This is a genomic window from Billgrantia tianxiuensis (assembly GCF_009834345.1).
Classification (GTDB): domain Bacteria; phylum Pseudomonadota; class Gammaproteobacteria; order Pseudomonadales; family Halomonadaceae; genus Halomonas; species Halomonas tianxiuensis.
This window is the reverse complement of sequence record NZ_CP035042.1, coordinates 1,699,919-2,158,624: the sequence shown is the minus strand read 5'-3', so window position 1 is coordinate 2,158,624 and position 458,706 is coordinate 1,699,919. Positions and strand designations below refer to the sequence as shown.

The 458,706-nt window shown below is 63.6% G+C and carries 406 protein-coding genes, 7 tRNA genes, 1 other RNA gene and 41 pseudogenes (2 of these 455 only partly in view); 161 read left to right on the top strand and 294 right to left on the bottom strand.

The window, feature by feature from the left end:
- Positions 1-530, top strand: the 3' portion of a protein-coding gene (locus tag EKK97_RS10070; protein ID WP_159551579.1) for an NADPH-dependent FMN reductase. 79 nt of this gene lie to the left of the window's left edge; 530 of the gene's 609 nt are visible here — the last part of the coding sequence; its start codon lies off the left edge, out of view; it ends in the stop codon at positions 528-530.
- Between the two features lie 109 nt (positions 531-639).
- Here EKK97_RS10070 and EKK97_RS10065 read toward each other — a convergent pair whose 3' ends face one another.
- Positions 640-819 carry a hypothetical protein gene (locus tag EKK97_RS10065; protein WP_159551577.1) on the bottom strand — a complete coding sequence of 60 codons (180 nt, stop codon included), beginning with the start codon at positions 817-819 and terminating at the stop codon, positions 640-642.
- A 194-nt stretch (positions 820-1,013) separates the two neighbouring features.
- Between EKK97_RS10065 and EKK97_RS10060 the strand changes: the two genes are divergently transcribed.
- Complete coding sequence (locus EKK97_RS10060) at positions 1,014-2,108, top strand: patatin-like phospholipase family protein (RefSeq protein ID WP_159551575.1); 1,095 nt, start codon at positions 1,014-1,016, stop codon at positions 2,106-2,108.
- 4 nt (positions 2,109-2,112) lie between these two features.
- Here EKK97_RS10060 and yddG read toward each other — a convergent pair whose 3' ends face one another.
- From yddG to corA, 3 genes are read right to left on the bottom strand one after another with little or no spacing between them, the layout of a single operon-like run.
- Positions 2,113-2,994: an aromatic amino acid exporter YddG gene (gene yddG / locus EKK97_RS10055; RefSeq protein ID WP_159551573.1), complete on the bottom strand. Its 882-nt coding sequence runs from the start codon at positions 2,992-2,994 to the stop codon at positions 2,113-2,115.
- A gap of 41 nt (positions 2,995-3,035) precedes the next feature.
- Positions 3,036-3,791, bottom strand: coding sequence for an AraC family transcriptional regulator (locus EKK97_RS10050; protein ID WP_159551571.1), 756 nt, complete (start codon positions 3,789-3,791; stop codon positions 3,036-3,038).
- 21 nt (positions 3,792-3,812) lie between these two features.
- Positions 3,813-4,898 (bottom strand): magnesium/cobalt transporter CorA, encoded by a 1,086-nt coding sequence (gene corA, locus EKK97_RS10045; RefSeq protein ID WP_159551569.1) that lies wholly within the window; start codon positions 4,896-4,898, stop codon positions 3,813-3,815.
- A gap of 182 nt (positions 4,899-5,080) precedes the next feature.
- Between corA and EKK97_RS10040 the strand changes: the two genes are divergently transcribed.
- Both EKK97_RS10040 and EKK97_RS10035 read left to right on the top strand, forming a co-directional pair.
- Complete coding sequence (locus tag EKK97_RS10040; RefSeq protein WP_159551567.1) at positions 5,081-6,535, top strand: sodium/glutamate symporter; 1,455 nt, start codon at positions 5,081-5,083, stop codon at positions 6,533-6,535.
- 72 nt (positions 6,536-6,607) lie between these two features.
- Positions 6,608-7,015, top strand: a complete 408-nt coding sequence (locus EKK97_RS10035) for a VOC family protein (protein WP_159551565.1) — start codon at positions 6,608-6,610, stop codon at positions 7,013-7,015.
- A 48-nt stretch (positions 7,016-7,063) separates the two neighbouring features.
- On the opposite strand, the gene EKK97_RS10030 is transcribed toward EKK97_RS10035, so the two are convergent.
- From EKK97_RS10030 to EKK97_RS09975, 14 genes and pseudogenes are all read right to left on the bottom strand, one after another.
- Positions 7,064-7,933 carry a shikimate dehydrogenase gene (locus tag EKK97_RS10030; RefSeq protein WP_159551563.1) on the bottom strand — a complete coding sequence of 290 codons (870 nt, stop codon included), beginning with the start codon at positions 7,931-7,933 and terminating at the stop codon, positions 7,064-7,066.
- Positions 7,930-8,379, bottom strand: coding sequence for a type II 3-dehydroquinate dehydratase (gene aroQ, locus EKK97_RS10025; protein ID WP_159551561.1), 450 nt, complete (start codon positions 8,377-8,379; stop codon positions 7,930-7,932). Before aroQ ends, EKK97_RS10030 begins: the two co-directional genes overlap by 4 nt.
- A gap of 33 nt (positions 8,380-8,412) precedes the next feature.
- Positions 8,413-9,531 carry a hypothetical protein gene (locus tag EKK97_RS10020; protein WP_159551559.1) on the bottom strand — a complete coding sequence of 373 codons (1,119 nt, stop codon included), beginning with the start codon at positions 9,529-9,531 and terminating at the stop codon, positions 8,413-8,415.
- Positions 9,528-10,187 carry a sugar phosphate isomerase/epimerase family protein gene (locus EKK97_RS10015; protein ID WP_159551557.1) on the bottom strand — a complete coding sequence of 220 codons (660 nt, stop codon included), beginning with the start codon at positions 10,185-10,187 and terminating at the stop codon, positions 9,528-9,530. The genes EKK97_RS10020 and EKK97_RS10015 overlap by 4 nt, the downstream gene beginning before the upstream one ends.
- Positions 10,188-10,263: 76 nt before the next feature.
- Positions 10,264-10,749, bottom strand: coding sequence for a GntR family transcriptional regulator (locus EKK97_RS10010; protein ID WP_277987354.1), 486 nt, complete (start codon positions 10,747-10,749; stop codon positions 10,264-10,266).
- Between the two features lie 12 nt (positions 10,750-10,761).
- Positions 10,762-10,878, bottom strand: a pseudogene (locus EKK97_RS25390) (GntR family transcriptional regulator); the annotation flags it as partial.
- A gap of 241 nt (positions 10,879-11,119) precedes the next feature.
- Entirely contained in the window at positions 11,120-12,076 is a 957-nt protein-coding gene (locus EKK97_RS10005; RefSeq protein ID WP_159551555.1) for a VOC family protein, read from the bottom strand.
- 69 nt (positions 12,077-12,145) lie between these two features.
- Positions 12,146-13,153, bottom strand: a complete 1,008-nt coding sequence (gene dmpG, locus EKK97_RS10000) for a 4-hydroxy-2-oxovalerate aldolase (RefSeq protein ID WP_159551553.1) — start codon at positions 13,151-13,153, stop codon at positions 12,146-12,148.
- Between the two features lie 11 nt (positions 13,154-13,164).
- Complete coding sequence (locus EKK97_RS26235; RefSeq protein WP_479688637.1) at positions 13,165-13,761, bottom strand: acetaldehyde dehydrogenase (acetylating); 597 nt, start codon at positions 13,759-13,761, stop codon at positions 13,165-13,167.
- 89 nt (positions 13,762-13,850) lie between these two features.
- Positions 13,851-14,048, bottom strand: a pseudogene (locus EKK97_RS26230) (acetaldehyde dehydrogenase (acetylating)); the annotation flags it as partial.
- Positions 14,049-14,115: 67 nt separating this feature from the next.
- Positions 14,116-14,316, bottom strand: coding sequence for a 4-oxalocrotonate tautomerase family protein (locus EKK97_RS09990; protein WP_111412184.1), 201 nt, complete (start codon positions 14,314-14,316; stop codon positions 14,116-14,118).
- A 2-nt stretch (positions 14,317-14,318) separates the two neighbouring features.
- Positions 14,319-15,086, bottom strand: coding sequence for a 2-keto-4-pentenoate hydratase (locus EKK97_RS09985; protein WP_159551551.1), 768 nt, complete (start codon positions 15,084-15,086; stop codon positions 14,319-14,321).
- Positions 15,083-15,892: a 2-keto-4-pentenoate hydratase gene (locus EKK97_RS09980; protein ID WP_159551549.1), complete on the bottom strand. Its 810-nt coding sequence runs from the start codon at positions 15,890-15,892 to the stop codon at positions 15,083-15,085. The genes EKK97_RS09985 and EKK97_RS09980 overlap by 4 nt, the downstream gene beginning before the upstream one ends.
- 14 nt (positions 15,893-15,906) lie before the next feature.
- The gene (locus tag EKK97_RS09975; RefSeq protein ID WP_201297065.1) at positions 15,907-16,371 is read right to left on the bottom strand and encodes a carboxymuconolactone decarboxylase family protein; all 465 of its coding nucleotides are present in this window, start codon (positions 16,369-16,371) and stop codon (positions 15,907-15,909) included.
- A 408-nt stretch (positions 16,372-16,779) separates the two neighbouring features.
- Here EKK97_RS09975 and EKK97_RS09970 point away from each other — a divergent pair, with 408 nt between their 5' ends.
- The 3 genes from EKK97_RS09970 to EKK97_RS09960 all read left to right on the top strand — a co-directional run bounded on the left by EKK97_RS09970 (position 16,780) and on the right by EKK97_RS09960 (position 19,705).
- Positions 16,780-17,790 (top strand): TRAP transporter substrate-binding protein, encoded by a 1,011-nt coding sequence (locus EKK97_RS09970; RefSeq protein ID WP_159551547.1) that lies wholly within the window; start codon positions 16,780-16,782, stop codon positions 17,788-17,790.
- 219 nt (positions 17,791-18,009) lie between these two features.
- Positions 18,010-18,432, top strand: coding sequence for a TRAP transporter small permease (locus EKK97_RS09965; RefSeq protein ID WP_340162977.1), 423 nt, complete (start codon positions 18,010-18,012; stop codon positions 18,430-18,432).
- 1 nt (position 18,433) lies between these two features.
- Positions 18,434-19,705, top strand: a complete 1,272-nt coding sequence (locus EKK97_RS09960) for a TRAP transporter large permease (RefSeq protein ID WP_159551543.1) — start codon at positions 18,434-18,436, stop codon at positions 19,703-19,705.
- 99 nt (positions 19,706-19,804) lie between these two features.
- On the opposite strand, the gene EKK97_RS09955 is transcribed toward EKK97_RS09960, so the two are convergent.
- From EKK97_RS09955 to EKK97_RS09925, 7 genes and pseudogenes are all read right to left on the bottom strand, one after another.
- The gene (locus EKK97_RS09955; protein ID WP_159551541.1) at positions 19,805-20,533 is read right to left on the bottom strand and encodes a lipoate--protein ligase family protein; all 729 of its coding nucleotides are present in this window, start codon (positions 20,531-20,533) and stop codon (positions 19,805-19,807) included.
- Positions 20,534-20,547: 14 nt separating this feature from the next.
- Positions 20,548-21,318 (bottom strand): 2-oxo acid dehydrogenase subunit E2, encoded by a 771-nt coding sequence (locus EKK97_RS09950; RefSeq protein ID WP_234286334.1) that lies wholly within the window; start codon positions 21,316-21,318, stop codon positions 20,548-20,550.
- A 10-nt stretch (positions 21,319-21,328) separates the two neighbouring features.
- Positions 21,329-21,565 carry a lipoyl domain-containing protein gene (locus EKK97_RS09945; RefSeq protein ID WP_159551539.1) on the bottom strand — a complete coding sequence of 79 codons (237 nt, stop codon included), beginning with the start codon at positions 21,563-21,565 and terminating at the stop codon, positions 21,329-21,331.
- A gap of 10 nt (positions 21,566-21,575) precedes the next feature.
- On the bottom strand, positions 21,576-22,610 hold the full coding sequence (locus EKK97_RS09940; RefSeq protein ID WP_159551537.1) for an alpha-ketoacid dehydrogenase subunit beta: 1,035 nt from the start codon (positions 22,608-22,610) through the stop codon (positions 21,576-21,578).
- 16 nt (positions 22,611-22,626) lie between these two features.
- A pseudogene (locus tag EKK97_RS09935) lies at positions 22,627-23,471 on the bottom strand (thiamine pyrophosphate-dependent dehydrogenase E1 component subunit alpha).
- 154 nt (positions 23,472-23,625) lie between these two features.
- Positions 23,626-25,206 carry a GMC family oxidoreductase gene (locus tag EKK97_RS09930; RefSeq protein WP_159551535.1) on the bottom strand — a complete coding sequence of 527 codons (1,581 nt, stop codon included), beginning with the start codon at positions 25,204-25,206 and terminating at the stop codon, positions 23,626-23,628.
- A gap of 52 nt (positions 25,207-25,258) precedes the next feature.
- Complete coding sequence (locus tag EKK97_RS09925; RefSeq protein ID WP_159551533.1) at positions 25,259-25,768, bottom strand: gluconate 2-dehydrogenase subunit 3 family protein; 510 nt, start codon at positions 25,766-25,768, stop codon at positions 25,259-25,261.
- Between the two features lie 276 nt (positions 25,769-26,044).
- On the opposite strand from EKK97_RS09925, the gene EKK97_RS09920 reads away from it, so the two are divergent.
- A complete protein-coding gene (locus tag EKK97_RS09920) occupies positions 26,045-28,069 on the top strand; it encodes a sigma-54-dependent Fis family transcriptional regulator (protein ID WP_234286336.1) in 2,025 nt (674 codons plus the stop codon).
- A gap of 24 nt (positions 28,070-28,093) precedes the next feature.
- Here EKK97_RS09920 and EKK97_RS09915 read toward each other — a convergent pair whose 3' ends face one another.
- Positions 28,094-28,681 (bottom strand): TetR/AcrR family transcriptional regulator, encoded by a 588-nt coding sequence (locus tag EKK97_RS09915; protein WP_159551531.1) that lies wholly within the window; start codon positions 28,679-28,681, stop codon positions 28,094-28,096.
- A 101-nt stretch (positions 28,682-28,782) separates the two neighbouring features.
- On the opposite strand from EKK97_RS09915, the gene EKK97_RS09910 reads away from it, so the two are divergent.
- Positions 28,783-29,592, top strand: a complete 810-nt coding sequence (locus EKK97_RS09910; protein ID WP_159551529.1) for an oxygen-binding di-iron domain-containing protein — start codon at positions 28,783-28,785, stop codon at positions 29,590-29,592.
- A gap of 52 nt (positions 29,593-29,644) precedes the next feature.
- Here EKK97_RS09910 and EKK97_RS09905 read toward each other — a convergent pair whose 3' ends face one another.
- From EKK97_RS09905 to cysK, 4 genes are all read right to left on the bottom strand, one after another.
- Positions 29,645-30,016 carry a group I truncated hemoglobin gene (locus tag EKK97_RS09905; RefSeq protein WP_159551527.1) on the bottom strand — a complete coding sequence of 124 codons (372 nt, stop codon included), beginning with the start codon at positions 30,014-30,016 and terminating at the stop codon, positions 29,645-29,647.
- A gap of 117 nt (positions 30,017-30,133) precedes the next feature.
- Complete coding sequence (locus EKK97_RS09900; protein WP_159551525.1) at positions 30,134-30,709, bottom strand: TetR/AcrR family transcriptional regulator; 576 nt, start codon at positions 30,707-30,709, stop codon at positions 30,134-30,136.
- Between the two features lie 40 nt (positions 30,710-30,749).
- Positions 30,750-31,346, bottom strand: coding sequence for a carboxymuconolactone decarboxylase family protein (locus EKK97_RS09895; protein WP_159551523.1), 597 nt, complete (start codon positions 31,344-31,346; stop codon positions 30,750-30,752).
- Positions 31,347-31,359: 13 nt separating this feature from the next.
- Complete coding sequence (gene cysK, locus EKK97_RS09890) at positions 31,360-32,847, bottom strand: cysteine synthase A (RefSeq protein WP_159551521.1); 1,488 nt, start codon at positions 32,845-32,847, stop codon at positions 31,360-31,362.
- Positions 32,848-33,013: 166 nt separating this feature from the next.
- On the opposite strand from cysK, the gene EKK97_RS09885 reads away from it, so the two are divergent.
- From EKK97_RS09885 to EKK97_RS09865, 5 genes are all read left to right on the top strand, one after another.
- Positions 33,014-35,266 carry an ATP-binding protein gene (locus EKK97_RS09885; protein WP_159551519.1) on the top strand — a complete coding sequence of 751 codons (2,253 nt, stop codon included), beginning with the start codon at positions 33,014-33,016 and terminating at the stop codon, positions 35,264-35,266.
- Positions 35,263-35,814 (top strand): DUF4242 domain-containing protein, encoded by a 552-nt coding sequence (locus tag EKK97_RS09880; protein WP_159551517.1) that lies wholly within the window; start codon positions 35,263-35,265, stop codon positions 35,812-35,814. The genes EKK97_RS09885 and EKK97_RS09880 overlap by 4 nt, the downstream gene beginning before the upstream one ends.
- A 330-nt stretch (positions 35,815-36,144) precedes the next feature.
- Positions 36,145-36,480, top strand: a complete 336-nt coding sequence (locus tag EKK97_RS23745; RefSeq protein WP_201297064.1) for an OsmC family protein — start codon at positions 36,145-36,147, stop codon at positions 36,478-36,480.
- Positions 36,477-37,733 (top strand): NAD(P)-binding domain-containing protein, encoded by a 1,257-nt coding sequence (locus tag EKK97_RS09870; protein WP_159551515.1) that lies wholly within the window; start codon positions 36,477-36,479, stop codon positions 37,731-37,733. The genes EKK97_RS23745 and EKK97_RS09870 overlap by 4 nt, the downstream gene beginning before the upstream one ends.
- A gap of 453 nt (positions 37,734-38,186) precedes the next feature.
- Positions 38,187-39,095, top strand: a complete 909-nt coding sequence (locus EKK97_RS09865) for a LysR family transcriptional regulator (RefSeq protein ID WP_159551513.1) — start codon at positions 38,187-38,189, stop codon at positions 39,093-39,095.
- A 43-nt stretch (positions 39,096-39,138) separates the two neighbouring features.
- On the opposite strand, the gene EKK97_RS09860 is transcribed toward EKK97_RS09865, so the two are convergent.
- Together EKK97_RS09860 and EKK97_RS09855 are read right to left on the bottom strand one after the other, a co-directional pair.
- Entirely contained in the window at positions 39,139-39,714 is a 576-nt protein-coding gene (locus EKK97_RS09860) for an RNA polymerase sigma factor (RefSeq protein ID WP_236551424.1), read from the bottom strand.
- Between the two features lie 632 nt (positions 39,715-40,346).
- Positions 40,347-40,709, bottom strand: coding sequence for a hypothetical protein (locus tag EKK97_RS09855; protein WP_159551511.1), 363 nt, complete (start codon positions 40,707-40,709; stop codon positions 40,347-40,349).
- Positions 40,710-40,751: 42 nt separating this feature from the next.
- Between EKK97_RS09855 and EKK97_RS09850 the strand changes: the two genes are divergently transcribed.
- Together EKK97_RS09850 and EKK97_RS09845 are read left to right on the top strand one after the other, a co-directional pair.
- On the top strand, positions 40,752-45,914 hold the full coding sequence (locus EKK97_RS09850; protein ID WP_159551509.1) for an AvrE-family type 3 secretion system effector: 5,163 nt from the start codon (positions 40,752-40,754) through the stop codon (positions 45,912-45,914).
- Positions 45,915-46,024: 110 nt separating this feature from the next.
- A complete protein-coding gene (locus EKK97_RS09845; protein ID WP_159551507.1) occupies positions 46,025-46,441 on the top strand; it encodes a type III secretion system chaperone in 417 nt (138 codons plus the stop codon).
- A gap of 165 nt (positions 46,442-46,606) precedes the next feature.
- Here the strand turns inward: EKK97_RS09845 and EKK97_RS09840 are convergent, their stop codons facing one another.
- The 14 genes from EKK97_RS09840 to EKK97_RS09780 form a co-directional block, all read right to left on the bottom strand.
- Complete coding sequence (locus EKK97_RS09840) at positions 46,607-46,948, bottom strand: hypothetical protein (protein ID WP_159551505.1); 342 nt, start codon at positions 46,946-46,948, stop codon at positions 46,607-46,609.
- 2 nt (positions 46,949-46,950) lie between these two features.
- On the bottom strand, positions 46,951-47,148 hold the full coding sequence (gene hrpT / locus EKK97_RS09835; RefSeq protein ID WP_159551503.1) for an HrpT family type III secretion system protein: 198 nt from the start codon (positions 47,146-47,148) through the stop codon (positions 46,951-46,953).
- Between the two features lie 65 nt (positions 47,149-47,213).
- A complete protein-coding gene (locus EKK97_RS09830; protein WP_159551501.1) occupies positions 47,214-47,591 on the bottom strand; it encodes a hypothetical protein in 378 nt (125 codons plus the stop codon).
- Positions 47,588-48,472: a type III secretion system outer membrane ring subunit SctC gene (gene sctC / locus EKK97_RS09825; protein WP_159551499.1), complete on the bottom strand. Its 885-nt coding sequence runs from the start codon at positions 48,470-48,472 to the stop codon at positions 47,588-47,590. The genes EKK97_RS09830 and sctC overlap by 4 nt, the downstream gene beginning before the upstream one ends.
- Entirely contained in the window at positions 48,436-48,906 is a 471-nt protein-coding gene (locus EKK97_RS25775) for a hypothetical protein (RefSeq protein WP_159551497.1), read from the bottom strand. Before EKK97_RS25775 ends, sctC begins: the two co-directional genes overlap by 37 nt.
- 5 nt (positions 48,907-48,911) lie before the next feature.
- A complete protein-coding gene (locus tag EKK97_RS09815; protein WP_159551495.1) occupies positions 48,912-49,226 on the bottom strand; it encodes a hypothetical protein in 315 nt (104 codons plus the stop codon).
- Positions 49,227-49,299: 73 nt separating this feature from the next.
- On the bottom strand, positions 49,300-49,758 hold the full coding sequence (locus EKK97_RS09810; protein WP_159551493.1) for a hypothetical protein: 459 nt from the start codon (positions 49,756-49,758) through the stop codon (positions 49,300-49,302).
- A 1-nt stretch (position 49,759) separates the two neighbouring features.
- Positions 49,760-49,981 carry a serine kinase gene (locus EKK97_RS09805; RefSeq protein ID WP_159555751.1) on the bottom strand — a complete coding sequence of 74 codons (222 nt, stop codon included), beginning with the start codon at positions 49,979-49,981 and terminating at the stop codon, positions 49,760-49,762.
- Between the two features lie 213 nt (positions 49,982-50,194).
- The gene (locus EKK97_RS09800) at positions 50,195-50,722 is read right to left on the bottom strand and encodes an HrpE/YscL family type III secretion apparatus protein (protein WP_159551491.1); all 528 of its coding nucleotides are present in this window, start codon (positions 50,720-50,722) and stop codon (positions 50,195-50,197) included.
- Between the two features lie 75 nt (positions 50,723-50,797).
- Positions 50,798-51,376 carry a hypothetical protein gene (locus tag EKK97_RS23740; protein ID WP_201297063.1) on the bottom strand — a complete coding sequence of 193 codons (579 nt, stop codon included), beginning with the start codon at positions 51,374-51,376 and terminating at the stop codon, positions 50,798-50,800.
- 342 nt (positions 51,377-51,718) lie between these two features.
- Positions 51,719-52,207 carry a type III secretion system inner membrane ring lipoprotein SctJ gene (gene sctJ, locus EKK97_RS23735; protein ID WP_201297062.1) on the bottom strand — a complete coding sequence of 163 codons (489 nt, stop codon included), beginning with the start codon at positions 52,205-52,207 and terminating at the stop codon, positions 51,719-51,721.
- 9 nt (positions 52,208-52,216) lie between these two features.
- Positions 52,217-52,594 (bottom strand): type III secretion system inner rod subunit SctI, encoded by a 378-nt coding sequence (gene sctI, locus EKK97_RS09790; protein WP_159551489.1) that lies wholly within the window; start codon positions 52,592-52,594, stop codon positions 52,217-52,219.
- Between the two features lie 227 nt (positions 52,595-52,821).
- Positions 52,822-53,751 carry a hypothetical protein gene (locus tag EKK97_RS09785; RefSeq protein WP_159551487.1) on the bottom strand — a complete coding sequence of 310 codons (930 nt, stop codon included), beginning with the start codon at positions 53,749-53,751 and terminating at the stop codon, positions 52,822-52,824.
- A gap of 135 nt (positions 53,752-53,886) precedes the next feature.
- On the bottom strand, positions 53,887-54,114 hold the full coding sequence (locus EKK97_RS09780) for a type III secretion system major pilin HrpA (RefSeq protein WP_201297061.1): 228 nt from the start codon (positions 54,112-54,114) through the stop codon (positions 53,887-53,889).
- 348 nt (positions 54,115-54,462) lie between these two features.
- Between EKK97_RS09780 and EKK97_RS09775 the strand changes: the two genes are divergently transcribed.
- Genes EKK97_RS09775 through EKK97_RS09765 form a run of 3 tightly spaced genes read left to right on the top strand, consistent with a single transcriptional unit; the run spans position 54,463 to position 57,379 of the window.
- Positions 54,463-55,824 carry a PAS domain-containing protein gene (locus EKK97_RS09775; protein WP_159551485.1) on the top strand — a complete coding sequence of 454 codons (1,362 nt, stop codon included), beginning with the start codon at positions 54,463-54,465 and terminating at the stop codon, positions 55,822-55,824.
- Positions 55,710-56,747 carry a PAS domain-containing sensor histidine kinase gene (locus EKK97_RS09770; protein WP_236551450.1) on the top strand — a complete coding sequence of 346 codons (1,038 nt, stop codon included), beginning with the start codon at positions 55,710-55,712 and terminating at the stop codon, positions 56,745-56,747. The genes EKK97_RS09775 and EKK97_RS09770 overlap by 115 nt, the downstream gene beginning before the upstream one ends.
- A complete protein-coding gene (locus EKK97_RS09765; protein ID WP_159551480.1) occupies positions 56,744-57,379 on the top strand; it encodes a response regulator transcription factor in 636 nt (211 codons plus the stop codon). Before EKK97_RS09770 ends, EKK97_RS09765 begins: the two co-directional genes overlap by 4 nt.
- Before the next feature lie 159 nt (positions 57,380-57,538).
- Here the strand turns inward: EKK97_RS09765 and EKK97_RS09760 are convergent, their stop codons facing one another.
- The gene (locus EKK97_RS09760) at positions 57,539-58,222 is read right to left on the bottom strand and encodes a papain-like cysteine protease family protein (protein ID WP_201297060.1); all 684 of its coding nucleotides are present in this window, start codon (positions 58,220-58,222) and stop codon (positions 57,539-57,541) included.
- 172 nt (positions 58,223-58,394) lie between these two features.
- Here EKK97_RS09760 and sctW point away from each other — a divergent pair, with 172 nt between their 5' ends.
- From sctW to EKK97_RS26100, 4 genes and pseudogenes are all read left to right on the top strand, one after another.
- Positions 58,395-59,510, top strand: coding sequence for a type III secretion system gatekeeper subunit SctW (gene sctW / locus EKK97_RS09755; RefSeq protein ID WP_159551478.1), 1,116 nt, complete (start codon positions 58,395-58,397; stop codon positions 59,508-59,510).
- Positions 59,510-60,976: an FHIPEP family type III secretion protein gene (locus EKK97_RS25385; RefSeq protein WP_201297059.1), complete on the top strand. Its 1,467-nt coding sequence runs from the start codon at positions 59,510-59,512 to the stop codon at positions 60,974-60,976. Before sctW ends, EKK97_RS25385 begins: the two co-directional genes overlap by 1 nt.
- The gene (locus EKK97_RS25380; protein ID WP_201297058.1) at positions 60,946-61,593 is read left to right on the top strand and encodes an FHIPEP family type III secretion protein; all 648 of its coding nucleotides are present in this window, start codon (positions 60,946-60,948) and stop codon (positions 61,591-61,593) included. Before EKK97_RS25385 ends, EKK97_RS25380 begins: the two co-directional genes overlap by 31 nt.
- A 1-nt stretch (position 61,594) precedes the next feature.
- Positions 61,595-61,912, top strand: a pseudogene (locus EKK97_RS26100) (FHA domain-containing protein); the annotation flags it as partial.
- A gap of 28 nt (positions 61,913-61,940) precedes the next feature.
- Here the strand turns inward: EKK97_RS26100 and EKK97_RS23720 are convergent.
- Positions 61,941-62,132 carry a hypothetical protein gene (locus tag EKK97_RS23720; protein ID WP_201297163.1) on the bottom strand — a complete coding sequence of 64 codons (192 nt, stop codon included), beginning with the start codon at positions 62,130-62,132 and terminating at the stop codon, positions 61,941-61,943.
- Between the two features lie 19 nt (positions 62,133-62,151).
- Here EKK97_RS23720 and EKK97_RS09740 point away from each other — a divergent pair, with 19 nt between their 5' ends.
- The 9 genes and pseudogenes from EKK97_RS09740 to sctU all read left to right on the top strand — a co-directional run bounded on the left by EKK97_RS09740 (position 62,152) and on the right by sctU (position 68,872).
- Positions 62,152-62,586 carry an EscD/YscD/HrpQ family type III secretion system periplasmic domain-containing protein gene (locus EKK97_RS09740; RefSeq protein ID WP_159551476.1) on the top strand — a complete coding sequence of 145 codons (435 nt, stop codon included), beginning with the start codon at positions 62,152-62,154 and terminating at the stop codon, positions 62,584-62,586.
- On the top strand, positions 62,586-63,938 hold the full coding sequence (locus EKK97_RS09735; RefSeq protein ID WP_201297057.1) for a FliI/YscN family ATPase: 1,353 nt from the start codon (positions 62,586-62,588) through the stop codon (positions 63,936-63,938). Before EKK97_RS09740 ends, EKK97_RS09735 begins: the two co-directional genes overlap by 1 nt.
- Complete coding sequence (locus EKK97_RS09730; protein WP_159551474.1) at positions 63,925-64,392, top strand: hypothetical protein; 468 nt, start codon at positions 63,925-63,927, stop codon at positions 64,390-64,392. Before EKK97_RS09735 ends, EKK97_RS09730 begins: the two co-directional genes overlap by 14 nt.
- The gene (locus tag EKK97_RS09725; protein ID WP_159551472.1) at positions 64,389-65,984 is read left to right on the top strand and encodes a FliM/FliN family flagellar motor switch protein; all 1,596 of its coding nucleotides are present in this window, start codon (positions 64,389-64,391) and stop codon (positions 65,982-65,984) included. Before EKK97_RS09730 ends, EKK97_RS09725 begins: the two co-directional genes overlap by 4 nt.
- On the top strand, positions 65,981-66,337 hold the full coding sequence (locus tag EKK97_RS25375; RefSeq protein WP_201297056.1) for a hypothetical protein: 357 nt from the start codon (positions 65,981-65,983) through the stop codon (positions 66,335-66,337). Before EKK97_RS09725 ends, EKK97_RS25375 begins: the two co-directional genes overlap by 4 nt.
- Complete coding sequence (locus EKK97_RS23710; RefSeq protein WP_201297055.1) at positions 66,253-66,636, top strand: hypothetical protein; 384 nt, start codon at positions 66,253-66,255, stop codon at positions 66,634-66,636. The genes EKK97_RS25375 and EKK97_RS23710 overlap by 85 nt, the downstream gene beginning before the upstream one ends.
- Positions 66,637-66,677: 41 nt before the next feature.
- Positions 66,678-66,938 (top strand): type III secretion system export apparatus subunit SctS, encoded by a 261-nt coding sequence (gene sctS / locus EKK97_RS09715; protein WP_159551470.1) that lies wholly within the window; start codon positions 66,678-66,680, stop codon positions 66,936-66,938.
- 1 nt (position 66,939) lies between these two features.
- Positions 66,940-67,635 carry a type III secretion system export apparatus subunit SctT gene (gene sctT / locus EKK97_RS09710; RefSeq protein ID WP_201297054.1) on the top strand — a complete coding sequence of 232 codons (696 nt, stop codon included), beginning with the start codon at positions 66,940-66,942 and terminating at the stop codon, positions 67,633-67,635.
- A 134-nt stretch (positions 67,636-67,769) separates the two neighbouring features.
- Positions 67,770-68,872 (top strand): annotated as a pseudogene (gene sctU, locus EKK97_RS09705) (type III secretion system export apparatus subunit SctU).
- Between the two features lie 25 nt (positions 68,873-68,897).
- On the opposite strand, the gene EKK97_RS09700 reads toward sctU, so the two are convergent.
- Complete coding sequence (locus tag EKK97_RS09700; RefSeq protein ID WP_236551423.1) at positions 68,898-69,473, bottom strand: amidohydrolase family protein; 576 nt, start codon at positions 69,471-69,473, stop codon at positions 68,898-68,900.
- A complete protein-coding gene (locus tag EKK97_RS24555) occupies positions 69,443-69,694 on the bottom strand; it encodes a hypothetical protein (protein WP_236551422.1) in 252 nt (83 codons plus the stop codon). Before EKK97_RS24555 ends, EKK97_RS09700 begins: the two co-directional genes overlap by 31 nt.
- A 216-nt stretch (positions 69,695-69,910) precedes the next feature.
- Between EKK97_RS24555 and EKK97_RS09695 the strand changes: the two genes are divergently transcribed.
- The 7 genes and pseudogenes from EKK97_RS09695 (at position 69,911) to EKK97_RS25770 (ending at position 75,831) form a co-directional block, all read left to right on the top strand.
- Complete coding sequence (locus EKK97_RS09695) at positions 69,911-70,669, top strand: GntR family transcriptional regulator (RefSeq protein ID WP_159551468.1); 759 nt, start codon at positions 69,911-69,913, stop codon at positions 70,667-70,669.
- Positions 70,670-70,725: 56 nt separating this feature from the next.
- The gene (locus EKK97_RS09690; protein WP_159551466.1) at positions 70,726-71,688 is read left to right on the top strand and encodes a Bug family tripartite tricarboxylate transporter substrate binding protein; all 963 of its coding nucleotides are present in this window, start codon (positions 70,726-70,728) and stop codon (positions 71,686-71,688) included.
- Between the two features lie 23 nt (positions 71,689-71,711).
- Positions 71,712-72,185, top strand: a complete 474-nt coding sequence (locus tag EKK97_RS09685; protein ID WP_234286354.1) for a tripartite tricarboxylate transporter TctB family protein — start codon at positions 71,712-71,714, stop codon at positions 72,183-72,185.
- A 14-nt stretch (positions 72,186-72,199) separates the two neighbouring features.
- Positions 72,200-73,701 (top strand): annotated as a pseudogene (locus EKK97_RS09680) (tripartite tricarboxylate transporter permease).
- A 42-nt stretch (positions 73,702-73,743) separates the two neighbouring features.
- Entirely contained in the window at positions 73,744-74,427 is a 684-nt protein-coding gene (locus tag EKK97_RS09675; RefSeq protein ID WP_159551462.1) for a response regulator transcription factor, read from the top strand.
- A 1-nt stretch (position 74,428) separates the two neighbouring features.
- Positions 74,429-75,604 (top strand): annotated as a pseudogene (locus EKK97_RS09670) (sensor histidine kinase); the annotation flags it as partial.
- Between the two features lie 83 nt (positions 75,605-75,687).
- Positions 75,688-75,831, top strand: coding sequence for a hypothetical protein (locus EKK97_RS25770; protein WP_340162976.1), 144 nt, complete (start codon positions 75,688-75,690; stop codon positions 75,829-75,831).
- On the opposite strand, the gene EKK97_RS09665 is transcribed toward EKK97_RS25770, so the two are convergent.
- The 5 genes from EKK97_RS09665 to EKK97_RS09645 form a co-directional block, all read right to left on the bottom strand.
- Entirely contained in the window at positions 75,794-76,807 is a 1,014-nt protein-coding gene (locus tag EKK97_RS09665; protein ID WP_159551460.1) for an AbrB family transcriptional regulator, read from the bottom strand. The two genes, EKK97_RS25770 and EKK97_RS09665, sit on opposite strands and share 38 nt — an antisense overlap.
- 3 nt (positions 76,808-76,810) lie before the next feature.
- On the bottom strand, positions 76,811-78,319 hold the full coding sequence (locus tag EKK97_RS09660; protein WP_159551458.1) for a tripartite tricarboxylate transporter permease: 1,509 nt from the start codon (positions 78,317-78,319) through the stop codon (positions 76,811-76,813).
- An 11-nt stretch (positions 78,320-78,330) separates the two neighbouring features.
- Positions 78,331-78,786 carry a tripartite tricarboxylate transporter TctB family protein gene (locus EKK97_RS09655; RefSeq protein ID WP_159551456.1) on the bottom strand — a complete coding sequence of 152 codons (456 nt, stop codon included), beginning with the start codon at positions 78,784-78,786 and terminating at the stop codon, positions 78,331-78,333.
- Between the two features lie 58 nt (positions 78,787-78,844).
- A complete protein-coding gene (locus tag EKK97_RS09650; protein WP_234286357.1) occupies positions 78,845-79,813 on the bottom strand; it encodes a Bug family tripartite tricarboxylate transporter substrate binding protein in 969 nt (322 codons plus the stop codon).
- Between the two features lie 149 nt (positions 79,814-79,962).
- The gene (locus tag EKK97_RS09645) at positions 79,963-80,916 is read right to left on the bottom strand and encodes a LysR family transcriptional regulator (protein ID WP_159551452.1); all 954 of its coding nucleotides are present in this window, start codon (positions 80,914-80,916) and stop codon (positions 79,963-79,965) included.
- Between the two features lie 132 nt (positions 80,917-81,048).
- Here EKK97_RS09645 and EKK97_RS09640 point away from each other — a divergent pair, with 132 nt between their 5' ends.
- The 6 genes and pseudogenes from EKK97_RS09640 (at position 81,049) to EKK97_RS09615 (ending at position 89,357) form a co-directional block, all read left to right on the top strand.
- Complete coding sequence (locus tag EKK97_RS09640; RefSeq protein ID WP_159551450.1) at positions 81,049-81,987, top strand: sodium-dependent bicarbonate transport family permease; 939 nt, start codon at positions 81,049-81,051, stop codon at positions 81,985-81,987.
- A gap of 289 nt (positions 81,988-82,276) precedes the next feature.
- On the top strand, positions 82,277-83,446 hold the full coding sequence (locus EKK97_RS09635) for an isovaleryl-CoA dehydrogenase (RefSeq protein ID WP_159551448.1): 1,170 nt from the start codon (positions 82,277-82,279) through the stop codon (positions 83,444-83,446).
- 166 nt (positions 83,447-83,612) lie between these two features.
- Positions 83,613-85,220, top strand: a complete 1,608-nt coding sequence (locus EKK97_RS09630) for a carboxyl transferase domain-containing protein (RefSeq protein ID WP_159551446.1) — start codon at positions 83,613-83,615, stop codon at positions 85,218-85,220.
- Between the two features lie 180 nt (positions 85,221-85,400).
- Positions 85,401-86,231 carry an enoyl-CoA hydratase/isomerase family protein gene (locus EKK97_RS09625; RefSeq protein ID WP_159551444.1) on the top strand — a complete coding sequence of 277 codons (831 nt, stop codon included), beginning with the start codon at positions 85,401-85,403 and terminating at the stop codon, positions 86,229-86,231.
- Positions 86,228-88,269 (top strand): annotated as a pseudogene (locus tag EKK97_RS09620) (acetyl/propionyl/methylcrotonyl-CoA carboxylase subunit alpha). The gene EKK97_RS09625 and the pseudogene EKK97_RS09620 overlap by 4 nt, the downstream one beginning before the upstream one ends.
- A 188-nt stretch (positions 88,270-88,457) precedes the next feature.
- On the top strand, positions 88,458-89,357 hold the full coding sequence (locus tag EKK97_RS09615; RefSeq protein WP_159551442.1) for a hydroxymethylglutaryl-CoA lyase: 900 nt from the start codon (positions 88,458-88,460) through the stop codon (positions 89,355-89,357).
- A gap of 149 nt (positions 89,358-89,506) precedes the next feature.
- On the opposite strand, the gene EKK97_RS09610 is transcribed toward EKK97_RS09615, so the two are convergent.
- On the bottom strand, positions 89,507-90,325 hold the full coding sequence (locus EKK97_RS09610; RefSeq protein WP_159551440.1) for a hypothetical protein: 819 nt from the start codon (positions 90,323-90,325) through the stop codon (positions 89,507-89,509).
- Positions 90,326-90,686: 361 nt separating this feature from the next.
- Between EKK97_RS09610 and EKK97_RS09605 the strand changes: the two are divergent.
- A pseudogene (locus EKK97_RS09605) lies at positions 90,687-90,944 on the top strand (hydroxymethylglutaryl-CoA lyase); the annotation flags it as partial.
- A 156-nt stretch (positions 90,945-91,100) separates the two neighbouring features.
- Here EKK97_RS09605 and EKK97_RS09600 read toward each other — a convergent pair.
- The 7 genes and pseudogenes from EKK97_RS09600 to EKK97_RS09570 form a co-directional block, all read right to left on the bottom strand.
- Positions 91,101-91,655, bottom strand: a complete 555-nt coding sequence (locus EKK97_RS09600; protein ID WP_159551438.1) for a hypothetical protein — start codon at positions 91,653-91,655, stop codon at positions 91,101-91,103.
- Complete coding sequence (locus tag EKK97_RS09595) at positions 91,655-93,232, bottom strand: RHS repeat-associated core domain-containing protein (protein ID WP_159551436.1); 1,578 nt, start codon at positions 93,230-93,232, stop codon at positions 91,655-91,657. The genes EKK97_RS09600 and EKK97_RS09595 overlap by 1 nt, the downstream gene beginning before the upstream one ends.
- Positions 93,233-93,320: 88 nt before the next feature.
- Entirely contained in the window at positions 93,321-94,520 is a 1,200-nt protein-coding gene (locus tag EKK97_RS09590) for a WD40/YVTN/BNR-like repeat-containing protein (RefSeq protein WP_159551434.1), read from the bottom strand.
- A gap of 724 nt (positions 94,521-95,244) precedes the next feature.
- Positions 95,245-98,832, bottom strand: a complete 3,588-nt coding sequence (locus EKK97_RS24545) for an RHS repeat-associated core domain-containing protein (RefSeq protein WP_234286534.1) — start codon at positions 98,830-98,832, stop codon at positions 95,245-95,247.
- 69 nt (positions 98,833-98,901) lie between these two features.
- Positions 98,902-100,920, bottom strand: a pseudogene (locus EKK97_RS24540) (type VI secretion system Vgr family protein); the annotation flags it as partial.
- A 388-nt stretch (positions 100,921-101,308) separates the two neighbouring features.
- The gene (locus tag EKK97_RS09575) at positions 101,309-101,710 is read right to left on the bottom strand and encodes a GFA family protein (protein WP_159551430.1); all 402 of its coding nucleotides are present in this window, start codon (positions 101,708-101,710) and stop codon (positions 101,309-101,311) included.
- 53 nt (positions 101,711-101,763) lie between these two features.
- Complete coding sequence (locus EKK97_RS09570) at positions 101,764-102,345, bottom strand: class I SAM-dependent methyltransferase (RefSeq protein WP_159551428.1); 582 nt, start codon at positions 102,343-102,345, stop codon at positions 101,764-101,766.
- A gap of 406 nt (positions 102,346-102,751) precedes the next feature.
- Here EKK97_RS09570 and EKK97_RS24535 point away from each other — a divergent pair, with 406 nt between their 5' ends.
- Positions 102,752-103,072, top strand: coding sequence for an FAD-dependent oxidoreductase (locus EKK97_RS24535; protein WP_236551418.1), 321 nt, complete (start codon positions 102,752-102,754; stop codon positions 103,070-103,072).
- Entirely contained in the window at positions 103,069-104,490 is a 1,422-nt protein-coding gene (locus EKK97_RS09565) for an FAD-dependent oxidoreductase (RefSeq protein WP_236551417.1), read from the top strand. Before EKK97_RS24535 ends, EKK97_RS09565 begins: the two co-directional genes overlap by 4 nt.
- Here the strand turns inward: EKK97_RS09565 and EKK97_RS09560 are convergent.
- The 18 genes and pseudogenes from EKK97_RS09560 to EKK97_RS09475 all read right to left on the bottom strand — a co-directional run bounded on the left by EKK97_RS09560 (position 104,413) and on the right by EKK97_RS09475 (position 123,703).
- Positions 104,413-107,568 (bottom strand): ATP-binding protein, encoded by a 3,156-nt coding sequence (locus tag EKK97_RS09560; RefSeq protein WP_159551426.1) that lies wholly within the window; start codon positions 107,566-107,568, stop codon positions 104,413-104,415. The two genes, EKK97_RS09565 and EKK97_RS09560, sit on opposite strands and share 78 nt — an antisense overlap.
- A gap of 125 nt (positions 107,569-107,693) precedes the next feature.
- The gene (locus EKK97_RS09555) at positions 107,694-108,116 is read right to left on the bottom strand and encodes a hypothetical protein (protein ID WP_159551424.1); all 423 of its coding nucleotides are present in this window, start codon (positions 108,114-108,116) and stop codon (positions 107,694-107,696) included.
- 157 nt (positions 108,117-108,273) lie between these two features.
- A complete protein-coding gene (dgt, locus tag EKK97_RS09550; protein ID WP_159551422.1) occupies positions 108,274-109,482 on the bottom strand; it encodes a dGTP triphosphohydrolase in 1,209 nt (402 codons plus the stop codon).
- Positions 109,483-109,623: 141 nt separating this feature from the next.
- The gene (locus EKK97_RS09545) at positions 109,624-110,574 is read right to left on the bottom strand and encodes an HNH endonuclease (RefSeq protein WP_159551420.1); all 951 of its coding nucleotides are present in this window, start codon (positions 110,572-110,574) and stop codon (positions 109,624-109,626) included.
- Between the two features lie 137 nt (positions 110,575-110,711).
- Positions 110,712-111,620, bottom strand: a complete 909-nt coding sequence (locus EKK97_RS09540) for a DUF2971 domain-containing protein (RefSeq protein ID WP_201297051.1) — start codon at positions 111,618-111,620, stop codon at positions 110,712-110,714.
- A 104-nt stretch (positions 111,621-111,724) separates the two neighbouring features.
- Positions 111,725-112,660, bottom strand: coding sequence for a hypothetical protein (locus EKK97_RS09535; protein ID WP_159551418.1), 936 nt, complete (start codon positions 112,658-112,660; stop codon positions 111,725-111,727).
- Positions 112,653-113,222, bottom strand: a complete 570-nt coding sequence (locus EKK97_RS09530) for a DUF6932 family protein (RefSeq protein ID WP_159551416.1) — start codon at positions 113,220-113,222, stop codon at positions 112,653-112,655. The genes EKK97_RS09535 and EKK97_RS09530 overlap by 8 nt, the downstream gene beginning before the upstream one ends.
- A 124-nt stretch (positions 113,223-113,346) precedes the next feature.
- On the bottom strand, positions 113,347-113,529 hold the full coding sequence (locus EKK97_RS09525; RefSeq protein ID WP_159551414.1) for a hypothetical protein: 183 nt from the start codon (positions 113,527-113,529) through the stop codon (positions 113,347-113,349).
- A gap of 300 nt (positions 113,530-113,829) precedes the next feature.
- The gene (locus tag EKK97_RS09520) at positions 113,830-114,249 is read right to left on the bottom strand and encodes a DUF1198 family protein (RefSeq protein WP_159551412.1); all 420 of its coding nucleotides are present in this window, start codon (positions 114,247-114,249) and stop codon (positions 113,830-113,832) included.
- 20 nt (positions 114,250-114,269) lie between these two features.
- Positions 114,270-114,917: a lasso peptide biosynthesis protein gene (locus EKK97_RS09515; protein WP_159551410.1), complete on the bottom strand. Its 648-nt coding sequence runs from the start codon at positions 114,915-114,917 to the stop codon at positions 114,270-114,272.
- A 78-nt stretch (positions 114,918-114,995) separates the two neighbouring features.
- A complete protein-coding gene (locus tag EKK97_RS09510; RefSeq protein WP_159551408.1) occupies positions 114,996-116,024 on the bottom strand; it encodes a restriction endonuclease in 1,029 nt (342 codons plus the stop codon).
- A 108-nt stretch (positions 116,025-116,132) separates the two neighbouring features.
- Positions 116,133-117,890 carry a hypothetical protein gene (locus EKK97_RS09505; protein WP_159551406.1) on the bottom strand — a complete coding sequence of 586 codons (1,758 nt, stop codon included), beginning with the start codon at positions 117,888-117,890 and terminating at the stop codon, positions 116,133-116,135.
- A gap of 257 nt (positions 117,891-118,147) precedes the next feature.
- Complete coding sequence (locus tag EKK97_RS09500) at positions 118,148-118,399, bottom strand: DUF1294 domain-containing protein (RefSeq protein ID WP_201297113.1); 252 nt, start codon at positions 118,397-118,399, stop codon at positions 118,148-118,150.
- A 172-nt stretch (positions 118,400-118,571) separates the two neighbouring features.
- Positions 118,572-118,751, bottom strand: a pseudogene (locus tag EKK97_RS24530) (cold shock domain-containing protein); the annotation flags it as partial.
- A 405-nt stretch (positions 118,752-119,156) separates the two neighbouring features.
- Positions 119,157-121,354, bottom strand: a pseudogene (katG, locus tag EKK97_RS09490) (catalase/peroxidase HPI).
- 257 nt (positions 121,355-121,611) lie between these two features.
- Positions 121,612-122,181, bottom strand: a complete 570-nt coding sequence (sigZ, locus tag EKK97_RS09485; RefSeq protein WP_159551404.1) for an RNA polymerase sigma factor SigZ — start codon at positions 122,179-122,181, stop codon at positions 121,612-121,614.
- Positions 122,182-122,544: 363 nt separating this feature from the next.
- Complete coding sequence (locus tag EKK97_RS09480; protein WP_159551402.1) at positions 122,545-122,985, bottom strand: DUF1801 domain-containing protein; 441 nt, start codon at positions 122,983-122,985, stop codon at positions 122,545-122,547.
- 73 nt (positions 122,986-123,058) lie between these two features.
- Positions 123,059-123,703, bottom strand: a complete 645-nt coding sequence (locus EKK97_RS09475) for a TetR/AcrR family transcriptional regulator (RefSeq protein WP_159551400.1) — start codon at positions 123,701-123,703, stop codon at positions 123,059-123,061.
- A gap of 91 nt (positions 123,704-123,794) precedes the next feature.
- On the opposite strand from EKK97_RS09475, the gene fabF (EKK97_RS09470) reads away from it, so the two are divergent.
- Complete coding sequence (fabF, locus tag EKK97_RS09470) at positions 123,795-125,060, top strand: beta-ketoacyl-ACP synthase II (RefSeq protein ID WP_159551398.1); 1,266 nt, start codon at positions 123,795-123,797, stop codon at positions 125,058-125,060.
- A gap of 397 nt (positions 125,061-125,457) precedes the next feature.
- Here fabF (EKK97_RS09470) and EKK97_RS09465 read toward each other — a convergent pair whose 3' ends face one another.
- Positions 125,458-125,985 carry a Spy/CpxP family protein refolding chaperone gene (locus EKK97_RS09465; protein ID WP_159551396.1) on the bottom strand — a complete coding sequence of 176 codons (528 nt, stop codon included), beginning with the start codon at positions 125,983-125,985 and terminating at the stop codon, positions 125,458-125,460.
- Positions 125,986-126,046: 61 nt separating this feature from the next.
- Here EKK97_RS09465 and EKK97_RS09460 point away from each other — a divergent pair, with 61 nt between their 5' ends.
- Complete coding sequence (locus EKK97_RS09460) at positions 126,047-126,670, top strand: Crp/Fnr family transcriptional regulator (RefSeq protein ID WP_159551394.1); 624 nt, start codon at positions 126,047-126,049, stop codon at positions 126,668-126,670.
- Between the two features lie 22 nt (positions 126,671-126,692).
- Here the strand turns inward: EKK97_RS09460 and EKK97_RS09455 are convergent, their stop codons facing one another.
- The 13 genes and pseudogenes from EKK97_RS09455 to EKK97_RS09395 all read right to left on the bottom strand — a co-directional run bounded on the left by EKK97_RS09455 (position 126,693) and on the right by EKK97_RS09395 (position 137,071).
- The gene (locus tag EKK97_RS09455) at positions 126,693-127,082 is read right to left on the bottom strand and encodes a DUF1801 domain-containing protein (RefSeq protein ID WP_159551392.1); all 390 of its coding nucleotides are present in this window, start codon (positions 127,080-127,082) and stop codon (positions 126,693-126,695) included.
- On the bottom strand, positions 127,072-127,671 hold the full coding sequence (locus EKK97_RS09450; RefSeq protein WP_201297050.1) for a Crp/Fnr family transcriptional regulator: 600 nt from the start codon (positions 127,669-127,671) through the stop codon (positions 127,072-127,074). The genes EKK97_RS09455 and EKK97_RS09450 overlap by 11 nt, the downstream gene beginning before the upstream one ends.
- A gap of 88 nt (positions 127,672-127,759) precedes the next feature.
- Positions 127,760-128,698: a sensor domain-containing diguanylate cyclase gene (locus EKK97_RS09445; RefSeq protein WP_159551388.1), complete on the bottom strand. Its 939-nt coding sequence runs from the start codon at positions 128,696-128,698 to the stop codon at positions 127,760-127,762.
- A 194-nt stretch (positions 128,699-128,892) separates the two neighbouring features.
- On the bottom strand, positions 128,893-129,567 hold the full coding sequence (locus EKK97_RS09440) for a dihydrofolate reductase family protein (RefSeq protein ID WP_159551386.1): 675 nt from the start codon (positions 129,565-129,567) through the stop codon (positions 128,893-128,895).
- A gap of 82 nt (positions 129,568-129,649) precedes the next feature.
- A complete protein-coding gene (locus EKK97_RS09435; protein WP_277987343.1) occupies positions 129,650-130,087 on the bottom strand; it encodes a GNAT family acetyltransferase in 438 nt (145 codons plus the stop codon).
- 85 nt (positions 130,088-130,172) lie between these two features.
- The gene (locus tag EKK97_RS09430) at positions 130,173-130,922 is read right to left on the bottom strand and encodes an SDR family NAD(P)-dependent oxidoreductase (RefSeq protein ID WP_159551384.1); all 750 of its coding nucleotides are present in this window, start codon (positions 130,920-130,922) and stop codon (positions 130,173-130,175) included.
- A gap of 134 nt (positions 130,923-131,056) precedes the next feature.
- Entirely contained in the window at positions 131,057-131,533 is a 477-nt protein-coding gene (locus EKK97_RS09425) for a LabA-like NYN domain-containing protein (RefSeq protein WP_159551382.1), read from the bottom strand.
- 111 nt (positions 131,534-131,644) lie between these two features.
- Positions 131,645-133,848, bottom strand: a pseudogene (locus EKK97_RS09420) (OsmC domain/YcaO domain-containing protein).
- A gap of 348 nt (positions 133,849-134,196) precedes the next feature.
- Entirely contained in the window at positions 134,197-134,943 is a 747-nt protein-coding gene (locus EKK97_RS09415) for an SDR family oxidoreductase (protein ID WP_201297049.1), read from the bottom strand.
- Positions 134,940-135,506 (bottom strand): dihydrofolate reductase family protein, encoded by a 567-nt coding sequence (locus EKK97_RS09410; RefSeq protein WP_159551380.1) that lies wholly within the window; start codon positions 135,504-135,506, stop codon positions 134,940-134,942. Before EKK97_RS09410 ends, EKK97_RS09415 begins: the two co-directional genes overlap by 4 nt.
- Positions 135,507-135,528: 22 nt before the next feature.
- Positions 135,529-135,912: a nuclear transport factor 2 family protein gene (locus EKK97_RS09405; RefSeq protein WP_159551378.1), complete on the bottom strand. Its 384-nt coding sequence runs from the start codon at positions 135,910-135,912 to the stop codon at positions 135,529-135,531.
- 39 nt (positions 135,913-135,951) lie between these two features.
- Entirely contained in the window at positions 135,952-136,527 is a 576-nt protein-coding gene (locus EKK97_RS09400; RefSeq protein WP_159551376.1) for an MAPEG family protein, read from the bottom strand.
- Between the two features lie 58 nt (positions 136,528-136,585).
- Positions 136,586-137,071, bottom strand: a complete 486-nt coding sequence (locus EKK97_RS09395; protein ID WP_159551374.1) for a hypothetical protein — start codon at positions 137,069-137,071, stop codon at positions 136,586-136,588.
- 161 nt (positions 137,072-137,232) lie between these two features.
- Between EKK97_RS09395 and EKK97_RS09390 the strand changes: the two genes are divergently transcribed.
- The 3 genes from EKK97_RS09390 (at position 137,233) to EKK97_RS09380 (ending at position 139,043) form a co-directional block, all read left to right on the top strand.
- On the top strand, positions 137,233-137,649 hold the full coding sequence (locus EKK97_RS09390; RefSeq protein WP_159551372.1) for a DCC1-like thiol-disulfide oxidoreductase family protein: 417 nt from the start codon (positions 137,233-137,235) through the stop codon (positions 137,647-137,649).
- 40 nt (positions 137,650-137,689) lie between these two features.
- Complete coding sequence (locus EKK97_RS09385; RefSeq protein WP_159551370.1) at positions 137,690-138,376, top strand: type 1 glutamine amidotransferase domain-containing protein; 687 nt, start codon at positions 137,690-137,692, stop codon at positions 138,374-138,376.
- A 73-nt stretch (positions 138,377-138,449) separates the two neighbouring features.
- Entirely contained in the window at positions 138,450-139,043 is a 594-nt protein-coding gene (locus tag EKK97_RS09380) for a LysE family translocator (protein WP_159551368.1), read from the top strand.
- Here EKK97_RS09380 and EKK97_RS09375 read toward each other — a convergent pair.
- The gene (locus EKK97_RS09375) at positions 139,029-139,862 is read right to left on the bottom strand and encodes an AraC family transcriptional regulator (protein ID WP_159551366.1); all 834 of its coding nucleotides are present in this window, start codon (positions 139,860-139,862) and stop codon (positions 139,029-139,031) included. The genes EKK97_RS09380 and EKK97_RS09375 overlap by 15 nt on opposite strands.
- Before the next feature lie 145 nt (positions 139,863-140,007).
- Between EKK97_RS09375 and EKK97_RS09370 the strand changes: the two genes are divergently transcribed.
- Positions 140,008-141,003: a DUF2795 domain-containing protein gene (locus tag EKK97_RS09370; protein WP_159551364.1), complete on the top strand. Its 996-nt coding sequence runs from the start codon at positions 140,008-140,010 to the stop codon at positions 141,001-141,003.
- A gap of 165 nt (positions 141,004-141,168) precedes the next feature.
- Complete coding sequence (locus EKK97_RS09365; RefSeq protein WP_234286365.1) at positions 141,169-142,701, top strand: sensor domain-containing diguanylate cyclase; 1,533 nt, start codon at positions 141,169-141,171, stop codon at positions 142,699-142,701.
- 51 nt (positions 142,702-142,752) lie between these two features.
- Here the strand turns inward: EKK97_RS09365 and EKK97_RS09360 are convergent, their stop codons facing one another.
- Positions 142,753-143,376: an FMN-dependent NADH-azoreductase gene (locus tag EKK97_RS09360; RefSeq protein WP_159551362.1), complete on the bottom strand. Its 624-nt coding sequence runs from the start codon at positions 143,374-143,376 to the stop codon at positions 142,753-142,755.
- Between the two features lie 130 nt (positions 143,377-143,506).
- Between EKK97_RS09360 and EKK97_RS09355 the strand changes: the two genes are divergently transcribed.
- On the top strand, positions 143,507-144,448 hold the full coding sequence (locus EKK97_RS09355) for a LysR family transcriptional regulator (RefSeq protein WP_159551360.1): 942 nt from the start codon (positions 143,507-143,509) through the stop codon (positions 144,446-144,448).
- On the opposite strand, the gene EKK97_RS24525 is transcribed toward EKK97_RS09355, so the two are convergent.
- The 4 genes from EKK97_RS24525 to EKK97_RS09340 all read right to left on the bottom strand — a co-directional run bounded on the left by EKK97_RS24525 (position 144,435) and on the right by EKK97_RS09340 (position 148,644).
- Positions 144,435-145,256, bottom strand: a complete 822-nt coding sequence (locus EKK97_RS24525) for a cytochrome P450 (protein ID WP_236551416.1) — start codon at positions 145,254-145,256, stop codon at positions 144,435-144,437. The two genes, EKK97_RS09355 and EKK97_RS24525, sit on opposite strands and share 14 nt — an antisense overlap.
- On the bottom strand, positions 145,169-145,783 hold the full coding sequence (locus EKK97_RS24520; RefSeq protein ID WP_236551415.1) for a hypothetical protein: 615 nt from the start codon (positions 145,781-145,783) through the stop codon (positions 145,169-145,171). The genes EKK97_RS24525 and EKK97_RS24520 overlap by 88 nt, the downstream gene beginning before the upstream one ends.
- A 99-nt stretch (positions 145,784-145,882) precedes the next feature.
- On the bottom strand, positions 145,883-146,686 hold the full coding sequence (locus tag EKK97_RS09345) for a class I SAM-dependent methyltransferase (RefSeq protein ID WP_159551358.1): 804 nt from the start codon (positions 146,684-146,686) through the stop codon (positions 145,883-145,885).
- A gap of 242 nt (positions 146,687-146,928) precedes the next feature.
- Complete coding sequence (locus EKK97_RS09340; protein ID WP_159551356.1) at positions 146,929-148,644, bottom strand: methyl-accepting chemotaxis protein; 1,716 nt, start codon at positions 148,642-148,644, stop codon at positions 146,929-146,931.
- A gap of 243 nt (positions 148,645-148,887) precedes the next feature.
- On the opposite strand from EKK97_RS09340, the gene EKK97_RS09335 reads away from it, so the two are divergent.
- Both EKK97_RS09335 and EKK97_RS09330 read left to right on the top strand, forming a co-directional pair.
- The gene (locus tag EKK97_RS09335; protein ID WP_159551354.1) at positions 148,888-149,508 is read left to right on the top strand and encodes an exopolysaccharide biosynthesis protein; all 621 of its coding nucleotides are present in this window, start codon (positions 148,888-148,890) and stop codon (positions 149,506-149,508) included.
- Positions 149,509-149,517: 9 nt separating this feature from the next.
- Positions 149,518-150,464: pseudogene (locus tag EKK97_RS09330) on the top strand (threonine ammonia-lyase).
- Between the two features lie 18 nt (positions 150,465-150,482).
- On the opposite strand, the gene EKK97_RS09325 reads toward EKK97_RS09330, so the two are convergent.
- On the bottom strand, positions 150,483-151,085 hold the full coding sequence (locus tag EKK97_RS09325; protein WP_159551352.1) for a LysE family translocator: 603 nt from the start codon (positions 151,083-151,085) through the stop codon (positions 150,483-150,485).
- Positions 151,086-151,182: 97 nt separating this feature from the next.
- Here EKK97_RS09325 and EKK97_RS25765 point away from each other — a divergent pair, with 97 nt between their 5' ends.
- Both EKK97_RS25765 and EKK97_RS09320 read left to right on the top strand, forming a co-directional pair.
- Positions 151,183-151,728, top strand: coding sequence for a GntR family transcriptional regulator (locus EKK97_RS25765; RefSeq protein WP_340162952.1), 546 nt, complete (start codon positions 151,183-151,185; stop codon positions 151,726-151,728).
- On the top strand, positions 151,635-152,576 hold the full coding sequence (locus EKK97_RS09320) for an aminotransferase-like domain-containing protein (protein ID WP_340162974.1): 942 nt from the start codon (positions 151,635-151,637) through the stop codon (positions 152,574-152,576). The genes EKK97_RS25765 and EKK97_RS09320 overlap by 94 nt, the downstream gene beginning before the upstream one ends.
- Before the next feature lie 11 nt (positions 152,577-152,587).
- Here EKK97_RS09320 and EKK97_RS09315 read toward each other — a convergent pair.
- Both EKK97_RS09315 and EKK97_RS09310 read right to left on the bottom strand, forming a co-directional pair.
- Positions 152,588-153,807, bottom strand: a pseudogene (locus EKK97_RS09315) (acetate/propionate family kinase).
- Entirely contained in the window at positions 153,804-155,222 is a 1,419-nt protein-coding gene (locus EKK97_RS09310) for a bifunctional enoyl-CoA hydratase/phosphate acetyltransferase (RefSeq protein ID WP_159551350.1), read from the bottom strand. Before EKK97_RS09310 ends, EKK97_RS09315 begins: the two are co-directional and overlap by 4 nt.
- Before the next feature lie 231 nt (positions 155,223-155,453).
- Between EKK97_RS09310 and EKK97_RS09305 the strand changes: the two genes are divergently transcribed.
- From EKK97_RS09305 to EKK97_RS24510, 4 genes and pseudogenes are all read left to right on the top strand, one after another.
- A complete protein-coding gene (locus EKK97_RS09305; RefSeq protein WP_159555744.1) occupies positions 155,454-155,801 on the top strand; it encodes a RidA family protein in 348 nt (115 codons plus the stop codon).
- Positions 155,802-155,990: 189 nt separating this feature from the next.
- Positions 155,991-157,124, top strand: coding sequence for an ABC transporter substrate-binding protein (locus tag EKK97_RS09300; protein WP_159551348.1), 1,134 nt, complete (start codon positions 155,991-155,993; stop codon positions 157,122-157,124).
- A complete protein-coding gene (locus EKK97_RS09295) occupies positions 157,114-158,475 on the top strand; it encodes a FecCD family ABC transporter permease (protein ID WP_236551413.1) in 1,362 nt (453 codons plus the stop codon). The genes EKK97_RS09300 and EKK97_RS09295 overlap by 11 nt, the downstream gene beginning before the upstream one ends.
- Positions 158,394-158,588 (top strand): annotated as a pseudogene (locus EKK97_RS24510) (ABC transporter ATP-binding protein); the annotation flags it as partial. The gene EKK97_RS09295 and the pseudogene EKK97_RS24510, both read left to right, overlap by 82 nt.
- Positions 158,589-158,928: 340 nt before the next feature.
- Here EKK97_RS24510 and EKK97_RS09285 read toward each other — a convergent pair.
- The 10 genes from EKK97_RS09285 to EKK97_RS09245 all read right to left on the bottom strand — a co-directional run bounded on the left by EKK97_RS09285 (position 158,929) and on the right by EKK97_RS09245 (position 167,133).
- Entirely contained in the window at positions 158,929-159,924 is a 996-nt protein-coding gene (locus EKK97_RS09285) for a substrate-binding domain-containing protein (protein ID WP_159551346.1), read from the bottom strand.
- A 96-nt stretch (positions 159,925-160,020) separates the two neighbouring features.
- On the bottom strand, positions 160,021-160,548 hold the full coding sequence (locus EKK97_RS09280; RefSeq protein ID WP_234286372.1) for a gluconokinase: 528 nt from the start codon (positions 160,546-160,548) through the stop codon (positions 160,021-160,023).
- A 28-nt stretch (positions 160,549-160,576) separates the two neighbouring features.
- Positions 160,577-161,860: a TRAP transporter large permease gene (locus EKK97_RS09275; protein WP_159551344.1), complete on the bottom strand. Its 1,284-nt coding sequence runs from the start codon at positions 161,858-161,860 to the stop codon at positions 160,577-160,579.
- A 3-nt stretch (positions 161,861-161,863) separates the two neighbouring features.
- Positions 161,864-162,454 (bottom strand): TRAP transporter small permease, encoded by a 591-nt coding sequence (locus tag EKK97_RS09270; RefSeq protein WP_159551342.1) that lies wholly within the window; start codon positions 162,452-162,454, stop codon positions 161,864-161,866.
- A 62-nt stretch (positions 162,455-162,516) separates the two neighbouring features.
- Positions 162,517-163,587, bottom strand: a complete 1,071-nt coding sequence (locus EKK97_RS09265) for a TRAP transporter substrate-binding protein (protein ID WP_159551340.1) — start codon at positions 163,585-163,587, stop codon at positions 162,517-162,519.
- A gap of 216 nt (positions 163,588-163,803) precedes the next feature.
- Positions 163,804-164,907, bottom strand: coding sequence for a serine hydrolase (locus tag EKK97_RS09260; RefSeq protein WP_159551338.1), 1,104 nt, complete (start codon positions 164,905-164,907; stop codon positions 163,804-163,806).
- Positions 164,904-165,182 (bottom strand): hypothetical protein, encoded by a 279-nt coding sequence (locus tag EKK97_RS25760; protein ID WP_340162951.1) that lies wholly within the window; start codon positions 165,180-165,182, stop codon positions 164,904-164,906. The genes EKK97_RS09260 and EKK97_RS25760 overlap by 4 nt, the downstream gene beginning before the upstream one ends.
- Positions 165,152-166,009 carry a heparan-alpha-glucosaminide N-acetyltransferase domain-containing protein gene (locus tag EKK97_RS09255; RefSeq protein WP_340162950.1) on the bottom strand — a complete coding sequence of 286 codons (858 nt, stop codon included), beginning with the start codon at positions 166,007-166,009 and terminating at the stop codon, positions 165,152-165,154. The genes EKK97_RS25760 and EKK97_RS09255 overlap by 31 nt, the downstream gene beginning before the upstream one ends.
- A gap of 41 nt (positions 166,010-166,050) precedes the next feature.
- Complete coding sequence (locus EKK97_RS09250; RefSeq protein ID WP_159551336.1) at positions 166,051-166,374, bottom strand: hypothetical protein; 324 nt, start codon at positions 166,372-166,374, stop codon at positions 166,051-166,053.
- 108 nt (positions 166,375-166,482) lie between these two features.
- On the bottom strand, positions 166,483-167,133 hold the full coding sequence (locus tag EKK97_RS09245) for a LysM peptidoglycan-binding domain-containing protein (protein ID WP_159551334.1): 651 nt from the start codon (positions 167,131-167,133) through the stop codon (positions 166,483-166,485).
- Between the two features lie 344 nt (positions 167,134-167,477).
- Between EKK97_RS09245 and EKK97_RS09240 the strand changes: the two genes are divergently transcribed.
- Positions 167,478-167,948, top strand: a complete 471-nt coding sequence (locus EKK97_RS09240) for an aminoacyl-tRNA deacylase (RefSeq protein ID WP_159551332.1) — start codon at positions 167,478-167,480, stop codon at positions 167,946-167,948.
- 85 nt (positions 167,949-168,033) lie between these two features.
- Here the strand turns inward: EKK97_RS09240 and EKK97_RS09235 are convergent, their stop codons facing one another.
- On the bottom strand, positions 168,034-169,023 hold the full coding sequence (locus tag EKK97_RS09235; RefSeq protein WP_234286374.1) for a M20/M25/M40 family metallo-hydrolase: 990 nt from the start codon (positions 169,021-169,023) through the stop codon (positions 168,034-168,036).
- A 246-nt stretch (positions 169,024-169,269) separates the two neighbouring features.
- Between EKK97_RS09235 and EKK97_RS09230 the strand changes: the two genes are divergently transcribed.
- Positions 169,270-170,391: a site-2 protease family protein gene (locus EKK97_RS09230; protein ID WP_159551330.1), complete on the top strand. Its 1,122-nt coding sequence runs from the start codon at positions 169,270-169,272 to the stop codon at positions 170,389-170,391.
- 25 nt (positions 170,392-170,416) lie between these two features.
- Here the strand turns inward: EKK97_RS09230 and EKK97_RS09225 are convergent, their stop codons facing one another.
- The 4 genes from EKK97_RS09225 to EKK97_RS09210 all read right to left on the bottom strand — a co-directional run bounded on the left by EKK97_RS09225 (position 170,417) and on the right by EKK97_RS09210 (position 174,811).
- Positions 170,417-172,411: a sensor domain-containing diguanylate cyclase gene (locus EKK97_RS09225; RefSeq protein ID WP_159551328.1), complete on the bottom strand. Its 1,995-nt coding sequence runs from the start codon at positions 172,409-172,411 to the stop codon at positions 170,417-170,419.
- Between the two features lie 142 nt (positions 172,412-172,553).
- Positions 172,554-173,765 carry a methyltransferase gene (locus EKK97_RS09220; RefSeq protein ID WP_159551326.1) on the bottom strand — a complete coding sequence of 404 codons (1,212 nt, stop codon included), beginning with the start codon at positions 173,763-173,765 and terminating at the stop codon, positions 172,554-172,556.
- Positions 173,737-174,324 carry a hypothetical protein gene (locus EKK97_RS09215; RefSeq protein ID WP_159551324.1) on the bottom strand — a complete coding sequence of 196 codons (588 nt, stop codon included), beginning with the start codon at positions 174,322-174,324 and terminating at the stop codon, positions 173,737-173,739. The genes EKK97_RS09220 and EKK97_RS09215 overlap by 29 nt, the downstream gene beginning before the upstream one ends.
- Positions 174,325-174,340: 16 nt before the next feature.
- Complete coding sequence (locus EKK97_RS09210; RefSeq protein WP_159551322.1) at positions 174,341-174,811, bottom strand: GFA family protein; 471 nt, start codon at positions 174,809-174,811, stop codon at positions 174,341-174,343.
- A gap of 184 nt (positions 174,812-174,995) precedes the next feature.
- On the opposite strand from EKK97_RS09210, the gene EKK97_RS09205 reads away from it, so the two are divergent.
- From EKK97_RS09205 to yejK, 8 genes are all read left to right on the top strand, one after another.
- Positions 174,996-175,628: a glutathione S-transferase family protein gene (locus EKK97_RS09205; protein WP_159551320.1), complete on the top strand. Its 633-nt coding sequence runs from the start codon at positions 174,996-174,998 to the stop codon at positions 175,626-175,628.
- Positions 175,625-176,509 carry an SDR family NAD(P)-dependent oxidoreductase gene (locus tag EKK97_RS09200; protein ID WP_159551318.1) on the top strand — a complete coding sequence of 295 codons (885 nt, stop codon included), beginning with the start codon at positions 175,625-175,627 and terminating at the stop codon, positions 176,507-176,509. Before EKK97_RS09205 ends, EKK97_RS09200 begins: the two co-directional genes overlap by 4 nt.
- Before the next feature lie 31 nt (positions 176,510-176,540).
- Positions 176,541-176,861: a hypothetical protein gene (locus EKK97_RS09195; protein WP_159551316.1), complete on the top strand. Its 321-nt coding sequence runs from the start codon at positions 176,541-176,543 to the stop codon at positions 176,859-176,861.
- A gap of 83 nt (positions 176,862-176,944) precedes the next feature.
- Complete coding sequence (locus EKK97_RS09190; protein WP_159551314.1) at positions 176,945-177,223, top strand: peptidylprolyl isomerase; 279 nt, start codon at positions 176,945-176,947, stop codon at positions 177,221-177,223.
- Positions 177,224-177,443: 220 nt separating this feature from the next.
- Positions 177,444-178,367 carry an ABC transporter ATP-binding protein gene (locus EKK97_RS09185; RefSeq protein ID WP_422673564.1) on the top strand — a complete coding sequence of 308 codons (924 nt, stop codon included), beginning with the start codon at positions 177,444-177,446 and terminating at the stop codon, positions 178,365-178,367.
- Positions 178,364-179,125, top strand: a complete 762-nt coding sequence (locus EKK97_RS09180) for an ABC transporter permease (RefSeq protein ID WP_159551312.1) — start codon at positions 178,364-178,366, stop codon at positions 179,123-179,125. Before EKK97_RS09185 ends, EKK97_RS09180 begins: the two co-directional genes overlap by 4 nt.
- Before the next feature lie 406 nt (positions 179,126-179,531).
- Entirely contained in the window at positions 179,532-180,758 is a 1,227-nt protein-coding gene (locus EKK97_RS09175; protein WP_159551310.1) for a GGDEF domain-containing protein, read from the top strand.
- A gap of 140 nt (positions 180,759-180,898) precedes the next feature.
- Entirely contained in the window at positions 180,899-181,915 is a 1,017-nt protein-coding gene (gene yejK, locus EKK97_RS09170; protein WP_159551308.1) for a nucleoid-associated protein YejK, read from the top strand.
- Between the two features lie 29 nt (positions 181,916-181,944).
- Here yejK and EKK97_RS09165 read toward each other — a convergent pair whose 3' ends face one another.
- Positions 181,945-182,670: a glutamine amidotransferase gene (locus EKK97_RS09165; protein WP_159551306.1), complete on the bottom strand. Its 726-nt coding sequence runs from the start codon at positions 182,668-182,670 to the stop codon at positions 181,945-181,947.
- A 193-nt stretch (positions 182,671-182,863) separates the two neighbouring features.
- Here EKK97_RS09165 and EKK97_RS09160 point away from each other — a divergent pair, with 193 nt between their 5' ends.
- Together EKK97_RS09160 and EKK97_RS09155 are read left to right on the top strand one after the other, a co-directional pair.
- Positions 182,864-185,338 (top strand): NAD-dependent epimerase/dehydratase family protein, encoded by a 2,475-nt coding sequence (locus EKK97_RS09160; RefSeq protein ID WP_159551304.1) that lies wholly within the window; start codon positions 182,864-182,866, stop codon positions 185,336-185,338.
- A gap of 124 nt (positions 185,339-185,462) precedes the next feature.
- A complete protein-coding gene (locus tag EKK97_RS09155) occupies positions 185,463-187,238 on the top strand; it encodes an ABC transporter transmembrane domain-containing protein (RefSeq protein WP_159551302.1) in 1,776 nt (591 codons plus the stop codon).
- Positions 187,239-187,269: 31 nt separating this feature from the next.
- Here EKK97_RS09155 and EKK97_RS09150 read toward each other — a convergent pair whose 3' ends face one another.
- From EKK97_RS09150 to EKK97_RS09140, 4 genes are all read right to left on the bottom strand, one after another.
- The gene (locus EKK97_RS09150; RefSeq protein WP_340162949.1) at positions 187,270-188,016 is read right to left on the bottom strand and encodes a YbgA family protein; all 747 of its coding nucleotides are present in this window, start codon (positions 188,014-188,016) and stop codon (positions 187,270-187,272) included.
- Complete coding sequence (locus EKK97_RS25755) at positions 187,914-188,240, bottom strand: 2-thiouracil desulfurase family protein (protein WP_340162948.1); 327 nt, start codon at positions 188,238-188,240, stop codon at positions 187,914-187,916. The genes EKK97_RS09150 and EKK97_RS25755 overlap by 103 nt, the downstream gene beginning before the upstream one ends.
- 81 nt (positions 188,241-188,321) lie before the next feature.
- The gene (locus EKK97_RS09145; RefSeq protein ID WP_159551300.1) at positions 188,322-190,118 is read right to left on the bottom strand and encodes a methyl-accepting chemotaxis protein; all 1,797 of its coding nucleotides are present in this window, start codon (positions 190,116-190,118) and stop codon (positions 188,322-188,324) included.
- Positions 190,119-190,265: 147 nt separating this feature from the next.
- Positions 190,266-191,264 carry a potassium channel family protein gene (locus EKK97_RS09140; protein WP_159551298.1) on the bottom strand — a complete coding sequence of 333 codons (999 nt, stop codon included), beginning with the start codon at positions 191,262-191,264 and terminating at the stop codon, positions 190,266-190,268.
- Between the two features lie 303 nt (positions 191,265-191,567).
- Here EKK97_RS09140 and EKK97_RS26225 point away from each other — a divergent pair, with 303 nt between their 5' ends.
- Positions 191,568-192,059: a con-10 family general stress protein gene (locus EKK97_RS26225; RefSeq protein ID WP_159551296.1), complete on the top strand. Its 492-nt coding sequence runs from the start codon at positions 191,568-191,570 to the stop codon at positions 192,057-192,059.
- Positions 192,060-192,582: 523 nt separating this feature from the next.
- Here EKK97_RS26225 and EKK97_RS09130 read toward each other — a convergent pair.
- The gene (locus EKK97_RS09130; protein WP_159551294.1) at positions 192,583-192,864 is read right to left on the bottom strand and encodes a DUF503 domain-containing protein; all 282 of its coding nucleotides are present in this window, start codon (positions 192,862-192,864) and stop codon (positions 192,583-192,585) included.
- A 220-nt stretch (positions 192,865-193,084) separates the two neighbouring features.
- Between EKK97_RS09130 and nhaD the strand changes: the two genes are divergently transcribed.
- Complete coding sequence (gene nhaD, locus EKK97_RS09125; protein WP_159551292.1) at positions 193,085-194,566, top strand: sodium:proton antiporter NhaD; 1,482 nt, start codon at positions 193,085-193,087, stop codon at positions 194,564-194,566.
- Between the two features lie 55 nt (positions 194,567-194,621).
- Here the strand turns inward: nhaD and EKK97_RS09120 are convergent, their stop codons facing one another.
- Entirely contained in the window at positions 194,622-195,017 is a 396-nt protein-coding gene (locus EKK97_RS09120) for a GFA family protein (protein ID WP_159551290.1), read from the bottom strand.
- A gap of 12 nt (positions 195,018-195,029) precedes the next feature.
- Positions 195,030-195,791, bottom strand: coding sequence for a metallophosphoesterase (locus EKK97_RS09115; protein WP_159551288.1), 762 nt, complete (start codon positions 195,789-195,791; stop codon positions 195,030-195,032).
- 169 nt (positions 195,792-195,960) lie between these two features.
- On the opposite strand from EKK97_RS09115, the gene EKK97_RS09110 reads away from it, so the two are divergent.
- A complete protein-coding gene (locus EKK97_RS09110; protein WP_159551286.1) occupies positions 195,961-196,536 on the top strand; it encodes a hemerythrin domain-containing protein in 576 nt (191 codons plus the stop codon).
- A gap of 61 nt (positions 196,537-196,597) precedes the next feature.
- Here EKK97_RS09110 and EKK97_RS09105 read toward each other — a convergent pair whose 3' ends face one another.
- The gene (locus tag EKK97_RS09105; RefSeq protein ID WP_159551284.1) at positions 196,598-196,948 is read right to left on the bottom strand and encodes a DUF2200 domain-containing protein; all 351 of its coding nucleotides are present in this window, start codon (positions 196,946-196,948) and stop codon (positions 196,598-196,600) included.
- A gap of 31 nt (positions 196,949-196,979) precedes the next feature.
- The gene (locus EKK97_RS09100) at positions 196,980-197,399 is read right to left on the bottom strand and encodes a VOC family protein (RefSeq protein WP_159551282.1); all 420 of its coding nucleotides are present in this window, start codon (positions 197,397-197,399) and stop codon (positions 196,980-196,982) included.
- 168 nt (positions 197,400-197,567) lie between these two features.
- On the opposite strand from EKK97_RS09100, the gene EKK97_RS09095 reads away from it, so the two are divergent.
- Positions 197,568-198,452 carry an NAD(P)-dependent oxidoreductase gene (locus EKK97_RS09095; protein ID WP_159551280.1) on the top strand — a complete coding sequence of 295 codons (885 nt, stop codon included), beginning with the start codon at positions 197,568-197,570 and terminating at the stop codon, positions 198,450-198,452.
- Here the strand turns inward: EKK97_RS09095 and EKK97_RS09090 are convergent.
- Complete coding sequence (locus EKK97_RS09090; RefSeq protein WP_159551278.1) at positions 198,449-199,294, bottom strand: sterol desaturase family protein; 846 nt, start codon at positions 199,292-199,294, stop codon at positions 198,449-198,451. The genes EKK97_RS09095 and EKK97_RS09090 overlap by 4 nt on opposite strands.
- 124 nt (positions 199,295-199,418) lie before the next feature.
- On the opposite strand from EKK97_RS09090, the gene EKK97_RS09085 reads away from it, so the two are divergent.
- The 5 genes from EKK97_RS09085 (at position 199,419) to EKK97_RS09065 (ending at position 204,062) form a co-directional block, all read left to right on the top strand.
- On the top strand, positions 199,419-200,273 hold the full coding sequence (locus EKK97_RS09085) for an AAA family ATPase (protein WP_159551276.1): 855 nt from the start codon (positions 199,419-199,421) through the stop codon (positions 200,271-200,273).
- A 3-nt stretch (positions 200,274-200,276) separates the two neighbouring features.
- Positions 200,277-201,455, top strand: coding sequence for a vWA domain-containing protein (locus tag EKK97_RS09080; protein ID WP_159551274.1), 1,179 nt, complete (start codon positions 200,277-200,279; stop codon positions 201,453-201,455).
- Positions 201,456-201,736: 281 nt separating this feature from the next.
- A complete protein-coding gene (locus EKK97_RS09075) occupies positions 201,737-202,384 on the top strand; it encodes a hypothetical protein (protein WP_234286376.1) in 648 nt (215 codons plus the stop codon).
- A complete protein-coding gene (locus EKK97_RS09070) occupies positions 202,381-203,139 on the top strand; it encodes a DUF3307 domain-containing protein (protein WP_159551272.1) in 759 nt (252 codons plus the stop codon). The genes EKK97_RS09075 and EKK97_RS09070 overlap by 4 nt, the downstream gene beginning before the upstream one ends.
- Before the next feature lie 2 nt (positions 203,140-203,141).
- Positions 203,142-204,062, top strand: a complete 921-nt coding sequence (locus tag EKK97_RS09065; protein WP_159551270.1) for an N-acetylmuramoyl-L-alanine amidase — start codon at positions 203,142-203,144, stop codon at positions 204,060-204,062.
- Here the strand turns inward: EKK97_RS09065 and EKK97_RS09060 are convergent.
- Positions 204,059-205,074: pseudogene (locus EKK97_RS09060) on the bottom strand (1-aminocyclopropane-1-carboxylate deaminase). The gene EKK97_RS09065 and the pseudogene EKK97_RS09060 overlap by 4 nt on opposite strands.
- A 206-nt stretch (positions 205,075-205,280) precedes the next feature.
- Between EKK97_RS09060 and EKK97_RS09055 the strand changes: the two are divergent.
- Positions 205,281-205,778, top strand: coding sequence for an Lrp/AsnC family transcriptional regulator (locus tag EKK97_RS09055; protein ID WP_201297048.1), 498 nt, complete (start codon positions 205,281-205,283; stop codon positions 205,776-205,778).
- Positions 205,779-205,849: 71 nt separating this feature from the next.
- Here EKK97_RS09055 and EKK97_RS09050 read toward each other — a convergent pair whose 3' ends face one another.
- Positions 205,850-206,287: a hypothetical protein gene (locus EKK97_RS09050; protein WP_159551268.1), complete on the bottom strand. Its 438-nt coding sequence runs from the start codon at positions 206,285-206,287 to the stop codon at positions 205,850-205,852.
- Positions 206,288-206,419: 132 nt separating this feature from the next.
- Here EKK97_RS09050 and EKK97_RS09045 point away from each other — a divergent pair, with 132 nt between their 5' ends.
- Together EKK97_RS09045 and EKK97_RS09040 are read left to right on the top strand one after the other, a co-directional pair.
- Positions 206,420-207,013 carry a GNAT family N-acetyltransferase gene (locus EKK97_RS09045; RefSeq protein WP_159551266.1) on the top strand — a complete coding sequence of 198 codons (594 nt, stop codon included), beginning with the start codon at positions 206,420-206,422 and terminating at the stop codon, positions 207,011-207,013.
- Positions 207,014-207,153: 140 nt separating this feature from the next.
- On the top strand, positions 207,154-208,875 hold the full coding sequence (locus tag EKK97_RS09040; protein ID WP_159551264.1) for a proline--tRNA ligase: 1,722 nt from the start codon (positions 207,154-207,156) through the stop codon (positions 208,873-208,875).
- A 130-nt stretch (positions 208,876-209,005) separates the two neighbouring features.
- Here EKK97_RS09040 and EKK97_RS09035 read toward each other — a convergent pair whose 3' ends face one another.
- The 7 genes from EKK97_RS09035 to rfaH form a co-directional block, all read right to left on the bottom strand.
- Positions 209,006-209,437, bottom strand: a complete 432-nt coding sequence (locus EKK97_RS09035; protein ID WP_159551262.1) for a hypothetical protein — start codon at positions 209,435-209,437, stop codon at positions 209,006-209,008.
- Entirely contained in the window at positions 209,434-210,390 is a 957-nt protein-coding gene (locus EKK97_RS09030) for an alpha/beta fold hydrolase (RefSeq protein ID WP_159551260.1), read from the bottom strand. Before EKK97_RS09030 ends, EKK97_RS09035 begins: the two co-directional genes overlap by 4 nt.
- 94 nt (positions 210,391-210,484) lie before the next feature.
- Positions 210,485-211,615: a GGDEF domain-containing protein gene (locus EKK97_RS09025; protein ID WP_159551258.1), complete on the bottom strand. Its 1,131-nt coding sequence runs from the start codon at positions 211,613-211,615 to the stop codon at positions 210,485-210,487.
- Positions 211,609-212,064 carry a hypothetical protein gene (locus EKK97_RS24490; protein WP_236551412.1) on the bottom strand — a complete coding sequence of 152 codons (456 nt, stop codon included), beginning with the start codon at positions 212,062-212,064 and terminating at the stop codon, positions 211,609-211,611. The genes EKK97_RS09025 and EKK97_RS24490 overlap by 7 nt, the downstream gene beginning before the upstream one ends.
- A gap of 166 nt (positions 212,065-212,230) precedes the next feature.
- Positions 212,231-212,347: a cytochrome c oxidase subunit CcoM gene (gene ccoM / locus EKK97_RS25370; protein ID WP_276574346.1), complete on the bottom strand. Its 117-nt coding sequence runs from the start codon at positions 212,345-212,347 to the stop codon at positions 212,231-212,233.
- 156 nt (positions 212,348-212,503) lie between these two features.
- Positions 212,504-213,010 (bottom strand): FKBP-type peptidyl-prolyl cis-trans isomerase, encoded by a 507-nt coding sequence (locus EKK97_RS09015; protein WP_159551254.1) that lies wholly within the window; start codon positions 213,008-213,010, stop codon positions 212,504-212,506.
- 36 nt (positions 213,011-213,046) lie between these two features.
- Positions 213,047-213,589, bottom strand: coding sequence for a transcription/translation regulatory transformer protein RfaH (gene rfaH / locus EKK97_RS09010; protein ID WP_159551252.1), 543 nt, complete (start codon positions 213,587-213,589; stop codon positions 213,047-213,049).
- A 177-nt stretch (positions 213,590-213,766) separates the two neighbouring features.
- Here rfaH and EKK97_RS09005 point away from each other — a divergent pair, with 177 nt between their 5' ends.
- On the top strand, positions 213,767-215,134 hold the full coding sequence (locus EKK97_RS09005; RefSeq protein WP_159551250.1) for an AmpG family muropeptide MFS transporter: 1,368 nt from the start codon (positions 213,767-213,769) through the stop codon (positions 215,132-215,134).
- A 26-nt stretch (positions 215,135-215,160) separates the two neighbouring features.
- Here EKK97_RS09005 and EKK97_RS09000 read toward each other — a convergent pair whose 3' ends face one another.
- Positions 215,161-216,975, bottom strand: coding sequence for an SEC-C domain-containing protein (locus EKK97_RS09000; RefSeq protein WP_159551248.1), 1,815 nt, complete (start codon positions 216,973-216,975; stop codon positions 215,161-215,163).
- 91 nt (positions 216,976-217,066) lie between these two features.
- On the bottom strand, positions 217,067-218,311 hold the full coding sequence (locus EKK97_RS08995; protein ID WP_159551246.1) for an ABC1 kinase family protein: 1,245 nt from the start codon (positions 218,309-218,311) through the stop codon (positions 217,067-217,069).
- A 144-nt stretch (positions 218,312-218,455) separates the two neighbouring features.
- On the opposite strand from EKK97_RS08995, the gene EKK97_RS08990 reads away from it, so the two are divergent.
- The 5 genes and pseudogenes from EKK97_RS08990 to EKK97_RS08975 all read left to right on the top strand — a co-directional run bounded on the left by EKK97_RS08990 (position 218,456) and on the right by EKK97_RS08975 (position 222,931).
- Entirely contained in the window at positions 218,456-220,384 is a 1,929-nt protein-coding gene (locus EKK97_RS08990; RefSeq protein ID WP_159551244.1) for a DNA topoisomerase III, read from the top strand.
- 63 nt (positions 220,385-220,447) lie between these two features.
- Entirely contained in the window at positions 220,448-221,176 is a 729-nt protein-coding gene (locus EKK97_RS08985) for a ketopantoate reductase family protein (RefSeq protein WP_340162947.1), read from the top strand.
- Between the two features lie 26 nt (positions 221,177-221,202).
- A complete protein-coding gene (locus EKK97_RS25750; RefSeq protein ID WP_340162946.1) occupies positions 221,203-221,352 on the top strand; it encodes a ketopantoate reductase C-terminal domain-containing protein in 150 nt (49 codons plus the stop codon).
- 154 nt (positions 221,353-221,506) lie between these two features.
- Entirely contained in the window at positions 221,507-222,133 is a 627-nt protein-coding gene (locus EKK97_RS08980) for a hypothetical protein (protein WP_234286379.1), read from the top strand.
- A 139-nt stretch (positions 222,134-222,272) separates the two neighbouring features.
- A pseudogene (locus tag EKK97_RS08975) lies at positions 222,273-222,931 on the top strand (peroxiredoxin).
- A gap of 86 nt (positions 222,932-223,017) precedes the next feature.
- Here the strand turns inward: EKK97_RS08975 and ppc are convergent.
- The 5 genes and pseudogenes from ppc to cysM form a co-directional block, all read right to left on the bottom strand.
- Positions 223,018-225,665 (bottom strand): annotated as a pseudogene (gene ppc, locus EKK97_RS08970) (phosphoenolpyruvate carboxylase).
- Positions 225,662-226,549: a nucleoside triphosphate pyrophosphohydrolase gene (mazG, locus tag EKK97_RS08965; protein ID WP_159551240.1), complete on the bottom strand. Its 888-nt coding sequence runs from the start codon at positions 226,547-226,549 to the stop codon at positions 225,662-225,664. The pseudogene ppc and the gene mazG overlap by 4 nt, the downstream one beginning before the upstream one ends.
- A pseudogene (gene relA, locus EKK97_RS08960) lies at positions 226,546-228,820 on the bottom strand (GTP diphosphokinase). The gene mazG and the pseudogene relA overlap by 4 nt, the downstream one beginning before the upstream one ends.
- A gap of 4 nt (positions 228,821-228,824) precedes the next feature.
- On the bottom strand, positions 228,825-230,243 hold the full coding sequence (gene rlmD, locus EKK97_RS08955) for a 23S rRNA (uracil(1939)-C(5))-methyltransferase RlmD (protein WP_159551238.1): 1,419 nt from the start codon (positions 230,241-230,243) through the stop codon (positions 228,825-228,827).
- 1 nt (position 230,244) lies between these two features.
- A pseudogene (gene cysM / locus EKK97_RS08950) lies at positions 230,245-231,140 on the bottom strand (cysteine synthase CysM).
- Positions 231,141-231,257: 117 nt separating this feature from the next.
- On the opposite strand from cysM, the gene EKK97_RS08945 reads away from it, so the two are divergent.
- A complete protein-coding gene (locus EKK97_RS08945; protein WP_159551236.1) occupies positions 231,258-233,987 on the top strand; it encodes an ATP-binding protein in 2,730 nt (909 codons plus the stop codon).
- Between the two features lie 58 nt (positions 233,988-234,045).
- Here EKK97_RS08945 and pdxJ read toward each other — a convergent pair whose 3' ends face one another.
- The 10 genes and pseudogenes from pdxJ to rpoE all read right to left on the bottom strand — a co-directional run.
- A complete protein-coding gene (pdxJ, locus tag EKK97_RS08940; protein ID WP_159551234.1) occupies positions 234,046-234,876 on the bottom strand; it encodes a pyridoxine 5'-phosphate synthase in 831 nt (276 codons plus the stop codon).
- A pseudogene (recO, locus tag EKK97_RS08935) lies at positions 234,877-235,577 on the bottom strand (DNA repair protein RecO). It abuts the gene before it with no gap.
- Between the two features lie 29 nt (positions 235,578-235,606).
- Complete coding sequence (gene era / locus EKK97_RS08930) at positions 235,607-236,506, bottom strand: GTPase Era (RefSeq protein WP_159551232.1); 900 nt, start codon at positions 236,504-236,506, stop codon at positions 235,607-235,609.
- Complete coding sequence (gene rnc, locus EKK97_RS08925) at positions 236,503-237,195, bottom strand: ribonuclease III (protein ID WP_159551230.1); 693 nt, start codon at positions 237,193-237,195, stop codon at positions 236,503-236,505. The genes era and rnc overlap by 4 nt, the downstream gene beginning before the upstream one ends.
- A gap of 24 nt (positions 237,196-237,219) precedes the next feature.
- The gene (gene lepB, locus EKK97_RS08920) at positions 237,220-238,023 is read right to left on the bottom strand and encodes a signal peptidase I (RefSeq protein WP_159551228.1); all 804 of its coding nucleotides are present in this window, start codon (positions 238,021-238,023) and stop codon (positions 237,220-237,222) included.
- 13 nt (positions 238,024-238,036) lie between these two features.
- Positions 238,037-239,854: a translation elongation factor 4 gene (lepA, locus tag EKK97_RS08915; protein ID WP_159551226.1), complete on the bottom strand. Its 1,818-nt coding sequence runs from the start codon at positions 239,852-239,854 to the stop codon at positions 238,037-238,039.
- A gap of 195 nt (positions 239,855-240,049) precedes the next feature.
- Positions 240,050-241,477 carry a DegQ family serine endoprotease gene (locus EKK97_RS08910; protein ID WP_159551224.1) on the bottom strand — a complete coding sequence of 476 codons (1,428 nt, stop codon included), beginning with the start codon at positions 241,475-241,477 and terminating at the stop codon, positions 240,050-240,052.
- 154 nt (positions 241,478-241,631) lie between these two features.
- On the bottom strand, positions 241,632-242,597 hold the full coding sequence (locus EKK97_RS08905) for a MucB/RseB C-terminal domain-containing protein (protein WP_159551221.1): 966 nt from the start codon (positions 242,595-242,597) through the stop codon (positions 241,632-241,634).
- Complete coding sequence (locus EKK97_RS08900; RefSeq protein ID WP_236551410.1) at positions 242,503-243,306, bottom strand: sigma-E factor negative regulatory protein; 804 nt, start codon at positions 243,304-243,306, stop codon at positions 242,503-242,505. The genes EKK97_RS08905 and EKK97_RS08900 overlap by 95 nt, the downstream gene beginning before the upstream one ends.
- A gap of 181 nt (positions 243,307-243,487) precedes the next feature.
- Positions 243,488-244,081: pseudogene (gene rpoE / locus EKK97_RS08895) on the bottom strand (RNA polymerase sigma factor RpoE); the annotation flags it as partial.
- 307 nt (positions 244,082-244,388) lie between these two features.
- Between rpoE and EKK97_RS08890 the strand changes: the two are divergent.
- Positions 244,389-245,465, top strand: coding sequence for a 3-deoxy-7-phosphoheptulonate synthase (locus tag EKK97_RS08890; RefSeq protein ID WP_159551217.1), 1,077 nt, complete (start codon positions 244,389-244,391; stop codon positions 245,463-245,465).
- 65 nt (positions 245,466-245,530) lie between these two features.
- Here EKK97_RS08890 and dinG read toward each other — a convergent pair.
- Together dinG and rhlB are read right to left on the bottom strand one after the other, a co-directional pair.
- Positions 245,531-247,665, bottom strand: a pseudogene (gene dinG / locus EKK97_RS08885) (ATP-dependent DNA helicase DinG).
- A gap of 180 nt (positions 247,666-247,845) precedes the next feature.
- Complete coding sequence (gene rhlB, locus EKK97_RS08880; RefSeq protein ID WP_234286390.1) at positions 247,846-249,120, bottom strand: ATP-dependent RNA helicase RhlB; 1,275 nt, start codon at positions 249,118-249,120, stop codon at positions 247,846-247,848.
- A gap of 193 nt (positions 249,121-249,313) precedes the next feature.
- Between rhlB and EKK97_RS08875 the strand changes: the two genes are divergently transcribed.
- Both EKK97_RS08875 and xthA read left to right on the top strand, forming a co-directional pair.
- Positions 249,314-249,562, top strand: a complete 249-nt coding sequence (locus tag EKK97_RS08875; protein WP_159551215.1) for a hypothetical protein — start codon at positions 249,314-249,316, stop codon at positions 249,560-249,562.
- Positions 249,562-250,392 (top strand): exodeoxyribonuclease III, encoded by an 831-nt coding sequence (xthA, locus tag EKK97_RS08870; protein ID WP_159555737.1) that lies wholly within the window; start codon positions 249,562-249,564, stop codon positions 250,390-250,392. Before EKK97_RS08875 ends, xthA begins: the two co-directional genes overlap by 1 nt.
- Before the next feature lie 34 nt (positions 250,393-250,426).
- On the opposite strand, the gene EKK97_RS08865 is transcribed toward xthA, so the two are convergent.
- From EKK97_RS08865 to EKK97_RS08840, 7 genes are all read right to left on the bottom strand, one after another.
- Positions 250,427-251,515 (bottom strand): tetratricopeptide repeat protein, encoded by a 1,089-nt coding sequence (locus EKK97_RS08865; RefSeq protein WP_159551213.1) that lies wholly within the window; start codon positions 251,513-251,515, stop codon positions 250,427-250,429.
- A gap of 9 nt (positions 251,516-251,524) precedes the next feature.
- Positions 251,525-251,707 carry a TonB family protein gene (locus tag EKK97_RS25745; protein ID WP_340162945.1) on the bottom strand — a complete coding sequence of 61 codons (183 nt, stop codon included), beginning with the start codon at positions 251,705-251,707 and terminating at the stop codon, positions 251,525-251,527.
- Positions 251,689-252,285 (bottom strand): iron transporter, encoded by a 597-nt coding sequence (locus EKK97_RS08860; protein WP_340162944.1) that lies wholly within the window; start codon positions 252,283-252,285, stop codon positions 251,689-251,691. Before EKK97_RS08860 ends, EKK97_RS25745 begins: the two co-directional genes overlap by 19 nt.
- On the bottom strand, positions 252,282-252,689 hold the full coding sequence (locus EKK97_RS08855) for an ExbD/TolR family protein (RefSeq protein WP_159551211.1): 408 nt from the start codon (positions 252,687-252,689) through the stop codon (positions 252,282-252,284). Before EKK97_RS08855 ends, EKK97_RS08860 begins: the two co-directional genes overlap by 4 nt.
- Positions 252,682-253,251, bottom strand: coding sequence for a MotA/TolQ/ExbB proton channel family protein (locus tag EKK97_RS08850; protein ID WP_159551209.1), 570 nt, complete (start codon positions 253,249-253,251; stop codon positions 252,682-252,684). Before EKK97_RS08850 ends, EKK97_RS08855 begins: the two co-directional genes overlap by 8 nt.
- Positions 253,199-254,527: a MotA/TolQ/ExbB proton channel family protein gene (locus EKK97_RS08845; RefSeq protein ID WP_234286392.1), complete on the bottom strand. Its 1,329-nt coding sequence runs from the start codon at positions 254,525-254,527 to the stop codon at positions 253,199-253,201. Before EKK97_RS08845 ends, EKK97_RS08850 begins: the two co-directional genes overlap by 53 nt.
- A gap of 62 nt (positions 254,528-254,589) precedes the next feature.
- Positions 254,590-255,327, bottom strand: a complete 738-nt coding sequence (locus EKK97_RS08840) for a DUF3450 domain-containing protein (protein WP_159551205.1) — start codon at positions 255,325-255,327, stop codon at positions 254,590-254,592.
- 337 nt (positions 255,328-255,664) lie between these two features.
- Here EKK97_RS08840 and EKK97_RS08835 point away from each other — a divergent pair, with 337 nt between their 5' ends.
- The 3 genes from EKK97_RS08835 (at position 255,665) to EKK97_RS26090 (ending at position 258,804) form a co-directional block, all read left to right on the top strand.
- On the top strand, positions 255,665-256,600 hold the full coding sequence (locus EKK97_RS08835) for a helix-turn-helix transcriptional regulator (protein ID WP_159551203.1): 936 nt from the start codon (positions 255,665-255,667) through the stop codon (positions 256,598-256,600).
- Between the two features lie 102 nt (positions 256,601-256,702).
- Entirely contained in the window at positions 256,703-258,667 is a 1,965-nt protein-coding gene (locus EKK97_RS08830) for a TonB-dependent siderophore receptor (RefSeq protein WP_340162943.1), read from the top strand.
- Between the two features lie 11 nt (positions 258,668-258,678).
- Positions 258,679-258,804: a hypothetical protein gene (locus EKK97_RS26090; RefSeq protein WP_422673467.1), complete on the top strand. Its 126-nt coding sequence runs from the start codon at positions 258,679-258,681 to the stop codon at positions 258,802-258,804.
- Between the two features lie 74 nt (positions 258,805-258,878).
- Here EKK97_RS26090 and EKK97_RS08825 read toward each other — a convergent pair whose 3' ends face one another.
- The gene (locus EKK97_RS08825; protein WP_234286395.1) at positions 258,879-260,969 is read right to left on the bottom strand and encodes a TonB-dependent siderophore receptor; all 2,091 of its coding nucleotides are present in this window, start codon (positions 260,967-260,969) and stop codon (positions 258,879-258,881) included.
- Between the two features lie 212 nt (positions 260,970-261,181).
- Here EKK97_RS08825 and EKK97_RS08820 point away from each other — a divergent pair, with 212 nt between their 5' ends.
- From EKK97_RS08820 to EKK97_RS08780, 9 genes are all read left to right on the top strand, one after another.
- Positions 261,182-262,060 carry an ABC transporter substrate-binding protein gene (locus EKK97_RS08820; RefSeq protein WP_159551201.1) on the top strand — a complete coding sequence of 293 codons (879 nt, stop codon included), beginning with the start codon at positions 261,182-261,184 and terminating at the stop codon, positions 262,058-262,060.
- Between the two features lie 118 nt (positions 262,061-262,178).
- A complete protein-coding gene (locus EKK97_RS08815) occupies positions 262,179-264,290 on the top strand; it encodes a TonB-dependent receptor (protein WP_159551199.1) in 2,112 nt (703 codons plus the stop codon).
- A gap of 164 nt (positions 264,291-264,454) precedes the next feature.
- Positions 264,455-265,135 (top strand): MFS transporter, encoded by a 681-nt coding sequence (locus tag EKK97_RS08810; RefSeq protein WP_159551197.1) that lies wholly within the window; start codon positions 264,455-264,457, stop codon positions 265,133-265,135.
- Positions 265,135-265,338, top strand: a complete 204-nt coding sequence (locus tag EKK97_RS08805; RefSeq protein ID WP_159551195.1) for a hypothetical protein — start codon at positions 265,135-265,137, stop codon at positions 265,336-265,338. Before EKK97_RS08810 ends, EKK97_RS08805 begins: the two co-directional genes overlap by 1 nt.
- Positions 265,317-265,649 carry a hypothetical protein gene (locus EKK97_RS08800; protein ID WP_159551193.1) on the top strand — a complete coding sequence of 111 codons (333 nt, stop codon included), beginning with the start codon at positions 265,317-265,319 and terminating at the stop codon, positions 265,647-265,649. Before EKK97_RS08805 ends, EKK97_RS08800 begins: the two co-directional genes overlap by 22 nt.
- 94 nt (positions 265,650-265,743) lie before the next feature.
- A complete protein-coding gene (locus EKK97_RS08795) occupies positions 265,744-267,495 on the top strand; it encodes an IucA/IucC family protein (RefSeq protein ID WP_159551191.1) in 1,752 nt (583 codons plus the stop codon).
- Complete coding sequence (locus EKK97_RS08790) at positions 267,492-268,397, top strand: GNAT family N-acetyltransferase (protein WP_159551189.1); 906 nt, start codon at positions 267,492-267,494, stop codon at positions 268,395-268,397. Before EKK97_RS08795 ends, EKK97_RS08790 begins: the two co-directional genes overlap by 4 nt.
- The gene (locus tag EKK97_RS08785) at positions 268,397-270,208 is read left to right on the top strand and encodes an IucA/IucC family protein (RefSeq protein WP_159551187.1); all 1,812 of its coding nucleotides are present in this window, start codon (positions 268,397-268,399) and stop codon (positions 270,206-270,208) included. Before EKK97_RS08790 ends, EKK97_RS08785 begins: the two co-directional genes overlap by 1 nt.
- Positions 270,201-271,508 carry a lysine N(6)-hydroxylase/L-ornithine N(5)-oxygenase family protein gene (locus tag EKK97_RS08780; protein WP_159551185.1) on the top strand — a complete coding sequence of 436 codons (1,308 nt, stop codon included), beginning with the start codon at positions 270,201-270,203 and terminating at the stop codon, positions 271,506-271,508. The genes EKK97_RS08785 and EKK97_RS08780 overlap by 8 nt, the downstream gene beginning before the upstream one ends.
- An 87-nt stretch (positions 271,509-271,595) precedes the next feature.
- Here EKK97_RS08780 and fhuB read toward each other — a convergent pair.
- Positions 271,596-273,586, bottom strand: a pseudogene (gene fhuB, locus EKK97_RS08775) (Fe(3+)-hydroxamate ABC transporter permease FhuB).
- Positions 273,587-273,769: 183 nt separating this feature from the next.
- On the opposite strand from fhuB, the gene EKK97_RS08770 reads away from it, so the two are divergent.
- Both EKK97_RS08770 and EKK97_RS08765 read left to right on the top strand, forming a co-directional pair.
- The gene (locus tag EKK97_RS08770) at positions 273,770-274,174 is read left to right on the top strand and encodes a hypothetical protein (protein ID WP_159551183.1); all 405 of its coding nucleotides are present in this window, start codon (positions 273,770-273,772) and stop codon (positions 274,172-274,174) included.
- 20 nt (positions 274,175-274,194) lie between these two features.
- On the top strand, positions 274,195-274,962 hold the full coding sequence (locus tag EKK97_RS08765; protein WP_159551181.1) for an ABC transporter ATP-binding protein: 768 nt from the start codon (positions 274,195-274,197) through the stop codon (positions 274,960-274,962).
- A gap of 129 nt (positions 274,963-275,091) precedes the next feature.
- Here the strand turns inward: EKK97_RS08765 and EKK97_RS08760 are convergent, their stop codons facing one another.
- The 3 genes from EKK97_RS08760 to EKK97_RS08750 form a co-directional block, all read right to left on the bottom strand.
- Positions 275,092-275,703: a superoxide dismutase gene (locus tag EKK97_RS08760; protein WP_159551179.1), complete on the bottom strand. Its 612-nt coding sequence runs from the start codon at positions 275,701-275,703 to the stop codon at positions 275,092-275,094.
- Positions 275,704-275,889: 186 nt separating this feature from the next.
- Complete coding sequence (locus EKK97_RS08755; protein WP_159551177.1) at positions 275,890-276,816, bottom strand: electron transfer flavoprotein subunit alpha/FixB family protein; 927 nt, start codon at positions 276,814-276,816, stop codon at positions 275,890-275,892.
- A 14-nt stretch (positions 276,817-276,830) separates the two neighbouring features.
- Complete coding sequence (locus tag EKK97_RS08750) at positions 276,831-277,580, bottom strand: electron transfer flavoprotein subunit beta/FixA family protein (protein ID WP_159551175.1); 750 nt, start codon at positions 277,578-277,580, stop codon at positions 276,831-276,833.
- Positions 277,581-277,930: 350 nt separating this feature from the next.
- Between EKK97_RS08750 and EKK97_RS08745 the strand changes: the two are divergent.
- Positions 277,931-279,600: pseudogene (locus EKK97_RS08745) on the top strand (electron transfer flavoprotein-ubiquinone oxidoreductase).
- Between the two features lie 63 nt (positions 279,601-279,663).
- Here EKK97_RS08745 and EKK97_RS08740 read toward each other — a convergent pair.
- From EKK97_RS08740 to EKK97_RS08655, 18 genes and pseudogenes are all read right to left on the bottom strand, one after another.
- Positions 279,664-280,758 carry a DegT/DnrJ/EryC1/StrS family aminotransferase gene (locus tag EKK97_RS08740; RefSeq protein WP_159551173.1) on the bottom strand — a complete coding sequence of 365 codons (1,095 nt, stop codon included), beginning with the start codon at positions 280,756-280,758 and terminating at the stop codon, positions 279,664-279,666.
- Between the two features lie 15 nt (positions 280,759-280,773).
- Complete coding sequence (locus tag EKK97_RS08735) at positions 280,774-281,754, bottom strand: Gfo/Idh/MocA family oxidoreductase (protein WP_159551171.1); 981 nt, start codon at positions 281,752-281,754, stop codon at positions 280,774-280,776.
- Positions 281,755-281,834: 80 nt separating this feature from the next.
- Positions 281,835-282,668 carry a sulfurtransferase gene (locus tag EKK97_RS08730; RefSeq protein WP_159551169.1) on the bottom strand — a complete coding sequence of 278 codons (834 nt, stop codon included), beginning with the start codon at positions 282,666-282,668 and terminating at the stop codon, positions 281,835-281,837.
- Positions 282,665-284,890, bottom strand: coding sequence for an ATP-dependent helicase (locus EKK97_RS08725; protein WP_159551167.1), 2,226 nt, complete (start codon positions 284,888-284,890; stop codon positions 282,665-282,667). Before EKK97_RS08725 ends, EKK97_RS08730 begins: the two co-directional genes overlap by 4 nt.
- Entirely contained in the window at positions 284,887-285,444 is a 558-nt protein-coding gene (locus EKK97_RS08720) for a DUF1285 domain-containing protein (RefSeq protein WP_159551165.1), read from the bottom strand. Before EKK97_RS08720 ends, EKK97_RS08725 begins: the two co-directional genes overlap by 4 nt.
- Before the next feature lie 34 nt (positions 285,445-285,478).
- A pseudogene (locus EKK97_RS08715) lies at positions 285,479-286,323 on the bottom strand (TatD family hydrolase).
- A 51-nt stretch (positions 286,324-286,374) separates the two neighbouring features.
- The gene (locus tag EKK97_RS08710) at positions 286,375-286,710 is read right to left on the bottom strand and encodes a PilZ domain-containing protein (protein WP_159551163.1); all 336 of its coding nucleotides are present in this window, start codon (positions 286,708-286,710) and stop codon (positions 286,375-286,377) included.
- A gap of 22 nt (positions 286,711-286,732) precedes the next feature.
- On the bottom strand, positions 286,733-287,734 hold the full coding sequence (locus EKK97_RS08705) for a DNA polymerase III subunit delta' (protein WP_159551161.1): 1,002 nt from the start codon (positions 287,732-287,734) through the stop codon (positions 286,733-286,735).
- The gene (gene tmk / locus EKK97_RS08700; RefSeq protein WP_159551159.1) at positions 287,725-288,378 is read right to left on the bottom strand and encodes a dTMP kinase; all 654 of its coding nucleotides are present in this window, start codon (positions 288,376-288,378) and stop codon (positions 287,725-287,727) included. Before tmk ends, EKK97_RS08705 begins: the two co-directional genes overlap by 10 nt.
- A 53-nt stretch (positions 288,379-288,431) precedes the next feature.
- A pseudogene (mltG, locus tag EKK97_RS08695) lies at positions 288,432-289,435 on the bottom strand (endolytic transglycosylase MltG).
- 46 nt (positions 289,436-289,481) lie between these two features.
- Positions 289,482-290,303, bottom strand: a complete 822-nt coding sequence (gene pabC, locus EKK97_RS08690; protein WP_159551157.1) for an aminodeoxychorismate lyase — start codon at positions 290,301-290,303, stop codon at positions 289,482-289,484.
- 24 nt (positions 290,304-290,327) lie between these two features.
- A complete protein-coding gene (fabF, locus tag EKK97_RS08685; protein WP_422673563.1) occupies positions 290,328-291,569 on the bottom strand; it encodes a beta-ketoacyl-ACP synthase II in 1,242 nt (413 codons plus the stop codon).
- 189 nt (positions 291,570-291,758) lie between these two features.
- The gene (acpP, locus tag EKK97_RS08680; protein ID WP_008956801.1) at positions 291,759-291,992 is read right to left on the bottom strand and encodes an acyl carrier protein; all 234 of its coding nucleotides are present in this window, start codon (positions 291,990-291,992) and stop codon (positions 291,759-291,761) included.
- Positions 291,993-292,113: 121 nt separating this feature from the next.
- Entirely contained in the window at positions 292,114-292,857 is a 744-nt protein-coding gene (gene fabG, locus EKK97_RS08675) for a 3-oxoacyl-ACP reductase FabG (RefSeq protein ID WP_159551153.1), read from the bottom strand.
- Positions 292,858-292,938: 81 nt separating this feature from the next.
- Positions 292,939-293,889: an ACP S-malonyltransferase gene (gene fabD / locus EKK97_RS08670; RefSeq protein ID WP_159551151.1), complete on the bottom strand. Its 951-nt coding sequence runs from the start codon at positions 293,887-293,889 to the stop codon at positions 292,939-292,941.
- 11 nt (positions 293,890-293,900) lie between these two features.
- Positions 293,901-294,931 (bottom strand): annotated as a pseudogene (plsX, locus tag EKK97_RS08665) (phosphate acyltransferase PlsX).
- A gap of 35 nt (positions 294,932-294,966) precedes the next feature.
- The gene (gene rpmF, locus EKK97_RS08660) at positions 294,967-295,137 is read right to left on the bottom strand and encodes a 50S ribosomal protein L32 (protein ID WP_021820795.1); all 171 of its coding nucleotides are present in this window, start codon (positions 295,135-295,137) and stop codon (positions 294,967-294,969) included.
- A 31-nt stretch (positions 295,138-295,168) separates the two neighbouring features.
- A complete protein-coding gene (locus EKK97_RS08655; RefSeq protein ID WP_159551149.1) occupies positions 295,169-295,696 on the bottom strand; it encodes a YceD family protein in 528 nt (175 codons plus the stop codon).
- A 118-nt stretch (positions 295,697-295,814) separates the two neighbouring features.
- On the opposite strand from EKK97_RS08655, the gene EKK97_RS08650 reads away from it, so the two are divergent.
- On the top strand, positions 295,815-296,408 hold the full coding sequence (locus EKK97_RS08650; protein WP_159551147.1) for a Maf family protein: 594 nt from the start codon (positions 295,815-295,817) through the stop codon (positions 296,406-296,408).
- On the opposite strand, the gene sppA is transcribed toward EKK97_RS08650, so the two are convergent.
- The 3 genes and pseudogenes from sppA to EKK97_RS08635 form a co-directional block, all read right to left on the bottom strand.
- A complete protein-coding gene (sppA, locus tag EKK97_RS08645) occupies positions 296,396-297,472 on the bottom strand; it encodes a signal peptide peptidase SppA (RefSeq protein ID WP_159551145.1) in 1,077 nt (358 codons plus the stop codon). The genes EKK97_RS08650 and sppA overlap by 13 nt on opposite strands.
- A 57-nt stretch (positions 297,473-297,529) precedes the next feature.
- Positions 297,530-298,180, bottom strand: a complete 651-nt coding sequence (locus tag EKK97_RS08640; RefSeq protein ID WP_159555735.1) for an HAD family hydrolase — start codon at positions 298,178-298,180, stop codon at positions 297,530-297,532.
- Positions 298,181-298,232: 52 nt separating this feature from the next.
- Positions 298,233-299,179, bottom strand: a pseudogene (locus EKK97_RS08635) (RluA family pseudouridine synthase).
- A gap of 569 nt (positions 299,180-299,748) precedes the next feature.
- Here EKK97_RS08635 and rne point away from each other — a divergent pair.
- Complete coding sequence (rne, locus tag EKK97_RS08630; protein ID WP_201297046.1) at positions 299,749-302,793, top strand: ribonuclease E; 3,045 nt, start codon at positions 299,749-299,751, stop codon at positions 302,791-302,793.
- A 94-nt stretch (positions 302,794-302,887) separates the two neighbouring features.
- On the opposite strand, the gene murB is transcribed toward rne, so the two are convergent.
- The 9 genes from murB to EKK97_RS08585 are packed head-to-tail and all read right to left on the bottom strand — an operon-like array spanning position 302,888 to position 311,594.
- Complete coding sequence (murB, locus tag EKK97_RS08625; protein ID WP_234286402.1) at positions 302,888-303,910, bottom strand: UDP-N-acetylmuramate dehydrogenase; 1,023 nt, start codon at positions 303,908-303,910, stop codon at positions 302,888-302,890.
- The gene (locus EKK97_RS24485; protein ID WP_159551141.1) at positions 303,907-304,386 is read right to left on the bottom strand and encodes a low molecular weight protein-tyrosine-phosphatase; all 480 of its coding nucleotides are present in this window, start codon (positions 304,384-304,386) and stop codon (positions 303,907-303,909) included. The genes murB and EKK97_RS24485 overlap by 4 nt, the downstream gene beginning before the upstream one ends.
- Positions 304,387-304,398: 12 nt before the next feature.
- Positions 304,399-305,175: a 3-deoxy-manno-octulosonate cytidylyltransferase gene (gene kdsB, locus EKK97_RS08615; RefSeq protein ID WP_159551139.1), complete on the bottom strand. Its 777-nt coding sequence runs from the start codon at positions 305,173-305,175 to the stop codon at positions 304,399-304,401.
- Entirely contained in the window at positions 305,172-305,381 is a 210-nt protein-coding gene (locus EKK97_RS08610) for a Trm112 family protein (RefSeq protein WP_159551137.1), read from the bottom strand. Before EKK97_RS08610 ends, kdsB begins: the two co-directional genes overlap by 4 nt.
- A gap of 45 nt (positions 305,382-305,426) precedes the next feature.
- A complete protein-coding gene (lpxK, locus tag EKK97_RS08605) occupies positions 305,427-306,437 on the bottom strand; it encodes a tetraacyldisaccharide 4'-kinase (protein ID WP_159551135.1) in 1,011 nt (336 codons plus the stop codon).
- Positions 306,434-308,191, bottom strand: coding sequence for a lipid A export permease/ATP-binding protein MsbA (gene msbA, locus EKK97_RS08600; RefSeq protein WP_159551133.1), 1,758 nt, complete (start codon positions 308,189-308,191; stop codon positions 306,434-306,436). Before msbA ends, lpxK begins: the two co-directional genes overlap by 4 nt.
- Complete coding sequence (locus EKK97_RS08595) at positions 308,188-308,616, bottom strand: ExbD/TolR family protein (protein WP_159551131.1); 429 nt, start codon at positions 308,614-308,616, stop codon at positions 308,188-308,190. The genes msbA and EKK97_RS08595 overlap by 4 nt, the downstream gene beginning before the upstream one ends.
- The gene (locus EKK97_RS08590) at positions 308,613-309,281 is read right to left on the bottom strand and encodes a MotA/TolQ/ExbB proton channel family protein (protein WP_201297045.1); all 669 of its coding nucleotides are present in this window, start codon (positions 309,279-309,281) and stop codon (positions 308,613-308,615) included. Before EKK97_RS08590 ends, EKK97_RS08595 begins: the two co-directional genes overlap by 4 nt.
- A 33-nt stretch (positions 309,282-309,314) precedes the next feature.
- Positions 309,315-311,594 carry a DNA internalization-related competence protein ComEC/Rec2 gene (locus EKK97_RS08585; protein ID WP_159551127.1) on the bottom strand — a complete coding sequence of 760 codons (2,280 nt, stop codon included), beginning with the start codon at positions 311,592-311,594 and terminating at the stop codon, positions 309,315-309,317.
- Between the two features lie 168 nt (positions 311,595-311,762).
- On the opposite strand from EKK97_RS08585, the gene EKK97_RS08580 reads away from it, so the two are divergent.
- Complete coding sequence (locus EKK97_RS08580) at positions 311,763-312,302, top strand: DUF2062 domain-containing protein (RefSeq protein ID WP_159551125.1); 540 nt, start codon at positions 311,763-311,765, stop codon at positions 312,300-312,302.
- Here the strand turns inward: EKK97_RS08580 and EKK97_RS08575 are convergent.
- Both EKK97_RS08575 and EKK97_RS08570 read right to left on the bottom strand, forming a co-directional pair.
- Positions 312,299-313,084, bottom strand: a complete 786-nt coding sequence (locus EKK97_RS08575; protein ID WP_236551409.1) for an ABC transporter ATP-binding protein — start codon at positions 313,082-313,084, stop codon at positions 312,299-312,301. The genes EKK97_RS08580 and EKK97_RS08575 overlap by 4 nt on opposite strands.
- The gene (locus EKK97_RS08570; protein ID WP_159551123.1) at positions 313,077-314,318 is read right to left on the bottom strand and encodes a lipoprotein-releasing ABC transporter permease subunit; all 1,242 of its coding nucleotides are present in this window, start codon (positions 314,316-314,318) and stop codon (positions 313,077-313,079) included. Before EKK97_RS08570 ends, EKK97_RS08575 begins: the two co-directional genes overlap by 8 nt.
- A gap of 308 nt (positions 314,319-314,626) precedes the next feature.
- Between EKK97_RS08570 and EKK97_RS08565 the strand changes: the two are divergent.
- Positions 314,627-315,687 (top strand): annotated as a pseudogene (locus EKK97_RS08565) (agmatine deiminase family protein).
- Positions 315,684-316,585: pseudogene (locus EKK97_RS08560) on the top strand (carbon-nitrogen hydrolase). The pseudogenes EKK97_RS08565 and EKK97_RS08560 overlap by 4 nt, the downstream one beginning before the upstream one ends.
- 181 nt (positions 316,586-316,766) lie before the next feature.
- On the opposite strand, the gene EKK97_RS08555 reads toward EKK97_RS08560, so the two are convergent.
- From EKK97_RS08555 to EKK97_RS08540, 4 genes are all read right to left on the bottom strand, one after another.
- Positions 316,767-317,726: a Nudix family hydrolase gene (locus EKK97_RS08555; protein WP_159551119.1), complete on the bottom strand. Its 960-nt coding sequence runs from the start codon at positions 317,724-317,726 to the stop codon at positions 316,767-316,769.
- Positions 317,727-317,819: 93 nt separating this feature from the next.
- Positions 317,820-319,049, bottom strand: a complete 1,230-nt coding sequence (gene argJ, locus EKK97_RS08550; protein ID WP_159551117.1) for a bifunctional glutamate N-acetyltransferase/amino-acid acetyltransferase ArgJ — start codon at positions 319,047-319,049, stop codon at positions 317,820-317,822.
- 167 nt (positions 319,050-319,216) lie between these two features.
- Positions 319,217-321,949, bottom strand: a complete 2,733-nt coding sequence (gene secA / locus EKK97_RS08545) for a preprotein translocase subunit SecA (RefSeq protein WP_159551115.1) — start codon at positions 321,947-321,949, stop codon at positions 319,217-319,219.
- 64 nt (positions 321,950-322,013) lie between these two features.
- Positions 322,014-322,406, bottom strand: a complete 393-nt coding sequence (locus EKK97_RS08540; protein ID WP_159551113.1) for a hypothetical protein — start codon at positions 322,404-322,406, stop codon at positions 322,014-322,016.
- A gap of 99 nt (positions 322,407-322,505) precedes the next feature.
- On the opposite strand from EKK97_RS08540, the gene EKK97_RS08535 reads away from it, so the two are divergent.
- Positions 322,506-322,937: a DUF721 domain-containing protein gene (locus EKK97_RS08535; RefSeq protein WP_159551111.1), complete on the top strand. Its 432-nt coding sequence runs from the start codon at positions 322,506-322,508 to the stop codon at positions 322,935-322,937.
- A gap of 15 nt (positions 322,938-322,952) precedes the next feature.
- Here EKK97_RS08535 and EKK97_RS08530 read toward each other — a convergent pair whose 3' ends face one another.
- A complete protein-coding gene (locus EKK97_RS08530) occupies positions 322,953-323,213 on the bottom strand; it encodes a hypothetical protein (RefSeq protein WP_159551109.1) in 261 nt (86 codons plus the stop codon).
- Positions 323,214-323,405: 192 nt separating this feature from the next.
- Between EKK97_RS08530 and EKK97_RS08525 the strand changes: the two genes are divergently transcribed.
- Positions 323,406-323,708 carry a winged helix-turn-helix domain-containing protein gene (locus EKK97_RS08525; protein ID WP_159551107.1) on the top strand — a complete coding sequence of 101 codons (303 nt, stop codon included), beginning with the start codon at positions 323,406-323,408 and terminating at the stop codon, positions 323,706-323,708.
- Positions 323,705-324,706, top strand: a complete 1,002-nt coding sequence (locus EKK97_RS08520) for an alpha/beta fold hydrolase (protein ID WP_159551105.1) — start codon at positions 323,705-323,707, stop codon at positions 324,704-324,706. Before EKK97_RS08525 ends, EKK97_RS08520 begins: the two co-directional genes overlap by 4 nt.
- A gap of 110 nt (positions 324,707-324,816) precedes the next feature.
- On the opposite strand, the gene EKK97_RS08515 is transcribed toward EKK97_RS08520, so the two are convergent.
- The 5 genes and pseudogenes from EKK97_RS08515 to EKK97_RS08495 form a co-directional block, all read right to left on the bottom strand.
- Positions 324,817-326,628: an acyl-CoA dehydrogenase C-terminal domain-containing protein gene (locus EKK97_RS08515; protein WP_159551103.1), complete on the bottom strand. Its 1,812-nt coding sequence runs from the start codon at positions 326,626-326,628 to the stop codon at positions 324,817-324,819.
- Positions 326,629-326,956: 328 nt separating this feature from the next.
- Positions 326,957-327,409, bottom strand: coding sequence for a MarR family winged helix-turn-helix transcriptional regulator (locus tag EKK97_RS08510; RefSeq protein WP_159551101.1), 453 nt, complete (start codon positions 327,407-327,409; stop codon positions 326,957-326,959).
- Positions 327,410-327,487: 78 nt separating this feature from the next.
- Complete coding sequence (locus EKK97_RS08505; protein WP_159551099.1) at positions 327,488-328,255, bottom strand: SDR family NAD(P)-dependent oxidoreductase; 768 nt, start codon at positions 328,253-328,255, stop codon at positions 327,488-327,490.
- 16 nt (positions 328,256-328,271) lie between these two features.
- Positions 328,272-329,935: pseudogene (locus tag EKK97_RS08500) on the bottom strand (AMP-binding protein).
- Positions 329,936-330,112: 177 nt separating this feature from the next.
- The gene (locus EKK97_RS08495) at positions 330,113-330,697 is read right to left on the bottom strand and encodes a TetR/AcrR family transcriptional regulator (protein ID WP_159551097.1); all 585 of its coding nucleotides are present in this window, start codon (positions 330,695-330,697) and stop codon (positions 330,113-330,115) included.
- A 167-nt stretch (positions 330,698-330,864) separates the two neighbouring features.
- Between EKK97_RS08495 and EKK97_RS08490 the strand changes: the two genes are divergently transcribed.
- On the top strand, positions 330,865-332,052 hold the full coding sequence (locus tag EKK97_RS08490) for an acetyl-CoA C-acyltransferase (protein WP_159551095.1): 1,188 nt from the start codon (positions 330,865-330,867) through the stop codon (positions 332,050-332,052).
- Between the two features lie 50 nt (positions 332,053-332,102).
- Here EKK97_RS08490 and EKK97_RS08485 read toward each other — a convergent pair whose 3' ends face one another.
- Positions 332,103-332,906, bottom strand: a complete 804-nt coding sequence (locus tag EKK97_RS08485) for an ABC transporter permease (protein ID WP_159551093.1) — start codon at positions 332,904-332,906, stop codon at positions 332,103-332,105.
- Positions 332,897-333,517, bottom strand: coding sequence for an ABC transporter ATP-binding protein (locus tag EKK97_RS08480; RefSeq protein ID WP_159551091.1), 621 nt, complete (start codon positions 333,515-333,517; stop codon positions 332,897-332,899). The genes EKK97_RS08485 and EKK97_RS08480 overlap by 10 nt, the downstream gene beginning before the upstream one ends.
- Positions 333,518-333,649: 132 nt before the next feature.
- Between EKK97_RS08480 and arsB the strand changes: the two genes are divergently transcribed.
- Together arsB and EKK97_RS08470 are read left to right on the top strand one after the other, a co-directional pair.
- Positions 333,650-334,720, top strand: a complete 1,071-nt coding sequence (arsB, locus tag EKK97_RS08475; protein WP_159551089.1) for an ACR3 family arsenite efflux transporter — start codon at positions 333,650-333,652, stop codon at positions 334,718-334,720.
- 52 nt (positions 334,721-334,772) lie between these two features.
- Positions 334,773-335,981 (top strand): MFS transporter, encoded by a 1,209-nt coding sequence (locus EKK97_RS08470; protein WP_159551087.1) that lies wholly within the window; start codon positions 334,773-334,775, stop codon positions 335,979-335,981.
- Between the two features lie 28 nt (positions 335,982-336,009).
- Here EKK97_RS08470 and EKK97_RS08465 read toward each other — a convergent pair whose 3' ends face one another.
- The 9 genes from EKK97_RS08465 to EKK97_RS08430 form a co-directional block, all read right to left on the bottom strand.
- Positions 336,010-336,306, bottom strand: coding sequence for a metalloregulator ArsR/SmtB family transcription factor (locus EKK97_RS08465; protein ID WP_422673562.1), 297 nt, complete (start codon positions 336,304-336,306; stop codon positions 336,010-336,012).
- Between the two features lie 118 nt (positions 336,307-336,424).
- Positions 336,425-336,850 carry an arsenate reductase ArsC gene (locus EKK97_RS08460; RefSeq protein WP_159551083.1) on the bottom strand — a complete coding sequence of 142 codons (426 nt, stop codon included), beginning with the start codon at positions 336,848-336,850 and terminating at the stop codon, positions 336,425-336,427.
- Positions 336,851-336,870: 20 nt separating this feature from the next.
- Complete coding sequence (gene pstB, locus EKK97_RS08455) at positions 336,871-337,653, bottom strand: phosphate ABC transporter ATP-binding protein PstB (protein WP_159555733.1); 783 nt, start codon at positions 337,651-337,653, stop codon at positions 336,871-336,873.
- A gap of 32 nt (positions 337,654-337,685) precedes the next feature.
- Positions 337,686-338,291, bottom strand: a complete 606-nt coding sequence (locus EKK97_RS26085) for a PstA family ABC transporter permease (protein ID WP_236551408.1) — start codon at positions 338,289-338,291, stop codon at positions 337,686-337,688.
- Positions 338,243-339,055: a DUF3333 domain-containing protein gene (locus EKK97_RS26080; protein WP_236551407.1), complete on the bottom strand. Its 813-nt coding sequence runs from the start codon at positions 339,053-339,055 to the stop codon at positions 338,243-338,245. The genes EKK97_RS26085 and EKK97_RS26080 overlap by 49 nt, the downstream gene beginning before the upstream one ends.
- 6 nt (positions 339,056-339,061) lie before the next feature.
- Complete coding sequence (gene pstC / locus EKK97_RS08445) at positions 339,062-340,432, bottom strand: phosphate ABC transporter permease subunit PstC (RefSeq protein ID WP_159551081.1); 1,371 nt, start codon at positions 340,430-340,432, stop codon at positions 339,062-339,064.
- Positions 340,433-340,504: 72 nt separating this feature from the next.
- Positions 340,505-341,521: a substrate-binding domain-containing protein gene (locus tag EKK97_RS08440; RefSeq protein ID WP_159551079.1), complete on the bottom strand. Its 1,017-nt coding sequence runs from the start codon at positions 341,519-341,521 to the stop codon at positions 340,505-340,507.
- A gap of 140 nt (positions 341,522-341,661) precedes the next feature.
- Complete coding sequence (locus EKK97_RS08435; RefSeq protein ID WP_159551077.1) at positions 341,662-342,396, bottom strand: sulfite exporter TauE/SafE family protein; 735 nt, start codon at positions 342,394-342,396, stop codon at positions 341,662-341,664.
- Entirely contained in the window at positions 342,389-343,573 is a 1,185-nt protein-coding gene (locus tag EKK97_RS08430; protein WP_159551075.1) for a multidrug effflux MFS transporter, read from the bottom strand. The genes EKK97_RS08435 and EKK97_RS08430 overlap by 8 nt, the downstream gene beginning before the upstream one ends.
- Positions 343,574-343,773: 200 nt before the next feature.
- On the opposite strand from EKK97_RS08430, the gene EKK97_RS08425 reads away from it, so the two are divergent.
- Together EKK97_RS08425 and tal are read left to right on the top strand one after the other, a co-directional pair.
- Positions 343,774-345,441: a methyl-accepting chemotaxis protein gene (locus EKK97_RS08425; protein ID WP_234286409.1), complete on the top strand. Its 1,668-nt coding sequence runs from the start codon at positions 343,774-343,776 to the stop codon at positions 345,439-345,441.
- Between the two features lie 28 nt (positions 345,442-345,469).
- Positions 345,470-346,408 (top strand): transaldolase, encoded by a 939-nt coding sequence (gene tal, locus EKK97_RS08420; protein ID WP_159551073.1) that lies wholly within the window; start codon positions 345,470-345,472, stop codon positions 346,406-346,408.
- Between the two features lie 88 nt (positions 346,409-346,496).
- Here tal and EKK97_RS08415 read toward each other — a convergent pair whose 3' ends face one another.
- The 10 genes and pseudogenes from EKK97_RS08415 to EKK97_RS08370 all read right to left on the bottom strand — a co-directional run bounded on the left by EKK97_RS08415 (position 346,497) and on the right by EKK97_RS08370 (position 359,484).
- Positions 346,497-347,009 carry an STAS domain-containing protein gene (locus tag EKK97_RS08415; protein ID WP_159551071.1) on the bottom strand — a complete coding sequence of 171 codons (513 nt, stop codon included), beginning with the start codon at positions 347,007-347,009 and terminating at the stop codon, positions 346,497-346,499.
- The gene (locus tag EKK97_RS08410; RefSeq protein ID WP_159551069.1) at positions 346,996-348,201 is read right to left on the bottom strand and encodes a PP2C family protein-serine/threonine phosphatase; all 1,206 of its coding nucleotides are present in this window, start codon (positions 348,199-348,201) and stop codon (positions 346,996-346,998) included. The genes EKK97_RS08415 and EKK97_RS08410 overlap by 14 nt, the downstream gene beginning before the upstream one ends.
- An 11-nt stretch (positions 348,202-348,212) precedes the next feature.
- Complete coding sequence (locus EKK97_RS08405; RefSeq protein ID WP_159551067.1) at positions 348,213-349,004, bottom strand: MlaA family lipoprotein; 792 nt, start codon at positions 349,002-349,004, stop codon at positions 348,213-348,215.
- A gap of 38 nt (positions 349,005-349,042) precedes the next feature.
- Positions 349,043-350,164, bottom strand: coding sequence for a beta-ketoacyl-ACP synthase III (locus tag EKK97_RS08400; RefSeq protein WP_159551065.1), 1,122 nt, complete (start codon positions 350,162-350,164; stop codon positions 349,043-349,045).
- A gap of 84 nt (positions 350,165-350,248) precedes the next feature.
- A pseudogene (gene hrpA / locus EKK97_RS08395) lies at positions 350,249-354,205 on the bottom strand (ATP-dependent RNA helicase HrpA).
- A gap of 216 nt (positions 354,206-354,421) precedes the next feature.
- The gene (locus EKK97_RS08390; protein ID WP_159551063.1) at positions 354,422-356,089 is read right to left on the bottom strand and encodes an AMP-binding protein; all 1,668 of its coding nucleotides are present in this window, start codon (positions 356,087-356,089) and stop codon (positions 354,422-354,424) included.
- 219 nt (positions 356,090-356,308) lie between these two features.
- A pseudogene (locus EKK97_RS08385) lies at positions 356,309-357,138 on the bottom strand (class II glutamine amidotransferase).
- Positions 357,131-358,375, bottom strand: a complete 1,245-nt coding sequence (locus tag EKK97_RS08380) for a hypothetical protein (RefSeq protein WP_159551060.1) — start codon at positions 358,373-358,375, stop codon at positions 357,131-357,133. The pseudogene EKK97_RS08385 and the gene EKK97_RS08380 overlap by 8 nt, the downstream one beginning before the upstream one ends.
- Positions 358,330-358,983 (bottom strand): vWA domain-containing protein, encoded by a 654-nt coding sequence (locus EKK97_RS08375; RefSeq protein ID WP_159551047.1) that lies wholly within the window; start codon positions 358,981-358,983, stop codon positions 358,330-358,332. The genes EKK97_RS08380 and EKK97_RS08375 overlap by 46 nt, the downstream gene beginning before the upstream one ends.
- A gap of 9 nt (positions 358,984-358,992) precedes the next feature.
- The gene (locus EKK97_RS08370; protein ID WP_159551045.1) at positions 358,993-359,484 is read right to left on the bottom strand and encodes a hypothetical protein; all 492 of its coding nucleotides are present in this window, start codon (positions 359,482-359,484) and stop codon (positions 358,993-358,995) included.
- An 83-nt stretch (positions 359,485-359,567) separates the two neighbouring features.
- On the opposite strand from EKK97_RS08370, the gene EKK97_RS08365 reads away from it, so the two are divergent.
- A complete protein-coding gene (locus tag EKK97_RS08365; protein ID WP_159551043.1) occupies positions 359,568-361,658 on the top strand; it encodes a S9 family peptidase in 2,091 nt (696 codons plus the stop codon).
- Between the two features lie 54 nt (positions 361,659-361,712).
- Here the strand turns inward: EKK97_RS08365 and EKK97_RS23695 are convergent, their stop codons facing one another.
- The 7 genes from EKK97_RS23695 to dnaX all read right to left on the bottom strand — a co-directional run bounded on the left by EKK97_RS23695 (position 361,713) and on the right by dnaX (position 367,838).
- Positions 361,713-362,396 (bottom strand): hypothetical protein, encoded by a 684-nt coding sequence (locus EKK97_RS23695; RefSeq protein ID WP_201297043.1) that lies wholly within the window; start codon positions 362,394-362,396, stop codon positions 361,713-361,715.
- Positions 362,397-362,797: 401 nt separating this feature from the next.
- Positions 362,798-363,247: a YcgN family cysteine cluster protein gene (locus tag EKK97_RS08355; RefSeq protein ID WP_159551041.1), complete on the bottom strand. Its 450-nt coding sequence runs from the start codon at positions 363,245-363,247 to the stop codon at positions 362,798-362,800.
- Position 363,248: 1 nt separating this feature from the next.
- Positions 363,249-363,545 (bottom strand): YcgL domain-containing protein, encoded by a 297-nt coding sequence (locus EKK97_RS08350; protein ID WP_159555731.1) that lies wholly within the window; start codon positions 363,543-363,545, stop codon positions 363,249-363,251.
- 11 nt (positions 363,546-363,556) lie between these two features.
- Complete coding sequence (gene rnd, locus EKK97_RS08345; RefSeq protein WP_159551039.1) at positions 363,557-364,687, bottom strand: ribonuclease D; 1,131 nt, start codon at positions 364,685-364,687, stop codon at positions 363,557-363,559.
- A 33-nt stretch (positions 364,688-364,720) separates the two neighbouring features.
- On the bottom strand, positions 364,721-365,326 hold the full coding sequence (recR, locus tag EKK97_RS08340) for a recombination mediator RecR (RefSeq protein ID WP_159551037.1): 606 nt from the start codon (positions 365,324-365,326) through the stop codon (positions 364,721-364,723).
- A gap of 58 nt (positions 365,327-365,384) precedes the next feature.
- Positions 365,385-365,711 carry a YbaB/EbfC family nucleoid-associated protein gene (locus tag EKK97_RS08335; protein ID WP_159551035.1) on the bottom strand — a complete coding sequence of 109 codons (327 nt, stop codon included), beginning with the start codon at positions 365,709-365,711 and terminating at the stop codon, positions 365,385-365,387.
- A 39-nt stretch (positions 365,712-365,750) separates the two neighbouring features.
- Positions 365,751-367,838: a DNA polymerase III subunit gamma/tau gene (dnaX, locus tag EKK97_RS08330; protein WP_159551033.1), complete on the bottom strand. Its 2,088-nt coding sequence runs from the start codon at positions 367,836-367,838 to the stop codon at positions 365,751-365,753.
- A 246-nt stretch (positions 367,839-368,084) separates the two neighbouring features.
- Between dnaX and EKK97_RS08325 the strand changes: the two genes are divergently transcribed.
- The 4 genes from EKK97_RS08325 to EKK97_RS24460 all read left to right on the top strand — a co-directional run bounded on the left by EKK97_RS08325 (position 368,085) and on the right by EKK97_RS24460 (position 370,894).
- On the top strand, positions 368,085-369,122 hold the full coding sequence (locus tag EKK97_RS08325; protein ID WP_236551406.1) for an NAD(P)/FAD-dependent oxidoreductase: 1,038 nt from the start codon (positions 368,085-368,087) through the stop codon (positions 369,120-369,122).
- Positions 369,119-369,370 carry a hypothetical protein gene (locus EKK97_RS24470; RefSeq protein ID WP_236551405.1) on the top strand — a complete coding sequence of 84 codons (252 nt, stop codon included), beginning with the start codon at positions 369,119-369,121 and terminating at the stop codon, positions 369,368-369,370. Before EKK97_RS08325 ends, EKK97_RS24470 begins: the two co-directional genes overlap by 4 nt.
- Before the next feature lie 313 nt (positions 369,371-369,683).
- Positions 369,684-370,469 (top strand): iron-containing alcohol dehydrogenase, encoded by a 786-nt coding sequence (locus EKK97_RS24465; protein WP_236551404.1) that lies wholly within the window; start codon positions 369,684-369,686, stop codon positions 370,467-370,469.
- Positions 370,376-370,894 carry a dehydroquinate synthase/iron-containing alcohol dehydrogenase family protein gene (locus EKK97_RS24460; RefSeq protein WP_236551403.1) on the top strand — a complete coding sequence of 173 codons (519 nt, stop codon included), beginning with the start codon at positions 370,376-370,378 and terminating at the stop codon, positions 370,892-370,894. Before EKK97_RS24465 ends, EKK97_RS24460 begins: the two co-directional genes overlap by 94 nt.
- Here the strand turns inward: EKK97_RS24460 and EKK97_RS08315 are convergent.
- Positions 370,891-371,829, bottom strand: a complete 939-nt coding sequence (locus EKK97_RS08315; RefSeq protein ID WP_159551031.1) for a LysR family transcriptional regulator — start codon at positions 371,827-371,829, stop codon at positions 370,891-370,893. The genes EKK97_RS24460 and EKK97_RS08315 overlap by 4 nt on opposite strands.
- Positions 371,830-371,951: 122 nt before the next feature.
- Between EKK97_RS08315 and EKK97_RS08310 the strand changes: the two genes are divergently transcribed.
- From EKK97_RS08310 to EKK97_RS08270, 9 genes are all read left to right on the top strand, one after another.
- On the top strand, positions 371,952-373,301 hold the full coding sequence (locus EKK97_RS08310) for an aminotransferase family protein (RefSeq protein ID WP_159551029.1): 1,350 nt from the start codon (positions 371,952-371,954) through the stop codon (positions 373,299-373,301).
- A 24-nt stretch (positions 373,302-373,325) separates the two neighbouring features.
- Positions 373,326-374,027 carry a CoA transferase subunit A gene (locus EKK97_RS08305; RefSeq protein WP_159551027.1) on the top strand — a complete coding sequence of 234 codons (702 nt, stop codon included), beginning with the start codon at positions 373,326-373,328 and terminating at the stop codon, positions 374,025-374,027.
- Positions 374,017-374,670, top strand: coding sequence for a 3-oxoacid CoA-transferase subunit B (locus tag EKK97_RS08300; protein WP_159551025.1), 654 nt, complete (start codon positions 374,017-374,019; stop codon positions 374,668-374,670). The genes EKK97_RS08305 and EKK97_RS08300 overlap by 11 nt, the downstream gene beginning before the upstream one ends.
- Positions 374,670-375,953 carry an ArgE/DapE family deacylase gene (locus EKK97_RS08295; RefSeq protein WP_159551023.1) on the top strand — a complete coding sequence of 428 codons (1,284 nt, stop codon included), beginning with the start codon at positions 374,670-374,672 and terminating at the stop codon, positions 375,951-375,953. The genes EKK97_RS08300 and EKK97_RS08295 overlap by 1 nt, the downstream gene beginning before the upstream one ends.
- Positions 375,950-377,140 carry an acetyl-CoA C-acyltransferase gene (locus EKK97_RS08290; RefSeq protein WP_159551021.1) on the top strand — a complete coding sequence of 397 codons (1,191 nt, stop codon included), beginning with the start codon at positions 375,950-375,952 and terminating at the stop codon, positions 377,138-377,140. The genes EKK97_RS08295 and EKK97_RS08290 overlap by 4 nt, the downstream gene beginning before the upstream one ends.
- Before the next feature lie 189 nt (positions 377,141-377,329).
- On the top strand, positions 377,330-378,133 hold the full coding sequence (locus EKK97_RS08285) for a transporter substrate-binding domain-containing protein (RefSeq protein WP_234286416.1): 804 nt from the start codon (positions 377,330-377,332) through the stop codon (positions 378,131-378,133).
- Positions 378,134-378,207: 74 nt separating this feature from the next.
- Positions 378,208-378,864: an amino acid ABC transporter permease gene (locus EKK97_RS08280; RefSeq protein ID WP_159551019.1), complete on the top strand. Its 657-nt coding sequence runs from the start codon at positions 378,208-378,210 to the stop codon at positions 378,862-378,864.
- A gap of 17 nt (positions 378,865-378,881) precedes the next feature.
- Entirely contained in the window at positions 378,882-379,535 is a 654-nt protein-coding gene (locus tag EKK97_RS08275) for an amino acid ABC transporter permease (protein WP_159551017.1), read from the top strand.
- 12 nt (positions 379,536-379,547) lie between these two features.
- Complete coding sequence (locus EKK97_RS08270) at positions 379,548-380,348, top strand: amino acid ABC transporter ATP-binding protein (protein WP_277987342.1); 801 nt, start codon at positions 379,548-379,550, stop codon at positions 380,346-380,348.
- A gap of 87 nt (positions 380,349-380,435) precedes the next feature.
- Here EKK97_RS08270 and EKK97_RS08265 read toward each other — a convergent pair whose 3' ends face one another.
- Together EKK97_RS08265 and ffs are read right to left on the bottom strand one after the other, a co-directional pair.
- Complete coding sequence (locus tag EKK97_RS08265) at positions 380,436-380,741, bottom strand: hypothetical protein (protein ID WP_159551015.1); 306 nt, start codon at positions 380,739-380,741, stop codon at positions 380,436-380,438.
- 259 nt (positions 380,742-381,000) lie between these two features.
- Positions 381,001-381,097: signal recognition particle sRNA small type (ffs, locus tag EKK97_RS08260), an RNA gene on the bottom strand.
- Positions 381,098-381,288: 191 nt separating this feature from the next.
- Between ffs and EKK97_RS08255 the strand changes: the two genes are divergently transcribed.
- The 3 genes and pseudogenes from EKK97_RS08255 (at position 381,289) to EKK97_RS08245 (ending at position 385,025) form a co-directional block, all read left to right on the top strand.
- Positions 381,289-382,512: an ATP-grasp domain-containing protein gene (locus EKK97_RS08255; RefSeq protein ID WP_159551013.1), complete on the top strand. Its 1,224-nt coding sequence runs from the start codon at positions 381,289-381,291 to the stop codon at positions 382,510-382,512.
- Positions 382,513-382,561: 49 nt separating this feature from the next.
- A pseudogene (locus EKK97_RS08250) lies at positions 382,562-384,600 on the top strand (hypothetical protein).
- Positions 384,601-384,677: 77 nt separating this feature from the next.
- Positions 384,678-385,025, top strand: coding sequence for a P-II family nitrogen regulator (locus EKK97_RS08245; RefSeq protein ID WP_159551011.1), 348 nt, complete (start codon positions 384,678-384,680; stop codon positions 385,023-385,025).
- A 3-nt stretch (positions 385,026-385,028) separates the two neighbouring features.
- Here EKK97_RS08245 and EKK97_RS08240 read toward each other — a convergent pair whose 3' ends face one another.
- Both EKK97_RS08240 and EKK97_RS08235 read right to left on the bottom strand, forming a co-directional pair.
- A complete protein-coding gene (locus EKK97_RS08240) occupies positions 385,029-387,020 on the bottom strand; it encodes a monovalent cation:proton antiporter family protein (RefSeq protein WP_159551009.1) in 1,992 nt (663 codons plus the stop codon).
- Between the two features lie 69 nt (positions 387,021-387,089).
- Entirely contained in the window at positions 387,090-388,094 is a 1,005-nt protein-coding gene (locus EKK97_RS08235) for an AbrB family transcriptional regulator (protein WP_159551007.1), read from the bottom strand.
- Positions 388,095-388,189: 95 nt separating this feature from the next.
- Between EKK97_RS08235 and EKK97_RS08230 the strand changes: the two genes are divergently transcribed.
- Positions 388,190-388,954, top strand: coding sequence for a TlyA family RNA methyltransferase (locus EKK97_RS08230; protein ID WP_159551005.1), 765 nt, complete (start codon positions 388,190-388,192; stop codon positions 388,952-388,954).
- 7 nt (positions 388,955-388,961) lie between these two features.
- Here EKK97_RS08230 and mscK read toward each other — a convergent pair whose 3' ends face one another.
- On the bottom strand, positions 388,962-392,390 hold the full coding sequence (mscK, locus tag EKK97_RS08225; RefSeq protein ID WP_159555728.1) for a mechanosensitive channel MscK: 3,429 nt from the start codon (positions 392,388-392,390) through the stop codon (positions 388,962-388,964).
- Positions 392,391-392,651: 261 nt separating this feature from the next.
- Between mscK and EKK97_RS08220 the strand changes: the two genes are divergently transcribed.
- From EKK97_RS08220 to EKK97_RS08205, 4 genes are all read left to right on the top strand, one after another.
- The gene (locus tag EKK97_RS08220) at positions 392,652-393,710 is read left to right on the top strand and encodes a phospholipase A (protein WP_159555727.1); all 1,059 of its coding nucleotides are present in this window, start codon (positions 392,652-392,654) and stop codon (positions 393,708-393,710) included.
- Between the two features lie 90 nt (positions 393,711-393,800).
- Positions 393,801-394,133, top strand: a complete 333-nt coding sequence (locus EKK97_RS08215; protein WP_159551003.1) for an ElaB/YgaM/YqjD family protein — start codon at positions 393,801-393,803, stop codon at positions 394,131-394,133.
- Positions 394,133-394,534, top strand: coding sequence for a phage holin family protein (locus EKK97_RS08210; RefSeq protein ID WP_159551001.1), 402 nt, complete (start codon positions 394,133-394,135; stop codon positions 394,532-394,534). Before EKK97_RS08215 ends, EKK97_RS08210 begins: the two co-directional genes overlap by 1 nt.
- A complete protein-coding gene (locus tag EKK97_RS08205; RefSeq protein ID WP_159550999.1) occupies positions 394,515-394,832 on the top strand; it encodes a YqjK family protein in 318 nt (105 codons plus the stop codon). The genes EKK97_RS08210 and EKK97_RS08205 overlap by 20 nt, the downstream gene beginning before the upstream one ends.
- On the opposite strand, the gene EKK97_RS08200 is transcribed toward EKK97_RS08205, so the two are convergent.
- The 4 genes from EKK97_RS08200 to EKK97_RS08185 form a co-directional block, all read right to left on the bottom strand.
- Positions 394,795-395,508, bottom strand: a complete 714-nt coding sequence (locus tag EKK97_RS08200; protein ID WP_159550997.1) for a TetR/AcrR family transcriptional regulator — start codon at positions 395,506-395,508, stop codon at positions 394,795-394,797. The genes EKK97_RS08205 and EKK97_RS08200 overlap by 38 nt on opposite strands.
- Positions 395,509-395,571: 63 nt before the next feature.
- Complete coding sequence (gene egtD / locus EKK97_RS08195) at positions 395,572-396,537, bottom strand: L-histidine N(alpha)-methyltransferase (protein ID WP_159550995.1); 966 nt, start codon at positions 396,535-396,537, stop codon at positions 395,572-395,574.
- A gap of 1 nt (position 396,538) precedes the next feature.
- Complete coding sequence (egtB, locus tag EKK97_RS08190; RefSeq protein ID WP_159550993.1) at positions 396,539-397,843, bottom strand: ergothioneine biosynthesis protein EgtB; 1,305 nt, start codon at positions 397,841-397,843, stop codon at positions 396,539-396,541.
- 183 nt (positions 397,844-398,026) lie between these two features.
- Positions 398,027-399,241, bottom strand: coding sequence for a BaiN/RdsA family NAD(P)/FAD-dependent oxidoreductase (locus tag EKK97_RS08185; protein WP_159550991.1), 1,215 nt, complete (start codon positions 399,239-399,241; stop codon positions 398,027-398,029).
- 310 nt (positions 399,242-399,551) lie between these two features.
- Here EKK97_RS08185 and EKK97_RS08180 point away from each other — a divergent pair, with 310 nt between their 5' ends.
- A complete protein-coding gene (locus tag EKK97_RS08180) occupies positions 399,552-400,484 on the top strand; it encodes a helix-turn-helix transcriptional regulator (RefSeq protein WP_159550989.1) in 933 nt (310 codons plus the stop codon).
- Between the two features lie 78 nt (positions 400,485-400,562).
- Here EKK97_RS08180 and EKK97_RS08175 read toward each other — a convergent pair whose 3' ends face one another.
- From EKK97_RS08175 to EKK97_RS08115, 16 genes are all read right to left on the bottom strand, one after another.
- Positions 400,563-401,828 (bottom strand): pilus assembly protein TadG-related protein, encoded by a 1,266-nt coding sequence (locus EKK97_RS08175; RefSeq protein ID WP_159550987.1) that lies wholly within the window; start codon positions 401,826-401,828, stop codon positions 400,563-400,565.
- 1 nt (position 401,829) lies between these two features.
- Positions 401,830-402,282 carry a TadE/TadG family type IV pilus assembly protein gene (locus EKK97_RS08170; protein ID WP_159550985.1) on the bottom strand — a complete coding sequence of 151 codons (453 nt, stop codon included), beginning with the start codon at positions 402,280-402,282 and terminating at the stop codon, positions 401,830-401,832.
- Positions 402,283-402,344: 62 nt separating this feature from the next.
- The gene (locus tag EKK97_RS08165) at positions 402,345-402,941 is read right to left on the bottom strand and encodes a tetratricopeptide repeat protein (protein WP_201297042.1); all 597 of its coding nucleotides are present in this window, start codon (positions 402,939-402,941) and stop codon (positions 402,345-402,347) included.
- Complete coding sequence (locus EKK97_RS23690; protein WP_201297041.1) at positions 402,884-403,291, bottom strand: outer membrane protein assembly factor BamD; 408 nt, start codon at positions 403,289-403,291, stop codon at positions 402,884-402,886. Before EKK97_RS23690 ends, EKK97_RS08165 begins: the two co-directional genes overlap by 58 nt.
- A 37-nt stretch (positions 403,292-403,328) precedes the next feature.
- Entirely contained in the window at positions 403,329-404,306 is a 978-nt protein-coding gene (locus EKK97_RS08160; RefSeq protein ID WP_159550983.1) for a type II secretion system F family protein, read from the bottom strand.
- 13 nt (positions 404,307-404,319) lie between these two features.
- Positions 404,320-405,306, bottom strand: coding sequence for a type II secretion system F family protein (locus EKK97_RS08155; RefSeq protein WP_159550981.1), 987 nt, complete (start codon positions 405,304-405,306; stop codon positions 404,320-404,322).
- A complete protein-coding gene (locus tag EKK97_RS08150) occupies positions 405,297-406,655 on the bottom strand; it encodes a TadA family conjugal transfer-associated ATPase (protein ID WP_159550979.1) in 1,359 nt (452 codons plus the stop codon). The genes EKK97_RS08155 and EKK97_RS08150 overlap by 10 nt, the downstream gene beginning before the upstream one ends.
- Before the next feature lie 22 nt (positions 406,656-406,677).
- Positions 406,678-407,865, bottom strand: coding sequence for a CpaE/TadZ family protein (locus tag EKK97_RS08145; RefSeq protein WP_159550977.1), 1,188 nt, complete (start codon positions 407,863-407,865; stop codon positions 406,678-406,680).
- 98 nt (positions 407,866-407,963) lie between these two features.
- Complete coding sequence (locus EKK97_RS08140; protein ID WP_159550975.1) at positions 407,964-408,266, bottom strand: hypothetical protein; 303 nt, start codon at positions 408,264-408,266, stop codon at positions 407,964-407,966.
- 28 nt (positions 408,267-408,294) lie between these two features.
- Positions 408,295-408,999, bottom strand: coding sequence for a type II and III secretion system protein family protein (locus tag EKK97_RS23685; RefSeq protein WP_201297040.1), 705 nt, complete (start codon positions 408,997-408,999; stop codon positions 408,295-408,297).
- Positions 408,942-409,925 carry a pilus assembly protein N-terminal domain-containing protein gene (locus EKK97_RS23680; RefSeq protein ID WP_201297039.1) on the bottom strand — a complete coding sequence of 328 codons (984 nt, stop codon included), beginning with the start codon at positions 409,923-409,925 and terminating at the stop codon, positions 408,942-408,944. Before EKK97_RS23680 ends, EKK97_RS23685 begins: the two co-directional genes overlap by 58 nt.
- A gap of 73 nt (positions 409,926-409,998) precedes the next feature.
- The gene (gene cpaB, locus EKK97_RS08130; RefSeq protein ID WP_159550973.1) at positions 409,999-410,820 is read right to left on the bottom strand and encodes a Flp pilus assembly protein CpaB; all 822 of its coding nucleotides are present in this window, start codon (positions 410,818-410,820) and stop codon (positions 409,999-410,001) included.
- Positions 410,817-411,551 (bottom strand): hypothetical protein, encoded by a 735-nt coding sequence (locus tag EKK97_RS23675; RefSeq protein ID WP_201297038.1) that lies wholly within the window; start codon positions 411,549-411,551, stop codon positions 410,817-410,819. The genes cpaB and EKK97_RS23675 overlap by 4 nt, the downstream gene beginning before the upstream one ends.
- A complete protein-coding gene (locus tag EKK97_RS23670) occupies positions 411,440-412,078 on the bottom strand; it encodes a P-loop NTPase and SpoVK domain-containing protein (RefSeq protein WP_201297037.1) in 639 nt (212 codons plus the stop codon). Before EKK97_RS23670 ends, EKK97_RS23675 begins: the two co-directional genes overlap by 112 nt.
- Before the next feature lie 182 nt (positions 412,079-412,260).
- Positions 412,261-412,788, bottom strand: coding sequence for an A24 family peptidase (locus EKK97_RS08120; protein ID WP_159550971.1), 528 nt, complete (start codon positions 412,786-412,788; stop codon positions 412,261-412,263).
- 77 nt (positions 412,789-412,865) lie between these two features.
- Entirely contained in the window at positions 412,866-413,054 is a 189-nt protein-coding gene (locus EKK97_RS08115; protein ID WP_159550969.1) for a Flp family type IVb pilin, read from the bottom strand.
- Positions 413,055-413,409: 355 nt separating this feature from the next.
- Between EKK97_RS08115 and EKK97_RS08110 the strand changes: the two genes are divergently transcribed.
- Positions 413,410-414,549, top strand: coding sequence for an efflux RND transporter periplasmic adaptor subunit (locus tag EKK97_RS08110; RefSeq protein ID WP_159550967.1), 1,140 nt, complete (start codon positions 413,410-413,412; stop codon positions 414,547-414,549).
- Positions 414,549-417,665 carry an efflux RND transporter permease subunit gene (locus tag EKK97_RS08105; protein WP_159550965.1) on the top strand — a complete coding sequence of 1,039 codons (3,117 nt, stop codon included), beginning with the start codon at positions 414,549-414,551 and terminating at the stop codon, positions 417,663-417,665. Before EKK97_RS08110 ends, EKK97_RS08105 begins: the two co-directional genes overlap by 1 nt.
- A 79-nt stretch (positions 417,666-417,744) precedes the next feature.
- Here EKK97_RS08105 and EKK97_RS08100 read toward each other — a convergent pair whose 3' ends face one another.
- The 14 genes and pseudogenes from EKK97_RS08100 to EKK97_RS08035 form a co-directional block, all read right to left on the bottom strand.
- Complete coding sequence (locus EKK97_RS08100; protein ID WP_159550963.1) at positions 417,745-418,170, bottom strand: DUF3617 domain-containing protein; 426 nt, start codon at positions 418,168-418,170, stop codon at positions 417,745-417,747.
- Between the two features lie 114 nt (positions 418,171-418,284).
- The gene (locus EKK97_RS08095) at positions 418,285-420,195 is read right to left on the bottom strand and encodes a putative bifunctional diguanylate cyclase/phosphodiesterase (RefSeq protein WP_159550961.1); all 1,911 of its coding nucleotides are present in this window, start codon (positions 420,193-420,195) and stop codon (positions 418,285-418,287) included.
- A 1,435-nt stretch (positions 420,196-421,630) separates the two neighbouring features.
- Positions 421,631-421,718: transfer RNA gene (locus tag EKK97_RS08090), tRNA-Ser, on the bottom strand.
- Positions 421,719-421,824: 106 nt separating this feature from the next.
- Positions 421,825-422,328 (bottom strand): YiiD C-terminal domain-containing protein, encoded by a 504-nt coding sequence (locus EKK97_RS08085; RefSeq protein WP_159550959.1) that lies wholly within the window; start codon positions 422,326-422,328, stop codon positions 421,825-421,827.
- Between the two features lie 5 nt (positions 422,329-422,333).
- Positions 422,334-422,894 carry a nitroreductase family protein gene (locus EKK97_RS08080; protein ID WP_159550957.1) on the bottom strand — a complete coding sequence of 187 codons (561 nt, stop codon included), beginning with the start codon at positions 422,892-422,894 and terminating at the stop codon, positions 422,334-422,336.
- Between the two features lie 86 nt (positions 422,895-422,980).
- Complete coding sequence (queF, locus tag EKK97_RS08075; protein WP_159550955.1) at positions 422,981-423,817, bottom strand: NADPH-dependent 7-cyano-7-deazaguanine reductase QueF; 837 nt, start codon at positions 423,815-423,817, stop codon at positions 422,981-422,983.
- A gap of 3 nt (positions 423,818-423,820) precedes the next feature.
- Positions 423,821-424,593, bottom strand: a pseudogene (locus EKK97_RS08070) (ABC transporter permease).
- Positions 424,590-425,552, bottom strand: coding sequence for an ABC transporter ATP-binding protein (locus tag EKK97_RS08065; protein ID WP_159550953.1), 963 nt, complete (start codon positions 425,550-425,552; stop codon positions 424,590-424,592). The pseudogene EKK97_RS08070 and the gene EKK97_RS08065 overlap by 4 nt, the downstream one beginning before the upstream one ends.
- Before the next feature lie 241 nt (positions 425,553-425,793).
- Positions 425,794-425,868, bottom strand: a tRNA-Gly gene (locus tag EKK97_RS08060).
- A 45-nt stretch (positions 425,869-425,913) separates the two neighbouring features.
- Positions 425,914-425,989, bottom strand: a tRNA-Glu gene (locus tag EKK97_RS08055).
- Between the two features lie 20 nt (positions 425,990-426,009).
- Positions 426,010-426,084: transfer RNA gene (locus EKK97_RS08050), tRNA-Gly, on the bottom strand.
- A 58-nt stretch (positions 426,085-426,142) separates the two neighbouring features.
- A tRNA-Glu gene (locus EKK97_RS08045) sits at positions 426,143-426,217 on the bottom strand.
- Positions 426,218-426,317: 100 nt separating this feature from the next.
- Positions 426,318-426,392, bottom strand: a tRNA-Gly gene (locus EKK97_RS08040).
- Positions 426,393-426,441: 49 nt separating this feature from the next.
- Positions 426,442-426,517 (bottom strand) — tRNA-Glu (locus EKK97_RS08035).
- 151 nt (positions 426,518-426,668) lie between these two features.
- On the opposite strand from EKK97_RS08035, the gene msrB reads away from it, so the two are divergent.
- The 4 genes and pseudogenes from msrB to htpX all read left to right on the top strand — a co-directional run bounded on the left by msrB (position 426,669) and on the right by htpX (position 430,444).
- On the top strand, positions 426,669-427,070 hold the full coding sequence (gene msrB / locus EKK97_RS08030) for a peptide-methionine (R)-S-oxide reductase MsrB (protein WP_159550951.1): 402 nt from the start codon (positions 426,669-426,671) through the stop codon (positions 427,068-427,070).
- Positions 427,071-427,141: 71 nt separating this feature from the next.
- A pseudogene (gene ylqF, locus EKK97_RS08025) lies at positions 427,142-428,120 on the top strand (ribosome biogenesis GTPase YlqF).
- 65 nt (positions 428,121-428,185) lie between these two features.
- A pseudogene (locus EKK97_RS08020) lies at positions 428,186-429,417 on the top strand (pyridoxal phosphate-dependent aminotransferase).
- 127 nt (positions 429,418-429,544) lie between these two features.
- Positions 429,545-430,444 carry a protease HtpX gene (gene htpX / locus EKK97_RS08015; protein WP_159550949.1) on the top strand — a complete coding sequence of 300 codons (900 nt, stop codon included), beginning with the start codon at positions 429,545-429,547 and terminating at the stop codon, positions 430,442-430,444.
- Between the two features lie 73 nt (positions 430,445-430,517).
- On the opposite strand, the gene pdxB is transcribed toward htpX, so the two are convergent.
- Positions 430,518-431,660 carry a 4-phosphoerythronate dehydrogenase PdxB gene (gene pdxB, locus EKK97_RS08010; RefSeq protein ID WP_159550947.1) on the bottom strand — a complete coding sequence of 381 codons (1,143 nt, stop codon included), beginning with the start codon at positions 431,658-431,660 and terminating at the stop codon, positions 430,518-430,520.
- A gap of 135 nt (positions 431,661-431,795) precedes the next feature.
- Here pdxB and EKK97_RS08005 point away from each other — a divergent pair, with 135 nt between their 5' ends.
- On the top strand, positions 431,796-432,077 hold the full coding sequence (locus tag EKK97_RS08005; RefSeq protein ID WP_159550945.1) for a hypothetical protein: 282 nt from the start codon (positions 431,796-431,798) through the stop codon (positions 432,075-432,077).
- Here EKK97_RS08005 and EKK97_RS25365 read toward each other — a convergent pair.
- The 3 genes from EKK97_RS25365 to rlmKL all read right to left on the bottom strand — a co-directional run bounded on the left by EKK97_RS25365 (position 432,072) and on the right by rlmKL (position 437,721).
- A complete protein-coding gene (locus tag EKK97_RS25365; protein ID WP_201297036.1) occupies positions 432,072-435,065 on the bottom strand; it encodes an EAL domain-containing protein in 2,994 nt (997 codons plus the stop codon). The genes EKK97_RS08005 and EKK97_RS25365 overlap by 6 nt on opposite strands.
- Positions 435,066-435,172: 107 nt before the next feature.
- A complete protein-coding gene (locus EKK97_RS07995) occupies positions 435,173-435,526 on the bottom strand; it encodes a glutaredoxin family protein (RefSeq protein WP_159550943.1) in 354 nt (117 codons plus the stop codon).
- Complete coding sequence (gene rlmKL / locus EKK97_RS07990; RefSeq protein ID WP_159550941.1) at positions 435,523-437,721, bottom strand: bifunctional 23S rRNA (guanine(2069)-N(7))-methyltransferase RlmK/23S rRNA (guanine(2445)-N(2))-methyltransferase RlmL; 2,199 nt, start codon at positions 437,719-437,721, stop codon at positions 435,523-435,525. Before rlmKL ends, EKK97_RS07995 begins: the two co-directional genes overlap by 4 nt.
- A gap of 283 nt (positions 437,722-438,004) precedes the next feature.
- On the opposite strand from rlmKL, the gene rmf reads away from it, so the two are divergent.
- On the top strand, positions 438,005-438,211 hold the full coding sequence (gene rmf / locus EKK97_RS07985; protein ID WP_043516906.1) for a ribosome modulation factor: 207 nt from the start codon (positions 438,005-438,007) through the stop codon (positions 438,209-438,211).
- Between the two features lie 121 nt (positions 438,212-438,332).
- Here the strand turns inward: rmf and EKK97_RS07980 are convergent, their stop codons facing one another.
- From EKK97_RS07980 to EKK97_RS07960, 5 genes are all read right to left on the bottom strand, one after another.
- Positions 438,333-439,364 carry a quinone-dependent dihydroorotate dehydrogenase gene (locus EKK97_RS07980; RefSeq protein WP_159550939.1) on the bottom strand — a complete coding sequence of 344 codons (1,032 nt, stop codon included), beginning with the start codon at positions 439,362-439,364 and terminating at the stop codon, positions 438,333-438,335.
- A 127-nt stretch (positions 439,365-439,491) separates the two neighbouring features.
- Positions 439,492-444,330, bottom strand: a complete 4,839-nt coding sequence (locus tag EKK97_RS07975; protein ID WP_159550937.1) for an NAD-glutamate dehydrogenase — start codon at positions 444,328-444,330, stop codon at positions 439,492-439,494.
- Between the two features lie 202 nt (positions 444,331-444,532).
- Positions 444,533-445,642: a tRNA (uridine(54)-C5)-methyltransferase TrmA gene (gene trmA / locus EKK97_RS07970; RefSeq protein WP_159550935.1), complete on the bottom strand. Its 1,110-nt coding sequence runs from the start codon at positions 445,640-445,642 to the stop codon at positions 444,533-444,535.
- Positions 445,643-445,677: 35 nt separating this feature from the next.
- Positions 445,678-446,454 (bottom strand): glutamate racemase, encoded by a 777-nt coding sequence (gene murI, locus EKK97_RS07965; protein ID WP_159550933.1) that lies wholly within the window; start codon positions 446,452-446,454, stop codon positions 445,678-445,680.
- A 101-nt stretch (positions 446,455-446,555) separates the two neighbouring features.
- Positions 446,556-447,101, bottom strand: coding sequence for a hemerythrin domain-containing protein (locus EKK97_RS07960; protein ID WP_159555725.1), 546 nt, complete (start codon positions 447,099-447,101; stop codon positions 446,556-446,558).
- Positions 447,102-447,351: 250 nt separating this feature from the next.
- Here EKK97_RS07960 and EKK97_RS07955 point away from each other — a divergent pair.
- Positions 447,352-448,694, top strand: a pseudogene (locus tag EKK97_RS07955) (replication-associated recombination protein A).
- 59 nt (positions 448,695-448,753) lie between these two features.
- On the opposite strand, the gene lolA reads toward EKK97_RS07955, so the two are convergent.
- Positions 448,754-449,380: an outer membrane lipoprotein periplasmic chaperone LolA gene (gene lolA, locus EKK97_RS07950; RefSeq protein ID WP_422673425.1), complete on the bottom strand. Its 627-nt coding sequence runs from the start codon at positions 449,378-449,380 to the stop codon at positions 448,754-448,756.
- Between the two features lie 131 nt (positions 449,381-449,511).
- Positions 449,512-452,604, bottom strand: coding sequence for a DNA translocase FtsK (locus EKK97_RS07945; RefSeq protein ID WP_234286426.1), 3,093 nt, complete (start codon positions 452,602-452,604; stop codon positions 449,512-449,514).
- A gap of 202 nt (positions 452,605-452,806) precedes the next feature.
- Here EKK97_RS07945 and aat point away from each other — a divergent pair, with 202 nt between their 5' ends.
- From aat to infA, 3 genes are all read left to right on the top strand, one after another.
- Complete coding sequence (gene aat, locus EKK97_RS07940) at positions 452,807-453,550, top strand: leucyl/phenylalanyl-tRNA--protein transferase (protein ID WP_159550929.1); 744 nt, start codon at positions 452,807-452,809, stop codon at positions 453,548-453,550.
- Between the two features lie 12 nt (positions 453,551-453,562).
- Positions 453,563-454,312: an arginyltransferase gene (locus EKK97_RS07935; RefSeq protein ID WP_159550927.1), complete on the top strand. Its 750-nt coding sequence runs from the start codon at positions 453,563-453,565 to the stop codon at positions 454,310-454,312.
- A 138-nt stretch (positions 454,313-454,450) separates the two neighbouring features.
- Positions 454,451-454,669, top strand: coding sequence for a translation initiation factor IF-1 (infA, locus tag EKK97_RS07930; RefSeq protein ID WP_010627817.1), 219 nt, complete (start codon positions 454,451-454,453; stop codon positions 454,667-454,669).
- Positions 454,670-454,767: 98 nt separating this feature from the next.
- Here the strand turns inward: infA and clpA are convergent.
- The 3 genes and pseudogenes from clpA to icd all read right to left on the bottom strand — a co-directional run.
- Positions 454,768-457,043, bottom strand: a pseudogene (clpA, locus tag EKK97_RS07925) (ATP-dependent Clp protease ATP-binding subunit ClpA).
- A 140-nt stretch (positions 457,044-457,183) separates the two neighbouring features.
- Positions 457,184-457,567 (bottom strand): ATP-dependent Clp protease adapter ClpS, encoded by a 384-nt coding sequence (gene clpS / locus EKK97_RS07920; RefSeq protein WP_234286428.1) that lies wholly within the window; start codon positions 457,565-457,567, stop codon positions 457,184-457,186.
- Positions 457,568-457,706: 139 nt separating this feature from the next.
- A protein-coding gene (icd, locus tag EKK97_RS07915; RefSeq protein WP_159550925.1) for an NADP-dependent isocitrate dehydrogenase crosses the window boundary here: on the bottom strand, positions 457,707-458,706 show its 3' portion. 257 nt of this gene lie beyond the right edge of the window; 1,000 of the gene's 1,257 nt are visible here — the last part of the coding sequence; its start codon lies beyond the right edge, outside the window — the gene reads right to left on this strand; the stop codon is at positions 457,707-457,709.

Sequence of the window (458,706 nt, the reverse complement as noted above, 5' to 3'; positions counted from 1 at the left end):
GCCTGGCCGCCGAACGGGTCGAGCATGCCGGCGGCCAGGCGACCTTCATCGATCTGCGTGACTATCCCCTGCCGCTCTACGATGGCGACCTCGAAAGCCGCGAGGGCCTGCCCGCCAATGCCCGCCGCCTCCAGGAGCTGCTGGATGAGCATCAAGGCCTGCTGCTGGCCTCGCCGGAATACAACGGCTTCATCACGCCACTGATGAAGAATACGCTGGACTGGATGTCGCGCTCGGACGGCGAGCGCAGCGGTTTGGCCCTGTTCGCCGATCAGGTGGCGGCGGTGGTCTCCGCTTCACCAGGCGCACTGGGCGGCATGCGCAGCCTGGCGCTGATCCGCCAACTGCTCAGCAACCTCGGCGTTACCGTGCTCCCCAGCCCGCTGGCCGTGCCGCGTGCTGCCCAGGCCTTCAACGAGAACGACGAGCTGGCGGACGAAAGCCAGCGCGAGCGCCTGGACGCTCTTTGTCAGCGGCTGGTCAATACCCTGGCCAAGCTGCACGCTGCCGATAGCCCAAGCGGCTCATGAACGCGGGCACGCCGACAATCACGCACGGCGCAAGGCAAAGCACCCATGCCAAACGGCATGGGTGCTTTGCCTGGTATCGGCGCCCCGCTTGCGGCGAGGCTTCGGTGCGTCAGAGGTAGAATTTGGAAAGCTTGCGCGGGGATCGCTTGCCCTTGGCCGACGTGGTGAGACGCGGGCTGTCCCAGATGGTCAGGAAACGCTCGGTAGTCGGCGCGGCCGGGGTTTCGTCGGCCTCGCGACGGGTAGCCAGCGGAAGATCCCAGATGGTGGAGAAACGCAGTGTGGTCATGGCTCGTTACGGCTCCTGAGGAACCGCCTCCGGCGTGTTTATGGAAACATTTTTCACATTATCAACCTCCTTAGACTTTAGTGCAAGCCCGATCGGTTCTCTCGCGACGGAGGTCTCGCCCGTTCATCTCGAACAGGCGAGGCTCGCATGAGCCTCCTACACTGCAACGCAACATCGACGACACAGGAGTTGGCATGCCCAAGGCAGAATGCAAGCACATCGACCTCGCGCTTCAGGGAGGCGGCTCTCACGGCGCATTGACCTGGGGCGTACTTGATCGGTTGCTGGAAGAAGAACGGCTGGAGATAGATGGCGTCAGCGGCACCAGCGCCGGGGCAATGAACGCCGTGGTGCTGGCCGATGGTCTGCACCGCGGCGGCCGCCAGGGAGCGCGTGAGGCGCTTGGCAACTTTTGGCGTGGGGTCAGCGAGGCGGCACGCTTCTCGCCCATCCAGCCCACGCCATGGGACTGGCTGACGGGCACCGGCAGCCTCGACTACTCGCCCAGCTACCTGATGTTCGAGAGCCTGACCCAGCTCGTCGCACCGGCCAAGCTCAACCCCCTGGGCTTCAATCCACTACGCGACCTGGTATGCGAGCTGGTCGACTTCGAACGAGTCAACGCCTGTCGCAAGACCCAGGTGTACGTCACCGCCACCAACGTGCGCACCGGGCGGGCCAAGATCTTTCGCCAGCCGGAGATCACGGTGGATACGGTGATGGCCTCGGCTTGCCTGCCGTTCATGTTCCCTGCCGTGATGATTGACGGCGAGGCCTACTGGGACGGCGGCTATAGTGGCAACCCGGCGCTGTTCCCACTGGTCGACAACCTCGACTGCCAGGACCTGGTGGTGGTCCAGGTCAATCCTCTGGTGCGCAACCGGTTGCCGGACAGCGCCCGCGACATCGTCAATCGCATCAATGAAATCACCTTCAACTCCAGCTTGATCAAGGAGCTGCGCAGCATTCAGTTGCTGCAGCAGTTGATCGACGCCGAAGGCCTCGAGGTGGAGCGCTACCGTTCCATGCGCCTGCACCTGATCCACGCCGAGCAAGAGGTGGAACAGCTCTCCGCCTCGAGCAAGCTCAACGCCCAGTGGGATTTCGTCTCGCGGCTGTATCGCCAGGGCCGCGACTGGGCCGAGCTGTGGCTCGAACAAAACTTCGATGCCATCGGCAAGCACTCCACCTTCGACCTCAATGCCGTGTTCGGCGACGGCTTTCGCCCGGTCTCCACCGCTGAGAAGCGCCGCGCCAGAAGAGCACGAGGCAGAAGCGACAAAGCGTGACGAGTCAGGCGGGGGCAGGTGCTCGCCGGGAAAACGCACCGCTACCAATCAGCATGCCCAGGGTGATTACACCTGCCGCCAGAGCCAGCAGCGGCGTGGCCTCGGCGTAGCCGGCTACGATCAGCACCAGGGTCGAGAGCAACGGCGTGGCGTAGGCCAGCAGTCCGAGCAGGTGCAGGTCGCCATGCTTGACGCCGATGTCCCAGGTGAAGAAGGCACTGCCCACCGGCCCCAGGCCCAGCCCAACCACGCCCAGCCACTCGATGCCCTGGGGCCAGCGCGTTGCCTCGAACAGGCCGTGGCAGGCGAAGGCCAACAGTGCCGTGACCAGGCAGAAGCCCCCCACGGCACTGGTTGGCACCGCCTTCTTGGCCCGCGATAACACCGAGTAGCCGCTCCACACCAAGGCGCAGGCGAAGGCCGCGCCATAGCCCAGCGCGCTACCTCCACCGCCCAGGTCGCCACCGATCAGCAGCGCCGCGCCGGCAAAGCCCAGCAGCCCGCCCACCACGTGCCGGGGCAGCAGGCGCTCACCCGGCAGCAGGCCGACGAACAGCACGATCAACAATGGCCAGAGATAGCTGATCAGCCCGGCGTTGGCCGGCGGTGCGTTCTGCTGGGCGACGAAATAGAGCGCGTGATAACCGAACAGCCCGCCGACACCCAGTGCCCACACCGAAGGGGCCTGGCGCAACGGCGCGACGAACGACTCACGCCGCCACAGACTCCAGGCAAGAAAGCACAGGAAGGCAATGCCGAACGCCAGCCCGGTGAGCAGGAACGGCGGCACCGGCCCGGAGAGCTGGGTCAGGGTGGCGAGCAGCGCCCAGTTGAGAATGGTGGTGGCCCCGATGGCCGTGGCCTGACGGCGGGAGAGCGCGAACATGCGATGACCTCGTCAACAACGTCGAGGTCCCAGCATGCCTTTCAGGTGTCGCGGTCGCTTGTCGAATCCTGACCTTTGCATGCAGCGCCCTTCCCCAACGCCAGCCGGCGCCACTCGCTGGGCGACACCTCATGCCGCTGGCGGAAGCTCTTCGAAAAATGGGCGCTGTCGGCAAAGCCGCAGGCCTGGGCCACTTCGGTGAGCGAAGCGTTGTCGGCTCGCAGCAGCTCGCGGGCCAGTGCCAAGCGCTCGCGCACCAGCCACTCGTGGGGCGATTGGCCGGTCAGCGCGCGAAACTGACGGGCGAAGACGGCCTCGGCCAGGTGGCAACTCCTGGCCATCTCACCCACGCGCCAAGGATGCGCCAGGTCGCCGCGCATGGCGGGCAGCAGCTCGAGCAGCTTCAGCCGCGGCGGCGCCAAGCGGCGGCCACCGGCGGCGAGCGCTTGCTGCAGCCAGCAGGCCAGCGCCTGGCCCGAGCCGCCAAGCCCCTTCCCTTGCGCCACCAGTTGCTCCGGCAAACGCCGCGCCTGCCCCAGCATCAGCCCTTCGAAGGCCAACGCCTCGCACCACGCCTCGGGCAAGTCGAGCACCAGCACGCGGTTGTCTCCCGGCGCCAGGTAGTGGTGCACGTCGCCACTGGCAACCGGGGCCAGCACGCCGCGCGTCACGTGCATGAGCCGCCCTGCCGACTCGAGTTCCAGCGCACCATCGAGCCCCAGCAACAGCTGGTGAAACCCGTGGCGGTCGGTCAACACGCGGTCGGGGTAGTGGCGTATCTCGACGAGCAGCTCCATGAAGGCCCTTTCTTGCAGCGCCTAGAACCAGCGCTTGCGCTTGAACCAGACCACCATGCCGACGGCCACTGCGAGCATCACGCCCCACACCATGGGATAGCCCCAGTACCAGCCAAGCTCAGGCATGGCGAATGGACTGACGGGGTTCTCGAAATTCATACCATACACCCCGACGATGAAGGTCAGCGGCATGAACACGGTAGCGATGATGGTCAGGGTGCGCATGCTCTCGTTGAGCCGATGGCTCATGCTGGAAAGATAGACGTCGAGCAGGCTCGCCGTCATGTCGCGATAGCTTTCCACAAGATCGATGACCTGCACGGTATGGTCATAGACGTCGCGCATCCACAGCCGCGTATCGGGGGTGAAGAGATCGTCGTGATCGCGCAGCAGTTGGTTGATCACTTCACGGGTGGGCCAGAGATAGCGTCGCAGCATGATCAGCTCACGCTTCAGGCCATGCAGGCGCTCCAGCGTCGAGCTGTCGGGATGGTTGAGGATCTCGACCTCCATCTCCTCGATGCGCTCGCCTACACTGTCGAGCACCGGGAAGGCGTGATCGACGGCAGCATCGAGCATTCCGTAGAGAAGATCGTCGGGCTCGCCCAGGGCGCGCCCTCCGCTCTCCTTGAGCCGCCGCCGAAAGACCACGAAGGGGTCCAGGGTTTCCCCCATCACACTGACGACGATGCTGGCACCCATGAACAGGGAGAGCTGGTAGAGGTGCAGGTCTCCCTCTTCGTCGAGTTCAGGAATGCCGAGAATGACGACCAGCGCATCATCGAAGCGCTCGACCTTGGGCCGTTGGCCACCGTTGAGGATATCCTCCTGGGCGAGTGGATGCAGGCCCACCCGCTCGCCAAGCAGCTCCAGCTCCTCGGCCTTGGGCAGCCCCTGCACATGCAGCCAGCATAATGGCCCCTCCGCAGCGGCCTCGGGGATCTCCGTGACCGGAATCTCCTGCATCGCGCCCCAGCGCCCCGCCTCGCGGCGGGCCAGGTAAAACGTGGCAGGGCCAAGCAGACCTGCCTGCTCAAGCGTCAGCTCGCGCAGGGTACCCGGGGCCGTACCGGCCGGATGGTAGTGCTTCTTGAACAGTCGGGTCATGAAGGGCGTCCCTCGAAATTCGACCTAACCATACTGGCATGCCCAGCGCCAATGGCGAACCCCGAGCCATGTCCAGGCAGTGGCTTACCTCTCGGCACTCGGCTTGGCCAGTGGCGGATTTCGGCTAAGCTGAACCCAGTCATTCGTGGCAAACGGAAGCAAGCCCAAGGAGGGATAACGACATGACCATGACGGTGGGTGAGCTTTTCATTGCCCTGGTACTCGTCTCGCTGGTGCTGCTGGCAAGCAACGTCCTGCGCAACTTTTCCCCCTGGCTCCGCCGTTTGTTCCTGCCCAGCTCCGTGGTCGGCGGGCTGATCCTGCTGCTGCTGGGCCCCGAGGTACTGGGACGAGCCGTCACGGCCCCTTTCGACAACGCGGCGGGGCTATTCCCCGAGTACGTCTTCGAGAGCTGGGCCGCCCTCCCGGGGCTGCTGATCAATGTCGTGTTTGCGGCGCTGTTCATCGGCCGGCCGATCCCCGGGCTGCGCACCATCTGGATGCGTGCCGGACCGCAGGTGGTGGTTGGCCAGACCATGGCCTGGGGCCAGTACGTGGTGGGTCTCACCCTGGCGATTCTTGTACTAGCCCCCATCTTCGGCATGAACCCCATGGCCGGTGCGCTGATCGAGATCGGTTTCGAAGGGGGGCATGGGACGGCGGCTGGCATGGCAGACACCTTTGCCGAGCTGGGTTTCGAGGAGGGTGCCGACCTGGCGCTGGGCCTGGCCACCATCGGCATCGTCTCGGGCGTACTCATCGGTACCTTGATGATCAATCTGGCCGCCCGGCGCGGGGTCATCTCACTGAACGACACGGGCTTGACCTCCGAGGCACTGGACCGGGCGCAGGAACAAACCGAGCAGAACGAGCGCCCTTCCACCGAGGACTACAGCGAGTTCAAGAAAGACCTGGCCCAGGAAGAGGAAACGGCCGATCCCCTGAGCCTGCACATCGGCCTGGTCGGCATCGCCATCGTCATCGGCTGGCTGATCCTCAGTGCCTTGCAGTGGATCGAACAGCAGACCTGGGCACGGGACGGCGGCCTGGAGGTGCTCGCCCACGTGCCGCTGTTTCCCATCGCCATGATCGGCGGCGTGATCGTGCAGCTCTGCGTTACCCGCTTCGGCCTGGAGCCGCACGTCTCTAGCCGTACCATGTCGCGCATCGCCGGTACCGCGCTCGACTTCACCATTGTCGCGGCGCTGGCCACGCTGTCGCTCACCGCGCTGGGCGAGTACCTCGTTCCGTTCCTGCTGCTGGCGGCGGCCGGCATCGCCTGGTGCCTGTTCGTGCTGATCGTGATCGCACCGCGGGTGATTCCCGAGAACTGGTTCGAGCGTGGCATCGGCGACTTCGGCCAGTCCATGGGCGTCACCGTCACCGGCCTGCTGCTGATGCGCATGGCCGACCCCAAGAACCGCTCCGGCGCCTTCGAGAGCTTCGGCTACAAGCAGCTGATGTTCGAACCGGTGGTCGGTGGCGGCCTCTTCACTGCCGCCTCGCTACCGCTCATTGCCCAATTCGGCGCGCCTGCCATCCTGGGCCTGGCCCTGGTGCTGACCGTCGCCTGGCTGATCTTCGGCCTGCTCTACTTCGGCCGCATGGTGCCGGATCGCGGGCGCGGCAGGTGGTGACGGCAGGAAACTCTGGAGCGCGCCCGTCACGTGCGTCATAGTGTCGAAGAACGACAGGAAGCCGGAAACGCCATGCTGCCCATTCAAGGTCTCGATCATTTGGTGCTGCGCATTCGCGACAGCGATACCATGCTCGCCTTCTATTGCGATGTATTGGGCTGCACGGTGGAGAAGCGTCAGGAAGAGATCGGCCTGATCCAACTGCGCGCCGGACGCAGCCTGATCGACCTGGTACCCGTGGAAGGCCCGCTGGGACAGCGTGGCGGGGCCGCCCCGGGCCGCGAGGGGCGCAATCTCGATCACTTCTGCCTGCGCCTGGAACCCTTCGACGAGGAGGAGATTCGCCGACACCTCGCCGCGCACGACATCGAGGCCGGCGAACTCGTGCAGCGCTACGGCGCCGAGGGTTCGGGTCCCTCTCTCTACCTCGAAGACCCCGAAGGCAACACCGTCGAACTCAAGGGGCCGCCCGACGCTTGAAGCCCCATGCATCGCGAAACCGCACGGGCACCTCTCGGGGTATCGCGGTCAGTCTCCCGCTGCGGCGAGCCGCTGGAAGTGCGCCATCATGCGAGCGGCATCGGCAGGCCGCCCGCTGATCAACTCGAAGGCCTTGACGGCCTGGAACACTGCCATGTTGGTGCCGTCCATGGTGGTGCAACCCAACGCCTTGGCCTTGCGCAGCAGCTCGGTTTCCCTTGGGAAGTAGATGATATCGGCGACCCAGAGTTCAGAGCGAAGCAGCGATTCGGGAACCGGCATGCCAGGTAGCTTGTCCATGCCCACCGGTGTGGTATTGACCAGGCCATCGGCGGCAGCTATCTCTGCCGCCAGGTCACTGCCAAGTTGGGCGCGCCCCGTGCTAAAGCGCCCCTTCAGAGAGTCGACCAGCTCACATGCCCTGTTGGCATCGGTATCGAATATCACGAGTGTTTCGACGCCCTGCTCCAGCAGGGCATTGGCTACGGCGGCACCGGCGCCGCCGGCCCCCATTTGTACCACCCGCCGGCGTGATTGTTGGCTCAGGTTGCGTCGGAAGGCTTCTCCGAAGCCGGTGCAGTCGGTGTTGTGGCCAACCAGTTTTCCCCCACGAATCACTACGGTGTTCACCGCGCCGATGGCACTGGCTTCGTCGGAGAGCTCATCGAGGTGGGGAAGAATTGACTGCTTGCAGGGGAAGGTTATGTTGAGGCCGTCGAAAGCCGTCAGGCGAACGGCCTGCAGCAGCTCCGGCAGCACTTCGGCGCCGAATCCCAGGCTGTCCAGGTCGATCAGTTTGTAGACATAGGCGAGCCCCTGGTTGCGGCCCTCTTCCATGTGCAGATCGGGGGTTTTGGATAGCTGGATGCTGGCGCCGATCAAGCCCACCAGCACTGAATGATCGTTGACGGCGCTCATCGAGAAGCCCCTTCCAGTCGATGGGCGAAACCATCGATTGCCAACGCGTAGCCGTGGGTGCCCAGCCCGCAGATCACTCCAACGGCAACGTCGGAGATATAGGAGCGGTGGCGAAAGGCTTCGCGCTGATGCACGTTGGAGATGTGCACCTCGATGACCGGTAGCTCCGAGGCCAGAATGGCGTCTCGGATCGCCACCGAGGTATGGGTCCAGGCCGCTGGGTTGAGCACCACGCCAGCCACCTTGCCGCGGGCTTGATGAAGCCAGCCGATCAGCTCTCCTTCGTGATTGGTCTGGCGGAAATCGATTGCCAGGTCATGAACTTCGCCTCGACGCAAGCAGATAGACTCCACATCGGCTAGCGTCTCGTGACCATAGAGTTCTGGCTGACGGGTGCCGAGCATATTGAGATTAGGGCCGTTGAGGACCAGGAGGGTGGCGGTCATGGGGCTCTCCAGTTAGCAGTAGCAATAGAGGCGTCACACCTCGAAGGCGCGGTATTCACCGACCTCAAGCATGAGATGATCGTTGCCGGGAACCGTCAGCTGAAGGAAGGCATAGTCACGGTTCCCACGGCGTTCATAACGCAGGGCATGAGCCTGGAAGAGGGTCCGGTCGCGCTCGGATAGGGCCTGGTGGGCCGCCAGGTCGTGGTAGTAGTTGACCGGCACCGGTTCCACGGCAAGTCCGGCGGCCTTCAGGCGCTGGGCGGTGGCCACGACATCGTCGACCTCGAGGCGCAGTGCCACGCAAGTGGCACGCTGAGTAAGACCCGCTGAAGGCGACAGGGCCCGACCGACCGAAGTGCCGGCATGGGTCGAGGTCTCCAGGGCGATCTCCACCTCACCGGCGGTGGACTGCCAGCAGCGACGCCTTACCACGCCCTGGGGCTCGTGGCGCACGCCCGTGCTCGCCGCAGGCAGTCCTAGCAGGTGGCGCCAGACGCCTGACTCGCTCTCCAGCAGGCCAATCGGTAGGGCGAAGGCGACCCCGCTCAGCCGGCAGTCAGAGGGCGCCGGATGCAGGCCGGACTCGAAGCGTCCGTCGAGGTTGGCGTCGGGGCCGATGCGCAGTGCCAGGGCCGCTGGGGTGGTCAGCAGGCGACCGCCTAGGTCATCATCGCCGCGGGTGGCTTGACCATAGTCTTCCAGACGCATCAGCAAGGCCTGAGAGCCGGCGCATGTGAGGCCCAGGCTATGCACCGTGACGGCCGCGTTGTCGTGGGTCTCACGTAGATAAACATCGAAGGCCTGGCCAGCAAAGCGGGTGATTGGCGCTCGGCGATGCCGGCCCTGCTCGACCAGGCCCAGGCTACCAAGCAGCTGTTCCACGGCCTGTCGGTGGACGGGCGGTATGGCTAGCTCGAGGCTGGTGAAACCGTTGAGGGCCGGAGCCCTGGGCGGCTGAAACAGTGGCAACCCTGCCTGGCTGGGCAGCTGGGCGTCGGCTTGCAGGCGCTCCTCCAGCCAAAGCAGCGATTGGCGGGCGGCCATCGCGGTAGGGCCGGCCGGGGCGGCACGAAACTCGTCATTGAACATCTCCAGCGACAGTGCACCAGCGTATCCGGCCTTGAGCACGGCGGCGACGAAGCCCGTCATGTCATATTCGCCGAGGCCGGGGAATGAGCGCAGGGTGCGGCTGTACCTCGGGGGCGAGTACTCTCTCGCGGGGCGTCGGAAAGCTGTAGGAAGAAGATCTTCTCGCCGGGCAGCTCGGTAATGGGGGTGATGGCGTCGTCCAGTGCCAGGGTGTGGTAGCTGTCGAGGATGAGCCCAAGGCTGGGGTGGTCGGCGGCCTCAACCGCCGCCCAGGCCTGGGCATAGCGATTGATTTGCGTGCCCCAGGAGAGTGCCTCGAAGCCCACTCTCAGCCCGCGGGCCGCCGCTCGCTCGGCCAGGCGATGGAGCTGCTCGGCGACGAGGGCCGGGTCGCCGGAGACATCGGGCTGGGCATTGGAGCAAACCAGCATGAGCTCCACACCAAGCTGTTCCATCAGGTCGAACTTGTGCTCGGCGCGCACCAAGTTGCGCTCCAGCTGTTCGGGGTGGACGCCCTCGAAGTCTCGGAACGGCTGGAAGATTTCGATGGTCAGACCTAGGTCTTCGACCATGCGGCGAATCTCGTCTGGGCGGCCCGGGTAGCTCAGCAGATCATTCTCGAACAACTCACAGCCATCGAAGCCGGCGGCGGCGATGGCCTGGAGTTTCTCCGGCAGGCTGCCGGAGAGCGACAGGGTTGCGATAGAGTGGCGCATGAGTGCCTCCCTGCAGGCGGGTCAAAGCCCGTCCGCATCATGGATAGTGATCGGGGGTGCCGCCTGGCGGCAGAACTCAGTCCGGCTGGACGTTGAGTTCCTCTTCTCGCTCGCGCGCCAGCATGGTGCGAATGTTGTCCGTGGTTCGCTGGGTATGCTGGGCCAGCAGGGCGCAGGCCAAGTCGGCGTTGCGTTCCAGCGTGGCCTCGACAATGGCTGCGTGCTCGCTGCGGGTATCCCGGTCGAAAGGATTTTTCTGGAGGTAGAGGCGGCGGTAGCGATCGTTGAGGTCGTGAAGCGTGCGACAGTAGTTGAGGAGCAGCGGCATGTCACAGGCCTCGAGCAGCTTGAGATGGAACTGGCGGTGGGCCTCTTCCCACACTTCCTGCTGCTCCAGGGTCATGCCATCGGTACGCTTGATGCTGTCCAGCTCGTACTGGGCGGCAATGATACCGGCTTCCCAGCGCCGGCCGCCCTCTGCGATCGCCTCACGCAACGCCAGCCCCTCGAAGTGGATGCGCAATTTGGCGATTTCCCTGAGATTCTTCTCCGATACGGGCATGACACGGTAGCCACGCTTGTCCTCGATCAGCACCAACCCCTCAGCACCCAGGCGCGACAGCGCCTCGCGCAGGGGGCTGCGGCTGATCGACAGGTTCAACTGCTCGCGAAGGGCCTCCAGACGGAGCTTGGCCCCCGGGGGAGTTCACCGCTGAGAATGGCGCGACGCAGGCGCTGAACCAGGGAGGTGGCCAGGGTGATACCGCCCTCCCCGCTCTCGGGACGAGACTTTCCATCATCCTGTTCATCATCAGAGCCTCCAGTGTTACCGGCGTCGTGACGCCTATCGGGTAGCGAGAGATCAGTGTTCAGTATACCGCGCTGCCCCTTGGCCTTCAGGGCTACTCTGTCAGGGAAGTCCTGGGTGAGCCTTAAAGCAGCGGCGTGGCGTGTTCATGGAAGCTCGGCGGACATTCCAGGCCCCAGGCGGTGGAGCGGCCCTTGACCTCGGTGCCCCAGGTTACCGGCTCCCAGTCCGGTTCGAAGATATGAAAACCGCCGGCAAACACCTCGATGCGATTGCCGCCCGGCTCATAGACATAGAGGAAGAAACCCTGGGTGCGCGAGTGCTTGGCCGGCCCGAACTCGATGAAGACGTCGTTCTCCATGAAGATCTCGGCGGCTCGCAACACCTCCTCGCGGGTGCTGGCGTAGTAGGCCAGGTGATGCAGACGCCCGCTGGCACCCGCCGCAGGCTCCTTGGTGATCGCCAGGTCGTGGGCCTTGTTCATCAGGCTCATCCAGGCGCCCACTTCTTCGCCTTGGCCGCCGGGGATCAGGTGCTCACGCAGTTTGAAGCCCAAGGTCTCGGCGGCGAAGGTGCGCATCTCCACCACGTCCCGCGTCAGCAGGTTGATATGATCGATGCGTTCCACGGCCACGCCTCGGCCATGGTACTTCTGCGGCTGATTGGGGAGATAGGCTTGCTTACCCTCTGGTGCCCGGTATTTCTCGGACTCGAAGTAGAGTTCCATCTCGTGGCCGCCGATGCCGGTGAAGCGATAGGCCTTGCCGTGGCCCACGTCGCCATCGATCCAGCGGCCCTGGATACCGTAGGCTTCGAGGGCGGCGACGCGACGCTCCAGAGCCTGGGGGCTCATGGCTCGCCAGCCCACATGACCAAGTCCGGCCTGGTGGGAGGCGGTGAGCTTCAGCGAGGTGAGATCATGGTCGCCCCAGGCGCGCAGATAGGCGCTGTCACCCTCGGTGGCCACGACATCGAGACCGTAGACTTCGGTGAAAAAGCGCAGGCTCTCGTCGAATTTGGGGGTGAGCAGTTCGGCGTGGCCCAGCTTGGCGACGTCGTAGATCGGTTCCTGGTAGGACATCTCTTGTACTCCCGTTGAGTTGGCAGGTCACTGCTGTTGTTGTGTTTGCGATGGCGAAATCACCAGGGGTCATCGATGCGTCATATCCAGCGCTACGTCGACGATCATGTCCTCCTGGCCGCCGACCATCTGGCGGCGGCCCAGCTCCACCAGGATATCCATGGTCTTCAGGCCATAGCGCTCTGCAGCGGCCTCGGCGTGACGCAGAAAGCTGGAGTAGACGCCGGCATAGCCCAGCGCCAGGGTCTCGCGATCGACGCGAACCGGCCGGTCCTGCAGCGGGCGAACGATATCGTCGGCGGCGTCCATTAGGGTGTAAAGGTCACAGCCGTGCTGCCATCCCAGGCGGTCGGCGGCAGCGATGAATACCTCCAGTGGAGCATTGCCGGCCCCGGCGCCCATGCCGGCCAGGCTGGCATCCACCCGGTCGCAGCCCTCCTCCACCGCGACGATGGAGTTGGCCACACCCAGGCTCAGGTTGTGGTGAGCATGAATGCCGGTCTGGGTGCTCGGGTCGAGCGCATCCTTGAGCGCCCGGAACCGCTCGCGTACCCCCTCCATGGTCAGGGCCCCACCGGAGTCCACCACATAGAGGGTCTGGGCGCCGTAACTCTCCATCAGCTTGGCCTGTTCGGCGAGCCCCCTGGGCGTCTGCATATGGCTCATCATCAGGAAGCCTACGGTATCCATACCGAGCTTGCGGGCATGCTCGATATGCTGACGGGAGACGTCGGCCTCGGTGCAATGGGTGGCGATGCGAGCCCCCCTGGCACCGGCGGCATAGGCGGCGTCCAGGTCGTGGACGGTACCAATGCCAGGTAGCAGCAGGGTGGTGATCATGGCGTGCTCCACTACCTCGGCCACTGCGGCGATCCACTCCACGTCGCGGTGAGCGCCGAAGCCGTAGTTGAAGCTGGAGCCTTGCAGGCCGTCGCCGTGGGCCACCTCGATGGAGTCGACTCGGGCGGCGTCGAGGGCACGAGCGATGCGTCGGGCATCGTCCAGGCTGTACTGGTGGCGCACCGCATGGCTGCCATCGCGCAGGGTAACGTCGGAGATGTAGAGTTTCTTGCTCATGATGGGGCTCCTCAAGCGGTGGCGGCAAGCAGGCGGGTCTCGGCCAGACGCTCGGCGCAAGCCTTGGCAGCGGAGGTCATGATGTCCAGGTTGCCGGCATAGGCAGGCAGGTAGTGAGCAGCGCCCTCCACTTCCAGGAAGATGGAGGTCTTGAGGCCGCTGGCCTTGCCGATGCCGGGAACGTTCAGCGGTGCCTCGATCGAAATCTCCTCGAATTGCACCCGCTGCTTGAGGCGATAGCCGGGAACATACTGCTGGACCATGCGGACCATCTCCTCGACGGAAGCCTCGATGGCGGCTTGGTCAGCGGACTCGGAGAGCACGAAGACGCTGTCACGCATCAATAGTGGCGGCTCGGCGGGATTGAGGATGATGATCGCCTTGCCGCGTTCGGCCCCGCCGCAAACCTCGATGGCCTTCGAGGTGGTTTCAGTGAATTCGTCGATATTGGCTCGGGTGCCGGGGCCGGCGGACTTGCTGGAAATGGAAGCGACGATCTCGCCGTAATGCACCTTGGCGACCCGGGAAACCGCTGCCACCATGGGGATGGTAGCCTGGCCACCGCAAGTGACCATGTTGATGTTGGGGGCGTCCAGGTGCTCGTCCATATTGATGGGGGGATCACGTAGGGGCCGATGGCCGCGGGGGTCAAGTCGACCACCCTGATGCCGCGGGCCGTGAGCAGCTCGCTGTGGCGCCGATGGGCGCCGGCGGAGGTGGCATCGAAGACGATCTTGATCTCGTCGATGTGGTCCATGGCCAGCAGCCCGTCGATGCCCTCGGCGGTAATGGGCACGCCAAATCTCTGTGCCCTGGCCAGGCCGTCGGAGGCAGGGTCGATGCCCACCATGGCGCCCATCTCCAGGTACTGGCCGTGACGCAGGATCTTGATCATCAGGTCGGTGCCGATGTTGCCGGAGCCGATGATGGCGACTTTGACTTTCTGGCTCATGCTGGAGTCCTCACTGCTGCCGTGCGCGGCGTTGCTGCATGGTTTCCCCACCTACACCCCAATGGGTGGCGGGGTACTCCTGGACCAGCACCCGTACACTCTCCAGGGGGGCGTCCAGGCTCTCGCTGATGGCGCGGGCGACATTCTCGATAAGCCTCTGCTTCTTCTCGGCATCACGGCCTTCGATGATGTTGATGGTGGCGATCGGCATGGTCACTCCTCCACATGGAAACCGAGGCTGCCTAGCTGCTGCATTTCCAGGCGCACGTATTGTCCGGGCTCTAGCCACTCGGCGGCAGTAGCGCCTCCAGCCAGCACGATGTCACCGGCGCGCAGTGGCTCGCCGGCCTGGGCGGCCAGGCGTGCGGCTGCGACCAGCGAACGGATGGGATTGCCAAGAATGGCAGCGGTTGAACCGACATGACGAGTCTGGCCGTTGAAGCTCATGGCCAGCCCCAGGTTGGTAAAATCGACTCTGGGGTCGCCCCAGTTACCGACCACGAAGCCTGTGGAGGAGGCATTGTCGGCGATCACGTCGGGCAGTGAGAATTTGAAGTCGCGGTAGCGCGAATCGATGATCTCCAGTGCAGGAGCGATGGCCTCAATGGCCGTCAAGGCCTCGGCAGGAGTGACCTGCTCAGGCAGGTCGCGACCGAGCAGGAAGGCCAGTTCCGGCTCCACCCGCGGGTGCACATAGCTGGCGAGACTTATGGTCGAGTTCTCCTCGATGCGCATGCCACTGGTCAGGCGTCCCCAGATCACATCGTCGATGCCCATCTGGCTCATCTTGGCGCGACTGGTGAACCCCATCTTCATGCCTACTCGGGTCTCGCCGCGCTGCAGGCGCTGCTGTATGGAGGCCATCTGGATGGCGTAGGCCTCTTCCAGCGACATCTGCGACTCGGGGTCGAGCTGCTCCACGGCGGTGGCTGAGCGGGCCGCCTCGTCGAGCCGGAGGGCGTGCTGCTGAATAGTGCTCATGCGCTCACCTCGTCATTCGCTGCCAGTTGGAAGACGGCCTGGACGCTGCCTAGGCCGTTGATGCGTGCCTCGATCACGTCACCGGGCTGCACCGGCACCATGGGGCCGAGGGCGCCGGAGAGCACGAGGTCGCCGGCCTTCAGCGGCTGACCGAGTTCGACCATCTTGCGGGCCAGCCACACCACGGCATTGAGGGGGTTACCAAGACAGGCGCGGCCCACGCCAACCGAAACCGGCTCACCACGCCGCTCCATCACCATGCCGCACAGATCCAGGTCGAGGTCTTCGAGGCGTCGCGGGGTGCTGCCCAGCACATAGACGCCGGACGAGGCGTTATCGGCAATAGTGTCGATGATGCCGATGTTCCAGTCGGCGATGCGGCTTCCAACCACCTCGAGGGCGGCTACCGCATGGTCGATGGCGCGGATCACGTCCACCTGCGTAGGGTTGACCATGGCCAGGTCCTGGCCCAGAACGAAAGCAACCTCAGCCTCCACCTTGGGCTGCTGCAGCTGCGCCCAGGGGATCGGTTCACCGTTGCCGTAGCCCATGTCGTCGAACAGAGCGCCGTAATCGGGTTGATCGACACCTAGCTGGGCTTGCACCACTCGTGACGTGAGTCCGATCTTGCGGCCGACGATGCGGTGACCAGCCGCCAGCCGTGCCTCGGTGTTGTGCTGCTGGATGGCGTAGGCGGCTTCGATGTCGAGGCCCTCGAACCTCTCGCGCAGCGGGGAAATGAAGTCACCGCTGGCGACGGCATCGCGCAGTTGCTGGGCTGCCAGTTGCAGGGATTCCGGCTTCATGATGATTTCCCGATTCATTGTTCGTTGGCGGAGCCGTCGGCCTGCTCGGCCTCGCGGGCGGCGACGCTAGCCAGCATGTGGGCTCCACGATTGGCGGCGGGCAGGCCGCGGAACAGGAAGCAAAGATTGATAGTGGCTTGGAGCTCCTCCCAGCTTGCGCCACAGCGGCGGGCAGCGATGCAATGGGTTTGGGCGGCATCGTTACCTGCCATCAAGAGCATGCCGAAGAGCATCATCTGCACCATCTTGGGTTCCAGGTGCGGAGTGTCCATGGCGTAGCTGCGAGTCTTCTCTTGCAGTTCGACCATGGTGGGATCCATGACACCGGTGGTGCACAAACGGGCCTCAATACGCGGTGGCACGAAACCAAGCAAATCAAGATAGGGCTGCTGGTAGGCGCTGATGGCGCTCCTCTGTGCTGTGTTTGCCAGGCCCATGGCCTGACCGACAGCGTCCAGGTCGAGTCGGGGTGATGACATTGGTAGAGCTCCTTCAAGTGTCAGGATAAGAGACAAAATATGTTTTGCATGCAAAATCGCTATTGAATGCAAGCTATTCGTCTCTCCCTCAGGCGTCAAGTGAGTTAAGAAGAGTTGAGACCAAAGTCGTATATAGAGAACGGTATATTCATTCTTCTGTAGATGAACGAGTGAAATAAGCACTTTCACGACTGACGGCCAACGTCAGCAATACCGGATCGACATTAGACGATAGTCGAGGTGATATTGACCCGGGGCTTGCAGCGCCCTAGCTTGTATTTTGTCGGCAATAAAATTTCTGCATGCAAAATGCCGTCAAGACACCCTCATTCCATGCAGCGGTGCTTCCAGGGTAGTAAGGCGAGAGTCCGGGACCCAGGCACCCATAACGACAACGAGGCAACGACAATGACAACGATAAACTTGAAGAGCGCCCTGTTCGGCACCGCCCTGGTCTTCGGCGTAAGCACCATGGTTCAGGCTCAGACTATCCGCTTTGCCCACGTCGACCCCGACGACTGGCAGGGCTCCAAGAAGGGCGCGGCAGCGCATATGTTCAAGAAGATCGTCGAGGGTGAGACCGACCTCAGCGTCGAGCTCTTTCCTGCCGCTTCGCTGGGCAACGAACCCGAGCTGGTGGAACAGGCCATTGACGGCACGACTCAGGTGGTGATGGTTTCTGGCGCCATGGCGCAGATCTGTCCGGCAGCCGGAGTACTCGACATTCCCTATACCTTCGATTCGCCAGTGACCGCCTGGCGGGTGCTGGACGGGGAGTTCGGCCAGGAGCTGGCCGAGCACTGCCTGAACCAGACGGGGCTGCGCACCCTGGGGTACGGCGAGACAGGCGTGCGCCACTTCACCAATAGCGTGCGCGAGATTCGGAGCCCGGATGACATGGCCGGGCTGCGCTTCAGGGTCCAGGACATACCGCTCTATGTGGAGATGGTACGCGGGCTGGGCGGCGAACCGACCCCGATTGCCTGGTCGGAAGTGCCCACCGCATTGGCCACTGGTGTGGTGGATGGCCATGAGAATCCGGTGGGGACCATCTACAACAACAACATTCATGAGTTGCAGGACTACCTGACCCTGGATGGACACGTCTATGCCACTGACTTCCTGCTGATCAATGACGACTTCTACCAGTCGCTCTCGCCCCAAGACCAGGCCGTGGTCAAACGCGCTGGCGTCATCGCTGGGGTGATGGGACGGGCGATTCAGCAGTTCACCACAGCCGAGGGGGTGATCGCGGTGCAAGAGGCAGGCATGCAGGTCTACACTCCCTCTGCGGAGGAACTCGAGCAGTTCCGTGAACGCGCTCAGCCTCGTGTGCTCGAGTGGCTGGCCGACGACCTCGGCCCCGATGCCGAGTGGATCGACAAGCTGGAAGCCGCCGTCGCCGCGGCCAACCGCTGATCACTGGCGTATGCGAATACCCCTGCCGGCCCAGCCGGCAGGGTGATACCCCCGACTCTTCACTGGCTGAGACGCGCACACCATGTCTGCACTCTTCCGACCCCTGATTCTCCTGGTGTCACGACTACTGGCTATTGGCGCCGGGCTATGCATGGCCACCATTTTCCTGATCGTCTTCTGTAATGCCGTGCTGCGCTATGCGCTAGGTAGCTCGCTGGCCTGGGGGATCAGCTGCCTGTCTTCCTTGGTATCTATGGCGTGATGTTTGGTTTGTCGCTGGGCTATTTACAGGATCGCCATGTGCGCCTCGGCCTGCTAGTGGACTTCCTGCCTGAGCGCTTCCGAGAAATTCTCTTTCTGATCGTCGACCTGTCGGTCGTAGTGATTGGCGTATTGCTCTCCTGGTCTGGCTACCTCTTCATGCAGCAGCGCGGTGGCATGCGTGTTTCAGGGTTGCACGGTGCGATGCGTGACCTTAGTCAATTGACCGGCCTGGATCTAAGCCTCTTCGCCACCATGGCTCCCTATCAGTTCGCCCTGTGTCTAGGTGGCACCATGCTGGCCTTGGCAGCGGTGCTGAAATTCATCGAACGGCTTGCCTTGCTGCACAACACGCAGAGCAGCGTACCGGAGGGTGTGTGACATGGCCTATGTAATTCTGGTCGGCGGGCTGATCATTGGCTTGCCGATCGCCTTGGCGATCCTGGCCGCCTTGCTGTTCTTCATGGCAACCGGCGAGCCGCCCTATCATCTGCGTGCGGTGGCCACCCAGATGTTCTCGGGCATGAATTCCTTTCCGCTGCTGGCAATCCCGCTGTTCATCCTAGCCGGCGAGCTGATGAATGCCAGCGGCATCACCAGTCGTATCATCGCTTTCTCGAAGCTGATGGTTGGCAGGCTCAGAGGGGGGCTGGCTCACGTCAACATCTGGGCTTCGGTGGTCTTCGCAGGCCTGTCTGGTTCAGCGGTAGCCGACACCTCGGCGCTGGGTCGTGTGTTCATTCCAGAGATGGAAAAGGAAGGTTACCCTCGCGATTTCGCAGCGGCGCTGACCGCAGCCTCTTCAGTCATCGGCCCGATCATTCCGCCGAGTATTCCGGTTATCATCTATGCACTGATCGTCTCTGGTGTCTCGGTGCCTGCCCTCTTTTTGGCAGGCATCGTGCCAGGGATACTGCTGGCCCTCTTCCTTTCCGGCTACGTGATGATCTTCGCCGGCAAGTACCAGAAAAAGGCCGCGCCAAAGCCGGCCGGTGAGAAGCGAAAGATCCTACTGGACGGCATTGTACCGCTGTTTATGCCGGTATTCGTGGTGGGCTCCATTCTGCTGGGCATCGTCACGCCCACCGAGGCGGCAGCCTTCGCCGTCGCCTATGCCCTGCTAGCTGGGATGCTCTACTTTCGCGAGCTAGGTTGGCGAGATCTGCCTTCGATCTTTTCGCGCACCATGGTCGACAGTGCGGTGATCATGACCATTATCGGCGCAGTGGCGGCGGCCAACTGGCTGTTGACCTACAATCGCATCCCCCATCTGATCACCGACATGGTGCTCGCCTACATCAGTGTGGAATGGACCTTCCTGCTGGCGATCATTGTGCTGTTCCTGATAGTTGGGCTCTTCCTGGAAGGGATCGCCGCCATGCTGGTGCTGGTGCCGATTCTACACCCCATCGCCATGAGTCTGGGGATCGACCCGGTGCACTTCGGTATCGTGGTGATCTTTAATCTGATGATCGGTTTGATCACCCCGCCCATGGGGCTCTGCCTGTTCGTGGCGGACTCGGTGGCCAAGGTGGGACTGGCGCGGCTGTCACGAAGAGTGCTGCCACTGCTCCTGGTACAGATACTGGTGCTATTGATTATTACTTTTGTGCCCGCAGTCGTAACTTGGCTCCCTAGACTTCTAGGATACTGAAAGGGTGTCTTTAGCCACCCAGAGAACGAGACTATTGCGCTACACGCCGGCCACCGCGAGTGGCAGGACGCTACGAGATCTCCGATAACGGCCGAACCCTCATCGGGGAGATCGTCTCTCCGTCACCAGCCGCGACAGCAACCCGGGCAGTGCCGTCTCGAGGTCGAGCTCGGGCACTGCCTGCTGCAAAGCGACATGGCTTTCGGGCAGGAAGCGCTGGGGGTCGTCGATGGCTTCCTGAAAGGTATTGACGATGTCGACCAGTTCGGCCGGATCGCCACCGACCTGCATGGCACCGTGAACCAGCAGCGCCATGTCGCGACAGCCGCGCACCCGTCGCCAGCGCTGGGCGGTACCCACCAGCTTGCGGCCACCGATGCGCACGTTGAAGCGACCGTCGCAGTAGGCGCCGGGCACCGACCCCAGGTCGGCGTCAGTGACGCCGAGCGCGGTGAGCCATTCGCACCACGGATCGCCAAGGCGATGGTAGCCCCACTCGAGATGGGCCGCGGAGCTGCCCACGCGACAGCGCAGCACGAGGGTCACGTTGACCACCTCGGGGCATTGCGGCACCGGCGTGCCGCCCGTGGCGCGGAACAGGATCGGCCAGCCCCGTTCGCGCAGGACTTGGCGTGCCGCAGGGAAGCCCTCGGTGCGCTCGTGGCGGCGCGGCATCACCAGGGCGCGATCCAGCGGCTGCCAGGCCAGCAGTTCGAACTGGCTCTCGCCCTGACAGACCGCATCGAGCCTGGCCTCCTCGGCGGCCAGCCCCTGCCCGACGCTGAGCCGCTGGAGCACGCAGTCCAATCCAGGCGAAAGCGCCGTCATGTGGCCTCCTCCCTCTAGTCGTCGTTGACGCTCAGTTCGCTGTCGAACGCCTCGGGCGGCAGGCCCTCGATGCGCTCGCATAGGGCATCGAGGAAGGCCGCCGCCGGGGCGCCGTTGACGGCGCGATGATCGAAGGTGAGCGACAGGCCGATGACCTCCTCCTCTCGCCACCCTTGCGATGATGGCACGACGCGCCGCTCCATCCCACCGATGCCGAGGATCGCCACCTGGGGCACGTTGAGTATCGGCGTAAAGTGGTGCACCCGCGAGCGGCCGAGATTGGAGACGGTGAAGGTGGCGCCGGTCAACTCGCGCACCCCGAGCTTGCCGGCCCGCGCCCGTTCGGTGAGCGTACGGCGCGCCGCGGGCAACTGGCCCAGGCCCAGGTTCTGGGCATCGAAGAGTGCCGGCGCCACCAGCAGGTCGTCGGGCAGCGGTATGGCCAACCCCAGGTGCACCGCGCCGTGTTGGACGATGCGATTCTCCTCCAGCGTGGCATTGAGTGCAGGGAAATCGCCCAGGGTCTGCACCACCAGGCGCAGCAGCAGGTCCTGCAGCGAGGGCACTACCCGCCCCCGTTCGCGGCAGCGCGAGCGCAGCGCTTCGAGGGCGCAGAGCCCGGCGCTGGCATGGTGGGTCAGCTGGGCCGTGGTCTGCAGGCTTTGCTGCATCCTGGTCGCGATCATGCCGCGCATGCCCTTCAGCGGGATCTCCTTCGCCGCGGCAGGTGATATGCCCGCCCCCGGGGGGCGGGTCTCGTCGTGTCGGGTCGTGGTGAGTTTCACAGCACTCTCCTCAGCTCTCCAGCGTGGCGATCACGCTGCCCTTTGCCACCACTTCGTCCTCCTCCTTGACGATGGCGAGCCTGCCCGAGAGCGGTGCCTCGATCTCGTACTGGGCCTTCTCCACCATCACCTCGGCGACCAGGTCGCCCTGGGCCACCTCGGCGCCGTCGCTCACCAGCCAGGAGGTGATCACCCCTTCGGTATCGCCTTCCCACAGATCCTCGGGCACGGCTATTTCGGTCGTCATGCTCATCTCCTCAACTCTCTCGCATCATCTGGTGGAAGGCCGCGACGACCTTGTCGGCGTTGGGCAGCGCCCACTGCTCCATGGTCGGCGCGAAGGGAATCGGAATGTCGGGATAGGCCACCCGCTTGGGTGCGGCCTTGAGCCGGCAGCCGGCGTGCTCGGCGACGCTGGCGATGATCTCGCCGCTGACCCCGTAGCTGTGGTAGTCCTCGTCGACCACGATCAGGCGGCCGGTTCTGGCCACCGAGGCCCGCACGGTATCGCGGTCCAGCGGCACCAGGCTGCGCAGGTCGACCACCTCGGCGGAGAAGCCCTCCTCCTCCAACGCCTTGGCCGCACGCAGGCAGTGGTGCACCCCCACCCCTAGGCTGACCAGGGTCACGTCGTGGCCCTCGCGCACCACGGCGGCCCTGCCGATCTCGACCGAATAGGACTCCTCCGGCACCGGCACGGTGGCGCCCTTCTCGGTGCCCAGCCAGCCCATGCCCTGCAGCGCCTTGTGGTACATGAACACCACCGGGTTGTCGTCGCGGATGGCGGCGGTCATCAACCCCTTGGCATCGAAGGCGTTGCTCGGCACCACCACCTTCATGCCGGGCAGGTGAGCGAAGGTGCCGTAGAGGCACTGGGAGTGCTGGCCGGCGTCCGAGTAGCCGCCGCCGGTAGAGGTCATCAGCACCATCGGCACCTTGACCTTGCCGCCGGAAAAGTAGGTGTTCTTGGCCATCAGGTTGTAGATGGCGTCCATGCACACGCCGAAGAAGTCGACGAACATCAGCTCCACGATGGGACGCATGCCGTCGGAGGCGGCTCCCACCGCGGCACCGATGAAGGCGGTTTCGGAGATGGGCGTGTCGCGCACCCGCTCGGGACCGAACTCGTCGAACAGCCCGCGGGTGTTGCCGAACACGCCGCCCAGCGGGCCAACGTCCTCGCCCATGACGAAGACCCGCGGATCGGCCCGCATCTCCTGCGCGGTGGCCTCGGCCATGGCCCGGGCAATGGTCAGCTTGCGGGTGGCGCTCTTGGTCACTGTGGTTGTCATGATCCATCTCCTGGGGTTAGGCGAACACGGCCTCGAGCGCCGCCTCGGGCGGCAGGAAGTCGCTCTGCTGGGCGAAGCGAATGGCCGCTTCGACCCGCGCGTGGGCCTCGGCCACCAGCGCGACGTCGCCGGCTTCGTCGAGCACGCCGGCGTCGAGCAGCGCCTGGCGGTAGCGCGGGATCGGGTCGCGGGCCTTGAGCCCATCCTTCTCGCCCTTGGGCCGGTAGTCCTCGCCGTCGCCCATGAAGTGGCCGGCGAGCCGTGCGGTCTCGATCTCGATCAGGCTCGGCCCCCGCCCTTCGCGGGCGCGGGCGATGGCCTCGCCCGACGCGGCAAAGACGCCCTCCACGTCGTTGTCGGCCACGTGGTGACCGGGAATGCCGTAGGCGGCGGCGCGCAGGTCGTTGCGCGGCACCGCGGTGGAGGCCTGCTTGGCCACGGAGATGCCCCAGGCGTTGTCCTCGATGACGAACACCACCGGCAGCTGCCATACCGCGGCGAGGTTGAGCGCTTCGTGGAACGCACCCTGGTTGGCCGCCCCTCGCCCATGAAGGCCACCGCCACGCCCGGCTTGCCCTGCATCTTTCTCGACAGCGCCGCGCCCACCGCGGGTCCCAGCCCTTCGCCGATGATGCCGGAGCAGGAGAAGTTCACCGCGGCGTCGAACAGGTGCATGTGGCCGCCGCGCCCGCCGGCGAGCCCGGTGGCCTTGCCGAAGATCTCGGCAACCATGGCGTCGAGGTCGACGCCCTTGGCCACGGCGATGTGGTGCGGCCGGTGGGTGGCGGTGACGATGTCGTCGGCAGAGAGATGGGCACACACCCCCACGGCGCAGGGCTCCTGGCCGTTGGAGAGGTGCATCTCGCCGGGAATGGGCCCCTTGGCCATGTTGAAGACCGGGGTCTTGCCCTCCATGTAGAGCGCCTCGATACGCTCCTCGAGATGGCGGCTGAGTACCATGTGGCGGTACATCCAGCGCCGCTGGTCGGCTGTCGGTTGCATGGGATGGCTCCTGTCAGAGTTCGCCGCGCGACATGCGCTCGGCGATGTGGTCGGCCTGGCGCAGGGCCAGGGCGACGATGGTCAAGGTGGGGTTCTCGGCGCCGCTGGAGGTGAACTGGCTGCCGTCGGAGACGAACAGGTTGTCGATGTCGTGGGCCTGGCCCCACTGGTTCACCACGCCGTCCTCGGGGCGCGCGCTCATGCGGTTGGTGCCCACGTTGTGGCTGGTGGGGAAATCTGGCACGTCGAACACCCGCACCGCGCCCACCGCTTCGTAGCAGCTCCGTGCCTGCTGCTGGCCGTGGCGGCGTAGGGCCTCGTCGTTGGGATGATCGCCCTTGTAGACGATGGGCACCGGCAGGCCGTACTGATCCTTGCGGCTGTCGTGGAGGGTGATGCCGTTCTCCTCCATGGGCAGGTCCTCGCCGCAGATCCACACCCCCGAGAGATGGTCATACTTCTCCAGAATGGCGGCGTAATCGCGCCCCCAGCCGCCATTGGCCGGGTCCATGAACTTGGCGAAGAACGGCAGGCCGAGCGACATCACCTCCAGGGTGTAGCCGCCGACGAAGCCGCGGGAGCGGTCGAGCCGCGCCTCGTCGGAGATGATCCCGGCGAAGGTGGTGCCACGGTGCATGTTCACCGGCTTGGGCATCTCGGCGAACACGCAGGCGGTGGCGTGGGTCATGTAGTTGCGTCCCACCTGGCCGGAGGAGTTGGCCAGGCCGTCCGGGAACAGCGCGGAGTGAGAGTTGAGCAACAGCCTGGGGGACTCGATGGAGTTGCCTGCCACGCAGACCGCCCGCGCCCGCTGGCGCTGCAGGTTGCCCTCGGCATCGGCATAGACCACGGCGTTGACCCGGCCGCGCTCGTCGTGCTCGATGGTGAGCGCCATGGCGTTGGGGCGGACTTCGCAGTAGCCGGTGGCCTCGGCGCGGGGAATGTCGGTGTACATCGTCGACCACTTGGCGCCGAAGCGGCAGCCCTGCATGCAGAAGCCCGCCTGCATGCACTGGGGGCGGTCGTCGTAAGGCCGGGTGTTGATCGCCATGGGCCCGGCGCGCAGCTTCTCGTAGCCCACCCGCCTGGCCCCCTCGGCCAGCACCATGAAGTTGTTGTTCCAGTCGTGCAGCGGCATGCCCGAGGCATCGCCGGTCACACCCATGTGCCGCTCGGCCTGGACGTAGTAGGGTTCGAGCTCCTCATAGGAGATGGGCCAGTCCAGCAGGTTGGCGCCGGCGATGTCGCCCACCTCGCTGTGCAGGCGGAACTCGTGGGGCTGGAAGCGCAGCGCTACCCCGGCCCAGTGAATGGTGCTGCCGCCCACGCCCTTGACGATCCAGGCCGGCAGGTTGGGAAAGGTCTCGCTCAACTGGCGCGGGCCGGCGGTAATGCGCTCGTCGAGCCAGGAGATCTTCTCGAACATGGCCCACTCGTCGTTCTCGATATCCTCCAGGGCGTAGCGCTTGCCGGCTTCCAGCACCACGCTCTTGATGCCCTTGCGGGCCAGGGCGTGGGCCAGGGTGCCGCCGCCGGCACCGGAGCCGATGATCACCAGCACCCCGTCGTCGTCATGCTCGAATCGGGTACTCATGGCGTGTCTCCTCATTGCAGCGTTTGTTGTTGTGGTGAGCGGCGTGCCGGCGTCACAGCCAGTCGATCACCAGATCGTTGTAGCCGCGGCCGACATAGCCGCCCTGCTCCCACGAGGAGCCCTCGTAGCCGAAGTGGGCTTGCCACAGCTCGGGCGTGTCGTAGAGCCCCACTACCAGGGTGTTGCGCACGGCCTGGAAGAACTCGCCATCCTCGATCTGGCGCAGCAGCGCCTCGCGCTCGGCGGCGCTGTCGACGGCGGCGTAATCCCGGCCATGGGCCGCCCGCGCACGGCGGTCCAGGTCGTCGAGCCCGGCGGCGATCAGCTCACGTTGCTCCCCCAGCAGCGGCGTGAGCGGCGCCAGGTAGTAGCGATCCGCGATCGCTTCGTGGGGATAGATGTCGCGCCCCAGGCGCAGCAGCCGGGTGGCCAGCTCGGGCTCGGCGCGCGCCCAGCGCGGCCACAGCGTCGAGGCGCTGAGCGCCAGGCTGCCGGCGGCCAGGACGCCGGTCAGGGTGAGGAAACGACGACGGCTGAGCGTCGTCCCGATGGCAAGTGGCATAGTGCGAGTCCTCGGTTGTTGTTGGGCGATGGCCACGCCGACGCGGCGGGCTCACCCCACCCGGGCAGCTTCCATGCCAGAACCACCCAGAACACGAGTAACTCGTTGTAGGAAAAGCAATATCGGAGGAGTCGGGGAGCATGTCCGGAACGCGCCGCATGACAGTCGCGTTACACGGAGGGCGTACGCATGCGTTTACAGGTGTAAAGCGCTCGACGAAGGTCGTATCTCGCGCCGGGTGGGCGACCCTTACCTTGAAGGCATAACGACAACGACATGCCACGCCAAGGCTCCGCCATGTCCACGACACCGCTCACGACACACCACCAGCGCCAGCATATCGACACGATATTGCGCACCGTTGCCGACACCGAGGCGAGAACGCCGGCGCAAAACGAAGCCGGCATCATTGCCCGCTCATGGCGTCGCTGCATCGATCGCTATGGCCTCGATCCGGCCCGTCCCACGCCCGCCCGCTACGTGCCCGGCGCCACCTTGCGCGAACACCAGGACCAGGCCGATGCCCTGCTCCAGGTGGCCCGGGCCGGAGTCGAGCAGCTCTATCGCCAGGTCGCGCCGCTGAGCTACGTGGTACTGCTGACCGATGCCCGCGGCATCGCGGTGCAGTTCCTCGGCGCCAAGAGCGACCAGCGCGAGCATCAGCGCACCGGCCTCTACCTGGGATCGGACTGGAGCGAATCCCACGCCGGGACCTGCGCCGTGGGCACCTGCATCCACGAGCGCACCGCCCTGACCTGCCATCACAGCGACCACTTCAGCGCCCACCACATCCAGCTCACCTGCACCGCGGCACCGGTCTTCGATCCCCACGGCCAGCTGCTGGCGGTACTCGACATCTCCGCCTATCGCTCGCCCTCCGCCAAGGAGTCGCAGACCTTCGCCCTGCAGTTGGTCAAGACCACCGCCAGGATGATCGAGGATGCCTACTTCCTGCAGCGCTACGGCGACCGCCATATCGTCTGCCTGGATCGCTCGCGGGAGTTCGTGCAGATCAATCGCCGCTACCTGCTGGCCATGGAGGAGGACGGCACCCTGGTGGCCGCCAACACGGCGGGGCGCAAGCTGCTGCGCCATCACGGCCTGCCGCTGCCCGAGGCCGGCGAGGCACGCCCCTTCCAGGCCTGGAACATTCGCGACCTGCTCGACGGCGAAGTCAGCGAGGTACTCGCCATCCCCCAGCACAGCGACGACCGGGTACAAGCCTTTCACACCCGGCGCCACCGCGAGATCCACTTCGCCACCCTGATCGAGCCGCCCCGGCGCCCCGGCGCCAATCGCTCGCTGCCCCGCGACTCCAGCCTGGCCCCGCTCGAGGCGCTGGCCGAGGACGACCCGAGCATGCGCGACACCCTGACCCGGGCCGCGCGCCTGCGCAACGAGCCGATCAACATCCTGGTGATGGGCGAGACCGGTACCGGCAAGGAGCGCATGGCCCGCGCCCTGCACGACTCGAGCCGGCGCCGCGACAAGCCATTCGTGGCGATCAACTGCGCCGCCATGCCGGAATCGCTGATCGAGAGCGAGCTGTTCGGCCACGAACCGGGCAGCTTCACCGGGGCGCGCAGCAAGGGAATGAAGGGGCTGATCGTGCAGGCCGACGGCGGCACGCTGTTCCTCGACGAGATCGGCGACATGCCGCTGCAGCTACAGACCCGTCTGTTGCGGGTGCTGGCCGAGCAGGAGGTATTGCCCATCGGCGCCAGCCGGCCGATCAAGGTGGACCTGAGGGTAGTGGCCGCCACCCACCGCGACCTGCGCGAGCTGATCCAGGCCGGGCGCTTCCGCGAGGACCTCTTCTATCGTCTCAACGGCGCCAGCCTGCGCCTGCCGCCGCTGCGCGAACGCGCCGACAAGGGCTACCTGATCCGGCAGATCTTCGCCGAGCTGAACGAGCAGCGCGGTTCGCGGGTGCGCCTGCGCGGCGACGCCATGAGCGCCCTGCTCGCCTATCCCTGGCCTGGCAACATTCGCGAGCTGCACAACGCGCTGCACTACGCGCTGGCCACCTGCGATGGGGACGAGGTCGTCGTCGGCGACCTGCCCGAGGAGTGCGTGCATGGTCAGTTGGCCCACCCCGGTGCCAGCCAGGGCCAGGCCCTATCCACCGCCACCGGTTCATCCGCGCGACCGCTCCATCAGGACCTGCTCTACCGCGCCCTGTGCCGACACCAATGGAACGTCAGCGCCGTGGCCAGGGAACTGGGGCTGTCGCGCCCGACCATCTACCGTCGCATGAAGCGGCTGGGCATCGTGCCGCCGAACCAGCAGATGGCGGACTGACACACCGAAATGCAGGGCGACGCCTCAGCGCTCGAGCCCTTGCACCCACGCCAGCGCCAGCGCCGCCTTGGCCTCGTCATCGAGGCCCAGCGACTCCAGCGAGGCCCAGGTAGTGAAAGCCAGGGCATGCTGCAACGTGATCGTCAGGCGTGAATCCCCGGTCGTCGCGCAGCTTTTGCCAATTTCCTCGCCGACCTCACGCAGGTAAGCGCGGAACTCCGCCATGGGCCCCTGGATCGCCGGTACCTTCGGCTCGTCGCGATGTGCACCCTGCCACATGCGCTGGGTCCCCCGGTAGTAGCGATAAAAGGCCAGCAGCGCCGCACGCAGCCGCTCATCGTCGCCTTCGCAGGCCTCCCAGGCGGCAGGCATCGGCAGTGGGTTCAGCTCGAGCCAGTGGCTGGTGCACGCCTGGAATACCGCGGCTTCATCGGGGAAGTGGCGATAGACGGTCAGGCGCTGGACGCCCGCCCGCTGGGCGATGGCGCTGATCGTCGTGTCGCTTGGCCCGATCTCCTCGTGGAGTGCCATCGCTGCCTCGACGATGCGCAGGCGCGTCTCTTCCCGGTCGGCAGCGCGCTTGCGCTGGGTGTAACGGCGTGTCTTTGTCATTCAATGAACATACTTGTTTACTTAAATATTGACAAGCGTCGCCGACAGGCTTATCACTCTCGAAGTGAACAATGGTGTTCACTGAAAATGAGAACCCAGCGATGAGCAACGACAACAACCCAACGATGCTGCAAACCCTCGGGGCCGGGAGCGACTGGCATGTGCTGCCTGCCTTCCTGCCATTGCCCGGCATGGGCGGTTTGGCGGTCAACGCCTTCCTGCACAAGGGCCATGAGCCGGTCCTGGTCGACACCGGCCTGGCCGCACTCGGCGACGCCTTCCTCGAAGCCCTCGAGGCGGAAATCGACCTCACCGACCTGCGCTGGATCTGGCTGAGCCACACCGATGCCGACCATATCGGCAATCTGGCACGCATTCTGGAACGCGCCCCCAAGGCAAGGGTCGTGACCAGTTTCCTCGGTATGGGCAAGATGGGCCTGCTCGGTCTCGACGTCAGCCGCGTGCACCTGCTGGAGCCCGGCGCCCGGCTCACGCTTGGGGACCGCGAGCTGGTCCCGCTGCGCCCGCCCTATTACGACGCACCGGAAACCCTCGGCTTCCTCGATACCCGCTCGCGTACCCTGTTCGCCGCCGACAGCTTCGGCGCTCTGCTTCCCCAGCCGGTCGAAAGCGTAAGGGAGATCGCGCCCCCGACCCTGCGCGAAGGCCTGGTGGCCTGGTCAGCGATCGATGCCCCCTGGCTGGCCACGGCCGACCGAGCGGCCCTGGGTCGCGCCCTGCATGGCCTGGAGCGCCTGGCGCCGACCACGGTGCTCTCCGGGCACTTGCCGGTCGCCGAGGGGGGCGTCGAAGAACTTACCGCCATGGTGCATGCCGCCTGGTGCTCGGGTCCCGGCAGCGAGGTCGATCCGCACACGATCGAGGCCGTGGCAGAGGCATTGGCAGCATGAAAAAAAAGGCCAGGCGCCACATGGCGCCTGGCCCTGCCCATCGCGGCATCGTTCACACATGCATGATGTCATCCTTGAGCGAATAGGCGATGCCGAGCATTTCCTGGCGCGTCTGCGGATCGATCTCGTGGCGGTCGAGCACCGCCAGGATATCGTCGATGGCGGCCATGTATTCCGCCTCGCTGATGTTCATGCCCCGGTGGGCCTCGCGCATGCTCTTGCCGTGGTAGTCTCCCGGCCCCCCGCTGCCGGAAGTCAGGAACTCCCGAAGGTGCCCTTTCACCGCTTCCAGGTGTACAGGGTCGTCCCGATAAGGCGTGAACCTCGCCTTGATCTGCGGATTCTGCATGTGAGCTTCGACGATTTCGTCGACCAGCGCAGCGATGCCGCCATCTCCTCCCAGCCGTTCGTACAGTGTCGCCATGACCATGACACATCTCCCGGGTCGGTCGGTCCCAACCCTATTCGTTGGTCTTGGGTCGGCCCAGTGGGTCGGCCGTGGACAGACCGGTCGGTCTGGTGGCAGGACAAAAAAGAATCGCTACCCCGTTGCGGCAGAGAAATAGAAGTCGAGCATCGCCTCGAGGGGAGCCGGATCGCCACGCAAACGGCTGCGTAACGCCGCCCCCTCCCAGCAATCCACCAGCAAATCGGCCATCTCTCGCGGCTTGCTGCCGGAGGGAATGTCGCCGCGCTGGCGCGCCTCCTCCAGGCACCCTGCAATGCGCTCGGCAATGCTGGCGAAGCAGGAGGCGATCTTGCGTCGAAATACTTCGCTTACTCCCGAGAGTTCCTGCCCCACGCCACCGAGCAGGCACCCGAGGTAGCCCTCCTCGCGGTATTTCTCCTGCGACAGTTCGAAGAAGCGTCGCACCCGGTCCAGCGGCGGCAGGGCCTGGTTACCCAGGGTCAGGTCGAGCCCCTGGTGCACTTCGACCATGTAGCGGTCGATCACCTGCAGGGCAAAATCCTCCTTGCTCTTGAAGTGATGATAGAAGGAGCCCTTGGGCGTCTTCGTCTCCTCGAGCAAGGCCTGGATACCCAAGTCGTTGTAGCCGTGTCGTAGCAGCATGCCCAATCCCGCATCGAGCAAGCGTTCCTTCGTCGTATGGGCCATGGACGCTCCATCAGACCGAACGGTCTAGTTTCACTATGGCTCAACGCTGCGCTTCGTCAAGCGCTATCGGTCTACCCACGCAAAGCGCCTTCGCCAGTTCGATGGGCAGCTCGCGGTAGGCGGCGTCGGGCTCGGCGCCCAGGCCGTCGAGAATGCGCGTGAAGAAGGCGCGCCCGGCCACCACGGCGACGATGTCGAAGATCTCCTCGTCGGCGAACCCATGCGCCCGCAGCGCTTCGATATCCTCGGCGTCGACCTCCTGAGCCCGGCAGGCCACCTTGGCGGCGAAGGCCATCATGTCTCGCTCGGCCTCGTCGAGCGGCCCCTTCTGTCCCGTCACCATGGCCTGGGTGGCCTCCATGCCCATCAGCTCGGCGAGAAACTTGGCATGGGCCAACGAGCAGTAGGAGTTACCCAGGGCCCGGGCGGCGGCAACGGTCACCAGCTCGTAGCGGCGCGCCTCCATGGGGCGACGGATGGTCGCGATCAGTGCCGCCCAGCACTTCATCACCTCGGGGCGATGACAGAACACCCGCGCGTAGTTGGGCAGGTAGCCGAAGTGCGCCTGCTGACGCTGGTACATGGCCAGCACCTCGCCTTCGGCCTGCTCGGGAGGAATCGTCTCGATATAGCTCATGTGCATTTCTCCATCAGGCCGTGGTGGAGCGTGGATGCAACCAGGCCGGCAGCAGCAGTTCGGTGTCTATGATGGCCTCGGCGTCGTATGCGACTCCGCACGCGGCGAGTCTTCGGCCCAGGCTGCCATCGCGCCAGGCATCGAACAGCTCGCCGCAGCCACCGAGCGGCTCGCCAGCGATGAAGATCTGCGGGATGGTTGGCGCTCCGGTGCGCCGTGCCAGCACAGGACGCAGGCGCACGCCCATGTCGTCGGCCTGATAGTCAGGCGAATCGAGATCCACGCTCAGGTAATCGACCCCCAGCCGGGCGAAGAGCTTGCGCGCCGCCCAGCAGAACTCGCACCAGGCGAGGGCGAACATCACCACCGGCGCCTGGGCCAGATACTCTTCCAGCCTCCGCTCGGCCTCGGCATCACGCCCCGTATCCGCCGGCTCGACAGCCCGTGACATGGCGGCGGCCGGGCGTGGCGCGGGCACGTCGAAACGACAGCCCGGCGTAGAGCGCGACAGAGCCAGTTCCTCTTCGTTCATCTCATCCCCGATGCCCTCGAACAGAGGGGTGGACTGGTAGCGCTCGCCGGTATCGGGCAGCATGCAGACGATATGGCTACCGGCCGGTGCCCGACGAGCCACCTCCAGCGCCGCCGCCAGGGTCGCGCCGGCGGAGATGCCGACGAAGATTCCCTCCTTGCGGGCCAGCTCACGGGCCAGGCGCAGCGCCTCCTCTCCCGCCACCGGCACGATCTCGTCCACCATGCCGGCTGCCACCGCTTGTTGGGTGAGCGGGGAGATGAAATCCGGGCTCCAGCCCTGCATCAGGTGCGGGCGAAAACGCGGATGGCTGGCTCCTGCTGGCTGCGCCTCGCCGCTGCCCAGCAGCGGAGCATTGTCGGGCTCGGCCACGACGATGCGAATGCGCGGATCGGCCGCCTTCAGCACCCGGGAAACGCCCCTGAGCGTGCCACCGGTGCCGAAGCCGGTCACCCAGGCATGAATCGGCTCGCCCTGGAAGTCGTCGAGGATCTCCCGCGCCGTGGTGCGGCTGTGCACCTCGGCGTTGGCCTCGTTCTCGAACTGGCGGCACAGGAAATACCCATGGGCCTCGGCCAGCTCGATTGCCTTGGCCAGCATGCCGCTGCCCTTCTCGGAAGCTGGCGTGAGCACGACGCGGGCGCCGAGGAAGCGCAGCAGACGCCGCCGCTCCAGGCTGAAGCTCTCGGCCATGGTCACCACCAGCGGGTAACCCTTGCGCGCGCACACCATGGCCAGGCCAATGCCGGTATTGCCACTGGTGGCCTCGATCACCGTCTGGCCCGGACGCAACACCCCACTGCGCTCGGCCGCCTCTATCACCGCCAGGGCCATGCGGTCCTTCACCGAGCCCATGGGATTGAAAGCCTCCACCTTGACGTGCACGTTGACGTCCGGCGGTGCAAGCCGGGCGAGTCGCACCAGCGGCGTACGGCCGATGGTTTCCAGAATGCTGGCGTAGCGGGTCATGGCTTGTCTCTCTCCTCAGGGATGGGTTGGTAGGAGCCTCGCTGCCCGGCGAGGAAGCCAGCGTGGTAGCCAACGTGGTTTTTTTCCCTCTTCCAGCGTGGTGGGATTCAGCCAGCGCTTCGTTCCCACGCGCTATAATTCAAGCGTTACCCCAACGGGGCCTACGATGAACGCGCTGACTCTCAACCTGCTCGGCGACCTCGAAGTGATTCGGGATGGGCAGGTATTGGCGCTTCCTCCCTCCCGCAAGACCCGCGCCCTGCTCGCCTACCTGGCACTGCATACCCGTTCCCTGAGCCGCGAACACCTGTGCGACTTGCTGTGGGAAATGCCCGACGACCCGCGCGGCTCGCTGCGCTGGAGCCTGTCGAAGCTGCGCCGACTGGTGGATGCGCCGGGCCGCACCCGGCTGCGGGCCGACCGTAACGGCGTGGGACTGGATACCACCGATATCGACATCGACGTGGTCGGCCTGCACGAGCTGCATGGCGAGCGCCTGGAGTCAGCCGATGTCGCAGCGCTCGAACACACCGCCGGCCGCTACCGCGGCCCGTTCCTGGAGGGCCTGGAGCTGGATCGCTTCGCCGACTTTCACGGCTGGTGTCTGGCCGAGCGCCAGGCGGCCCTGCGTGCCCAGACGGCCCTGCTCGCCGCCTTGGTCGCACGCCTGATGCATACCCCGGAGCGGGCCCTGCCCCATGCCCACGCCTGGGTGAGGATCGCCCCCTTCGACGAAACGGCACGCGCACGGCTGGTAAACCTGTTGCTGGCTCTGCATCGCCCACGCGAGGCCGAGCAACAGCTGCAGTTGGGCGTGCGACTCATCCGCGAAGCGGGCCTGCCACTCAACGGCCAGTTGCTGCGCGCCTGGCGCGAAACCAAACAACTGGCCGCCGCCACACCAGCAGATACCGCCCCGACGCCATTGTCCCTCTCCGTGGTTGGCGAGCTGACGCTACCGGAAGGCGATACCCTGGAAGTCATGCGCTGGGCGGCACTGCTCGCGCCGAATCCCAGCCCGGCGACCCTGAGTCAGGTGTCGGGGCTCGATATCAACCGCATCGGCGCGGCGCTGGAAGTGGCCGAGCGACGCCACTGGCTGACCGCCGAAGGCGGCGGGCTGCGCTTTACCCAGAGTGACATGGCCACCGAACTGTATGCCGCGATCTCACCGGCCCGGCGCCAGGCCATGCATCGGCGAGTGGCGGAGTGGCTGGCCGAGACCCCGCTCACCGACATCAGCCAGGCACAAGAGCTTACCCACCACGCCCAGGCCAGCGGTGACCTGGAGCTGGCCGCTCGGGCCACGGTCGAGGCCGGCCGCTTCTGCCTGAGGATCTGCGCCAACGAACAGGCCCAGCACTTCGCCCAGCATGGGCTGGCGCTGGCCGAGAAAATTGCCGGCATACGACGCGTCTGCCTGGCTCTCGAGCTGCATGACATCCTCTACAGTGCCGTCCCGCTGGCGGATTGGGAAAGCGGCGCCCGCGAAGTGGTGGCCCTGGCCGAGCAGGCGCTGGAGCATGGCGCGCTGGCCCACGCGCGGCTCGGCTATCAGTTGGCCAGCCACATCCGCTGGGCCCATGGCCAGTGGAGCGATGCTCATGAAGAGACGCTGCAGGCGGAACGTGCGATGCGCTGCGCCGAAGGACGCGAACAGATCATCGCCATGGCCGAGACCGCCCGCTGCCTGGCCATGCTGGAACGCGACCTGGACCAGGCGACCGAGCTGCTCGCCCAGGCTCGCGAAGAGGCCATTCGGCAGCGCATCGCCCACCCCGCCATTCCCCTGGCCCAAGGCCTGCTCAGCCTCCACGAGGATCGCTTTGACGCGGCGGAGGCCTACTTCAAGGAGGCCCGTACCCTGTGCAAGGCCATGGGCGACCGTCTGGGAGAATTCCAGGCCCAGGAGACCCTGCTGCTGATGGACATGGAACGGGACGACTACCCCAGGGCGCAGGAGCGCTGCCTTCAACTGCGTGAGCTTGGCGAACGCCTGCGCGACGGCAGCGAGGCCCCCTATGCCGCCGCCGCCGAGGCCTTGTGTCGCTATGCGCGGGAGGACGATCCCGGCCCGTTCGGTGTCGCCCTGGTCACGCTGCGCCATGCCGACGCCCGCCATCGCCTGGCCGTGCTGCTGCTCCAGGCGGCACGCCTCGACCTTACCCGGGGGCGGATCGAAAGCACCCGCCAGCGGGCCGCCGAGTCCCTCGAGCATGCCAAGGTGCTGGAGCGACGTACCGAACAACTGCTGGCCCATGCCCTGCTCGCCGAGGCCGCACGCCGCCTCGGCGACACCGCCGAGTGGCAGCACCATGCCCTGGCTGCCGAAGCGCTGGCCCAGGCGCCGGTGGCCGGCTGGGCCCGGCGCCGCTGGCAAGCCCTACGGGAACAACCCGCCGCGGAGGATGAAACATGATCGACGTCTTTCTGGAACGCCGCTTCGACCGCCCTCTCGCCGCGGAGCTGGTCCGCTCACTGACGCAGGGCGCCCAACCATGCTTCGACCTGCATCGAATTCATTGGCAGGAGAGCCTGCTGGCACGGGATGGATGTCGCCTGGTGTGTCATTTCCACGCCCCGGATCTCGAGTCGGCCCGTATCGGCCTGCGCCAGGCCGGTGCCGAAGTGAGCTCCATGTGGGGCGGCAGCCTGCACGATGCCCCCGGCCTCAGCGCCGCAGGACTGGCAGCCGCCAACGTCATGGTGGAACGCCACTTTGGCGCCCCGGTGACCTTCCAGGCCATCCAGTCATTGGAAGACGCCGGTGCGGCCTGCCTGCACAACCATCAGGTCCGCTTCCTGCGCACCCTGTTCTCCTTCGACCGCCAGCGCATGCTCTGCCTCTATCACGCTCCGGATGCCGAATCGGTGCGTCACGCCCAGCAGCAGGCCGGTATGCCGGTCAGCCGCATCTGGGCCTTCCAGCGTATCGCTCCCGCGGTGGATTCCACGCCTGCCGCCTGAAAAACCACGCGCTCTTCCACGCTGAGTCTCACGTGACCCCGTGAATCTCGCAGCTGACCGCTGACGGTCAACCCCTGACGAGATACAACAGCATGAGGAGAGTTCCATGCACACCGCCACTCAACCGATCGACAATGGCGTCAACGTCACCGCCCTGCTGGGCGCCCGTGAGGCGCTGGCCCAGGCTCCCGCCGCTGCCCGCTTCACCTGGCGTGCCCACTGCGACTGGATCCGCGGCACTCACAGCCGGATCGCCGTGGAGGACTTTTACGGCCTCGGCGAAACCCAGCAGCACCGCTCACGCTTCACCTTCGAGGCCGACCACCCGAGGTGTTCGCCGCCGAAGACCATGGCCCCACCCCGGTGGAGTACGTACTGGTCGGCCTGGCCGCCTGCCTCACTGCGGGAGTGGCCGCCGTGGCCCAGCATCGCGGTATCCAGCTGCGCTCGGTCAAGGCCACGGTGGAGGGTGACATGGACATTCAGGGTATCCTCGGCATGGATCCCGAAGTGCGCAACGGTTTCGACGACATCCGCGTGACGTTCGCGATCGATGCCGATGCCAGCCGTGCCGACATCGAGGCCCTGGTCGCCCAGTCGCAGAAACGCTCGGCGGTCTACGACCTGCTCACCAACCCGACCCACGTCAAGGTCGAGGTAAAGTGAAGACCGTGACCGCCGTGGTCGTCGGCGCCGGGCACGCCGGGCTGGCCATGAGCCACCACCTGGCCCGGCACGGCATCGATCACGTGATCCTGGAGCGCGGCGAGGTGGCCAATGCCTGGCGGCGCCAGCGCTGGGACTCTCTACGCTTGCTCACGCCCAACTGGCAGACGCGGCTACCAGGCCAGATCTACACCGGGCCGGAGCCGGAAGGCTTCATGGGTATGGCGGAGCTGATCGCCTTTCTCGATGACTATGCACGGGGCCTCTCGGCCCCGCTGCATACCGGTACCGAGGTGATCTCGGTGCGCCAGGCCGAGGACGGCTACCGGGTGATGACCGACCGGGGCGAGTGGCGCTGCCGGGCGGTGGTGATCGCCACCGGCGCCTGCCAGCGCGCAGCGGTGCCTGCCTTGGCCGCGGACCTGCCACCCTGGATCGCCAGCCTGACGCCTCTCGACTACCGCAACCCCGACCAGTTGGCTCCGGGTGGGGTGCTGGTAGTAGGCGCTTCGGCCACCGGCGTACAACTGGCCGACGAGCTCCAGCGCAGTGGGCGGCCCGTGACGCTGGCCGTGGGCGAGCACCTGCGTTTGCCGCGGCGCTACCGAAGCCGCGACATCCAGTGGTGGCTGGAGCATGCCGGCCTGCTCGACCAGCGCTTCGACGAGGTGGAGGATCTCATCCGTGCCCGGCGCCAGCCTTCGCCGCAGCTGCTGGGCAGCACCGAGCCGCTGGACCTGGACCTCAACGCCCTTAGCGAGCGCGGCGTACGTCTGGTGGGACGCCTCGTCGGCCTGGCCGGCACCCGGCTGCAGTTCTCCGGGTCCCTCGCGGTACACTGCCAGGCAGCGGACCTCAAGCTGGTCCGGCTGCTCGACAACCTGGATGATTGGGCCAGCGCTCACGGCTGGCACGATTCCCTGCCCGTCCCGGAGCGCCCTGCGCCCACCCGAGTGCCGCAACGCCCCTGCCTCGGGCTCGACCTGGCCGCCGGCGAGATCAAGACGGTGCTATGGGCAACCGGCTTTCGCCCCGACTATCGCTGGCTCGAGGTGCCGGTGTTCGACGATCGCGGGCGCCTGCTACACCATGGCGGCGTGGTGGCGCCGGGTCTCTATGCCATGGGGTTGCCCTTCATGCGACGGCGCAAGTCGGGTGCCATCCACGGTGCCGACGACGATGCTCGCGAACTCAGCGCTCACTTGGCCGCCTGTCTGGCCAGAGCCAGACATCGCCACGGCAGCTTCGCCTGATGCCCGAAGAAACGCAGAAATCCAGCCGCTCAAACTGAGTCGGCTGGGTTCTGTTTTTCCAGAATCACAGCACTCAACAAACTGACCCTCTCCCTCGCTCCTTCCCGGCGAGGCAGGTTCAAGTCCCTTGTTCCCTGGTCACCAAAGTTTACCGGTCCTATCAAAATCACATACCATTCCGCTGCATGCGTGTTCTTCATTGCGATTCGAAAAACAGCTTAAATTTAATTAGAATTTACAGCTCGATATGTGCCCCAGAAGAATGAATCGTTTTTTATTTCACTCAGGATGAGACATGAAGTTTTCCGCCCCCCACCTTCAAGGCTGTCTTCCCGAAGCGACCATGCGGCAGGCTGAGGGCTCAGTATTCTTACGATCGCTACGCAACACAGCAACAGTCGATACCTTGGATACGACGACCCACCGCCCCCACCTAACAGCATCGCTTGTATCATGAATTTATTTAACGCCATGCAGTGCTTTTGCAGAATCGTCGAGCTGGGAAGCTTTGCCCATGCAGCCACGGCTCTTGGCATCTCATCTGCTCAGGTAAGCAAACAGATCCATGCATTGGAATCACACCTCAAGGTTCGTCTTCTCAACCGTACTACACGCAAGGTCAGTCCAACCGAAATCGGCACCCTCTACTACGAAAGATGCCAGCGTATACTGAAGGAAATAAATGAACTGGAATCCCTTGTCGAGCAGCAAGACAAGGAGCCTCAAGGTGTACTAAAAATTAGTGCTCCCGTAGACTTTTCCACCATGTACCTAATGGATGCCTTTACCAGCTTTCAGCGCTCCCATCCAAAAATACAACTTGATATCAACTTGAACGATAATTTTGTCAGCCTGATAGAAGATGGACTTGACGTTGCCATTCGTGTCGGAGAACTACCGGATTCAGCGCTCATTGCCCGCCGCTTGGCTACGACCTTTCTTGGCTACTACGCTTCGCCAGTTTATTTACGGCAATATGGCGAGCCAAAAAACCTGGAACAACTAGCAGAACATCAGACTCTCAGATATATGGTACAAGGCCGAGAATTCCCCAGTCCATTGCAGAAAAGCTCCTGGACTATCTCCTGCAATAATGGCCGGGCCATGTGCGAGGCAGCTGCCAAAGGAGCGGGGATCATTATCAAACCCAACTTTCTCGCCATGCCGTTTCTCCAGGATGGCACCTTGGTGGAAATACTCAAGCAGCACCGCCGCCAAGACGTTGGCATCTACGCGGTGTACCTCCACCGCAACCACGTTCCCTGCAAGATCATTGAGTTCGTTGACTGCCTGGCGGATCACCTCCGGCATAACGACGTCTGGAATCGCGTGCATGATGGAAGGGGATTGACCATGCCATGACAAGCGGGCGATCAACAGCCGTCACCCGCTTGCATGTCTCGCATTACATTCCCAGCTGACTCTTGAGCATCTGGCGAGCACGAGACAGACGGGAGCGGATGGTACCGACGGGAACCCCCAGGTGCTCGGCAGTATCCTGATAACTGTACTCGGCGTCCACGATCAACTCGAACATGGAGCGAGTATCGTCGGGAAGCGTTGCCAAGGCGTCGACGGTGTGTTTGAGGATGATCTCATGCTCGACGAGCACGCCAGGATCATCTTCCGCCTCACCCTGCAATTCTGACAACAGAGCATCGCTGATCTCATCCAGCGGGGGTTGGTTGTAGTGCCGTTTGAAGTAGTTCCGGGTAAGGTTGGCCGCTATTCCGAACAGCCAAGTCTCTGGCTTCGATCCACCGATGAAGCGCTCCTGACAACGCATCGCCTCAAGATACGTCAATTGAAGTACGTCCTCGGCATCTTCCCGACTCCATATCCGCTTCTGAATGAAGCGCTTGAGTCGTTCATTCTGCGTCCGGTAGAGCGTCTCGATATTTATTCCCTTGTGCTGCTCCATCACCGCAGCGGGTCGCGCCTTGATTCTTCGCATCTTCACACCCTTGTGATCGCCATCCATTGTGAGGAAAGCGGTTCATTATTTTCTGAATCACTTATCCAATGGTCATTGGAGTAGCCACTACCCAACAACTTTCCTGACAGCTAGCAAGGAAGAGATATACCAATGCGATTTTCCCTGGGTCAATCACACCATATTTAATAAAAATTCGGAAACACTCGAACTCCAACTCATGACACCAAAAAACACAGTGAAATCAACAATATATGACCATAAAAACACCTCCAATATCTTTATTAACAAAACACAACTTCTTCATTAACCACTGCCCAAATAAGGCAAACAGAATGAAAAAATAAGAACATGAAAACGCTCTTGTAGGATTATTCCTACAAGGCATACAGAGCGATGCTCACTGCTTAAGAAAGCACCCTGAAAAAGGGCACCGTAGAAAGTCATGTTCGCGGAAACCAGCGTGCTGGAGGAACCACAGTACCAGGCCGGCCACTCAGACAGGGTCCACTGAGGCGAGAGACGATTTGGAAACCCGCGCTGGCGGCTATCCGCTCCCCAGGGACGGAGGATCAAGCCAAGCAGCCACGCCATTGACCCGGCATACCAGGCCATGGGGTCGGCTTGCACAGAACAGCAAGGGTGCCAAGATGACCAAAATTCAGGGAAGTGCCCTCCAGTCAACTCAAGAGAGTCAGGAAGTCTCTCGCCACGCCACGGGCCAAGGCATCCGGCAAGTTCAGGGGGAACAGCGGCACGGCCGAGTCCAGAGCCTGGCCAGTGATGGCCGCGAGCTGCCCCTGCCCGAGGCGGTAACACAGCAAACGGCCGACGCGGAAGGTCACACGGTCGGCAAGCACAAGAAAAAGCCCCTCTCTTTGAAAAACCTGCTGGGTATCGGCAGGCGCAAGCCCCCTTCCTCCTCGCTCCCCGGCTCCGGCCAGCGTCAATCTACCGGGAATGGCTCGCCTTCGGTCAGCGCCGGTGTCAATCTGCCAGCTGATACGCTCTCCCGTGAGCGAGCCGGCCAGCGTGATAGACATCGTTCACGGTCCATGGCGTCGCGCTTGATGCATCAGTTGGGGATGAAGCAACACAAGGCGGAGAAGAACGCGACTCCAGGCACCGCTGCGGAAGCACAACGGCCAACCACTCACTCTTCGCTCCCCCCAGGCTTCGCCAGCAACTCCTTGCTTGCCCGGGTCAGAGAGGACAACCCCCAAGGCTTTAGCCACCTCGACAAAAACGCCAATCACCCAACGGGTGAATCCTCCCGGCCGCTAGCCGATGCCGGCGGCGAAACCTCCCGCCAGGAGGAGGATCCCGAAGTCAGTGCTCATCTACAGGCACTGCGGCAACGTGGACTATCGGCCTTTACCCTGCCCACGATTCCCGAAGGCGACGAGAGCGAAGTAGACGGTTCCGGTGGCGATCCCTCCCTTCGCGAAGAGAATCCTCAAGTAGACGCCTCCCGTCCAGCCACCGGCCAGTTCCCGGATGGGCGAAGTGCCAATGAACTTCACGCCGAGCGCGGCAAGGCGCCACTGTTCACTCCGAGCCATTCCATTATCGAGATCGGCGCAAGCTCTACTACGGCTGCCCGGAGGCCACCGAGCCCGCCACCCGGCCCCAGCAGCAGCCAGCCTGCCCCACCTACCGGCGCCTCCCAAGAGAGCACCGTCGTGCTGCAACCCCCCCGCCTGGGGGTGAAGGACAGCAAGCTGACGATCGATCCCGAGACACCTGCCTCTGTGGCCACCCTGATCAAGGAGACCCTGGGCAAGGCCTCGCAGAGCTACGTCGCCCATGAGTCCAGAGAGGATGACCGGCAGCAGTATCTGCTCGACGGGAAAGGCCGCGCCTTCCAGGTGTCGACCGACCCTCAGACTGGCCTGGTGGCCCTGCACAGCTCCAAGACCATGCTGGATCCCAAGCAGCCTCCCGCGTCGATCGCCGACCGGCTCGCCGACGATGGACATCCGGTAGGCGAGCGCAACTACCTGGCACTGATCACCGGCGTCCATCATGACGGCAATGGCGATCGCTGGCGACTCCACGACGACAAGCTGCACAAGCTGTCGAGCGCGGGGCAATGGCAGCCCGACCGGCCCGATATCGACAAGCTGACCCCAGGGGGCGATGGCGGGCTCTATGGCCTGGAAGCGTCGACGCGAATCGTCGATCTCGCCACCGGTCGCAGCAGCATCACGACCGAGCAGCCCATCGCTGCGTTCGACATCAACCGGCACGGCGAGGTGGCCCAGCTACTCGAGCCAGCCAGCGGCAGAGACAACATCCTGCGCCTGCTCCCCTCACTTGAGGCGAGCCCCGAACAAGCCCTGGAGCTTATTCCCCGCTATGCCCCCGACACCCCTATTCCCGGACTGAAAAGCTCCGACGTCCTGAAACTGGGCCATATTGCCATCACCGACCAGGCCCTGTTCGCCACCGACAAGGAGAATCGGCTGCTGATGGCCCCGCTGCCGCAACAAGGGCAAACCGAACTGCATTTTCAGGCCATTCCCCAGTCGGACCTGGAAAATGCTTTCGGCAAGGACATTCAGTTCGAAGGCTTCACCCCTCATGGCGACGGCAAGCTCTCGGCCCTGATCAGGGATCACGGCAACCAGTTGCACGCCTGTCCCCTGGACGATTCCGGCACGACGTTCCGTCCCGGCTGGAACCTCTCCGACGTGCTGCACATCGACAACAGCCGGGGCATTGCACCAGAGGCACCTCAAGGACTGACACCGCAGGATTTCGGCAAGCTGGGGCAATTGGGCCTGGCCGACGGCAAGCTCTACGCCAAGGACAAGCTGACCGAACAATGGACCCAGGTGGGCGGGAACATCGACGGCCTGCATCGTGGCCTCGATGGGCAACCCTACGTCCTGCAGGAAGGCAAGCTGAAGAAAGTCGCTTTCAAGGAGAACTCAGCCGTCATCGCTCACGGTGACAGCAACGTCTCCGCCATCACCCAGACCCGTGGCCAGCCCGAGTTGAAGGATGGCCCCAAGAACACGCCGAAAGAGAACATCACGGCCGCGGCGGTACTCGACAACTACCGGCATGTCACGCTATCCGAGAGCGGTGAACTGCGTTATACCCACGTTCGCCCGGGCACCAACAGCGACAAGCATCCACCCGTCATCATTGGCACCCGTGGGCTGGAAGGTGAAATCCGGCAGTTGAGCGTCGACAGGAACGAGCGCCTGTTCGCCCTCACCTCCGAAGGCAAGCTCTACAGCCTGGCCGCCGACGACTGGCAGAAACCGCGTTTCACGGCTCCCTCCGCTAGCTGGCAGCCCGAAACCCTGCCGGAAGGCACGGGCGACCTGACCGGCGCCACGCTCTCCGGCTCGAGCGATTACCGGGGCGAGCTGACCCTCGCCTCCGGTGAACGCCTCAAGCGGCAGGAGCATGGCTGGGAATCATCGGCGCCACCCGAACAGGAGAATGCGTCCCCTGCCAACGACAAGAGTGGCAGAGACCGGCTGTTCGACAATCTCGCCCTGGCCTCCAAGGGCTTCAAGGTGAGCAAGGGCGGAGTGAAGTATGCTGCCACCGCTCAATTCGGCGGCGTCGCGGGGATGGAAACCCACAAGATCAGCAGCCGCTTCCTCGATCGTCTATCCGCCCACGTATTCAAGCCCAGTTGGGAAACTCCCCGCCCGATCAAGACGGCTGCCAATTTCGTTCAACACCGCTGGCAGGGGCGTGAGGGCCTGCGACCTCTCTATGAGCAGGAAAGCGCCCTGTTCAAGGAATTGGAAGCCCGCAATACCGAAATCAAGTCCGGCCTCGCCCCACAACGCGAGCGGGTGGACCTGAAGACTCGAGTGCAACGTCTGGAATTGGGCAGCGCCGGCGCCGAGTTGAAAGAGGAGCTGGAATCCCTGCGCGAGAGTCTGGAGCTCAGCGCAGAGAAGCGATTGACCGAACTGGGCAAGCACCAGGGCGTGCTCAACCGGGGCGGCGAACTCAAACTGGACTACAAGCCATCGCAGTGGAAGGACATCGTTCAGACATTCAACCCTAACCGTTCCGGCCATAGCCTCTGCGAGGAGTTGCTCACGCTCTGGAAGCACAGCCCGGCCTCCCCCGATAGTAATACCGCTCAGCTATTGAGGACGTTCACCGCCCTTGGCGTCAACATGAGCCACCAGCAGGCCGATATTCCTCTCGGGCGTCAACGCGATTACAACGACGCGATGGCCCTTGGCAAGGCACGCTTGGTGCTCGACACCCTGGCGCTGGTACGTCTCGACCGGCTGGTGGAGAAGGCCGAGCTGGTCTCCGGCGATCAGGCCACTCCCCAGCAGTTGGCCAGCCTCAAGCATGACCTTGCCCAGCTACGTGACAACGGCTACGAAAACAACCGGGTGAAGCACTACACCGACCATGGCATGTTGAGTCACAAGGATGTCGAAGCGCGCTACGACGTCGCCAAGACCTTCATCAAGGCGTTCAGTGACTCTGGCCATGGAGTGAGCCTGATCAGCAGAGCGGCCATGCAAAGCAAGGATCAGCAGGCGCTGAACCAGGATATGAAAGCGTTGCTGCACTCCCTCAAGCCGGACGATGACGTGATCATCTCCCGCGCCTACGGCGCTGGGGCTTCCGCCACCTTCATCCCGGCCCCTCTGGCAGAAAAGGTCAAGGTTCTTGACATGTTCCCCAGCGTGGGCGCCGAGCAGAAGCGCAATTACAATATCGAATTCCTTGGCACTGAGGATGGCATTGAGGTCACCTTGAGCCGCAATCTTGGCCTCGCCGGCAGCGGCAACATGGGCATCAGCAAGGACGTCTTGCCCGATATACTCAAGCGCGACCCCAAAGACATTCCTGTCTCCATCAACGGTGGCGAGCAGACCTTCAAGCCCGATCTAGTCCTGGGAGCCGGCCTGACGGTTGGCGGGGGTGCCGTCAGCCATGATGAATTCATTTTCAATATCCGTGGCAAGGAGATCGACGACTTCGTCGATGGCCTGACCAGTGGCAGGATCACTCCGGAAGCATTGGTCGACAAAGGTGTGGAGCACGTTTCCATGCATGGCAAGAAAACATTCTTCAGTGTCGACCTGGGAGCCAACTTCACCGCCAGGGCCAGGCTGGACCTGACCGATAAGGACGACAATCCAACGGCCATGTTCCGCCTCGGCGGTGGGATTTCCGGCGGCATGAATCTGTTCTCGCGGAAAAAGGACGAGCTCCATTACCAGGGGATCGAAAAATCCAAGCACCGGATCAACAATACGACGGGACCCTTGAATTCTGGCTCGGCGAGTGCCGATCTGGCGCTTACCTTTGGTATCAATAGAAGCGAAAATGAAGGCGATCTCGTCATGTTTTCCAACGCCAAATCCGAAGGCAAGCTGGCCGTCGACAACTCGGTCAAGGTGCGCGGTGAAATCCAGACCAAGCGCGCAGAGCCTGTCACCGGTGAGGATCTCGACAGTCTCATCGACAGCCTGGCCAAAGCCTTCCATGATCCGATCAGTCAGGAGATGCTTAAAAATATCGGGGAGCTGACGGATATCGGCGAGCAGCTCTCCATCCTCAAGACCCATTTTCTTTCCTCGGGCACGGTGCCCCACCAGAATGACAAGCAATACGCCGCCCTTCGCAGCATCGAGTCCACTGCTGTCCAGCATCAGGCCGCCAGCGCGAATAAGGAGTTGATGTCGACCGCCAAGGCGGTGGTCGCCCACAGCAACCCCAGCCACCTCGACCGGGGCGGAGTACTCAACTTCCTCACCTCGCTAGTTGCACCGTCACGCAAGGACGCCCTGGCCAGCCAGATCAACGGCATGATGAAGACCGATCCGGCATTCGCCGCCATCATTGACGGCGCTCGGTCCAAACCCAACAGCTACACCTGGGTCACCCTGGAGCCAAAGGACGACGTACGCCACCGCCTCGAGGAGAACTACCTCGAGGGCAAGACCGGCCTGGCCGAGGTCAAGGCCGCCTTGGAAAATCCGCAAAGTCGCCGTATCAAGTCCATTACGCTCTATGAAACCGGACAGCACAATGAAGGATTCTCCTCGCCAACTCTGCTGTTTGGCGGCTCCAGCTCGGCCAACATCTATATGGAAAGAGTGGCAGGAACCATCAGCTTCCAGTATGGCGCCGACCAGGACACGCCGCGCAGCTATACCCTGAGTGGCAATGCGGTCTCCTCCAAGCCGGAGGTGGCCTCGGCCATGACCGAACTCAAGCAGCAAGGGCTGGATGTGCGTAGCTGAACGCCCAACTCTCTCTCGCCCCCGCTCCCAAGGAAATGACCTTGGGAGCGGGAAGCCGGCACAACGACAGGCCTCGCAAGCCTGCCATGACATCGACATCAGGAGCGACCATGACTCCCTACCAATGCAAGGCCGATCAATTGCTGCAGCACTTCGGACAGACCCTCGGCACCCCACTACGGCTGAAGGATGGTGTCTGCGCGCTATTCGACGCCCAGGGCACCGAGCTGGCAGTCGTCGAGGTGCCCGTGCACAGCGACAGTGTCATTCTTCACTGCAACCTGCTCCCCCTCGGCCATGATCTGCCGTCCCAGGCGCTGCGCCAACTGCTGCGGCTCAACTTCGAGATCGGTGCCATGCAAGGCAGTTGGCTGGCCATCGACGAACAGGATGCACTCTGCCTGTGCTACGTCCTGTCCCTTGAGCGGACCGACGAGCGACACTTCAGCGATACCCTCAACGCGTTCATCAGCCAGGCGAAGGACGTGCGCACCTTCAGCGCCGATCTCTTGCGCCAGGCGGCTTGACCTCCTATTCATATCCACCTGCTCGAAACCATATCCACCTGCCCGAAAGCCAAGGGCAAAAGAATATCCCCCGCGGGAATCGATTTCCCTGCGGGGATTGATAGGTGCTTCCGATCCACACCACACGTTACCATCCATCGGACATCGCCATCGGGCATCGCTAACTCAACGCGCCGCAGCGGCCCATGCACGCAGACACTCGACGGCCTCCCGCAACATCGCCGGGTCTTCCCGCGCTTCGGCCCCCAGCCGCCAGTGCAACACCCAGACGCCGGACTCGTTGGCAGCGATGAAGGCAGCATTCAGGGCGATCATATCGGTATAGCGTTGCTCCAGAAGGGCCAGGAGATGTTCCGGGGAGCGGCCCATGGCCTCCATCTCCAATTGCAGCATCACGCCGTCGGCGGAGTCCCGCAGGCCCAGGCGCCCCTCCTCGAGCATCAGGTCCCGCGCCTGGCCCCGCGACAGCTCCCGCAGCCACTGCGCCAGCGCCTCTTCATCCAGCATTCTCAATCTCCGTAGCGATAGCGAGTGGTAACCTGGCCCTCTGCCAATCCCCCACGCATGTCGGGTGCCCACCAGATCACCAGGTGCTCTGGCGACGACAGCGGGCGGGCACAGCTCTCGGAGCCACTACACCCCTGGCGCTCGTGTGTCGCGCAACCGGCAAGCAGCAGGGGAATCGCAACGGCAAGTATGCGGCGCATGACAGGCTTCCTGTTCATGAGGAGGGTGATTGAAAGAGTCATTGAGAAAAGTCATTGGGAAGGAGTCATTGGGAGAGAGGTGGTTCGATCAGAGCAGGTCTCGTCCTGGCGCTGGAATCGGGCCGGCGCAACGCCAGCATGACTTCGGCCTGCTCCCCAGGCAGCAGGTCGGCATTCGGCCACACTGCCACTGCCAGCACGTTGTGATAGCCGCAGGCGGCCTCATCGAAACGATGCCGCTCCTCACCATTGTTTCTCACGGCCGCGATCACCACGACAAAGCGATCGTTGGCATACCCCTGCATCCGCTCATGCCCCATCAAGCGCACGGGCCCGTTCCGGCAGAACCCCTCGAACTCCTGGGGATCGAAGGCTTCGAATCCTTCGGGTACGTGATGCTCGGCGAAGGCACCCAAGGCACGCTCTACCTCGGCACGGGTCACGCTGTTGCGCCGTCCCCGGTGGCGAGATTCCTGGTTGTCGAGCGCAGCGCCCAGCGCATGCCGGTTCTCGGGCGACACGTACTCCAGGGGATCGAGTTCGGTACCCACCAGTCGGGTGTGAGAATGAACAGCCGCTCCCGATTGGAGTGATGACGGCTCGTGTAGCGGAACAGCTTGCCTACCCCGGGCAAATCGCCAAGCAGGGGCACCTTGCTGGAGAGATCCTGGCTGCGCTCGACGTTGAAGCCGCCCACCACCAGGGAACGGTCGGCCCGGATCACCGCCTGGGTACTGATGGTGCCGCGGTTGACCCTGGGCGTGCCGGCATCACCGCCATCGTCCTGCTCGATATTGCCGTCCTCGATGTCCAGCGATAGCTGCACCAGACGCTGCGAATCGTTTCCAATGGCCCTCGGGATCACCTGCAGGCTGGTACCCGCCGTGACCGGTGTAATGCTGGCCACCCGCTCGCCGATGGAAGAGAGAAAGGAGGTCGCACTGAAGTCGATCACCGCCGGCTGGTTTTCGATGGTCAGGATCGAAGGGTTGGCGACCAGGGTCGCCTCGCCCCGGCTCTCCAAGGCACGAACCTGGGCAAAGAAGTGGCCGAAGTCCTGTATCAGCACCGTTGCCGACGACCCTCTGGCGAGAAAGGGCTCGGCGCCCGAGGCATTGAAGGTCGCTTCCATGCCACCGCCGCCCACCCGCCAGTTGATGCCCAGTTCGGCCAACTTGCCCCGCTCGACATCAAGAATGATGGCGTCGATCTCGATCACGTTGCGGGGCTGGTCGAGCCTCTCGATCAGGCTCCGATACATCGACTCCTTGTCGGGGTCGTCGCGGATCAGCAAGGCATTGTTGCGAATGTCGGCACTGACCATGGAGCCGCCACTTCGATCGTCACGTAGCTGTTGACTGAGTCGAGCCGGCGTCTGGGAGCGGTTATCGACATGACGCTGAATCCGTTGAGCGGCCTGCTCCCGCATCGCAGCGAAAGCCTGCAAGCCCTCGTCCGGCGCCATGCCAAAAACATCGGAGGCGTTGGAATGGTGCCACTCGCCCGCTTCTCCAGCAGTGCGCTCAGTATGGTAGCGACACCGGGAACCACGATGGACTGGCCGCGATAGTTGATGGTGCGATCGTCCGCCAGCGCATAGCGGAGTGGAAACACCATGATTTCCAGCTTGTCCTCGCCCTTCCTTCTTCTTTCGCTCAGTGCCGAGATGTAATCCAGGTATCGCCGCGGCCCGGAAACGATGACGGTTCCCTCGTCGGGCAGCTCGCCCCAGCCAAACCGGGTGTCCAGCAGCCCCACCTGGTTCAACGCCTCCCTGAGATCGGTATCGCATCCTCCGAGACCTCGAGGCTCACGGTGGACTGCGCCTCCCTTGGACTGACGTAGAGCGTGCCGTTGTAGACGAACCACAGGAAGTGATGCTCCAGGGCCAGCCGGTCCAGATACTCCTCGGCGCTGTTCGCCCGCAACCGGCCATTGACGGCTCCCGATACCCCTTCGATCTCCAGCGTGACCCCAAAGGTGCGGGCGAAGTCCATCAGCGCCTCCGCCAAGGGAGTGTCGTGGGCATCATAGGCGAAGGAGGTATTCTTCCAGGACGCGGGGACGGCCGCCGACACCGCTCCGCTCCAGCAGAAAACGCAAACAGCCATCCACATGGCAAGTCGACGCGCAACACTCATGTTGTTTGCCTCAAGGCGAAAACCGCAATGACAGGCCAAGCGGAAGCCCGGCGACGGTAGACTGGATAGCGCGGGACTGGCCCTGCCCTCGCGACCGATAATGGCCAAGCAAGTCGCACCACACCTCGGCCTGATTGGCCATTCCCTCCAACAGGGGCAGCAAAGCGGCGCAATCCTGCGACTCTTGGCCCACGCAAGGTACCCATCTCACCAATACGCACTGCCCGTCTGCTGGATCGATGGCCAGCGCGCCGGGAAAGCGTAGGCCGCTGAGCGCAGCAAGGCGCAGCAAAAGGCTCGTCGCGAAGCCAGGATCGCGACTGGAGACGCCCAGTTCGAAGACGCAGCGAATGCCGCCATCCTGCTTGCCCACCAGGCAGGTACGATGATCGATCTCCAGCCGCAGCTCCGCCTCGCTCGCTCCCAGCCAGCGCACCAGCCCCTCCTCCAGGGCCCCATGAGATGCCATGTCAGCGGATCTCGTTGATGATGGCCTTGGCCAGGTTGTGCTTGACCTGCAGCTCCTGGCCCACCGCCCAGCTGGCGGTGGCGTGCTGCTGCAAGGCCGAATTGAAGGCATAGATATCGTCCAGCGACGCGTCTTCGAGGTTGGTGGCGATCTTGTCCATGTTTTTCTGCGTGAGCTCGAACTGCCTATCGAGCCGATGACGTACGGAGTCCACCGAAGGCATATCCCCTCCAGAATCAATTCCACGCAACGCAGTGATTCGCGCGCGCAGCCATTTGTGTAGTGTTTCCTTGCCACTCCATGGGTGGCCGTTATCGGCCTTCGGTTCCCTGGCCATCGCCGGCTTCGTCCACAGCGCCAGACAGCGCACCGGCAATAGCCGACCAGGAGCAACGGAACACGCCGGCGTCGGTTTCCAGCATCAACTGATCATTCGTCAGCCGGGGATCCGGCAGGACCCGCCAGCGGAAGAGATGCTCGTCCTCCACGACCGTCCGCACGCACTCCTGCTGCTCGGGGAGCAATACAGAGTGGCGCTCGCCGGCTCCCGCTGAGCCTCGACCAGCCGTCTTACCAGCACTTGGATGCGCTGGCGTGAGTCGATGTCTCCCAGCAGGGCCGTCAAGGCCGCCTGCAATACCTGCTCGGCGTGCCGCTCGACCTCTGCCCAAAGCTCCTGCTCCGCCCGGCGCAGTCCATCGAGCAGAGCCTCGGCCTCCTGCCATACCCGCTGCTCGGTTTCCCGGCGCGCCTGCTCGACCACTTCCACAGCTCGCTGCTGTGCTGCATCGAGTCGCCGTTGCGCCTGCTGCTCGGCATCGGCCATCAGTTCCTCTGCCTGCTCTTTAGCCCTGGCCAGTATCCGTTCGACGGTAAGACACAGCTCCAGCCGTTCGGCCTTGATCAACGCCCCGAGGGCCAGCTCCTGGGCACCATTCAGGTCGATCCGGCGAGTGACGAACATAAGCGCGACGTCTCCTGGTACGGTTTTTTCGGGCAACGTGGAAGGGGAGTGATCAAGCGTCAGGACGCTGCGCGGTCACGCGCCACAGCACGGCGTGCCAGAGCTGGTCGAGGCGCGCGGCCGGGATCCCGTCCAGCGTCGGGCATCCCCCGCCTCGACCAGCGCGCGATGGTAATGCAGCCGGACTCGGGCCCAGGCCGCCGCCGGCAGCCACTTCCGCAGCATGGCAAGGCCCAGCGGTTCCGCCGTAAGCCCAGGCGGATAGGCTACCGGCCAGTTCCCCGGCATCAGCGCCCTGGCCAGGCGGCGGCACCACGCCCGCTCTTCGGCCGCCAGCAACGGGGTGGCGATATCGCGCACCGCCACCTCGGCGGCCAGCCGTAGCACCCGGACCCGCTCTTGGGGCGACAGCGCATGCCAGTGCAGCAACGCCTCGCCCGGCATTGGGGGCACCTCTTCCTCGAGATACAAGCGCCGACGCAGCAGCGTGGGCGGCATGCTCTGCCAGGCATCCTCGAGCCCGTGATCGGTCCCGGGCCGCAAGGTGTCGCGCCAACTGACATCCATGCCCACCCAGGGACATTGCCAGAAGCGCAGCCATTCGATCAGACGCGGATCGTCGATGTTCAAGGGTGAGCCCCGGGGAGAATCCATACCGGCGCCTGCTCCAGCGAACGTCATTCACTCGCCGTGGGTGAGCCGGATGCCGAAGCCGGCCTGGCCTTGCCCGGCAATACGGCGCGCCATTCGGCTTGAACCACAGGCACAACACCACCAGCAATGCCATCAGCAACAGTGCCAACAGCAGGCCACCAGTGATCAGGCACCAGCGCCAGAAGCGTAACGACTCGCCAGGTATCAGGAAGGGCCCAAGCCTTACCAGTTGCTGTTGTTCGAGATACGCCTCGGCAGGAACGAACACGACCGCCAGCTTGTCCGGCTCTTCGGCCAGTCCCGGAATGCTGCTGAGCACCAGCCGCTCGACCCGCGGCCGGATCACATCGGATCGAGATCGGCGCGATGCTTGATGAACACGGCCGTCGAAGCCGGCTGCACCGGTTCCCCTGGCGCGACTCGCTCCGGCAGCACGACATGAGCCCGCGCCACCAGCACACCGTTGATCTGCGCCAGGGTCGATTCGAGTTCCTGCGAAAGGGCATAGATGTAACGGGCACGCTCCTCTAGGGGCGAGGAGATAACGCCTTCCTTGCGGAACACATCACCCATGTTGGCACGCGGCTGACGCGGAAGGCCGGCGGCCTCCAGAATCCGTACGGCGCGAGCCATCTCCGGGGCGTCGACTGACACGGAGACACCGTCCTTGTCGATGCGCTTCTTCGCCCCGATATGCCAGGCAGCCAGCTCGGCGATCACCTCGTTGGCATCGCTCTCGCTCAGATGGCGGTGCAACTCTACCGACTGCTGACAACCGACCAGCAGCAGCACGGCTCCCAGCAGCACCAGTCGTGCCAGGTAGCGCAGCATGACTTTCCCTCACTGCAGATTGGTCAATTTCTCGATGGCCTGGGTGCCCTTGCTGATCAGCTTGGTGGTCAGCATGCTTTCCAGATAGAAGGAAGACAGAGAACGACTGGCCTGGATCACGTCCTGGGGGTCGTTGGATTTCGACGCCTTGCGCAAGGCGCGGTCGGCCTTGTCCGAGAGCTGCTGCAGATGTTCCGAGGAGCCCGCGAGCTGGCCCACGATGCGTTCGGCGACATTGCTATCGGCCGCTCTCTCGGTAGGTTGAACGGCCGCGCTGAACCACTGTACGTCGCCGCGCTCGGGCGTCCGCTCAACGGAACGCACCGCGCCGTGTTGGCCTGCCCATTCACCGGACAGGCTAGTTTTTTGAATCCGATCGATGGACATCACTACACCCGCAGCGGATAGTCTTCCGGTAGAGAAGGGAGGAAAAGCGGGCACTGGTGCAGCAAGGCCCGCTATGCATCGGCGGCCAAGCGAACCGCCAGGCATCGGCAATCAGGCCGCGATCTTGTGCATGGCCTGGCTGAAGAGGTTGTTGGAGAGCAGCATGGCATCCAGATCGGTTTGCGGATTGCCGGTGCTCTTGCCGTCCATCACTCCCTTGACGTCACTCATCGCCTGCTTGAAGCGCTCCATCTCACCCTGATTGAAGTCCTTGCCCTGCTCGATACGGCCGGCCCAGCCACCGTTCTGAGGCACGGGCCCATATTTTTCGGGTTCTGGTCCATGTATTTACCAATTTCCTTGGCCATCTCCTTGTCTCCAGCGCCAATGGAAAAACGCTGACCGCCATTGATGTCCATCTCGGAGAAGCGGAATCCTGTCTGCTCGATGCCAATGCTGTCGACTGCGGTCTTGCCTATATGGCTGACAAAGCTGCCGCCGGTCATGAAGCCCGCCTGTCCCATCGGACTCAGGTCTCTCGGCATACCGCCACCGAACCCGGCACCGATCTGATTGCCCAGACTGCCAACGGCACCGCCCACGCCGGAACCCAGGGCATCGCCCAACGCACCACCTACCATGCCACCGCCAATACCGCCCATGGCACCGCCTGCCATTCCACCACCCATCCCACCGAGACCGCTGATGGCATTGCCAATGGAACTAAGCACTCCTCCCAACATCTGCAGCAGACTACCCTCCAGCACGCTGGTCAGGGCATCCCTCAAGCCCTGCCCGAAATCCGCCAGTTCCTCCTTATTGAAGTAGTTGTCCTCCTTCAGCTCATCCTGCCAGCTATTGACGTTGCCCGTAGCATCATGCGGGCCACCATAGCGGGACGGATTCTGATCCATGAACTTAGCGACCATCTCCATCAATGGGTTGCTACCGGAATCGTCGAAGGTGGCGCCATCCCCCGTCTTCTGGAACAGTGCCTGCATCAGAGCGTCAGCCAGCAGGTCGACCAAATCACCGATGCCACCCCCGCCCTGCCCTCCTCTGGGCTGCGTCACCGCACCACCGCCATCGCCACCGATCTGCGCTAGACCACCGGTATTCTCCAGTGGAAGGCTAATCGTCAGAGTTGCATTGACCATTCACATCTCTCCTCGAGAGTTGGAAGACAGCATCCGCGATCACCCTCGATCCCGGACACCCTCCCAGGCATGACCATGAATGGCAGGAGTTCAAGCCTTGCGCTCTCCTGCCATTCATGACATAGATGATATGGATTAGAAGCTGATCGACTTAGCGCTCGACGTCGCGGCATTGCTGGCCTTGGTGGCAGAATCGACATAGCCATCGGCGATACCGTTGATGGTATCCGTCACCATTTTTTCCGACGAAGCCTTGGCATTCATCAAGGTTGTCTGTGCCGCAGTCTGATCCAGCATACCCATCGCTGCCTTAGAAGCTTCCAGGGCCGCACCACCACCGATACCGAGAAGACTACCCAACATACTCTTCACCTCTCTTCACTAATAGACTAGACCGTAAGGGTTGCTCTTGGGCACACTGCTGTGCCTCACCGCTTGAGTGGCGCTCCCCCACATCCGGTTCCGGGTCATGTGCATTTTTTCTTCATGCCCACGCCATGCCCCGGAATGTACGGCCAGAACTCTCAGGGAAATTCGCTAGGATGTGCTCGCGGCGTTGCCATGGGCTTTTAGTATGCCTGTCAGAATGGAATGACACTGTTTACGCATCATCGCTGGCACTGGTTAGATCAAACCATTAACTTAAACGTTACACCTAGGTACTTCATACACCAATACAACAGGTTACTAGTCATTAGACCTTGGTTTGAGATGAAAAACCTACACGCACTCCTATCCAGCTCATCCGACGCCGATCCTGATGCACTGCGTCACGAGAACAGCCTGCTACGCGCGCTGATCGAATCGACCATCGAACCTGCCATCTTCGTCACCGATCCCGACCAGGACTTCCGCTTCGTGCTGGTCAACGAAGCGGCATGCAAGCATTTCGGCGTTCCGCGTGAACAGGTGATGCAATGGCGGCCCACCGATATCGACCCGTCGTACAGCATCAGCCGACTGAACGAGCTGCACGCCCAGTTGCAGCACAGCAAGACCAGAACCTTCGAAACCGAGCACCACCTGCCGGATGGCCGACGCGTACCAGTGGAAGTGATCGTCAACCACTTCGACCATCAAGGAAAAATTCTTTCGGCCGGCTATTTTCGCGACATTTCCGAGCGTAAACGAGAGGAGCAGCGCCGTCGTTCTCTTCAGGCCGAGCAGCAGCGCAGCGAGATCGAGCAGCAATACAGGAGAGTGTTCAACGACCTGACCGATGACTTCTTATTGCTGGATATCACACCCGACAAAAGGTTACGCATCGTCGATATCAACAAGGCAGTCTCGCAACGACTCGGACTGCCTTCCGAACAACTGATTGGACTATTTCTCGACAGTTTTCTTTCACCAGAACAGGCTGAAATTTGCCACAGACACAAGCTAGAATGCGTGAAGACGCGGCAACCCTATCATTACGAAAATCCAGTCATCATCAATGGTATATCTCATTATTTCGACACCACCGTCTTCCCGATCTTCAATGACCGCGGCGAAGTCTATCGTATCGCTTCGCTATCTCGCGACATCACTGCAAAAAAGAGCCAGGAAGTCGCCAACCTGTTGAAGGAACAGGAATTCAGGGCACTGGTGGAACATTCCCGCGACATAGTGATCCGCTACGATCTCGAGGGACGACGTACCTACGCCAACAGTGCCTACCTCAAGATGGCTCGCGCCAAGTCCATTGAGGATGTTCTCTACAAGACACCACTGGATGGCCCGCTGGTCGGGAAAAATGCCGAGACGCTGTTCGACAAGATTCATGAAACGGCACAGAGCGGGGAATGCAATGAACTGGATGTCAACTGGAGTACTGATGACAATGAGTATTACTACGAATTACATCTGATCCCGGAGTTCGATAGCCACGGCCAGGTGGCCAGCGTACTTTGCATAGGTCGCGATTACGCTCGACGCTGGAGAGCGGAGCGCGCCTTGAGAAAACGGGAGGAGGAATTCCGCACCCTGGTGGAAAACTCTCCGACATCATTTGCCGCCATGAGCTGGATGGGCGTCGCAACTACATCAATCCCAAGATCATCAGGATGGCGGGCAGCATGGCACTGGTGATCATGAACTCAACGCCTCTGGAGTATCCGGGAGGTGAGGAAGGCAGACTCTACCAGGACAAGATCGATGAGGTCATCGCCACCGGCCAAAGAGTGGAATTCGAGCTGACTTGGAACTCCTATGAGAGCCCTGCCTGCACGCTGATCAATCTGGTTCCAGAGCGCGACAGCCATGGCCGTATCGTCAGCGTGTTGGCCATTGGCCGAGACATCACGCTGCTCAAGCGCTTCCGCCAGGATCTGGAACGCTCCCGAACCCAGTTGCGGGAACTGGTGGCACACCGGGAACGTACCCGCGAGGCCGAGCGCAAGCACATCGCCCGCGAAGTACACGACGAGTTGGGCCAGCAGCTGACGGCGCTGAACATGGAGATCCAGAGCATGCGGATACGCTACGAAAAGTGCACCCCACAGCTCCAGGCCCAGCTCGACCGGATCCACACGCAGCTGCATCATACCATCGCCTATGCCCGCAACCTGGTCTCGCGCCTGCGTCCCAGCGCTCTCGACATGGGCTTCATTGCCGCCTTGGAGTGGCTGGTCGAAGACTTCAAGCAGCGCAACCCGGGGTGCGAATGCCGCCTGATCCTGGACGGTTCCGACCTCTGTCTCACGGAAGAAGTGGCCATCGCGGTATTCCGTATCGTGCAAGAGTCCCTGACCAATATCATCAAGCATGCCCACGCCACCCAAGTGCATCTCATGCTGCACGAACTGGAGACCCATGTCCTTTTGGGCATTCGCGACAACGGTAGTGGCTTCGATACCAAGGGTCACTACAAGGAATCCTTTGGCCTGGTCGGTATCAAGGAGAGAGCCATCATGATCGGTGGAGAATTGCAGCTATTCAGCGCCCCCGGACGGGGAACCTATATCGAACTCCACATACCCGGCACACACATCGAAACGAAGGAGGATGAATGAAAATTCGCGTGCTGATTACGGATGATCACGCCATCGTGCGCGAGGGCATCAAACAGCTTCTTTCCCTCTATGACGATGTCGAGTTGAGCGATGAAGCCGCCGATGGCGACCACCTGCTGAATCTTCTAGAAACCCAGTGCCCCGATGTCCTGATTCTCGACATTCTGATGCCCGGCCTCAGTGGCATTCCGTTGATCGAAACCCTGCTCGACCGCCATCCTGCCTTGCCGATCCTGATCCTCAGCATGCACAACGAGACCCAGGTCGCCAGGCGCATCATCCGCGCCGGCGCACGCGGCTACCTAAGCAAGGATTGCGATGCCGACACCCTGATCACCGCCATCCGGCGACTGGCCAGAGGCGGCCGCTATATCCAATCCGACGTGGCAGAGAAATTGGCCTTCGACTATGACGAAGCCATCGACGCCCCGAGGCACGAGACACTTTCCAAGCGCGAGTTTCTCGTCCTCTGTCTGTTGGCCAGGGGCATGAGCGTCAACGAGATCGCCGACGAACTCAGCATCAGCAACAAGACCGTCAGCACCCACAAGTTCAGGCTGATGCACAAGATGAGCTTCAGCAGCCATACCGAGATCGTGCGCTATGCCCTGGCTCACAACCTGATCAAGTGACACCGCCGCTCCTTGGCTGATGCAGCCCAGCTTCATCTACTTGCCTTGCACCGTGGGTAGGGCAGCATCGGTCTAATGGGGCGCCACACAGGGCGTTCGGAGCCAGCATCGGTATCGAACGTCTACCAGCCCCTTCGACAAAACCCACGGGGCGGCTGTTTAGCTCTTGCTGTATAACATCGCAAAAGGAGTATCCCAAGCCAGACGTTCATTAAAATAGTCCAACGGCATAGTTAGATCAGGACCCCGTTTGGGATCATGAAAAATGATTCTATCATTTGGCTTATCAAGACCTGTAAGAACAGACATATGTCTGCTATTTCCTGGCGTATTCCAACCAAAAATAACCGGCCCATGCCGATACAAAATATCGCCAAGCTCCTTCAAAGAAAACTCTTTTGAATCAGGTAGATTAACTGCAGCCAGGTTTTCATTTTCCATCAGGCGGGGAATTTCTCTTCTTTCAAGACCATTGGGTCCAGAAGGGCCATAAAGGTCAGGAAGACCTAAGCGGGGCCCACTGCTGATACTATGGCCCAACATTCTCACACATGCATACCAGCATCCCATTGCTTCATTCTCCTGAGACACATAAGGAACATGATGCAAACGAAAGCCCGCATTATCATTTCCAGCCGTCCCCGCATCACCTGAATCTTTTGCTCTTTTACTTCTACTAAAGCATCCCCCATAGGGTGGTGGTATTCCAACCGGGAGCGCAGACCACTGCTTTATGGGTTCTTCCTCTCGATTCTTAACGTCATTTTTTACATCATGCTTTACATTTTGTGAGACATTTTGAAAAGCAAAAAACCGCTGCATCTGACATCCATCAAGTTTCATTTGAAATCACCTAAACGAAGCCACAACACCAAACTCCCACGCCCTTGGGTGGCGCCAGTGCGTAAAAGAGTTCCTCACCGGCTCCGTAAGGTTGCGCCTTCATTTCCATGCCGATGGAACCCTACCTCTTTCATCGCCACTCATGAATCATCACCTCAGCGACCGTCAGCCCATGCACGTCACACCCAAGATCGAAGTCACGAAACCGGATGCCTTCCGCACCCCGGCGCCGTCCCAAGCCGGCCCGGCCAGCGCCACCAAGGCCCCCTCGCCGGCGGACGACCTGGCCGATGCCGCGGAGGAGATCGCCACGAAGTTCAGCGAGAGCGTGGAACGGCGGAGCAAATCCCTGGAGGAACGGTCCGTGCGGCCCCGCACGCTGCTGCGCGTCGAGAAATTGCAGGCCCTCTACACCCTGCTGAACGGCGACGACGACCGGCTGGACAGGGAAGTTCGACGGCTGCTGGCCATGGGCCAGCAACAGGTGTCGCTGGGGCAGCTGCTGGAACTGGCCGATGGCGATCCGGCCAAGGCGGAGGTGCTCGCGCAGCATGCACTGCAACGGGCGCGGGGCCAGGGCAGCGATGGCGTAACAAGCCACCTGCAGCAAGCGATGCAGGAGCTGCACGACGAACATGGCGCCGAGGTGCAGGCAGGCATCAACACCGCGGAAGCGTTGGCGCTGTTCAGCCGGGATCCGCAGCAGTTGCAGCACATGCGCAGGCTCTACTATCGCAGCATCGTCGGCCAGGCCTCATTGGCCACGCTCTTCGATGGCCTGTTGAGTCAATTCGACGAGCAGCGCTTCGGCCAGGGCATCCATACCTTGATGCGCGCCATCTCCGATGACCTGTCATCGGCCTTCCCCTCGCTACCCGCCGGGCAGTTGCGCGCCCTGTTGCGCGACCTGACCGCCAGCCAGCAGCTCATCAACATCCTCAATGGCAGCCGCGAGCTGCTGGAAAGGCTTGCTGCGCGCCGCCTGGCGCCTCGGATGTCCGCCCCGCGCCTGACCCGCCGTCTGCTGGACTTCACCCAAGCCACCATCTACCCGCGGGAGATCAAGACCCTCGGCGAGGACGCCGTCGGCGACGACGCCCTGGACCAGTCATGGTTCCTCAATGCGATCTACCCCTTGATGCAGCAGCTGCCCCTACCCATCTGGAAGGATGGCAAGTCCCGCCAGAGCACTCTCAATCTCCTGCTGCGCGTCATGACGGAGTTTGCCCAGTACGAGCGGCAACAAATGACCACCCCGGCCGGCACGGCCACTGAGCGGACCTCCTGATGCACCAGCTGTTTCTCGTGCTGAACCGTATCGCCATCAGCGCCATGAAGCGCTCCGAGGTGGTGGGCGCAGTCTTCGTCATCGCCATCGTGTTCATGATGATCATCCCACTCCCGACGGGATTGGTGGATGTGCTGATCGCCATCAACATCAGCCTTTCGTCATTGCTGATCGCCCTGGCCATGTACCTGCCCGGCCCCCTGGCCTTCTCCTCCTTTCCGGCGGTGCTGCTGCTGACCACCATGTTCCGCCTGGCGCTGTCCATCTCCACCACCCGCCTGATCCTGCTGGAGCAGGACGCCGGCAACATCGTCGAGGCCTTCGGCAACTTCGTCGTCGGCGGCAACCTGGCCGTGGGCCTGGTGATTTTCCTGATCCTGACGGTGGTGAACTTCCTGGTGATCACCAAGGGCTCGGAGCGCGTGGCCGAGGTGGCGGCACGCTTCACCCTGGACGCCATGCCCGGCAAGCAGATGTCCATCGACAGCGACCTGCGCGCCGAGTTGATCGACGCCCGCGAAGCGCGCCGCCGCCGCGAGCAGTTGGGCAAGGAGAGCCAACTGTTCGGCGCCATGGACGGCGCCATGAAGTTCGTCAAGGGCGACGCCATCGCCGGCCTGGTGATCGTCTCCATCAACCTGATCGGTGGCTTCGCCGTGGGTACCCTGCAGCATGACATGAGCGCCTCGGAGTCGATGTACCTGTTCTCGGTGCTGACCATCGGCGATGGACTGATCGCCCAGATTCCCGCGCTGCTCATTTCGCTGACCGCCGGCATGATCATCACCCGCGTGGCGCCGGACAATCAGGCCCTGGACGCCAACATCGGCCGCGAGATGGCGGAGCAGATCACCAGCCAGCCCAAGGCCTGGATCATCGCCTCCCTGGGCATGGTGGGCTTCGCCCTGCTGCCCGGCATGCCGACTGCGATTTTCCTGGTCCTCGCCAGCCTGTCGCTGGCCAGTGGCCTGTTCCAGTTGTTCAAGGCGCACAAGCTCCGGCAACTCCAGGAGGCCAGCCGGCGCCCCTCCGATATTCCGCCGGAGCTCAATGGAGACGAGGATATCCGCCGCTTCAATCCGGCGCGGGCCTACCTGTTGCAGTTCCCGCCCTGTCGCAGCACCCCCGACGACCCGGTGACCGTCGAACTGATTCGCCTGGCGAGGCGCTGTCGCAACCGCATCGTCGACCAGTACGGCGTTACCCTGCCCTCGTTCCACATCGACTACAGCGATGCACTGGCCGAGGATGAATTCCGCTTCTGCGTCTATGAGGTACCGGCTCTGAAGGCGACCTATGCACCAAACCGGGTGGCCATCGAACGCGGCCGGCTCACCGACGAGCAAGCCGCGCAGGGGCAGCCGGGCACCCCGGAGCGCGACGAGGAGCGCTGGGTCTGGTTTCCCGCCGACCACCCCTCGCCCGGGAGGAGGAGATGGCCCCGGTCGCCGCCGTGGACCTGGTGATCGAACGCCTGCAACGCCTGTTCTTCGCCACCGGCCCCCAATTCATCGGCCTGCAGGAGGCCAAGGCGATCCTCGGCTGGATCGAGATGGAGCAGCCCGAACTGGCCCAGGAGCTGCAGCGGGTGGTGCCAACCCCGCGATTCGCCGCCGTACTCCAACGCCTGGCCGCCGAGAGCATTCCGCTGCGCGCCATCCGCCCCATCGCCGAGGCCCTGATCGAGCATGGCCAGTACGAACGGGATGTCGGCGCCCTGACCGACTACATCCGCATCAGTCTCAAGGCGCAGATATGCCACGAGTACGGCACCCCTTCCGGCCTGCACGTATGGCTGCTGACGCCGGAAGCCGAAGAGTTGCTACGCGACTCCCTGCGCCAGACCCAGACCGAGTCCTTCTTCGCGCTGTCCCAGGAAGCCAGCCACCTGCTGGTGCAGCAGCTGCGCGAGGCCTTCCCCGTGCTGGCCACCCCCAAGCCGATCCTGCTGGTCGCCCAGGATCTGCGCCGCATCCTGCGCAACCTCCTGCAGGACGAGTTCAACCATGTGCCGGTGCTGTCCTTCTCCGAATTGCAGAGCACCTCGCAAATCAACGTGCTGGGGCGTATTTCGCTGACATGACATGAAAGCGGGAACTGCTCCAGCCGGCACAGCCACTCAGCGGTTGACGCAAACACTCTGGAAAGCACTCCATCATCACCAAGGGCTCCACACCATGTACGAATTACGCGTGCTGACCGGCCTGCATCGCGGCGCCGCCCTGCCACTGATCGGCGAACAGTGGTCGATCGGTGCCGATGAGAACGCCGACCTCGTACTGTTCGACCCGGGCATCAAGCCACACCACTGCCGCCTCGAGTGGCGACAGGACGGTTGGGCGCTCACCGGCATCCAGGGCAAGATCACCGACGCCGAGGGCCACCGCAGCGATGCCTTGGCCGCCCTAGGCCCCAACACGGCCTTCGCCCTCAACGGCATCTGGCTGACCGTCGTCGATGCCGCGACGCCCTGGCCAGCGACGACGAAGAAGAAGCCAGGGCCGAGCCGCCGGCACCATCGCCTACCACCAGTGCACCATCGGCGCCGAAGCGCTCCGCACTGCCCTTCTTCCTCGGTTTTCTCAGCGCCGCCGCCATCGTTGCCACCAGCACCTGGGCCACTTTGTCTCCCCAACCGACAGTGGAGCCCGCGCCGGTTCCCCAGGTCGCGGAAGGCAAGCTGGTCCTGGCCACCGCCGATGCCGTCGAACGACAGCTGCGCAGGATGCTGGCCGATCGCGAGCTGGACGATAGAGTCCGGGTCGAGGTCCAGGACCAGCGTATCGTGCTCGAAGGCGCCCTGCTGCGCCAGGAACAGGAACTGGTAGAGCGGATGCTCACACGCTTCCAGCAGCGCTTCAGCACCTCCTTGCCGGTCGACAATCAAATCTCCGCCCTGTCCCGAACGCTGCCCTTCGAGATCGCGCAAATCACCTCGGGTCCCATGGGCAGCGTCATCACCCAGGACGGCCAACGCCTGTTCGTCGGCGACGAGCTGGACGGCCTGCGCCTGGTGGCCATCGACGATCACAAGGTGGTGTTCAAGGGCCACCAGGATTACGAGGTCGCCTGGTAGTGGGTGCCGCTGCCCTGGCACGCTGGCGGGACCGGCACCTGGCACGCCTGGCGGCCTTCCGCCCCGTTGCCATCGAAGGCCGAGTCACCCAGGTCAACGGCATCCTGGTGGAGGGCCGGCTGCCGTTCGCCCGCATCGGCGATCTCTGCGCCATCGAAGGCCAGCGGGGCAAGCCGGTGCTGGCGGAAGTGGTCGGCTTCAGCGCCCGCTCCACCCTGCTGTCGGCGCTGGGTGCGCTCGATGGCATCGAGGCGGGTGCAACCATCACGCCATACTTCCAGGAGCATCGCATTCATATCGGCGAAGGGCTGCTGGGCTGTGTGCTGGACGGTTTCGGCCGCGGCCTGCAAGGGCCAGGCGAAGCCTTCACCCTGGCGCGCAGCGGGCAAACCTTTCCGGTCATTGCCGATGCCCTGGATCCCACCCAGCGCCCCCGCATCAGCCAGCCCATGCCCAGCGGCGTGCGCGCCATCGATGCCATGCTGACCATCGGCGAAGGCCAGCGTCTTGGCCTCTTCGCCGGTGCCGGCTGTGGCAAGACCACCCTGCTGGCGGAGCTGGCGCGCAACATGCCCTGCGATGTCATCGTGTTCGGCCTGATCGGCGAGCGCGGCCGGGAGCTGCGGGAATTCCTCGATCACGAACTGGACGAGGCGCTGCGCGAACGCTCCGTGCTGGTCTGCGCTACCTCCGACAGGACCAGCATGGAGCGCGCCCGCGCCGCCTCGACCGCCACCGCCATCGCCGAGGGCTTTCGCGCCCAGGGCAAGCGGGTGTTGCTGCTCATCGACTCGCTGACCCGCTTCGCCCGCGCGCAGCGCGAGATCGGCCTGGCGGCGGGCGAGCCGCCCGGGCGCGGCGGCTTCCCGCCCTCGGTCTACACCATGCTGCCGCGCCTGGTCGAGCGAGCGGGCAACATGGAGGGCGCGGGCTCCATCACCGCGCTTTACACCGTGCTGATCGAGGGCGACGTGATCGCCGGTGATCCGGTCGCCGACGAGGTGCGCTCCCTGCTCGACGGCCACATCATCCTGTCGCGCAAGCTGGCGGAGAAGAACCACTACCCCGCCATCGACGTGCTCGGCAGCATCAGCCGCACCATGGCCAATGTCGCCACACGGGACCAACTGCGGGCCGCCGGCCAGCTGCGCCACTTGCTGGCGGCCTATCAGGAGGTGGAAATGCTGATTCGCCTGGGCGAGTACGAACAGGGTCACGATCCCCTGACCGACACTGCCGTGACCCTCCAGGAGGAGATCAACCGCTTCCTGCGCCAGGAGATGCGCGACCCGACCCCCTACGAACACTCCCAGCAATGGCTCGACCAGTTGAGTGCCCATGCGCCAGCGTAACCACCCGTTCGACGAACCGTGCTCCTCCGATGCCGAGTCGCAGCGACTCAGATCCAGCCTGGCACAGCTCGTTCCGATCCGCGCCCATCGCCAACTGATGGCCGAGCGCCGTTGGCGCCGGGCGCGCCAGACGCTGGCCGAGCTGCAGGAAAAGCTCCGCGACCGGGAGACCGAGTGCGAGCAGCGCCGGCAACTCAACCAGCAGCGCCGCGGCGAACTGGCCGACGATCATCAATCGCGCAGCATCGATCACGCATCGCTCAAGGCGTGGATGGAGGAAGAGCAGCGGCTCAGGCATGCCATTGCCACCCTCGAGCACGATCTGAACCGGCTCAAGCAGGCGCTGGAGGAGCAGGAGCGGCACGTGGTGGAAGCGAAGCGTGACGTGGAGCAGCAGCAGCGCGACAGCGAGCGCCTGAGCCTGCTCATGCAACGGCTCGAGGAGGAAGCGTGAACCGTTCCCTGTCCAGCGCGGAAGCGCAGACCGCAACCGCTCACACCAGCCCCGGAGGTGGCGAGCCCGCGAGGGAAGCATTCCCGCGAAAGAGTGCTACGGACGGCATCGTCAGCGCGGACGTGGCGCTGTTCGACAGCCTGCTCATGCCCACCATGCCGGTGGAGTGCCATGCCCCGACGACGGCCCATGGCGAGACTCGCCCCTCCACCGCCAAGCCCAGCGCTTTCCTGTATCAACAGAGCGATACACCACCGCTTGAGCGGTTGGAGGAGCAGGTAGGCGAGCGGCTCGGGGCGTGCGGTCGAGCCATCGAGTGCACTCTGCTGCTCCCCCGGCTCGGCGAGGTTCAATTGAGCGCTGGCCTGCACCGGGATGAGTGGCATATCGACCTCACCTTTCTGCAAGCCCCGCCCGGGCCCATGCACGCCGCCAGCACGCTCATCTTGCCGATCGCCTTGGCCAGCGCCTGGGCCGCCCGGTGGTACTGGGCCTGCACCTGCGCGGGGAGGATGAGCGTGACGACTAGCTATCTACGGCGGCTGCGCCGCGTCGGCGCCGACGAGGCGCTGGCCTCCCGGCGGCTCGGGCGCGGCAAGGTGTTCCACTGCACCGGCAAAGAGTACAGCGTGGGCTACCTGGCCCTGCACCGAGCCCCCAAGCAAGAGCAGAAGCCAAGCGGCGACTGGCTCGCACTCGACACGGCGGCGGGCATGATCGCCCTCGACGCCTCCGACGCGGAAGCCCTGCTCAACCAGCTCTCCGACGTCCCCTTCGTGACGGCGTCAGCCGATGGCGACGAACAGGCCTGGTACGCGGCCCTCTACGACCAGCACCTGCTCCCGGGCTTCCGCCGGCTGTTCGGCCATCTCCGGCCCCTCGCGCCGCCCCGGGACGAGGCGCACGCGGGCCTGCGGCCCTATCGCCTCGCCTGGCGCTTCGGCGAGCACGGCGGCCACCTGCCACTGGCCCTGGCGGACGCCACTCTCGAGCGTCTGCTCGGCCGGGCACCATGGCGGGTTGTCTCGTATCTCGATACCGACAGGCTGACGATCAGGACGCCACTGCGCCTGGGCTGGCTTCAGCTCGCGCGGGACGAGGTCATGCAGCTCGGTCTCGGCGACGTGCTCATCGCCACCCAGCCGCTGTTTTCCGTCGCCGGCGAGGGTATCGCGCAACTGGCCGGCGCCCGCTTGCAGCTTCATTACCAGGATGACGGAACCCGGAACGCTTACCGGGTCACTCATCTGCACACCACGGCTGAAGACGATCCCCTGATGCACGACGATTACGATATGGACACCGGCCTCGCGCACGCCGATACGGAAACGGCCTCCCCGCATACCCGGCTCACCCTCTCCCTGCAAGCCGGCGAGATCTCCCTGAGCCTCGCGGAGCTGGCGCAACTCGAGGAGGGCAGCGTCCTGGTCGCCGCCGGAGAGGCGCCGGGCCACGCCACCCTCTACCATCGCCAACGCCCCATCGCGCGGGGCGAACTGGTGGACGTGGAGGGACGGCTCGGCGTGCAGTTGACGCAGATTCTCCTGCCTGTGAGGCCCTTCGACGATCCCGGCACGGATGACGCCCCATGAACCTGGGCCAGGTCGATCCGCTGATTTTCGCCCTCTTCCTGGGCGGGCTGTCGCTGCTGCCCATTCTGCTGATCGTGTGCAGCGCCTTCCTCAAGATCTCCATGGTGCTGATGATTACCCGCAACGCCATGGGCGTTCAGCAGGTGCCGCCGAACATGGCCATCTACGGCATCGCCCTGGCCGCGACCCTGTTCGTCATGGCGCCGGTGATGCAGGAAATCGGCCAGCTGGTGAAGGAGACGCCCCCGACTTCAGCTCCCTGGACAACATGCAGACCAGCGTCAACCACCTGGTCGGCCCGCTGCAACGGTTCATGGCGCACAACGCCAATCCCGACGTCCAGACCCACCTGATGGGCAACACCGTCCAGCTCTGGCCCAGGGAGATGTCGGAGCAGGTCGACAAGGACGATCTGCTGATCGTCATCCCCGCCTTCATGCTCTCGGAGCTACAGGCCGGCCTGCAGATCGGCTTTCTGATCTACATCCCGTTCATCGTCATCGACCTCATCGTCTCGAACCTGCTGCTGGCACTGGGCATGCAGATGGTCTCGCCCATGACCATCTCGTTGCCGCTCAAGATCCTGCTGTTCGTGCTGGTCGATGGCTGGAGTCGCCTGCTCGACGCCCTGTTCTACACCTACGTGATCTGACGCCCCAGGCGCTGCGGTCACCCGTAAGGAAGATAACGCCCATGGATGCCCTGACCCTGTTCAAGCAAGGCATGGTACTGGTGGTGATGCTGTCGGCACCGCCGCTGCTGGTGGCGGTGATCACCGGCGTGATCGTCTCGCTGCTGCAGGCCCTGCTGCAGGTTCAGGACCAGACCCTGCCCTTCGCCATCAAGCTGGTCGGGGTCGGCATCACCCTGGCCCTGACCGGGCGCTGGATCGGGGTGGAAACGATCCAGTTCGTTTCCCAGATCTTCACCCTGATCGCCACCACGAGGCACTGAGATGCCCTTTCAAGGAGTTGAGCATCTCGCCGACTGGGTCCTGGCCATCACCCTGGCCATGGCGCGGCTCTATCCCTGCCTGCTGTTGCTGCCGCTGTTCTCCTTTCATGAGCTCAAGGGCATGCTGCGCTATGCCATCCTTGCCATTTTGGCCCTGGTGGTATCGCCCGGCATCCATGCGGCCCTGCCCAGCGACGATTCCTGGTGGACCCTGTTCGCCCTCTATTTCAAGGAGGCCGCCATCGGCATGCTGCTCGGCGCTCTGCTGTCGATGCCGTTCTGGCTGTTCGAGTCGGTGGGCAGCCTGTTCGAGAACCAGCGCGGCGCGCTGATGGGGGGCCAGCTCAACCCCAGCCTCGGCCAGGACTTCACCCCGCTGGGGTTCCTGCTCAAGCAGGCACTGATCGTGCTGATGGTGACCTCGGGTATCTTTCTGTCCATGCTGCAGGTGATCTGGGACAGCTACCTGGTCTGGCCGCCCACCCAATGGTTCCCGGTGCCGGCGCCCGATGGCCTGGACGTCTATCTTGCGCTGCTCGCCAAGACCTTCACCGACATGGTGCTCTACGCCGCACCACTGGTCGCGCTGCTGCTGTTCATCGAGTTCGGCATGGCCATTCTCAGCCTGTACAGCCCCCAGTTGCAGGCCTACATCCTCTCCATGCCCTCAAATGCCTGGTCGGCCTCGGTTTTCTGATTCTCTACCTGCCGATGCTGTTCTACCTCGCAGAAGAGCGCAATCTGCAGTGGATCGGCTTCCAGCACACCCTGCGGCTACTGTTCGAGAGCCCATGAGGGCAACACTCAGGATCCACGACCGGGAGCCTCGCCATGGGGGAAAAGACCGAAAAGCCGACGCCCAAGAAACTGCGCGACGCGCGCAAGAAGGGCCAGGTCGGCCAGAGCCAGGACGTACCCAAGCTGCTGATCGTCGCGGCGCTGCTTGAGGTCGTACTGGCCATGGTGGAAACCGGTATGGGCAACATGCAGGACCTAGTGGCCACGCCGCTGGGCCAACTGGATCAACCCTTCGAGTACGCCCTCCAGGCGGTGGTGGTCCAATGCCTCACCATCGCCGTCTCGATGATCGCCATGGCGCTCGGCCTGGCCGTGATCATGCGCCTGCTGGGCAGTTGGCTCCAGTTCGGCTTCCTGTTCGCACCGGAAGCCTTGAAGATCGACTTCAACAAGCTCAACCCCTTCCCGCAATTGAAGAACATGTTTTCCGGCAAGAAGCTGTTCGAACTGCTCAACAGCCTGACCAAGGCCATCATCCTTGCCATCATTCTCTCGCTGTTGTTGCCCCCGGCCCTACAGACCCTGGCGAAGCTGCCGCTGACCGATCTCGACACCGCCTGGCACGCCATCGCCCTGCTGTTCGTCAAGATCGAAAGAACCTGCCTGCTGGTCCTGCTGGTGCTGGCCGTCCTCGACTTCGGCATGCAGAAGTATTTCCACCTCAAGAGCCTGAAGATGAGCAAGGACGACATCAAGCAGGAGTACAAGAGCACCGAGGGCGACCCACACACCAAGGGCTACCGCCGCTCGCTGGCCCGTGAACTCGCCACGAGCGGCGGCCCGGCCCGGGGATCCCGGCCCAAGCCGGAGCTGGAAGAGGCCGACGCCCTGGTGGTCAACCCCACGCACTTCGCCGTCGGGCTCTACTACCGTCCCGAGACCACCCCTTGCCACGCATCGTCTGCAAGGGAGTGGACGAGGATGCCCTGGCACTGATCGAGCAGGCCAAGGAGAAAGGCATCCCCATCATCCGCTTCATCTGGCTGGCGCGAACCCTCCATCGCGAACGGGCCGGCGGTTACATTCCGCGGGAAACCCTGCGCCATGTGGCCAAGATCTACCAGGTCATTCGCGAACTCGACGACGACGCCATGGACGACGGCATCCTGCACATTCCCGATCTGGAGATCTTGTAGACCGACGCGTTCTCGCTGCTCTCTGTCAATCGAGGCGAAACAGCTCTCGTGGAGAGTCGTTCAGGATCACGCGCCGGTCGTCGTCGTCGCGGACCCAGTCGGCCAGCCAGTCGAAGGTATCCCGGTAACCGTGCTTGCCTTCATGGCGGGTCCAGGGCCAGTCGCTGCCCCACACCAGCCGCTCGCGCCCCAGCTCCTTCAACATCTCGCCCACATGGGGCCGCAGGTCGCGCACCGGGGAACGGTAAGGCGCCGACAGCTTGACCCAGGTGCGGCCGTACCGGCCGGCTTCCAGCAACAGGCGGAAACCGGCATCGGCGGCGGGGTCGGCCTCCACGGGCAGGCCCAGGTGATCGACCACCAGGGTGACGCCGTGCTCGTGCAGCGCGGGGAAGAGCTCGGGCAGGCGATCTCCTTCGAGGTGCAGCTCCAGGTGCCAATCCAGCGCCTTCAGTCGATCTAGGAAATCGATCCATTGCGGATCCTCAAGGTCGGGAAGTTCGCGGCGTCGTTCGATGAGATTCCAGCGCACGCCGACAATGCCGGCCGCATCGAGCAGCTGCATCTCGGTCAGGCTAGCCTCCTTGGGAAGCTGCACCACTCCGCGGTAGTTCCCCCCAGTTCGCCAAGGATCCGCAGCAGCTCACGATTGTCGTGGCCGAGAAAGCTCGGCTGCACCAGCACGCCACCGCGAAGCTCGCATGCCTCCAGATGTGCCTGCCACTCATGCAGGGGCGCCGCCCGTGACGGACGATAGTTGGAGCCCTCGACCTCATCCACCTGCGGATAGACGTGGGCGTGACAGTCGAATCCTTGCTTCACTCTGGTTTCCTCACCTGCTTTTCTCACCGACTTTCCCCCACAGACTTCCCCCACCGACTTTCCTCACCCCAGCTTCCTATCCGTCAGGCCCATGGCTGAATATCCAAGGGTGCCTCACCTAGACTTAAGTCTAGTTCTCTAGAGAACTGGTTGACTAGAAGTATACACTGGTCTTTAGTGACAGCAACAAGACAGCGAATCCAGGAGATCGAAGCCATGTGTGCATTGCGCATGCCCCAAGCCGACGGGCGCCTTCCCCTCTATGCCCGGCTGCGCGACCAGTTGGCTTCGCGGATCGCCAATGGGGAGTGGTCGCCGGGCGACACGATCCCCTCGGAGAACCGCCTGGCCGAGGAGTACGGCGTGGCGCTGGCCACCATGCGCATGGCGCTTAAGCAGCTCGTGGACGAAGGCCTGCTGGAGCGCCGCCGCGGCACCGGCACCTTCGTCAAGCAGCCGGCTTTCCGCGCCGACCTGTTCCGCTTCTTCCATGTTCACGATGCCGACGATCCCGACGGCTCCATGATTCCGGAGAGCCGTATTCTCAGCCGTGAGGAGGTCGAAACGCCCGCCGAGGTCCGGCTGGCCTTCGGCGAACCGGACGCGACGCGCTGCATCAAGCTCGAGCGCGTTCGCCTGTGGTCCGGCGAACCGATGCTGTTCGAGGAGGTTTACCTGCGCCTGCCCGATTTCGAGGGGCTATTGGCGCTCGATCCCAAGGACATGGGACCGCTGCTCTACCCCGTCTTCCTTCAGGAATTCGGGATTCTCATCACGTCGGCGACGGATGAGCTTTCGTTCGGCACCGCCACCCAGGCAAGCGCCAGGCACCTGGAACTGCCTGCCAATTCGCCGGTTGCCGTCATCGAGCGCATCGCGCGCAACCCCGTGGGCCGCGTCATCGAATATCGCCGCGTGCATGGCCGCCCCGAGCGCTTCCGCTATCGCGTCACTCTCGGCGAGCAAAACGCCTGAAGCGGGCCTCGATGCCCGCCCCCATGTCCTCACGATTCCAACGACAGGTAAGACAAATGAAAACCACGCTGCTCCTCACCACCGCCACCGTATCGGCCCTTGCCTTCAACCCGGTCATGGCCAACGACTATCCCAATCGCCCCATCGAGATCATCGTGCCGGCACCCGCGGGTGGCGGCACCGACAACGTGGCGCGCATGCTCAACCAGTATCTCGAGGAGGAGCTGGGCCAGCCCGTTGCCGTGCTCAACGTGGCGGGCGGCGGCGGTGCCATCGGCGTCAACCAGTTCTCCCGGGCGCGCCCCGATGGCTATACCCTGCTTTCCACCTGGAACAGCCCCATCACCACGGTGCCGCACATGCAGCGCGTGCAGTACTCCTACGAGACGCTGACCCCCATCACCAGCACCTCGCAAAGCGCCTACACCCTCTGCGTCGCGCCCGACTTCCCCGCCGAGAGCGGTGAGGAGTTCCTTGCCGAGCTGCAAGCCAACCCCGGCAAGTACACCTATGGCAACGATGGCGTCGGCGGCACCATGCGCCTGGCGGCGGAGCGGATCTTCGAAGCCTACGACATCACCGCCCGCCCGATCCCCTTCGGCGGCGCCGGAGAGACCCTGCAGAACTTCCTCGGTGGCCACGTCGATATCTACGGCGGCTCCATCACGCCGGTGCTGCCCTATGTCGAGGAAGGCCAGGCCAAGTGCCTGCTGGTCACCTCTGCCGATGACAACGAAGCCCTACCCCAGGCATCCGGACTCGCTGCCCTGGGCCATCCCGAGCTCGAGACCGTGCTCTGGCGCATGATGCTGGGCCCCGAAGGCATGGAGGAAGAGCGCGCCGAAGCGGTCGCCGATGCCGTGGCCCGCGCCGTGGAGCACCCGGAGTTCCAGGAATTCCTCACCGCCCAGGGCGAAACCCTCAACCTGGTGCGTGGCGAAGAACTGCGCGAGCGCCTGAAACAGGAAACCCAGGCCATCGGCGAGACCCTGGAAAACCTCGGCCTCAAGCAACAGTGACCGGCAAAGGCATCGATAAGACCATGAACTACAGAGATCTCTTCTCTGGCATTGCCTTCCTCATCGTTGGCGTCACCACCGTCTGGATGGGGAAGGGCTTCTTTGCCGATGCCGCCTACGTTCCCATCGGGGTAGGCACCCTGATGGGCGCGTTCTCCCTGCCCCTGATCTGGCGAGGCATGAAGAGCGTGCTGGCCGCGCGCACCACGACCGCCGCCGGCCGCCACACGACGCCCCACCCGGCTCCCGCCCTGGTCGATCACCCGGCGCGCTTCACCACGACCCTGGGCTGCTGTCTGGTGTACTACACGGCCCTGCCGATCGTCGGCTTCTATACCACCAGCGCCCTGTTCATCACGCTGCTGGCCGTGCTGCTGGGAGAGCGGCGCCCCGCCGTGGTGGCGGGCATCACCCTGGGCTTCATCACGCTGCTGTACGCCCTGTTCGCCGTGGTGCTCAAGCGCCCGTTGCCCGTCGAGTTCTTCCTCGCCTCCTAGATAGGGTCCAGCTCATGTTCGAATCGCTCCTGAATGCGCTCCCGGTGGCCCTGCAGCTCGGCTCGCTGATCAGCCTGTTCGTCGGCACGCTGATCGGCATCCTGATCGGCGCGCTGCCCGGCTTGAATCCGGTCATGGCCATTGCCCTGATGCTGCCGCTGACCTACGGCTTCGACCCATCATTGCCCTGGGGCTGGTGGCCGGAATCTACAACGGCTCCATGTACGGCGGCGCCATTCCCGCCATCCTGCTCAACATTCCCGGCACGCCCGCCGCCATCGCCACCACCTTCGACGGCTACCCGATGACACGCAAGGGCGAAGGCGGGCTGGCCCTGAAGACGGCCTGCTGGTCGTCCGCCATCGGCGGTATCGTCAGCGCCCTGGCCCTGATGACGCTGGCCCCCATGCTGGCCAAGGTGACCCTGGCATTCGGCCCGGCGGAGTACTTCTGGGTGGCCGTGTTCGGCCTCGTCAGCATCGCCGTGCTGGTGGGCAAGGATATCAGCAAGGGCATGCTCAGCGCCCTGCTCGGCGTCATCATCGGCCTGGTGGGCATCGATACCATCAGCGGAGAAGAGCGCTTCACCTTCGATTCGCTGTACCTGTCAGGCGGCTTCGAGCTGCTCATCGTACTGATCGGGCTGTATGCCGTGCCGCCAGTGCTCGAGATGGCGGAAAAGCGCAACGAATCCTACTTCAACAGCGACAGTTTCCGCGCCAAGCCAAGCGGCGGCAGCCTGGGCCTGCTGCGCCGCCACTGGCGTACCTGGAGCCGCTCCTCGCTGATCGGCGTGGCCGTGGGCATCCTGCCTGGCGCCGGCGGCAACCTGGCCGCCCTGCTCAGCTACAACGAGGCCAAGCGCAAGGCGCCGGACCCCGAGACCTTCGGCAGCGGCAATCCGGTCGGCGTCGCCGCGGCGGAGTCCGGCAACAGCGCCGACAACGCAGCGGCCATGATTCCTTCGCTGACGCTCGGCATTCCCGGCAACCTGATCGCGGCACTGGTGCTGGGCGCGCTGATGATCCATGGCCTGCAGCCCGGTCCGCAGCTGTTCACCCGCTCCCCCGACGTGGTGTTCGGCTTCATGTGGCAGATGCTGCTGACGGCCATGTTGCTGTTGCTGCTCGGCGGCATGGTGGCGACACGCCTGTTCGCCCAGGTGCTGCGCATGCCCTCCGCGCTGCTGGTCCCCACCACGCTGGTGCTGATGGCAGTGGGCGTGTACACCGTGAACGGCAACGTCACCGATCTCTATGTGATGCTGGCCTTCGGCCTGGCCGGCTACCTGCTCAACCGGCTCGGTTTCCCGCTGGCGCCCGTGGTGCTGGGGGTACTGCTGGGTCCCATGGCGGAGCAGAACTTCCGCCTGACCATGCTGATTGCCCAGAACGACTGGACGGTGTTGTTCAGCCGCCCCATCTCACTGGGCATCATCGCCCTGCTGGCCGTGGTGCTGCTCTCCCAGGCCTGGAAAACGCTGCGCCAGCGGCCACGGCCCTCAAGGCAGCATTGATCCCGTATCATTGACGTTCATCAAGCCGAAGCGGAATGCCACGTGAAAGCCCTGGTCATCGAAGACAACCCCAACCTGGCCACCTCCATCGCCACCGTCCTCGGCGAGGCAGGCTTTCAGGTGGAGACCTGCGACGATGGCCAGGCCGCCGAGCAGTGGCTGCGCCATCTCTCCTTCGACCTGATCCTGCTCGACTTGGGGCTGCCCCACCTGGATGGCATCCACGTGCTGCGGCGCCTGCGCGCCCGGCAGGACAACACGCCAGTGCTGATCATCTCGGCCCGCGACGATCTGGATCAACGCGTGCTGGGCCTGGAAGAAGGCGCCGACGACTATCTCGGCAAGCCCTTCTCGCTGGTGGAAGTGGTCGCCAGGGCCAAGGCCCTGGTACGGCGGGCCAAGCAGTTCGGCGAGAAGAGCCTGCACTGCGGCGACGTCGAGCTGCCGCCCGACAGCCCGGCGGTGCTGGTCAACGGCGAACCGGTCACGCTGCACCGCCGAGAGCGCGAGGTGCTCGAATACCTGTTGATCAACCAGGGGCGCCTGGTGAGCAAGGCGCAGCTCATCGACCGGCTCTCGGACCTGGACGACGCCATCTCTCCCAGCGCCATCGAGACCTACATCTCACGCCTGCGCAAGAAACTGGGCGATAGCATCCAGCTGCGTACCGTGCGTGGGCTGGGCTATCTGCTCGACACCCAGTTGCTCGACACCAAGCCCCACTGACATGACCTCCATTCGCTCCCGCCTGCTGCTGTGGATCGGCCTGCCCTTCACCCTGGTCGGCCTGCTGACCCTGGTCACCAGCTACTACGTGCTCTCCCGCCAGATCACCGAAACCTTCGACGACATGCTGCTCAACGCCGCCGAGCGCCTGGAGCGACGGATCTACTCGGTGGACGGCGAACTGCGTATCAACATGCATTACTTCAGCATCAGCACGCTGGGCAGCCGCGGCGATGGCAAGATCTTCTATCGGATACGCGATGCCGAGGGCAACATGCTGGCAGGCTTTGACGGCCTGGAGGATCCTCCCGGGCCGCTAGACGAGCCGCTGTTCTACGACACCCGCTACGCCGGCAATACACTACGTGCCGTCGCCACCACCTTCCCCGTGGTTCGCTCGACCCACAGCGACCAGATCGAGGTGATCGTGGCCGAATCCACCGAAGCGCGGGAGAACCTGATCAACGAGTTCCTGCTGACGCTCTCGATCCTGATCGCGCTGGGCGGCCTGCTCGCCGTGACCATCGCCCTGCTGGCCATTCATCGCGGCCTGGCGCCGTTGCGCTCGATCAGCCGCTCACTGCGGCGTCGCTCACAGAACGATCTCGAGCCGATCGAAGCCGAAGTGCCCAGGGAAGTCTCCACCCTGGTCGCCAGTATCAACGGCCTGATGCAGCGCATGCGCCAGAGCATCTACAACACCCAGCAGTTCAATGCCGACGTCTCGCACCAGCTTCGCACGCCACTATCGGAGATTCGCGCTCTGGCGGAGCTGGCCGTGCGCCAGCCCGACGCCCCCAGGGCCAGGCACAACCTGCACGAGATCGGCCGCATCGCCGAGAGCGCCGGCTACATGGTTCAGCAGCTGCTCACCCTGGCCAAGGCACGCCATGAACTGGTGGACGCTTCCGCCATGACCGAGATCGATCTCGCCGGGACCTGCCGCGAGGCCTGCACCGAGGCAATCTCACGCATCTACCAGCGTGGCCAGGAGTTGGAGTTCTGCGCAGCGGATGAAGACAGCCGAATCGTCGGCGATAGCGTGATGCTGCGCTGGCTGGTGCAGAACCTGATCGAGAATGCCAGCCAGCATGCCGGTGGCAGCCAACCCTATCGCGGCACCATCTACGTGGCCGTCTGCCGCTGCCCCGATGGCACGCAGCTGCGGGTCAGCGACGACGGCATCGGCGTGAGTCCGCAGCAACTCGACCGGATTACTGAACGCTTCTACCGTGCCAGCCCGAGACACCGGGCAGCGGCCTGGGCCTGGCCATCGTCGACGAGATCGCCCGCGCCCACGGCGCTAGCCTGGCGTTCGACAGCCCCCCGGGGCAGGGACTCATGGTGACGGTGACTTTTCCTCGGCCTAAGCCTTGTTCGCCAGCCGCCGGCCCAGCGAAATGAAGAACGGCGTGGCAAGAATCAACAGCAGCAGGCGCAGCACGTGGTGCGTCACCACATAGATGGGATCGACATCCAGCGCCACCGCGATCACCGCCATCTCCCCCACCCCGCCCGGCAGCAGCGCCAGCAGAGCGGCGATGAAGGTGTGCGGGGTGAAGGTCGACAGCAGCCAGGCGGCGACCACCGCCATCAGCACGGCATAGAGTCCGAACAGCAGGCCGTAACGGCCAACCTGGACGATCCGCTGCCAAGGCGTACCGGCAAAGCGCGCCCCCACCGAGCTGCCCAACACCAGGAAGGTCGCCACCAGCAGCATGTCGGGCAGCGCCACGCCATGGCCCAGCGTCGACAGCACCGCCCCCACGGCCATGGGCCCGAGGAATTCCGGCAGCGGAAAGCGCAACAGCCTGCCCAGCCACCAGGAGGCCGGGGCCAGCACCAGCAACGAGATGTCCTGCCAGCCCACCCCGTTGCCCTCGCCGAGCACAATGCCACCGGCCAGGTAGCTGGCCATGAAGGCCGCGGAAGCCACCACGATGACCAGGCGCATAGCATGAGTGATAGCGATCCAGCGAATATCGACGCCCAGGCGCTCGGCCAGAATGACCGTGGCGTTCATGCTGCCCGGGAAGGAACAGAACACGGCGCTCAGCCGGCTCATGCCGCTGGCGGAGAACAGCCAGGCGCCTCCCGCCAGCATCACGGCCATGTAGGCGAGCATGGTCAGCACGCTGGGGTACCACTCCAGCAGATGCCACAGCTCACCCAGCTCGATACGGTTGCCGATGAACAGCCCCAGCATGGCGATGGAGCAGCGATGCAGACGCTTGTCGATACCTGCTTTCACGCCGGCTAGCGAAGCGATCAGTACCGCGAAGAGCGGCCCCAGCATCCAGGCCATGGGCAGTGAGACAAGGGCGGCAATGCCCCCGCCCAGAGCCCCGATCAGTAATGTCGAAACGGTACGTTGCGCCATCGATCAGGCGCTGGCCACGCGCTGGCGGTTTCTGAACCAGCCCACCAGGCGCTGACCGAACAGCGATACCAACAGCAGCGCCAGGATGATCATGGTCACTGGCCGCTCGAACACGTAGGCCAAGTCGCCACCGCTGATCTGGTAGGAGTGCAGCAGCGATTTCTCCGCCATCGCTCCCAGCAGCATGCCGATCACCGCGGCGGGCACCGAATAGCCGTAGTGACGCAGCAACCACCCTACCACCGCGAAGATCAGCACCGTGGCGGGGCCGGTCATGTTGCCGGTCAGGCCGAAGGAGCCCATCACCGCCAGCACCAGCACCGAGGGGATCAGGTAGCGCATCGGCACCTTGACGATGTTGGCCAGCAGCGGAATGAACAGCAGCCCGATCACCATCAGCAGGAACACCTGGGCGAAGTTGGCAAAGATGATCGCGTAGACCACGTCGGTCTGCTGACGGATGAACTGCGGCCCGCCGGTGATGTTGTGCATGGCGAAGGCCGCCAGCATCACCGCGGTGGCGCCGCCGCCCGGAATGCCCAGCGCGAGCAGGGTCGCCATGGAACCCGCCTCGGAAGTGCTGTTGGCCGACTCCGACGCCACCACCCCCTTGGGGTTGCCCTTGCCGAACGAGGAAGGATCCTCGTCGCGGCGCTGCGTTTCCACGTAGGAGAGCAGGTTCGAGACCGACGAGCCCACGCCCGGCACGGCACCGACGAACACGCCGATCAGCCCGCCGCGAATCAGTACCCAGGGGTAGGTCACGGCCATCTTGAAGCCCTGGAAGATCTCCCCGATCCGCACCTTGCGCGAGGCCTCGGATTCGACGATGTAGCCCTTGTTGGCGAGCTTGAACAGCTCCGAGGCGGCGAACATGCCCATCATCGCGGGGATCACCGGCACCCCGTCGAGCAGGTAGGTCTGGCCCATGGTGCCCCTGGCCATGCCCAGCTCGTTGAAGCCGATGGTGCCCACCAGCATGCCCACGAAACCGGCCATCAGCCCCTTGAGCATCTGCTCGCCCCTGAGGCTGGCGATCAGCGTCATGCCCCACAGGATGATGGCGAACATCTCCGCCGGCCCCAGCTTCAACACCATGAAGGAGAGCGGCTGGATCATCACGAACAGGATCAGGTAGCCCATCAGCACGCCGATCACCGACGATGCCAGTGCCACGCCCAACGCCTGGTTGTGCTTGCCCTGGCGCGCCATGGGGTAGCCATCGAAGGCAGTGGCAATGGCCGAGGAGGTACCGGGTATGTTCATCAGGATGGCCGGGATGCCGCTACCGAAGGAGCCCCCGGTGAAGATCGCGGTGAGGAAGAGCATGGCCTGCACGAAGTCCATGTACAGCGTCATGGGCAGGAAGATCGCCATGGCCATGGAGATCTGCAGGCCCGGCGTGGCGCCGAAGATCAGGCCGATGACGATGCCGGGGACGACGACCATCCACGGCGCGAAACTCGAGAACAGCAGGGCCAGCCCCTGCTCGACGGCGGCAAGATCGATCATGGTGTCGCTCCTCAGTCAGGCAGGACCAGCATGTGCATGGGATAGGGCAGCATCTCGGCGAAGAAGAACGCCACGCCGAAACCGAAGACCAGGCTATAGCCTCCCAGCAGCAGCCAGTTGCGCTCCCCCTTGAGCAGCAGGAACAGCGCAACGAACACCACCGTGGCCACATCGAACCCCAGCGTCTCGAGCGAAATCACATAGGCGGCGAAGAGCCCCACCACGGGCAACGTGCGGTAGAGCGGCTCCCCTTCCTCCCCCTGGCGCTGGAACAAGGTGCCGTGCTTCAGGCGCAGCACCGCCTCCAGCAGCACGATGGCCAGCACCACGAGGGAAAGCGGGAGAATCAGCAGGAGGTTCTGGACAGCCGACGAGACCCGAATGGCGTCCAGCAGGTACCACAGGGTAAAGCCGGCCAGGGCCATGAGGACCAGCAGGTCCCCATAGTCGCGTTTGTTGGTGGACATGGGACGACTCCAGGCGGTCCCGGCCAGCTCTGACCGGGACCGCAACGTACGGAAGGATTCAGTTCAGCAGGTGGGCGTACTGCTCGAAGATTTCATAGTTCTCGCGCATCAGCTCGTTGGAGCGCTCGGGGCCGACCCAGACACCGCCGATGTCGTTCGAGGCGAGATGGTCCTGGACATCCTTGCGCGCCAGGGTGTTCTGGATCGCCTCGGAGAGTGCCTCGAAGCGCTCGGGGTACTGGCGCTCCATCTCGCTGCTGACGGCAAAGCCGCGCATCGAGCCCTGCAGCACCGGCACTTCGAGGTCCATCGGCTCGAGCGCCTCGTTGATGGGCGGCGCATCCCACTGGTCGATGCGCTCATCGTTGATGACCGCCAACGGCGTGAGGAACTCGCGGATACCCTCGCTACCCTCGGCGCTGATGGAGGTGAAGTGCACCTGGCCGCCGGCCACGGCGGAACGGGCCTCGCCGCCGCTGTTGTAGGTCACCAGGTTGAGATTCTCCTGAGGGATGCCCGCCTCTTCGAGCAGCAGCCGCACCATCAGGTGACCCGCCGAACCCTGCACCACGGAGGCACGCACCTGGCCCGGGTTGTCGCGAATCTCCTCCAGCAGCGAGGGCAGATCCTCGAAGCCGCTGTCCTTGTTGGCGGCGATCAGGTCGAGATCGAACCACTGGAAATTGATGAAGGAGAAGTCGTCGATGGCGTACTCCGCCCCGCCCGTCAGGATGGTATTGGTCAGGTACGGCGCGAAGGTGGAGGCATACAGGGTATAGCCATCGTCCGGCCGCGACAGGATGTAATTGGCGGAAACCTGGGTGCCCGCTCCCGGGCGGTTGGTGACACGCACCGGAACACCCATCTCTTCGGAGAGGAAGTTGGACATGGCACGCGTCATGCGATCCGCGCTGCCGCCGGTACCGAAGCCCACCACCAGATCCATGGGCCGATCCGGGAACTCGTCGGCCGCCACGGGGGCCGTCATCGTTAGCGAAGCCAGCAGGGCTGCAAGGGTGCCGGTCATGAGCACCTTCCGACCGGTCTGTGCAATTCGTTCGAACATGGCGTGTACATCCTCATTGTTGGTTTCTTGCCGGGGCTTGCCCCGGCAGCTCCAACTCTAGAGGGCCAACCTGTCACCAACCTTGCATGCCTCCTGCATTCGACCATTGTCTAAGCTGCCAGCCGTGCCAGCAGTCCCTCCAACTCATTGGCCACGAAGCGCGGCTCGACGCACTCGTCGAGATGCCCCGAGGCGAAGCGCAGAAAGCCCAGCGCGGCGTGAGGCAGGCGGCGGTCGCGGCGCACGATGAACTGCCAGTGGCTCTCGATGGGGAAATCGGTCACCGGCAGAATCACGATATCGGGGTGTTCCGGCGGCAGCACGTGCTCGGAGAGCACGGCCAGCCCCATGCCGGCCGCCACGCCCACGCGAATCGCCTCGTTACTGGCCATCTGCAGGGTCGGCCCCAGCGACAGGCCATGCTCCTGCAACCAGCTCTCGAACATCATGCGTGTGGCCGAGCCCGGTTCGCGCAGCAGGAAGCGCTCTTCCAGCAGTTCACCCATGGCGATCCGCTCACGCTTCGCCATGGGGTGCCCCTGCGGTGCCACCACCACCAGCGGATTACGCAGGAAACGTCCGGCCAGGGCATGGGCCAGCGATGGCGGGTGGCTGAACACGTAGAGGTCGTCGTCCTGGCGTTCGAAGCGCGTCAGCATCTGGCGGCGGTTGCCGATATGCAGGGTCACGTCGACATCGGGAAAGGCATGACTATAAGGGCCGAGCAGGCGCGGCAGCACGTACTGGGCGGTGTTGACCAAGGCGATGCTGAAGCGGCCCCGCTCGCCGCCACGCAGCGCCTCGAGGTAATCCTGGAAGTCATCGAAGCGGCCTAGCACCTCACGGCTGGCCCGGTAGAGCTCCCGCCCCGCCTCGGTCGCCGCCAAGCGCCCTTGCCGCATGACCAACAACGGCTCCCCGACCGCCTCACTCAGCCGTTTCAGCTGCTGGGAAACGGTCGGCTGGGTCAGGTGGAGCTGGCGAGCCGCCTCGCTGACCGAGCCGCTGCGCACCACGGCGACATAGACCTGCAGCAGGCGAAACGTGAGATGGCGCACGTTCATGGAAGCGGTTCCGAAGCATTGCATAGGTAATTCACTATACTAAGGCCGGTTACATTCTATTGGAATCAATATCCGGCACTCCTCACAATCCGCGACTACCCTGCCTGTGCGACTCCAGAAGAAGAGAGCCCCATGCCCGATATCGTCGTGATGTTCTTTCTGCTCGGCCTGCTCGCCGGGATCGTCAAGTCCGACCTGACCATTCCCAAGGCCGCCTACGACACCCTGAGCCTGCTGCTGATGCTGACCATCGGTCTGAAGGGCGGCATGTCGCTTTACGGCAACCTGCGCTGGTCGCTGGTGCCCGAACTGCTCGCGGTGGCCGCTCTTGGCGCACTGATTCCGCTGGTGCTGATGCCGATCCTGCGCCGACTGGTGCGCCTCTCTCCCGCCGACAGCGCCAGCATTGCCGCCCACTACGGCTCGGTGAGCGCCGGCACCTTCGCCGTGGCACTGGCCTTCGCCGAGAGCCGCGCCCTGCCCATCGGTGCCGAGGTCACGCTCTACCTGGTAATGATGGAGCTGCCGGCGATCATGGTCGCCATCGCGCTCTACCGCCGCCATGCCGGCAAGGAGGCAGGCGAAGCGCTCCAGGGGATCTGGCACGAGACCCTGACCAACCGCGGCGTGATCCTGCTGGCCGGCGGTGCCGTGATCGGTGCCATGTACGGCCCCGGGGAAGGCGCCGCCGTTACCGAGCTGTTCATGGGTGCCTTCCATGCGGTGCTCGCCCTATTCCTGCTGCAAATGGGCCTGACCGCGGCGGAAACCCTGCGCCCCATCCCCTGGTTCCATTGGCGCCTGCTCACCTTCGCCCTGGTGGCACCGTTCTGCCTGGCCATGGCCGGCCTGAGCGTCGGCCTGATCCTCGGGCTGCCCATGGGTTCGCTGATGATCCTCACGGCACTCGCCGCCAGCGCCTCGTACATCGCCGCACCGGCCGCCATGCGCACCGCCATTCCCCAGGCCAACATCGGGCTGGCCATGCTGGCCTCACTGGGCTTCACCTTCCCGCTCAACGTGCTCGTGGGCATCCCTATCTACTATCAGTTGGCCCTGATACTGCGTTGAACCAGCCCCGCGCCACCGGCCCTAGACTTGTACCCTTGGGCCGGTGGCGTTCTTGCCTCCCCCTATTTTGTTTCCCTTCTATTTTGCTCCCCTCTTATCCGCTCGACTTTCGTCGCACACCCCAAAAGCTGCACTTTACGTTAACGTAAACCTCGCCTAGTCTTGTAGCATTCGTGAATAGCACTGCGAGCCGCGCCTGCGCGACTTGCACCGCCAGACGGCCGCGCACCCCACCGTTGCGCCAATGCCAGAATCACCAGCGACCGACACAATCACAGGGAGTTCCGCCATGCTGACCGCCTACAAGCCCCTCGACTTCGGCCTCGACGACGAACTCAACATGCTGCGCGACCAGGTCAACGCCTTCGCCCGCGACGAGATCGCCCCGCGCGCCGCCGAGATCGACGAGAAGAACGAGTTCCCCAACGACCTGTGGCAGAAGTTCGGCGACATGGGCCTGCTCGGCATCACCGTGCCGGAAGAGGATGGCGGCACCGGCATGGGCTACCTGGCGCACTGCATCGCCATGGAGGAGATCTCCCGGGCCAGCGCCTCGGTGGGCCTCTCCTACGGCGCCCACTCCAACCTGTGCGTGAACCAGCTCAAGATCAATGCCAATGCCGAGCAGAAGGCCAAATACCTGCCCAAGCTGATCAGCGGCGAGCACGTCGGCGCGCTGGCCATGTCCGAGCCGGGCGCCGGTTCCGACGTGGTTTCGATGAAACTGCGCGCACGGCGTGAAGGCGACCACTACGTGCTCAACGGCAACAAGATGTGGATCACCAACGGCCCCGACGCCGACGTGCTGGTGGTCTACGCCAAGACCGACCCGGAAGCCGGCTCCAAGGGCATCACCGCCTTCATCATCGAGAAAGGCATGCCCGGTTTCTCCACCGCCCAGAAGCTCGACAAGCTGGGCATGCGCGGCTCCAACACCTGCGAGCTGGTGTTCCAGGACTGCGAAGTGCCGGTCGAGAACGTGCTGGGTGAGGAAGGCAAGGGCGTGCGCGTGCTGATGAGCGGCCTGGACTACGAGCGCACCGTGCTCGCCGCCGGCCCCATCGGCATCATGCAAGCGGCCATGGACGTGGTAGTGCCCTACGTTCACGAGCGCAAGCAGTTCAACCAGTCCATCGGCGAATTCCAACTGGTGCAGGGCAAGATCGCCGACATGTACACCACGCTGAACGCCTGCCGCGCCTACCTCTACGCCGTGGCGGCGGCCTGCGATCGCGGCCAGACTTCCAGGAAGGACGCCGCCGGCGTGATCCTCTACTGTGCGGAGAAGGCCACCCAGGTGGCGCTGGACGCCATCCAGCTGCTCGGCGGCAACGGCTATATCAACGAGTATCCCACCGGGCGCCTGCTGCGCGACGCCAAGCTGTACGAGATCGGCGCCGGGACGAGCGAGATTCGCCGGATGCTGATCGGCCGCGAAATTTTTACTGAATCGGCATAACCGAAGACGGAAGAGTGAAGAGGAAAGAGGGAAGAAAAGAAGTCGGAGCCACCAGGCGTTGCCGAGCGAAGAGATTTTCTTATCTCTTCCTTCTTATCTCTCCCCTCTTGCCAAATTCCCAGCAAATCGCGTGCCGAGTCACGCGAGCCAGTTCAGGAACCGAAACATGTCCATCCTGACAACCCAAGTCAATCCGCGCAGCGACGGCTTCCAGGCCAACGAAAAGGCCATGCGCCACGAGGTGATGAAGCTGCGCGAGCTGACCGCGGCGATCAGCCAGGGCGGCGGCGAGAAGGCCCGCGCCCGCCACGAGAGCCGCGGCAAGCTGTTCGTGCGCGACCGCATCGACCACCTGATCGACGAGGGCTCACCGTTCCTCGAGTTCTCGGCACTGGCCGCCCATGAGGTCTACGAGAGCGACGTGCCCGCCGCCGGCGTGGTCACCGGCATCGGCCGTGTGAGTGGCGTGGAATGCGTGATCGTAGCCAACGACGCCACCGTCAAGGGCGGCACCTACTACCCGCTGACGGTGAAGAAGCACATCCGCGCCCAGGAGATCGCCCGCAAACATCGCCTGCCGTGCATCTATCTGGTCGACTCCGGCGGCGCCTTCCTGCCCCGCCAGGACGAAGTATTCCCCGACCGCGACCACTTCGGCCGCATCTTCTACAACCAGGCCACCCTTTCCGCCGAAGGCATCCCGCAGATCGCCGTGGTGATGGGCTCCTGCACTGCCGGTGGCGCCTACGTACCGGCCATGGCCGATGAGTCGATCATCGTCAAGCAGCAGGGCACCATCTTCCTCGGTGGCCCGCCGCTGGTGAAGGCCGCCACCGGCGAGACCATTAGCGCCGAGGACCTGGGCGGCGCCGACGTGCACGCCAAGATCAGCGGCGTGGCCGACCACTACGCCGAGAACGACGCCCACGCCCTGCAGCTCGCCCGCGCCTGCGTGTCGCGGCTGAACTGGCAGAAGCGCGGCCAGCTCAAGATGCAGGAGCCCAAGCCCCCGCGCCTCGACCCCAGCGAGCTCTACGGCATCGTCGGCACCGACCTCAAGAAGCCGTTCGACGTGCGCGAAGTGATCGGCCGCATCGTCGACGACTCCGACTTCGATGAGTTCAAGCGCTACTACGGCGACACCCTGGTCACCGGCTTCGCCCACATTCACGGCTACCCGGTGGGCATCGTCGCCAACAACGGCGTGCTGTTCTCCGAATCCGCGGTGAAGGGTGCCCACTTCATCGAGCTGTGCGCCCAGCGCAAGATCCCGCTGGTGTTCCTGCAGAACATCACCGGCTTCATGGTCGGCTCCAAGTACGAACACGAAGGCATCGCCAAGCACGGCGCCAAGCTCGTCACCGCAGTGGCCTGCGCCAAGGTACCCAAGTTCACCGTGCTGATCGGCGGCAGCTTCGGCGCCGGCAACTACGGCATGTGCGGCCGCGCCTACGACCCCAACCTGCTGTTCATGTGGCCCAACGCGCGCATCTCGGTGATGGGCGGCGAACAAGCCGCCGGCGTGCTGGCCCAGGTCAAGCGCGAGCAGTACGAGCGTGAAGGCCGCGAGTGGAGCAAGGAAGACGAAGAAGCCTTCAAGCAGCCCACCCGTGAGCAATACGAGCGCCAGGGCCACCCCTACTACGCCAGCGCCCGGCTGTGGGACGACGGCGTGATCGACCCGGCCCAGACCCGCGACGTGCTGGGGCTGTCGCTGGCTGCCGCGATGAATGCCGAGGTTCAAGAGACGCGCTTCGGCGTATTCCGGATGTAACCGCGCGTTGCGCGAGAAGTGAGAGGTAAGAAGGAAGAGAGAAGATGTAAGAGTGAAGAACGGAGAAGAAGGAAGACACGATTGAGGTTCTTCCCTCTTCAAGGCGCGTAGCGCCGTACTTCCCTCTTTACACGGCGCAGCCGCTCTCTTCCTCGGGCTCGCAGCCATCAGGACAGTGACATGACCACACAGACATATTCGAACTTGAACATCGACGAGCGCGGCGTCGCCCGGCTGACGCTGAACCGCCCCGACGTACACAACGCCTTCGACGACAGCCTGATCGCCGAGCTCAACGAGCACCTCGCCAAGCTCCACGACGCCGCCCGCCACGGCGAGGTGCGCGTGGTGGTGCTTGGCTCCGAGGGCAAGAGCTTCTCCGCCGGCGCCGACCTGAACTGGATGAAGCGCATGGTGGAGTACGACTTCGAGGGCAACCTGGCCGACTCGCGCAAGCTCTCGCAGCTGATGCACGGCCTGGACACCCTCCCTTGCCCCACCGTATGTCGCGTGCAAGGCGCCGCCTTCGGCGGTGCCGTGGGCCTGGCCGCCTGCTGCGACGTGGTGATCGCCAGCGAAAAGGCCAAGTTCTGCCTCTCCGAGGTCAAGATCGGCCTCTCCCCGGCGGTGATCAGCCCCTACGTGCAGCGCGCCCTAGGCTCGCGCCAGATGCGCCGCTACGCCCTCACCGCCGAGGTGATCGATGCCGACCAGGCGCTGGAACTGGGCCTGGCCCACCAGATCGTCGGCCACGACCACATCGACGAAGCAGTCGAGGAGATGATCGCCACCCTGTTGGCCGGCTCGCCCCAGGCCCAGCGCGCCACCAAGGCGCTGCTGGCCGAAGTGGCCCGCGACTCCGACAGCAAGGCCACCCGCGAGCACACCTGCCGCGTGATCAGCGAGCTGCGCGTGAGCGCCGAAGGTCAGGAAGGCCTGACCAGCTTCTTCGAGAAGCGCCGCCCCGCCTGGGCCGACGACAACACGAATTCCTCGGAGCGCCGCTCATGAGTCAGACCCACGATACCCGCAACACGCCCTTCGACACCCTGCTGGTGGCCAACCGCGGCGAGATCGCCTGCCGCGTGATGCGCACCGCCCGCGCCATGGGCCTGCGCACCGTGGCCGTGTACTCCGATGCCGACGCCAACGCCCGCCACGTGCGCGAGGCCGACGAGGCCGTACGCCTCGGCCCGGCCGCCGCCCGCGAGAGCTACCTCAAGGTGGAAGCGGTAGTGGACGCCGCCAAGCGCACCGGCGCCGGCGCCATTCACCCCGGCTACGGCTTCCTCTCCGAAAACGGCGCCTTCGTCGAAGCGCTGGATGCCGCCGGCATCACCTTCGTCGGCCCGCCCGCCTCGGCGATTGCCGCCATGGGCGACAAGTCCGCCGCCAAGGCGCGCATGGCCAACGCTGGCGTGCCGCTGGTGCCGGGCTACCATGGCGACGACCAGGACGACGCACTGCTCAAGTCCGAAGCCGACAAGATCGGCTACCCGGTGCTGCTCAAGGCCAGCGCCGGCGGTGGCGGCAAAGGCATGCGCGTGGTCGAAGCCCCCGAGCAGTTCCAGGCCGCGCTGGACGGCTGCCGTCGCGAGTCCCAGGCCGCCTTCGGCGACACCCGCATGCTGATCGAGAAGTACCTGACCCAGCCGCGACACGTCGAGGTGCAGGTGTTCTGCGACAGCCACGGCAACGGTGTCTACCTGTTCGAGCGCGACTGCTCCGTGCAGCGCCGCCACCAGAAGGTGCTCGAGGAAGCCCCCGCCCCCGGCATGACCGCCGAACTGCGCCGCGAGATGGGCGAAGCCGCCGTGCGCGCCGCCAAGGAGATCGGCTACGTGGGCGCCGGCACCGTCGAGTTCCTGCTCGACAAAGATAGTTCGTTCTACTTCATGGAGATGAACACCCGCCTGCAGGTGGAGCACCCCGTCACCGAGATGATCACCGGCCAGGACCTGGTCGAGTGGCAGCTGCGCGTGGCCATGGGCGAAGCGCTGCCGCTCCAGCAGGAGGAGCTGACCATCACCGGCCACAGCTTCGAGGCGCGCCTCTACGCCGAAGACCCGGAGCAGGACTTCCTGCCTGCCACCGGCAAGCTGACTCGCTTCGCCATGGACCTCAAGGGCGCCGGACTCGACCCGCGCCAGGTGCGCCTGGACAGCGGCGTGGAAACCGGCGACGTAGTCTCGATGCACTACGACCCCATGTTAGCCAAGCTGATCGTCCACGGCGACGACCGCGACCAGGCGCTCTCCACCCTCAACCGGGCGCTCGCCGCGCTGGACGTGCAGGGCGTGGTGACCAACCGCGCCTTCCTGCAGCGGCTGGCCACCCATCCTGCCTTCCGCAACGCGGAGCTGGATACCCGCTTCATCGAGAAGAACGAAGCCACCCTCTTCGCCCCCAAGCAATACACCACCGAAGAGTACGCCGGCGCCGCGCTGATCGGCCTGAACCAGCTCGCCCGCGAGTGCGAAAGCGACTCGCCCTGGGACCGCCATGACGGCTTCCGCCTCAACGCCCCGCACACCATCCGCATCTCGCTGTGCGACCCTGCCCACGTGCAGGATGAAGAGAGCGTAGTCGTGGTAGAAGGCACCCGTGCCAGCGGCGCCGATCCGTGGGACCTGACCATCGGCGGCGAGACCCTCACCGCCCGCCTGCAGCACCTGGAAGGCGACGCCGTGGCCGTGACCCTCAACGGCCACCGCCGCCGCCTGCAGGCACGCCGCGACGGCAACGTCGTGGTGATGGTCGACCCGCGCGGCGAAACCCGCCTATTCTGGCGCCGTATCGACGCCATCGACCACGGCCACCACGAAGCCGAATCGACCCTCACCGCGCCGATGCACGGCACCGTGGTCGCGCTGCTGGTGGAAGCCGGCCAGAAGGTGGAGAAAGGCATGCCGCTGATGGTCATGGAAGCCATGAAGATGGAACACACCATGACCGCCCCGCCGACGGCCACGTGGAAAGCTTCCACTTCAATGCGGGAGACACCGTGGGGCAAGGCGACGTGCTGCTCGAATTCGCTCCCGCCGAGTAAACTGGAACCGAAAAAAGAAGCGTCGAGGTGAGCGGCGCCGGGAGCTGTCGTGAGCGAAGCTCATTTTTCAGGGATGAAAAATGGAGCGCCCAGAGATGGGTTCACAGCGACCTTCGCGAGAGACAGCACCCGGGGTAGCCGCGGACGAAGCTACTGATTGTGTGCCGTGAACAGGAAGGAGTTTACAAATGGCATTTCCCAAGCGCGTGCGCCTGGTCGAAGTCGGCCCCCGCGACGGGCTGCAGAACGAGCCCAACCCGATCGACACGGCCACCAAGCTGGAACTGATCGACCGCCTGGGCGCCGCCGGTATCAGCTACATCGAAGCGGCCAGCTTCGTCTCGCCCAAGTGGGTACCGCAGATGGCCGACCATCGCGAAGTGATGACCGGTCTCACGCGCCGCCAAGGCGTGACCTACGCCGCCCTCACCCCCAATCTCAAGGGGCTGGAAGCAGCGCTGGAGTGCGGCGTGGAAGAAGTGGCGGTATTCGGCGCGGCCAGTGAAGCCTTCTCGCAGAAGAACATCAACTGCTCCGTCGCCGAATCCCTGGAGCGCTTCGCCCCCGTGCTGGAGCGAGCCAGGGAGGCCAACGTGCGCGTGCGCGGCTATGTCTCCTGCGTGCTCGGCTGCCCCTACGAAGGCGAGATCGCCCCGGCCAAGGTGGCCGAGGTGAGCAAGGCGCTGTTTGAAATGGGCTGCTACGAAGTCTCGCTCGGCGACACCATCGGCGTCGGCACCCCGCTCGCCGCCAAGCGCATGATCGAAGTCGTGAGCCGCGACATCCCCATGGAAAAGCTCGCCGCCCACTTCCACGACACCTACGGCCAAGCGCTGGCCAACCTCTACGCCGTACTGGAAGAAGGCATCAGCGTGGTGGACAGCTCCGTCGCCGGCCTCGGCGGCTGCCCCTACGCCAAGGGCGCCTCCGGCAACGTGGCCAGTGAAGACGTCGTCTACCTGCTCAATGGCCTAGGCATCGAAACCGGTATAGACCTCGACAAGCTCGCCGCAACCGGTACCTGGATCACCCAGACCATCGGCCGGCCGAACCGCTCGAAGGTAGGCGTGGCGCTGGCGGCGAAGTAATGGCATGGTGTAAAACGACAAGCCCCCAGTTCGGGGCTTGTCGTAGTTTCGAAACTAGCTCATATGCTTACCAATGCTTGAGCAGCTTCCAACCTAAATTTATCCCAATTTATTAGCAGCATAGCAGAAATAATTCAACCCCAAGAAAACTATCTTCTATTTAGAATATAATCGTATCTTTTATCACCAACAAAAAACGACCATTTTATTTTATTCAAATCATCTACTGGCGTGAGCATCGCAAGCCTACTCGACTTATGAAAAGCATGCTCAAACAGCTCCTCTTTATCTGAGTATGCGAAGTGTTGGTATCTTAATTCAAGACCTGACCACCTTACATCATTATATAAATGATTCCAATTTTCGCTGCTTTCTTTATAAATTTTATATCTCGCCTCACCATCTCTTACAACTTCAACTTGGACTTTTCCCTCTTCATTCTCCCATCTACCAACATACCTTTCCACATGAGGGTTCTCTGGCACCCAAGGATCATGAACAAAATCTTCTTCCTTAAAAGCAGAATTTTTCGACCCATCTGCAACCGCTTCATTATAGAGAAAACACAAGGGGCTGACTTGATTCACTCTCACATAGGAAAAGGTTAGCTCAAATTCACCAATACTCATGCCAAGCTTCATTGAATTATCTTCAACTGAGATTACATCGAAATTTTGCACCCCGGCAGGAGAAAAAATACGCATCCGCTTCCCATCACCACTAATTCTATATCTGGATGACTCCACAGGATCAGAAGAACCAACCCTGCAATTAAACGGATACAAGTTACTTCTCCCTGCATCTGTAAACTCTACTACATTAGCAATCCCATTGCGGAGAGGCAGCATTGCCCATGTACCGACAATAGAAATTTCATCCTCATGAGACAAATTGACACCCTTCCCTTGAGTGCTAGCACATGAAGAAAGGAACACCACCAACACACATATAAGTATATTTTTTCTCATTTTACCCCCCTATTCTCAGTCCCGCCTGTTTGAATTTCTGTAAGAAAATGGTAAAAATCGAGCAAGCGGAAAATATATCTCTATTGCATTACTGAAAATTGTGATTGCCAAAAAGCACGTAACGCAGAAATTTTTTCATGCTCCTCTTTTATAATTAATCTTAATCGTAAGACTGAGCGACCACTGCCGCCCAGGCCAATAATCGAAAATTATTAACAATATGATACTTCAGATCCCACTCTACCAAACGGCTAAATAGCAGCCAGGGATCGTGGTTAATAACAAGATCGAAGTGGATGGGCTTTAATACACACCGTGTTTCGGGGCTGGCTGAGCTTGTGCTCGAACATGCGCGACTAGTAGCCTGGCCAATCTCTACGCCGTGCTGGAAGAAGGCATCAGCGTGGTGGGCAGCTCCGTCGCCAGCCTCGGCGGCTGCCCCTACGCCAAAGGCGCCTCTGGTAATGCCGGCAGTGAAGACGTCGTCTACCTGCTCAACGGCCTCGGCATCGAGACCGGTATCGACCTGAACAAGCTCGCCGAAACCGGCACCTGGATCGCCCAGACCATCGGCCGGCCGAACCGCTCGAAGGTGGGTGTGGCACTGGCGCCGAAGTAAATAATTACGTGGCAGTAACGAAAAGCCCCTGTATCAGGTGACTGGCTCAGGGGCTTTGTGTCAGGTGAGCATCATCACTGCACCCACTGTACAACTATTACGCCTGCGCCGTTTGGCGGAACCAAGGCGCAAGATTCTTTCGATAAACAAGCCGGTTTACGTCGGAAATACTGTCTGTCTTTCCACTCGCCGCTCTAGCAAAAAATTCATTACTTTTTCCTCACCATCCATTGAATAAATCACTTCCAATGTTATTGCTGACTCTTTCTCGAAGCGCTTTAACAACTCACCTTTTATTTTGTAAAGCAATACCCCCTTTGTCACCAACCCACTATCAGTAGCTTCTTCGCCAAACAGAACCTCACTATCGACTTGATAACTTTCCTTCCACCCATCTCCAATAAAATTAGCCCCCAACACGTATACAGGGATATCAGGCGCCTCCTTTGCATACAAACCCAGCCAAGCCCAATATTCCTCAAACGATGCCTGCTTTACAGAGATAGTAAAAAGAATTTCTCTATCCTTATATCCATCTAGCTCCTGCAAATCAAAATTCAACTCACTATAAAAGCTCATAGAGGGACGATGTTCGTAATGCACAATTTCCGCAGCTTTACAGCCGGTAAGAAAATTCATAAAAATAGAAAAAAAACCTGTCATAAGCAAGAACCTCATACTCCATCCTCTAACTTCTTTAGTTTTATTCATTAATTGGGGCCTCTCACATTACCTCCCAACGCATATGGCAAAACGTCTAAAACACCATGCCCTAGTCCTTTGCCTGCCCAAGATCCCCAACCCTTCACGTCAGACCATTCATTTGGAATGGGTGCAGGATTAACGTAATTATATGTTCCGACATACTTAGGATCAGTGATAACCTCAAGGGTGTCCCCATCAAAGACCACCTCTCTTCCATCCGGATGGATAAACTTCAGCTCTGGCAAACCAATTCCGTTATCATGGAAAATAGATTGTGCAGGGCTCAACAGCTGCCACTCTGAGTTATGAGCATTTACTTCGGAATAATCAGGCAAGCCAATATTATTGCATGCTCTCCCTTCGAAGTGCCACGACGTTGATCTTCTCCAAAGCCCTGAAATGAAACTCTCATCTGCGGATCGGTCATTGGTACACTCAAACAACCCCAGCGGATCCACCATGCCGGTCGGGTTGCTGACATAGCCATACAGATTCCTGCCTCCCTTCAGACCAATCGGGTCCTGATTGATGTACCGGCCCTGCTGCGGGTCGTAGTAGCGGTGGCGATTGTAGTACAGACCACTCTCTTCATCGTACCACTGGCCCTGGAAGCGGATGGGCTGTGCTGTTCTACCCTGCTCGTTGGTCACTGCCGCCCAGTCGTCGGGCTGGGCCTGCCACAGGGTGTCGCCTCGGGGCGTGACGAGCTGCATCGGCGTGCCCAGGGCATCAGTGACGAAGGCACTGCTCTGCTTGGCTGCGCCATCACCGGCCTGGTCGATTCGCAGCATGGGCACGAAGCTGCCGGGCTCGTAGACCACGGTGGTTTGGTGGCGCTCTTTCGCTTCGTGCACGAGCCGATCGCCGTCCCAGCCGTAGTGGGTGGTGGCGGTGGTGCCGTTGGCGTGATGGACGGTCTTGCTGATGCGCCGCCCCAGGGCGTCGTAGCGGTAGCGGGCTTCTTCGGTCGCTCCCTGAGCGCTGGTACGGGTCAACCGCACCAGGCGGTTGGCACCGTCGTAGCCGAGGCTGAGCCGTTCGCCATTGGAAGTCTCGCGCTCGATCAGATTGCCGGCGCCGTCGTGACGATAGCGGGCACCGTCGAGCTGGGTCAGGCGGTTGTCGGGCTGAGCGCTGGCTTGGCCTTCGAGGCGGTTGCCGGCAGCGTCCACCGGGTAGCGGTGGGCACGGTCACCGTGCTGACTGGCGATCAGTCGCCCCGCCGCGTCGTAGCTATAGGCGATGACCGGGCTGGCACTGCCCCGGCTGCGGAAGCTGAGCCGGCCGAGGGCGTCGTAGCGGTAGTGTTGCTCGCCTTTGGCGCTGCCGGGGCCACGCAGGCTGAGGTGATCCAGTTGGCCAAGTGCGGTGTAGCCACGTTCGAGAATCAGCGGTTGGGGCTGGTCGGCGCTGCTCAGGCGGCGTTGGGTTTCACGGTGCAGGGCGTCGGGCTCGAGAGCGATTTCGAGGCCCAGGCCAGGGGCGCTGAGGCCGTGCAGGTGGCTGCTGCCGTAGGTATGCCAGGCGAGTTCGAGCAGTTCGCCGTAGCGGCTGGCTTGCCACGCTACCGCCAGGGAAGACAAACAGATGCCTTCCCCGGCGATGAAGAGTGTGAATCAAACAGTATCAGGACTTTGAAGACAGCCATTGAGTGAGCCATCTTATGCTCACTCAGGGAATCTCTCGCCGATAAAGAGAATATCCTTCCACTCTCCAGCGAGTGCCGGTCTGCACGTCGTAATACCCCCCCTGAGCACTGCGCCCCTCATATTCGATTTTCCAGCTCCCGCCTCCGTCGTAACTAACTGCGACAACATCATTACCCAGCAGAGTGGATTCGTTGACGCCGTCGAACAGAAGTCCATCGCTAGGGGTCAGATAAAGTGCGTAGCCTTTCAGCTCAGGCGGGAACTCGTGCAGCTTATGCAAGCTGTCGTCATTCCAGCTCCATACGACGCTTGGTCGAGGCGCGTCTCGCTCATCTGAGGGAAGCGAGAAGTATGGAGCACCTTGAGTAGCAAGCACGTAGACATTGCCTTCCGTATTGGCAGCGATATCCATCACCACATGGCCAGGAATAGTGAAGGCTTGCTGGGAAATATCCTCTCCCCAAGGCAGCGCGTGGATCCGGCTGACATCAGCGGCATGGTCATAGAAAGCCATACGCAGCACGTTATCCTGGCCCAGCGCTACCAAATCAAACTGTTGGCGAGGGTTCTCCGGATTTCGGGAGCCTTCGGGTACTGGCAGCTCATCCCAATGTTCACCACCATCCCTCGTACGCCAGACTCTTGGCCCCCAGCCGATCAGATAGCCGCGCTGAGGATCGATAAAGCGCAGAAAGGTAATGTTTTGCTCCTCTGGCCAGCGGAGCCTTTCCCACTCCTGGCCTTGGTCAGTGGACTTGAAAAGCTGGGTGAGTTCAGGACGATAGCTTTGGCCAAGGGGTAATTCCGCGGCCCGATCTGACCAGCCTGTGGTCAGATAGAGGGTGCTCCAATCCGGCGCCAACCACCAATCGGCCCGCTGCGCCGGCTCCTCGAAACGCCGGATGACTTCGCCTTCAAGTCCACTACTCAAAATTCGCACCGAGCGACGGTTGGCGAACTCACCTACATTACTCATCCAAGGCTCGCTTGGTTCAGCCCTGTTTGGGTCGCTTCGCTCTTCTCGGGGCTTGAATGTGATTTCAGGCTTGGTTAGTTTCATGGTAATAATAGACTTACCATTAACTCGAAAGTCGCCTACCCCATAAGGTTTGTCCTCCCTCATGAAGTCATTGCTAACGCTATCCCACATTCCGCTGCCGCCAACAACATAGCCAACAGCCAGAAGAAGCAATAACGAAATGACACCCCATTGCCGGGCCATTTCACATTCCTTGGTAGCAGTGTTGACGAGCCCTATCGCTGTGCGTCATGAAGTCCACCAAGCTTTTGCAGCTGTATAGAAGTCACGGCCCCGAGCCGGTAAACAGCGGGGCCATAGCAGAAGGAGCTGGCTTTCCTCATGCCGCTGCGGCCTTCATTGCCCACACCGCGCCAGCCAAAGATGCTCCCCTAACGCTACGCCCAGGCATTATTTAATTCCCCCTTCTGAAGTGTGACGGTATTTGCCTGACAGTCGGCCCAAGACGTTCAAAGACGTTCAAAGACGTTCCATTGGAAACGTCATCAACTTGAGCGAGAAACATATTACAACCAACGGCCCCTGTTTCAGTCACGCTACCGCCAAGGGAGGAACAAAGCGTCTTCCCCTGACTAATAGTATTCGCATTCACTCAGTGCCGTAGTCACTACGAACCCAACGCTCAAGGCCTAAAACTAACTACAAAAATTCCAACACATAACACGAGCAACTGAGAGAAGAAAAAAATTATCGAGCTTTGCATTCGAGTCGCCCGACCCTCTAAAAATTTTCGCTCTACAACAACATAGCTGTAAGCTCCTCTAAGCACATATTGCGCAAAAAAGATCACCACAATCCACAATAAAAGATTGAGCTTGGAAATAATAATAGCAAGAAGCAGATAAGAAGGAAGCATCACAAGAGCCTCAATCCAGTGCCTCTCCCAATATTTCTTACTTGATCTCATTTACCTAACCCCTGGGACGCACATCCCAATCTGATAGTGCTCATCGGACAAGCCATCCCCATTGGAATCATAGTTTCGCGTTTGCAAAACACTTATCTCATTCGGTTTAAATATTGCCAAAAAACCCCACAAATAGGGATTGGTTTTAGTGAATGCCCCAGTAGCAGGATCAATCTTAAGCGTTCCACCAGTAACAGTCTTCACCCTGCTGCCTAATGCTGTGTTAGTCAGTCGTTCAAGCGGAGATCTTGGAGCAGGGCCTTGTGAAGTAATTGGGGCCCCCACTCGACCTTGCCGACCTGACTGATCTATAGGCCCCGGCCTACCAAACAACCCTAACGGATCCACCATCCCAGTCGGGTTGCTGACATAACCATACAGGTTCCTGCCACCCTTTAGGCCAATCGGGTCCTGGCTGATGTACCGGCCCTGCTGCGGGTCGTAGTAGCGGTGGCGATTGTAGTACAGACCACTCTCTTCATCGTACCACTGCCCCTGGAAGCGGATGGGCTGGGCGGTGCGGCCCTGTTCGTTGGTGACCGCGGCCCAGTCGTCCGGCTGGGCTTGCCACAGGGTGTCGCCCCCGGGCGTGACGAGCTGCATGGGTGTGCCCAGGGCATCAGTGACGAAGGCACTGATCTGCTTGGCTGCGCCATCACCGGCCTGGTCGATTCGGAGCATGGGCACGAAGCTGCCGGGCTCGTAGACCACGGTGGTTTGGTGGCGCTCTTTCGCTTCGTGCACGAGCCGATCGCCGTCCCAGCCGTAGTGGGTGGTGGCGGTGGTGCCGTTGGCGTGATGGACGGTCTTGCTGATGCGTCGCCCCAGGGCGTCGTAGCGGTAGCGGGCTTCTTCGGTCGCTCCCTGAGCGCTGGTACGGGTCAACCGCACCAGGCGGTTGGCACCGTCGTAGCCGAGGCTGAGCCGTTCGCCATTGGAAGTCTCGCGCTCGATCAGGTTGCCGGCGCCGTCGTGACGATAGCGGGCACCGTCGAGCTGGGCCAGGCGGTTGTCGGGCTGAGCACTGGCTTGGCCTTCGAGGCGGTTGCCGGCAGCGTCCACCGGGTAGCGGTGGGCACGGTCACCGTGCTGACTGGCGATCAGTCGCCCCGCCGCGTCGTAGCTATAGGCGATGACCGGGCTGGCACTTCCCTGGCTGCGGAAGCTGAGCCGGCCGAGGGCGTCGTAGCGGTAGTGCTGCTCGCCATTGGCGCTGCCGGGGCCACGCAGGCTGAAGTGATCCAGTTGGCCAAGTGCGGTGTAGCCACGTTCGAGAATCAGCGGTTGGGGCTGGTCGGCGCTGCTCAGGCGGCGTTGGGTTTCACGGTGCAGGGCATCAGGCTCGAGAGCGATTTCGAGGCCCAGGCCAGGGGCGCTGAGGCCGTGCAGGTGGCCGCTGCCGTAGGTATGCCAGGCGAGTTCGGGCAGATCACCGTAGCGGCTAGCCTGGGGCGCGCCGGTGGCGGTCAGGCGTTGCTGGTGCTGCCATTGCCAGGCGGCTATGTCGCCATCGGCATGATGGCGCTGCCGTTCGCCAATGGGACGACCGGCAGTGTCATAAGCGAAGAAGACCTCGCTCTCAGGATTGACGACACCGCTGAGCTGGCCGTCGGCGCGCCACTGATAGCGCTCGGTGCTGGCCGGGGCCGAATCGGTTGCGGGCAAATGGCGAGCGATCAGGCGACCGTTGGCATCGAACTCGTAGTGAGCGGCGAGCGGCTGCCCGTCGGGACCAAGCCGGTGGGCTTCGGTGCGAGTACTCAGTTGGCCAGCGGCGTCGTAGGCGTAGCGCTGCTCGCGGCCGTCCGGGCCGGTCTCGCTGACGAGGCGATCCATCTCGTCGTACTCGAAGCGGTAGCCGGCGCCGTTGGCCAGGGTCAGTTCACTGAGTCGGCCAGCTTCGTCGTAGGCGTAATGCTCGCGACCGCCGTCGGCGTCGATTCGCAGTACGGGCCGACCATGGGCGTCGTAGTGGAACTGCTGCCGGTAGCCTTGCGGTCCCTCTTGCTCAGCGAGCCGGCCCTGCAGGTCGTGGTGATGCTGCCAGCGGCTGCCGTCAGGCAGTTGGGTGGCGATGCGCCGGCCCATCTCGTCGTGGGTGGTGCGGGTGGTTTCACCCAGAGCGTTGGTCACGGTCAGCAGGTAGCCACGGCTATCGTAGTCGTAGCGGGTGGTCTGAGCGGAGCAGTCGGTCTCGGCAACGAGCTGGCCCAGAGCGTTCCATTCGAGTCGGCGGGTGCTACCGCCGGCGTCGGTGACGGCGGTGGGACGATCGGGCAGCGCTTCGTTCTCGAAAGCGAAGATGGTGGTGCCCCCGGGGCCGGTGACACGAATGAGGTTGCCGCGGGCATCACGCTCGAGCTGCCAGCGGTGGTTTTCCGGGCCAGCCACGGCGATGGGCTGCCCTTGCGCGTCGCGGGTAATGGCCCAGCGGCTGCCATCAGGGCCTATCTGGGCGATGACCTGTCCGCTTTCATCGCGTTCGAGCGCGGTCTCTCGGCCGAGCGGATCGACGGTGGCGATGCGCTGCCCGGCGTGATCGTAGCGGTATTGGATGACCGAGCCATCGGCACGGGTGTGAGCCGTCCAGCGCTGGCCGGGGCCAGTGCCGCTGAAGTGGTAGCGCTCCTCGCGGCCGAGGCTGTCGGTCACCAGGGTGTGATCCGGATGGTAGGCGTAGGTGCGCGTCAGCCCACCGCTCTCCTCCTGGGCAATTACCCGGCCTTCCGGGACATGGCGATCCCAGGTGTAGCGGGCTTCGATACCGCCGGGCACGCGGTGAGCCGTGAGTATGTGGTCCTGCCATTCGAATTCGCGTACGACCTCGCCATGACGCAGCCGCACGCTGATCAGATCGCCTTCCTCGCTGTAGGCATAGCGCACCAGCCAGTCGTCCTGGGCGCTGCCATCGGCCTCACGCACCAGGCGTACGCCGCTGAGGCGCTGGCCGCTGTCACCCTCTCCCGCCGGCAGCAGTGATTCGTAGTCGAAGTGGAAGTGGCGCCCGGCGCTGTCTTCGACCTGGACGAGCAGCTCGGCTTCCCAGCGGTAGGTGGTGGCGTAGCCGTTGCGGTCCAGTTCCTGGGCGAGGCGCCAGGTAGACGATGCCTCCTGCGTCGGTGCGAAGACGTAGTAGAGACCACCGGCATCGCTCAGCACGATGGTCTGCGGGTCGTGGCGCAGGGCTTCAGGCAAGGCCTGCCAGCGGACGTTTTCGCCATCCTTGCCCGCATCCAGCTCGTTCGGCTCGCCACCGCGCCGCAGCCAAAGCTGCTCGGTGGGCGAATAGCGCGACTGACCCGGCGCCAAGGCGCCGAAGGTGATGTCGCGGCCCTGGGCATCGTGAATCACACAGGCATCGTCGCGCAGGGTGAGCGAAAGGCCGTCGCCGGGTACCGACCACCCCTGCCCCAGCACGCCGATACGGGCATTGGCGGAGAGATAGCCGCGCGAGAACACGAAGGGCCGCGGTGCCGGCAAGGCGAAGTCGGTTTCCGCGGGCAGCAGCTTGGCGCCCAGCAGCGGATTGACCGGACTGCCCACGGCAGGCTCGCAGGTGCTGCAGCGGTTGGCCAACCCATCGAGCATGGCGGGATTGCTGAGATCCAACAAATTACCTAGCTGTGAAAACAGCCCGGCCCCAACCGATTTGAGCGTCACGTCCTCGCTCGCTTCCGGCGTGGCGGCCCCCGGCAGCAGCGCCGCCGCCGCCCCCTGCCCGCTCCCCGAACCGGGGCTGCCACCGGAGTTGATCTTGACCTGGGCGCCGACGATGGTGATGCCGCTGGGGTCGAGCTTGAGGAAGCTGCCGCCGGCCTTGAGGGTGATCTCGGCGCCGGCGTCGATCACGGTCTTGCTGCCGGCCCGGTGGTGCACTTCCTGGCCAGCCTCGACGAGCTGGGCACGGGCGGTCTTTTCGTGGCGCGTAGTACCGACGATGAGGTGGTCGTCGCCATCGACCTTGAGGTGTCGCTGGCCGCGCACGGTGAGGTGGTCGTCGGCGTGAATCTCGCTGATGCGGTGATGGTGCACGGTGAGGTGGCTGTCGTGGCCGATCTCTTCGGTGCGGTCGTTGTTCGTCAGCAGCTCCAGGTCCTTCTGGGCGTGGAGCCAGATCTGCTCCTGGCCCGCTTCGTCCTCGAAGCGCAGTTCCTGGAAGCCTTCGCCCTGGTGACTCTGGGTGCGAATGACGGTACGGGTCTTGTGCTCGGGCAACACGTAGGGCGGCGTGCTGACGGCGTTGTAGACCCGCCCGGTGATCAACGGCTGATCGGGATCGCCCTCCAGGTAGCTGACGAGGACCTCATGGCCGATCCTGGGAATCGCCAGGCTGCCGTAGCCGCCGCCGGCCCAGTCCTGACTCACTCTCAGCCAGGCGCTGGCCGTTTCGTTGGGTTCGGCATAGCGGTCCCAGGGGAACTGGACCTTGACCCGGCCGTGCTCGTCGCAATAGATCTCTTCGCCCTCGGGACCGACGACGAAGGCGATCTGGGGGCCGTCGACCCGGGGCCGGGGATTGGGCTCGGGGCGCCAGGCCTGGTCGGCGGGCATGAGGACCAGTTCGTTATGGTACTTGGTCATGGCTTCCGAGCCTGCCCGACCCTGCAGGCCATCACTTTGATCGGTTTGCTCGCTGCCCTGAACGAAGCCGTCCTCTTCCAGCGCCTGGGGCTGCTTGCCGTGGTGGACCACGCCGAGCACCTGCCAGTCGCGGTTGAGCTCGTCGAGATCGTGGTCGGTGAGCGCAAAGCGCACGCCCGGGGCAAGCTCGGGCAGGTCGCTCTCGGCGTCGGCGGTGTTGGCGCTGCGGCGCAGCGCTTCGAGGCGGATGCGGGTGAAGGTCTGGCCGGAGGCATCGCGCTTGTAGCGGCCGGGGTAGTCGTAGTGTTCGTAGTCGCTTCTCTGACCGTGCGCCTCAAGATCGCGTGCGGCGTGGTCGTGCAGCTGACCGTAGGCCGGGTTCTTGAACGAGTAGTCCTTGAGCGTGGCCGAGGCCGGGGCAACCCGGGCGTGCTGGTGCAGCTTGCGCACATGACGCGCCGGCGGCGTGCCTCCGGCGCGGCTATGGTAGGTGCGCTGCCCGAGGTGAGTCAGGATCTGGGGCGCATCGGCGAACACCAGGCGGTGGGCGGCGTGAGCGCCCTCTTCACCCCCGACCTCGAAGAACTCATGGAAGTAGAACAACCCCTCTTCGGCGGCCAGGCGCTCGACGAAGGCGAGATCGTCTTCCCGGTACTGGGTAAGGTACTCCCGAGACTCGGGTTCGCGGGTGGCGGCGAAGGCGAGATCGGTCAGGCCGTGCTCGTCGCACAGGGTGTTGAGCACCGTGAGCGGCGAGACCTCCTGGAAGATGCGCGAGTTCTGCCGCAGCGAGAGGCGCCACAGCGCGGGGCGGATCTCGACCCGATAGAAGGTGTGGCGGTGGCCGCGGTCGCCACGGGCGAACTCGCTGACGATGCCATGAACGCGGCGCAGCACCTCGCCCTCCTGCCAGATCGTCAGGGTGGCCTCGCGATCGAGGATATCGGTGGCGGAGAGGCGGCCGTCACGGCTGGCGAAGCGCACGCTCAGTTCGAAGGGCTGGGACAGCGCTTCCTTGTGAGTGAATTCAATGACCGCCAGGTCCTCGGCCCCGGCCAAGGCCAGGGTGAATTGCCATCCGGTAGCGTTGCGCATTACGCCTCCCTGCGTCTGATAGGTGCTGCCGTTATCGTTTAATTAGCGAACGGGAATCCTCGCGCGAAAAGCTTACCAGCCACATACGCGCATATCTGTGGCACTTCGCTGATAACGGTGTAGGAAATGGCTTACAAAGGAGACTGGACAGCCCCTCGGCGACTGTCCCTACGCCAAGAGGGCCTCCGGCAAAGTGGCCAGTGAAGGCGTCATCTCCTTGCTCAGCGGCCGGCCTGGACATAGGCATAGAGACCGGTATCGACCTGAACGAGCTCGCCGAAACCGGCTGCCAATACGAGCCCTCTCTACCGAACGACCACACCGGCGCTGTGCTTAGTGAAACCCAACGAGCAACGCAGACGCGCTTCCATAGCGGAGCGGCAGCATCCTACAAATGCGTAAAGAATCGAGGGGACTGCTGCCACTGGTCGTTCATGCCGTCGACATAGGTAATCGGAATACTGGATAACTCTTCTTCGGTAACGCCTTCCAGGCAACCGATGTTGACCCCATACATCTTCCCAATCGGCGTCTCGTTGCCAACGCCGAATGGCCGGACGCCGCAGACTTTGCAAAAGAAGTGCTGGTTCTTCCTGGAGTTAAACCGGTATTCGGTGAGCAACTCCTCTCCCGACACGAGACGAACCCCATCCTCTTTCGCCACGGCGGCCCAGAACCGATTTCGCCGACAGATAGAGCAATTGCAGCGGAAGGAGCCTTGGGCGAGGTCAAGATCCGCCTCGAAGCGAACGGCGCCGCAGTGGCAGCTACCTCGGTAAGTCTTGAGCATCTCTTACTCCTCTGAAATGCGCTTGCATCGCGAGGTCAGGCGGCAACGGCGCTCTAATCGCCGGGCGTTGTCGCCAGCACACAGAACCCCTCATCCAGTTCCACCAGCCGCGCATCGGTGAAGCCGGCAGCCACGATCGCCTCTGTCAGCCCCTCTTTCACTTGCCCAGAATGGGGTGTGAAACCAAGCGCAATTTCGCCCCCCGGCCTCATCACACGTCGTATCTCCCGCAGCCCTGCCGCAGCATCGGGCCAGGTCTGCAGCGAATTGATCGCCAGCGTCTTGTCAAAACTGGCGGGCTGGTAAGGCAGGTCTTCTACCGAGTGCTGCCGAAGCTCAATCCTGCCAGTTCGAACTCCCATCGCGTTGCGCGCCTTTGCTTGCTTGACCATCTCAGCCGAAGCATCGATGCCTGAGACGCTTCCCGATGGAACGCAGTCGGCAAGGAGTTGAATACCAACGCCTGGACCGAAGCCAACCTCAAGCACTCTGTCGCTCGGCTGGATATCGAGCAACTCGATGACCCGCTGGGCGATCCTCCGGTTCATGCGAGCCATGATGATACCGCCGACTCTCCCCAAGAGGCCCGTAGGGCGACCAAAGGAGCGCATGAGAATGTTCTTTACGACGCTCATCGCGGACTCATCCGTCCCCCAGAGATTCTGCGGTTCATGGCCCCTCCGCCCTTATCCGGGTCTGTTGAATAGGCCTGCTGGCACCCCCAGGTATTGCGAATGGCCGCTCTTCCGGTCCTTTTCCGGTAGCTCGCCTACTGAGCCTAAGCGACGCCTTACAGGGATGCAAAATCACGTCGGAATCTGGGCCCGGCAGGCACACAGTCATGGAAGAAGTCGGCAGAAAAGAAAAACCCCTGAGCCAGTTGGCTGGCTCAGGGGCTGGGAATCACCTCGGTATCACCACGAACGCCGAATCGGCCGCTCGAAGCGCAACGGATCACTTCGGTATCACCTCGTCTGGGCCCCTTGGCCGCAACATCCTCTTGAGGGATTCTTAGGAAAACAACAACTGAGGGGCCTCATCATGGACCATGCACCGCTGCGGATCGCCATCATTGGCGGCGGGGTTTCCGGCCTGTCGCTGGCCTACTATCTGCAAAAACTCGGCTGCCAGAAGCTGGGGCACGAGATGGCCCGGCAGATCGAGGTCACTCTCTTCGAGCGCAAGGCCAGCCTGGGCGGCAACGCCGAAACGGTGTGGGTCGACCTGGGCGTGCGGCGGCATCCTGGCAAGCCCGAAACGCCCTATCGTCGCTGGGCCGACCTGGGGGCAATGACGTCAACCTGGCCACCTACCACCGTCTGCGCACGATACTCAGCGAGATCGGCGAGCTGGAACGCATGAAGCCGCTGGAGAATACCGAGAGCTATTTCAGCCGTGATGGAAGCATCGCCCTGACCGACGACAGGGACCTGTTTCGCGGCGTCAGCAACCCGGCCCACGACCTGAACCAGCTCGAGGGCGGTCGGCTGGCGATGCTGATCGCCGTGGTTCATCGCAGTGCCATCGACCTGGTGGAGAGCCAGCGCATCACGCCGCGCTATACGGTGGACGACTTCTTCGACGCCTGCGCTGCCGCCCCCGCCGACATGCTGGCCGCGACGGCGGATCGGCTGAGGGTCAACATCGACTGGCACGATCCCGAGCTGCCGGCGCGGCTGGAGCGCATCCGTCACAGCATCTACTACCCGCGCATCTCGGCCATGTATTTCGCCGACGATCGCGGCCCGGGCGGCATGCCGCTCCAGGCCCCCTTCGAGTATTACCGCATTCAGGAAGGCGGCTCGCCCCCGGACCGCCGCTACTTCGAGCACGGCGCCCAGCACTGGCTGGAGGCCCTGGCCGCCCATATCGTCAACCCCAATACGCCGGGCCCAAGAGTCGAGATCCTACGCGGCATCGAGGTGGAAGCCAGCCTCTCGCCCCAGGGTGTGACGCTGGCGGAGCGTGCCCCCGGCGAACGCCGCTGGAAGGCCGACATGCTGATCATGGCCACCCACGCCGAAGACGCCCTGCCGCTGCTGACCTTCGGCGACGGCCTGAGCGACACCCAGCGGGAGCTGCGGCACATCCTCGGCAAGGTGCGCTACACCCGCAGCTTCGGCGTCTGCCACACCGCCGCCGCCCGCCTGCCGCCCGATCGCAACCTGTGGCGCACCTACAACATCGAGGTGCGCAATCCCGAGGACACCTTCTTCCCCTACCGCATCGACTACGTGGCCAATCGCCACCAGAACGATGCGGAGAATCCCGCCTACAACCAGGCGGGCCTGCCGCAGTACTTTGTCTCCCTGGTGGACGATCTCAACCGGATTCCCCGCAGCGAGATGCTCGAGCGGCAGTCCCCTCCCCTGGACGAGCCCGTACCGATGACCGCCGCTCCCGGCGAGGGCGGCTATCGGGACCGGCTACCGCCGCTGGACAGCGCCCTGGAATCCAAGGCCTGGACCCTGTTCAAGCACAACGTGCTGGATGCCGAGTGCCTGGAGGCGCAAGCGGAGATCGAGCGCTACAATCAGGCCACCGCCCGACGGGGCGCCGAAGGCCAGGAGGGTTGCCCGCTGCTGTTCGCCGGCGGCTGGACGCGCGGCGCCGGCCTGCAGGAACAGTGCCTGGAGCAATCGGCGCATCTCGTCGAACTGCTGCTGGGCACGGCGGAGCGCCGGGATGAGAAAGTCCTGCGGCTAGTGCCGACTGGCAGCCAGGCGGGGCAGCGTCATCCGCAGGCCGGCGGCTTCGCCTCGGTGCCAGCACGCTCGTAAGGCTTCCAGGGCGTGCGCCTTGCCGCCCTTCTCGCCCTCCGCTTGGCCGTTCTCCAGCCAATCGGCATAGGCTTCGATCAAAGCGCAGTGGTGCTCGCCCCAGGCACAGGGCTCCGCCCCCATCAGTTGGGTCAGGCGCCGGGCGTAGTGGCGGGCCGCTTCCGGGTGCCCGTCGAGCAGGCTGACTTCTGCCGCGGCGATCAGAAAACGATAACCGTTGTGCCCCACGCAGCCGGCATCCAGCAGCGCTTCGCCCTGCTGCAACGTCGCCAGGCGCGTCTCGGGCTCCTCTTCCAGCAGCGCTCGGGTGCCCAACACCCAGGGACCGATAAAGGCCTTCAGGCCGTGCTGTTCGACCAGCTGCCAGGCGCGCTCGATGCTGGCTCGCGCCTCGGCCAGCCGTCCGGTGATCAGCTCGACCCGGGCGCGACTCTCCAGCAGGAACGCCTCGAAGCGACCGGAGCCCAGGCCACGTGCCACCGTCAGCGCCTGTTCGATCTGCTCGTCCGCCGTATAAGGCTCGCCCTGGGAGAGCAGAATCCACCCCGCCGTGAGCCGCGCCACCACCTCGGCACGCCGGTTGCCGACCCGTTTGCCCAGCTCGGCGGCATCGAAACAGTCGGCCAGCGCCGCTTCGGTCTGGTTGGCGTAGATGCGGGCGGTACCCAGCATGAACAGGTTGGAGGCCTCCAGATCGGCGTGGCCATGGGTTCGACACAGCGTGACGCAGTGGTCGAATAGCTCAAGGGTGCTGAGCATCTGCCCCTCGGCATAGTGGGCATCGCCCAGCCCGCTCAGGGCCTGGATCTCGGTGCGCACGTCGCCGCCACGGCGGGCCTGCTCCAGGGCGCGGGTGTGATAGGCGCGGCTGGTGGCAAAGTCGCCCCGGGGGAAGTAGAGATTGCCCTTGAGATAGAGCGCCTCGGCCAGGGGCAAGGGATCCTCCAGCGCCTCGGCCAGGGGCAGCAGGCCGTCGAGAATCGCCTCCTCCGCCGCCAGCGCATCGAGCATATTCAGCACCCGGGCCAGCCACAGATCGGCCGTGATGCGCTGCCCCTCCTCCCGAGCGAAGGTACGCGCCGCCTCGAAGTGTTCCCGCGCTGCCTGGATCTGCCCGGTGGCCATCGCCACCTGGCCCTGCAGCAGCATCAGCCGGTACTCATCCTTGGGTGCGTAATCAATGGCGCGGCAATCCTTCAGCAGCGCCATGGCTTCCTCGTGGCGATAGCGGGCCATTTCCGCCGCCACCGCCTGCAGGAAGGCATTCGGCGCCTCCAGCGAGCGCGCCCGATGCAGGTGGCGCGCCCGCAAGCCAGGTTCCGCCTCGCCGTAGAGCGCGGCCAGGCGCAGATGCAGGCGGTCGCGCTGGATCTTGGGAATCCCCTCGTAGATACCTTGCAGGATCAGGTCGTGCACGAAGCGGTAGCTGCCCTCTTCCAGCGGACGCACCAGGCTGTAGCGCTGGGGAAGTTCGGGCTGATAATCGGCCTGCCCCAGCACCTCCTGCAGCGAGGCCAGGGAGAAGCGCTGCCCCATCACCGCGGCGATGCACATGGCCCGCCGATCCAGATCGGTGAGCTGATCCAGCTTGCTCTGTACCAGATTGGCGAGACTGGCCGGCAGGCTGCGATGAGGATGGAACAGCAGCAGTTGGGTCAGGAACAGCGGGTTGCCCTGGGCCTGGGTCACGCAGCGGGCGGCGTGCTCGGCGGGTACCGTGCCGTAGCTGGCCACCAGGGCCTCGGCCTCCTGCGGGCGCAGCGGCGGCAGCTCGATCAGCGTGAGCGGCAGCTCCGGCAGTTGCGGGCGCAGGCGGCTCTCCAGCGGGTCCTGCTCCAGGCGCGAGGTGAACAGCCAGATCACCGGCGCTTCCTGGGTACCCTGCAGCAGCCCGGTGAGGGTGCCCAGCAGCGCCTCGTCGGCCCAGTGCAGGTCCTCCACCACCACCAGCTGCGGGCGATGAATGGAGCGCGCCAGGAGCAGATCGCGCAGTGCCAGCACCAAGCGCTGGCTGCGGGTCGCGGGGGTCATGGCGGCATAGAGCGACTGCGCCTCCTCCGGCTGAGGCAAGCCCAGCAGCGGACGCAGCAGCATGGCGTGATCCATGGGCAGGCGCAGCGCCGAGAGACGGGCCAGCAGGAGAGCCTCGTCCAGAATTTCCGCTTTCGCCTCGGCGGAGGTTTGCAGCAGCGAGCGCGCTAGCTGCATCAGCGGGCCTTCATCGGCCCGGGTACCGAAGTCCAGCACCTCGGCCTGGTGATGATCGGCATGGGCCGCGGCCATCTCGGCAAACTCAGCGCTTAGGCGCGTCTTACCGATGCCCGCCACACCGCGGATATAGATCAGATGACCGGCCTGGTAGGCCTGGGTGCTCTCCAGGATAGCTTGCAGCTGGCCCAACTGTACCCGACGCCCCACCAGCTCGAAGCGAGCCTCGCGCGCCTCGTCCCGGGGTTGGCGATAGCGCAGCCACTCCCCACCTTCGTCATCGAAAACGAAGCGCTCCGCCAACTGCACCGCCACGCCACGCTCGACCCATACGCCGCTCTGCCCACCCGACATGGAAAGCGGCACAGCCGTAGGCCAATGGCCGGCCTGAAGATAAACGCTGCGGGCCACCCCCTGCTCCACCAGGGTGGCGGCACACAACAGACCGCGCTGCGCATCGCTACGGTAAGCCCGGGGCAGCCCGAACAGCGCCGCGCCCCCTTCCTCCAGGCTGCCGCCGAAATGCTGCACCCAGCTCGCCAGCGCCGAGGGATCGGCCGCCACGGCGTGCAACTGGATCAGTACGCGGGCACTCTCCATCTCCTCGATATCGGCAGCGACAACGGCGGCCTCCTCGGCCTCCGCCGACAGCTCCTCGACCTCGACCTCGTAGATCTCGGCCAGATGGCGCGCGGTACGATACAGCACCGCCTTGCCACTCTCCGCCCTCTTGATGGAAGCGATGGAGACGCACAAGCGCCGATCAAAACAGTACTCGGCCAGCGCCTCCTGACTCAGGCCCAGCCGCTTGCGATGCTGCTTCAAGCGCTCACGATCCAGCCGCAAGCGCCCGTCTTGGGGGATGATCACTGTTAGATGCTTTTCCTGCGTTATGGGGCATGAGCGGGATGGTTAGCTAATGCCCAAATTATGTGCCTGTTTGGAGCTACAAAGCAGCGGTAAATCGGTTGTTGCGCAGCCGATTGTTAGAAAACTTAGTCAAACTTAATTTCACCACCGCCGGCATTTAACGGCGGCATCTCGCCATGCACTTTAAAAAAGGCATCTATCGCAAGAGCCTCCTGCCAGTATAAAAAACCAGATTTTAGATGCGGCGCCAACTCTTGATACAGAGGAAAGAACGCAACCTTCATCTGTTCGATCTTCGCCTCAGGCCACCGCCAAGCTGCGGAATGTCCATTATACCTTCCGTCGTGTATTCCGGCAGATGCTGCGAACTGGGCCATTCGATTTTTGAAATTATCTGTCATTCCAATATATTGAACGTAACCATCAGCAGGGTTTGGCACCCCTAAGGAATCGCCCCAAGCAATGACATAAATTCCAGAGCCAAGCCGTACAGGTCCTAGCTCAGGATCTACCTTCTCTGAACGCCCCCTGCTCCTGGCCAGAAGCATTCATTTATGCGCACCCATTCAAACCACTTACCTGCAAAAGGTTCCAAAATAAAATCTTGCACTAGGACTCCTTAGCATTGCTAACACCGCGCTCTACAGAAATTCAGGAGCGCTAGCGAGTTAATTTTTCGTAGCAGCACCTTGTTATAAGACGACATTACTTAAAATAGAGCTTGTCAGCACTACCTTTACCAAAGTACTTCTCATACTCCTGAGCAGCATAGGAATCCATCATTCCTGATATATAGTCCGTCACTAATCGCGCTTTACAGTCATCAAGAGAACGCAACTCTGCCGGCAACAAAATATTCCCCTTGTTATATTTTTCATCAGAATAAACCTCAAATAGTCCGCGTATTATTTGCTCACCGCGGCGCTCATATAACTGAACATCTTTTTTCCTCAATATTGCTTTAAATAGAAGCTTTTTTAAACCTTCCGCCAAATCAGCGTAATGCTTGTATCCTAGTCGACCGTCGACTAAACCGATATCAGAGCAAAGTGTGTTTACTATCTTTGAAGTCAACTCCTTTTTAAGCACAATTGCGTACTCTTCAGAAGTACCAGCTCTACTTGCTTGCATTGCTTCAGTTTGCGCTTCTTGTGCAATATTTGAAATTGCAGAGTACGCAGACTGGAATCGCGCACTTACTTTGAACTCATGCACAATTTCGCCCAAACTAATCATGCCAAAGCTTAATGCATCCTCCAAATCATGTGCGGCATAAGCAATTTCATCAGCCAAGTCCATGATTTCAGCATCTATGCTCTTCTTTATTAAAATATCGTGCTTATCCAGCTCATCCTTTAAAAAACAAAAATCATCGTCATATAGGAATTTTTTATCATTTTGCTGCTTGTTATAAAAATACTTAGTTATAGCCATTAAGGTACGAACATTAAGATTCAAACCTGTGTAAGAATGATGCTTTATTTCAAGCGTCCGTAAAATACGAAACGCTTGAGCATTTCCTTCATATCCACCACAATCTGAGCTCAATTCATTTAATACAACTTCCCCATAATGTCCAAAAGGCGGATTGCCTATATCATGAGCCAAGGCAGCAGTTTCTGTTACAACTGTATCCTTAAGATCCAAATTATAAGCAATTGAGCGTGCAATTTGAGCGACTTCTAAACTATGAGTCAGTCGATTTCGGTTAAATTTGCTTCCGTCTACGCCGAGAAGCTGCATTTTACCTTGCAAACGTCTAAAAGAAGATGAATAGAGAACACGAGCATAGTCTCTCATTAAGGTATCTCTATTTTCTGCACGACTATCTTCGAATGTATAAACACGATACTCTAATTTAGATATTAGCCTTTCTTGGTTTTTTGCATATTCAATCACTTCACGGTCATACATAGTTATTTACTCTGATGTTATTGACCAAGCAAGTTCTTGGCTTATAACGTAGCCTTCAGCTGCGGCGTGTAGCGACAGCGTAACAGCGTCAGCTGGAAGGCAGTGGAGTTCCCCCACTTCAGGGTGGACTGAAGCGGCTTGTTAGCTGGCCTGAATATCAATCGCCCCTCTAAACCCTACCCCTAGTGCGAGTGGTGTACAGCTCAGCACTAAACCACCATCATCTCTTTCTCCCAATGACTTGACGAGCAACAGAGCAGCACAAGTTTGGTGTCCTTGGAACGATACGGTCTTTGATGTAGCTCCAAACATATCAATGGTGTCCACATAGAACTCGACATGAACCTTATTCTTGAAAGTTTGACACCTTCTATGATCGTTTTCTTGCGTTTCGTCAATAGATTTAAAATACACTCCTTTATTAAAGAAAATAAGCCCACCCGGTCTTACTAAGCTTCTTACTCTTGCTTTTGTCCACGTCGATGGTTCCAAATGGATCACATTGGTGTTGCGACTAATTTGATCAACCATCTCAGAGTATAATGCGTGCAACCGTTGGTCATCCCCAAAATCGAACCAATTATAAACACTGTTTCTGATAAAAGAGTTGCTCATTGACGAATTGAGGGGCTTAATAATGATCGCATTCTCATCAACCATTTCTTTATCGAGACAATACTTTAGAAGCCTCTGTCCTTTGTTAGATATGGCTCCAATATCCGACATTTCCGCGACACGCTTGTGATTGATGTAGCCCCATGATACTCCTACAGAAAGCCATCCATTCTTGGTATTTTTTGTTTGACCTTCTAGTGTCGCTGCCAAAGTACGTGAATTTCGAACCTGCTTAGTCCACTCACTTTTAGCGTGGCGTAATGCTCGCGCATCCAAGTTATTCGACATTGTCCGCATTGTGTGTGCTTCATCGTGGTGGGCGACACACAGGACAATAAGATTATCTTCAGTGTTGTTAGAATGATCTTGATCAATATGGTGGATTTGACATCCACTTTTCTGACATATAGCGCAGCAATACTGACTCTCATAGAGCAGTTTGTTTTTAAGTGTCGGTGGAATTGCTTTTCTTGGCATAAGAACTCACTACTTGTAAGATATAACTGTTTTTATCATCTAACCCCCGCAGCACAAGCGGCTTTGTAGTGTAGGCGAAGCTGAAACGAGAATGCTGTCGCTGTGCTTGGCCTTGTTATATCTCTTGGCACTCAAGGCTATAGCAACCCTGATTCTTTCTTGCTTTCCAGACATCTAGATACCTGTAGAGGATGCGTACCTCCAATGACATCCTCCTTTTCAAGTTTCGACCTAAGTCCAAACAAGCAATTATTGATGCTGCTAGATGATAACTTCATCAAATACACCACATTGGGATTACGACTTAACTTCGCCAAATGCATTGAAAGCGATACCCTTTCAACATCATCTTGAATGCCCATAAGATTAATATCAGCTCGGCCACTATTCGGATCAATAAAAGACCACTCTACAGACGAAACTCGGTCTCTAACACGCTCGTTAGGCATAAGGTCAATACATTCAAGAACCACTCGGTCTGACTGTTTTAACCTAAGGACCACTCGGTGCTCTTGTTCATAAATGCATTCGTCACTTTTTCGCATAAATACTTCATAGAGTATTCTATTAGCACCTTCCACTGAGATATTCGAGTAGTCATAGTCGAATTTGTCATTTCTGTATCGAAGCCCTTTCCTATAGGAAACCGGCTTAGGAATTCCGTCAAATGGTGAGTATACCTCGCCCCAAGAAGAATTTATCAAAGCATCCGATCTGAACAGGTTATGGAAAATGGACCCATTGCCAGGAATAGACACTGTGCCGATAGCAAGCCCCTTATGCTCGTTTGCATAATGAGCCCACATCAATAGATCCTCTTTGTTTTCGGAAAAGTATATAACACCGATGTTATGCATCCGCATTTCGATGTACTGAGAAAAGCTCAAATCGCCGAATTCTGGATCCTGAGCCGTTGGATAATTAAAATGGCCGGCTAATTCTTCTAAGCTATTCTCGCAGAATGAAGCCTCGAATGGGTCATTCAAAACTGCTGGCTGAGATAGTCGAATGAACCCATCACTAAAGATATCTCTTGGTTCATTCATGTATTTACACAATTGTTTCAATACTGATCCCCGGGAAAAAAATATAACGCCCGCGTAATAGGCTCGAGTTTGCAAGCGCCATAATTGACGCGATTTTTATGTGTTTATTCTCCAAACCGGAGAAACTCTATCAAACGAACCACTTCTCTTGGCGGTCTGTTTAGTGGAGCAACAGTTTTAACCGTGACTTTAATTAGACATTTTTTTCCGATCACGCTGTCAGTAGCTTTTGTAAACTGATCAACAGCCTCTTTAGTAGCGGAGCCATAGAAAAGTTTTCCTGCATTGTCAGCCAGTTCAAATTTTCGGTGCTCTGGCAAAAATCCTACCAGAGTTCCTTCAATTTCAATTGTTTTTTCTTCAATGCTTGTAGCTTCCGTTCTAACTTTCGCCCTATGGATAGAAGGACCATCAAGAGTAAAATCCAGCTCTTTTTCAACAACCCTTATAGTTGCTTTACTTGAATCCAAGTTGGAAAAAAAATCCCTGAGAGCGATTAGCGTTCTCGGCTCCAATTCCTCTAAAATAGACTCAAAAACCGCATCGTCCTGGGCAGCAGAATCCCGAAGAAGAAGTGCAGCCTTGTCTATAACATGCGATAACTGTGAAGATTCCATTTGAATTTGTTCGCTCATTTCATCAAGAACAAAACCAAAAGAACCCCTTGCCAAGCCAGTAACCATTAGCTCTGAGCTTGCCTTGAGTGGCACTTTCCCTCTTTCACCTAAATCGCCGACTTCATTGTTGGCGAAAACTTTAGCGATAAGATCCTGAAACTGCTCTAATGCTGTTCCAGCAAATTCTGCAGCAATTCCTTTTGAACCAAGCACAGGCTGCCCACCAAAAAATAGAGCAACGCTCGCGCTGTTATCAGAGACTGAGCCCTCTTTCAATAATTCTAATTTACTCGATAATTCAGAAATTCGATGCTCGAGCTGCATCTCACCTACGAAATCGCCAGATTGACGCGCACTAGAAAGCAGCTCATTAAGAGTGTTAATTTCAGAAGATAGGCTGTCAACATTGAGCTTCTTAGGCATTACCTGCCTCCCTATCCAAAATCTCTAGCGCCTCATCGTCACTGCAATCAATCGGTATTTCCACCATTCCTTTCCAAAGGTAAGATTCGCGCTGGTGTGAAAACAATCCAAACCAGTACCGAGTATTGCTCACTACATGTATAGGATGCGTGTTTAGGTCAACGAAATACGCATCGCAACAGTATTTCTGCTTCGCTTCATTGGGCAAAAAAAGATCTGTGTTTTCATAGACCAATTTCTTCCATAACTCTAAATCATTCGTAGGCCTCAAAGCGAATGTGACTATATCCACATCTGATGGAGGTCGGCCACGGTTTAACTCCACATCCTCGACAAAGCTACCATCGAGCCACTGGAAGCCGTTACGAACTCCAATACTCTTAAGCTTTCTACGATAATCCAGCAGCCCTCTAAGTATAGCTCTCCTCTCAAAAGTGTGTGCATAACGATGAATGAACTCTGTTATCGTAGTCTTATAGGGAGCCATACCAGCAGGGTCGGTTGGCCCTTGCTCGGGTATAAAAGGCGGCAGCACTCCTGATTGATTTAATTCTGGTATCACGCTTCAATCTTCCTATGTTCTTTCAGATAAAGCTGGCACATAGCGTCTGACATCATCGGCAGAAGGAAGCAGGGCGACGAGGAACGAGGAACGGCTCTTTCTTCTGTCCGAATGTATGCGATTGTTAGCCTGTTGTAACGAAACGCAAGGCAATGAAAGTAATAGCAATAAAGCCCAGAGCGACAGCTCCGAGGTAATACTTGCGCACATCCTTCTCATCGGCTAGCCACTTCTCAAGCTCGCCCAGCGTACATACGCGTTCGCCTTTGCCTTGACCGCCATAGCGCGTGACGTTGAACAAATACATAACTGAGTGAGCTGGAGTATATGCCCTTTTCTGCGCCGACTCCCACTCTGGAGGAAGTCCAGAGATGGGAATTGGCTCACCGCCAACTGTGATGCAACTTGGTCTGTGACCCTCTGTTAGAACTTTACGCATCTTTTCAACCCGTGTCTTTCTGGATATTCTCAGAAACGGCGGTGCCAAAAATAGAGCTAGAAGATAATAGTTCATATGATTTTTAGTCTAACGCCGCGGTTTGGGGCGCCGGAGCGCCAGCGAAGGCATCCCCGCATCTCGATTTTGTGCCGCGACAACACCGCTTTGTTAGCTGATTGAGTTGTACACATTGATAAAATTGGGGATCTGAGAATGATCAGCTCCGGCATCTTTGAGATACGTAAAAGCAACCTCTGCTCTCTCCGCATTCATTTGTGGGTCGAAGCCGGACTCTTTGAGTCGAGACTTCCACCACTTGATATTCTCCGCATGGTCGTTCTTTGAAATCTCGAAGACGATAAAAGTATACACACCTTTCTCAATAAACTCATCGCCACCGCGAGACATCTGATCTACAAACATCAGACCTCGCTTAGAACCCATTGCAGTGATCATGTTCTCAATGAAATGTGGCTTCACATTGATTCTTCGCCCAATTTCGTAGGCTACTGATTTCGGCTTTTCGGAAATAAGGCGATAGATCAGGGCTAGCGCTATTGCAATGCCAATTATCCAGTACCAGTTCATTCTGTGCCCCATAGAGTATTTCAGCTAACGCCCAATTCAGCGGGCAATTGAAGCGCAGCGTAAATTGATCCGTTGCAATTATTTGTTAGAGGATTTAGGCGCAGACTACATGTCTGCATGACTGCACCGTACTGATCCTTCAACTTCCCAGCATTAACTTTGACACCTGCTTCCTTAGCTAGTGTTTTAGTTAGGCTCCACAGCTTGTTTGGATCATCTAGATGGCCTGTAGAATATTCAGACAAGCTTGCGGTGCTCACAAATTTTGCCTCGCTATCGAACCCCACTGGAGATCGTTCACCGTAGTAAATTTGGGGAACATCCAGAGTAAGGAGATCTTTCGATGCAAACACTGGTGGGAAAGCGTAGCCTCCAATATTTGGCATGCATACCGATGCATCAAGAACCAAGTCATCTACTGTCACCCATGAGTGATCAAAGAAGCTTTGTTCATCAATTTTAACTTCCCCAATACAAAGGCTAGACTTGACTCCTTGCTCTTCAAGAAGTATGTGGAGTGCCGCCGACGTATCATGACACCCACCCCTATAATTGTTTTTCACAATCCAATTTAATACAGCCTTGAATGCTTTCTTAGCTTTGTAGTCAACGCTCGCTGAGCATAAGGAAATTCGATCTATGTTTTTCAACCAAATCTTCGAATTCATGCTTTCCTCTAACGCCATAGTAAGCCGCCGAGACGCAGCGCAGCGTAGTTTCGGTCGGCTTCACCTAATTGTTAAATTTCACCTTGGCAACGATAACAAGAAATCGTCAGCCAGCTCAAATAAATAATCAGTTGGGTCCTCTCCTTGCTCTTTCATATGGAGCATCCTGCACAGGCTTTTATCGTCAACAACTAAAATAAGTTTCCCGTACTCACGCATTGCGCCCTGCATCATTTTGAAGGCGTTCTTATCAGCTCCAGCCCGAGTGAGGACAATTGCAACTTTTCTCAAGCCTCGTTCAAGAAGGTATTTTTCGGTTGTTAGCACCTGACCTTGCTTTATTTTCCCTACATAATTTTTAAATTCAAATATTACGTACCTGCTATTAAGGTGCTCCACTAAGAAGCTCCAGAACTCGGTCATCGGACGGACTCGACAAACAAAGTCGTACCTACTTACCCCATCATCTGTTCTTTTCTGGGCATGCCAGCCTTGCAAGTCGTTCGGAAATAAGTACTTAAGGACATCTATACAAAGCTCTTCATACTGAGACCATGCTTGCTTCCCACGTTTTGTATCTTTCAATCTAGTGCACAGCTCTGTGCCTTTGGTATCAGACGGGGGCGCCTGCCGTTCATTTATAGAGCGGCTTCTATTCCAGGGTGCCTCCTTTCGGTCGGACAAATCACGAACCAAGTCTGGATCTGCTTCAAGTAAAGAATCTAGCTCTTCCGCAAGAGCCGGAGAAACTGAAGCATAATTTCTCAGGTCAGTTCTATCTGCGAAAGAAATACTGAATTTATCTTCCAGAACAAGCCGCATTTCTGTTGGTAAAACACTTGATATGACTAACATTCCTTTCTTAGCACCACCACGCAAGCCGTTGTTAACTACACGGGCTGCGGCAGACTCTATTAGCGAAGGGCGAGCTCTTGCTGTCCTGTAATATTTGACTTCAATTGCCCATTGTTCATTTCCCAAAATACCAAGAAAGTCGAAGCCGGAGTCACCTCGAGGCAAATGTGACTGGATGCGAAAATTGTTCGCTTCAAGAATTCTTCGAACGAGGTCTTCAAACTGTTCCCATGTAGGCTTCGTCTTAAACATATACCATTACTTCTTTGTAAACTTAACGCCGCGCTCTGCGGCAGATTTGGAGCGCAGCGGAAAATTTGTCCGACAGCAGCGCCTTGTTATGCCACCTTACGATCCTCATCATTTTTTAGGATCTTCAAACATCATCTTACCAATCCACCAAATTGACTGCCCAACATTGGAAATCAATTGTTGCCCTTGCCTTAGATATGAATTTTCAGTGTCAATTCCGGCAAGCTCTAAGGCTTCTCCGATTTTTGAACTTGTCGGGTGTGCATCACCTAATCGCATATCATAAGCACCTACAATTGGACCAAAGACTTTACGAGCAGCAGCATCTCCAACCTTCCGGGATAGTATGTCTTGCAGTAGTTTGTTTGAGCCAAGTTTATCCTTATTCGCATGTACTGATAACGCCCGCAACTCTTTGACATTAAGCCGGTCAGAGAAAACGCGTACAATTTCTTTTGCTAGCCTTAGCAATGACGCCTGATCTTTACTTTCGAATCTGGAGATTTTCTTTAAGGCTTCTTTACGGTCTATATCATGTGAGAAAAGAGAAACATTAAACTCTTGCTTAAATCCATTCTCCAGCATGCTCATTACTTCAAAAAGTAACGCCTCTACTGCATGTGTAGATGCGGGTTGAGCCTTAACTTGAGAATCTAACAACTCACTGGAAACCTTACCCTCTGGGACTGCATTATGTGCGGCCCATAAGTGCTGTTCCCATGAAGGGAGACGGGCGATGTCATAAGCATATACTGTAATGAAATCCGCTGAGTTCACTCCAAAGTGAATTCGATAACCGGACGTTGAGTGAATAGAACCTGTTTCGGCTGTATACCATTCAAGTGAGAAGCCTCGAAGCCCCAACAGTTCATTTACAATACTTGAACGGAACCACAGCCACCTTCCAATGTCTTCATTGTTTAGCTCAGATGATGCGATGCGTGTACTATCTGTTTCGACTATAAATTGAGGTAGATTTGTATCAGCGTCCCCTCTAACGCGTTTGCTTATGCCTTGGTGCTCAATCCATTCATCCCGCCAAAATTCTCCTTCCACCCGTACACCATCATAACCGGACTTGTTTCCTTCAGACTTTTCATAATCAGTATTTTCGTTTGTTTCGGGCCCCATTACAGGAGCGTCTTCCTCTTCGTCTACTTCTGTGCGCCAAGCACGAAACATTGCCCAACTACCGCCAAATACATCATTCAAATTTTGAATAAGTAGTTCATATCGGCCGCCATCCCTTTCTTCTTGGTGGTCTTCCAGGCCAGCATATTCGCTATTTTCAAGTGTCGGTACGTTTTCAACTCTTTGTCGATAGTACGATAGCCTGAGAGATAAGTTTCTAGCCGCCAAATAGTCGAGAAGAAACTCTCTTTTTATTTCGATCAGGCGCTGTTCCCCTTTTTCATCGAGAACCTCCCGAGCTACTACTACAAAATTCTCTTCTGGCCTTACCCAATTACTTCCCTCTTTTATAAGACGAAGCGCTACTACTAAGTCAGGATTCAATATCCATAAACTTCCGCCAACTACAGGTTGAGGGTGCTCAAATATAAGATGGATTCCGATTGGTTCTTTGTCATTCCATTGGTACTGTTCAATTGTAGAATAATAGCCATCTTCATATGCATAAGGTTGAGGGGTACAACCAATCCCAATGTCACTCCAGCTAGTTTTTTCTGCTATTTCTCTGTGCTCCGGAGGAAATGCTACAGAACCACAACCAAAGTACTCACCAACGTGCCCTATATATTTGCAGTTTCCTTTTTCATCGTTAATTGATGCTCTCAAAGGCACCCAAGTAGACTTTGAAAAAGTCCGGCGAGTTTCCTTTTTTTGAAGAATCCAATCTTGATTCATTGATCGTCAGTTCCTTTGGGCATAACAGTGATTGGACTGCACGTCCTGATATTCAATGAACATCCTGCGCGTTCAACAATATTATCTGACGCGCATCATTCCTTGCAACTCGTTGATTTTTTAGCTCCTAAGTATAGCTCTGCCACCTATGCAGAATTCGCGTTTGCGCGTTTTGCCGGGACCAATATACTGTATGTAGGTTCTCTAATAGACTGGCATGCAGCCGAATACCTTTTGCACAACAGACTTGGTTACTGTTAACCGATCCCAAAACCAGCCGAAAGCCTCGCTGCCTCATCCGAATAAACCAGCCACCCAACCACCCCACAATTCACCACCACCCCACACCAAAATATCGCCTGAAACGGCTGCTTTCTGGTTTTGTGCCGAAACAGCCGCTGCGCTACCAGCGCGCCGGGCCAGCCACCGATCAAGCCTGCGAAGAGCAACATGGCTTCTGGAGTGCGCCTTCTGCCCTTCCCTGCTGCGGCTTTGTCGATGCCGTACATGGCGAAGGTGCAGTGCGTATGCCGCTATGAGCTGCATTGGCATGTGGCCTAGAGCGCTCAAGGCTGCCAGGAGTGCGAAGAACGCAGCGGCGATGGCGCATGCCAACATCAGCCCTCTGGAGCGAGGGGGTGAATGACGTGCCGCTTTCAGGTAGCCCGCCTTCTGGGCTTTCGGTCTGTTCTGGCTGTCGTGTGTCAGGTGGTAGGTGATCGGTTCGTTCACTTGCGGCCGGCGCCCATCGCGGGGAAAGGCGCTGATATGAACGAATACACGAGGGCCGCCTGCGGCTGGCGTGATGAAGCCGAAGCCCTTGGCGTCGTTCCACTCGGTGAGTTTGCCTTCATGGCGCATGGGTTATCTCTTCCGAATCAATCGATTGTCAGAGAATACCATGCGCAGTCGAAACTATTTGGATTCAGTAAGTTACTGGAAAATGTAAATAGGATTGATTTCGTCTGGCGGGGAGTTGGGAGTCGGGGCACGCTACCGCCCCTGCTGGCAGAATGGATGATGGTTCGCATCATCCTAATGCGGCAGTCCCTGAGTACGTCTTGGTTGCTTAGTCATCTTCTGTGACTTTTTACTAACCGTAACCAACAGAAACGTTTAGGGCAACGTCAACGAAAGCATGAGGCGGCGATAGCGCCACTTCTTTTGATCTGAGTAGGGACATAAAAAAACCGGAGGCTGGTTGCTCAGCCTCCGGGGTCAGTTTTGAAGCCCACCAGGTCCGCGTTACTGCCGCGGACCTGTCGTTCAGCGGTGCAGGTCGAAGCGGTCGTTCTCCATGACCTTGACCCACCCTTTCACGAAGCGGTCGATCATGCGCTCCTCTCCGCCGTTGGCGGCGTACTCCTCGGCGATGGCGCGTAGCTGGGAGTTGGAGCCGTACACGAGGTCGACGCGGGTGGCGGTCCACTTCTTCTCGCCCGTCTTGCGAATGCGGCCTTCGAAGCGTTCCTCGCTGTCGTCGAGGGGCTCCCACACGGTGCCCATGTCGACGAGGTTGACGAAGAAGTCGTTAGTCAGCTGGCCGGGGCGGTCGGTGAGGATGCCGTCGTTGTTGTCACCCACGTTGACGCCGATGGCGCGCATGCCGCCGAGCAGCGCGGCCATCTGCGGTACGCTGAGGTTGAGCATGAAGGCGCGGTCGACCATCAGGTGTTCGGCCGGGATGGAGGTCGCCTGGGGCTGCATGTAGTTGCGGAAGGCGTCGTGCCTCGGCTCCAGGTAGGCGATGGTATCCACCTCGGTCATTTCCTGGGTGGCATCGGTGCGGCCCGGAGTGAACGGCACGGTGACGTTGTGCCCGGCCGCCTTGGCCGCCATTTCGACCCCGACGCTGCCGCCCAGCACGATCATGTCCGCCAGCGAGATATTGGCGTCCGAGGCGTCCTTGATCTGCTTGAGCTTGTCGATCACGTCATACACGCCGGAGCGCTGGTTGATGTCCCAACCGGTCTGCGGCTCGAGACAGATGCGCGCGCCGTTGGCACCGCCGCGATGGTCGGTCTGGCGGTAGGTGCAGGCCGAGGCCCAGGCGGTGCTCACCAGCTGCTTGGCGCTGAGGCCGGAGTCGGCGATCTGCTGCTTGAGCGTGGCGATCTGCTGGTCGTTGACCAGCGGCCCCTGGTGCTCGGGCACCGGATCCTGCCACACGAGCACTTCATCGGGCACCTGCGGGCCGAGGTAGCGGGCGCGTGGGCCCATGTCGCGATGCAGCAGCTTGTACCAGGCGCGGGCGAACTCGTCGGCGAGCTTGTCCGGGTTCTGGTGGAATTCCTTGGCGATCTCCAGGTAGGTGGGGTCGGTGATCATCGCCATGTCGGCGGTGTTCATCACCGGCGGGTTCTTCTTGCCTTCCACGTGGGCGTCGGGCACCCAGTAGCCTTCCTTGACCTCGACCGGCTGCCACTGGTTAGCGCCGGCGGGCGACTTCTTCACCTCCCACTGGTGGGCGAAGATGGTGTTGAGGTAGGCGTTGTCCCACTTGGTCGGCGTCGGGGTCCAGGCGCCTTCGAGGCCGGAGGTCACGGTGTATTCGCCGAGGCCGGTCTCATGGGTGTTGGCCCAGCCGAAGCCCTGCTGGTGGATCTTGGCGCCTTCGGGGGCATCGCCCACGGCATCCGGCGAGCCGTTGCCGTGCATCTTGCCGAAGGTGTGGCCGCCCACCGTCAGCGCGACGGTCTCGCGGTCGTTCATGCCCATGCGGGCGAAGGTCTCGCGTACGTCCTGGGCGGACTTCATGGCGTCCGGCACGCCGTTGGGGCCTTCCGGGTTGACGTAGATGAGGCCCATCTGCACCGCGGCCAGCGGGTTGTCCAGCACGCGGCTGCCGTCTTCCCAGCTGCCGGTGTAGCGCTCGTCCTTGGTGGCGAGCCACTCGGTCTCGGGGCCCCAGTAGATGTCGTCCTCCGGCGCCCAGATGTCGGCGCGGCCATAGCCGAAGCCGAAGGTGCGGAAACCCATGGTCTCCAGCGCGCGGTTGCCGGCGAGCACCAGCAGGTCGGCCCAGGAAATCTTCTCGCCGTACTTCTGCTTGATCGGCCACAGCAGACGACGCGCCTTGTCCAGGTTGCCGTTGTCGGGCCAGCTGTTGAGCGGGGCGAAGCGCTGGGCGCCGGTACCGCCGCCACCGCGGCCATCCACCGCGCGGTAGGTGCCGGCGGCGTGCCACGACATGCGAATGAAGAACGGGCCGTAGTGGCCCCAGTCGGCGGGCCACCAGTCTTGCGAATCGGTCATCAAGGCATCGAGATCGGCGCAAAGCTCGTCTACGTCGAGCTGCGAGAATGCCTCGGCATAGCTGAAGTCGGCCCGAACGGGCTGGCGTCGGGGTGTTTCTGGTGCAGGATGTTGAGGTTGAGCTGGTCGGGCCACCAGTGCTCGTTGCCCTGCAGACGGGACGTGGTGCGCGCCCCATACTCCCGGCGTGTAGGCTTTTGATCGGACACGGTCTTCTCCTCGACTGGGTGGTGGCCTACAGGGTATCTGAGCCGATAACGCCGCATCGCCTCATGTTGTTGTAAACGCCTTCCGGCCCTATGCCGAAGGCATTGAGAGTCCTATAAGCCGTCAGATTACAGTCAAGGATTCAACACCGAAGCCGTCAAGCAAGAGGGAGGCTTTCGACTCGATAGGGGTAGGCTATGAGAGGCAGGCTATGAGAGATTGGCGACGTGGAAGGTCGGTGTCTCAGGGCGGTCTTGCGCTAGCGGCATTGGCACCCTTCGCCCACGTCGTAATTCAGTACCTCTCCGCGCTGGTTCATTTCGACCCGGCAGCACTCCACCAGCGCATCGCGCAGCATGGTGCGACCGCGCTGCACGCGGGACTTGGCGCCGGAGATCGACAGCCCCGCCTGGGATGCATACTGTTTCTGGCTCAAGCCGCTCTCCAAGGTGGAGAGCAGCGCTTCGCGGTACTTTTCCGGCAGCTTGCCCATGAGCGGGCGCAGGCACAGGGCCAGCTCCGCTTGCGCTCGCTCATCTGCCTCCGCCTGTTCCTCCAGCTCCGCCAGCAGCGGTTCCAGCGGTTTGTGTGCCCGATAGTGATCCACCAGCGCATTGCGCGTGATCTGATAGAGCCAGGCGCGCAGCCGGGAGCCATCTCTCAGCTCATCGCGGTAGGCGAAGGCCTTGATGAGGACATCGTGCACGATGTCCTCCGCCACGCCCTCGTCGGCTACCCGTCTGCTCACGAAGCGCAGGAGTTCGCTGCGAAACGCCTGCCACAGCAGGCGTTGGGCCTGTTCGTCGTTCGCGCTCAACGACACCCGCATGAATCCTCCTCCGTGGTTGGGCCGCAGCATTCGGCCTTGGCCTGGGGCTGGCAGCAGGTGGCCTGTTCGCTTGGGTCGCAGCATGAATGCGCTGCGATACCCTGCCCGGCCGCCTCTGCCGCGGGGCGCTCGCTCTCGACCGCAGGAGTCGTGTGGCTCGATTCTGACGATACGGCAGATGGCATCTTCTTCAGCATGGCATGTTCCTCCTGGATAGATGCCTCGCCCTTGGCGAGGCTTTCATAACAGGAGACGGATCAAGCGGCAGAAGGACGCAAAAATGGCAGCCTCGAGCTGGGCATTCATGAGGCCCGGTCAAGGTGCCGTCATCTGATCGCGTTCGCCTAGGCCCAGGCTCTCTCGCTAGAACATGCGCTCGCCGGGCAGCCGGGAGGCTTGGCGAAGCCATTCCGCGAGCTGTGCTTCGTCGATCGGCTCGTCCTGGTGGATATGCAGGTAGCGGGTGTTGGGGTCCTTTGATGCGATAGGCGGCGGTGGCTCCAGCGAGGCGCCGTTGAGAAACGCCACCTTGAGGTACTTGGTGAAGCAGTGGAAGGTGAGAAACCAGCCTTGGCCCTCGATGCCATAGAAGGGCGAGTTCCATCTCACGGCCTTGCGCACATTGGGCACCGTACGCACGATGAGCGCATCGAGCCTGCGCCCGACGTCGTGCTTCCACTCCGGCATGGCGGCGATGTAGGCCTGCACCGGGGCGTCGCCGTCGCCCTTGGGGATCTGCGGGTTGCCTCCCGAAAGAAGCTTCGGCTTCGCTTCGGCCGTGGGTTTGGGGTTGTCGCGTGCCATCGGTGCCTATCCTCCCTGATTCGTTCGAATGGAGACGGTTGGCGTGACGCCGGCAGGCCGGTCAGCTACCGCCCTACCCCGCGGCAGACGCCATGCCCTCCAGTTCGCTCTCATCGACCCCTAGCATCTGCAGGATGTTACGCTGGGCGGCGTCGAGGATGTGCTGGCGTTCCTGCTCGTTGGGCAGGCTCTTGGCGATGGCCACGGCACCCACCAGCGAGGCGAGAATGACACGGGCCTTGTCGGCGATGATCTCGCGGTCGGGCTCGAAGGGGAGCTTCTTCAGGCGGCTCAGGGCGATGAGCCGGGTTTCCAGCATCTTCTTCATGCGCAGGTAGGAGGCTTCGAAGAGCGTGCGGATCTCGGCGTTCTCGTTGCCGATCTCGTTGAACAGCACCGATTCGGGCCCCGGCTTGTGCTTGCGTTCCAGCTCCTGGAGGTTCCAGCAGTTGGCGACCAGTTCCGTCAGGTGCTTCACCGAGAGCGGCCCTTTGACCAGCCGTGCCGCGCGGCTGCTCTCCAGGGTTTCCCGCACCGAGGCGTGGTAGAGCGCTTCCTTCGAGGCGAAGTGGGCATAGAAGGCACCGTGGGTCATCTTGGCCAGCTTCATGATCTGGCCGATGGAGACCTTCTCGAAGCCTTTGCGGCTGAACAGCTCGATGGCCGACTTGAGGATGCGCTCCCGCGACTTGGCCTTGTGGTTCGTCGAGTAGGGCATGGCGACCTCACACTCCCACGCTGAATATTATCTTGATCATATCAAGCTCGGTGCTAGCGTGGCACAACCCCAAGCTGTTCAGGAAATTACCATGCAATCACCGCTCGTCATCACCGGCATGGGCATGATCAGCCCGCTTGGTTGCGGCGTCAAGGCAGGCTGGGAGCGCCTGCTTGCCGGCCGCTCCGGCCTCTCTACGATCAGCCGTTTCGATACCGGCGACCTGCCCATCAAGGTAGCAGGCTCGGTGCCCGACATTGAGAACGACCCGCAAGCCGGCCTCGATCCGGATCGCGTGCTGGATGCCAAGGAGCGTCGCAAGCTGGAGCTGTTCAGCCTCTACGCCATGGCCGCCGCCCAGGAGGCGCTGAGCCAGGCCAACTGGTTCCCCGAGAGCGATGCCCAGCGCCTGGCCACGGCCACCATCGTCGGCTCCGGCATTGGCGGCTTCCCCACCATCACCCAGGCGCAGAATACCCTGACGACGCGCGGCCACCGCCGGCTCTCCCCTTTCACCGTGCCGGCCTTCCTGGCCAATCTGGCGGCGGGTAACGTCTCGATTCGCTACGGCTTGCGCGGACCGATCGGCTGCCCGGTCACGGCCTGTGCGGCCGGCGTGCAGGCCATCGGCGACGGCATGCGCATGATCCGCAGCGGCGAAGCCGAGGTGGCCCTGGTGGGCGGCGCCGAGGCCTGCATCGACCCGCTCTCGCTGGCCAGCTTCCACGCCATGAAGGCGCTCTCCACCGAGCAGGACGACCCCACCAAGGCGTCGCGCCCCTTCGACCAGGCGCGCAACGGCTTCGTGATGGGAGAAGGCGCGGGGCTGCTGGTGATCGAAACCCTGGCCCACGCCGAGGCACGCGGCGCTACGCCGCTGGCCATCCTCAGCGGCTACGGCACCAGTGCCGATGCCCACCACATCACCGCCGGCCCGGAAGACGGCGGCGGTGCCGCGGCGGCCATTCGTGCCGCGCTGAGAATGGCGGGGCTCTCTCCCGCCGATATCGACCACATCAACGCCCATGCCACTTCGACCCCGGTCGGCGACCGGGCCGAAATCGCCGCCCTGCGCAACGCCTTCGGCAACGCCCTCGGCGGCATTCCGATCTCCGCGACCAAATCCTCGACCGGCCACCTGCTCGGTGCCGCCGGCGGCGTGGAGAGCATCTTCTCTGCCTTGGCCGCCATGCACGACCGCCTGCCCCCGACCCTGAACCTGGAACACCGCGACGAGGACCTGCACGACCTAGACATCGTCTCGGGTGAGGCGCGCGAGCATGCGACCCAGCACGTGCTGTGCAACGGCTTCGGCTTCGGTGGGGTGAATGCCGCGTTGATCGTGAGCAAGGTGTAGGGCCAGCCCCTAGCCTGTTATCACAAACGACAACACCCCGAGCCAGGCGCGGGCTCGGGGTGTTGGGTTGCCCTACTGGATCTCAGTGACAGTGAACTCTACCTACGCTGTTATCCATGTGGCAGCACTGCCCTGGCGGTGAACTCTTGCGGCAGCCTCCACCATGGGCCAGAACGCTACTACTGAAGACCAACAGCACAAAAGCAACGATTACGATTTTCATAGCTTCCCCTTCATTTAATTATTATCTGAAGTTCTGCAATGCCAGATTGCCTGAAACCTCTCCTCGGCGGCAACTCACAGTCTGTGCACGATAGTTCAGGAATTACCCCTGCTATTCCGCATCTTCGCCACAGGCATACACATGGCTTTGCTATGCGTGGCTTTGCTCGAGCCACTAGTGACGATGGTCGCCACTTCCGTAGTTTCGCAGGTGACTGTAGTGCCGAATCTGCTCCTCATCGAGCACCGCGAGCATGCGCAGGTGATATTCGAGGTGTACCGCCCGCAGTTGGCCCCAGAGCCGGGCCGTCTGTTCGGTGAGGCGTTCGATCTCATCCAGCGTTGCACGTTGCTCGGCAAAGAGCCGGTCGAGTTCGCGCTCGCTTTCGATCACCTGCTCGCCGAGGTCACTGGCACGGACGCGCATGTTCTCGTAGGCCTGTTCGGTTCGCTCCCGCTGCTCTTCGGTCAGGTTCAGTGCATCGGCCAGTTCCAGCACGTGCATGGGACCTGGATAGCCGTTCAACTCCGCCGGCAGGGCTTGCGCCATCCCCCTGCCCAGCCGAAGCCCTTCCACATCGCTGGCGGAGAGCGCCTTGATCTCGCGTGAATGAAACCCGGCGTAGGCCCCGAGCCCCACCGCTTCCCCCTGGGCCGCCCCGGTGGTCAGAACTAACAGCACAAAAGCCAGCAGACGTGTCATTGGAGTGCCCTCTCTCGGTTTTCGGTTGCACCTAGAGTGGGCCCGGCAGCATCATTTGGGTATGAGCGAGATCATATCCAGTCAGCCACCGGGCATCGCCTCGACCCTGGAGACGCTAGCCGGCCGCCCTGGCCATCGGCGGCGACTTGCCGCGGGGGAGATGCTGTTTCACGCTGGGGAGGCGGTCACTTCGGTGTACGTGATCGTGTCCGGCCAGGTTCGGCTGATGCGGGTGAGTCAGGCGGGCGCTGAAGTGACCGTCGACCGCGCCGGCCCCACCCGCTGGTTGGCCGAAGCATCGCTGTTCGCGGAACGCTACCATTGCGATGCGATGGCTGATGCAGCGGCCTGCCTGCTCAGCTTCCCCAAGGCAGCCGTGGTCGAAGGCATGCAGCGGCAACCGGCGCTGGCCGCCGAGCTCATGATCGATCTGGCCCGGCGGCTGCATGAGGCACGCCTGCGCATCGAGATCCTCAACATACCCAGCGCTCAGGAACGCCTGCTCGCCTATTTGCAGGCGCACGCCAGCGGTGAAAACGCGGAGTTCACACTGCCGGGTAGCTGGAAAGCCCTGGCAGGTGAGATCGGGCTGACGCACGAATCGGTCTATCGCGCGCTGGCACAGCTTCAGCGCGAAGGAAGAATCCGGCGAGAGGGCCGGCAGGTCTGGTTAGTGCCATCGTAAAGCTACGTGGCTGCGCCCAGCGTCACTTCAGCCTTTCAAGCCGCCCCTTGCGCTTGACGATGTTCTTGTAATCCCACTGGATGTCGCGGGCTTTACCGAGCCAGCGCTCGAGGTCCTTCACGTTGACCTGCTCGACGGCGGTGTAGCGTGCCTCTGCGGCCTTGAAGCTGCCCTCTTTCTGCAAGCCTTCCTCTTCGAAGGACTGGCCACTCCAGAACAGCAGGCGCACGCAGTGCTTGAGCTTCTTGTAACCCACTATCGGGTTGCCATCGAGAAACCAGACCGGATGGGCGTGCCACACCTTGCTTTCTGCTTCGGGCAGGTGACGATCGATCGTCTCGGCAAGCAGATCGCATATCGCCTTATCGCAGGACTCCTGCCCCTGGTTGTATTCGTAGATGTCAGAATGCATCGTCCTCCTCCGTTTGCCTGAGCTTGATCCGCGCCTTGATCCGGCTGAGGGCAACCGGCGTAACCCGGACGTAGCCAGCGATGTCCCGATCGGTCACTCGCTCTGCGATGTGGGGGTATTCTTCGATGAAACGCCGGTAGCGCTCCTCCGCGGAGAGTGTCAGCAGGTCGCGCTCTCGCGCTTCCTTTCGAAAACCGTAGATCTCGAAGCCTCTCCGGAGGGCACGCTGCCATTGAGGGTACTTGTCGCCGAGCTGATCCAGCAGGTGGTAAGGCAATGATTCGACCGAAGCCGGACAGGCGGCAATGGCACTGAAGCTGGTGACACCACCGGGCGTAAGTGCGGCAAGACTGGCAAAGAACCTGCCTTCCGCAGCGAATGCCTTGACCCAGGCATCGCCATCGTAGGTTTCGTAAACCATCTTGATGACGCCGCTTTCCACAAAATAGACGACAGGGTGGGCAACTCCCACCAGAAATAGGCAATCACCAGGCGCCAATGGCTTACGCCGAAGCGCAGACTCGACTAGATGCCAGTCCGGTAGCGAACCGCCAGCCAATCGCTCGAGAATCTCCTGTGCCGCGCTCACAATCCTCACCGCTCAATAACCTAGGTTAATACTGACCGTACATCACCAAGGGAGGCTGGCGCCAACCCCATCTCTTGAGACAGGTCAATCACTCCGCAACGATACGATCCCGCCCACTCTGCTTGGCACGATAGAGCCGGCGATCCGCCTGCTCGATTAGACTGGCCGGAATGCCGCCCTCTGCCGGGTAGGCGGTAGCCACACCCATGCTGACGGTGACGAGGTGTGAGACGTCGGAAGCGCGATGAGGAATGGCCTCGTCGCTCAGGGCGGCTCGGCAGCGCTCCGCCACCTGACAGGCGGCTTCCAGGTCCGTTTCCGGCAACACGAGGGCGAACTCCTCGCCGCCGAAGCGTGCCAGCAAATCGCGAGGCCGCACGATGGAGGAACCGAGAGAGTGCGCTACCCGGCGTAGGCAGTCGTCACCCGCAAGATGGCCGTAGTGATCGTTGTACTGCTTGAAGCAGTCGATATCGAGCATGATGAACGATAGAGGCTGGCCGGAGCGCCGAGCACTCGCCCACTCCGACTCCAGTATGGAGTCGAGCAGGCGCCGGTTGGCGACACCGGTCAGGCCATCCTGATACGAGAGCTCCTCCAGCTCACGCTGGAGCCGCAGCAGTTTCTCCTCATTCTTCTTGCGCTCGCTGATGTCGAACATGAAGCCGATCAGCGCTTCCACTTCACCGTCGTCTTTGCGTACCACGTGCACGACGTCGCGAATCCACACGTAGCTGCCGTCGGCCTTCAGCGCGCGGTAATCCGCCTCATGGTCGACTCCCGCCTTGGACTGGGCCACACAGAAGCCGACGACCCGCTCGCGGTCCTCCGGGTGCATGCGCTCGACCCAGTCGTCGATACCGATCCAACTCCCCTGGGACCAGCCCAGCAGGCGCTCGATCTGCGGCCCGATATAGGAGAAGCACATCGTCTCCCAATCGATTCGCCAGGGAATGGCCTGAGTAGACTCCAACAGCGTTTTATAGACAGCGGTGTCTACGCTCAACGGCGCGGCATCGTCACTCATGGTGCGTGGGCTCCACTAGGCTGCTCTGCGCGTCCGTGCTGGATCGAACCCTGCTCACGCCCGAGTGTGCCACAAAGTGACCGGAACCAGGCTAAAAAAAGCCATTAATGAAGCTGATAGTTTTAGCTATTGGGTGAAGCTGGCAGTTCCCTCTCCGCCGGGAATTTTTCGGTAAGTACGTCAATGCGCACGCATCATGACGGATATCCGTTCGCTCTTGCTGCACTTCTCCTGAGTACCATGTGGGTCACCTTTTCCGTCGCCACCCTCTCTACGCAGCGATAGCCGAGCGCGCGCATGTTGAGGCCGGTGAACAGGTGTTCCCCGGCGCCGAGCAGTACCGGTGTGACGGCAAGGTGAAGCTCATCGACGAGCTGCGCACTCAGGTACTGTTGCACGGTCGCCACACCGCCGCCCAGGCGTACGTCCCTATCACCTGCGGCTTCGCGGGCGCGCTCCAGAGCCGCATGAATGCCTTGGGTGACGAAGTAGAATGTGGTGCCGTCCGGCATCTCGACCGGATCGCGAGGGTGATGGGTCAATACGAAGACCGGCATGTGAAACGGCGGGTTGTCGCCCCACCACCCCTTCCAGCTCTCATCCCGCCAGGGGCCGCGTACGGGACCGAACATGTTGCGGCCCATGATCCAGGCGCCGACGTTGTCGAACCCGCGGGTGACGAAATCGTCATCAGTACTGGTTTCTCCACCCTCCTTACCCAGCACGCGCTGCTGGAAAGTCGCGGTTGCAAACTGCCAGTCCTGATTCTCCAGGCCGTTGATACCCATCGGGTTTTCCAGGCTCTGCTCGGGGCCGGCGGCAAACCCATCCAGAGAAATACTGAAGCATGACACGCGTAGTTGGCTCATCGTGGCCTCCGTTGGGAGTGGCATCTGATCAGTCGTCGAGCGACTACCGGGCACATCGACACAACTCTCAGATATTTCTTGCTCAGGGAGAGGCAGTGTCGTCGGCGATCAGTCGTTTACCCAGGCTCACCACATCGTCGACGGAATAGCCGAGACGACGATAGAAGGCCAAAACGCTCTCGTTCGAGGTGCGAACGGCAATATTCAGCTTCGGGCATCCCAATGCCAGCAGCTGCGCCTCCACCCTTGCCATCAGCTCACGCCCATGCCCCATATGCTGATGCCGCGGATCGACCGCCAGGTAGTAGACGGAGCCGCGATGGCCGTCGAATCCCGCCATCGCCGAGGCCACGATGCGGCCCTCGAACTCACCGACAAGGAACAGCTCCGCCTGCATCGTGAGCTTCCTGTCGATGTCTTTCTCAGGATCGTTCCACGGTCTTACCAGGCCACATTCATGCCATAGCCTAATGACTGCTGCCCTGTCTTGCTCTTGGTAGGCTCTTATTGTGATCGTCACTCCGCTAACCTCGGTTACAGAAGACTATGCCCGCCGCAAGCGTGAAGCATTCCGGCTAAATGAGCTCGAAACAGAAATAGCGTTCTTATTGAGCCGTATACCCACCGTCAATGGAGTGCACGCTGCCTGTCATGAAGGCGGCGCGCTCGCTCAGCAGGTAAGCGACCAGCTCCGCCACTTCCTCCCGGCTGGCAAGGCGTTTCATGGGATGCTGGCTTGCCATCCACTCCGTAACGTCTTGCCCCGACTCCAGAATCCGCGGGGTAGCAACATAGCCGGGAGCGACGGCACAGACACGAACATGGCTCTCGGCCAGCTCCAGCGCCGCCGAGCGGGTCAGGCCGATGATGCCATGCTTCGCCGCGGTATAGGCGGCCATGCCGGCGAGCCCCACCAGCCCGTTGGCCGAGGAGAGGTTGACGATCGCACCGGCGCCATTCTCGAGCATGGCGGGAATCTCGTATTTCATCGAATAGAAGATGCCGGAAAGATCGGTTTCGATCACTTCCTGCCACGTCTCCACTTCGATATTCGCCACCGATACGCCTGCAGGACCCGTCACGCCGGCGTTGTTGACGGCCATATCGAGCTTGCCGAACCGCTCGACCGTCTCAGCCACGGCACGTTCCATCGCCTCGGGCTCGCGCACGTCTGCCTCCAGCGGCATGGTTCGTGTGCCTTGCGGGTCGATCCTCTCACATACCGCCTGCACCGTACCCAACCGTCGGCTGAGCAGCACGACCGAGGCCCCACCAGCATGGAGCCGTTCGGCTATCGTCTCACCGTTGCCGGCCCCCGCTCCGGTGACCAGCGCAACCTTGCCCGCGAATTCCATATCGCACCCTCATGACAAATCGTACGTACTGGTGGCACTTTCTGCCTATCAGGCATAGGCGATAGGGGAACATGCTTCAAGGCACAACATACAGTGCATTATTTAGCTAATTCACCGCTGCTGCCTCATTCAACCTAAATCAGCAAAAGAGTTGTATCGATAGGCCTGAACTCACTCGCCGCGCTCGCCAGCGAAGCGGCGGTCAACTGTGGCACACCATAGACTTCGACTGTCTTTCCATGTACATCACGAATCTTGTTCACCAAAAGATCGAAATCCCCATCGCCCGAGACCAGCACGATGACATCCGCCTGCTCGGCGTACTCGATGGCATCTAGCGTGATGCCAACATCCCAATCGCCTTTTGCCGAGCCGTCCGATCTTTGGATGTAGGGTTTCAGCTTCACCTCGAACCCAATGGCGCGAAGAATGTTCTGAAATTCCTGCTGCTTCCGGTCGCCTCTGTCGATGGCATAGGCAATGGCTTTCACGACCTCTCTGCCAGCGGTGGCTTCGGCCCAGAACTTGTTGTAGTCGAAGTTGCGCTTATACGCTTGCCGCACCGTGTAGTAGACGTTCTGGACGTCCACGAATATCGCCACTTTCACCATGTTGTTGCTCTCATTGGCTCATATCCTGGGTGAATGAAAACGCAAGCGCCCCGGGCCAGTATGAACTGACCCGGGGCGCTTGTGTGTTGCCGGAGCTGGCGCTCGTTGGGCTTACACCGCCACACCTGCCCGCCTGGCGCGGTGGGCATGCAGCTTCTTGTAGCTCTCGATCAGGCGCTGATGCTTCTCCAGGCCTTCGAGCTGCATGTTGGTGGGCGTGAGGCCGTGGAAGCGCACGTCGCCGTTCACCGAACCGACCACCGCCGCCATGGTCTGCTCGCCGAACATGCGAGTGAGGTTGTGCAAGTAGTCGTCGAGTTCCAACTCGTCGTCGAGCACGATCTCCAGCACCGCGGCCATGGCCTGGTAGAACAGCCCGCGTTCCACGGTGTTGTCGTTGTACTGCTGGAACATCTCGACCCGCTCCAGCGCCTCCTCGTGCTGCCCCAGGGCAAGATTGATCAGCAGCTTCAGCTCGAGGATGGTGAGTTGGCCCCACACGGTGTTCTCGTCGAACTCGATACCGATCAGGGTGATGATGTCCATGTGCTCGTCGAGCTGGCTCTCGTCCAGGCGCGCCAGCAGGTCGGCCAGTTGCTCGTCGCCCAGGGCGTGGAGGTTGAGGATGTCCTCGCGATAGTCCAGCGCCATGTTGGTGTTGTCCCAGATCAGGTCCTCCACCGGGTACACCTCGGAGTAGCCCGGCACCAGGATGCGGCACACCGGCGCGCCCAGGTCTTCATGCACGGCCATGTAGGCCTCGAGCCCCAACTCTTCCAGAATGCCGAACAGCGTGGCTGCTTCTTCCTCCGTACTGTTGGAACCGCTGCCGGAGAAGTCCCAATCGGCGAACTCGAACTCGCTCTTGGCACTGAAGAAGCGCCAGGAGACCAGGCCCGAGGAGTCGATGAAGTGCTCGACGAAGTTGTTGGGCTCGGAGACCGCCTGGGAGTTGAAGGTCGGCGGCAGGAAGTCGTTCAGGCCTTCGAAGCTGCGGCCCTGCAGCAGCTCGGTAAGGCTGCGCTCCAGCGCCACCTCGAAGCTGGGGTGGGCGCCGAAGGAGGCAAACACGCCGCCGGTGCGCGGGTTCATCAGGGTCACGCACATCACCGGGAACTGGCCGCCGAGGGAGGCGTCCTTGACCAGTACCGGATAGCCCTGGGCCTCCAGCGCCTGGATGCCTTCGAGAATGGCCGGGTAGCGCTGCAGCACTTCCTGGGGCACGTCCGGCAGCGCCAGCTCCTGCTCCAGAATTTCCCGCTTTACCGCCCGCTCGAAGATCTCCGAAAGGCACTGCACCTGGGCTTCCTGCAGCGTGTTACCGGCACTCATGCCGTTGCTGAGGTAGAGGTTCTCAATCAAATTCGAGGGGAAGTAGACCGTCTCGCCGTCGGACTGGCGCACGAAGGGCAAGGCGACGATTCCGCGTTCAACCTTGCCGGAATTGGTGTCGATCAGGTGCGAGCCGCGCAACTCGCCTTCCGGGTCGTAGATCTCGCGGGTGTACGCGTCGAGGATGCCTTCCGGCAGCTCGTCATTGGGTCCCGGCTTGAACCACTCTTCGTTGGGTAGTGAACGAAAGCGCTGTTGGCGATCTCTTCGCCGAAGAACTGATCGTTGTAGAAGAAGTTGCAGCTCAGGCGCTCGATGAACTCGCCCAGCGCCGAGCATAGCGCGCTCTCCTTGGTGGCGCCCTTGCCGTTGGTGAAGCACATCGGCGAGGCGGCGTCGCGAATGTGCAGCGACCACACGTGGGGCACGATGTTGCGCCAGGAGGCGATCTCGATCTTCATGCCCAGCTCCGCCAGCATGCCGGACATGTTGGCGATGGTCTGCTCCAGCGGCAGGTCCTTGCCTTCGATCCAGGTGTAGGCGTCTTCGTCGGGCTGCACCATCAGCAGGGCCTGGGCGTCCTCGTCGAGGTTCTCCACCGTCTCGATCTGAAACTCGGGGCCGGTCTGCACCACCTTCTTGACGGTGCAGCGGTCAATGGAGCGCAGGATGCCCTCGCGGTCCTTCTCGGAGATGTCCTCCGGCAGCTCGACCTGGATCTTGAAGATCTGGTTGTAGCGGTTTTCCGGGTCGACGATGTTGTTCTGCGAGAGCCGGATGTTCTCGGTGGGGATGTTGCGCGCCAGGCAGTAGACCCGCACGAAGTAGGCCGCACACAGCGCAGAAGACGCCAGGAAGTAGTCGAACGGGCTTGGCGCCGAGCCGTCGCCCTTGTAGCGAATGGGCTGGTCGGTGATGACGGTGAAATCGTCAAACTTGGCTTCAAGCCTGAGATTTTCGAGAAAATTGACTTTGATTTCCATGACGGGCTACCGATGGGGAAGTGTTGCTGGCGCAGGCCGAGGCGCGCAGTCTATCACACCGCCCGGGCGCTTTCGGTAACCGACGGGCAAGGGAGGAAATCCCGGCGATACGCCGCGAGTCGGAAGATGAAGCCGTGAGGAGCCTGGAGATAGGGCAAACAAGAATCTACCCGGCAAACTTGTTACCGGGTAGTTCCCTGCGTACTTGTGTTTTTTCGTCAGAGCCGTCTCAGCGGCTTTCATTACCCAAGCTAACGCTGAGTAACATTGAAAGCAACATAGACAAAAGGTCTAGACACATGACCGTTCTCGTACGCCTGACTGAATCTCTCCTCTTGTCGCAGCCGACTATCTTCCTCCCGTCACGTCCAGCAGCGCCCCAGTGGAGTACGAGGCTTCATCCGAAAGCAGCCAGAGAATGGCGCGGGCAACCTCCTCGGCTTGGCCGCCGCGCTGCATGGGCACGGAGGATTTGACCCGCTCGACGCGGTCGGGCTCGCCGCCACTGGCGTGGATCTCGGTATAGATCACTCCCGGACGCACGGCGTTGACCCGGATGCCCTCGCCCGCGACCTCCTTGGCCAGGCCGATGGTGAAGCTGTCGATGGCGCCTTTGGCAGCGGCGTAATCGACGTACTCATCCGGCGCGCCGAGCCGCGAGGCAATCGAGGAGACGTTGACGATCGCCCCGCCCTGACCACCATGCCGGGTCGACATGCGCCGCACGGCTTCCCGGGCGCAGAGAAAGCTGCCGATCACGTTAGCCGTCAGCACCCGGTGCAGGCGCGCGGCGTCCATCTCCTCTACGCGCATCTGCGTTTCCAGAATGCCGGCGTTGTTGACCAGCGCCGTGACCGTGCCGAGCTTTTCATCGACTTCGGCAAACAGGCGCATCACGTCGGCCTCGTTGCCGACATCCCCCGCCACGGCAATCGCCTCGCCGCCGGCTTGGGCGATCTCCTCGACCACGGCCAGCGCCGCCGCTTCATTGTGACGATAGTTGATGCATACGGCATAGCCGCCAGCGGCAGCCAGGCGGGCGGTGGCCGCGCCGATGCCCCGGCTGCCGCCGGTAGCCACCAGGACTTTCTTCAATGCGATTCCTCCCTTGCGACCACCCCATACCGCAACTCGACCATACCGGCACCCATCTGGCGTACCGATTCGAGGCGCAGGGTTGGGCTCAGCACGCGGCGTGGAAATAGCGGTTTACCCTTGCCCAGGGTAACGGAACCAATCTGGACGATGAGCTCATCGAGCAGGCCGGCATCATGAAACTGCCCCGCCAGATCGCCACCACCGACGATCCAGAGGTTTTTTCCTCCCGCGGCTGCACGCATCTCTTCATGGATAGGCCCCACCTCCCCCTGCACGAAGCGAACGTCCGCTCCTTCGGGAATCGCCAGGTTACGATGGGTGAACACCCAGGTCGGCTGGGTGTAGGGCCATGGCGAGCCGGTTTCGGCCGCCACGGTATCGGCATTGCGCAGGATCCACTCGTAGGTGGAAGCCCCCATGGCCAACGCACCCACCTCGGCGATGAACGCCGGATAGCTGGATTCGTTCAGATCACCAAGCGGAAACAGCCACTCCAGCGAGTCGTCCTCGGTGGCGATAAAGCCATCCAGGCTGGATGCGGTGTAATACTGTGTCTTCATGGCTTCACGCCTTTCCGTTACGTCAGCTTCGATCGATTATCTTGATGATCCGTCCAGCGCCGAAGGTGAACTCCGAGACGCCGTTCAGTTCGATCAGGCTTCCCGCCTTCGGCCCGCCGGGAATGTCCTGGGCCAGGCGGCCATGGTAGTCGATCTCGGCCGTGGCGCTCTCCTGGTTGAAGACCAGAGAGGTCACACGCTGAAAGCGCTCGGTGAAGAGCCCCTTGGCCCGCTGTGCGAGCAAGCGGAACTCCTCGATGCCACTCGCCGAGGCCGTCAGCTCCTCGCCCGAGTAATTCTCGAACTCGACGTCCGGTGCCAGTACGGCAAGCATTCCTTCGATGTCGAAGTCGTTATAGGCAGCGATGTACTGCTCGATCAGCTCGCGTTGCTTCGATTCGTCCATGAAAGCTCTCCTGTCACGTCCCTTGCAGAAAATAATCGCTCAGCTACCGATTGCGTTAGTCAAGATTAGGATAAACACGACCGGATAGCCCACGATGGCGGGCATCATGGTCAGAACCATGCCAAGAGCACGCCCCTCGGCACCTCGCCGATATCCTCGCAGGAACAGTATACGACCGACCACGAAGAACGCTGCGCTGACGGGGATGAGCGAAAGCCACGCCCCCACGACCAGACTGGCAAAGGCGAAGTAGAACCCAACCGCCAATACCGCCTGCTCCAGGGTGTTCTGCAGGAACGCTACATAAATGGCAAGCTTCTCACTCGGCGGCCCGGCGGCGGAACCGCCGATATCCTCCGGTGAATACCTGCGTATCGTGGCTACCATGCCGACCGCCACGAGCACACAGAACAGCACCACGGCGCTGGCACGCGCGGCAAAGGCCAGGCGTTCGGCCAGCTCGAGCGGAAAGCCAATGAACGCAGGCAGAAGCAGGTAAGCCAGACCCACTGCTACCGCGAACAGCACGAGCCCAAGCGTTCCCGTAAAACGGATCTTGTGCTCGATACGCTCCATGCCGGCCTTATCCGGTGGTGTCCTGTAATCCTGGTTCATACAGTCCTCGAAGCATGCTGAGGCGCGGCAGCCGCATCAGCGCGGTAAGATTGGCGCATCAGCGCTCAAGCCTTGAAGGTTGTATCGCCTCCCGCACCACTCCGTTCAGAAGCAGCGCAAAACCAAGGCACCAGGCAATGAAGGCAGCAACATGACCGTATTCCCAGCGACTGCGCAGTTGAGCGTATGCCTGAACCGCATCAGCCGGGCTGGCCTGCAGCGCCTCGGCCCAGGCGGCGTTCACCGGCTGAACGAGCAGAAACCAAAGCCCCAGGGAGAGGCCCAGGCAGGCCGTTCCCGCCAGGGTCGTCCGAAAAGCCACATGCTCGCGCACCATCCAGGTGAGTACACCAGCAGCAAGGATGGCAACGACCTGAATCGGCCCACCGACGAATCCAAAGTACGGGTACAGGGTTGAAGTGACCCGCATGTAGAACTCGGGGTCGTATTGCATCCGAATCGGTAGCTCAAGGACATGGGCTCCCCCCATGACGAGGCCCAGCGCCGTAATGAGTAATGTGAAATGCCACCACACACGAAACACGGTCGCCTCCTCGAAATGATGGGAATGGGGTGGACTGGCACATTCATGAGCGGTCGAGACCACCGCGGAAGATTGCTAACCTCACTGACATGTCTCGAAGATTCCGGCTTTGCCGGAGCACCGCTACTCATCAACGACATCAGGATAGTAGAGTGCCGCCGATGAACGATTCGCGCGATCAGGGCGCATCGAACCGCAAGCTCCGCCTGGTGTACGACGGCGAATGCCCGATGTGCCGGCGCTACGTACGCTGGCAGCGCATTCGCAGGGAGGTCGGTGAACTGGAGCTCATCGACGCCAGGCAGGAAAGCGAGGCGCGCCGGGAACTCACCGCCCGGGGCATCGACCTGGATGAGGGCTTTGCCCTGCAAATCGGCGAGCGCTGGTATCACGGCAGCGAGGCCCTGCACCGCCTCACCCTGCTCGGCACCCGCAGCGGCGCGTTCAATCGAACGATGTATCGGCTCTTTGCGAGCCAGGAGCGCACGGCGCGGCTTTATCCACTGCTCAGGGCATGCCGTAATGGGTTATTGAGGGTTTTGGGGAAGGGACGCATCGGGAACTTGGTCCGTAAATGAATGAGTGCCCCGTAAACGAATGAGTGAAAAGGAGAGCCCCATGAGCAAGAGAATTCTGATGGTCTTGACCTCTCACGACCGTCTCGGCGATACCGGCGAGCCTACCGGTTTCTGGCTGGAGGAGCTGGCGGCGCCCTACTACGCCTGCCTGGACGCCGGCGCCGAGGTGGTGCTGGCCTCGCCCAAGGGTGGCAAGCCACCGCTGGACCCCAAGAGCGACGCCGAAGAGAGCCAGACCGAGGCGACCCGTCGCTTCCAGCAGGACGATCAGGCCCAGCAGGCGCTGGCCAATACACACAAGCTGAGCGAGGTGAGCGCCGACGATTTCGACGCCATCTTCTACCCCGGCGGCCATGGCCCGCTTTGGGATCTGGTCGACGATGCGGATTCGATCCGCCTGATCGAAACCTTCTGGGCACAGCAGAAACCGGTGGCCGCCGTGTGCCACGCGCCCATCGTGCTGCTCCATGCGCGTGACGAGGAAGGGAATCCGATCATCCGCGGCCGTGAGGTCACCGGCTTCACCAACGAAGAAGAAGAGGCCGTTGGCCTTACAGAGGTGGTGCCGCATCTGGTGGAGAACGCCCTCAAGGAAGGCGGCGCCAATTACTCAAAGGCGGAGGTATTCACTCCGTACACCCGCCAGGACGGCAAGCTGATCACCGGGCAGAACCCGCCCTCCTCCGAGCCGACGGCCCGGCTGCTGCTGGCGGCTCTCGGGAAGTAACACCTCAATTTCGTTCAATACCGCGCCCTAGCGACAAGGCAGGCTTGGCTCATTGCCACCCAGGAGGATGACGATGAGCCTTGCCATGATTCTGCCGATGTCGGCGTTTGCCCTTGCGGCTTCGATCTCGCCGGGGCCGGTGAACCTGGTCTGCCTGAGCAGCGGCACGCGATATCCCCTCTCGCAGGGACTGGTGTTCGTTACCGGCGCGACGCTGGGCTTCGTGGTGCTGTTCGTGGCGGTGGGGCTGGGACTCTATTCGGTGCTGTCGGTGGTGCCGGGGCTGGATCGGGCACTGCGCTGGGCCGGCGTGGCGTTTCTGCTCTACCTGAGCTGGCGACTGTTCCGCGACGATGGCCGCTTGCCCCAGGGCGAAGCCCGACGGGCGCCGGGCTTCATGACAGGGGCGCTGATGCAATGGCTCAACCCCAAGGCGTGGCTGGCATCGGCCTCGGGCATCGGTGCCTATACCAGCGGCAGCGATCTGAATCAGGTGTTGCTGTTCGCCGCGCTCTACCTGCCGATCTGCTGGTTGTCGTTGGGTAGCTGGGTCTACGCCGGGGCCTTCCTGCGCCGCTACGTACACAGGCCAGCCGTGCTGATGACGGTCAACCGCACGCTGGCGCTGCTGCTGGCCGGTAGCTGTTTGTATCTACTTCTCGAGTGAAGGCTGGCGATACTGCTTCGGCGTGGCAGCCACCAGTCGCTTGAAGGTGCGCTGGAAATGCGGCTGGTCGGAGAAACCGGCGTTCAGCGCCGCCTCGGCGATGGGCATGCCGCCCTTCAGCTCGCGCTGGCCCAGCTGAATGCGGCGGTTGACGAGGTAAGCGTGGGGCGTGAAGCCGAAGTGCTGCTTGAAGGCACGAATGAGGTGCCCGGGGCTGTAGCCCGAACGCTCGCATAGATCGTCGAGAGAAATGTCTTGCGCCGCGTTCTCGTCCAGGTAGGCGGCCAGCTCGCGCAACATGGCCGGCGCCTCGGGCAGCGGTTGGGCGGGCTGGCCGGCGAGTTCGTGCATTAACGAGGCGAGGTATTCGACCACGGCCGTCTGCTTGTCCAGTAGATCGCGGTTCGAGTCCAGCAGGCACTCCGCCATGTGGCAGTAACCTTCGTACCACCTGGGCTCGCCAAGCACGGCGGTGGCGATGTCCTGCCAGTGCGGCTCTGCCAGCAGCCCCGCCTGGTAGCGCAGTTGGGTCAGCCAGTCGCTATCGACATAGAGCATCAGGTAGGCCCAGGGCCGGTCCTCGATGGCACTGCAGGCGTGCATCCAGTCGGGATTCATCAGGACCAGGGTACCGGCGCTGACGTGATAGCGGTCGCTACGATAGCGAAAGGTGCTCTCCCCGGCGGTGATGGCGCCCAGTGACCAGTGGGTATGGCTATGCGGCGCGTAGCAGATCTTGCGGCCATCCTCGACCTTGCGCAGCTCCACGTGGGGCATGCGCGAATCGCGCCAGAACAAGGGCTTGGTGGCATCCGACATGGCGGGCTTCCGAAAGTACCGATGCCTCAAGATAGCGCTCGCCGAGCGGCACTGCCAGCATTACCGCGTTGCAGGGCTGGCACCTCTCTGCTACCCAGAAGAGTGAACGGATTCCGGATAGCCGTGATGGCGCAGGAGGTGCCAAATGACGGATTACGTGGAACAGGGCGAGATCTATTTCTTCTACCGCCCCAAGGTCAACGTGGAGAAGGTAGAGAGCCTGGATGACGTGCAGCGCCTGCATGTGGTGCTGGCCCCGGAGAATGGCTCCAGGGTGCGACTGTTTCTGGTCGGCAAGAAGCGTTTACCCGAGATCATCAAGAGCAAGCCGAAGTCCACCGCCCGCGAATGGATGATGAACGACCTGACCGGTCAACCGCAAGAGATCGGCAAGGCGCTGGCCCCTCTCGAGTATGCAACCAAGACCCGCGGAGAACAGGAACAGGGCGAGGCGATTCCCGCCGGTGAGGGCCGCTATGTCATCTTCGAACGCGAGGGCAGCTCACGCCTGGCCTACCGGCTGACCAGCCCCGGGAAGCCCGGCAAGGCGCAGCGGGAGCTGGGTATCCTGCCCGAGGGAAGCTACATCATCTCGGTGCGCAACCCGGCCATCGACGTTCCCGGGTTTCCCCATTCCAAACCGAATTTCCCCAAGCGGCTCGAAGAGAAGTTCGCCGACAAGCGCTGGATCGATATCGACGACCCCACGTTGCTCGATTACGAGAAAGCACAGCTGGTACTGATCGGAGCACACGACGATCTCGGCGAGGAGGGCATCGAGATAACCGGCACGGCCCACCTGTTCAAGACACTCGGGTTGAATGAACGCGAGTGGCCCACCGAAGCGCTCGAGGGCGGCACGCTTGCGGAGCCGCAAATGCAGGCCGAAACCCTTGCGCCCAAGCGCGATCGCACCAAGGGTGGCGAGCGTGGCGGCAAGGCGGCCCGCAAGACGGCCTCTGCGGCAGGTATCGCCCAAGCGCTGAGAGGTATGGAGTTCCCCTGCGACAGCAAGGCATTGCTCGAACAGGCCAAGGCCAACGATGCCCCACGGGAAATCGTCGAAGTGCTGGGCGAATTCCCCGACCGGAAGTTCGAGACCATGGCCGACGTGCAAAAGACCGTTGGGGAGGTACGTTGATGGCACATGCCTGAACGAAGGCGGACGATACATGGTGCGTATGCACGAGGGGTTCGGCGAACACACCTATAAGTGCTAGGCTAACCGCCATATCGCTGTATGTGGCTCAGACGATCGCATTAGCATCATCTCATCTTACTTGCAGGCAAAATCAGAACCAATATCTTGCAAAAGTCCAGCCTCCCCTTCGCTCGTATACACCTCCCACTCAGGCGCCCTCATCGCCTGGCACTGGCTACGCTGGCACCGCGTGCCTTCGCCTTTTGCCATACCTTCGGGCTGACGGTATGGATCGCCCTGGCGGAGGGTAGCGGCTGGTCGTTGATCGGGCCGGGCCTTCTCCTGCTGCTGTGGCCTGCAGTGGCATACCTCCACGCGGCAGGTGCCCAGAACTCGAAACGCGCCGAGTTCAAGAACTTGTATCTGGACAGCCTGCTCTTTGGCGTTTGGTGCGGCGTGCTGGATTTCTATGTACTCGCCACCGTCACCATTGGGCTTGCCTGCCTGATGAACAACATGGTGGTGGGCGGCCTGCGCCGGATGACCATTTCCATGGCCCTATTTGCCGGCGGCGCGCTGAGCTGGAGCCTAGTGACGGGATTCGAATTCAGGCCCTATGTCAGCACCGGGCTGGATATTTACCAGGGAGCCGGCGCAGTGATCTACTTGCTTGCGCTCGCTTACGTGATGTATGGGCAGAACCGCAAGATCGGTCGCAGCATCGTCGAGATCAAGTTTCAGAACCGGGTCTTTCACGCCCTGCTCGAGCTTGGTGTCGCGGCCAATCGCGCCTCGAATATCCATACCCTGCTGGACGATTCCCTGAAGCATCTGCATGCCGATTTCCCCGAGTACGGCTTTGCCGTGTTCCTACAGGAGCGGCAGCGCCCCGAGGTGACACGCTACGCTGCCGTGGCCGGTCTTCGCCTGGGCGCCGAGGATGAGCGTCGCCTGGGCGGCCTGTTGGCAACGCTTCAGGAGCGGCAGGAAAGTACGATCAAGCTGCGCGAGAAGACCGACGGCGAGCAGCTGTACGCCTCCTCCATGGCGGGTCGTCTGAGCTTATACGATGGCTGGCTGGTCGTACGTGCCCCAAAGCTGGACGCTCCCCTGGAGCGCATGCTGACCCTGTTCGTCGACCAGCTGGCGGCAGCCACCGAGAATAAGCTGCTCCATCTCGCACTGAAGAAAACGGCGGAACGCGACGGGCTGACCGGTCTCTATAATCGAGGCTTCTTCGAATCAGCCCTTCAGTTGAGCATCCAGGGAAAGAATCAGGCACCGAGCCTGGATTTTGCCGTGCTGATGATGGATGTCGACGGGCTCAAGGAGGTGAATGACCGCTACGGCCATGTAGCGGGCGACCAGCTCATCACCACGGTGGCCGAGCGCCTGCAAGTGCACTGCCGTGCCAGCGACATCCTGGCGCGCTATGGCGGCGATGAATTCGTCGTGCTCTTTCCTTCCGCGGACATCGCGGCCGCGAATCGCCTGGCCAGCCTGATCAGAACGCATATCGAAGGCCAGCGCTGTACCATCACCACCGCCAATGGCGAACGGCTGACATTGGAGCTTCGCTTGAGCCTCGGCGGCGCCAGCTCCAGCGAAGCATCGGCCCAGGAGGTGCTCTCCCTGGCCGACGAGCGCATGTACGATGACAAGAGCGAGCGGCGCAAGCAGCGCGCGGCGCATGGGTGAGCGAAACCCATCGGCTCGCTCACAGCAGCACCTAACGCACTGCCCGGCAACTCAGGCAGCCTGCCGTGGCTTGACCGCTTGGGCGATGGCCGCCTGAGCAGAAGCCACGGCGCTTTCCCGTGCTTCATCGCCCATGGCGACGCCTTCGGCGCGGATCACTGTCACATCGTCGATGCCGATCAGGCTGAACACGGCGCGCAGGTAGCGCTCCTGGAAATCGTTCTCGGCATCGGGCCCCTGCGAGTAGATGCCTCCACGCGATGAGGCAATGATCACCTGCCGCCCGCCAGCCAGCCCCACCGGGCCGTTTTCGGTGTAACGGAAGGTTCTGCCGGCCTGAAGGATACGATCAAGCCAGGCCTTCAACTGGCTGGGTATGGTGAAGTTGTACATCGGCGCACCGATGACGATGACATCGGCGGAAAGAAATTCTTCCAGCAAAGCCTCGGTGACCTGCGCCTCTCGGTGCTGTAGCCCGTTGCGTTCCTGCTCTGACACTCCCGCACCGGCCATTATCTCGCCGGAGAGGTGACTCGGGGGCGTAGCCACCAGATCGCGATAGACGATTTCGAGTTCGGACAAGCTGTCCTGCAAATGTTCGACGATGCGAGCAGAGAGCTGACGGCTGATGGACTGCTTTTCGAACAGGCCGGAATCCAGGTGCAGTAGTTTCATCGGTTTCTCCTTGAGGCGGTTGGAGGCGCTTAACGCCATGAGCCCACCTTAGGATTCACCCACTCAAGCGACTAGTCGGTTATTATTGAATTCATAGTTCCAAAAACGGAACAATTGTGGCGAGGCGATCATGCAAGACCTCAACGATCTCTTCTACTTTGCTTCGGTGGCAGAACATGGCAGCTTCACCGCCGCGGCCCATGCCCTGGGCATGCCCAAGTCCACACTGAGCCGTCGCATCAGCCAGTTGGAAGAGCGGCTGGAAGTGCGCCTGCTGCACCGAACCACGCGACGCCTGACATTGACGGATACCGGCCGTGCCTATTTGACTCACTGCCATGACCTGCTGGCGGCAGCGGAAGCGGCCGAGGGTGTCATCGAACAAGTTCGGGAAACACCACGCGGTCGCGTGGTGATGAGCAGCCCTATTTCGCTATCGCAAACGCTGCTCGCTCGCGCCCTGCCCGAGTTCATGCTGCGCTTTCCCCGTGTGGAAGTGGAACTGAACGCCACCAACCGGCGCGTGGATCTCATTGCCGAAGGCGTGGATCTCGCCCTTCGCGTTCGATCGCGGCTGGAGGATTCCTCGCTGGTCTCGCGGCAGTTCGCCGTCAGCACTGCCGTATTGGTGGCCAGCCCCGCGTTGGTCGAGCAGTTGGGCTCACCGGAAGTGCCAGCCGACCTGGAGCGTTTTCCCAGCCTCTCCATGCGCTTCGCCGATGGTCGCCATGCCCTCACCCTGACCGAACCAAGCGGCACGAGCCAGACCGTTTCCCTGACGCCCAGGTTCGTGACCGACGACATGCAGGCCCTGCAAGAAGCCGCCATTGCCGGCATCGGCCTCGTGGCGCTACCGAGCTTCGTCTGCCGCGCAGCCGTGGCCACCGGCGAGTTGCAGGTGTTGTTGCCGCACTGGCAATTGCCCGATGGCCAGGTTCATGCGGTGTATCCCTACCGGCGCGGCCTACGCCCCGCGGTACGCCATCTCATCGATTTCCTGGCGCAGCGGTTGCCAAGCCTGGCCGAGGAGATGGGTATTTCGCATCCGGGGCAGGCGCTCAATACGCCCTGATCTTGAACTCCAGGTCGTAGTTGTTGAGCAACGGCGGCATCGGCTTGCTGCTGAGCAGTCGAGTCGGCGGGTTCAACTGATACTCCCGCCCCTTGAGCAACCTGGCCAGCATATGGCTGGTGACGAGCAACACCACGCGCCGTCCGGGGCAAATGCCGGTACCGCCGCTGAACGGGATCATCGGCCAGTTGCCGGCTTCGCCCGGCTGCAGCCACAGGTCGGGGTCGAAGCGGTTGGCGTCGTCCAGGTAGCGGTCGTCACGGTGGAAATAGGGAGCAAGCATGAGAATGGAGGTTTCCGCCGGCATCACGCCGTTCTCCCACTCGGTCTCCTCGGTGGTCTGGCGCAGTACCATCGGCGTGGTGGGCCACAGCCGTAGCGATTCGAGTACGCAGGCGCGTAGATAGTCGAGTGTGGGAGCGCGCTCCAGGTCGTTCCCGGCGATCTCGGCCTGGGCCCGCTCGGTGTGGCTGGGGTGGGCGGCCAGCAGTGCCAAGGCACGGAAGGTGGCCATGCCCGCCGGGTCGAAAGCGAACAGGTATTGCGGTACCTGATGCTCCGGCTGGGTATCTTCGTTGATGGGCATGCGGGAAATCTCGCCGGCCAGGCTGCCCGCCTCCCCGCGCTTCAGATAGGTGCAGAGCCGCTCGTGGAAGGTGTCTCGCAGGCGGTCGTGGCCAGGATGAAAGAACGCCCAGTTCCCGGCAGAGCGCAGCTTGGTCAGCATGTCGGACAGCCCATGATCGTCGCGAGCGGTATCGCCCAGTACCACCCGGCGCACCACTCGGCTCCAGGCCGAATCGAACATGTCCCAGTCCAGCTTGCTACCGTACCTGTCGACATGATCGAGCAGCTCGCCGGCCTCCTCCTCCACCACCTTGGCGAATCGCGCGCCCAAGCCGTGCACTGGGCATTCGCTCTGCAGCACTTCTTCATTGAAACGGCGCCGCTCGGCGCGTTCGGGCCGTGGGAAACCAGCGCCATGTCGGGCTCGAAGTGCTCCAGCGCCTTTCGCTTGGCCCACTCGGCGGTAGCGAACGGCTCTGGCGTCTCATTCAGTACCCGGTTGGCGTGATCGGGGTCGAGGATCAGCGCCATTGGTCTGCTGTCGGGAGTGTTGAGCATCAACGGGCCGGGGCCGTACTTCTCGTTGAGCTGCTGAAGGCGGCGAATGGCGCGCTGGTCGAGGCCGAGCTTCTCCGCCATGCTCACCGCCTTGGGCCGACGCACGATCACACCTTTGGCGATGTTGGGAACGAAGACATCCCCCATCACGGCAAGCGTTTCACCGACGGTCGCCGTGGGCAATGCGTGATGAACCGAATCCCTAGTCATGTTGCACTCCTTTTGCGAACCTTCCTGGTTCGCAGTCTAGTCAGGCAACGTATTACAATCCTTTGTCAAAACAAAAAATTACAGGCTGGAGCCCGGCAATCAGGCACGCACGGCAACGGTCAGGTAGTAAGTGTTCTCGACAATGGCCGTACCATCGCGGGCACGATTGTAGCGCTCGAAGACTTGCCGCAAGTCCTGGCCAAGGGCCACCTTATCGCCCTTCTCGGAAGCGCGGATCGCCGGGCCGAAATAGGTCAGGAACAGCTCCACGGCATGATCGACGGAACGGTAGTACTGCCAGGCCGTGCGCTTCTCGCTCTGGATCGAGCGAGTACCATGACCCAGCAGTTCGTGCAGGCCGGCATCGGTTCCCCAGCGCAGCGGAGGGACCAGCCCCGGAGGTGGCGGCATATGCTTGGCATGGGTTGCAAAGAAATCGCCGCTCCAGCCTTCCGCGATGGGCGTTGCCAGACCGATTCTTCCCCCTGGGCGCAGTACGCGCAGCATCTCCTTGGCCGCCCTCTTCTGATCGGGCGCGAACTGGGCGCCATAAACCGAGAAGATGACATCGAAACTGGCGTCAGGATAAGGCAAGGCCTGGGCATCGCCGATGTCGAACTCGACCTCGAGATCTTCAGCCGCGGATCGCCACCGGGCACGTTCGATCAGTTCGGGAACGTAGTCGAGCCCGGTCACCTGGCAGTATCGCCTCGCGGCCACCAGCGCCGCCGTGCCGCTACCGCAGGCGATGTCCAACACCTGCTCGCAGGGATGTGGGTCGACAACCTCGCAGAGTGCTTCGGCCATGCAGACGTTCTGCCGAGCTATTTGATGGAAGTCACCTGCGGACCATGTACCCTTCTGGGCCGAGGTAATCGCCTCGTAATCGATTGCATCGCTCATGTCGCACCCGTTTCTTCTTGATAGATCAGGCGGCCTTATGGCTCACGACCGGCTCGGGCAGCATGCGATGAGTGGAGAAGAATTCTCCTGAGCAAGAAGTAAAGGCTCGCATGAAGCGAGCCGAGGTCATGTATCTGGAATTCTCCATCCAGGGCTTCTGCCGGAATCTTCAGTCTAGCAGTCGATACCCTGGATGGCTTTCGGTAGGCTTGGCTCCAAGCCTGCCACTCCTGGATGGGCTATCAGAACTCGCTCCAGTCACTCTCCGCCGCAGAGCGTTGGCGGACGCTGGTCGGCTTTGGATCGGTCAGCTTGACCAACTGGTGCTTTTCGCGCTCGCTTTCCCTTCCATCGTCTTGCTCCTCATGCGGGGCGGCGTCCTGGCGCTCGGCTTCCGTGACGGCTGGGGCGGCGTGCTCCCCGACCCGGAAGGTGGCGATCAAGGCGGAGAGGCGGCTGGCTTGATCCTCGAGTGAGGCAGCGGCGGCACTGGTCTGTTGCACCAGGGAGGCGTTCTGTTGGGTCACCGAATCCATCTCGGTCAGCGCAGCATTGATCTGTTCGATGCCGCTGTTCTGCTCCCGCGTGGCGGTGGAGATCTCAGCCATCAGCGCACTCACCTGGCGGATAGAGGCAACGGTTTCATCGATGGTCTCGCCGCTGCGCTCGGCCTGCTCGGCACCGCTGGTAATACGCGAGGTGGTGTCCTCGATCAGGCTGCGAATTTCCTTGGCCGATTCCGCACTGCGGCTGGCAAGGGAGCGAACCTCGCTTGCCACCACCGCGAAACCGCGGCCCTGATCACCGGCCCGTGCCGCCTCCACCGAGGCGTTCAGTGCCAGAATGTTGGTCTGGAAGGCGATGGAGTCGATCACACCGATGATGTCGTTGATGCGCTTGGCACTCTCGGCAATCTCGCGCATCAGTTGGACGGTGCGCTCGACTTCCTGGCCGCCAGCCTCGGCGGTTTGCGAGGCAGAAGCGGAAAGCCGGTCGGCTTCGATGGCCGTGTCGGTGTTCTTGCTTACCGTGGATGCCATTTCCTCCATGCTGGAAGCGGTCTCTTGTAGTGCGGAGGCCTGCTGCTCGGTGCGCGAGGAGAGATCCTGGCTGCCCGAGGCGATTTCTCCGGCACCGGTGAATACGTTCTCGCTGCTGTCACGCAGCGATACCACCAGCGTCTTGAGCTTCTCCTGCATGCGTCCCAAGGCGCTGTAGAGCTGGCCGATCTCGTTGCGACCGCGATCCTCGATGCGCGCGGTGAGATCGCCATCGGCGATGCGCTCGAAATGCGCAATGGCTTCCCGCAGCGGCGTCACCACCACACGCATCATGGCAATGCGAATGGCCAACGCGGCCGCCAGGGCCAGGACGAGCAGACCGATGGCGACCATGCCGATCCGGTCGCCCAGCGTTTCCACCTCGGCAATGGCGGCACCACCACGCTGCTCACTGTATTCGATGAAGGCCTCCATGGCATCGTCGAGCTGCGCCCCCAGCTCGGCCAGCCCCTCCTGCTGACGCTGCACCTGGAACGGTGCCGCCTCCAGCAGCGGCACCAGGCCCTCATTGACATAAGCCTCGTAGGCTTCGGTAATGGCCGCGACATAGGACGCCCGGGTATCGGCGGAGTCGATCGGAATCTGGCGGAACTCGGCAAAGCGTTCCTGCGCCGCCTCCACCGCGGCTATCGCCAGTTCCTGGTTTTCGCGGCCAAGATCGGGGTTGCCCTGGGTACTGTGGGCAGCATAGCGATCGAGGAAGGTCTGGGCTCGCAGCACGTTGACCTGGGCACGGTTGGCCAGATTGGAGAGTTGCACGTTGGTTTCCGCCAGCTCGTGCAGCGCAGCTTCGCTGGTGGCGCTGGAATAGAAGCCCAGGCCGCTGATCAGGCCGATCATCAAGACCAGCGTGGCCAAGGCGGCCGTCAGGCTCCACTTGACAGAGAGATGTTTCATCGAACCGCCCCCATGCGTAACAATTCCTTGAATGAAAAGGCATATTCTCTTCATCGGCGGAAAAGCCATATGATTTAGTCGGATTAGCCAAATTTCGACTTTTGTCTAACAAACTATCGCCCTCCCGTAACGACGAGCTCTACCGCTCCTCCTGATCGCCTGGAACATGGCCCGGCGCATAATGGCTATGCTGGTGTCAGTGGTAGATGTCTCGACAAAGGAACGAGAGAACGAGGAGAAAGGATGCAAGCCTCACGCGACAATCAAGCGGACGATTCCAATACGGAGCCGCATAACCTGGTCGAACTGATGCGCGCCATCGAGTCGATCGACACGCCTTCGGGTCGGATTCGCTTCGACGAGGTACTCGACGCCATCGGTCGGCGTGCCTTTGGCCCGCTGCTGCTGCTGGCAGGCCTGGTCACGCTGATGCCCATCGTCAGTGGCATTCCCGGTGTGCCGTCGCTGATGGCACTGTTTACCTTGCTTGTCTGCGTGCAGTTGCTGGTCGGACGACGCACCTTCTGGCTGCCAGGCTGGCTGCGCAATCGCACGCTACCCAGCGACAAGGTTCACACCGGCTTGAAATGGATGTACAAGCCGGCCAAATGGGTCGATCGCCTGCTGCACCCACGCATCACCTTCATGACCGGCCGACAGGGCATCCGCCTGACCGCCCTGGCGTGTTTCGCCCTCGCCCTGGCCATGCCGCCCATGGAACTGGTGCCGCTCACGGTCAACATCGCCGGTGTTGCGCTGACGCTCTTTGGCCTGGCGATCATGGCTCGCGATGGCCTGCTGTCGATCCTTGCTTTTCTCATCACCGGTCTCAGCCTGTTCGTCATTCTCTACAACCTGCTGTAGGAGTCCGCCATGCTCCCGCTCGAACGCCTGCAGGAAGCCCAGCGCCTGATCGCCGATACGCTGCTTCCCACGCCCATGCTCCTCGATCATGTGCTGTCGGAGCGGCTCGGCAGGCAGGTGTGGCTCAAGGGAGAACTGTTTCAGCGCACCGGCTCGTTCAAGCCACGCGGTGGCCTGCACTGGATTCGTACCGCCAGCCGGCAGGAGCTGGCCGGCGGGCTGGGAGCGGTGTCGGCGGGCAACCACGCCCTGGGGTTAGCCTGGGCAGCAGGCCAGGCCGGCGTACCGGTCACCATCGTGATGCCGGAGAACGCCAGTCAGTTCAAGGTGGAAGGGAGTCGCGAACTGGGCGCCGAGGTAATCCTGCACGGTGACATCAACGAGGCCTGGGAGCTGATGCACCGGCTGGTGGACGAACGCGGACTGACTCTGGTCCACCCCTATGACGACGAACGCATCATCGCCGGCCAGGGCACGGTGGGGCTAGAGATACTCGAACAAGCTCCGGAGGCCACTGCCATTCTCTGCCCGGTGGGCGGCGGCGGGCTGATCGCCGGTATCGGTTCGGCTGCCGCGGAGCTGCGCCCCGGCCTGGCGCTGTTCGGCGTGGAGCCGAGCGGTGCGGCCAGCATGGCCCATGCCTGGGCTCAGGGCGAACCCTCGCGACTGGAAAAGGTCGAGACCTGTGCCAAGAGCCTGGGGCAGCCATCGTCGGTGAGCATACCTACCCCATATGCCGTGAGACCGTACGGGCACTGGTACAGGTAGACGACAAGGCCATCGCTCGAGCCATGCACCATCTGCTCTACCAGGCCAAGCTGATGGCCGAACCGGGCGCCGCGGTAGGCGTGGCCGCCTTGCTGGAGGAAACCGTCACGCTGCCGGCATCAGGCGATGTCGTGGTGGTGATCACCGGCGGCAACATGAGCCGGGAGGAACTGGCGCCATTCCTTTGACGCCGCAGCGGCCAGGGTTCAGCCGAGGATAAAGATGACGCAGGCCGCGGTCAGCCCACCCATGGTCCAGTTGAAGATCCGCCAGGCACGCGGCGTGTCGAGCCACTGTCCAAGCGCCATGCCGAACCCCGCCCATACGGCGATGCAGGGCAGCGCCACCAGTTCGGCAAAACCCGCCAGGAGCAGTGCGTTGACGACGGTATCTCCACCCTGGGGCAGGAAGCCCGCCATCAGCGCCAGCCCCATCACCCACGCCTTGGGATTGGCGAACTGAAAGGCCGCCGCCTGCCAGAAGCTGAGGGGGCGTCCCTCGCCCTTGTGACGCAGGTCCGGCGGCGGCGCGGTGGCGATCTTCCAGGCCAGGTAAAGCAGGTAGGCACTACCGATCACGCGCAGGGTCATCTGTACGGCGGGATAGCGCTCGAAGATCAACCCCAGCCCCAGGGCGATGCCCGAGAACAGCAGGAAGCAACCACCCAGGATGCCGAACATGTGCGGCAAGGTACGCATGAAGCCGTAGTTGGCCCCCGAGGCCGTGAGCATCACGTTGTTGGGCCCGGGAGTGATGGTCATCGAGATCATGTAGAGGGCCGCCGGCCCGAGGAACGCCAGAGCTTCCATGTCATTGAACCCATACAATTATGCTATTTGATTGGAAAGTGCGCACAATTGTTAGCATAATGATGCTACATATTCCGTCAAAGGTTTTATTGTCACCATGACAATATGGGTTCCACGGCTCGCCGACGAAGGCGTTCGCTACCGCGCCATCGCCGAGTCCATCGCGCTGGCCATTCAATCCGGCGAACTCGCCGCAGGGCAGAAACTGCCGCCGCAACGCCAGCTGGCCGACCGCCTCGGCGTCACGGTGGGCACCGTGACCCGCGCCTATGCCGAAGCCGAGCGCCAGGGCTGGGTCAGTGCCCGGGTCGGCAGCGGTACCTACGTGCGCGACAGCGAGACCCCGGCAAAACAGGAATTCCTCGCCAGCCGGCCGCTCGAAGACGGCACCATCGATCTCAGCCTGAGCCTGCCGCCACCGCATCCGATGCGTGCCGCCAGCCTGGGGCGTGTGCTGCACGAGATTGCCGACGAGGCGGCGGTGTTGCAGCGCGCCGTGGAATACCAGCCGGATCGCGGCGTACCCGCACATCGGGAGCAGCTGGCCGCCTGGATGACCCGCCTCGGCATGCCGCCGAGTCCGAGTCGCTGCTGGTCACCCAGGGAGGCCAGCACGGCATCAGCCTGGCCCTACAGGCACTGACAAGACCGGGCGAGCGCATCGCCGCCGACGTGCTCACCTACCCCGGCCTGCTCACCGCCGCCAGCCAGGTGCATCTCAAGCCACTGGGCGTGCCGATGGACGATCAGGGCATGGACATGGATGCCCTGGCCCGGCTCTGCTCACAGCAGCCACCGCGGCTGGTCTATGTCACGCCGGACCAGAACAACCCGACCGGCACCCCGCTGAGCGAGGCCCGGCGCGAGCGCCTGGCGGCCCTGGCACGCCGGCATGATTTCTGGATCGTCGAGGATGGCGTGCAGTACCTGCCGGAGCCGGAGCGCGGCACGCCGATCTATCGCCTGGCGCCCGAGCGTACCCTGTTCATCTTCAGCACCTCCAAGGTGCTGGCCGGAGGATTGCGCATCGGCACCCTGCTCGCTCCGCCGACGGTGCGCGAGCGGCTGGGCACGGCACTGCGCGCCCAGAGCTGGATGGCGCCGCCGCTGATGGTCGAAGCGGTGTGTCGCTGGGTCGCCAGCGAAGAGAGCGACGTTCTGCTCGAATGGCTGATCGAAGAGCTGGGCGAGCGCCAGCGCATGGCCAGGGAGCGGCTGACCGGCTATGCCATCAGCAGCCGCCCTCACGGCAACAACCTGTGGCTGCCGCTGCCGGAAGGACTGCGCAGCGCCGTGTTCGTCGAAGCGCTGGCCCAACGCAACGTGCTGGTGAGCAGCGCCGAGCCCTTCTGTGTGGGCAGCGAGCCCGCACCCCAGGCGCTGCGGCTGTGCCTTAGCGCTGCACCGTCCCGCAGCGCCCTGACCCAGGCGCTGGATACGCTGGCCGAACTGCTCGCCGAGCCCCCGGCCGCACCCTGGCAAACCTTGTAGCGATTGCCCTGCTACCGCACCAGTTCCTTCACCGTATACCAGGCGATCATACGCTCTTCGTCGGTGGGGATGACCCATAGCCCCAGCCGGCTATCGGCAGCAGCGATATCCGTGGCATGAGCGGCGTTGGCGCCGGCATCGAGCCTGGCACCGAGCCATTCGCAGCCCTTTGCCACGGCCGCACGTATCGGAGCGGCGCGCTCGCCGATGCCGGCGGTGAATACGAGGTGGTCGATTCCGCCCAGGGCTGCCGCCAGGCTGCCGATCTCGCGCACGATGCGGTAAACGAACAGGTCGATGGCCTCGGCCGCCTCGGCAGCCTGGCTGGCCAACAGTTCGCGCATGTCACCACTGATACCGGAAACGCCCAGCAAGCCCGACTCCTGATAGAGCATGCGCTGGACCACTTCCGGGGCATGCCCTCCTGCAGGATCAGGTGCAGCACCAGGCCAGGGTCGAGGCTGCCGCTGCGTGTGCCCATCATCAGCCCTTCCAGCGCCGTAAACCCGGTCGTGGCCGCCACGCTTCGACCATCACGCAACGCACACAGGCTGGCACCGTTGCCCAGGTGGGCGACGATCACCCGTCCGCCCGATGCCGCCTGGCGGTGCTGCGGCAACACCTGCTCGGCCAGGACACGATTGACATAGTCGAAGGAGAGTCCATGGAAGCCGTAACGGATCACACCTTGCTGGCGATACCGGCGCGGCAGCGGAAAGGTCTGCGCCAGCGCCGGCTGAGTGGCGTGAAAGGCCGTATCGAAGCAGGCCACCTGGAGCAGCGATGGGCGCAGGCCGGCCAGCGCCCGCACCGGCGCCAGGCCATAGGGCTGATGCAGCGGCGCCAATGCCACCAGCGCCTCCAACTGGGCTAGGCTCGTCTCATCGAGACGCAGCGGGTCGCGATAGCGCGCACCACCGTGGACGATACGATGGCCCACGGCGCGAAGATCACCCAGCCTCGGGTTCACCTCGATCCATTCGAGCAGGCGGGCCAGAGCCCCGTGGTGCCCCAACATGGGTGGCACGTTACGCAGCGCGGCCGTGTACGCTTGGCCCACGGTCTCGTCGAATCCCACACTCAGTTCGACTTGCGCCCAATCACCGAGCCCCGAGAACTGCCCGCGACAGCGCAGCGCCAGATCCATGGGGTTCTCCGCGTGCACGGACTCGTACAGGGCGAACTTGAGACTCGAGGACCCGCTGTTGACGACCAGGATCTCCCCGTTCATGGCCTGGCCTTCTTACGCTGCTCCGCCACCAACAGTGCCAGGGCACAGGACGCCAGGCGGGTGATGGCATCGTCGGCACGGCTGGTCAGCACGATCGGTACCCGGGCTCCCATTACCAGGCCGGCACCGGTGGCATCGGCCAGGTAGGTGAGCTGCTTCATCAGCATGTTGGCCGACTCGAGATCGGGTGCGACCAGGATATCGGCACGTCCGGCCACCGGCGAGACGATACCCTTGGCAGCGGCCGCCGCCTCGGAGACGGCGTTGTCGAAGGCCAACGGACCGTCGAGCACGCCGCCGGAGATCTGTCCGCGCTCGGCCATCTTGCACAGCGCGGCGGCCTCGAGGGTCGAGGCGATCTTGGGGTTGACCGTTTCCACCGCCGATAGGATCGCCACCCGGGGCGAGGCGTTGCCCACCGCATGGGCCAGGTCGATGGCGTTCTGCACGATGTCTTTCTTGTCGGCGAGCGTGGGGTAGATGTTGATCGCCGCATCGGTGATGAACAGCGGTCGTGGGTAGGTCGGCACATCGAACGCCATGACATGGCTCAAGCAGCGCTCGGTGCGTAGTCCCGTATCGCGCTTGACCACTTCATGCAGCAGCTCGTTGGTATGCAGCGCGCCCTTCATCAAGGCCTCTACCCGCCCCGCCCGGGTCAAGGCCACCGCCTCGGCAGCCGCAGCATGGCTATGTGGCACATCGATGAGTTCGAATTCGGCGATGTCGACTCCGGCGGTTTCGGCGGCGGCATACACCTTGGCGCGCGGCCCCACCAGCACCGGGCGAATCAGTCCCTGGCGCGCCGACTCATAGGCACCCAGGATCGACACCTCATCCACCGGGTGCACTACCGCCATGCTCACCGGCTCGGGATGCTCGGCGGCACTGAGCATTTCGTGCAGGCGGGCGCGCTCGGCCATCCGCACCCGCGGCAGTACGGCGCGCGGCCGGATCACCTTCTCGGTGGGCGCCTGCACCTCCGCCTCGCCTTCGATGACGGTCTCGCCGTTCTGGTTGGTACACAGGCACTGGAACACGATGCGTTTGTACCGCTCGTCCTTGGCTTGCGCACGCACGCTGACGCGCAATACGTCGCCCAGCCGGACCGGCTTGTAGAAGCGCAATGTCTGTCCCAGGTAAATGGTACCGGGCCCAGGCAGTTCGGTACCCAGCACAGTGGAGATCAACGCCCCGCCCCACATGCCATGCGCCACCACTTCCTGGAAGCGCGTGCTCTTGGCGAAGTCATCGTCGAGATGCGCCGGATTGATATCACCCGACATGATGGCGAAAAGCTTGATGTCGTCGAGGGTCAGGCGTTTCTCGAGCGATGCCGTATCGCCGATGCGTATCTCATCGAAGGTGCGGTTCTCGATATGCCCGTTGTCGAGCGACGGTCCCTGGCTTTGCATACGCTGCGCCCCGGTCGCGATAGGAATCGTGGCTGGCCACGCTGAATATTGCAGCGCAGCAAGCAATTAACGTTAGCATCGGTCACGCCAGTGGCGAAGGCAAGCGCTTGCGCCCCGGGAGCGAGGCGCCACAATGGATGGAAACACCAACAATACCGAGGCATATCCGATGCATCGTTTCCTCAACGACCCACCCTCGCCATTCCGGTCTTTCCGGGCAGCCACATCGTGATGGATGGTCATTACATCTTCCTCTCCGGGCTGACCGTTACCGACATTCAGGGCGGTGAGGCCGTGCTTGGCGACATTGCCGAGGAAACCCGCTGGGTGATGCGTCGTCTCGCACGAATGCTGGAGTACGCCGGCGCCTCGCTGGCCGATGTGGTGCGGGTGGACGTCCACCTGACCAGCCTCGATACCATACACACCATGGATGCCGCCTACGCCGAGTTCTTCGAGAATCATAGCTACCCGGCCCGAACCTGCACTGAATCGCCACGCTTGAGCGGTGGCGCCAATGTCGAGATCACGCTGATGGCACGCCAACCCGCTGAGCCGCCCTCATCACGGGAAGACTAGCCTAGCAAGCGCCATTACGAACCCACCCCAGCCCTGAATTCATGTATCGACAGCCTGCAACGCCTCGTTGCATACTACGCGACCTCAATAGCGAATGATTCGCATAAACATGGGCATCGATATTGCAGGAAGCAACGCCTATCGTTACCCCATTGATGTTCGATACCTGTCCCAGGGAGTCCTCCAGACATGCCGTATCCCGTCACTCGAATCCTCACATGCGCTGGACTGGCGCTTGGCTGTGCCATCGCTCAGGCCGACGAGGTCACGCTTACCGACATCGCCGGCCGCGAGATTACCCTCGAGGTGCCCGTCGAGCGCGTGATCCTGGGCGAAGGACGCCAGGTCTACCTGCTCGGCGCCCTCCAGCCGGAAGATCCCTTCAATCGCGTGGTGGGCTGGCGCGAGGATTTTTCCCAGGCGGATCCGGACAACTACGCGCGCTATGCCGCCAAGTTTCCCGAACTAGAGGCGCTCCCCACCTTCGGCGGCTTCAAGGAAGGCACCTTCGACGTAGAGCAGGCCGCTTCCCTCAACCCCGATGTGGTGCTGATGAACCTGGAAGCCAAGGCGGCCACCGAGGAAGCGGCCTACGACCAGAAGCTGGCCGAACTCGGCATCGCCATCGTCTACGTGGATTTCCGTGAGGATCCGCTGCGCCATACCATCCCTTCCATGCGCCTGCTCGGCCAGCTGCTGGGTGAGGAAGAGGATGCCGAAGCCTTCATCGAATTCTCCGAGGCCCAAATGGCACGAGTCATACAGGTGATCGAGGCCGAGGTCGGGTCCAACGAGCGTCCGAGCGTATTCGTCGACCGTGCCGGCGGCTACACCGAAGACTGCTGCATGAGCTTCGGACCCGGTAACTTCGGCGAATACGTCGAGATTGCCGGGGGCGACAATATTGCCAAGGACATCATTCCCGCGACCTTCGGTACGCTGAACCCCGAACACATCATCGCCGCCAACCCCGAGCATGTGGTGGTGACCGGCGGCAGCTGGGACGCCTACGTGCCCGGCGGTGGCTGGGTCGGCGTGGGGCCGGGGGCGGATCTCGATGCGGCACGAGTCAAACTGCAAGCGCTGACCGAACGCACCGCCATGACCGGCATCGACGCCGTGGAGAACGACAATTTCCACGCCATCTGGCACCAGTTCTACAACAACCCGTATTACTTCGTCGCGATTCAGCAAATGGCCAAGTGGTTCCATCCGGAACTGTTCGCCGACCTCGATCCCGAGGCCACGATGAAGGAGCTGCACGAGCGCTTCCTGCCCGTGGACTATGAACCTGGCTATTGGGTTTCACTGAATGAGCGCTGAAATCGCCCAATCCGGTTTCCATGCCGGAGAGCATAGTTTCTACCGCGCCCTGGTGCTGCGCCGCCAGCTCGTTCTCGTCGCCTTGACCGCGGCGCTGCTGTTGAGCTTTTGCCTTGATCTGGCGCTGGGCCCGGCACGCTTCAGTCTGGCCGAGGTGGTCAGCGCCCTGTTTTCGCCCGACACCGTGAGCCAGCAGGCCAGGGTCATCCTGTGGGAGATCCGCATGCCGGTAGCACTGATGGCGCTGGTCGTCGGCGCCAGCCTGTCGATCGCCGGCGCACAGATGCAGACCATCCTCAGCAATCCCCTGGCCAGCCCCTTCACCCTGGGCATCTCGGCCGGCGCCAGCTTCGGGGCCGCCCTGGCGTTGGCGTTCGGCGTGGTGGTCGTACCCACGGCGGTGGAGTACGTGGTGCCGATCAACGCCTTCGTCATGGCCATGGTGACCTCCTTTCTCATCTATGCCATGAGCCTGAAGCGCGGCGTCACCATCGAGACCATCGTATTGCTGGGCATCGCCATGGTGTTCATCTTCAACTCGCTGATGGCGCTGATTCAGTTCTTTTCCAGCCAGCAGGCCGTGGCGGCCGTGGTGTTCTGGACCATGGGCAGCCTGACCAAGGCCACCTGGCCCAAGTTCTGGATCGCGCTGGGTGTGCTGGTCACGGTGCTGCCGCTGCTGGCCCGCCATGGCTGGGCGCTGACCGCCATGCGCCTGGGCGACGCCAAGGCCGAAAGCATGGGAGTCAAGCCGCGCGCCCTGCGCCTGGAGGTGCTGGTACTCGTCTCCCTGCTGGCAGCCATCGCCGTCGCCTTCGTCGGTACCATCGGTTTCATCGGCCTGGTCGGGCCGCACATCGCGCGCATGCTGGTCGGCGAGGATCAGCGCTTCTTTCTCCCCGGATCGGCCCTGTGCGGCGCGCTGATACTCTCCATCGGCTCGGTGCTGTCTAAGGTGATCATTCCGGCACGATCATTCCCATCGGCATCATCACGTCGCTGGTCGGCATCCCTTCTTCCTGTTCCTGATCCTCAATCACAAGAAGGCCACATGGTAACGCTTCAGCTCGATCGCCTGTCGGCGCGCTACGGCCGCCGTCAGATCCTGGCGGAAATCTCCACACCCCGCTTCGAGGGTGGCCGGGTGGTGGCACTGCTAGGCCCTAACGCTGCCGGCAAGTCCACGCTCTTTCGGCGCATCTTCGGGTGCTCAAGGGCGGCGGTGAAGTACGCATCGACGGTGCTTCCTCGCCGAGGCCGGTGGCGTACATGCCCCAGGACACTGGCGTCAATGCAGTGCTCACGGTCTACGAATCGGTACTACTGGCACGTATGCAGGGCAGAGCCCTGAAGGTGGCTGCCGAAGACCTGGCGAAGGTCGACCAGGCGCTGGAGGAGTTGGGCATCTCGGCCCTTGGCGAGCGGGATATCGGCGACATCAGCGGCGGCCAGCGTCAACTCGTTAGCGCCGCGCAGGCCCTGGTGCAGGAGCCGGAGATCCTGCTGCTCGACGAGCCGACCTCGGCGCTGGACCTCAACCGCCAGATCGGCCTGTTGACGGTACTGCGCCGACTCGCCCGCGAGCGCCGGATGCTGATCATGGTGGCGCTGCATGACCTGGGCCATGCGCTGCGCTTCACCGACGAAGCCATGGTGCTGGAAAACGGACACCTGATCGCCTGCGGCGCTACCACCGAGGTCGTCACCCCGAGCTGTTGCAGCGGGTCTATCGTGTCAACGCACGCATCGAACCCTGCTCGAAGGGGCAGCCACAGCTCATCGTCGAAGAGAGTATGTGAACTCGCTAAAGGGTCATCCCCGGCTCGATACGGTAGCCCAAGTCGATGGCACGATCCTGGGTCGCCTGTCCCTGGATGCGCGCCAGCAGTTCCCTGGCCGCTCGCTCGCCGATCGCTTGCCGTGGGGTGACGACGCTGGCTAGGCGCGGAGTCATCACCTGACCCATGTCGTGGCCGTGGAAGCCGGCAATGCCCATCTGCTCAGGCACCCGAATGCCGCGCCGCAGGCACTCGAAGTAGGCGCCAACCGCCACGTCGTCGTTGGTGCAGAAGATGCCATCGGTCTCGGGATGTTCCTGCAGGATCTCGCCCAGTAGCGCCGCGCCCACGGTGTAGGAGGAGCGCTGGCTGCGCTGCAGGGTCAGCGGTGGCAGGCCGTGCTCCTCCATGGCCTTGCGATAGCCCTGCTCGCGCTGCAGGGTGCGAGGGTCGAGTCGTACGGCGAGATAGACGATTCGACGCCGGCCCTGGCGAATCATCTCGCTGACCATATCGTAGGCGGCCTGCACGTTATCGTAGCCCACCGCCTGATGCAGCGGCGGAGTCAGCACATCCATGATCTCGACGGTGGGGATGCCGGCGGTCTCGAGCATGCGACAGGTGCGTGCCGTATGGTGGCTGTCGGAAAGGATCACGCCATCCACGTTGTAGGAGAGCAACGAGGCCAGGCTGCGCTCCTCGAGTTCGGCACTATAGCCGTAGTGAGAGAGCATGAGGTGGTAGCCGAGCGGCTCGGTGACCTTCTCGATACCCACCAGAACGTCGGCGAACACCTGGTTGGTCAACGACGGCACCAGCAGGCCGATGGAGTGGCTGGTGGCGCGCGAAAGCAGATCGGGAGCGCGGTTGGGAATGTAGCCGACCTGCTCCGCCACCGCGAAAATGCGCTTGCGCAATCCTTCCGATACCGTCGAAGGATCGCGCAGGCAGCGACTGACGGTCATCTTGGTCGCCCCGACCCGGTCGGCGATATCCTGGAGTGTCGGTCGTTTCTTCTTCACGGTGCCCCACTGGCAGCTGGTGGTCCTGGCGCATGCCGATGGCGCCCGCCGGCATGATACCGGAGTCGCACCACACCTGCCGTCATTTGCGCCCGTTCAGTCGCTGCTAGGGCGACACTCGGGCTTCGCCTCCAGAAAAGCCGTCACGATGGCATCAGGCGTGGCGGCAATGTTGCTCACCACTGCCTCCAGCGCATCGGGCGCCTCGAGATCGTGAAGCTGGCTGTCCAGCATCGCCTCGCCACGAAAGAAGTGCTCCTCCCGGGCCGACAGGCGCTCGCGCAACTGTTCACGCTCCCCTTCGAGAAACAGGAAGATGAGCCCAGGGTCGCCGCGCCGCAGGAGTTCGCGGTAGCGCCGCTTGAGCGCCGAGCAGGCCAACACCAGCGAGGCATCGCGACGCCGGTGGTCGCCGATCAGGCCGGCCAGCGTCTCCAGCCACTCGCGACGGTCTTCGTCGCCGAGCGGGATGCCGTTGGCCATCTTGTCGATGCTGGCCGGCGAGTGGTAATCGTCGCCATCGATGAACGCGACGCCGAGGCGGCTGGCGAGCAAGGCGCCGATACACGACTTGCCCGACCCCGACACCCCCATCACCACGATGCGGTATGAGGTTGTTTTCACGACACCTCCCGGTTGTCAGTTGCCGCACTCAGTTTCCACGGACTGCAGCCATGTCGGGCAGCCAGGTCACGATTCCGGGGAAGGCGATCAATACCACCAACACCACCAGCAGCGCCGCGTAGTACGGCAGCATCGCCCTGACCAGTTGTTCCATGGTGACCCGGCCGACACCGCAGCCCACGTAGAGGCAGGTACCCACGGGCGGCGTCAGCAGGCCGATGCCGAGGATGAAGGCCATCAGCACGCCGAAGTAGACCGGATCGACCCCTACCGAGGTGACGATCGGCGTCAGCATCGGCGCCATGATCACCATCGCCGGCGTCAGGTCCATCACGAAACCCACCAGCAGGAGCAGGCCGGCCACTATCAGCAGCAGCAGGAACGGCTCCTGGGTGATGGCCTGGACTTGTCTCACCAGGGTCTGCGGTACCATGTTGATGGTCAGGAACCAGGCAATGACGGTGGCGAACGCCAGCAGCAGCAGCACCATGCCGGTCAGCCGCGCGGTGCGGATCAGCATGCCCCACAGCTCGCGAGGGTGAAATTCGCGGTACACCACCAGCGAAATGAACAGCGAATAGAGCAGTGCGGCCACGGCCGCTTCGGTGGCGGTGAAGACCCCACCGAGGATGCCACCGATCACGATCACCGGCAGCACCAGCGCCAGCCACGCCGCCTTCAGCGCCTGCCACAGGCGGCCCAGCTCGAATTTTCGGGTCTGCCCGGCGTGCTCGATGCTGGCCATGATGAACGTGGTCACCATCAGCGCAAAGCCGATCATCAACCCCGGCACGATGCCGGCGATGAACAGCCGGCTGATCGAGGTCTCGGTGACGATGCCGAACAGGATCAGCGGGATCGACGGTGGAATGATGATGCCGATCACCGAGGAGACGGTGTTGATCGCGGTGGCATGCGGGGCGGTATAGCCCTGCTGCTTCATCGACGGGATCATCATCGCGCCGGTGGCGGCGGTATCGGCCACCGCCGAGCCGCTGATGCCGCCGAAGAACATCGAGCCGGTGATCGCCACCTGCCCGAGCCCGCCGCGCACGAAGCCGACCAAGGCCCCGGCGAGCTCCATCAGCCGGCGGGCGATGCCGCCGTTGCTCATCACTTCCCCCACCAGAATGAAGAAGGGGATGGCCAACAGCGGGAAATTGTTCACGCCGCGGATCGACTGCTCGATCAGGATCGACAGAGGGATGTCCGAGAGCACGGCCATGACTACGGCGGCCACACCGAGACCGAAAGCGATCGGCAGCCCCATGATGATGGAGGCGAACAGGATACCAAGGAAGATCCACAGCATGGCTCAGTCTCCTGCCGTTCGGTTGGCTTGTGCCGGATCACGGATAAGGCGCAGGCACTGCCAGGCCCGCCATAGCGACATCGCGACGATGAACAGCGAGCAAAGTACCAGCGAGACGTTGATCAGGTTCCAGGGCACGCCGAGGATGGCGGTGCGTCCGGTGGAGCGTGACATCACCAGGTAACCGCCCCACACCATGATGCCCATCAGCGCGGCAATGATCAGGTGTTGCAACAAATAGAGCAGATAGGCGGCCCGCGGCTTGAGCCGGCGCACCAGGAAATCCACGGCGATGTGCTCGTAGCGAGCGAAAGCGGCCGCGGCACCGACGAAGATCAGCCAGATGAACAGCATGCGCGCCAGTTCATCGGCCCAGGGCAGCGAGCGATTGAACAGCGAGCGGCCGATTACGTTAGCCGATACAGAGACGATCAGCGCCACCAGAATCGTCGCAATCAAGTGTTCCATGAGGCGCGTCATCCAGCGGAAAACCGCCGGGCCGCGGCGCTCCTCGATATCGAGTTCGAGCGGCTCACGCCTGGGATCTTCCAGGTAGGCGCTGGCCTCGTCAGGCAGTTGGGTGGGCGAAGTCATGCAGCGCTCCGTGCAGGGCAAGGGGACGCCCCCTGCCCTGCCAAGTCAGACGGATGAAGAGATTACTGGGCGGATTCAACGATGGACTGGATCTCGGCGATCAGGTCCTCACCGATACGCGGCGCCCACTGGTCGTAGACCGGCTGCACGGCTTCCTGGAAGGCGGCGATCTGCTCGTCATTGAGACGGGTGATCTGCATGCCGCGCTCCTCCAGTTGCTCGCGTGACCAATCGTCGTACTCGGTAGCGAGCTGAATCTCGTACTCGGCCGACTGACGTGCCGCCTCCTGCACCAGTTCCTGATACTCCGGCGCCAGGCGATCCCAGGTGCGCTCGGAAATCATCATGATGAACGGCGTGTAGACGTGACGCGTCTCGGAACCGTAATCCTGCACTTCATGGAAGTTAGAGGTCAGGATGGTGCTCCAGGGGTTTTCCTGGCCGTCGACCACGCCCTGCTCCATGGCCGAGAACAGTTCGCCGAAGGCCATCGGGGTGGGATTGGCCCCGAGGGTTTCCCAGATCGACAGATGGACCGGGTTCTCCATGGTACGCACGGTCAGGCCACGTACGTCGAGGCCGGCCACGTCTTCCGGCGACTCCACCGGCCGCGCGCTGTTGGTAAGCTGGCGGTAGCCGTTCTCGGAGAAGGTCAGTGCCTTGAGACCGGTGCCTTCGAAGGCATCCAACATGCGCTGAGCGGTATCGCTCTGCATCACCGCGATGGCCGCTTCGCGGGTCGGCAGCAGGAACGGCAGGTCGAATACCGCCAGCTCCTGCACGTAGGTGGTCGCCGGCGACGAGGAGGGATAGGTCATGTCCAGCGAGCCGGTCTGGAGCATCTCCATCATCTGTACGTCATCGCCCAACTGGCTGTTGGGGAAGACATTGACGGAAATACGCCCTTCGCTGCGCTGCTCGAGAATATCGGCGAAGTACTGCACGGAAAGATACTGCGGCGAACTCTCGGCCAGGCCGATGCCCATACGCAGGGTATGACTGCCGTGATCGCCCACCACGTCGCCCTCGATGGCAGGCGGGTCGGAAAGATCGGGGCTCTGGGCGTAAGCGATACCCAGGGAGAGAGTGGCGGCACCGGCTAGCGTGAGGGTATTGCGCCAGATGGTGGTCATGGCGGACTCCAGTCGATTTATCGTTGTGAATTGGCACGTCTCATCTTTCCCGGAAGCTTGCACGACTCCCGAGGTGTCGAATGTCGGCATGACTTGTTACCGGTAACATTCGATGTCATGAAGGCTAGGTCAGTCGCTTCGGGGCTGTCAATGTAAAACCAGTTAACAGAACCTAGACGTTGGTCGTAGAGTGCGGCCAATGGGCATGCTCATCGCTCACCCTTCGAAGGCCCCCGCCTCCCATACGGCCCGCCCCACTGCCGCGAGTATCTGCTCGTTGCGGGCCAGGCTGAGCTCGCCCCGGGCGCAGGCAACGACGATGACGCGGCGGACGTCATCGCCCTGCCCCTGGGTGGCGATACCGGCATCGCAGGCGAGCCGATGCTGGGTACCGGTCTTGTGGACCAGTCGGACGTTGCGCCCCAACCCGGCCTTGAGCCGGCGCTCACCGCTGGTGGTTCGCGCCATGATCGCCAGCAGCTCGGCGGTGCCCTCAGGCCCCAGCGCCCTGCCCTGGGCCAGCGCCTCGAGCAGGTCACCGAGAGCGTCGAGCCGGCCGCTGTTGAGATCGGTGGCATAGTAAAGGCGGAAAGCTGCATCGATGCTCGGCAGCAGCAACTCCTGCGGGGCGAGGCCCAGGCGCTGGCGCAGCCACGCCACTCGGGCGGCGTCGTCCTGGCGCTTGCGCAGCTCGATGAAGTCCATGCCGTTCAGCTCGAAGACGCTCGGGTGCAAGTTGGCAAAAGCATGGCGGCGTACGTCCACCAAGGTGGTGATCGGCCCCAGCCCACCTGCAGGAGTGAGCTGGCGAGCCCGGCGATTGACGCTCTCCAGCCCCAAGTGACGTATCAGCATGTCGCTTGCCGTGTTGTCGCTGACGATCAGCATAGATTCCAGCAATTGACGCAGCGACAAGGCACTGCCCGGTGGCGCCCAGTTGGTGGAGCCGGCGCCGTCGACATAGTCGCTGCGCAACAGGGTCAGGCGATCCTCGAGTGACATCTCGCCCGCCTCGACACGGCTCATCAACTCTATCGCTACGGGTAGCTTGACCAGCGAAGCCAAGTACCAGCGTTCACCATCCCGCCAGCCCAGGCGCGCCCCCGTATCGAGGTCCCGCACGTGCACCCCAAGCTCACCATCGAAGCCAGCTTCGAGCAGCGCCAGCCTCGCCTTCAGGCGTTCGGCCCAAGGCGGCTCGACCCAGGCGTCGACCTGCTCCGCCCAACCGGGCTGCGCCGCGGCAAGCGACGGTAGCGCCATGGCCAGCAACAACAGCGCTCGGATGAGCCCTTTAGGCCAGAGCCCTTCTTTCCTCATCGACTCCACTCCCTGTACCAGCGCACCAGGGCAATCCAGCCCGCAGTGAGAAGAATCAGTGCCAGGCCAATGCCCAGCACCTGGGGATAGCTGTAGACCTGCCAAGCGCCCAGCAGCAAGCGGAAGATCAGGAAGATCACCACGATATGAAAGATGAAGGCGCGCAGGGCATCGCTACCGATCACGGTAAGAGGCTTGAGCCATCTTGCCGCACGGCTGCCACCCAGCAGGCACAGTGCTATGATCACCAGTGCTCCGCCGGTACTGAACAGCATGAAGGGTACCTCGGGGGATGCTTGCCGACGTTCCAGGCCACGGCCATCAGCGCCGCATACCAATCGGGCAACGAAAGCACCACGAAGCCCAGCAGAAACAGCGCTCCCAACCCGGCCAGGCCTGCCAACAATCGACGGCGAGTGGTGATTTCGCCGTACCAGCGCAGAATGGCCTCGCCGACCAGTAGGCCCAGCATCACCAGCGGCAGGCGCGCCAGCTGGCCCCAAGTGTAGTGATCGGCATCTTCCACCAAAAGCGCCTTGAGGATTACGCTGTCCCAGAAGTGGAAGTGGCGTTCGAGCATCACCGAGATCACGCCCACCGCCACCGGAGCGAACAACCGCGACCACAGCGGCATGCGACACCACAGCGGCAGCACCCAAGGCAGCCACAGCAGCGCCAGCGCATAGAAGCCAAGAATCTCGACCCAGATGGCGAAGCGCTGGTAGAGCAGCGTGTCGAGTATGTCCCCGGGCGTGAAGAGCGGCAGCATCTCGACGATAGTCAGCGCCTTGTACCAGAACATCACCTCGAGCCCGCGCAGCATCAGCTTGAGCCGTCGCCTGGGCCAGTCGGGCGTGCCGACCTTGGGCAGGAAGGCCACCGCCAGGGCAACACCGAACACCAGGATGAACAACGAGGAAGAGAACTTGGTGATGAGGTGGATCGGTACCATGCCCCAATCCGGCACCTGACGAATACCCAGCAGCCCGCTGACCGCATGGCTGAGAATCATCAGGGCAATGGCGATACCCCGGGCCAGGTCGATGGCATCGACTCTGGTCGACAATGGCGGCAGCTGTGGCCGCTGGGTGAACCCGATCATGCGGCTCCCTCGCTGAGTCAATCGCTTCCCCTGCGCCAACCCTAGGGGGTCTTGATCGGCTCGACGCTTTCAAGCGTCACACGCCGTCCCTCCGCGGAAGAGTACTCGAAAACACCAACGACTCGCACCGTTTCACCCAGATGAGGGGCGATACGCTCGTGGGGAAATATCTCCACGCGATTCAGGTCTTCGTCCTCGATCCAGTAATGCAGCGGATCCTCGAAATGCCGCACCACTCCCTGTGTCGCCACACGCGAGCCATCGAGCTGCTCGGCCTGGTTGACGAGCACCGCTAAGGTTGCCTGGCGGACTTTTTCCTCACGATCCGAGCAAGCCGTGAGCGCGAGCAAGGCGAGCACGACCATTCCCCATCGACGTATCAATTCCACTCCCTACCTGCCTGACCGCTATTGAGCGGCTTTCAGTTGGTTAGCGCCTACCGCCGTTTGCGTGAAACGGCGGTAGGCAAGGCTTCAGCGAGGAATCACCAGGGTCAATCCCGGCCAGACCAGATCAGGATTGGGCAGCACGTGCCGGTTGGCCTCGTGTATCTCCTCCCAGCGTTGGCGGTTGCCGTAGAAGCGCCCCGCTATGGCGGCCAGTGTGTCGCCACGCTGCACCCGGTAAAGGTTGGCATCCTGTGCCCGGGCCACCAGCCGCTGCTCACGCTCGAGCTCGGCGATCAGTTCATCGATACTCTCTTCCAGCGCCGCATCGCGACCGCCGGCACGCATCAGTTCCGCTCGCGTGGATCGAATCGCTCCCAATGTGACGCTGGCTGACCGCAGCGCGCCATCGAGGTCCAGCTCACCTCCCTCTTCGGCTGGCAGACGTGCCCGTAGTGCACTCAGTTCACGCTGGGCGTTGCGCAGCTCACGCTCGCGTGCCTCCAACTCCTCACGCAGTGCCGCGGCGTCCTGCCCGACCGCTTCGGCCTCTTCGCTCGGCTCGGCATCGGTCTGCTCGGCCTGGTCTGCTGCAGCTGCCTCAGGCTCGCCCTCGTCATCCTGCTGGGCCCAGCTCGCCGCACTCATGGAGATCGCCAGCAACCCAGCCGCCAGCAAGTAAGGAAAGGACGAGAGCCGCGTGCAGCGCTCTCGTAAGGGGGTAAGCATCTCGCTCATGACGCAACCTCTTTGCTGTTGTTATGTGTCCGGGCAGACGCCCGCCAGAGCCGTCGGCCATCCGGAGAAGTCGGGCCAGCGCATTCGCCCGCCCACACGGCACAGTATGGTCAGCCCTGCGTGGCCATGCATGTTGTCGTATCAACGCAATATGCCTAATCAAGACGATGCTGCGTATGGCATCGCAGTCGCAGCCCCTCGCTGTCTGCTGGCAGCGTCGCCTTCGGTTCATCGTTTGCCGACCTGCTCATCGTGTCCGTTGACGCTATGCTGAGATCAAAGGAAAACCGTAGCAGGGAAGCGCTACTCGCAACGTCGGCCGCCGTGCCGAGGGAGACAGAGTCATGGCTATCCCGGCAACCCTTCGGGAATATTTGAGAGCCTGTGATATCGATTACGAGGAGGTTAGGCACGACCGTGAAGTCAGCGCGAGTCGCATTGCCCAGCAGACTCATATCACTGGCGAACAGCTTGCCAAGGCCATCATGCTGCACGGCAGTTCAGGCTACCGGATCGCCGTCCTGCCCAGCACCTGTGATGCCGACCTCAACAGCCTTGCGCAACTGTTCAACGAACCGGTAGAGCTGGCTACGGAGGAAGAGATCATCAGCCGTTTCCGCGACTGCGATCCCGGCGCCACTACGCCGGTCGGTCAAGCCTACGGCCTGCAGGTCTACGTCGACGACATGCTGCGCCATCAGCCGGACATCTATTTCGATGCCGGCGATCACGAGACGCTGCTGCACATGAGCGGCAGGGAGTTCGAGAGGCTGATGGAAAAGAGCCCCCACGGCCAGTTCAGCCGCCATCACTGAACGTACCAGACGCCGCTCGCGCCGCTGTGGCAACTTCTCTCTCGTTTGGGCCTCGCCTGCGGCGAGGCCTGCTTCGTCATTCCGATCAGCGCCGGGCCAGGCTTTCCAGCGCCGCCGCCAAGCCCTTGGTGAGCCTGGCCATGGTGGCGTAATCCAGCCGATCATGGGTATCGTCAGGGCCGTGGTAATAAGGATTGCGAAAGTTGGCGGTGTCGGTCAGCATCATGGCGGGAAAACCCATCTCCCAGAAGGCCCAGTGGTCCGAACGCCGTATGTCGCCCAGCAGAGGAGGCGCCACCAACCCTTCAGAGGGAACCTCGGCATGGTGGCGAAACGCCTCGATGACCTGATGCACCAGGCGGCGGGATTCAAGGTTGCTGACGAAGGCGACGAAATCGCCCTGGTCGGGATAGAAACGGTCGAGGGGGAACGGATACGCCTGGCTACCGGGCTCGTCGCTGAAATAGCCGAGCATCTCCAGCGAGATCATGCCAACGACATGCATCCCCTCGGCGCGGGCCTGCCGGGCATACTGCAGGCTGCCCATGGCTGCGCTGCCGAAGAAAGGCATCTCTTCGTTGACGAATGCCACCAGGTGCAGCGTGCGGTCGAGTTCGGCCTGCTGCAGCAGGCGCGCCAATTCGATCAGCACGGCCACACCGGAGGCATTGTCGTCGGCGCCCGGCGTGCCGCGCACCGTATCGTAATGAGCGCCAACCACGAACACCTCTTCCGCCAGCTGGCCGCCTGGCAGGATCACCTCGATATTATGGAAGACCCGGCTCCCTGTCGGCACGGCCTGTCGCTGCGGCCGCAATCCCGCTGCCTGGAAGGCCTGCTCGATATAATCCTCGGCGGCCTGCAAAGCTTCCGGGCGCCAATAGTGACGCTCGCCGATCGTCTCGGACAGGGTACGCACGTGGCGATGCAAGCGCTCGCTCAAAACCTTGCCATCCTCGCTTAGCGAAGCCGGCTCGCCGCGAAAGGACGCTGCTGGCATGTACAGCATCAGCCAGTATCCTCCTGCCAGGACGACAACAGCGAACAGCACCATTGCGCCTAGTATCGTCGGCATGAACGAGCGCCGGCGCCTCACTGCGTTCTCACCTACGCCCTGGCGTGAGCCACTTCGCCCCCGATACACGCTCATACGCATTCTCCCCCCTCCCTGGAGTCATCCCGCTCCCTCTGATCGAACCCTGTGCTCAAGATAGGTGCCCGACATACCCCTGAACAGAGAAATTGCCCCTCCCCTCCGCACGGCTTGGCTTTCACGCAACAAACCGATCAAACTAGGCTGACAAAAAAAGGGGGAGGCGCCATGTTCAAATCCGTGCTGGTCCTCGGCCATTTCCGTGGCATTCGCCTGGAAGTCCATATCAGTTGGCTGATCATTTTCGCCCTTCTGTTGACGACCATGAGCGCCGGTTTCCAGAACCAATACCCTGACTGGAGCATCACGACCGCCGTGCTCACCGCCCTGGTGACCGCCCTGCTGTTCTTCTCCTCCATCGTGGCTCACGAGCTGGGTCATAGTCTCGTGGCCATTCGGCGTGGCGTTCCCGTCACGGCCATTACTCTATTCATCTTTGGCGGCGTGGCCCAAATGACCCGCGATCCCGACAAGGCGGACGACGAGTTCTGGATCGCCATCGCCGGGCCGATCGTGAGCTTTGTCCTGGCCGCCGGCTTCGCCCTGCTCGCCGCCATGACCAGCGGCTGGCATGAACCGGTCCCGGTGGCACTGGGCTGGCTGGCCACGATCAATCTCGTGGTCGCCATCTTCAATCTCATTCCCGGCTTTCCCCTGGATGGCGGTCGCGTCCTGCGCGCCCTGGTCTGGAAGTGGACCGGCGACTCTCGCAAGAGCAACGAGATGGCTTTTGCCAGCGGCAAACTGGTGGCCTACGGCCTGTTCGGCCTGGCCATCTGGAACATGGCGGCAGGCAATCTGGTTGGCGGGCTTTGGATCATGCTGATCGCCTGGTTCCTGCTCAACATGACTCAGGCCCAGGGCCGCATGCACATGCTACGGGAGCGCCTGGCCGGAGTCCGGGCCCGCGACCTGGCCGAGACCGATATTCCTTTGGTCGATGCGCAGCGCTCTATCGAGGCCTGGCTGTATCAAGACGTGCTGCCGTCCGGCCGCCGAGCCTTCCTGATCGGCACCGATACCGCGCACGTGGTGGGACTGGTTTCACTCAGCGATACGCGTCGCGTGGAACAGGCCCAGTGGCCCATCACCCGGGTTGCAGACATCATGACGCCCGTCGAGAAGCTGTATCATGTCGCACCCGGCGCCAAAGCCGACGAGGTCCTGCAGCTACTGAACGAACATGGCCTGAACCAGATCCCGGTCATGGAGAATGGACGCGTCAGCGGCTGGATCGATCGTCAGCGACTGCTGCGCACCGTCGAGCTCCATCTGGAGGTGAAGCGCTGAGCGCAGACATGCGCGGGGCCCAGGGCTACCGGGCCTTGGGCTGCTCGGCAACATCCTCAGCCGACTCGGCCATGCAGACTCGGTTGCGTCCCTCGTCCTTGGCCCGGTAGAGCGCTTCGTCGAGACGCTTGTAGCACTGGGATTCCGGCTCGTCAGGCCCCAGTTCGGCAACGCCGAAACTACTGGTAATGCCGGGTACCGGGCTGAAGTTCTCCTTCTCCACTGCCCGACGCAGACGCTCAGCCAACGTCACGGCCCCGGCCAACGGAGTGTCGGGCAACAGCAGCATGAACTCCTCCCCACCCCAACGGGCGAGCACGTCGACTTCGCGTAGCAGTGCACCGCAGGTTCGCACCAGCTTGCTCAGCACCATGTCACCCACGCTGTGGCCGAAGGAATCGTTGACGTGCTTGAAGCGGTCGATGTCGAACATGACCAGGCTCAGGGGCTTGCTTTCTCGATGCGCCTTCTGTCGTTCACGCGTCAACAGGTCGATGAAGCGATTGCGGTTGACGGCGCCGGTCAAGGGGTCGTGGCCGGCGTGATATTCCAGTTCGGCCTGATAGCGCTTGGCCTGGCTGATGTCACGCATGATAGTCGCGATGCTATCCAGCACACCGTTTTCGTCACGTCGGGCGACGATCAATTGCGAAACGGGAATCTCGCCATCACACGTCCTCACTGCCGTTTCCGCATACCAATGGCCATGCTCCAGTGCGTAAGGAATGCCCTGTTCCTGGATGAGCCGGCACGCCCACAGCGGATGCGCCGTGGCCAACGCATCCGGCAGCGCCTCGGGCAAGGCGCCGAGCAGCTCGCGCCCCGCCTTGTTGATGTATGCCACCCGCTGCTCGGCATCGGCAATAGCGACAATATCCGGCGAGGCATCGAGCAGATGCGTCAACCTGTCCTGGTTGAGCTGTGCGGCATGCTGCGCCGTCACGTCTTCGACGATACCGCTGAATTCCGCCGTGCCATCCGCCTCCGTCTGGCGATAGGCGGTCACCTCGGCATGGATGAGGCGGCCCTTCATGGTGCGCAACCGCAACGGACGGCGTACAACGGCACCGTCACGCTTGAGGTCTGCCATGAAAGCCCTGATCTGCTTGGGGCACGCGTAAAAGGAAGAGACTCGCGCGGCGAAGAGCGCCGGGTAAGAGTCTGCCTCGAAGATGCGCAGCATGGCGGGATTGGCCGCCGTGAAGTGCCCCCGCGGCCCTGCCGTGTGACGATAGATGCCTACGGGCAGGTTGTGAAACAGACTGTTGTAGGCTTCGAGCTGGGCGTAGTAGCGCTTCTCGTCGGTGACGTCGACGATGATCGAGTGCAGGTACTCGTGGCCGTTCAGCAATACTGGTCCCGAATAGACGTGGACGTCACGAATCTCGCCGTTGGCAAGACGATGACGGAACTCGAAGAACAGCTGCTGGCAGGATTCGGCCTTGGCCATTCCGGCCCGGACTTCGTCGGGATCCATGCAGTTGATATCGGTGATGTTGAGCTGCTTGAGGACATCGAGAGGATAGCCGTAGAAGGCCACCGCCGAATCGTTGGCATCGACGATGCCTCCATCCACGGGGTCGATCAGTAGCTTGACCGCCGGGTTGGTGTTGAACATCTGCTCGTAAAAAGACGCCCGGCCGGGGCATGCCGCATCCTGCTGAGGAATCAGGGTCAACTGCCATGCCGGCTGGCGTTGCCAGGTAGCGCGTCGCAGAACCGCCTCACAAGGCGGCTTGCCGCTGCCTCCCCGATACGCGAATTTCGTCTCGGTGAGGTCAGCCTGTATCAGGGCGGAGGCCCCCGCCTCCAGCGCCTGGCGCTCGCTATCGCCCACGAGCTGCAGGAGATCCTGCTCCACGACCCTGCCGACGAGTCCGAAGTGGCAGCGAGCAGCGTCGTTGGCATACAGCAAACGCCAGCCCTGCCGAGCCCGAACCACCAGAACCGGCAGGGGTAATTCATGCAGCAGACAGCCCAGATCGTCGTCGAAAGACGCCGCCGAGTTACCTTCGTTCACAGCTCGGTTCCCTTGCATGTCGACGTCTTCGCCAGGATCAGCCACGCGCAGCGTGTTGCCAGGACCCAAAGCAGGCGTCGTTATAATCGTTATCGGCAGATGTGGCTAAGCGGAAAGCAGGACCTCACCTACTGCTTCCAGATTAAGCTTTCCTGGCGTGGATGAACAGATTTCTCGGCGTCAATTCCGCGTTGCAGAAAGTGCCGAATTCTACGGTAAAGCCGGCCTCTTCCATCAGTGAAATCCGATCCAATGCCAGCCACACTTCGAGCGGCCGACGGAATAGATGGCGTACCAGCTCCAGCCGTTTCACCTTTGCCTGGCGCTTCCAGCCCGCCCGCTCATAGGGTGCCAGATCGAGGGAGCCCGGCAGCTCGAGCCCTTTGCCATGCGCCGCCCAGCGACAGAACGCATCGAAGCGTCCGGGCAAGCGGCCATAGGCCAGGCTGGGCACCGGCAGGTAGCTGTCCTCGCCGCGTAACTCGCGCTGCAGCTCGTCGAAGCCAAGCCGCCAGGCATTGGCCTGCTCACGACGACGACGCACTCCCAGTGGCGCGGTGACGGTTTCCTGAACGGCCAGGGCCAGGTCGTGGCGGTCGAGCCGCAGGCCGTGGCGTTGGCATAGTTCACGGCCCCGCTTCGATACGGGACGATAGCGCTCGTCCCGCGTACGGTGGTAGCAACAGGGCGCCAGGCTGACCGCACTACCCGATGCCGCCGCCAGCTCGAGCAACCGTAGATGCAGATCGCCACAGGCATGCAGGGCGACGGCGTGAGTCCTGGAAGAGAGAAAACGACTCGCGTCGGGGGCCAGTACGTCCTGTTCTTGGACCCTCACCGATACCTGCTGCCGTGCTGCCAGACGCCGGGCCTCCTCGCATAGCGGAGCCTGCCACTCCAGGGCGGAGACCTCCGCGGCGTGACAGTGAGCCAAGGCACGAGCCAGATGCCCCTTGCCTGCGCACCAGTCCAGCAAAAGGTCGTGCGGCGCCACGCGCAGGTGCTGGAGGAACGTTTCGATCTGCTGCCATTTGCGGCCGCTCACGTGGCTGCCCCATGCGTCAGGTAACGACAACGGAGCGGCATCGAGCGGTGTCAGGCGTACCAGCGCGGCCAGTTCATCGACCGGCAGCCAGCCGCACAGCGGCGACTGCTGCCAGGGGTTGGCCTGCAGCCGGGCCACCTGTTCGTCATTCAGCTCGAGCAGCGCCTCGATCCGCGCGGAGAAGCCAGCCGGCCACGGCGGTAGGCGATAGGTGAACGGTGTCGGCTGCCACCATGGCTGCCACTCGGCCAGCAACGCGGTGAGACGAGAAAAGCGCTGTTCAGTATTCCAGGCGGGATGCTTCGGCATCGAACTCCACCGAAATGCCGATACCCTCGTCCACGCTGGGTTCCTCATCCAACGCTTTCTGCAACGCCAGAATGCCCTGCACCCTGCCTGAAACGCGCGCTCTGACGCCTTCCACGTTAAAAGTATCAAGAGTCAGATTGAGCGCGGCATGGTCGGAAGTGAATACCGGCGGCATGGCAGTTGCGCCAATCGCATGCAGCACGTCGAACTGTGTGACCTCACCATCTTCCAGGGTGATGCTGAGGGATAGCGAGTCTCTCACTCGCCAGTCGTCCGGCGCGACGAAGCCGACGAGATCTATCTTGATGTGATCGCCAAGCTCGGTGAAGGTAGCATTGGAGTCGGCTCCCTGACGCACGATGAACCACTCGCGCTCCTGACCGTCCAGCAACCCCATCATGCTACCTGCGATCTCGGGTTCCTCCGGCGAACTCGCTGCCAAAGGGCCGGCCACGGCCAGCAGCGCCAACGCCGCCAGCCACGTCCTCAGCACGTGTTCTCGCTTCATGATCCCCCCTTGCCATCGCTGCGGCTCGCCTGGAAGCCGTTCGGCGGCCATTCTCAAGGGCTCCCGCCTACCTGACAAGCCCCAGGCGCTCGTGCCATTCCGCCAGGCTCTCTTGCGGGTAGTGATCGAAACACTTGTCGCGTGGCTTCACTTCCGGCTCCACCCAACTGGCCTTGCTGTCCAGCAGCAGATGAACCCGTTCTGGCGGTACCGGCAAAGGCGTATCGATGGCCGAAGCGAAAGGATGCACCAGCTCCGGCCAGCTCGGGTCGAAGACCCACAGGGCACTGCCGCAGCGGGAACAGAAGTGCCGCTCACCGGAACTCGGCTGGCCATCGATCAGCGCATGATAGATCGAGACGACCTCCTCTCCCGTTACCCGTAGCGTGTCGTACCTGCCACCGAGATTGATGGCATAACCCCCGCCTCCCGCGGTCTTGCGGCAGATCGAGCAGTAACAGCGCTGGTAGGGATACGGGTGTGGCGATTCGAGCTCGAACGTTACCGCTCCGCAGTGGCAGGACCCTCGCAGATGCATGGCAGGCCTCGCAGGTTCGAAGGTGCATGTTCCTTCAGCGTAGCTGCTGGCTTGGCTCTGGCGAGGACGACTGGGCCGTTACCCCCGAGTCTGGCTGGAGTGGTATGGTCTTGGCAGACTTCCCATAGGCACTTCGTGACAGCCTACTTCGTGAAAGCTGCCCCTCAGGCGCAAGGACACCGCAATGATTGACCTCTGGACCTGGACCACTCCCAACGGGCGCAAGGTTTCCATCCTGCTCGAGGAACTGGGCCTGCTCTACCGCACCCACGCCGTGGACATCACCCAGGGCGAGCAGCACGAGCCAGCCTTCCTCGCGGTCAGCCCCAACAACAAGATTCCCGCCATTCGCGATGACGAGACCGGCATCGCCCTGATGGAGTCGGGCGCCATCATGATCTATCTGGCCGAGAAGGCCGGACGTTTCCTGCCCAGCGAGCCGGAGAAGCACTACCGCACCCTGGAGTGGCTGATGTGGCAGATGGGTGGCCTTGGCCCCCTTCTTGGCCAGGCCCACCATTTCCTGCACTTCAAGCCCGGCAAGGCAGCCTACGCCGAGGAGCGTTTCCATGGCGAGGCCCAACGTCTCTACCGCGTCATGGACGCGCGGCTGGCCGATAACACCTACCTGGCCGGCGACGAATACACCATTGCCGACATGGCCTGCTGGCCCTGGGTGTCGCGTTACGAGTGGCAACGCATCGATCTGGCCGACTATCCGAACGTCAAGCGCTGGTACGTCGGGATTGCCAACCGCCCAGCGGTTCAGCGCGGCTACCAGGTGCCGAAGAAGGTCAACGAGATTCCCCTGCCATGAGTCGCCGTTCCCCACTCTCCAGCGGTGCTACGCCACCCAGCGTATTGGTGACCGGCGGCTCCAGCGGCATCGGCCATGCCGCGTCACATGCCTTGGCGCAACGCGGCTGGCGCGTCTTCACCACCGCTCGCCGCGAGGAGGATCTTGCACGGCTTCAGGCAGAGGGGCTCGAAGCCCTGCCCCTGGAGCTGGCTTCCAGCGAATCGATCGAAAGCTGCATTACGCAGGTGCTGGAGCGCACCGGTGGGCGGCTCGACGCACTGTTCAACAATGCCGCCTACGGCCAGCCGGGCGCGGTGGAGGATCTTTCCCGGGAGGTGCTGCGCGCTCAGTTGGAAGCCAACCTGCTCGGCACGCATGAACTCACCACGCGGATCATTCCGGTGATGCGGGAGCAAGGCAGCGGGCGCATCGTGCAGAACAGTTCGGTGCTCGGGTTCGCCGCACTGCCATATCGTGGCGCCTACGTGTGCTCCAAGTTCGCCTTGGAGGGCTTGACCGATACCCTGCGCCAGGAGCTTCACGGCAGCGGTATCCATGTCAGCCTGATCGAACCAGGCCCTATCGCCAGCCGCTTCCGCGAGAACGCCTATCGCGCCTTCAAGGCCAACATCGATGCCGATCACAGCTACCACCGCGATACCTATCGCGCCGTGGAAGCCCGGCTGGCGGGCCGCAAAGGCTCTTCCGGCGGTGCCTTCACCCTGGGTCCCGCTGCCGTGGTCGACAAGCTGATCCACGCCCTGGAGAGCCGGCGCCCCAAACCGCGTTATCATGTGACCCTGCCCACCCACCTGTTCGGCGTGCTGAAGCGACTGCTCACCACGCGCGGCATGGATCGGGTGCTGCTGGCCTCGACACGCGACGAGCGCAGAACCTAGCCGATATCAACGTCATACGAAGGAGACACTCTTGGGCCGACTCATCTCGCTTATTTTCATCGCTGCCCTGGCCTATGGCGGCCTCTACGTTTATTACGGCCATGTCGTCAAGCAGGCCATCGATGAGCAGCTCGATGCACGAGGACTGACCGCCCTGGAGGTACAGCGCATCGAGTACGACCCGTTGGCCCCCCTCAGTACCCAGGCCACCATCCGCGCGGAGGTCAGCTATCGCGGCGCCGATGCCACGGTCACCATTCGCCTGCATGGCCACCCGATATTCTCGGATGAAGTGCGCATGGAGCTTGAGGGCCTGCAGAACCTGCGACTCAGGTTCGGCGTGGGAGGATGATCGAATAAGGGGTGAGTACGCGAAGCATGGCTCCCATGCTATGCTCGCCGCACTGACACCAACCAACCTCACGGGAGCACGGCATGGCCAGGGCAACTGCACGGCATATTCTGGTAAGCGACGAAGCGAAATGCGAGGCCCTCAAGGCCGAGATCGAGGGCGGTCGCGACTTCGCCGAAGTAGCGCGCGAGTACTCCACCTGCCCTTCGGGCCGTCAGGGTGGCGATCTGGGCAGCTTCGGCCCGGGCCAGATGGTGCGTGAGTTCGACGAGGTGGTGTTCTCCGGCGAGCTGAACAAGGTCCATGGTCCAGTGAAGACCCAGTTCGGCTATCATCTGCTGGAAATCACCAGCCGCAGCTGAAGCGCGACTCAACCGGCGGTGCCCTTACCGTCTCCAAAGCCGCCCTCACCGGCGGCTTTTCCTTTCATAGGCCCTGTGCTGGGGGCCTCGACACGCTAGGATAGGGCATGTCGACTCGCTCTTTCGCCAATAGGGACGCCGCATGACCCTTTCAGCCAACCCGACCACGATGCCGGAACAGAGCAGCACCGCCAACGGTAACGCCGAAGGCGCGACGCCAATGATCCAGGTCGAGCAGCTCTCGAAGACCTACCGCGACGGCTTTCAGGCCTTGAAGGAGGTCGATCTGACCATTCGCCGCGGAGAGATCTTCGCCCTGCTCGGTCCCAACGGGGCCGGCAAGACGACCCTGATCAGCGTGATCTGCGGTTTGGTCAATGCCAGCAGCGGCAGCGTCAAGGTCGACGGCTTCGACAACGTGACCCAGTATCGCGAAGCCCGAGAGCGCATCGGCCTGGTACCCCAGGAATTGACCAACGAAGCCTTCACCACGGTATGGGATACGGTCAGCTTCAGCCGCGGGCTGTTCGGCAAGCCCAAGGATCCGGGGCACATCGAGAACGTGCTGCGCGCACTCACCCTGTGGGACAAGCGCGACAATCGCCTGCTGGAGCTCTCCGGTGGCATGAAGCGTCGGGTGCTGATCGCCAAGGCGCTGTCGCACAGGCCGCAGGTGCTGTTCCTGGACGAGCCCACCGCCGGTGTCGACGTGGAGCTCAGGCGCGAGATGTGGGAGGTCGTGCGCGGCCTGCGTGACCAGGGCGTGACCATCATCCTTACCACTCACTATATCGAGGAAGCCGAGGAGATGGCCGACCGCATCGGCGTGATCCGTCGTGGCGAGCTGGTACTGGTGGAGGAGAAGGCAACGCTGATGCGCCAGCTGGGGCGCAAGGAGCTGACACTGCACCTCGCCGTGCCGCTCGAGGCCGTGCCCGCCGCCCTCGCCGGCCACGATCTCGTGCTGGCCGACGAGGGCCATGCGCTGGTCTACACCTACGACGCCACCCGCCAGGACGAAGGCACCGGCATCGCCGGGCTGCTGGCCGATCTCGAGGCTACCGGCGTGCGCGTCAAGGACCTGCATACGCGGCAGAGTTCGCTCGAGGAGATCTTCGTCAACCTGGTACGGGAGAGCGCATGAACCTGCAATCGGTGAAGACCATCTACCTGGCCGAGATGGCCCGCAGCCTGCGCACCGTGCTGCAGAGCATCGTTTCGCCGGTAGTATCCACCTCGCTCTACTTCGTGGTGTTCGGCGCCGCCATCGGCTCGCGTATCAGCGAGGTGGACGGAGTGAGCTACGGTGCCTTCATCGTGCCCGGGCTGATCATGCTGATGCTGCTGACCCAGAGCGTCTCTACCGCCTCGTTCGGCATCTTCTTTCCGCGCTTCTCGGGCACCATCTACGAGATCCTCTCGGCGCCGATCTCCTATTTCGAGGTCGTGCTTGGCTATGTCGGCGCGGCGGCTACCAAGTCGGTAATCCTGGGCTTGATCGTACTCGTCACGGCGCGCCTGTTCGTCCCCTTCTCGATTCAGCATCCGCTGGTGATGCTGCTGTTCCTGATGCTCACCGCGCTGACCTTCAGCCTGCTCGGCTTCATCATCGGTATCTGGGCCGACGGCTTCGAGAAGCTCCAACTGGTGCCGCTGCTGATCGTCACACCGCTGACCTTCCTTGGCGGTACCTTCTACTCCATCGACATGTTGCCGCCCTTCTGGCAAGCCGTGACCCTGCTCAATCCGGTGGTTTATCTGGTCAGCGGGTTTCGCTGGAGTTTCTATGGCTCCGGCGATGTCAGCATCTGGGCCAGCCTGGCCATCATCGTGCTGTTCCTCGGCGTCGCACTGGCGGTGATCAGTTGGATCTTCCGTACCGGCTATCGCCTCAAGCCGTGACGGAGCACCATTATCGTGTACGCAGCGGGTATCGTGCACACAGCGTGAAATCTCTGGAGCGAAGCATACTTGGCTTCTTCGGCTTCGCCCCGGCACGCGGACCCATGGTCGGTCCGATCGCCTCGACGAGCAACATGCGTCGAGATATCTCATTGAAATAAATGTATATTCCTTACTCTTTATCGAACAAGCCCAACGCCCACTTCTGTCACTCACACGTCATTATTTTTCCTACCGCAGCGTTTTGGCATAGTCGCGACTGGCACCCGCCGGCTTTATTGGCCATTCTTTAGAGACTGACTCCACGTAACAAAAAGTAATAGAAGAGTCACAGGGCAAGGCAATAACCAAGAAGCTCCGCTGGAGGGCGTCACGACCCTGACGCCTCCTTTCAAGGGAACACTACATGACTGCTGGCAAGAACGAGGCTGGGGAGGGGGCTTCGCTCGACTGGCGTGACGAGTTCCAGGACTCGGCGCTGGAAGCCCTGTATCGCCGTACCATGCAGTTGCAGGACGCACAGCAGTTGCGGTATGCCTTGTGGATCATTGCAGGTATCTTTCTGCTGTTCGGTGCAGCGGACTACATCTTGCTCGGCGCGAGCCTACAGCTGCTTGCCCTGCTGCTGATCCGCCTCGTCGTGGCGCTCAGTTGCCTGGCACTGGCACGCCTGATCGGCCGTCAGCCGGCCCAGGCACATCGCCCCAGGCCGCTCAACCTGGTGTACTTCATCGCCATCTCCGGCTTGCTGCTATCCATCCTGCTGCATCCCGGCAGCGTGGGCCTGCATATTTCAAGCGTGGCGGTATCAAGCTTGGCCATCTATCTCCTGGTGCCCAACCGCCTGCCGTGGATATTGGCCTGGAACGGCTACCTGGCGGGTGGCTTCATTCTGGTGGCAGCGCTGTGGAAGCCCCTCTCTCCCGGCATGTTGGTCAGCAGTATCCTGATTCTCTCCTTCGCCAACCTGATGGGCTGGTTGACCTATAGTCGCCTCAACCGACTCCAGCGCAAGCAGTTCGCCCTGCTGGTGGCGGAACGCGAGGTCAACCGCAAGCTGCAAAAGGAGATCGAAGAGCGCCAGTTGCTCGAAGCTCAGCTGCGCCACATGGCCAGTACCGATCCGCTGACCGGCATTGCCAACCGGCGTCACTTCTTCGAGCTGGCGGAGCGCGAATTCCGCCGGGCACAACGTGAAGGCACGCCTCTGGCAATCTTTATGGTCGATATCGATCTGTTCAAGACACTCAATGATCACCACGGGCATGCCACCGGCGATTTGGTGCTGACCACCGTCGCCTCATGCTGCGCCTCGATGCTGCGCGAGACGGACATCATCGGCCGCTACGGTGGCGAGGAGTTCGTCATCGCCCTGCCCCAGGCAGACCTCGAAACCGCGACCTTCATCGCCGAACGCTTGCGCCACAAGGTGACATCGCTGCGTCTGCCGATGCTCGATGAAGGCCAGCATCTCTCCGTAACGGTGGGCATCAGCCAGGTCGAACCCAATGAGGCGAGACTCGAGTTGGCGCTGCAACGCGCCGATGACGCGCTCTACGCAGGCAAGGCCCGTGGACGCAACTGCGTGGTAGTAGCAGGTGAAGCCCCTTCCTCGATCGTCGCCAGGGCCTGAGTCGCCCGTCCGGCTCTTGGTATGAGCCGTCCCCTGGGTTGAACTGGCCCATGAGCCGGGTATGATTCGCCCTTCTGCTTGCCGGCACAGCCCTCCCGTGCCCTCTCGCAGCCTCCCTTCGCTTCGCAGGATCACAAGTCATGCCGATACAGCATTGCATCGTTCACGACATCGACAAGGCCGGAAGCGACCAGCCCGCCAGCCTGAAGCCGGCTACCGCGGAGCTGACGACCACGGCACTGCTGGAGGAGCTGCTCTCGCGCTTCCACGATGCCTACCATGCCAAGACCAAGGCCTGGGGGCACTTCGTGACCGCAAGCGACGACCAGGCCGAGGCGTCTGCCGGGCTCGCCACCATCCTGGCCGACTATCTCGACGGCAAGCGCGATTTCACAGGCTTCACCCGCGAGGCCGCCGAGCGACTGCTGCCCGTGGTCGATGCCCACCTCTCGGTCTCGGGCCATCTGCTGTGCATCGATTACCGTCAGGGCGAGACGCACTACTTCGCCCTAGCGCTGCTGCATCAGCGCGAAGGGTTCGGTGTCACCGACTCGCTACAAGTCGTACCCGCCACCCAGCTCAACCTGGCACGCATGAGTCTGGGTCTGCGCATCAACCTGACCCAGTGGCGCGACGGCGCCGCTTCCCGGCACTACCTATCGTGGATTCACGACCGCGGCGGCAAGAAGCTCTCCGAGGACCTGGCCGGCGTGCTCGGCGCCACCGAGGGCATCGACGCCACCGGCGAGACCCGCGCGCTGCTCAAGGCCTTCAGCGACTATGTGGAGCAAGAGGACATGCCCGAGGAGCAGAGCCGGGAGAAGACCGAAGCGCTGATCGACTATGCCAACGAGCAGGCCGGCCGCGGCGAGCCGATCACCCTGGAGGAGCTCTCCGAGCTACTCGACGAGCAGCAGCCCAAGGCCTTCTACGACCATATTCGCAACGCCGACTACGGCCTCTCCCCCGAGATTCCGCCCGACAAGCGCACCCTGCGGCAGTTCCGCCGCTTCACCGGGCGCGCCGGCGGCATGTCGATCAGCTTCGACTCCCATCTGCTCGGTTCCAGTATCGAGTACGACGAGAACCAGGATCGCCTGATCATCAAGCAGGTGCCCAAGCAATTGAAGGAGCAGTTGAAGAAACGCCAGGGCTGACCCCGGCGCGCCATTTCACGGAGTGGTCGCTACTCGATGCCGTAGGCCGCTTCCGTCGTCGCGAGCCACTCGCGCAGGACCTGCTGCCCACGCTGCTTGAGCCCGGGGCCGTAGCGTACGGCCTGCTCGCGCAGCTCTACCGGATCGATTTCCGCCGCTGCCAGCTCGGCGGCGTGACCGATCAGCCACGGTTCGATCCTGGCGGGGTCCACCTCGAGGTGAAACTGAAGGCCAAGCACCTGCTCGCCCACGGCGAAGGCCTGGTGGGAGCAGGCGTGGCTATACGCCAGGCGTGTGGCGCCGGGCGGCGTCTCGAACATATCGCCATGCCAGTGCAGCACGACGTCCGGGTTACCGACATGGCGCAGCGGCCCTTCCTGGCCGTCGCGGGTCAACGAGACATCGGCGAAGCCGATCTCCTTCTGCGGCATGCGAAACACTCTGCCGCCCATCGCCCGGGCGATCATTTGGGCACCGAGGCAGATGCCAAGCAGCGGACGTCCCGAGTCGAGACGATGGCGAATGGCGTCCAGCTCCGCGGACAGGAAAGGATAGAGCGCATCGTCGTTGGCCCCGATGGGTGCGCCAAGCACCACCATCAGCTCGGGGCTGTCGACGTCCAGCGCCTCGAGGGCATCCGGCCCCAGCAGCCCCGGGTCGAGGTAGCGAATCCGATAGCCGAACTCCTCGAGAATCGGTTCGAAAATGCCGAGATCCTCGAAGGCAACGTGGCGAATGGCAACGACACTCTTCATGAGCAAGAAACTCCTTTTCCCTTCCTGACGATACGACAAGCGGCCATAACGACCAGCGCATGCCTCTCTTTCTTGTACTGAGAAACGCGCGAGGCGACAAGTCGCGTTTGCTGTGACGGCCCAAACCCGACTAGCTTGAATGTGCAGTAGCGCGAAGGCGCTTCAATGCAGCAGCGAGGAGGGAACCCTGGCCATGCAGGACAAGGAAGTGGCAACCCGAAGGAAACCGCTGGTCATCATCACCGGAGCGTCGGGAGGTGTGGGGACCGCCCTGACCCATAGCCTCAAGGACGACTACCGGATCATCGCCCTGGACCGGAGCGAAGCGGAAGAGGCAGACGAAAGCTACGAATTCGACCTGACCGACGTCGCATCCATCCGTGAGGCAATGGACAAGATCGCCGAGCGAAACGGCCGCGACATCGCCGCAGTGGTGCATCTGGCCGCCTATTTCGATTTCACCGGCGAGGAGTCGCCACTCTACGAGAAGGTCAACGAGCAAGGCACCAGAAACCTGCTGGACGCCCTCGAAGGCATGAACGTCGAGCGCTTCGTCTACTCCAGCACCATGCTGGTACACGAACCGCAGGTGCCAGGCCATCGGGTCAGCGAAGAGACCCCGATCGGCCCCACCTGGCCCTACCCGCAGTCCAAGGCGCGCACCGAAGAAGTGATTCGCCAACATGCCCGCATGCCCTACACCCTGCTGCGGCTCGCCGGCATGTACGACGAGAAAACCAGCGTACCCACACTTTCACACCAGATCGCGCGAATCTACGAGCATACCTTCAAGAGCCACTTCTATTCGGGCAACACCAACGCCGGCCAGGCCTGCGTGCACAAGGAAGACATGATCGATGCCTTCCGCCGCACCATCGACCGCCGTCGCGAACTGCCCGAGCGCAACGAAATTCTCATCGGTGAGGAGCACGCCGTCAGCTACGAGGCGCTGCAGAACCGGCTCGGTGAGCTGATCCACGGCAAGAAGAAGTGGAAAACCGTGGTAATGCCGAAACCGCTGGCCAAGACCGGCGCGCTACTCGAGGAGAAAAGCGAACCGCTGGTACCGGACGATTTCGACAAGGGCGAGAAACCCTTCATCCGGCCGTTCATGATCGACATGGCCGACGACCACTACGAACTCGATATCCGCCGCGCTCGGGAGCAATTGGGTTGGGAGCCCCACCATCAGGTCTTCGACACGCTCGAGGCCATGGTCGACAATCTGCTCGCCGATCCCCACGACTGGTACCAGGCCAACGGCATCACCCCGCCCGACTGGATCGAGGAGGCCGAGGAGAAGGGCGTCAATCCGGAGCGGGTGCTCGAAGACTATCAGGCCCACGCCCAGCGCGAGCACTACCGCTTCCTGTGGGCGCACTTCTTCAACGTCGCCCTGGGTGCCTGGCTGGTGGTCTCCCCCGCCACGCTCGGCTATGGCGGCGGCATGGCCGTGAGCGATATGGCCTCGGGCCTGTTGCTGGCACTGTTCGGCGCCCTTTCGCTGTCGTTGAAGCTGAGCTGGGCGCGCTGGGTATGCGCCGCAATCGGGCTGTGGGTGCTGTTCGCCCCGCTGGTGTTCTGGAGCGAAAGTGCCGCCGCCTACCTCAACGGTACCATCGTCGGCACCCTGGCCATCGGCTTTGCCGCGATGGTGCGACCGGCGCCGGGAATATCGCCCGCCGCGGCGATGACCGGCCCCACCACGCCGCCAGGCTGGAACAACAATCCCTCGAGCTGGTTCCAGCGCATGCCAATCATCGTGCTGGCCTTCATCGGCTTCTTCGTCTCGCGCTATCTCGCCGCCTACCAGCTCGGCCATATCGATGCCGTATGGGACCCGTTCTTCGACGGTACCCGCGGTGGGCTCAACGGCACCGAAGACATCATCACCTCCGAAGCCTCCGAGGCGTGGCCGGTACCCGATGCCGGACTGGGCGGCATCGTCTACATGCTGGAGATCCTGCTCGGCTTCATCGGTGCGGCCAACCGCTGGCGCACCATGCCCTGGATCGTCGCCTCGTTCGGCGTGCTGATCGTGCCGCTCGGCGTGGTCTCGGTGACCTTCATCATCATCCAGCCGATCCTGATCGGCACTTGGTGTACCCTGTGCCTGATCCAGGCCGGCGCGATGCTGTTGCAGATCGCCTATGCCTTCAACGAGTTCGTCGCCACCGGCGAGTTCCTCAAGCGGCGCCACAAGGCCGGTGCTCCGGTGCTCAAGATCTTCTTCACCGGCGACACCGACGAAGGACCCAACGAATCGGTGGACGAGGATTTCCAGCGCAAGCCCACCACCATCATCGGCGACGCGCTTTCCACCGGCGTGAACCTGCCCTGGAACCTCGCCCTGTGTATCCTGATCGGCGCCTGGCTGATGTTCACGCGGGTGACCTTCGGTGCCGAAGGCACCTTGGCCAACTGGGATCACCTGGTCGGCGCGCTGATCATCACCGTGGGCGTGATCGCCATGGCCGAATCGGCCCGCCCCGTACGCTGGTTGCTGATCCCGCTGGGCAGCATGCTGTTCTTCGTGCCCTTCCTGCACGGGGCCGACCTGCTGGCGACCGTCAATAGCCTGGCCTGCGGCGCGGCGGTGATCGCACTGAGCCTGCGGCGAGGCGCGATCCGCGGCGAGTACGGCAGCTGGAGTCGACTGCTGGCCTGAAAAGTCACGACCAGACACACAGGTCTCACCTTGCGACGAGACGCCGCTGGGCGCCTCGTCGCTTTTGGCGATCCCAGGCCGCTGGTATCGTGTCTGTATGCCTGCCACGAGCGACGCGCCCACCATGACCTCTCGCCCCGACCCCCGCATTCTGCTGCGCCTGATTGCGTTGCTGGCGCCCTATCGTACCCGGCTGGCCATCGCTGCCCTGGCGCTGCTGCTGGCCTCCGCCAGCGTGCTGATGCTGGGCCAGGGGCTGCGCCTGGTGATCGACCAGGGCTTCCTCGCCGAGGACAGCGCCCGCCTCAACCAGACGCTGGCCGCCATGCTCGGCGTGGTCAGCGTGCTGGCCGGAGCTTCCGCACTGCGCTACTACCAAGTGAGCTGGATCGGCGAGCGGCTGGCCGCCGATCTGCGCCGACAGGTATACGACCACCTGCTCGACCTCGAGCCGGCCTTCTTCGAGAGCGCGGCCCACCGCGACCGCGGCCCCGCCGAGATCGCCTCGCGGCTGACCACCGACACCAGCGTGCTGCAGACCCTGTTCGGCTCGTCGATCTCGCTGGCACTACGCAACCTGGTGATGCTGCTGGGCGCGGTGGCGCTGATGCTGATCACCCAGCCCTGGCTCTCCGCGCTGGTGCTGATCGGCATCCCCGCCACGGTGCTACCGATCCTGTGGTTCGGTCGCCGCGTGCGCCGTCTCTCGCGCTACAGCCAGGACCGGGTGGCCGAGCTTGGCCGCTACGCCAGCGAGACTCTCGACGGAATCCGCACCGTGCAGGCCTTCACCCACGAAGACATCGACCGCCACGACTACGGTGAGCGCGTCGAGCAAGCCTTCGCCACCGCCGTGGTGCGCACCCGCCAGCGCGCCTGGCTGACTGGAGCGGCCATGCTGGCGGTATTCGCCGCGGTGGGCCTGATGCTGTGGCAAGGCGGCCAGGCGGTGCTGGCCGGCGAGATGAGCGCGGGCGAGCTTTCCGCCTTCGTCTTCTATGCGGTGCTGGCCGCCGGGGCGGTGGCCACCCTGGCCGAGGTTGCCGGCGACGTGCAGCGGGCCGCCGGCGCCGCCGAACGGCTGCTCGAACTGCTCGACGCCGAGCCGGGCATCCGCCCATCGGCGCAGCCGACGCCCCTGCCCCAGCCGCTGCGCGGCGAGATCCGCCTGGAGAATGTGAGCTTTGCCTACCCGGGTCGCACGATACCGGCGCTCGATTCCCTCGACCTGTGGATTCGACCCGGCGAGCGTATCGCCCTGGTGGGGCCTTCCGGGGCCGGCAAGAGCACCCTGCTCGGGCTACTGCTGCGCTTCCACGACCCCGACCGGGGCCGCGTGAGCCTCGATGGGGTCGACCTGCGCGCGCTGGACCCACGCGAACTGCGCGCCGCCATGGGTTTAGTCGCCCAGGAGCCGGTGCTGTTCACCGGCTCGGTGACCGACAACCTGCGTTATGGCAAGCCCGACGCCAGCCTCGACGAGCTTCGTGCCGCCGCCCGCGATGCCAACGCACTGGGTTTCGTGGAGGCCCTACCCCACGGCTTCGATACCCAGCTCGGCCCGGGCGGTGTGCAGCTCTCCGGCGGCCAGCGCCAGCGCCTGGCGATAGCTCGCGCGCTGCTCAAGAATCCCCGCGTGCTGCTGCTCGACGAGGCCACCAGCGCGCTGGACGCCGAGAGCGAGCGCCTGGTGCAGCAGGCACTGGACAGGCTGATGGCAGGGCGCACCAGCCTGGTGATCGCCCACCGGCTGGCCACGGTGACCGCGGCCGATCGACTGCTGGTATTCGACGAAGGACAACTCGTCGCTGCCGGCCGGCATGCCGAACTGCTCGAACAGAGCCCGCTCTATCGCCACCTGGCGGAGCTGCAGTTCGGTCGCCACCGGGCGGAGGCATGAATTCGCCCGGCCCCTATCAATTCGGCCCTGTTCAAATGGTATTTCGTAAGCCCAGCTCGTAGGGGTGCGGATCGAGGTAAGTCTGCTGGCGGATGTACGCCGAGCCGTGGCGCTTCACGTAGTGGTTGAGCAGGCGCACCGGCACGGCCAGGTGCACGTGGCCCAGGCGGTACTCCTCCACCGCCTGCAGCAGGTCCTGCTTGACCTCGCTGTCCACCGCCTGCTTCAGGTAGCCGAGCACGTGCATCAGCGCATTGGTATGGGTCTTGCGCGTGGCCGGGCGCGACAGCGCCGCCATGAAGCGTTGCAAGTAAGAGTGTTTGACCTCCTCCAGCGGCAGGGCATGCGCCTCGCTGCCCAGATAGCGGCCCAGCTCGCGGTAGGCTTCCACGTGATGCGCCATCAGCAGGTACTTCTGGCGGCTGTGGAACTGAATCAGAGCGTGGTACTCGTTCGCCTCTTCGACGTGGCGCTTCCAGTCGTCGAGGGCGAACACCCGGGTGATGAAGTTCTCGCGCAGCACGGCATCGTTCATGCGCGCCTCTTCCTCCAGCGGCAGCTCGGGGAAGCCTTCGCGCAGCACGCGCACGAACAAACCGGAGTCGGCGTGGCTGGGCATGCCGTTCTCGTGATAGACCTTGACCCGCTCGAGTCCGCAGCTCGGCGACCCCTTCATCAGGATGAAGCCACGCAGGTGCCGGTGGCGGGCGACGAACGCCTCGCCGGCCTCGCGCAATCGCTCGGTGACGTCGCGAGTCGGGTCGTCGGTGCCCACCACCCTTGGCGGCTCACCGGGGCACCGACCAGGCGGATCGGCTCCCGCGGCACACCGAGACCAGCCTCGAGTTCGGGGCAGAACGGCTCGAAGGCGAAGCACTCCTGGAGCACCTCCAGGCAGTAGCGGGAACGCTTGTGCCCGCCGTTGTAGCGCACCTGCTCCCCCATCAGGCAGGCACTGATACCTACCGGGATGGCACTCTTAGACGATGTGGTGTCGGCCAAGACACACTCCCTTTCCATTCCTCTGGCTCATCGTCGCTGCTCTACCGCTCCTGGGCAAGCATGGTGAAATATCAACGCCGCCTATAAGGTTTCCCATTCGACCTCGGTAGGCTCCTTTCCACGCGCAGGCTCTTTTCCTTGGACAGCCATGGTCGCAGCAGCGGCCGGTGCCGGCAAATGCTCCATCGCCGGTGACAATGCAACAGCCTGCCCTTGCTCCCCGCCAAGCACGAAGGTGTTGATCAATCGTGTCAGCTTTTCCGCCTGGTTGCGCATGGCGGCTGCGGCATCGGTGTTGTGGCCCACCATCGCCGCGTTCTGCTGGGTCATGGTATCCATCTGACTGACGGCCGTATTGACCTCGTGAATACCGATACTCTGCTCGCGTGAGCCGGCGCTAATCTCAGCGATGACGTCATTGACCTTGGCGATGCTGTCGAAGATCTCCTGCATGGTGACACCGGCCTGATGCACGATATCGGCGCCCTGTCGGGTATGCGTGATCGATGCTTCGATCAACGCCTTGATTTCATGGGCCGCATCTGCCGAGCGCTGCGCCAGGGAGCGCACCTCCTGGGCCACCACGGCGAAGCCACGCCCGTGCTCACCCGCCCTGGCAGCTTCGACCGAGGCGTTGAGCGCCAGAATATTGGTCTGGAAGGCAATGCCGTCGATGAGCGAGACGATTTCGCCAATCTTGGTCGAGGAGGCGCTGATCCGCTCCATCGTCTCCTCGACCCTTTGCATCGACTCCTTGCCCTGGCGAGCCACCTCGGCACTGCCTCGCACCAGTCGGTCCGCCTGCCCGGTGTGTTCGGCATTGTTCTCTACCGTCGAGGTGATCTGTTCCATCGCCGATGAGGTCTGCTGCAGGCTGGCGGCAGCCTGATCGGTGCGCACCGCCAACTCGTCGCTGCTGCGGGCGATGCTCAACGAAGCCGAATAGACATCGTTGGCCCCGGCCCTCACCTCTCTCAGCGTGCTCTGTATGCGCGCCAGGAAGCCATTGAACTGCCTGGCAAGCTCACCGATCTCATCGCGGCTGGTGACGCGCAAACGACGAGTCAGATCGCCCCTGCCCTCGGCCACACCCTGGGCGATCTCGTTCATATCGCTGGCGGTCTGGCGAATCTGGCGGACCGTGCGGCGAGTAATCCAAATGGCAAAGAAAGTAATGGTCAGGTTGATGACTGAAGCAATGACCCAGAGCCGCAACAGCGTCTGGATCAGATTCTGCCTGGCCACCTCTTCGATTACTGCCATGTCGGCATCCACACCGGTGGCATACACACCGGCACCGAGTACCCAGTTCCATTCGGGAAAGGCAACGGCAAAGGAGTATTTTGGCTCCACTTCACCGCTCGCCGGGTTACGCCATTCGTACTCGTAGCGCCCGCCTCCATCGCGTGCGATCTCGATCATGTCCCGAATCAATGGCTTGCCGTTGGGGTCCTGGGCGCCCAGCATGTTGCGCCCCTCCTGCTCGGGTACGGCGGGCTGTACCAGCATGGTGCCCTCGTCGTCGAAGACGAACACATAGTTGTCCTCTTCGAAACGCAAGTCGCGCAGCAGCTCGATGACGGTTCTCTGAGCCGCCTCGGTGTCTCCAGTGCCGCCGGCCACGCTCGCGACCAATGTCCTTGCCATGGAAACGATATTCTCGACCCCATGCCGCCGGGACTCGAGCATTAGCTCGCGCTGCTGTGCCAATTGAACGCGATTCGAATCGATGCGCTCCAGTCCCTCGAGCACCAGCAAGCACGAAGAGGAGACAATCAGTGGCACCAGTACCAGTAGCAGGATCTTGTTCTGCAGATTGAACGCCAACATCCGCTTGAAGCTGGCGAACCCATTCCCTTTGTTTGCGTACGTTTTCATGGCGTGGCCGTTCTTGCTGTGAGTAGGCAGGTATTGGAATTATTCGGATGACGTTCCGCTTGCCATGAAGCATTAGCCGCCCAAGCCGCGCCAGAGGCCTAAGACTATCGAATGTCGGTTTTTTTCTTCTTGTTGATCTACATCAATCTAATGCGTCCACAACGCCTGCCACTCCCAGCCATCCTTTTCGATGTAAGCCAGCCAGATGCGTTGGCTTGTCAACTGTTCCAAATGGTCGCATATCTCAGCGGAAGACTTGTCCAACGCCGTTGATGACGGCAGCCAAGCCGACTCGATCCGCGGCGTACGGCGGGCGGGACGCACGAAGTCATGACTGAGCACCGAGAGGAAGCTTTCCAGTGCGTAAAGGGCCGCCTGCAGTTTGGTTCGTACCGAGGGGTCCAGGGAAGCATGGGCGTGGCACACGATGGTGAGCGCCTGGTAGAGCTTGAACATAGCCACCGGCAGAGCCCTACTGGGGTTCTCCTGGTGGTAGTAGTGAAGGATCGGATAGGCGAGATGCTGCTGTCCCACGCTGATAATGGTCATTCTCAGGTCGTCGACCTGGCTGGCCAGCTCGACGAAATCCCCCGTTCCCTCCAGCCGCCGCACGATCTCGCCGGGCGTGGCCCCCAAGGCGTGGATGGCGATCGCCAACTGGCGTTTCTGTACCACAGCGGACATGACCGCAAGGATATAGGTCACGGCCAGCGTCAGCAGAAAGAAGCCGTTGGCCGCTGCCACTATCGCCAGTACCTGCCATTTCCCCGGGCCGGGCACGAAGTCGCCGTAACCCAGGGTAGTGATGGTATAGCCGACGAAATAGAGCCGCTCCAACGCATTGGCATAGGTACCGGAGTCGGGATGGAAGACAGCGGCTTCGTGACTATTGAACACCAGCCACCAGCCGAGCCAGATAAGCCCCACCCAGGTCATCAGCAGAGCGACCGTAACCCAAGGCCCAACGGCCTGTAGCAGAGCATGCCTGGCGAGGCGTTTGTACAGCCTTAGGGCCGTGAACCAGGCAAAGCGACCCAGCAGCCTGGTCACCGGTCCTGACCGGGAAGCCGAAAGAGTGGTCTGGACGGCATCGAAGACCACCAACCCGATCAGCAGTAAGCCGCTTGACACAACGAATACCGGCATGGCGCTTCCCTCGCCTCCTGCTGGATACCTGTCGATACCCTAGCTCAAAAGCAAGCACTTCATCGCTTCACATCGCTCATCGCCAATAAAATGGTGCTGCGTAAAGCGAATTGCCGCTGTGGGCAATCTTTCGTTAGATAAGCAAACTTTTCTTTGCATTGCGAAACCCGACTTGCCTTGATGCACCGGTTAGCCGTTCCTACGTTTAACCGTGATGGCAGACGCCAGCAGTGCCGGAAAGCCGGTAAATGGACGTACGATCTCGCTTGTGATGCACAGGCAAACTTAGGAAGGAGATCTGACATGGCACAGCGCAACCAGAATCCGGGTAACTTTGCCAACGATCCGCAAAAAGCCTCTCAGGCCGGCCAAAAAGGTGGCCAACACAGCGGTGGCAACTTTGCCAATGACCCGCAGAAAGCATCCGAGGCTGGCCAGAAAGGCGGCCAGCAGAGCGGCGGGAATTTCGCCAATGATCCACAGCGCGCTTCCGAAGCCGGCCACAAGGGCGGCCAGCAAAGCGGCGGCAACTTCGCCAACGACCCGCAGCGCGCTTCCGAAGCCGGCCACAAGGGCGGCCAGCAAAGCGGCGGCAACTTCGCCAACGACCCGCAGCGCGCTTCCGAGGCTGGCCAGAAAGGTGGCCACGAAAGCGGTGGCAACTTCGCCAACGACCCGCAGCGCGCCTCCGAAGCCGGCCACAAGGGCGGCCAGCAAAGCGGCGGCAACTTTGCCAACGACCCGCAGAAGGCTTCAGAAGCCGGCCGCAAGGGTGGTAAGAACCAGGGCCGCTAAGCGCCCTCTTCCGTTCCACCTCATGGATCGAGGCATGAAGCAGGAAGCTTCGAAGAACGGCTAGCCCCCTATAGGCTGTCAGGGTGCGCCCTGGCAGCTTTTTCTTTGCATACGCTTTTTTGCACACGACCAAGGTCGAGTTGCGGCAAAGTTGCCAAGCGCTCACCCTAGCCAAAAATAAAAAAGACCCCCGAAGGGGGTCAGGTGGAGCACGCCAGCTCACATCGGTACATCGCCCTGGTCCTTAACCGTTGGCGACGTTGCCGAGGAAGGTGAAGCCGACCTTCCTGCAGCGTTGATCGGTTAGCTAACCAACATAATGCGATTACTGCGCCAATAATTACAGAATTCCTTACCAAACAAAGACCTGCAAGAAAAACAGCTACGCAGGCTTTGTGCCATATGCCGCCAGCTCACCCCCTTCTGCACCACCGAAGCTCACTTAAGAGCTGTTTTGCTGCATTATGATGCAATGCAAAATTAGCCGATGCCGTATCCGACAAACCTGCCTCGCCTCTCAGGCCTACAGCAGCTCCCGAGACACCTCCATCACGCGGCCGTCCACCGTGCGCTGCAGCTTGTCCTCGATCTCACTGCACAGCGACTCCACCTTCGGTCGTTCGTTGCCCACCACCACGAAGGTCCATTCGCTTGCCTCCAGCCGGTCGTGCTCACCACTTTCGCAAACCGCCACTGCCGGGTTGCGGCCGTAGCGCTCGTGCAGGCCACCCATGCGCTGCCGCTTCTCCTTCAACGACGCACAGCCAGGCAGGGAAATCCGTACCGTCATCACGGCGATGTACATACCACCCTCCCGCTCTTCTCTTCGTTCGATTCCCGTCCCTCGCAAGGGGGTGGCTACACGCTAGCATACTCCTCAGCCATGGCCTGACCGAGCGTGCGCCGGCCCCCCTTCGCCTATGTCAAACTGGCATGGCGCAAAGCCCCTTGGGCGATATCGCAATGCAGCATGTCATGCTATATAGGCGCTGAGTTCTCCCGCTCCCTTCTCAGGACACTTCCCCATGCCCTTCGGCTGTTCCACCTCCGTCAGGCTCCGGTCTTTCCGTGGCCCGGCCTTGCTGTTGCTCGTGGTTGCCCTTGTCCTCACAAGCCCGCTAGCGCACGCCGCTACCGGACCGCTCGTATTGACCAATTCCATGGTCGGCTTCGTCGCCGTCGTGCTGTTCGTGCTCGCCTATGCACTGGTAATGGCCGAAGAGAAACTTCACATGCGCAAATCCAAGCCGGTGCTGGTCGCGGCCGGTTTGATCTGGTTCATGATCGGCTGGGTCTACGTGCAGGCCGGCATGCCCGACGAGGCTGAGCATGCCTTCCGCGAAACCCTGCTCGAGTTCACCGAGCTGATGCTGTTCCTGCTGGTGGCGATGACTTATATCAACGCCATGGAGGAGCGCCGGGTGTTCGATGCGCTGCGTGCCTGGATGGTGCGCAAGGGCTTCAGCTATCGCCAGTTGTTCTGGTTGACCGGCGGGCTCGCCTTCGTGATCTCACCAGTGGCCGACAACCTGACCACCGCCATGCTGATGTGTGCCGTGGTGATCAAGGTGGCCGAGGGCGACAAGCGCTTCATCAACCTGGCCTGCATCAACATCGTGGTGGCGGCCAATGCCGGTGGCGCCTTCAGCCCCTTCGGCGATATCACCACGCTGATGGTGTGGCAGGCCGGCATGCTGCAGTTCTACGAGTTCTTCGCCCTGCTGGTTCCATCGCTGGTCAATTTCCTGGTGCCGGCGGTGGCCATGAGCCTGTTCATCGGCAACCGCAGGCCGGACGGCGTCGAGGAGGAAATCGACCTCAAGCGCGGTGCGCGGCGCATCATCGCCCTGTTCCTGCTCACCGTGGCCACTGCCGTGGCCTGCCATAGCCTGCTGCACCTGCCACCGGTACTGGGCATGATGACGGGGCTGGGCTACCTGCAGTTCTTCGGCTACTACCTGCGCCGTACGCTACCCCGCTCGCTGGAACGCAAGCGTGAGCGCTACACCCGCGCGGGCGACGAGCGCCGCCTGGCCCAGCTCGGCAGCGTGGTACCGTTCGACGTATTCAACCGCGTCGCACGAGCCGAGTGGGACACCCTGCTGTTCTTCTATGGGGTAGTGATGTGCGTCGGAGGACTGGGCTTTCTCGGCTATCTGAGCCTGGTTTCCGAGCTGCTCTACAACGGCTGGGATGCCACCTGGGCCAATATCGCATTGGGTCTGGTTTCCGCCGTGGTGGACAACATTCCGGTGATGTTCGCCGTGCTGACCATGCAGCCGGAGATGTCTCATGGCCATTGGCTGTTGATTACGCTGACGGCCGGAGTCGGCGGCAGCCTGCTCTCCATCGGCTCCGCCGCCGGGGTTGCCTTGATGGGCCAGGCCCGCGGCTACTACACCTTTGCCGGGCATCTGCGCTGGACACCGGTGATCGCGCTGGGCTACGCCGCCAGCATCCTCGTTCACCTGTGGCTGAATGCCGCCAGCTTCCACGTCATGCAGTGATGTAGCCAGGCAACACCGAACCCGGCGCCAGATTGGCGCCGGGTAGCTTGCGCAGTTACCGCTCCGGCGGCCACTCCTGGTATGAAGGCAGCCCCTCGTATGCCAACCAGGGTGAATCGTGGGAAGTCCAAATGTGAGCTTCCGGCCGAGCCCCCGGATCGGCGTCCAGCGTAGCGACTCGCACGATGACGTGCGGCAGCCCTTCGCGCTCGGCGACAAGGTGCGAACCGCAAGCGCGACAGAACCAGCGTTTCTTGCCGGGAGAGGACTCGACAAAAGCCCGCACCTCATCCCCCGCAAGCCAACGAAAATGCTCGCGCATGACACCCGCCGTGGATGCAAATGCCGACGCATGCGCCTTCTGGCACGTACGGCAATGACAGTGCTGTATCGGCATGTCCAGTCGATCTATCTCGTAGGTCACCGAGCCGCATAGACAACTTCCCTTCATTACGTGATTTCCTCAGACATCGATGATCAGATCCGGCACGAACAGGGGCGGCTCGAACTCCCCGGGGTAGCCCCCCGGGTTGGCCAGTACCCGCGTGCCATTGACTTCGCTATCCACCGGCTCGTGCACGTGACCGTGAATCCATAGATCCATGCGTCCCATCATGGCTGGCAGATGCGAGGCAAAAGCCGGCGACAGCGCATCGCCGCGGTAGCGCGGCGGAATGCACTCCGCCAATGGCGCGTGATGGCTGATCACCACCCGAGGCCCGTCGAAGGGCTTGGCCAGCTCCACCGCCAGCCAAGCCAGGGCTTCAGTATGCAACCGCTGGCTTTCGGCCGGACTGAAAGTCTCCCCTTCCGGCTGTTCAATGATGCTGAAATCCGGCATCAACCAGCGCGCCTTCTCTTCGGTCAGCGCCGGGTCGAAGACAGGGTCATCGGCATAAAGCGCAAAGTCGGTCCAAAGGGTGGTGCCATGGAAGCGCACGCCACCCAGCGTGAGAGAACGATTGTCGAGCAGATGAATGCCCAGCCGCTCGGCCTCTGCGGCCAGCGCCTGACGCAGCAACGGCATGCAGCTGCCATAGAACTCGTGGTTGCCCGGCACGTAGAGGATCGGCAGCCCGGCGAAACGCACCGCGGCCCAGGCAAGCCCCTCCGCATGGCGGTGGATGTCACCGGCAAGAATGACGACGTCCGCCGCCACGTCCGGCAACTCGCGTCCTTCATCGAAATGTTCCAGATGCAGATCCGACAGCACCCTGAGTCGCATGACTGGCTCCTTGTTCACCGGCGCACCGGCAGGCGCACCGCTCCAATCGGGTTGGCCCAGCATAAGCGGGCAGCGAGAGGCTGCGCCAGGTTTGGCTGATGCCGACGCTTGCGACTATGTTGAGATGGCCCCGTAGCAAAGGGCACAACGACTCAATGGAGGGAGTCTCATGACCGTGCAGAACACCACCACGTCCGCCCAGGACGTCGTCGACATTCTCACTATCGATCATCGCGAAATGGAGGATCTGCTCGACCAGATCCAGCGCTCGCCCGATGCCGAACAGCGTCGCGACCTGACCGATACGCTGATTGCCGAGGTAATGCGTCACTCCGTTGCCGAGGAGATGTATGTCTACCCGGCCATGGAAAAGCGTATCCCAGACGGGAAAGAGGAAGCCGAGCACGACAGGGAGGAACACGACGAGATCGTGCAGGTGATGAAGCAGTTGGAAGATGCCGATGCCGCCGAACCAGCCTTTCTGGATCGCGTGCACAAGCTAGACGAGCTGCTACGCCACCACGCCAAGGACGAGGAAGCCGACCAGTTTCCCAAGATGCGCGAGCACATCCCCGGCGAAGACCTTGTCGAACTAGGCAGGAAGGTGGAAAAAGCCAAGCAACTGGCACCGACCCGCCCCCACCCCAGCGCGCCCCACTCTGAGCTGTTCCACAAGACCGTGGGCCCCGGCGTCGGCATGATCGACCGCCTGCGCGACCAGCTCAGTGGCAGAATGACAGGCTAAACGCCAAACCTTCGGTCGAACCTTCGCTTCATCCGGGCGCCTGAAAGGAGGCGCCCGGGTCTCATTGCCTTAGAATCTTTTCGATGGGCTTGCCTTTGGCGAGTTCATCGACAAGCTTGTCCAACTGGCGGATCTTCTTCATCAGTGGATCCGTAACCTCTTCGACGCGGACACCGCAAACTACGCCCTTGATCAGTGAGCTGCGTGGATTCATCGCTGGCGCCTGAGAAAAGAAGGTTTCAAAATCAGCTTCCTGTTCTATCTGAAGCTGTAAGCCAGCGTGGTCATAGCCGGTAAGCCAGCAAATAACGCGATCCACCTCCTCTTGCGTGCGACCTTTGCGCTTGGCCTTTTCCACATACATGGGATACACCGCCGCGAAAGGTGTCGAGAAGATTCGATGCCCTGACATCTTCATGTCTCCTGAACTGCCTCATCGGGCCTTACCAAGGGTCGTAGGTGCCGAAGTTCCATAAATGGCCTTCCGGGTCGCGGCAGCTGAAACCCCGCCCGCCGTAATCCTCGTCCTTGATCTCGATGGCAATCTGGGCACCGGCCGCTTTGGCTCGGGTATAGATGGCATCGGCGTCCGAGACGACGAGATAGGCACACTGCGTCTCTGCGCCACCGATTTCATCCGGCTGTTTCATCAGATGCCCGAATTCGCTGTCCGTGGCCGAGCCCAACATGATCATTCCGTTGCCGAACGTCAGTTGGGCATGGGCAATGGTGCCATCCTCGTTGGCGGCAACGAACTGCTTCTCGAAGCCGAATGCCTGGCAGAGCCATTCGATGGCGGCGGGAGCATCTCGATAACGCAGGCATGGGATCACCGTGGCTCGTGTGTTTTTTGCATCACTCATGACCGGCTCCATTTAAATGGCTGCCTTGAAGCGTAGCCGTACACGGGCTCGTTAGCGCACTTGTCCGTCGCCTCTACCGAAGCCCGGGCCGCTCTTGTAGTTGATGGAAAATGCTTCCATCAAGCATGCTAAGTGTTCCGCTTCCCTGACTCACTCTGGAGAGACGACATGACACAGCCCCGCCTCGGCTTCATCGGCATCGGTCTGATGGGCGACCCCATGACGCGCCGCCTGCTCGAAGCCGGCTTTGCCGTCACGGTATGGAACCGCACCCCCGCCAAGGCCGAGCCTCTGCGCGAGGCCGGCGCCACGCTCGCCGGCTCCATCGGTGAGTTGGTGGCAAACGTAGACGTGGTACTGCTGTGCCTGGCCAACACCACCGTGGTGGAAGAGGTGGTGTTCGGCGAGGGCGGCGTAGCGGCGCATGGCCGCGCGGGCCAGCGCCTGGTCGACCTCTCCAGCAGCGACCCGGCGGCAACGCGCAGCTTTGCCGAGCGGTTGGAAGAAGAGTGTGGCATGCGCTGGGTGGATGCACCGGTTTCCGGTGGCGTGGCGGGGGCCGAGGCCGGCAGCCTGGCGATTATGTGCGGCGGTGCGGAAGCGGACGTCGACGCCGTACGCCCCCTACTCGCCCCGCTCTCGGCGCGGGTCACACACATGGGCCCGGTGGGTGCCGGCCAGGTCACCAAGGTGTGCAACCAGATGATCGTCGGCTGCCAGGCGGCGGTGATCGCCGAGATGGTGGCCCTGGCCGAGGCCAGCGGTGTGGACGCCAGCCGCCTGACCGAGGCGCTGGCCGGCGGCTTCGCCGATTCCAAGCCGTTCCAGATCCTCACTCCGCGCATGGCGGCGAGCGAGTTCGACAGCCCGGCCTGGCACCTGCGCACCCTGCTCAAGGATCTCGACCTGGCGCTGGCCCAGAGTCAACGCGCCGGCAGCGCCACGCCCATGAGCGGTCTTGCCGCACAACTGATGCGCGCCCATGTCAATCATGGCCACGCCGAGCACGACCCGGCGACGCTGGTGGAAGCATACCGCCGGAAGAAAGCCTAACCCTGCGGCTCCTGCCCTCCGCTCTGTGCGGTAGATGGCTTGGGATTCAGCAGGGGCTGGATCAGCATGCGGTCCAGCCTCAGCTCGCGGGGGTCGCGGAACGCTTCGATGCCGAGCGTCATGCCGAGGTGCCCGGCGCCGGGCTGGTCGCGGTAGGTGCCGAACAGCCGGTCCCACCAGGGCAGGTTGAAGCCGAAGTTGCTGTCGGTTTCGCGGCGCACGATGGAGTGATGAACGCGATGCATGTCTGGCGTGACCACGATGAGGCGCAGCCGGCGGTCGAGCCACTCGGGCAGGCGCACATTGCCATGATTGAACATGGAAGTGGCATTGAGCAGGACCTCGAAGATCAGCACCGCCACGGCAGGCGCCCCCAGCAGCGTCACCACGGCAACTTTGATGGCCATTGAGATAAGGATCTCCAGCGGATGGAAACGCAGTCCGGTGGTCACGTCGAACTCGAGGTCCGCGTGGTGCATGCGGTGCAGGCGCCACAGCCAGGGCACGGCATGGAACAGTCGATGCTGGAAATAGATCGCCGCGTCCAGCAGCAGCACCGAGAGCGGCAGCGCCAGCCACAGCGGCGCCGAGAGCAGATGGAACAGCCCCCAGCCACGCTCGGCGGCCACCAGGGCAGCCCCTACCGCCGCCAGGGGAAAGAGCAGGCGCACGGCCAGCGTATCCAGCACCAGGATCGACAGGTTGCCGGGCCAGCGCTGCCAGCGCCGTATCCGCTGCTCACGGCGCGCGGCGCGGAATTCCCACAGCGCCATCGCCGCGAGCACCAGCAGGAAGATACCAAGGCGGATGAGCGGTTCGTGAAGCAGTAGTATCTCGCTCATGTTCATGGCTCCGGCGAATCCCTGCTCTGATGGTATCGCTTTCGAGCGGGATTTGTCCCTTGCCCCACCCTTCCGTACACTTGTTTGACTCTCCCCCTACACGATGCTACGCCGAGGCATGACCATGGCTTTCGATTCGACCTCTACCTACGTGGCTACCGATGCCTTGAAGCAAGCGGTAAACGCCGCCGTGACCCTGGAGCGGCCGCTGCTGATCAAGGGCGAGCCGGGCACCGGCAAGACCCTGCTGGCCGAGGAGCTGGCGAACTCGCTGGGCACTCAACTGATCACCTGGCACATCAAGTCCACCACCAAGGCCGCTCAAGGACTCTACGAGTACGACGCAGTAAGCCGTCTTCGCGACTCTCAGCTCGGCGTCGAAGGCGTGGAGAACGTCGAGAACTACATCAAGCCCGGCAAGCTGTGGGAAGCCTTCACCGCCGATGAGCGCGTGGTGCTGCTGATCGACGAGATCGACAAGGCCGACATCGAATTCCCCAACGACCTGCTCCAGGAGCTGGATCGCATGGAGTTCCATGTCTACGAGACCGGCGAGACCGTTCGCGCTCGTCACCGGCCGATCATCGTGATCACCTCGAACAATGAGAAGGAGCTGCCCGACGCCTTCCTGCGCCGCTGCTTCTTCCACTACATCGAGTTTCCCGACCGCGAGACCATGGCCGCCATTGTCGACGTGCACTTCCCCGACATTGCGCCGAAGCTGGTCAGCCAGGCGCTCGAGGTGTTCTTCGACCTGCGCCAGGCGCCGGGGCTGAAGAAGAAGCCCTCCACCTCCGAGCTGGTGGACTGGCTGAAGCTGCTGATGGCCGACGAACTGGCCCGCGAAGCGCTTTACCACCGCGATCCCGTAAAAGCGATTCCGCCACTGGCCGGCGCCCTGGTGAAGAACGAGCAGGATACCCAACTGCTCGAACGGCTGGCGTTCATGATGCGTCGCCAAGGCAACCAGAGGCGCTAAGCCATGTTCATCGGCCTGTTCGAAACCCTCAAGCGCGCCGGCGTGCCGGTGTCGCTGCGCGAGCTGCTCGACCTGCATGCGGTGGTCGAGCGCGGCGTAGTATTCGCCGACATGGAGGCGTTCTACCAGGTCGCGCGCACCGTGATGGTCAAGGACGAGCGCCATTTCGACCGCTTCGATCGCGCCTTTGCCGCCTGGTTCGACGGCCTGGAAAATCTCGATGCCGCCATCGAGGCGCTGATTCCCGACGACTGGCTGCGCCGTGAATTCGAGAAGCAGCTCTCCGAGGAGGAGAAGGCGCAGATCGAGTCGCTGGGCGGGCTGGAAAAACTGATCGAAACCTTCAAGCAGCGCCTGGAGGAACAGAAGGAGCGCCACGCCGGCGGCAACAAGTGGATCGGCACAGGTGGCACCAGCCCCTTTGGCGCCTATGGCTATAACCCCGAAGGCATTCGCATCGGCCAGGAGGGCTCGCGCCACCGCCGCGCAGTGAAGGTATGGGACGAGCGCCGCTTCCGCGACTACGACGACTCCCTCGAACTCGGCACGCGCAACATCAAGATGGCACTGCGCCGGCTGCGCAAGTTCGCCCGCCAGGGCGCGGCGGAAGAGTTCGACGTCGATGCTACCATCCGCGACACCGCCCGCGACGCCGGCCTGCTCAACGTGCGCATGCGCCCGGAGCGCCACAACGCGGTGAAGGTGCTGCTGTTCCTCGACGTGGGCGGCTCCATGGACGATCACATCCGCGTCTGCGAGGAGCTGTTCTCCGCTGCCCGTTCGGAGTTCAAGCACCTGGAGCACTACTATTTTCACAACTGCTTGTACGAAGGTGTCTGGCGCAACAACTACCGGCGCACCAGCGAGCGCATCCCCACCATGGACGTGCTGCATACCTACGGCCGCGACTATCAGGTAGTGATCGTCGGCGATGCCGCCATGTCGCCCTACGAGGTGACCCATCCCGGCGGTAGCGTGGAGCATTTCAACGAAGAGGCCGGTGCCGTATGGCTCCAGCGCCTGGCCGACAAGTTCCCCCGCCTGGCCTGGCTCAACCCCATGCCACCGCGAGCCTGGGAGTACACCCACTCCACCCAGTTGATCCGTCAATTGATCGACGACCGCATGTACCCCATGACCCTGGAAGGGCTCGAGAATGCCATGCGCGACCTGGCGCGCTAACCCAAGCGCTACGAGCGAATGCGATCCGGCTCAGGATCGCTTGCCCCATTCCAAGCCCACTCCTATACTGTATATTCATACATATTTCGTATGACAGACATGCTATCGGCCAGTCCGAGGCAAGCGGCAGGCGATAGCGCAGAGACAGCGAAGAAGACGAGAGCGAAGAAGACGAGAGCGAAGAAGACGAGAGCGGATAGACTCGCTATAGCCTTTTTTGGTTATTAATTTGAAAAATAGCCTCCAAGGGCTATTATCCAGACATCACCGACGCGTAGAACATGCCTATGGCGCAGCGCATTGCCGTACTCACGGGCGACTTGGTCGATTCGCGCAAGGCCAGCGACCCCAAGCGGCTCTTCAAGGTACTCGATACCGCCCTCGAGACGATCACCGAGCGCTACGGTGGGCAAAGCGAGCGGTATCGTGGTGACGGGTTCCAGGTCGCCCTACCCGACCCGGCGGCTGCCCTGCCCGCCGCGGTGCTGCTACGTGCGGCTCTGATTCGCCACTCGGAGGAACGCCAGCGCTGGGATGCGCGTATCGCAGTCGCCATCGGCAAGGATAGCTGGCAACCCGAACAGCGGGTAACCGAAGCCAGCGGCGAGGTGTTCGTGCGCTCCGGTCAGACGCTGGACGCCATGAGCGAAGGCGCCTCGCACCTGCGTCTCAGCCTGGTCGAAGAGGACGGCAGCGAGTGCCTGGCGCTGTTGACCCGTTTCGTCGACGATCTGATCGACGGCTGGTCGCGCTACGCCGCCGAGGCCGTCTATCTCAGCCTGTGGTACGAGGAGCCTCAACAGGCGCTCGCCAAGCGGCTCGGTATTAGCCAACCCAGCGTGCACAAGCGGCTACGAGCCGCTCGCTGGGCGCTGCTCGAGGACTACCTTCGCTACCTCGGCCAACGCTTCAAGGATGACTCACGATGAACGCCGATCTCTCGCTACTGCTGGGGCTGGTGCTGGTCCATTTGCTCGGTGACTTCGCCTTGCAGCCAAGCCGCTGGGTCGAGGCTCGCCTTGTGCGCAAGGTGCGCTCCCCCCAGCTCTACCTGCACGCGGCACTCCATGGCGGTTTGGCCCTGACGGTACTGAGCGCGGCCACCCTGAGCCGCTCAACCGGCGCGTCCTGGGGCGTGGTTCTGGGTGGGGCGGCGATGATCGCCGTGAGCCATGCCGTCATCGATCTCGGCAAGGCCTACCTGTCGCCGACAAAGCTACGTTGGTTCATGCTCGACCAGGCGCTGCATCTGCTGGTGCTGCTGGGCGTGTGGCTGGCCTGGCTGGGTCACTGGCAGCCGCTGATTGCGTTCTGGCAATGGCTGTTCACGCCCCCGGTGCTCGGCATCGTCGTTGCCTACATGCTCGTCACCCGCCCCCTGTCGATCGTCATTGCCCTGGTGATACAACGCTGGAGCGCGCAGATCGACAATCCGGGCACGCTCATCGCTGCCGGAGCACGCATCGGCATGGCCGAGCGCGTACTGGTACTGACCCTGGTGCTGCTCGATCAATTGACCGCCATCGGCTTCCTGCTGGCTGCCAAGTCGGTGCTGCGCTTCGGAGAACTGCGCGGCGCACAGGATCGCAAGCTGACAGAATACGTGCTGATGGGTACCTTGCTCAGCGTCTCGACCGCCATGGTACTCGGCTTGTTGATACGGCTGGTGGTACAGGGGAGCTGAGCATGCCGAAGCGCTGGGCCACCTTGTTGGGCATCGCCATGGCGGGCGTTTGGCTCGCCGGCTGCGCCGCCCCGGAACACCTCGAGCGGCGCGACGGCTACGTGGTGGATCACACCCACGTATCACCCTCGCACACCAGCCGCGTGCGCCACCTGGTGATCCACTACACCGACGTCGACGAGGCCGAATCGCTGTCCGTGCTCACCGGCCCCCATGTCAGCGCCCACTACATACTGCCGTTGCCGGCGCGCGACCACCGCGGCCAACCATTGGTCTATCAACTGGTCGACGAGGAGCGCCGCGCCTGGCACGCCGGCGCCAGCGCCTGGAGGGGCCGCACCAACATCAACGACACCTCGATCGGCATCGAGATCGTCAATACCGGACCCGACCGCCCCTATGCCGAGGTGGAACGGCTGCTGGAAGAGGACCCGGAGGCGTCGGTGGAGATCCAATGGACACCCTACCCCGAGGCACAGATCGAGGCGTTGATCGCCCTCTCCCGCGACATCATCGAACGCCACGACATCCACCCCACCGACGTGGTGGCCCACTCCGACATCGCGCCGACACGCAAGATCGACCCTGGCCCGCATTTTCCCTGGCGCCAACTCCATGAAGCCGGCATCGGCGTATGGCCGGAGGAAGACACCGTGGCCCGCTGGCAGGCCCGTTTCGAAGCCCAGGCCGTGCCACTCGCCACCCTTCAGCAAGCGCTCAGAAGCTGGGGATATCGGCTGGAGACGACCGGCGAGCTGGACCGTGAGACTCGCGCCGTGCTGCGCGCCTTCCAGATGCGCTTCCGCCCGGCCGACTATCGCGGGCGGCCGGATGCCGAAACCGCCGCGATTCTCTGGGCGCTGCTTGAGGAGTATCGTCCGGCAGCACTGGAGGAACTCAAGTCGCCGTTACGAAACAGTTAACCGTTACGGAACAGGTAGCTATAGGCGCTCAACGCCGGCACACCGCCCAAGTGGGCATAGAGGACGCGCGAGCCCTCGGGGAACTCTCCGTTTCGCACCATGTCGATCATGCCCTGCATCGACTTGCCCTCGTAGACCGGATCGGTCAGCACGCCCTCGAGGCGCGCGCAGAGACGAATCGCCTCCAGCGTACCTTCGCTGGGCAAGCCGTACTCGGGCCGCCATAGCGGGCATCCAGCACCACATCTTCGTCGGCAATTCCCCCTTCCAGCTCGACCAGTTCAGCCGTATGGCGGGCGATGCGCAGGATCTGCTCACGGGTTCGCTCCGGCCTGGCCGAGGCATCGATGCCGATCACCCGACGCGCGCGGCCGTCGGCAGCGAAGCCGACCACCATGCCAGCCTGGGTGCTGCCGGTCACCGAGCAGACCACGATGTAGTCGAACGTGAAGCCGAGCGCCTGCTCTTGCTGACGTACCTCTTCGGCAAACCCCACGAAGCCCAGGCCGCCATAGGGATGCTCGGAGCAGCCAGCTGGAATCGGGAACGGCTTGCCGCCACGCTGGCGCACGTCCTCCAGCGCTTGCTCCCAACTGGGGCGGATACCGATGTCGAAGCCCGCCTCGTCGAGGCACACCTCGGCACCCATAATGCGCGACATCTCGATGTTGCCGACCCGATCGTATACGGCATCGGAGTAGTTGACCCAATCCTCCTGTACCAGCACGCACTGCATGCCGAGATGGGCCGCCACGGCAGCGACCTGGCGCGTCTGGTTAGACTGGATGCCACCGATGGAGACGAGCGTGTCACAACCCTGCTCCAGGGCTTCGGGAACCAGATACTCGAGCTTGCGTGTCTTGTTGCCACCAAAAGCAAGGCCGCTGTTGCAGTCTTCACGCTTGGCATAAAGCTCGACCCTCCCGCCCAGATGCTCGCTGAGGCGCTTCAGGCGAGTAATGGGCGACGGCCCGAAGGTCAGTGGATAACGGGAAAAACGCTGCAAGTTCATGGAGTCTCTCCTGCTCGCTAGGCAATGGCGGCGGCCGTTCGATTCAAGCCACCGACTCATGAGTGGCACGCTCGGCCTTTTTTCATACTAACGGCCTGGAGAAGTTGCCTGGTTGCAAAATAACGTCGATTATTCAAATAAAAGAAAGTTGAACACCGACCTTGCACGACTTAGAACCCACAAATCTCCCGACAAGAGAAATTAAATTGCGTGACAGACCCTCTCATTCCGTGCCGGTCGCCGCTACCGAGCTGGATCGTATCGACAAGCGCATCCTCAAGACGCTGCAACAGGACGCCTCGATCTCCAACGTGGCACTGGCGGCCGAAGTGAATCTCAGCCCACCCGCCTGCCTGCGGCGCGTCGAGCGGCTAAAGCAGGAAGGCTTGATTCGAGGCATCGTCGCGCATCTCGATCCCGAACGACTCAATGCCGGCATGGTGGTATTGATTGGGGTGGTGCTGGATCGCTCGACGCCGGAATCTTTCGCCGCCTTCGAGGAAGCCGCGCAGCGTGTCACCGGCTGCATGGAGTGCCATGTCGTCACTGGCGAGTTCGACTACTTCATGCTGGTCAGAACCCGTGATAGTCAGAGCTTCAACAAGCTGCACGCCGAGCAGCTACTGTACCTGCCCGGAGTGCGCCAGATTCGTTCGTTCATGGGTTTGAAAGAGGTGGTATCGACCCACCAGGTACCACTGTAGCGGAGGGAAAAGCGCTGCCTTTGCCGACACTCAGCAGGCCGTAGGGCAAAGCCCTTTTCACGCATGAGGAGTTACATCGTAGCCAGACGCTCCTGATCGTTGATGCCGGCCATACGCACCAGCGCCAGGGCCTCGTCGAGGCTTTCCACTTCTTCGACTCTGACCAGCTCGTTGTCGAGGCTGACCGGCTTGCCGGTCTTCTCGGAAAGCAGCCGCTCCAGGGTCGGCACGTCCATGTTCTCGTCCATCTTCAGGGTATCGACACTGGCGCTGTCGTGGGTGCCAGGCAGGTAGATGGTGCCATTGGAGAAATCCACGGCGTAGGCGATCACGCCCGGAACGATGAAGAACAGCAACCCCACGCCATTGGCAATGGCAACCACCGGGTCGATACGGCCGCTCATCTGACCCTTACGTTCGGGATGGAAGACGGTACCGCAGCCCACCAGGGCGGTGATGGAAACGCCAAGCACCAACCCGGTCAGGGCACGACGGATCTGGATCCTCATGAAAGGAATGCTCCGCAGAAGGTCGGGTTACCGGCACCGGACGTTGCCGCCCCTGGCGCCGCCATGGAGAATGGCGGGAGATTACCACAACGGCAACTAATACGAGCGTTTACTTTTTTCACGGAGGCCCTCATGAGCGAAACCGCATTGCATACCTGCCAGGGCAGCGCCATCGAGCCACGGCTGGAGGAACTGGCTCATCTGCGCATCACCGTGTTCCGTGATTTTCCCTATCTCTACGACGGCAGCTTCGAGTATGAGGCCAACTACCTGCGCCGCTATGCCGAGTGTCCCGAAAGCCTGTTCGTGCTGGCCGAGGATGGCGATGCCTTGGTAGGTGCCGCCACGGGCATGCCGCTGGCCGAGGACGTCGAAGAGTTCCGCACACCGTTCGAGCAGGCCGGCTTCGATATCGGCAGCGTGTTCTACTACGGCGAGTCGGTACTGCTGCCGAGCTACCGCGGCCGGGGTATCGGCAAGGCCTTCCTCGCCGAGCGCGAGCGTCATGCGGCCAAGCGGGGCTTTTCCACCGTGGCGTTCTGCGCCGTGGAGCGCCCCGACGACCATCCGCTGAAACCAGAGGGCTACGTGCCGCTGCACGGCTTCTGGCGCTCACAGGGCTACGAGCGGCATCCGGAACTTGCCACCACCTTCCGCTGGAAGGACATCGGCGAGCCGGAGGAGACCGACAAGCCGATGGTGTTCTGGCTGAAGTCTTTGGGGTGAGGCCTGTCCTCGGCGCTCCTCGCTCGTTCAGCAGCCCACTCTTTTGCCGCAATTCGTCGTTGGCCGTACAATGCCCCGAACGCCGCCCGCCGCGGCATCTCGACTCATGTCAGCCCATGCTGGAAGGAAACGCCGGACCCATGCGCGCCACTCAACTGTTGATCGCCACCCTCAAGGAAACGCCTGCCGACGCCGAAGTCATCAGCCATCAGCTGATGCTGCGTGCCGGCATGATCCGCCGCCTTACCTCGGGCCTGTACACCTGGCTGCCGGTCGGCCTGCGCACCCTGCGCAAGGTGGAACGTATCGTGCGCGAGGAGATGGATCGCGCCGGCGCCCAGGAAGTACTGATGCCGGCGGTGCAGCCCGCCGAGCTGTGGCAGGAGTCCGGCCGCTGGGAGATGTACGGCCCTGAACTGCTGCGCCTGAAGGATCGCCACGAGCGCGACTACTGCGTCGGCCCCACCCATGAAGAGGTGATCACCGACCTGATGCGCCGGGAGCTCTCCAGCTACAAGCAGCTGCCGGCCAACTTCTACCAGATCCAGACCAAGTTCCGCGACGAGATCCGGCCCCGCTTCGGCGTGATGCGCTCGCGCGAGTTCATCATGAAGGACGCCTATTCCTTCCACATCGACCAGGCCTCGCTGAAGGAAACCTACCAGGCAATGTACGATGCCTACGTGCGGATATTCACCCGCCTGGGCCTGGACTTCCGTCCCGTGCTGGCCGACACCGGCGCCATCGGCGGTACCGATTCCCATGAGTTCCACGTGCTGGCCGACTCCGGCGAGGACGCCATCATCTTCTCCACCGAATCGGACTACGCTGCCAACATCGAGAAGGCCGAAGCGCTGCCTGCACCGCTCGGCACCACGCCCGAGCGCGCCGCACCGAGCGAGGAGCTGCGCCTGGTCGACACACCCAATGCCAAGACCATTGCCGCCCTGGTGGAACAGCATGGCCTGCCCATCGAGAAGACCATCAAGACGCTGATGGTGCACGCCGCCGAAGGCGGCCTGATCGCCCTGCTGGTTCGCGGCGACCATGAACTCAACGCGATCAAGGCCGAGAACCTGCCCGAGGTGGCCGAACCGCTGACCATGGCCAGCGAGGAAGAGATCCGCGCGGTAGTCGGCGCCGGCCCCGGTTCACTGGGCCCGGTGAATCTGAACATGCCGATCATTATCGACCGCAGCGTGGCGCTGATGAGCGATTTCGGCGCCGGTGCCAACATCGACGGCAAGCACTACTTCGGCATCAACTGGGAACGCGACGTGGCGCTGCCCAAGGTCGCCGACATCCGCAACGTGGTCGAGGGCGATCCCTCGCCGGACGGCAAGGGCACGCTCTCGATCAAGCGCGGTATCGAGGTCGGCCACGTGTTCCAGTTGGGCAAGAAATACTCCGAGGCGATGAATGCCACAGTACTCGACGACAACGGCAAGGCCGCCCACCCCTGGATGGGCTGCTACGGCATCGGTGTGACTCGCGTAGTAGCCGCCGCCATCGAGCAGAACCACGACGAGAACGGCATCATCTGGCCCAACGCCATTGCCCCCTTCCAGGTTGCCCTGGTACCGATGAACGCGCACAAGTCGCAGCGTGTACGTGAAGAGTCCGAGCGACTCTACCAGGCGCTGACGGCAGCCGGCATCGACGTGCTGCTGGACGACCGCGACCTGCGCCCCGGGGTGAAGTTCGCCGACCAGGAGCTGATCGGCATTCCCCATCGCCTGGTGGTCGGCGACCGCGGATTGGACAACGGCGAGCTGGAGTACAAGGGGCGGCGTGACAGCGAAGCCACCATGGTGTCTGCCGATACGATCGTCGAGTTCCTGCGCGAGCGGGTCGGCGTCTGATCGGCGGCTGGCCGCGACGCTGCTCGTCGCGGCCAGCCTTGGGTAGCATCATTCCCGCTCGCAATACTCCCGCTCACGGTACTTCTCGCCCACTGTCTCAGCGTGAAACGAGGCAATCTTACCCGTGCCCTCACCGGGCACCTGCTCGCCGCTCCCATGACAGATGCAAAGCCAACGGCACCAATGCGACCGCTGGCGCCAGCAAGGTGAAGCCAACCCGGGTCTGGTACAGGGACGAAAGCACGTTCTGCTCGATAGCCACCACACTGCTGGCGATACCGACGACCCCCGCCGCCAGCAGCAGCACGAACCAGGCCGCGTGAGCCCGACACAGGCCGCTGCCACCGAAACGCAGGAAGCCCACGGCAAGCCGCCACGCCGCCAGGATGCCCAACAGCTTGATCAACATGCCCAGGTCGAATGCCAGCAGTGTCGCCTGAAGCTCGGGGATGGGATAGGCAACGTAAGTGAGCGGCACGAGCAGCGCCATCAGCAGCGTCAGGGGCAGCAACAGGATCAGCACTTCGGCCAGCACGATGCGCTTTCTTGCAGTCAATGTCATGCGCTCTCCTCCATGAAGGAGCGAGTGGCATCGGCCAGCGCCAGCGGCGCAGTAAACACCAGGGTATGGGCCACATCCGGCAGGATGAGAAGCTCGCCATGCGGCAGGCGTCGAACCAGCATCTCGGCGAATGCCTGATGCGTGATGGGGTCGTGCTCGCCCCGTATCACCAGCGTTGGCGCCTCTATCTTGCGCACCTTCTCTTCGACAGGATCGGTCACCTGGAAGATATAGGAGCGAATCATGCGCCAAAGGCCCGCCTTGCCATACTCGGGAGCCGTCACCTCTCCCAGCATCTCGGGATTGTAGGGCTCGTTCTGACGCCAACGGATGAATTGCCAGAAGGTCGAGCGCTCGTCCGGCGGCGTGGTGGGCCCCTGCAGAATCAGGCGGTTCACCCGCTCGGGATAACGCATCGCCAGATCGACGATGACCTGGCAGCCGAAGGAGTTGCCGAGAAAGGAAGCGCGCTCCAGGCCGATGGCCTCCATCCAGGCCACCAGCCAGTTCGACATCTGGGGGATGTTGAGTACCTTGCCGGGATCGCCGCTGTCGCCGTAACCGGGAATGTCGGGAACGTAGACAGGGAAATCCGCTGCCAGCTCACGCGCGGTGGGAATCATGTAGCGACCGGAGAGGCCCGAGCCATGGATCAGCACCAACGGTGGCGCATTGGCCGGAGCCGCCTCGGTCGCCACCAGGGCATGCAGCGAAACGCCACGCACCAGGGTTCGCTGCGGCTCGAGAGGCCCACGGTCCAGCCACTCATCGAATGGCGGAAATTCCGGTGCAAGAAGTCCCGCGTCATTATCGCCGCAACCGGCCAGGGTCAGCGTCAAGCTTCCCGCACCGGTCAGCCACAGGAAGCGGCGCCGACTTATCCTGGAGGGGCCCGCCACAGCGGTTGCACCATCGCCCCCAAGGGTTTCCCTGTCCTCGCTAGGGGTGGTCATCCCGGCTCCCCTGTCATTTCGTCCTTGGTGGTGATCGGCCGGACGTTGCGTGCAAACGGCCCGTGCTTATCCGGTCAAGTACGTACCCGGGACACTAGCCACTTACCTCGTTCATGTCCAATGAGGCGATCGCCCAGCCATCGCGTCCCCGCGACTTGACCTGATAAAGCGCTCCATCGGCGGCAACATAGCCGGCCTCCAGCCCGGCGTGGCTCGCCGTGAAGCGCACTGCCCCGACGCTGAAGGTCACATGCTCGGAGTGAGGATGCGAAGGATGCGGCAGGTTGGCGGCACGCAGCGATTCAACGAGGCTGCGGCAGGTTTCGTCCAGGGTCTCGGCATCGTGGCACGCGAACAATACCGCAAACTCGTCGCCCCCAAGCCGATAGAGTCTTGCTTCGTGCTCCAGGTTGCCCTCGATCAGTTGCACCAGGCGGCGCAACAGTCGGTCCCCGTCGGGATGTCCCAGGCTATCGTTGTACTGCTTGAAAAAATCGATATCGACCAGCAGCAGCCCCATCGGGCTCCCCCATGCAGCCGTTACGTGATCGTGCATGGCACTGCGGTTTCCGACGCCGGTCAGTGGATCGCACAGGGCTTTCGCCATCCACTCCAGGCTCTCGCGAGCGGATCTGGCGGCCCGTCGACGCTGCAACTCGTGCATCAGCCAGAAGCCTAGCCCCATCACGAAGATCACCAGGCTACCAAGCAATACCTGTCCTTGGTGGCGTCGGGTCTGTTCGACGAATTCCGCCGTCACGGTACTGCGCCGGTCGAGCTGGTGCATCTCGATCTCAGTGAGGCAGCGCATCGGCTCCAGCAGGCTTTCGCGCAAATGGCCGGTCTCGAGGACATCATTTCCCTGCAAGCGAACCAACAAGTCGTCCATCGCCGCCAGGCTTGGCTCCGTACAAGGGTAGTCGCGCCGATAAAGACCAATGTCGAACAGGCTGTAGGCAAGCTTGAGCTGGAAGTAGGCACGCTCGCGGGTATCGCTGTCCCGGGGCAGTGTCAGCAGCAGGTCGAGACCCTGCTGCAGGTAGACCCGAGCGCGGGTGGCCAATTGCTGGCCGGTGAGATTGCCCGACTGGCTGAAATAGGCGTGTATCTCGGGATAGACCCAGCGTGTCTGGTAAGCGATGAGCAGCATCAGGGCGGTGAAGCTCATCACGCTGAGCCATAACCAGCGAACGTGGCGCCTCAAAGGCTGGCGCGGTTCTACCATACCGCCTCGATACGCCTAATCATCCAGATCCAGTCGTTGAAGTTGCGCAGGCTGGAGGGATCGCGGTCGCCATAGTCACGCTCGACCAGACGCACCGGACCGCGGTGGCGCAGCGTGATCGGCTCGCCGTTCTGGTGGGTCACGAGGATCCAGTCGGGATCGTCCCAGCCCGCCAGGGTCACGTCATAGTCGTCCCAGGCTTCGAAGTGCAGCCGCGACGGCACCTCACCGAAGTGCTCGACCAACAGCTCACGAAAGACCAGACCGCGTATGTCGACTTCCTCGGCCAGATAGGGGTCGAAGAAGCGGAACTCGACATCGGCACGAGCGCGCAGTTCGTCAACGGAGAGCGCGATTTCACGCTCTCCGTCACGCAACAACAATCGATTGGAATCGGCCAAAGCGGGCATGGCAAACAGCAGGGTGAGAGCTGCCAGCAGCCGCACCATACAACGGTCAGGATGAAATAGTGGCATAACCCCCCATATTTATTCTTCTGCCGATACGCCTTTGGCGTATCTTTCCGAGGAGTCTACCACGAAAAAATGCCGGCCCAATTGGGCCGGCTACTGGGGGGAAATCCCCCTCCCCTGACGACTTGCTGAGCAGGCTGGCTCAGTGCTTGCGCTTGCGACGATGGTCGCGAATCACGAAGCCAATCCAGCCTCCCATGAAAGCGATCATCATCGCGACGGTTACCAGCCCGAACACTACTGCATCATCCCAGTACATGGTGGTTCTCCCCGTCACCTGATGTGATGGCTTCACTCTAGCCTGACGGCGGCAGGGGAAAACTGACCTGCATCAAATTTCGCTCCGGACTCGATGAACAGCGCGCAGCGAATTGATACAGGTCAGTTTTTGGGGGGTATTCGAAGCAGTTGCGATTCAAGGAACCTTGCGATCCTCGACCTGAGACGGCTCCACATCGGCGGGAAGCGGGTGCCCCTTGGCCAGCTCGGCGCGATTTGCCTCGCGCACGTCGAGAACTTCGAGCGCATAGACGAGAGTATGTCCAGCCAATGGATGATTGGTGTCGACCAGCACCGTAGCGTCACGCACCTCGAGCACTGTCACGATCTGCGGGCCGTCGTCGCCCGGCGTCTGGAAACGCATGCCGGGTGCCAGGTCGTCCTGGGAGAAGGCACCGCGGCCGACCTCTTGTACCAGGTCGTCATGGCGGCTGCCATAGGCCTCCTCAGGGGTCAGCGTGACATTCAGCCTGTCGCCGGCCTGGTGGCCGGCGAGCGCCTGCTCGAGGCCAGCGATGATGTTGTCATGCCCATGAAGGTATTCGAGGGGCTTGGCGCGTGCCCGTGAATCGTCAAGCACCTGGCCCTGATCGTCGCTGAGCACGTAATGAAGGGTCACGACCCGCTGCGGGGCGATGTTCATGGCAATCTCCTGTGAGCGCAAGCCGGCGGGCGGGCATCAGCTTCGGGGGCGCAGCTGCGAAACCGGCATCTCCAGCTGTTGCTGACGATTGAGCAGGTTGAGCAGCACGATGGCCCGCTCATCGCCCTTGTGGCTGGCGAATACCGCCTGCAGGTCCTTGAACGGGCCTTCGGTGATCTCCACCTTCTCGCCGGCGCGAAAATAGACGTTGGTAGCATTCTCCTGCCCTTGGGCGCCCTGCTCGCGCAGCATCGCGATCAGAGCATCGTCGACCGGCAATGGGCGATTGCCGAAGGTGACGATCCTGAGCACGCCTCGAGTCGAGCGGATCGGCCGCCAGTTGCTGGCAACGCGGTCGAGACGAATGAACAGGTAATGGGGAAACAGCGGCTCATCGAGCCACACCAGCTTACCGCCGCGTTTCTTCTGGACCTGGAGAATGGGGTGAAAGAGTTCGTACCCCTGGTTGCTCAGGTGCTCCGCAGCGCGAAAGGATTCTCCGCCCTTGCATTGGATGACATACCAGCGCGGCAGGCTGTCGTCCTCGTCGTCGATCGGCTGACGTTCACCATGGCTCATGAAGGCCTCCTGATCGGGATATCCTGCTGGCATCGATGCCGGGGCTCTGCAACAATCGAGCGGCCGGACGAAGCGTCCTCCTGGACCGGCCATCCCCGCCCAGGGTGGGCCATTCTAGCATCGTTGTCGGTAACGGGCCGCCCCCAGGCATCGATCCATCGAGGAGTATTGCCACGCATGACCACCCCTACCGCTCATCGCAGCTGGGGAGCTGCCCTGGCCATCTATCTGCGAGCCCCCGTGCTCACCATGCTGTTCCTGGGCTTCTCGGCCGGACTGCCGTTCCTGCTGGTCTTCTCGACCCTTTCCGCCTGGCTGCGCAGCGATGGCGTCCAGGTCGCAGCCATTGGGTTCTTCTCCTGGATCGGCATGCTTTATTCGATCAAGTTCTTCTGGGCACCAGTGGTGGACCGCCTCGCCCTACCCGTGCTGACGCGTACCTTCGGTCAGCGGCGAGGTTGGATGCTGCTGGCTCAGGCCATGATCGCCGGCGGGCTGGTGGGTCTGGCCAACCTCGAACCGCAGCAGAACCTGACGCTGGTGGCCGTCTTCGCCCTGCTGGTGGCCTTCGGCTCGGCCACTCAGGACATCGCCATCGACGCCTTCCGCATCGAGTCGGCCCCTGACGACATCCAGGCGGCCATGGCGTCGACCTACATCATCGGCTATCGCGGCGGCCTGCTGGCCGCCGGCGCCGGCGCCCTCTACGTGGCATCGTGGCTCTCCTGGCAGGCTGCCTACCTGACCATGGCCCTACTGGTCGGTGTGGGCGTGATCACGGTACTGCTGCGCCCCGAACCCAAGCGGCTGTCGCTGACCACCCAACTGATTCACGAGCCTCGGGTGCGCGCCTTCATTCGCGTCAGCCGCGGCAAGCCTCGAGTGCTGCGCCGTCTGGGGGCCTGGCTGATCGGTGCGGTAGTCTGTCCGTTCACCGATTTCATTTCTCGCCATCGGCTCAAGGCGCTGTGGCTGCTGGTGTTCGTAGCGGTGTTCCGTATCAGCGACCTGGCCATGGCCTCGATGGCCAACCCTCTTTACATTGACCTGGGCTTTTCACTGGCGACCATCGCCAACGTCACCAATGTGTTCGGCATCGCCATGAGCATCAGTGGCGGAATCCTGGGCGGGCTTCTGGTGGCACGCTACGGCATCGGCCCGATCCTGGTGCTTGGCGCGGCGGCCGCCACCCTGACCAACCTGCTGTTCGCTGCCCTGGCGCTGGCCGGCCAGAGCCTGCCGATGCTGGTGATGGCCATCGTTGGCGACAACCTGGCCAACGGCCTGGCCAGTGCGGTGTTTATCGCCTTCCTGTCGAGCCTGACCTCACGCGCCTACACCGCCACCCAGTACGCCCTGTTCTCATCGCTGATGACCCTACCGGGCAAGTTCCTGAGCGGCTTTGGCGGGATGGTGGTGGCAGCGGAAGGCTATGCGACTTTTTTCGTCATCGCCACGGCGCTGGGACTACCGGCCATCGCCCTGGCGATCTGGATAAGCCGTGACAAGGAGTTGGTGCCGCCGCCCGCGCCACGCGTGGCCTGAACGACCTTGGGCGGGACGCTGGTCGATCAGCGGTCGATATGCTCCTGCAGCCAGGCCAACGCCCCTGGTGTCGTTCGCCACTGGTCGCGCATCAGCGTACGGTACTGCCACGCCTCGGCGCGAGTGCCGGGCTCGGCGATGCTGTCCGGCCCTACCGTCACGGGACGCGTCTGTTCGGCACACAACATGGCCAGAGCATGCGGATTGTGACGGCGCACTTCACGCAAGGCCTCGTCGGCCTCTTCAAAGCGCTCGAGGCGAAACAGCGCCAGTGCCCGGCCCATGAGAAGGCCTAACACCGGCTCTTCGCGGCGGGTCTCGGTCACGGCCAGCGCCTCACGATCGCGCCCTTCCCGCAAAAGCTGGTCAAGCACCAGCTCCTGCAGCCCCAAGCTGTCCTGATCGTCGAGCGAGAGCAGGCGTTCGGCCAGGCGCCGCGAACGCGCTCGCGCACCCCGCTCCATGCCCACCACCAGCGCCAGGCCGGTACGCAGCAGCACGGCATTGTCGGCACTATCCCACAGGAAGGTGCCCTCACCCTCGCCATGAATTCGCTCGAGCCAACGCTCCAGGCGGTCGGCCAGTGGCTCGAACAGGCTCGGCGACATCCATGGCAGGCTGCCGAAACGGCTGGTCAGGGCCAGAGCGAGCGCCTGCACCACTCGCGGGGAGTCGAGCCACTCGGGGTGGGCACAGAGTTCACGCAGCCAGTCGCCGGCCTGAACCCAGGGGTCGCCCTTCAGGCCCAGTGCGCTGTCGTCATCCACTTCGACCTGGAAGTGCTTCTGCCAGGCGGCGAACAGTGTGTCTTCCCGCGCACTGCTGTGATACTCCAGTTCACTCGTCGCGGTACGCCGAATGTCCAGCCCCGGCGCCGGAGGCAGCTCGGCCAGCAGCGCCTGCAGCGAAGCCAGCGGCTCAGCGAGGTCCTCTTCGGCATTGAGCAACTGATCGGCCAGGGTAGCGCCAGGGTTCTCCGCCAGGTCGGCCAGAAACTGCAGCTGCTCGGGCTCCAGCTCGCCCTTGCGTGCCAGGCGACGGAACCAGAACCGGGCACGCTCGGCGGCCTCGTCTTCATGGCCCTCGTGGAGCAGCAGCATGGCCTCGATATAGGCCAGGGTCGGCGAATCGGGAAGTGCCTGCTGGGCCCGCACGAAGGCGGACCGGGCACTGTCCAGATCGTCGTTGTCCAGGTGCATCAGGCATAGCCGTTCCAGGGCCACGCCACGCAGGAACAGCGGACCGCGGTCGAGCACTTCGTCGAGCAGCTCGGCCCGCTTGCGAATGAAGCCGCGCTCCTGATAGAGATCGATCAACAGCTCGAAGGCGGGCTCAGCCTGCACCGGCAGGCGCGACCAGTCGGCGCGTTGGAACAATGACTCCAGGATCTGCTGGGCACGCCCGCGCTGTCCCGATTCGGCCGCAATCAATCCGGCCTCGAGCAGCGCCTGGGCGGGGGCGTTGCCACTATCGAGTGCCGCCTTGAGCGTAGGGCCCTTCCAGTCGCGCAGCGAAAGCATCCACATCAGGTGGTCCGGCACTTCGGCCGGCATCGCAACGGCGCCACAGCAGTGCTTGGTCTTGCGCCCGGAATCGCACCAGCAGGGTTCGTTGCGACCGGGCCGCGCCAAGGGCTCGCAGGTGAAGCCGGCACGCTCGAGCGGGGTCTGGCTCCATAGGATGGGCGCCAGCGCCTGAGCCATGGCCAGGTCACCCCCCATCAGCTCGGCACCCTCCTCACGGGCCCAGGCCATCAGCGCCGGATAGCGCTCCTCCTCACGGACGGCTGCCAGGGCACCGGAAGCGTAGCCCAGCAGCTGCTCCACCCATACTGCCAGCATCGCACTCTCCGCCAGTTCAAAAGGCGCATATAGTAACAGGGAAGCGTGGCTCGGTGTTGCGCGCAAGAATCGTGGCCGTCATGTCATTGGCTCAACGACGCGCCCACGCCAGCAGCGGACGCGTGCGGGCATGCATGTCGAGGCGGGCCCCCAGCCGTACCAGGTTCCAGTAGTGCCCATTGAGCGTGCGCGAGAGCAGCAGCACGTCCACCGGCGGCTGCAGGCGATCCATGGCCGCCCATACCTTGGGCGTGAGATCACGCAGACGGCGATGCACCCGCACGTCGGAGAAGTCTTGCTCACCGGGCTCGAATAGCGGCGCCACCGCCTCGGCGGATTCACGATACAGCGCCAGAGGGGCACCCTGCCCCTGGCGTCCGCCCAGCCGGCGTAGGGCGTCATCCATGGCCATGGGATCCGCTGCCAGGGTGGCATCGAGCAACTGCATCATGGCCTTGAGATGCCCCTCTGGCACCGGAATCACCGCCCCCAGGTCATAGATCACCAGCCGGCCTTCACCATCGGCAGCGAAGTTTCCTGCGTGTGGGTCGGCATGCAGCTCGCCGTGTGTGAACAGCTCCTCGGTAAGCCAGTCGGCCAACGTCGTGGCAATGCGCTGGCGCAGGGCATCGTCCGCGCCCTCCAGTTCGCGCAGCGGTGTTCCGGCCACATAGCGCATGGCCAGCACTCGCGGCCCGGAAAGCTCGGGCAAGGGCTCGGGAATCACCAGCCCCTTCAGGTGCGCATAGCGCTCGCGATAGCGCACCAAAGCACAGGCTTCGGCATGGTAGTCGAGTTCGCTGCGCAGGCTGGCGGCAAGCTCCTCGAACAAGGCATCGAGGCGCACCTGCGGCACCTTGAACCACCGGCCCAGGCGCATGATCCGCCGGAGCTGGGCAAGATCGCCCTCCAGTACCTCGGCCAGGCCCGGGTACTGCACCTTGAGCACCAGTGTTTCCCCTTCGCGGGTGATCGCCCGATGCACCTGCCCCATGGAGGCACTGGCGAACGGCTGTGGCTCGATCTCGCTGAAGCGGGACTCAAGCTCGCCATATTGCTCGATTAGAGTACGCCGTATGCCCTCCCACGGCATCGGTTCGGCCTGGCGCTGCAGCCGCGCCAGCTCGTCGGCCAGGTCCGGTGGCAGCAGGTCGTCCCACTGGGCCATGATCTGGGCCAGCTTCATCGCCGGCCCCTTCAGTTCGGAAAGCCCCTCGAACAGGGCTTCGCCGAGCGCACGCCAGTCGGCCTCGCCGCCGAATTGACTGCGCAGCAGAGTGCCGCCGGTGCGCGCCCCGAGCCCCAGCAGGCGTCGCGTCCTTCCTCGTTCACGCATGCGTTGCACTCCTCTTGGCTGTCGCTTTATAGCCGCCCCACCAATGCAACAGGTACTGTATAAGCTTGGTCTCGCCGCACGGCTGGCAATGCCAGTCGCTAACTGTAAGAATATCCATGTCCCAACTTCTGCTGGATAGCTGCCGTGCGTTTGATCATCGCCGAAAAACCCAGCCTGGCCCGGGCCATCGCCGATGCCTTGCCGGGCGGAGTGCGCCGTGAGGATGGCGCCCTGCACGCTGGCGACAGCGTGGTGACCTGGTGTCTCGGCCATCTGTTGGAACAGGCGCCTCCTGATGCCTACGACCCAGTCTACAAGCAGTGGCGGCTGGATCATCTACCGATCCTGCCGAGCCGCTGGCAGCTCATCCCGCGACCCAAGGCCAGGGGGCAGCTCGCCACCATCCGCAAGTTGCTCAAGCAGGCCCGCGAAGTGGTGCATGCCGGCGATCCGGATCGCGAGGGGCAGCTGCTGGTTCAGGAGGTGATCGAGCACCTTGGCTGGAAAGGACCTGTGGCGCGCCTGCTGATCAGCGATCTCAACCGACCAGCTGTTCAACGCGCCCTGGCGCGACTGGAAGACAACGCCCGTTACCAACCGCTCTACCGAGCCGCCGAATCCCGCGCACGCGCCGACTGGCTGTATGGTATCAACCTGACTCGCGCCTGGACGTTGACCGGCCGTCAGGCCGGCCATGATGGCGTGCTCTCGGTGGGCCGGGTGCAGACCCCGGTACTCGGGCTGGTGGTACGTCGCGATGCCGAGATCCGCGACTTCAGGCCTTATCCCTTTTACGTCTTGTGGGCCGACCTGGCGGTCGCCAACGGCCAACTGCGTGCCTGGTGGCAGCCCGCCGAAAACCACCGCCTCGACGATCAGGGTCGCCTGCTCGAGCGAGCGCCGGCCGAAGCCTTGGCCGCACGCCTGCCCGGCGCCGAGGGGCGACTGACGGCGCTCGAAACCCGCCAAAAACGCCAGGCCGCACCGCTGCCTTACTCACTTTCGGCCCTGCAGGTGGACGCCGCAAGACGTTTCGGGCTTTCGGCCCAGGCAGTACTGGACATCTGCCAGCGGCTCTACGAGCGGCACAAGCTTATCACCTATCCACGCTCGGACTGCCGCTACCTGCCCGAGGAGCACTTGGCCCAGGCGCACGCGACCCTGAGTAGCGCCTGCGGCCAGGACGAAACCCTGCGCGAATGGTTCGCCGGCGCCGACTTCACCCTGCGCTCCAAGGCCTGGGATGACAGGAAGGTTGGCGCTCACCATGCGCTTGCCCCCACTGGGAAGCCGGCCGAACTCGAGCGCCTGGAACGCGCTGAAGCCGACGTGTTCCGCCTGATCGCGCGCAACGTACTGGCTCAGTTCTATCCGCCCTTGATCGCTCGTGAGGTAAAAGCGGAGTTCACTATTCTCGACGAGCGCTTCCGCGCCAGCGGCCAGGAGCTGCTCCAGCCCGGCTGGAAGCCGCTGTTCACCACACGCGAGGAGGCGCCGCCGCTGCCGGCCATGCGCGAGGGCGAGCCCTGCCGAGTCGAGGCCTGCAGCGTGGAGGATCGCGAGACGCGCCCGCCGGAGCCGTTCACCGACGCCAGCCTGATCAAGGCGATGATGAACATCGCCCGCTACGTGGACGACCCGGAGGTCAAGCGCACCTTGCGCGAGCATGACGGGCTGGGCACAGAGGCGACCCGTGCCGGGATCATCGAGACGCTGATCGAGCGCGGCTACCTGGTACGCCAGAACAAGACCCTGCGTGCCACCCGCCTGGGCAGCGGTCTGATCGCCTCGTTGCCCGAGGCCGCCTCTCGCCCCGAGCGCACCGCGCTATGGGAACAGCGACTGGCAGGCATTGCCGAACGCAATGACGATCCGGCCCCCTTTCTCACCGCGTTGATCGAGGATTTGCGCCAGTTGCTGGGCAGCGCCGATGCGGGCCGCCTGCGCCAGGCCATGGCCACGGCACAGGGCGAAGCCGCTAGCGTAGCGAAGCGACGAGCAGCGTCCGGCAAGGGCCGGCGTGGGCGCAGCGCTCCCAGCCGGGCGCGGCGCAGGCCCAAGCGTAGCGCCTGATCGAACTGGCAACGGGTAACCGGATGTCAGTATGCTGCATGTGTCTTTTCACCAAGGCGACTCATGAACGACCCGACTCATCTGATCGTCGGCCCCGGCGCCCTGGGTCGGCTGTTGGCCCTGCACCTGGCCGATACTGCACCGGTGGTGCTGGCCGGACGCCGGACGCTGCCCTCCGAGCAGACCCTGACCACGCCGGAAGGCACGCAACGAACCCGGCGCTTGGTCACCACCGAGGTCGCAACGCTGCCGCCGATGACGCCGGCCTACCTGCACCTGACCACCAAGGCCTACGCCGCCGAAGCTGCCTATAGCGCCGTCATGGCCCGACTGAGCGGGACGCCGACACTGGTGTTGTGGCAGAACGGCTACCAAATTCAGCCCGAACTCACCCACCGGCATCCGGGCCCTGTGCTATGCGCCTCCACCACCGAGGGAGCCTGGCTCGCAGGCGACGAAGGCGTCGTACATGCCGGCCGCGGAGTGACCTATATCGGCGACCTTGCCAAGCGCCATGCCTCGCTCTGCCAGGAGCTGGCAGCGCTATTCGTCCAAGCGGGCCTGACCGCCGAGGCGGTGGCGGACATCGACGTGCGGTTATGGCACAAGCTGGCGGTGAATGCCGCGATCAATCCGCTGGTGGCGCGTTTCCGCATCCGCAACGGGCAGTTGCGCGACCGTCCTTTCCGCCCCATGGTGGAGCGTGTCGTCGATGAAGTGGCAGCGATCATGGCGGCCGAGGGCATCACTCCCCGGCGGCGGGCTGGCATGCCCTGGTGTGGCAGGTGGTAGCAGGCACGGCCAGCAATCGCGCCTCAATGCTGCAAGACGTATTGGCCGAGAGGCCCACCGAGCGTGAAGCCATACTGGGGCCTTTGATTGCCGCCGCGCACCGCCACGGCATTGAGGTTCCCAGTCTGAGTGAGCTCGACGGCCACCTGTCACGTCCTGCGCCACCCTGGCGTTGAAGGTAACCTTGGCGATGACTTAGCCAGCCTGCTAGGCTTTATTAATTGATTACGTATGCCCCAACCAGGGCATCGAGACATGACATCAACGAGCCACACCGTACAGGGAAATGGGTCAGGGCACATGAGAACGTGTTGCAGAGGTGCCATTGCAATGGTTGCCGGCCTGACGCTGTTGCCACTCTTGGCCATGGCCGATGAGCCCGCGCCGCTGCAAGGCATGCCAGCCGCCTATACCGAGGCTTCGCACGACCTGCTGGCCGCCTTGACCATGACCCGATTCCAGGCGCCCTCTTACGCTGGCAAGACCAGCGATTTGATGTACCTCGACAATGGCCTGGTACTGGAGGGAGGCGACCTACAGACTCCCGATGGCTATACGTCCGGTTTTCGCTTCACGGCGGGCTTCTCGCCGGTCAACCTGCCACGGCTCGACCTCGGTGCCGAATTCACCTATCGCGAAAGCGACGAAGTCCCGACCCGCCACGCCGACCAGGCGCTGCTGGTGAACACCACGACGCTGGGCGGCAGCTTGATGGCTGGCGTGCGCCTGGGGCAGTTCGGCCTCTATGCGAAATCCGGCTTCGCCGAATGGGAAGGCGACCCGGTGACACAGAGCGAACCGCTATACATGGCAACGACCGGTACCGCCCGTATCCAGGGCTTCGGTGCTCGCCTGCAGCACAACCGCCTGGTGAGCCGCTTGGAGTTCGAGGAGATCGACGCCCCCAGCATGGCCCATCTGAATCTGATTACCGCCTCGCTTCACTACGCCTTCTGATTTTCCTTCCCGGCTCTTCCCAAGGCGCCGCTCTGCGACCTTATTATCTGCAACTCTGACAGGCGTGTTCTATATTCAAGCAGCGTCCGCATGCGGCCATGCGACGCCTATCCTGAACCCATGATCCTGGAGCACGACGATGAGTCTCAGAATCGGCGACACCGCGCCCGACTTCACGGCGCAAACCACCCAGGGCACCGTGAATTTCCATGAATGGATCGGCGACAGCTGGTGCATTCTGTTCTCGCATCCGAAGGACTTCACTCCGGTCTGTACCACCGAGTTGGGCTACATGGCCAGGCTCAAGCCCGAGTTCGACAAGCGCAATACCAAGATCATCGGTCTCTCGGTGGATCCGGTCGACAACCACACCGCCTGGGCCAAGGATATCGAGGAAACCCAGGGCACCGCGCCCAATTATCCAATGATCGGCGACGACAAGCTCGAAGTGGCCAAGCTCTATGACATGCTCCCCGCCGAGGAACCGGGCAGCGCCGAAGGGCGCACGCCGGCCGACAACGCCACGGTGCGCTCGGTGTTCATAATCGGACCGGACAAGAAGGTCAAGGCGATGCTGGTCTATCCGATGACCTCGGGCCGCGACTTCAACGAGGTGATGCGTCTGCTCGACTCGATCCAACTGAACGCCAAGCATACCGTGGCCACACCGGTGAACTGGCGACCCGGCGACGACGTGATCATCCCCCCTCGGTCAGCGACGAGGAGGCGAAGAAGAAGTATCCCGAAGGATTCACCACCCTCAAGCCCTACCTGCGTACGGTGAAGCAACCTCAGTAAGACACGTCTGAGTTGACCGTACACGAACGCCCCGGCCAAGGCCGGGGCGTTTCACTCCAACAAGGTATGACCGAGCGCAATGACTTTTAGCCCGTGTTGCGCAGGCCTGCGGCGATACCCGCCATGGTCACCATCAGGGCGCGTGAGAGTTCGCCGCTGATCGCGCCGTCGGCGTCGCGGTTGCGCTGCAAGAGTTCCGCTTGGAGCCCATGCAGCGGGTCGATGTAGGGGTTGCGCACCTCGATGGCCTGGCGGATCAGCGGTGTCTGCTCCAACAACTGCGGCTGGTCGAGAATCGTCAGCACCACCGACTGCAGCTGGGTGAAGCGCTGGCGCAGCTCGGCGCCCAACTCCTTGAGCGCCGGTTCGTCGACCAGGCGCTGCTCGTAGTAGGAGGCGATGCCCACGTCGGCCTTGGCCAGCAGCATCTCCAGCATGTCCAGGTAGGTGCCGAAGAAGGGCCAGCGATCGCGCATCTCGCGTAGCACCTCGAGACCGCCCTCCTCCTCGATGCGTGCCGAGAACGCTTCGCCGCTGCCCAACCAGGCCGGCAGCATGAGGCGGATCTGGGTCCAGGCAAAGATCCAGGGGATCGCACGCAGCGTTTCCACCCCGCCATCCTGGCGACGCTTGGTGGGGCGTGAGCCCAGCGGCAGATGCCCCAGCACGCCCTCCGGTGTCACCGCGCGGAAATAAGGCACGAAATCGGGGTCTTCGCGCACCACGCCGACATAGGCGCGATGGGCGGTCTCGGCCAGCCGATCCATCTCCTCACGCCAATGCGGCTCAGGCGCCGGAGGCGGCAGCAGGGTCGCCTCCAGCACCGCACAGGCATAGATCTCCATCGAGCGCAGGGCAATATCGGGCTGACCGAACTTGAAGCGAATCATCTCGCCCTGCTCGGTGACGCGTAGGCTGCCGTTCACCGAACCCGGCGGCTGCGAGAGGATGGCCGCATAGGCCGGACCGCCGCCGCGCCCCACTGCTCCACCGCGTCCATGGAACAGGGTAAGGGCGACGCCGTGGCCACGGCACACCTCGACCAGACGCTCCTGGGCCCGGTATTGCGCCCAGGCCGCAGCCAACTGGCCGGCATCCTTGGCCGAGTCGGAGTAGCCGATCATCACCTCCTGGCGCTCGCCGGCCAGCGCCCGGTAGCCCGGCAGCGCCAGCAGCCGGTCGATCACGTCGCCGGCTCGGTTGAGGTCGTCGAGAGTCTCGAACAGCGGCGCGATGGGCAGCGAGACGACACCCCCACCTCCTTCATCAGCAGGGCGACCGTGAGCACGTCGGAGGGCTGGCCGGCCATGGAAATGATATAGGTACCCAGCGCTTCGGACTGCTCGTTGGCAATGACCAGGAAGGTATCCAGCACCTCGCGGGTCTCGGCCGAGCACTCCCAGCGCCTTGGGATCAGCGGCCGGCGCGACTCGAGCTCGGCCAGCAGGAAGGCCTGGCGCTGCTCCTCGCTCCAGTCGCGGTAGTGACCGAGCCCCAGGGCCTGGGTCAGCTCCTCCATGACCATGGCATGACGGCTCGCTTCCTGGCGGATGTCGAGCTTGGTCAGGGTCACGCCGAATACTGCCACCCGACGCAGCGTGTCGAGCAGTGCGCCGTTGGCAATGGTGTCGAGGCCCACATCGCACAGCGAGCGATAACAGGTGAGCAGCGGCGCATAGAGCTGGTCGCTGTTCTCGATGATCGAACCACCCTCGTAGCTGCGTCCGTCGAGCTGGGCCTTGGCCCAGTCGCGGGTCGCCTCGACCCGCTGCACCAGACGCTTGAGCAGCTCGCGGTAGGGCTCGGCGACGTTGCCCACCTCGGCGCGCAGCGCGCTGTTGCACTTCCACATGGAGAGCTCGGCCTTGAGCTGTTCCAGGTCACGCAGGTAGAGATCCGCCGCCATCCAGCGCCCCAGCAGCAGCACCTCGCGGGTGACCCGTGAGGTGACGTTGGGATTGCCGTCACGGTCGCCGCCCATCCACGAGGCGAAGACCAGCGGTGCGGCATCCAGCGGCAATCGCTCGCCGGCGCACTCGAGCAGCAGGCTATCGAGATCGCGGTGGAACGCAGGGACTGCCTGCCACAGCGAGTTTTCGATCACCGCAAAGCCCCACTTGGCCTCATCCACCGGCGTGGGCCGCTCGTGACGGATCTCGTCGGTGTGCCAGGCCTGACTGATCAGCTCTTCGAGACGGCCACGGGCGCGGCTGGCCCGCTCGGGGTAGTCGAGCGAGGACTCGATGACGGTGAGGCACTCGTCGATGGCGTCGTACTTCTGGATCAGGGTGCGCCGGATGACCTCGGTGGGGTGCGCGGTCAGCACCAGTTCGACGCGCATGCTGGCCAGGCTCTCGACCAGCTTGCGTGGTGTATGGCCGGCATCGCGGGCACGCTGGAGCAGGTCGGAAAGCACCGGCTGAGAACCGGGCTTGTAGTCTTCCACGCGGCGAAAGCGCGCCCGGTAGTGCTGCTCGGCGATGTTGGCCAGATTGAGGAACTGGTTGAAGGCACGCGTCACCGGAAGCAGGTCGCGATCGGGCAGCTTGCGCAGATATTCGATCAGCTCGCGGCTGCTCTGCACGTCTCCCTGCCGGCCGCTCTTGGCCAGGCCGCGGATGGTCTCGATGCGGTCGACGAAGCCCTTGCCCAGGTCATCGGCGATGGTGCGGCCCAGGCTGTCGCCGAGGATGCGTACGTTGTCGCGTAGGGATTCGTGCAGATCGCCACTCATGGCCGATCTCCTCCTGAAGTCGATTCGGAATGTCCTGACGTATCGGTCGTTGCTGCCTCGAGCCGCTTGGCCTGCTGCCAGTAACCTTCCATGGTGTCCAGGTCGACGTCGCGCGTGGTCATGCCACGCTCGGCCAGTGCCGCCTCGACATGGCGAAAGCGTCGCTCGAACTTGGCATTGGTCTCGCGCAGGCACTGCTCGGGATCAGCCTTGAGAGTGCGTGCCAGGTTGGTCACGGCGAATAGCAGGTCGCCCACTTCTTCCGCTGCATGGCGGTGATCGCCCTCGGCCAGGGCCTGCTCGACCTCGTCGAGCTCTTCGCGAATCTTGGCGATCACTCCCGTGGCGTCGGGCCAGTCGAACCCCACCCGGGCCGCGCGCTTGGAGAGCTTGGCGGCACGCGACAGTGCCGGCAGCGTGCGTGGCACGTCGTCGAGCACCGAGACGCTGGCCTCGGCCCGCCCGGCGCGCTCCTCCGCCTTGAGCGACTCCCAGCGGCTATTGACTTGCCGGGTCTCCACCTGCTCGGCGCTGACGCCCGCGGGGCGGCGCGACGCCAGGGTGCCGTCGGGAAACACATGCGGATGGCGGCGCACCATCTTGGCCGTCAGGGTATGCACCACGTCGTGGAAGTCGAAGCGCCTCTCCTCGCGAGCGAACTGGCTGTAATAGACCACCTGGAAAAGCAGGTCGCCGAGTTCACCCGGCAGCTCGTCGAAGGCCCGACGCTCGATGGCATCGGCCACCTCGTAGGCCTCTTCCAGGGTATGCGGCACGATGCTGTCCCAGTCCTGCTTGAGATCCCATGGGCAGCCCTGCCTGGGATCGCGCAGCACGGCCATCAGCGTCAGTAGGTCGTCGATGCCGTGTCGGACCTCACTCATGTACCACTCCCCTTGCGTTTCATCGCCTTGGCTCCGGTGCGCAGGCGCTGGACCTCGATCACGTTAGACAGCTGCTGGATGCGTGAAAAGAGCCTACCCAGCATCTCCAGCCCATCGACTTCCACGGTAATGCGCATCCGGGCGATGCCATCGCTGGTATCGGTCAGGGTATTGACCGACAGTACGTTGACCTTTTCATTGCCGAGAATGCCCGTCACGTCACGCAGCAGGCCGGAGCGATCCCAGGCCTGGATCTCGATGTCCACCGGATATTGGGTGCGGGCGCGCTGACCCCATTCCACTTCGATGACCCGCTGCGGCTCGTCGATGCGCAGCTGCAGTATGTTAGGGCAATCCTGGCGATGCACGGTGACGCCGCGCCCCTGGGTGATGAAGCCGACGATCGGCTCGCCAGGCACCGGGTGGCAGCAGTTGGCCATGCTGGTCTTGAGGTTGCCCACGCCCAGCACGGTGATATCGCTTGCCGCACCTTTCCCCGTATCGCGTCGCGGCTTGGCCAGCAGGCGGTCGAGCTGCTCCTGGTCGTCGGTCTCGCCGAACAGCTGCTGGGCCTGGTGCAGCACCTGCCCGATGCGCAGGTCGCCGGCCCCGAGCGCGGCGTACATGTCCTCGGGGCTCTGATAGTTGACCTTGTGCGCCAGGGTATCGAGATCCATGTCCTCCACGTCGAGGCGACGCATCTCGCGCTCGAACAGCGCCTTGCCCTCTTCCACGTTCTGCTCGCGGGCCTGGTGCTTGAACCACGACTGGATCTTGGCGCGCGCCCGCGAGGTGCGCACGTAGCCGAGGCTGGGATTGAGCCAGTCACGGCTGGGCCCACCCTTGCTGGCAGTGAGGATCTCGACCTGCTGGCCGGTCTTCAGCTTGTAGGTGAGCGGCACGATGCGGCCGTCGACCTTGGCCCCGCGACAGCGGTGGCCCACTTCGGTATGCACGCGGTAGGCGAAGTCGATCGGCGTGGCGATGCGCGGCAGGTCGATGACGTGGCCGTCCGGGGTGAAGACGTAGATGCGGTCCGGCGCCACGTCGCTGGATAGCCCCTCGCGCAGGTCGCCGAAGTCGCCCACCTCGTCCTGCCATTCGAGGACCTGGCGCAGCCAGGCGATCTTCTCCTCGTAACTGGAACTCTTGCCGCCGGTGTCGTGGCCCTTGTAGCGCCAGTGGGCGCACACGCCCAGTTCCGCCTCGTCGTGCATGGCAAAGGTGCGGATCTGAATCTCGAGCACCTTGTTCTCCGGCCCCAACACAGCGGTGTGCAGCGACTGGTAGCCGTTCTTCTTGGGGTTGGCGATGTAGTCGTCGAACTCGTTGGGCACATGGTGCCAGCGGAGTGAACCAGCCCCAGCACGGTGTAGCAGTCGGTCACCTCCGGCACCAGGATGCGTACGGCGCGCACGTCGTTGACCTGGGCAAAGTCGATGCGCTTGCGCTTCATCTTGCGCCAGATCGAGTAGATGTGCTTGGCGCGGCCGTTGACCTCGTACTCGGTGATGCCCTGGGTCTCGAGCATGCCCTTGAGGGTTTCGACTACGTCGTGGATATAGCGATCGCGGTCCAGCCGCTTCTCGGCCAGCTGGCGGGCGATCGCCTTGTAGTCGTCCTCGTGCAGGTAGCGGAAGGAGAGGTCTTCGAGCTCCCACTTGACCTGACCGATGCCCAGGCGATGGGCCAACGGGGCGTAGATGTCGAATACCTCGCGAGCCACCTGCAGGCGTTTCTCGCGCGGGCGTCCTTGACCTGGCGCAAGGCACAGGTGCGCTCGGCGATCTTGATCAGCGCCACGCGCACGTCGTCGATCATGGTGACCAGCATCTTGCGCAGGTTGTCCTGCTGGTCGTGCTGCACCAGTCCCTGGCTGGGAACCTGGGCATTGCTGATGGCTGCCATCTGCAGCACGCCCTCGATCAGGTGTGCCACCTCCTTGCCGAACCGCCGCGCCACGGACTCGACCGAAATCAGGCCCTCGCGCACGGCACGGTAGAGCACCGCCGCCTCGAGGGCCGTCTGGTCGAGCTTGAGCAGGGCCAGAATGTCCGCCATCTCGAGGCCCATGCGGTAGGTGGTGTCCCGGGGGAGCCAGGCTTTGTGCGGACGGTCGGCTTCCTGCGACAGGTGCTTGGCCAGCTCGCAAGCTTCACGCATCTCAACGGGATCGCGCAGCTTGACGTCTTCCTGGAGACGCTCCAGCCAGTGGCCGATATCGACGTCCCCATCGTCGGTCATCGGCTGGTCGTCGCGGACTTTCACCATTTTTCTAGACTCCTTGCGATAGCGGCTGGCCTGCACCGTGCTCGAGCAACAGCAGCGACTCCAAGTGCGAGGTGTGCACGAACATATCGGCCACCGCCACCCGCACGATGCGATAACCGCCATGCACGAGTCGTGCCGCATCGCGTGCCAGCGTGGCAGGATCACAGGCTATGTAGACCAGTCGCGTCACGGGTCGTTCGACCAGCGCCCGACACACCGCATCGGCTCCGTCACGCGGCGGGTCTAGCACGACCGTCGCGGGTGAAAGGCGTGCCACGAGCTGCGCCACGGCCGCCTCGTCGTTGAGGTCGAGCTGCAGCGCCTCGATGTCGAGTCCATTCCTGCCGGCATTGTCATGCAGCCGGTCCACCATATCGGGATTGCCCTCCACCGCCGTTACCGCGGCTCCGTCGGCCGCCAGCGGCAGGCTGAAGTTGCCGATACCGGCGAACAGATCCAAGAGGCGTTGACCAGAGCGCGGTGCCAGCCACTCGCGCACCGTGGCCACCATGGCACGATTGACCGGCTCGTTGACCTGAACGAAATCGCCCGGCGCGAAACCCAGCTCTAGCTCCCCATCGCCTCCCTGCAACCGATAGATGAGCGACGGCGCTTCGCCCAGCCACTCCAGGGTCGGAGTTTCGCGCCCCAGCAGCCAGGCGACGGCAACGCCATGGGCTTCACCGAACGCACGCCAACGTTGCAGGTCGACTTGGCTGTCCCGCAACTGACGCACCACCACGACGCGGGTCGCATCGGCGGCGATCAGCTCCAGGTGTCCCACCAGGCGCGGCGCTTCGAGCTCGCTGAGCAACGCCCGCAGCGGTGCGATCAGTGCCGACAGCTCCGGCTGCAGTACCTCGCAGGACTGGATATCGACCAGACGACTGGCATGACGCGCGCGGAAGCCGAGATGCACGCCGCCTTCGGCATCCACTTTGACGCCAAGGCGGGCGCGGCGGCGATAACCAAGCGGCTCCGCCGCCAGCAGTTCGGGCGACGCGGACAGCTCGATGCCCTCCCGCCTCAACAGGTCGACGAGTACCCGACGCTTGTGCTCACGCTGGGCCTCGACGGCAAGGTGCTGGAGGTCGCAGCCACCACACTGGCCGTAGTGGATACAAGGGGGCACGACTCTCTCGCCAGCCGGCTCGAGCAGCTCGCGAACATGAGCCTCGTCGTAGCGCTTGCGGGTGCGATGTACCGCCACCTCGACACGCTCGCCGGGCAGCGCCCCTTCGACGAACAGGGTCTTGCCGGTGGTCGAACGGGCCACGCCCCGGCCATCATGGGCAAGACGCTCGATGGTGACGGACTCATCCTCGGCCTTTGTCGCTACGGGCGTCGCCTCGTTCGTGCGCTTGTGTAGCCCGGAAACGCCGGAGCGTTGGCGCGCCGGACGTCGCTTGCCAAGCATTGCCACCTCAAGCCTCCGGGGCGAACAGCCCGGTCGAGAGATAGCGGTCGCCACGGTCACAGACGATGAACACGATCACGGCGTTCTCGACCTCCTCGGCGATGCGCAACGCACCGGCGAGGGCACCCCCGGAAGAAACACCCGCAAGGATGCCCTCCTCCCGCGCCAGACGACGCATGTGCTCCTCGGCTTCATGCTGGCCGATGTCGAGCACACGGTCGACCCGGGTGGCATCGAAGATACTGGGCAGGTACTCCTTGGGCCAGCGACGGATACCGGCAATGCTGGCGCCATCCTCCGGCTGCAGACCGATGATCTGGACATCGGGGTTGCGCTCCTTGAGGTACGCCGATACCCCATGATAGTGCCGGTGGTGCCCATGGAGCTGACGAAGTGGGTAATGGTTCCGCCGGTCTGCTCCCAGAGCTCGGGACCGGTACCGCGATAGTGAGCCAGCGGATTGTCGGGGTTGGCGAACTGGTTGAGCGGCTTGCCCTCGCCACGCGCGATCATCGTCTCGGCCAGATCGCGCGCCTCCTCCATGCCGCCTTCCTTGCTGACCGTGATCAGCTTGGCGCCATAGGCAGCCATGGCCTGCTTGCGCTCACTCGAGGCGCTCTCCGGCATGATCAGGATCATGCGGTACCCCTTGATCGTCGCGGCCATCGCCAGGGCAATGCCGGTATTGCCCGACGTCGCCTCGATCAGGGTATCGCCTGGCGAGATGTCGCCGCGTGCTTCGGCCTGCTCCAGCATCGACAGCGCTGGGCGATCCTTGACCGAGCCGGCAGGGTTGTTGCCCTCCAGCTTGGCGAGCAGAGTGTTGTTGCGACCCGCCGTAATGCGCTTGAGGCGGATCAACGGCGTATGCCCAACGATATCCTCAATGGTAGGAAACTGCATGTAACCGTCCTTAGAGTAAGGTCTTTTCGTTAGTATATCCGTGCCGCCATTCACTGGACAGGCATGCTCTGCCAATGTGGCATACTGAAAATACAGGCTCGTAACCAAGGAAAGTCGATGTCGCTCGGAAATCGCCTGACACTGTGGATACTGTGTCTCCCTCTGCTGGTACTGCTGGTCGTGGCGGTTTTCGCGCTGCATCTGGATACCGAATGGCGCAAATCGGCCTTGCGCGATCGAGTCATCACTGCCGCCGAGCAGCAAGCCCCCGAGATGGCCATGGCCATTTACGCCGATGAACCGTCACGACTGGACGGCATGGCCAGGCGCCTGCTGAACATCGACGAGGCACGTGGTGTGGGGATCTATTCCGACGGCGACACGATCCAACTCGAACTGGGCCGCAGTCGTGCCCAGGTTGCGACCACCCCGCCACAGGCACGACAACTCGATACCAGCAGCGACCTGTGGCGGCTGCTGATGCCACTCGAGCCAGACGAGCTGGAAGGCAGCGTGGTCAGCAGGGCCTGGCTGGAACTCGACATCGACAGTCGTGCTCTCACTCTCGACTACTATCGGCGCCTCGCCACCACCGGGCTGGGACTGCTGATCCTCGGGCTGCTGCTGTTCGTGATTGCCTCAGCGATCGGTCGTCGGGTAGATACCAGCCTGGACGATGCCGCCGAGGCGCTCAGGCGCCTGCGTGGTGGCGATCTCGAGACTCACCTACCCGAGGAAGGCCCGCCCGAGCTGCGCCGCCTGGCCCGCCATGTGAATGCGCTGGGCGACGAAATGAGGCAATCGCGCGAGAACATGCAGCGCCAGATCGAGCAGACCACCGCCGAGCTGGAAGAGTCGATGGAAACCATCGAGATCAAGAACATCGAACTCGACCTGGCTCACCGCAGGGCGCTCGAAGCCAACCGCATCAAGTCCGAATTCCTTGCCAGCATGAGCCACGAGATCCGCACGCCGCTCAACGGCATCGTCGGCTTCTGCCGCCTGCTGGGACGTTCGCGCCTGGAACCGCGCCAGCGCGAATGGCTCGATCAAGTGCAGATCGCCTGCGACAACCTGCTCGCCCTGGTCAATGACGTGCTCGATTTCTCGCGCATGGAAGCTGGCCGACTCGAGCTGGATCGCGCCGAACTGGACATGGTGTCGCTGGTCGACGAGGCGCTGGGGCTACAAGCGCCCTTGGCCCACCAAAAGGGACTGCATCTGCTGGGCCTGGTCTACGACGACGTCCCCTCTCCATTGCGTGGCGATCCGTTGCGCATCCGCCAGGTCCTTACCAACCTGACCCACAATGCACTCAAGTTCACCGAACAGGGCGAAGTCATCGTACGGGTCATGGTCGAAGAGCAGAACGCCCAGGGTCGCGTTCTCCTTCGCGTCAGCATCAGCGATACCGGCATCGGGCTCACCCCGCAGGAGCAGCACAACCTGTTCCAGGCCTTCCGTCAGGCGGCGGCCAGCCACTCGCGCCATTACGGTGGTTCGGGGTTGGGCCTGGCCATCAGTCGACAGCTGGTCGAGCAGATGGGTGGGCAAATCACCGTGGAGAGCGAACCCTCACGGGGCTCGACCTTCTCCTTCACCTTGCCCTTGGATGTGGTCGGCAGCAGTGAGGTGGAACCAGAGGCCATCCTCGATCACGACCGGGTCGCGCTGCATGAACCTCACGCTCCGACCCGGCATGCCCTCAATCATCTCCTTACGCTCTGGGGTGGCAAGGTTGAAGAAATTCGCCAGCCGGAGCTGACGCCCCCCTACCCGTCCCTGCTGGTTGCCGCCCTGCCCAGCGAACTCAATGAAACGCTGCTAGATGAGTGGCGAAGGAGGCTTCAGGCCAGTCCCTGTCCGGTGCTGTTGCTGGTCAACATGGCGCCGCTGGATCTGCCCGACCTACACCTGCCGAGCGGCTGCGAGATTCTCTGCAAGCCGGTCTCACGTCAGGCGCTGGCCGATGCCCTGCGTCGCTGTAGTGCGGTGAAACGGCTCCCCAGCGCCCAGGAAAGGGATCAGGCCCGGATCCTGGTCGTCGACGACAACACCATCAATCGGCGCCTGCTGCGGGAATTGCTGCAGCGCCCCGGCCTCGAGCTGGTCGAAGCCGGCAGCGGCGAGGAAGCCCTGGCGCTGGCCGAAGATCCTCCCTTTCATCTGGTGCTGATGGATATTCGCATGCCAGGCATGGACGGCATCGAAACCACTCGCGCACTACGCAGGCTGGGCGGACACTGGAGCCAATGCCCGATTATTGCCGTCACGGCGCATGCCCACGACAGCGAACGCGAACGGCTACGGGAGGCAGGCATGCCGGAGGTGCTGGCCAAGCCGGTGGACTCCAACCGGCTGGAAGCCCTTCTCCAGCGTTACATCGGTCACGTGCCAGCACCCGCCGCAGCTGACAAGTCGCCTGCGGTGCAGGAGGCTGCCCCCTCACTGGCCAGTGAGCTGGCAGTGGTCGACATGGACCTGGGGACGCGCCTGGCGAACGGCAACGAGAGTCTGGCATACGAGCTGCTGGACGAACTGGTCGCTTCACTGCCGGATACCGTGAGCGACATGCAGAGCGCACTTTCCACCGGAGACCCGGAGGCACTGCTGGATGCCGTGCATGCGCTCAACGGTGCTTGCCGCTACTGCGGTGCACCCGCCCTCGCGCTGGTGGCAGAGACCCTGGAGACCCGATTGCGCTCACGCGGCATGGCGGACATCGAGCCACTGATCGAAGACCTGTTCCAGGCCATCGAACGCCTGCGCGAATGGCACGCCACGCATCGAAAAACGCCGTCCGACACGACCATTGCCAGCTCGGCCACACCGCTCAAGGACAGATGAAGGAAGGCGGCCTCGGAGCGCACCATCCTGGCAAGGTCAGTGCCGATGACGGTAATGGTCAGTGATCGTGTTCGTCGTGGTCGTGGCTGTGATCATGCTCCTCCAGCGAGGCGATGAACCCTGCCTCCTGACCGGCGATCATCAGCCGCTTCATCTCGGCTACGGCCTCCTTGAGCCCGACGAACAACGCCCGGGCGATGATGGCATGGCCGATGTTGAGCTCGTGCAGCCCCGGGATCGCCGCAATGGCCTCGACATTGTGGTAATGCAGGCCATGCCCGGCATTGACCGTGAGCCCCAGTTCCAGCGCCATCTCCGTCGCCGCTGACAGACGTGCATGCTCCTCGCGGGCCGCCTGCCCCGTACATTCAGCATAGGCCCCGGTGTGCAGCTCGATCACCGGCGCCCCGGCACGCCTGGAGGCCTCGATCTGGCTCGGCTCGGGATCGATGAACAGCGACACCTCACAGCCTGCCGCTGCCAGACGCCGGCAGGCATCCGCAATCGCATCGAAATGGCCCACCACGTCCAGGCCGCCCTCGGTGGTCAATTCCTCGCGCTTCTCCGGCACCAGACAGACATGCGCCGGGCGGATCTCCTCGGCCAGCGCCAGCATCTCTTCGGTGACAGCCATCTCCAGGTTCATGCGGGTATTGAGCACCTCGGCCAGCAGGCGCACGTCGCGCTCCTGAATGTGCCGTCGATCCTCACGCAGATGAATGGTGATGCCATCGGCTCCCGCCTCTTCGGCCAATAGCGCCGCCTGAACCGGGTCGGGATAGCGCGTGCCGCGCGCCTGACGCAACGTGGCAATGTGGTCGATATTGACGCCAAGCAGAATGCGCGGGGATGCATGAGACTCTCCAGCTACGGGTCGGGGAAGTGGCAATCAGTGTGAGGGGGAACGGCGTCGTTCGGCAAGTTGACGCATCAGCTCGCGCGAGCGCAACGGCCGCGAGCCGAGCAAGGGGGCCAGCGCCGCACGTGCAATCGCCTTGGCCGGACCGGCCAGGCCCGGCGCCGCCCAGTCGCCGCCGGCCAACAGACGCAGGGTGCGGCCATCGAGCCCCGGCTCGCCAGGCACGAAAGCCCGTGAGGGGGCATCGAAGCGATAGCGGCCGTGAGGGTCGAGTTCGCCGCCTTCCGGCGTGGTAAAGCGTGGTGCGGCATCCAGAGTGTCGAGCAGAGAGAACTCCAGGCGCCGCAGTGCTACGGCGCGGCCATCGGGACGCGGCAATGCCTCGAGCAGCGCCGTATAGAAGGCGAAGACCTCCGCCGCCGGCAGCTCGATTGGCAGCGTCCGCGTCAAGAGCTCGTTGGCGTAGAGCCCACAGAGCAAGCCTTCGCCAACAAGCAACGCTGCCGCCCCGCGGCTCTCCATCAGGCGCAGGCGCTTGAGCTCCCCTTCCCCACCCAGGTGACATGCAATGGAGCGAAGGGCTGAAGCCGCCCGCGGGAGCGCGAGCCCGGGCGCTGCACGCCCTGGGCCACCGCGCGCACGCGGCCATGATCGAGAGTGAGCAGCTCGACCAGCGCACTGGTCTCGCGATAGGGACGCTTATGGAGGAGGAAGGCCGGCTGCGGCTGCATGATCGGGCGCTTGCCAGTTAGGGGCGAGTTCAGTCAAGGTCGTAGCCCAGACTCTTCAGGGCTCTCTCATCGTCCGACCAGCCACGCTTCACCTTGACCCACAGGTTGAGCATGACCTTGGCGTCCAGCGCGCGTTCCATGTCGAGCCGTGCCTCGCGGCCAATGTTCTTGATTCGTTCGCCCTTGTCGCCGATGAGAATCTTCTTCTGTCCGGGACGCTCCACCAGGATCAGGGCACTAATGTGAATCACCTTGCCCTCGTCGCGAAACTCCTCGATCTCTACCGTGACCTGGTAGGGCAGTTCGTCGCCGAGCTGGCGCATGATCTTCTCGCGCACCAGTTCCGCCGCAAGGAAGCGCTGGCTCTTGTCGGTGATCTGGTCGTCGGGGAAGTAATGAATGCTCTCGGGCAGGTGCTTGGCCACCTCCGCCTCGAGCTCGGGCACGTTGGTGCCGTGCTTGGCGGAAATGGGGATGATGGCGGCGAACTCGCGCCGCGCCCCCACCTCGGCGAGCCAGGGCAGCAGCGTGCTCTTGTCCTCGAGCCTGTCGACCTTGTTGACGGCGAGAATCACCGGCGCCTCGACGTGCTCCAGGCGCGAGAGTACCACCTGGTCCTCGTCGGTCCAGCGCGTGCGGTCGATGATGAATACCACGCAGTTTACGTCGCGCAGGGCTTGGGTGGCCGCCTGGTTCATGAAGCGGTTGATCGCCTTGTTGCGGTCACGCCCGAGGATATGGATGCCCGGGGTGTCGACGTAGATGAACTGTGCCTCCCCCTCGGTCTTGATGCCCATGACCTGGTGTCGGGTAGTCTGGGGCCGCCGCGAGGTGATCGAGATCTTCTGCCCGAGAATGCGGTTCATCAGGGTCGACTTGCCGACATTGGGACGGCCGACGATGGCCACGAAGCCACAGGTCTCGCTCATGATCTGGCCCCCTTCTGGTTTTCGAGCTGAAGCAAGGCGAGTTCGGCGGCTTGCTGCTCGGCATGGCGACGGCTGGAGCCGGTGCCCAAGGTGTGCGAGTCGAGCAGCTCGACGTGGCACTCCACGGTGAAGGTCTGGTCGTGAGCCTCGCCCTCCACCGACACCACCTCGTAGCGCGGCAGCGGCGACTGACGCGACTGCAGGAACTCCTGCAACCGTGTCTTGGGGTCCTTCTGGGTATCCTGCAGGTCGATCGATTCCAGACGCTCGGCGTACCAGGCCAGCACACGGGCACGCGCCACGTCCATGCCGGCATCGAGGTAGATCGCGCCCAGCACGGCTTCGACCGCATCGGCCAGGATCGAATCGCGCCGATGCCCGCCGCTCTTCATCTCGCCGGAGCCCAGGCGCAAGCATTCACCGAAGGACATCTCACGGGCCAGCTCGGCCAAGGTCTGGCCACGCACCAGGCGGGCACGAAGCCGCGACAGCTGCCCTTCACGGGCCTGAGGAAAACGCGCGTAGAGCGCCTCTGCGATGACGAAATTGACGATGGAGTCACCGAGGAACTCCAACCGTTCGTTGTTCTGGCCCCCGAAGCTGCGATGGGTCATGGCCAGTTCCAGCAAGGCGATGTCGCGGAAGGTATGACCGATACGTCGGCTGAAGGCGGAAAGGGATTTGCTCACGAAATTCCTGTTATTTCTGATCCATCAATGGATACGGCGAACCTGGGTGAAGCTCGGCAGACCACCATCCCAGTGCATCCACACGGCAAACGCCCGCCCGACGACGTTCTCCTCGGGCACGAAGCCCCAGTAGCGGCTGTCGTTGGAGTGGTCGCGGTTGTCACCCATGGTGAAGTAGTGTCCGTCGGGCACGACGATTTCACGCACGCGGGGCCCCGGGTCACGTGGATTATTGTAGATATGATGGCTGACCTCGCCCAGCCGCTCTTCCAGCAGCCATTCGCCAGGCGCCGAGACAGGCGCTTCGTCCAGCAGGCGCTTGGGCACCGGCTCGCCATTGACGAACAGTTGCTTGTCCTCGTAGCGCACGGTATCGCCCGGCAAGCCCACCACACGCTTGATGAAATTCACCGAGGGTTCGCTGGGAAAGCGGAACACCATGACATCGCCACGCTGCGGCTCGCCCACCTCGACGATGCGGGTGTGCGTCACCGGCAGGCGCAAGCCGTAGGCATACTTGTTGACCAGGATGAAGTCGCCCACTTCCAGGGTCGGGCGCATGGAACCGGAAGGTATCTGGAACGGCTCCACCAGAAAGCTTCTCAGCAGCAGCACCACCAGCAACACCGGAAAGAAGGAGCGCGCATAGTCGACCGGCCAAGGCTCCTTCATGGCGCGCTCGCGGGCGGTCTGGTCGAGCCCCTCGGTGGTACCCGCCTCGACGGCGGCCAGACGCTGTTGACGCGCCGGGCGCCACCAGACCAGATCGAGCAGCCAGATCAGCCCCGTGATGGCCACGGCCACCACCAGCAGAAGTGAGAAATCCATAATATCGCCGGTCCTAGTCGTTCACCTTGAGTACGGCCAGGAAAGCGTCCTGGGGAATCTCTACCCGACCGACCTGTTTCATGCGCTTCTTGCCTGCCTTCTGTTTCTCGAGCAGTTTCTTCTTGCGCGTCACATCGCCGCCATAACATTTGGCCGTCACGTTCTTGCGCAGCGCCTTGACGGTGGAGCGCGCCACCACCTGTCCACCGATGGCGGCCTGGATCGCCACGTCGAACATCTGACGCGGGATCAGCTCCTTCATCTTCTCCACCAGCACCCGACCACGCGAGTGCGCATGGTCACGGTGGATGATCACCGCCAGCGCATCGACCCGGTCGCCGTTGATCAGCACGTCCAGACGCACCAGCCTGGCCGCCTCGAAGCGCTCGAAGTTGTAGTCCAGCGAGGCATAACCCTTGGAAATCGACTTGAGGCGGTCGAAGAAGTCCATCACCACTTCGGACATGGGCAGCTCGTAGGTGAGCTGGATCTGGCTGCCAAGGAACTGCATGTCCTTCTGGGTACCTCGGCGGTTCTCGCATTCGGCGATGACGTTGCCGACGAACTCCTGCGGCACCAGGATACTGGCACGCACGATCGGCTCGCGCATCTCATCCACGTCGGCCATATCGGGCAGCTTGGAGGGGTTGGAGACGTACCTGACGTCGCCGTTCTTCATCGCCAGTTCGTAGACCACGGTCGGCGCCGTGGTGAGCAGGTCCAGGTCGTACTCGCGCTCGAGCCGTTCCTGGATGATCTCCATGTGCAGCGTACCGAGGAAGCCGACCCGGAAACCGAAGCCCAGGGCGTCGGAGTTCTCGGGCTCGTACTCCAGCGAAGCGTCGTTGAGCGCCAGCTTCTCCAGCGCGTCGCGGAAGTCCTCGTAGTCGTCGGCGCTGACCGGGAACATACCGGCGTAGACCTGCGGCTTGACCTTCTGGAAGCCGGGCAGCCGCTCGACGTCCGGTGTCTTGGCATGGGTGATGGTGTCACCCACCGGCGCACCGTGGATGTCCTTGATGCCGGCCACCACGAAACCCACCTCGCCGGCACGCAGGATGTTGGTTTCCTTGCGCAGGGGCGTGAAGATACCCACCTCGTTGGCCTGCCAGTCGCGACCGGTGGACTTGATGCGAATCTTCTCGCCTTTCTTCAGGGTGCCATCGAAAATGCGCACCAGCGACACCACACCGAGGTAGTTGTCGAACCAGGAGTCGATGATCAGCGCCTGCAGCGGCGCGTCGGGATCGCCCTTCGGAGGTGGAATGTCGCGCACCAGGCGTTCGAGCAGCGCATCGATGCCGAGCCCGCTCTTGGCCGACACCTGGCAGGCATCGGTGGCGTCCAGGCCGATGATCTCCTCGATCTCGTGGGCCACCTTGTCGGGATCGGCCTGGGGCAGATCCATCTTGTTGAGCACCGGCAGGACCTCGAGCCCCTGCTCGATGGCGGTATAGCAGTTGGCCACCGATTGGGCCTCGACACCCTGGGCGGCGTCCACCACCAGCAGCGCGCCCTCGCAGGCGTAGAGCGAACGCGACACCTCGTAGGAGAAATCAACGTGCCCCGGGGTGTCGATGAAGTTGAGCTGGTAGGTGTTGCCGTCCTGGGCGTGGTAATCCAGCGTGACGGACTGGGCCTTGATGGTGATGCCGCGCTCGCGCTCGAGATCCATCGAATCGAGCACCTGTTCCTTGAGTTCGCGCTCGGTCAGGCCACCGCAGCTCTGGATCAGACGATCTGCCAGGGTCGACTTGCCGTGATCGATATGGGCAATGATCGAGAAATTCCGAATGTGCTTCAGTTTTTCGTTGCTTGCTTCGTTGCTCATCTAGCCCAGTCCGGTGTTCGACACGAGCGCGGCAGCGGCGGAGTCATCGGCGCCCGTTCACGTCATATGAATTCGATGGCCGGTATTGTACCGGCATGGCCAAGGGTTGGACAGCACAGCCATCCATGAGCCACCAAAACGAAGGCACCTCCTGGCATGCCAGGAGGTGCCCGTGACTCGATTCCCAGCGAAGAATCAGCCGCGACCGAGCCTCAGTGCTACGAACAGCGAACGGCCGTCACGATAGAGGCGCACGGGCACGGCGCGATCGGTGGGCAGCGCCTGAGCCAGCTCACGCAGCTGGGCGGCGTTCTCGACTGCATGATGATCGATGCTGACGATCACGTCGCCCGGCATGATACCGGCATTATTGGCCGCACCGCCGGGTTCGACATCACGCACCAGCACGCCGCTGTCGATGCCCAGGCGCTGGCGCTCGGCATCGTCGAGTTCGGCGATGGCGAGTCCCAGACGCGCCTGGGCGTCGGAATCGCCGGGGCGCGCCTGCGCCATCTGCTCGCTGTCGGGCCAGTCGCCGATGGTCACCGTGACGTCCTGGCGCTCGCCATCGCGCATGATGGTCAGCTCAGCCTCGTTGCCCGGCGCGACCCTGCCGATTAGGCGAGGCAGATTGCGTGAGCGTTCGACCTCTTCGCCATCGACCTCGAGCACGATATCGCCTGCCTGCAAGCCGGCCTGGGCGGCGGGCCCTTCAGGGTCGAGATCGGCGATCAGGGCACCGCTGGCGCTATCCATGCCGAACGACTCGGCCAGATCGCGGGATACCGGCTGAATCATCACGCCAAGCCAACCACGACGGACGCGGCCGTCCTCGCGCAATTGGTTGGCCACGTCCATGGCCACGTTGATGGGAATTGCGAACGACAAGCCCATGAAACCGCCGCTACGGGTGAAGATTTGCGAGTTGATGCCGACCACTTCGCCGTCGAGGTTGAACAGTGGGCCTCCCGAATTACCGGGGTTGATGGCCACGTCGGTCTGGATGAAAGGCACGTAGGCGTCACGCGGCAGCGTGCGATTGATGGCACTGACGATACCGGCGGTCACCGAATGATCGAAGCCGAACGGCGAGCCGATAGCGGCTACCCACTCTCCTACGCGCAGCTCATCGGAATCGCCCATATTCAGCGTCGGCAGATCCGAGGCATCCACTTTGAGCAGAGCCACGTCGGTCTGGGTATCGGCGCCCACCAGTTCGGCCTCGAGCTCGCGGCGATCGTTGAGACGCACGAGGATCTCGTCGGCTCCTTCGACCACATGGGCATTGGTCAGGATGTAGCCGTTCTCGCTGATGATGAACCCAGACCCCAGCGACTGCCGCTCGCCACCGCGCCCCGGACCTCCGCCCCCGCCCGGCGGGGCCGGGAAGCGATCGCCGAAGAAGTGCCGGAAAATATCGGGAATTTCCTGGCCACCGAAGCCTTCAAAAGGCTGAGGACGGTTCGGAATGGCCCGTGTGGTGGAAATATTGACTACCCCGGGGGCCGCCTGCTCGACCAGCTCGGTGAAATCGGGCAAGTCACGGGCGAAGACAGACTGCCACGACATCAGCACTGCCAGCATCAGCGCCCCGAGAAAGAATTGTCGCGTCAATGACTTCATATAAGCTCCTGCATCAGCTTGCTTGCACCAGGTTTCAAACCCTTTCGTTTAAAAGATCGCGTTTCAAACCCTTGTGTTTCAAACCCTTGCCTTACTGTTTTTGCCGCTTCGTCGCCTGGTGGCATTCATTCCCGGGAAGGCGCTTCGCGCCACGTCAGGTTTTCCGCCACCTGTACCAGTACCCGGGAGGCAGCTCCCCCATGACCACCACTTGCATGGGGTGCTCGTTCGCCACCACATGGCGCACCACGGCAAGCGAGATGCCCAACCGATGCAGCCCGGGAATCAGGCGTTCCTGTCCCTCCTCTATGGGCTCGACGAACAGGCTGAGCGTCGATAGGCCATCGCTGTAGAGGCGATGCCCTATCGCCCGGCCGTGCTGTTCATCATGGGTATCGATCGGCTGGTCGATGAAGCCCTCCGGCAGCCACCCGGGGCGCCACGGATGCTCCGGCGGCGGCCTCTGGGCATCCAGCACCACCCCGCCGCTATGCAGTTCAGGCGGCTGCAGCTCGGTCAGCTGGAAAGTCTCGACCACACGACCGCGGTCGTCGATCAGCTCGCGCTTCAACGGCAAGGCCGTCTGCGAGTCGAGCCAGAGACGCTGGCCGAAACGCATGCCATCGAGCGGCTCGATATCCAGGCGCACTGCGCTACGGTTGGCGATGCGTTCGTCGCTGCCCATGCCGAGCCGATAGTACTGCTCGATATGCCGGGCGATACCGGCCGGAGAAGCCGGCACTTCCTCGTCGTCGCTCGACCATGTCATGCGACCGATGAGCCCACGCCGCTCGAAGAACACCGACGGACCATCGAGGAAACGCGCCACCTCCCGCTCGATGCCGTCCTGGATATCCCGCGAGAGCGCCAGGGTACGCACGCCATCGATGCCGATGCGTACCGCACGCGCCTGAAAAGTATGACAATGACTGGCCCACAGGCTGCGCTCGAACCATTCCAGCGGCGAGCCAGGCTGCTCCCACTCAGCCAGTTGCCGGCAGTCGAACCGTTCGGCCTGCGACGGCTCAGCCTGCGTTTCGGCAATGGCGGAAGAGAGAGGGAACAGCAGCGCGGCGCTGCTGAGGAAGGCCAGGCGCCTTGCGATACGCCTGCCCACCATCAGCGCTGCCCCAGTGTCTCGTTACCCGAAGCCCGTAGCAAAGGCATCCAGACATCGCCACTACCGTAGGTGGCCCCTTCGGCATGCCGGTCGAGATAGGACTGCAGCAAGCGCGCCTGCTCCTGGTCGTTGCGCTGCGATTGACGGGGTTGGGCGTCATGAACAAGGGGGAGTCGAGACCGGCACCTACCGGCATCAGGCCGGACTGCGCGCCTGAGGAAGCCGGAGAGAACAGCGGCATACCGACGGGTACGGCCTGGCTACCACCGCCAGCCTGAGCAGCCAGGCTGCGCTGTGGCTGAGCCGAGGAGGAACGCGCCTCGCCGTCGGCCAATTGGGCGTCTCCCCCGGTGCTGGTGAAATCGCTGCCTTGGTAGAACTGTACCCCGGTGATCACCATCAGGGTGACAGCGGCGGCAATCCCCGCGCTACGGCTCAGAGAGTAGGAAGAGCGACGCGGTGCGAGACGAGGCTCCTCGATCGCCGGTGCAGGCTCGGCGTCCAGACGGGCCATGATGCCTGCCGAAAGATCCGTGCTGACATCGATGTCATGATCCCGCCTCAGCAGGCTGCGCATCAGATGGTAGCGCCGCCATGCCTCTGCTGCATCCGGCTCGCTCTCGAGCGTTTTCAGCACCCGGCGCAGCTCGAGATCATCACCTTCGTTGTCCATCAGGGCAGAAAGCGATTCCCGTGCATTCTGACTCATTCCTAACACCCCCACATTGGCAAGGCACCCTGCCTCGCTATCAATGATTCCCGGCATTCCCGACCGCACCCAACCAGAATGCCGACAGCCCATGGATTGCCGCTGTCATACAGCGGTCAATGCTTCAGACGTCATCGACGCGAGACAGTTCAGCGTCGAAACAAAAACATTGCCGAAAACTTCACTCCGTCAACGATTCGCGAGTCCGCGCCGTGGTCATCAGCGGTTGGATATGCTGGTCCACCGCCTCCCGTGCACGAAAGATTCGCGACCGCACCGTGCCCACCGGGCACTGCATGATATTGGCGATATCCTCGTAGGAAAGCCCATCGAGTTCGCGCAGGGTAATGGCCGTGCGCAGGTCGTCGGGCAGGTTCTCGATCGCTTCGAATACCGCGGCCTCGAGCTGGTCCCGGGCCAGCGACGACTCCGGTGTCTCGATGTCGGAGAGCCGGCCGCTATGGTCGAGGATCTCGGCATCGACGATGTCGAGATCGCTGCCGGGCGGACGCCGCCCCTTCGAGACAAGATGGTTCTTGGCCGTGTTGATGGCGATGCGGTACATCCAGGTATAGAAGGCACTCTCGGCGCGAAACTTACCGAGTGCACGATAGGCCTTGATGAAAGCCTCCTGGGCCACGTCCTGCACTTCGGCATGGTCCTGTATATAGCGTCCGATCAACCCGATGATCTTGTGCTGGTACTTCTTGACCAGCAGATCGAAGGCTCGCGTATCGCCTTTCTGCGCACGCTCCACGAGCTGTTGATCGCTTTCCGATTACCCATTCACGCTCCCCCGGCAGGGCGGTACCCTGAAGCGGGATGAGCCGTAAAAGCATCGTTAGGTAGTCTGCATGCATGGTATCAACCTGGAGCCCGTTGGCCGCTGAAAATCCCTGGACGTTTACGTCCGTCCCGACAAGTGTTCCTGTTTCTTGGCCGCGCATCAAGCCAGCCGCCATGCCGCCGGGCTGTGACAATCCCGCGGCCGTCGGGTTCCGTTGTGATTGCCGCTTTTTCCCTCGGCGGGTGTATAGTAGTTCATCTTCTCGCCATCAACGCATCACGACACAGGTAGCAACATGTCAGATCAGCAGGTCAGCAACCTCAACGTCCTGTCCCAGGACGTACTGATCACCCCCGAAGCCCTCAAGAACGAGATCCCCCTCAGCGAAACCGCCGAGAGAACGGTGATCGAGGGTCGCCGGACGATCCAGAACATTCTCGATGGTACCGACCCACGACTGCTGGTGGTGATCGGCCCCTGCTCGATCCATGACGTCGACGCGGCCCTGGACTACGCGCGCCGCCTGCGCCGCCTGGCCGACGAAGTAAAGGACAGCCTCTACATCGTGATGCGCGTCTACTTCGAGAAGCCCCGCACCACGGTCGGCTGGAAGGGACTGATCAACGACCCGCATCTCAACGGCTCGTTCGAGATCGAGGAGGGTCTGCACATTGCCCGCAAGCTGCTGGTCGAACTCTCCGAGCTCGGCCTGCCGCTGGCCACCGAGGCGCTGGACCCGATCTCGCCGCAGTACCTGCAGGACTGCATCAGCTGGTCGGCGATCGGCGCCCGCACCACCGAATCCCAGACCCACCGCGAGATGTCTTCCGGCCTCTCCAGCCCGGTGGGCTTCAAGAATGGTACCGACGGCAGCCTCGACGTGGCGATCAACGCGCTGCAGTCAGTGTCGCACCCGCACAATTTCCTCGGCATCAACCAGAGCGGCCAGGTGGCGATCATCCGCACCCGCGGCAACGCCTACGCCCACGTGGTGCTGCGCGGCGGCAACGGCAAGCCCAACTACGACAGCGTCAGCGTGGCACTGGCCGAGCAGGAGCTGAAAAAGGCCGAGATCAAGCCCAACATCATGATCGACTGTTCCCACGCCAATTCCAACAAGGATCCGGCGCTGCAGCCGCTGGTGATGGACAACGTCACCAACCAGATCCTCGAGGGCAATCGCTCGATCATGGGGCTGATGGTCGAATCGCACATCGGCTGGGGCAACCAGAAGATCCTCGACGATCATAGCCAGATGCAGTACGGCGTCTCCGTCACCGATGCCTGTATCGACTGGCCGACCACCGAAGAGGCCATTACCAGAATGGCGCAGAAGCTCGCACCGGTGCTGGCCAAACGTCGCCAGGATTGATCTCGTCACGCCAAGGCCCGCATCGTTAGATGCGGGCCTTTTTGCTTGGCGCACTCCGCTAGCGGCTAGACACCTTCGATTTCGCGCCTGAACGGCGGCAAGGCGTCGAGTAGCGCCTGGCCATAACGTCGCGTGAGCACGCGCCGGTCGAGCAGTGTGATGCGTCCCTGGTCGGCTTCCTTGCGGATCAACCGGCCGCAGGCCTGCACCAGCTTGATCGAAGCATCGGGCACGCTGATGCGCATGAAGGGGTTACCGCCCCGGCTCTCGATCCACTCGGCCAGGGTCGCCCCCACTGGATCGTCGGGCACGGCAAACGGTAGCCGGGTGATCACCACATGGGTCAGGTAATCGCCGGGCAGGTCGATGCCTTCGGCGAAGCTAGCCAAGCCGAAGATCACGCTGCCCTCCCCGGCATCCACTCGGGCACGATGGCGCTCGATCAGCTCGCGCTTGGGCAGCCTATCCTGGGCCAGCACCCGCTCGCGCCACTTCGCCGGCAGCGCCTTTTCCACCGCACGCAGCTGCGCCCGCGACGAGAACAGCATCAGCACCGCTTCCCTGTCGCCCAGCCCGCTGACGAAATCGACAATGGTCCGTTCGTGGGCGTCACGGTCGCCGGGGTCCACCGCCTCGCGCGGCACGCTGAGCACCGCGCGGGAATAATCGAAGGGACTTGGCAAGCGCTGGTAGCGGTAGCGATTGGCCAGCCCGGCACGCTCCTGCAGGCGCTCGAAGCGGCCAAGCGCCGTGAGCGTAGCCGAGGTCACCACGGCACCGAAGCAGCTTCCCCATAGGCTCTTGGCCAGGGTCGGCGCCGCCGACACGGGGCTCGCCGAGAAGACCAGCTCGGGTTCGCTACCGAAGCGCTCCAGCGTCAGCCATCGCGCTCTCGGCGCCTCGCCCTCCATGTCGGTTTCAGCGTAGGCTTCCCACAGCCCATGCGCCTCCAGTGCACGGCCGTGCAACAGCGCCAGCAGCGGCAGCCACGCCTCGGCCTGCTCACGCGGCAGCCCGGTGTGCTTGTCGGGGTCGAGGCTCTCACGCAAGATGTCGCTCATGGTTTCCAACGTGCGTGAAAGCTCGGCGAAACCACCAGCAGGTTGCTAGCATGCTGGCGCAGGGCATCGGGAACGCGTCCCATCTCGAAGCGGTATTGATGGCTCTCCTCGCCCTCTTCCAGCCCGTGCTGGCGCCCGGCCAACTGGTGGCCGAGCGAAAAGGCCTCCCCCAGACGCGGCTCCAGTGCGGCGATGGTTTCCGGCAACCCGGCCAGCAGCCGCGCCAGGGTCGGCTGTATCGCCAGCGCCTGGTTGAGCTCGGTCAGCGACTTCTTCAGATTTCCCAGCCAACGCAGGGTGCCGTTGATACCTACGCGGTGGGCAAAATGATTCAGCGCCTTGTCCGGCAGGTGGTGCCCTTCGTCGAAGACGTAGATGCAGTCGCCGGGCGGCGGCAGCACCACGCCGCCACCCAGCGACAGGTCGGCCAGCACCAGATCGTGGTTGGCAACGATGATGTCGGCACTTTCCAGGTCACGGCGGGCACGGAAGAAGGCACAGGCGGCGAAATGGCCGCAGCGGCGGTTGGTGCACTGGCGGTGATCGATGGTCAGGCGTCGCCAATCGGTGTCTTCGATGGCTTCCGGCCAGCTCTCGCGATCCCCTTCCCAGCGGCCACTGCCATAGGCTTCGGCCATCTCCTGCACCAGCGCCAGGAAATGGTCGCCGGCGCCCTGGGCCAGGCTCTGCTCGAACAGCGACAGGGTCGGGTTGTCCTCGACGCCATCGAGCGCCTGCTCCAGGCGGGTCAGGCAGACGTAGCGACCGCGCCCCTTGGCCAGGGCGTAGTCGAAATCGAGGCCGCTGTGGGCCTTGAGGGTGGGCAGGTCCTGCAGCAGCACCTGTTCCTGTAGGGCGATGGTGGCGGTGGCCACCACCAGGCGCTTGCCCCTTGCCTTGGCCACCGGCAGCGCCGCCAGCAGGTAGGCCAGGGTCTTGCCGGTGCCGGTGCCCGCCTCGAGCACGCAGACGTGCTCGTCCGAGAGCCGCCGGCCAGCATCGTCGGCCTCGATGGCGCTGAGCGTGCGGGCGATCTCGGCAATCATCAGCCGCTGGCCGTAGCGAGGCGTCAGCCCCTGGGCCTCCAGCACGCGGCGGTAGGCGCCCTGTATCTCGCCCTTGAGGGCCTCGTCGAGCATGGCCTCACTCTCTAGAAGACTTACTGTCGGGGGAACGCCTGGCGGTGGTGGCTTCGGCGTCGTCGACAGGTTTCCGAGGAGGCGCTGTGAACCCCTCCCTGGGCGCTACTTTTGCCATCCTTGGTAAAAGACCTCCTCTTCAACCTGTCCCCGGCGCCCTCTCGGCGAGGGCAGCAGGCTTTACAGCAATCCCTCGGGCGGATGCTCGCAGGGCAGCTTGTCCTGAATGTAGCGCTCGATTTCGGGCAGCGAGAAGGCGTCCTCCTCGCCGACGAAGCTGATCGACACCCCGGTGGCCCCGGCACGGCCGGTACGGCCGATACGGTGAACGTAGTCCTCCGGATCCTCGGGAAGGGTGTAGTTGATCACGTGGCTGACATCCTCGATATGGATGCCGCGGCCGGCCACATCGGTGGCCACCAGCACCTGCACTTCACCCTCGCGGAAGCGCTCCAGGGTCTTGATGCGCTGATTCTGCGGCACGTCGCCGGAGAGCATCGCCACGTTGACGTCGGCCTTCTTGAGCAGGCTCTCGAGTTTGCGCACCAGGTCGCGGCGGTTGCCGAACACCATCACCCTGTCGAAGCTTTCCTGCTTGAGCAGGTTGATCAGCAGCTTCGGCTTGTCGTCGTCGCTAACCACGTAGACACGCTGATCGATGTTGGCCTTGTTGTCGACAGTGACCTCGATCTCAACGTGGGTCGGCTGATGCGTCCACTGGCTGGCCAGGTTGAGGATGTCCTGGGAGAAAGTGGCCGAGAACAGGAAGGTCTGGCGCTCCTCCTTCTTCGGCGTGTGGCGGATGATGCGCTTGACGTCAGGAATGAAGCCCATCGACAGCATGCGATCGGCCTCGTCGAGCACGAGGACCTCGACTTGGGTCAGGTCGACGTCGCGCTTCTCGTGGAAGTCGAGCAGTCGCCCGGGAGTGGCCACTAGAATGTCGAGCTTCTTGCCCAGGTTGTCGCGCTGCTTCTGGTAGTCCATGCCGCCGACCACGCTGGCCACGTTGAGGTCGGTGAAACGCGCCAGCGCCTTGGCGTCCTTCTCGATCTGCAGCGCCAGCTCACGGGTCGGCGCCACGATCAGGGCCCGCGGCGCACCCGGCTTCTGCCCGTCCGGCACCTCTTCCTCAAGGAAGTAGGCCAGGATCGAGATCAGGAAGGCGGCGGTCTTGCCGGTGCCGGTCTGGGCCTTGCCGACCACGTCGCCGCCCAGTAGCGTGTGGGCCAGCGCCTCGGCCTGGATCGGCGTGCAGTACTCGAAGCCCAGCGCATGGATGGCGCGCATCAGCGGCAAGGGCAGATCGAAGTCGTGAAAGCGCCACTTGCCCGCCACGGCAGGCACCTGAAACTGGCGCAGATCCCAGTTCGACTGGCGACGGCGCGGCTTGCGACGACGACGCTTGGGCTTGCGGTTCTCGGCCGGGGCTGTGGTCTGTTCCGACTCGCTCATAGGCTGTGTGTCTTGTCCGTTGCAATGGGTGAAGGAAACGCTGCGTTCAACTCGCTCGTCGATTCGTTCAGCATTTCCTGAACTTCGTACAGCCGCATATTGTACCAGCCTATGGCGATGAGGGCGCGTCTCTTGCATCGGACTGGTAGAATGCACGCTCAGCAGCCACTCAACACCCATGGAGCCAGGCCCGATGACACGCCGCAAGAAGACTCGCTCGCTGGCCGACAAGGTGACCATCCGCACCGGCAAACGCAAGGATTACAAGAAGTGGCGCCACGAGAATCCCGACCAGGTAACCTCGTCGCGCCGCTTCACCCAGAAGAAGCGCCAGCAACGCAAGCTGCAGGCGGCGCGCAAGCTGGCCCGCCAGGAACAGGGCGCCAGCATCGCCATCCACCCCGAACCCACATCGACATCTAGTGAGGAGCGCGACGAGTGATACGCCTGGTCTCGTTCAACATCAATGGGCTGCGCGCCCGCATGCACCAGCTCGAGGCGCTGATCGCCACTCACCAGCCGTTGGTGATCGGACTGCAGGAAACCAAGGTTCACGACGACGAGTTTCCCCGCGAGGCAGTCGAGGCCATGGGCTACCACGTCCACTATCATGGCCAGAAAGGCCACTACGGCGTCGCACTGATGTGTCACAAGGCGCTCTGCCCCAGCGGGCCGGAGGAGGTCTTCTTCGGCCTGCCCGGCGACGGCGAAGAGTCCCAGCGCCGCTTGATCGGGGCACGGCTGCGCACCGCCGATGGCGAGACACTGACCGTGTGGAACGGCTACTTCCCGCAGGGCGAGAACATCGCCCACCCGACCAAGTTTCCCAACAAGCGTGAGTTCTACGCCCAACTGATCCAACTGCTGCGCGAACGGCACCGCCCCGACGAGCGGCTGGCGGTGATGGGGGATTTCAACATCTCCCCCGAGGACATCGACATCGGCATCGGCGAGGACAACCGCAAGCGCTGGCTGCGCGAAGGCAAGACCAGCTTCCAGCCTATCGAACGGGAGTGGCTCGGCACGCTCAAGGCGTGGGGGCTTACCGACAGCTATCGCGTGCGCTACCCACAGGTGGATGACCGCTTCAGCTGGTTCGACTACCGCTCCCGCGGTTTCGAACGCGAACCACGGCGCGGGCTGCGCATCGACTACATTCTGGTCACCGATCCCCTGGCCAAGCAGGTGCGCGACGCCGGCATCGACTACGACCTGCGCGGCATGGAACGGCCTTCGGATCACGCTCCAGTGTGGACCGACTTCGACATCTGAAACCAGACGCCTCGGCCCGTGGGGAAGCTCCTCCCTAAAGGGTCGAGAGCCAGCGCGGATCGATCTCTTCACCGCGGCGCTGCGCTTGTTGCATGGCCTGCCGGGCCAGCTCGGGCCGCCCCCAGGCGTGGGCCAGCAGGCCCAGGCGCCGCCAGTCTTGGCCTTCTCCACTGCGCCGCGCCAGCTCACGCCAAGCCTCCAGCGCGCGCTCGCGATCACGGGCCGCTTCCCAGGCACGAGCCAACAGACGCCGATGATCAACGGTGTCGGGCAGTGCCCCTTCCTCCAGCGCCGCTTGTAGATATTCGGCGGCCCGGGCCGGAGTGCCGGCGGCCAGGTGCAGCTCGATGCGCTGACGCAGGTCGTCCTCCCCTGCCAACGCCCCGAGACGCCAGCCGGCCTCCCATATCGCCGCAGCCCGCTGCGCATCGCCAAGCCCTTGGGCCAACGCCGCCGCCCGGCGCCACGCGGCGGGCTCGGCCTGTGCGTTCAGCGAAGCTTCCAATCTTGCCAGCGCCTGCTCGCCGCGCCCGGCACGTTGGAATACGGTAGCCGCCAGCGCCTGGCGGCGCTCACCCGGGGCCGGGTCGTCGGCCAACGCACGCTCGACCCACTGCGCCGCTTCTTCCCAGCGCTCCAGCTCCGCCAAAGCACGCGCCAGACGCCAACGGTCGTCGGGGCTGCCGTCATGTCGCTGATGCCAGTCGAGCCACAGCGTTACTGCCTCTTCCATCTGGCCGGCAGCCAAGCGCAGCCGGGCTTCTTCCTGCAGCCAACGGTCACGCTGCACCTGCGGTGCCTCCTGGATGCGGCGCGCCTGGCGCAGTTGCTCGGCGGCTGCCTCATGCTGCCCTACTCCGGCCGCGGCACCCGCGGCCAGTTGACGATACAGGGCGCTGGCCCAGCGGTCGGCGGCATTGCCTCCCTCAAAACGCTGCGCCTGAGCACGAGCACGTTCGGCCACCCGCTCGTGTTCGCCTTGCCGTAGCGCCTGCTGAAGCTGCTCCAGGTCGGCAATGATATCGCCGGAGAGCGCCGGCGCCTGGGCCATCGCCGAAGCGGATACCAGCAGCCCGGCACAGACGACGAGACCACAAACCACGAGATATCGTACGGCACGCATCGCCATGGTTTACCTCAATTGGAATTCGAGGCGCTGCCGCGCACGCCGCACGCCGCTGGCCGGCTCGAACTGCCAGCGCGCCACGGCCTGCTCGGCGGCCGAATCGAAGACGTGGCGCGGCTGAGACTCGACCACACGGATGGATGAGCGATCGACGCTGCCGTCGGGACGAATCAGGAACTGCAGCTCCACGTGCCCTTCCAGGCCGCGCCGCTGTGCACGCGGGGGTACTCCGGCGGTACGCGATTGGTCGGGGCGATCTGGCCTACATCCACCGGCCCCTGCTCGGCGGGCGCAGGTTCAACGGGGGCGGACTCGGCAGGGGCCGCACTGGGTGCCGGCGACGGGCTCGGCTGGGATGACGGTGCTGGCTCGGGCGTCGGCTCGGGCTCTGGCCGAGGCTGCGGAGCGGGCTCCGGCGGAGGTTCCGGCCGGGCCTCGCTGAGCTCGGGCAAGCTGGTGTCGAGTTCGAGCGGTTCCACCGGTTCCGGCGGCAGCTCCGGTTCGGGCATGGCGATCGCGCTTTCCAGCGGTGGCAGCGGTTCCGGCTGAGGCGGTGGCGTCGCTTCGGCCTGGGGAGGCGGCGGTTCGGCGCTGGGTTCGACCACTTCCTCCTGCACCGGCTCTGGGGCCTCGACCATGCTCAGTGTCAGGCTCTCGTCGATGACGTCGAACTCCTCTTCCGGCGGCGCCACCAGCAGTGCCAGCAGCCAGAACAACAACAATGCGAGAGCCACCCCGCCCAATGCAGAGAACGGTATACGCGTCACGGCCTGCTCCGGCTGGCGGCCACGGCCACCTGCTCCACGCCGGCCTCGCGGATGCGATCCATCACTTCGATCAGCAGACCGGTGGTGGAGTCGCGGTCAGCCTGGATCACCACCGAGCCGTCATCACTCACCAGCGAGGCCACTTCGCCACCGACGCGATGCAGGTCCACCGCGCGGCCGTCGACCCATACCGCCCCCTCGGGAGTGATGGCAACCATCACCTGGGCATCGGGCCGCGGGGAAGCGGCGCTGGATTCGGGTCGCTCGATCTCCACCCCGCTCTCCTTGATGAAGCTGGTGGTGACGATGAAGAAGATCAGCATGATGAAGACGACGTCCAGCATCGGCGTCAGGTTGACTTCGCTGGCCTCGCCGTCATCGGCGCCAAGGCGGCGTCTACGCATCGGTATCCTCCACGGCACGGGCCAAGCGGTCGTGCAGCCGCTGGTCCTCGCGACGAATGATCTGCTCGAGGCGGCTGGTGAACAGCAGCCCCACCACCGCCACCGCCATGCCGGTCAGGGTCGGCAGGGTAGCCCGGGCCACGCCATCGGCCATGGCGCGGGCCTGGCTGGTATCGGTCATCGCCAGGCTGTCGAACACGGCGATCATGCCGGTCACCGTGCCCAGCAGCCCCAGCAGTGGGCACAGCGCCACCAGCAGCCTGAGCCACGGCAGCGGACGGCGCAGCCGTCCGATCAGCTCACGCGCCCAGGCTTCGCGCAGCGTGAGCGCGCTCCAGCTCAAGTGATCCTGGCGCGCCATCCAGCGAGCGATCAGGGCACGCCGCGCGCGGCGGTAGGTGATGCGGAAATACCACACCCGCTCCAGCGCCAGGCTGAACAGCAGCATGGCGACCAGCGCGATCACCACCAGGACCGAGCCGCCCGCCTCGACCAGGCGCTGCAGCGGCTCAAGCCAGAGCGGGATCACGGCGGGCACTCCCGGTGATGCTGTCGGGCCCATGCGGGCGCTGCTCGAGCTGCTCGGCCAGGGCGGCGCTGGCCTGTCCCTCCACCAGCCCCGCCAGGCGACGGCTGCGACCCGCCAGCGCCGTATGCGCGAACAGCAGCGGCACGGCGGTAATCAGGCCCAGCACGGTCGTCACCAGTGCCTGACTGATGCCGCCGGCCATCAGCTGCGGATCGCCGGTACCGAATACGGTGATCGCCTGGAAGGTCACGATCATTCCGGTGACGGTGCCCAGCAGCCCCAGCAGCGGCGCCACGGCGGCCAGCAGCTTGACCAGCGGCTGGCCGCGCTCGAGGCGCGGTAGCTCGGCCAGCACCGCTTCGTCGAGGCGGGCCTCCAGCGCTTCCGGCACCGGGTCGTCCCTCAGCGCCCCGAAGCGCAGCAGCACGCGGCCGAGCGGATTGTCCTCGCGCAATGTGGTGAGATCGCGCAACTGGCGACGCATGGCCAGACTGACGCGCAGCAGATAGGCATATTGCAGCAGGGCAACCAACAGGCCGATGGCCCCCAGCCCCACCACCACATAGCCGACCGCCCCACCTTGATGGAAGCGTTCGAGCAGGCTCGGTCGCTGTGCCAGGGCCGCCATGACCTGGCCGCGTGTCGGATCGAACGTCAGCGAGCGCGATTCGCCGGCATGGAAGGCCGCCAGGCTCGCGGCGACTTCACGCGGGGTACGCTCGACCACCGACAGGGCCCGGTCGTCGACGCCGCGACGCAGCAGGTGACCGTCGGTGAAGGCAGTGAAATCGCCGACGCGGATCACTTCGCGCGGCGCAATCTCGCCATCGGCCGCGGCCACCGGCGCCTCGAAGCGAACCACCCGCGCGGTATCCGCGGTCAGCGCTACCAGACTATCGGCGAAGGCTTCGAGATGCTCGAGTTCGAGCACTTCAGCATCGTCGAGTCGCGGCGGCAGCCCAGCACCCTGCACCATCAGCCAGCTGTCGGCCAGGCCATCGCGCAATTCGCCGCTGTGCTGGGCAAGCGAGGCCAGGATCGCCTCGAGGTCATCCCCCTGCTCCTGTTGGCGCGCCTCGAGCTCGGCCTGGCGCTCGTTCAACGCCTCGGCCTCGGCCCTAAGCTCGCTGTTGCGCGCCTCAGCCTGACCATGGGCGGCGCGGGCCTCCTCGAGAGCGGCTTCCAGGGCATCCCGGTCCTCGAGCAATTCGGCCAGACGCGCCCGGTCGCGAGCCTCGGCAGCCTCACGCTCGGCGCGCAGGGTGGTCAACGGCTCCGACTGTGCCTGGAGATTCGTCGAGATACACATGAGGCCTATTACTATCAACAGAAGGCCTGGCAGCAGAAGGCCTGGAGCAAAACGCGACAGTCTCATGCGCCGCCCTCCTCGGTGCGTTCGAGCGGCTGCGAAATGGGTAGCTCGAGCAGTTCGGGGGCGCGGCGATCGCGTGCGATGCGCAGGCCATTGCGCACATCGCGACGCTGGGCTTCGTCGAGCGGTGCCCAACTGCCGGTATCAGCCTGCCACACGCGCCCGGCGCGGCCGTCCGGGGTCAGATAATAGAAGCCCACTCGCCCAAGCCTCAGGTAGTCCACCTCGCGGCGCGAATCTCCCTCTCCGAGGTAGCCGCGCCAGGCATCGACTTCGCGTCCGTAATCCAGTTCGGTGCGCCACGCCGCGACGATCCGCTCCCAGCGTTCGGCACTGGTCAGTTCATCGGCCTGGGAGCGCAGGCTGGCAACCCGTGCCTGACGCTCCTCGCGTAGGAACGGCATATCGTCGTCGACCCACTGCTCGAGCCGCTCGATCAGGCGCTCCTGCAGTACCGGCAAGGCTTCACGGGTTTCCGCCAAGGTATCGAGTGCCGCCTCGCGACGATCCAGCATGGCGGCTTGGCGCTCGAGCCGCGGCGCCAGCTCGGCGTTCTCTCGCGCAAGGCGGCGCTCAGCACGCTCCAGCTCACGCAGTTCCTCGAGCATGGCTCGCGCCTCGTCGTCGGCGGCGTCGATACTGGCCTGCAGTTCGGCCTGGCTACGCTGAGCCTCTCTCGTCTCCTGCTGTAGCTCGGGGTCTGCGGAGGCCGAGGCGGCCAGACCCAGCCAGAGCATGGCCCCCAGAGGCATGGTTGGCGAAACGATCTCACGTGCGGACTCCTGGCAGAAACACTCAATGAACAGATGGTGCCGCCCATGCGGACAGGGCAAGACGATGCCATAAATGATAACCGTTATCAATGAAATCGGCGTACCGCCAACCTCTAGAGACAAATCATAATCACAATCCTTATCATTGAGATTGTAAGCACAAACGTTATACTGCCCTCATCGCCCACATCAAGATTGGCACTGTCGCTCCCATGCCATTGCATACTCATGCCGCTATCGCTGCCTCGGCTTGCCATGGCAACCGCCCGGCTATTCTCTGCACCACATGCGGAGCGATGGCATGACGTTGTCCACCGCCGTCTGCCAGCATACCTCCCGCGACCTGCGGACCTACGGGGAACGCTACGGTATCGACTACCGCTTTCCCACGCAGCCACCAGCAGCGGCTGGGCAGGCCGTACTTCGCGGACACATCCTCGAGCTTGCCCCGGCGGCCGGCATGCAGTTGATCGCTTCGGACATCGAGGTGCTGCAGCGCTACGACTCTTGCTCGCACCGCCCTGCCCCGCTGTCGATCATCGTCATGCTGGAGGGGCGCGCGCAGATCGGTCTGGGCGAGAAACGCCTTGCATTCACCTCCGGCATGGCGCTGAGTGTGCGGCTGGACGAGCACCAGGGTCTGCAGGCCATGCAGCTTCCCGGCCAGCGCATACGCGCCCTAACCCTGGCTCTGGACGCACCGCGCCTGGCCGCTACGCTGGGCGGCAAACCGTCACGGCCAGGCTCGAGCCTACATGCCTGGACGTTGCCCTCCGGCTTGCAGCAGTTGATCGACCAGGCCCTGAATTCCCCTCTGGACGGTATGGCATCGCGTCTGCAATGGGAAGGGCTGGCGCTTCAGCTGTTGGCTCATGGCCTGCCAACAGAGCTGGACGTATCCTCCGCCCGGCTTTCTCCCGGGGAGTGGCAGCGCCTGGAGCGTGTCCGCGAACAGTTGCAAAGCTGCCCGGCACGCTCGCATAGCCTGTCAGCGCTGGCCGAACAGGCCGCCATGAGCCCCGCCACCCTGCGCCGCAAGTTCCAGGCGGCATATGGCTGCTCCGTCTTCGATTTTCTGCGCGAACGGCGTCTCGAACTCGCCCGCGAACTATTGCTGCAAGGCCACGGTATCGAGCGCGCCGCCCAGTGCGCCGGCTATCGGCATGCCAACAATTTCACCACAGCCTTCCGCCAGCGCTACGGTTATCCGCCAAGTTCTCTGCGCGGTGCAGGCTGAGCGCCGCGCAGAGAAAACTGAGCGCACGGCAGAGGACGGCGACATCCAGGACAAGGAATAATTCTCATTACCGATGAGATAACATTCCGCAGAGGAACCACCATGCCGACACCCCGCCCACTGGCACTGAGCATCTCTCTCGTGTCTGCCCTCGTTGCCATCCAGACCCAGGCACAACAGTCCGCCGAGACACCGGCCGAGACCCTGGAGGCGCTGACCATTACCGGGCAGGCCGCGACCAAGACCGAGACGCCGTTCGTCGAAACGCCACAGTCGACTTCCACCATCGAGCGCGAAGAGTGGGAAAGCCGCGGCGCCCAAACCGTGCAGCGCGCCCTGGACTACACTCCAGGCGTCTTCACCAACCAGATCGGCGCCTCCAACCGCTTCGACTACCTGGTGCTGCGCGGCTTCTCCGACGGCAGCCTCAGCAATACCTTCCTCGATGGCCTAAAGCTGATGGGGGATACCAACTCGCATAGCTCGATGACCATCGATCCATGGTTTCTCGACAGCATCGAGGTGGTGCGCGGGCCGGCATCGGTACTCTATGGCCAGGCTTCGCCGGGCGGCGTCGTCGCCCTCACCAGCAAGCGCCCACAGTTCCAGCAAGGCGGCGAACTACGCCTCTCCGCGGGCAACAACGCCCAGCGCAGTGTCGCCTTCGACCTGACGGGACCACTGGGCGAGCAGCAGCGCGTCGCCTACCGACTCGTCGGCCTGGCCAGGGCCGCCGACACCCAGTTCGGCCCAGTGGAAGAGGAGCGCTATGCCATCTCCCCCTCCCTGACCTGGGACCTCAACGACGCTACCAGCCTGACGCTCAAGGCCTACCTGCAGCAGGATCCCGAGGGAGGCTATCATGCCGGCCTGCCCTATGAGGGCACCGCGGTGGATCGCGGCAGCCGACGCATATCCAATAGTTTCTTCGAGGGCGAAGACGAGTACGACAAGTACCAGCGCACCCAGCGACTGCTGGGCTACGAACTCGAGCACCGCTTCAACGAGGCCTGGACAGGGCGTCAGCGGCTGAATTACCTCAACGCAGACGTGACGCTCAATCAGGTCTATGCCTACGGCTGGGCTCCCGGCAGCGACAGCGAGCTGATCCGCTACTATTCGGGTTCCGACGAGTCCCTGGAAGCCTGGACCCTCGACAACCAGCTCGAAGCCAGCCTGTCCACCGGCTTCATCGACCATACCGTGCTGGTTGGCGCCGACTATCAACGGCGCGACAATCGCGTCGAGTGGCCCTCCGGCATGTTCCCCAACATCGATGCCTTCGACCCGCAATACGGCGCCGGACCGACCGCCATGTTCGCTCCCCTGCGTGAGGACCACGAACTCCGCCAGACCGGCATCTACCTGCAGGACCAGATGGCCTTGGGCAACTGGCGGCTGACGCTGGGCGGACGCTACGACTGGGTCGATATCGCCAACACCAACCGGGACAGCGGCGACACCAGCGAACTCGACGACACCCAGCTCAGCGGCCGCGCCGGCCTGCTCTACCTGTTCGACAACGGCGTCGCTCCCTACGTCAGCTACTCTACCGCCTTCACGCCGACCAGCTTCGTTGATGCCGAGGGCGACTTGCTCCCCCCGATGGAGGGCAGGCAGATCGAGACCGGCCTGAAGTATCAGCCGGCGGGAACCCGGGATCGCTACAGCGCGGCGCTGTTCCAGATCAACCAGGAGAACGTGGCGACCAAGGAACAGCCTACCGACCCCTATCGCGCCGTGGGCGAGATCGAATCCAAGGGGCTCGAGCTCGAGGCGTACACCCACCTGACCGACAGCCTGAGACTGCAGGCGGCGTATAGCTATACCGACATCACCTACAAGCGCAGTGACGACGGCAACCAGGGCAACCGCGCCATCTATGCACCACGTCACCAGGCCAGCCTGTGGGGCATTATGCCTTTCAGAACGGTGCGCTGGCCGGGCTCGATGCGGGACTGGGGATACGCTACTACGCCGACATCCAGGCCGACCGGGCCAACACCGCCGAGGTGCCGGCGTATACCCTGGTCGACGCCACCCTGGGCTACGACCTCGGCCGGCTAGGCCTCGACGGCATGAGCGCGCGCCTCAACGTCACCAATCTCACCGACGAAGAGTACGTCGCTTCGTGCAACTCCCTCGAGTTCTGCTACTTCGGCGCTGAACGCGGTGTGCTCGGCACGCTGAGTTACGCTTTTTGACGTCTTGACGAAGCCTAAGCCAAACGCAGACACCCGGCCCAGCGGCCGGGTGTCTTGCTTAACACCCTGACGAATTACCAGCGATAGCTGAGGCTGCCGATCACGCTGCGCGATTCGCCGTAGAAGCACCAGTAGTCGCAGCCGCTGACGTACTCTTCGTTGGTGAGGTTGTTGACGTTGAGCTGAGCGGTCCAGCTCTCATCGAGGTCGTAGCTCACCTTGGCATCATAAAGCGTGTAGGACGGAACTTCGGTGTCGCTGTATTGCGGCAGGTCGACGCTGTCGCTCACGTAGCGCACCCCACCGCCGACGCTCAGACCTGCCAGCAGTCCCGAATCGAAGCCATAGTCGAGCCAGAGCGAAGCCTGGTGGCGTGGAATCAAGCCTGCACGCAAGTTGGTCGCCTGAGGACTGATATCGACGCGTGTATCGGTATACGTGTAGGCAGCGACAAGCTGCAGTTGATCGGTCAGATAGCCGACACCCTCGAGTTCGAAGCCACGGGAATGGCGCCTTCCACCCTGCCTATTACTGGCCTCCCCGCTGGTGTAGAGGGTGTTGCTCTCCTTGAGGTCGAACACAGCGGCATTGACGTAGCCGTCGAGCCAGTGCGGCGCGTACTTCACACCCAGCTCCCACTGCTCACCCTCACTGGGCACGTAGGCATTGCCATCCGGATCGCTGCCGACCAGAGGACTGAAGGATTCGCTATAGCTCAGGTAGGGTGACAGGCCATGGTCACCCAGATACATGACACCGCCCGTAAAGGAGAGCTGGGAGTCACTGAAATCCTGATCGGCACGGCCTTCTTCACGATTGGTCACGTCGACGCTATCGCGGCGCAGCCCGGCCAGAAGGATCCAGCGATCCTGCAATGTCAGCTGGTTCTGCACGTAGAGGCCGAGTTGCTCCTTGCCCTCCTCGTGCCGAGTGTGAATTCTCGCGGGGGTAAAGTTGCCGTGTCGAGGGTCAAAGATATCGATCGGGTCGAAAGCAAAGTTGTCGCCATTGCCGTATTCCACATCGAATTTCTGATAGTCGAGCCCCACCAGTAGCGTATTTTCGGTGCTCTCGGTGTACCAGTTGCCCACCATCCGGTTGTCGACGGTGAAGGCATCGTAGCTACCGTCCCGATAGGTCAGACCACGCGCCGCCTGCCTGTCGTCCAGCATCCAGAACAGGTAGGCCCCTCGCAACAGCATGTCGAACTCGCTGTAGCGCAGGTTCTGCTGGAAACGCCAGGTATCGCTGACTCCGTGCTCGAGTTCGTACCCCAGCGATAGCTGGGTCACCTCACGACGATCGTAGCCTGGCTCGCCCAGATTGGTGCCTCGCGGGACGCGACCGAACGGGGTGTTTTCTAGCGTCCCATAAGGCAGATAGAAGCCGTTGGTGGGCGTACCATGGTCGCGCATGTAGCTGCCGAGAAGTGTGATCGATGTCCTGTCGCTCAGGTCGACCTCGAGACTGGGCGCGAGGTAGACCCGCTGGTTGTCGGTTCCGTCGATGTCGCCGCCCCCCTCTCGGAACAGCCCGACCATGCGGTAGCGCACGTCGTCGCGCTCGCCCACCGGCCCCGAACTGTCGATGCCCAGCTGGCGATGCCCCTTGTTGCCCCCCTGCAGCGACAACAGGCCACGAGCCTGCTCGGTGGGTCGCTTGCTGATGGCATTGATCACCCCGCCCGGGGGTGCCTCACCATAGAGAATGGAGGCCGGCCCCTTGAGCACCTCGATTCGCTCCAAGCCGAAGGGCTCGGTCTGCCACCAGAAATAGCCCCCTTCACGAAAGAGGCGCAGGCCATCCTGGTAGGTGGAGTTCTCGCCACTGAAGCCACGCAGGAAGAACCAGTCGGCCTTGGTGTCGCGACCGTAGTGGCCAGCCAACACGCCGCTGCGATAGCGCAAGGCTTCGTCGTACTTCGTGACGGCACGGGTCTCTAGCTCCTCCTCCGTCACCAGCGAAACGGACCGTGGCGTTTCCAACGCCGGCGTCTCGGTCTTCAGCGCCGTGCCCACCACCACCAGTGTCTCTGCCTCGAGAGTTTCCTCGGCAAGCGCCTGCGGTGTTGCTCCGAACAGCGCGCCCCCTAGCGTAAGGCCAAGGGCAAGGCGTATCGCCCGAGCCAGTGCGTTCGGCTGAGAAGGAGGATGGGCATGAGACATGGTAAGTGACCTCTGGGCTATAGAGAGTGAGAGCAAGCAGTGATGCGCGCACACCATTCGATAACAATCAGTATCGAATGATAATTTGCATCATACGGTATGCTTATCATTTGATAAATAAAATGCAAACCATTATCGTTACGTGATCAAAAAGTAAATTCCATCGTCGCCTCCAGGCGACTCGATAGCCTCAAAGGAAGCCAATTCTCTTCATGGCCACATTGCTCTTCTCATTCCGGCTCCTGACCCGGGCTCTTGGTTGGCTATGGCTGATTGCCACGCCGGCCTTGGCCAGTGATACAGCCGGTCTGGCGACGCTCGACTGGACCCTGGCCGAGACACTGGTCGCCCTGGGCGACCCGCCCGATGCGGTCGCCCAAGTCAGTGATTACCACAGCTGGGTCGGTGAGCCGAGACTGCCGAGCCGCGTGACCGATATCGGCCTGCGTACGCAGCCCAACGTCGAATTACTGGCTCGCATGGCTCCGGAGCACATCCTGCTCACGCCCATGTTCGCGCATTTGACACCTCGGCTGAGCCGCATTGGCACCGTAAACAGCATGGCGCTCTACACGCCGGGAGAAGCCACTTGGGAGCAGATACTTGGCCTGACCCGGGAGCTGGGCGAACTGAATGGAGACTGGGAGTCGGCCGAAGCGCTGATCTCTTCCACCGAAGCGCGCATGGCGGAGCTTGCAGCTCAACTGCCGGAAACAGTGCCGCCACTGCTGATCGTCCAGTTCATGGACGAACGGCACGTACGCGTCTTCGGCGAAAACGGTCTGTTCCAGGCCGTGCTGGATCGGCTGGGCCTCGAGAACGCCTGGCCTGGGTCGACCAATGCCTGGGGATTTGCCCTGGTGGGCATAGAAACGCTGCTCGAACTGGATGCCCGCCTCGTGGTAGTGGAGCCCTATCCGACCGGCGTCGAGGCCAAACTGGCCGAAAGCGCCCTCTGGCAACATCACCCCAGCGTGCGCGACGGCAGCCTGATCACCCTGCCACCGACATGGAGTTTCGGTGCGTTCCCCTCGGCGCAACGCTTCGCCGAACTTCTCGTTCCCGCACTGCTGCAGTCGCGCTCCCGATAGCGGCAATAGACCTATTAGCATACGCATGAATACGAACAATTATCATTGATATTATTTTTTGTAATGCTATCCTCGCCTCTTGCAAGCATCATCGAAGACTTCCAGGCAAGGGACCCCAATGAAGAAACCAATATCCCTCGGCTTCGCCGTAATCGTCGGCTCGGCATCGACGCTCGGTCACGCTCAGGAACATCAGGAAACCATGGTGGTGGTGGGATCGCGCACCCCCACCCAGATCAGCCAGATACCTGGCGCAGTGTGGGTAATAGAAAAGGAGGAGCTACAGCAACAGATCGAAGCCGGTGCTGATCTCAAGACGGCTCTGGGTAGGCTCGTGCCCAGCCTGGACATGGCCCCCCAAGGGCGCACCAACTATGGCCAGAACCTGCGTGGCCGCACCGTCCAGGTATTGATCGACGGCGTGTCGATGAACAGTTCCCGAGGTCTGTCCCGCCAGTTCGATTCCATCGATCCCTTCAACATCGAACGCGTCGAGGTGCTCTCGGGAGCCAGCAGCCTTTATGGCGGCGGCGCCACCGGCGGCATCATCAACATCATCACCCGCAAGGGCAGGGCCGGCGGACCGGACTGGCGTACCGAGGCCGGCATCACCACAGGTTTCAATGACGGCGACGACCTCGACAAGCGTATCTCCCAATCGATCAGCGGTGGCAACGAGCGAGTGCAGGCCTATCTTGGAACCGCCTTTCAGGATAATGGTCGCCAGTTCGACGGTCGCGGTAACGAGATCTTTCCCGATCTCGCTCAGACCGACTTGCAAGACAACCGCAGCATCGACGTGCTCGGCAACCTGAGCTTCAATTTGGACGACAATCAGACCCTGGAACTCGGCGCCCAACTCTACCGCTCACGCTTTGAAGGTAATAGAGGGGTCTACTTTCCCAATCTGGATGCCGGCACACCGAATCTGAACGACGCCGAAATCCGCGGTGGCTATCGCTCGGATCGCGACCCGGCCACCGATCGTCGGATGCTCAACCTGCAGTACCACCATGGTGACCTGCTGGGGCAGAACTTCTATCTGCAGGCCTTTCACCGCGAGGAGGAGGCCAGCTTCCAGGCCTTCCCCTACCCCACACCCAACTGGCAGACACCCGAGGCCTATGACTTCGCTGCCTCCAAGCAGAACACCCGACTCAGCGGCCTCAAGGCGCTGTTCGACGCCCGCTTGACTGACCGCATCGGCCTCACCTACGGCCTGGATTTCGACCGTGAAAGCTTCGATGCCAGCCAGATGAGCTTCGACCGGGCCGTCACCGACGCCACTGGCGGGCTGGTACAGGAACAGGCCAGCATCGCACCGCGCTATCCCGGTTACCGGGTCGACAGCCTCGCCGCCTTCGCCCAGGCGGACTGGCAGGTGACAGAGGCCCTCAAGCTATCGGCCGGTGTCAGGCGACAGCACTCCGACGTCGAAGTCGACGACTTCAATGGCATTCCCGGTGGCGAAAACGACTATGAGGCCACCCTACTCAACGCCAGCGCACTCTATGACTTCGGCAACGGCCATCAGAACTGGCTGCGCTACAGTCAAGGATTCGAGCTTCCCGATCCTGCCAAATATTACGGCCGACCAGGGATCAGCGTCGGCGAGAACCCGCTCTCCGCCATCGAGACCGACCAGGTCGAACTCGGCTGGCGCTACCTGGGCGGCGATTGGGTGGCCCAGGCAGCAGCCTACTATGCCTGGTCCGACAAAGCCCTGGAGGTCAACAGCGGTGACCTGAGTGTCGACGTGATCGACGACAGGAAGCGCGACTACGGCCTAGAGGGCGCCTTGACCCACTACTTCTCAGGCGGCGTCGAAGCCGGCGGCACTCTCCACCTGGTGCGCTCCGAGCAAGAGAGTGACCAAGGCAGGTGGGAAAAACGTGATGCCCGCTACGCCTCGCTCTCCTCGGCTACCGCCTTCGTTGGCTGGCGAGACCATGTCCGTTCGGCGCGGTTGCAGGCCAACCATACCTTCGACCTCAAGGATGATGCCGAGCGCAGGATCGATGGCAATACCACCCTGGACCTGGCGCTAAGCCAGCAGACCGACTTCGGCAAGTTCAGCCTTGGCGTGCAAAACCTGCTGGACGAGAGCTACTCCACGGTCTGGGGCCAGCGTGCGGCAATGTTCTACTCACCCTTCTATGGTCCGGAGTATCTCTATGACTACCAAGGACGGGGGCGTACCTACAGCCTGACTTGGTCGATGGACTACTGATTCTCCTTCATCGCGATGCTACTCGTTCGTCTTATGCCCACCCCTGCGGTGGGCTTTTTTACATCTGGCAGCAATCCGCCTTTCACAAGCCGATACATTTTCCGGCTTGACGTCAATCACTCATTTAATAACAATTCTCAATTGTATTTACCAAGGAGCCGGTCATGCGCCTTCCTCCCCTGTGGCGAATCAGTGCCTGCGCGGCATTAGTCGGCCTTGGCCAGAACGGCCTGCTGGTTGCGCTGCCGGTGCTGGTGGAGCGCTTCGGCCTATCACTGTCGCAGTGGGCCGGACTGATCCTGCTGGGGTCGATGCTGTTCCTCCTTGGCAGCCCCTTCTGGGGGCGGGTGGCCGACCGCCACGGTGCCCGAGGTGTGGTGATCCAGGCCCTGCTGGGCTACGTGACAAGCTTCGCCCTGATCGGGGCGGCCCTGTGGGCAGCAACTCAGGGCTGGCTGAGCGAAGGTGCTCTGCTGGCCGTGGTTGCCCTGGCCCGGGTGCTGTACGGCCTGACGGTCTCGGGCATGGTGCCGGCCTGCCAGCAGTGGTCGCTGGCACTGCATGGCGGAGAGGAGCGGGTCAAGGCGCTGGCCGCCATCAGCGCCGGGCTCAGCAGCGGTCGCCTGCTGGGGCCGCTGGTCGCTGCCGCCAGCTTGAGCCTCTCCGCCCATGCGCCCTTCGTGGTGATGCTGCTGTGCGGCGCGCTGGCCCTACTAATGCTTCAGGGGATACCGACCCCCGCGTCCCGTCTGCCGCCGACCAAACCGCTCAACTGCCACGCGGCACCCTCGACCTGCTGCCCTGCCTGGCCATCGCCCTGCTGCTGGCAATTTCGGTCTCGCTGATGCAACTGGGCCTGCCCGGGGCTCTCCAGGGCCGGCTCGACATCGATGCCACCCAGGCCGGTCACCTGATGGGCATCCTGCTGTCGCTTGGCGCGTTGAGTGCCCTGGCCGCCCAGTTGGGAATCACTCGTCGCCATCGGCTGTCCGGTTATACCCTGCTGGTCCTGGGGCACTGGGGCTGGTGGCCGGCTACGGACTGCTGACGATAGCCGTCGGTCCGGCCGGCTTTGGCCTGGGCATCATGATCGCAAGCGTCGGCGCCGCCCTGGCCGTGCCCGGATATACCGACGCCGCCACGCGTCAGCGGCCCCCGGGCGCCAGCGCCGGCCTGCTGGCCATGGCCCATACCCTGGGCTACGGTGTCGCGACGCTGACGGTCAGCCTGGTCACCGCTTCTCGGTTACTGTCACTGTCGCTCGCTGCCGCCTGTGTCCTTATGCTGCTCGTTCCCATGACTCGAAGTCGCTTCCAGACCACTCGGGCAGTCTCGCGGATCGCCACCACCCACGACTGATTGGCCCACGTGACGGGTCGGGAGGAACCATAATTACCTTAAAAATTTAAACATTCTCATTAGCTTTATTATTCTCAACAAGGAGGTTGCCGTCATGGCGATAACTACCGATGCTCTCCCCTTGCCGGAGGTCGACCCGGCCGCGAGCTGCTTCTTCAATGCCCTGCTGAGGGAAACCCGGGGCTGGCAGCTCGACACCACTTCCCAAGGAGAAGTGGTCTACCTGCCCGTCACCGACGGCGAACTGCAGCTGCGTCTACGCCACCGCAGTGCCAGCGGTGAATGCCGCTTCCAGTGGCCCATCCTGTGGCGCAAGGAGGGCGCGCCTCCCCGAACGACCGACTTCGCCACGGCCCTGGGGCACATCCTGGCGACACCTGCCTTGGTGGGCACACTCGACCCTACTACCCGTCAGGCCTTCCGCGAGCGGGTGCTGGAGAGCCAGGCCAATACCCGAGCCAGCCTCGACGACCGGGACGATCTCGCCCACCTGCAACGCGGCCCACTGACCTTCGCCGAGGCGGAGCAGGGCCTTCTGGCTGGCCACGCCTTCCATCCAGCTCCCAAGTCCCGCGCACCGTTCAGCGAAGCCGAGGCACGCGCCTACTGCCCCGAGCACCGTGCCCGCTTCGGCCTCGCCTGGTGGGCAGTAGCCCCGCAGCTCGCAGCGGGCGACTCCAGCCGCGACTCCAGCGCCACCGATCTCGCCCTCGACCTGCTGCCTGCAGACCTCGCCGCACGTCTGCCGGCCGGCTTCACCGCCCTGCCCATGCATCCTTGGCAGGCACGCCAGTTGCAGCGCCAGCCATGGATCCAGGCGCAGGAGAGGTACGGAGGGCTGCAGTGGCTGGGCAGCAGTGTCGCGGAGTGGCAGCCAACCTCGTCGCACCGCTCACTCTACGCGCCCCAAGCGCCCTGGATGGTCAAGGGTTCGCTGTCGGCACGCCTGACCAACTCGTTGCGCCTGCTCAGCGTCAAGGAGGTCCGACGCGGCCTGAACTTGGATCGCTGGATGCGTGGGCTCGACGTGGCCCGGCGCTTTCCCGGCTTCGCCGTGATGCAAGAGCCTGCCTGGCTAGGCTGGCGCGATGCCAACGGCGACATCGATCCCGCCAGTCTGGTGGTGCTACGTGAAAACCTGCTGCTCGGGGCGGCTGATGCCGAGGCAGTGGTACTAGCCACCCTGACGCAGCAGCCGCTCGGCCCTGGCCACCAGACCCTGCTCGCGTCTCGCCTGCGCGCCAAGGCCCAGGCACTGGGCGAGCCGCTGCCCCGGGTAACGCGCAGCTGGTTCACTGCCTTCTGCGAATGCGTGCTGACGCCCCTGTTCGGCCTGGCCGTAGAGGACGGCATCGTGCTGCTGGCCCATCAGCAGAACATCGTACTGCGGCTCGACGATGGCTGGCCGGTGGGCATGTTCTACCGCGACTGCCAAGGCAGCGGCGTAGGCGACCGCTTCCTGGAACGGCATCCGCAACTCGAACTTCCGCCGGAAAACCATTGGCCGCAGGCCACCCAGCGCCGCTATTTCCTCTATTACCTGCTGGTCAACTCCACCTTTGCCGTTACCAGCGCCCTGGCGGCCGATGGCTTGATCGACGAAGCCACCCTGCTGCGCGACCTACGCTCCCATCTCGTTGGATTGCGCGAACGGCTCGACGGCGACCTCGACTGCCTGGTTCACGCCCTGCATGCCGATCGGCTGGAGGCCAAAGGCAATTTCTTCTGCTACCTGAGCGGCATCAACGAGGCCACTCTCGCCGATCCGGCACGCCTCTACCTGCCGCTGGAAAATCCTCTGACGGCCGCTACCACCACCAACCACCACCAAGGAGTCCCGGCATGAGCATCACCCTGGCCACACGTCCGCGTGCCGATATCGCCCTAGTCCCGCTGCAAGACGAAGCGGCCCGCCTGGATCGCGACGATACGACGGGCTCACTGATCGAGTGCATCGATGCTGTCTTTGCCCATCATCCCGATCTGGCCTTACTGGTCTTGGAGCCGTCCGACTGGATGGATCATGCCGACTGGCCCCGGTTGAGCGAGGCGCTCGGCGGCGGCCGCATCCTGCGCAGCGACTTCTACCAGCAGCCGTGGCACTGGCTGCAGCACCCACCCAGCCGACCGGAACAGTCTCCCTTCGAGGTCGGGAGCGGCCATCCCAGGCGCCCCGCCAAGCCGAACGGTCTCGTCTATCGGCGCGCCGATCCACGCCTAGAGCGCACCTTCTCGCTGCGCCTGATCGAGCCCGAACGCGACCTCGAACGCTTCGTGCGCTGGATGCACCTGCCGCGGGTCGCGGAGTTCTGGGAGCAAGCCTGGCCCGCCGACGAGCTCGCCGACTTCGTAGCGCAGCGCCTCGCCGATCCGCACACTCTGCCGCTGATCGGCGAGTTCGACGGCCTCCCCTTCGGCTATTTTGAACTCTATTGGGCTGCCGAGGACCGGCTCGCTCCCTATTATCCCTGGGCCTCTTTCGATCGCGGCCTGCACCTGCTGGTGGGCGAAGAGGATGTCCGCGGTGCCCGCTTCGTCGATGCTTGGCTGGGCGGGCTGTCCCACTACGCCTACCTCGCCGAGCCGCGCACCCGCCGCCTGGTGCTGGAGCCGCGCCACGACAATCACCGCCTGTTCCGCCATCTCGAGCGATTGGGCCTGTCGCGGCTACGTGACTTCGACTTTCCTCACAAGCGCGCCAGCCTGGTAATGGGGCAGCGCGAACGCTTCTTCCGGGAGGTGCTGTGATGGAGCCGCTCGACACCTGTCTGGCGCCGCACTGGGAAGCGGCCAATCGAGAGTTGATCGCCAAGATGATCGGTGAGCTGGCTTATGAACAGGTCATCGTCCTGACAAACGACGGCGACGGCCAGCGGCTCGACCTGGGCGAGAGTGGGGCCTGGCGCTTCCAGGCCAGCTCCAACCTCTGGCGGCAACCCCGGGTTGACCCCGCGAGCCTGGTGCCGCCCGCCGGCGCCTCCCTCGAGGCCGCCGACTTCCTCCTCGCCCTGGCACCGGAGCTCGGCATGAGCGACGCCCAGGTCGCCGAACATTTGGAAGATCTGTTTGCCACTCTGCGCGCCGACTGCCGGCTGCGCGAGGCTCGCCGCGGTTTGAGTGCCGACGTGGCCATTCTGCTGCCCGAGCCGCAACGTCAGCGCCTGCTCGACGGCCATCCCAAGTTCCTGTTCAACAAGGGCCGTCGCGGCTGGGGACTGGAGGCCCTGGCACGCTTCGCCCCGGAGCACGGCAACACCTTCCGTCTCGGCTGGGTGGCCATCGACGTCAATGCCCTGGCCTGTGGTGGCGGCCCCGTCGACGCCGCTCCCCTGCTCGACTCGGCGCTGGACGAGGACGAGAAGACCCGCCTGCACCGGGCGCTGGCCGAGCGGGTAACGGACCCCGGCGCCTATCGGCTGCTGCCGGTTCACCCCTGGCAGTGGCAGCAATGGCTCGGCCCCCTTCACGCCGCCGACATCGCTCATCGTCGCCTGGTCTATCTCGGCGAATTCGGCGATGCCTACGTGCCCCAGCAATCACTGCGCACCCTGACCAACGTCAGCCGACCGTCGGCCTACGACATCAAGCTGCCGCTGACCATCATGAATACCTCCTGCTACCGCGGCATTCCCGGGCGCTTCCTGCTCGCCGGCCCCGCCGCCTCGGCCTGGCTGAAGGCCCGGGCGCGCGATGACGACGAGTTCGCCCGCGTGCACCTGGAGGTCCTCGCCGAGCCCGCGGGGGCCGTGCTGCCCCATGCCCAATATTCCCGCTTGCCGCAGTCGCCCTACCGCTACCGCGAGCTGTTCGGGGTGATCTGGCGCGAAGCCCTGGCACCGCGCCTGGCGGCCAACGAGCAGGCCTTGCTGATGGCCGAGCTGATGCAGGTCGACGAGGACGGGCGGCCCTGGCTCGCCGCCTACCTCACGGCCGCCGGCGCCCACGACACCCAAACGGCGCAGGCCTGGCTCACACGAATGTTCGAGGTCACCCTGGTGCCGCTCTGGCACCTGATGTGCCGCTACGGCGTGTCACTGATCGCCCACGGTCAGAACCTCACCCTGATCCTGCGCGACGGTTGGCCCCATCGCCTGGCCCTCAAGGACTTCCAGGGCGACCTGCGGTTGGCCGATGAGGACTTCCCGGAGGCTCACGACCTGCCCGTCGAGCTCAAGGACGTCACGGTGCGCTTACCGCCGGATAAGCTGATCCATGATCTGCAGACCGGCCACTTCGTCACCACCCTGCGCTTCATCGCCCCCCTCGCCGGCATCTGCGGGGTCTCGGAAGCGTGCTTCTATCGACTCTGTGGTGACGTGCTCACGGCTTATCGGGGGCGGCATCCCGAGCTGGCCGAGCGCTTTGACCGCTTCGAGCTGTTCGCCCCACGCATCCTGCGCCTGACGCTCAACCGCGCCAAGTTCCTGCATGCCACTGACGCGGCTGCGGACCGCATGCTCGCGGAGATGGAGCTGCGTGTCGACAACCCGCTGCACTTCGTCCGTCAGCCGGCCGATGCGGCCGGCATCGCCAAGACACAGGAGGTGTCCAATGTCTGACTCCAACGTTCTCGACCTGGCCGGCCTGGGCGCCGGGCCCTTCAACCTGAGCATCGCCGCGCTGGCCGACTCGCACCTGACACGACTCGCCACACGTTTTTTCGAGCGCCGCCACGACCCGGTCTGGCACCCAGGGCTGATGCTCCCCGATACCCATCTGCAGACCGGCTTCCTCAAGGATCTGGTCACCGCCGTGGCGCCGGATAGCCGCCACTCCTTCCTCAGCTATCTGGTCGAGCACCGCCGCTTCTACCGCTTCCTCAACGCCGAGCTAGGTACCGTCAGCCGTGCCGAGTTTTCCGACTACCTCGGCTGGGCCGCCCGGCGCCTGGAAAACGTCGCCCTCGGCGAAGCGGTGCGGGAGGTCCGGCTCGACGCCCGCGGCTTCCGGATACGCACCGACGCCGGCGACTACCGCGCCCGCCACCTTAGCCTGGGCACCGGCAAACGTCCCTGGCTACCGGATTTCGCCGAGGCGTTGCGTGGCTCCCATTGCCTGCACGCCGCCGAGATCGCCAGGACCCAACGTGACTTCAGCGGGCGCCGGGTGGTGGTGGTCGGCGGCGGTCAGAGCGGCGCCGACATCTTTCTCAATGCCCTGCGCGGGCACTGGGGCCAGCCACGGGAGCTGCATTGGATCTCGCGACGGCGCAATTTCGAACCCCTCGACGAGACCGCCTTCACCAACGAGTACTTCACGCCCGACTATACCCGCGGCTTCCACGGTCTGCCCCGCGAGGTTCGCGCGCGTGAAGTGGCGGCCCAGAAGCTGGCCAGCGACGGCATCACCCCTGCCGCCCTGCAATCGCTCTACCGCGAGCTCTACCACCGTTTCGACGTGCTCGGCGAGCCCCGCTGGGCGCGACTCTTTCCACACCGCGAGGCCGTCGCCCTGAGCCGAAGCGGCCTAGGCTTCGTCCTGACCACCCAGCATGGGCTTACCGGCGATCGAGAACACTTCAATGCTGACGTGGTGGTCTTTGCCACCGGCTTCTGTTCGCATCTGCCGGACTGCTTGGCCGAGCTGACCCCGCGACTCGAGCGAGATGCTCATGGCGAGCTGGTGCTGGGCCCCCACTTCGAGGCGAGCTGGGACGGTCCCACGGCGCATCGCATCTATGCGGTCAATGCAGGCCGTCACAGTCACGGCATAGCGGAGCCGCAGCTGTCGCTAATGGCCTGGCGTTCGGCGACCATCCTCAACCATATCGCCGGCCACCAGGCCTTCGATCTGAGCGAGAATGAAGGTCCTATCGAGTGGCAGCCCATAACTGAACAGCGCTGGGTCCAGGCAATTTGACCTTGACTCGCTGGGAGGCGCTCATTATTCAATGTTTCAGCCCGCTCGTTCATCGACGAGCGGGCCATGACATCAACGATGGCCTCATTACAAACGCCTAAGCCCCCACATGAAGTAGGCACCGCCGATCAGGGAAGCGACCAGGCCGGCAGGGATTTCATAGGGAAAAATGGCCTGGCGCCCTACCCAATCGGCCAGCACCATCAGCAACATTCCCACCAGTGCCGCTCCCAGCAGATGGTGGCGCGCCCGCGACAGGCCGATCAGCCTGGCCAGGTGGGGCGCCAGCAACCCAACGAAGGAGAGCGGCCCGACCATCAAAGTGGCGCAAGCCGTCAGCAGGGCCACTAGCAGCAGCAGCACCAGGCGGGCGCGACTCAATGAAATGCCCAGCGCAAGCGCGGTCGGCGCTCCCAGCGGCAAGATGTCCAGCCAGCGCGCAAGCGGCTGGACCAAGAGTGCCAGTGTCGCGGCCACGAGGCCCATCGCCAGGGCACTGGTGAGGTCGACGTAGTAGGTGGAACCGGCCAGCCAGGCCATGATCTGCTGGCCGCGCGGATCGCCGCCGGCCAGCAATACGCTGCGCACCGCATCGAACAGGGCACCAATCGCCACCCCGCACAGCAATAGACGCTCAGGCACGAAGCCGCTGCGGCGATTGAGCGCCACCAGGACCAATAGCGAGGCGAGTGCCCCCAAGGTCCCCACTACGACCAGCGTTCCACTACTGGGGGCAGGCATGAGGAAGATCCCCAGCATCAGCGCGATGGCACAGCCACCGCTGACTCCCAGCACCTCGGGGCTTGCCATGGGGTTGCCGGAAAGACGCTGCAGCAACGTGCCCGCAATGGCCAGCATCAATCCACTGGCTGCCGCCGCCACGACCCGGGGCACGCGCCACTGCATCACACTCCAGTCGTGGGGTGCCAACCAGTACCAACCATCGGCGCCCTGCCCCAGCAGCAGACCGAGTCCTACTGCCAGCAAGAGTGCAATGAGCAGAACTATCGTCGGCCGCGCCGGCGCAGCATGTCGATTCGCCAGCACGGCGGCTGGCTGGGGCGCCCGGTTGGCCTGCAGCTTCAAGCGTGGGATCAGCCACATCAATAGAGGTGCCCCAAGGCCCCGGTCACGGCCCCTGTGGGTACCAGCGTCGGCAGCATCCCGGTGAAGTGCTGCAACAGCAGATCGGTCGTAGCCAGCAGCACTGCTCCCAGCAACGTTCCCCACAGCAGACGCTGGCCGAGGCGACGTGCTCCGGCCAGCCGCACGATATTGGGAGCCGCCAGCCCGATGAAGCCGATGATGCCCACCACGCTCACTACGCTGCCGGTCAGAAAGACGGCCAGCCCCAAGCCGGCAAGGCGCAACGCCTTGAGCGATACGCCGAGGCTCTTGGCACTGGCATCATCCAGCTCCAGCACCGCCAACGGGCGCAGCAGGCATAAGGCTGCCACGGCACCGATGGCGAGCTGCGGCCACAGCGTGGCTGCTCCGTTCCAGCCATTCTGAGCCAGCGATCCAGCCCCCCAGATCAACAGTCCCGACAGCAACTCGTGATTGAACAGCAACAACGCCGTCGCCAGCGCTCCCAGGTAGAGGTTGACCACCAGACCTGCCAATACCACCACCACGGGCGCCAGCCCCCGGCGCCAAGCGAGCAGGAACACCAGGGCCATCGCCAGCCCACCGCCAGCCAAGGCCACCCATTCACGCCCCAGCGCCAGCAGTCCCGGCGCCAGCAGAGTGGCTGCCATCAGCGCCAGGTTGGCACCAGCGGCCACACCCAGCGTCGTGGGCGATGCCAGCGGATTGCGTAGTACCTGCTGCATCAGCACACCGGCCATGGCCAGGCCGGCACCGGCCAACAGCGATACGGCGAGTCGCGGCCACCAAGCGTAGTGCAGCAGCAGCTCGCGAGACTCCTGTGGCGTAGGGGCGACCAATGCCTTCAACCCCAGTTCAATGCCACCCTGTTCCAGCAGCCCGTACCCGAGCAGCAATACCAAGGGCAGGCTCAGCAACAAGCAGGTAAGGAACGGCGAAAGCCCACTCTTCACCTGCTCGAATGTCCGCATTCCCCCTGGCATGCCTTGGCTCCTGATCGTCTTCGCGAGTTGCAGCGGCATCCTAGCTGAAAACGATTATCAATAGAACCGTGTTACAACCTATTCTCATTTGCCTGCGGAGTGAGTTTGACAGGAGCAACTCTCACATCCAAAATGCAAATCAATCTCATTAGTGCGATGAGGGCGATCCTGATGCCATCGCAACGCTCCCAGCTCTACTACACCTGTGTCTTCCTGCATGTCTCTTTTCAGGCAATACGGAATGCGGTGACACGCTCCCCTGCCGGCGACGAGACTCCCTGCTGGCTGGATGCGCATACGCTCAAATTGCTTTGTCGCGAACTGCAGCGCTGCCGCTGGGAAGCGTCGCCCTTCAAGCACATCGAAGCATCGCTTGATACCGCCATTTACCACTGCGGCCTGCTCATGGCCCAGTGTCCCGGCGCGCTCAATCGACGGCTTTGCCAGCATCATCTCGAGGCGATCATGGCACCTCTGCAGGAGGCCATGCTGCAGCTGTCGGGAAAGCGTGGCCAAGCCTCGGCCAGCCGCATCACCTCACCTCGCCAGCGACTGCTCAGTTGGCTGGGCTGGTAGGAACTCACAAGGGAACCCGCATGTTCGAAGTCAAAGACACGACTTTCGAGGTCAACGGCAAGCGCCTGCTCGAGCCCGTCGAATATCGCTTCGAGGAAGGCAAGGTCTATGGCCTGATCGGGCATAACGGGTCGGGCAAATCGACATTGATCAAACTGCTCGCTCAACAGCAACCGGCGAGCCAGGGGGAGATCCGCCTCGACGGCCGTCCGCTGAGTGCATGGGGCCAGCGCGAATTCGCCCGCCGGGTCGCTTATCTGCCCCAGCACCTTCCCAGTGCCGAGAACCTGACCGGTCGCGAGCTGATCGGCTTCGGTCGCTATCCTTGGCACGGCCTGCTGGGGCGCCATACCGCCGAGGACAAGGCCGCCATACGACGCGCCATCGAACTCAGCCACACCGAAGCCTTCGCCGATCGCCTGGTGGATACCCTGTCGGGCGGCGAAAGACAGCGCGTATGGCTTGCCATGCTACTGGCCCAGCAGAGCCGCTTTCTACTACTCGACGAACCCTTGGCCGCACTGGACATCGCGCACCAAGTGGAGGTGCTGGCCCTGATCCGCAAACTGTGCAACGACTTGCGGCTCGGCGTGATCATCGTGCTGCACGATATCAACATGGCCTCGCGCTACTGCGACGAACTGCTCGCGCTCCACGGTGGCCGGATCCTGGCCCATGGGGCTCCCGACACGATGATGACCGAAGCCACACTGGAAGCCATCTACGGTCTGCCCATGCGTGTCATGCCGCACCCCAGCGGCGAGCACCGCATCGCCGTTGCCCACTGAGCCTCCTCGCACCCCTCCCCTGCGGATCGCCCACGCCGAAATGCGCCGCGCCGACGCAGCGGCCTGACAAACGAAATCGCCGCAGCCTGTTGGCTGCGGCGATGAATGGGCAAAGGCCTCGCGATGACGTCAAGAAACCGCTTGCTGATAGCGGCGCTCCACATCCTCCCAGTTGACCACGTTGAAGAAGGCCGCAACGTAGTCGGGGCGCTTGTTCTGGTACTTCAGGTAGTAGGCGTGCTCCCATACGTCCAGGCCCAGCACCGGGGTGTTGCCATGCATATGCGGGCTATCCTGGTTGAGAGTGTTTTCCACTACCAGCTTCTTCTCGGGAGTGACGCTGAGCCAGGCCCAGCCGCTGCCGAAGCGACCCAGAGCGGCCTTGGTAAAGGCTTCCTTGAAGGCATCGAAACCGCCCAGTTCGCTGTCGATGGCCTGGGCCACCCTGCCTTGGGGCTGGCCGCCACCATTGGGAGCCATCATCTGCCAGAATTTGGCGTGGTTGGAGTGACCGCCGCCGTTGTTGATGACCTCCTGCCGCTTCTCTTGCGGAACGCGATCGATACTGGCCATCAGTTCATCCACTGGAACGTCTTCCAGACCGGTACCCTCCAGCGCGGCGTTGAGCTTGTCGACATAGGTCTTGTGGTGACGCGAATGATGGATCTCCATGGTCATTGCATCGATATGGGGCTCGAGCGCATCGTAAGCATAAGGAAGCTCGGGCAATGTATGCGGCATGTTCGCTCCTCCATGAAAACAACGGATAAAGGGGAAACAATCCCCATGACTGCATCCAGCAAGCATGGCAAAGAGTGGCGATTCACGCTAATAGCGATTGCGCAGGCTTGATATAGCCAAGGTTGATGAACTGCCTAAAAGAACGAAGCCGGCCATAGGGCCGGCTTCGTCACGCATGGGTGCGCTTTACAGCTTGCTTTCCAGCTCCGGCAGCACCTCGAACAGGTCGCCGACCAGGCCGTAATCCGCCACTTGGAAGATCGGTGCCTCTTCGTCCTTGTTGATCGCCACGATCACCTTGGAGTCCTTCATGCCGGCCAGGTGCTGGATGGCTCCCGAGATGCCCACGGCGATGTAGAGCTCCGGCGCGACGATCTTGCCGGTCTGGCCCACCTGCATGTCGTTGGGCACGAAGCCGGCGTCCACCGCCGCCCGCGAGGCGCCAATGGCGGCCCCCAGCTTGTCGGCGATACCTTCGAGCAGCTTGAAGTTCTCGCCGCTGCCCATGCCGCGCCCGCCGGAGATGACCACCCGCGCACCGCCCAGCTCGGGGCGATCGCTCTGGGCCAGTTCCTGCTTGATGAAGGTGGACTGGGTGTTCTCGGCCACGACCTCGACGCTCTCGACGCTGGCGCTACCGCCGGCTGACACCGCATCGAACGCCGTGGTGCGCACGGTGATCACCTTGAGGCTGTCGGCACTCTTGACCGTGGCGATGGCGTTGCCGGCGTAGATCGGGCGCTTGAAGGTGTCGGCATCGACCACTTCAACGATCTCGGAGAGTTGGCTGACGTCCTTCAATGCGGCGACGCGCGGCAGCACGTTCTTGCCGGTGGTGGAGGCAGCAGCGAGGAGATGGGAATAGTCACCGGCCAGCTCGGCCAGCAGCGCACCCAGGGGCTCGGCCAGCTGGTGGGCGTAGGCGGCGTTGTCGGCCACCCGCACCTTGCTCACACCGTCGAGCTTGGCAGCGGCCTCGGCCACGGCGCCGACGTTCTCGCCGGCCACCAGCACATCGATGTCGCCGCCAATAGCCTGGGCCGCAGCGACCACGTGGGCGGTGGCGCCGGCAAGCTGGCCGTCGTGATGTTCGGCAAGTACCAGAATGCTCATGAAATCAGCTCCCCTCAAAGCACTTTGGCTTCGTTCTTGAGTTTGTCCACGAGCTCGTCGACGGAGCCCACCTTGATACCGCCCTTGCGCTCGGCCGGCGATTCGACCTTGAGCAGCGTGAGCTTGCTGGCGACCTCGACGCCGTAATCGGCCGGGCTCTTGACGTCGAGCGGCTTCTTCTTGGCCTTCATGATGTCGGGCAGCTTGGCGTAGCGCGGCTCGTTGAGGCGAAGGTCGGTGGTGATCACCGCCGGCAGGGTCAGCTCGACGGTCTGCAGGCCGCCGTCCACCTCACGGGTCACCTGGACCTTGCCACCGTCCACCTTCACCTCGGAGGCGAAGGTACCCTGGGGCAGGCCGGCCAGGGCGGCGAGCATCTGGCCGGTCTGGTTGTTGTCGGTATCGATGGCCTGCTTGCCGAGGATCACCAGCCCCGGCTGCTCCTCTTCCACCACCTTGGCCAGCAGCTTGGCCGCGGCCAGCGACTCGACGCGCTCTTCGGTCTCGACATGCACGGCACGGTCGGCACCCAGCGCCAGCGCGGTACGCAGCTGTTCCTGGGCGGCCTTGGGGCCGATGGTCACGGCGACCACCTCGGTGGCGACGCCTTTCTCCTTCAGCCGTACCGCCTCTTCCACGGCGATCTCGCAGAAGGGGTTCATGGCCATCTTCACGTTGGTGAGATCGACGTCGGAGTGATCCGGCTTGACCCGGATCTTGACGTTGTAGTCGATGACGCGTTTGACCGCGACGAGTACTTTCATGGTGTCCTCACTTGGTTCAGTGGGTGAACCGTTTGGTTTTGGACTCGCTGACGTCCTTGGCGGAAGGTCAACGACCCCTTAGAACCGTTTGCTATTCCTTTATACGTTTCATGCAAGCGTTTGATAGGCGCCGTATCGAAAAACCCTGCCAATGTGCCACAGCCAGGCCTGTGGCAACAATCCCTTCCCCGCCGCTGCGGGTGGAGTCGGCGTACATTGCCATCGTAGGGCTGTCCTGAGTCGTTTATTATGCCTATCATGGAGAATATCGAGAAGCAAACGACCGTTTTATTTTCCTTCGACGTTGGTGGCAGTTGCTCCGACGCCGAAACCGAGGGAGGAGCGAGTGGATGTCTGAGCAAGTAGAACGCGATTCGATGGACTTCGACGTAGTGATCGTCGGTGCCGGCCCTTCCGGGCTTTCGGCAGCCTGCCGCCTGATGCAGCAGGCCAACGAGGCCGGTCAGGAGCTGACGGTGTGCGTGGTGGAAAAAGGCTCCGAAGTCGGCGCCCATATTCTCTCGGGCGCCGTGTTCGAGCCCGCGCGCTGGCCGAGCTGTTCCCCGACTGGGAAGAGCGTGGCGCTCCGCTGACCACCCCGGCCACCCGCGATGAGGTCTACCTGCTCAAGGATGCCCAGAAGGCCCAGAAGCTGCCCAACGCCCTGGTACCGAAGAGCATGCACAACACCGGCGGCGACATGAAGCGCTACGTGATCAGCGCCGGCAACCTGTGCCGTTGGTTGGCCGAACAAGCCGAGGGGCTCGGCGTCGAGGTGTTCCCCGGCTTCGCCGCCCAGGAGGTCATCCACGATGACGACGGCACCGTGCGCGGCATTCTCATCGGCGACATGGGCGTGGCCGCCGACGGTACGCCCAAGGACAGCTACATGCCGGGCATGGAGCTACGCGCCAAGTACACCCTGTTCGCCGAGGGCGCCCGCGGTCACCTGGGCAAGAGCCTGATCTCTCGCTTCAAGCTCGACGAGGGACGCGACCCCCAACATTACGGTATCGGCCTCAAGGAGCTGTGGGACATCCCCACCGAGCAGCACGAGCCAGGGCTGGTACTGCACGGCTCGGGCTGGCCGCTGGCCAAGGACACCCACGGCGGCTGGTTCCTCTATCACGCCGAGAACCATCAGGTGGTCGTCGGCCTGATCATGGACCTCTCCTACCGGAACCCCTGGCTCTCGCCGTTCGACGAGTTCCAGCGCATGAAGCATCATCCGGTATTGGCCAAGCACCTGGAGGGTGGCAAGCGGGTCGCCTACGGTGCGCGGGCCATCACCAAGGGCGGCCTCAACTGTCTGCCGAAGATGACCTTCCCCGGCGGTCTGTTGATCGGTTGCGATGCCGGCACGCTGAACTTCGCCAAGATCAAGGGCCTGCATACGGCGATGAAATCCGGCCTGGTGGCCGCCGAAGCGGTATTCGAGGCCATCGCCGGCGGTGACGAGGGGGGGCAGGAGCTGACTGCCTTCACCCACAAGTGGGAGCAGAGCTGGGCCTATGCCGAACTCAAGGAGAGCGCCAGCTTCGGCCCGGCGATCCACAAATACGGCACCGTGGGCGGCGGGGCCTACAACTTCCTCAACCAGTTGCTGGGCGGCAAGCTGCCCAACGTCCACGATACCACCCCGGATCACGCGGCCCTGAAACCGGCCAGCGAGTTCGAGAAGATCGACTACCCCAAGCCCGACGGCAAGCTCTCCTTCGACAAGCTCTCCTCGGTGTTCCTGTCGAACACCAACCACGAGGAGGACCAGCCGAGTCATCTGAAACTGGTGGATCCGGAACTCCCTATCCGCGAGAACCTGCCCAAGTACGCCGAACCGGCCCAGCGCTATTGCCCGGCCGGGGTCTACGAGGTGGTCGAGGACGACGACGGCAAGCCGCGCTTCCAGATCAACTTCCAGAACTGCGTGCACTGCAAGACCTGCGACATCAAGGACCCGGCACAGAACATCCGGTGGGTGGCGCCGGAGGGCGGCGGCGGACCCAACTATCCCAATATGTAAGAGGGAAGAGGGAAGAGGGAAGACCATCCTCCCTTCCCTCTTCCAGGCGCGCAGCGCCGCTCTTCAAACTCCAGGCGAAGCCTGGCGCAGCGCCTCGACCACCTGCCGCTGTTGCCCCGCCTCGAGGTAAGGGTGCATCGGCAAGCTGAGGATTTCCCGGCAGACCGTTTCGGTGACTGGCAGCTTGCAGTCGGGGTCGGCCACGGCGGGCTGATGGTTGAGCGGTAGCGGATAGTGCACCGCCGTGGGGATACCGGTGTCGGCAAGCTTGGCCCGCACCTCGTCGCGCCGCGGTACACGAATGCTGTACTGGGCATGGACGCTGGTATTGCCAGGCGCCACGCGCGGCGTGTTGACGATGCCGGATTCGGCCAGCAGAGCGTCATAGCGCTCGGCCGCCTGCTGCCTGAGTACGACCTCCTCGTCGAACAGCTCGAGCTTAGCCAGCAGGATAGCGGCCTGCAGGGTATCCAATCGGCTGTTCATACCGATACGGGTATGGTGATAGCGACTCGACTCGCCGTGGCGTGCCACCAAGCGAACCGCCTCGGCCAGGGTGTCGTCATCGGTGAACAGCGCACCGCCATCGCCATAGGCTCCGAGGGGCTTGCTGGGAAAGAAACTGGTGCAGGCAATGCGCGACAGGCCACAGGAGCGGCGCCCATGCCGTGTGGCACCGAAGCTCTGGGCGGCATCCTCCACCACGGCCAGGTCGTGCTTGCGCGCCAGCGTCTCGATCGCCTCCATGTCGGCGCACTGGCCGAACATGGAGACCGGCATGATGGCACGGGTGCGTGGCGTGATAGCGGCCTCGACCCGCTCGGGATCGATCAGATAGGTATGTGGATCGATGTCCACGTAGACCGGCCTGGCCCCGGCAAGCACTACGCTTTCGGCGCTGGCGATGAAGGTGAAACCGGGTACGATCACCTCGTCCCCCGGGCCAATCTCCAGCGCCATCAGGGCGATCTGCAATGCATCGGTGCCATTGGCGCAGCCGATGCAGTGGGCCACGTCCACATAATCGGCCAGGCGCTGCTCCAGTTCGGCAACCTCGGGCCCCATCACATAGCGACCGTGTTCCAGTACGGCCTGAATGGCGGTATCCAGCTGGGGCTTGATCCGGGTCTGCTGGGCGGCAAGGTCGATGAAATTCATGCGCCCGCCCTCCACTCAGCCACGCCCGGCCACGACAACCGGGCGCGTCGTCGGTGCAAGCCTGGTCAACTGGGGATGCGCCTCGCCTTCGCGCGGCGCCTCCGGGGTCGCCAGGCCCAGTTGATAAACGGTATCGAGGCAGTGTCGCACGGTCTCGATACCGAAGCCCCGGCCGGCGAGGATCTCGCGATAACTGACGGTATGCAGGTCGGTGAAGCCGCTGGAGAACTCGAACTCCTCGCCATCGCAGGTAATGCTTCGATAAGTGGAGTGCTGGCCCCGTACCCGCTCGGGCAAATCCTCGGCGTCGATGGAGAGGAACCAGCGCACCCGCGCCTTTTCGTATTCCAGGTAACCGGCGGCCTTGTGCTCATCGTGGTAGTGAAGCACCTGAGCCTTCAACTCACCGAAGATCACGTGCAGCATGTCGAAGAAGTGAATGCCTATTTCCGCCATCACGCCGAAGGATTTACGGGGGTCGCCCTTCCAACTGGCCAGATACCAGGGGCCACGCGCGGTGATGTAGGTCAGCTCGACGTCGTACTGGCCCTCGCGCCACTCGGCCAGCACCTTGTCGCGCAGTTCATGAATGGCCGGATGGTGACGCAGCTGCATGATGCTGTAGACACGCCGACCGGTCTCCTTCTCGACGCTGCGCAGCTCATCGAGCTGCTCTGGCGTCGATACCAGCGGCTTCTCGCAGATCACATCGCAACCAAGATGCAGACCGGCAGTGATATGGGCGCTATGCAGATGATTGGGAGAGCAGACCACCCAATAGTCGATCGCCCCTTCCTTCTGCCGCCTGAGCCGCCAAGCGTGCTCCATGAAGTATTCGAACTCAGTGAAGAAGGCGCAGTCAGTCGAGATCGAGTCGATGATGCCCACCGAATCGTTGATGTCGTAGGCGGCTACCAGGGTATGGCCAGTGTCCTTGATGGCCTGCATGTGTCGTGGTGCGATATACCCGGCAGCCCCGATGAGCGCAAAGTTCATGTCCTGATGCCCCTCCGTTCCCTTTTTATGACGTTTCCGTGTCCCATCCCTTTGACGGTACCTGTCGCGCAGTGTCGGGTTCAAGAGCGATTCGTCGAGCGCGCCACCGGCCTTGACGGATCGCGTACCCATTCGCTCCACGAGCCGGGATAGAGCCGGGGCAGGGGCCGACCGGCAATGGCATAGGCCAGGATGTTGTGGCAAGCGGTCACCCCGGAACCACAGTAAGCCACGATGGCATCGCCCCGGGGCAGTTCGGCTTCGAGCGTCTCGGCCCCCTTGAAGCGCCCCGCTTCGTCCAGGTTGGCGGCACTGGGACGACACACTGCACCGGGGATGTGGCCGGCCACCGGGTCAATGGGCTCGGCTTCGCCGCGAAAGCGCTCCTCGCTGCGGGCATCGACCTTGAGCTCCCGCCCGGAGAAGACCCGATCGGCATCCATGCATGCATCGGTATCGAAAGTCGGCTGCCATCGGCTGGGCTCGGGTGACGCTGTGCGCTCCAGTAGCAGTTCACCGCCCGCCTCCTGCCAGGCGCGCAATCCACCATCGAGCACTCGGACGTCGGGATGCCCCGCCCACACGGCCAGCATCCACCAGGCCCGCGCCGCGGCCAGCTGTCCTCCCATGTCATCCAGCACCACCACGGGAAGATCGGGCGACACCCCAAGGCGCTGCAATGTGGCGGTAAAGGCTTCGGGAGTCGGCAGCGGATGGCGACCGCCCTCACCGGGTGCGGCCGCCAGGTCACGGTCGAGATCGAGATGCAGGCTACCTGGCACGTGCCCGGCCTCCCACAGGCGCCGGCCGGCATCGCCATCGCCCAGACGTGCGCGACAGTCGAGAACCAGCGGCGGCTGTCGGCTGCGCAGCGAATCAGCCAGTTCATTGGCGGTAATTAGCACCTGTCTCATGCGCGTTCTCCTTGGGCACGTTCGGTCTTCGCCTCGCCAGCGAGCAGCTCGATGGGAGCTCGACAAGCCAGCAAGCGACGCCGGCCGGCCTGAGTGAAATCGACCTCGATCACCGGGTCGGCGGGATCGCCCTCGACCACGATCACCTCACCCTCGCCGAATACCGCGTGACGCAGCCGCTGCCCCGGTCGATAGGGCTGCGCGGCATAGGCTGCCCGCGTCTCGCCGACCTCAGGCTCACGCTGTGTGACTTTGATCCCATCATGGCCCAAGGTAGCCAGATAGCGCGAGACCAGTTGAGGCGAAACCACCGCCAGGCGAACCTCTTCCTCAGGCACCGCGAGGCGTGCCGCGATACGCCGGCAATCCTCCCATGCCGTTTCCGCCAGGAAGCGGCTGGGCCGATGCTCACCGCGATCGTGAAGCAGCAACAGGTGTTCGCGGGCCCGGGTCACGGCGACATAGAACAGCCGCCTCTCCTCTTCCAGGCGCGCGGGGGAAAGCGGGTTGTCGCGACTGTAGTGGGGAAAATCCTCCTCGTTGACGCCAGCCACCACCACCAGCGGCCACTCGAGCCCCTTGGCCCCGTGCACGGTGGTGATCAACAAGCCACCGGCATGATTCTCCACGGGCCGCTCGAGCAGCTCGATGAAGGTGTCGATGTCCTGTGTCTCACCGGCCTGCTCGACGAGCACATCGAGCAGGCGCACGTCTTCTTCGCCCTTCTCGCGGCGCGCGGCCGCTCGCTTGAGCACCTTTTCGGCATCCAGGGCCTCGACGATATGTGTCAGCAGACGTGCTGGCGGCCAGGCGCCGAGACGCGGCAGTTCGCACAGCAGCGTCCAGCGTCGCTTGAGATTGCGCCGCTGCATGGGCTTGAGGCCGGCCAGCAGCGGATCGTCGCGCTCGGGGTAACGTTGCGTCTGCGCCAGGCGCTGCGCCAAGGCCACCAGGCGCTCGCGTGCAACGAACGGCGTAGGCTGCTCGAACAGGCGCAGCAGATGCGCCGGATCGAACAGCAGAGCCGGCGTGCGCGCCAGGCGCAGGTAGCCGGCCAGGGCCTGTACCAGTGGCAAGCGAAATACGAAGCGATCCTCGCGCGAGAGACGGAACGGGATACCGGCCTGCAGCAGTTGCAGTTGCACCGGCACCGATAGCGCCCAGCTACGCACCAGCAAGCAGGCTTCGTCCAACCTTCGCCCCCCACGCTGCCATTGGTCGAGGGACGCCAGCAGCGCAGCGCCGCCCTGCTCGACGGCGAGGTCGGTATGTGGGTTGCCGGGAGCCGCCAGGCACAGCTGGTCGGGACGCCGCCGGTTGGCGGCAATGGCATGGTTGGCCAACAGCGCCAGGGCATGACCGTGGCGGAAGGTGGTGGAAAGCGGGTAATCGGCGGCCGGGCCGAAGGTGGCGGTGAAGTGCTCGCGCATGGTGTCGGGATGCGCGCCACGCCACTCGTAGATGCACTGGTTGGCGTCCCCCACCGCCATCACGTCGGCGTCGCGGCCGGCGAGCAGCGCCAGCAAGCGCAGCTGGGCCTGGTTGATGTCCTGATATTCATCGACGATGGCCTGGTCGAGGTAGCCCTGGACCCGCCGGGCCAGCCCCGCATCTGCCTCCAGGGCACGCAGCGGACGATAGAGCAGGTCCGAGTAGGTCATCAGGCCATGCTCGGCGAGCAGCGACTCGAGGCGCTCGTAGGCCTCGGCAAAGTGCTCGCTGCCCTCGCCATCGTCTAGCCGCTCCAGCAGCGTGGCCGCCGGTACCATCTCGGCCTTCACCAGACCGCAGAAGTGCGCCAATGCTTCGAGGGTATCGGCCTCGAGAGCCATCTCGCGCCGATCGTCATCCTCCAGTACCTCGAGGGTGGCTTGGCGCAGCAGCCTCTCGACCTGCCAGTCGGCGGCAATCAGGCGGCGCGGCGCCAACACGCCCCAGCGGGTCAGCGTCGCCGTCAGGCGATGTCCCAGGGAATGAAAGGTACGCACGTCCGGCAGGCGCTGCCCGGCAGGGGCCATCTCGACGAGCCGTCGCTGGAAATCCTCGCGTGCCGAGCGGTTGAACATCAACACCAGGATCCGGCTCGCCGGTACGCCGCGCTCGAGCAGGTACAGTACGCGGGCAACCAGCGTGGTAGTCTTGCCGGCCCCCGCCACGGCGGCTACACGCGCATGGCCGGCTCCATGCTCGACGACGGCTCGCTGCTCTTCCGTCAGCCTCACGAGGCCTCGGCGGGCAGTTCGCCCAAGGGTTGCCAACAGCCGGCGCTGGTCAGCCCGAGTTCGATCACGCCATCTTCCCCACGCTGCTGCTCGGCATGCTCCACCAGACGGTAAAAGACGTTGCGCCCCAGCCGGGCGGCAAGGCCGAAGCGCACCGGGACCTCAGGCACCAAGGCGCCATCGGGAGTGGCACTGACGCTAAGCCGGTGCACCTCGTCCAAGCGCAGGCGATCGCCGGCATGGGTAGTCAGCCACCAGCAGCCGGCGGCCTCCTCGTATTCGGCGTCGACCACCACGAAAGGACGATCGACCACGTGAATACGCTGTTTCTCGACCGGCGTGACCAGATAGTAGCGGCCGTCCTCCTCACGCCGTAGCAGTGTCGAGAGCAGCCGGACCAGGCGAGGTCGCGTCATTTCGCTGCCTTCGTGGAACCAGCGGCCGTCGGCGGCAATCTCCAGGTCCATTTCGCCTACCTGCCCCGGCTGCCAGCGATCCAGCGGAGGAATGGCGCCATCGGACTCGACGTGATTGAGCAGCGGATCCAGGTTCATACGCCCTCCTTCGACATGAAACTCCCTTTTTCTGCTACACCAGGCCGGCTCGGGCCAGGATGTCGCGCGTCTCGGCGCTGGGCTCGGGCGCTGCACCGCGGAACAGGCGGTAGAAGTTGGCCGTGGTCTGCATGGCGACCTCATCGACGCTGATACCCCGCGCTTCAGCGATGCACTCGGCAACCTCCACCACCCAGGCCGGTTCGTTGGGCTTGCCGCGATACGGCACCGGCGCCAGGTAGGGGCTGTCGGTCTCGATCAGCAGCCGGTCGAGCGGCACCCGGCGCGCCACCTCGCGCAGCGACTCGGCGTTGCGGAAGGTGACGATCCCCGACAGCGAGATGTAGAAGCCGTGGCGCACCGCCTCCCGCGCCATCTCGAGATCCTCGGTGAAACAGTGCAACACCCCACCGATGGCAGGGTCGCTATGCTCGCGAATCAGCGCCAGCGTATCCTCGCGCGCATCACGGGTGTGCACGATCACCGGCAACTCCAGCTCGGTGGCGGCAATCAGCTGGCGCCGGAAGCGTTCGCGCTGGACCTCCCGCGATGGCACGCGATCGGGTGTCTTGTCGAGGTAATGATAGTCCAGGCCACATTCGCCGATGGCCACGGCTCCGAAGCGCTCGGCCGTCTCCTTGATGGTCTCGATCTCGGTTCGCGCTCGAGAAGATGCAGCGGGTGCACGCCGGCGGTGATCGCCACGTCATCGTGTTCACGCCCGATCCGGGCCAGGACCGGTACGTCGTCGAGGGTTACCGCGATGGCAAGGAACTGGCGGACGTCACGCGCCCTGGCCGCTTCCAGGGTGGCGGCAAGACTTCCCCCGTGAGTGGTGGAAGCGAGACGGTCGAGATGACAGTGCGAATCGACAAACATGCAGATTGAAGCTCGTTCGGTGAATGGCGTTGAATGGCGCTACGTTCCGACTCAGAAGGTATGGGTCGGGATGTCCTTGTCCAGTTGGCCTGCTAGGAGGGTTTCGATACGGTCACGCACGCCCAGGTCCTCGGTGCTGAAGTGGATCCCGATGCCCGGCACCCGCTGCCCCGTCACACCATCGGGGGAAACCCAGACGACCTGACCGGTGACCGGCACTCGTTCGTTCTCGCCGGGCAGGGTCAGCAACAGGTAGACCTCCTGCCCCAGCTCGTAGCGCTCGCGCGTGGGCACGAAGATACCACCCCGCTCCAGCAGCGGCATGAAGGCGGAGAGCAGCGTCTGCTCGTCATGGATCGTCAACGACAATGCCTTCTGCGATGCCATCCCTTCTCCTCCCAGCCCTGCCTCAGGAACGCAGCAGGGTCGACCAGCGTACCAGCCAGGCCTCGAGAACCAGTTGAGGATTGGGATTGCCGCCCGAGGCCAGCAAGCGGCGCTGTTCGCGAGCGAAATCCAGCAACCGGAACCAATCCTGCACCCGGGCGTTCTTGACCGCCTGTCGATATAGCGGAAGCAGGTCAGGATTGCGCAACTGCGCCGACTCACCCGACAAGCCCAGGCGAATCAGATCCTCGAGCCAGGCAATACCGTACCACAGGATCGACTCCAGGGACTGACGGTCGAGACGAGCCGCTTCCGCCACCGGCTCGGCACCACGCACCAAGGCATCGAAGGTCTCGTGCAACTGCTTGCGCAACGCCCGTGACTCCGGCGTGGCCAGCTCGGCCGCCAACAGCGGCAGGTTGCCCGAGACCCGATACCAGAACTCGGCCTCCTCCCGGCTGCCCAGTTGCTGCGTCAGCCACGCCTGGCTCTGCTCGGGTTCCGGCAGCGGCAGGCTCCAGTGCTGGCAACGCGAGCGAATGGTGGCCAGCATCCTCGACGGCACATCCGCCAGTAGCAGGAACAGAGTGCGCTGGCCGGGTTCTTCCAGACTCTTGAGCAGCGCATTGGCAGCTGCGACGTTCATCGCCTCGGCCGGCGACAGCACGATCACACGGTGCCCACCCTGTTGGGCGGTCTGGGCAACGAAGGCGTTGACCTCACGAATTGGATCGATGCGAATCTGCCGCTTGCCCTCTTCCGGCGAAACGCGCAGCAGGTCGGGATGATAGCCGGAGGCCAACATATGGCAGCCATGACACTGGCCGCAGGCCACGTCGCCCGGTGAAGCACACAGCAGGTAGCCGAGCAGCGCCTCGGCGAAGCGCTGCTTGCCCACGCCATGCGGCCCCGAGAGCAACAGCGCATGAGGCAACCGTCCACTGCGATACAGCTCCAGGAAGTGCTGCCACAGGGGCTGCTGCCATGGCAGCGGCGTCGGCAGTGCGCTTGCACTCATAGCCATGCACCCACCCGGCTCTCCAGGCACTCCGCCAGGCGCGCCTGCACCGTGGCGAGCGGAGCATCGGCGTCGATCACCGCCACTCGCCGGGGCGCAGCCTCGGCGCGCGCCAGATACGCCTGTCGCACGGCCTCGAAGAAGGCCCGATGTTCCTGCTCGAAGCGATCGCGCGCATGACCGCTGGCCGTCAGGCGCCCCTGCAAGCGCTGCTGTGCGGCCTCGACCGGCATGTCGAGCAGCAGCGTCAGGTCAGGCTCGAGTCCTCGCTGCACGAAGTGCTCCAACTGGGCAATGCGCTCGGGTTCGATACCGCGCCCCCCGCCCTGGTAAGCGAAAGTGGCGTCGGTGAAACGATCGCACAGCACCCAGGCGCCCCGCTCCAGCGCCGGACGAATGCGCTGTGCCAAATGCTGGGCGCGAGCGGCGAACATCAGCAGGAGTTCGGCATCCACATCGAGAGGCTCTTCGAACTCAGCCGAGAGCAGCAGTTCGCGAATGGCTTCGGCCCGCGGCGTGCCGCCTGGCTCCCGAGTGCGTACCACCTCGACGCCATGCGCCGTCAGCCACTGCGCCACCCACTCCAGATTGGTCGACTTGCCGACTCCCTCCCCGCCTTCCAGGGTGATAAAGCGTCCACGCTGTTGCATCGGGGCTCCTGTAGGTCCGGTCGCGTCCGGCAAAACGCTCAGAGGATGTGCTCTCAGCGGTTGCGGATGTAGCGGTTCACGGCATTGTTGTGTTCGCGCAGCGTGCGCGAGAAGTGGTGCGTGCCGTCGCCGCGTGAGACGAAATAGAGAGTGTCGCCGGGCAGCGGGTCCACCGCCGCTTCGAGCGAGGCGCGCCCGGGCATGGCGATCGGCGTCGGCGGCATGCCGGCAATGACATAGGTATTGTAGGGCGTGGCTTCCTGCAGGTCCGCACGCGTGATACGACCCGCGTAGCGCTCCCCCATGCCATAGATGACGGTGGGGTCGGTCTGCAGGCGCATGCCGCGCTCCATGCGACGCTTGAACACACCGGCAATCTCGCGACGCTCCTCGGGGCGCCGGTCTCGCGCTCGATCAGCGAAGCCATGATTAGTGCTTCATAGGGCGTTTCGATGGCCAGATCGTCGCTGCGCCCTTCCCATACCTCGTCGAGAACCTGCTCCATGCGCGCCAAGGCCTGGCGCAGGATGTCGAGATCGCTCATGCCCTTGTGGTAGCGATAGGTATCGGGAAAGAACCACCCCTCGGGGTGGCGTCCCTCACGCTCCAGCAGCGCCATCACTTCCTCGTCGCTGAGCCCCTGGGTCAGGTTCTCGAGCTTGGGGGCGGCGTCGAGCCGGGTTCGCATCTGGCGGAAGGTCCAACCCTCGGGAATGGTCAGCGGGTAGGTGACCACTCGATCGCTGCCGAGCAGCTCGATCAACTCGCGACCGCTCATGCCCGGCTCGAGCATGTATTCACCGGCCCGCAGCTGCGGGATCGCTTCGGGCTCGAGCCGCGTCAGCAAACGAAACGCCCACTCGTCCTCGATCACGCCACGTGCCGTCAGGTCCGTCACCACTCGGTTGTAGCCCGCCCCGCGCGGCACCTCGTAGAGAGTCTCCTCCTCCACCGCAATGGGCGCCTCGAGCCGGCTCTCCCAGTAGCGATAAGCGGCGAAGACCGACACGGCTGCCACGACCACCAACACGACAAGAAACTTCACCAATCGCAGCATGCGCTTCCTCGTAACCCGCTTCTCTGCTATGCATCTTCTATGCGCTTCAGCGCGCGAAAGTAGCCGGATAGCCCAGCAGCTCGTGAGCCTTGCCCTGCAAGGTCCGGTGCACGGGGCCAAGGGTCCAGTTCAGCTGCCGGGAGCCATCGGCGTCATCCAGACGCACCACGGGCCAGAGACCCTGAACCGAGTTGCCGAGCCACACGGCCTCGGCTTCGGCCAGCACCTCCGGCCCCATGGTGACTTCATTGATCTCCAGGCGCTCCATCAGGACAGCACGCAACGTCCCGGCCACGCCGCTGCCGTCCAGACGAGGCGTCTCCAAGCATCCCCGGCGCTGCCAGAACAGGTTCATGCAGGTGGCCTCGACCAGGTGTCCCTGAGTGTCGCAAAGCACTCCCTCAGCCACATCCGGATCATCCCACTCACTGCGCGCCAGCACGTTCTCGAGCCGATTGAGGTGCTTGAGCCCGGCAAGCAATGGCTGAATGCTCAGCTGCAACCGGCAATGGCGCACCCGCACACCCGATTCCCAGTGCTGCGGCTGGGGCGCGAAATCGAACGCCTGCCACAGCAGCCGTGGCTTGGCGATTGGCGGGGCAAAGTAGCCGCGCCCGCCGCTGCCCCGGGTGAGGATCAGCTTGAGCACCTTGAGTCCTGGCCCCGCCTGGGCGGGCAAGCCGTCGAGCTCGGCGGCGGCGGGCATGGGGATGCCCAGCCTCTGGCAACCCCTACCCAGCCGAGCCATGTGCTGCGGCCACAACAGAGGCTCACCATCGCGGACCAGTATGGTCTCGAACAATCCGTCGCCATAGGCCAGGCCGCGATCGTCGGCCGGCACCCAGGGCTCTACTTGCGGCCGCGTCATGTCACACGCTCGCGACGCCCCGGCTCAGCGCAGCCGGGAGAAGACCAGTGTGCCGTTGGTGCCACCGAAGCCGAACGAATTGGACAGCGCCACGTCGATTTTCATTTCACGCGCGGTATGCGGCACATAGTCCAGGTCGCAGCCTTCCTGGGGATTGTCCAGGTTGATCGTCGGTGGTGCCACCTGGTCGCGGATGGCCAGAATGCAGAACACCGCCTCGACGGCACCGGCAGCACCCAGCAGATGGCCGATCATCGACTTGGTCGAGCTCACGGCCACGCTGTGCGCGCTCTCGCCCATCACCTTCTTGACGGCCCGGCTCTCGGCCAGGTCGCCTGCCGGGGTAGAGGTGCCGTGCGCGTTGATATAATGCACCGCCGCAGGATCGAGCTTGGCATCGCGAATCGCATTGCGCATCGACAGTGCCGCTCCGCTGCCGTCTTCGGGCGGTGCGGTCATGTGGTAGGCGTCATCGCTCATGCCGAAGCCGGTCAGCTCGGCGTAGATGCGCGCCCCACGTGCCTTGGCGTGTTCGTACTCCTCGAGCACCAGGACGCCGGCGCCGTCCGAAAGCACGAAGCCGTCACGGTCGCGGTCCCAGGGGCGACTGGCGGCCTGCGGGTCGTCGTTACGGGTCGACAGTGCCCGGGCGGCGGAGAATCCACCCAACCCCAGCGGTGTCGTGGCCATCTCGGCCCCCCCGCAGATCATCACGTCGGCATCGCCATAGGCGATGGTGCGGGCGCTGTAACCGATATTGTGGGTGCCAGTGGTACAGGCCGTGGTGATGGCGATGTTGGGGCCCCGGAAGCCATGCTGGATGGCCAGGTTGCCGGAGATCATGTTGATGATCGAACCGGGGACGAAGAAGGGCGAGATACGACGCGCGCCGCCCTTGTTAAGGGCGTTGTGGTTCTGTTCGATCATCGGCAACCCGCCGATGCCGGAGCCGATGGCCACGCCGATGCGCTCGGCGTTCTCCTCGGTGCAATCGAGCCCTGCGTCCCTGATGGCCTGGGCGCCCGCCGCCACCCCATACTGGATGAACAGGTCCATCTTGCGCGCATCCTTGGGGTTCAGGTACGGGCTGATGTCGAAGTTCTTGACCGAACCTCCGAAGCGAGTGTTGAAGCCGGTGGCATCGAAATGTTCGATGGGGGCGATGCCGCTCTTGCCGGCCAGGATGTTCTCCCAGCTCTCCTTGACGGTGTTGCCCACCGGCGTGACCAGTCCCAGCCCGGTCACCACAACTCTACGAGCCATCAGTAATCCTCCAGACAACCTTGATGACACGGCCCATCTCCCAGGCCGTCATTGCGCGCATTATACCGGACATGCTCCTCGCTTGGGCAGCCATGGTCCCGACACAAAGCAAAAAGCCGTCCTGTGTCTCAGGACGGCTTTCCCGGCATCATGCGATGCCCTTCACCTCAGCAAGCGGTGACGACCGCGCCCTTACTGATGGGCATTGACGTAATCGATGGCTTCCTGAACGGTGGTGATCTTCTCGGCTTCTTCATCGGGAATTTCAGTATCGAATTCCTCTTCGAGCGCCATGACCAGCTCGACGGTATCCAGGGAATCAGCGCCAAGGTCCTCGGTGAAGGAGGAGCTGTTCTGGATGTCTTCTTCCTTGACGTTCAGGCGCTCGGCCACAACCTTCTTCACGCGCTCTTCGATGGTGCTCATTATACGTACTCCAGTCGTTCAAGTTAGCCGTTCAGATGACCAGCCGTTTGGTCCGCAAACTCAAGCTGCGGGGTAGTTTATAGACGCCCCCCGTCGGCGCAACCGCCGACCCGCGGGAGCTTCAACGCATGTTCATGCCACCGTTGACCTGCAGAGTCTCACCGGTGATATAACCGGCACTCTCGCTGGTCAGGAAACCGACGGCAGCGGCAATCTCCTCAGGCTCGCCAAGGCGCGCCAGCGGAATCTGGGTCAGCAATGCCTTATGCTGCTCCTCGGGTAATGCGTGCGTCATGTCGGTGGCGATGAAGCCCGGCGCCACCGCGTTGACGGTGATCGCCCGAGAAGCCACCTCCCGCGCCAGGGCACGGGTGAAGCCTTCCATGCCCGCCTTGGCGGCAGCATAGTTGGTCTGGCCGAGATTGCCCATGGTCGCCACCACCGAGCTGATGTTGACGATCCGCCCGAAGCGAGCCTTGGTCATGCCGCGCAGACACGCCTTGGTGACGCGGTACACCGACTTGAGGTTGGTGTCGAGCACCGAATCCCACTCGTCTTCCTTCATGCGCATCAGTAGGTTGTCACGCGTGATGCCGGCATTGTTGATCAGGATGGTGGGGGCACCGAACTCTTCGGTAACGGCCTTGACCAGCGCCTCCACACTGGCCAGGTCGGTCACGTCAAGCGCCTTGCCGGCCCCCTCGATGCCGTTGGCACGCAGGTCTTCGTCGATCTTGGCCGCGCCCGACTCAGTGGTGGCCGTTCCGATCACCACGCGCCCCTGGCGGCCGAGTTCGTGGGCAATGGCCCGGCCGATGCCACGGCTGGCACCGGTCACCAGGGCAATTCTGCGTTCGCTGGACATAGCCTGTTCCCGCTCCGATTGCTGTTTGGTTCTGGGGCTCGAGCCCCTGCTTGTTGGTTATTCTGGCCGCGCCCCGCTCGGCTACTGGCCGGCCTCGTGCGCCAACGCAAGCGCCGCCTCGAGACTGTCGGGGTCGTTGACCGCCAATCCCTTGCTCCCCTTGGCGATGCGCTTGCCGAGACCGGTGAGCACCTTGCCCGGCCCACACTCGATGAAAACCGACGCACCCGCCGCCTCCATCGCCTCGACACAGGAGGTCCAGCGCACCGGCTGGTAAAGCTGCTCGACCAGGCGCGTACGCAGCGTCTCGACGTCGGCATGCGCCTGGGCATCGACATTTTGATACACGGTGTAGCGCGGCGGGCGCATGTCGAGATCAGCCATGGCCGTTTTGAGCCGCTCGGCGGCCGGTCGCATCAGCGCGCAGTGCGAGGGCACCGAAACCGGCAACGGCATGGCGCGCTTGGCCCCCGCCTCCTGACACAGGACAATGGCCCGCTCCACGGCGGCCTTGTCGCCGGCGATCACTACCTGGCCAGGGGCATTGTAGTTCACCGCCGCCACGACCTCATTCTGCGCCGCCTCGGCACAGGCCGTTTCAACGATGGCATCGTCGAGCCCCAGAATGGCTGCCATGGCGCCACGACCGACCGGCACCGCCTCCTGCATCGCCTCGCCGCGCAGGCGCACCAAGCGCACACCATCGGCAAAGCCCATGACACCGGCACACACCATGGCGCTGTACTCGCCCAGGCTATGCCCCGCCATGGCCCCGGGACGCGGGCCTTCCAGCTCTTGCCATACCCGCCAGATGGCCACGCTGGCCGTCAGCAGCGCCGGCTGGGTACAGGCGGTGGCATTGAGAGCCTCGTCAGGCCCCTCCTGGACCACCTTCCACAGGTCGTAGCCCAAGGCGTCGGCGGCTTCCTCGAAGGTCGTCCGCACGACGCTGTAGCGTTCCGCCAGCTCCCGCAGCATGCCCACCTGCTGGGAGCCTTGCCCGGGGAATACGAGGGCAAGGGGTTGAGTCATGTCGTTCACCATTACTCTTGTTGAGTGCTGTCACGCCGGACGCCCAGCTCCATGGCGAGCCGCTCCGGCAAGCCGCGCCTGACCTCCTGCACGGCCCGCAGCACAGCATAGGAAAAGCCAGTGGCATCGGCACTGCCGTGGCTCTTGATCACGATGCCGTCGAGTCCCAGCAGGCTGGCGCCATTGTAGCGCACCGGATCGAGCTCGCTCTTCAACCGACGCAGCGCCGGCCTCGCCAGCATGCCGACCAGGCGGCTGCTCCAGTGCGACTCGAAGGTCGCCTGAACCCGCTCAATCAGCATGCGAGCCAATCCCTCGCTGGCCTTGAGCACCGCGTTGCCAACGAAACCATCACACACCACCACATCGGCGGAGCCGGCGAAGATGCCGTCTCCCTCGATGAAGCCGATATAGTTCAGCGAGCCCGCCATACTCAGTAGCGAGTCCGCCTGACGCACCGCCTCGCTGCCCTTGGTACCTTCGCTGCCCACGTTGAGCAATGCCACCCTGGGAGCCGCAAGGCCGTCCACGTGGCGTGCCATGACCTCCCCCATGCGAGCGAAATCCACTAGCCGCCTCGCGGAGACATCGACGTTGGCCCCCAGATCCAGCAGGTAGCAGCGGCCATCGTTGCGGGTAGGGATGGCAGTGCAGATCGCCGGACGCGGAATATCCGCCACGGTACAAGAGCGCGCCGAGCCAGGGCCATCAGCGCGCCGGTATTGCCCGCACTGACACCGGCCACGGCATGGCGTTCGGCCACATGGGAAAGCATCAGCGCCATGCTGGTGTCGCCGCCACGCCTGAGCGCGTCGGACGGGCGCTGATTCTGCCGAATCAGACCCGGCGCATGATGGATGGACAGATGCGAACCCGCCGCGGCGAGATGCCGCGGCAGGTTCTCGAGCTCGGTCGTCAGTCGATCACCGGGGCCGAACAGATCGACCTCCAACCCCGGACAGGCCTGCACCGCAGCTGCCGCGCCATGGATGGCAGCGGCAGGACCGACATCTCCACCCATCGCATCGATGGCAATCCGCACGCTCAAGTGCCGACGGTCATCGACAGCGGGTCGACTCAGGCGTCGACCACCTTGCGACCACGGTAGAAACCGTCAGGAGAAACGTGATGACGCAGGTGAGTGGTACCGGTTTCCTTGTCCTGGGACAGGGTCGGCGCGCTCAGGGCGTCGTGGCTACGACGCATGCCGCGCTTGGAACGGGTCTTACGATTCTGTTGAACTGCCATGGGTGTCACTCCGAAGTGAGACGATAAACAATCAGGATTTGCCCTTGAGGTGACGCAGCACCTCGAAAGGACTTGCGGGAGTCGGCTCGCTCGATTCGGCCTCCTCGCCGCTGCTCAGCTGGTCGCGCGAGACACGGCAATGCGCCTCGTCGTGGTAAACCACCTGGGGCAGGCTGAGAATCAACTCATCCTCGACCACCTCCAGCAGGTTCAGCTGTTCGTTTTCCACCAGCACCGGCTCGTGGGTGCTCGGCAGCTCTGCTGCCAGTGCATCGCTCGAGACCATGCCCAGCAGGAATTCGCTCTCGACATGCTGCGCCATAGGCTCGAGGCAGCGCCGGCAAGGCAGCTGCAGCTCGGCCTCGAGACGGCCGCGAATTTCGCGGCGGCCCTGAGCATCGATACCGAAATCGAGCCACACCTGGCAGTCGCCCGACTGTGCCCCGACCTGCGCGGCGAGGCGCTCGAACCGGTCGAGCGCCATCAGGCCGGAGAGGCTTTCGGCACGTGCGGCGAGCCGATAAGGCTCGACCCTTATGGGAAGTCGTGAGGTCAACATAGGCGCGCAATGATAGGCACTCCCCCTGCCCCTGTCAAAGACGCTATCTCAGCGAGTTACAATACCCGCTCGCCCGAACCCCCAGGAACCTCTCACCGTATAACGCAGGAGCGCATCCATGCCTCGACTCGTTCTCGCTTCCGGCTCCCGCTGGCGCCGCCAACTCCTTGATCGACTGGGGCTACCCTACGCCTGGACAAGCCCCGACATCGACGAGACGCCGCGACCCGGCGAAGCCCCCGAGAGTCTGGTGCACCGCCTGGCACTGGCCAAGGCCAGCCGGGTGGCAGAGGAGTATCCCGACCACCTGGTGATAGGCTCCGACCAAGTCGCCGTGTTCGATGGCGAGATACTGGGCAAGCCGGGAGACGCCGCCACGGCACGCGCCCAGCTCACACGCTTCTCAGGCCACCAGGTGACCTTTCTCACCGGACTGGCACTGATCGACACCCGCGCCGCACGCCACTGGGTCTGCCACGAACGATATGACGTCCACTTTCGCCGCCTCACACACGCAGAAATCGCCCACTACGTGGAACGCGAGCAACCGCTGGACAGCGCCGGCAGCTTTCGCATGGAGGGGCTGGGCATTGCCCTGTTCGAACGGCTCGAGGGGGACGACCCCAACACGCTGATCGGCCTGCCACTGATCCGGCTGTGCGCGCTGTTGCTCGAAGCAGGCCTCGATCCACTGGGAGATCAGGGCAGCTGATAGCGCACCGGCGAGCGGCTGGAAGGCACCCCCATCCACTCCGCGGCGACCCGACCGAACTGGCGGCTCAGCCGCTCGAACGGGTCCAGCCGCGGCGTGTAGTCGTGCAGCCGCACCTCACCGAACAGCTCACGGCTCAAGGCATCGAGACTGCTGATTCCATCGATCAGGCCCAGCTCCAGCGCCTGCTGCCCGCTCCAGATCAAGCCGCTGAAGAGCCGCTCGTCCTCGGCCAGACGCTCGCCACGCCCCTGACGCACCGCCTCGATGAACTGGCCATGGGTGGTATCCATGACCGTCTGCCAGAACTCACGCTCTTCGGGCGCCACTGGCGAGAAGGGGTCGAGAAAGCCCTTGTTCTCGCCACTGACATAGACTCGCCGCTCGATACCGAGACGGTCGATGGCCTCCTCGAAGCCAAAGCTGGCGAAGATGACCCCGATCGACCCCACCAGGCTGGCCGGAGCCGCCACGATCTCATCGGCCGCCGCCGCCATGTAGTAGGCGCCGCTGGCTCCGACATCCTCGATCACCGCGATGATGGGCTTGCCGCCCTCCTCGCGCAGACGCATGATCTCGTCGTAGACGCGCTGCGACTGCACCGGACTGCCTCCTGGGCTATCGATGTGCAGCACCACGACGGCGGCATTGGCTGCCTCCCAGGCGCGATTGAGCCCCTCGATGATACGCTCGGCGCTGGCCGGCGATTCACTGTCGATCACCCCGTGCACTTCGACCACGCCCAGGTGGCGTCGCTCCGGCTCGCGGGTGGGATCGCCGAACAGGCTATAAAAGGTAGCCGCCAGGGAGGCAAGGATCAGCGCGGCGAAAAAGAAGCGGAAGAACAACTTCCAGCGCCGCGAGCGACGCTGCTCGACCAGCACCCCGTCGATCCAGCGGTCGAGCATCTCCTGCTGCGCCAGACGCTGACGCTCGCGCAGCGTCTCGGCGCTCTCCGGAGGCGGCACTGGCTTTTCCTGCTTCGCCTGTTGCGCCTCACGCGCCTGCTCGGGGGTCAGCTCCGGTCCTTCGGTCCAGCGGTCTTCACGCTTGTCGTCGCTCATGGACTCATCTTCCCTTTATCGCCTGCCAACTTTCTCGTCTGCCAACTTTCTCGTCTGCTAACTTGCCAACCAGTCGAACAGCGCCTCGACCGCCACGGCAGTATAGACGGGGCGACTGGCCGCCAAGCGTTCCGGGGCATGCACGCCCCAGGTCACCGCGACCCGATCCATGCCCAGGGCCCGCGCCATCTCCAGATCGTACTCGGTATCGCCTACCATCACCGCCTCCTCGACCGGTACGTCGAGCTCGACCAGTAACTCTTCGAGCATCTGCGGGTGCGGCTTGGAACGGGTCTCGTCGGCGGTGCGACTGGCATGGAACCAAGCGCCGCTGCCGCTCTCGCGAAAGACCCTGTCGAGGCCTCGCCGGCTCTTGCCGGTCGCCACGGCAAGGCGTCGTGCCGGGAGTTCGCGCAGCCTCGCGATGCCCGCCTCGACGCCGGCAAAGAACGGCATCGGCGTACGACTGCCCTCGACGAAATGATAGGCATAGCGGCTGCGCAAGAGTTCGAAGCGCTCGGCATCGATACCCGGACACAGCCGATCGATGGCCTCGGGCAGCCCTAGACCGATGATGTCGCGCACCGCGGCCTCCTCGAGGTGCCCCCAGCCCGCATCGCGGGCCGCCGCCTGCATGCAAGTCACGATACGGGCGACGGAATCCATCAGGGTGCCGTCCCAGTCGAAGATCACCAGTCGATAGCGCATGCTGGCTCCGGTCATTGATAGTGTCGATAGGCAGGCCCAGCGAGGCCGAAACTCAACGTGCGTTGCGCGCCTGGGCGAGCGCCGCCTCCAGCTCATCGGCAGCGGTGCACGGATCTGTACCGGCCGCCCGCTACTGGGCTCGGGAAAGGTCAGCGACTCAGCGTGCAGGAACAGGCGCGACAGGCCGAGATGCCGCGCTAGCGACTCGCCTTCGCGGGAACCGTACTTGTCGTCGCCGAGCAACGGGTAGCCGGCATGAGCGGCATGCACGCGGATCTGGTGGGTGCGCCCGGTTACCGGCTCGGCTTCGATCAGCGTTGCCTTGGGCAGGGCTTCGCGCACGGCGAAGCGGGTGCGCGCCACCTTACCGGCGGCATCCACGCGTACCCGACGCTCACCGTTGCCGGCGTCATAGCGATCGAGGCGGGCGCTGACGAATTCACGCCGCGCCGGCCAGCGGCCGGCCACCAGCGCCAGGTAGCGCTTGTCCATCCGATGCTGCTTGAGCGCCTCGTTGAGCGCCAGCAGCGCGGGACGCGACTTGGCCAGCAGCAGACAACCCGAGGTATCGCGATCGAGGCGGTGGACCAGCTCGAGAAACTCGAGGTCCTCGCGCACCTGTCGCAGCGCTTCGATCAGGCCGATCTTGACCCCGCTGCCACCGTGCACGGGAAGCCCGGCCGGCTTGTTGAGCACCAGCCAGCCCGGCCCTTCTACCAGCACACTGCCGGCGAGCAGGTTGCGCAGGCCTTCACTGACCTGCTTGACCGCCTCGCGCGGAGCGAGTTTGAGCGGCGGGATGCGCACCATGTCTCCCACCTGAAGACGATAGTCCGCCTTCACCCGCTTCTTGTTCACCCGCACCTCGCCCTTGCGCACGATGCGGTAGACCAGCGTTCGCGGCACGCCTTTCAGGCGCGTTATCAGGAAGTTGTCGACCCGTTGGCCCGACTGGCCCTCGCCCACTTCCACCCACTGTACGTCGCGCCCCTCGGCCATGACACTCCTGCAGAAAAACTGTTGTGAGCCAGCATTCTAACGCACTCGGCGGCGCACTGCGCCAATTGCTGCGCCTTGCCAATACTGCTATATTGCCAGCTCGCTCGGATGGATCCCTTCGGTCCCATGGCGCCTGCACGACAGACACGCAGGCCGGAGCGACGAAATCGGGCCGCGACGATCCCTGACAGAGATCCCGCCGCCGACGAGTGAATAGACGCAAGATATTGACAAGTAATGTAGTGACGCCACGCCCGGATCCCGGCTCGCCCTGTGAACAGGCGAGCGGTGGCCACGGGAATCGTTCAACATCGTGCCGGTGGCCGGCGTTGGCGAATCGATGAATGCCAGGTGTCTGGCGGTGACCGCAGGGCCGGATGGGAGAAGCCCACCGAGACATGTCCTGCCTCCGCCGCGTACTCAACATGATCATGTCGTGCTGGGCCCCTATCGGGTACCGGTACGATCGGGCGCCACTGCGCATCCGCGACATGCGCTGAGCACAAGCACGCAGCACCCAGAGGTTCGCCTTCTTCGATGCCCCCGGCGCGTCCAGATTGCGAGACAACATGAAACGGATGCTCATCAATGCGACCCAGCCGGAAGAGCTGCGCGTCGCGCTGGTCGATGGACAACGCCTGTACGACCTGGACATCGAATCCGGTGCCAGGGAGCAAAAGAAAGCCAACATCTACCGTGGCAAGATCACCCGAGTCGAACCTTCCCTCGAAGCCGCCTTCGTCGACTTCGGCGCCGATCGTCATGGTTTTCTCCCTCTCAAGGAAATTTCCCGCGAGTACTTCCTGAAGGAATCTTCGGGCCGTCCCAGCATCAAGGAGGTGCTCAAGGAGGGCCAGGAAGTCATCGTCCAGGTCGACAAGGAGGAGCGCGGCAACAAGGGTGCGGCGCTGACCACCTTCATCAGTCTGGCTGGCCGCTTCCTCGTACTGATGCCCAACAATCCCCGTGCCGGCGGTATCTCGCGGCGCATCGAGGGTGACGAGCGCACCCAGCTCAAGGAGGCCATGGGCCAGCTCACCGTGCCGGAGAAGATGGGCGTGATCGTGCGCACCGCCGGCATCGGTCGCAGCCCGGAGGAGCTGCAGTGGGACCTCGACTACCTGGTCCAGGTGTGGGAATCGATCACCGAGGAGGCCGGCAAGCGCCCCGCCCCGTTCCTGATCTATCGCGAATCGAACGTCATCATCCGCGCCATGCGCGATTACCTGCGCCAGGACATCGGCGAGGTGCTGATCGACAACCCCGAGGTACATCAGGAAGCGCTGACCTTCATTCGTCAGGTGATGCCCTCGTACCAGCAGAAGATCAAACTCTACGCCGACGAAGTTCCGCTGTTCTCGCGCTTCCAGATCGAATCGCAGATCGAGACCGCCTACGAACGCGAAGTGAAGCTGCCCTCCGGCGGCTCCATCGTCATCGACCATACCGAGGCCCTGGTATCCATCGACATCAACTCGGCGCGCGCCACCCGTGGTAGCGACATCGAGGAGACCGCGCTGCAAACCAACCTCGAGGCGGCCGACGAGATCGCCCGTCAGCTACGCCTGCGCGACATCGGCGGTCTGGTGGTGATCGATTTCATCGACATGAGCCCCGCGCGCAACCAGCGTGAGGTCGAGAACCGCATGCGCGATGCGCTCAAGCTCGATCGCGCCCGGGTGCAGATCGGCCGTATCTCCCGCTTCGGCCTGATGGAGATGTCGCGTCAACGCCTGCGCCCGTCACTGGGCGAAACCAGCGGCGTGGTATGCCCGCGCTGCAACGGCCAGGGCACCATCCGCGACGTGCGCTCGCTGTCGCTCTCGATCATGCGCCTGATCGAAGAGGAGGCGATGAAGGAACGCAGCGCGCAGATTCGCGCCATCCTGCCGGTGCCAGTGGCCACCTACCTGCTCAACGAGAAGCGTGCGGTACTTGCCGATATCGAGCAGCGCCAGGGCGTGAAGGTGCTGGTCCTGCCCAAGCCCGACATGGACACGCCGCACTACGACGTGCAACGCCTGCGTGACGACCATATCGAGGAGGAAGGCGATCAGGACAAGTCCAGCTTCGAGCTGTCGGTCGAGACCGACATCGGCAAGGAGCCGGACATGAGCATCGCCAAACCGATGGCCCGTACCGAGGCCGCGGTCAAGACGGTGATCCACAACGAACCGGCTCCGGCCTCCTTGCAGCAGGAGCCGCCCCGCCAGGCACCCTCGCCCGCTCCCGCCACTACCGCAGCCCCCACTGCCGGCGTGCTCGGCCGTCTGCTCAAGGGCGTCACCAAGTTGCTCGGCGGAACCGAGAGCGATACGACCACCGCGGCGGAGCCGCGCAAGCCGACCCCGCCACAGGCACCGCCCCGCAGCGAGGACGAACGCGGCGAGCGCAACGGTCGTGGACGGCGGCGCGCGCGCGGCGAATCCCAGGACGATGGCCGTAGCCAGCGCGGTCAGGCCCGCCCCCAGGAGAGTGCCCGTGCCGAAGCGCGTCAGGACTCTCGCCAGGAAGCGCGCCAGGACAGCAGCGGCGGCCGTGGCGGTCGCGGCCGCAATCAGGCACGCGCCGACAAGCCCCAGGCCACCGAGGAGGCACGTCAGGCCAAGCCTCGCGGGCGTGACGAGACCCCGCGCCGCCAGAAGGCCGAGCCACAGGAGAAGCCTGTCGAACAGGTAACCGAGCCGGCCAAGAGCGACGACGGCAAGCCCAAGCGTACGCGCAACAATCCGCGCAACCGCTCGCGCCAGCACGCCATCAATCCGCAGGCCGAGGCTGAGCAGAAGCGTCTCCAGGCGGAAGCGCCCGAGCAGAAGGGTGAAGCAGGTTCGGAGCAGGCCAAGGCCGTGACGCCCAAGCCGGCCGAGCAGCCCACCGAGGCGACCAAGGCCGAGCAGCCAAAGTCGGAAGAAACCAAGCCGGAAGCCAAGCCGGAGCAGGCCAAGGTCGAGGCGCCCAAGCCGGCCGAGAAGCCCGCCGAGGCCCCCAAGACCGAGCAGCCGAAGTCGGAAGAAACCAAGCCCGAAGCCAAGCCCGAGCAGGCCAAGGTCGAGGCGCCCAAGCCGACCGAGAAGCCCGCCGAAGCGGCCAAGGCCGAGCAGCCGAAGCCGGAAGAAACCAAGCCGGCAACCAAGCCCGAGCAGGCCAAGGTCGAGGCGCCCAAGCCGACCGAGAAGCCCGCCGAAGCGACCAAGGCCGAGCAGCCGAAGCCGGAAGAAACCAAGCCGGCAACCAAGCCCGAGCAGGCCAAGGTCGAGGCGCCCAAGCCGGCCGAAAAGCCCACCGAGGCGACCAAGGCCGAGCAGCCAAATTCGGAAGAAGCCAAGCCCGAAGCCAAGCCCGAGCAGGCCAAGGCCGAGGCGCCCAAGCCGGACGAGAAGTCCGCCGAGGCACCCAAGGCTGAGCAACCAAAGTCGGAAGAAACCAAGCCGGAAGCCAAGCCCGAACAGGCCAGGGCCGAGGAGACCAAGCCGGCCGAACAGCCCGCCGAGGCAGACAAGGCCGAGCAAGCCGAAGCCGAGCAGACCGCTGCCCGCCGCCGGCGTCGCGCGCACAATGACCCGCGCGAAATCCGTCGCCGTGAGCAGGAGGCGCAAAAAGGTAGCCAGGGCTGAAACACCCTGCTGCCCGAAAGAGAACGGCCCGCGCTCAGCGCGGGCCGTTTTCGTTCATACTCGTTTGTCGTCTCGCCAATGCCCTACACAGCTTTCAGGCCAGCCTGGGTTCGCGCTCCAACACGACACCAAAGCGTGCCTCCACCTCGGTCGCTACCTGTCGGGCAAACGCCAACAGCTCTTCGGCACTGCCACCACCGAAATGCACCAGCACCAGCGCCTGACGCTCATGGATGCCGAAATGGCCCGATCGCCACCCCTTGAGCCCACAGCGGTCGATCAGCCAGCCGGCTGCCAGCTTGACGCGCCCATCGGCCAGCTCGAAATGCGGCATGTCCGGCCATGACAGTAGCATTTCCTCCGCCTGCCGCCGTTCTACGATAGGGTTCTTGAAGAAGCTGCCGGCATTGCCCAGCTCAGCCGGATCGGGCAGCTTCTCGCGGCGAATGGCGCACACCGCCTCGGCCACCTCGAGCGGACCCGGCCGAGGGCCTACCCGCTGGGCCAGGTCACCATAACCCAGTCGAGGATGCGGCACGCGAGTGAGCCGTAGGGTCAGCCCAGTGACGATCACCTTGCCCTCGAGTTCGCCCTTGAAGATGCTGTCGCGGTAGCCGAAGGCGCACTCCTCCACCGTCAAGCGCGCGCAACGGCCATCCTCGATGAACATCACGTGAACCGCTTCGAGCACTTCGCACAGCTCGACACCGTAGGCGCCGATGTTCTGAATTGGTGCCGCGCCACAGGAACCCGGAATCAATGCCAGGTTCTCCGTTCCCCACAGGCCACGGCCGGCCAATGCCATGACCAGCGGGTGCCATTCGACTCCCGCCCCGACATGCACCAGTACGCTGCCCTCCTGGGGCTCCAGCCACCAATAACGCAGCGCCGGTCGCAGCACCAACCCGGGCAGTCGTTCGGGCAGGATCAGATTGCTGCCGCCACCCAACACGGTAAGGGGCCAACTGAGGTCATCAGCCAAACGCAGCAGCCTACGCAGCGGCTCGATGGCTACCGGTGAAGCGAAGCGCTCGGCATGACAGGGAAGCCCCAGGGTATTGGCTGCAGTCAGCTCCCGGTCGGCCAGAATGTAATCGGCCAGCAGGGTATCGCTCAACGCCGCTGCCCCTCGAGTCGCAGGGCTATCTCCTCGACCAGGCCGCGGGAAGCGGCTTCGATCAAGTCGAGCACCTCCTCGAAGCCCCGCTCTCCACCGTAGTAGGGATCGGGCACCGGCCGGTCGACATGGCCGGCGAAGTCGAGAAAGAGACCGATGTGGGCACCACACCCATCGGGGCATTGGGCACGGATCGCCGCCAGGTTGTCGTGGTCCATGGCCAGCAGATAATCGAAGCGCGAGAAATCCTCGGCCGCGAGCTGGCGCGCGCGCAACTCGCTCAGGTCGACACCACGCCGGCGTGCAGCGGCAGCGGAACGCGGATCGGGCGCTTTGCCTACGTGCCAGTCACCGATGCCGCAGGAATCGACTTCCACACGATGGGCCAGCCCTGCCGCCTCGAGCTCGCGACGGAACACGCCTTCGGCGGTGGGCGAACGGCAGATGTTACCGAGACAGACGAACAGAACACGCATGGATGTCCCTCCTTATGGGTTCTCGCTCAGCAGGGCCCTGACGCGCTCCAGGTCCGCCAGGGTATCGACCCCGGCCGGGTTGGGCTCGGCGGCCAGCGCCACCTGGATGGCATGACCGTAGTGCAGCGCTCGCAACTGCTCCAACTGCTCCAGCCGCTCCAGCGCCGATGGGCTCCAGTCGCGATACTCTGCCAGGAAGGCGGCACGGTAGGCATACAGCCCAATATGGCGCAGCCAGGCATCGGTCTCGAGCCACTCCGGACGCGCAGCGAACGACTCGCGATCCCATGGGATGGGGGCACGGGAAAAGTAGAGCGCACGCCCCGAGAGAGCGCGTACCACTTTGACCACATTGGGGTTGAACAGCGTTTCCACATCACCGATCGGTTCCGCCAAGGTCGAAATGGAGGCCCCCGAGTCGTCATAAAGCCGCATCGCGACCTGATCGATCAGCCGCGGCGGAATCAGCGGTTCGTCGCCCTGGACGTTCACCAGCACGGCGTCGGCGGCGAGCCCCAACGTCTCGGCGACCTCGGCCAGCCGGTCGGTGCCGGAAGGATGGTCGGCGCGAGTCATCACCACCTCGGCGCCCAGCGGCAACATGGCGTCGCGTATCCGCGTATCGTCGGTGGCAACCACCACGCGGCCGGCAGCGCTCGCGCAGGCCTGGCGCCAGACATGCGCCACCATGGGCTCACCGGCAATGTCGAGCAGTGGCTTGCCCGGCAGTCGCGAGGAGCCGTAGCGTGCCGGTATCACTGCAATGAAGGCGTTGTCCTGCGCCATCATGCCTCTCCGCTACGACCAGGCGAAGGCGGCAGCTTCTCGTCGACTTCCAACTGACGCGCCTCTTCGGGCAGCATGACCGGAATGCCGTCGCGCACCGGATAGGCGAGGCCATCGTAGTGGCACAGCAGTTCCTGGGCCTCGCGGTCGTACTTGAGCTTGCCCTTGCACAGCGGGCAGACCAGCATGGCCAGCAGTTCCTTGTCCATCGTTACACCTCTATCGTTCACGATCGTGTTGGGATCGAACTAAGGTTATCGCAACCCTGACAGTCGCGTGTCCAGCCAGGCCGCAAAGTCCACCGGCGGCTCGGCTTCGATCTCGAGCACCCAGCCCCGCTCGAGGGTCACGGCATCCAGCTTCTCGGCATCCTTGGCCGTCATCACTACCGGCAGGTCGTCGCCGAAGGTTAACTCCTGTGCCGTGAATCGATGATGATCGGGAAAGGCATGCGGTCTGGCTTCGACTCCCAGCTCGGCCAGGGTCGTGAAGAAACGCTGGGGATTACCGATCCCCGCGACGGCGTGTACCGGGCCGTGGAACGGCAACGGCGCCAGAGTATGGGACGTCCCATCCGCCAGCGAACGCCAGCGGACCGGTACCAGGCGAAAGGTCCAGGCACCGGCTGGCGGCACGAAGGCCGGCTCGCCGTTGATCAGTACCGCGCTCACCTCGTCCAGGCGTGACAGGGGCTCACGCAAAGGGCCAGCAGGCAGGCAGCGCCCGTTGCCGAACCCGCGGCGGCCATCCACCACCACCAGTTCCAGGTCGCGCCCCAGCGCCAGGTGCTGCAGGCCGTCGTCGCTGAGCAGGATGTCGCACCCCTTCTCGAGCAGCGCCCTGGCACCGCGCGGGCGGTCGGGGTCGACCACCACCGGCAGGCCGGTCTGGCGCGCCAGCATGCGCGGTTCGTCGCCGCTATGGGCGCTGGACGTATCCAGGGTGACGTGCAACGGGTAGCCCGCGCCCTGCTCCGCCTTGCCGCCATAGCCGCGCGAGACGATGCCCGGCCGCCACCCCTGCTCGGACAGATGGCGGGCCAACCAAGCCACCAGGGGGGACTTGCCGGTTCCGCCCAGGGTCACGTTGCCCACCACGATCACCGGCACGGGAGCTCGCCATATCCGACGACGACCGTTCCGATAGCGCGAAGTACGATACTCGACGACCCAGCGATACAGGGCTTCGAGCGGTCTCAACGCCCTGAGCCAGGCGGCGTCGCCGTAGGCGGCCTGCAGCCAGCGCTCTCCCAGGCCGTGACTCATGACACCGAGGTTTCCTGGAACTGCAACCGGTGCAGCGCGGCATAAGCGCCGTCGCGCGCCAGAAGTTCGGCATGAGCGCCCTGCTCGACGATCTGACCCTGCTCCATCACCAGAATGCGATCGGCCCGCTCGATGGTGGAAAGCCGGTGGGCGATGACCAGCGTCGTGCGACCGCGGCAGACCACCTCGAGCGCCTGCTGGATGTAACGCTCCGACTCAGTGTCCAGCGCCGAGGTCGCCTCGTCGAGAATCAGCAGCGGGGAGTCCTTGAAGATCGCCCGGGCAATGGCGAGACGCTGGCGCTGACCACCGGAGAGCATCACACCATTGTCGCCAACGATGGTGTCGTAGCCGTCGGGCAGCCGCTCGATGAACTCATGAGCATAGGCCGCCTGTGCGGCCGCCTCGATGGTGTCGCGATCCGCTTCGGGCACACCGTAGGCGATGTTGTCGGCGACGCTGGCGTTGAACAGCGTCACCTGCTGCGACACCAGGGCGAGCTGACGACGCAAGGGCGCCAGGCGGTACTCGTCGATGGGTACGCCGTCGATCAGCACCTGGCCAGAGGTGGGCCGGTAGAAGCGCGGCAACAGTCCCGCCAGGGTCGACTTGCCGCTCCCCGAGCGTCCCACGATAGCGACCATCTCCCCGGGCTCGATGACGATATCAATGCCCTTGAGCACTTCGGGCTGATCCTCGCCGTAGCGGAAATGCACCCCACGCAGCTCGACCTTGCCCTTGAGGCGCTCGGGCTCGCGGGTCCCCTCGTCGGGCTCGAGCGGCACCTGCATCAGGCCGAACAGCTCGGCGGCGGCAGCGATCCCTTTCTGAATCTCGCTGTTGATCTCGGTGAGCTGACGCACCGGCTTGGCCATCAGCGATGCGGCGGTGATGAAGGCGACGAATTCACCGGGCGTCATGTCGGCCAACAGCGCCGGCGACATGGCCAGCCACACCAGTACCGCCAGCGACACGGCAATCAGTAGCTGGATTACCGGCGTACTGATGGCCTTGGTCAGCGCTTCCTTCATCTTCTGCTGGCGGTTGTAGTCGCTGGCCCGGGCGAAACGCTCCTTCTCGTAGGCTTCGGCACCGTGAGTCCGCACCACACGGTATCCAGTCAAGGCCTCGGAGGCCACATGGGTCACGTCGCCCATGGAATCCTGAATGCGCAGGGAGATGCGCCGGAAGCGCTTGCTGGCATAGCTCACCACACCACCGATCAGCGGCGTCACGGCCAGGAACAGCAGGGTCAGCATCCAGTTGGTCCACAGCAGATAGCCCAACAGGCCGATCACGAACAGCCCCTCGCGCAGCAGGATGGTGATGGCATTGGTCGCCGCCCCGGTGACCTGCTCCACATGGTAGGTAACCCGCGAGATCAGGTGTCCGCTGGAGTGCGAATCGAAGAAGCGACCGGGCAGGTGCAGCATGTGATTGAACACGTTGCAGCGCAGCGCATGCACTACGTTGCGCGCCACGTTGCTCATGAAATAGGTCCCGAGGAAGGTGCCGAGTCCCCTGGCGGCAAACATGAACACCACGAACAGCGGCAGGAACAGGCGGAAGGCGGCGTCGGGGTCCTGAATGCCATCGATCAAGCGCTTCATCATCTCGGCCAGGGCCGTACTGGAGGCCGCATAGAGCGCATAGCCGACGATCGCCAGGGCGAACGAGATCCAGTGCGGCTTGACGTAGGCCAGCAGCTGCTTGTAGAGGGTCCAGCCCGAATGTTGGGTCCGGTCTTGAGTCACGGTGTCTCCGCTTGCGTGGATGTTGCCTGAGTTTCGCTCGTGGCGATGCGAACTTGACGTATGCCATGCATGCCCGCCTGGTCCAGTGCCCGCACCACGTCGGCATGCATCGCGCGGGCATCGGCCTCGACGACCAGGCCATGAAGCCTGGCCTGGTCGGCTTCGGCAGACAGCGCCTGGCCCAGCTCGGCGGCGGCGAACTCACGCTCGCCCAGCCGGTAATGCCCCTGCGCGGTCACCACCAGCGTGACCGGCGAGGCGTCGAGCCCGACCCCGGACACACTCTCGGGAAGCGTGAGCTCGAGCGCCTGACGCGTCTCGAAGGTGGTCGATACCATGAAGAAGATCAGCAGCAGAAAGACCACGTCGATCAGCGGTGTGAGATTGACCTCCACCGGATCGCGACGACGGCGCACGAACCTCACGAGCCCCTCGCCTCCGAGGCGGAGAGATCGCCCTCATGCTGATCGCTGAAGCCCAACTCGCCCTGGTAGTGGGCGAGAAATTCAACCACCTGGCCGGCCTGCTCCTCCATGCGCACGGTGATGTCCTCGACCCGGCGCAGGAAGTAACGATGGAACATCAGCGCCGGAATCGCCACGGTGAGGCCCGCAGCGGTCGTCACCAGGGCACGCGAGATACCGCCGGCAAGCTCGGCGGTACGCCCGACGCCATCGGCGGAGACGATCACCGCGAAAACTTCGATCATGCCTACCACGGTACCCAGCAGACCGATCAATGGCGTGATGGCCGCGATGGTACCCAGCGGGCTGAGGAAGCGCTCCATGTCGTGGATCACCGCGGTAGCGGCCTCTTGTAGCCGGGCCCGGACCTGCTCGTGGCCCAGGCGGGCATTGCGCAGCCCGGCCGCCAGCACGCCGCCCAGCGGCGAATGGCCCTCGAGCCAGTAGAGATCGACCTGGCCACGTGCCACCAGCGAGCAGACCTCCTGCCCCAGGCCATAGGGGGCGATACGCTTGGCACGCAGGGTCCAGAGGCGCTCGATGATGATCACCGTCGCCAACAGCGAGCATCCCAGCAAGGGGATCATCAGCCAGCCGCCGGCGATGAGCGCATCCATCATGTCCATCGTCTTCCCCTCTTCACGCAACGACCGTCGCGATCAATGGCGCGATTCTACCGCATGGCATCTACCTTCGACACCGCCACGGCGCCAGGGCATGTCTCGCGCAGCGTGCAGCGCAAGCCCCTCGGCACGGCCCATCCATAAGGTCACGGCACCGTCCAGCGCGGTACTCCACTGACAGCTGCCGGCACGACGAAAACGTCGTACCACCTCGTCGTGGGGATGGCCGAAGGCACTGTGTCGGGCAGCACTGTAAACCACGGTTTGCGGAGCCAGCGCCTGCACCAGCTGCGGCCCCGAACTGCTGCGACTGCCGTGATGCCCCGCCACCAGCAGGGTGACCGGCAACTCCACGTCAAGCAGGAACAAACGCTCGATCTCGCGCCCGACGTCTCCGGTGATCAGCAGCCGGTCATTACCGACCGTCACCTCCAGAACACAGGAGCGGTCGTTGCTCGAGAGCTCCGCCGTCTCCTCGGGCGGCCACAACACGCGATAGGAGACGCCGTCTCGCTGCCACGCCTGCCCGCGCAGGCAGCTGTCGACAGGCACGCCTATCGACTCACCGGGTGGCGCCAGGAACCGTCCCACCGTATGCCGCTCGTCCAGCACGGTGACACCGCCGGCATGGTCGAGATCGTCATGACTGACCATGACATCGTCGAAATACTGGCCTGCCGGCCACAGCGAACTCAGCGGAGCGAAGCCGGATGCAAAGCGCGGCCCGGTATCATAGAGCAGCCGATAGCTGGCACTGCGCAATTCGATCAGCTGCCCCTGACCGACGTCCTGAACCCTGATCCGCAGCGTACCGGGCTCGGGCACAGGCGTGGACAGACCCAACATGGCAGGTATCAGCAGCAACGTGGCTCCCACCCGCAGCGCCCTGACCAGGCCAGGTAGCGACCACAGCAGCGCCACGAGACCGAGCATCAGCGCCAGCGGCACGACCTGTTCCGGCGAAGGCCACCACAGCGGCAAGTTGTCGACGGCCAATTCGAGCAGCCCCACCAGCAACTGCGTGATACGCTCGAACAGCCACCAGCACAACGTACCGAGCAGCGGCACGGGAGTCAGTAGCCAGCCCAGCAATCCCAAGGGCACCAGCACCGTGCTGACCAGTGGCACCGCCACCAGATTGACCAGCGGCGCCGCCGGGGCCAGCCGAGCGAACGCCAGCAGCACGGCAGCGGCCATCAATGGAGCGAGCAATACTTGGGTACGCAGCAGCCCCCATCCCCAGCCGAGCAGGCCTCGCGGCCGAACCCGCCCCTGCCAGATGAGGATCAGCAGCGCCACGGCCAGGAACGACAGCCACAGCCCCGGGCGCCACGCCGACAGCGGGTCGACCAGCACCACCAGACCCAAGGCCAGCCACCACGCCTGCCAGGGGCCGGGCGCATGGCGACCGCTGGCCACCCACAGTCCCACCAGGGTCATGATCATGGCGCGCATGGCCGGCGGCTGCAGACCCGCCAACCAGGCGTAGCCCACGGCCGCGACGCCGGCCAGCCACCACGGCCATACCGTCATGCGCCATCGGCGCGGCATGACCAGCCTCGCCAGCCCGCGCCCCATCAGCAGCGCAAAGGCCGCCACCAGCCCCACGTGCAATCCTGAAATCACCACCAGATGGGTCGTACCGCTGGCATTGAGCAGATCCCAGTCATCGCGCGCAAGCCGGTCCCCCGCTCCCAGGGTCAAGGCAGCCAGCCAGCGTCGGGTCTGCGGAGAGAGCTCCTGTTCGTCGAGATAGCCAAGCGCACGTTGGCGCAACGACATCGGCGCCGTCTCCAGCCGCTCGGCGGCGGGCTCGCTACGGACATAGCCGGTCGCCTGGATCCCCTCGCGCCATAGCCAGGCGCCGTAGTCGAAGGTGCCGGGGTTGGCGAAACCCGCCGGTGGCCGCAACCGCACGGTCATGGCCCAGCGTTCGCCCGCCTGTATCTCGGGAGCCTGGAAGAAGCTGAGCCGTACCCGACGCAGCGCATCGCACGGCAGCCTTGCAAGATCCAACGGCCTGCACGACTCCACGCGCACCATCAACCGGCTGAGCCGCCCCTCATCCTCGACCGACTCGATACGCCCGGTCAGGAAAAGATCGGCCCTGAGCAGCCCATCGGGCAGCACGGCTCCCTTGGCCAGCAGCACCTGGCTTGAGGTAAAGAAGATCGCCACAGCCAGGCCGGCGGCGCGCCATTGCCCGCGACCAAGCAGAAACAGCAGGCACAAGGCCCAACCCTCGAATAGCGCGGCAGGAACCCAGTGGCCCAACCCCACACCGACCAGCGCCGCCAGCGCCAGCGGCATCGCCATGCCCAGTCGCACTCCCTTGCCCCCTTATCCTCCCCGCCCTGGCCCCTGGCAGCCGGTCGCTCAAGCCCGACAGGCTGCTAGCGTTGGCCCGTATCCTGCGCCCAGCATGGCGGGCCAGCTCCCATCCATGGATAATACCCGGGTCACGAAGCAGCGAGCCAATCCGACATGCCGCGCCGATTCCTGCAGCGCTACATGCCCAACCCCGAGACACTCAGGCGCCAGCGCTCGCTGCGTTTCATGGGCCATTTGATTGGCGATCCCGGACTTTGGGTACTCTCTCGACGCACCGTGGCGAATGCCTTCTCGGTGGGGCTGTTCAGCGCCATGCTGCCGATTCCCTTCCAGATGGTGGTCGCGGCTTTCGGCGCCTGGGTGCTGCGCTGCAACCTACCGCTGTCCGTGGGCCTGGTGTGGATCACCAATCCCCTGACCATGCCGCTGATCTTCTATGGCAACTACCGCATCGGCGCCTGGTTGATGGACACCCCGGCTCGCGAAGCTCCCACCCGCGTCTCCACCCGCTGGGTCGCCGAGCGCATGGCCGATATCCTGCCCGCCCTGGCACTGGGCTCGGTGGTTTCAGCCATCGTCTTTGCCGTGCTGGGCAACCTGCTGGTGCGCCTGCTATGGCGCTGGCACATCTCGCGCAGCTGGAAGCAGCGGGCCATGAGGCGCCGTCTGCGGCGCCTCGACATGGACGACTAAGCCCCCGGGCGGGGGCTTGGAGAAATGTCGAACGCCTCGTGACGAGCCTCAGGATTGCTCGGTGAGGCGCCCCCGTCCAATCTCATCACCCGATCCTGGTGGGCGGCGAGCGAGGGGTCGTGGGTGACCACCACGAAGGCGCAGTCGGTAGTGCGGGCCAGTTCATCCATCAGCGCCAGGATGCTGGCCGCGGTAGCCTGGTCCAGGTTACCGGTCGGCTCGTCCATCAGCACCAGACTGGGGTCGGTGACCAACGCCCGGGCGATGGCCACGCGCTGACGTTCGCCCCCAGAGAGCTCGCCCGGCTTGTGGTCGGCCCGGTGCTCGATGCCCACCTTGACCAGCAGCTCGCGCGCCCTGGCCTCGGCGGCTTTCTTGCGCTGGCCACGCACTATCAGCGGCAGCGCAGCGTTCTCCAGTGCGGTGAACTCCGCCAGCAAATGATGGAACTGGTAGACGAAGCCGATGTGGCGATTACGGAATTTCCCCAGCGCCGCCTCGCCCAGATCCAACAACGATTCACCGGCGATGCTCACCTCGCCACGCGTGGGCCGATCGAGCCCTCCCAGCAGGTTGAGCAGCGTGGTCTTGCCTGACCCCGAACTGCCCACCACGGCGACACGCTCTCCCGCCCGTACCTCGAGCGACAGACCATCGAGCACGGTGACGTCCTGCGGCCCCTCGCGATAGACGCGGGTCAGGTCGCGGCAGGCCAGCATCACCTTGCCGCTGGCGGTACGCTGTACGGGGCTTTGCTGGTTTTCGATAGCCGAATCACTCATAGCGCAGAACCTCCGCAGGTTGCACGCGTGAGGCGCGCCAGGCGGGATAGAGGGTGGAGAGGAAGGTCAGGCCGAAGGCAGCGGCAACGATATCGCGCACGTCATCCCAATGCAGGCGTGACGGCAGGTCGCTGATGAAATAGACCCCGGCATCGAGGAACTGGATGCCCAGCGTCGACTCCACCCAACCGATCAGGTCGGAGACGGTCAGCGCCAGCAGGATGCCCAGCCCCACGCCGATGGCGATGCCGATCACTCCAATCGCCAGGCCCTGCACCACGAAGATGCCCATGATCGAGCGTGGCGTAGCACCGATGGTGCGCAGGATGGCGATGTCGGCGTGCTTGTCGGTGACCACCATCACCAGGGTCGAGACGATGTTGAAGGCGGCCACGGCAATGATCACCGTCAGCAGCAGCGCAATCATGCGCTTCTCCATCTGGATGGCCTGGAACAGGTTGCCATGGGAGAAGGTCCAGTCGATACCGCGGTAGCCGGTGCCCAGTTCGTTGATGATGGCGCGGGTTTCCGAGCCGGCGACGAACAGATCGTTCAGCTCGAGACGCAACCCGCCCACGGCATCGCCGAGGCGCGCGAGGGTCTGCATGTCCTCGATGTTGGCATAGGCCAGATTGGCATCGAGATCGGCGCCGACGCTGAAGATGCCGCTCACCGTGAAGCGCTTCAGCCGCGGGAAGACCCCGGCCGGGGTAATCGAGGCCTCGGGCACCAGCAGCGTGACCCGGTCACCCACCCCCACGCCGAGGTGGCGCGCCAGCAGCGAGCCCAGCACGATGTTCCACTCGCCTGGCTGCAAGTCGTCGAGACTGCCCCGCTGCATGTGACGGCCGATGATCGAGACGCGGTCCTCCCATTCAGGGTGGATACCGTTGACCATGGCCCCCTCGTTACGCCCAGCCACGGAGAACATGCCCTGCTGCTGCACGTAGGGTGCGGCACCGATCACTCTCTCGCGCTGCATCAACCTCTCGGCAAGCGCTTCCCATTCGACCAGGCCGCTGCGCGACTCGATCTTGGTATGCGGCACCATACCGAGAATGCGCGTGCGCAGCTCGTGGTCGAAGCCGTTCATCACCGAGAGCACCAGGATCAGTACCGCCACGCCCAGCATCAGGCCCAGCATGGAGGTCAGAGATATGAAGGAAATGAAGTGGTTGCGGCGCTTGGCGCGCACATAGCGCAACCCGATCAACAGTGGCAGGCGGTCGAGCATCATCGCGTTCCTTGTCAGAGGGGGCCATGGTACGGTTTTTTGCGCCGCGCTGCATCGGCTGCATGTGGATTGCTCAGTACTTGCAAGATTGTCGATGCGCGCCTACATTGCGCCGACTCGCTACCCGGCACCGTTTAAGGAAGCACTGAACAAATCGACGAGCGAGATGAAGCACAAGGCGCACGGAGCACAGGAACCAGAGCATATGGGGTATATGTGAGGATTCCGCGCACCGCGCAACGCAGTGATGCGCTCGCGTAGGCATTTGTGCAGCGCTTTCCTAAGACGCGACTCAAGAGGCTTTGCTCATGGCCAACCGCCTGCTTCCCGAATGGCACCCCAGGATGCCGTCCAGCTCACCTGGCCCAGCCCCACCAGCGACTGGGCACCTTTGCTCGAGCGCATCGAGGCCACTATGGAAGCGATGGTGGTCGCCATCACGCGTTATCAGAACGTGCTGATCGCGGTACCCGATGCCGCCACCCGCGTGCATCTTGCCCAGCGCTTCGCCAACCTGGGGGTCGCCGCTGCGCGTCTGCACCTCGCAGTGGCCGAGGCCGACGACACCTGGGCCCGGGACCACGGCCCCATCGCCATCGAGCGCGACGGCGACCTCGTTCTGCTCGACTACGTCTTCACCGGCTGGGGCGGCAAGTTCGAGGCCGGGCGCGATAACGCGCTGACCAGGAAGCTGGCCGATCTCGGCGCTTATGCCTGCCCGGTGGAGAGCCACGATATCGTGCTCGAAGGTGGTGCCATCGACACCGACGGCGAGGGCACCCTGCTCACCACCGAGGCCTGTTTGCTCAACCCCAACCGCAACCCTCAACTCGACCGCGAGGCGGTGGAAGCCCTGCTCAAAGCTGATTTTGGCGTCGAGCGGGTGCTGTGGTTGGCCAACGGCCACCTGGAAGGCGACGATACCGACAGCCACGTGGATACCTTGGCACGCTTCTGCGACCCGGCCACCATCGCCTACGTGCGCTGCGACGACGAAGCCGACCCACACTACCCGGCCCTGGCCGCCATGGAGGTCGAGCTCAAGGCATTGCGCCGCGCCGATGGCGAGCCCTATCGCCTGGTGCCGCTGCCGTGGCCGCGTCCCTGCTTCGATCCGGTGGACGGCCACCGGTTGCCGGCCACCTACGCCAATTTCCTGATCGTGAACTCCGCGGTGCTGGTGCCTGTCTATGGTGACGCCGCCGACAGCCGGGCGCTCGCCGCCCTGGCCGCCGCCTTCCCCGACCGCGACATCGTGCCTATCGACTGCCTGAGCGTGATCCGCCAGCACGGCAGCCTGCACTGCCTCACCATGCAGCTCCCTCGGGGCAGCCTGAACGCCGCAACACAGCAAGGAGAAACCTCATGACCCGCACTCTCAAGGTTGGCCTGGTCCAGCAACAAGCCTGGCCCGACAAGAGCAAGAGCCTGGCCGAGAGCGAGGCCGGCGTGCGCGAGCTGGCTGCCGCGGGTGCCGAGCTGGTACTGCTGCAGGAACTGCATGCCACGCACTATTTCTGCCAGTACGAGGATACCGAGCTGTTCGACCTGGCCGAGCCGTTGGACGGCCCCACCGGCCAACGCCTGGCGGCGCTTGCGGCCGAACTCGGCATCGTGCTGGTGGGCTCGCTGTTCGAACGCCGCGCCCCGGGTCTCTACCACAATACCGCCGTGGTCTACGACCGTGACCGTGGCCAGGTGGGCGTGTACCGCAAGATGCACATCCCGATGATCCGGGCTTCTATGAGAAGTTCTACTTCGCCCCGGGCGATCAGGACGACAGCCGCAAGCAGGGCTTCCAACCCATCGATACCTCGGTGGGCCGGCTGGGACTCCTGGTGTGCTGGGACCAGTGGTATCCGGAAGCGGCGCGCCTGATGGCACTGGCCGGTGCGGAAGTGCTGCTCTACCCCACCGCCATCGGCTGGAGCCCCGCCGACGACGACGGCGAGAAGTCACGCCAGAAGGAGGCCTGGACACTGATCCAGCGCAGCCATGCGGTGGCCAACGGGCTGCCGGTGGTCGTCGCCAACCGCGTCGGCCACGAACCGGATCACTCCGGCGTCGGCGACGGTATCGACTTCTGGGGCGGCAGCTTCGTCGCCGGCCCTCAGGGCGAGCTGCTGGCCCACGCCGGCACCAAGGCCGAGCGCCTGCTGGTCACCTTGGACATGAGCCGCGGCGAGGACGTACGGCGCATCTGGCCCTACCTGCGCGACCGCCGTATCGACGCCTACGGCGACCTGACCCGGCGTTACAGAGATTAAATAATTCAGCCGTGAAACACGTACCAGCATAAGCGGCGCTGGAGGCAAGCCGGAGAGGAGGTTTTGGCTTGGCTCCAGATCAGCCGCAAGCACAGAACACAGAGGCTTTTCGGGTCGGGCTGATAAAGAAAAACCCACCGCTGCTAAAGCATGCGGTGGGTTTTTTCGTTTACCGCCGGGTTCAGGCGTCCGGCGCTTTCCAGAAATCGCGGATCGAGGCGATGCCCTGGGCGCCCACGGCGCGGGCGTGGTTGGCATCGTAGCGGGTCATGCCCCCCAGCGCGAACACCGGCATGGCGGCACGCTCTACCAGCTGCTGGAAGTCATGCCAGCCCATCGGCGCCACCTCGGGATGCGACGGCGTGGTGCGCAGCGGCGACAAAGTGACGAAGTCGCAGCCGATACGGGCGGCCTGACCGAGCTGCTTGCGATCGTGGGTAGAAGCTGCCAGCCATTTGCTCTCGGCTATGGGCCGCCGCTCCAGGCTCATCAGCCGCTCACTGGTCAGATGGATGCCGTCGGCATCGACCCTGTTCAGCAGTTCCGGCTCGGCGTTTAGCAGCAGGCGCGCCCCATGCCGGCGACACAGCGCCAGGGCGCGCTCGGCGCGCGCCAGGTAAGCGGCTTCGTCGAGGGTCTTGGCCCGCAGCTGGACCAGGCGCACACCATCCTCCACCAGCGCCCGCTCGAGACAGGCATCGAACACCGACTCGTCGGACTCTTCAGCCGTGATCAGGTATTCGGTCGGCAGCATCACCGCCTGCAGGATCGGCAGGTTGGCCGCAGGGAACGGGTAGTTGACCAGCTCATCCAGCGGCACCCAGCGCACCGCCTGACCTTCTCGCCCGAACGGCTCGCCGCTGAACTCGTGTACCTGCCAGACATCGAGCAGGATGTGCTTGTCGGGGTACTCGTGGTGCACGCGGATCAGCGGCTGCGCGCGCCTGATCTCCACCCCGAGTTCCTCGTGAAGTTCACGCTTGAGACCTTCCAGGCCGGTCTCGTAGGGTGCCAGCTTGCCCCCGGGAAACTCCCACAAGCCGCCATGATCGACATTGGAGGGGCGGCGGGCGATAAGCGCCTTCTGGCCATCGCTGCTGATGATGGCGGCAGCCGCCACGTGCACCCTTCTCTTCACCATTACGTTCATTGACTCCTACCCGCTGGTCCCGCATCGGCATACTCGCTGCGGGGCTGATGTTCTTGCATTACGGCCCTGTCCAGCAGCGCTAGTCTAGCTGCGATAGTCCGCGTTGATGCTCACGTACTCGTGGGAAAGGTCGGTGGTCCACACCGTGGCGCTCTCCTCACCCCGCCCCAGCGCAATTCGAATGACGATCTCCGACTCGCGCATCACGCGACTGCCCTGCTCTTCGGTATAGCCGGCGGCCCTGCCGCCATTTTCCACCAGTCTCACGTCGCCCAGGTCGATGATCACCCGCTCGACGTCGAAGTCGCGCACCGGGGCGCGGCCCACCGCCGCCAGGATGCGCCCCCAGTTGGCATCGGAGGCGAACAGCGCCGTTTTGACCAGCGGCGAATGCGCCACGGTAAAGGCCACATCCAACGCCTCCTCGCGGCTGACCGCCTCCTGGACTTGCAAGGTGACGAACTTGGTGGCCCCCTCGCCGTCGCGCACGATCGCCTGGGCCAGTTCGGTCATGACCCGCTGCAGCCCGTTGCGGAACACTGCAATCTCTTCGTCGCTGGCGACCGTGGCACCACGGCCGGTGGCGATCAGCATGCAGGCATCGTTGGTCGAGGTGTCGCCATCGACGGTGATGCAGTTGAACGAGCGATTCACCGTCTCGCGCAGCAGCGAATCGAGCAGCTCCTGCTCGATGGCGGCATCGGTGGCGACGAAGGCCAGCATGGTCGCCATGTTGGGCTTGATCATGCCCGAGCCTTTGCTGATACCGTTGATGGTCACCGTCCGCTCACCCAGCTCCAGCGTCACGCTGGCCCCCTTGGGCCGCGTATCGGTGGTGAGGATACCCTCCCCTGCCTGCTGCCACGCTTCGCCGTCGGCGCCAAGCGCATCCAGTGCCGGCGACAGGCCACCCAGCAGCCGCTCCATGGGCAGCGGCTCGCCGATCACCCCGGTAGAGAACGGCAGCACGCCATCCTCGGGCACACCGGCGAGCCTGGCCAGCTCGGCGCAGGTCGCCCGGGCATCGCGCAGGCCGGCCTGGCCGGTGCCGGCGTTGGCGTTGCCGGTGTTGATCACCAGCAGGCGAGCCCCCTCGCCACGCGCCTGACAGGCTGCCAAGTGCTCCTTGGCCACGGTGACGGGAGCGGCGCAGAAGGCATTGAGGGTAAAGCTGCCCGCCACCCGCGCCCCCTCGGCAATCTCGATCACCACCAGGTCGCGCCGGCCAGGCTTCTTGATGCCGGCCATGGCAGTACCCAGGCGCAGCCCTTCGATGACCGGCATGGCCGGAAAACGTGTCTCACCCACCGCCATGGAAAGTTCACTCCTCAGTTAACAGGACGGCCTAAGCATCATGTGCATGCAAGTGCCGCGCGAAAGTACCGCGCGAAAGTGCCGGTGCACAAAGTAGCGCACAAAAGTACCGTGCGAACCCGGCGCCTCAGATGAGTCACCAGGTACACGTTGCGCAGGTATTCGGCTCAGCTCAGTTGGCCGCAGCACTGCTTGTATTTCTTCCCCGACCCGCAGGGGCAGGGATCGTTACGCCCCACCTTGGGTCCTTCACGGCGCACGGGGCGCCCATCGGCCGCCGCCGGAGCGGTCTGCGCTTCGCCCTCGGCGAGCTCCGGGGCATCGTGGCGACTTGCAGCCGCCGCCTTCTCGCGCTCCAGCGCCTCGCGTCGCTGGCGCTCCAGCTCGTCGACCTCCTCCGGCCGACGCACCTGCACATGGCTGGTGATCCGCGTGATGTCGGCCTTGATGTTGGTCAGCAGCGTCTGGAACAGCTCGAAGGACTCGCGCTTGTACTCCTGCTTGGGATTCTTCTGAGCATAGCCGCGCAGATGGATCCCGCGGCGCAGGTGGTCCATCGACTGTAGATGCTCCTTCCAGCGCGTATCGAGCACCTGCAGCATGATCTGCTTCTCGAAGCGGCGCATCAGCTCGACACCCGCCGTATCGATTTTCTCCTGATAGATCCCGCGGTGCATCTCATGCAGGCGCTCACGCAGTTGCTCTTCGTGGAAGCGCTCGTCCTGCTCGGACCAATCCACTACCGGTGCCTCGAGGTTGAACTCGGTCTTGAGGTGCTCCTGCAGACCGGCCAGATCCCACTGCTCAGGCAGGCTCTGCGGCGGCACGAACTCGCTGATGGCGAGATCGAGCACTTCGTCGCGTATGCCCAGCACGTTTTCGGAGACATCCTCGGCGGCCAGGATCTCGTTACGCTGCTCGTAGATCACACGACGCTGGTCATTGGCCACGTCGTCGTACTCGAGCAATTGCTTGCGGATGTCGAAGTTGCGGCTCTCGACCTTCTTCTGCGCCCGCTCCACGGCGTTGGTGACCATCTTGTGTTCGATGGCCTCGCCGCGCTCCAGGCCGAGCGCCTTCATCATGCGCTGCACGCGGTCGGAACCGAACAGCCGCATCAGGCTGTCTTCCATGGAGAGGAAGAAGCGCGTCGAGCCCGGGTCACCCTGGCGTCCGGCACGTCCGCGCAGCTGGTTGTCGATACGCCGCGACTCGTGGCGCTCGGAGCCAATCACGTGCAGGCCGCCAGCCTCCAGCACCGCCTCGTGGCGAATCCGCCACTCCTCGCGCAGCTTTTCGATCTGCTCCTCGGTGGGGTTCTCGAGCTTGGCCGCTTCGGCCTCCCAGTTGCCGCCCAGCACGATATCGGTACCGCGACCGGCCATGTTGGTGGCGATGGTGATGGCACCGGGACGCCCGGCCTGGGCGATGATCTCGGCCTCGCTCTGGTGCTGCTTGGCGTTGAGCACGTTGAAGCTCAGCCCTTCCTGCTTCATCAGCCCCGCCAGGTACTCGGAGGTTTCGATCGAAGCGGTACCCACCAGCACTGGCCGTCCGGCCTCGGTCTCGGCCTTGACGTCGTTGATGATCGCTTCGAACTTCTCCTCTGCCGAGAGGTAGACCAGGTCGTTGAGATCACGACGGATCAGCGGCCGGTTGGTGGGAATCACCACCACATCCAGGCCATAGATCTGGCGGAATTCGAAGGCCTCGGTATCGGCGGTGCCAGTCATGCCGGCCAGCTTGTCGTAGAGGCGGAAGTAGTTCTGGAAGGTGGTCGATGCCAGCGTCTGGCTTTCGCGCTGTACCGGCACCCCTTCCTTGGCCTCCACCGCCTGGTGCAAGCCCTCGGACCAGCGCCGCCCCGGCATGGTGCGGCCGGTATGCTCGTCGACGATCACTACCTGGTTGTTGGCAACGATATAGTCGACATCACGATGGTAGAGATGGCGGGCGCGCAGCGCGGAATGCATGTGGTGCAGCAGGTTGAGGTTCTGGGCGGCGTAGAGCGAGTCCTCTTCCCCCAACAGCCCCTCGGCACGCATCAGCTCCTCGACCTTGCTGTGGCCGGCCTCGGTAATCTCGACCTGCTTGTGCTTCTCCTCGAGCACGAAGTCGCCGCTGACGGGAGCGTCGGCGTCTTCGGAGACCTCGCCCTTCTCTAGTTGGGCAGCTAGGCGGTCGACCACCTTATAGAGTTCGGTGTTCTCGTCCACCGCACCGGAGATGATCAACGGCGTGCGCGCCTCGTCGATCAGGATCGAGTCCACCTCGTCGACGATGGCGAAGCTCAGGCCACGCTGGACCTTGTCCTCCAGCGAGAAGGCCATGTTGTCGCGCAGATAGTCGAAGCCGTACTCGTTGTTGGTGCCGTAGGTGATGTCGCAAGCGTAGGCGGCGCGCTTCTCCTCAGCGGTCTGGCCGGCGTAGATGATACCGACGGAAAGGCCGAGGAATTCGTACAGCGGCCGCATCCACTCGGCATCACGCCGGGCCAGGTAGTCGTTCACGGTCACCACGTGGACGCCGTTGCCCGGCAGCGCGTTGAGATAGACCGCCAGGGTAGCCACGAGCGTCTTGCCCTCACCGGTCTTCATTTCGGCGATGCGCCCGCGGTGCAACGTCATGCCGCCGATCATCTGCACGTCGAAGTGACGCATGTTCATGACGCGCTTACTGGCCTCGCGTACCGTGGCGAACGCTTCGGGCAACAGCGTATCGAGGTTCTCGCCTGCAGTCAGGCGCTGGCGGAACTCCTCGGTGCGCGCCTGGAGCGCGGCGTCGTCGAGCGCTTCGAACTGCGGTTCCAGCGTATTGATCTGCGCCACCTGGCGTTGCATGCGCTTGACTTCGCGGTCGTTCTTGGAGCCAACGACCTTACGTAACAATGTATTGATCATGAAATGTCCATGTCTGCGTGTCGCGGTCAGCCGGCACCATGCAAGGCTGGCAGGAAGCCAGCCGCTACCGGCAGCATTCGATAGGAACTGGAACGCGATGCACGCGTGGCGGACCACGACGCGTCAGGACGTCATGGGCGGCAGCCCAGCGGCACGGTAGCGGGGCCGTGCGCGGCGGCGCGATACGCCTTGCCGGGAACTTGCGACGACGCGGCCAGTGGGGCAAAGCCCGTCGGCGCGCCACGTAGCGGCAACGGGCACGCATCAGCGTTGGAGCGAGAATACAGGTCTGCACCACCCGCTCGGCCAGGCGCAGCGTCTCCGCCTGGGTCAGGCCGGCGGGCAGCAGGCAGCTCACCAGCAGGCCCGCCAGCCACCAGCGCGACCGCTGGCGATAGCGCGACGTCACAGCCGGCGGGCTGGCGACGCTACGATCCTGTGGCTGGGCGGCGGTCATGCTGTCGCTGATCTCCGAGCGTGCTAGGCTTGGCGTGTGTTGAAATGGCCGAGAAACAAGCCCATGAGTATAAAGGTTAAGCGCTCACGAGCACAGCCCATGTCTCGCCTGCTGGGCGGCAATGGCGAGCTGGCACCGCTGATGCGCACGGCAAGGCTGATCGGCCAGGCGCAGCAGCACCTGCGCGAGCACCTCCCGGAAGAGGTGCGCGAGCACCTGTTCGTGGGGGGATACCGTGACGGCAAGCTGACCCTGCTCACCGACCGCGCCGTATGGCTGACCTGGCTGCGCTACGAACAGCCGAGACTGCTCGAGCTGCTGCACCAGTTGCCGGAATTCAGCGCTGTCAGCAGCTTTACCCTCAAGGTGCGCCCCGTGCGGCCGCTCAAGGTACCGCCACGCCAGGTGCGCTCACTGCCGGTGCCAGCTGCCGACGAGATTTCCGCCTGCGCGGCGGACGTCGAGGACCCTCGGCTCAAGGGCGCCCTCGAACGGCTCGCCTCCCATGCCGAGCGCAACGACCAACGCTAGCTACCGGTGGCGGACTCACGCCAGGCGATAGGTGATGCCATCCACTTCCACTTCGCAAATGTCACCATAGGAGACGGTGACGCCGTTGAGATCGCCGGGCTCCCCTTCGTGCTCCATTAGCGTCGTTTCAGGCACGACCTTCACTCCGGTGGCTCCCACATGCTGGATACGTGCCGAGAAGCGCTTGCCTTCGCGTTCGATCACGACTCGCTCGCCGAACATGCAGCGCCCCACCTGAGCCAGCAGCTCTGCCTCGTCTACCTGTTTGACCGTCATGCGTCCTCCTTGAATGGCGCCAGCCGGCTACCGGCGCGGTCTTGAGTCAATGCCCTTCTCTTTCACTTTAGGAGATGGCCGCCCGCCATGACACCCGCACTGCGCCGGGCTGGAGCAGAGCCTTCCTCCAGCGCTATGCTTAGAACGCTGCGGATCGATGGCAGCCACTTCTCACCCGCCTGCGGAGACTTCATGGCGCTCAGCAAGACCCAGTCCAGCTTCTACCGTCGCCTTTACCTTGCCCACCTGATCGAATGCGGGGTTGCCAGCGTGCCGGCTATCGTCGCAGCCACCGGCATGCCCCGGCGCACCGCCCAGGATACGCTCAAGGCACTCGAGGAACTGGACATTCGCTGTGAGTTCAAGCCGACCCCGGGGGAACGCCATAACAGCGGGCAGTACGAGATCGCCGACTGGGGGCCCATCGATCGCGCCTGGGTGGCGCAACACGCCGAACGGATTCGTCTCGCCCTGGACTACCCTGCACTGGCATGAATCGGATCGGTCTCATTGCCCTGGCGCTTCTCCCCCTGCTGGCCGGCTGTGCCGGTCCGGTGTGGCAAACCCCGGGCCCTGTTCAGAGTACACCTCAGTTGACGCCCTATCAGGTCATTGCCGACGACGGCTATCGCCTGCCGCTGCGTCATTGGCCCGCAGTGGGCGAGACACGAGCGATGGTGTTGGCGGTACACGGCTTCAATGACCACGCCGGAAGCTTCGAGATCCTGGCCAGCGCCCTCACCCCGCACGGCATCGAGGTCTTTGCCCATGACCAGCGCGGCTTCGGCACCACGCATCAGCGTCGCCTGTGGGCCGGCCACGAACGCTTGAGCGATGACGTGGTCATGCTCGCCAGGCTGCTGCGTGAGCGGCATCCCGGCACACCGCTCTACCTCGTCGGCAAGAGCATGGGCGCGGCCGTGGCGCTACTTGCCATGGCCGCCGACGAGGCGCCTCCAGTCGATGGCAGCGTGTTGATTTCACCCGCGGTGTGGGGCAAGCAGACCATGCCCTGGTACCAACGGCTTGGATTATGGCTGGGCGTGCGTCTGATGCCCCAGGCCACCTTCTCGGTACGCACCACCCGCCGCCTGGGCATCGAGCCGACCGACGACGAAGAGATCAAACGGCTGCTGGCCAGCGATCCGCTGATTCTGCGCAGCGCCCGCCTCGATACTCTCGATGGCCTGACCCACACCATGAGCCTGGCCCTCGAAGCGGCCGAACGGCTCCCTCCGCCCGCGCTGGTGCTCTACGGCGACGAGGATCAGGTCATCCCCGCCGAAGCCTACTGCGCCCTGCTGGAACGCCTGCCGAACGACGAAGCGATACGCCTGGCGTTCTATCCCGACGGCTATCACATGCTCACACGCTACAGCCGGCGTGAACGCACTGAGCAGGACCTCGCTGCCTGGCTACTCGATCCTACTGCCGAGCTGCCCTCGGGTTTCGAGGTGGCAAGCGAGATTGTGCTGGCCACGTTGTGTGACTGAGCCGCCCTCGACAAGGCACGCGGCATCACGAGGACGAAAAAAAGCGGCGGGCACAGCCCGCCGCGAAACACCGATCAGTCGCACTGACCGAGAGAGATGCCTGGTATCGATCAGATCTCGAAGCCGAGACCGAACTCCTCCGCCGACAGTGCCATCAGCGGCTCGGCGCCGGCCTGAATGCACTGGGCGTGGGCGCGGGTACGCGGCAACAAACGCTGGAAGTAGAAGCGTGCCGTCTTGACCTTGGCCTCGTAGAAGGCCGCTTCGTCGCTGCCTGCCGCCAGAACTTCCCGAGCCTGCTTGGCGGCCCGGGCGAAGAAATAAGCCAGCGTCACGTAGCCGGAGTACATCAGGTAGTCGACGCTGGCGGCTCCGACTTCCTCGCGGTCGTTCATGGCCTTCATGCCGATGCCCATGGTCAGCTCGCCCCACTCGGCGTTGAGCTTGGCCAGCGGCGCGACGAATTCGGCCATCTCGGCATTGCCCTCTTCGGCCTTGCAGAACTTGTGGATCTCCTTGGTGAAGACCTTGAGGCTCTCGCCCTGGCTCATCAGCACCTTGCGGCCCAGCAGGTCGAGGGCCTGGATGCCGGTGGTGCCTTCATAAAGGCGCGTGATACGCGAATCGCGCACCAGCTGCTCCATGCCCCACTCCTGGATGAAACCGTGGCCGCCGAATACCTGCACACCCTCGTTGGTGGCCTCGAAACCCACCTCGGTGAGGAACGCCTTGACGATCGGCGTCAGCAGCCCCAGCAGAGTTTCGGCGCGCTCGCGCTCGGCGGCGTCCTGGCCATGCTCGACGATATCAAGCAATTGGGCGGTGTATAGCACCAGCATTCGTCCACCCTCAGCAAAAGCCTTCTGGGTCAGCAGCATGCGCCGCACGTCGGGATGCACGATGATCGGGTCGGCAGGCTTCTCGGGCGCCTGCGGGCCGGAGAGAGCACGCATCTGCAGGCGATCGCGAGCATAGGCCAGCGCGTTCTGGAAGCTCGCCTCGGTCAGGCCCAGTCCCTGAATGCCCACGCCCAGGCGCGCGGCATTCATCATGGTGAACATGCAGGCCAGCCCCTTGTTGGGCGGGCCAACGAGGAAGCCGCGAGCGGCATCGAAGTTCATCACACAGGTGGCGTTGCCGTGGATGCCCATCTTGTGCTCCAGCGAGCCACAGGCCACGCCGTTGCGCTCGCCCGGGTTGCCTTCGGCGTCGGGCAGAAACTTGGGGACCACGAACAGCGAGATGCCCTTGGAACCCTCGGGCGCATCGGGGAGCTTGGCCAGCACCAGGTGGACGATGTTCTCGGCCAGGTCGTGCTCACCGGCGGAGATGAAGATCTTGGTGCCAGTGATCTCGTAGGCGCCGTCGGCGGTGGGTACGGCACGGGTCTTGATCAATCCCAGGTCGGTGCCGCAATGCGGCTCGGTGAGACACATGGTACCGGTCCACACGCCTTCCACCAGCTTGGTGAGGTAGGTGGCTTGCTGCTCTTCGGTGCCATGATGACGCAGCGCGTCGGCGGCGCCATGGGACAGGCCGGGATACATGCCCCAGGCCAGGTTGGTGGAGCACACCATCTCGTTCAGCACCATGGCCAGCGAGTGCGGCAGCCCCTGGCCACCGTGAGCGGGCTCCGCCGCCAGGCTCGGCCAACCGCCTTCGACGTACTGCTGGTAGGCCTCCCTGAACCCCTTGGGTGCCTTTACCTCGCCTCCTTCCAGCAAGCACCCTTCCTGGTCGCCGCTCTGGTTCAGCGGCAGCAGCACCTCGCGAGCGAAGCGAGCGCCCTCCTCGAGAATGGCGGCTACCACGTCTGGCGTCGCCTCTTCACCACCCGGCAGGCGGGCGTAATGAGCCGGATAGTCCAGCATTTCGTCCATCACGAAACGAAGATCGCGCAGGGGGGCCTGATAATCGGGCATCTCTACTCTCCAGAAAGGTCGCCGAAAAGGTCGCCTGAAGCCGGGCGTGGGAAAGTGGCATCGGCCGCTTTCAAACATGTGTTTGAAACTAGCTTGCAAGAGGCGCTGAGTCAAGCGCTCGTTTTAATCTTTTTCCTTCCTGTCGGCCTAGCGGCTCCACCACGCCAATCCCGAAATCTCTCGATAAGAAGCGCACGAAATAAATGTGCAAAATAATCTGGCGCACAAAGCAATTGGCATAATAGTGCATGGGAGTGAGTAAAAGAGAGTTTCTCTTACAGGATGGCGCCAGCCTGGCTTCAGCCTTCCCTAAAGAAGACGACGTAGGTCAGGGCATGGACTCCAGCAGTCGCTCACGCAGCGCTTCCAGTCGCGCCTTGAGCTCGGCGACCTCTTCGGGCGGTTGGCCGCTGGCCATGATCACGCAGTCAGGGATCTCCTGAGCGCGTGTCTGCAATGCCCACCCCTGCTCGGTGAGGAACAGCTCGACGACCCGTTCGTCGCGGCGGCTGCGCACCCGCCGGAGCAGACCATCGGCCTCGAGACGCTTGAACACGGGGGTGAGCGAGCCGGTGTCGGTCATCAGGCGGCGGCTGATGGCACCGGCACTCTGACCGTCCTGCTGCCACAAGGCGAGCAATACCAGATACTGCGGATAGGTGAGGCCAAGCCCCTGCAGCAGGGGCTTGTAGAACTTGGTCATCAGCAGCGACGTCGTGTACAGCGTGAAACAGAGCTGATTGTCGAGCCGAAGATCGGAGCCGGACTCCTGGCTGGCCATGTAGCGCTCCCCTGTAATATCTCATGCGCCCTACGCTAGCGCGCCAGCCAGTACCTGCCAAGGCGCCACTACCAACGCTCACTGCATGCGAATACCGCCATCGAGGCGGATCACTTCACCATTGAGCATGGTGTTGGTGATGATCTGTTCGGCCAGGCGAGCGAACTCGTCGGGCTCCCCCAAGCGCTTGGGGAACGGCACCGAGGCGGCCAGGGCCTTGGCGGCCTCGTCGGGAATCTCGCTCATCATCGGCGTCTGGAACACGCCGGGGGCGATTGCCATCACCCGGATACCATGGCGCGACAGCTCCCGTGCAGCCGGCAAGCTCATGCCCACCACCCCGGCCTTGGAGGCGCTGTAGGCACATTGGCCCACCTGGCCGTCGAAGGCGGCGATGGAGGCGGTATTGACGATGATGCCGCGCTCACCGTCGTCGCTCGGCACATTCTTCGCCATGGCTGCGGCAGCCAGCCGCATCACGTTGAAGGTGCCTACCAGGTTGATCTGCACGGTACGCGCATAGGCATCGAGATCGGCAGGATTACCTTCCCGATCGACCAGCTTGGCCACGCTGACCACCCCGGCGCAGTGCACCACGCCGGCCAGCCCCCCTTCCCCGCCCAGGGCGACGGCGGCGTCCACTGCCGCCTGCATGTCGGCCGCCGAGGTGACATCGCCACGTACCGCGCGGGCGGCCTCACCGAGTTTTTCGGCGTGGGCCTCGACTGCCTCGCTCAAGTCGCAGAGCACCACCCGGCCGCCGCCGGCAACGAGCCGCTCGGCCGTGGCCGCTCCCAGTCCGGAGGCGGCGCCGGTGATCAGAAAGGTACGGTCCTTCACTTGCATTGGGTTGTCTCCCGGTTCATTTGGCTGCCTCGGCCTTCTCGGCGGCATCGGCGCGCAGCTTGAAGCGCTGTATCTTGCCGCTGGGTGTCTTGGGCAGGGCGTCGACGAACTCAATCACCCGCGGAAGGCGTGAGTGGAGAGCCGCTCGCGCACGCGCTGACGAATCTCATCGGCCAGCTCGTCGCTCGCCTCGAAGCCCTCGCGCAGCACCACATAGGATTTGATGATTTCGCCGCGGATCTCATCGGGCTGACCTACCGCGGCGGACTCCGCCACAGCCGGATGGGTCAGCACGGTGTTCTCCACGTCGGTGGGCCCGACCCGGTAACCGGCCGTAGTAATGATGTCGTCGTCGCGGCCGGCGAACTGGAAGGTGCCGTCCTCGTTGCGAATCACCACGTCGCCGGTCAGGTAGTAACCCTTGGCGAAGGGATGCTTCTCCTGCCAGGTGTAGCCCTGGAAGAAGTGAGCCGGCGAACGCTCGATGTCCACCGCCAGCACACCGGGCTCACCCGGGGGCAGCTCGTTGTACTCGGCGTCAAGAATGGCCAAGCGGTATCCGGGCATCGGCACGCCCATGGCGCCGACGTGCTTGGGATGTTCCAGGGCATGATGGTTGCAGCAGGTCATGCCGGTCTCGGTCTGGCCGTAGTGATCCATCACCGGGCAGCCCAGCGAGCGTTCGACCCAGGTTACCACTTCGGTGTTGAGCGGCTCGCCGGCGGAGCTGGCCACGCGCAGCTCAAGGCTCTCGTGGGCGCTATCGAACAGGCCCGAGGCCTTCATCAGGCGATAAGCGGTGGGCGCGGCGGCAAAGTTGGTGATGCGGTGACGCTGCATGAACGCCAGCGCTCCTTCGGCGCTGAAGCCCGCCTCGCAGAAGTGCGTGGTCACACCCAGCAGCAGCGGTCCGGCAATGGCGTAGTAGAGCCCGTAGGCCCAGCCGGGATCGGCCATGTTCCAGAAGCGGTCGCTCTCGCGCAGGTCGATGGCCAGCTCCATGTAGAGTGCGAAGGCCGGCATGCCGGAGAGCGGCACCGCCACCCCCTTGGGCTTGCCTACGGTGCCCGAGGTGAACATCTGCAGGAACGGCGCCTCCGGAGAGAGCCGCGGCGGATTGGCCTGGATCGGCGAATAGGACAGCGCCTCGCTCCAGTCGAGGTCGGCGTCGTGCCCTTCACTCGGCCCGCCCACGGCCAGCACCGGTGGGCACTGGGAGAGGCCGTCGAACTTGAAGCGGTTGGCGTGATCGGTGATCACCAGCTTGGTGTCGGCCCGGCCCAGGCGGTAGTCGACGGCATCGGGGCCGAAGGCAGTAAACAAGGGCTGATAAACCGCCCCGATACGCCAGGTAGCCAGCACCGCGACCAGCAGCTCGGGAGAGCGTGGCAGCATGCAGGCGATGCGGTCGCCGACGCCGAGGCCACGCTCGGCGAACCAGCCGGCCAGCCGAGCACTCTGTGCCTCGAGCTCGGCGTAGGTGAGCCGGTTCACGTTGCCTTGGGTATCCTCGTGGACCAACGCCAACACTTCACCCCGGCCTGCACGTAGATGGCGGCCGCAGCAGGACTCATAGGCATTGAACTTGCCATCGCCGTGGTCATCGAGGCGACCAATGACCTCGTCGATGGAGAAACGCTCGTAGTAGGTGGAATACGCAGGAAGGGTTGGCGTGCTCATTGACTGCCCTCTTGTGCCGGATTGTGCTTGTTGTTGGACTCTTACTGCTTAGATGCCGTTGACGTAAGCGTCAACCTAGCAAGCGCTAGGTACAAACTAGAAGCAAAGCCAGGGCGGGGCAACCCCTGCGGCAGCGGTCGTAGGCTAGACCTTGGTCGAGGATCAGGAAGCCGAGGGTCAGGAAGCGCGAGAGGAGGAAGTGATCATGGCCACCAACTCATGGGCCAGGTCGTCCGGCTTGCGCGCGCCTTCGGGGTCGTACCAGCGCACCGTCCAATTCAACGCGCCCATGACGAAGCGTGACACCAGGAAGCGATCGCCATGGATGAGCCCGGCGGCCAGGGCTTCGTCGATGACCCGCTCCCATAGTTCCTCATAGGCGTCACGCAAATGGCTGAGGTGCGCTCGCGCCGCCGCATCCAGCCGCCGCCACTCGTAGAGCGCGACGACATGCGCGTTACGGTCGGTCAGCAGCGTCTGCAGGTGAGCCCGGGCCATGGCATGGAGACGCTCGTCGGCGGAATCGCCGCACTCCTCCAGGGCCTGATGCGCCAGCGTCAGGGCGTTCTGGGTGCCCTCCTCGATGACGGCCGCGAGGATCTCCTGCTTGTCGCGAAAATGGTGGAACAGGCTACCGGACTTGATGCCCATCTCCTGGGCGAGCATGCGTACCGTGGTGCGATCGAAGCCCTCCTGGACGAACAACTGGGCGGCCAGACGGGTCAGTTCCTTGCGGCGTGGGGACTCGTTAACGACATTCATCGGGTTTACACTAGCGCTTGCTTGGTTGATCTTGAGAAAAGCACAGCGGCGCTGGCAGGTCAACGCGACATGCTGCAGAGCACGCCCAACGATACACTCGAGAGCCCTGTCGGGGTCGGCTCTCGAGGACGATAATCATAACGGATGATTCGACAGGAGACCGCACCATGAGCAGCCCCAGCGACATCGTATTCCTTTCCGCCGCCCGCACACCGATGGGCGGGATGTTGGGCAGCCTGGCAAGCCTCACCGCTCCAGAGCTCGCCGCCACTGCCATTCGCGCTGCCATCGAGCGCGCCGGCATCGAGTCCAGTACCATCGACGAGGGCATCATGGGCTGCGTCCTGCCCGCCGGGGTCAAGCAGGGGCCGGCCCGCCAGGCCATGCGCCAGGCCGGCATTCCCGATGGTATCGGCGCCACCACCATCAACAAGCTATGCGGCTCGGGCATGAAGGCCACCATGCTGGCCCATGACCTGATCCGCGCCGGCAGCGGCGAGGTGATGCTCGCCGGCGGCATGGAGTCGATGTCCAACGCCCCCCATGTGCTGACCAAGGCACGCACCGGCTACCGCCTGGGCCATGGCGAGCTCAAGGACCACATGTTCCTCGACGGCCTCGAAGACGCCGAAACCGGCAAGCTGATGGGCGTGTTCGCCCAGGAAGTCGCCGATTCGCGCAGCTACTCCCGCGAGCGCCTGGATGACTTCGCCATTGCCTCGCTCGAGCGTGCCATGGAGGCCACCAACGCCGGACACCTGAAGGCCGAGATGGCCCCGGTCACCGTCACCAGCCGCAAGGGCGAGAGCGTGGTCGAGCATGACGAGCAGCCGTTCCAGGCCAAGCTCGACAAGATTCGCGAGCTGCGCCCCGCCTTCGCCAAGGACGGAACCATCACCGCCGCCAACTCCAGTTCGATCTCCGATGGCGCCTCGGCGCTGATCCTGGCCAGCCAGGCCGCCGCCGACCGGCTCGGCGCCAAGCCGATCGCTCGCATGCTGGGCCACAGCACCCACTCCCAGCATCCCAGTGAGTTCACCATCGCCCCGGTAGGCGCCATCGACAAGCTGCTGAAGAAGCTGGGCTGGGGCGTGGCCGACGTCGATCTGTTCGAGATCAACGAGGCCTTCGCCGTGGTCACTCTGCTAGCCATGGATGGACTCGACATCCCCCACGCCAAGGTCAACGTCTTCGGCGGCGCCTGCGCCCAGGGCCACCCCATTGGCTCCACCGGCTCGCGCATCATCGCCACGCTGATCCACGCCTTGCGCACCAAGGGTGGCAAACGCGGTATCGCCAGCCTGTGCATCGGCGGCGGCGAGGCCACGGCGGTGGCGGTAGAGCTGATCGATTGAACGCAGCGCCATGACGAGCCTGCCCGCTTCCGGGACGGCAGCGGGCAGGGTCATGCGCGGGGTCTGGCGAGCCGATCGAGACGCAGCCGCTCGCGTCCATCGAACAAGCGGCGGCTACCCGCCGCCACCGCGGCCAGCGTACCGAAGCCCGTGCCCAGCGTGATCGCGAACATGATCAGGATCTGATACTTCACCGCCAGCCCCGGCGCCGTACCGGCGAGTATCTGGCCGGTCATCATGCCCGGCAGACTGACTACTCCCGCAGCGGCCATGGCGTTGATCATCGGCATCAGCCCGCTGCGTATCGCTTCACGGCGTATGTCACCGATCGCCACCTGCCAGGGCTGGCCCAGCATCAACCGATTCTCGATCACGCCACGCTGACGCCAAGCGGTATCGGTCAGGCGATCCAGCGCCAAGGCCACGCCGGTCATGGTATTGCCAAGCATCATGCCCAGCAGCGGGATGGCATACTGTGGCCGGTACCACGGCTCGGGGCCAATGATGACCGTCAGCGTCAGCACGGCCACGGTGAAGGAGGAGAGAAACATCGACAGCGTGCCGATGCCGAACCCCCAGCCACCCAGCAGGCGCCGCTTCTGGCGCGCCATCACTTCGCGCCCGGCGATCAGCAGCATGGCCAGCGCCATCAGCGCCACCCAAACCAGCCGCTCGGCGGCAAACAGCGCCTCCAGCACCAGGCCCACCAGTGCCAGTTGAATGACGGTTCGCAGCGCCGCGACCAGCAGACTGCGACTCATGCCCAACCGCATGGCAGCGGTGCAGCCGGCAAGAACCACCACCATCAGAGCCGCCAGCGCCAGCTGCCACCAAGCGAGTTCGATCACTTCCATGCGTGAGCCACCTCCGCCAGGCGCCCATCCGCGATTCGCCAGTGACGGCGCCCCACCCGGGCGATCTGCCCCTGATCATGAGCCACCCACAGGGTGGGCCAACCACGCGTACGAATACATTCCGTGAGCCAGGCTTCCACGCGCTGGCTGGTGACACCATCCAGGTTGGCGGTCGGTTCATCGAGCAGCAGCGCCCTGGGCTCACGGCTCACGGCCCGCAGCAGTCCCAAGCGCTGCTTCTCGCCAGTCGAGAGGCGTCCTATTTGCCAAGCCAGTGCCTCGGGCTCCAGCCCCAGCGCGGCCAATGCCTCGCCTTCGGGCTGCACCTCGAAGTGCTCGCCTACCGTCTCCGCCCACCAGTGGCTCTCGGCGGGCACCAGCATTACCTGACGCCGCCAGGCATGGCCGGGCGTTTGCGACTGGGCTTGGCCGCCCAGCCAGACTTCGCCAGCATGCGGTTCGAGGTCGGCTACGGCGCGCAGCAACCGGCTCTTGCCTGAACCGCTGGCCCCGGAAAGGCAAACGATCTCGCCGGGCGAGACCTCGAGATCGATGCCGTTCAGCGTGCCGATACCGACGCCGGCAAGCCGCAGAGGTTCGGTTGAGCCCAAGTCGCTTCCCCATCATCAGTATTGGCTGAATCATAGCAGCGCAGACCCTGGATTCGACACGCCTGTTGGCATTGCCCATATATGGAAAAGCATATATCTTTCGCCATGCCCTTCTTCCCGCAGGAGCGACACATGTCCGACGACACTCTCTCGCAGGCGCCTTCCTCCGCCGAAGGCATGGGACGGTTCGAACGCTTTCTCTCCGTGTGGGTAGCGCTTGCCATCGCGGCCGGCGTGTTGCTCGGCCAGTTCGCCCCCGCCGTTCCCGAGACACTGGCACGCTTCGAAGTCGCCCAGGTTTCGATCCCGGTGGCCATCCTGATCTGGGCGATGATCTTCCCGATGATGGCGCAGATCGATTTCACCGCCGTGCTCGGCGTTCGCCGCCAGCCCAAGGGGCTGGTTGTCACCACCACGGTGAACTGGCTGATCAAGCCCTTCACCATGTTCGCCATCGCCTGGTTCTTCCTGATGGTGCTGTTCCGGCCCTGGATACCCGAGCCACTGGCCCAGCAGTACCTGGCAGGGGCGATCTTGCTCGGTGCCGCACCCTGCACGGCGATGGTCTTCGTCTGGAGCACCCTGACTCGTGGCGACGCCGCCTACACCCTGGTACAGGTCTCACTCAACGACCTGATCATGCTGTTCGCCTTCGCCCCCATCGTGGTACTGCTGCTGGGCATCTCCAGCATCCAGGTACCGTGGGATACCGTGGCGCTGTCGGTCCTGCTCTACATCGTCATCCCGCTGACCGCCGGCTACCTGACCCGGCGCACCCTGATCGCCCGCCACGGCAGCGAATGGTACGAAAGCGTCTTCATGAAGCGGGTCGGTCCGATCACCCCTGCCGGGCTAATCGTGACCCTGGTGTTGCTGTTCGCTTTCCAGGGCGACGTGATCCTCGCCAATCCTCTGCACATCGTGCTGATCGCCATTCCGCTGATCGTGCAGACCTTCCTGATCTTCTACATCGCCTACGGCTGGGCCAGGGCCTGGAAGGTACCGCACAACGTGGCTGCCCCCGGCGCCATGATCGGCGCCAGTAACTTCTTCGAGCTGGCGGTGGCCGTGGCCATTGCGCTGTTCGGCCTGCAATCCGGCGCGGCGCTGGCCACCGTGGTCGGCGTGTTGGTGGAGGTTCCGCTAATGCTGGCCCTGGTGCGCATCGCCAACAGAACCCGACACCGTTTCTCCCCGGCCTGAAGCCGACGAATGACGGCTTGCCTCACTGCGTGAGCGCGGTGAGGATGAGGGCATGAACATAACTTTCTGGCAGCGCCACCCGTTGGCCGTCATCGTTCTCGCCCAGTTGTGCGGCACCTCGCTGTGGTTCTCCGTCAACGGTGTGGGACTCTCACTCTCGCGCGATCTCGGTTTCTCCGAGGTCGATCTCGGCCGCCTGACATTGGCGGTGCAGGCGGGCTTCATCTGCGGCACCCTGTTCATCGCCACTACGGGCCTGGCCGACCGTTTCCGCGCCAGCCGCATCTTCGCGCTATCGTGCCTGGCGGGAGCGCTGGTCAATGCCGGCTTCGTGCTGGCAGCCCAGCACATGCCACTGGCCATGCTGCTGCGCTTCTGCACCGGGTTGTGCCTGGCGGGAATCTATCCGCTGGGAATGAAGCTGGTGATCGGCTGGACGCCCCGGCATACCGGTGCCGCACTCGCCTGGCTAGTAGGCATGCTGACCCTGGGCACCGCCCTGCCCCACCTGCTGCGTGGCAGCACGCTGGGCATGCCGTGGGAGTGGCCGCTGCTGGGCGCTTCGCTGCTTGCCCTGCTGGGCGGAGCGGCCATCCATCGACTTGGCGACGGGCCGCATCTGCCGCCGCCTAGCGGCAAGGCCCGCCTCACCGACGGCCTGGCGGCCTTGGGCGAAGGACGTTTCCGCGCCGTGGCCGGCGGCTACTTCGGTCACTGCTGGGAACTCTACGCCTTCTGGATGCTGACGCCCTTCCTGGTGTATCGCGAGATCGAGCGGCTGGCGGCCTCCACCGACCTGGTGGCCTGGCTCTCGTTCGGGGTCATTGCACTGGGTCTGGCGGGCTGCGTGGGAGGCGGCCTGGTCAGCCGCCACCTGGGCAGCTTGTGGGTGTCACGCTGGGCGCTCGCCGCTTCCGGTACGATCTGCCTGGTCTATCCCCTGTTTGCCTGGGCGCCCCCGGGCCTGTTGCTGGCGCTACTGTTCCTGTGGGGCCTCACGGTGATTGCCGACTCGCCCCAGTTCTCCGCCCTGGCTGCCGCCACGGCCCCACGGGAGCGCATCGGCTCGACCCTGGCGGTGATGAACGCGGTGGGCTTCGCGCTGACCATTCCCGCCATTTCGCTGACCACGACGCTATGGGCGCTGCAGGATGTCTGGGTGTTGTGGTGGCTGCTGCCGGGGCCGATCCTGGGCCTGTGGTCGCTGCGCGGCCTGACCGATCCGGCCAGGCCTGCCGCCAAGCCCATGGGCCAGCAGTGATCGTCTCCTGCACCGGGCCGGCGGGAGACTAGCAGAGCGTAGCACGTCGCTCGGGACGCTCGCCCATGGCGGCCAGGCGAGCTCGAAGAGTGGCCAGTCGCGAGGCCTCTCCCACTCGAGCCGACTCCAGCACCTGGCCGGCCCACTCGGGAAGGCGGCTCCCCACCCGGTAGTAAACCCACTGGCCGATGCGATTGTCCTCCAGCAGGCCGCATCCCCGCAGTTGAGCGAGATGCCTCGAAACCTTGGGCTGCGACTCCTGCAAGGCATGCGTCAACTCACAGACGCAAAGCTCACCTTCGCTGGCAATCAGCAGCACGAGCATGAGGCGGGTCTCGTCGCCCAGGCACTTGAAGATTCGAACGGGATCCAGCTCGGGCACGAGGGTCTCCAGCGATTTGGTCAGAGACCATTCTAGCGAAGTGGCGACCCGCCTGTGCAGATCACTCGCTTTCGAGCTTGCGCAGCTTGGCATCCACCCATAACTGAAGCCGACCACGGATCTCGCGCAGTGCCTTGCGGTAGGCATTTGGGTCTTCGCTCAAGCGTGGATCGGGAATGTCCCAGTAGACTACTTCTCCGGCCGCACCCTCCCAGTCGCGACAATGCTGCTTCGCCTTGTCGCACAGAATGATGACCGCATCGAAATACTGCCCGGCATAGCGCTCCAGCGGCTCACTCGCCAGGCCTTCGGTATCGATACCCAAGTGGTGCAGGGCTTCGAGGGTTCGCTCATGGGGCCGGTCAGGCTCGACGCCGGCACTGAAGGCCACGATGCGATTGCCCTCTATATAGTTGAGCAGCGCTTCGGCCATCAGCGACCGGGCGGAATTGGCATTGCAGAGAAAGAGGACCCGATACTGGCTCATCTGGCTCACCTCGCGCGTGATTAGCCGAAACGTCCGGTAATGTAGTCGTGGGTGCGCTGCTCTCGCGGGTTGGTGAAGATGTCGTCGGTATCTCCCATCTCGACCAGCTCCCCCAGGTGGAAGAAAGCCGTCTTGTGGGCCACCCGAGCCGCCTGCTGCATGTTGTGCGTCACCATGACGATGGTGTAGCTCTCGCTCAACTCGTCGATGAGCTGCTCGATCTTACCCGTCGCAATCGGATCGAGAGCCGAGCACGGCTCGTCCATCAGGATCACCTCGGGGCTCACCGCAATGGTGCGGGCGATGCACAGACGCTGCTGCTGTCCGCCCGACAGCCCCGTGCCGGGCTGGTCCAGGCGATCCTTCACCTCGTCCCACAGACCGGCCCGCCGCAGGCTGCTTTCGACGATGTCGTCGAGTTCGGCGCGGCGCCGCGCCAGGCCATGCAGCCGCGGGCCATAGGCAATGTTTTCGTAGATCGATTTGGGAAAGGGGTTGGGCTTCTGGAATACGATGCCCACCTGGGCACGCAGCAGCACCACATCGAGCGCAGGATCGTAGATGTCGTTGCCATCCAGGGTCACGAGACCCTCGACGCGACTCCCTGCAATGGTGTCGTTCATGCGATTGAGGCAGCGCAGGAAGGTCGACTTGCCACAGCCCGAGGGGCCGATGAAGGCAATCACTTCGTTCTCGAGGATATCGAGATCGATACCGTGAAGCGCCTCGTTCTCGCCATAGAACACCTTGACGCCACGAGCGCTCATCTTGACGCTCCGACTCTCCAAGGTGCGCTTGTTCATGGCCGTGGGCACGGTGACGGATACAGTCATGGTTACCACCTCGTCTCGAATTTCTTGCGCAGCCAGATGGCCGTCGCGTTCAGGCTCAGCATCAAGCCCAGCAGCACGATGATGGCTGCTGAGGTGCGTGCCTCGAAGAAGTTGCGCAGCTCGTTGCCCTGCCACAGGTAGATCTGCACCGGCAGTGCCGTAGCCTGATCCATGGGCGAACTGGGCACGTTGGCCACGAAGGCATTCATACCGATCAGCAGCAGTGGCGCCGTCTCGCCGAGTGCCTGAGCCACGCCAAGGATCGAGCCGGTGAGAATCCCTGGCAATGCCAGGGGCAGCACATGGTGGAACACCGTCTGCACGCGCGATGCACCGATGCCCAGTGCCGCCTGACGAATCGATGGCGGGATCGAACGCAGCGCCGCTCGCGTGGCGATGATGATGGTTGGCAGCGTCATCAGCGTAAGCACCAGGCCACCCACCAAGGGAGCAGAAAGCGGCAGACCAAGATATCCAATGAAGATCGCCGCCCCCAGCAGGCCGAAGACGATCGAAGGCACCGCCGCCAGGTTGTTGATGTTGATCTCGATCAGGTCGGTCAGGCGATTCTTGGGAGCGAACTCCTCGAGATAGATGGCGCTGGCCACCCCAGCGGCACCGACAGCGCAATGACGATCAGCATCATGAACAACGAACCCATGAAGGCACCAGCGAGGCCGGCCGACGCCGGGGAACTGCGTGAGTCAGTGTTGATGAACAGTGCCGTGCTGAAGGCATTTCGAATGGTGCCCTGCTCCTTGAGATAGTCCGCCCACTCTCGGGTCTGCGCACTCAATTGCTGCTGATGGTCGGGCAGGCTACGGTCGATGTTGCCCTTCAGCCAGACGTCCACGTTGGCGCTGGCAAGCAGCTTGACGGAGACAGTCTGACCGATCAGATCGGGATTCTCGATGACACGATTGCGCAGGGCAAAGCGTTCGCCGGAGGCCACCAGTGCACGCAGATCGCGGGTCTGACGCGACTCGATCTCACCAGGCAGCTGGGCTTTCAGCGCCTCGTCGATCAGGGCGTTCCAGTTGACCATACCAAGCTGGTTCAGCCAGGCGAGTTCACGCTCCCGATACTGTGCCGGGCTCTCGCCTCGCTCACGTACCGGTCGCTCGTCGACCTGGATCACCTCCGGATCGAGATAGATGTCGAGAGTGAGCGTGGCCTGCCAGAAGGCGGGCACCCCACGCACCAGGATGCTGGCAAACAGGATCGCCACCAGGACCATGGCAGTGATGACGGCGCCCAGGCCCAGCAAGCGGAAGCGGCGCTCTCGAGCATGGCGTGCATTCAGCGACCGCTGGATGGCATCGAGGCGCTGGCGACGCCGGCTATCGGCAATTTCTAGGTTCGTAGCAGTCACGAGACGTCACTCATATTGCTGACGGTATTTGCGTACCACCACCAGGGCGATGACATTGAGCCCGAGGGTGATGACGAACAGCGTGAGGCCGAGGGCAAAGGCCACCAGCGATTGCGGGCTGGAGAAGTCCATGTCGCCGGTCAGCTGGTTGACGATGGTAACGGTGATGGTAGATACGGCCTCGAAGGGGTTGGCATGCAAGACGGGATTGTTGCCGGCCGCCAGGACCACGATCATCGTCTCGCCGATGGCTCGACTCGCGGCTAGCAGGAAAGCGCCGACGATCCCCGGCAGGGCCGCGGGAAGCACCACCTGACGAATCATCTCCGACTTCGTTGCGCCGAGACCCAGTGCGCCGTCGCGCAGCGACTTGGGCACTTGAGTGATGATGTCGTCGGATAGCGAGGAGACGAAGGGGATGATCATGATCCCCATCACCAGCCCTGCCGTCAGGGCGCTCGTGGCGCGAATATTGATGCCTATCAGATCACCCAGCCCCGACAGGAAGGGACCGATCACGATCAAGGCGAAGAAGCCGTAGACAATCGTGGGGATACCGGCCAGGACCTCAATGACCGGCTTGGCTACGCTGCGCAGCCAAGGCGGTGCATATTCGGCCATGTAGATAGCGGTCATCAGGCCCAGCGGGATCGCCACCAGCAGGGCGATCACGCTGATCATCACGGTGCCCCACAGCAGCGGCAGCAAACCGAACTGGCCCTGCCCCCCGCTACCGGCACTGCTGAAGCGCGGATTCCACACCGTGCCGAAGAAGAACTCCGCCGGACTGATATAGCTGAAGAAATGGACCGCTTCACCAAGCAGCGACAGGACGATACCCACCGTGGTCAGAATAGCGACACCGGAACTGAGCGCCAGCAGCGCCGTGATCACACGCTCGACATGATTGCGCGCCCGCATCTGCGGCGAGATTCGCCGCTGAGCTAGCACCAGGCCGACGACAGCCAAGACGGCCATACTCGCGAACATGGCGAGCCGTCCCATGCTTTCGAGGCGGGACATCTGCTGGGCGGCGGCAACCTCGTAGGCTCCCACCTCACCGGCTACCCCCTGACCGGAAGCCAGCGCACCGATACGGCGCATCAGCACCTGCATCTCGCGCTCGTTCAGACCGGCCAGCTCCGGGGGTAGCTGGTGAATGACCAGCATCTCGATGATGGCGTCCTGGAGCAGCAGCCAAACACCAAACAGCAGCAGTGCCGGCAGCCCACACCAGAGGGCTACCAGCACGCCATAATAGCCGGGTCGGGAATGCAGCCGCACCCCACCGCTTGCCACCGCCCTGCTGCGCGAAAGCCCTATCTGATAGGCCAACGCCATTACAATCAGCACGGTAGCGATCAAGACAAGGTTCATCGTCTCTCCAGCTTACGCTCTTGCGTACAGGTCGGGGGCGGTACCACCGCCCCCCGTGGCACCGCGCCTGGCTTACTCGGCGGACACGGCGGTGCGAGCCTGGAACTGTTCCAGTGCCTGGGCACGCTCATCATCATCCATCGGGATCAGACCGGCATCTTCCAGCGGGCTGCCGTAACCGGAGATAGCGTCGCTGAGGAAGAACTCGGTGTACTCGGCCAGGCCGGGGACCATATCGAGATGCTCACCCTTGACGTAGAAGTACAGCGGACGCGATACCGGGTATTCACCGGAGCCGATGGTTTCGAGGCTCGGGGTCACACCGTCGACGGTGGCCACCTGCAGACGATCGCGGTTCTGATCGTAGAAGCTCAAGCCAAATACACCGACCGCTTCGGCCTGGGCATCGAGGCGCGCCAGGGTCTCGGTGTAATCGCCAGCGATCTCGATGATGCGGCCGTCGCCACGCAAGCTATTACAGGCGTCGCCATCGATCTCGGCGTAGCTGTCACAGCCGGCGTGGAGCACCTTCTCTTCGAAGACCTCACGCGTACCGTGGTTGGAGGCCGGGATGACCAGCACGATCTCCTGGTCAGGCAGGTCGCTGTCGATCTCGGACCAGCGGGTATAGGGGTTGTCGACCAGTTGGCCGTCCTGAGGAATTTGTGCAGCTGCAGCAGCGAATACGTGCTGCGGGGTCAGGGCGAATTCGCCACGATCGATACGTGAGGCGAAGACGATACCGTCGTAGCCGAACATGACTTCGAGGATGTCGTTGACGCCGCTGGCGTTGCAGCTCTCGATCTCTCCTGAGCGAATCGCACGGGAGGAGTTGGCGATATCGATGGTGTTCTCGCCCACTCCCTGACAGAACTGGCGCAGGCCACCGCTGGAACCACCAGAGCCGACCACCGGAGTGTTGAACTGGGGGAAGGAAGCACCGAACTCCTCGGCAACGATGCTGGCAAAGGGCAGCACAGTGGAGGAACCGGCGATCTGGATGGTGTCGCGGGCCTGGGCGGCGGTCGAGAAACCGACGGCGAGGGAAGCGGCGATCGCCATGCTCAGTGTGCTCTTCTTGAAGCTCATCTTCACTATCCTCTCTGCGTTTTGATCCGGCAGACCCAAGGCCTGGCGGTGTCGTGTTGGCTCATTGGCCATTCGCAGGAGTGATTCTGCGGCGACTTGATTGCAGAAAGATGACAAGTGAACGGATCGTAACGAGCGCCCTAAAGCAGCAAGCCCAACGCCGCCAGGGTACACAGCGAAAGCGAAGCGCCCTGCAGCCGACGCCGGTCGAGGCGGTGGGCGATACGATTGGCCAGAGCGTTGCCGGCCAGCACCGCCGGAAGGAAAGTGAGCGCCAGGCCCAAGTGCCACAGGCGCACCTGGCCAGCCAGCGCCAGGGTGGCGAGCGTCAGGCTGGCGGTAATGATGAAAAAGGCGGATAGATTGCCGCGCAGCCGATCCGGCGCCAGACCATGCATCAGCAGCACCATGGGTGGCCCGCCGATGGCGGCCACGGTACCGAAGATGCCCGACACCACGCCGGCACCGAACAGGCTCACGCGGTTGACCGGCAGGCGGAAACGAAACAGCGTCACCGCCACGGCGAACAGTACGCTTGCGGCGATCAGCTTCTCAAGCAGCGCCATGGGGGCGGCAAGCAGCAGCCAGAGCCCCACACCATTGCCGGGAAGACGCCCCAGCAGCGCCATGCCGATCTCACCGAGGCGAACCTCATGACGATAGTGACGCACCGTCATCAGCGATACGGTAAGCCCGAACAGCACCAGGATCACCGGCACCAGACGCGGCTCGAGCATCAACAACAGCGGCGCACCGATGACCGCCAGGCCGAAGCCGGTGGCGCGCTGCACGAAGGCACCCAAGGCCAGCACCAGCGCGCATCCGAACCAGGTCAACGGTGCCATGTCTAGCCAGTGCAGGAAGATCTCAGGCATGCACGGGCCGCCCAGCCAGCCGTGACAGCATGACATTGCCGAACAGCGAGGCTGCCAGCATGGTCAGCACCATGGGCCATAGATTCTCGATCTCGAAGGCGCCCACCATGATGCCCGCCAACGCCGCGGCGCCGAACTTGGCCGCACCCATCAGCGCCGTGGCGGTGGCGCTCATGTGACCGAAGCGATCCAGCAGCAACGCCATGGCATTGGGCGAGATCAGCCCGATCATTCCCGAATAGAGCATGACCAGCAGCACGACCACCGGCAGCGAGGCCAGCCCGGCCATGACCACCACCACCAGGCACACCACTGCTACCAGTTGCAGAACAAGCCCCAGATAGAGATTCTGCAGGGGGGTTCGCGTCTGTAGCAGATGGATGTTGATCCGGTTTGAGAGCGCAATGAAGATGACGTTGGCACCCAGCACGAAAGGATAGGTGGCCGGCGTAAGGCCGAAATGATCCATATAGACGTAAGGCGAGGCGGTAACGAAGGCAAACAACCCGCCGAAGGAGGCTGCCACCGCACAGATGTAGCCCAGTCCCTCGCGATGGCGCAGCACGCTCACGTAATTGACCAGCACCTGGCCCAGCGAGGCCGTGGGCTGGTTCGGATCGCGGGTTTCGGGCAGCCGGGTCGACATCAGCCACAGTAGGAACGCTGCATAGGCGGCCAGAAAGATGAAGATCAACTGCCAATCGGCCAGGTATAGCAGCCCACTGCCGACGAGCGGCGCCACCAGCGGTGCCAGCATCATGATCATGGCCATGGTGGAAATGACACTTGCCGCCTGTCTGCCGCTGAAGCAGTCGCGCACGATGGCCGTCGAGTTGACCACGCAGGCCCCTCCCCCCAGCGCCTGCACGAAGCGCCAGGCCAACAGTTCCGTGAGCGAACCGACCGTGGCCAGCATGAGGCTCGCGAGCAGGAACACCACCAGCCCCGAGAGCAGGACAGGCTTGCGCCCCAGCCGATCGGATACCGGGCCGAACAGCAGCTGGCCGATGGCGAAACCGGCCATGAACACGCTGATGGAGAGTTCGGCATGATGAATGCTGGCACCAACGCTGTCGGCCAGCGATGCCATGGCTGGCAGGTAGGCATCGATGGCAAAAGGAGCCAGAGCCGTATTGATAGCCACCAGTAGTGCCACGCGTCGAGGAGATAGGGTCAAGGCAACTCTCTTGCGATACATAAATGATAGGTGGCTAATGATACTAGCATGGTGAGACAGCGATTTACCCCAGCATTCCTCACATTAATTAGGACTCATCACGTTAATTAGTTCGTCCCTGTGCCACGAACTGAAATATTAGCTTTCTACCATGTCCCTCGAGTGCAACGACAACCAACACTTCGTAGGGACCCCAAGTAATGCGCCGACTGGATACCTCGATCCGCCATGTCAGTTACGCCATGCTGGCCCTGGTGACACTGCTGCTGCTGGCTTTCGCGCTTTTGACCTGGAACGTGATGCAGCAAAGCCGGCATGACCTGGCCGAGCTGGAGCGGCTCAACGTACAGCAGGCCTCGATGCTGAATCGACTGCATGTGGCCAGTCTGGAAGGCCTCAACCGGATGGACCGGGCCCTGGAAAGGCAGCTACGCCCTTCCCTGGGCGATCCGATCGCCGCCTTGCAGGCCGTAGAGGACGAACTCGACGAAATGCAGGCTTCGCGCAGGGCCTTCATGGATGCCACGCAATCGACACCACACCCGGCCCTGCGTGACGCGCTCGACGCTCAGGCCGAACGCTTGATCGACATCATGCAGCAGCAACTCTCGGCAATCCGGACGGGGGATCGCAGCCATTATCGTCAGCTGACGCTGGAAGCGGTCGAGCTGAGTCAGGCACTGACGGAAAGTGCCCGGCGCTTTTATGCCGTTGCCGATCGGCAGGGCGTTATCCTGCTGCACGATGCAGAACGGCAGGCCAAGCGATTCGGATGGTTGCTGGCGATTGGATTGATGCTGGCATCGGGCGTCCTGCTGCTCATGGCCTGGCTGAGCCAGCGCTACGTTCTCGCGCCGCTTCAGGCAATCATCGGGCATTTCCGCGCCATTGCCGGCGGCGACCTTACCGGCACCATTCCAGTGAACGGCCTCAGGGAGGTTCGCCAGCTCTTCCAGGAGCTGGCGGGCATGCAGCAGTCCCTCGTACTCACGGTTAGCCACCTTCACGGTACCAGCCAGCACGTGCTCGACAGTGCCGAGCGGCTGGCTCAGAGCAACCAGGCACTTGCCTCACAGACCCGCCAGCAGGGAACCGCTCTTGACTACACCACCACTCACCTGGACGAGCTAACCCGTAACGTGACGCACAATGCCGAGAGCGCCAACCAGGCCAGCCAGCTTGCCAACATGGCCCTCGACAGGGCCAGGCGGGGTGAAGCCGTCATGGAGCGCTTCGTGGGCACCATGGAAGAGATCCATGAGCACGCCAGCCAGGTCAATGCCATCGTCGACCTGATCGACACCATTGCTTTCCAGACCAACCTACTGGCTCTCAATGCCTCGGTCGAGGCGGCGCGTGCCGGCGATCAAGGGCGTGGATTCGCCGTCGTCGCCGGCGAAGTGCGCTCACTGGCCTCGCGCAGCACCGAAGCTGCCCACCAGATTCGCCACCTGCTGACGGCATCGCGCGACAGCGTTCAACGAGGCAATGCACTGTCGAGCGATGCCAGCCATGGCATGGCGGCAATCGTTGACTCCATCGCCGAAGTCCAGCGACTGATGGAGCAGATCGACCATGCCTCCCAAGATCAGCATGACGGCATCGGCAAGCTCAACCGAGCCATGGACGAGATGACGGCAGTCACCCGGGACAACGGCCGCCTGGTGAGCCTCTCCACCCAGGATGCCCACTCGCTGCGTGAAAAGGCCGAGCGGATGCGAGCCCACGCTGGACGCTTCGTCATCGACTCTCGCGACTCCCGACATCTGCAGGATTCCATCGAAGCAGCCCAAGTGTGGGAGCCACGCGTGCTGCTCACGCAACCTCACTCGCAGGATGCAGAAGAAGCGATGGCCTTGCTAAAGTGACAGGACCACCACTCACCGAGGAAGATGCATGGCAGAGGACCTGCTTAGCCAACTCAAGACGATGAGTACCGTCGTCGCCGACACCGGCGACATCGAGGCCATTCGCCGTTTCCAGCCCACCGATGCGACCACCAACCCTTCACTGATCCTGCAGGCCGCCCAGCACGAGGAGCGTCGCGAGCGGCTCGCCGAGATCGCCCGCCAGGCCACCGACATCGACGATGCCCTGGATGCCGTGGCGGTCGAGATCGGCAGCGAGATCAGCGGTCTGGTGCCCGGCTACGTGTCCACCGAGGTCAGCGCACGCCTCTCTTTCGATACCGAGGCAACCCTGGCCCGGGCACGCTCGCTCATCGAGCGCTACGACCGTCACGGCATCGGTCCCGAGCGCATTCTGATCAAGATCGCCTCGACCTGGGAGGGCATCCGTGCCGCTCGTCAGTTGGAGCGCGAAGGCATCCACTGCAACCTCACCCTGCTGTTCAGCTTCGCCCAGGCCCAGGCTTGCGCCGATGCCGGCGTCACGCTGGTGTCTCCGTTCGTCGGACGCATCCTCGACTGGAACCGGGCCAAGTGGCCGGATGCCGATTTCAGCGGCGACAACGACCCGGGCGTCAAGTCGGTGAAACGCATCTACGAGCACTACAAGGGCCATGGCTACAAGACCATCGTGATGGGTGCCAGCTTCCGCAACACGGGCGAAATCCTCGCCCTGGCCGGCTGCGACCGCTTGACCATCTCCCCGGCCCTGCTCGGCGAGCTGGCGGAAAGCCATGACCGACTGGAGCGCCGGCTGACCCCGGTCGATGCCGAAACGTCACCTCCCGAGCCACAGGACGAGGCCGAGTTCCGCTGGGAAATGAACGAGGACGCCATGGCCACGGAGAAGCTGGCCGAAGGGATACGCAAGTTTGCCGACGATCAGCGCAAGCTGGAGAAACTGCTGGGCGAGCTGCGCCGGGGATAAGCGCATCGGCGCCGTGACGCTGCATCATGCAAGCAACGCCAGGCGTAGCGCACGATCCCCCGTGCTGCGCCTGCCGTGAGGATGGGGATCAGGGCTTGTCGCTGTGCGAGGTTTCCTGCGCCTCGAGCATCTCCACCAGCGGCTGGAACTCCTCGCGGTTATGCTCGCTCATGCGCATCAGGATGCGGTGTGCCTCGAGGATACGCTTGCGCATCTCCTCCATGTCGGCCGGTACCTCGGGCAGGTCGCAGAGTTCGCTGGCTTCGGTCAGGGGGGTTTCCATCATGGCGAAGTACTGGGCAAAACCCATCACCTCGAGCATGCGCTTGACGTCGGGGTTGTCGACTACGATGGTCGGCTTGTAGAGAATCCGATCCTTTACCGCCATGGCGACCTTGGCCAGAAACCCCAGGGCGGTGGAATCCACGTTGGTGGCTTCGCGCAGATCGATTATCAGCGATTGCAGGCCCGGCGTGCGTGCCAGCTGCTGGGCCTGGGTATCGAGTGTCGCACAGAGCGTCAAGCGTACGTCGCCGCACAGCTTGAGCACGAAGACACCGGAATCGAACGCCGCCTGGACGCGGCCTTCATTCGTGATCATTGCCAAATCCGCTCAACATCATGATCGTCAGGTCATCGGGCAGTTCCTGTCCGCCGCCATCCCCTTCGGCATCGATGTCGGGGGGAATATCCAGCATCAGGCTGTCACGAAGTCGTTCCAACGTCGTACAGTTCAGAACACGTCGCTCGAGTTCCCTGAGCCGCATGTCGAGCGTGTCGCCCGGCAGGCACTCCAGTATTCCATCCGAACACAACCATAACCGGAAGTTCGACGGTAACCTATACGTCAAACGTGGATACTCCACGTTGGGAAACAGGCCTACCGGCATCCCTTCTCCCGGCAGCTCGACCACCTTGCCATCGGCCACCAGCAAGGGTTTCGGCAACTGGGCGCCGAGCGAATAGTGAAGCTCATGCAGCTGCTGGTCAATGACCCCGACGAACAGGGTGGCATGCTTGCCGATGCCGGTATCGAGCAGTTCCCGGTTGAGCGCGGCGAGCCAGCGTGTCGGCAGCTCTTCCGGCTGCTTGGCGTCCCACTCGCCGAGCCAACGATTGAACAGATACTTGAGCAGTACCGTGACGAAGGCGGACGAGGCTCCATGGCCGGACACATCGGCAAAGTAGAACAGCGTGTAGCGCTCGTCAAAACGCTGGAAGTCGAGGAAGTCCCCCGACAGGTAGAGCGAGGGGATCAGCCAGTAATCGCAAGACACGCCGCCGATGGTCTGGGGATGCGGCGGCAACAGCTTGCGCTGGATATGACCGCCGGCCTGCTGGTCGAGCCGCAACAGCGCCAGGTGCGTCTCCAGGCTCTCGTTGAGTTCCTCCAAATGCATGTTGAGCTGCGCCAGACGCTCGCGGTCATGATTGCGCTCGTCTTCCAACTGCCGCAATTCGATCGCCTTGCGGATCATGCGCCGCAGAAGCTGACCATGACGCATCGGCTCGACGACGTAATCCACCAGCCCCACGTCGACCGCCGTCAGCAAATCGGCGTCGAGACGTGAGTCGCTGACCACGACGGTGGGCAGACGTTCCGTCAGGCTGGCCCACTCCAGGCTGGGAATGGCTTGGGCATGGGCCACGACCAGCACGGTGTCCGCGGGCAGATCCTCCAGGCGCTCCGCGGCGAACACCGCCAGACCGTCGCGCGCGATGGTATCGGCCAGGGCGTCGCGGTAGGCACCGGGCTCATCGAGTAGGCCGATCAACGGCTTGGCTGCATCCATCGGCTCAGGCCTCAATCGGCGGGTTCGGCATTGTCGAAGGCGTCGTCGAAATCGGCGTCGTCGAAATCGAAATCGAAATCGTCGCTGGCGAAGGGGTCGTCACCCAGTTCGCCGTCGCTGACCTCGAAGCGCCGACGCTGCAGGTAAGCATCGCGAATGAAGACATAGCGGTCTCCGCGGATCAACTCCTCCTGGTCGAGAAAGCCGGCCCGCACGTCGACGATACGCAGCGCGGTCAGGCCATAGCGCACCTTGTCATCCTCGACATAGGTCAGCGGATAGGTATACATGTCCAGCGGCAAGCCGGAGGTGTCCCTCACCGTGCTGGGCCCCAGTAGCGGCAGTACCAGATAGGGCCCTTCGCCAACCCCCCAGACGCCGAGAGTCTGGCCGAAATCCTCCTTCTCGGCGGTGATGCCCATGTGGGTAGCGAAGTCCCACAGCCCGGCGATCCCCACGGTGGAGTTGATCAGGAAACGCGACGTGGACAGCCCGGCATTGGCCGGTTTGCCTTGCAGCAGGCTGTTGAGCGTGGTGCGAATCTCGCCCAGGTTGGAGAAAAAGTTGCCGACCCCGGTCTGCACCGGTTGAGGCGTCACGGCGCGATAGCCGCGCGCAACCGGCTTGAGCACAGCCCGGTCGATCGCCTCGTTGAAGGTGAATACCCGGCGGTTGAAGCCTTCCCAGGGGTCATCGGGGTGACGGTCCTCCACCGCTACCCGGCCGGCACAACCCGCCAACATGGCCAGAGCCGCCAGGGCGACCAGGAAGCGAGAGATAAAGCCGGTCTGCTTCACGACCATCGGATAGGTCTCCTCATGTTTTGTCGTGAGGTGCCGCGTCACAGACGACGCAGCACCACGCAGCCGGCACTGTACCCGGCGCCGAACGAGCAGACCACCCCCAGCGCACCTGACGATAGGTCGGCGCGATGGAGGTGGAAGGCGATGATCGAGCCTGCCGAGCTGGTATTGGCGTAACGATCGAGGATGATCGGCGCCTGGCCCGGCTCGGGATCGTGCCCCAACACACGGCGTGCGATCAGGTCATTCATATGGTGATTGGCCTGGTGCAGCCAGAGCCGTGAAAGCGCTTCGCCGGAGAGCCCGAGGCTGGCCAGATGCTCGTTGATCAGGGCCGCCACCATGGGACAAACCTCCTTGAACACACGCCGTCCCTCCTGGACGAACAGCTTGTCGCTGGCCAGCGGGTCGCTGTCGGTGACCCGGTTGAGGAAACCAGCATTGTTGCGAATGGCATTGGAGAATTTCGTGATCAGACGCGTACCCAGGATCTCGAAGCGCTCCTCGGCGGTGGCAAGAGCGGCATCCTCGATCACGATGGCGGTGCAAGCATCGCCGAAGATGAAATGGCTGTCGCGGTCGCGGAAATTGAGGTGGGCCGAGCAGATCTCGGGGCTGACCACCAGGGCGCGCTTGACATTGCCGCCGCGAATGGCGCCCGCCGCCAGGTCGATGGCAAAGGTCGCCGAACTGCAGGCCACGTTCATGTCGAAGGCGTGTCCCTGGGTGCCCAGAGCCGCCTGCAACTCCACCGCCACCGCCGGGTAGGGACGCTCCAGATTGGAGCAGGCCACGATCACCATGTCGATGTCGCTGGCAGTGACACCGGCGGCCTCGAGTGCCTGCCGTGCCGCCTTGAGACCCATTTCACACTGGATCGAGGGTTCGTCGTTGCCGCGCTGCGGCAGCCGCGGACGCATGCGCTCGGGATCGAGGATACCCGCGGCATCCATGACGAAGCGGCTGTGGATGCCCGAAGCCTTGACGATGAACTCGCTGCTGGAGTGCAACAGCGGCTCGCGTTCGCCGGCCTCGATGGCGGCAGCGTGGCGCGCATTCTCGGCATCCACCCAGGCGTTGAACGAGGCTACCAGGGCATCGTTGTCGATGGCGTGCTCCGGCGTGAAGAGTCCCGTACCGGTAATCACGACGTCTGTCATATCATCTCCCTCGTGCGGCCTGCTCGCCGCTGGTCGTGCATCGGCAAACCGATGCCTCATGTCTCGTTTATCGGCACGCCAAGTTCAGCCTTGACCATGCCCCACCAGTTCCGCCCAACGCCGCTCGAGACGTTTGACCGAAACCGGCATGCGGGTGCCGAGCTGCTGGGCGAACAGCGACACGCGCAGTTCCTCTATCCACCAGCCAAACTCCACCAGTTCGGGATCCTCGTGGCCGCCGCGGCGCTGGCTCTCCCGCCGTGCGGCCAGCCTCGCCTCGAAGTCCTGTACGTCCTGCATGTGCATCTGGTCGCGCATGCGCTCACGTGGTGCCTTCTCCAGCCGGATCAGTGCCGCTTCCATGTAGCGCGGATACTCCTCCAGCCACTCCCCTGCCTCGCTGACGAAGCCGGGATGCACTAGCCGCTGCATCTGGGCCTTGAGATCACTGTATACCAGGGCCAGGGCCAGGTTGAGGTTGCCCTTCAGTGCCTTGGTCACGGCCAGATGGCCTTCGAGCGCTCGCTTCAGCGTCGCGGCCAGCGCTTCGGCAGCAGGCACCAGCTCGGCCCGGGTCGCCTCGAGTCGTGTCTCGAGTTCGGCGGCCGAGCGTGGCAACGGCGCCTGGGCCACGGTTCGGGCGAAAACCGCCTCGACCACATCGTCGAACAGCTCGCGCTTGCTGCCCACCTTGGCAAACAGCAAGGCACATGTCTCGAGCCCCTTGAGACGCTGGATGCTGCGCACCTGATCCGGCAGGCGGGCCATGGCCAGCCTGACCACGCCCCGGCGATGGGCCTGCTCAGCCTTGCCCGGGTGATCGAACAGCTCGACGCGGAAGGCGCCACCCTCCGGCACCAGCGCCGGGTACGCCTCGACCCGAATTCCCGCCTGGGTCGTCACGCGTGACTCGGGCAGCGGCGCTTCGGGCAGGCCGCCCACTTCCGGCGCTTCGCTAACCTCGGCGGCCAGAGCCCGGGCGCCCTCGCCCGCCGCGGCTTCGAAGCGACGCTCGAGCTCGCGCACGTTGCGCCCCTGGCCCAGCGGCCTGCCTTCATGGTCGACAACTCGCACGTTCATGATCAGATGCGGCTCGAGCTGATCGGTGCGCCAGTCGTCGGGATGCAGCCGTACTCCGGTACGCCGGCGCAGGAACTCGCCCAGCGCCTCGGTGAGCGGTACGTCGTCGGGCGTCAGCGTCTCCAACGCGGCATCGACCCAGTCGGGAATCGGTACCACCTGGCGACGAATTGCCTTCGGCAACGACTTGAGCAGGGCAATGCACTTCTCCCGCAGCAGCCCCGGCACCAGCCACTCGAGGCGTGCGCTTGGCAATTGGGGCAGCATGGCTGCCGGTACCGTCAGCGTCACACCGTCGTCCGGCGCGCCGGGTTCGAAGCGATACTCGAGCGGATAACGCACCCCACCGAGCACCAGTTCGTCCGGATATTGCGCCTGGGTGACCTCCTCGGCCTCCCGCGCCAGCAGGGCGGCACGATCGAACTTGAGAACGTTCGGATCCAGGGCTTCGGCTTTCCTGCGCCATGCCTCGAAGCCCTTGCCGTTGACGATGTCGTCGGGAATCCGCTCGTCGTAGAAGGCGAACAGGGTTTCCTCGTCGACCAGGATGTCGCGCCTGCGAGCCCGGTCCTCGAGATCCTCGACCTCCGCTACCAGAGCGCGATTGTAGTCGAAGAACTCCCCTTGGTGCGAAATTCGCCCTCCACCAGCGCACGGCGGATGAACAGCTCGCGCGCCTCGCGCGGTGCGATAGGCCCATAATGCACGCTGCGGCCGGCCACGATGGGCAGACCGAACAGGGTGACTTGCTCCTTGGCCACCACCTGGGCACGTTTCATCTCCCAGTGCGGCTCGCTGTAGCTGCGCTTGACCAGATGCCCGGCCACGGGCTCTATCCACTGCGGCTCGATCTTCGCCACGGTACGCGCAAACAGCCGGGTGGTCTCCACCAGTTCGAAGGCCATCAGCCACTTGGGCGACTTCTTGGCCAGGCCGGAGCCAGGGTGGATGACGAACTTGCGGTTGCGCGCGCCCAGGTATTCGCGATTCTCGGTCAGCATGCCCAAGTGCGACAGCAATCCCGGCAGCAATGCCTTGTGCAGCTGCACGGCACTCTGGCGGCGCGCCTGCTGACGAGCCTGGTCATGCCCTTCTCCGTCTTGCCCAGGCTCGGGCAGCGGTGCGGGAGGCGGCACCTCGATCTCCATCTCGCGCAGCAGCTGGCGCAGTTGGCGGAATGTGTCATGCCATTCGCGCAAGCGTAGATAGTTGAGGTAGTGTTCCTTGCACCAGCGCCGCAGGCGGTTGCCGGAGAGCTCCTCGCGGGCTGCCTCGAAGCCCTGCCACAGGTTGAGCAGGGCGACGAAATCGGAGTCCGGGTCCTGCCAGCGGCGATGGGCCTGGTCGGCGGCCTCGCGCTTCTCCGCCGGACGGTCGCGCGGGTCCTGCACCGCCAGCGCCGACACCACGACCAGCACCTCACGCAGGCCGCCCTGCTCATCCCCGGCCAGCACCATGCGCGCCAGGCGCGGATCGATGGGCAGGCGGGCGAGCTTGCGCCCCACATCGGTCAAACGGTTGCCCTCGTCCACCGCTCCAGCTCGAACAGCAGGCGGAAGCCGTCCTTGATGAAGCGTGGATCGGGCGGGTCGACGAAGGGAACTGCTCGATATCATCGGGTTTCAACGACAGCAGCGACAGCATCGACAGGATGACCGAGGCCAGGTTGGTGCGGCGGATCTCGGGGTCGGTGAATTCGGGACGGGAGAGAAAGTCCTCCTCGTCGTAGAGGCGAATGCAGACGCCTTCGGCCACGCGACCGCAGCGTCCCTTGCGCTGGTCGGCGCTGGCCTGACTGACCGGCTCCACCGGCAGGCGCTGGATCTTGGCCCGGTAACTGTAGCGGCTGATGCGCACCAGCCCCGGGTCGATCACGTAGCGAATGCCGGGCACGGTGAGCGAGGTTTCGGCGACATTGGTCGCCAGCACGATACGCCGCCCGGCGTGGGGCGCGAACACGCGATTCTGCTCGGCGTTGGAGAGCCGCGCATAGAGCGGCAGGATCTCGGTGCCCTTGAGATCGGCACGCCGCAGGGTATCGGCGGTTTCGCGAATCTCGCGCTCGCCAGGCAGGAACACCAGGATGTCACGGGGCCCGTGAAACCAGCGCTTGTCGCGCTCGACCTGCTCGATCTCCTCCACCGCGTGGAGGATGCCCTCCTGTAGGGTGCGGTCGGCCTCGTCCTCGACCTCGCGCACCAGCGGCCGATAGCGCACCTCCACCGGGTAGGTACGTCCCGAGACTTCCACCACCGGGGCGGGCTGCGGCTTGCCATCGCCCCCGGGCAGGGAGAAGTGTTCGGCGAAGCGCGCCACGTCGATGGTGGCCGAGGTGATGATCACCTTGAGGTCGGGCCGGCGCGGCAGCAGCCGCTTGAGGTAGCCAAGCAGGAAATCGATATTGAGGCTGCGCTCGTGGGCCTCATCGATGATGATCGCCTCGTAGCGGGTCAGGTCCGGGTCATGCCGGGTCTCGGCCAGCAGGATGCCGTCGGTCATCAGCTTGACCAGAGTGGCGTCACCGCTCTGGTCGGTGAAACGCACCTGGTAGCCCACCTGCTCCCCCAGGGGCACCTCGAGTTCCTCGGCCAGGCGCGCAGCCACCGAGCGTGCGGCCAGGCGCCGAGGCTGGGTGTGTCCAATCAAGCCGCGCCGCCCCAGGCCCAGCTCCAGGCACAGCTTGGGCAGCTGGGTGGTCTTGCCGGAGCCGGTCTCGCCAGCCACCACTACCACCTGATGATCGCGCAGGGCAGCGAGGATCTCGTCGCGGCGCTCGGCTACCGGCAGTTCGGGCGGGTAGTGCAAAGTGACCGGCTGGGCCGCTCGACTTGTCGCAAGCTCATGGGAACGCGCTACGCTGCGTGCCACCTCGGCCAGGCCACGGTCGACCGGCTTGCCTTCCCGCAGGCGCCGTGCCAGACCGCTCAGCCTGCGCGCCAACGCCCCACGGTCGCGCAGCATGACCTCGTCCAGGGTGCGCTCCAGGCGCTCCAGCTCGGCTCTGTCGGCGGCGTTGGCGGAACCAGTACGGGTTGCGGTACTCACGACTCTCCTCTTGCCAAGAAAGACTGCCCGCTCCGGTCCCGGAGCGGGCAGGTCATTGTAACGCCGCGGGCCGAAGGTCGGCCAATCTCAAGCGGATTCCGATCTCGAGCGGCTCCCAGCAGTTGCCGGGGTCTACTTCTCGCTCTGTTCGTCACGCAGCTGGCGTCGCAGCACCTTGCCGACGTTGGTCTTGGGCAACTCGTCGCGGAACTCGACGAAACGAGGCACCTTATAGCCGGCCAGCTCCTTCTTGCACCACTCGCGCAAGCTCTGCTCGTCGAGGCTGTCGTCCCGCTTGACCACGAACAGCTTGACCGCCTCGCCGCTGCTCTCGTCCGGCACACCAACCGCAGCCGACTCGACGACCCCCGGATGCGCAGCGACCACGTCCTCGATCTCGTTGGGATAGACGTTGAAACCCGACACCAGGATCATGTCCTTCTTGCGATCGACGATCCTGATATAGCCATCCTCCTGCAGCACGGCGATGTCGCCGGTGTGGAACCAGCCATCGTCGGTCAGCACCTTGGCGGTTTCTTCGTCGAGGTTCCAGTAGCCCTTCATCACTTGGGGCCCCTTCACGCACAGCTCACCCGGCTCGCCCAGCGGCAGGGTATTGTCGTCGGCATCCACCACCTTGACGGTGGTACCCGCCACCGGCTTGCCGATGGTGCCGAGCTGGGTGGCATCGATGGGGTTGAAGCTGACCACCGGCGAGGTCTCGGTGAGTCCGTAGCCCTCGGCGATGGTGCAGCCAGTCACCTCTTCCCAGCGCTTTGCCGTGGCCTTGGTCAGGGCCATGCCACCGGAGATGGTCAAGTGGAGGCGGGAGAAGTCGAGCTTGCGAAAGTCCTCCCGGTTGCACAGGGCATTGAACAGCGTGTTGAGGCCGATGAATACAGAGAACTTGACCTTCTGCAACTCCTTGACGAAACCATCCAGGTCGCGCGGGTTGGGGATCAGGATCGAATGGTTGCCGGTCTTCACCAGGAACAGGCAATTCACGGTGAAGGTATAGATGTGATAGACCGGCAATGGTGCGATCACCACCTCCTTGCCCTCCTCGAGCCCCAGACCAATAGCCGCATCCGCTTGCAGCATGTTGGCCACCAGGTTGCAGTGGGTGAGCATGGTGCCCTTGGGCAGGCCGGTGGTGCCGCCGGTGTACTGCAGCGCGGCGATATCATCGAGGCTGCGCTCGACTTCGCGATGCTGCCGTGAGGCACCGTCCTTGAGCGCCTTGCGGAACGGCACCGCCATCGGCAGCGAATAAGAGGGCACCATCTTCTTGACGTGCTTGACCACGGCATTGATCAGGAAGCGCTTGGGAAAGCCGTGCATGTCGCCGAGTTCGGTGACGAGAACGTGTTCGATACCGGTGCGGTCGAGGATTTTCTCGAGCTTGCTGGCCATGTTGGCCAGGATCAGGATCGCCTTAGCGCCGGAGTCCTTGAACTGGTGGGCCATCTCGCGCTCGGTGTAGAGCGGGTTGGTATTGACTACCACCAGACCGGCACGCAACGCACCGAAGACCGCAATCGGGAACTGCAGCACGTTGGGCAACTGAATGGCGATCCGATCACCCGGCTGCAGTCCGGTCTCATGCTGCAGCCAAGCGGCAAAATCAGCCGAAAGCCGATCGAGTTCGGCGAAGGTCAGCGTCTGGCCCATGCAGGTGAAGGCGGGATTGTCGGAAAAGCGTTTCACCGCTTCATGGAAGACATCCATCAGCGATCGATACCGATCCATTCCCTTCAGCTCGGGGCCGTTGAGAATCCCGGCGTTGGCTTGTTCACTCATTGGCGCTATCTCCACAGCAGCGTCGATACGGTCGGCCACTCCTGACCTCGACGATTCTTGTTGTGACAAAAGGCCTACGATATACCAGGCATCACGCGGCTGTAAAACAAACGATTGAAACAGTCGTTCATCCCCTGTCCGATGCCTGACAGTCGAGAATATTAGCTATAAAGCTGGGCAATGAAGCCCAGAAAGGCAAGTCGCGCGGTACAGGAAGCCTCATGCCGAGGCGAAATGCGAGCCGGCATGAAATCGAGCCACGATACGGCCATGGCGCCATACCAACAGCTCGCCGGGCTGCATGCGAGCCCAGGCTTCGTTGCAGGTCAACGGCTCGGTAGTGATTACCGAAACGATGTCGTCAGGGGTGGTGTGTTCGGCGAAATTGACTGTCAGCTCGGCATCGGAGAGTTCCGCGCTGCCGAATGGTGCCCGACGGGTGATGTGGGCCAGCTTGGTGGAGCAATAGGTATAGAGGAACTCGCCATCGGCCAGGAGCAGGTTGAAGACGCCCTTGGCGCGTAGCGTTTCGCACAGCTCATGCAGCAGTTGCCAGAGCGCCTGGTGCCGCTCGACCAGCGCCGTATTACAGGGGTCGAGTGCCGGCGCCTCGGGTAGTGCTCGCGCAGGGTGGCCAGCAGCCAGCAGAAGGCATGTTCGCTGTCGGTATCGCCGACCGGTCGGTAGAAGCGCAGCGGCAATGTCTGCCACTCCTGCAACTGCCCATTGTGGGCATAGCACCAGGTTCGCCCCCACATCTCACGCGTGAAGGGATGAGTGTTGGCCAGCCGCACTTCGCCTACGTTGGCCTGCCGGATATGGCTGATGACGATATGCGACTTGATCGGATAATCGGAGATCAGCCGCGCAATGGGCGAACGCACCGAGGGGTGAGGATCGCGAAAGTCACGGTAGCCACCCGCCTCGTAGAAGGCGATGCCCCAGCCATCGCCGTGGGGGCCGGTACCGCCACCGCGATGCAGGAAGCCGGTAAAGCTGAAGCAGATATCGGTAGGCACGTTGGCGCTCATGCCTAACAGCTCACACATGGGGCTCCTCCCGGACTCCGCCGCGCCGACGCCTCAGCGCGATTCGCCATAGCGCCAACAGCACCAGCCCCACTGCCAGGATGCCGGCAACCAGCAGCAGCCAGCTCTGGCGCGGATCGCGCACGGCGTCCTCGAGGGGCTTGGCCAGCATGGGGCGCCACTCCCGCCAGCGCTCCTGCGCCGCTCCAGGCAATTCCTGCACGCGTCTCACGATACGCTCGACCGGCTCCGGCAATGGCGTCCGCTGGGTCGCGCGTGGCTCGCGCACCGGTGCCAGCTCCTCGTGGAAGCGCACCACGTCCAGGGCTGGGCTGGCATCCACCTGATCGATCGCCGTCGCCACCGACGGGAACAACAGTAGCCGTGGCAGGATCAGCTCGCGGGTCTCTCCTTCCAGAGTCACTTCGGCACGCAGGACCAACGGCACGCTGAGTGCCGTGTCCAGCTCGGGCAAGGCCATGCTCCAGCGCCGTTCCGCCACTGCCTCGGCATCGAGATGAGCCCCCTGCAACTGACCATGGAGGCGGGTATTGTCACGGTCGAGCAACGGATGTTCGGCGCTCAGCAGCACTTGCTGATTGGCTTCGTCATGGCGTGCACTTATCGCCGGCAGCACGTTGACGGGCTGAACCCGCTGGCGCCGGAATCCCTGTCCTTCTGCGCGCACGACGAACTGGGCGGTGCCGCCCAGAGCCGGCACCGGCAGCCGGCCGACGAAGCGCTCCTCTTGCTGCCGAAGCACCACAGTCGACTGGACCGAGCCCGACTCGTCATGCAATTCCGCCGTCAACCGCAGATGCGCAGGCAGGGCCTCTGTTCCGACCGGCTCTCCCTCACGGGCGAGCCAGGCCTCTACCGGCACATCGAACCCCAGGTAGAACGTATCCGGCACCCCCGCTAACTGTAAGCTGAGCGGGGATTCGACAGTGATCCGGCTATCCTGTCCCGGCGCACCTTCCACCCGCCACTGGCCCGGCTGTGGGTTGGGCACATGGACGAGGTCGTAACGGGACTCGCTACGCCACTCGGCGCCTTCGGGGGGCGCCTCGGCGGAATAACGGCTGCCATCCGGCGCCACCAGCTCGGGGGCCTCCTCGCCACGAAACAGCAGCGCCGTGAAGCCACGCAGGCCCGGCTCGATGACAAAGCGCTGATCGGTGATGGGAGCCCGGTCGGTGGGAAAGATGCGATCTACGATAGCGAGAAAGGCACCCAGCAGCGCTTCGGGAGTCGCCACCTTGGACGAGAGCCCCCGGTCAACTGCGAAAGGCGCTCCACCAGTTCCAGGTCAGCTTCGTCGGAGAAGGCAATGGCATGCACCACCACTCCCTCCTCGGCCAGCCAGGGGCCATGCTCTTCGAGCAGCGCTGCGCGCGATGCCTGGTCAATGTTCGGCTTGCGACCGCGCCAGGCAGGCAGGTCGATCTTGCCATCGGTGAACAACAGCAGATGTCGCTGGCGTTCGACCGGTTCGGCCACGGCAGCCTCGTAGAGAGCGGACTCGATGTCGGTGTACTGTTGATAGTCGACCAGTCGCGGAGCCAGCGCCCGGGCACGATCCCGCCACTCCATGTTGACCGGCCCCAGCGGCAGCGGGTTGGCCACCCGCTCGCCAAAAGTCCACACGCCGGCCCTGGCCCCGCTGGGCATCAGTGCCACCAACAGCTCGAGCGCCTCGGCGGCGAGCTGATCGGGATCGTTGTGACGCATGCTGCCGGAAACGTCGACGATAACCCGCACCTCTGGCGTCGCTTCGATCGGCGCCGCCATCAAATGACTCGAGATGATCAGGCTACCGGCCAGCCCAGCCAGCCAGTGCCATACCTTGTTCCACTCCCTCCCCATCGGGGCTCCCTAGCCGATCTTCGGCTCCCGGCGCTTGCTCGGCGACGGCGGCTGCCTGCTACCGTGGCGTTGGCGCCTGCTGTTATCGTTCTGCTTCTGGTTGTCCTGGTTTTGTTTGCCTTGCGGCTTCCTCTGCCCGGTCGTAGTGGACGTGGGGCCTCCCTGGAACCACCACGCCTGCAAGATGCCTATGGCGACCCCGAGCATGGCGCCCGCCGCCACCAGCAGTCCCGATGAAACCAGCCCCGAAGCATTGCGCTCGAGGAACGCGACGGCCGCCACCACCACCGCCGGCGCCATGCCAGTGTAGAATTCCCCCTCTTCCACCAGCGGCAGACGAAAGCGAGTCGGCATCCACAGGATGCCTGCTACCGCCCAGGTGATCGGCAAGCGAAACATGCGCGGCAGGAAGGCCAAGCCCAGGTAGCCAGTCACCAGCACGACCAGCGACAAACCTAGATAGGTCAGCCATAGTAGGGACATCGAATCGGATGTCAGCATCGATACCTCATTCTCGCATTACGGCCCGCAATGACGGATCGTACAGTATGGAAAGTCACCTTGAGTATGGTACACGCGCCCCAATGAAAGCACAGCCGCCACATCACTCCTCTCCCACTGCGTCCCGCTCCGAGCCCTCGCCTTCGCCGGTCGAACGGTTCCGTCGCGCCGACGACCCCGAGTGGCACTGGCTGGAAGACCGCGACGACGCTCAGGTCCAGGCCTTTCTCGAAGCGGCCAACGAGGAGTCCCAACTCTGGATGCGGCCTCTCGAGAGCCTGGTCGAGCGGCTCTATCATGGCCACCTCGCGCGTCGCGAGCTGGCAGTCCACGGGCTGCGTACCGCGCTCGATCGCTTCACCTACTGGAGCGAAACGGCAGCCGACGCCGACTATCCGGTGTGGTGGCGTCATCCCAATGGCAGCGCGGAGGAAACGAGCGTCTTTCTCGACCTTGAGGCGCGCGCAGCGGCGGAACACTATCTCGAGCTGGGAGACATGGCGCTATCGCCGGACGAGCGTTGGCTGGCCTGGACCGAAGATACCAGTGGGGACGAGCGTTTTGCACTCTATCTCAAGTCGCTGCCGGATGGTGAGCCACGCCGGCTGCTCGATGAGATCGGCCCGGAACTGACCTGGGCGGAAGACAACACGACGCTGTTGTTCACCCGCTACGATGCCACCCAGCGCCCCGACAGCATCTGGCGCCTGCCGCTCGACGACGGCCAGGCTGGCGAACCCGTGCTGGTGCTGAGCGAGGACGACCCCGAGTTCTGGCTGGGCCTGGGCAAGACCCGCTCGCGCCAGTGGCTGGTACTGGAGAGTGCTTCGAAGGATACCAGTGAGTGTTACCTGCTGCCGGCGATGACGCCGGAACAGCCACCGCGCTGCTTTCGCCCCAGGGAGAAGGGTGTGGAATACGGCCTGGAGCATCGCCCCGGCCACTTTTATGTCTTGCACAACCACGGCGCACCGCACTTTTGTCTGGACGTGGTCGACGAAGATGATCTCAATGGCCCATGGGAGCCATTGATCGCGCATCGTGACGACACCACGCTCGAAGACGTCGAGGCCTTCGACTGGGGGCTGGCCATTACCGAGCGCGATCATCACGAGGCCCAGGTTCGGATACGCATTGTCGAGCTCGACGATCGCCATGGCACCAGCCGCGACGAGCGACTGCCGTTGCCGGAGTCGCCCTGCAGCGTGATGCTCGGCGACGTGCCCCATTTCGACAGTCGCCGCCTGCGTCTGCGCGAGGAGTCCTTCGTGATGCCGGTCCGCTGGCTCGAGCACGATCTCGATAGCGGCGAACGCCAGGTGCTGAAGTCACAGCCGATCCACGGCAACTTGCAGCCGGAGCATCTGTGCTGCGAACGACTCTGGGCGCGCGCCCACGATGGTGAACGAATCCCGGTTTCGGTGGTGATGCGCGCCGACCTGGCCGGCCATCCATTGCCCACCCTGCTCTATGGTTACGGCGCCTATGGGGAGGTACTGGACCCGTGGTTCTCGGTCGCCAGGCTCGAGCTGCTCGCACGCGGCGTCGCCTTCGCCGTCGCCCACGTACGCGGCGGTGGAGACCGGGGCGAGCCGTGGTACCTGGCCGGCAAGCTCGAACACAAGGAGAACAGCTTTCGCGACTTTCTCGCCGCGCGCAATGCGCTCGTCGAGCAGGGTTTCAGCGATGGAGAGCGCATCGCCGCCTATGGCGCCAGCGCAGGTGGACTACTGGTTGGCGCCAGCCTCAACCTGGCGCCGGAAGCCTTTTGTGCCGCCGTGCTCGACGTGCCTTTCGTCGACGTACTGCGCACCATGGAGAATCCCGACCTACCGCTGACCACGGCCGAGTATACAGAGTGGGGCAACCCCGACGAGCCGGACACACGCAAACGCATCCGTGCCTACTCGCCGCTGGACAACCTGGCCCCCCAGCCTTATCCCACCCTATTTCTCCAGGGCAGCTGGCACGACTCACGGGTTCCCTATTGGGAGCCGGCCAAGCTCTATGCGCGGCTGACCGAGATGGGGACTGCGCGCGGCCCGATTCTGCTGCGTACCGACATGGCAGCCGGGCACGGTGGCGCTTCTGGCCGTTTCAAGGCCTGGTACGACAACGCCCGCCAGGACGCTTTCATCCTGTGGGCGCTGGGACTCGCCGACAAGGAGCCTTGAACACGACATGAACAGATCCGGACCGGGCCGGATCTGTTCATGGTTGTAGCTCGCTCAGGCGTTGCCGCCTCCGGCACCGCCGCCACTGCCCCCACCGGATCCGCCGCTGCTGCCGCCTCCGGACCCGCCGCCGCTGCTTCCACCACCGGAGCCGCCGCTGCTTCCACCACCGGAGCCACCGCTATCACCACCGCCGCCGGAGCCGCCGCTATCACCACCACCGCCGGAGCCGCCGCTATCACCACCACCGCCGGAGCCGCCGCTATCACCACCACCGCCGGAGCCGCCGCTATCACCACCGCCACCGGAACCGCCGCTATCACCACCCCCGGAACCGCCGCTATCACCACCCCCGGAACCGCCGCTATCACCACCCCCGGAACCGCCGCTATCACCACCCCCGGAACCGCCGCCACCACTACCACCATTACCACCGCCGCTGTCGCCGCCACCGCCGCCACCGCCGCCACCGCCGCCACCGCCGCCACCGCCGCCGCTGTCGCCGCCCCCGCCGTTGTTGCCGCCCCCGCCGTTGTTGCCACCCCCGCCGTTGTCGCCGCCTCCGCCGTTGTTGCCGCCTCCGCCGTTGTTGCCGCCACCACCATTGTCACCGCCGCCACCACCGCCGTCGTTGGGCGGTGAGGTGCGTCCGGTACGGGCGAGACCACCACCCTCTCCCCCCTGGAGCCATCCAGTCCCGCCCCCAGGCCCAAACCGGCACCGGTTGGCGGCAGCCATTTCAACAGTTCATCGAGCTCTTCATCGCTCAGCACGGCCCCTTCGCTGAACAGTGCATGCCAGCGTGCAGCCATCTCCTCGTCACTGAGCGCCTCATTCCATATCTGCGACTGTGCCCAGGCGCCAGCAGACATCGCCGCGCCTAACGCCAGCCCTGCCGTTGTCATCCATACCCGTTTCATGATCCCCTCCATCCGCTTGCATAGGCAGTCAGGCCGTTTGCATTGCCCCTGATCGCAACACAAAGTTACATAGGGCAACACTCAGCATCATGGGGAATGGGGAAAATGACCATCAGCAGCTAGGGTGAAAATCGCGCATCAGGCGGCTGATGCAAGAGCGAAAGCCAACGGCTCAAGCCGAGGCTGAACCGCATCAGGCCCGCTCAGACCTTGGAGGGATCAACCATCAATAGGCAGAATGGCAATGATGTAGTCTTCGAGCTCTTCCTCGGGCACGTCCCGCCGGGAGACAGCGAAGCTCCGCACGCTGATGCCCTTGCGATGAACGCGCTCGGAGTCGCCGCAGATCAGCGGATGCCAGCCGGCCAATCGACGCCCCTCCGCCACACGGCGATAGGCGCAGGATTTCGGTAGCCAGCGGAACTCCTCGATGCGTTGTGGGGTGAGCTGGGCGCAGTCAGGCACCCGAGCCTGACGATTGGGGTAGTCGCTGCAGCGGCAGCTACCGATGTCCAGCAGCTCGCAGGCCACGCCAAGCACGGCGAGATCGCCACTGTCGTCGTCCTGGAACTTGAGCAGACAGCACTGGCCGCAGCCGTCGCAAAGCGCTTCCCACTCCTCAGTGGTGAGTTCCTCGAGATCGAAGCGCTCCCAGAAACGTTCTCGCATATCAGTAACGTGATTCCGTAGGCGTCCGGTAAAGATCGAGCAAATACTCCTCTTTGGCCGGAGGCAACTGGAGATAGAACCCCTTCTCGCGGATGGCGGCCATCACGTCGCTCGCCTTGGCCCGGGCCAGTGTTTTGTCCGGTGAGAGGATCAGGGTCATGACCGAAACCGGCTTGCCAAAACGCTCGAGCAGCACCGCGGGCACCTCGGCAAGCCCTTGGCGCTTGTCCACGTAGAGATACATCTCCTCCTTGCGCGAGCTCCTGAATATCTCGCACAGCATCTTGTCACCTTGCATTCGATCATCCGTCACTGGGCCACCTCCTCTTCCAATGCCTGCCTGAGCGGGACCGCAAGGCACTCGCCGCGCCATCCCTCCGGCAACGGCAACGGCTCGCCGGCCAGGTCGGCAGCGATCAGCGCTTCCAGGTCGCGCCTACGCATCAGCACTTCCGGCGCCAGCCCCAGGCGTTCGGCAAATTCGTTCACCACTCGCTTGAGCACCTTCATGCGCCGCTTGTAATCCGCTCCCATGGGCGACGGCAGCGACGGCGGCAGTTCCGCGTCGTCGCACTGCCGGGCGCGCTTGACCAGCGCCAGCAAGGTGTCGCCATCCCGCTTGATCAGGCTGGGCTTGATCTCTTCGACTTCGGCGAGCTGATAGCGATTCTCCGGCATGCGCTCGGCAACGCCGTACAGCACTCGGTCGTTGACCAGCCAACCCCGCGGCAGGTTGCGTCGGCGGGCTTCGCCCTCGCGCCAGGTGGTCAGCAATCGGTAGGCCTCGATCTGACGAGGTGCGAGCCGCCATAGCTGGCGGTGGCGGCGGTACCACTGGCCGTCCGCCTCGTCGCTGCGCAGCGCCTGGGCCATCAATTCGCGGCAGTCGGCCTCAAGCCATTCCCGCCGCCCATATCGATCCAACGCATCGCGCTGGTGCTCCCAGACCTTGAGCAGAAACACCACGTCGAGTGCCGCGTAGAGGCACTGGGCCTCGCTCAGCGGACGCTGCAACCAGTCGGAGCGGGTCTCGTCCTTGGGCAGCGTCTCCCCGGTCCAGTGCTCCACCAGGCGCTGGTAGCCCATGGCAGGATCCTCGCCCAGCAGCGCCTGGGCCACTTGCGTATCCACCAGCGGGGCGACCGACACGCCGGCCCAATGGGCCAGCACTTCGAGATCCTCGCTGCTGGCGTGCAGCAGCTTGAGCGCCCCTCCGGCGAGCAGCCGACGAAAGGCCTCGGTACAATCGACCGCCTGGGGATCGACCAGCCAGGCCGGGCCGCCGGCCGAGAACTGGATCAGGGCCGGAACCGGATGGAAGGTCTTCTCGCGAAAGAACTCGGTGTCCAGTGCGATCACCTCGGCCTGGGCCACTTCGTTACAGGCGGCATCCAGCGCCTCGGGCGTGTCGATCCAGCGTATCTCGGGGGTCAGGGTCATGCATTCATCCAGCAGGTAGGGTAAGCCGCGGCATCAATCGCCACGAAACGGCAACCGCCCGTTGAAGGCACGGCTGAGAGTGCCGCCGTCGACATATTCGAGTTCGCCGCCCATGGGCACGCCGTAGGCCAGCCGTGAAAGCGTCACGCCGTGGGGCGACAGCTGAGCAGCGATGTAGTGCGCCGTGGCCTCGCCCTCCACGGTGGGGTTGGTGGCCAGGATCACCTCGCTGATGCCCCCCTCGGCGATGCGCGCCTCGAGCTGATCGAGGCCGATGTCCTCGGGACCGATACCGTCCAAGGGCGACAGGTGGCCGTGCAGCACGAAATAGCGGCCACGGTAACCGCCCGCCTCCTCGATGGCCAGCTGATCGGCCGGCGACTCTACCACGCACAGCAGGCTGTCGTCGCGCCGGGCGCTGGTGCACAAGGCACAGACCTCCTCCTCGGTGAGGGTGCGGCAACGCCGGCAATAACCGACCTGGTCGATGGCCTGCTCGAGCACGGCGGCCAGGCGACGACCACCGTCGCGGTCACGCTCGAGCAGGTGCATGGCCATGCGCTGCGCAGTCTTCGGGCCCACGCCCGGCAGGACCCGCAGCGATTCCATCAGTCTCTCGACGAGGGGGGAAAAGCTCATTCGATACCTCTAGAGGAGGGTTGACGCCGCATGGCCGAGCGCAGCCGGTTCGGGCGAATCAGAAGGGCATCTTGAAACCGGGCGGCAAGTTGAGCCCCGCCGTGGCCTCCTCCATCTTCTCCCGCGAGTTGGCCTCGACCTTGCGCACGGCATCGTTGACCGCCGCAGCCAGCAGGTCCTCGAGCAGTTCCTTGTCCTCTTCCATGACGCTGGGGTCGATGTCCACCTTGCTCACGTCGTGGCGGCCGTTCATGGTGACCTTGATCATGCCGGCACCAGCCTCGCCGACCACTTCGGCCTTGGCGATCTCCTCCTGGACGCGCTGCATCTTCTGCTGCATTTCCTGGGCCTGCTTCATCAGGTTGCCCATTCCACCTTTCATCATGGTCGTTCCTCTCACTTGGCAGTGTAAGACTGTCGGGTGTCAGGCCCTTGGCGCGAGGTCAGCCGGCTTGACGGTCGATTCGATCAGGCGCGCCCCAAAGGTTTCCTGCAATTGCTTGACGTGGGGATCGCGGTGCAGGGCGGCCACCGCCTCGGCATGGCGCTCCGCGGCAATTCGATCGGCCCGCTGACGAGGCGTTTCCACCTGCGTGGGCAACGCCCCCGGCTCGATAACGAGCTGCCGCGCAATTCCGATGCCCGCCAGTGCCTCCTGTACGCGGCGCACGTGGATCTCGGCGTTCATGGCCTCCTGCGACGGGTCCAGGCGCAGTGTCAGCCGGTTGCCGTCATCGGCTTCGACCACGCAGTGTGCCGCGAGGTTGCGTGTCAGCCCTCCCAGGCCCAGCGCATCGAAGCTGTCCAGCCAGCGGTCGTGGCTGAAGCGCTCACCGCTCGCCGCCTCGGCTGTAGCGGCCTGCGCCTCGGGCTTCACCGCTGGAGCATCGCTCGGGCGCTCGGGCGCCTCGAGAACGGCAGTGTCGCTCTCTTCCGTCGCCACCGCCATCTCTTGTATGGGTGCGTGTCGGGGAGCATGTCCGTGTAGGGGAGCATCGTGCGGTGCGGGAGCCGGCTCGTCGGCAGGCGGCTGGGGGAAACGCTCCTCCATGGATGGAGGCGCCGCTTCCGGCTGGGGCTCAGGCTGGGTCTGGGCCTGGAGCTGAGGCTCGGCCGGTGCCGGCGAGGCCTCGCCCAGCGGCGCCGCCATCTCGACTGGCAGCTCTTCCCAGGGCGGAGGCGGCTCCGGCAACGCGTCGGCCTCGACCCGAGCTTGCGGCGCGCTCGCTACAGGAGCCGGCCCGGACGGCGGTTCAGGTTCAGGCGGCTGACTCGAATCGGTGGATGCCGGGTTGTCGTCGCGGCTGGCAGCGGCCGGTGGTGTGCCCTCACCGCCCGCGGGTGCGGCAGGCGTACCATCGCCACCCGCTCCACACAGCGGCAGGGGCGTCCTGGCCGGCTGAGGCACCCCCTGAGGACGGAAGGCCAGCATGCGCAGCAGCGTCATTTCCAGTGCCGTGCGCAGGTCGGGCGCGTGGGTCATGTCACCGCGCCCCTGGATGCCGATCTGGTAGTAGAGCTGGACGTCCTCGGCGGTGAAGCGCGAGGCCAATGCCAGTATCGTCTCGCGATCGCCATGAGCGTTGTCCACGGCGTCCGGCACCATCTGTGCCACCGCCAGCCGGTGCAGTACGGCGGTCATGTCGTCGAGCACAGCGGCAAAGTCCGGCCCCTGCTCGGCCAATTGGGCGATCTCGGCCAGCAGCCGAGGGGCGTCGATATCGGCCAGGGCTTCGACCAGCGCCAGCACGTGGCGGTGGTCCAGGGTACCGAGCATGGCGGCGACATCGGCATGGCGGACCTGCCCCTGGCCGAAGGCAATCGCCTGGTCGGTCAGGCTCATGGCATCGCGCATGGAGCCGTCGGCAGCCCGTCCCAGCAGCCACAGCGCACTCTCCTCGAAACCGATGCCCTCGGCTTCGAGCACCTTGGCCAGATGGGTGACGATGCGCTCCGGCGGCATGTTCTTGAGCGTGAACTGCAGGCAGCGCGACAGCACCGTGGCGGGAAGCTTCTGCGGGTCGGTGGTGGCAAGCAGGAACTTCACATGCGGCGGCGGCTCTTCCAGCGTCTTGAGCAGCGCGTTGAAGCTGCTGGTGGAGAGCATGTGCACCTCGTCGATGAGGTACACCTTGTAGCGCCCTTGGGTGGGGGCGTACTGCACGTTGTCGAGCAGCTCGCGGGTATCCTCCACCTTGGTACGCGAGGCGGCGTCGACCTCGATGAGATCGACGAAGCGTCCCTCGTCGATGGCACGGCAGCTGTCGCATTGACCGCAGGGCGTGGAGGTGACGCCATCATCGCCATGGCTCTTGGCGGTACAATTGAGGCACTTGGCAAGTATTCTTGCCAACGTAGTCTTGCCGACGCCACGTGTGCCGGTGAACAGGTAGGCATGGTGCAAACGCCCTTGGTCAAGGGCGTTCACCAGCGCACGCTGAACGTGTTCCTGACCGACCAGTTCATGAAACGTACGCGGCCGCCACTTGCGGGCCAGAACCTGATAGCTCATTGCAGCAGAATTCCTTGCAGCGGGGCTGGCGGGCAGCCGGTCGGAGCAGGGCCTGCTTCGCCCCGGCGAGAAGTCCGGTGACGAGCCGAACGCGAAAACCCTCATTCTACCGGCTGAGGCCGGAGGCGCAAAGTTCACCCTTCGCGGAAATCCCCGCAGCGTGGCTGAGACGCCGCATCGGCACGTGCCCAGCGGCGAGGCTGTGCTAGCATGCGTTGAGTATTTTCGACGACCCTTGGAGTCACCATGGCCAAGCCGCGCTGCGCTTCCTACTATACCGCCACGATCCATCAGGAGTCGGATTATCCTCGGCTGCAAGGCGAGCAGACGGTGGATGTCGCCATCGTCGGCGGCGGCTTCACCGGGGTGGCCACGGCGGTGGAATTGGCCGAGCGCGGCTACCGGGTGGCCATCATCGAGGCCAACAAGATCGGCTGGGGTGCCAGCGGACGCAATGGCGGCCAGGTCACCGGCAGTCTCTCGGGCGAAGCCGCCATGCGCAAGCAGATGCGACGCACCCTGGGCGAGGCCGCCGACGATTTCGTCTGGAACCTGCGCTGGCGCGGCCAGCGTATCATCCGCGAACGAGTCGAGAAGTACGCGATTCCCTGCGATCTCAAGCAGGGGCATCTCCAGGCGGCCTGGAAGCCCTCCCACATGGAGACGCTGCGAGCCGATTTCCACGCCTGCCAGGCGCGCGGCATGGGCGAGCATGTCGAGCTGCTCGATACGCATCAGATCCGCGACGTCATCCGCACCGAGCGCTATCATGGCGGGCTGCTCAATCGCTACAACCTGCACCTGCACCCGCTCAACCTGTGCCTGGGCGAGGTGCGTGTGGCCGAACGGCTGGGCGCGCTGATCTTCGAAGACTCACCGGTGGAGCGGATCGAACACGGCCCCTCCCCCAGGGTCGTCACCGCCAACGGTGCGGTACGCGCCGAGCGGGTGCTGCTGGCGGGAAACGCCTATCACCGGCTGGAGCGCCGCCGCCTTGGCGGTCGCTTGTTCCCGGCCTCGCTGGGCATCGTCACCACCGCGCCGCTGGGTGGACTGGCCGAAGCGATCAATCCGCAGGACCTGGCCGTGTACGACTGCCGCTTCGTGCTCGACTACTATCGCCTCACCGCCGACGGCCGGCTGCTGTTCGGTGGCGGCGCCAACTACTCCGGCAAGGACTCTCCCGACATCGCCGCCGAGCTGCGCCCGCGCCTGGAGGCGACCTTTCCCCAGCTCGCGGTACGCCGATCGACTACGCCTGGCAGGGCATGGCGGGCATCGTGATCAATCGCATCCCGATGCTCGGCAAGCTTTCCGACCAGGTCTATTACGCCCAGGGCTATTCGGGCCATGGCGTGGCGACCTCGCACATCGTCGGCGAGATCATGGCCAAGGCGATCGCCGGCCACATGGAGGAGTTCGACACCTTCGCCGCCTGTCGCCACCTCAAGGTGCCGTTCGGCGACGCCCTGGGCAATCCGTTGCTGGCCATCGGCATGTGGTATTACCAGCTCCTCGAGCGCTGGCGCTGAGCTATGCCTGAAAAATGGCTGCACTTGGCCATACTGCGTTAAAATTCAGCTCGTGCGCGAGTCCGATCAAAATACTCATTTACACCAGTAAACTCCGTCTTCAGACTCGCGACATCCATGTCGCTCGCTCTTCGAGCAGCGGAGCTGCCCAAATCGGCTTTCCTGCCGATTTGTCGCTGAATTTTGCCTTGCGACCCACAGGGATGTGGGAAGTGCGTTGGCCCGTAGGGAACGGGCCTAGCCCTTTCCTTCGCTCGCCGATTTTTCAGACAAAGCTTCGGCATCATCCAACAACTAGAATAGCGGGCCGGCCATGACAGCTTCCTTTCCCGAACGTATCGACGCCTTCCGTATTGCCCGCCTGCCGGACATCCGCTTCAGTGCCGGCAGCCTCAGGCTGCTGCCGGGGCTGATCGCCGACTACGGCACGAGCGTGCTGGTGGTCACCGGCAGGCGCTCCTTCGTCGAATCGCCGCGCTGGAGCGAACTGGTCACGGCCCTCGAGGCGCAGGGTACGAGCTGGCGGCACGTCACCGTCGAGGGCGAACCCTCGCCGCAGCGGGTGGATGCCATCGTCGCCGAACATCGGGCACACGCCATCGACGTCGTGGTCGCCATCGGCGGCGGCAGCGTGCTGGATGCGGCCAAGGCGGTGGCCGGCCTGCTGCGTCCCGGCAATTCGGTGATGGATCACCTGGAAGGCGTCGGCCGCGGCCTGCCCTACCGCGGCCCGGCGGTACCGCTGATCGCCGTGCCCACCACCGCCGGTACCGGCAGCGAGGCGACCAAGAACGCCGTGCTCAGCGTGCAGGGCGCCGACGGGTTCAAGAAGTCGTTCCGCGATGAGCGGTTGGTCGCTGCCGTGGCGCTGGTCGACCCGGAGCTACTGGCGGGGTGCCCCAAGGCGCAGATCGCCGCCAACGGCATGGATGCCTTCACCCAGTTGCTCGAATCCTACGTCTCGCGCAATGCCAGCCCGCCACCGACGCCCTGGCCTGGTCCGGCATGCAGGCGTTCTGTCGCGGCTTCTGGTCGGCCTGGGAGGCGAATCACCCCGGAGCCGAACAAGGCTACGGCCAGATCGCCTACGCCTCGCTGATGTCCGGGGTGACCCTGGCCCAGGCGGGCCTGGGCTCGGTTCACGGACTGGCCTCGCCGCTGGGCGCCTTCTTCCCGATTCCCCACGGCACGGTGTGCGGCACCCTGGTCGCCGAGGCCACCGAGGTCAACGTCGCGGCGCTGCGCCAGCGCGAGCCGCACGCAGCGGCCCTGGCCAAGTACGCCGAGGTCGGCCGCCTGGTCGGCGGCGAGCGTGAACTGAGCGACGGCGATGCCTGCGATGCCCTGGTCGAAACGCTGCGCGAATGGACCCATCGACTCGACATGCCGAGACTCGGCGCCTACGGAATGGACCATGACGACATCGAACGCGTGGTCGCCGGCGCTCGGGGCGGCAGCATGAAGACCAATCCCCTGGTGCTGACCGATGCTGAGCTGGGCACACTACTCACACGCCGACTCTAGTCCTCGCCGGCCGGTGAAATCACCGTAGCGGGATAGTGCGCCAACAGCGCCCGCCCCTCCTCACGCAGGAAGTCGAGCACCTTGGCCTGTTTCCAGTTATCACGGTAGATCAGGCCGAAGCTGAAGGTCATGGCTGGCGAGAAGGGGCGCATCACCACGCCGTCTCGGGGAGCAAGCTGATCCTGGGCGGTGATCGGGTTCATCACCGTGATGCCGACATGGCTGGCCACCAAGGCGGTGATGGTGCCGATGTTGGCCTCCGTCTTGCCGGCGATCCGCACGCGGTGCTGGCTGGCCAGTTCGAGCAGCGGGTTGGTGCTAATGCTCGGCTGGTTGCTGATGACCAGATGCTGGTCGCGCAAGTCCTGCACGTCGATGCGCTCGAGCGCCGCCAGGTCATGCCCCTGCGGTACCAGGCACACCGCCTCGGTGGTGAACCAGGGCTCCACTCGCAGCACCCGCGAGGTGATCGGCAGGGTGACAAAACCGATATCGGCGTGACTTGACTCCACCGCAAGCTGCACCTCATGACTCGACATCATGTCGAGGCTGACGCTGAAATTGCGGTTGTATTCCAACAGCCCAGCCACCAGCCGCGGCACGAATCCGAATGACAGTCCGGGTATCGCGGCAATGCGCAGCCGCGAGGTACCGAACTCCTTGAGCGCCAGCACGCTGTGGCGCAGCTCCTCGATGTTGCCCATCAGACGCAGGATCTCATCGTAGAGCTCGCGTGCCTCGGGCGTCGCCACCAGGCGGTTCTTCTCGCGCAGGAACAGCTGTATCCCCAGATTCTCCTCGAGCTGAGCCAGCGAGCGGCTCACCCCCGATTGGGTGATGCCCAGAGTGCGCGCCGCCTGGGAGGCGGTACCGGCCTCGAACAGGGTCTTGAAGATCGCCAGCGCCTTGAGCGAGTGGATATTGACATCAGGCATGACTAAAACTCATCGAATTCAATAAAAAGATCATATATTGAAATACTTGGCGTTCGCTACATAGACTGCTGAACAACCGTTCACCGACACATAACGATAACGAGACGATAACGAGCGCACCCATGGCCCCATCCCCGCTCTTCTATCAAGCAGGACCTGCCCTGCCCGAGGTCAGCCACGCCAAGGGCGTCTACCTGTGGGACGATACCGGCAAGCAGTACCTGGATGGCTGCTCCGGCGCCATTGCCTGCAACCTGGGTCACGGCCGCGACGACATCCGCGATGCCATGCTCGCCCAGCTCGACCGCGTGGCCTTTACCTACCGCACCCAGTTCGAGAGCGCCCCCGCGGTCGCCCTGGCCGAGACCCTGGTGACCCTTACCCATCGTCAGCTGGAGAAGGTGTTCTTCGTCTCCAGCGGCTCGGAGGCGGTGGAGTCGGCGCTCAAGCTGGCACGCCAGTACTTCGTCGCCAGTGGCGAGCCGCAGCGCCAGCGCTTCGTCTCGCTGCGCCCCTCCTATCACGGCAGCACCCTGGGGGCGCTGGGCGTGACCGGCTACGAGCCGCTGGAAGCCCCCTTCGCCGACATCACCACCGCGTCGCTCAAGGTGCCTGGCCCCGACTTCTATCGTCATGGCGACGCCGACGACGCCTGGCACGTGACACGAGTGCTGGAAGAGACCCGTGCCACCATCGAGGCCGCCGGCCCCGAGACGATCATCGCCTTCGTACTCGAACCTGTGGGCGGTGCCAGCACCGGCGCGCGCCTGCTCGACCGGCGCTACCTGGAAGGCATTCGTGCGCTGTGCGATGAGTTCGGCTGCCTGTTGATTCTCGATGAAGTGCTGACCGGCGTCGGCCGTACCGGCGCCTGGTTCGCCTACCAGCACTACGGCGTGACGCCCGACCTGCTGGCTACCGCCAAGGGGCTCGGTGCCGGCTACTACCCGGTGGGGGCAGTGCTGTCGCGTGCCGATATCGTCGAGACGGTAATGGCCTCGGGCGGCTTCCAGCACGGCCATACCTATGCCGGCAACCCGCTTGCCTGCGCCACCGGGCTGGCGGTTATCGATGCCATGCAGCGCGAGCACGTGCTCGACAACGTGGCGGCCCGCGGCCACGAATTGAAGGAGGGACTGCAGGCGCTCAAGGCCCGCTTTCCCTGGGTCGGCGACGTGCGCGGCCTGGGGCTGCTATGGGGCGTGGAGCTGGTCGCCGATGCAACGACCAAGGCCCCCTTCCCTGCCGAACAGAACCGCTTCGCTCGCATCACGGCGCTGGCCAGGGAGGAAGGACTGCTGATCTACCCGCGGCGCACGCTGAACGGCGTGGCCGGCGACCACTTCCTGGTTACCCCGCCGCTGACCATCAATGCCGCCGACACCGCAGAGCTACTGGTACGGCTCGAACGCGCCATGCTGCGCTTCGACCGCGAGGTAACCGCCTCGACCGCCAAGGCCGCGACACCCTGACCGCCAGATGGAAAAGGCACCCTCATGACGCTACTCAATAGAAAACATCGCGCCATCGACGAGGCCATCGCCGCCATTCCGCACGGCGCCTCGATCATGGTCGGCGGCTTCGGCTCGCCGGGCACGCCCTTCGCCCTGATCGACGAGCTGCTGGCCCAGGGCCAACGCGACCTCACCCTGATCAAGAACGACGCCAACGAACCGGGCATCGGCATCGGCAAGCTGATCGCGGCCGGTCGGGTACGCCGCCTGATCACCTCGCACATCGGCCTCAACCGCGATGCCATCGCGGCGATGAACCGCGGTGAGCTGGAGGTGGAGCTGTTCCCCCAGGGGCTTCTCGCCGAGAAGATCCGCAGCGCCGGCGCCGGTCATCATGCCATTATCACCGACATCGGCCAGGGCACCGAGATCGCCGGCAAGCGCCGCGAAATCGAGCTGGATGGCCGCACCTGGGGCATCGAGCCGGCGCTCTACGCCGATTTTGCCCTGGTCCACGCCGAGCGCGCCGACCGCTACGGCAACCTGATCTACCGTGCCACCGCCAGCAACTTCAACCCGCTGATGGCCATGGCCGCCGATACCGTCATTGCCCAGGCTTACCGGGTCGACGAGCCCGGCAGCCTGATTCTCGAGGCGATCCACACTCCCTGCGCCTTCGTCAGCCAGGTAGTGGAAGTCGCCCGCGACACCAGCGAACAAGGGAGGCGCGTCCATGTCGGCTGATCAGCAACGCATCCTCGCTCGCGCCGCCCGTGAGGTGATCCCGGGGCAGATCGTCAACCTCGGCATTGGCCTGCCCACGCAGCTGTTCCACTACCTGCCCGACGAGATGGAGGTGCTGGTGCACTCCGAAAATGGCGTGCTGGGCTGTCGCCCACGCCATCCGGACGAGGCGCCGGACTGGGACATGATCGACTCCGGCGGCGCCTACATCGCCACCCGCCCCGGCGCCAGCGTGTTCGACAGCGCCATGTCCTTCGCCATGATCCGCCGCAGCCGCGTGGACGTCACCTTCATGGGCGCCTTCGAGGTCGACGAGCTAGGCAACCTGGCCAACTGGAAGATCCCCGGCAAGTTCTCGCCGGGCATCGGCGGCGCCATGGAGCTGGCGCAGAAGGTCCGGCGCCTGGTGATCCTGTGCTCGCACAACGACAAGCACGGCAATCCCAAGATACTCAAGCGCTGCCGCCTGCCGCTCACCGCCGAGCGCTGCGTGTCACGCATCGTCACCGACAAGGCAGTACTCGACGTCACGCCGCAAGGGCTCACCGTGGTGGATATCGCCGAAGGCTTGAGCGTGGCCGAGCTACGCGAGGCCACCGAGGCCGAGCTGATCGTCGACGAGCGTCGACTGGGGAGGTTCTGATGCTGAGCGCCATCGAGAAACGCATCGTCGCGCGCTGCGAAGCGCTGATGGACGACACCCTGGCGCTGACCCGCGACCTGGTGCGCGGCTACAGCGTGCTGGGCGAGGAGCACGATGCACTCAAGACCATGGAAGGCTGGTTCGAACGCCTCGATCTGCCGGTCACCCGGGTATCGCTGGATGCCCCGGACTTCGCCGACCACCCCCATCGAGCCCCCGTCGAATGGGACTGCGCGGGGCGCTACAACCTGGTGGCCCGGCTCAACGCCGACGCCCCAGGGCCGCACCTGGTGTTCAACGGCCACCTCGACGTGGTGCCGGCCGAGCCCAACGATATGTGGACCCGCCCGCCCTGGGAGCCGTGGGAGAAGGACGGCTGGCTCTATGGTCGCGGCGCCGGCGACATGAAGGCTGGGATCGCCGCCATGACCCTGGCCGTACAGGCGGTGCGCGAGGCCGGAATCACCATCGACTTCCCGCTGACCCTGCAGACGGTGATCGAGGAGGAGTGCACCGGCAACGGCGCCCTGGCCTGTCTGCACCAGGGCTACAGCGGCGACTTCGTGCTGATTCCCGAGCCCTTCGGCGCCCGGATCTATGCCGGCCAGGTCGGTGTGCTGTGGTTCCGCATGCGCCTGGACGGCGTGCCGGCCCATGTGCTCGACACCCGTGCCGGGCGCAACGCCATCGAGACCCTGGTCGAGTACCTGCCGGCCTTCAAGGCGCTGGAGGTCGAGATCAACGGCCTGCCGCGCCAGGCACCCTACGATACGCTCGACAGCCCCTTCAACCTCAGCATCGGCAAGATCGAGGGGGGCAACTGGGCCTCCAGCGTGCCCGCCCATGCCATCCTCGAGGGACGCGTGGGCTTCCCGCCGGGCATGACACCCGACGCGGTAATGGATCGCGTGCGGCGGTGCATCGCGGCGCGCCACGCCGAACTTGCCGACGGCAGTCCCGCGCCCCGGGTGGAGTTTCACGGCTTCCGCTCCGAAGGCCATCTGGTCGATCTCGAGGCGCCGGGCATCGAGCTGCTTTCGCGCTGCCACCAGGATCTGCTCGGCGAGCCGCCGGCCACCTATCTCTCCACTTGCACCACCGACCTGCGCGCCTTCCACGTCAGCGGGCGAATCAACGGTACCTGCTACGGGCCGGTGGCCCAGCGCATCCACGGTGTCGACGAGTGCGTGGAGATCGGCTCGATCCGTCACGTGCTGACTACCTACGCGCTGTTCATCCATCGCTGGGCGGAGATGGCCAGAGCCGCAGGAGATCGTTCATGAAGGAAGCGTACCTCGTCGACTATGCCCGCAGCGCCTTCACCCGTGCCCACCCACGCAAGCCGGAGGTGGACGACTGGGCCGACACCCGTGGCGACGCCCTGCTCGCCAAGGTGATCGACGCCCTACTCGAGCGCACCGGCCTCGACCCACAGGCGGTGGAGGATCTCAGCGCCGGCTGTGCGCTGCCGGTCAAGGAGCAGTGGAGCTTCGGCGGCCGCTACCCGCTGTGGCTGTCACAGCGGCTCGGCCCACATGGCCGCGCGTGTGCCAGCCGCCAGATCGACCAGCAGTGCGGCTCGGGGCTGGCCGCCCTGCGCAGCGCCGCCCGCGAGATCCAGGCCGGCGCGGCGGAAGTGGCCATGGCGGGAGGCTTCGAGAACATGACCCGCGTGCCGATGGGCCCCACGCTGTTCAAGGAAGGCGTATTAACCACCCCCGGTACCTTGCAGAACGCTCCCTGGCTCGAACTCGGCGTGGCGCTGAACATGGGGCTCACCGCCGAGCGCCTGGCGGAGTCGGCCGGCATCGCGCGTAACGAGATGGACGCCTTCGCCCTCGAATCCCACCAACGCGCGGCCCGCGCCGACGCCGAGGGCTACTTCGAAGGCGAACGCCTGGCATTGGCCAACTCCGCCGGTGAAACGATAGCGCGCGACGCCAACATTCGCCCCGACACCAGCGCGGAACGGCTCGCCGGGCTCGACCCGGTGTTTCTCGAAGGCGGCCGGGTCACCGCCGGCAACAGCTCGCCGCTGACCTCGGGCGCCGCCGCCACGCTGCTGATGTCGGCCGCTGCCATCGAGCGCCATGCTGCCAGGCCGTTGGCCCGCATCGTGGCATTCGCCGACGTGGGCGTGGCCCCGGAATCCATGGGCGCCGGAGCCGCTGCGGCCGCCCAGCAGGCACTGGCCCAGGCCGGCCTGTGTCCGGAGCAGATCGACGCCTGGGAGATCAACGAGGCGTTCGCTGCCGTGCCGCTTCACGCCATGCGACAGCTCGGACTCGATCCCGCCAAGGTCAACGTCTGGGGCGGCGCCCTGGCCCTAGGCCACCCGCTGGGCGCCACCGGCATACGCCTGGCCGGTACCCTGCCCCGCATCCTTGCCCAGCATGGCGGTCGCTACGGTTGCGCCACGGCCTGTGTGGGCGGCGGCCAAGGCATCGCCGTGATCCTCGAGCGGTTATGACGAACCACCTACACAAGGAGATATTCAATCAGCAAAAGCCGATCTTATGGATGATCCGCGTGGATGACCTGCGTGAATGAACTATGCGGATGATCTGTAGGGATAGCCTGAGGCATCCATGTGGCATGACGCGGTGCCGACCGCGTTACGACCCCATAGAAACACACCAACAATGAGGCAGGAATCGACATGAAGAATCACAACAAACCGTTTCATCGTCCCTTTTTCGCGGCCATGACATTGCTCGGCGCCTTTTCCCTGGCAAGCTTGCCGGTCCAGGCGCGAGACCTGCCAGACATTCAGGGCGACGTTTTCCAGGTTGCCAATTCCGGCGCTTACCCCCCTTTCAGCTATGTCGATACGGCAGGAAACCTGGTCGGCTTCGATGTGGATATCGCCAATGCCCTGGCCGACAGGATGGGTGTCGAGACCAATATCCAGACCTCTCCCTGGAATGGCATCGTCGCCGCCCTGGCCGGCGGCCGTTTCGACGCCTGTATCTGCAGCATGAGCGTGACCGAAGAGCGTGAACGGGCCGTCGATTTCACTGACAGCTACTACAGCTCGGGACTCTCCGTCTGGGTTCGGGAGGAAACCGACGACGTCAACGGCATCGATGACTTCGCCGGCAAACGCGTCGGTTCCACCCTGGGCGAAACAGGCAACCAGTGGGCGACCGAACATGGCGAAGGAAAATGGCGCAACCAGACCTTCCAGGGCCTGCCCGACATGCTCAATGCACTCACCACGGGCCGCATCGACGTCATGATCGCCGATGACATCCCGGTCTACGTGGCGCTCAATGAGCAGGACCTTGCCATCAAGCAGGTGGATGTCGGCGAATTGCCCAGTTGGCCTGCAGCCATCGCCGTGCAGAAGAACACGCCGGAGCTGAAGGAAGCCCTCAACATGGCACTGGCCGAGATCAAGGCGGATGGCACCTACCAGGGAATCGTCGATAAGTGGATCGGCGAAGGGGTCGAGTTCGACTGAAGGTTAGTGAGCCGGCGGGGCGCGAGCCCTGCTGGCCCGATAAGCCCATATCATAACAAAAGGTCAAGGGGACCATGGACATCAACCTGATGATGGAGATAGCGCCGCTGCTGGTGAAAGCGGCCTGGATAACCATCGATATATCGGCTCGAGGCCTGTTCTTCGGTTTCTTCATCGCCTCGGCGCTGGTGGCGCTGCGGACCTCACGGCATGTCCCCATTCGCTGGCTGGCTCGCGCCTACATCAGTGTCGTTCGCGGCACTCCCTATTTCGTCCAGCTGCTGCTGGTCTTCTATGGCGGGCCCGCGATCGGCCTGCGCCTGGACCCTTTCACCTGCGGCGTGGTGGTCGGCGCTTTCAATATCGGCGCCTACATGAGCGAGGCCATTCGGGGCGCCATCGAATCGGTCGACAGCGGACAGAGTGAAGCGTCACGGTCGTTGGGGTTTGGCCGCTTCGCCACGCTACAGCACATCATCCTGCCTCAATCGGCCGGATTGATGATTCGCTCCATTGGCGTGCTCGCCATCATCCTGGTCAAGAACTCTTCGCTGGTTTCCATCATCTCGGTGGTCGAACTGACCTATCAGGCACAACGCCTGATCGGCTCCACCTACAAGCCTCTGGAAGTCTTTGCCCTGAGCGCCCTGATGTACATCGTCATCATCTATGCGGTGATGGGCATCGTCGAGTTCCTCTATCGTCGCGCCACGCGGTACACCTATTTATAAAACCCGAGTAAGTCACCATGGAATTCGATTTCAGTCCCGTCATCACCTACTTCCCCACCCTCATCAAGGGGGTAGGTGCCACACTCCTGATAGGCGTGGTGGTTGCCCTCCTTTCGATCATTGGTGGCCAGATCGTCGCCGTGATATCCCTCTACACGAGGAAGGCCGTGAACTGGCCGCTGCGCTTCCTGATCTGGCTATTCATGACCACCCCGCTGCTGCTCCAGCTCTACTTCCTGTACTTCGGGATTGGGCAGTGGGTGCTGATACCGGCCATCGCGGTAGGCGTCCTCGGCCTTGGCTTCCACTACATGGCCTACAACGCCGATATCTTCATCGCCACCATCAAGTCGGTCTCGAACGGCCAGTACGAAGCCTCGCGTTCGCTTGGCTTCGGGCATCTCGCCACGATCTTCTACATCATTCTGCCGCAGGCGTTCTATCGTGCGATTCCCCAGCTCGGCAACAACATGATCATCATGGTCAAGGACATCTCGGTGCTCTCCGCCATCGGCATCGCCGAACTGGTCTATCTATCGCAATATGCCATCAGCGTGTCCTTCCGCCCCTTCGAGTTCTATATCACCATCGCGGTCATCTATTACCTGATCAACGTTCTGATGGAAACCGGCCAGTCGTGGGTGGAACGTCGTGCCGCTGCCCGCAGATAAAGAGGACCTGACATGACAACAGCAACAACAGACACTCCCATGGTGGAGCTCAAGGGCGTCAAGAAACGGTTCGGTGATCTCGAGGTGCTCAAGGGTATCGATCTCAAGGTCGAACGCGGCAAGATCATCTCCATCATCGGCCCGTCAGGATCGGGAAAAAGCACGCTGCTTCGGTCCATCAACTACCTGGAAGTCATCGATGCGGGCAGCATTCTGCTGGATGGCGTTCAGGTCAACCGGCCGGACTTGAAAGGCCTGGCCTTCGAGCGGCACATCAACCATATCCGCCAGAACATGGGCATGGTGTTTCAGCACTTCAATCTGTTCCCGCACCTTTCGACACTGGATAACGTGACGCTGGCACCAAGAAAGCTGAAAGGGATGGACGCCAGGAGCGCACGGGAGCTGGGCATGGAACTCCTGGACAGAGTGGGATTGGCGGACAAGGCCTCCGCCTATCCCAGCTCCCTGTCGGGTGGACAGAAGCAGCGCGTCGCCATCGCCCGCGCCCTGGCCATGCGCCCCAAGGTCATGCTGTTCGACGAAGCGACCTCGGCGCTGGACCCCGAGCTGGTGGAAGAGGTGAACCAGGTCATGAAGCGCTTGGCCGAAGAGCACATGACCATGCTCATCGTCACCCACGAAATGGCCTTTGCACGCGATGTGTCCGACTGGGCCATGTTCATGGACGGAGGCGTGGTGGTCGAGGAGAACACCCCCGAGCGCCTGTTCGCGCACCCCGACCAGGAACGTACCCGCAACTTCCTGCGCAAGCACCTGGCGAGCCAGGCCGTGGCGCAAGCACTCCCTTGAGCCGCCGCGGCGCCACATACGGCAGCGGGGAGGCCAATGGCCTCCCCGCTGCTGGATTAGCTTGCCGCCCGACTGAGGGCTGTCGACTCAGGCGCAGTCCGCCGCGCCTTGACCGAACATGTCGAATAACAGTTCGCGACCCATGGCGGTCAGCACGAAGCGACCCTGCTCGTTGTAGACGGCAGCCTCGCTGCTCTCCAGCACACGCTGGCAGGCATGCCACTCCTGGGAGGCTTCGCGCAGCTGACGCAGGGCGCGGCTATCGAGCCCGCGGAAAGGAATGGTGATGGTTTCCAGCACATGCCCCTGCTGGTAGAGCAGGAAAGCGGCGTTCGACAGGCACTGGCGCAGGCTACGCTGGATGCCGGCATTGGGCGTGGTGTCGGTCTGCATGTGCGCCTCCTCTCTCACGAGTTTTGCTGCGCTGCATATTAACACCAAAGTCGATATCGACCAAGGTCTAACACGAGAAGCAAATAGCCCTGCGAAGACGCTGGCAAACGCAATCCGCGCCAGCCAGGTCGGCTGGAACCGGCGATACCGCTGAAGCCAAGCGAGTCGGTGGCGGCAACGATGGAGCCGCGTTGCAGTATGGCGGCGAGGGGCCGTCGAACCGAAAGGAAGAGGAAACTCGGGGCAGAAATGGAGGCGGCCCCGACAGCCACATCCCGGCACACGCGGCCACCACTACCGTTGCTCCCTTCCGGGCCTGGCGGGGTTTGCGGTTTAGCGTTGCGGGAGGACCGACGAGGCCACCACGACACGAAGCCTTGCGGCTTCGAACCCGGCGTTGCATCAATGGCTTGCCGAGTGCGGGTGCACTATACCAGCGGCACCGGAGGGCGGCAAGGGGCGTCAGTCCTGTGGGGAGGCGGCATATCGACTAGGGTTAGGAAGAGAACGAGAAGGCAAGGAGATCGACCCGCCCAAGGAGGTTCCCATGAACAAGAATCCCGACAAAGGCTATATCGCGCTGCTCGGCTGGAGCCTCAACGCCATCGAGGCCGCCGAGAATTTCGATCGCCGTTATATCGTAGTGGCACCGGAATGGGCAGAAGAGTACTGCCAAAAGCACGATATTCCCCATGTCTCATGGAATTTCGAACGCTTGAACGACCGATCCATGGAAATCGCCGAAACCTTGCAGGAAATGGGAGTGGACGTGGCGATTCCCCTCTTCGAGGAAACCGTCGAATGGGCCGGAGCCATCAACTCGGTGCTGCTCGACAATCCACGGCTTTACGGACAATCGCTGCTGCTGCGCGACAAGGCCTTGATGAAGCGCCGCGCCCAGCTTGGCGGCATTCGTGTGGGCATCTTCGAGGAGGCCCATGACAAAGGCGACGTCATCCGCTTCCTCAAGCGCGTCAACCAGACCCTGCTCAAGCTCGACGGCGACCCCAACGACCCCATTCATCTCAAGGCTTTCGACAAGGCCGGTTGCCTGGGACATCGGGTGATCCGCACCCCCGACGAGGTCGATACCATCCCCGACGAGGAGTTCCCGGTGCTGATGGAGTCGCACCTGGACGGCTGGGAGTTCGCCGTGGAGGCATGGATCCACAACGGCAAGATCGCCTTTCTCAATATCTCGGAGTACGTCACCCTGGGCTATTCGGTGTTCGTGCCCGCCTCGCCGGAACTCGAGCAGTACCGCCCCCAGATCACCGCCCAGATCGAAAAGCTGATCAAGGCGTTCGACATCGATTTCGGCCTGATCCACCCGGAATACTTCGTTACCAGCGACGGCGAGATGTACTTCGGCGAAGTCGCCTATCGCCCACCGGGCTTCAAGGTGTTCGAGCTGCTCGAGCGGGTCTATGGCTTCAACGCCTACCAGGCCAGCATGCTGGTGTTCGATCCCAAGAGCACGCCAGAGGAGGTCGCGGCCTTCTTCCCCAAGGAGGTGGAGGATGCCAAGTGTTACGCCGGTTGCTTCGGCGTCTACCCCCGGCGCCGCGTGGTCAGCCGCCTGGAAATCCCCGAGGAGGTCGAGGACGAGCCGTACTTCGAGTCGCACGAACTCACGGCCCCGCTGGAAGAGACCGTCACCAAGCGAACCGCCTTCGGTACCCACTGGGGGCTGATCTACTTCAAGGGCGAGGACCCGCACCGACTGAGGGACCTGCTCAAGCACATGGAGGAACTTGATTTCTATGTCTGATCAAGGCGTCATGGGGCTACCTATCTGACGGCAAGGAGTCGGCGCGACTATGGATCGCCAATCGCAAGGCGCCACGCCGCCAGGCGACGACAAGCTCGCCGGCCTGCTGGCGAGATTCGACGAAGCGCTCGAATTACTGGCGCAGGCACGTGACTTTGCCAAGCCGGGCAAGATCCCCCGCGTACTCGACAGCGCTCGCCGCGTGTTGCTCCAGCCCGGCGGCGCGGCGGCGCTGGAGCCCCGCGCCAGGGCCCTGGAGGAAGCGGGTGTATTCCTCGATTCGGACTGGGCCACACCACAATACCTGCTGCCTTCGCTGACCACCCATTCGCTCAAGAGTCCAGATGCCAGTGTCGTGGCGATCGAGGCGTTGAGCGAACTCAGGCTGCTGGCGGTGGCCAAGGGCGACTACCTGCATCCGCTGGTCTCCGCCGAGCAGGCCCATCACTACCTCACCCAGGTCATGGCGCTCAACCTGTGGCTGCTGTTCAGCCCTCCCAGCGAGGCCGAACGGGAAACCAGGGACGCCTGGCGCAGATACCGCGCCACCTGTTTCATCACCTCGCCGAGCGCATCGGCTACGAGCACATCGTCGACAAGCTGATCGAGGAGATCTGGCGGATCCTGCAGCAGCGTCCGATCCAGGTCGACTCGGTCAAGCAGATGATCACCCAGATCGCCATCTGCCAGGCCGATCCCGGTATCGACCTGGGTGCCAGTGGCCAGGGAGCCGATCGCCTGGTGAGCGCCCTGTACGGCCCTACCCGCGCCTGCCGCGAGGATCCGGGGCTAGAGGTCTATCGCGAACGCCTCACGAGCCTGGACGCCAGTGCCCTGCAGAACGAGGCCACCGGCTTTGCCCGTGCCATGCACGACACGGGGCTGGTTTCGCCCTATCACCCGGTTCTGCTGCGCCACCTGCTCGATCATGGCGATCATCTGCTGGCCGAGGCCTTGGGGCTTTCCGCCACCGGGCGCGATTGCCTGCTGTGCTATCGCGAACTGGTGCATGCGCTGATTCGCGCCGCGGTGCACTCCGCCACCGCCCAGGCCGCCTATGGCCTGGCCTTGATGCTGGAGCGGGGCATCCTCTACCAGCCGCCCGTCGCGCCCGCCATGTGGCGGCAATTGAGCCTGCCGCTTTCCGAGTGGTCGCAGGCACGCCTCAACCTCGCCTTCGGCGAAGCGGTATCCCCGCGCGCACGACTGCTGGAGGGTGTGCTGTGCATGCTGGGGCTGCCCCTGGGCGTGGGCCAGGGCAACAACCCGACCTGCCAGTCGGCGCGCGCGCTCTCCATGTGGGCCTACAACGACCCCGATTACCTGCTGCAGATGGTGGCCTGGGCCGCCCGCGACGACGAGATCGTCATGCACTTCGAGGGCCAGGCCATCTCCTCCATGGAAAGCAGCGGCGGCGTGGCCCAGAGCCTGCCCATGGATCTCGACCCGGTATCGCTGATCGTGGTGCCCCACCTGGATCGTATCTACGCGGAGATGGGCCGGCGCTGCATCGGCCGCGAGGGCGACCCGCATCGCTGGGTCAACCCAGAGTTCCATGGCTGGTGGTCAGGCCGCGGCTTTCGCATCAACGTCGACGTCGCTACCGGACAGCTGCAGGAACTGGACACCTTCCTGCGCCATTTCTATGCCAGCTATCACCCCTACTACAACGGCAACCAGCCGCTCATTCATCCGCAGCCGGCCGGTATCGCCGTGACCGACAGCGCGGCGCGCTTCATCGGCTGGCACGCCATCACCATCCTGCGAGTATCGCTGGATCCAGCGGACATCATGCGGGTCTACTTCTTCAATCCCAACAACGACAGCGGCCAGAACTGGGGCGACGGCGTACGGGTCAGCACCGCCGGCAACGGCGAGCGCTTCGGCGAAGCCTCACTGCCCTTCGAGCAGTTCGCCTCGCGCCTCTATATCTTCCATTACGACCCTCTGGAGCGCGGCGAACTGGCTCGGATCAGCCAGGAAGAGCTGGACAGCGTGACCGACTACATACATCGCAGTTGGGGCGCGAATCGCATGCCTCCCGCCGACCTGCAGGCCGACAGCGGCCACCCGAACCCAGCCACTTGACCCATATCAGGACAATGCCGCGGGGGTCTGCCAGAATGGCAGTATCTCAATGTGAGGCTCGCTTCGAGGGAGTTCGAATGGATTTCAAGTTATTGATGGTTTTCGTCGATCAGGACCGGACCGATACCGTTCTGACTGCCGCACGGGAAGCAGGCGCCACCGGGGCTACCATCATCAACAACGCCCAAGGTCAGGGGCTCAAGCCGCAATTGACCTTCTTCGGCCTGGAATTCATGGCGTCTCGCAGCGTGATTCTTATTCTAGTGGAAGCCCGCCGTGCAGAGAGCGTGCTGAACGCCGTGAGCACGGCGGGCAAGCTCGACGAGAGTCTCGACACAGGCATTGCGCTGGAAATCGAGGTATCCAAGGCGCTGGGGCTGACGGAACATATCAAGGCCCTGAGCAAGGAGCGCCCGCTCGACTGAGCGCTACTCGGGTGGTTGGCCGGAGCCGGTGAGGCGCCGTTCTACCCGCTCGAGATTGTCCTGTGAGCCCAATAGTACCAGCACGTCGTTGATCTGGACTTCGGTGGCACCGCCCGGATAGCGCTCACGCTTATCATCACGCACAAGTGCCGTGACGGAGACGTCGTCCCGCTCGGTATCAAGCTCCGAGAGGCTCTGGCCAATTGCCGGTGAGCCCTCAGACATCAGCACCGAGTGCAATCGCTCCTGCTCCGAGGCCTCCGGTTTGATGCTGTCCAGCGTACCGCGAAACAGCTCCCTGAGCATTCTGTAATGGCTACTGCGCTGCTCCTGCAGCCGCAGTGCCACCCGGTACAGGGGCACGCCCAGCGACTGCAGCGCATGGGAAGTCAGCAGCATGCTCGCCTCCAGTGTCTCGGGTATGACCTCGGTGGCACCTGCCTTGCGCAGCTCCTCCACATGCTGTTGGTCCCGCGTACGAACCACTGCCGCCAGCTCGGGATTCAGGCGCTTGGCATTGTGCAGCGTCGTCAGCGCCGCCGGCCTGTCGTCATGGCTGATGACCAGTAGCGCCGCACGCTCCACACCGACGTTTTCCAGCACGGTAAGGTCCGATGAGTCGCCATAGAACACCTGCTGCCCCGCCAGCCGCGCCTCCCTCACGATGGCCGGATCCATATCCAGCGCCAGGTAGTCGAAGCCTTCGCTTTCGAGAAAACGGCTCACCGTCTGGCCGGTACGGCCAAAGCCGCAAATCACCACATGCCCCTGGCTCTCGGTAGGCTCGGACGGCGTCGGTACGTCGCCAGCCGGTTTCGCTCGGCCTCTTGAGCGGCCGAATGCCCATAGCGCCAAAGGTTGATTGAAGCGAATCAGCAGTGGCGCCAGGATCATCGAGAACAGTACCGAGTTCAGCACGATCTGTGCCGGCCGGCTGGCGATGATGTTGCCATCCAGGCCAATGGCCAGCAGCGCGAAGCCGAACTCACCGCCGACGGCCAGCACCAGCCCGGTACGAAACGCCGTCTGGGGATCGACCCCCGAGAAACGTACGATCAGCGTGACCAGCACCACCTTTATGCCCAGCAGCCCCACCGCTCCCAGCAGCGCTTCGAGCCAGATATCGGGTAACAGAGCGGGCTCGACCAGCATGCCGATGCTGACGAAGAAGAGCCCAAGCAATACGTCGCGGAACGGACGAATGGTGGACTCGACCTGATGGCGGAACTCCGTGTCACCGAGCACCATACCGGCAAGAAAGGCGCCGAACGCCATGGACAGCCCGAGCGTCTTGGTGGTCCAGGCGGATACCAGAGAGACAAACAATACCGTGAGGGTGAACAGCTCCGCTGAGCGCCGTTCGGCTACCAGGTGAAACAGAGGACGCAGCAGATATCTTCCCGACAACAGCACGATCACGAACGCGAGGAAGGCCTTGGCCAGAGCCATCCCTAGCGCCCCTGCCACCTCATGCATGGCAGCCACACCCAACACCGGGATGATCACCACGAAAGGAACGGCAGTAATGTCCTGGAAGACTGACATAGTAGTGCCGAGCCGCCCATGTCGCGCCTGGCTTTCACCCTGCTCCAGCAGCTGCTTGGAGATGATGGAGGTAGATGACTGGGCGAACACCGCTCCGACGACGAACGCCGCCGGCCCGGGCAACCCCAGCCACCATGCGATCATTGCCACCACCAGAGTAGTCAACGCCACCTGTGCCGTACCCAATCCAAGAATGGTATGGCGCAGCGCATAGATCTGCGGCAGGGAAAAGCTGAGGCCGATGGTGAAGAGCAGAAACACGATGCCGAACTCGGCGATGACGTCGATGTAGTCGTTGTCGATTACCGGGCCGGCCGTATGGGCGCCCAGCATTACGCCGACGAGCAGATATCCCAGGCTAGGTGGGATCCTGAAGCGCTGAAAGACCAGCACGACCAATACCGTTGCACCAAGCAACAGCAGTAACTGCACCAGCGCCTGCTCAAGCATTCATTCGTTCCTGCTCATTGGATGGAGCGTCCCTGGGAAGTTCCTGAATGGGTATCATGACATTGAAATTCAACGTGTACGCATCAACCAGCGCGCCCAGAACGGCGCGAAGAGCATCAGCGCCACCATGCGCAACAGGTGATGGAAGGCAACGAAAACCGGATCGAGATCCAGCGCCACGGCAAGGATCGCCATCTCACCGATACCACCGGGAGCCAGTGCCAGCAGCGCCACATCGCGCGGTACCCCTACCAGCCGATGGATCATCTCGGCGAAGCCGGCCAGCACCACCAATGCCAGCAGCGTGGCAACGAAGGCCTCGAACAGGTAGCGCCCCAGGCGGGCCGAGGAGAGCCCACGGAAACGCGATCCGATGGCGCAACCAAGCACCCAAAGCATCACGTTCATGCCTCCACCCGGCAGGCTCAGGCTGGCCAGGCCGAAGCCGGAGAGCAGGCCGGCGAAAAGCAGCGGGGCAAGCAGGGTGTGGCTGGGCAAGCGCAGCCAGCGCCCCAACGGGAACAGCAACGGCAGGGCCAACAGCATCCAGGCGGCTTCGAAGCCATTCTCCGCAGCCCCCGCGCGCACTGACGCACCGCCCTCGTAGGCCCAGAACAGAGGCGGCAGGATCATGACGACCAGAATGATGCGCAGCGACTGGGCAATGGCGATGCGCCGCGGATCGCCACCGCCCTGCTCCCCCATCAGGATCATCGCCGTCATGGCCCCGGGCGCCGAGGCAAACCAGGCGCTTGTCGAATCGAAACCGCAACGGCGGTACCAGGCCGCCGCCACTGCAGTGGAAGCTGCCACGCCGAGCAGTAGCAGCACGGCGGAAAGCGGCCAGTCCAGCACCCGCTCGGCCAGTTGCGGCGTCACCTGGCTGCCCAGCACCAGGCCCAGCACACCGAGAAAGGCCTCGCGCAACGGTTCGGGAATACGCACATCGACACCCCGGGCGGACACGATCAGGTTGGCCGTCAGTGGCCCCAGCATCCAGGCCAGCGGCATGCCAATGAGCTGGAACACGAGCCCACCCGCGGCCCCGATAGCCAGCGACTTGGCCAGTGCCATTCCTTCACTTCGATCCACGCGGCTCCCTTCTATTAACTTGCTAACGAAATGATTATGCCATAATGCCCGCTTTACTGCCGGTTACGGAGTCCCACATGCCCCGCCTCGACCAATTGCTCGTTATCCAGGGCCTGGCACGCTCGCGTACCCGCGCCCAGCGGCTGATTCGCCACGGCCGGGTCAGCCTGGCGGAGAGCGGTCGCGTACTGGGCAAGCCGGGGGAGAAACTACCAGAGGACGTGCGCCTGGTGGTCGCCGAGGAACCCGAGGAGCGCTATGTCTCGCGGGCGGGACTGAAGCTGGAAGCGTTGATCGAAACGCTGGGGCTCGATCTGAAGGGGAAACTGGTGCTCGACGTGGGTCAGTCCACCGGCGGTTTCACCGATTGTGCCCTGGCCTTCGGAGCGCGCCATGTGATCGGGGTGGAGGTTGGCCATGGCCAGCTCGACCCCGAGCTGCGCGGCGACCCCCGCGTGACCTGCCTGGAAGGGCTCAACGCCCGGGCCATGGCCGCCGACCCAAGCCTGCGCGAGGCGCTCTCGGCCCAGCGGGCCGAAGCTCCCGACATGGCGGTGATGGACGTCTCGTTCATCTCGCAGGCGCTGATCCTGCCCGAATTGGCCGCCCTGCTCGCCCCCGGCGGCGAACTGTTGAGCCTGGTCAAGCCGCAGTTCGAAGTCGGGCCGGGAGGCGTGAACTCGCGTGGCATCGTCACCGACCCGGCCCGCTATGCCGAAGTGGAGGCCGCGTTACGCGGCGTCTGTGCCGAGCAGGGACTGGCCATCCAGCACTGGCAGGAAAGCCCGATCGCCGGCGGTGACGGCAACCGGGAATTCCTGCTGTACGCCGTGAAGCGCTGACGGCGCATCAGCGTCCGCCATCTCCTCCTCCATCGCCGGCGTCACCGATCTCGATGTCGCCTGGATCGCCAGCCGCCCCGGGCGGCGGATGGTCGAGCTTGCACTCGCCATCACTCGGCGTGACGCTCTGAACCTTCTTCGCCGGTCCGCCGCTACGGTGCAGCCACACGTCGAGCTGGTTGAAGGCAATGTCGATACCGTGCTCGGCGAACAACTCGCCCACCCGGCAATTGATCTCGTCGGTGGCGTAAAGCCGGTCACCCAGGGCGTTGACGAAGATGCGCAGCTCGAAGTTGAGGGTGCTCTCGCCGTAGTCCATGAAGAACACCTGCGGCTCCGGATCGCCCAGCACCCGCGGGTTCTCGTCGGCCGCCTGGCGCAGCAGGCGATGCACCAGGCGCTGATCCGAACCGTAGGAAACACCGAAGCTCAACACCACCCGGGTGATCGTATCCGACAGCGACCAGTTGATCAGTTGGTCGGTGACGAAGGTCTTATTGGGGATGATGATCTCCTTGCGGTCGAAGTCGGTCACCGTGGTGGCGCGAATACGGATCCGGCTCACCGTGCCGGTAAGGTTGCCCAGCGTGATGGTGTCGCCGATACGTACCGGACGCTCGAACAGGATGATCAAGCCCGAAACGAAGTTGGCGAAGATTTCCTGCAAGCCGAAGCCGAGGCCGACGCCCAACGCCGCCACCAGCCACTGCAGCTGACTCCAGGCCACGCCCAGCGTGGCCAGCGCCACCACCAGTCCGGTGCCGACAATAGTGTAGGAGAGCAACGCCGAGATGGCGTAGGCGCTGCCCTGCTTCAGCTCCAGTCGCGACAGCACCATCACCTCGAGAAGACCGGGCAGGTTGCGTGCCATCACCAGGGTGAGCACGAAGATCAACGCGGCGGTGAAAATATCGGCAACCGACAGTGCGCTGGTGACGAGTTCCGCGCCAACGCCTTCGCCGGCTTCCCAGATCGCCACGTCATCCAGATAACCCAGCACCGTGAGCAGGTCGGCCCATACCACGTAGAGCAACAGGGCAAAGCCAAGCAGCAGGATCAACTTGGAAAGGCGCAGCGACTGCTGGTTGATCTGCTCCATGTCCAGCGGCGGCTCCTCGACTACCTCGAGCCCGCCCTCGGCGCCCTCCTGGGCCTGGGCGCGGCGGCGCATCAGTGCCCGCCTGAACGCCAGCCGGCGTGCCGCCACGGCCAGGCCGCGCACCACGGAAGCCTCAACCAGAATCCACATCGCCAGCAGATAGAGCGTGATGACGAAACGGCCGATCATGCTCAGCGCCGTGTACTCGTAGCCGGAGACGATGAGCCCCACCAGGATCAGCGGCACCGAGGCCATGATCAGGCCCAGCACCAGGCGGAACAGTTTGACGCCGAAGAAAGGCGTATGGGCAAGAATCAGTCGCGCCAGCAGTACGCTCATGGCCAGCAGCCCCGCCAGCAGCAGGGTCAAGGCGATCGGTCGCGTGGTGAGACTGATCTCGCCGTCACGGGCCAGGGCGGAAATCAGCAGCACCGGGATCAGTGCCACCCCGAGCCAGCCCAGCAGCCAACGCAACCGTGCAACATAGCCGGCGGGCCAATAGAAGTGCTTGGTCGCCACACCGTCACGCACCAACAGGCGTCGTGACCAGGCGAGGAAGGCCCAGGCCAGGGCCAGGTGCAGGAACGCCTGCCCCAGCCCCGAGGCGATCCCCTCCTCGATGGCACCGAGCGAGGCGCCAATACCCGCCAGGGTCAGCGGGCCAGGCAAGGCCAGCAGGGCGTTGAGCCCAACCGCCAGGGGCGTATGCGCCTGGGAATCGCTGCGCAGCCGCCCTATCTGCTCGTGTAGCAGGGCAAGACGACGCTGGATGCGGCGGCGAAGCCCCAGCAACAGCGCCGCCACCAGCACCAGGGGCAATCCCGACAGGGATTCGGCCCCGGGAACGCGCCAGTGAACGGGCAGGACTTCGCGCCATTCGCCCTGCTGCCATTCAGTGACCAGGTTGGCGGGGAGATGACGGAACCAGGCCAGATCCAGCGGCCGGGTATTGGCGATCCAGAACAGTTGTTCATCGATGGTGGTGCGCAGCTCGCGCGAGGTCTCCAGCAATTGCTGCTGGTTGAGCTGCAGCTCGATGGCCGCGCTCAGCAAGCTGCCATAGGTTTGCTCGAGCTGGTCCACGAGCTGGCGTCGCGAATGGTAGAGCCCTTGCAGGGAATCGACCAGCGCCTGGTTGACCTCCACTCCAGCCTCCTCGAGGCGCTGGTTGGCCAGGCGCTCGCTCTGGCGCAGGGCGTCACGCTGGCGCACCAGATCGAACTGGCGCAGGCGCAAGTCGGCAATCTCATCCTGAAGGTTGCGCCGGGCATCGACCTGGGGCAGTGAGCGACGCTGCTCGCGCAGGATACGCGACAGCAGCAGGCTGCCGCGGATTGCCTCGATCTGCTCGTTCAGGCTGCGCTGGAGCTGACGCACATGGTCGAGCTGGCTACGGATCGCCAGGCTTTCACGCACCAGCCCGTTGTGGCGATCGTTGGCGCGCAGCAGCTCGAGGCTGAGCTCACGATTGACCTGCTGAGCGCGCTCGAGCACAGGGTGACCGGCCTCGAGCAGCGGATCGTCGCGCACGGCATCGGCAATCGCCTGTTCCGACGCCAGGCGGCGCTGCCGGTCGATCACGCTCTGCAACAGATTCAGCTCGGCTTCCTGGCTGGCAATCTGCTGGGTCAGCAGGTCGCGCCTCTGCTGGGCCAGCTCGCGCAGCCGCGTGTTGCTGCCCAGCTCGCGCTGACGCAGCCGCAGCGTCCGCTCGGCCAGGCGCCGCTCGACCTGCAGCTGCCAGAGACGAGGCGACTCCTCGCTGGCTCCCTGGGCTTCCAGTACGTCCAGCGAGCGCCGCGTGCGCTCGGCGGCCTGCATCGCCTCGGCGATCGCCTGCTGAGCGCGTTCAGGCAGGGTCTGGGCGGATAGCAACTGGGCATTGACGTCAGCCAGGCGGTCCTGCAGCTGCTGCAGGACGAATACGGCCTCCTGCTGGCGGTACTCCAACTCGTCCAGCGGAACGTCGTCGAGTTCGGCAATCGAACGCTCGAGCGCCGCTTCCTCCTCTTCGAGCAATTCACGCTCCAGGCGCAACAGCTCTGCCGGCGCCTCCTCCAACCGCGTTTCCAGCGCTTCGAGCCGTTCTTCGACCCCTTGCAGCTGCTCGAGAGCATCCAGCGTGGCTTCCAGGGCGTCGATGTCGCGCTGCTCGGCATCCGTGACGCTCTCGCCCTCCCCCGGTCGCATCTCGGCCAGGCGCTCTTCCACCTGACTGCGGTCGGGCAAGGTGTCTTCGGCCACGACCCGACCGCAGACGAACAGCAACAGCAGCAGGACGCACCATGCGGAAAAGCGCCAGGCCGGCAGGCCGGCCCGGCATCGACAGCGATGCATTCGATAAGGCAATTCGTTCACTCTTGCTCTCGGTTGACAGAGGCTCCCGGTTGGAAGGCTCATGGTTGGAAGCGCTCTCGGCTTCGAGCCGATTCTCGGTCCCGAACGCCCGCATGGCAATGGGAAGACAGTGCGGGCCGTGCATCGTTCACGATTCGCTTGCACTCCGTCACGACACGTTTCGCACCGTCATGGTTGACTTAGCCCCCTGGCATGGTAGAAACGGCGTTCATAGTCACCCTCCTCGGTCCCGTCGCCATGATGCATTGCCGTTCATCCTTCAAGGTCCTTCTCGCCCTGCTGCTGGCAGGGACCGCCGGTACTGCCATGGCCCAGGAGGGCCGGCTCACTGCGGAGGAACGTGCCGCAATAGAAGCGCGCATCGAAACGCTTGGCCAGGAGCTGGATTCGTTGCGCCAGCAGCTGACCCAGGACCGGCTGCAATCGGGTGAGCGCCGCCTCGGCCTGGGCGAGGTGATTACCATCGCCTCGGAGCAAGAGCTGCAATCCGTGGAGGAGCGTCGCCAGCTCGAGCGCGCCTCGTTGCGCAACCCGTTCTCGATCACTGCCCACAAGCGCAACTATCTCCTCCCGCTGAACTACGACCGGCGGCCCAACGAGGAGATCTTCGGCGATGTCGACCGGGACGGGACGCCTGACCGCGCCGAGGTCAAATTCCAGTTCAGCGCCAAGTTCAATCTTCTCGAGAACGTGTTCGGCCAACATGGCGGCGACCTCTATTTTGCCTACACCCAGCGCAGCTGGTGGCAGGCCTACAATACCGACTCCTCCTCGCCCTTCCGCGAGACCAACTACGAGCCGGAGTTCTTTGTCGATTTCGAAAATCGCTGGTCGCTGCTGGGCTGGACCAATATCAACAACAGGGTGAGCTTCAACCACCAGTCCAACGGTCGCTCCGATCCGCTGTCGCGCAGCTGGAACCGGGTCATTCTCGAGTCCACTTTCTACAAGGACGACTGGCTGATCAGTGTGGCACCGCATTGGCGGGTACCGGAGTCGGATGGCGACGACGACAATCCCGATATCGAGCGCTACATGGGCTATGGCGATATCACCGTCGCCCACCGCCTCGGCGACAGCGAAGTCAGCCTGCAGTGGCATGGCAATCCCAGCGCCGGGAACATGGGCACGCGCCTGGACTATTCCTGGCCGCTGTGGGGTAACGTCCGTGGCCACCTGCAATATTTCTACGGCTATGGCGACAGCATGATCGACTACAATCACCGGACCCAGCGTATCGGCATCGGCTTCAGCCTCAACCCCATCTTCTCGGGCAGCGGCACCCTGGTCCCGGAATGATCCCGGTCAAGAAGCGCGGCGAAGCGGCGTTGCAGTCATGACGCCTACTGCTATGCTGAGCGTGTCATTCACCGTCAGAGGAAGACTTCCATGGCATCTCGCACCCCGCATACCGACGATACCGCTCGGCAGTTGAAGGAAGACCTGCACCAGCTCAGCCGAACCATCGAAGAGCTGGTCAGTGCCACCGCCGACGATTCCCGCAGCAACATCAAGGAGCTTCGCGAGCGTGCCGAGAAGCGGCTGAAGGAGACCCGCGAGCGGCTCGAGGCCCGCGGTGAGCGACTCTACGGTGAAGCTCGCGACTCCCTGCACCACCAGGCCGATGCCTGCGACCGCTACGTGCACGAGAACCCCTGGACCAGCATCGGCATCGGTGCTGCCGTGGGCGTGGTCATCGGCATGCTCATCGGGCGTCGCTGATGGCGTCCGGCGAAGGCCCGGTACAACGACTGTTCGGTATCAGCAAGCGCCTGCTAGCCAGCCTGTTAGCCACCGGCGAGACGCGCTTGCGTCTCGCCGTGGTGGAGCTCGAAGAGGAACGGGCCCGACTGGTCACGCTGCTATTGCTGTTGGGCTTGAGCCTGGTCATGCTGCTGCTGGGGCTGGGCATGCTGGCCCTGCTGGTGGTGGTGCTGTTCTGGGAGACTCATCGCCTGGCGGCCATCATCATCAGTGCAGCGGTCCTGCTTGGCGGCGGTATCGTCATCGCCCTGCTCAGCCTGCGCCTGGCCCGGCGTCATACCTTGCTGAAGGATACCCTGGCTCAGCTTGCGCTGGATCGTCAGTTGATCGAGGACCACCGTGAATCGCCGCGCCACTGACCGCGAACGCCGCGCCGGGCAGTCCCGCGCCCAGCGCAAGGCCGAACTCATCGCCGCCATCGAGCAGCAGCGCATCGACATCCTGGTCGCAGCAGAGCGCTGGCGGCATGCCTCCGCATCGCTCGATGCGGGTTGGCAGCAGCTCAGACGCTATCGGGGGCTGATCTACCTGGCCGGCGGCGCCCTGCTGCTGGGCAGCCTGCGCCGCCCCGGCTCACTGCTGCGCATCGCCAAGCAAGCCGCCGCTGGCGGCCTGCTGCTCAACCGGGCGCGGCGGATCCTCCAGCAGCTGCGCTGAGAGCCTGCCGACTGGCGGGCCTAAAGCTGTGCTTCGGCGTGATGGCGCTCGCGCCGGCGCCCCATCCCGGCACCCACTTCATGCAGCTCTCGCCGCGCTTGAGACGCTTCTCGATGAAGCGCCGGGTGCGCCGTTGGCCTTCGCTGGTATCCGTCGACCATACCGCCAGTGCCGCCAGGAACAGGCTGGTCAGGGCCATCTCCTCGACCTGTGCACGGCGAGTGCCATAGCGGGCCTCGAGCCGGGCCGCCTCACGCAGCCACTGTACGGTGCGCGAAAGGTCGAAGACCAGCGGTACCCAGGTGTGCAGATGCGGCAGATGGGCCTTGGTACGCAGCATCTGCACGGTGACGCGCCGGTGGGGCGCGAAGGTGTCGAACCAAGCCTGCAGGCAGTGCTCGATACGCACCCGCTCGGGCCAGTCGTCGAAGGTATCGGGCTTCTCGGCCAGCATCGCGCGCCAGCCGCGCTCGAACCAGGCATTGGCCACGGCATCGATGTCGCGAAAACGCTCCAGCACCACGGACATGGGCAGCTCCAGGCTGCGCGCCACCTCGGAGAGACGCACCGCCTGCCAACCCCGCTCCTCGGCCTGACGCACGGCCTCGTCGACGACACGGTCGGCGAATGCGCTGCCCTGAGACTCGGAGGAATCCTGAATCGCGATCATGGTCATGGCGAGCCCTCTGCTTGCGGCTGGTTCTGTCATGCAGCATAGACCGGATTCCCGTTCAGGCCATCAGGCCGCTCGCTCCAGGTAGAGGATGCAGAACAGCGCGTCGCGATCGGTCCAGTGCGCACGTGGTTCGAAGCCGGCGCGCCCGGCCAGCTCGCAAAACCCGGTAATGCTGTATTTGTAGGAGTTCTCGGTGTGCAGGCTCTCCCCGGCGGTGAACTCGATCCGCTCTCCGGCCAGGTGCATGGCCTGGTCGTACAAACTCACCAGGTGCATCTCGATTCGGGAGTCGAGTTCGTTGTAGAAGGCCCGGTGACGAAACGCCTGCGGCTCCACCTCGGCCTCGAATTCACGACGCAACCGCTCCAGCAGGTTGAGATTGAAGGCGGCGGTCACACCGGCGGCATCGTTGTAGGCGGCATCGAGAATCGCCCGATCCTTGATCAGGTCGACGCCGATCAGCAGTCCCCCGCCGGTAGGCAGCAGTTGACTCAGCCCACGCAGGAAGCTCTCGGCCTCCTCGGGCGTGAAGTTGCCGATGCTGGAGCCAGGAAAGAAAGCCACCGGACGCTCGCCCGACAGGCCGTCCGGCCAGCGCATGGGATGCGTCAGGTCGGCACAGGCGGCGTGAACTTCCAGCCAGGGATAATCCGCCGCCAGCCGGTGGGTGCTTTCGAGCAGGAACTCGCGGGAGATGTCCACGCCGAGATAGCAGGCCGGATGCAGTGCCTCGAGCAGTAACCTGACCTTGCGACTCGCACCGCTGCCCAGCTCGATCAGCGTGGCATCGCGCCCCACCACTTCGGCAATGTCGGCCGCGGCAGCGCGCAGGATGGCCTCCTCCGTACGGGTCGGGTAGTACTCGGGCTGCTCGCAGATGGCATCGAACAGCTCCGAGCCGCGGCGGTCGTAGAAGAACTTTGGCGAGGCATACTTCGGCGTGGCGGTCAGCCCCGTCAACAGCTCCTCGTGCAGCGAACCCGCCACCTCGGGCAGGTGGTGGTCGTGAAAGCGGACGGCAGACTCCATGTCAGGCCTCCCTGGCGAGCCGTAAACCGGAAAATGCCCAGCGGGCATGAGGGGGAAAGAAGTTGCGATAGGTCGCACGGATATGATCGGCCGGCGTGGCGCAGCAACCTCCCCGCAGCACCATCTGCCCGGACATGAACTTGCCGTTGTACTCCCCGAGGGTGCCCGGCAGGGTCCGAAAGCCTGGATAGGGCCGGTAGGCACTGCCGGTCCACTCCCAGACATCGCCGAACAGCTGGCTGGCGGCATCCGCACCTGGCGACGCTGCGACCGGCTGCAGGTGACCGCTTTCGACGAAGTTACCGTGCATGACGTTACCGGCCGCTTCGCGAGCCGCCACCTCCCACTCCGCCTCGCTGGGCAGCCGCGCCCCGGCCCAGCGGGCGTAGGCATCCGCTTCGAAGAAGCTGACATGCACGACAGGCGCATGCGGATCCACCCGACGCAACCCGCCCAGGGTGAAGTGATACCACTCGCCGTCACGCTGGACCCAATACAGCGGCGCCTGCCAATCCGCCTGGCCGACCTGCTGCCAACCGTCGGAGAGCCACAGCTCGGGGCGGGAGTAACCGCCATCCTCGATGAAGGCAAGGAACTCCGCGTTGGTCACGGGACGATTGGCCAACCGGAACGCCTCGAGGAACTGGCGGTGAACCGGCCCCTCGTTGTCGTAGGCGAAGCCCGTTTGCAGGTCGTGGCCGATCTCGCGAATGCCGGCGGCATGCTCGAGCCAGGCCAGTTCACCCGGGGGCTCCGCCGGCGCTGGCGTCAGGTCGTCACGGTACCCCGGGCACAGCGGGTTCTGGGCCAGGATGTGCTTGATGTCCATGAGCAGCAGCTCCTGGTGCTGCTGCTCATGGTGCAACCCCAGCTCGACGCGGCGCATGATCTCCGCGGCATGTTCGGGCGGAGGCGATTCGAGCAGCTCCACCATGGCTGCGTCGACATGGGCGCGAAAGCGGTAGACGTCAGCCACCGTGGGACGCGACAGCGTTCCGCGCCGGGGCCGCGGAAACGGCACGCCGTGGGTTTCGTAGTAGGAGTTGAAGAGGTGATCGTAAACGGGATCGAGCGAGCGATAGCGGGGCTGGAAGGGAACAAGAATGAAGGCTTCGAAGAACCAGGTGACGTGGGCGAGATGCCACTTCGGCGGGCTGACGTCATCCATGCTCTGGATCACGTAGTCCTCGGTACACAGCGGCTGGCACAGCCGCTCGGAGGCCTGGCGTATGCGCTGGTAGCGTCTCAGCCACTCCTTGGTGTGCAGGGTATCCGGGGTTTCCCACTGGCGGGCAGAGAGGGACATGGCGCACTCCTGTGACGACCCTAGCCTAGGAGCCTGTCGGACTTGACGCTGATCGGTCAAATCCGACAGGCTCCGCGACGAACCGATTTCCCAAGCGTAGCAACGCCCTCGAGAACGTCCGGTTACGTTGGGTAAGGTTTTGTCGCTCTCAGCGCAAGGCAGTGCGTCCGGGCGTTAACGCCGTCAGAGAGAGCTCCCACAGGCCACGCCGGAAGCCCAGGCCCACTGGAAGTTGTAGCCGCCGAGTTCGCCGGTAACGTCGAGCACCTCGCCGATGAAGCGCAGTTGGGGCAGCCCCTCGACGCTGAAATCCTGTGATGAGATCGAGCGGGTGTCGACGCCACCCAGGGTGACCTCGGCGGTACGCCAGCCTTCGGTGCCGGCGGGCTTGAGGCGCCAGGCGCCTAGTCGCTCCCGCCACGCCGCGATACGGGCATTGGAGAACTCCGCCAGGATGGGGTCTTCGCCGTGCCACTCGACCAGCGCCTGGGCCAGGCGCCGGGGCAGACGCTCCGCGAGCCAGGTCGAAAGCTGGCGGCGCGGTGTCGCCTGGCGAGCCTCTGCGAGCGCAGCGGACAGGTCCAGCCCGGGAAACAGGTCGATCTCGAGTTCGTCGCCGGGCTGCCAGTAGCTCGAGACCTGCAGCATGCCGGGGCCGGAGAGGCCACGGTGGGTGAACAGCATCGGCTCGCGATAGCGCCGCTCGCGCCCCGGCCCCAGCCGCTGGCCGTCGCGCACCGCGCTCACCGCCACCTCGCAGGCCACCCCGGCCAGATCGGCCGCCCGCGCCTTCCACTGCGAGGTCAGGGTAAAAGGAACCAGCGCTGGGCGCGTTGCGGTCACCTCCAACCCGAACTGGCGGGCAACGTCATAGCCGAAGCCGGTTGCTCCCATGGTGGGGATCGAGAGTCCGCCGGTGGCGATCACTACCGCCCCCGCTTCGATGCGGCCGGCGGACGTCTCGAGCCGCATGCCCTCGCCTGCGGTCTCGATGCGTTCCACGGCACTCTTCAGGCGCAGTTCCACCCCGGCCCACTCGCATTCGGTGAGCAGCACGTCGAGCAGCTCCTTGGCGGAGTGTGCACAGAACAGCTGACCCGGCGCCTTCTCCACGTAATCGAGGCCATGGCGCTCCACCAGCTCGACGAAGTGCTCCGGGCGATAGCGCTTCAGGGCCGAGATGCAGAAGTGAGGGTTGGCGGAGAAGAAATTGGCGGGCGACGTGCCCAGGTTGGTGAAGTTGCAGCGCCCGCCCCCGGACATGAGGATCTTCTTGCCAGGCTTGTTGGCATGATCGAGAACCAGCACCCGCCGCCCGGCGTAACCCGCCGTGAGGGCGCACATCAGTCCGGCAGCGCCCGCGCCGACGATCACGACATCGTATCCTTGAGACGGCATGGTGAGTTCCACTGACAACGAAGGGGGCAGATTCTAGCAGAAGTCTCAGCCGCCCAGCCAAGGAGGAGGCATCCTCATTGACGCAGAGGTCAGCCACTGGCGCCGATTCGCTCTCAGTCTTGCTGACTAGAAAATCCATACTACAGTATGAGAAATACCACCCAGATATTTCCTCACCTTCAATTACATTGGGTAAGACAGGCCAACACAAAAGGTTACATACAGACATTACTGATAAATGTAATTCCCACAGGCATCAAAACTAGAACTTATAAAGCTATACGCAAGGGACTCAGGAGGGACACTGCCTATGTCCACTCATGCCTACGTTCTCGTCGTACTACGCACACTGAATGAGCCTGGAGAAAAAGACTATATCACCGCACTGAGGCAAAAGGGTTACCACATTGAGTTCGTCAGCGTAGATCAGGACCCTCTGCCTATCCTGCTGTCTCATCCCCCCATCGTGGCCTGCTTCGAGTATGACTATCCCGATCTGCAGGGCCTGGCCGACCTGAGGCAGGCCAAGCAGCGTGCCGCCTCGGTGCCTTTGCTGATGATCACCCAGGCACATTCGGAAAGCCTCGCAGTGTGGGCCTTTCGCGCCCGGGTCTGGGATTATTTCGTGCAGCCCGTCGATCTAACCCGGTTCATGGCCGTGGTGGCAAGCCTCTATCAGCTGCGCTCGCTCAATCCCTGCCCCCAGGCCAGGAAACAGGCGGCGGATGTCGCCAACCAGATTCCTCCCGAAGCGCGACTGCGCTGCAGTACCACCAACAGCCAGCAGGTCCAGTTGGAGCGGGCCATCAGCTATATCGAGCAGCATCTTCATCACAAACTGGCGCAGGCCGAAGTGGCCGCACAGTGCGGTGTCACTTCGTTCCAGCTCAGCCGGCTGTTTCGCAAGCTCACCGGCAATACCTTCCAGGGGTTCCTGCTCGAAAGGCGTATCGACGAAGCCAAGCGCCTGCTGGCCAACCCGCGCACCTCGATCACCGATGTCTGTTTCAGCGTCGGCTTCCGCGATCTCTCCTACTTTACGCGCACTTTCCAGAAGCATGTCGGCCATACGCCGACGCTCTATCGCCAGACACTGAACCTGCCGGTGCCAGCCAGCACATCCGCCGCCACGACAGCGCCGATGTCTATACACACAGGCGAGTCATTGACGCCGGTACGCCGCCCCCTGCTCGACCTGGGTCGCTCTCAGGGCGTGACCTGCGGCCAAGAGCTTTCGTCCTGATCGGAAAGACGGGAAGGCTACCCGAAAAGGCGCTGGCCAGGTGATGGCCAGCGCCTTTTACCAATCCACCAATACTGATTAATCCACCAACACGGGTATCTGCGCCAGAATGCCGAAGTTCTCCCCTCCCGATCGTCCCTTGGGTTCGTGGTAGCTGCAGCTGGGCAGGAAGTAGATGCTTTTCTGTTTCCAACCGGTCTGCTGTGGATCCGAGCTCCAGTAAGCGGGGGCTCCGCTCGGCTTTTGCAGATTGAAGGTATCGACGAAGCTGTTCCAGCGCTCTGCACCACTGGTAGAGCTATGGCTCCAAGTGCCCGGTGACGTGCCACCACTGTCTTCTGGCGGCAGCTCCATTTGTTGTGGCGCCCGCTGATCGATATTGTTCGCCTGGTCGATGATCCACACGATATTGACGGTCACGGCACCAATCAGCGGATTGCTCGGCGCCACGCCCGAGTCGCAATCGATCACCGGCAGCGTCAGCGTCCAGATTTCTTCCTTGGCTGTCTTCTCGACCCAGCAGTCATAGAGGTCGCTGAAGGCCGCCTGCACTTGGCCATTATTGGTGGAAATATCCTCGCCAAAGCGCATCTCGTCCGGATTGCCGTCGCCACAGACCAGTGACTTTAGCTCGTTGGCATTGGACGCCCCGCTAGAGTTGTGCTTGAAATTGGTCCAGCCACCGGTCTGGTCGCCCTCGGGGATGAAACGCCCAACGTTGCAGGAGTAATTGCCCGAGGGGTCCACCAGCGCCTGACGGCACAGCGCGATGGGCTGGTCGACGTCCTCCGGCCGCAGGCTACCGGCAAAGCCGATGTAGGCCACCGAGCGCGCTACCACATCGTAGCCCTCGAAGCCGAAGAGGCGCCCGAAGAAGGCCTCTACCTGGCTCTGCTGTCGGGCCGTCACTACTTCTACGGCATTGATGAAATTGGGATCCCCATCGAGGTCCTCGGCGGTGCGCCCGAACAGGTCGACCGGATCGAGCGACTCATTGGGCGTGAAGGTGCGTGTGGCAAAACTCCAGTGGCCACGCAGCGCGCTCAGCACCTCCACCGCCTCGTTCTGGCTGCTGTTGGCCATGGCCGCGTCGGTGGCAACGGCGTTGGCGCCTGGATTGACCGAACTGCCGTCGCTGGTATACAGCACCCGGGCACCCGCCAGGGAACCGGCGTCGGCAGCGTTGTGCAGTTCGTTTCTGGCCACATAGAGGTTACCGCCATCCACCGCCAGGGCAGTGAAGGCCAGCAGCATGAAGAGGCCAACGGCCAGCAGCACGATGGAGACCCCGCGCTGGCGCTGCGGCGAACCGTAACGGCCGCGCCTTGCATTGCGAACGTTCATCTCATTCGGCCCTCATCACGGTGGTGGCATTGAGTTCGAGCACGTTGCCCAGGGTGCCGATGAAGCCGGGCAACAGCAGGAACTGATAGGGGTAATCGACGCTGACCACTAACTCGTCGCCGACATCGAAACGGCCGTTGCCGTTGCGGTCGAAACGCTGGATCTCGATGGTCATGCTCGCCGGCCCGCCCAGCGAGATCAGATACTGTTCGGCATAGTTGCGGATGGCCTGTTCGATGGCGGCGTCCTCGTTTCCCGAGTCACGCGGATCGGGCCGGAACAGAATGCCCGTTCTCGCCCCTTCTCGGCTGGCGTTGGTCAGCGTCGCCTTGTCGAACAGCGCGACGCTGAATTCGATGATGCCGAACAGCAGGATGAACAGCAGCGCCGCTGAAATGGCAAACTCCACCACCTCCGAGCCACGCTGTCGGCGCGCCGAACGTATTGCTTTCATGCCTCGCCCTCCCAGCTCTTGCATGGCCCCGCAGCGATGCTGCTGGACCGCTGCCGGAGCGATCAGTTGATGGCCTCGACCCCGTGGCGACGGATCAATTGATCCAGGCTGCGAGCGTTCTCACTGGCCGTGACGTAGTAGGCCGGCGAAAGGCGCATGGCCTCCTCGAAGAAGCCCAGGGCATCCTGGTAGCGTCCTTCGAGCATCGAGATGTAGCCGATGTCGTTGTAGGCCTTGGCCCGATCGCCGCTGCGAGCCACCGCTTCGATGGCGGTCTCGTAGTCGCCCTCGCGGGCATGCACCAGGCCCAGGTTGCGCCAGGCCAGGTCGTAGTTGGGGTTGGCATTGAGCGCTTGGCGCAGTGCCTGGCGTGCACCTGCCAGGTCGCCGGCCAGATAGCGCGAGTAGCCCTGGTTGTTGAGCACCAGCGGCGTTCTCGGGCTCGCCTCCAGGGCGCGCGCATAGTGGCCCTGTGCGGTGGCGTGATCGGCGCGCATGTCGGCGATCACACCAAGGGCGTTATGAGCCTGCCAGGGCGCTTCGCGTCGCGCCGCAATGGGCTCGAGCAGGCGCTCGGCCTGATCGTAGTCGCGCTGCTGGATCAGGATGATGCCCAGTGCGGTACCTGCCCCGGGATGGCGCGGGTCGATATCCAGCACCCAGCGATAGGCAGTGCCGGCCAGCTCATGGTTGCCCCGGCCATGATGGATGATGCCGACCCGGTACAGGGGCTCGGCCTGGGGCGCTTCTCCATGCGCAGCCCACGCAGGTACTCGAACAGCGCCCGGTCGGTGTCGCCGGCACGCAGGGCCGCCTCGCCGTTGCGGTAGGCCTCCTCGGGAGAGCCCACCGGGAAGGCGGTACTATAGGCCACCGACGACTCGCCGCTGCTCAACGAGCCGAACAGATCGCTCTCCGGGGGTACGCTTCCGCTGGTGGCACAGCCGGCCAGCGCCAGAGACAGCGCGGTAACGGCCCAGGCCGCCCGCAGATGTGTAGTTACCTTCATGACTCCACCCTCCCGCTCGTTGATGACGTTGGCCGGCTCAGCGCCCCGCCAGGGCTGCCGCCGCACCCAGCAGCGGCGGCCCCAGAGCCACCACGAAGAAGCTGGGAAAGACACAGAAAATCAGGGGAAACAGCATCTTGGTGCTTACCTTGGCGGCCTTCTCCTCCGCCTCCTGGGTGCGCTTGTCGCGCAGCTCCACGGCGAACAGGCGCAGGGTCATGGCGATGCTGGTACCGAAGCGCATGCTCTGCAGCAGCGTGGTGACCAGGCCGCGGATGTCCTCCACGCCGGTACGCTCCTCGAGGTCGCGCAGCGCGGACTTGTTGTCCATGCCGGCCCGGGTCTGCATGCCGAACAGGTGCAGCTCGTCGGCCAGCTCCGGGTGGCTCACCTCCAGGTCGCGCGCCACCCGCTGGATCGCCGCGCCCAGCCCCAGGCCGGCCTCGCTGCACACCACCAGCAGGTCGAGGGCGTCGGGCAGGCCACGGCGCAGCCGCAGGGTGCGCTGCCGTATCGCCCGCTCGAGCCAGAAACGCGGCAGCAGATAGCCAACCGCCGCCGCGACCAGCACGATCAGCGTCGCGATCGCCGGTGATATGCGCACGAGGGGAAGCACCAGCAGCAGCAATAGTACGGGTCCCACGGTCAGCAGCAGGCGTATGCCGTAGAACAGGTTGACGGCCGAGGGGGAGCGCTTGCCGGCATGGCGCAGTTCCGTGGCGATACGGCTGCGGACCTCCTCATTGTCGGGCACCAGCTTCTCCCCCATGGGGCCCAGCCACTGGGTCAGCCCGCCCTCGCCCGCCTGGCCATGCCCCGCGGTCGCTTCCGCGCTGGCCTCAAGGTGCTTGAGCCGGCGCCGCAGCGGATCCGACAACCCCATGACCAGCAGCACCAGCGCCACCAGCAGGCTGAACACGGCCATGCCCAGCAGCGCGGCGAAGCCAAGCTGCATGGCCTGAGGGTCCTGCAGGAAGACACCGAACCTTTCGATCCAAGCGGTTGGAATGTTCATCCGGGCTTCCTCCTCAAACGTCGATGCGCACGATACGGCGCATCCACAGAATGCCGACCACGATCATGACGAACGCCGCCACTATCATCTGCCGCCCCACCGGGTCCTGGGTGAGCATGGGCAGGAACTTGGGCGACACCAGGGTAAGAATGCCGGCCAGGGCGAACGGCAGCAGCGAGAGGATCCAGGCGGCCATGCGCCCCTGGGCGGAGAGCGTGCGAACCTTGCGCTGGAAGCGGAAGCGATCGCGCACCACCGCGGCCAGGCCATCGAGCAGTTCGGCCAGGTTGCCGCCGCTCTCCTTCTGGATCAGCACCGAGGTGGTGAAGACCATGACGGTCACGCTCGGCACCCGCTCCAACATGCCCAGCATGGCGGTGCGCACCTCGCCGCCATAGTTGATCTCCATGAAGGTGGTACGGAACTCGCCGGCAATGGGATCGGCCATCTCCTCCGCCACCAGATGCATGGCGTCGCTGAAGGGGTGTCCCGCGCGCAAGGCCCGCGCCATGATGATCAGGGCATCGGGCAACTGCTCCTCGAAACGCGCCAGACGCTGGCTACGCAGGTGCTGCAGGCGCATGAACGGCAGTGCCGCCACGCCCAGCCCCAGCAGCACGCCGAGCAGCGGCTGCGGCAGCAGCAGGACGCCGCCCGCACCGAAGATGCCGCCCAGGCCCAGGCTTTGCAGCACCACCCGGTAGGCCGGCGTTTCGCGCCCCGCCTGCTCGACCAGCCGCTCGACCCGGGCCATGCCGGGCAGCGCCTCCAGCGCGCGCTCGATCGGCGACAGCTCGCGCAGGTACTTGCGCCGCATCAGCGAGGCCTTGCCCCGATCGGCACCGGCCGCGATGGTGTGCAAGCGCTTCTTCAGCCGCTTCTGCGCCTTGCGGTTCTCGCCGAACGTGGGTACCAGAAAGCTCTGCATCAGCAGGAAGGCGGCAATGAAGATCATGCCGATGAAGATCGTCTCGTCGGAGAGGTTGATGTTCAGACCCATGACCGTTGGCCTCCCCCCACTTGGAACACCTCCAGCCCCGGATCCAAACCACGACGCTTGAGATGATCGTAAAAGCCCGGTACCACGCCGGTGGCCATGTAGCGCCCCATGACCCGGCCATGCTCGTCGATACCCTCGCGCTCGAAGCAAAACAGCTCCGACATGGTGATGATTTCCCCCTCCTGGCCGTTGACCTCCTGCACGCTGACCAGGCGCCGTACGCCGTCTTCCTGGCGCTCCACCTGAACCACCAGGTCGATGGCCGAGGCGATCTGCGAGCGCAGCGCCCGGGGTGGCAGCTGGTAGCCGCTCATCGCCACCATGTTCTCGATCCGGGTCAGGGCATCGCGGGGCGTATTGGCATGAATGGTGGTGAGCGAGCCGTCGTGGCCGGTGTTCATCGCCTGCAACATGTCGAAGGCCTCGCCGCCGCGCACTTCGCCGACGATGATGCGGTCGGGGCGCATGCGCAGGCTGTTGCGCACCAGGTCGCGCTGGGTCACCTCGCCACGCCCCTCGATGTTGGGTGGGCGCGTTTCCAGCCGGCCGACATGGGGCTGTTGCAGCTGCAGCTCGGCGGAGTCCTCGATGGTGACGATGCGCTCATCGGGCGGAATGAAGCTCGACAGCACATTGAGCAACGTGGTCTTGCCAGCCCCGGTACCGCCCGAGACCAGTACGTTGAGCCGCGCCTTGACCACTTTTTCCAGCAGTTGGGCGATGACCGGCGAGAGGCTGCCGTGGGCGATCAGGTTCTCGGCGGTGAGCCGGTCCACGGCGAAGCGCCGGATCGACAGCATGGGCCCGTCGATGGCCAGCGGCGGGATCACCGCGTTGACCCGCGAGCCGTCCTTGAGCCGTGCATCGACCATCGGCGAAGACTCGTCGACGCGCCGCCCGACGCTCGACACGATGCGGTCGATGATGGTCATCAGGTGCTGGTCGCTGTCGAAGCGCAGCCGGGTCTGCTCGAGCTTGCCACGACGCTCCACGTAGATCGGGTTGGTACCGTTAACCAGGATGTCCGAGACCGACTTGTCGGCCAGCAGCGTCTCCAGCGGCCCCAGGCCCAGCACCTCGTCCTGCAGTTCGCTGACGATGCGCTGGCGCACGGCCGCATTGAACGGCAGCGACTCCTTGCTCATCAGCGCCTCGCACACCTGCTGCACCTGGCTGCGGGCCTCGCGCTCCTCCAGGCTGCTGAGCAGCGCCAGGTCCATCACCTTGACCAACTGGCGGAACAGCCGCTGCTTGCATTCCTGCTCGGGGGGCGACAGGCTGACGCCCGCGGGCCCGCGGCCACCCCAGCCACGCTCTTCTTCTCCTGTCACGCGCTCGCGAAAATTCATGGCCGCCTCCGGTCAGCAAGGGTCAATGTTGGGTACGATTCCACAGCCGCAGAGACCAGCGGCGCGCGGGAACCGGCGGCTCGCGCGGCGTCGCCAGCGAAATTGCCAGCGCCTTGAGCGCGCGGGTCAGCGGTGCCTTGCGCGCCAGGTCGATCAGCGGGCTGCCGACGTTGATGCTCTGGCTGGCATGGCGGTAGTCGTTAGGCAGGGTGTGAATCGGCAGCCCCGGCAGCGCATCGACGATGGCGCCCAGCGATACGTCGTTGCGCTTGTCGTAGCGATTGACCACCACGGCCAGGCGCGAGGGCGGCATCCCGAGTTCATGCACCAGGATGTCGCGCAAGCGCTGGGCGTCGTGCAGGTGCGCCACGCTCTGCTGCATGACCATCAGCACGCGGTCGGCGCGCTCGAGCACGCAGGCGGTGGCGCCGTTGATCCACCGCGGCAGGTCGACCACTACTTCCTCATGGTCCAGGCCCAGCACGTGCAGCAGCTGCTCGACGCGGATCTCCGGCACCTCGGAGAGAATGACGCGGTCTTCCGGCGAAGAAGCCAGCAGGCCCAGGCCGCTCTCGTGCGGCTGGACATAGGCCGACATGGCCAGGCTGTCGAGGCTGTCGGCGGCGTCTAGCGCCTGCACCAAACCGTGGTCGGGCGTCAGGTTGAAGTAGAGCGGCAGCGAACCGAACTGCACATCCAGGTCGACCAGCGCGCACTCCTTGCCCTCCACCGCCAGCCGGTGGGCCAGGTTGGCCGCCACCAGGCTGGCCCCGGAACCGCCCTTGGCATTGATCACCGCGGTCAGGCTCGCCCCCGGGCGCGCCTGCTCCTCGCGCCGGTCGCGAACGATCTCGCGCAGGAAGCGGCCGATCTCACCATCGTCGATGGGCGGTGAGAAGTAGTCCCGGGCGCCGGCCCGCATGGCCAGGCGAATCAGCTCAACGTTACCCTTGGGGCCTACCACCAGCAGCGGCGGCCGCTCACCGACGGGACGCTCGCACAGCGCCATCAGCTCCGCTTCCCAGCACTCCCCCACCATCAGCACCAGGGCATCGGGCAGCGTCTCGACGCCTTCCAGCGGATCGACGCTGCCATTGATCAACTGCCGCAGCGTGACCTCGATACCGCCCTGGCTGCGCAGCAACGCCTCCAGCGCCTCCATGTCCGCCCTGGAGCGTCCCACCAGCCGTATCTCGAGCCGTGTCAGCATGGCGAATACCCGTTGGTCGTCAGCCTTCAGTTAGCCGGCGGTCACGCCACCGGCACCGGTGTTCCGTTCCCGTCTTGCGTGCCTGGTTGCGGCAACGCTCAGGGCAGCGAGCTGGAACTCATGGGCAGCGACTGCTGCCCCGATGTGCCGCTGCGATAACCGCGCATCGCCTCGGCCGCCTTGGCGCCTCCCAATGCCGGGGCGTCGTCGCCGGGCTCGTAGGTCTGCAGCCGCTTGGTGTGCTGCACCGTCTCGCCGAAGGGCGGCAGGTCGGCGCCGGGCTGGGCCGCACAGCCGGCCAGCCCCACGGCGATGGCGAGCGGTAGCAGTTGGATGCCACGGGCGAACGAGCGCAGCTGGCGGTAAAGGGACTGGCTGGCGAAATGGTCTAGTGCGGACATGATGGACACCTCCGTCGCGATGTTCGGTTCACAGGTCATGGCCGAAGCGGCCCTCGGTGCCGCCCGCACGGCGGCTCGACATCAGTTCCAGGTCCAGGCTGCTGGGGCGAGGCCGAGAGCCGCCGTCGCTGTCTCGGGCCTGGAAGCGGCCGAGTAGGTAGAACTCCAGATCACTGGGCGCCACGAACGACCCGGTGGGCAGCCGCACCTGCTCCGGCGCGAAGGAGCGCGCCAGCCGCGGCGTGACGAAGATCACCAGTTCGGTCTGCTCCTTGATGAACTCCTGGCTGCGGAACAGCGCCCCCAGCACCGGCAGATCGCCGAGCCCGGGAAACTTGGAAACGTTCTCGCGCAGGCTCTCGTTGAGCATGCCGGCGATGGCGATGGTCTGCCCCGAGGCCAGCTCCAGGCTGGAACTGGCGCTGCGCTTGACCAGTGCGGGAACGAAGAACTGAGCGGACACCTGGTCGCCCACCCCGACCCGCAGGCTGTTGGCCGGCACCAGGTCGGAAACCGACACGTCGACCTGGAGATTGATCGAGCCGGAGTCCAGCACCACCGGCAGGAAGCTCAGGCCAACGCCGAACTCCTTGTGCTCGATGGCCACCTGGCCATTGCCCTGGGGCACCGGAATGGGAAACTCGCCGCCGGCCAGGAACCGGGCCTGCTGCCCGGTCAGGGTGGTGAGGTTGGGCTCGGCGAGGATCTTGGCCACCCCCTCGCGGCTGGCCACGTCCAGCACCAGATTGAGTAGGTAGTCGCCGCGCTGGTAGCTGGCGAAGATGCCGGTGTCCTCGATACTGGGTGTGGTGGGCGCGAACTCTCTGACGACTGGGCCGATGGGAGTACCATCGTTGAAGATAGGCAGCCTGCTGCCACCTCCAACCCCCTCGAATACTGCATCGGGGAAGGTCGCTCCCCAGTGACAGCACCAGCACGGAACGCCGACGAACCGACGTTGAAGACGTCGAAGTTGGCTTCAAGCCGCTTGACCAGCGAGCGAGAGACCTCCGCCACCTTGACGTCCAGCATCACCTGGTTGGCCCCACCCACCTGCATCAGGTTGAGCACCGCGTTCTCGCCACCGCCGGCGAAGCGGGTGGCCAGCCGCAGCGCGGTATCGAGCCGCTCGGCGCTGGAGACCTCGCCGCTGAGCACTATACTGTCCTGGGCCGAGCGCACCTGGATGTTCTCGTCCGGCAGCAGCACGTGCAGGTGGCTCTTCAGCGCTTCGAGATCGTGGGTCACGGTCACGTTGAGGGTGCCCTGGACGTTTTCCGATTGATCCCACAGCACCACGTTGGTGGTCCCGGTGGACTTGCCCAGCACGTAGAGCTGGCGCGAACCCATCACCACCAGGTCGGCAATGTCGGGGTTGCCCACCGAGACCACTCTCACCGCGCGCGGAAACTGCAGCACCTGGGCCTTGTTCAGCTCCACCGCTACCGAAACCGCACGCCCCTCCACCGGCATGGCGATACTGCGCGTGCTCTCCTGGGCTTGCCCCCCGCTCGCCCAGCCCAGCGCCAGTGCCATCACTCCTGCCAGCACCCACCCCTTCCAGGTGTCGCTCTGCCACGCCGTTCCCTTATGCGCCATTCCCTTATGCGCCGTTCCCCGATACTCCCCTCTTTCATACCCCTGCTCTTGCATGCTCATGACGCTTCTCCCCTGCCTGTTCTTGTCGGCTCGGCCGCCTCGGCGCCAGCCTGGATTCTTGTGGCCCTTGCGTTCAGTTGCGCACGCTCACGGTGCTGGACTCGGTGCCACGAATCACCATCACCTGGCGCGACGCCTGGACTGTGGGGGCCGCCCGCGACGGCGCTGCAACGCGCTCGCGCGGCGGCTCGATGTTGAGCACTTCGCGCTGGGCCACCAGCAGGTCGGGTTTCTCCTCCTGGTCCAGCGGATTGCGCAGGGTCAGTTGCACCTTGCCCTCCTGGGTGGCCCTGACCAGGGTTTCCGCCTGGGTGGGGTCCACCTCGAGGGTCACCGCCCGTACGATCACCGGGCCGTCGCGCTCCTGGGAGGCGATCTGGTCCACCGCCAGCACCTTGAGGTTCTGCAGCACGGTCTTCGACTCCACGCTGTTGCGGCTGCCGTTGCTGCGGGTGGAGACCACGTCGACCCGGTTGCCCGGTAGCAGGAACCCGGCCACGCCGACCACGTCGTCGACCCGCACGCTCATCGCCCGCTTGCCCGGATCGAGCAGCGCCGCCAGGGCGCTGCCTCCCAGGTGCTCAGCCACGCGCCCTTCGTGGAGAATCTCGCCGGCATAGATCACCTGGTTGCTGACTCGCCCCACCACATGCTCGATGTCGTTGAAGCTCCCCGGCGGCACCGACTCCGGCGGCAGCCGCAGGACCCTGAGGTCGCTGGCCTGCACCGTGGTGCCGAAGGGGATCTGCAGCGCCGCCACTACCACCTGGCCGGCTTCGCTCAGGGCATCGCGCTCCTGGTTCTGTTCCTGCATCCAGCCCATGCCGATCAGCGCCGCACCGCCGGCCATCAGCAACGAGACGCTGAACATCGTGACAATGCCTTTCTTCTTCATGACGCGTTCCTCCCGCTCATATCGGCGTCACCGCCTGCGCGGTCATCGCTCGAGAAGTCTCCGAAGTAGGTCTGCCAGGCCCAGGCGAGTACCTCGCAATCGAGGGATTCGTCGCCCCAGTAGCGCAGGTGGTCCCCGGCCAGCCCCAGCAGGTCGCGTGGATGGCAGGCCAGCAGCGGCACACCGAGGCGGGCATGAAGCTCGTAGATCACGAAATCGACCAGCGCCGGATCGAAGTCGATACCGCTCTCCCGGCACTGCCGGGCCCAGATCTCCCGGTAGGCATCGCGGCTCAGCGCTGCAAAGCGGATCTTGTAGCCGATGCGGCGCAGGAAGGCGGCATCGGCCAGCGACAACGGGTCCAGGTTGGTGGAGAACACCAGCGCCACATCGAAGGGCACGCTGAAGTGGTAGCCGTTGGCCAGCGCCAGGAAGTCGCGACGCTCCTCCAGCGGCACGATCCAGCGATTGAACAGCTCCATGGGCGCCATGCGCTGGCGCCCCAGGTCGTCGATCACCAGCATGCCGTTGTTGGCCAGCAGTTGAACCGGCGCCTGATGAATGTGGGTCGCATGGTCGTACTGGACCTCCAGCCGCTCCATGGTCAACTCGCCGCCGGTCACCACGCAGGGCCGCCGGCAGCGCACGAAGCGCGGGTCGTGGCCCTCGGCCAGCAGCAGCGCCGCACCGGCACTCTCCTGCACGCCGAGCGGCGCCAGCGGGCTGTGCACCGCGGGATCGAAACAGCGCACCGCCTTGCCCCCGCCAGGATGGCGTGGGGCACCAGCACCTCGCCGGGCAGCAGGCGTACCAGGCGGCGTGCGATATAGCTCTTGCCGGTGCCCGGTTCGCCGTGGATGAACATCGCCCTGCCGGAGTGCAGCCCGGGGCCGAGCTGGTCGAGCAGAGCCGGTTCGATCACGGTATCGGCGAAGGCCGCCCGCACCTCGTTGCGGGAGATGCCCACGTCGCTCAAGGCCTGGGCGCGCACCCGGGCGGTATAGGCCTCCAGCGGCACCGGCGCGGGCCCGGCATAACCGTCGCGGGCCAGGGCCTCCATCGCGGCGGCGCGGCCCAGCTCGGTCAGGCCGAAGCGCAGCGCACCGCTCTCGCCCTGGCCGCGCACCTCGACTCTCCCTTCCCGGCGCAGCGTATGGCACAGCGCCTCCACCACGCTACCGGCCAGGGCCGTGCCACGGCTGAGCTGGTGCAGGTCGAGTACGCCCTGCTCGAGCAGCTGCTTGGAGAGCAGGTCCATCAGGTAGAGCGGCGAGAGCCCGGTCTCCTCGATGCTGGCGGGCGTGGCGGCAAGGCAGCGGCGTTGGTAGCATCCGGCAAGGCCAGTAGTTCGGGATCGCTCACACCTTCACTGTTAATTTTCGTATCCATGCCACCACCTCCTAGAATGAGGTTCTGCCTTTTCCCGACCTATGCCGGTCGCTATGCCAGCGGCCACTGCCATACGATCCAGGCTGTGCTTCCCAACGCAATGGAAACGGCAAAGGGGAATTTCTTGCCCATTACCTCGCCCTCTTCTGGCGGGATATAGAGCGGGCGACCGGTGATCACCAGGGCACGCAACATCAAGGAATAGCGCCCCCATGGAGTAGCCGACCGACGGAAAATGAGTGCACTGAAAGCAAAACCCATGGCGATAAGGCCGCCAATAAAGATACTGATCAGTGCCGCTTGTAGAACGCCAATAGGGCCGAGAAAGGTTCCTACTGCCGCCATCAGCTTGGCATCACCGGCGCCGGTAAAACCCATCAGATACCCCGGCAACAGGATGGCCAAACCGACCAGCAAGCCATAGGTGGCGGCCAGGACACCGCCGGCTCCCGCTGCCCACCCCTGCAGCAGAAATCCCACAGCGGCCCCGGCCAGAATGAGAATATTGGGGATTCGGTGAGATTGGACATCTCTAATGACCGCGATAATCACTAGAGGAGCAACTCCAAGTTCAATCATATCAGACCTCTTAATCTCACCATTGAAACATTCTTAAAAAATTAGGCGCCAATCTCCTTATCAGCGCCAATTTTGGCTCAGCCGTCACTCTCTCCCTGTAGCAGGGAAACGATCTTATTAAGCTGTGTCTCAGCCTCTTCTCCGATAGTGACGAAAACAGCCGCCCCAACGGCAACAATCAGCCCCCCAACGAGAGCCCATTCCACCACCTCGGTGCCCTCTTCTTCGCGCCAGAAGCGCACGATACCCTGCATCAGCTTGCTCATGGTCTTTCTCCCATTTCAGGTTTCTTATCCAAGCTTGCTGTTGTCGGAGTCCGGCGCTTTTGCCCCGGCTCACGAGACTCAGCATCGTCTTTACATTTCAGTTACGCTTGGAGAATCTTGCAGGGCATTAGGAGGATCTTGCAGTGCGGGAGTGAGTGCGCGACACGGCACAGGAAGAAAAAGCTATGCAAAAGCTGTACAATCAAAGCCACGAAGTAGATAGGATATTGCGAATTTGTTGTCACATTGGCAGGCGCCAACATGAGTAGCCTGTTAAGGAAAGGAAGACTCTGCTTCCTAGAACGCCAAAGGAGTTGGCATCCGTCGCGACCCGAAAACCACGACAAGAGCCCCCATGAACACATCGCGCCGTTTCCTTCTTGCTCCGGCCTGGCGGCTGGCACCGCTGGCCGGTCGGATCTGCCTGGTTGCCTCCCTTGCTCTTGCCACCCTTGCCTTGGCCACCAGCCCACCCGTGGCGGCCCAGGAGCGCACCGCCGTGATCGGCGCCCGTGCCGATGTCCGGCCCTGGTCCGACCCGCTGGAGGCGCTCGGCACCCTGCGCGCCGACGAAAGCGTGACACTCTCGGCCACGGTGACCGAAATCATCGCCGAGTTGAACTTTCGCGACGGTGAAGCCGTGGAGGCCGGCCAACTGCTGATCCGCCTGGAGGACAGCGAGGAACGCGCCCAGCTGCGTGCCGCCCAGGCGCAGCGCGACGAACGCCGTAGCGCCGTGGATCGCCTCTCCCAGCTGCAAAGCCGCAACATGGCGCCACGCGCCGACGTGGAAGACAGCCAGGCCCGCCTGCGCCAGGTGGAAGCGGAAATCCAGGGGCTGGAGGCGCGGCTGACCAACTACCGCCTGCGCGCGCCCTTCGATGGCGTGGTGGGGTTTCGCAACATCAGCGTGGGCAGCCTGGTCACGCCGGGCACCGAGCTGGTCACGCTGGACAAGCTCGACGTAATGAAGCTCGATTTCAGCGTGCCGGAAGTCTATCTGGCGATCCTTTCCCCCGGGCTGAAACTGTCGGCACGCAGCGTGGCCTTTCCCGAAGAGGTCTTCGAAGGGGAAGTGGCCAGCATCGGCTCCCGCGTCGACCCGGTGAGCCGCAGCATCACGGTGCGCGCCGAGATCGACAATCCCGAGCTGCGCCTGCGGCCGGGCATGTTGATGGAAGTCGTGTTGCAGCGCAGCCCGCGGCAGGCCGTGGTGGTGCCTGAATCGGCGCTGATCCCCAGCGGCGACCGCCAGTACGTGCTGGTGATCGACGAAGCCGACGAGAACCGCCTGGAGCGCCGCGAGGTGCGTGTCGGCGAGCGGCGCACCGGCCAGGCCGAGATCATCGATGGGCTCGAGCCCAACGAACTGGTGGTCTCCCATGGCGTACAGCGCGCCCGTGAAGGCGACCGCGTACGGCTGCTGGGCATCGCCAGCGAGGAGAATTCCATTCGCGAGATTCTCGAGGCGCACCGCGAAGAGGGTGAAGCCTGATGCGCCTGTCCGACGTTTCCGTCCAGCGGCCGGTGCTGGCGACGGTACTGGCACTGCTGATCGTGGCCTTCGGCCTGCTCTCGCTACAGCGACTGTCGCTGCAGGAGTATCCCTCCATCGACCCACCGGTGGTCAGCATCGATACCCGTTACCCCGGCGCCGCCGCCAGCGTGGTCGAATCGCGCATCACCCAGGTGCTGGAAGATCGCATTGCCGGGATCGAGGGGATCGAGGTGGTGACCTCCTCGAGCGAGGACGGCCGCTCGCGGATCGATATCGAGTTCAATCTCGCCATGGATATCGACGCGGCGGCCAACGACGTGCGCGACCGCATCTCCGGCGCCCAGCGCAACCTGCCCGACGACGCCGATCCGCCCGAAGTGCAGAAGGCCGATTCCAGCGAGGAAGTCGTGGTGTGGCTGAGCCTCTCCGGCGAGGGCTATTCGATGCCGGAGCTGACCGACTATGCAAACCGCTACCTGGTCGATCGTCTCTCCGTGCAGCCCGGCGTGGCCCGGGTACGCGTGGGCGGCGGACGCGACTATGCCATGCGCGTATGGATCGACCGCAACGCCCTGGCGGCACGCAACCTCACCGTCGGCGACGTGGAGAATGCACTGCGCGCGGAGAACGTCGAGCTGCCCGCCGGCTCGCTGGAGTCCCGCGAGCGCCAGTTCATCGTGCGCCTGCCGCGCGCCTTCGCTGCGGCGGCGGACTTCCAGCGCCTGGCCATCGGCCAGGGCAGCGACGGCTACCTGATCCGCCTGGGCGACGTTGCCCGGGTCGAGGTCGGCTCGGTGGACGATCGCTCGATCTTCCGCGCCAACGGCGTGCCCATGGTGGGGCTCGGCCTGATGATGCAGTCCACCGCCAACGTGCTGGAGCTGTCCCAGGGGGTCCAGGCGGAGATGGAGCGGCTGCAGGCGACCCTGCCCGAGGGCATGGAGCTGAGCCTCAACTTCGATGCCTCGGTGTTCGTCGCCGGCGCCATCGAGCAGGTGGTGATCACGCTGTTCATCGCCATGGGCCTGGTGGTGGTGGTGATCTTCATGTTCCTCGGCAACGTGCGCACCACGCTGGTGCCCGCGGTCACCGTCCCCATCGCCATCATCGGCTCGTTCATCGCGCTGGCCGTGATGGGCTTCTCGATCAACCTGCTCACGCTGCTGGCCCTGGTCCTGGCGATTGGCTTGATCGTCGACGACGCCATCGTGGTGCTCGAGAACATCAACCGGCGCATGCACGACTATGGCGAGACCCCGCTGGTGGCGGCGTTTCGCGGCACCCGCCAGATCGCCTTTGCCGTCATCGCCACCACCCTGGTGCTGATCGCGGTATTCGTGCCGTTGAGTTTCCTGCAGGGCAACGTGGGCCGCCTGTTCTCCGAGTTCGCCCTGACCATGGCGGCGGCGGTCGCCATCTCCAGCCTATTGGCACTCACCCTCACGCCCATGATGGCGTCGAAGATCCTAAAGCCCAGCATGGGCGACAGCGCTGCGGCGCGCGCCGTCCAGTGGCTGCTTGAACTGTCGCAGCGCATCTACCGCACGCTGCTGGAGGCGGTGCTCAAGGCTCGCCTGGCGGTGCTGGCCGTCTTCATCGGGCTGATCGCCGCGACCGCCTGGATGGCCGACCGGCTGCCCAACGAATACACCCCGCAGGAGGATCGCGGCAACTTCATCATCCTGGTCAGCGGCCCCGAGGGCGCCACCTTCGACTACATGATGGACTACATGGACGAGATCGAGCTGCGCCTGCAGCCACTGGTGGACTCGGGCGAGCTGGACCGGGTGGTGATCCGCGCCCCACGGGGGTTCGGCAACATCGAGAACTTCAACGGCGGCTTCGCCATCATCAACATGGCCGACTGGGGCACACGCCGCAGCGCCTGGGAGATCATGGATGACGTGCGCGGACGCCTGGCTGACCTGCCCGGCGTGCAGGCCAGCCCAGTGATGCGCCAGGGCTTCGGCCAGCGCATTCGCAAGCCCGTGCAGTTCGTGCTCGGCGGCGGCACCTACGAGCAGTTGGCCGAATGGCGCGACCTGATGCTCGATCACATTCGCGAGCACAACCCGCGCCTGGCGGGCCTGGAAAGCGATTACCGCGAAACCCAGCCGCAGCTGCGCGTGGACATCGACTACGAGCGCGCGGCCTCCCTTGGCGTCACCGTCACCGAGATCGGACGTACGCTCGAGGTGCTGCTGGGCGGGCGCAACGTGACCCGCTACGTGGACGACGGCGAGGAGTACGACGTCATCGTCGAAGGCGACCGGGCCCGGCAGAACAGCCCGCGCGCACTGGACAACATTCAGGTGCGTTCGGCCCGTTCGGGCGAGCTGATCCCGCTGGCCAGCCTGGTGACGCTGACCGATTTCGCCGGCGCCAGTACGCTCAACCGCTTCAACCGAATCCGCTCCATCACCATCGAGGCCAACCTGGTGGACGGTTATCCACTCGGCGAAGCCCTCGAATACCTGGAGCAAACGGCCGCCGACATCCTTCCGCCTGAAGCCCAGACCAACGTGGCCGGCCCCTCGCGGGACTACCGCGAAGCCAGCGGTGCCACCACCTTCCTGCTAGTGCTGGGCGCGCTGGTGGTGTTCCTGGTGCTGGCGGCGCAGTTCGAGAGCTTCGTGCATCCGTTCGTGATCATGCTCACCGTGCCCCTGGCCATGAGCGGCGCCCTGCTCGGCCTGCTGCTCACCGGCCAGTCGCTCAACATCTATAGCCAGGTGGGCCTGGTCATGCTGATCGGACTGGCGGCCAAGAACGGCATTCTGATCGTGGAGTTCGCCAACCAGCTACGCGACCAGGGCCTGGCCTTCCGCGACGCCCTGCTCGAGGCTTCGGTGACCCGCCTGCGCCCCATCCTGATGACGGCGGTCACCACCATGGCCGGCTCCATCCCGCTGATCGTCTCCACCGGCGCGGGTTCCGAGGCGCGCATGGTGATCGGCACCGTGATCATGGCCGGGGTTGCCGCCGCCACGTTCTTCACGCTGTTCGTGGTGCCGGTGGCCTACGACCTCCTGGCCCGCCGCACCGGCTCGCCCGGCGAGGTGAGGCGTCGCCTGGAAACGGAGATGGCCGAGGCGCCCGCCGATCACTACTGAGTGCGGCGTGGGCGCCCCTTATCCCCCCACAACGACACAGGCCACCCTTGGGTGGCCTGTGTCGTTGTGGGGGAAGCTATCAGCAGTCGCCGAGCCGCTCACCCTCGATGGTGGTTTCCAGTTGCATCTGGCCCATCGGCGATTCGGTATCGATGCTCACGTTGCCTTCGACACTTTCACCCAGGAAGGCCATGCGACCGTCGATATTGGCCTCGCCACCCTCGGCGTGGCAGACCATGCGATAGTCGATGCCATCGGCGGAGACATTGTGCTCCAGCAGCTCGCAGCCCTCCTCCACTTCGAGGAACTGGAAGTCGGCATCGTCGAGGTCGCCCTGCACGATGCACTCCTGATGGCTTTCCGTCTGATCGGGAATCGGCACGTCACCCCTGACCGAGGTGGTGCTGGTGAACTGCCACTGGCCAGGCACGATGTTGGGCGTTTCGGCCAGGGCCGACAGCGGAAGCGCCAGCACGGCAGCGGCAAGCAAGGGTCGGAAAGGCATGCAGTTCTCCGTTTTTTTGGATAGATATGGCAGGAAGGGGCACTCCTTTCCCGCGACACGATTCGTTCAGCTTACCTCAGCAGCGGCGTCGAACGCGACACGAGCCCCACGGAATCAGGAGAGAATGGTATCCGTTTCGTCCAGCCCCAGCTCTTCCATGGCCAACGGGCGCCCGAACAGGTAGCCCTGGAACGCCTGGCAGCCATGCTCCAACAGCCAGCGGTGCTGTGCTTCCGTCTCGACTCCCTCTGCCGTGACCTCCAACCCAAGACTGTTCGCCAGCGTGATGGTGGTGGTGACGATGGCGGCATCGACCGGATCATCGAGCACGCCATCGACGAACGACTTGTCGATCTTGAGCTCATCCAACGGCAGTCGCTTCAGGTAGTTGAGCGAAGAATAGCCGGTGCCGAAGTCGTCCAGGGCGAAGCGGATGCCGAGTTTGCTCAGGCGCAGCATGATGTTGCGCACCCGCTCGGGTTCCTCCATCAACAGGCTCTCGGTCACTTCCAGCACCAACCGCCCCGGATTGGCACCGGTCTCTTCCAGGGCCTGCTGCACGCGTGCGACGAAATCGGGCTGATGGAACTGGACCGAACTGACGTTGACCGAGATCGTCAACGCCTCCTTGCCGTGCTCCTGGGCCCATTTCGCCAACTGGCGACAAGCGGTCTCGAGCACCCAGTAGCCGATCGGCAGTATGAGCCGGTTCTTCTCGGCCAGGGGAATGAAAAGGCCGGGCGGCACCAGCCCGCGCTGGGGATGCTGCCAGCGTACCAGCGCCTCGACGCCGGTCACCCTCGCGCGGCTGTCCACCTGCACCTGATAGTGCAAGCGCAGCTCGTCACGCGCCAATGCCTGGTGGAGATCGGCCTCGAGATGCACCCGCTCCATCACATCGGCCTGCATGCCGGCATTGAAGAAGCGCACGGTATTGCCGCCAGCGGCCTTGGCCTGCTGCAGGGCGATGTCCGCCTGGCGCATGGCGCTGTCGACGTTGGCCTGGCCGTTAGCGAACAGGGTGATGCCGATACTCGCGGAAATGGGCAAGGTAGGCACCAGGTCGCCGTCCGTCTGGGCCTGGACGATCTGCCCCAATAGCTTGTCGGCCACACGCTCGGCGGCGTGGGCAGCCTGTTCCACGTCCAGCCCGAGGTCATGGATCAGCAGCATGAACTCGTCGGCTCCCAGCCGCGCCAGGGTGTCGCTCTCGCGCACCACTTCCTGGAGCCTCTGCGCCACCTGGCGCAGGAAGCGGTCGCCACGCTGCAGCCCCTGGGTCTCGTTGACCACCTTGAAGTCGTCCAGGTCGATGGACAGCAGGGCGGCGTAGCGCTCGCTGCGACGACTGACCTTGACCACCATTTCCAAGCGATCGAGCAACAGGCGGCGATTGGGCAGCCCCGTCAACGAATCGTAGAAGGTCAACCGATGCTTGCTTTCCTGGATATCACGGTATTCGGTAACGTCAGTGGAAATGCCGCATAGGGCTCGAATCGAGCCATCCGGATCACGCAGCGGCAGCTTGATCGACAGGAAGGTGAAGACATTCCCCTCCCTGCCCTGTACATACCCCTCCTCGACCACGACCTTCTCACCCTGCTCGAAAACCCGCCGGTCGTTGAAGTGCAGGTCCGCCGCCGTACCGGCATCGAAGATGTCCCGGTCGCTCTTGCCCAAGATCGATTCGGCAGGCAGACCCAAGAGATCGCAGGCCCTGCGGTTGACGTATTGGTAACGGAAGTCGCGCGCCTTGACGTAGACACAGGCGTCGATACTGTCGAGGATGGAGGTCAGTTCCATGTTTTGGGCCCGCAGCCGGTCGACTTCACCGGCCCGCCGGCGACGGTAGGTCAATCCCGCCATGGCCAGCACCGGCACCACGACCAATGCCGCCATACCCCAGCCCAGGGCTGGCGTAAGGGCTCCGCCTTCTGCGGTGGCGAACGCGCTCGCCGGCAGGCTCGCCCATAACCCGGCAAACGCGGATCGGCGAGCCTTGGCCAGCCAGTCAGAATTGGACATCCCGTCACCTGTCGAAAGGATACGCTGAGTTATAGCAGATATTTCTAAAATAGCCGATCGCAAGCGATCCACACTTGGTCTCATCTACTAGCGGCGCCGCCCCTTCACTCCCATGGCAGCCGACTCTCCATAATCACTCTTATGGCGAAAAAGCAAAAGGAAAGAATTCGCCTCAAGGTGGCGGCTTTTTGGAGTTTGGAGCGTCGTACGGCCATTTTACGCCAGAGTGAATCGATTCATCTCACCCACTCGCAGCATTCGCTCATCAAGACTTGCCCGAACGGGGTTAGCCCGCATCAAGGCTTGAATGCGACCGAAACTGCCAGCCGCACTATGCCTGAAAGGGTCGAACTCAATGAAATAGCATGGCGACGAAACGAAGGAGCCCGGCCTTGCGGCCGGGCCGAACCCTCGCTTCCTTGCATCCTATTCGGTCATCCTGACCGAACCTCCCTGGAATATGAGTCATCCTGACTCGGCTATCCTTGCAGGAGCATCCTTGCTCTTGAGATCAGCATGGCACCCTTTCGGCAAAACACCGTTAACCTGAGATAAGCTTCCTTGTAGGAAATAACTGACAAGCCATGTAGGAAATATTCCTACACCGAGAGGAGATCCTGTGCCACTGCGCCAGGCATCCAGCCAGCCTTCCCTAGACGGGTCACGAGGCGCTCAGCGCTCTTTCCTTGCCTCGGTGCTGTGGCGGAGCGGCACCGAAGCAATGCTTGCAGTCGGTCGGCCTAAAGCAAGGTGGGACTAAAAGAGCAAGGTGGGAACAAACAGAGACCCCAACCAGCGGCCGGGTCAGGTGCGATGAGACGCGATATTTTGGCGAACCCGCAAGAGAACGCGTGACCTAGCATCTCTCGCATCGGGCATTACCGTCTCGAGTCGATCGAAACGACAAGGGCTGACGTGCAGCGGGCCACCCCGCCACGGAGCGAACCGCCCCTACTACGAGAAAAGCCCGACCACTGGGGCCGGGCTTTGATCGACGCTTCTTTCCACCCATCCTTGGATAACCAACCTTGGGCTCCTGCCCAAGCATCCCTGGGTATGAGCGCTCCGTCGCTCGGCCTTCCGTGCAGGGCCATCCATAGCCCGATATAGGCACCATGGCACAGAGAGACGGTTTTTGATTTAACCCAGGATAAGAGCCGTGTAAGAGATTCACTACAAAATTTGTAGGAAAAAGCTTACGTAGCGATGCGGAGACCGACACCAGGCGCGCGAAGCTTTGCAGACGAATTCTTCCCTGGGACGGGCTGTGCCGACCAAACAGGGCTAAGCAAGGCTAAGGAGCGCAACGGCACAAGCAAGGACGTGCAGCGATGGCAAACCCGGCGCGCCAGTCAGGCCACTAATTGGCTGCATGATAGGCAGGATGAGGAGTAACGAAAAAACCAGCCGTAAGCGACTGGTTTTTCAGAATCTGTGGCGGAGGGGGAGGGATTCGAACCCTCGATGCCTTTCGACATACACACTTTCCAGGCGTGCTCCTTCGACCACTCGGACACCCCTCCACATTGTGGTCCTCACGCCTTTTGGCTGCGCCATGTGCGTCAGAACGGCGCAAAGTCTAACGGCTTAAGTGCGCGTTTGCAAGCCGGTTTTTCGCCTTGGCCGCATTCAGCCAGCGGGCAGCACAGCGTAGTCTCCGTGGGCTTCCAGGCATGGGGTGTCGCCACACCAGAGCTGCTGCACCAGGCTGATCCGGCCACGCCCACGGCTCGCCAAGCGCTCGACCAAGGTGGCAGGCCCCTGCTCACTCTGCGCGGAGCAGGTCAGGCGGTAATCGCCGGTGACGGGCGCCAGGAAGCGCTGACTGGCCTCGGCCACGACGACATCGCGAGCGTAGCCACGCTCGCGCAGCCACAGGGTGACCCAGCACCAGCCCAGCAGGGTGGTCTGGGCGGTCAACGCCCCGCCGAAACCGGTGCCCTTGTCGTTGAGGTTGGGCTCGAGGGCAAGCTCCCACACCAGGCTCTCCCCTTCCCAGCGCATCTCGCGAATGCCCAGGTGCTCGACCATGGGGATGGCCTCGGCCAGCCAAGTGTGAAACGCCTGCGGCTCGTCGCGCTGGCCGGGTTCGGGCAGCGGCAGACGCGGGTGGGGGACGCCGACTTCTCGCATGGCATTCAGGTCCAGCGTTCGACGAAGTCGCTGATACGATGCTCGGCGATGGGCTTGTGGCGTCCGCCGAGCTGCCCCAGGTAGATGAAGGCGATCAGTTCGTCCTCTTCCTCCAGCCCGAGCCCCTTGCGTACCGTGGGGTCGAAGGCGAACTTGCCGCTGCGCCACATGGCGCCTAGCCCTTGGGCATGAGCGGCCAGCATGATGCCGTGGGCGGCGCAGCCGGCGGAGATCACCTGCTCGATCTTGGGTACCTTGGGCACGTCGGGGGTGACCTTGGCGATCACCGCGATGATCATGGGAGCGCGCAGCGGCTTCTTGCGCGCCGCATCCAGGGCAGCATCCTCGATGCTCGGGTTCTCGCGGTATTCGGCCTCGGCGAACAGCTCGCCCAGCCGTTCGCGCCCTTCACCGGTGAACTCGATGAAGCGCCAGGGTCGCAGCTCCTTGTGGTCTGGCGCGCGCAGCGCGGCGCGATAGATCGCTTCCATCTGCTCGGGACCGGGGGCCGGCCCCATCAACTTGCCCATCGAACTGCGTTGATGCAACAGGGTGAGTGCGTCCATACAGTTTCCTAGTCATCGAGAAAGATCGATCAAACTCTACCAGTTGCCCCGTTTACTGTCGTGCCAGGCCTATTGGCTCGACGGGCCTACTGCCTCGCCAAGCGAAGGGGCTCAGGTGGGCGCTCGCCGGGGGTAGCGCGCCAGGGGCTAATGTCGAGCCCGCCGCGACGCACGTAGCGCGCCAGCACCAGTAGCCGCTCGGGTTTCGCCCTGGCCATCAGGTCGGTGAAGATGTGCTCGACGCAGTGCTCGTGGAAGTCCTGATGCTGGCGATAACCGATCAGATAGCGCAGCAGGCCCTCGCGGTCGAGTTTGGGACCACGATAGCGAATCAGCACGCTGCCCCAGTCGGGCTGGCCGGTGACCGGGCAGTTGGACTTGAGCAGGTGCGAGTAGAGCGTCTCCTCGACGATCTCCTCGCCGGCCTCGAGGTGCTCGGCGCTGGGCGTGTAGTCGTCGATCTCAATGTCGAGTTCGTCCAGGCACTCGCCTGGCAGCCGACATACCGCAAGCACCGCGTCATCGACGTCGAACAGCTCGACGGCCACCGGAGTGCCGGCCGCCTGCGCCAGATCGCGCTCGAGAGTCTCGATCACCTGCTCACGGTTGTCGAAGCGGGTCTGGTTGAAGCTGTTTAGATAGAGCTTCCAGGACTTCGACTCGATCAGGTTGGGCGACTCGGCTGGCAGGCGGAAGCGCGCCACGGCGACCAGCGGCTTGCCACGGCCGTTGAGCCAGCTGACCTCGAAGGCGTGCCACTCGTCCTCGCCGACGAAGGGCAACCTGCCCTCCTCGATACCCAGCGGCGCGCGGTTGGCGGCGCGGGGAATGGGATAGAGCAGCCCGGCATCGTAGTGTTCCGGGTAGGCGGACTCGCGTCCCAGCGGGGCGTGTTCAAGCGTTTCAGGGCGATTGTGATTCATGATTCAGCTTCTAATACCCTTGCCCTGCTCCAACATCCACAACGCGATGGCGAAGAGCACGACGATGAAAGCGACGATGGCGGCCAGCGCCCAGCCTACCGGGATATCGGAGACACCAAGGAAACCGTGGCGGAACACGTTGACCATGTAAAGTATTGGATTGAGCAGCGATGCATTCTGCCAGAAAGTCGGCAGCAGCGAGATCGAGTAGAACACCCCGCCCAGGTAGGTCAGCGGCGTAAGCACGAAGGTCGGCACGATGGAGACGTCATCGAACTTGTTGGCCAGCAGCGCGTTGATGAAGCCGCCGATGGAGAACAGCGCCGCAGTGAGCACCACCACACCAAGGGTCAGCAGCGGATGCGCCACGCTGATGCGGGTGAAGAACAGCGACACGAGGGTGACGATCGCCCCCACGCCCAGGCCACGGGCCATGCCCCGAGCACGAAGCCGGCAAGAATCACCCAGTTGGGCATCGGCGAGACCATCATCTCTTCCACGCTGCGCTGGAACTTGTTGGAGAAGAAGCTCGAGGCCACGTTGGAGTAGCTGTTGGTGATCACCGCCATCATGATCAGCCCCGGGACGATGAAGTCCATATAGCTGAAGCCGTCCATCTCGCCGATACGCGAGCCGATCAAGCTGCCGAAGATGATGAAGTACATCGCCATGGTGATCGACGGCGGCAGCAGGGTCTGCGGCCAGATCCGCGTGAAGCGCTTGATCTCCTTGACGACCAGTGTCCAGAGGGCGATAGCGATCTGCGCGGCGTTCATTTGCCTACCTCCGCCCGCTCGACCTTGGGACGTTCGTCGTTGCCCTGCTCCACCATTGACACGAACATCTCCTCCAGCCGGTTGGCGCGGTTGCGCATCGAGACCACCTCGATGCCCTGCTCGCCCAGAGCAGTGAATACGTCGTTCAGGCGCTGGCCGCGGTGCACCACCACGGCGAGCTGGGCCGACTCCACCTTGTGCACCTCGAAGCCCTCGACCTGCGGGGCCTGTTCCACGGGACGGGCCAGATCGAGCAGGAAGGTCTCGGTGTCGAGTTCGGCGAGCAGGCCGCGCACGCTGGTGTTCCGCACGATCTCGCCGTGGTTGATGATCGCCACGTTGCGACAGAGGCTCTCGGCCTCCTCGAGATAGTGGGTGGTGAGGATGATGGTGGTGCCCTCCTCGCGATTGATGCGGCGCATGTACTCCCACATGCTGCGGCGCAGTTCGATGTCGACGCCGGCGGTGGGCTCGTCGAGGATCAGCAGCTTGGGCCGGTGCATCAGCGCCCGGGCGATCATCAGCCGGCGCTTCATGCCACCGGAGAGCATGCGCGCGCTGCCGTTGCGCTTGTCCCACAGGCCAAGATCCTTGAGCAGCTGCTCGGCTCGCGGCAGCGCTTCGCGACGCGGCATGCCGTAGTAGCCCGCCTGGGCCAGCACGATGTCGAGCACCTTCTCGAACTGGTTGAAGTTGAACTCCTGGGGCACCACGCCCAGGTGGTACTTGGCGCGGGCGAAGTCGCGATCGATGTCGATGCCGAAGATCGAAACCTGGCCGGCGGTTTTCTGCACCAGCGAGCACACCACCCCCAGGGTGGTGGACTTGCCGGCCCCATTGGGCCCCAGCAGGGCGAAGAAATCCCCCTGTTCGACGTCGAGATCGATGCCCTTCAGGGCATGGAAGCCGTTGCCGTAGACCTTGGTCAGGCCACGGATCGACAGCGCCGGTTCGGCCATGAGACATCCTTGCGTTGGGATGGAAAGCGAGTTCAGAACATTAGGGCGCGAAGGGATTTTTCAAGCCTGGTACAGGAAAAACGCCATTGTCCTCGCCCATGGGCAAGGTCATCGAAAATTTTGTGAGGGGGAGCCTTGGCATTGCTAAGGCTGGAGATGTTGGAGCGGGAAAGGAGATTCGACGGTCCGGCGCCCCGGCTCCCGGGCCGAGCTTTGGCTATACCGAGGTTGAAATGAAAATTGGAGCGGGAAAGGAGATTCGAACTCCCGACCCTCGCCTTGGCAAGGCGATGCTCTACCACTGAGCTATTCCCGCTTGATCGGTATCGGCCATGCCTGCTCGACAAGTATAACCGAAAGGTGGCGTCCCATAGGGGGTTCGAACCCCTGTTCCCGCCGTGAAAGGGCGGTGTCCTAGGCCACTAGACGAATGGGACGCAGCAGCCAGACAGTGCGCTGGAGCGGGAAAGGAGATTCGAACTCCCGACCCTCGCCTTGGCAAGGCGATGCTCTACCACTGAGCTATTCCCGCATGCACGACAGTCTATGCTATCAGCAATGCAACCGCTATCGCGGGTGCAACCGGAAGATGGCGTCCCATAGGGGTTCGAACCCCTGTTCCCGCCGTGAAAGGGCGGTGTCCTGGACCACTAGACGAATGGGACGCAGCTGGAGCTGAAGTTGGAGCGGGAAGGTGATTCGACCGGACTGGCGCACCAGCTCCCGACCCTTCACCGAACCTGCTCATTCTGCCGAAGCAGAATTTGGAGCGGGAAAGGAGATTCGAACTCCCGACCCTCGCCTTGGCAAGGCGATGCTCTACCACTGAGCTATTCCCGCACTTCGGTCCTGCACTCCGGTACCCGGTTGAAAACGAGCGTGAAACGAGTGGCGTCCCATAGGGGGTTCGAACCCCTGTTCCCGCCGTGAAAGGGCGGTGTCCTGGACCACTAGACGAATGGGACGCAGCCGTCTCGCTCTCGCCTCAACGAGGTGGCGCGAATGTTACTCAAGCCCCTGGAGGCTGTCAACTGCCAGCCTGGGGTTGGCTGAAGGGAGGGAAAGCAGCCAAGCTTTCTGTGTCAGATGACAACGTCGCACAGCAGGAGAGAGGCCATGCGCAAGAAGATCGAGAAGAGCGATGCCGAGTGGCGTGCCCAGCTCACCCCGGAGCAGTATCGTGTAACGCGGCAACAGGGCACCGAACCGCCCTTCAGCGGCGATTATCAGGTCACCGACGAGCACGGCATCTACCACTGCGTCTGCTGCAATGCTCCCTTGTTCGAGAACGAGCACAAGTTCGAGGCCCACTGCGGTTGGCCGAGCTTCGACCGCCCGCTGGGCCAGGCCGCCGTCGAGGAGCGCTTCGACGACTCCCACGGCATGCGCCGCACCGAAGTGGTGTGCGCCCACTGCGATGCCCACCTGGGCCACGTCTTTCCCGACGGCCCGCCCCAGACCACCGGCCTGCGCTACTGCATCAACTCGGTAGCCATCTCGTTCCACCCCGGCGAATAGCGCTGCTCTGCCCTGCCGAGGCCGCCCTTCTGATATGATGGGCGGCTTCGTAAGGTTTGCAGGAGTGGCACATGCTCGGCTGGTATCCGGGACACATGAACAAGGCGCGCCGACAGATTCAGGAGGCGCTGCCGGAAATCGACGTGGCGATCGAGGTGCTCGACGCCCGCCTGCCCTACTCCAGCGCCAACCCCATGCTGGCCGGCCTGACCCGCCACAAGCCGGTGCTCAAGATTCTCTCGCGGGCCGACCTGGCCGATCCGGAGCGTACTCGTGAATGGGTCGCCTACTTCGATTCGCTACCCGATACCCGGGCGCTTGCCGTAACCACCACCAACGCCCGCGAACTCAAGCGCATTCCCAAGCTGTGCCACGAGCTGGCCGGGCAGGTGCGCGCCGACCGCGACGTGCGGGTGATGGTCATGGGCATTCCCAACGTGGGCAAGTCGACCCTGATCAACGGCCTGGCCGGCAAGGCCATCGCCAAGACCGGCAACGAGCCGGCGGTGACCAAGCGTCAGCAGAAGGTGCGCATTGCCGGGCGGGTAGCGCTGATCGACACCCCTGGGGTGCTGTGGCCGAAAATCGAGGATCAGGCCAGCGCCTACCGCCTGGCGGCGACCGGCGCCATTCGCGACACCGCCATCGATTACGTCGACGTGGCCGTGGTCACTGCCGCCGAGCTGGCCCGACGCTACCCCGAGGCGCTCAAGGCCCGCTACAAGCTGGCCGACCTGCCGCCCTACGCCGCCAACCCGAGGCGGAGCGGGTCGAGGCCGACGGCCCCCGCGCATCGACCTGCTCGCCGTGGCCGGCTTCGACGGCCATGCGATACTCACCGAGATCGCCAGCCGCCGCGGTGGGCTGCGTGCCGGCGGCGAGGTCGACCTGCATCGCGGCGCCGAGGTGCTGCTGCACGAACTGCGCGACGGCAAGCTGGGCCGCCTGACGCTGGAAACCCCGGCCGACATCCCCGCTCCCACGGAAGAGGCAGATAGCCCCGCCGAAGCAGCGAACAACGATGGCGGCGGCGCTCATAACTCCGCATAATCACTGAGTTCCGGCAGCCTGGCTGACCGGAACCACCGGACACCACAGCAATCTCGGACACCTCAATGGACACGCCCACCCTGTTCAGGAAATCGCACAAGCTCGACAACGTCTGCTACGACATCCGCGGTCCCGTGCTCGAGCACGCCAAGCGGCTGGAAGACGAAGGCCAGCGCATCCTCAAGCTCAACATCGGCAATCCTGCCCATTCGGCTTCGAAGCCCCGGAGGAGATCCTCCAGGACGTGATGCGCAACCTGCCCACCGCCCAGGGCTACTGCGATTCCAAGGGACTCTACTCGGCGCGCAAGGCGATCATGCAGGAGTGCCAGCGCAAGGAGATTCCCGGCGTCGGCATCGAGGACATCTTCATCGGCAACGGGGTGTCCGAGCTGATCGTGATGGCCCTGCAGGCGCTGCTCAATGACGGCGACGAGGTATTGATCCCTGCCCCCGACTACCCGCTGTGGACCGCCGCCGCCAACCTCGCCGGCGGCCACGCCGTGCACTACCGCTGTGACGAGCAGGCCGACTGGGCGCCCGACATCGCCGACGTGCGTGCCAAGGTGACCGGACACACCCGCGCCATCGTGATCATCAACCCCAACAACCCCACCGGCGCGGTCTATCCTCCCGAAGTGGTGCGCGAGCTGCTGGCCATCGCCCGCGAGCATGACCTGGTGGTGTTCTCCGACGAGATCTACGACAAGATCCTCTATGACGGCACCGAACACGTCTCCACCGGCGCGCTGGCCGATGAGGACCAACTGGTGGTGACCCTGAACGGACTGTCCAAGAGCTACCGCTGTGCCGGCTTCCGCTCCGGCTGGATGATCCTCTCGGGCAGCGTGGCGATGCAGCGCGCCAGGGACTATATCCAGGGCCTCAACATGCTCGCCTCGATGCGCCTGTGCGCCAACGTGCCGGCCCAGCACGCCATCCAGACGGCACTGGGCGGCTACCAGTCGATCAACGACCTGATCCTACCCGGCGGCCGCCTGCTGGCCCAGCGCGACATCACCTACGAGAAACTCAACGCCATTCCCGGCGTGAGCTGTACCAAGGCCAAGGGGGCGTTGTATGCCTTCCCGCGGCTCGACCCCAAGGTCTATCCCATACAGGACGACCAGAGACTGGTGCTCGACTTGCTGCTGCAGGAGAAGATTCTGCTGGTTCAGGGGACCGCCTTCAACTGGCCGGAGCCGGACCACGTGCGCATCGTCACCCTGCCCTGGGCCGACCAGCTCGGTGACGCGCTGGATCGCTTCGCTCGCTTCTTGTCGCGCTATCGCCAGTAAGCGCCGGAGAACCCCCGTTTTTTTTCGGCCCGGACTTGAAACCTCCGTTCAAGAGCCGTATCTAATTCAGCAGATTTTTCAGGGTCGCAATGGCGGCCCGCCCCTTTACGACCGGAGACTCCTGACGATGATGAGAATTCTGCTCTTCCTGGGCACCAACCTGGCGGTGATCGTCGTTGCCAGCATCACGCTGCGCCTGCTCGGCGTGGAGGGCTACCTGACCGAACAGGGCATGAACTTCAACGCCTTGCTGATCTTCTGCTTCATCGTCGGCATGGCCGGTTCGATGATCTCACTGTTCATGTCCAAGTGGATGGCCAAGCGCGGCACCGGCACGGTGGTCATCACCCAGCCGAGCAACTCCACCGAGAAGTGGCTGCTCGACACCGTGGCCGAACTCTCCCAGCAGGCGGGGATCGAGATGCCCGAGGTCGGCATCTTCCCGGCGCAGCAGTCAAATGCCTTCGCCACCGGCTGGAACAAGAACGATGCCCTGGTGGCGGTTTCCGCCGGCCTGCTCAATCGCATGCGCCCGGAAGAGGTGCGCGCGGTACTGGCCCACGAGATCGGCCACGTAGCCAACGGCGACATGGTCACACTGGCGTTGATCCAGGGTGTGGTGAACACCTTCGTGATGTTCTTCGCCCGCGCCGTGGCTCACCTGGTGGACAACTTCCTGCGTTCGCGCAGCGACGGCGCGGGCCTGGGCTTCATGGGCTACTTCGCGGTAGTGATCGTCGCCGAGATCGTGTTCGGCCTGATCGCCTCGGCCATCGTCGCCTGGTTCTCGCGCTTCCGCGAGTACCGCGCCGACGCAGCGGGAGCCCAGCTCGCCGGCACCGGCCCCATGATCAACGCCCTGGCCCGGCTCAAGGCCGAGAGCGACATGCCCAACCAGATGCCGGAGACCCTGACCGCCTTCGGCATCAACGCCGGCCAGACCCGCAAGATCATGGAGCGCCTGTTCGCCAGCCACCCGCCGCTGGACGATCGTATCCGGGCACTCAAGGAAGCGGCTTACCGCTGAGAGAACACCCTTGCAACCGAAGAGCCCGCCACATGGCGGGCTCTTCGCGTTACCGGACTTGCGGACGAAGCCGTCAGGCCACGTTCAGGCCCGCCCCCTGCAGCCACGGTGCCAACGCCTGGGCTTTCGGACCCAGTTCGAGAGAGAGGGTCGAGAGTTCCCGGCGCAGCGGGTAGTTCGCGCGGCAGGCATCGAAACCCCTGGCCATGCCGAGCCGGTAACTCTCGCGCCGCAGACTGTCATGATCGCGGCGCACATCGTACACCGTGCGCAGGCAGAGCCTGAGGGCTTCTTCGGCCTCGAGTCCACCATCGAGCGCGATTCTCGTGACGGGCGGCGCTGGTAACAGTTCATCCAGGCCAAGCCGGGCCGGCAGCCCCAGGTGCCGGCACAGTGCAGCATAGATCTGGTGCGTGCCACGCAGCTTGCCGTCGAGGCTATGGCCGGCAATGTGCGGCGTAGCGATCTGCGCCAGGTCGCGCAGGGCCGGATCGATGCCGGGCTCCCCCTCCCATACGTCGAGTACCGCACTGATATCGCCCTGCCCCGCCAGGCGTTGCCGCAGCGCCTGGCCATCGATGCAGTCGCCGCGGCCGGCATTGAGCAGCAGTGTGCCGGGGGACAGCTCGGCAAGGCGCTGGGCATCGAGCAGATGATGGGTGGCGTGCGGGCCATCACGTACCAGAGGGGTATGCAGGCAGAGCACGTCGCACTCGCCGATAAGCGTCTCCAGTTTCTCGAAACCTTCGCGCCCCTCCACTTCCGCCCTGGGCGGGTCGCAAGCCAGGCAAGCGATGCCCATGACGGAGAGTCGCGCCAGCAGCCGCCCGCCCACGTTGCCCACGCCGACGATCCCCACGCGGCGCTCGGCGAGTCGCCAGCCCTGGCGCTCGGCCAGGGTCAGCAGGCTGCCCAGTACGTAGTCGACCACTGCCTCGGCGTTGCAGCCCGGCGCACTGGCGAAGGCAATGCCGCGCTCGGCCAGGGCTCGGGTGTCGACGTGATCGGTACCGATGGTGCAGGTGCCCACGAAGCGCAGCCGCGACGCCTCGGCCAGCAGCGCTTCATCGACCCGGGTGATCGAGCGGATCACCAGCGCGTCGACGTCGCGCAGGTCGGCAGGGGCAATCTCACGCCCCGGCATTCTGACCAATTCACCCAGTGGACCGAAACAGGCCTCGGCACCGGGTACGTTGGCATCGACCAGCAGTCTCACGTTCGCCCCCTCCCTGCTCGCTGTTCTTCTCGCTATTCATGGCAATGGCTTGTGCCGCCAGGATGATACCTTACAATACCGCGACCGATCCTTCGTGCCGCCCAGGGCGGCGTCCAGACGCATGTGGGAGTCTTCGTGATCGTCCGCTGGGAAAGTGACCATGATTACGTGCTGGTGCATATCCACCAGGACATGTTCGGCGACTGGATCTTCAGCCGCGCCTGGGGCCAGATCGGCACCCAGTTCGGTGGCTTGAAGCACATGCTGGCCGACGATCACGACCAGGCCATGATGTGGCTGGCCGACGAGACCACCATCCAGTCGTCCCGCGGCCTGCGCAAGGTACTCGAAGTGGAAGCCGAGAGCGCCGAGGGACAGGCGGCGGTGCGGCAGCTTTCGCTGCTGGATTCGCTATAGCTCCTGGCGGGCCGCTTCGGTTTCGTCGATCCAGGATTGCAGCAGCGCCTGCAGCTCTTCACTGACGAACGCCACTTGCCGCGCATGCTGCTCCATCTGCGCACTGTCCTCGTGTGCCTTGAGCTCCAGGGCCTCCTGGACCAGCCGATCATAGGCAGCATACAGAGAGGTAATCCGCGCCATACGCCTGCTGCCCTTGGCCGGCGCCACGTCGAGGGCGGCCAGCCACTGGTCCAGGCGATTCTCGCGATGGCCCTGTGCTGGCGGCTCGCTACGCTCGCCTTGAAGGTAGCGCAACAGGCTAGCGGCACAGGCACGGTGATCGACCATGGCATAAATGGCCTGCAGCTCCTCTGGACGAGCAGGTTTGCGCTGACGCCAGGCAGGGTCGGGGCGCCATGATTCTAGCCAATCCGGTATCGATTTCGCCGGCATGGGACGGGCGATGGCATAGCCTTGGCCCAGTTGGTAGCCCATTGCCAGCAACATGCGGCCATGCAGCACGGTCTCCACACCCTCGGCAATGATGTCTCGCCGGAACGCGGCGGCGAGCCCCCGCACGCCCTCCAGAATCGTCAGATCCTCCGGATCGTCGAGCATGTCGCGAACGAAGCTGCGGTCGATCTTCAACATGCTGGCAGGCAAGTGACGCAGGTAGGCCAGCGACGAATAACCAGTGCCGAAGTCGTCGAGAGCAAAGTCGACGCCCAGGGCGCGGCATGCCTTCATCACGCTGGCAACATGGGCCACGTCTTCCAATGCGTTCGTCTCGAGCACCTCCAGCATCAGGTCACCGGACACCACATCGGGGTGGCGGGCGATCTCGGCTCTCAGACGCTCGACGAAGTCGGCCTGCTGGAAGTGAATGGCATCGATATTGACGCTGACCGGCAAGTGAATACCGGCGCTGGCCCAGGCCGTGAACTGATCCAGCGCCTTGGCCAACACCCATTCGCCGAGTTCGATCGCCAACGGGTGCTGCTGGATGACCGGGAGAAAAGCCGCTGGTGCCAGCAGCCCTCGCTCCGGATGCTGCCACCGGATGAGCGCCTCGACGCCGACGACCTCGCCCGTGGCCATGTTGACCTTGGGCTGGTAGTACAGCACGAACTCATCGTTGGCCAGGGCGTCGCGAATGCGCTCGAGGCTTTCGTGGTGGCCACGCACCGCGCGGTCGTGTTCGGCATCGAACACGTAAAAGCGATTCTTGCCCGCCTGCTTGGCCTGGTACATGGCCTGATCCGCCTGGCGGATGAGCTGCTCGGGCTCAATCTCATCATCGGGGGTGAAGTGAACCACGCCGATGCTGCCCGATACGTGGAGGTGCGTGCCATCCATATCGATCGGCTCCGCGATACGTTGCAGCAAGCGGGCGATCAGGTCGCTCACGCTCGTTACGTCGTACTGTTCGGGCAGCACGATGAGGAACTCGTCGCCCCCCAGGCGGGCCACCGTATCGGCTTCACGCAGGGCTGAAGTCAAGCGTTCGGCAACGGTCACGAGGACCCTGTCTCCCATCTCATGGCCATACCGATCGTTGATCTCCTTGAAACCATCCAGGTCGATGTAGGCCAGTGACACCCGGCACTCCTTGCGCCTCGCCGCCAGCATGGCCTGGCGCAACCTGTCGGCCAGCAGGATCCGGTTCGGCAGCCCCGTCAGGCCGTCGTAGAAGGCCATGTTCTGCAGTTGCTGCTCGTACTCCTTCTGCCTGCTGATGTCGCTAAAGACCGAGACGAAGTGTGAGACCCGCCCCTGCTTGTTACAAACCTTGGAGATGGTGAGCAACTCCGGGTAGACCTCACCGTTCTTGCGCCGATTCCATAGCTCGCCCTCCCAGGCCCCCTTTTCGAGCAGCTCGTGCCAGAGATTCTGGTAGAAGGTATCGTTCTGACGGCCCGACTGGAGGAAGCGAGGATTCTTGCCGATGGCCTCTTCGCGGTCATAGCCCGTAATTCGCACGAAGGCATCGTTGACTTCGAGTATGTCGCCCTGGGCATCGGTGATGATGATCCCCTCGCGGGCATGCCGGAATACGCTGGCGGCCAGTTCGATCTCCGCTGTCTTGCGCCGCACGACCTGGCGCAGCCTGACGTTCCACGCCACCACCAGGCCCAGCAGCGCCAGCAGCCCAGCGGCATAGGACCAGTAGTCGCGCCAAGCGAACCCGACTCCAGGCAGATGCGCTCCTACCCACTTTTCGTGCAAGCGATCCAACGTTCCGCTGCGCCGGGCATGCTCGATTCCCTTGCTCAGGATCGATTGAAGCAGCGCGTTTCCCTCCGCCACCGCCATGGCGTTGAGCCCGACGTAGAGCGGCTCGCCCACCCGTTTCATGAGTTCGTGCAGCCCACTGCTGTAGAGGTAATAGAGCACGATCTGCTCGTCGCCGACCATGGCGTCGGCGCTGCCCTCGATCACGGCCAGTGCGGCATCGGCGAAATCGTCGGTGACGATCAGGTCGAATTCGAGCCCCAGCCCAGCCAGATACTCCTTGGCATAATCGCCTCGCTGCGTGGCGATCCGCTTGCCCTCGAGATCCGCTACCAGGGCGATATCAGGGCGCTCGGCGGCAACGAAGATGGCGGCCGGCACCTCGAATGTCGCCTGGGTGAAGTCGAACGCCTGATCCCGGACCTCGCTATAGAAGAAGCTCGTCAGGACATGCGCCTCTCCACTCAGCACCATGTTCTGGGCCTGCTGGAAGACGGCATCGGTGAACAGCGCGTGGAAACCGGCTTCTGTGGCGACCCACTGGGCCAGCTCCACCATGATGCCGCGACGCTCATGATTGGCGTCGATGAATTCGAAGGGCGGGTAGCGGGTCTGGCTGACGAAGACGATCGGCTGGTTCTCATCCAGATAGCGACGCTCTTCCTCGGTCAGCAGAATGCCGTCGGGCTCTCCGGCGCCCCATACCGGACCGGCCAGCGCCAACAGGAGCCAGCCCAGTGCGACGTGCACCCGCCTGGGTTGCCGTCCCCGCATTGTCATTCCCCCCCGCGCTACTGCCCCCACGCTTCTTGATTGTTACTCACGAGGAAGAGATGCACCATCGGCCCGTGGTCCCCCAAGGTCAACGCACGCTCACCCTGTCATGCCAGGTAGCGCCGCCCCGAGGACTTCGGCCCAGGCGTTGCCTTCTCCTCTCCTCCTGCTCGCGGGCCGGCCTCGCCCGCTTCCAGTCGCCTCCAGGCCCCCACGTCCAGCGCCCCGCGCTCACTCAGCCAGTCCGCCAGCCGCTGCGGCTCGAAGCCCATGTCGAGCTCATCGCCCGCCGCATCCACCAGCACCGGGATGCGTACTCCGTAACGCGCCATCAACGCTTCGTCTTCGCTGATCTCGACTTTCTTCAGGAAATACTCGCCGTCATGCAGCAGGTCAAGCATGACCTCGAGCCGTTCGCAAAGATGGCAACCCAGGGTGGTATAGAGCGTCAGCTGCGTCATGAGGCCTCCCGGTGACGAATCAGGAACACGTGGTGGATGTCGTGTCGGCGCTCGAAATCGGGATCGAAGGTGCGCGCCGAAATGTCCTCCACCGCGAAGCGCTCGGCCAGCCCCTCGTCGAGCTGGAAGCGTCGCTGGTTATTGGAGAACACCAGGGTACCGCCCGCTGCCAAGCGCGCCATGGCCAGCGTGACCAGGCGAACATGGTCGCGCTGGACATCCAGGGTGCCTTCCATCTTCTTGGAGTTGGAGAAGGTCGGCGGATCGAGGAAGATCAGGTCGAACTCGGCCCTGGCGGTTTCCAGCCAGCGCAGGCAGTCGTCGCGCACCACACGATGGTGGGCAGGGTCGAGGCCATTCAGGGCGAAGTTGTCACGCGCCCACTCCAGGTAGGTGTTGGAAAGATCGACGCTGATGCTATCGCTGGCACCACCGGCCTCTTCGCTACCAAGCGCCGCCTGCACCGTGGCGGCGGCGGTGTAGCAGAACAGGTTGAGGAAGCGCGTGCCCGGCGCCATCCCGGCAAGCATGCGCCGTACCGGACGGTGGTCGAGGAACAGTCCGGTGTCGAGGTAGTCGCGCAGATTGACCCATAGCCTGGCGCGCCCTTCACGCACCTGGAAACGCTCGCCGGTACTCGCCTGCTTGCGGTACTGCGCCCTGCCGCTCTGTTTCTCGCGGCGCTTGATCACCACCTGGCCAGGGTCGACATCAAGCACCTCGGGAATCACCTGCAACGCATCGAACAGCCGCTTCTGCGCCTGGGCGGCATTCACCGAGCGCGGTGGTGCGTACTCCTGAACATGCACCCGGCCGTCGTAGACATCCACCGCCAGCGCATACTCCGGCATGTCGGCGTCATAGAGCCGGTAGCAGGTCTCGCCGCTCTGCTTGAGCCATTTCCTGAGTCGCTTGCGGTTCTTCTCCAGACGGTTGGCGAACATCTGCGCCCCTTCGCTGCGTGGCGCCGCTGTCGCCGCTGCGCTGGCCTCGCCTTCACCGCTTCCGGCGTGCACGTCCATCAGCAGCAGCTTGGCCTCCAGCGGGCCATTCTTCAGCGAGTACTGCTTGTCGGCTCGCAGTCCGATACGATGGCCCAGGTCCGGATTGGCGGTGAATACCGCCAGGCGCCAGCCAGGGAAGGCGCGCCGCACGCCCTCGCCCAGCTCGCGGTAGAGCGAGACCAGTTCGGGCAGCTCGCCCAGCCGTTCGCCGTAGGGCGGATTGGTCATGACCAGCCCCCGCGTCTCCTCGCCCAGCTCGGCTGGGCGCGTCAGCTGGCCGAGCGAGGCACCGGAGAACTCGATCAGAGCGGGAATTCCGGCACGCATGGCGTTGGACTTGGCCGCGGCCAGTGCCGGCGGGCTCTGGTCGAAGCCATGCAGCCGGTTGCGGCAGCGCTTGCGGCCGATACTGGCGCGTGCCTCGGCTTCACGCTTGAGCTCGGCCCATAGAGCCTCATCGTGCTGCGCCCAGCCATGAAAACCGAAGCGTACCCGGTTCAGGTTGGGCGCCATGTCGGCGGCCATCAGCGCCGCCTCGATCAGCAGCGTGCCGGCACCGCACAGCGGATCGACCAGGGCCTGGCCGTCGCGCAACCGCTGCGGCCAGCCGGCCCGGATCAACAGCGCCGCCGCCAGGTTCTCCTTGAGCGGGGCGTGGCCCACGTCACGCCGGTAGCCGCGCCGATGCAGGCTGTCTCCGGAAAGGTCCACGCCCAGCGTCAGCCGCCCGCGGTGCAGGTGGGTATAGAGCCTGAGGTCGGGACGCTGCAGGTCGACACCCGGTCGCGGCCGCCCCTGCGCCAGCAGGGCATCGACCACGCCGTCCTTGACGGTCTGGGCGCCGAAGCGGGTATGACGAATCTGCTCGCTGCGGCCGTGGAAATCCACCGCCAGGGAGGCGCCAGGGCGCAGGTGGCGGGACCAGTCGACGTCAGTGACGGCACGATGCAGTTCCTCAGGGCGCTCGACGCCCTCCTCCCGTAGCAGGCACAGCACGATGCGATTGGCCAGCCGCGACCACAGGCAGGCACGATAGGCCGCCTCCAGCGCGCCATGAAAATGGACGCCGGCCACCGTCGTCTTGTCGACGTCGGCTCCCAGCGTACGCAGTTCGTCGGCCAGCAACTCTTCCAGCCCCTTGGGGCAGGTGGCCAGGAAGGCCCGTGTTTCGCGTTGCGATGACTCACTCATGTCACGTTCCCGCCCCCTTCGGCCGGGTATATTCCTTTCGTTACAATTTTGTCTCTGTCTTATGACGAAACATAGGTCGACAATGGCCCCCATGATGGGCTAAGAGTAGTCATGGTAGCTACTGTAAAGACGCATGCGTCCACTTCGCGGGTTCAGACTGGCCCCGCATGACCTCGCTCTGCCGTCGTTAAGGGAATGAATAACGGCTAGGCGAACGAACGGTGGAACGCCGGGGCGTGCATGTCGTGCGCCCCAAATTGGTACCTTTACAAGAGGTCATCCGATGAAAAGACAGAAACGTGATCGCTTCCAACGCGCCTATCTCCATGGCTACAAGGCCGGTATTTCCGGGCGCTCCCGCGACGACTGTCCCAGTCAGGATGTCAACATACGTGAATATTGGATGAGTGGTTGGCGTGAAGGCCGAGGGGACCAATGGGCCGGCATGACCGGCGTCTCCGGCATTCACAAGAACCCGATGGTGCTATAACCCTTTCCCACCCAACCTATCGTCCCTTCGCCAACACCGGAGTGGCGAAGCCAAGCTAAGCCCGTGCCATGCACGGGCTTTATTCGTTTGGCTTGGCCAGTTCCGAGCCGGGCCTCGCGCATCAGCGCGGCCGGGCTGCCACAGCCGCCCTGATCGCGCGAGCACATTCGCCGATCAGCGCCGGGCCACGGTAGATGAAACCCGAATAGAGCTGGACCAGGTCGGCACCGGCCTCGAGCTTGGCCACCGCCGCCTCACCGCTGTCGATGCCGCCCACGCCGATGATCGGTAACTCAGGCAGGTGACGGCGCAGCTCGCGAATCACCCGGTTGGAGGGCTCGAACACCGGCCGTCCCGAGAGCCCGCCCTGCTCGTCGGCATGGGGCAGCCCGGCCACTGCTTCCCGCGACACCGTGGTATTGGTCGCGATCACTGCATCGATCCCGCTGCTGGCGATGCTCTCCGCCACCAGCCCCACCTCTTCGGCGCTCATGTCCGGTGCGATCTTGACCGCCAGCGGCACCCGGCGGCCGGCGGCCTGGTCCAGGCGGCTGCCCGCCTCGCGCAAGGTGCCAAGCAAGGCATCGAGGTGCTCGCCGAACTGCAGGTTGCGCAGCCCCGGGGTATTGGGCGAAGAGATGTTGACCGTCACGTAGTCGGCGTGGGCATGGACCTTCTCCAGACAGAGCAGGTAGTCATCCACGGCGCGCTCCACCGGTGTGGTGAGGTTCTTGCCGATGTTGATGCCGATCACGCCATCGAAGCGGGCGGCACGCACGCGCGCCACCAGGTGATCGACACCGGCATTGTTGAAGCCCATGCGGTTGATGATGGCGCCGCGCTCGGGCAGCCGGAACAGGCGCGGCTTGGGGTTGCCCTCCTGTCCCTTCGGCGTGACGGTGCCGACCTCGACGAAACCGAAGCCGAGCGCGCCCAGCGCATCGAGATGATCGGCGTTCTTGTCGAGCCCCGCCGCCAGCCCTACCCGATTGGGGAAGCGCAGCCCCATCAGCTCCACCGGATCTTCGACGCGTGCCCCACCCAGCAGCCCCGCTAGCTTGAGGCGATGGGCCAGATCGAGAGCCGAGAGCGCATGGCCGTGGGCGGTTTCGGCATCGAGACGAAACAGGATCGAACGGGCAAGCGCGTACATGGTGGCTCCTGGCAGTTGGCGAATGACGAGGCGGGCGGATTATAGCAGCGCCGAAGGCCCAAGACGACGCGCCCCGCCATGTCGGCGGGGCGCGTCGTTACGTCACCACTTGAAGTGTTGGAGGCGTTCAGGCCTCGCCGTTGCTTTCGGCCAGGTCGACCAGCTCGCGCACCGCCACTGCGAACAGCGGGAAGCTCGCTTGGCTGCCACCGCGCACCTCGGCGATCAGGCGGCACCAGCGCTCGTGCAGCGAGGCATGAATCGCCAGCCAGTTGTCGACCCGATCGTCGGGCTCACGGCCATCCTCGGCCTTGAGCACGCTGACGGTCAGCGCCAGCTGCTGGCGATCGATGTCGTCGCGGAAGGTCTCGCGAGCCTGGGCCTGCCAGCTGTCACGCACCTGAAGGTTGCTCACCTGCTGGATCATCCACGGCAGCTCGAGGCGATTGCCGATCTCGAAGAAAACCTCGGCGACACGCTGCGGCTTCTCGTCGGCCTGACGCGCCGCCTGGATGATGCCCAGCGCGCCGTAGAGGCTGCCCGATGCCGCCACCGTGGCGGCAAGTTCCTCGGGAACGCCGGCTTCGAGCAGCTCGGCGCGCTTCTGCTCCCAGCGCTCGCGCTCCTCGCCGCGCAGCAGCTCGCCGATGCTCTCTTGCAACTGGGCGACACGCGGCGCGAAGTACTCGATGGCGTCGCGAGTGGAAAGCCCCAGGCGCTGGCGCAGGAACCAGCGGGTAGTGCGCCGGATGAGCCGCATCAGGTCGAGCATCATGGCGTACTGCACCTGGCTCGGAATCTGGTTGTCCAGCGCTTCGATTCGCTCCCACAGGTCGGAAAGCTGGAAGCTGTCGCGCGCGACGATGTAGGCCCGGGCGATATCGGCCGGACTGGCGCCGGTGGAGTCGATCAGGCGACGCACGAAGACGATGCCCATGTGATCGACCAGGTCGTTGGCCACCTGGGTGGTGACGATCTCGCGCTTGAGGCGGTGCTCGTACATCTCGTCATGGAAGCGCTCGACCAGCACCCGCGGGAAGATCCGCTCCACGTACTGCTGGATGTAGGGGTCGTCGGGCACATCGGAGGCCAGCACGTCGCCCTTGAGCACGCTCTTGGCGTAGGAGATCAGCACCGAGAGTTCCGGATGGGTCATACCCTGGTCGGCATTGGCCCGCTCCTGCAGCTCCTCGTCGGAAGGCAGGAACTCGAGTTCGCGGTCGATCTGGCCGGCGGCTTCGAGTTCGCTGACGAAGCGACGATACGGGCCGATGCCATAGCGCGACAGGATTTGCGAAAGGTCCAGCGCCTGGGTCTGTCGGTAGTTGTCGAGAATGACCAGATCGGCCACTTCCTCGGTCATGTCGGCCAGCAACTGGTTGCGCTGCTTTTCGGTCATGTCGCCGCGCTTGACCACCTCGTCGATGAGGATCTTGATGTTGACCTCATGGTCGGAGCAGTTGACGCCACCCGCATTGTCGATGAAGTCGGTGTTGACCAGCACGCCACGTGCCGCCGCCTCCATGCGACCGCGCTGGGTCAGGCCCAGGTTGCCGCCCTCGCCGACCACGCGACAGTTGAGCTCGCTGCCGTTGATGCGCAACGCGTCGTTGGCCTTGTCGCCGACCATGGCATCGGTCTCGGCACTGCCCTTGACGTAGGTGCCGATGCCGCCATTCCACAGCAGGTCGAAGTGGGACTTGAGCATCGCCCGGATGAAGTCGTTGGGTGAGAGGCGATCCTCCTCGATGCCGAAGACCTCTTTCATCTGCGGCGAGATCGGGATCGACTTGGCACTGCGCTTGAACACGCCGCCGCCCTCGGAGATCAGCGAGGCATCGAAGTCCTCCCAGCTGGAACGCGGCAGATGGAACAGGCGCTCGCGCTCGGCGAAGGTCGCCGCCGCATCGGGGTGCGGGTCGACGAAGATGTGCAGGTGGTTGAAGGCGCCCACCAGGCGAATCTTGTCGGAGAGCAGCATGCCGTTGCCGAACACGTCGCCGCCCATGTCGCCGATGCCGACGACGCTGAACTCCTCCTCCTGGGTATTCAGGCCGAGGTTGCGGAAGTGGCGCTTCACCGACTCCCAGGCACCCCGCGCGGTAATGCCCATCTTCTTGTGGTCGTAGCCGTTGGCGCCACCCGAGGCAAAGGCGTCGCCAAGCCAGTGGCCGTACTCGGCGGAGATCTCGTTGGCGATGTCGGAGAAGGTCGCGGTGCCCTTGTCGGCCGCGACTACCAGGTAGGCGTCGTCGTCATCATGCCGCACCACGTTCTGCGGCGGCACCACCTCGCCGCCGACCAGGTTGTCGGTGACATCGAGCAGCGCCCGGATGAAGGTCTTGTAGCAGGCGATGCCCTCCTGCTGGATGGCGTCGCGGTCGCCACTCTCGGGCAGCCGCTTGCAGACGAAGCCGCCCTTGGCACCCACCGGCACGATCACCGCGTTCTTCACCTGCTGCGCCTTGACCAGGCCCAACACCTCGGTGCGGAAGTCCTCCTGGCGATCCGACCAGCGCAGCCCACCGCGCGCCACCTTGCCGCCGCGCAAATGAACGCCCTCGACCCGTGGCGAACAGACGAAGATCTCGTAGGCCGGGCGCGGCTTGGGCATGCCGGTGATCCGCTTGGGATCGAGCTTGTAGGCGATGTAGTCCTTGAACCCGCCATCGGCGCTGCGCTGGTAGTAGTTGGTCCGCAACGTAGCCTGGATCATCTCCACGAAACGGCGCAACAGCTGGTCGTCGTTGAGGCTCGCCACACCGTCGAGGTGGCGATTGATGCGCTCGATGCAGGCGTCGATCTCGGCGTCGTCGGGACGCTGCTCGGGATCGAAGCGCAGCTTGAACAGGACCACCAGTTCACGGGTGATTTCCGGGTAGCTGGTCAGAGTCGTGGCGATGTAATCCTGCGACATGCCAAAGCGGATCTGCTTCAGGTAGCGGGCATAGGCCCGCAGCATGGCCACTTCACGCCAGTCCAGGTTGGCGGCGATCACCAGGCGGTTGAAGCCGTCGTTCTCCGCCTCACCGACCCAGATGCGCTTGAACGCCTCGATGAAAGGCTCGCGCATCTTCTGCAGGCTGACCTCGGTGCTGGTGTGGTGCTCCAGGTTGAAGTCGTGCAGCCAGTAGCGCGCGTCGGGCGCGACGATCTCGTAGGGCCGCTCGCCGATCACTCGCAGCCCCAGGTTCTCCATCACCGGCAGCACGTCGGAAAGCGGGATGGTGTGGTCGCGCTGGAACAGCTTGAGGTTGACCCCGCTACCCTCCTCCTCCACCAGGCGGTAGAGCGAGAGCGCCAGCGGCTCGCCGGCATCGAGCTCGGCCAGGTGCTGCAGGTCGAACACCGCCGTACGCGAGCCGAAGTCGTCGCGATAACTGGCCGGAAAGCCGTCGCGGAAGCGATCCATCAGCCGGTTGGCCTGCTCCTCGCCGAACCCCTCGACCAATGCCTCGTGCAACTCGTCGCGCCAGCTGCGGGCCAACTGGGCCACCTTGGCCTCGAGGCGCTTGAGGTTGACCTCGCGCGGCGCGTCGCCGCGGAAGCGCAGAATGAACTGGATGCGCGCCAGGATCGACTCGGAAAGATAGGTGTTGAAGTCGCCGAAGGTAGCGTCGAGCTCCTCGCACAGCAGGTTCTGGATGCGCACGCGCAGGTCGGTGGAGAAGACGTCACGCGGCACGAACACCAGGCACGAGTGGAAACGCCCGGAGCGGTCGGTACGGATGAACAGCCGTACCCGGCGCCGCTCGCGAATGTCCAGGATACCCAGCGCCGTACGGGCAAGCTCCTGGGTATCGATCTGGAACAGGTCGTCGCGCGGGTAGACCTCGAGGATCTGCAGCAGTTGCTTGCCGTTGTGCCCCTTGGGATTGAAGCCGGCGATCTCCATCACCGCCTTGAGCTTGTGCCGCAGCAGCGGAATGTTGCGCGGCGACTCGTTGTAGACGCTGGACGTGAACAGACCGAGGAAGCGATGTTCCCCGACCAGCCGGCCCTGCTCGTCATAGCGGTCGATCGAAATGTAATCCGGGTAGGTGGGACGATGCACACGGGCATGGTGTGCGCTCTTGGCGAAGGAGAGCAGCTGCGGTACCAGCACGAAACGGTTGCCATCGATGCCGAGCTCGGTACGGATACGTTCCTGGTAGCGCGACAGGTCCAGGCGAAACACGCCCAGCTTGCTCTGTTCGTCCCTGACCAGCCGGTCGCCCTCGGCGTCGGATTCGATGTCGTAGGCGTCGTAGCCAAGGAAGGTAAAGTTGTCGCGTATCAGCCATTCGATGAAGGCAACGGCTTCTTCGTGATCGCCAGGCTCAATCTGCTCGGGGCGGCTGGCCTGAAGTTCGGCAACGGCCTGACGGGCCCGATCGCACATGGCTTCGTAGTCGCCCACGGCGGTGCGTACGTCGCGCAGCACCTCGTGCAGCGACTGCTCGATCTCGGCCAGTACCTCCGGGTTGGAGTGGCGGTCGATCTCGATGGCGATCATCGACTCGCGATTGTCGGGCGCGTCGGCGTCTCGCGGCGACGCGACACGCAGCAGCCCGTGGTTGCGATTGCGCTCCACCGCCAGCACGGCGTTATGGATGGCATGTACGGTCAGGCCACGACGGTTCAGCTCGATGCGCACCGAGTCGACCAGGAAAGGCATGTCCTCGTGCAATACCGCAACGAAGCTGTGCGAGGATTGCCAGCCATGCTCTTCGAAGTCGGGGTTGAAGACGCGCACCTTGGGCGAGGCATGATCGAAGTGCTGGATGAAATGCCATACCGAGAGCGTGGCCCCATAGAGGTCGTCTACCCGGCGGTCGGCAAGATCCTCCAGCGGCGCCGTGGCATAGAAATGGCGTGAGAAGGCTTCCACCTCCTCGGCCCGCGTCTTGTCGAGTCGGCTCTCCAGGCGTTCGCGCAGTTGCTTGAGAATTTCCTGCCGGCCAACTTCGATCGTCTCGTATTGCATCCCTCACCTCGGCTGCCTGGGGCCGTTGCGGCCCTGGGAAAGAATCGGCGTGACTCGCGGTCACGTGTCGGGAAGCTTACTGCAGCCCTGCTCCGCGCCCCACCGACTTGCCAGCCTTCTCATGGAGCATGTCGGTTGTGCATCAAGACTGAACGTTTCGCTACTTGACAACGACGAACCTTTCCGAACCAAAAGTGAAGTATCAGGCGTCCTTTCTCTCCAGCAACACCCCACATTCACAGTGATGCGTCCAGGGGAACTGATCGAACAACGCGAAACGAGCGACCCGATGAGTGCGGCTCAGCGTCTCCAGGTTGCGCTCCAATGTATCGGGGTTGCATGAAATATAGACGACTCGCGAGTATTCGCTCAGTTGGCGACAACTGGCCTCATCGAGGCCGGCGCGAGGCGGGTCCACCAGTATGGTGGAGAAGTCATAGGCTTCCAGCGCCATCTCGGTCACTCGCCGGCCGCCCTTCTCACCCTTCAGTGCGGCGCTGAACTCCTCGGCCGACATGCGCCCTACCGCGGCATTGCCGATGGCGTTGGCTGCCAGGTTCTGCTGAGCACTGGCTACCGAGGTACGCGAGATCTCGGTGGCAAGCACATGGCGAAAGTTCTCGGCCAAGGCAACGGTGAAGTTGCCGTTACCGCAGTAGAGTTCCACCAGGTCACCGGCCTGGCTGCCCCGGGTCACATCCCGCGCCCAGGCAAGCATGGCCCGGTTGATCTCGGCATTGGGCTGGGTAAAGCTGTTTTCCACCTGCTGGTAGTGGAACGTGCGTCCCTCCACTTCCAGCCGCTCCCAGACATGGTCGCGCTCGAGCACCAGCCGCTGCTTGCGCGAACGGCCGATGACGAAGATATCGAGGTGCTGTTGCAGCCAGCGGGCCGCCTCCTCCCAGGCACCGTCCAGCGGCCGGTGATAGATCAGCGTGACCAGCGCCTCGCCGGAAAGCGTGGTCAGGAACTCGACCTGGAACAGGCGGCGACGCAGCACGTCGTTTTCCAGCAGCACCTCGCGCAAGCGTGGCATCAGTTCGTTGATGCGCCGGCTGGCGACGGGATAGTCGTCCAGGCGAATCAACCGCTTGTGCTTGGGATCGTCGCGATCGACCTCGAACATGGCGTAGTAGAGGTCGTCGCCTTCATGCCATAGGCGAAACTCGCAGCGCTGGCGGTAATGACTCGGCGGTGAAGGAAACACCTCCAGGGCCGGCGGGGCGAAGCGCTGGAACTGCTGGGTGATGCGTTCACGCTTGGCCGCGAGCTGCTGGTCGTAGCGCGCGAGGTCGACAACGGGAATGGACACGGCAACTCCTGTCGTGTGCAGGAAGGAAAAGGGGTTCAGCCGACGATCAGCAGGCGCGGTTCGTCGAAATCGAAGCGGGCCAGGGCTCGGGCGAGCCGCGCATCGGGCGCCGTAGCCAGCCCCTGGTCGCGCCCTGTCCTGGGCGTGGGGTCGCCGGCCACCTCGGCGGTACGTCGCGCAATGGCCTCGCCAGAATCGATCAGGCGTATCGGCCGTGGCGACGCCGCGATCAACCTCTCACCAAGCAGTGGGAAGTGGGTGCAGCCGAGCACCACCGTATCGAGATCGGCGGACGCCCACAGCGGCGCCGTGACGGTGTCGATGATGGCCTGGTCCGGCTCGTCGCCGGCCAGAAAGCGCTCGGCCTCGCGCACCAGTGGGTCGGCGGCGACCCGGGTGACGCGACAATCAGCGGCAAAGGCCTCGATCAGGCGATCGGTATAAGGGCGCGCCACGGTAGCACTGGTCGCCAGCAGGCCGATATGGCGACTCGCGCTCATGGCCGCGGCGGGCTTGATCGCCGGCACCGTACCCACCACCGGCACCTTCAGGTGTGCACGCAAGGCATCCAGCGCCAGGGTACTGGCGGTATTGCATGCCACCACCAGCACACAGCAGCCACTTGCGGCAACAGCCGCCTCGCATACCGCAAGGATGCGCGCCACCAGCCAATCGTCGGGGCGCGTACCGTAGGGCATCATGGCGTTATCGCAGGCATACACCAGCGCGGCGTCGGGCAGGTGGCGCCGCAGGGGCGGCACCACCGACAGGCCGCCAACGCCAGAGTCGAAGATCAGTATCGGGCCGGACATGGCGAAACGGCGCTCATGGAAGTCGCTCGGCTGCTACTCGAAGGGGCCTATTCTAGCAGCATGCCGAGCGAGCTGAAGCCCTCGCTTCGCCAATGTATTCTTCAGGCCGCCGGCTCCGGGGTTTCGCGCAGTTCGGCGTAGAGTTCCGGGTAGGCCTCCTGCAAACGCTCCAGCTTGGCTGCCGCCCCTTCAGGCAGTGTCTGAGCCAGGAGTTCCAGGTCGCTATCGTCGAAATATTCACCGATCAACGGGAAGAGCAGTTCGCGTTCATCGCGCAGGTAGGTGCGATGCGCATCCAGATAGGCCTTCAGGTCCTCGGCGAAGCGATCCATCGGGATTACCGCGTCCATCAGGATCATGTCGATATCGTTGGACAGTCGCATCAGGCGCTGCCGCAAGGCCTGGTAATCGCTCGACAAGCGCTCGGTGAGGGCCTTGCACTCCGGGGCCAGGGCCTGCAACCGATCCGAGCAGACACGCTCCAGCGGAACGGTGAAATCCTCCATGTAGTCAAGGATGTAATCGACAACTTCACGCACCAGTTGGAAGTTGGGCCGGTCACCATCGGCCAAGGCCTTTTGCTTGAGCTGAAGAACGTGCAACAAGCGCGCCATGTTGGCATGATCCTGACGCAGTTGGGTCAGCATGGGCATGTCGAGGCCTCCTCTTACGATGAGCGGGTATAGTGGTTGGAGTCGCGGGACGGAAGCAGGTTCAGTCATGTCGCTATCGAGATACGACCCTGTCGCCAACAAGACACGACACGAATGGCGGGATGCTGTATCACCCTAGACCCTTTGGCCCATTCCCGCACATCGCCCAAGGTCGTATTGCAACCCATTGAGTTAGTGCTAGCCGCCTGACCGGCACTGCACGTCAGCATGAGGAGAACATTCCATGGATCTTTTCGGCCAGGCGCACGACGACAACGCCCCACTGGCCTATCGCATGCGCCCTCGCCGTCTCGACGACTACGTGGGCCAGCAGGCCCTGGTTGGCCCGGGCAAGCCGCTGCGGCGCATGGCCGAGAGCGGCATTGTGCGCTCGATGATCCTGTGGGGGCCGCCCGGTACCGGCAAGACCACCCTGGCCGAAATCCTCGCCGAGCACTCCGGTGCGCACCTGGAGCGGCTCTCCGCGGTGATGGCGGGCGTCAAGGAGATTCGCGCCGCGGTGGAGCGGGCCAGGGCCGTGCAGGCCCAAGGCCGGCCTACCCTGCTGTTCCTCGATGAGATACACCGGCTCAACAAGAGCCAGCAGGACGCCCTGCTGCCTCACGTGGAATCGGGTCTTTTGACGCTGATCGGTGCCACTACCGAGAACCCCTCGTTCGAAGTCAATTCCGCACTGCTCTCGCGTGCCCGCGTACACGTGCTCACCTCGCTCGACGAGAGCGAACTCATCGAGGTGATGCGGCGTGCCCTGCGCGACGAGGAGCGTGGGCTGGGTGGGCGCCGCATCGCGGTCGACGACGAGGTGCTGGCCATCCTGGCCCGCGCCGCCGCCGGCGACGCCAGGCGAGCCCTGGGCATGCTGGAAACCGCCTGCGACTTCAGCGTGCCCGAGGGCGAAGGCGAAAGGCTGCCGCGCGAAGCGCTGGATACCGCACTTGGCCATCAGACGAGCGCCTTCGACAAGCAGGGCGACCATTTCTACGACCTGCTCTCTGCGATCCACAAGTCGGTACGCTCGTCGCGCCAGGACGCGGCGCTGCTCTACATTGCCCGTTTCATCCAGGGTGGCGGCGACCCGCTCGACGTCATCCGCCGGCTGGCGGCGATCGCCTCCGAGGATGTGGGCAATGCCGACCCGCGCGCCCTGCCGCTGGTCATGGCAGCCTGGGACGCCTACCTGCGCCTGGGCGACTACGAAGGCCAGCGTGCCATCGCCCATGCCGCGATCCATCTTTCCATCGCCCCAAAGAGCAACGCCATCGACCAGGCGTGGAAACGCGCCAAGGCGTTCGTTGCCGCCCAGCCCCGCCTGGAGGTGCCCACCTACCTGCGCAACGCCCCGACCAAGCTGATGGAGTCGCTAGGCCACGGTCACGGCTACCGCTACGCCCACAACGAGCCGGAGGGCTACCCGCAGGCAGCGATCACGACTGCTGGCCCGAGGAAGCGCCGCGAGAGGCCTTCTACCAGCCCAGCGAACACGGCCAGGAGAAGCGCTACGCCCAGCTGATGGCCTGGCGCGCCGAGCTGGATGCGCGGGCCGATCGAGGTGACAACGGAGAGTAGATGAGTAGAAACGCCAGCGCCGCCTGGTGGGCGGCGCTGTCGATGGGCTCGGTACTGCTTCAGTGGGTATCGCGGATCACGTCGGCTCCGTCGGGGATCTGGAAGGCGAAGCGGCTCTCATCGATGGTGTGGTTAGTGCGGATGTCGCGAAACTCGATCACGGTCTCCTGACCGGTGCTGTCGATCATCTGCAGCGCCGCGAGACGCTCATTGTTGAAGGTCATCTGCAGCTCCTCGAACAGCGTATCGCGCGCCTTCGGCACCAGGCGGAAGGTCTCGCTACCGCCCTGTTGCTGACGCGATACCTCGTAGCTCTCGGTCAGCTCGCGTGCGCTGCCGGAGAGCAGCAGCGCCGGGGTATGGGTAACCCGCTGGTCGAGCGCTTGCACCGTGACCTGCTCCAGGTCGGGGTCATAGAGATAGACCTCGCTGCCATCGGAGATCACCTCCTGCTGATAGGGCGCGTCGACCTCCCAGCGGAACTTGCCGGGACGTGACAGCCACATGTGGCCGTTGGCCTGCTGCAGGCGCTCGCCGCTGCCGTCGAGGATCAACTGCTCGAAACTCGCCTCATAGGTCTGCAGCGGTTCCAGCATGCGGGTCAGTCGATCGGCACCTTCACTGGCCAGGGCGATTGCCGGGGCGGCAAGGGTCAGGGCCAGTGCAGCTAGGGTCTTCTTCATCATCGATTGTCTCTCCCTGGGCAGGTCCAAGTGGATCCTGTCTCTCGGACCCGCTGCGAGCCGGCGGGTTGCATGGCCGCCGACGCTTTCATGATTAATGCATGGTTGTGTCGTCGCCTGGCGCCGCCACGGGGTCAGTTACCCACCGGCGGCGGCGCCAGCACTTCGCGCCCGCCATTGGAGCCCATCGAGGAGACCACACCGGCCGCCTCCATGGCTTCCACCAGGCGCGCGGCGCGGTTGTAGCCGATCTTGAAGCGACGCTGCACTGCCGAGATGGAGGCGCGGCGGCTCTCGGTGACGAACTGTACCGCCTCGTCGTAGAGCGCATCCTGCTCGGCATCGCCGCCGCCCTCCCCGCCATCGGCCTCGAGCCCGGTCAAGGCGTCGGCCGAGACACCGCCGGCGAGGATTTCGTCGATGTATTCCGGCTCGCCGCGACGCTTCCAGTCCTCGACCACCCGATGCACCTCGTCGTCATCGACGAAGGCGCCATGCACACGGGTCGGCAGTCCCGAACCGGCCGGCAAGTAGAGCATGTCGCCGTGGCCCAGCAGGTTCTCGGCGCCGCCCTGGTCGAGGATGGTGCGCGAATCGACCTTGGACGACACCTGGAAGGCCATGCGCGTGGGAATGTTGGCCTTGATCAGGCCGGTCACTACGTCCACCGAGGGACGCTGGGTGGCCAAGATCAGGTGGATGCCGGCCGCCCGCGCCTTCTGCGCCAGGCGCGCGATCAGTTCCTCGACCTTTTTGCCGACAATCATGAACATGTCGGCGAACTCGTCGATCACCACCACGATGTAGGGCAGCTTCTCGAGCACGGGCGGCGACTCGTGCATCTCCCACGGCTGCGGCTCCCACAGCGGATCGGCCACCTGGGCGCCGGCGCGCTCGGCCTCGTCGAGCTTGCCGTTGAAGCCGGCGATGTTGCGCACGCCCATGGCCGCCATCAGCTTGTAGCGCCGCTCCATCTCGGCCACGCACCAGCGCAATGCGTTGGCCGCCTCCTTCATGTCGGTGACCACCGGCGCCAGCAGGTGTGGGATGCCGTCGTAGACGGACAGTTCCAGCATCTTGGGGTCGACCATGATCAGGCGCAGCTCTTCGGGCGTGGCCTTGAGCAGCATCGAGATCAGCATGGCGTTGACCCCCACCGACTTGCCCGAGCCGGTGGTGCCGGCCACCAGCAGGTGAGGCATCTTGCCCAGGTTGGCCACCACCGGGCCACCGCCGATGTCCTGGCCCAGTGCCAGGGTCAGCGCCGAGGCCTCCTGCTGGTAGCGGTCGGAATCGATCACCTCGCGCAGGCGAATCATCGCCCGGTGCGGATTGGGGATCTCGATGCCCACCGTCGGCCGTCCGGGAATCACCTCCACCACGCGCACGCTCTTGACCATCAGCGAGCGCGCCAGGTCCTTGGCCAGGTTGCTGATCTTCGAAACCTTCACGCCGGCGGCGGGCTTGATTTCGAAGCGGGTGATCACCGGGCCCGGCCAGGTGTGCACCACCTCGGCCTTGACCCCGTACTCGCGCAGGCGGGTCTCGAGCAGCTCGGCCATGTCGGTCAACTGCTGCTCTGTATAGTTCTGATGATGCGGCTCGGCCGGCGTGAGCAGACGCAGGCTCGGCAACTCGCCATCCGGTTCCGGCATGTCATCCAGCGTCGGCCGCTGGCTCTGTAGGTGCTCCACCGTCCACAGCGTTGGGCCTTCCGGCTCCGCCGCTGCGGCGCGTGCCTGCTCGGCAGTGGCCAGCCGCCCCTCTTCCGCGTCTTCCTCGCTGGAGATTGGCGCACTCGGCTGCCAGGTGCGCAGCCCTTCGGCCTGATCGGCGTAATGGCTCGGTGCCTGCTCCTGGCGCCAGTCATCGCCGTCCAAGCCCCCTTCCGGCTCCGCCCCGTCCTCTTGCACGTAGGCAGCGTCATCGTCTTCCCGGCCGATATCGTGCCAGCTCAGACGCGGCTCATGCGCATCGACCGGCTCTTCCGGCTGCAGGTCGCCAAGTCCCGGCTCGCGTCGCGCCGAATCGGGACGCCCGCCTGGCGTGAACCCGGGCTCCTTCGCTGCCGGCGCATCGGAGCCGGACACTTCGGCAGCGCCGCCCCGTGACACTTCCTCGGAGTCCGAAGCGGTCTCCCGCTCTTCCGTTGCCCGCAGCGGCATGGCAGTCCGCGGGAGCGGGTCGTCGTCGCGGCTGGCCTTGAGCACCGCGGCCGCTGCAGCCGGCCCGGAAACGCGCTCAGCGCCAAGGCTAGGCTCCGAGGGCGCCACGGGGCCGGCAGCAGGCCGTGCGGCAGGTTCGGATGCGGCCCTGTTCTGGTTCTGGCCAACGCTGTAAGCCGCCTCGGGGCGCTTGGCCGATGGGGTACGTTCGGGCACGTCCCAGGGAATATCGGTATCGCCATCGTCACCGAACGACGAGGACAGCCCCGGTTCGCGCTGCTCTCCCAGGTCGGGGCCCGACTCGGCGCCACGCCGCCGCCAGAAACGCCAACGCCGACGAGGCGACTCACCGGCCGGTTCCGGTTCGTCCTCGACATGAGCGTCCTCATCTTCCTCCCAGTGCGGCTCGTGCCGATCACGCACCAGCCCGAACGGGGAAGCCGCCCAACGCCACAGGCGCAGGAAACGGTGACCGAGTTCATCCATCACCGACAACCAGGAGAGGCCGGTGAATAGAGGGAAGCCACATAGCATGGCCGCTACGGCCAACAGGCCGGTGCCGCCCGACTCGACCAGCGGCACGAGAGCGCCGACCAGCCCTTCCCCGAGAATTCCTCCCGAGGCATAGGGCAGCATGCTGTCCGGGCTGTAGAAGTGCAGCGTACCCAGCGTGGTGGTACCCAACAGCAGCAGCACCAGGCCACCCAGGCGCACGGCCACCGCCGTGGCGTCCCATTCGAGCTGCACCCTGCGCGTACGAATCAGCCGCCAGCCGGCGAAACCGAGCATGCCGGGCCACCACAGGGCGCTGGCCCCGAACAGCGAATAGAGCACGTCGGCCAGCCAGGCGCCGAAGGGCCCCATCCAGTTGGCCACGTCGGTTTCCGGGCCACGGCGGGACCAGCCCGGATCCGAAGGCTGGTAGCTGAACAGCGCCAGCAGCAAGAATACACAGGCTGCCAGCAGCACGATGGTTGCCCCTTCCCGGGCCACGCCATGCAGGTGAAGCGACAGGCGCTTGGTCGGCTGCTGGGAGTCCTCCTCCGATGCGCGCCGCGGCACGCCCTTTTCCTTTACACTCAACTCGCCAACCCCCTCGCACCGTACCTGGACAGTGCCTTTCCAACTCACATGAAGCAGAATGAATTCAGCCGCCATCATACCGGGACTACAAGCCCCGGCACAGTGGCCGAGACGCTTGCTTGAGCCAAATCGGCTCCAGCGTCAGACTAATGAAACCAATGCTGACGAGGAGCGCCACTGCATGCTGCCCTGGCTTCCCGAGCACCCTGTGCGTTTCCCTCCCGTCTCACGCGCACTGCGTGACCCGGAGGGCCTCTTGGCAGCGGGAGGCGAACTCACCCCGGAGTGGCTGCTGGCCGCCTACCGGCGCGGCATCTTTCCCTGGTACAGTGACGACCAGCCGATCCTGTGGTGGTGTCCGAATCCACGCATGGTGCTCTTCCCCGATGAGCTGCACCTCTCCCGCAGCCTGGCCAAGCGTCTGCGCAACGGCGGTTTTCAGGTGAGCTTCAACCGCTGCTTCGATGCGGTGGTCGAGGCCTGCGCTGCCCCGCGCCGGGGCCAGCCCGGCACCTGGATCACGGCGGAGATGCATGCCGCTTACGTGACATTGCACCGGCTCGGCTATGCGCGTTCGGTGGAAGTGTGGCAGGCTGGCGAGCTGGTCGGTGGACTCTATGGCGTGGCCATGGGGCCGGTGTTCTTCGGCGAGTCGATGTTCTCGCGCGCTAACGATGCCTCGAAGGTCGCTTTGGTTCACCTGGTACGTGCCATGCGCGCCGGCGGCGGGCGATTGATCGACTGCCAGATGCATACCCAGCATCTCGCCAGCCTGGGCGCGCGCGACATCGCCCGCGTCGAGTTCATCAACTATCTTGAATCATGCCTGGCGGCGCCGGAGCCTCCGGACGGCCAGCACCCGATGCCCTGCTGGTCGCTGCCCGACGACCCGCCGTGCGTCGAGACCATGAGCGCTCTCATTTAGGAGGCGAATCACGTGAGCAGCAATACGCCTCGCCACCCGATAAGGGATCTCCGCTTTTTCCTGACCGTGCCCCATGCCTGCAGCTATCTGGAGGGGCGCGATGCCACGACGTTGTTTCTCGATCCTCAGGAATCCCATGGACAAGGCATCTACGACTCGCTTGCCTTGCTGGGTTTCCGTCGCAGCGGCCATCATCTGTACCGACCGCATTGCGACAGCTGCAACGCCTGCGTGTCGGTGCGCATTCCGGTCGACGACTTCCAGCCCAGCCGCAGCCAGCGGCGCGTGGCCAGGCGCAACGCCGACCTGCGTCTGATCGAGCGTCCCGCGCTGTTCGATAACGAGCATTACGCGCTCTACGAACGCTATATCCAGGCGCGCCATGCGGATGGCGACATGTATCCGCCAAGCCGGGAGCAGTACTGCACCTTCCTGACCCTGGACGAGCCCTATTCGTGCCTGCTCGAGTTCCGCCTGGGCGAGCAGCTGCTCGCCATCTCCGCCTTCGATCGCCTGGAGCACGGACTCTCCGCCATCTACACCTTCTTCGATCCGGATCCCGAGTGGGATCGGCGCTCGCTCGGCACCTTCGCCGTGTTGAGCCTGGTCGAGCTGGCCTTCCGCGAGGGGCTCCCGCACGTCTACCTGGGCTACTGGATCCGCGAATGTCGCAAGATGGCCTACAAGGAGGCCTACCGGCCCCTGGAAGTCCTGGAAGGCCGGCATTGGCGGCGCCTGCTGGCAGTGACATCAAGCGTGTAACGCGGCCCGCTTTGCCTTGACGCCCGGCTTGCGGCACAATATCGCGCTATCCTTTGGGATGGGCGCAGCGTATTGCGCCCGTTGCCATGCCCCGCATGCCAACAACCCATTTCTGTCCATCAGCGAGGAACCGCCTATATGGCACGTGAAGACCATATCGAAATGGAAGGCGTCGTCGTCGATACCCTTCCCAATACCACCTTTCGCGTCGAGCTGGAGAACGGCCACGTCGTGACCGCGCACATCTCGGGCAAGATGCGCAAGAACTACATCCGCATTCTCACCGGCGACAAGGTCAAGGTCGAACTGACCCCCTACGACCTGACCAAAGGACGGATCGTCTACCGTTCGCGCTGAGCCGCCGCACCACGCCTCGTCCGCCCTAGAAAGACAACGCCCCGTCCGGGGGGACAGGGCGCTGTGGTCAGGCGAGTCGGATATCGCACCAAGGCGAATCAGGGCGCGTCGGCCATTTCCGACTCCGTGGAAAGATGCAACTCGCCATCCTCCACCGTCACGTGCACCACTCCCCCATGTTCGGATAGCTCGCCGAACAGGATCAGCTCCGCCAGAGGCTTCTTGAGCCTGTCCTGGATCAGCCTCGCCATGGGCCTTGCGCCCATGCTGGGGTCGTAGCCCTTCTCGGCCAGCCAGTCCCGTGCGTCCACGTCCACATCCAGCTGAACCCGCTTCTCGTCGAGCTGCGCCTGCAGTTCCACCAGGAACTTGTCCACCACGCTGCGTACCACCGAGGTGGGCAGGGAGTGGAACTGGATGATGCCATCCAGGCGATTGCGGAACTCTGGAGAGAAGGTCTTGCGGATCACTTCCATGGCATCGGTCGAGTGGTCCTGGGTCTGGAAGCCGATGGAGCGACGCGCCTGCTGCTCGGCACCGGCATTGGAGGTCATGATCACGATCACGTGACGGAAATCCGCCTCGCGGCCGTTGTTGTCGGTCAGTCGACCGTGATCCATTACCTGCAACAGCAGGTTGAAGACCTCCGGGTGGGCCTTCTCGATCTCATCGAGCAGCAGCACGCAGTGCGGCTGCTTGGTGATCGCCTCGGTGAGCAGCCCGCCCTGGTCGTAGCCGACATAGCCCGGAGGCGCGCCGATCAGCCGCGACACGGTGTGACGCTCCATGTACTCCGACATGTCGAAGCGCACCAGCTCGATGCCCATGATCCGCGCCAGCTGGCGGGCCACTTCGGTCTTGCCCACCCCGGTGGGGCCGGCGAAGAGGAAGCTGCCCACCGGCTTGTCGGGGGACTTGAGCCCGGCCCGCGACAGCTTGATGGCGGCGGACAGGCTGTCGATGGCCTCGTCCTGGCCGAACACCAGCATCTTCAGGTCGCGGTCGAGGTTCTCGAGCAGCTTGCGATCGGAGCTGGAGACGCTCTTCGGCGGAATCCGCGCGATGGAGGCGACGACCGCTTCGACCTGGTCGACGTCGATGGTCTCGACCCGTACCTCCGGCGGCAGCAGCCGCTGATGAGCACCCGCCTCATCGATCACGTCGATGGCCTTGTCGGGCAGGTGGCGATCGTTGATGTAGCGATCCGCCAGCCGCGCCGCACTCTCCAGCGCCGCGTCGGTGTACTTGAGGCGGTGATGCTCCTCGAAGCGCGAACGCAGCCCCTTGAGGATGCGAATGGTGTCGTCCACCGACGGCGCCATGACATCGACCTTCTGGAAGCGGCGCGCCAGCGCCCGATCCTTCTCGAAGATGCCGCGGAACTCCTGGAAGGTGGTGGAACCGATGCAGCGCAGATCCCCGAGGAGAGCAAGGGCTTGAGCAGGTTGGAGGCATCCATCACGCCGCCGGAGGCCGCCCCGGCACCGATCACCGTATGGATCTCGTCGATGAAGAGGATGGCGTTGGGCTGCTTCCTGAGCTCAGCCAGCAGGCTCTTCAGGCGCTTTTCGAAGTCGCCACGGTACTTGGTACCGGCCAGCAGCGCACCCATGTCGAGGGAGTAGACCACGGCGTCACCGATGACCTCGGGGACATCCTCTTCGACGATGCGCTTGGCCAGACCCTCGGCAATGGCGGTCTTGCCGACGCCGGCCTCGCCCACCAGCAGCGGGTTGTTCTTGCGCCGCCGGGCCAGGATCTGGATCACCCGTTCGAGTTCATGCTCACGACCGATCAGCGGATCGATCTTGCCCATCCGAGCCTGTTCATTGAGGTTGGTGGCATAGCCGGTCAGCGGGTTGGCGCTGGTCTCGCCGCCACCCTCCTCGGCGTCCTCTGCCTCATTGGGCGAGGACGAAGGGTTCTGACCGTGGCCTGCCACCTTGGAAATTCCATGGGCGATGTAGTTCACCGCATCGACCCGGGCCACGTTCTGCTGCTTGAGGAAGTAGACCGCCTGGCTCTCCTGTTCGGAGAAGATGGCGACCAACACGTTGGCTCCGGTCACTTCGCTCTTGCCGGAGGACTGCACGTGGAATACGGCACGCTGCAACACGCGTTGAAAACCCAGTGTCGGCTGGGTCTCGCGGTCGCTCTGGTCCTCCGGGATCAGAGGCGTGGTGGAATTGATGAAATCCTGCAGGTCGGACCGCAACTTGTCGAGGTTGGCCCCACAGGCTCTCAGCACGTCTGCCGCTGATGCGTTGTCGAGCAGTGCCAGCAGCAGGTGCTCCACGGTCATGAACTCGTGGCGCTTGGAACGGGCCACAGTAAACGCCGTGTTCAGGGTCAGTTCAAGTTCTTTGCTCAGCATGGCAGTCCCCTTCTCGCCGCTTAGGGCTTGCATCGGATCTTTCGTGGTCCGGCACCTTCAACATCGGGCACAAACGCTGCCGTTGCAAGTCTCTTCACTCAACGACTGCCATTCCTACCCCGTCTCGAGCAGACCGGGAGTCAGTCCGCCGCCTCGATGTCGCTGAGTAGCGGGTGCTGACACTCTCTTGCATATTGATTGACCTGATGGCTTTTGGTTTCCGCGATGTCGCGGGTGAAGATGCCGCACGTCGCCTTGCCGCGAGTATGCACCGTGAGCATGACCTGCACGGCCGTCTCGCTGTCCATGTGGAAGAAGCTCTGCAGCACCTCCACCACGAACTCCATCGGCGTGTAGTCGTCGTTGTGCAGGATCACCTTGTACATGGGCGGGCGCGCCACCTCGGGGTCGGACGCCTGTACGGCCAGGTCGTCGTCGCCCTCTTCTTCCGGACGCGGCGGTTGCGTCATGCCTGCCACGACACCGACCGACTCCCATGCGTTCGGGTCTTCAATCTCGTACATAAAAGCCACACACCATCTCGACAAGCCGGCCATCTGACGTCCCAGCTTAGACGACGACAGGCCGGCAGGGTTCAGGTTGATACGTAAAAGGCCCCCATCCGCCAGGCGGACGGGGGCCCCGATAGGCTCAGCGGGTCGCTTACATGTTGTCGGCGACGGCCTGGCCGAACTCGGAGCACTTCAGAAGCTTGGCATCGTCCATCAGGCGATGGAAGTCATAAGTGACCTCACCCTTGGAAATGGCCTTCTCCATGCCCTTGAGCACCAGGTCGGCAGCCTCGACCCACCCCATGTGCCGCAGCATCATCTCGGCGGAGAGAATCACCGAACCGGGGTTGACCTTGTCCTGGCCGGCGTACTTCGGCGCGGTGCCGTGGGTGGCCTCGAACATGGCCACGGCGTCGGCCAGGTTAGCCCCCGGCGCGATGCCGATGCCGCCCACTTCGGCAGCCAGGGCGTCGGAGAGATAGTCACCGTTGAGGTTCAGGGTGGCGATGACGTCGTACTCGGCCGGACGCAGCAGGATCTGCTGCAGCATGGCATCGGCGATGACGTCCTTGACCACGATGTTCTTGCCGGTCTTGGGGTTCTTGAACTGCATCCACGGGCCGCCGTCGAGCAGCTCGGCACCGAACTCGTCGCGGGCGATCTCGTAGCCCCAGTCCTTGAAGGCGCCTTCGGTGAACTTCATGATGTTGCCCTTGTGCACCAGGGTCAGCGACTCACGATCGTTGTCCACGGTGTACTGCAGGGCCTGACGCACCAGGCGCTTGGTGCCTTCCTCGGAAACTGGCTTGACGCCGATACCGCAGTTCTCGGGGAAACGAATGTTGGTGACACCCATCTCCTCGCGCAGGAACTTGATCACCTTGTCGGCTTCGGGAGTACCGGCTTTCCACTCGATGCCGGCGTAGATGTCCTCGGAGTTCTCGCGGAAGATGACCATATCGACGTCGGCGGGCTTCTTGACCGGGCTCGGCACGCCCTCGAACCAGCGCACCGGGCGCAGGCAGACGTAGAGGTCGAGCTTCTGGCGCAGGGCCACGTTCAGCGAGCGGATGCCACCGCCCACGGGAGTGGTCAGCGGCCCCTTGATGGAGACGACGTAGTCCTTGACGGCTTCGAGAGTCTCTTCGGGC

Bases quoted from the DNA above. Each gene is read 5' to 3' on its own strand.
- EKK97_RS09555 (WP_159551424.1), bottom strand. From the start codon at position 108,116: ATGCTTCTGGCCAGGAGCAGGGGGCGTTCAGAGAAGGTAGATCCTGAG.
- EKK97_RS09975 (WP_201297065.1), bottom strand. From the start codon at position 16,371: ATGTCATCACCCCGACTCGACCTGGACGCTGTCGGTCAGGCCATGGGC.
- EKK97_RS24485 (WP_159551141.1), bottom strand. From the start codon at position 304,386: ATGCGTGTTCTGTTCGTCTGTCTCGGTAACATCTGCCGTTCGCCCACC.
- EKK97_RS09535 (WP_159551418.1), bottom strand. From the start codon at position 112,660: ATGCCTAAGAAGCTCAATGTTGACAGCCTATCTTCTGAAATTAACACT.
- EKK97_RS09630 (WP_159551446.1), top strand. From the start codon at position 83,613: ATGTCCATCCTGACAACCCAAGTCAATCCGCGCAGCGACGGCTTCCAG.
- EKK97_RS09380 (WP_159551368.1), top strand. From the start codon at position 138,450: ATGAGCCTTGCCATGATTCTGCCGATGTCGGCGTTTGCCCTTGCGGCT.
- secA (WP_159551115.1), bottom strand. From the start codon at position 321,949: ATGATCAATACATTGTTACGTAAGGTCGTTGGCTCCAAGAACGACCGC.
- EKK97_RS09460 (WP_159551394.1), top strand. From the start codon at position 126,047: ATGAGCGAGATCATATCCAGTCAGCCACCGGGCATCGCCTCGACCCTG.
- EKK97_RS24460 (WP_236551403.1), top strand. From the start codon at position 370,376: ATGCAGGCGTTCTGTCGCGGCTTCTGGTCGGCCTGGGAGGCGAATCAC.
- EKK97_RS09885 (WP_159551519.1), top strand. From the start codon at position 33,014: ATGAACGCGCTGACTCTCAACCTGCTCGGCGACCTCGAAGTGATTCGG.
- EKK97_RS09925 (WP_159551533.1), bottom strand. From the start codon at position 25,768: ATGCCACTTGCCATCGGGACGACGCTCAGCCGTCGTCGTTTCCTCACC.
- EKK97_RS09930 (WP_159551535.1), bottom strand. From the start codon at position 25,206: ATGAGTACCCGATTCGAGCATGACGACGACGGGGTGCTGGTGATCATC.
- sppA (WP_159551145.1), bottom strand. From the start codon at position 297,472: ATGAGCGACGACAAGCGTGAAGACCGCTGGACCGAAGGACCGGAGCTG.
- EKK97_RS08525 (WP_159551107.1), top strand. From the start codon at position 323,406: ATGGCGCTCAGCAAGACCCAGTCCAGCTTCTACCGTCGCCTTTACCTT.
- fabF (WP_159551398.1), top strand. From the start codon at position 123,795: ATGCAATCACCGCTCGTCATCACCGGCATGGGCATGATCAGCCCGCTT.
- ccoM (WP_276574346.1), bottom strand. From the start codon at position 212,347: ATGTACTGGGATGATGCAGTAGTGTTCGGGCTGGTAACCGTCGCGATG.
- mazG (WP_159551240.1), bottom strand. From the start codon at position 226,549: ATGAGTGAGGTCCGACACGGCATCGACGACCTACTGACGCTGATGGCC.
- EKK97_RS10040 (WP_159551567.1), top strand. From the start codon at position 5,081: ATGACCATGACGGTGGGTGAGCTTTTCATTGCCCTGGTACTCGTCTCG.
- EKK97_RS08240 (WP_159551009.1), bottom strand. From the start codon at position 387,020: ATGCTTGAGCAGGCGCTGGTGCAGTTACTGCTGTTGCTTGGTGCAACG.
- era (WP_159551232.1), bottom strand. From the start codon at position 236,506: ATGAGCGAGACCTGTGGCTTCGTGGCCATCGTCGGCCGTCCCAATGTC.
- EKK97_RS25365 (WP_201297036.1), bottom strand. From the start codon at position 435,065: ATGCGGGGACGGCAACCCAGGCGGGTGCACGTCGCACTGGGCTGGCTC.
- EKK97_RS24535 (WP_236551418.1), top strand. From the start codon at position 102,752: ATGGACCATGCACCGCTGCGGATCGCCATCATTGGCGGCGGGGTTTCC.
- cpaB (WP_159550973.1), bottom strand. From the start codon at position 410,820: ATGAAGAAGAAAGGCATTGTCACGATGTTCAGCGTCTCGTTGCTGATG.
- recR (WP_159551037.1), bottom strand. From the start codon at position 365,326: ATGAGCTTTTCCCCCCTCGTCGAGAGACTGATGGAATCGCTGCGGGTC.
- EKK97_RS09540 (WP_201297051.1), bottom strand. From the start codon at position 111,620: ATGAATGAACCAAGAGATATCTTTAGTGATGGGTTCATTCGACTATCT.
- EKK97_RS09255 (WP_340162950.1), bottom strand. From the start codon at position 166,009: ATGATCGGGTTCACCCAGCGGCCACAGCTGCCGCCATTGTCGACCAGA.
- EKK97_RS09005 (WP_159551250.1), top strand. From the start codon at position 213,767: ATGACCACCCCTACCGCTCATCGCAGCTGGGGAGCTGCCCTGGCCATC.
- EKK97_RS08945 (WP_159551236.1), top strand. From the start codon at position 231,258: ATGTCGCTCGGAAATCGCCTGACACTGTGGATACTGTGTCTCCCTCTG.
- EKK97_RS08400 (WP_159551065.1), bottom strand. From the start codon at position 350,164: ATGACAGACGTCGTGATTACCGGTACGGGACTCTTCACGCCGGAGCAC.
- EKK97_RS09805 (WP_159555751.1), bottom strand. From the start codon at position 49,981: ATGCCTTCGGTGGACTCCGTACGTCATCGGCTCGATAGGCAGTTCGAG.
- EKK97_RS09335 (WP_159551354.1), top strand. From the start codon at position 148,888: ATGCAAGCCTCACGCGACAATCAAGCGGACGATTCCAATACGGAGCCG.
- EKK97_RS09220 (WP_159551326.1), bottom strand. From the start codon at position 173,765: ATGCCGAAGCATCCCGCCTGGAATACTGAACAGCGCTTTTCTCGTCTC.
- EKK97_RS09260 (WP_159551338.1), bottom strand. From the start codon at position 164,907: ATGAGGAAAGAAGGGCTCTGGCCTAAAGGGCTCATCCGAGCGCTGTTG.
- rfaH (WP_159551252.1), bottom strand. From the start codon at position 213,589: ATGAGCCATGGTGAACGTCAGCCGATCGACGACGAGGACGACAGCCTG.
- EKK97_RS09075 (WP_234286376.1), top strand. From the start codon at position 201,737: ATGCCTATGGCGCAGCGCATTGCCGTACTCACGGGCGACTTGGTCGAT.
- EKK97_RS08845 (WP_234286392.1), bottom strand. From the start codon at position 254,527: ATGTGTATCTCGACGAATCTCCAGGCACAGTCGGAGCCGTTGACCACC.
- EKK97_RS09945 (WP_159551539.1), bottom strand. From the start codon at position 21,565: ATGACGACCGAAATAGCCGTGCCCGAGGATCTGTGGGAAGGCGATACC.
- EKK97_RS08840 (WP_159551205.1), bottom strand. From the start codon at position 255,327: ATGCTCTGGCTGGGTCTGGCCGCCTCGGCCTCCGCAGACCCCGAGCTA.
- EKK97_RS10005 (WP_159551555.1), bottom strand. From the start codon at position 12,076: ATGTCCTACCAGGAACCGATCTACGACGTCGCCAAGCTGGGCCACGCC.
- EKK97_RS09035 (WP_159551262.1), bottom strand. From the start codon at position 209,437: ATGACATTGACTGCAAGAAAGCGCATCGTGCTGGCCGAAGTGCTGATC.
- EKK97_RS09205 (WP_159551320.1), top strand. From the start codon at position 174,996: ATGATTGACCTCTGGACCTGGACCACTCCCAACGGGCGCAAGGTTTCC.
- EKK97_RS09905 (WP_159551527.1), bottom strand. From the start codon at position 30,016: ATGGCGACACTGTACGAACGGCTGGGAGGAGATGGCGGCATCGCTGCG.
- EKK97_RS09730 (WP_159551474.1), top strand. From the start codon at position 63,925: ATGCGCCAGCGTAACCACCCGTTCGACGAACCGTGCTCCTCCGATGCC.
- EKK97_RS09500 (WP_201297113.1), bottom strand. From the start codon at position 118,399: ATGTACGGCATCGACAAAGCCGCAGCAGGGAAGGGCAGAAGGCGCACT.
- EKK97_RS08980 (WP_234286379.1), top strand. From the start codon at position 221,507: ATGGTTGCCGGCCTGACGCTGTTGCCACTCTTGGCCATGGCCGATGAG.
- EKK97_RS08905 (WP_159551221.1), bottom strand. From the start codon at position 242,597: ATGGTGGGCAGGCGTATCGCAAGGCGCCTGGCCTTCCTCAGCAGCGCC.
- EKK97_RS08220 (WP_159555727.1), top strand. From the start codon at position 392,652: ATGCATTGCCGTTCATCCTTCAAGGTCCTTCTCGCCCTGCTGCTGGCA.
- argJ (WP_159551117.1), bottom strand. From the start codon at position 319,049: ATGGCGGTGGGTGAGACACGTTTTCCGGCCATGCCGGTCATCGAAGGG.
- sctT (WP_201297054.1), top strand. From the start codon at position 66,940: ATGCCCTTTCAAGGAGTTGAGCATCTCGCCGACTGGGTCCTGGCCATC.
- EKK97_RS09520 (WP_159551412.1), bottom strand. From the start codon at position 114,249: ATGAACTGGTACTGGATAATTGGCATTGCAATAGCGCTAGCCCTGATC.
- EKK97_RS09305 (WP_159555744.1), top strand. From the start codon at position 155,454: ATGGATGGTCATTACATCTTCCTCTCCGGGCTGACCGTTACCGACATT.
- EKK97_RS08170 (WP_159550985.1), bottom strand. From the start codon at position 402,282: ATGAAAGCAATACGTTCGGCGCGCCGACAGCGTGGCTCGGAGGTGGTG.
- EKK97_RS09030 (WP_159551260.1), bottom strand. From the start codon at position 210,390: ATGACCACCCCTAGCGAGGACAGGGAAACCCTTGGGGGCGATGGTGCA.
- msrB (WP_159550951.1), top strand. From the start codon at position 426,669: ATGCGCAAGAAGATCGAGAAGAGCGATGCCGAGTGGCGTGCCCAGCTC.
- EKK97_RS24545 (WP_234286534.1), bottom strand. From the start codon at position 98,832: ATGCTCGATGGGTTGGCCAACCGCTGCAGCACCTGCGAGCCTGCCGTG.
- EKK97_RS08995 (WP_159551246.1), bottom strand. From the start codon at position 218,311: ATGCGTGAACGAGGAAGGACGCGACGCCTGCTGGGGCTCGGGGCGCGC.
- EKK97_RS09275 (WP_159551344.1), bottom strand. From the start codon at position 161,860: ATGCTGTGGATCTTCCTTGGTATCCTGTTCGCCTCCATCATCATGGGG.
- EKK97_RS09400 (WP_159551376.1), bottom strand. From the start codon at position 136,527: ATGAACCAGGATTACAGGACACCACCGGATAAGGCCGGCATGGAGCGT.
- EKK97_RS25385 (WP_201297059.1), top strand. From the start codon at position 59,510: ATGCACCAGCTGTTTCTCGTGCTGAACCGTATCGCCATCAGCGCCATG.
- EKK97_RS09775 (WP_159551485.1), top strand. From the start codon at position 54,463: ATGAAAAACCTACACGCACTCCTATCCAGCTCATCCGACGCCGATCCT.
- EKK97_RS24520 (WP_236551415.1), bottom strand. From the start codon at position 145,783: ATGACTAGGGATTCGGTTCATCACGCATTGCCCACGGCGACCGTCGGT.
- EKK97_RS24490 (WP_236551412.1), bottom strand. From the start codon at position 212,064: ATGGTGCGGCTGCTGGCAGCTCTCACCCTGCTGTTTGCCATGCCCGCT.
- EKK97_RS09425 (WP_159551382.1), bottom strand. From the start codon at position 131,533: ATGGTGAAAGTGGCGATATTCGTGGACGTCCAGAACGTCTACTACACG.
- EKK97_RS09855 (WP_159551511.1), bottom strand. From the start codon at position 40,709: ATGTCTATCACGCTGGCCGGCTCGCTCACGGGAGAGCGTATCAGCTGG.
- EKK97_RS09980 (WP_159551549.1), bottom strand. From the start codon at position 15,892: ATGAAGCCGGAATCCCTGCAACTGGCAGCCCAGCAACTGCGCGATGCC.
- EKK97_RS09960 (WP_159551543.1), top strand. From the start codon at position 18,434: ATGGCCTATGTAATTCTGGTCGGCGGGCTGATCATTGGCTTGCCGATC.
- EKK97_RS08805 (WP_159551195.1), top strand. From the start codon at position 265,135: ATGCAACTGGGCCTGCCCGGGGCTCTCCAGGGCCGGCTCGACATCGAT.
- dnaX (WP_159551033.1), bottom strand. From the start codon at position 367,838: ATGAGCTATCAGGTTCTGGCCCGCAAGTGGCGGCCGCGTACGTTTCAT.
- EKK97_RS08530 (WP_159551109.1), bottom strand. From the start codon at position 323,213: ATGACGGTCAAACAGGTAGACGAGGCAGAGCTGCTGGCTCAGGTGGGG.
- EKK97_RS09640 (WP_159551450.1), top strand. From the start codon at position 81,049: ATGCCCGATATCGTCGTGATGTTCTTTCTGCTCGGCCTGCTCGCCGGG.
- EKK97_RS10020 (WP_159551559.1), bottom strand. From the start codon at position 9,531: ATGACGGGCTTCGTCGCCGCCGTGCTCAAGGCCGGATACGCTGGTGCA.
- EKK97_RS08405 (WP_159551067.1), bottom strand. From the start codon at position 349,004: ATGGTCGTGAAGCAGACCGGCTTTATCTCTCGCTTCCTGGTCGCCCTG.
- EKK97_RS09080 (WP_159551274.1), top strand. From the start codon at position 200,277: ATGTTCATCGGCCTGTTCGAAACCCTCAAGCGCGCCGGCGTGCCGGTG.
- EKK97_RS23680 (WP_201297039.1), bottom strand. From the start codon at position 409,925: ATGAGCATGCAAGAGCAGGGGTATGAAAGAGGGGAGTATCGGGGAACG.
- EKK97_RS09295 (WP_236551413.1), top strand. From the start codon at position 157,114: ATGAGCGCTGAAATCGCCCAATCCGGTTTCCATGCCGGAGAGCATAGT.
- EKK97_RS09515 (WP_159551410.1), bottom strand. From the start codon at position 114,917: ATGAATTCGAAGATTTGGTTGAAAAACATAGATCGAATTTCCTTATGC.
- EKK97_RS08580 (WP_159551125.1), top strand. From the start codon at position 311,763: ATGCCGCGCCGATTCCTGCAGCGCTACATGCCCAACCCCGAGACACTC.
- EKK97_RS09920 (WP_234286336.1), top strand. From the start codon at position 26,045: ATGCCACGCCAAGGCTCCGCCATGTCCACGACACCGCTCACGACACAC.
- EKK97_RS08900 (WP_236551410.1), bottom strand. From the start codon at position 243,306: ATGAGTCAGAATGCACGGGAATCGCTTTCTGCCCTGATGGACAACGAA.
- EKK97_RS08985 (WP_340162947.1), top strand. From the start codon at position 220,448: ATGAACGACCCGACTCATCTGATCGTCGGCCCCGGCGCCCTGGGTCGG.
- EKK97_RS08820 (WP_159551201.1), top strand. From the start codon at position 261,182: ATGGCCACATTGCTCTTCTCATTCCGGCTCCTGACCCGGGCTCTTGGT.
- EKK97_RS08640 (WP_159555735.1), bottom strand. From the start codon at position 298,180: ATGCGCTATCGACTGGTGATCTTCGACTGGGACGGCACCCTGATGGAT.
- EKK97_RS08310 (WP_159551029.1), top strand. From the start codon at position 371,952: ATGGCCCCATCCCCGCTCTTCTATCAAGCAGGACCTGCCCTGCCCGAG.
- EKK97_RS26225 (WP_159551296.1), top strand. From the start codon at position 191,568: ATGGCACAGCGCAACCAGAATCCGGGTAACTTTGCCAACGATCCGCAA.
- EKK97_RS09600 (WP_159551438.1), bottom strand. From the start codon at position 91,655: ATGAATAAAACTAAAGAAGTTAGAGGATGGAGTATGAGGTTCTTGCTT.
- EKK97_RS08855 (WP_159551211.1), bottom strand. From the start codon at position 252,689: ATGCGTAGACGCCGCCTTGGCGCCGATGACGGCGAGGCCAGCGAAGTC.
- EKK97_RS09990 (WP_111412184.1), bottom strand. From the start codon at position 14,316: ATGCCGATCGCCACCATCAACATCATCGAAGGCCGTGATGCCGAGAAG.
- EKK97_RS10060 (WP_159551575.1), top strand. From the start codon at position 1,014: ATGCCCAAGGCAGAATGCAAGCACATCGACCTCGCGCTTCAGGGAGGC.
- EKK97_RS08485 (WP_159551093.1), bottom strand. From the start codon at position 332,906: ATGGAAGTGATCGAACTCGCTTGGTGGCAGCTGGCGCTGGCGGCTCTG.
- EKK97_RS09475 (WP_159551400.1), bottom strand. From the start codon at position 123,703: ATGCCCTACTCGACGAACCACAAGGCCAAGTCGCGGGAGCGCATCCTC.
- EKK97_RS09410 (WP_159551380.1), bottom strand. From the start codon at position 135,506: ATGAAGACACAGTATTACACCGCATCCAGCCTGGATGGCTTTATCGCC.
- EKK97_RS09250 (WP_159551336.1), bottom strand. From the start codon at position 166,374: ATGGTCGTGCTCGCCTTGCTCGCGCTCACGGCTTGCTCGGATCGTGAG.
- EKK97_RS08280 (WP_159551019.1), top strand. From the start codon at position 378,208: ATGGACATCAACCTGATGATGGAGATAGCGCCGCTGCTGGTGAAAGCG.
- EKK97_RS09880 (WP_159551517.1), top strand. From the start codon at position 35,263: ATGATCGACGTCTTTCTGGAACGCCGCTTCGACCGCCCTCTCGCCGCG.
- EKK97_RS09065 (WP_159551270.1), top strand. From the start codon at position 203,142: ATGCCGAAGCGCTGGGCCACCTTGTTGGGCATCGCCATGGCGGGCGTT.
- EKK97_RS09665 (WP_159551460.1), bottom strand. From the start codon at position 76,807: ATGGCGCAACGTACCGTTTCGACATTACTGATCGGGGCTCTGGGCGGG.
- EKK97_RS09000 (WP_159551248.1), bottom strand. From the start codon at position 216,975: ATGCTGGCAGTATGGGTGGAGCAGCTGCTGGGCTACGCTTCCGGTGCC.
- EKK97_RS08335 (WP_159551035.1), bottom strand. From the start codon at position 365,711: ATGATGAAAGGTGGAATGGGCAACCTGATGAAGCAGGCCCAGGAAATG.
- EKK97_RS23695 (WP_201297043.1), bottom strand. From the start codon at position 362,396: ATGGCTGCCGCCAACCGGTGCCGGTTTGGGCCTGGGGGCGGGACTGGA.
- EKK97_RS09120 (WP_159551290.1), bottom strand. From the start codon at position 195,017: ATGAAGGGAAGTTGTCTATGCGGCTCGGTGACCTACGAGATAGATCGA.
- EKK97_RS09245 (WP_159551334.1), bottom strand. From the start codon at position 167,133: ATGAGCGAGATGCTTACCCCCTTACGAGAGCGCTGCACGCGGCTCTCG.
- EKK97_RS09130 (WP_159551294.1), bottom strand. From the start codon at position 192,864: ATGTACATCGCCGTGATGACGGTACGGATTTCCCTGCCTGGCTGTGCG.
- EKK97_RS09190 (WP_159551314.1), top strand. From the start codon at position 176,945: ATGGCCAGGGCAACTGCACGGCATATTCTGGTAAGCGACGAAGCGAAA.
- EKK97_RS08110 (WP_159550967.1), top strand. From the start codon at position 413,410: ATGAACACATCGCGCCGTTTCCTTCTTGCTCCGGCCTGGCGGCTGGCA.
- EKK97_RS09160 (WP_159551304.1), top strand. From the start codon at position 182,864: ATGCAGGACAAGGAAGTGGCAACCCGAAGGAAACCGCTGGTCATCATC.
- EKK97_RS09200 (WP_159551318.1), top strand. From the start codon at position 175,625: ATGAGTCGCCGTTCCCCACTCTCCAGCGGTGCTACGCCACCCAGCGTA.
- EKK97_RS08295 (WP_159551023.1), top strand. From the start codon at position 374,670: ATGCTGAGCGCCATCGAGAAACGCATCGTCGCGCGCTGCGAAGCGCTG.
- EKK97_RS08235 (WP_159551007.1), bottom strand. From the start codon at position 388,094: ATGGCACTGGCCAAGTCGCTGGCTATCGGGGCCGCGGGTGGGCTCGTG.
- EKK97_RS09210 (WP_159551322.1), bottom strand. From the start codon at position 174,811: ATGCATCTGCGAGGGTCCTGCCACTGCGGAGCGGTAACGTTCGAGCTC.
- acpP (WP_008956801.1), bottom strand. From the start codon at position 291,992: ATGAGCACCATCGAAGAGCGCGTGAAGAAGGTTGTGGCCGAGCGCCTG.
- EKK97_RS09480 (WP_159551402.1), bottom strand. From the start codon at position 122,985: ATGGCACGCGACAACCCCAAACCCACGGCCGAAGCGAAGCCGAAGCTT.
- EKK97_RS08790 (WP_159551189.1), top strand. From the start codon at position 267,492: ATGAGCATCACCCTGGCCACACGTCCGCGTGCCGATATCGCCCTAGTC.
- EKK97_RS09265 (WP_159551340.1), bottom strand. From the start codon at position 163,587: ATGACCACCATCTGGCGCAATACCCTCACGCTAGCCGGTGCCGCCACT.
- EKK97_RS23710 (WP_201297055.1), top strand. From the start codon at position 66,253: ATGCAGACCAGCGTCAACCACCTGGTCGGCCCGCTGCAACGGTTCATG.
- EKK97_RS08365 (WP_159551043.1), top strand. From the start codon at position 359,568: ATGAAAGCACAGCCGCCACATCACTCCTCTCCCACTGCGTCCCGCTCC.
- EKK97_RS09390 (WP_159551372.1), top strand. From the start codon at position 137,233: ATGAACGATTCGCGCGATCAGGGCGCATCGAACCGCAAGCTCCGCCTG.
- EKK97_RS09090 (WP_159551278.1), bottom strand. From the start codon at position 199,294: ATGAGCGAGATACTACTGCTTCACGAACCGCTCATCCGCCTTGGTATC.
- tmk (WP_159551159.1), bottom strand. From the start codon at position 288,378: ATGCAACAGCGTGGACGCTTTATCACCCTGGAAGGCGGGGAGGGAGTC.
- murI (WP_159550933.1), bottom strand. From the start codon at position 446,454: ATGTCCGGCCCGATACTGATCTTCGACTCTGGCGTTGGCGGCCTGTCG.
- aat (WP_159550929.1), top strand. From the start codon at position 452,807: ATGCTGCCCTGGCTTCCCGAGCACCCTGTGCGTTTCCCTCCCGTCTCA.
- EKK97_RS08825 (WP_234286395.1), bottom strand. From the start codon at position 260,969: ATGTCTCATGCCCATCCTCCTTCTCAGCCGAACGCACTGGCTCGGGCG.
- rlmKL (WP_159550941.1), bottom strand. From the start codon at position 437,721: ATGAGTGAGTCATCGCAACGCGAAACACGGGCCTTCCTGGCCACCTGC.
- EKK97_RS08875 (WP_159551215.1), top strand. From the start codon at position 249,314: ATGACACGCCGCAAGAAGACTCGCTCGCTGGCCGACAAGGTGACCATC.
- EKK97_RS09465 (WP_159551396.1), bottom strand. From the start codon at position 125,985: ATGACACGTCTGCTGGCTTTTGTGCTGTTAGTTCTGACCACCGGGGCG.
- rhlB (WP_234286390.1), bottom strand. From the start codon at position 249,120: ATGAGCGAGTCGGAACAGACCACAGCCCCGGCCGAGAACCGCAAGCCC.
- EKK97_RS09360 (WP_159551362.1), bottom strand. From the start codon at position 143,376: ATGAAACTACTGCACCTGGATTCCGGCCTGTTCGAAAAGCAGTCCATC.
- pstC (WP_159551081.1), bottom strand. From the start codon at position 340,432: ATGAACCTTGTCTTGATCGCTACCGTGCTGATTGTAATGGCGTTGGCC.
- EKK97_RS09860 (WP_236551424.1), bottom strand. From the start codon at position 39,714: ATGGATGGCGATCACAAGGGTGTGAAGATGCGAAGAATCAAGGCGCGA.
- EKK97_RS09405 (WP_159551378.1), bottom strand. From the start codon at position 135,912: ATGGACGAATCGAAGCAACGCGAGCTGATCGAGCAGTACATCGCTGCC.
- EKK97_RS10035 (WP_159551565.1), top strand. From the start codon at position 6,608: ATGCTGCCCATTCAAGGTCTCGATCATTTGGTGCTGCGCATTCGCGAC.
- EKK97_RS08305 (WP_159551027.1), top strand. From the start codon at position 373,326: ATGACGCTACTCAATAGAAAACATCGCGCCATCGACGAGGCCATCGCC.
- EKK97_RS10010 (WP_277987354.1), bottom strand. From the start codon at position 10,749: ATGCCCGTATCGGAGAAGAATCTCAGGGAAATCGCCAAATTGCGCATC.
- EKK97_RS09165 (WP_159551306.1), bottom strand. From the start codon at position 182,670: ATGAAGAGTGTCGTTGCCATTCGCCACGTTGCCTTCGAGGATCTCGGC.
- EKK97_RS08215 (WP_159551003.1), top strand. From the start codon at position 393,801: ATGGCATCTCGCACCCCGCATACCGACGATACCGCTCGGCAGTTGAAG.
- EKK97_RS08200 (WP_159550997.1), bottom strand. From the start codon at position 395,508: ATGACCATGATCGCGATTCAGGATTCCTCCGAGTCTCAGGGCAGCGCA.
- EKK97_RS08315 (WP_159551031.1), bottom strand. From the start codon at position 371,829: ATGCCTGATGTCAATATCCACTCGCTCAAGGCGCTGGCGATCTTCAAG.
- clpS (WP_234286428.1), bottom strand. From the start codon at position 457,567: ATGTACGAGATTGAAGACCCGAACGCATGGGAGTCGGTCGGTGTCGTG.
- EKK97_RS09155 (WP_159551302.1), top strand. From the start codon at position 185,463: ATGACCTCTCGCCCCGACCCCCGCATTCTGCTGCGCCTGATTGCGTTG.
- EKK97_RS08440 (WP_159551079.1), bottom strand. From the start codon at position 341,521: ATGAGCTTCAAGAAGAGCACACTGAGCATGGCGATCGCCGCTTCCCTC.
- EKK97_RS09900 (WP_159551525.1), bottom strand. From the start codon at position 30,709: ATGGCCCATACGACGAAGGAACGCTTGCTCGATGCGGGATTGGGCATG.
- EKK97_RS09455 (WP_159551392.1), bottom strand. From the start codon at position 127,082: ATGCATTCTGACATCTACGAATACAACCAGGGGCAGGAGTCCTGCGAT.
- EKK97_RS09765 (WP_159551480.1), top strand. From the start codon at position 56,744: ATGAAAATTCGCGTGCTGATTACGGATGATCACGCCATCGTGCGCGAG.
- sctS (WP_159551470.1), top strand. From the start codon at position 66,678: ATGGATGCCCTGACCCTGTTCAAGCAAGGCATGGTACTGGTGGTGATG.
- EKK97_RS09565 (WP_236551417.1), top strand. From the start codon at position 103,069: ATGAAGCCGCTGGAGAATACCGAGAGCTATTTCAGCCGTGATGGAAGC.
- EKK97_RS08705 (WP_159551161.1), bottom strand. From the start codon at position 287,734: ATGGCTATGAGTGCAAGCGCACTGCCGACGCCGCTGCCATGGCAGCAG.
- EKK97_RS08585 (WP_159551127.1), bottom strand. From the start codon at position 311,594: ATGGCGATGCCGCTGGCGCTGGCGGCGCTGGTCGGTGTGGGGTTGGGC.
- sctW (WP_159551478.1), top strand. From the start codon at position 58,395: ATGCACGTCACACCCAAGATCGAAGTCACGAAACCGGATGCCTTCCGC.
- EKK97_RS08255 (WP_159551013.1), top strand. From the start codon at position 381,289: ATGAACAAGAATCCCGACAAAGGCTATATCGCGCTGCTCGGCTGGAGC.
- EKK97_RS09625 (WP_159551444.1), top strand. From the start codon at position 85,401: ATGACCACACAGACATATTCGAACTTGAACATCGACGAGCGCGGCGTC.
- nhaD (WP_159551292.1), top strand. From the start codon at position 193,085: ATGCCCTTCGGCTGTTCCACCTCCGTCAGGCTCCGGTCTTTCCGTGGC.
- EKK97_RS08740 (WP_159551173.1), bottom strand. From the start codon at position 280,758: ATGAATTTCATCGACCTTGCCGCCCAGCAGACCCGGATCAAGCCCCAG.
- EKK97_RS09635 (WP_159551448.1), top strand. From the start codon at position 82,277: ATGCTGACCGCCTACAAGCCCCTCGACTTCGGCCTCGACGACGAACTC.
- EKK97_RS08555 (WP_159551119.1), bottom strand. From the start codon at position 317,726: ATGGTGAAGAGAAGGGTGCACGTGGCGGCTGCCGCCATCATCAGCAGC.
- EKK97_RS09915 (WP_159551531.1), bottom strand. From the start codon at position 28,681: ATGACAAAGACACGCCGTTACACCCAGCGCAAGCGCGCTGCCGACCGG.
- EKK97_RS08085 (WP_159550959.1), bottom strand. From the start codon at position 422,328: ATGCGAGAAGTCGGCGTCCCCCACCCGCGTCTGCCGCTGCCCGAACCC.
- EKK97_RS08245 (WP_159551011.1), top strand. From the start codon at position 384,678: ATGGATTTCAAGTTATTGATGGTTTTCGTCGATCAGGACCGGACCGAT.
- EKK97_RS09590 (WP_159551434.1), bottom strand. From the start codon at position 94,520: ATGGCCCGGCAATGGGGTGTCATTTCGTTATTGCTTCTTCTGGCTGTT.
- EKK97_RS08275 (WP_159551017.1), top strand. From the start codon at position 378,882: ATGGAATTCGATTTCAGTCCCGTCATCACCTACTTCCCCACCCTCATC.
- EKK97_RS10015 (WP_159551557.1), bottom strand. From the start codon at position 10,187: ATGCGCCACTCTATCGCAACCCTGTCGCTCTCCGGCAGCCTGCCGGAG.
- EKK97_RS08150 (WP_159550979.1), bottom strand. From the start codon at position 406,655: ATGAATTTTCGCGAGCGCGTGACAGGAGAAGAAGAGCGTGGCTGGGGT.
- EKK97_RS08115 (WP_159550969.1), bottom strand. From the start codon at position 413,054: ATGAGCAAGCTGATGCAGGGTATCGTGCGCTTCTGGCGCGAAGAAGAG.
- EKK97_RS08470 (WP_159551087.1), top strand. From the start codon at position 334,773: ATGAACATAACTTTCTGGCAGCGCCACCCGTTGGCCGTCATCGTTCTC.
- pabC (WP_159551157.1), bottom strand. From the start codon at position 290,303: ATGACGCGGCCGCAAGTAGAGCCCTGGGTGCCGGCCGACGATCGCGGC.
- EKK97_RS09300 (WP_159551348.1), top strand. From the start codon at position 155,991: ATGCCGTATCCCGTCACTCGAATCCTCACATGCGCTGGACTGGCGCTT.
- EKK97_RS09780 (WP_201297061.1), bottom strand. From the start codon at position 54,114: ATGTTGGGTAGTCTTCTCGGTATCGGTGGTGGTGCGGCCCTGGAAGCT.
- EKK97_RS25760 (WP_340162951.1), bottom strand. From the start codon at position 165,182: ATGCTGTTCAGTACCGGCGGAGCACTGGTGATCATAGCACTGTGCCTG.
- EKK97_RS09370 (WP_159551364.1), top strand. From the start codon at position 140,008: ATGACGGATTACGTGGAACAGGGCGAGATCTATTTCTTCTACCGCCCC.
- EKK97_RS08145 (WP_159550977.1), bottom strand. From the start codon at position 407,865: ATGCTGACACGGCTCGAGATACGGCTGGTGGGACGCTCCAGGGCGGAC.
- EKK97_RS07960 (WP_159555725.1), bottom strand. From the start codon at position 447,101: ATGCTGACCCAACTGCGTCAGGATCATGCCAACATGGCGCGCTTGTTG.
- infA (WP_010627817.1), top strand. From the start codon at position 454,451: ATGGCACGTGAAGACCATATCGAAATGGAAGGCGTCGTCGTCGATACC.
- EKK97_RS08720 (WP_159551165.1), bottom strand. From the start codon at position 285,444: ATGAACCTGGATCCGCTGCTCAATCACGTCGAGTCCGATGGCGCCATT.
- rnd (WP_159551039.1), bottom strand. From the start codon at position 364,687: ATGACCCTGACCCCCGAGATACGCTGGATCGACACGCCCGAGGCGCTG.
- corA (WP_159551569.1), bottom strand. From the start codon at position 4,898: ATGACCCGACTGTTCAAGAAGCACTACCATCCGGCCGGTACGGCCCCG.
- EKK97_RS08505 (WP_159551099.1), bottom strand. From the start codon at position 328,255: ATGCAAGTGAAGGACCGTACCTTTCTGATCACCGGCGCCGCCTCCGGA.
- EKK97_RS09045 (WP_159551266.1), top strand. From the start codon at position 206,420: ATGAGCGAAACCGCATTGCATACCTGCCAGGGCAGCGCCATCGAGCCA.
- EKK97_RS07980 (WP_159550939.1), bottom strand. From the start codon at position 439,364: ATGTACGCGCTTGCCCGTTCGATCCTGTTTCGTCTCGATGCCGAAACC.
- EKK97_RS08750 (WP_159551175.1), bottom strand. From the start codon at position 277,580: ATGAAAGTACTCGTCGCGGTCAAACGCGTCATCGACTACAACGTCAAG.
- EKK97_RS09375 (WP_159551366.1), bottom strand. From the start codon at position 139,862: ATGTCGGATGCCACCAAGCCCTTGTTCTGGCGCGATTCGCGCATGCCC.
- EKK97_RS09575 (WP_159551430.1), bottom strand. From the start codon at position 101,710: ATGCTCAAGACTTACCGAGGTAGCTGCCACTGCGGCGCCGTTCGCTTC.
- EKK97_RS09085 (WP_159551276.1), top strand. From the start codon at position 199,419: ATGGCTTTCGATTCGACCTCTACCTACGTGGCTACCGATGCCTTGAAG.
- rmf (WP_043516906.1), top strand. From the start codon at position 438,005: ATGAAAAGACAGAAACGTGATCGCTTCCAACGCGCCTATCTCCATGGC.
- EKK97_RS08180 (WP_159550989.1), top strand. From the start codon at position 399,552: ATGTCCACTCATGCCTACGTTCTCGTCGTACTACGCACACTGAATGAG.
- EKK97_RS08710 (WP_159551163.1), bottom strand. From the start codon at position 286,710: ATGGCATCGCAGAAGGCATTGTCGTTGACGATCCATGACGAGCAGACG.
- EKK97_RS09645 (WP_159551452.1), bottom strand. From the start codon at position 80,916: ATGAACGTGCGCCATCTCACGTTTCGCCTGCTGCAGGTCTATGTCGCC.
- EKK97_RS08435 (WP_159551077.1), bottom strand. From the start codon at position 342,396: ATGCCTGAGATCTTCCTGCACTGGCTAGACATGGCACCGTTGACCTGG.
- tal (WP_159551073.1), top strand. From the start codon at position 345,470: ATGGCAGAGGACCTGCTTAGCCAACTCAAGACGATGAGTACCGTCGTC.
- egtD (WP_159550995.1), bottom strand. From the start codon at position 396,537: ATGGAGTCTGCCGTCCGCTTTCACGACCACCACCTGCCCGAGGTGGCG.
- EKK97_RS09100 (WP_159551282.1), bottom strand. From the start codon at position 197,399: ATGAGTGATGCAAAAAACACACGAGCCACGGTGATCCCATGCCTGCGT.
- EKK97_RS08300 (WP_159551025.1), top strand. From the start codon at position 374,017: ATGTCGGCTGATCAGCAACGCATCCTCGCTCGCGCCGCCCGTGAGGTG.
- EKK97_RS26235 (WP_479688637.1), bottom strand. From the start codon at position 13,761: ATGGACGAGCACCTGGACGCCCCCAACATCAACATGGTCACTTGCGGT.
- EKK97_RS09505 (WP_159551406.1), bottom strand. From the start codon at position 117,890: ATGAATCAAGATTGGATTCTTCAAAAAAAGGAAACTCGCCGGACTTTT.
- rpmF (WP_021820795.1), bottom strand. From the start codon at position 295,137: ATGGCAGTTCAACAGAATCGTAAGACCCGTTCCAAGCGCGGCATGCGT.
- EKK97_RS09175 (WP_159551310.1), top strand. From the start codon at position 179,532: ATGACTGCTGGCAAGAACGAGGCTGGGGAGGGGGCTTCGCTCGACTGG.
- EKK97_RS09345 (WP_159551358.1), bottom strand. From the start codon at position 146,686: ATGAGCGATGCAATCGATTACGAGGCGATTACCTCGGCCCAGAAGGGT.
- EKK97_RS08415 (WP_159551071.1), bottom strand. From the start codon at position 347,009: ATGATCACGAATGAAGGCCGCGTCCAGGCGGCGTTCGATTCCGGTGTC.
- EKK97_RS08570 (WP_159551123.1), bottom strand. From the start codon at position 314,318: ATGCTCGACCGCCTGCCACTGTTGATCGGGTTGCGCTATGTGCGCGCC.
- EKK97_RS08830 (WP_340162943.1), top strand. From the start codon at position 256,703: ATGCCGACACCCCGCCCACTGGCACTGAGCATCTCTCTCGTGTCTGCC.
- EKK97_RS08355 (WP_159551041.1), bottom strand. From the start codon at position 363,247: ATGCGAGAACGTTTCTGGGAGCGCTTCGATCTCGAGGAACTCACCACT.
- EKK97_RS08760 (WP_159551179.1), bottom strand. From the start codon at position 275,703: ATGCCGCATACATTGCCCGAGCTTCCTTATGCTTACGATGCGCTCGAG.
- aroQ (WP_159551561.1), bottom strand. From the start codon at position 8,379: ATGACCGCCACCCTCCTGGTCCTCAACGGCCCTAATCTCAATATGCTC.
- EKK97_RS08850 (WP_159551209.1), bottom strand. From the start codon at position 253,251: ATGGGCCCGACAGCATCACCGGGAGTGCCCGCCGTGATCCCGCTCTGG.
- fabD (WP_159551151.1), bottom strand. From the start codon at position 293,889: ATGACTCAACCCCTTGCCCTCGTATTCCCCGGGCAAGGCTCCCAGCAG.
- EKK97_RS08375 (WP_159551047.1), bottom strand. From the start codon at position 358,983: ATGGGGAGGGAGTGGAACAAGGTATGGCACTGGCTGGCTGGGCTGGCC.
- EKK97_RS08890 (WP_159551217.1), top strand. From the start codon at position 244,389: ATGTCAGATCAGCAGGTCAGCAACCTCAACGTCCTGTCCCAGGACGTA.
- EKK97_RS09910 (WP_159551529.1), top strand. From the start codon at position 28,783: ATGAGCAACGACAACAACCCAACGATGCTGCAAACCCTCGGGGCCGGG.
- lepB (WP_159551228.1), bottom strand. From the start codon at position 238,023: ATGGATTTCTCACTTCTGCTGGTGGTGGCCGTGGCCATCACGGGGCTG.
- EKK97_RS09430 (WP_159551384.1), bottom strand. From the start codon at position 130,922: ATGGAATTCGCGGGCAAGGTTGCGCTGGTCACCGGAGCGGGGGCCGGC.
- EKK97_RS09240 (WP_159551332.1), top strand. From the start codon at position 167,478: ATGGCTATCCCGGCAACCCTTCGGGAATATTTGAGAGCCTGTGATATC.
- EKK97_RS09355 (WP_159551360.1), top strand. From the start codon at position 143,507: ATGCAAGACCTCAACGATCTCTTCTACTTTGCTTCGGTGGCAGAACAT.
- EKK97_RS08765 (WP_159551181.1), top strand. From the start codon at position 274,195: ATGTTCGAAGTCAAAGACACGACTTTCGAGGTCAACGGCAAGCGCCTG.
- EKK97_RS24525 (WP_236551416.1), bottom strand. From the start codon at position 145,256: ATGTTCGATTCGGCCTGGAGCCGAGTGGTGCGCCGGGTGGTACTGGGC.
- EKK97_RS25750 (WP_340162946.1), top strand. From the start codon at position 221,203: ATGCTGCAAGACGTATTGGCCGAGAGGCCCACCGAGCGTGAAGCCATA.
- EKK97_RS08495 (WP_159551097.1), bottom strand. From the start codon at position 330,697: ATGAATGTCGTTAACGAGTCCCCACGCCGCAAGGAACTGACCCGTCTG.
- EKK97_RS23740 (WP_201297063.1), bottom strand. From the start codon at position 51,376: ATGGATTCTCCCCGGGGCTCACCCTTGAACATCGACGATCCGCGTCTG.
- EKK97_RS08095 (WP_159550961.1), bottom strand. From the start codon at position 420,195: ATGTCCAATTCTGACTGGCTGGCCAAGGCTCGCCGATCCGCGTTTGCC.
- EKK97_RS08865 (WP_159551213.1), bottom strand. From the start codon at position 251,515: ATGCGTGCCGTACGATATCTCGTGGTTTGTGGTCTCGTCGTCTGTGCC.
- EKK97_RS08155 (WP_159550981.1), bottom strand. From the start codon at position 405,306: ATGGGTCTGAACATCAACCTCTCCGACGAGACGATCTTCATCGGCATG.
- sctJ (WP_201297062.1), bottom strand. From the start codon at position 52,207: ATGCTGCGCTACCTGGCACGACTGGTGCTGCTGGGAGCCGTGCTGCTG.
- EKK97_RS08655 (WP_159551149.1), bottom strand. From the start codon at position 295,696: ATGTTGACCTCACGACTTCCCATAAGGGTCGAGCCTTATCGGCTCGCC.
- EKK97_RS08160 (WP_159550983.1), bottom strand. From the start codon at position 404,306: ATGAACATTCCAACCGCTTGGATCGAAAGGTTCGGTGTCTTCCTGCAG.
- EKK97_RS08465 (WP_422673562.1), bottom strand. From the start codon at position 336,306: ATGCTCGTGCTGCTGATTGCCAGCGAAGGTGAGCTTTGCGTCTGTGAG.
- EKK97_RS08910 (WP_159551224.1), bottom strand. From the start codon at position 241,477: ATGAAGTCATTGACGCGACAATTCTTTCTCGGGGCGCTGATGCTGGCA.
- EKK97_RS23670 (WP_201297037.1), bottom strand. From the start codon at position 412,078: ATGGACCTGCTCTCCAAGCAGCTGCTCGAGCAGGGCGTACTCGACCTG.
- EKK97_RS09025 (WP_159551258.1), bottom strand. From the start codon at position 211,615: ATGGTAGAACCGCGCCAGCCTTTGAGGCGCCACGTTCGCTGGTTATGG.
- EKK97_RS09970 (WP_159551547.1), top strand. From the start codon at position 16,780: ATGACAACGATAAACTTGAAGAGCGCCCTGTTCGGCACCGCCCTGGTC.
- dgt (WP_159551422.1), bottom strand. From the start codon at position 109,482: ATGTATGACCGTGAAGTGATTGAATATGCAAAAAACCAAGAAAGGCTA.
- EKK97_RS08210 (WP_159551001.1), top strand. From the start codon at position 394,133: ATGGCGTCCGGCGAAGGCCCGGTACAACGACTGTTCGGTATCAGCAAG.
- EKK97_RS09650 (WP_234286357.1), bottom strand. From the start codon at position 79,813: ATGACCGGCACCCTTGCAGCCCTGCTGGCTTCGCTAACGATGACGGCC.
- EKK97_RS08785 (WP_159551187.1), top strand. From the start codon at position 268,397: ATGGAGCCGCTCGACACCTGTCTGGCGCCGCACTGGGAAGCGGCCAAT.
- EKK97_RS10050 (WP_159551571.1), bottom strand. From the start codon at position 3,791: ATGGAGCTGCTCGTCGAGATACGCCACTACCCCGACCGCGTGTTGACC.
- EKK97_RS08590 (WP_201297045.1), bottom strand. From the start codon at position 309,281: ATGGACATGATGGATGCGCTCATCGCCGGCGGCTGGCTGATGATCCCC.
- EKK97_RS08730 (WP_159551169.1), bottom strand. From the start codon at position 282,668: ATGAGACAGGTGCTAATTACCGCCAATGAACTGGCTGATTCGCTGCGC.
- EKK97_RS08065 (WP_159550953.1), bottom strand. From the start codon at position 425,552: ATGGCCGAACCGGCGCTGTCGATCCGTGGCCTGACCAAGGTCTACGGC.
- EKK97_RS08610 (WP_159551137.1), bottom strand. From the start codon at position 305,381: ATGGACAAGGAACTGCTGGCCATGCTGGTCTGCCCGCTGTGCAAGGGC.
- sctI (WP_159551489.1), bottom strand. From the start codon at position 52,594: ATGTCCATCGATCGGATTCAAAAAACTAGCCTGTCCGGTGAATGGGCA.
- EKK97_RS09525 (WP_159551414.1), bottom strand. From the start codon at position 113,529: ATGTATTTGTTCAACGTCACGCGCTATGGCGGTCAAGGCAAAGGCGAA.
- cysK (WP_159551521.1), bottom strand. From the start codon at position 32,847: ATGACCCGCTACGCCAGCATTCTGGAAACCATCGGCCGTACGCCGCTG.
- EKK97_RS08575 (WP_236551409.1), bottom strand. From the start codon at position 313,084: ATGAGTGATTCGGCTATCGAAAACCAGCAAAGCCCCGTACAGCGTACC.
- EKK97_RS08515 (WP_159551103.1), bottom strand. From the start codon at position 326,628: ATGCCCGATTATCAGGCCCCCCTGCGCGATCTTCGTTTCGTGATGGAC.
- EKK97_RS09230 (WP_159551330.1), top strand. From the start codon at position 169,270: ATGTTCAAATCCGTGCTGGTCCTCGGCCATTTCCGTGGCATTCGCCTG.
- EKK97_RS09610 (WP_159551440.1), bottom strand. From the start codon at position 90,325: ATGAGAAAAAATATACTTATATGTGTGTTGGTGGTGTTCCTTTCTTCA.
- sctC (WP_159551499.1), bottom strand. From the start codon at position 48,472: ATGGTCAGTGCCGACATTCGCAACAATGCCTTGCTGATCCGCGACGAC.
- EKK97_RS26090 (WP_422673467.1), top strand. From the start codon at position 258,679: ATGAGCGCGCGCCTCAACGTCACCAATCTCACCGACGAAGAGTACGTC.
- EKK97_RS08270 (WP_277987342.1), top strand. From the start codon at position 379,548: ATGACAACAGCAACAACAGACACTCCCATGGTGGAGCTCAAGGGCGTC.
- EKK97_RS09185 (WP_422673564.1), top strand. From the start codon at position 177,444: ATGATCCAGGTCGAGCAGCTCTCGAAGACCTACCGCGACGGCTTTCAG.
- EKK97_RS08080 (WP_159550957.1), bottom strand. From the start codon at position 422,894: ATGGACGCACTCACCCTGTTGCATCAACGCAGTTCGATGGGCAAGTTG.
- EKK97_RS09570 (WP_159551428.1), bottom strand. From the start codon at position 102,345: ATGAGCGTCGTAAAGAACATTCTCATGCGCTCCTTTGGTCGCCCTACG.
- egtB (WP_159550993.1), bottom strand. From the start codon at position 397,843: ATGTCCCTCTCTGCCCGCCAGTGGGAAACCCCGGATACCCTGCACACC.
- EKK97_RS07995 (WP_159550943.1), bottom strand. From the start codon at position 435,526: ATGACGCAGCTGACGCTCTATACCACCCTGGGTTGCCATCTTTGCGAA.
- EKK97_RS09445 (WP_159551388.1), bottom strand. From the start codon at position 128,698: ATGAGTGACGATGCCGCGCCGTTGAGCGTAGACACCGCTGTCTATAAA.
- hrpT (WP_159551503.1), bottom strand. From the start codon at position 47,148: ATGCGCCGCATACTTGCCGTTGCGATTCCCCTGCTGCTTGCCGGTTGC.
- queF (WP_159550955.1), bottom strand. From the start codon at position 423,817: ATGAATCACAATCGCCCTGAAACGCTTGAACACGCCCCGCTGGGACGC.
- EKK97_RS25380 (WP_201297058.1), top strand. From the start codon at position 60,946: ATGGCCCCGGTCGCCGCCGTGGACCTGGTGATCGAACGCCTGCAACGC.
- EKK97_RS08350 (WP_159555731.1), bottom strand. From the start codon at position 363,545: ATGCAAGGTGACAAGATGCTGTGCGAGATATTCAGGAGCTCGCGCAAG.
- EKK97_RS08120 (WP_159550971.1), bottom strand. From the start codon at position 412,788: ATGATTGAACTTGGAGTTGCTCCTCTAGTGATTATCGCGGTCATTAGA.
- EKK97_RS09810 (WP_159551493.1), bottom strand. From the start codon at position 49,758: ATGGCATCTCATGGGGCCCTGGAGGAGGGGCTGGTGCGCTGGCTGGGA.
- EKK97_RS08535 (WP_159551111.1), top strand. From the start codon at position 322,506: ATGTCTCGCCTGCTGGGCGGCAATGGCGAGCTGGCACCGCTGATGCGC.
- EKK97_RS09105 (WP_159551284.1), bottom strand. From the start codon at position 196,948: ATGTCAGGGCATCGAATCTTCTCGACACCTTTCGCGGCGGTGTATCCC.
- EKK97_RS08390 (WP_159551063.1), bottom strand. From the start codon at position 356,089: ATGAGTGAACAAGCCAACGCCGGGATTCTCAACGGCCCCGAGCTGAAG.
- EKK97_RS09940 (WP_159551537.1), bottom strand. From the start codon at position 22,610: ATGACAACCACAGTGACCAAGAGCGCCACCCGCAAGCTGACCATTGCC.
- EKK97_RS08105 (WP_159550965.1), top strand. From the start codon at position 414,549: ATGCGCCTGTCCGACGTTTCCGTCCAGCGGCCGGTGCTGGCGACGGTA.
- EKK97_RS09095 (WP_159551280.1), top strand. From the start codon at position 197,568: ATGACACAGCCCCGCCTCGGCTTCATCGGCATCGGTCTGATGGGCGAC.
- EKK97_RS09115 (WP_159551288.1), bottom strand. From the start codon at position 195,791: ATGCGACTCAGGGTGCTGTCGGATCTGCATCTGGAACATTTCGATGAA.
- EKK97_RS08735 (WP_159551171.1), bottom strand. From the start codon at position 281,754: ATGAACTTTGCGCTCATCGGGGCTGCCGGGTATATCGCACCACGACAC.
- EKK97_RS09660 (WP_159551458.1), bottom strand. From the start codon at position 78,319: ATGATCGATCTTGCCGCCGTCGAGCAGGGGCTGGCCCTGCTGTTCTCG.
- EKK97_RS09050 (WP_159551268.1), bottom strand. From the start codon at position 206,287: ATGAGGATCCAGATCCGTCGTGCCCTGACCGGGTTGGTGCTTGGCGTT.
- yddG (WP_159551573.1), bottom strand. From the start codon at position 2,994: ATGTTCGCGCTCTCCCGCCGTCAGGCCACGGCCATCGGGGCCACCACC.
- rne (WP_201297046.1), top strand. From the start codon at position 299,749: ATGAAACGGATGCTCATCAATGCGACCCAGCCGGAAGAGCTGCGCGTC.
- EKK97_RS08815 (WP_159551199.1), top strand. From the start codon at position 262,179: ATGAAGAAACCAATATCCCTCGGCTTCGCCGTAATCGTCGGCTCGGCA.
- kdsB (WP_159551139.1), bottom strand. From the start codon at position 305,175: ATGATGGCGCAGGACAACGCCTTCATTGCAGTGATACCGGCACGCTAC.
- EKK97_RS09110 (WP_159551286.1), top strand. From the start codon at position 195,961: ATGACCGTGCAGAACACCACCACGTCCGCCCAGGACGTCGTCGACATT.
- EKK97_RS08230 (WP_159551005.1), top strand. From the start codon at position 388,190: ATGCCCCGCCTCGACCAATTGCTCGTTATCCAGGGCCTGGCACGCTCG.
- EKK97_RS09270 (WP_159551342.1), bottom strand. From the start codon at position 162,454: ATGACTTCGCCCACCCAACTGCCTGACGAGGCCAGCGCCTACCTGGAA.
- EKK97_RS08290 (WP_159551021.1), top strand. From the start codon at position 375,950: ATGAAGGAAGCGTACCTCGTCGACTATGCCCGCAGCGCCTTCACCCGT.
- EKK97_RS08835 (WP_159551203.1), top strand. From the start codon at position 255,665: ATGACGTTGTCCACCGCCGTCTGCCAGCATACCTCCCGCGACCTGCGG.
- lepA (WP_159551226.1), bottom strand. From the start codon at position 239,854: ATGAGCAACGAAGCAAGCAACGAAAAACTGAAGCACATTCGGAATTTC.
- EKK97_RS09180 (WP_159551312.1), top strand. From the start codon at position 178,364: ATGAACCTGCAATCGGTGAAGACCATCTACCTGGCCGAGATGGCCCGC.
- EKK97_RS09985 (WP_159551551.1), bottom strand. From the start codon at position 15,086: ATGAGCACTATTCAGCAGCACGCCCTCCGGCTCGACGAGGCGGCCCGC.
- EKK97_RS09760 (WP_201297060.1), bottom strand. From the start codon at position 58,222: ATGAAACTTGATGGATGTCAGATGCAGCGGTTTTTTGCTTTTCAAAAT.
- EKK97_RS09215 (WP_159551324.1), bottom strand. From the start codon at position 174,324: ATGGCCGCCGAACGGCTTCCAGGCGAGCCGCAGCGATGGCAAGGGGGG.
- EKK97_RS09015 (WP_159551254.1), bottom strand. From the start codon at position 213,010: ATGAACATCGCCCCGCAGCGGGTCGTGACCCTTCATTACGTGCTCAGC.
- EKK97_RS09955 (WP_159551541.1), bottom strand. From the start codon at position 20,533: ATGACGGCGCTTTCGCCTGGATTGGACTGCGTGCTCCAGCGGCTCAGC.
- EKK97_RS09145 (WP_159551300.1), bottom strand. From the start codon at position 190,118: ATGAAAACGTACGCAAACAAAGGGAATGGGTTCGCCAGCTTCAAGCGG.
- mscK (WP_159555728.1), bottom strand. From the start codon at position 392,390: ATGCATCGCTGTCGATGCCGGGCCGGCCTGCCGGCCTGGCGCTTTTCC.
- EKK97_RS10030 (WP_159551563.1), bottom strand. From the start codon at position 7,933: ATGAGCGCCGTCAACGATCATTCAGTGCTGGTGGGCTTGATCGGCGCC.
- EKK97_RS08490 (WP_159551095.1), top strand. From the start codon at position 330,865: ATGAGCAGCCCCAGCGACATCGTATTCCTTTCCGCCGCCCGCACACCG.
- EKK97_RS08780 (WP_159551185.1), top strand. From the start codon at position 270,201: ATGTCTGACTCCAACGTTCTCGACCTGGCCGGCCTGGGCGCCGGGCCC.
- EKK97_RS25765 (WP_340162952.1), top strand. From the start codon at position 151,183: ATGACAATATGGGTTCCACGGCTCGCCGACGAAGGCGTTCGCTACCGC.
- pstB (WP_159555733.1), bottom strand. From the start codon at position 337,653: ATGAACAAGCGCACCTTGGAGAGTCGGAGCGTCAAGATGAGCGCTCGT.
- EKK97_RS08650 (WP_159551147.1), top strand. From the start codon at position 295,815: ATGCCTCGACTCGTTCTCGCTTCCGGCTCCCGCTGGCGCCGCCAACTC.
- EKK97_RS09040 (WP_159551264.1), top strand. From the start codon at position 207,154: ATGCGCGCCACTCAACTGTTGATCGCCACCCTCAAGGAAACGCCTGCC.
- EKK97_RS08140 (WP_159550975.1), bottom strand. From the start codon at position 408,266: ATGTCCGCACTAGACCATTTCGCCAGCCAGTCCCTTTACCGCCAGCTG.
- EKK97_RS08100 (WP_159550963.1), bottom strand. From the start codon at position 418,170: ATGCCTTTCCGACCCTTGCTTGCCGCTGCCGTGCTGGCGCTTCCGCTG.
- EKK97_RS09545 (WP_159551420.1), bottom strand. From the start codon at position 110,574: ATGCCAAGAAAAGCAATTCCACCGACACTTAAAAACAAACTGCTCTAT.
- EKK97_RS09325 (WP_159551352.1), bottom strand. From the start codon at position 151,085: ATGGAAGCTCTGGCGTTCCTCGGGCCGGCGGCCCTCTACATGATCTCG.
- lolA (WP_422673425.1), bottom strand. From the start codon at position 449,380: ATGATGAAGAAGACCCTAGCTGCACTGGCCCTGACCCTTGCCGCCCCG.
- EKK97_RS23690 (WP_201297041.1), bottom strand. From the start codon at position 403,291: ATGAAGGTAACTACACATCTGCGGGCGGCCTGGGCCGTTACCGCGCTG.
- EKK97_RS09845 (WP_159551507.1), top strand. From the start codon at position 46,025: ATGACTCCCTACCAATGCAAGGCCGATCAATTGCTGCAGCACTTCGGA.
- EKK97_RS09440 (WP_159551386.1), bottom strand. From the start codon at position 129,567: ATGAGCCAACTACGCGTGTCATGCTTCAGTATTTCTCTGGATGGGTTT.
- EKK97_RS09840 (WP_159551505.1), bottom strand. From the start codon at position 46,948: ATGCTGGATGAAGAGGCGCTGGCGCAGTGGCTGCGGGAGCTGTCGCGG.
- EKK97_RS08265 (WP_159551015.1), bottom strand. From the start codon at position 380,741: ATGCAGACCGACACCACGCCCAATGCCGGCATCCAGCGTAGCCTGCGC.
- EKK97_RS09340 (WP_159551356.1), bottom strand. From the start codon at position 148,644: ATGAAACATCTCTCTGTCAAGTGGAGCCTGACGGCCGCCTTGGCCACG.
- EKK97_RS08185 (WP_159550991.1), bottom strand. From the start codon at position 399,241: ATGCCGTCTCAAGGATACGATGTCGTGATCGTCGGCGCGGGCGCTGCC.
- EKK97_RS08520 (WP_159551105.1), top strand. From the start codon at position 323,705: ATGAATCGGATCGGTCTCATTGCCCTGGCGCTTCTCCCCCTGCTGGCC.
- EKK97_RS08755 (WP_159551177.1), bottom strand. From the start codon at position 276,816: ATGAGCATTCTGGTACTTGCCGAACATCACGACGGCCAGCTTGCCGGC.
- dmpG (WP_159551553.1), bottom strand. From the start codon at position 13,153: ATGAGCAAGAAACTCTACATCTCCGACGTTACCCTGCGCGATGGCAGC.
- arsB (WP_159551089.1), top strand. From the start codon at position 333,650: ATGTCCGACGACACTCTCTCGCAGGCGCCTTCCTCCGCCGAAGGCATG.
- EKK97_RS10065 (WP_159551577.1), bottom strand. From the start codon at position 819: ATGACCACACTGCGTTTCTCCACCATCTGGGATCTTCCGCTGGCTACC.
- EKK97_RS25375 (WP_201297056.1), top strand. From the start codon at position 65,981: ATGAACCTGGGCCAGGTCGATCCGCTGATTTTCGCCCTCTTCCTGGGC.
- EKK97_RS09895 (WP_159551523.1), bottom strand. From the start codon at position 31,346: ATGAGCTATATCGAGACGATTCCTCCCGAGCAGGCCGAAGGCGAGGTG.
- fabG (WP_159551153.1), bottom strand. From the start codon at position 292,857: ATGTCCAGCGAACGCAGAATTGCCCTGGTGACCGGTGCCAGCCGTGGC.
- EKK97_RS09695 (WP_159551468.1), top strand. From the start codon at position 69,911: ATGTGTGCATTGCGCATGCCCCAAGCCGACGGGCGCCTTCCCCTCTAT.
- EKK97_RS08460 (WP_159551083.1), bottom strand. From the start codon at position 336,850: ATGAGCCAGTATCGGGTCCTCTTTCTCTGCAATGCCAATTCCGCCCGG.
- EKK97_RS08325 (WP_236551406.1), top strand. From the start codon at position 368,085: ATGGCCAAGCCGCGCTGCGCTTCCTACTATACCGCCACGATCCATCAG.
- EKK97_RS09655 (WP_159551456.1), bottom strand. From the start codon at position 78,786: ATGTCCACCAACAAACGCGACTATGGGGACCTGCTGGTCCTCATGGCC.
- EKK97_RS08175 (WP_159550987.1), bottom strand. From the start codon at position 401,828: ATGAACGTTCGCAATGCAAGGCGCGGCCGTTACGGTTCGCCGCAGCGC.
- sigZ (WP_159551404.1), bottom strand. From the start codon at position 122,181: ATGCGGGTGTCGTTGAGCGCGAACGACGAACAGGCCCAACGCCTGCTG.
- EKK97_RS09850 (WP_159551509.1), top strand. From the start codon at position 40,752: ATGAAGCAACACAAGGCGGAGAAGAACGCGACTCCAGGCACCGCTGCG.
- EKK97_RS08410 (WP_159551069.1), bottom strand. From the start codon at position 348,201: ATGGATGCAGCCAAGCCGTTGATCGGCCTACTCGATGAGCCCGGTGCC.
- EKK97_RS08770 (WP_159551183.1), top strand. From the start codon at position 273,770: ATGCCATCGCAACGCTCCCAGCTCTACTACACCTGTGTCTTCCTGCAT.
- EKK97_RS08510 (WP_159551101.1), bottom strand. From the start codon at position 327,409: ATGGCCAGCCAGGAGTCCGGCTCCGATCTTCGGCTCGACAATCAGCTC.
- htpX (WP_159550949.1), top strand. From the start codon at position 429,545: ATGATGAGAATTCTGCTCTTCCTGGGCACCAACCTGGCGGTGATCGTC.
- EKK97_RS07975 (WP_159550937.1), bottom strand. From the start codon at position 444,330: ATGCAATACGAGACGATCGAAGTTGGCCGGCAGGAAATTCTCAAGCAA.
- EKK97_RS08285 (WP_234286416.1), top strand. From the start codon at position 377,330: ATGAAGAATCACAACAAACCGTTTCATCGTCCCTTTTTCGCGGCCATG.
- EKK97_RS09385 (WP_159551370.1), top strand. From the start codon at position 137,690: ATGAGCAAGAGAATTCTGATGGTCTTGACCTCTCACGACCGTCTCGGC.
- EKK97_RS09140 (WP_159551298.1), bottom strand. From the start codon at position 191,264: ATGCCGGTATTCGTTGTGTCAAGCGGCTTACTGCTGATCGGGTTGGTG.
- EKK97_RS09800 (WP_159551491.1), bottom strand. From the start codon at position 50,722: ATGTTCGTCACTCGCCGGATCGACCTGAATGGTGCCCAGGAGCTGGCC.
- EKK97_RS09510 (WP_159551408.1), bottom strand. From the start codon at position 116,024: ATGTTTAAGACGAAGCCTACATGGGAACAGTTTGAAGACCTCGTTCGA.
- EKK97_RS09690 (WP_159551466.1), top strand. From the start codon at position 70,726: ATGAAAACCACGCTGCTCCTCACCACCGCCACCGTATCGGCCCTTGCC.
- EKK97_RS08810 (WP_159551197.1), top strand. From the start codon at position 264,455: ATGCGCCTTCCTCCCCTGTGGCGAATCAGTGCCTGCGCGGCATTAGTC.
- yejK (WP_159551308.1), top strand. From the start codon at position 180,899: ATGCCGATACAGCATTGCATCGTTCACGACATCGACAAGGCCGGAAGC.
- EKK97_RS08425 (WP_234286409.1), top strand. From the start codon at position 343,774: ATGCGCCGACTGGATACCTCGATCCGCCATGTCAGTTACGCCATGCTG.
- EKK97_RS09685 (WP_234286354.1), top strand. From the start codon at position 71,712: ATGAACTACAGAGATCTCTTCTCTGGCATTGCCTTCCTCATCGTTGGC.
- EKK97_RS09235 (WP_234286374.1), bottom strand. From the start codon at position 169,023: ATGCCGACGATACTAGGCGCAATGGTGCTGTTCGCTGTTGTCGTCCTG.
- EKK97_RS08540 (WP_159551113.1), bottom strand. From the start codon at position 322,406: ATGACCGCCGCCCAGCCACAGGATCGTAGCGTCGCCAGCCCGCCGGCT.
- lpxK (WP_159551135.1), bottom strand. From the start codon at position 306,437: ATGAGTCACGGCCTGGGAGAGCGCTGGCTGCAGGCCGCCTACGGCGAC.
- EKK97_RS24465 (WP_236551404.1), top strand. From the start codon at position 369,684: ATGACAGCTTCCTTTCCCGAACGTATCGACGCCTTCCGTATTGCCCGC.
- EKK97_RS08795 (WP_159551191.1), top strand. From the start codon at position 265,744: ATGGCGATAACTACCGATGCTCTCCCCTTGCCGGAGGTCGACCCGGCC.
- EKK97_RS09615 (WP_159551442.1), top strand. From the start codon at position 88,458: ATGGCATTTCCCAAGCGCGTGCGCCTGGTCGAAGTCGGCCCCCGCGAC.
- EKK97_RS09785 (WP_159551487.1), bottom strand. From the start codon at position 53,751: ATGGTCAATGCAACTCTGACGATTAGCCTTCCACTGGAGAATACCGGT.
- EKK97_RS09070 (WP_159551272.1), top strand. From the start codon at position 202,381: ATGAACGCCGATCTCTCGCTACTGCTGGGGCTGGTGCTGGTCCATTTG.
- EKK97_RS09310 (WP_159551350.1), bottom strand. From the start codon at position 155,222: ATGCAAAGCCAGGGACCGTCGCTCGACAACGGGCATATCGAGAACCGC.
- EKK97_RS08370 (WP_159551045.1), bottom strand. From the start codon at position 359,484: ATGCTGACATCCGATTCGATGTCCCTACTATGGCTGACCTATCTAGGT.
- EKK97_RS09865 (WP_159551513.1), top strand. From the start codon at position 38,187: ATGAATTTATTTAACGCCATGCAGTGCTTTTGCAGAATCGTCGAGCTG.